347 protein-coding genes and 8 pseudogenes (2 of these 355 only partly in view) are annotated in these 461,373 nt (G+C 71.2%); 180 read left to right on the top strand and 175 right to left on the bottom strand.

What is annotated here, in order from left to right:
• Together ggt and K3769_RS32370 are read right to left on the bottom strand one after the other, a co-directional pair.
• Positions 1-104, bottom strand: partial view of a gamma-glutamyltransferase gene (ggt, locus tag K3769_RS32375; RefSeq protein ID WP_267029803.1) — the beginning only. Its footprint begins 1,708 nt before the window's first position; 104 of the gene's 1,812 nt are visible here — the first part of the coding sequence; its start codon is at positions 102-104; the stop codon falls past the left edge of the window.
• 314 nt (positions 105-418) lie between these two features.
• Positions 419-4,069, bottom strand: coding sequence for a LamG-like jellyroll fold domain-containing protein (locus K3769_RS32370; protein ID WP_267029802.1), 3,651 nt, complete (start codon positions 4,067-4,069; stop codon positions 419-421).
• Positions 4,070-4,552: 483 nt separating this feature from the next.
• Here K3769_RS32370 and K3769_RS32365 point away from each other — a divergent pair, with 483 nt between their 5' ends.
• From K3769_RS32365 to K3769_RS32340, 6 genes are all read left to right on the top strand, one after another.
• Complete coding sequence (locus tag K3769_RS32365; RefSeq protein ID WP_267029801.1) at positions 4,553-5,599, top strand: LacI family DNA-binding transcriptional regulator; 1,047 nt, start codon at positions 4,553-4,555, stop codon at positions 5,597-5,599.
• Between the two features lie 135 nt (positions 5,600-5,734).
• The gene (locus K3769_RS32360; RefSeq protein WP_267029800.1) at positions 5,735-6,982 is read left to right on the top strand and encodes a sugar ABC transporter substrate-binding protein; all 1,248 of its coding nucleotides are present in this window, start codon (positions 5,735-5,737) and stop codon (positions 6,980-6,982) included.
• A gap of 22 nt (positions 6,983-7,004) precedes the next feature.
• Positions 7,005-7,988: a carbohydrate ABC transporter permease gene (locus tag K3769_RS32355; RefSeq protein ID WP_267029799.1), complete on the top strand. Its 984-nt coding sequence runs from the start codon at positions 7,005-7,007 to the stop codon at positions 7,986-7,988.
• Positions 7,985-8,809, top strand: a complete 825-nt coding sequence (locus tag K3769_RS32350; protein ID WP_267029798.1) for a carbohydrate ABC transporter permease — start codon at positions 7,985-7,987, stop codon at positions 8,807-8,809. Before K3769_RS32355 ends, K3769_RS32350 begins: the two co-directional genes overlap by 4 nt.
• Before the next feature lie 77 nt (positions 8,810-8,886).
• On the top strand, positions 8,887-10,629 hold the full coding sequence (locus K3769_RS32345; protein WP_267029797.1) for an amylo-alpha-1,6-glucosidase: 1,743 nt from the start codon (positions 8,887-8,889) through the stop codon (positions 10,627-10,629).
• A 399-nt stretch (positions 10,630-11,028) separates the two neighbouring features.
• On the top strand, positions 11,029-12,291 hold the full coding sequence (locus K3769_RS32340) for an SMI1/KNR4 family protein (protein WP_267029796.1): 1,263 nt from the start codon (positions 11,029-11,031) through the stop codon (positions 12,289-12,291).
• Between the two features lie 678 nt (positions 12,292-12,969).
• On the opposite strand, the pseudogene K3769_RS32335 reads toward K3769_RS32340, so the two are convergent.
• Positions 12,970-13,982 (bottom strand): annotated as a pseudogene (locus tag K3769_RS32335) (transposase).
• A gap of 182 nt (positions 13,983-14,164) precedes the next feature.
• Here K3769_RS32335 and K3769_RS32330 point away from each other — a divergent pair.
• From K3769_RS32330 to K3769_RS32315, 4 genes are all read left to right on the top strand, one after another.
• Positions 14,165-17,068, top strand: coding sequence for an eCIS core domain-containing protein (locus tag K3769_RS32330; RefSeq protein ID WP_267029795.1), 2,904 nt, complete (start codon positions 14,165-14,167; stop codon positions 17,066-17,068).
• A 181-nt stretch (positions 17,069-17,249) separates the two neighbouring features.
• On the top strand, positions 17,250-17,846 hold the full coding sequence (locus tag K3769_RS32325; protein ID WP_267029794.1) for a GNAT family N-acetyltransferase: 597 nt from the start codon (positions 17,250-17,252) through the stop codon (positions 17,844-17,846).
• 74 nt (positions 17,847-17,920) lie between these two features.
• Positions 17,921-18,928 (top strand): glycosyltransferase family protein, encoded by a 1,008-nt coding sequence (locus K3769_RS32320; protein WP_267029793.1) that lies wholly within the window; start codon positions 17,921-17,923, stop codon positions 18,926-18,928.
• A gap of 857 nt (positions 18,929-19,785) precedes the next feature.
• Positions 19,786-21,192 (top strand): RICIN domain-containing protein, encoded by a 1,407-nt coding sequence (locus tag K3769_RS32315; RefSeq protein ID WP_267029792.1) that lies wholly within the window; start codon positions 19,786-19,788, stop codon positions 21,190-21,192.
• A gap of 708 nt (positions 21,193-21,900) precedes the next feature.
• Here the strand turns inward: K3769_RS32315 and K3769_RS32310 are convergent.
• Both K3769_RS32310 and K3769_RS32305 read right to left on the bottom strand, forming a co-directional pair.
• Positions 21,901-23,412: a sensor histidine kinase gene (locus K3769_RS32310; protein WP_267031626.1), complete on the bottom strand. Its 1,512-nt coding sequence runs from the start codon at positions 23,410-23,412 to the stop codon at positions 21,901-21,903.
• A 25-nt stretch (positions 23,413-23,437) separates the two neighbouring features.
• The gene (locus tag K3769_RS32305; RefSeq protein WP_267029791.1) at positions 23,438-24,118 is read right to left on the bottom strand and encodes a response regulator transcription factor; all 681 of its coding nucleotides are present in this window, start codon (positions 24,116-24,118) and stop codon (positions 23,438-23,440) included.
• 790 nt (positions 24,119-24,908) lie between these two features.
• Between K3769_RS32305 and K3769_RS32300 the strand changes: the two genes are divergently transcribed.
• The 3 genes from K3769_RS32300 to K3769_RS32290 all read left to right on the top strand — a co-directional run bounded on the left by K3769_RS32300 (position 24,909) and on the right by K3769_RS32290 (position 29,210).
• On the top strand, positions 24,909-28,226 hold the full coding sequence (locus tag K3769_RS32300; RefSeq protein ID WP_267029790.1) for a S8 family serine peptidase: 3,318 nt from the start codon (positions 24,909-24,911) through the stop codon (positions 28,224-28,226).
• 283 nt (positions 28,227-28,509) lie between these two features.
• Complete coding sequence (locus K3769_RS32295; RefSeq protein WP_267029789.1) at positions 28,510-29,028, top strand: IS3 family transposase; 519 nt, start codon at positions 28,510-28,512, stop codon at positions 29,026-29,028.
• Positions 28,998-29,210 (top strand): site-specific integrase, encoded by a 213-nt coding sequence (locus K3769_RS32290; RefSeq protein WP_267029788.1) that lies wholly within the window; start codon positions 28,998-29,000, stop codon positions 29,208-29,210. The genes K3769_RS32295 and K3769_RS32290 overlap by 31 nt, the downstream gene beginning before the upstream one ends.
• A gap of 36 nt (positions 29,211-29,246) precedes the next feature.
• Here the strand turns inward: K3769_RS32290 and K3769_RS32285 are convergent, their stop codons facing one another.
• Positions 29,247-30,089: a MerR family transcriptional regulator gene (locus K3769_RS32285; protein ID WP_267029787.1), complete on the bottom strand. Its 843-nt coding sequence runs from the start codon at positions 30,087-30,089 to the stop codon at positions 29,247-29,249.
• Positions 30,090-30,659: 570 nt separating this feature from the next.
• On the opposite strand from K3769_RS32285, the gene K3769_RS32280 reads away from it, so the two are divergent.
• Entirely contained in the window at positions 30,660-30,971 is a 312-nt protein-coding gene (locus K3769_RS32280; RefSeq protein WP_267029786.1) for a hypothetical protein, read from the top strand.
• 428 nt (positions 30,972-31,399) lie between these two features.
• On the opposite strand, the gene K3769_RS32275 is transcribed toward K3769_RS32280, so the two are convergent.
• The gene (locus K3769_RS32275; RefSeq protein ID WP_267029785.1) at positions 31,400-32,143 is read right to left on the bottom strand and encodes an amino acid ABC transporter ATP-binding protein; all 744 of its coding nucleotides are present in this window, start codon (positions 32,141-32,143) and stop codon (positions 31,400-31,402) included.
• 127 nt (positions 32,144-32,270) lie between these two features.
• Complete coding sequence (locus tag K3769_RS32270) at positions 32,271-32,711, bottom strand: DUF6278 family protein (protein WP_267029784.1); 441 nt, start codon at positions 32,709-32,711, stop codon at positions 32,271-32,273.
• A gap of 191 nt (positions 32,712-32,902) precedes the next feature.
• Here K3769_RS32270 and K3769_RS32265 point away from each other — a divergent pair, with 191 nt between their 5' ends.
• Positions 32,903-34,684: an SGNH/GDSL hydrolase family protein gene (locus K3769_RS32265; protein ID WP_282567259.1), complete on the top strand. Its 1,782-nt coding sequence runs from the start codon at positions 32,903-32,905 to the stop codon at positions 34,682-34,684.
• Positions 34,685-34,745: 61 nt separating this feature from the next.
• On the opposite strand, the gene K3769_RS32260 is transcribed toward K3769_RS32265, so the two are convergent.
• The 5 genes and pseudogenes from K3769_RS32260 to K3769_RS32240 all read right to left on the bottom strand — a co-directional run bounded on the left by K3769_RS32260 (position 34,746) and on the right by K3769_RS32240 (position 41,313).
• Positions 34,746-35,525 carry an exodeoxyribonuclease III gene (locus K3769_RS32260; protein WP_267029782.1) on the bottom strand — a complete coding sequence of 260 codons (780 nt, stop codon included), beginning with the start codon at positions 35,523-35,525 and terminating at the stop codon, positions 34,746-34,748.
• Positions 35,526-35,580: 55 nt separating this feature from the next.
• Positions 35,581-36,216, bottom strand: coding sequence for an MBL fold metallo-hydrolase (locus tag K3769_RS32255; RefSeq protein ID WP_267029781.1), 636 nt, complete (start codon positions 36,214-36,216; stop codon positions 35,581-35,583).
• Positions 36,217-36,292: 76 nt separating this feature from the next.
• Positions 36,293-37,579, bottom strand: coding sequence for a bifunctional 3-oxoadipate enol-lactonase/4-carboxymuconolactone decarboxylase PcaDC (gene pcaDC / locus K3769_RS32250; RefSeq protein WP_267031625.1), 1,287 nt, complete (start codon positions 37,577-37,579; stop codon positions 36,293-36,295).
• Positions 37,580-37,991: 412 nt separating this feature from the next.
• Positions 37,992-39,376, bottom strand: a pseudogene (locus K3769_RS32245) (sulfite oxidase).
• Positions 39,377-39,669: 293 nt separating this feature from the next.
• Positions 39,670-41,313 (bottom strand): SWIM zinc finger family protein, encoded by a 1,644-nt coding sequence (locus tag K3769_RS32240; RefSeq protein ID WP_267029780.1) that lies wholly within the window; start codon positions 41,311-41,313, stop codon positions 39,670-39,672.
• An 82-nt stretch (positions 41,314-41,395) separates the two neighbouring features.
• Here K3769_RS32240 and K3769_RS32235 point away from each other — a divergent pair, with 82 nt between their 5' ends.
• Positions 41,396-41,809 (top strand): hypothetical protein, encoded by a 414-nt coding sequence (locus K3769_RS32235; protein ID WP_267029779.1) that lies wholly within the window; start codon positions 41,396-41,398, stop codon positions 41,807-41,809.
• A 526-nt stretch (positions 41,810-42,335) separates the two neighbouring features.
• Here the strand turns inward: K3769_RS32235 and K3769_RS32230 are convergent.
• The 7 genes from K3769_RS32230 to K3769_RS32200 form a co-directional block, all read right to left on the bottom strand.
• Positions 42,336-45,254: an SCO1167/SCO6262 family helicase gene (locus tag K3769_RS32230; RefSeq protein ID WP_267029778.1), complete on the bottom strand. Its 2,919-nt coding sequence runs from the start codon at positions 45,252-45,254 to the stop codon at positions 42,336-42,338.
• A 107-nt stretch (positions 45,255-45,361) separates the two neighbouring features.
• Complete coding sequence (locus K3769_RS32225; RefSeq protein WP_267029777.1) at positions 45,362-45,943, bottom strand: sugar kinase; 582 nt, start codon at positions 45,941-45,943, stop codon at positions 45,362-45,364.
• Positions 45,940-47,124: an ROK family glucokinase gene (locus tag K3769_RS32220; RefSeq protein WP_267029776.1), complete on the bottom strand. Its 1,185-nt coding sequence runs from the start codon at positions 47,122-47,124 to the stop codon at positions 45,940-45,942. Before K3769_RS32220 ends, K3769_RS32225 begins: the two co-directional genes overlap by 4 nt.
• Positions 47,125-47,137: 13 nt before the next feature.
• The gene (locus K3769_RS32215; RefSeq protein WP_267029775.1) at positions 47,138-48,007 is read right to left on the bottom strand and encodes an ATP-binding cassette domain-containing protein; all 870 of its coding nucleotides are present in this window, start codon (positions 48,005-48,007) and stop codon (positions 47,138-47,140) included.
• Positions 48,004-49,011 carry an ABC transporter permease gene (locus K3769_RS32210; protein ID WP_267029774.1) on the bottom strand — a complete coding sequence of 336 codons (1,008 nt, stop codon included), beginning with the start codon at positions 49,009-49,011 and terminating at the stop codon, positions 48,004-48,006. Before K3769_RS32210 ends, K3769_RS32215 begins: the two co-directional genes overlap by 4 nt.
• Positions 49,008-50,012: a sugar ABC transporter substrate-binding protein gene (locus K3769_RS32205; protein ID WP_267029773.1), complete on the bottom strand. Its 1,005-nt coding sequence runs from the start codon at positions 50,010-50,012 to the stop codon at positions 49,008-49,010. The genes K3769_RS32210 and K3769_RS32205 overlap by 4 nt, the downstream gene beginning before the upstream one ends.
• A gap of 106 nt (positions 50,013-50,118) precedes the next feature.
• Positions 50,119-50,868, bottom strand: coding sequence for a GntR family transcriptional regulator (locus tag K3769_RS32200; protein WP_267031624.1), 750 nt, complete (start codon positions 50,866-50,868; stop codon positions 50,119-50,121).
• Between the two features lie 117 nt (positions 50,869-50,985).
• Between K3769_RS32200 and K3769_RS32195 the strand changes: the two genes are divergently transcribed.
• Positions 50,986-51,999: a Gfo/Idh/MocA family protein gene (locus tag K3769_RS32195; RefSeq protein ID WP_267029772.1), complete on the top strand. Its 1,014-nt coding sequence runs from the start codon at positions 50,986-50,988 to the stop codon at positions 51,997-51,999.
• Between the two features lie 298 nt (positions 52,000-52,297).
• Here the strand turns inward: K3769_RS32195 and alc are convergent, their stop codons facing one another.
• Together alc and allB are read right to left on the bottom strand one after the other, a co-directional pair.
• Positions 52,298-53,431 carry an allantoicase gene (alc, locus tag K3769_RS32190; protein WP_267029771.1) on the bottom strand — a complete coding sequence of 378 codons (1,134 nt, stop codon included), beginning with the start codon at positions 53,429-53,431 and terminating at the stop codon, positions 52,298-52,300.
• Positions 53,432-53,517: 86 nt separating this feature from the next.
• A complete protein-coding gene (gene allB, locus K3769_RS32185) occupies positions 53,518-54,867 on the bottom strand; it encodes an allantoinase AllB (RefSeq protein WP_267029770.1) in 1,350 nt (449 codons plus the stop codon).
• A gap of 266 nt (positions 54,868-55,133) precedes the next feature.
• On the opposite strand from allB, the gene K3769_RS32180 reads away from it, so the two are divergent.
• Positions 55,134-55,946 carry an IclR family transcriptional regulator gene (locus K3769_RS32180; protein WP_267029769.1) on the top strand — a complete coding sequence of 271 codons (813 nt, stop codon included), beginning with the start codon at positions 55,134-55,136 and terminating at the stop codon, positions 55,944-55,946.
• A gap of 147 nt (positions 55,947-56,093) precedes the next feature.
• Here the strand turns inward: K3769_RS32180 and K3769_RS32175 are convergent, their stop codons facing one another.
• Positions 56,094-56,408 (bottom strand): DUF5955 family protein, encoded by a 315-nt coding sequence (locus K3769_RS32175; RefSeq protein WP_267029768.1) that lies wholly within the window; start codon positions 56,406-56,408, stop codon positions 56,094-56,096.
• 175 nt (positions 56,409-56,583) lie between these two features.
• Here K3769_RS32175 and K3769_RS32170 point away from each other — a divergent pair, with 175 nt between their 5' ends.
• Positions 56,584-57,186 (top strand): nucleotidyltransferase family protein, encoded by a 603-nt coding sequence (locus K3769_RS32170; RefSeq protein WP_267029767.1) that lies wholly within the window; start codon positions 56,584-56,586, stop codon positions 57,184-57,186.
• A 194-nt stretch (positions 57,187-57,380) separates the two neighbouring features.
• A complete protein-coding gene (aceB, locus tag K3769_RS32165) occupies positions 57,381-59,015 on the top strand; it encodes a malate synthase A (RefSeq protein WP_267029766.1) in 1,635 nt (544 codons plus the stop codon).
• A gap of 22 nt (positions 59,016-59,037) precedes the next feature.
• On the opposite strand, the gene K3769_RS32160 is transcribed toward aceB, so the two are convergent.
• Genes K3769_RS32160 through K3769_RS32150 form a run of 3 tightly spaced genes read right to left on the bottom strand, consistent with a single transcriptional unit; the run spans position 59,038 to position 61,984 of the window.
• Positions 59,038-59,355, bottom strand: a complete 318-nt coding sequence (locus K3769_RS32160) for an Rdx family protein (RefSeq protein WP_267029765.1) — start codon at positions 59,353-59,355, stop codon at positions 59,038-59,040.
• Positions 59,352-60,281, bottom strand: a complete 930-nt coding sequence (locus tag K3769_RS32155) for a HipA family kinase (RefSeq protein WP_267029764.1) — start codon at positions 60,279-60,281, stop codon at positions 59,352-59,354. Before K3769_RS32155 ends, K3769_RS32160 begins: the two co-directional genes overlap by 4 nt.
• A 35-nt stretch (positions 60,282-60,316) precedes the next feature.
• On the bottom strand, positions 60,317-61,984 hold the full coding sequence (locus tag K3769_RS32150; RefSeq protein WP_267029763.1) for an IucA/IucC family protein: 1,668 nt from the start codon (positions 61,982-61,984) through the stop codon (positions 60,317-60,319).
• A 189-nt stretch (positions 61,985-62,173) separates the two neighbouring features.
• Here K3769_RS32150 and K3769_RS32145 point away from each other — a divergent pair, with 189 nt between their 5' ends.
• The 3 genes from K3769_RS32145 to K3769_RS32135 are packed head-to-tail and all read left to right on the top strand — an operon-like array spanning position 62,174 to position 65,817.
• Positions 62,174-63,706, top strand: a complete 1,533-nt coding sequence (locus K3769_RS32145) for an IucA/IucC family siderophore biosynthesis protein (RefSeq protein WP_267029762.1) — start codon at positions 62,174-62,176, stop codon at positions 63,704-63,706.
• 9 nt (positions 63,707-63,715) lie between these two features.
• Positions 63,716-64,993 carry a VWA domain-containing protein gene (locus tag K3769_RS32140; RefSeq protein ID WP_267029761.1) on the top strand — a complete coding sequence of 426 codons (1,278 nt, stop codon included), beginning with the start codon at positions 63,716-63,718 and terminating at the stop codon, positions 64,991-64,993.
• Entirely contained in the window at positions 64,993-65,817 is an 825-nt protein-coding gene (locus K3769_RS32135; RefSeq protein ID WP_267029760.1) for a hypothetical protein, read from the top strand. The genes K3769_RS32140 and K3769_RS32135 overlap by 1 nt, the downstream gene beginning before the upstream one ends.
• Positions 65,818-66,092: 275 nt before the next feature.
• Here the strand turns inward: K3769_RS32135 and K3769_RS32130 are convergent, their stop codons facing one another.
• Complete coding sequence (locus K3769_RS32130; protein WP_267029759.1) at positions 66,093-66,731, bottom strand: winged helix-turn-helix transcriptional regulator; 639 nt, start codon at positions 66,729-66,731, stop codon at positions 66,093-66,095.
• 86 nt (positions 66,732-66,817) lie between these two features.
• Between K3769_RS32130 and K3769_RS32125 the strand changes: the two genes are divergently transcribed.
• From K3769_RS32125 to K3769_RS32115, 3 genes are all read left to right on the top strand, one after another.
• Positions 66,818-68,026, top strand: coding sequence for a pyridoxal phosphate-dependent aminotransferase (locus K3769_RS32125; protein ID WP_267029758.1), 1,209 nt, complete (start codon positions 66,818-66,820; stop codon positions 68,024-68,026).
• A gap of 157 nt (positions 68,027-68,183) precedes the next feature.
• On the top strand, positions 68,184-68,858 hold the full coding sequence (locus K3769_RS32120) for a hypothetical protein (protein WP_267029757.1): 675 nt from the start codon (positions 68,184-68,186) through the stop codon (positions 68,856-68,858).
• Positions 68,859-69,216: 358 nt separating this feature from the next.
• The gene (locus K3769_RS32115; RefSeq protein WP_267029756.1) at positions 69,217-69,987 is read left to right on the top strand and encodes a chitosanase; all 771 of its coding nucleotides are present in this window, start codon (positions 69,217-69,219) and stop codon (positions 69,985-69,987) included.
• A 92-nt stretch (positions 69,988-70,079) separates the two neighbouring features.
• Here K3769_RS32115 and K3769_RS32110 read toward each other — a convergent pair whose 3' ends face one another.
• The 7 genes from K3769_RS32110 to K3769_RS32080 form a co-directional block, all read right to left on the bottom strand.
• Positions 70,080-71,513 carry a nucleobase:cation symporter-2 family protein gene (locus K3769_RS32110; RefSeq protein ID WP_267029755.1) on the bottom strand — a complete coding sequence of 478 codons (1,434 nt, stop codon included), beginning with the start codon at positions 71,511-71,513 and terminating at the stop codon, positions 70,080-70,082.
• A 318-nt stretch (positions 71,514-71,831) separates the two neighbouring features.
• Positions 71,832-73,211, bottom strand: a complete 1,380-nt coding sequence (locus tag K3769_RS32105; RefSeq protein ID WP_267029754.1) for an 8-oxoguanine deaminase — start codon at positions 73,209-73,211, stop codon at positions 71,832-71,834.
• A 66-nt stretch (positions 73,212-73,277) separates the two neighbouring features.
• The gene (pucL, locus tag K3769_RS32100) at positions 73,278-74,225 is read right to left on the bottom strand and encodes a factor-independent urate hydroxylase (RefSeq protein ID WP_267029753.1); all 948 of its coding nucleotides are present in this window, start codon (positions 74,223-74,225) and stop codon (positions 73,278-73,280) included.
• A 5-nt stretch (positions 74,226-74,230) separates the two neighbouring features.
• Positions 74,231-74,713 (bottom strand): hydroxyisourate hydrolase, encoded by a 483-nt coding sequence (locus tag K3769_RS32095; protein WP_267029752.1) that lies wholly within the window; start codon positions 74,711-74,713, stop codon positions 74,231-74,233.
• Positions 74,710-75,231, bottom strand: a complete 522-nt coding sequence (uraD, locus tag K3769_RS32090) for a 2-oxo-4-hydroxy-4-carboxy-5-ureidoimidazoline decarboxylase (protein ID WP_267029751.1) — start codon at positions 75,229-75,231, stop codon at positions 74,710-74,712. The genes K3769_RS32095 and uraD overlap by 4 nt, the downstream gene beginning before the upstream one ends.
• Positions 75,232-75,405: 174 nt before the next feature.
• Positions 75,406-75,717 carry a helix-turn-helix domain-containing protein gene (locus tag K3769_RS32085; RefSeq protein WP_282567249.1) on the bottom strand — a complete coding sequence of 104 codons (312 nt, stop codon included), beginning with the start codon at positions 75,715-75,717 and terminating at the stop codon, positions 75,406-75,408.
• Between the two features lie 53 nt (positions 75,718-75,770).
• Positions 75,771-76,022 carry a hypothetical protein gene (locus K3769_RS32080; protein ID WP_267029749.1) on the bottom strand — a complete coding sequence of 84 codons (252 nt, stop codon included), beginning with the start codon at positions 76,020-76,022 and terminating at the stop codon, positions 75,771-75,773.
• Between the two features lie 211 nt (positions 76,023-76,233).
• Here K3769_RS32080 and K3769_RS32075 point away from each other — a divergent pair, with 211 nt between their 5' ends.
• Both K3769_RS32075 and K3769_RS32070 read left to right on the top strand, forming a co-directional pair.
• The gene (locus tag K3769_RS32075; protein WP_267029748.1) at positions 76,234-77,127 is read left to right on the top strand and encodes a TIM barrel protein; all 894 of its coding nucleotides are present in this window, start codon (positions 76,234-76,236) and stop codon (positions 77,125-77,127) included.
• Between the two features lie 64 nt (positions 77,128-77,191).
• Complete coding sequence (locus tag K3769_RS32070; protein WP_267029747.1) at positions 77,192-78,106, top strand: 2-hydroxy-3-oxopropionate reductase; 915 nt, start codon at positions 77,192-77,194, stop codon at positions 78,104-78,106.
• 713 nt (positions 78,107-78,819) lie between these two features.
• Here K3769_RS32070 and gcl read toward each other — a convergent pair.
• The gene (gene gcl / locus K3769_RS32065; RefSeq protein WP_267029746.1) at positions 78,820-80,604 is read right to left on the bottom strand and encodes a glyoxylate carboligase; all 1,785 of its coding nucleotides are present in this window, start codon (positions 80,602-80,604) and stop codon (positions 78,820-78,822) included.
• A 929-nt stretch (positions 80,605-81,533) separates the two neighbouring features.
• On the opposite strand from gcl, the gene K3769_RS32055 reads away from it, so the two are divergent.
• On the top strand, positions 81,534-82,166 hold the full coding sequence (locus K3769_RS32055) for a hypothetical protein (protein ID WP_267031623.1): 633 nt from the start codon (positions 81,534-81,536) through the stop codon (positions 82,164-82,166).
• 38 nt (positions 82,167-82,204) lie between these two features.
• A pseudogene (locus K3769_RS32050) lies at positions 82,205-82,549 on the top strand (GNAT family N-acetyltransferase); the annotation flags it as partial.
• A 205-nt stretch (positions 82,550-82,754) separates the two neighbouring features.
• Here K3769_RS32050 and K3769_RS32045 read toward each other — a convergent pair.
• The 3 genes from K3769_RS32045 to K3769_RS32035 all read right to left on the bottom strand — a co-directional run bounded on the left by K3769_RS32045 (position 82,755) and on the right by K3769_RS32035 (position 89,829).
• Positions 82,755-85,877, bottom strand: a complete 3,123-nt coding sequence (locus K3769_RS32045) for an NACHT domain-containing protein (protein ID WP_267029745.1) — start codon at positions 85,875-85,877, stop codon at positions 82,755-82,757.
• 521 nt (positions 85,878-86,398) lie between these two features.
• Positions 86,399-88,081 carry an AMP-binding protein gene (locus K3769_RS32040; protein WP_267029744.1) on the bottom strand — a complete coding sequence of 561 codons (1,683 nt, stop codon included), beginning with the start codon at positions 88,079-88,081 and terminating at the stop codon, positions 86,399-86,401.
• A complete protein-coding gene (locus tag K3769_RS32035; protein WP_267029743.1) occupies positions 88,078-89,829 on the bottom strand; it encodes an AMP-binding protein in 1,752 nt (583 codons plus the stop codon). The genes K3769_RS32040 and K3769_RS32035 overlap by 4 nt, the downstream gene beginning before the upstream one ends.
• Before the next feature lie 113 nt (positions 89,830-89,942).
• Here K3769_RS32035 and K3769_RS32030 point away from each other — a divergent pair, with 113 nt between their 5' ends.
• The 3 genes from K3769_RS32030 (at position 89,943) to K3769_RS32020 (ending at position 94,876) form a co-directional block, all read left to right on the top strand.
• Entirely contained in the window at positions 89,943-90,794 is an 852-nt protein-coding gene (locus tag K3769_RS32030) for a helix-turn-helix transcriptional regulator (RefSeq protein WP_267029742.1), read from the top strand.
• Positions 90,795-90,948: 154 nt separating this feature from the next.
• Positions 90,949-93,819, top strand: coding sequence for an ATP-binding protein (locus tag K3769_RS32025; RefSeq protein ID WP_267029741.1), 2,871 nt, complete (start codon positions 90,949-90,951; stop codon positions 93,817-93,819).
• Between the two features lie 265 nt (positions 93,820-94,084).
• Positions 94,085-94,876 carry a S1 family serine peptidase gene (locus tag K3769_RS32020; RefSeq protein WP_267029740.1) on the top strand — a complete coding sequence of 264 codons (792 nt, stop codon included), beginning with the start codon at positions 94,085-94,087 and terminating at the stop codon, positions 94,874-94,876.
• Between the two features lie 198 nt (positions 94,877-95,074).
• Here the strand turns inward: K3769_RS32020 and K3769_RS32015 are convergent, their stop codons facing one another.
• On the bottom strand, positions 95,075-96,199 hold the full coding sequence (locus K3769_RS32015; RefSeq protein ID WP_267029739.1) for a winged helix DNA-binding domain-containing protein: 1,125 nt from the start codon (positions 96,197-96,199) through the stop codon (positions 95,075-95,077).
• 209 nt (positions 96,200-96,408) lie between these two features.
• Between K3769_RS32015 and K3769_RS32010 the strand changes: the two genes are divergently transcribed.
• The gene (locus K3769_RS32010; RefSeq protein WP_267029738.1) at positions 96,409-97,581 is read left to right on the top strand and encodes a magnesium and cobalt transport protein CorA; all 1,173 of its coding nucleotides are present in this window, start codon (positions 96,409-96,411) and stop codon (positions 97,579-97,581) included.
• A 126-nt stretch (positions 97,582-97,707) separates the two neighbouring features.
• A complete protein-coding gene (locus K3769_RS32005) occupies positions 97,708-99,141 on the top strand; it encodes a COG1470 family protein (protein WP_267029737.1) in 1,434 nt (477 codons plus the stop codon).
• Positions 99,142-99,247: 106 nt separating this feature from the next.
• On the opposite strand, the gene K3769_RS32000 is transcribed toward K3769_RS32005, so the two are convergent.
• The 6 genes from K3769_RS32000 to K3769_RS31975 all read right to left on the bottom strand — a co-directional run bounded on the left by K3769_RS32000 (position 99,248) and on the right by K3769_RS31975 (position 104,893).
• A complete protein-coding gene (locus tag K3769_RS32000) occupies positions 99,248-99,967 on the bottom strand; it encodes a sigma-70 family RNA polymerase sigma factor (RefSeq protein WP_372515181.1) in 720 nt (239 codons plus the stop codon).
• A gap of 146 nt (positions 99,968-100,113) precedes the next feature.
• The gene (locus K3769_RS31995; RefSeq protein ID WP_267029736.1) at positions 100,114-100,896 is read right to left on the bottom strand and encodes a hypothetical protein; all 783 of its coding nucleotides are present in this window, start codon (positions 100,894-100,896) and stop codon (positions 100,114-100,116) included.
• Between the two features lie 163 nt (positions 100,897-101,059).
• Complete coding sequence (locus K3769_RS31990; protein WP_267029735.1) at positions 101,060-101,638, bottom strand: hypothetical protein; 579 nt, start codon at positions 101,636-101,638, stop codon at positions 101,060-101,062.
• A 101-nt stretch (positions 101,639-101,739) separates the two neighbouring features.
• On the bottom strand, positions 101,740-102,639 hold the full coding sequence (locus K3769_RS31985) for a carbohydrate ABC transporter permease (protein ID WP_267029734.1): 900 nt from the start codon (positions 102,637-102,639) through the stop codon (positions 101,740-101,742).
• Positions 102,636-103,580, bottom strand: coding sequence for a carbohydrate ABC transporter permease (locus tag K3769_RS31980; protein ID WP_267029733.1), 945 nt, complete (start codon positions 103,578-103,580; stop codon positions 102,636-102,638). The genes K3769_RS31985 and K3769_RS31980 overlap by 4 nt, the downstream gene beginning before the upstream one ends.
• A complete protein-coding gene (locus K3769_RS31975; protein WP_372515088.1) occupies positions 103,577-104,893 on the bottom strand; it encodes an ABC transporter substrate-binding protein in 1,317 nt (438 codons plus the stop codon). Before K3769_RS31975 ends, K3769_RS31980 begins: the two co-directional genes overlap by 4 nt.
• Between K3769_RS31975 and K3769_RS31970 the strand changes: the two genes are divergently transcribed.
• Positions 104,892-106,469, top strand: coding sequence for a Gfo/Idh/MocA family protein (locus K3769_RS31970; RefSeq protein WP_435369375.1), 1,578 nt, complete (start codon positions 104,892-104,894; stop codon positions 106,467-106,469). The genes K3769_RS31975 and K3769_RS31970 overlap by 2 nt on opposite strands.
• Before the next feature lie 7 nt (positions 106,470-106,476).
• Here the strand turns inward: K3769_RS31970 and K3769_RS31965 are convergent, their stop codons facing one another.
• Positions 106,477-106,812: a CU044_2847 family protein gene (locus K3769_RS31965; RefSeq protein WP_267029731.1), complete on the bottom strand. Its 336-nt coding sequence runs from the start codon at positions 106,810-106,812 to the stop codon at positions 106,477-106,479.
• A gap of 428 nt (positions 106,813-107,240) precedes the next feature.
• Between K3769_RS31965 and K3769_RS31960 the strand changes: the two genes are divergently transcribed.
• Positions 107,241-109,127 (top strand): aKG-HExxH-type peptide beta-hydroxylase, encoded by a 1,887-nt coding sequence (locus K3769_RS31960; RefSeq protein ID WP_267029730.1) that lies wholly within the window; start codon positions 107,241-107,243, stop codon positions 109,125-109,127.
• A 100-nt stretch (positions 109,128-109,227) separates the two neighbouring features.
• On the opposite strand, the gene fxsT is transcribed toward K3769_RS31960, so the two are convergent.
• Positions 109,228-112,578 carry an FxSxx-COOH system tetratricopeptide repeat protein gene (fxsT, locus tag K3769_RS31955; protein WP_267029729.1) on the bottom strand — a complete coding sequence of 1,117 codons (3,351 nt, stop codon included), beginning with the start codon at positions 112,576-112,578 and terminating at the stop codon, positions 109,228-109,230.
• Positions 112,579-112,717: 139 nt separating this feature from the next.
• Between fxsT and K3769_RS31950 the strand changes: the two genes are divergently transcribed.
• Positions 112,718-113,158: an SRPBCC family protein gene (locus K3769_RS31950; RefSeq protein WP_267029728.1), complete on the top strand. Its 441-nt coding sequence runs from the start codon at positions 112,718-112,720 to the stop codon at positions 113,156-113,158.
• An 89-nt stretch (positions 113,159-113,247) separates the two neighbouring features.
• Positions 113,248-113,907: an ATP-dependent endonuclease gene (locus K3769_RS31945; protein WP_267029727.1), complete on the top strand. Its 660-nt coding sequence runs from the start codon at positions 113,248-113,250 to the stop codon at positions 113,905-113,907.
• Positions 113,908-113,941: 34 nt separating this feature from the next.
• On the opposite strand, the gene K3769_RS31940 is transcribed toward K3769_RS31945, so the two are convergent.
• From K3769_RS31940 to K3769_RS31920, 5 genes are all read right to left on the bottom strand, one after another.
• Positions 113,942-115,114 (bottom strand): XdhC family protein, encoded by a 1,173-nt coding sequence (locus K3769_RS31940; protein WP_267029726.1) that lies wholly within the window; start codon positions 115,112-115,114, stop codon positions 113,942-113,944.
• Between the two features lie 217 nt (positions 115,115-115,331).
• On the bottom strand, positions 115,332-116,789 hold the full coding sequence (locus tag K3769_RS31935; protein WP_267029725.1) for an NCS2 family permease: 1,458 nt from the start codon (positions 116,787-116,789) through the stop codon (positions 115,332-115,334).
• A 309-nt stretch (positions 116,790-117,098) separates the two neighbouring features.
• Positions 117,099-119,498, bottom strand: a complete 2,400-nt coding sequence (locus tag K3769_RS31930) for a xanthine dehydrogenase family protein molybdopterin-binding subunit (protein WP_267029724.1) — start codon at positions 119,496-119,498, stop codon at positions 117,099-117,101.
• A gap of 2 nt (positions 119,499-119,500) precedes the next feature.
• Positions 119,501-120,112: a (2Fe-2S)-binding protein gene (locus tag K3769_RS31925; RefSeq protein WP_267029723.1), complete on the bottom strand. Its 612-nt coding sequence runs from the start codon at positions 120,110-120,112 to the stop codon at positions 119,501-119,503.
• Positions 120,112-120,999 carry an FAD binding domain-containing protein gene (locus K3769_RS31920; RefSeq protein ID WP_267029722.1) on the bottom strand — a complete coding sequence of 296 codons (888 nt, stop codon included), beginning with the start codon at positions 120,997-120,999 and terminating at the stop codon, positions 120,112-120,114. The genes K3769_RS31925 and K3769_RS31920 overlap by 1 nt, the downstream gene beginning before the upstream one ends.
• Positions 121,000-121,355: 356 nt before the next feature.
• On the opposite strand from K3769_RS31920, the gene K3769_RS31915 reads away from it, so the two are divergent.
• Both K3769_RS31915 and K3769_RS31910 read left to right on the top strand, forming a co-directional pair.
• On the top strand, positions 121,356-123,098 hold the full coding sequence (locus tag K3769_RS31915) for a PucR family transcriptional regulator (RefSeq protein WP_267029721.1): 1,743 nt from the start codon (positions 121,356-121,358) through the stop codon (positions 123,096-123,098).
• Positions 123,099-123,288: 190 nt separating this feature from the next.
• Positions 123,289-124,062 carry a hypothetical protein gene (locus tag K3769_RS31910; RefSeq protein WP_267029720.1) on the top strand — a complete coding sequence of 258 codons (774 nt, stop codon included), beginning with the start codon at positions 123,289-123,291 and terminating at the stop codon, positions 124,060-124,062.
• A 137-nt stretch (positions 124,063-124,199) separates the two neighbouring features.
• Here K3769_RS31910 and K3769_RS31905 read toward each other — a convergent pair whose 3' ends face one another.
• Positions 124,200-125,261, bottom strand: a complete 1,062-nt coding sequence (locus K3769_RS31905) for a GntR family transcriptional regulator (RefSeq protein ID WP_372515086.1) — start codon at positions 125,259-125,261, stop codon at positions 124,200-124,202.
• Positions 125,262-125,410: 149 nt separating this feature from the next.
• On the opposite strand from K3769_RS31905, the gene K3769_RS31900 reads away from it, so the two are divergent.
• Positions 125,411-126,343, top strand: coding sequence for a (2Fe-2S)-binding protein (locus K3769_RS31900; protein ID WP_267029719.1), 933 nt, complete (start codon positions 125,411-125,413; stop codon positions 126,341-126,343).
• A gap of 321 nt (positions 126,344-126,664) precedes the next feature.
• Positions 126,665-127,696 carry a DUF2637 domain-containing protein gene (locus K3769_RS31895; protein WP_267029718.1) on the top strand — a complete coding sequence of 344 codons (1,032 nt, stop codon included), beginning with the start codon at positions 126,665-126,667 and terminating at the stop codon, positions 127,694-127,696.
• 72 nt (positions 127,697-127,768) lie between these two features.
• Here K3769_RS31895 and K3769_RS31890 read toward each other — a convergent pair whose 3' ends face one another.
• The 3 genes from K3769_RS31890 to K3769_RS31880 form a co-directional block, all read right to left on the bottom strand.
• Positions 127,769-128,197, bottom strand: a complete 429-nt coding sequence (locus tag K3769_RS31890; protein ID WP_267031619.1) for an ATP-binding protein — start codon at positions 128,195-128,197, stop codon at positions 127,769-127,771.
• Between the two features lie 808 nt (positions 128,198-129,005).
• Complete coding sequence (locus K3769_RS31885) at positions 129,006-129,593, bottom strand: hypothetical protein (protein ID WP_267029717.1); 588 nt, start codon at positions 129,591-129,593, stop codon at positions 129,006-129,008.
• Between the two features lie 122 nt (positions 129,594-129,715).
• A complete protein-coding gene (locus tag K3769_RS31880) occupies positions 129,716-130,384 on the bottom strand; it encodes a hypothetical protein (RefSeq protein ID WP_267029716.1) in 669 nt (222 codons plus the stop codon).
• 327 nt (positions 130,385-130,711) lie between these two features.
• Here K3769_RS31880 and K3769_RS31875 point away from each other — a divergent pair, with 327 nt between their 5' ends.
• Complete coding sequence (locus tag K3769_RS31875; RefSeq protein WP_267029715.1) at positions 130,712-132,121, top strand: helix-turn-helix domain-containing protein; 1,410 nt, start codon at positions 130,712-130,714, stop codon at positions 132,119-132,121.
• A 60-nt stretch (positions 132,122-132,181) separates the two neighbouring features.
• Here K3769_RS31875 and K3769_RS31870 read toward each other — a convergent pair whose 3' ends face one another.
• Together K3769_RS31870 and K3769_RS31865 are read right to left on the bottom strand one after the other, a co-directional pair.
• Positions 132,182-133,924 carry a pyruvate dehydrogenase gene (locus K3769_RS31870; RefSeq protein WP_267029714.1) on the bottom strand — a complete coding sequence of 581 codons (1,743 nt, stop codon included), beginning with the start codon at positions 133,922-133,924 and terminating at the stop codon, positions 132,182-132,184.
• A 135-nt stretch (positions 133,925-134,059) separates the two neighbouring features.
• The gene (locus K3769_RS31865) at positions 134,060-135,229 is read right to left on the bottom strand and encodes a protein phosphatase 2C domain-containing protein (protein ID WP_267029713.1); all 1,170 of its coding nucleotides are present in this window, start codon (positions 135,227-135,229) and stop codon (positions 134,060-134,062) included.
• Between the two features lie 1,240 nt (positions 135,230-136,469).
• Here K3769_RS31865 and K3769_RS31860 point away from each other — a divergent pair.
• Together K3769_RS31860 and K3769_RS31855 are read left to right on the top strand one after the other, a co-directional pair.
• The gene (locus tag K3769_RS31860) at positions 136,470-137,558 is read left to right on the top strand and encodes a helix-turn-helix transcriptional regulator (RefSeq protein ID WP_267029712.1); all 1,089 of its coding nucleotides are present in this window, start codon (positions 136,470-136,472) and stop codon (positions 137,556-137,558) included.
• Positions 137,559-137,594: 36 nt separating this feature from the next.
• The gene (locus K3769_RS31855; RefSeq protein ID WP_267029711.1) at positions 137,595-138,077 is read left to right on the top strand and encodes a DUF456 domain-containing protein; all 483 of its coding nucleotides are present in this window, start codon (positions 137,595-137,597) and stop codon (positions 138,075-138,077) included.
• A 32-nt stretch (positions 138,078-138,109) separates the two neighbouring features.
• On the opposite strand, the gene K3769_RS31850 is transcribed toward K3769_RS31855, so the two are convergent.
• Positions 138,110-139,378: an SGNH/GDSL hydrolase family protein gene (locus K3769_RS31850; protein ID WP_267029710.1), complete on the bottom strand. Its 1,269-nt coding sequence runs from the start codon at positions 139,376-139,378 to the stop codon at positions 138,110-138,112.
• Between the two features lie 112 nt (positions 139,379-139,490).
• On the opposite strand from K3769_RS31850, the gene K3769_RS31845 reads away from it, so the two are divergent.
• Entirely contained in the window at positions 139,491-139,862 is a 372-nt protein-coding gene (locus K3769_RS31845; protein ID WP_267029709.1) for a PPOX class F420-dependent oxidoreductase, read from the top strand.
• A 68-nt stretch (positions 139,863-139,930) separates the two neighbouring features.
• Here the strand turns inward: K3769_RS31845 and K3769_RS31840 are convergent, their stop codons facing one another.
• The 11 genes from K3769_RS31840 to K3769_RS40980 all read right to left on the bottom strand — a co-directional run bounded on the left by K3769_RS31840 (position 139,931) and on the right by K3769_RS40980 (position 154,148).
• Positions 139,931-140,419 (bottom strand): methylated-DNA--[protein]-cysteine S-methyltransferase, encoded by a 489-nt coding sequence (locus K3769_RS31840; RefSeq protein WP_267029708.1) that lies wholly within the window; start codon positions 140,417-140,419, stop codon positions 139,931-139,933.
• Positions 140,416-141,804 carry an AlkA N-terminal domain-containing protein gene (locus K3769_RS31835; protein WP_267031618.1) on the bottom strand — a complete coding sequence of 463 codons (1,389 nt, stop codon included), beginning with the start codon at positions 141,802-141,804 and terminating at the stop codon, positions 140,416-140,418. The genes K3769_RS31840 and K3769_RS31835 overlap by 4 nt, the downstream gene beginning before the upstream one ends.
• A gap of 123 nt (positions 141,805-141,927) precedes the next feature.
• Complete coding sequence (gene rsgA / locus K3769_RS31830) at positions 141,928-143,046, bottom strand: ribosome small subunit-dependent GTPase A (protein WP_267029707.1); 1,119 nt, start codon at positions 143,044-143,046, stop codon at positions 141,928-141,930.
• 236 nt (positions 143,047-143,282) lie between these two features.
• Positions 143,283-143,951, bottom strand: a complete 669-nt coding sequence (locus tag K3769_RS31825; protein ID WP_267029706.1) for an FHA domain-containing protein — start codon at positions 143,949-143,951, stop codon at positions 143,283-143,285.
• Positions 143,939-144,595, bottom strand: coding sequence for a 4Fe-4S single cluster domain-containing protein (locus K3769_RS31820; RefSeq protein WP_267029705.1), 657 nt, complete (start codon positions 144,593-144,595; stop codon positions 143,939-143,941). Before K3769_RS31820 ends, K3769_RS31825 begins: the two co-directional genes overlap by 13 nt.
• A 1-nt stretch (position 144,596) precedes the next feature.
• Positions 144,597-145,898 (bottom strand): hypothetical protein, encoded by a 1,302-nt coding sequence (locus K3769_RS31815; protein ID WP_267029704.1) that lies wholly within the window; start codon positions 145,896-145,898, stop codon positions 144,597-144,599.
• A complete protein-coding gene (locus K3769_RS31810) occupies positions 145,895-148,183 on the bottom strand; it encodes a serine/threonine-protein kinase (RefSeq protein WP_267029703.1) in 2,289 nt (762 codons plus the stop codon). Before K3769_RS31810 ends, K3769_RS31815 begins: the two co-directional genes overlap by 4 nt.
• The gene (locus K3769_RS31805; protein ID WP_267029702.1) at positions 148,180-150,099 is read right to left on the bottom strand and encodes an AAA family ATPase; all 1,920 of its coding nucleotides are present in this window, start codon (positions 150,097-150,099) and stop codon (positions 148,180-148,182) included. Before K3769_RS31805 ends, K3769_RS31810 begins: the two co-directional genes overlap by 4 nt.
• A complete protein-coding gene (locus tag K3769_RS31800) occupies positions 150,096-150,314 on the bottom strand; it encodes a hypothetical protein (RefSeq protein ID WP_267029701.1) in 219 nt (72 codons plus the stop codon). The genes K3769_RS31805 and K3769_RS31800 overlap by 4 nt, the downstream gene beginning before the upstream one ends.
• Positions 150,315-150,971 (bottom strand): DUF6338 family protein, encoded by a 657-nt coding sequence (locus tag K3769_RS31795; protein ID WP_267029700.1) that lies wholly within the window; start codon positions 150,969-150,971, stop codon positions 150,315-150,317. It lies immediately after the preceding gene.
• 9 nt (positions 150,972-150,980) lie between these two features.
• Positions 150,981-154,148, bottom strand: coding sequence for a CHAT domain-containing protein (locus K3769_RS40980; RefSeq protein ID WP_267029699.1), 3,168 nt, complete (start codon positions 154,146-154,148; stop codon positions 150,981-150,983).
• A 290-nt stretch (positions 154,149-154,438) separates the two neighbouring features.
• Here K3769_RS40980 and K3769_RS31785 point away from each other — a divergent pair, with 290 nt between their 5' ends.
• From K3769_RS31785 to K3769_RS40975, 3 genes are read left to right on the top strand one after another with little or no spacing between them, the layout of a single operon-like run.
• Positions 154,439-155,995 (top strand): hypothetical protein, encoded by a 1,557-nt coding sequence (locus K3769_RS31785; RefSeq protein ID WP_267029698.1) that lies wholly within the window; start codon positions 154,439-154,441, stop codon positions 155,993-155,995.
• A 47-nt stretch (positions 155,996-156,042) separates the two neighbouring features.
• On the top strand, positions 156,043-156,936 hold the full coding sequence (locus tag K3769_RS31780; protein WP_267029697.1) for an alpha-amylase family glycosyl hydrolase: 894 nt from the start codon (positions 156,043-156,045) through the stop codon (positions 156,934-156,936).
• A complete protein-coding gene (locus K3769_RS40975; protein ID WP_267029696.1) occupies positions 156,933-157,076 on the top strand; it encodes an alpha amylase C-terminal domain-containing protein in 144 nt (47 codons plus the stop codon). Before K3769_RS31780 ends, K3769_RS40975 begins: the two co-directional genes overlap by 4 nt.
• A gap of 199 nt (positions 157,077-157,275) precedes the next feature.
• Here K3769_RS40975 and K3769_RS31770 read toward each other — a convergent pair whose 3' ends face one another.
• Positions 157,276-158,796 (bottom strand): cellulose-binding domain-containing protein, encoded by a 1,521-nt coding sequence (locus K3769_RS31770; protein ID WP_267029695.1) that lies wholly within the window; start codon positions 158,794-158,796, stop codon positions 157,276-157,278.
• A 186-nt stretch (positions 158,797-158,982) separates the two neighbouring features.
• Positions 158,983-160,422 carry a radical SAM protein gene (locus K3769_RS31765; protein ID WP_267029694.1) on the bottom strand — a complete coding sequence of 480 codons (1,440 nt, stop codon included), beginning with the start codon at positions 160,420-160,422 and terminating at the stop codon, positions 158,983-158,985.
• Positions 160,423-160,595: 173 nt separating this feature from the next.
• Between K3769_RS31765 and K3769_RS31760 the strand changes: the two genes are divergently transcribed.
• The 6 genes from K3769_RS31760 (at position 160,596) to K3769_RS31735 (ending at position 167,870) form a co-directional block, all read left to right on the top strand.
• Positions 160,596-161,840 (top strand): D-arabinono-1,4-lactone oxidase, encoded by a 1,245-nt coding sequence (locus K3769_RS31760; protein ID WP_267029693.1) that lies wholly within the window; start codon positions 160,596-160,598, stop codon positions 161,838-161,840.
• 240 nt (positions 161,841-162,080) lie between these two features.
• On the top strand, positions 162,081-162,989 hold the full coding sequence (locus K3769_RS31755; protein ID WP_267029692.1) for a polyphosphate polymerase domain-containing protein: 909 nt from the start codon (positions 162,081-162,083) through the stop codon (positions 162,987-162,989).
• A complete protein-coding gene (locus tag K3769_RS31750) occupies positions 162,986-163,663 on the top strand; it encodes a DUF4956 domain-containing protein (RefSeq protein ID WP_267029691.1) in 678 nt (225 codons plus the stop codon). Before K3769_RS31755 ends, K3769_RS31750 begins: the two co-directional genes overlap by 4 nt.
• Complete coding sequence (locus K3769_RS31745) at positions 163,663-165,309, top strand: CotH kinase family protein (protein WP_267029690.1); 1,647 nt, start codon at positions 163,663-163,665, stop codon at positions 165,307-165,309. Before K3769_RS31750 ends, K3769_RS31745 begins: the two co-directional genes overlap by 1 nt.
• Before the next feature lie 114 nt (positions 165,310-165,423).
• Positions 165,424-166,173 (top strand): response regulator transcription factor, encoded by a 750-nt coding sequence (locus K3769_RS31740; protein ID WP_372515180.1) that lies wholly within the window; start codon positions 165,424-165,426, stop codon positions 166,171-166,173.
• Positions 166,170-167,870, top strand: a complete 1,701-nt coding sequence (locus K3769_RS31735) for a sensor histidine kinase (RefSeq protein ID WP_267029688.1) — start codon at positions 166,170-166,172, stop codon at positions 167,868-167,870. Before K3769_RS31740 ends, K3769_RS31735 begins: the two co-directional genes overlap by 4 nt.
• A gap of 16 nt (positions 167,871-167,886) precedes the next feature.
• Here the strand turns inward: K3769_RS31735 and K3769_RS31730 are convergent, their stop codons facing one another.
• The gene (locus tag K3769_RS31730) at positions 167,887-168,795 is read right to left on the bottom strand and encodes an alpha/beta hydrolase (RefSeq protein WP_267029687.1); all 909 of its coding nucleotides are present in this window, start codon (positions 168,793-168,795) and stop codon (positions 167,887-167,889) included.
• A 130-nt stretch (positions 168,796-168,925) separates the two neighbouring features.
• Here K3769_RS31730 and K3769_RS31725 point away from each other — a divergent pair, with 130 nt between their 5' ends.
• From K3769_RS31725 to K3769_RS31675, 11 genes are all read left to right on the top strand, one after another.
• Positions 168,926-169,411: a MarR family winged helix-turn-helix transcriptional regulator gene (locus K3769_RS31725; RefSeq protein ID WP_267029686.1), complete on the top strand. Its 486-nt coding sequence runs from the start codon at positions 168,926-168,928 to the stop codon at positions 169,409-169,411.
• 166 nt (positions 169,412-169,577) lie between these two features.
• The gene (locus tag K3769_RS31720; RefSeq protein WP_267029685.1) at positions 169,578-170,906 is read left to right on the top strand and encodes an ROK family transcriptional regulator; all 1,329 of its coding nucleotides are present in this window, start codon (positions 169,578-169,580) and stop codon (positions 170,904-170,906) included.
• Between the two features lie 369 nt (positions 170,907-171,275).
• Positions 171,276-172,541, top strand: a complete 1,266-nt coding sequence (locus K3769_RS31715; RefSeq protein ID WP_267029684.1) for an ABC transporter substrate-binding protein — start codon at positions 171,276-171,278, stop codon at positions 172,539-172,541.
• A gap of 41 nt (positions 172,542-172,582) precedes the next feature.
• Positions 172,583-173,545: a carbohydrate ABC transporter permease gene (locus K3769_RS31710; protein ID WP_267029683.1), complete on the top strand. Its 963-nt coding sequence runs from the start codon at positions 172,583-172,585 to the stop codon at positions 173,543-173,545.
• Complete coding sequence (locus K3769_RS31705; RefSeq protein ID WP_267029682.1) at positions 173,542-174,396, top strand: carbohydrate ABC transporter permease; 855 nt, start codon at positions 173,542-173,544, stop codon at positions 174,394-174,396. The genes K3769_RS31710 and K3769_RS31705 overlap by 4 nt, the downstream gene beginning before the upstream one ends.
• 12 nt (positions 174,397-174,408) lie before the next feature.
• Positions 174,409-177,369: a glycoside hydrolase family 2 TIM barrel-domain containing protein gene (locus K3769_RS31700; protein WP_267029681.1), complete on the top strand. Its 2,961-nt coding sequence runs from the start codon at positions 174,409-174,411 to the stop codon at positions 177,367-177,369.
• Between the two features lie 181 nt (positions 177,370-177,550).
• Positions 177,551-177,967, top strand: a complete 417-nt coding sequence (locus K3769_RS31695; RefSeq protein ID WP_267029680.1) for a GntR family transcriptional regulator — start codon at positions 177,551-177,553, stop codon at positions 177,965-177,967.
• Positions 177,964-178,947 (top strand): ATP-binding cassette domain-containing protein, encoded by a 984-nt coding sequence (locus tag K3769_RS31690; protein WP_267029679.1) that lies wholly within the window; start codon positions 177,964-177,966, stop codon positions 178,945-178,947. Before K3769_RS31695 ends, K3769_RS31690 begins: the two co-directional genes overlap by 4 nt.
• Positions 178,944-179,972: an ABC-2 membrane transporter-related protein gene (locus K3769_RS31685; protein ID WP_267029678.1), complete on the top strand. Its 1,029-nt coding sequence runs from the start codon at positions 178,944-178,946 to the stop codon at positions 179,970-179,972. The genes K3769_RS31690 and K3769_RS31685 overlap by 4 nt, the downstream gene beginning before the upstream one ends.
• Before the next feature lie 171 nt (positions 179,973-180,143).
• Positions 180,144-183,464 (top strand): S8 family peptidase, encoded by a 3,321-nt coding sequence (locus K3769_RS31680; protein ID WP_267029677.1) that lies wholly within the window; start codon positions 180,144-180,146, stop codon positions 183,462-183,464.
• Positions 183,465-183,765: 301 nt separating this feature from the next.
• Positions 183,766-184,134 carry a hypothetical protein gene (locus K3769_RS31675; protein ID WP_267029676.1) on the top strand — a complete coding sequence of 123 codons (369 nt, stop codon included), beginning with the start codon at positions 183,766-183,768 and terminating at the stop codon, positions 184,132-184,134.
• 215 nt (positions 184,135-184,349) lie between these two features.
• Here the strand turns inward: K3769_RS31675 and K3769_RS31670 are convergent, their stop codons facing one another.
• Together K3769_RS31670 and K3769_RS31665 are read right to left on the bottom strand one after the other, a co-directional pair.
• Positions 184,350-185,237, bottom strand: a complete 888-nt coding sequence (locus K3769_RS31670) for an IS3 family transposase (RefSeq protein WP_267029675.1) — start codon at positions 185,235-185,237, stop codon at positions 184,350-184,352.
• Positions 185,234-185,533, bottom strand: a complete 300-nt coding sequence (locus K3769_RS31665) for a transposase (protein WP_267029674.1) — start codon at positions 185,531-185,533, stop codon at positions 185,234-185,236. Before K3769_RS31665 ends, K3769_RS31670 begins: the two co-directional genes overlap by 4 nt.
• Positions 185,534-185,609: 76 nt before the next feature.
• On the opposite strand from K3769_RS31665, the pseudogene K3769_RS31660 reads away from it, so the two are divergent.
• The 3 genes and pseudogenes from K3769_RS31660 to K3769_RS31650 form a co-directional block, all read left to right on the top strand.
• Positions 185,610-186,200, top strand: a pseudogene (locus tag K3769_RS31660) (replication initiator); the annotation flags it as partial.
• A pseudogene (locus K3769_RS31655) lies at positions 186,197-186,382 on the top strand (helix-turn-helix domain-containing protein); the annotation flags it as partial. The pseudogenes K3769_RS31660 and K3769_RS31655, both read left to right, overlap by 4 nt.
• Positions 186,382-187,692, top strand: coding sequence for a tyrosine-type recombinase/integrase (locus tag K3769_RS31650; RefSeq protein ID WP_267031617.1), 1,311 nt, complete (start codon positions 186,382-186,384; stop codon positions 187,690-187,692). The pseudogene K3769_RS31655 and the gene K3769_RS31650, both read left to right, overlap by 1 nt.
• A 156-nt stretch (positions 187,693-187,848) precedes the next feature.
• On the opposite strand, the gene K3769_RS31645 is transcribed toward K3769_RS31650, so the two are convergent.
• From K3769_RS31645 to K3769_RS31630, 4 genes are all read right to left on the bottom strand, one after another.
• A complete protein-coding gene (locus K3769_RS31645; RefSeq protein WP_267029673.1) occupies positions 187,849-188,223 on the bottom strand; it encodes a hypothetical protein in 375 nt (124 codons plus the stop codon).
• Between the two features lie 93 nt (positions 188,224-188,316).
• Positions 188,317-195,273: a polymorphic toxin-type HINT domain-containing protein gene (locus tag K3769_RS31640; RefSeq protein WP_267029672.1), complete on the bottom strand. Its 6,957-nt coding sequence runs from the start codon at positions 195,271-195,273 to the stop codon at positions 188,317-188,319.
• Between the two features lie 124 nt (positions 195,274-195,397).
• Entirely contained in the window at positions 195,398-199,639 is a 4,242-nt protein-coding gene (locus K3769_RS31635; protein ID WP_372515085.1) for a LamG-like jellyroll fold domain-containing protein, read from the bottom strand.
• A gap of 233 nt (positions 199,640-199,872) precedes the next feature.
• Positions 199,873-200,328 (bottom strand): ATP-binding protein, encoded by a 456-nt coding sequence (locus tag K3769_RS31630; protein WP_267029670.1) that lies wholly within the window; start codon positions 200,326-200,328, stop codon positions 199,873-199,875.
• Between the two features lie 113 nt (positions 200,329-200,441).
• Between K3769_RS31630 and K3769_RS31625 the strand changes: the two genes are divergently transcribed.
• Together K3769_RS31625 and K3769_RS31620 are read left to right on the top strand one after the other, a co-directional pair.
• Complete coding sequence (locus K3769_RS31625; protein WP_267029669.1) at positions 200,442-201,278, top strand: helix-turn-helix domain-containing protein; 837 nt, start codon at positions 200,442-200,444, stop codon at positions 201,276-201,278.
• Positions 201,275-201,481 (top strand): DUF397 domain-containing protein, encoded by a 207-nt coding sequence (locus tag K3769_RS31620; protein ID WP_267029668.1) that lies wholly within the window; start codon positions 201,275-201,277, stop codon positions 201,479-201,481. Before K3769_RS31625 ends, K3769_RS31620 begins: the two co-directional genes overlap by 4 nt.
• On the opposite strand, the gene K3769_RS31615 is transcribed toward K3769_RS31620, so the two are convergent.
• Complete coding sequence (locus tag K3769_RS31615) at positions 201,456-201,968, bottom strand: hypothetical protein (RefSeq protein WP_267029667.1); 513 nt, start codon at positions 201,966-201,968, stop codon at positions 201,456-201,458. The genes K3769_RS31620 and K3769_RS31615 overlap by 26 nt on opposite strands.
• Positions 201,965-203,713 carry a PHP domain-containing protein gene (locus K3769_RS31610; RefSeq protein WP_267029666.1) on the bottom strand — a complete coding sequence of 583 codons (1,749 nt, stop codon included), beginning with the start codon at positions 203,711-203,713 and terminating at the stop codon, positions 201,965-201,967. The genes K3769_RS31615 and K3769_RS31610 overlap by 4 nt, the downstream gene beginning before the upstream one ends.
• 211 nt (positions 203,714-203,924) lie before the next feature.
• Here K3769_RS31610 and K3769_RS31605 point away from each other — a divergent pair, with 211 nt between their 5' ends.
• The 4 genes from K3769_RS31605 (at position 203,925) to K3769_RS31590 (ending at position 208,265) form a co-directional block, all read left to right on the top strand.
• Positions 203,925-205,277, top strand: coding sequence for a jacalin-like lectin (locus K3769_RS31605; RefSeq protein WP_267029665.1), 1,353 nt, complete (start codon positions 203,925-203,927; stop codon positions 205,275-205,277).
• 182 nt (positions 205,278-205,459) lie between these two features.
• Positions 205,460-206,047, top strand: coding sequence for a TetR/AcrR family transcriptional regulator (locus K3769_RS31600; RefSeq protein WP_267029664.1), 588 nt, complete (start codon positions 205,460-205,462; stop codon positions 206,045-206,047).
• Between the two features lie 72 nt (positions 206,048-206,119).
• A complete protein-coding gene (locus tag K3769_RS31595) occupies positions 206,120-207,523 on the top strand; it encodes a prenyltransferase/squalene oxidase repeat-containing protein (RefSeq protein WP_267029663.1) in 1,404 nt (467 codons plus the stop codon).
• A 16-nt stretch (positions 207,524-207,539) separates the two neighbouring features.
• Positions 207,540-208,265 carry a hypothetical protein gene (locus tag K3769_RS31590; protein ID WP_267029662.1) on the top strand — a complete coding sequence of 242 codons (726 nt, stop codon included), beginning with the start codon at positions 207,540-207,542 and terminating at the stop codon, positions 208,263-208,265.
• On the opposite strand, the gene K3769_RS31585 is transcribed toward K3769_RS31590, so the two are convergent.
• The 3 genes and pseudogenes from K3769_RS31585 to K3769_RS31575 form a co-directional block, all read right to left on the bottom strand.
• Positions 208,252-208,686 carry an NUDIX hydrolase gene (locus K3769_RS31585; RefSeq protein ID WP_267029661.1) on the bottom strand — a complete coding sequence of 145 codons (435 nt, stop codon included), beginning with the start codon at positions 208,684-208,686 and terminating at the stop codon, positions 208,252-208,254. The two genes, K3769_RS31590 and K3769_RS31585, sit on opposite strands and share 14 nt — an antisense overlap.
• Positions 208,687-208,878: 192 nt before the next feature.
• A pseudogene (locus tag K3769_RS31580) lies at positions 208,879-209,188 on the bottom strand (carbohydrate esterase); the annotation flags it as partial.
• Between the two features lie 36 nt (positions 209,189-209,224).
• A complete protein-coding gene (locus tag K3769_RS31575; protein ID WP_267029660.1) occupies positions 209,225-210,637 on the bottom strand; it encodes an RICIN domain-containing protein in 1,413 nt (470 codons plus the stop codon).
• Between the two features lie 225 nt (positions 210,638-210,862).
• Between K3769_RS31575 and mmuM the strand changes: the two genes are divergently transcribed.
• The 3 genes from mmuM (at position 210,863) to K3769_RS31560 (ending at position 216,779) form a co-directional block, all read left to right on the top strand.
• On the top strand, positions 210,863-211,822 hold the full coding sequence (mmuM, locus tag K3769_RS31570) for a homocysteine S-methyltransferase (RefSeq protein WP_267029659.1): 960 nt from the start codon (positions 210,863-210,865) through the stop codon (positions 211,820-211,822).
• A 305-nt stretch (positions 211,823-212,127) separates the two neighbouring features.
• Entirely contained in the window at positions 212,128-214,992 is a 2,865-nt protein-coding gene (locus K3769_RS31565) for a PQQ-dependent sugar dehydrogenase (RefSeq protein ID WP_267029658.1), read from the top strand.
• Positions 214,993-215,009: 17 nt separating this feature from the next.
• Positions 215,010-216,779: a ThuA domain-containing protein gene (locus K3769_RS31560; protein ID WP_267029657.1), complete on the top strand. Its 1,770-nt coding sequence runs from the start codon at positions 215,010-215,012 to the stop codon at positions 216,777-216,779.
• 65 nt (positions 216,780-216,844) lie between these two features.
• On the opposite strand, the gene K3769_RS31555 is transcribed toward K3769_RS31560, so the two are convergent.
• Positions 216,845-217,111 (bottom strand): helix-turn-helix domain-containing protein, encoded by a 267-nt coding sequence (locus tag K3769_RS31555; protein WP_210888755.1) that lies wholly within the window; start codon positions 217,109-217,111, stop codon positions 216,845-216,847.
• Between the two features lie 95 nt (positions 217,112-217,206).
• Between K3769_RS31555 and map the strand changes: the two genes are divergently transcribed.
• Positions 217,207-218,025, top strand: coding sequence for a type I methionyl aminopeptidase (gene map / locus K3769_RS31550; protein WP_267029656.1), 819 nt, complete (start codon positions 217,207-217,209; stop codon positions 218,023-218,025).
• Between the two features lie 93 nt (positions 218,026-218,118).
• On the opposite strand, the gene K3769_RS31545 is transcribed toward map, so the two are convergent.
• The gene (locus K3769_RS31545; RefSeq protein WP_267029655.1) at positions 218,119-219,717 is read right to left on the bottom strand and encodes a carboxylesterase/lipase family protein; all 1,599 of its coding nucleotides are present in this window, start codon (positions 219,715-219,717) and stop codon (positions 218,119-218,121) included.
• 177 nt (positions 219,718-219,894) lie between these two features.
• On the opposite strand from K3769_RS31545, the pseudogene K3769_RS31540 reads away from it, so the two are divergent.
• Positions 219,895-220,017 (top strand): annotated as a pseudogene (locus K3769_RS31540) (LacI family transcriptional regulator); the annotation flags it as partial.
• A gap of 11 nt (positions 220,018-220,028) precedes the next feature.
• On the opposite strand, the gene K3769_RS31535 reads toward K3769_RS31540, so the two are convergent.
• Positions 220,029-220,706 carry a ThuA domain-containing protein gene (locus K3769_RS31535; protein WP_267029654.1) on the bottom strand — a complete coding sequence of 226 codons (678 nt, stop codon included), beginning with the start codon at positions 220,704-220,706 and terminating at the stop codon, positions 220,029-220,031.
• A 41-nt stretch (positions 220,707-220,747) separates the two neighbouring features.
• Positions 220,748-221,542: a GbsR/MarR family transcriptional regulator gene (locus K3769_RS31530; protein ID WP_267029653.1), complete on the bottom strand. Its 795-nt coding sequence runs from the start codon at positions 221,540-221,542 to the stop codon at positions 220,748-220,750.
• Between the two features lie 279 nt (positions 221,543-221,821).
• Between K3769_RS31530 and K3769_RS31525 the strand changes: the two genes are divergently transcribed.
• From K3769_RS31525 to K3769_RS31510, 4 genes are all read left to right on the top strand, one after another.
• A complete protein-coding gene (locus K3769_RS31525; RefSeq protein ID WP_267029652.1) occupies positions 221,822-222,493 on the top strand; it encodes a DUF4097 family beta strand repeat-containing protein in 672 nt (223 codons plus the stop codon).
• Between the two features lie 105 nt (positions 222,494-222,598).
• The gene (locus K3769_RS31520; RefSeq protein ID WP_267029651.1) at positions 222,599-223,570 is read left to right on the top strand and encodes an ATP-binding cassette domain-containing protein; all 972 of its coding nucleotides are present in this window, start codon (positions 222,599-222,601) and stop codon (positions 223,568-223,570) included.
• A complete protein-coding gene (locus K3769_RS31515) occupies positions 223,567-224,358 on the top strand; it encodes an ABC transporter permease (RefSeq protein ID WP_267029650.1) in 792 nt (263 codons plus the stop codon). The genes K3769_RS31520 and K3769_RS31515 overlap by 4 nt, the downstream gene beginning before the upstream one ends.
• 68 nt (positions 224,359-224,426) lie before the next feature.
• Entirely contained in the window at positions 224,427-224,843 is a 417-nt protein-coding gene (locus tag K3769_RS31510; protein ID WP_267029649.1) for a VOC family protein, read from the top strand.
• Positions 224,844-224,985: 142 nt separating this feature from the next.
• On the opposite strand, the gene K3769_RS31505 is transcribed toward K3769_RS31510, so the two are convergent.
• Positions 224,986-225,720, bottom strand: coding sequence for a helix-turn-helix domain-containing protein (locus K3769_RS31505; RefSeq protein WP_267029648.1), 735 nt, complete (start codon positions 225,718-225,720; stop codon positions 224,986-224,988).
• Complete coding sequence (locus K3769_RS31500) at positions 225,717-226,880, bottom strand: YihY/virulence factor BrkB family protein (protein ID WP_267029647.1); 1,164 nt, start codon at positions 226,878-226,880, stop codon at positions 225,717-225,719. The genes K3769_RS31505 and K3769_RS31500 overlap by 4 nt, the downstream gene beginning before the upstream one ends.
• Positions 226,881-227,661: 781 nt before the next feature.
• Here K3769_RS31500 and K3769_RS31495 point away from each other — a divergent pair.
• The 27 genes from K3769_RS31495 to K3769_RS31370 all read left to right on the top strand — a co-directional run bounded on the left by K3769_RS31495 (position 227,662) and on the right by K3769_RS31370 (position 263,231).
• Positions 227,662-230,154, top strand: coding sequence for a Pls/PosA family non-ribosomal peptide synthetase (locus tag K3769_RS31495; RefSeq protein ID WP_372515083.1), 2,493 nt, complete (start codon positions 227,662-227,664; stop codon positions 230,152-230,154).
• 78 nt (positions 230,155-230,232) lie between these two features.
• Entirely contained in the window at positions 230,233-232,629 is a 2,397-nt protein-coding gene (locus K3769_RS31490; protein ID WP_267029646.1) for an amino acid adenylation domain-containing protein, read from the top strand.
• A 104-nt stretch (positions 232,630-232,733) separates the two neighbouring features.
• Complete coding sequence (locus K3769_RS31485; RefSeq protein ID WP_267029645.1) at positions 232,734-233,732, top strand: TauD/TfdA family dioxygenase; 999 nt, start codon at positions 232,734-232,736, stop codon at positions 233,730-233,732.
• Positions 233,729-234,838, top strand: coding sequence for a 2,3-diaminopropionate biosynthesis protein SbnB (gene sbnB, locus K3769_RS31480; RefSeq protein ID WP_267029644.1), 1,110 nt, complete (start codon positions 233,729-233,731; stop codon positions 234,836-234,838). The genes K3769_RS31485 and sbnB overlap by 4 nt, the downstream gene beginning before the upstream one ends.
• Positions 234,839-234,908: 70 nt before the next feature.
• Positions 234,909-235,895, top strand: coding sequence for a 2,3-diaminopropionate biosynthesis protein SbnA (sbnA, locus tag K3769_RS31475; protein WP_267029643.1), 987 nt, complete (start codon positions 234,909-234,911; stop codon positions 235,893-235,895).
• Positions 235,896-235,986: 91 nt separating this feature from the next.
• Positions 235,987-237,654 (top strand): acyl-CoA dehydrogenase family protein, encoded by a 1,668-nt coding sequence (locus tag K3769_RS31470; RefSeq protein ID WP_267029642.1) that lies wholly within the window; start codon positions 235,987-235,989, stop codon positions 237,652-237,654.
• Between the two features lie 290 nt (positions 237,655-237,944).
• Positions 237,945-239,243, top strand: a complete 1,299-nt coding sequence (locus K3769_RS31465) for a helix-turn-helix domain-containing protein (RefSeq protein ID WP_267029641.1) — start codon at positions 237,945-237,947, stop codon at positions 239,241-239,243.
• Positions 239,244-239,435: 192 nt separating this feature from the next.
• Positions 239,436-240,842, top strand: a complete 1,407-nt coding sequence (locus K3769_RS31460) for a hypothetical protein (RefSeq protein ID WP_267029640.1) — start codon at positions 239,436-239,438, stop codon at positions 240,840-240,842.
• A 63-nt stretch (positions 240,843-240,905) separates the two neighbouring features.
• Positions 240,906-241,487, top strand: a complete 582-nt coding sequence (locus K3769_RS31455) for a GNAT family N-acetyltransferase (RefSeq protein WP_267029639.1) — start codon at positions 240,906-240,908, stop codon at positions 241,485-241,487.
• A 139-nt stretch (positions 241,488-241,626) separates the two neighbouring features.
• Positions 241,627-241,710 carry a putative leader peptide gene (locus tag K3769_RS41210; RefSeq protein WP_349817346.1) on the top strand — a complete coding sequence of 28 codons (84 nt, stop codon included), beginning with the start codon at positions 241,627-241,629 and terminating at the stop codon, positions 241,708-241,710.
• A gap of 147 nt (positions 241,711-241,857) precedes the next feature.
• Positions 241,858-243,555, top strand: a complete 1,698-nt coding sequence (locus K3769_RS31450; protein WP_267029638.1) for a nitrite/sulfite reductase — start codon at positions 241,858-241,860, stop codon at positions 243,553-243,555.
• Entirely contained in the window at positions 243,552-243,731 is a 180-nt protein-coding gene (locus tag K3769_RS31445; RefSeq protein WP_267029637.1) for a hypothetical protein, read from the top strand. Before K3769_RS31450 ends, K3769_RS31445 begins: the two co-directional genes overlap by 4 nt.
• Positions 243,728-244,477 carry a phosphoadenylyl-sulfate reductase gene (locus tag K3769_RS31440; protein WP_267029636.1) on the top strand — a complete coding sequence of 250 codons (750 nt, stop codon included), beginning with the start codon at positions 243,728-243,730 and terminating at the stop codon, positions 244,475-244,477. Before K3769_RS31445 ends, K3769_RS31440 begins: the two co-directional genes overlap by 4 nt.
• Before the next feature lie 79 nt (positions 244,478-244,556).
• Positions 244,557-245,108, top strand: coding sequence for an adenylyl-sulfate kinase (gene cysC, locus K3769_RS31435; protein ID WP_267031615.1), 552 nt, complete (start codon positions 244,557-244,559; stop codon positions 245,106-245,108).
• On the top strand, positions 245,105-246,043 hold the full coding sequence (gene cysD, locus K3769_RS31430) for a sulfate adenylyltransferase subunit CysD (protein WP_267029635.1): 939 nt from the start codon (positions 245,105-245,107) through the stop codon (positions 246,041-246,043). The genes cysC and cysD overlap by 4 nt, the downstream gene beginning before the upstream one ends.
• A gap of 2 nt (positions 246,044-246,045) precedes the next feature.
• On the top strand, positions 246,046-247,410 hold the full coding sequence (locus tag K3769_RS31425; protein WP_267029634.1) for a sulfate adenylyltransferase subunit 1: 1,365 nt from the start codon (positions 246,046-246,048) through the stop codon (positions 247,408-247,410).
• Positions 247,411-247,644: 234 nt separating this feature from the next.
• Positions 247,645-248,748, top strand: coding sequence for an aliphatic sulfonate ABC transporter substrate-binding protein (locus K3769_RS31420; protein WP_267029633.1), 1,104 nt, complete (start codon positions 247,645-247,647; stop codon positions 248,746-248,748).
• Positions 248,749-248,804: 56 nt separating this feature from the next.
• Positions 248,805-249,623 (top strand): ABC transporter ATP-binding protein, encoded by an 819-nt coding sequence (locus K3769_RS31415; protein ID WP_267029632.1) that lies wholly within the window; start codon positions 248,805-248,807, stop codon positions 249,621-249,623.
• Positions 249,610-250,533 carry an ABC transporter permease gene (locus tag K3769_RS31410; protein ID WP_267029631.1) on the top strand — a complete coding sequence of 308 codons (924 nt, stop codon included), beginning with the start codon at positions 249,610-249,612 and terminating at the stop codon, positions 250,531-250,533. The genes K3769_RS31415 and K3769_RS31410 overlap by 14 nt, the downstream gene beginning before the upstream one ends.
• A gap of 5 nt (positions 250,534-250,538) precedes the next feature.
• Complete coding sequence (locus K3769_RS31405) at positions 250,539-251,282, top strand: sirohydrochlorin chelatase (RefSeq protein ID WP_267029630.1); 744 nt, start codon at positions 250,539-250,541, stop codon at positions 251,280-251,282.
• Between the two features lie 375 nt (positions 251,283-251,657).
• Positions 251,658-254,033 (top strand): hypothetical protein, encoded by a 2,376-nt coding sequence (locus K3769_RS31400; RefSeq protein WP_267029629.1) that lies wholly within the window; start codon positions 251,658-251,660, stop codon positions 254,031-254,033.
• 4 nt (positions 254,034-254,037) lie between these two features.
• Positions 254,038-255,285 (top strand): TRAFAC clade GTPase domain-containing protein, encoded by a 1,248-nt coding sequence (locus K3769_RS31395; protein WP_267029628.1) that lies wholly within the window; start codon positions 254,038-254,040, stop codon positions 255,283-255,285.
• A complete protein-coding gene (locus K3769_RS31390) occupies positions 255,282-258,425 on the top strand; it encodes a GTPase-associated protein 1-related protein (RefSeq protein ID WP_267029627.1) in 3,144 nt (1,047 codons plus the stop codon). Before K3769_RS31395 ends, K3769_RS31390 begins: the two co-directional genes overlap by 4 nt.
• Positions 258,422-260,050: a TRAFAC clade GTPase domain-containing protein gene (locus K3769_RS31385; protein ID WP_267029626.1), complete on the top strand. Its 1,629-nt coding sequence runs from the start codon at positions 258,422-258,424 to the stop codon at positions 260,048-260,050. Before K3769_RS31390 ends, K3769_RS31385 begins: the two co-directional genes overlap by 4 nt.
• Before the next feature lie 251 nt (positions 260,051-260,301).
• The gene (locus K3769_RS31380; protein WP_267031614.1) at positions 260,302-260,964 is read left to right on the top strand and encodes a vWA domain-containing protein; all 663 of its coding nucleotides are present in this window, start codon (positions 260,302-260,304) and stop codon (positions 260,962-260,964) included.
• Complete coding sequence (locus K3769_RS31375; RefSeq protein ID WP_267029625.1) at positions 260,958-261,887, top strand: PP2C family serine/threonine-protein phosphatase; 930 nt, start codon at positions 260,958-260,960, stop codon at positions 261,885-261,887. Before K3769_RS31380 ends, K3769_RS31375 begins: the two co-directional genes overlap by 7 nt.
• A complete protein-coding gene (locus K3769_RS31370; RefSeq protein ID WP_267029624.1) occupies positions 261,888-263,231 on the top strand; it encodes a serine/threonine protein kinase in 1,344 nt (447 codons plus the stop codon).
• A gap of 36 nt (positions 263,232-263,267) precedes the next feature.
• Here K3769_RS31370 and K3769_RS31365 read toward each other — a convergent pair whose 3' ends face one another.
• From K3769_RS31365 to K3769_RS31345, 5 genes are all read right to left on the bottom strand, one after another.
• Positions 263,268-263,591 carry a hypothetical protein gene (locus K3769_RS31365; RefSeq protein WP_267029623.1) on the bottom strand — a complete coding sequence of 108 codons (324 nt, stop codon included), beginning with the start codon at positions 263,589-263,591 and terminating at the stop codon, positions 263,268-263,270.
• Between the two features lie 54 nt (positions 263,592-263,645).
• Positions 263,646-265,142: an AbeC-like domain-containing protein gene (locus K3769_RS31360; protein ID WP_267029622.1), complete on the bottom strand. Its 1,497-nt coding sequence runs from the start codon at positions 265,140-265,142 to the stop codon at positions 263,646-263,648.
• A 135-nt stretch (positions 265,143-265,277) separates the two neighbouring features.
• Positions 265,278-266,288, bottom strand: a complete 1,011-nt coding sequence (locus K3769_RS31355) for a ketopantoate reductase family protein (protein ID WP_267029621.1) — start codon at positions 266,286-266,288, stop codon at positions 265,278-265,280.
• Between the two features lie 13 nt (positions 266,289-266,301).
• Positions 266,302-266,706 (bottom strand): nuclear transport factor 2 family protein, encoded by a 405-nt coding sequence (locus K3769_RS31350; protein ID WP_267029620.1) that lies wholly within the window; start codon positions 266,704-266,706, stop codon positions 266,302-266,304.
• Positions 266,699-267,256 carry a DUF1697 domain-containing protein gene (locus tag K3769_RS31345; RefSeq protein WP_267029619.1) on the bottom strand — a complete coding sequence of 186 codons (558 nt, stop codon included), beginning with the start codon at positions 267,254-267,256 and terminating at the stop codon, positions 266,699-266,701. The genes K3769_RS31350 and K3769_RS31345 overlap by 8 nt, the downstream gene beginning before the upstream one ends.
• A 319-nt stretch (positions 267,257-267,575) precedes the next feature.
• Here K3769_RS31345 and K3769_RS31340 point away from each other — a divergent pair, with 319 nt between their 5' ends.
• Positions 267,576-269,867 (top strand): MMPL family transporter, encoded by a 2,292-nt coding sequence (locus K3769_RS31340; protein WP_267029618.1) that lies wholly within the window; start codon positions 267,576-267,578, stop codon positions 269,865-269,867.
• Between the two features lie 164 nt (positions 269,868-270,031).
• Here the strand turns inward: K3769_RS31340 and K3769_RS31335 are convergent, their stop codons facing one another.
• From K3769_RS31335 to K3769_RS31315, 5 genes are all read right to left on the bottom strand, one after another.
• On the bottom strand, positions 270,032-271,159 hold the full coding sequence (locus K3769_RS31335) for a CDP-alcohol phosphatidyltransferase family protein (RefSeq protein ID WP_267029617.1): 1,128 nt from the start codon (positions 271,157-271,159) through the stop codon (positions 270,032-270,034).
• Between the two features lie 266 nt (positions 271,160-271,425).
• The gene (mgt, locus tag K3769_RS31330) at positions 271,426-272,658 is read right to left on the bottom strand and encodes a macrolide-inactivating glycosyltransferase (protein WP_267029616.1); all 1,233 of its coding nucleotides are present in this window, start codon (positions 272,656-272,658) and stop codon (positions 271,426-271,428) included.
• A gap of 75 nt (positions 272,659-272,733) precedes the next feature.
• Entirely contained in the window at positions 272,734-274,032 is a 1,299-nt protein-coding gene (locus tag K3769_RS31325; protein ID WP_267029615.1) for an ABC transporter substrate-binding protein, read from the bottom strand.
• A 17-nt stretch (positions 274,033-274,049) separates the two neighbouring features.
• Positions 274,050-274,883 (bottom strand): carbohydrate ABC transporter permease, encoded by an 834-nt coding sequence (locus tag K3769_RS31320; protein WP_267029614.1) that lies wholly within the window; start codon positions 274,881-274,883, stop codon positions 274,050-274,052.
• On the bottom strand, positions 274,880-275,815 hold the full coding sequence (locus K3769_RS31315; protein WP_267029613.1) for a carbohydrate ABC transporter permease: 936 nt from the start codon (positions 275,813-275,815) through the stop codon (positions 274,880-274,882). The genes K3769_RS31320 and K3769_RS31315 overlap by 4 nt, the downstream gene beginning before the upstream one ends.
• Before the next feature lie 292 nt (positions 275,816-276,107).
• Between K3769_RS31315 and K3769_RS31310 the strand changes: the two genes are divergently transcribed.
• Positions 276,108-276,977, top strand: coding sequence for a phosphotransferase enzyme family protein (locus K3769_RS31310; protein ID WP_267031613.1), 870 nt, complete (start codon positions 276,108-276,110; stop codon positions 276,975-276,977).
• Between the two features lie 87 nt (positions 276,978-277,064).
• Here K3769_RS31310 and K3769_RS31305 read toward each other — a convergent pair whose 3' ends face one another.
• The gene (locus K3769_RS31305) at positions 277,065-277,967 is read right to left on the bottom strand and encodes a LysR family transcriptional regulator (RefSeq protein WP_267029612.1); all 903 of its coding nucleotides are present in this window, start codon (positions 277,965-277,967) and stop codon (positions 277,065-277,067) included.
• Positions 277,968-278,104: 137 nt separating this feature from the next.
• On the opposite strand from K3769_RS31305, the gene K3769_RS31300 reads away from it, so the two are divergent.
• Together K3769_RS31300 and K3769_RS31295 are read left to right on the top strand one after the other, a co-directional pair.
• A complete protein-coding gene (locus K3769_RS31300; protein ID WP_267029611.1) occupies positions 278,105-279,169 on the top strand; it encodes a DMT family transporter in 1,065 nt (354 codons plus the stop codon).
• Positions 279,103-279,636, top strand: a complete 534-nt coding sequence (locus K3769_RS31295) for a YbaK/EbsC family protein (protein WP_267029610.1) — start codon at positions 279,103-279,105, stop codon at positions 279,634-279,636. Before K3769_RS31300 ends, K3769_RS31295 begins: the two co-directional genes overlap by 67 nt.
• A gap of 42 nt (positions 279,637-279,678) precedes the next feature.
• On the opposite strand, the gene K3769_RS31290 is transcribed toward K3769_RS31295, so the two are convergent.
• The 4 genes from K3769_RS31290 to K3769_RS31275 all read right to left on the bottom strand — a co-directional run bounded on the left by K3769_RS31290 (position 279,679) and on the right by K3769_RS31275 (position 284,138).
• Positions 279,679-280,401, bottom strand: a complete 723-nt coding sequence (locus K3769_RS31290; RefSeq protein ID WP_267029609.1) for a 3'-5' exonuclease — start codon at positions 280,399-280,401, stop codon at positions 279,679-279,681.
• 150 nt (positions 280,402-280,551) lie between these two features.
• Complete coding sequence (locus tag K3769_RS31285; RefSeq protein ID WP_267029608.1) at positions 280,552-281,784, bottom strand: DUF5919 domain-containing protein; 1,233 nt, start codon at positions 281,782-281,784, stop codon at positions 280,552-280,554.
• A 102-nt stretch (positions 281,785-281,886) separates the two neighbouring features.
• Positions 281,887-283,212 (bottom strand): copper amine oxidase, encoded by a 1,326-nt coding sequence (locus tag K3769_RS31280; RefSeq protein WP_267029607.1) that lies wholly within the window; start codon positions 283,210-283,212, stop codon positions 281,887-281,889.
• Positions 283,213-283,313: 101 nt separating this feature from the next.
• Positions 283,314-284,138, bottom strand: coding sequence for a Tat pathway signal sequence domain protein (locus K3769_RS31275; RefSeq protein ID WP_267029606.1), 825 nt, complete (start codon positions 284,136-284,138; stop codon positions 283,314-283,316).
• 179 nt (positions 284,139-284,317) lie between these two features.
• On the opposite strand from K3769_RS31275, the gene glgX reads away from it, so the two are divergent.
• The 3 genes from glgX (at position 284,318) to K3769_RS31260 (ending at position 290,435) form a co-directional block, all read left to right on the top strand.
• Positions 284,318-286,426 (top strand): glycogen debranching protein GlgX, encoded by a 2,109-nt coding sequence (glgX, locus tag K3769_RS31270; protein WP_267029605.1) that lies wholly within the window; start codon positions 284,318-284,320, stop codon positions 286,424-286,426.
• Positions 286,427-286,631: 205 nt separating this feature from the next.
• Positions 286,632-289,010: a malto-oligosyltrehalose synthase gene (treY, locus tag K3769_RS31265; protein ID WP_267029604.1), complete on the top strand. Its 2,379-nt coding sequence runs from the start codon at positions 286,632-286,634 to the stop codon at positions 289,008-289,010.
• Positions 289,011-289,184: 174 nt separating this feature from the next.
• Entirely contained in the window at positions 289,185-290,435 is a 1,251-nt protein-coding gene (locus tag K3769_RS31260) for a M14 family zinc carboxypeptidase (RefSeq protein ID WP_267029603.1), read from the top strand.
• Positions 290,436-290,483: 48 nt separating this feature from the next.
• Here K3769_RS31260 and K3769_RS31255 read toward each other — a convergent pair whose 3' ends face one another.
• The 3 genes from K3769_RS31255 to K3769_RS31245 all read right to left on the bottom strand — a co-directional run bounded on the left by K3769_RS31255 (position 290,484) and on the right by K3769_RS31245 (position 293,248).
• Complete coding sequence (locus K3769_RS31255) at positions 290,484-290,909, bottom strand: SSI family serine proteinase inhibitor (RefSeq protein ID WP_267029602.1); 426 nt, start codon at positions 290,907-290,909, stop codon at positions 290,484-290,486.
• Positions 290,910-290,951: 42 nt separating this feature from the next.
• Positions 290,952-292,358: a M14 family zinc carboxypeptidase gene (locus K3769_RS31250; protein ID WP_267029601.1), complete on the bottom strand. Its 1,407-nt coding sequence runs from the start codon at positions 292,356-292,358 to the stop codon at positions 290,952-290,954.
• Positions 292,359-292,690: 332 nt separating this feature from the next.
• A complete protein-coding gene (locus tag K3769_RS31245; RefSeq protein WP_267029600.1) occupies positions 292,691-293,248 on the bottom strand; it encodes a DUF1707 and FHA domain-containing protein in 558 nt (185 codons plus the stop codon).
• A gap of 202 nt (positions 293,249-293,450) precedes the next feature.
• Here K3769_RS31245 and treZ point away from each other — a divergent pair, with 202 nt between their 5' ends.
• Positions 293,451-295,196, top strand: coding sequence for a malto-oligosyltrehalose trehalohydrolase (gene treZ / locus K3769_RS31240; RefSeq protein WP_267029599.1), 1,746 nt, complete (start codon positions 293,451-293,453; stop codon positions 295,194-295,196).
• 245 nt (positions 295,197-295,441) lie between these two features.
• Here treZ and K3769_RS31235 read toward each other — a convergent pair whose 3' ends face one another.
• The 6 genes from K3769_RS31235 to K3769_RS31210 all read right to left on the bottom strand — a co-directional run bounded on the left by K3769_RS31235 (position 295,442) and on the right by K3769_RS31210 (position 302,729).
• On the bottom strand, positions 295,442-296,413 hold the full coding sequence (locus K3769_RS31235; protein ID WP_267029598.1) for an aminoglycoside phosphotransferase family protein: 972 nt from the start codon (positions 296,411-296,413) through the stop codon (positions 295,442-295,444).
• Between the two features lie 71 nt (positions 296,414-296,484).
• Positions 296,485-297,609, bottom strand: a complete 1,125-nt coding sequence (locus tag K3769_RS31230) for an aminopeptidase P family protein (protein WP_267029597.1) — start codon at positions 297,607-297,609, stop codon at positions 296,485-296,487.
• 257 nt (positions 297,610-297,866) lie between these two features.
• Positions 297,867-298,505 carry a S1C family serine protease gene (locus tag K3769_RS31225; RefSeq protein WP_267029596.1) on the bottom strand — a complete coding sequence of 213 codons (639 nt, stop codon included), beginning with the start codon at positions 298,503-298,505 and terminating at the stop codon, positions 297,867-297,869.
• Between the two features lie 89 nt (positions 298,506-298,594).
• On the bottom strand, positions 298,595-300,781 hold the full coding sequence (gene cyc2, locus K3769_RS31220; RefSeq protein ID WP_267029595.1) for a germacradienol/geosmin synthase Cyc2: 2,187 nt from the start codon (positions 300,779-300,781) through the stop codon (positions 298,595-298,597).
• Positions 300,782-301,082: 301 nt separating this feature from the next.
• Entirely contained in the window at positions 301,083-301,760 is a 678-nt protein-coding gene (locus K3769_RS31215) for an AIM24 family protein (RefSeq protein ID WP_267029594.1), read from the bottom strand.
• 363 nt (positions 301,761-302,123) lie between these two features.
• Positions 302,124-302,729 (bottom strand): TetR/AcrR family transcriptional regulator, encoded by a 606-nt coding sequence (locus K3769_RS31210; RefSeq protein ID WP_267029593.1) that lies wholly within the window; start codon positions 302,727-302,729, stop codon positions 302,124-302,126.
• A gap of 111 nt (positions 302,730-302,840) precedes the next feature.
• Between K3769_RS31210 and K3769_RS31205 the strand changes: the two genes are divergently transcribed.
• Positions 302,841-303,851, top strand: a complete 1,011-nt coding sequence (locus K3769_RS31205; protein ID WP_267029592.1) for an NADP-dependent oxidoreductase — start codon at positions 302,841-302,843, stop codon at positions 303,849-303,851.
• Between the two features lie 74 nt (positions 303,852-303,925).
• Here the strand turns inward: K3769_RS31205 and K3769_RS31200 are convergent, their stop codons facing one another.
• Positions 303,926-305,791 (bottom strand): ABC transporter ATP-binding protein, encoded by a 1,866-nt coding sequence (locus K3769_RS31200; protein ID WP_372515081.1) that lies wholly within the window; start codon positions 305,789-305,791, stop codon positions 303,926-303,928.
• A 110-nt stretch (positions 305,792-305,901) separates the two neighbouring features.
• Here K3769_RS31200 and K3769_RS31195 point away from each other — a divergent pair, with 110 nt between their 5' ends.
• Entirely contained in the window at positions 305,902-306,348 is a 447-nt protein-coding gene (locus K3769_RS31195; protein WP_267029590.1) for a MarR family winged helix-turn-helix transcriptional regulator, read from the top strand.
• Between the two features lie 90 nt (positions 306,349-306,438).
• Here K3769_RS31195 and K3769_RS31190 read toward each other — a convergent pair whose 3' ends face one another.
• The 4 genes and pseudogenes from K3769_RS31190 to K3769_RS31175 form a co-directional block, all read right to left on the bottom strand.
• The gene (locus K3769_RS31190) at positions 306,439-307,158 is read right to left on the bottom strand and encodes a DUF1775 domain-containing protein (RefSeq protein WP_267031612.1); all 720 of its coding nucleotides are present in this window, start codon (positions 307,156-307,158) and stop codon (positions 306,439-306,441) included.
• Positions 307,110-307,961 (bottom strand): hypothetical protein, encoded by an 852-nt coding sequence (locus K3769_RS31185; RefSeq protein ID WP_267029589.1) that lies wholly within the window; start codon positions 307,959-307,961, stop codon positions 307,110-307,112. The genes K3769_RS31190 and K3769_RS31185 overlap by 49 nt, the downstream gene beginning before the upstream one ends.
• A 160-nt stretch (positions 307,962-308,121) precedes the next feature.
• Positions 308,122-308,475, bottom strand: coding sequence for a hypothetical protein (locus K3769_RS31180; protein WP_267029588.1), 354 nt, complete (start codon positions 308,473-308,475; stop codon positions 308,122-308,124).
• Positions 308,476-308,794: 319 nt separating this feature from the next.
• Positions 308,795-309,094: pseudogene (locus K3769_RS31175) on the bottom strand (ATP-binding protein); the annotation flags it as partial.
• 390 nt (positions 309,095-309,484) lie between these two features.
• On the opposite strand from K3769_RS31175, the gene K3769_RS31170 reads away from it, so the two are divergent.
• The 9 genes from K3769_RS31170 (at position 309,485) to K3769_RS31130 (ending at position 318,234) form a co-directional block, all read left to right on the top strand.
• Entirely contained in the window at positions 309,485-310,360 is an 876-nt protein-coding gene (locus K3769_RS31170) for a Sco1979 family transcriptional regulator (RefSeq protein WP_267029587.1), read from the top strand.
• Between the two features lies 1 nt (position 310,361).
• Positions 310,362-310,598, top strand: coding sequence for a DUF397 domain-containing protein (locus K3769_RS31165; protein ID WP_107021994.1), 237 nt, complete (start codon positions 310,362-310,364; stop codon positions 310,596-310,598).
• Between the two features lie 71 nt (positions 310,599-310,669).
• Positions 310,670-311,488 carry an SAM-dependent methyltransferase gene (locus K3769_RS31160; RefSeq protein WP_267029586.1) on the top strand — a complete coding sequence of 273 codons (819 nt, stop codon included), beginning with the start codon at positions 310,670-310,672 and terminating at the stop codon, positions 311,486-311,488.
• Between the two features lie 329 nt (positions 311,489-311,817).
• Positions 311,818-312,834: a substrate-binding domain-containing protein gene (locus K3769_RS31155; RefSeq protein ID WP_267029585.1), complete on the top strand. Its 1,017-nt coding sequence runs from the start codon at positions 311,818-311,820 to the stop codon at positions 312,832-312,834.
• Positions 312,835-313,070: 236 nt separating this feature from the next.
• Positions 313,071-315,566 carry a sensor histidine kinase gene (locus tag K3769_RS31150; protein ID WP_267029584.1) on the top strand — a complete coding sequence of 832 codons (2,496 nt, stop codon included), beginning with the start codon at positions 313,071-313,073 and terminating at the stop codon, positions 315,564-315,566.
• Between the two features lie 11 nt (positions 315,567-315,577).
• A complete protein-coding gene (locus K3769_RS31145; RefSeq protein WP_267029583.1) occupies positions 315,578-316,003 on the top strand; it encodes a roadblock/LC7 domain-containing protein in 426 nt (141 codons plus the stop codon).
• Position 316,004: 1 nt separating this feature from the next.
• Entirely contained in the window at positions 316,005-316,361 is a 357-nt protein-coding gene (locus K3769_RS31140; RefSeq protein WP_267029582.1) for a DUF742 domain-containing protein, read from the top strand.
• Positions 316,348-316,962 carry a GTP-binding protein gene (locus K3769_RS31135; protein WP_267029581.1) on the top strand — a complete coding sequence of 205 codons (615 nt, stop codon included), beginning with the start codon at positions 316,348-316,350 and terminating at the stop codon, positions 316,960-316,962. Before K3769_RS31140 ends, K3769_RS31135 begins: the two co-directional genes overlap by 14 nt.
• Before the next feature lie 219 nt (positions 316,963-317,181).
• A complete protein-coding gene (locus K3769_RS31130) occupies positions 317,182-318,234 on the top strand; it encodes a lysylphosphatidylglycerol synthase transmembrane domain-containing protein (RefSeq protein WP_267029580.1) in 1,053 nt (350 codons plus the stop codon).
• Between the two features lie 23 nt (positions 318,235-318,257).
• Here the strand turns inward: K3769_RS31130 and K3769_RS31125 are convergent, their stop codons facing one another.
• The gene (locus tag K3769_RS31125) at positions 318,258-318,713 is read right to left on the bottom strand and encodes an RpiB/LacA/LacB family sugar-phosphate isomerase (protein WP_267029579.1); all 456 of its coding nucleotides are present in this window, start codon (positions 318,711-318,713) and stop codon (positions 318,258-318,260) included.
• 41 nt (positions 318,714-318,754) lie between these two features.
• Positions 318,755-319,603 (bottom strand): LysR family transcriptional regulator, encoded by an 849-nt coding sequence (locus tag K3769_RS31120; RefSeq protein WP_267029578.1) that lies wholly within the window; start codon positions 319,601-319,603, stop codon positions 318,755-318,757.
• Between the two features lie 93 nt (positions 319,604-319,696).
• Between K3769_RS31120 and K3769_RS31115 the strand changes: the two genes are divergently transcribed.
• Positions 319,697-320,071 carry a DoxX family protein gene (locus tag K3769_RS31115; protein ID WP_267029577.1) on the top strand — a complete coding sequence of 125 codons (375 nt, stop codon included), beginning with the start codon at positions 319,697-319,699 and terminating at the stop codon, positions 320,069-320,071.
• A gap of 6 nt (positions 320,072-320,077) precedes the next feature.
• Here K3769_RS31115 and K3769_RS31110 read toward each other — a convergent pair whose 3' ends face one another.
• From K3769_RS31110 to K3769_RS31095, 4 genes are all read right to left on the bottom strand, one after another.
• The gene (locus K3769_RS31110; protein WP_267029576.1) at positions 320,078-321,076 is read right to left on the bottom strand and encodes an ion transporter; all 999 of its coding nucleotides are present in this window, start codon (positions 321,074-321,076) and stop codon (positions 320,078-320,080) included.
• 61 nt (positions 321,077-321,137) lie between these two features.
• Positions 321,138-322,505 carry an LCP family protein gene (locus K3769_RS31105; protein WP_435369374.1) on the bottom strand — a complete coding sequence of 456 codons (1,368 nt, stop codon included), beginning with the start codon at positions 322,503-322,505 and terminating at the stop codon, positions 321,138-321,140.
• Between the two features lie 272 nt (positions 322,506-322,777).
• Positions 322,778-323,710: a M56 family metallopeptidase gene (locus K3769_RS31100; protein ID WP_267029575.1), complete on the bottom strand. Its 933-nt coding sequence runs from the start codon at positions 323,708-323,710 to the stop codon at positions 322,778-322,780.
• A 6-nt stretch (positions 323,711-323,716) separates the two neighbouring features.
• Complete coding sequence (locus K3769_RS31095; protein ID WP_267029574.1) at positions 323,717-324,106, bottom strand: BlaI/MecI/CopY family transcriptional regulator; 390 nt, start codon at positions 324,104-324,106, stop codon at positions 323,717-323,719.
• Between the two features lie 295 nt (positions 324,107-324,401).
• Here K3769_RS31095 and K3769_RS31090 point away from each other — a divergent pair, with 295 nt between their 5' ends.
• Positions 324,402-324,977, top strand: a complete 576-nt coding sequence (locus K3769_RS31090; RefSeq protein ID WP_267029573.1) for a TerD family protein — start codon at positions 324,402-324,404, stop codon at positions 324,975-324,977.
• Between the two features lie 408 nt (positions 324,978-325,385).
• Here K3769_RS31090 and msrB read toward each other — a convergent pair whose 3' ends face one another.
• The 4 genes from msrB to K3769_RS31070 form a co-directional block, all read right to left on the bottom strand.
• Positions 325,386-325,793: a peptide-methionine (R)-S-oxide reductase MsrB gene (gene msrB, locus K3769_RS31085; RefSeq protein WP_267029572.1), complete on the bottom strand. Its 408-nt coding sequence runs from the start codon at positions 325,791-325,793 to the stop codon at positions 325,386-325,388.
• 28 nt (positions 325,794-325,821) lie between these two features.
• Positions 325,822-327,222 carry a UDP-N-acetylmuramate--L-alanine ligase gene (murC, locus tag K3769_RS31080; protein WP_267029571.1) on the bottom strand — a complete coding sequence of 467 codons (1,401 nt, stop codon included), beginning with the start codon at positions 327,220-327,222 and terminating at the stop codon, positions 325,822-325,824.
• A 229-nt stretch (positions 327,223-327,451) separates the two neighbouring features.
• Positions 327,452-327,925 carry an indole-3-glycerol phosphate synthase gene (locus K3769_RS31075; RefSeq protein ID WP_267029570.1) on the bottom strand — a complete coding sequence of 158 codons (474 nt, stop codon included), beginning with the start codon at positions 327,923-327,925 and terminating at the stop codon, positions 327,452-327,454.
• Positions 327,926-328,077: 152 nt separating this feature from the next.
• On the bottom strand, positions 328,078-328,857 hold the full coding sequence (locus K3769_RS31070) for a pyrimidine reductase family protein (protein ID WP_267029569.1): 780 nt from the start codon (positions 328,855-328,857) through the stop codon (positions 328,078-328,080).
• On the opposite strand from K3769_RS31070, the gene zapE reads away from it, so the two are divergent.
• From zapE to K3769_RS31000, 14 genes are all read left to right on the top strand, one after another.
• Complete coding sequence (gene zapE, locus K3769_RS31065) at positions 328,856-330,004, top strand: cell division protein ZapE (RefSeq protein ID WP_282566285.1); 1,149 nt, start codon at positions 328,856-328,858, stop codon at positions 330,002-330,004. The two genes, K3769_RS31070 and zapE, sit on opposite strands and share 2 nt — an antisense overlap.
• 184 nt (positions 330,005-330,188) lie before the next feature.
• Positions 330,189-330,599 carry a hypothetical protein gene (locus tag K3769_RS31060; RefSeq protein ID WP_267029567.1) on the top strand — a complete coding sequence of 137 codons (411 nt, stop codon included), beginning with the start codon at positions 330,189-330,191 and terminating at the stop codon, positions 330,597-330,599.
• Between the two features lie 170 nt (positions 330,600-330,769).
• The gene (locus tag K3769_RS31055) at positions 330,770-331,360 is read left to right on the top strand and encodes a carbonic anhydrase (RefSeq protein ID WP_267029566.1); all 591 of its coding nucleotides are present in this window, start codon (positions 330,770-330,772) and stop codon (positions 331,358-331,360) included.
• Positions 331,357-332,871: a SulP family inorganic anion transporter gene (locus K3769_RS31050; protein WP_267029565.1), complete on the top strand. Its 1,515-nt coding sequence runs from the start codon at positions 331,357-331,359 to the stop codon at positions 332,869-332,871. Before K3769_RS31055 ends, K3769_RS31050 begins: the two co-directional genes overlap by 4 nt.
• A 273-nt stretch (positions 332,872-333,144) precedes the next feature.
• Positions 333,145-334,509, top strand: a complete 1,365-nt coding sequence (locus K3769_RS31045; RefSeq protein ID WP_267029564.1) for a PhoX family protein — start codon at positions 333,145-333,147, stop codon at positions 334,507-334,509.
• A 122-nt stretch (positions 334,510-334,631) separates the two neighbouring features.
• Positions 334,632-335,552, top strand: a complete 921-nt coding sequence (locus K3769_RS31040; protein ID WP_267029563.1) for a PPK2 family polyphosphate kinase — start codon at positions 334,632-334,634, stop codon at positions 335,550-335,552.
• Between the two features lie 117 nt (positions 335,553-335,669).
• Positions 335,670-336,506, top strand: a complete 837-nt coding sequence (locus tag K3769_RS31035; RefSeq protein ID WP_267029562.1) for a polysaccharide deacetylase family protein — start codon at positions 335,670-335,672, stop codon at positions 336,504-336,506.
• Positions 336,507-336,674: 168 nt separating this feature from the next.
• Positions 336,675-337,535: an aldo/keto reductase gene (locus K3769_RS31030; protein ID WP_267029561.1), complete on the top strand. Its 861-nt coding sequence runs from the start codon at positions 336,675-336,677 to the stop codon at positions 337,533-337,535.
• Positions 337,536-337,674: 139 nt separating this feature from the next.
• The gene (locus K3769_RS31025) at positions 337,675-338,388 is read left to right on the top strand and encodes a peptidyl-tRNA hydrolase (protein ID WP_267029560.1); all 714 of its coding nucleotides are present in this window, start codon (positions 337,675-337,677) and stop codon (positions 338,386-338,388) included.
• A gap of 143 nt (positions 338,389-338,531) precedes the next feature.
• Entirely contained in the window at positions 338,532-339,326 is a 795-nt protein-coding gene (locus K3769_RS31020; RefSeq protein ID WP_267029559.1) for a DUF4142 domain-containing protein, read from the top strand.
• Between the two features lie 155 nt (positions 339,327-339,481).
• Positions 339,482-340,804 carry an MbnB/TglH/ChrH family RiPP precursor modification enzyme gene (locus K3769_RS31015; RefSeq protein ID WP_267029558.1) on the top strand — a complete coding sequence of 441 codons (1,323 nt, stop codon included), beginning with the start codon at positions 339,482-339,484 and terminating at the stop codon, positions 340,802-340,804.
• 172 nt (positions 340,805-340,976) lie between these two features.
• Entirely contained in the window at positions 340,977-341,867 is an 891-nt protein-coding gene (locus K3769_RS31010) for a DUF4142 domain-containing protein (RefSeq protein WP_372515079.1), read from the top strand.
• Between the two features lie 44 nt (positions 341,868-341,911).
• The gene (locus K3769_RS31005) at positions 341,912-342,685 is read left to right on the top strand and encodes a TIGR04222 domain-containing membrane protein (protein ID WP_267029557.1); all 774 of its coding nucleotides are present in this window, start codon (positions 341,912-341,914) and stop codon (positions 342,683-342,685) included.
• 152 nt (positions 342,686-342,837) lie between these two features.
• Positions 342,838-344,415: an alpha/beta hydrolase gene (locus K3769_RS31000; RefSeq protein WP_267029556.1), complete on the top strand. Its 1,578-nt coding sequence runs from the start codon at positions 342,838-342,840 to the stop codon at positions 344,413-344,415.
• A 169-nt stretch (positions 344,416-344,584) separates the two neighbouring features.
• On the opposite strand, the gene hemQ is transcribed toward K3769_RS31000, so the two are convergent.
• Together hemQ and hemG are read right to left on the bottom strand one after the other, a co-directional pair.
• Positions 344,585-345,316, bottom strand: a complete 732-nt coding sequence (hemQ, locus tag K3769_RS30995) for a hydrogen peroxide-dependent heme synthase (RefSeq protein ID WP_267029555.1) — start codon at positions 345,314-345,316, stop codon at positions 344,585-344,587.
• A gap of 4 nt (positions 345,317-345,320) precedes the next feature.
• Positions 345,321-346,814, bottom strand: a complete 1,494-nt coding sequence (hemG, locus tag K3769_RS30990; protein WP_267029554.1) for a protoporphyrinogen oxidase — start codon at positions 346,812-346,814, stop codon at positions 345,321-345,323.
• 192 nt (positions 346,815-347,006) lie between these two features.
• Here hemG and K3769_RS30985 point away from each other — a divergent pair, with 192 nt between their 5' ends.
• Together K3769_RS30985 and K3769_RS30980 are read left to right on the top strand one after the other, a co-directional pair.
• Positions 347,007-348,026: a DUF4349 domain-containing protein gene (locus tag K3769_RS30985; protein ID WP_267029553.1), complete on the top strand. Its 1,020-nt coding sequence runs from the start codon at positions 347,007-347,009 to the stop codon at positions 348,024-348,026.
• 27 nt (positions 348,027-348,053) lie between these two features.
• The gene (locus K3769_RS30980; protein ID WP_267029552.1) at positions 348,054-349,454 is read left to right on the top strand and encodes an FAD-dependent oxidoreductase; all 1,401 of its coding nucleotides are present in this window, start codon (positions 348,054-348,056) and stop codon (positions 349,452-349,454) included.
• A gap of 18 nt (positions 349,455-349,472) precedes the next feature.
• Here the strand turns inward: K3769_RS30980 and K3769_RS30975 are convergent, their stop codons facing one another.
• Positions 349,473-349,823 carry a hypothetical protein gene (locus K3769_RS30975; RefSeq protein WP_267029551.1) on the bottom strand — a complete coding sequence of 117 codons (351 nt, stop codon included), beginning with the start codon at positions 349,821-349,823 and terminating at the stop codon, positions 349,473-349,475.
• A 101-nt stretch (positions 349,824-349,924) separates the two neighbouring features.
• Here K3769_RS30975 and K3769_RS30970 point away from each other — a divergent pair, with 101 nt between their 5' ends.
• Positions 349,925-350,752, top strand: a complete 828-nt coding sequence (locus K3769_RS30970) for a rhomboid family intramembrane serine protease (RefSeq protein WP_267029550.1) — start codon at positions 349,925-349,927, stop codon at positions 350,750-350,752.
• Positions 350,753-350,821: 69 nt separating this feature from the next.
• On the opposite strand, the gene hemE is transcribed toward K3769_RS30970, so the two are convergent.
• On the bottom strand, positions 350,822-351,889 hold the full coding sequence (gene hemE, locus K3769_RS30965; RefSeq protein WP_267029549.1) for a uroporphyrinogen decarboxylase: 1,068 nt from the start codon (positions 351,887-351,889) through the stop codon (positions 350,822-350,824).
• Between the two features lie 204 nt (positions 351,890-352,093).
• Here hemE and K3769_RS30960 point away from each other — a divergent pair, with 204 nt between their 5' ends.
• The 5 genes from K3769_RS30960 (at position 352,094) to K3769_RS30940 (ending at position 359,074) form a co-directional block, all read left to right on the top strand.
• Positions 352,094-352,759: a DUF3000 domain-containing protein gene (locus K3769_RS30960; protein WP_267029548.1), complete on the top strand. Its 666-nt coding sequence runs from the start codon at positions 352,094-352,096 to the stop codon at positions 352,757-352,759.
• Positions 352,760-353,264: 505 nt separating this feature from the next.
• Entirely contained in the window at positions 353,265-353,927 is a 663-nt protein-coding gene (locus K3769_RS30955) for a response regulator transcription factor (RefSeq protein WP_055514175.1), read from the top strand.
• 166 nt (positions 353,928-354,093) lie between these two features.
• Entirely contained in the window at positions 354,094-355,380 is a 1,287-nt protein-coding gene (locus tag K3769_RS30950) for a ribonuclease D (protein ID WP_267029547.1), read from the top strand.
• Between the two features lie 344 nt (positions 355,381-355,724).
• A complete protein-coding gene (locus K3769_RS30945) occupies positions 355,725-356,951 on the top strand; it encodes a thiolase family protein (RefSeq protein WP_267029546.1) in 1,227 nt (408 codons plus the stop codon).
• Positions 356,948-359,074, top strand: a complete 2,127-nt coding sequence (locus K3769_RS30940) for a 3-hydroxyacyl-CoA dehydrogenase NAD-binding domain-containing protein (protein WP_267029545.1) — start codon at positions 356,948-356,950, stop codon at positions 359,072-359,074. The genes K3769_RS30945 and K3769_RS30940 overlap by 4 nt, the downstream gene beginning before the upstream one ends.
• Positions 359,075-359,240: 166 nt before the next feature.
• Here the strand turns inward: K3769_RS30940 and K3769_RS30935 are convergent, their stop codons facing one another.
• A complete protein-coding gene (locus tag K3769_RS30935; RefSeq protein ID WP_267029544.1) occupies positions 359,241-360,272 on the bottom strand; it encodes a PLL family lectin in 1,032 nt (343 codons plus the stop codon).
• Positions 360,273-360,329: 57 nt separating this feature from the next.
• Here K3769_RS30935 and K3769_RS30930 point away from each other — a divergent pair, with 57 nt between their 5' ends.
• Positions 360,330-360,704, top strand: coding sequence for a PIN domain-containing protein (locus K3769_RS30930; protein WP_267029543.1), 375 nt, complete (start codon positions 360,330-360,332; stop codon positions 360,702-360,704).
• 33 nt (positions 360,705-360,737) lie between these two features.
• On the opposite strand, the gene K3769_RS30925 is transcribed toward K3769_RS30930, so the two are convergent.
• From K3769_RS30925 to ngcE, 9 genes are all read right to left on the bottom strand, one after another.
• Complete coding sequence (locus tag K3769_RS30925; RefSeq protein WP_267029542.1) at positions 360,738-362,231, bottom strand: amino acid permease; 1,494 nt, start codon at positions 362,229-362,231, stop codon at positions 360,738-360,740.
• Between the two features lie 139 nt (positions 362,232-362,370).
• Complete coding sequence (gene dxs / locus K3769_RS30920; RefSeq protein ID WP_267029541.1) at positions 362,371-364,290, bottom strand: 1-deoxy-D-xylulose-5-phosphate synthase; 1,920 nt, start codon at positions 364,288-364,290, stop codon at positions 362,371-362,373.
• Positions 364,291-364,614: 324 nt separating this feature from the next.
• The gene (locus K3769_RS30915) at positions 364,615-365,907 is read right to left on the bottom strand and encodes a sugar ABC transporter permease (protein WP_267029540.1); all 1,293 of its coding nucleotides are present in this window, start codon (positions 365,905-365,907) and stop codon (positions 364,615-364,617) included.
• Positions 365,904-366,695: an ATP-binding cassette domain-containing protein gene (locus tag K3769_RS30910; RefSeq protein WP_189777611.1), complete on the bottom strand. Its 792-nt coding sequence runs from the start codon at positions 366,693-366,695 to the stop codon at positions 365,904-365,906. Before K3769_RS30910 ends, K3769_RS30915 begins: the two co-directional genes overlap by 4 nt.
• Before the next feature lie 221 nt (positions 366,696-366,916).
• Positions 366,917-368,023 carry an ABC transporter substrate-binding protein gene (locus tag K3769_RS30905; RefSeq protein ID WP_267031610.1) on the bottom strand — a complete coding sequence of 369 codons (1,107 nt, stop codon included), beginning with the start codon at positions 368,021-368,023 and terminating at the stop codon, positions 366,917-366,919.
• A 133-nt stretch (positions 368,024-368,156) separates the two neighbouring features.
• Positions 368,157-369,356, bottom strand: coding sequence for an ROK family transcriptional regulator (locus tag K3769_RS30900; RefSeq protein WP_267029539.1), 1,200 nt, complete (start codon positions 369,354-369,356; stop codon positions 368,157-368,159).
• 195 nt (positions 369,357-369,551) lie between these two features.
• Positions 369,552-370,469 (bottom strand): carbohydrate ABC transporter permease, encoded by a 918-nt coding sequence (locus K3769_RS30895; RefSeq protein ID WP_267029538.1) that lies wholly within the window; start codon positions 370,467-370,469, stop codon positions 369,552-369,554.
• A gap of 37 nt (positions 370,470-370,506) precedes the next feature.
• Positions 370,507-371,430, bottom strand: coding sequence for a carbohydrate ABC transporter permease (locus K3769_RS30890; RefSeq protein WP_267029537.1), 924 nt, complete (start codon positions 371,428-371,430; stop codon positions 370,507-370,509).
• Between the two features lie 91 nt (positions 371,431-371,521).
• Complete coding sequence (ngcE, locus tag K3769_RS30885; protein WP_267029536.1) at positions 371,522-372,970, bottom strand: N-acetylglucosamine/diacetylchitobiose ABC transporter substrate-binding protein; 1,449 nt, start codon at positions 372,968-372,970, stop codon at positions 371,522-371,524.
• A gap of 594 nt (positions 372,971-373,564) precedes the next feature.
• Between ngcE and K3769_RS30880 the strand changes: the two genes are divergently transcribed.
• Positions 373,565-377,404 (top strand): GH92 family glycosyl hydrolase, encoded by a 3,840-nt coding sequence (locus tag K3769_RS30880; protein WP_372515076.1) that lies wholly within the window; start codon positions 373,565-373,567, stop codon positions 377,402-377,404.
• A gap of 49 nt (positions 377,405-377,453) precedes the next feature.
• On the opposite strand, the gene K3769_RS30875 is transcribed toward K3769_RS30880, so the two are convergent.
• From K3769_RS30875 to acnA, 3 genes are all read right to left on the bottom strand, one after another.
• Positions 377,454-378,839 (bottom strand): COG1361 family protein, encoded by a 1,386-nt coding sequence (locus K3769_RS30875; protein WP_267029535.1) that lies wholly within the window; start codon positions 378,837-378,839, stop codon positions 377,454-377,456.
• Positions 378,840-379,073: 234 nt separating this feature from the next.
• A complete protein-coding gene (locus tag K3769_RS30870; RefSeq protein WP_267029534.1) occupies positions 379,074-380,189 on the bottom strand; it encodes a lytic polysaccharide monooxygenase auxiliary activity family 9 protein in 1,116 nt (371 codons plus the stop codon).
• 592 nt (positions 380,190-380,781) lie between these two features.
• Positions 380,782-383,496 (bottom strand): aconitate hydratase AcnA, encoded by a 2,715-nt coding sequence (acnA, locus tag K3769_RS30865; protein ID WP_308216413.1) that lies wholly within the window; start codon positions 383,494-383,496, stop codon positions 380,782-380,784.
• Between the two features lie 413 nt (positions 383,497-383,909).
• Here acnA and K3769_RS30860 point away from each other — a divergent pair, with 413 nt between their 5' ends.
• From K3769_RS30860 to K3769_RS30840, 5 genes are all read left to right on the top strand, one after another.
• Positions 383,910-384,107 carry a DUF4236 domain-containing protein gene (locus K3769_RS30860; protein ID WP_267029532.1) on the top strand — a complete coding sequence of 66 codons (198 nt, stop codon included), beginning with the start codon at positions 383,910-383,912 and terminating at the stop codon, positions 384,105-384,107.
• A gap of 63 nt (positions 384,108-384,170) precedes the next feature.
• On the top strand, positions 384,171-385,700 hold the full coding sequence (locus K3769_RS30855; protein WP_267029531.1) for a helix-turn-helix domain-containing protein: 1,530 nt from the start codon (positions 384,171-384,173) through the stop codon (positions 385,698-385,700).
• A gap of 66 nt (positions 385,701-385,766) precedes the next feature.
• Positions 385,767-386,396, top strand: coding sequence for an aldo/keto reductase (locus K3769_RS30850; RefSeq protein ID WP_267029530.1), 630 nt, complete (start codon positions 385,767-385,769; stop codon positions 386,394-386,396).
• Between the two features lie 196 nt (positions 386,397-386,592).
• Positions 386,593-387,591 carry an STM4015 family protein gene (locus tag K3769_RS30845; protein WP_267029529.1) on the top strand — a complete coding sequence of 333 codons (999 nt, stop codon included), beginning with the start codon at positions 386,593-386,595 and terminating at the stop codon, positions 387,589-387,591.
• Positions 387,592-387,923: 332 nt separating this feature from the next.
• Complete coding sequence (locus K3769_RS30840; protein ID WP_267029528.1) at positions 387,924-388,976, top strand: helix-turn-helix transcriptional regulator; 1,053 nt, start codon at positions 387,924-387,926, stop codon at positions 388,974-388,976.
• A gap of 34 nt (positions 388,977-389,010) precedes the next feature.
• On the opposite strand, the gene K3769_RS30835 is transcribed toward K3769_RS30840, so the two are convergent.
• The 18 genes from K3769_RS30835 to K3769_RS30750 form a co-directional block, all read right to left on the bottom strand.
• Positions 389,011-389,526 (bottom strand): hypothetical protein, encoded by a 516-nt coding sequence (locus K3769_RS30835; RefSeq protein WP_267029527.1) that lies wholly within the window; start codon positions 389,524-389,526, stop codon positions 389,011-389,013.
• 219 nt (positions 389,527-389,745) lie between these two features.
• Positions 389,746-390,057 carry a response regulator transcription factor gene (locus K3769_RS30830; protein WP_267029526.1) on the bottom strand — a complete coding sequence of 104 codons (312 nt, stop codon included), beginning with the start codon at positions 390,055-390,057 and terminating at the stop codon, positions 389,746-389,748.
• A gap of 103 nt (positions 390,058-390,160) precedes the next feature.
• Positions 390,161-390,322 (bottom strand): hypothetical protein, encoded by a 162-nt coding sequence (locus K3769_RS30825; protein WP_267029525.1) that lies wholly within the window; start codon positions 390,320-390,322, stop codon positions 390,161-390,163.
• Positions 390,323-390,500: 178 nt separating this feature from the next.
• Entirely contained in the window at positions 390,501-392,033 is a 1,533-nt protein-coding gene (locus K3769_RS30820) for an AMP-binding protein (protein ID WP_267029524.1), read from the bottom strand.
• A complete protein-coding gene (locus K3769_RS30815; protein ID WP_267029523.1) occupies positions 392,030-392,830 on the bottom strand; it encodes a phytanoyl-CoA dioxygenase family protein in 801 nt (266 codons plus the stop codon). The genes K3769_RS30820 and K3769_RS30815 overlap by 4 nt, the downstream gene beginning before the upstream one ends.
• A gap of 50 nt (positions 392,831-392,880) precedes the next feature.
• A complete protein-coding gene (gene asnB, locus K3769_RS30810) occupies positions 392,881-394,665 on the bottom strand; it encodes an asparagine synthase (glutamine-hydrolyzing) (protein ID WP_267029522.1) in 1,785 nt (594 codons plus the stop codon).
• Positions 394,666-394,669: 4 nt separating this feature from the next.
• On the bottom strand, positions 394,670-396,361 hold the full coding sequence (locus K3769_RS30805; protein ID WP_267029521.1) for a non-ribosomal peptide synthetase: 1,692 nt from the start codon (positions 396,359-396,361) through the stop codon (positions 394,670-394,672).
• Between the two features lie 81 nt (positions 396,362-396,442).
• Entirely contained in the window at positions 396,443-397,294 is an 852-nt protein-coding gene (locus K3769_RS30800) for a fumarylacetoacetate hydrolase family protein (RefSeq protein ID WP_267029520.1), read from the bottom strand.
• 14 nt (positions 397,295-397,308) lie between these two features.
• The gene (locus K3769_RS30795) at positions 397,309-398,355 is read right to left on the bottom strand and encodes a hydroxymethylglutaryl-CoA lyase-like TIM-barrel protein (protein WP_267029519.1); all 1,047 of its coding nucleotides are present in this window, start codon (positions 398,353-398,355) and stop codon (positions 397,309-397,311) included.
• Positions 398,356-398,421: 66 nt separating this feature from the next.
• The gene (locus K3769_RS30790) at positions 398,422-399,198 is read right to left on the bottom strand and encodes a 2OG-Fe dioxygenase family protein (protein WP_267029518.1); all 777 of its coding nucleotides are present in this window, start codon (positions 399,196-399,198) and stop codon (positions 398,422-398,424) included.
• A gap of 123 nt (positions 399,199-399,321) precedes the next feature.
• Positions 399,322-400,293, bottom strand: a complete 972-nt coding sequence (locus K3769_RS30785; RefSeq protein WP_267029517.1) for an aspartyl/asparaginyl beta-hydroxylase domain-containing protein — start codon at positions 400,291-400,293, stop codon at positions 399,322-399,324.
• A 128-nt stretch (positions 400,294-400,421) separates the two neighbouring features.
• A complete protein-coding gene (locus K3769_RS30780) occupies positions 400,422-401,804 on the bottom strand; it encodes an MFS transporter (protein ID WP_267029516.1) in 1,383 nt (460 codons plus the stop codon).
• Positions 401,801-405,796, bottom strand: coding sequence for a non-ribosomal peptide synthetase (locus tag K3769_RS30775; RefSeq protein ID WP_267029515.1), 3,996 nt, complete (start codon positions 405,794-405,796; stop codon positions 401,801-401,803). Before K3769_RS30775 ends, K3769_RS30780 begins: the two co-directional genes overlap by 4 nt.
• Before the next feature lie 11 nt (positions 405,797-405,807).
• A complete protein-coding gene (locus tag K3769_RS30770; protein WP_267029514.1) occupies positions 405,808-406,578 on the bottom strand; it encodes a thioesterase II family protein in 771 nt (256 codons plus the stop codon).
• A gap of 57 nt (positions 406,579-406,635) precedes the next feature.
• The gene (locus K3769_RS30765; RefSeq protein ID WP_308216412.1) at positions 406,636-406,848 is read right to left on the bottom strand and encodes an MbtH family protein; all 213 of its coding nucleotides are present in this window, start codon (positions 406,846-406,848) and stop codon (positions 406,636-406,638) included.
• 88 nt (positions 406,849-406,936) lie between these two features.
• Complete coding sequence (locus K3769_RS30760) at positions 406,937-407,917, bottom strand: helix-turn-helix transcriptional regulator (RefSeq protein WP_267029512.1); 981 nt, start codon at positions 407,915-407,917, stop codon at positions 406,937-406,939.
• A gap of 38 nt (positions 407,918-407,955) precedes the next feature.
• On the bottom strand, positions 407,956-416,055 hold the full coding sequence (locus tag K3769_RS30755) for a non-ribosomal peptide synthetase (protein WP_267029511.1): 8,100 nt from the start codon (positions 416,053-416,055) through the stop codon (positions 407,956-407,958).
• Between the two features lie 17 nt (positions 416,056-416,072).
• The gene (locus K3769_RS30750; RefSeq protein ID WP_267029510.1) at positions 416,073-417,857 is read right to left on the bottom strand and encodes a condensation domain-containing protein; all 1,785 of its coding nucleotides are present in this window, start codon (positions 417,855-417,857) and stop codon (positions 416,073-416,075) included.
• Positions 417,858-418,067: 210 nt separating this feature from the next.
• Here K3769_RS30750 and K3769_RS30745 point away from each other — a divergent pair, with 210 nt between their 5' ends.
• The gene (locus K3769_RS30745; RefSeq protein WP_267029509.1) at positions 418,068-419,459 is read left to right on the top strand and encodes a DegT/DnrJ/EryC1/StrS family aminotransferase; all 1,392 of its coding nucleotides are present in this window, start codon (positions 418,068-418,070) and stop codon (positions 419,457-419,459) included.
• Positions 419,460-419,587: 128 nt separating this feature from the next.
• Here K3769_RS30745 and K3769_RS30740 read toward each other — a convergent pair whose 3' ends face one another.
• The 10 genes from K3769_RS30740 to panD form a co-directional block, all read right to left on the bottom strand.
• A complete protein-coding gene (locus K3769_RS30740; protein ID WP_267029508.1) occupies positions 419,588-420,589 on the bottom strand; it encodes a transketolase family protein in 1,002 nt (333 codons plus the stop codon).
• Positions 420,586-421,410 carry a transketolase gene (locus K3769_RS30735; protein ID WP_267029507.1) on the bottom strand — a complete coding sequence of 275 codons (825 nt, stop codon included), beginning with the start codon at positions 421,408-421,410 and terminating at the stop codon, positions 420,586-420,588. Before K3769_RS30735 ends, K3769_RS30740 begins: the two co-directional genes overlap by 4 nt.
• A complete protein-coding gene (locus K3769_RS30730; protein ID WP_267029506.1) occupies positions 421,407-422,471 on the bottom strand; it encodes a M20/M25/M40 family metallo-hydrolase in 1,065 nt (354 codons plus the stop codon). Before K3769_RS30730 ends, K3769_RS30735 begins: the two co-directional genes overlap by 4 nt.
• Complete coding sequence (locus K3769_RS30725) at positions 422,468-423,289, bottom strand: [LysW]-aminoadipate kinase (RefSeq protein WP_267029505.1); 822 nt, start codon at positions 423,287-423,289, stop codon at positions 422,468-422,470. The genes K3769_RS30730 and K3769_RS30725 overlap by 4 nt, the downstream gene beginning before the upstream one ends.
• A 19-nt stretch (positions 423,290-423,308) precedes the next feature.
• Entirely contained in the window at positions 423,309-424,340 is a 1,032-nt protein-coding gene (argC, locus tag K3769_RS30720) for an N-acetyl-gamma-glutamyl-phosphate reductase (RefSeq protein WP_267029504.1), read from the bottom strand.
• On the bottom strand, positions 424,328-425,194 hold the full coding sequence (locus K3769_RS30715) for a RimK family alpha-L-glutamate ligase (RefSeq protein WP_267029503.1): 867 nt from the start codon (positions 425,192-425,194) through the stop codon (positions 424,328-424,330). The genes argC and K3769_RS30715 overlap by 13 nt, the downstream gene beginning before the upstream one ends.
• The gene (locus tag K3769_RS30710; RefSeq protein WP_210888966.1) at positions 425,191-425,355 is read right to left on the bottom strand and encodes a lysine biosynthesis protein LysW; all 165 of its coding nucleotides are present in this window, start codon (positions 425,353-425,355) and stop codon (positions 425,191-425,193) included. Before K3769_RS30710 ends, K3769_RS30715 begins: the two co-directional genes overlap by 4 nt.
• Positions 425,356-425,438: 83 nt before the next feature.
• The gene (locus tag K3769_RS30705; protein WP_267029502.1) at positions 425,439-426,842 is read right to left on the bottom strand and encodes a helix-turn-helix domain-containing protein; all 1,404 of its coding nucleotides are present in this window, start codon (positions 426,840-426,842) and stop codon (positions 425,439-425,441) included.
• Positions 426,843-426,954: 112 nt separating this feature from the next.
• Positions 426,955-427,113 (bottom strand): hypothetical protein, encoded by a 159-nt coding sequence (locus K3769_RS30700; protein WP_267029501.1) that lies wholly within the window; start codon positions 427,111-427,113, stop codon positions 426,955-426,957.
• 402 nt (positions 427,114-427,515) lie between these two features.
• Positions 427,516-427,935 carry an aspartate 1-decarboxylase gene (panD, locus tag K3769_RS30695; protein WP_267029500.1) on the bottom strand — a complete coding sequence of 140 codons (420 nt, stop codon included), beginning with the start codon at positions 427,933-427,935 and terminating at the stop codon, positions 427,516-427,518.
• Between the two features lie 524 nt (positions 427,936-428,459).
• Here panD and K3769_RS30690 point away from each other — a divergent pair.
• The 12 genes from K3769_RS30690 (at position 428,460) to K3769_RS30635 (ending at position 457,790) form a co-directional block, all read left to right on the top strand.
• Positions 428,460-428,720 carry an acyl carrier protein gene (locus K3769_RS30690; protein ID WP_267029499.1) on the top strand — a complete coding sequence of 87 codons (261 nt, stop codon included), beginning with the start codon at positions 428,460-428,462 and terminating at the stop codon, positions 428,718-428,720.
• 94 nt (positions 428,721-428,814) lie between these two features.
• Positions 428,815-429,000, top strand: coding sequence for an MbtH family protein (locus tag K3769_RS30685; protein WP_210888975.1), 186 nt, complete (start codon positions 428,815-428,817; stop codon positions 428,998-429,000).
• A gap of 10 nt (positions 429,001-429,010) precedes the next feature.
• Positions 429,011-441,139 carry a non-ribosomal peptide synthetase gene (locus K3769_RS30680; RefSeq protein ID WP_267029498.1) on the top strand — a complete coding sequence of 4,043 codons (12,129 nt, stop codon included), beginning with the start codon at positions 429,011-429,013 and terminating at the stop codon, positions 441,137-441,139.
• A complete protein-coding gene (locus K3769_RS30675; protein ID WP_267029497.1) occupies positions 441,133-442,764 on the top strand; it encodes an amino acid adenylation domain-containing protein in 1,632 nt (543 codons plus the stop codon). The genes K3769_RS30680 and K3769_RS30675 overlap by 7 nt, the downstream gene beginning before the upstream one ends.
• Before the next feature lie 6 nt (positions 442,765-442,770).
• Positions 442,771-446,013, top strand: a complete 3,243-nt coding sequence (locus tag K3769_RS30670; RefSeq protein WP_267029496.1) for a non-ribosomal peptide synthetase — start codon at positions 442,771-442,773, stop codon at positions 446,011-446,013.
• On the top strand, positions 446,010-450,596 hold the full coding sequence (locus K3769_RS30665) for a non-ribosomal peptide synthetase (RefSeq protein ID WP_267029495.1): 4,587 nt from the start codon (positions 446,010-446,012) through the stop codon (positions 450,594-450,596). The genes K3769_RS30670 and K3769_RS30665 overlap by 4 nt, the downstream gene beginning before the upstream one ends.
• A 14-nt stretch (positions 450,597-450,610) precedes the next feature.
• Entirely contained in the window at positions 450,611-451,528 is a 918-nt protein-coding gene (locus K3769_RS30660) for a GHMP family kinase ATP-binding protein (protein WP_267029494.1), read from the top strand.
• An 11-nt stretch (positions 451,529-451,539) separates the two neighbouring features.
• Positions 451,540-452,649, top strand: a complete 1,110-nt coding sequence (locus K3769_RS30655; RefSeq protein ID WP_267029493.1) for a pyridoxal-phosphate dependent enzyme — start codon at positions 451,540-451,542, stop codon at positions 452,647-452,649.
• Entirely contained in the window at positions 452,649-453,887 is a 1,239-nt protein-coding gene (locus K3769_RS30650) for an ATP-grasp domain-containing protein (RefSeq protein ID WP_267029492.1), read from the top strand. The genes K3769_RS30655 and K3769_RS30650 overlap by 1 nt, the downstream gene beginning before the upstream one ends.
• Positions 453,884-455,389: an argininosuccinate lyase gene (locus tag K3769_RS30645; protein WP_267029491.1), complete on the top strand. Its 1,506-nt coding sequence runs from the start codon at positions 453,884-453,886 to the stop codon at positions 455,387-455,389. The genes K3769_RS30650 and K3769_RS30645 overlap by 4 nt, the downstream gene beginning before the upstream one ends.
• An 11-nt stretch (positions 455,390-455,400) precedes the next feature.
• Positions 455,401-456,471, top strand: a complete 1,071-nt coding sequence (locus K3769_RS30640; protein ID WP_267029490.1) for a GntG family PLP-dependent aldolase — start codon at positions 455,401-455,403, stop codon at positions 456,469-456,471.
• The gene (locus K3769_RS30635) at positions 456,468-457,790 is read left to right on the top strand and encodes an MFS transporter (RefSeq protein ID WP_267029489.1); all 1,323 of its coding nucleotides are present in this window, start codon (positions 456,468-456,470) and stop codon (positions 457,788-457,790) included. Before K3769_RS30640 ends, K3769_RS30635 begins: the two co-directional genes overlap by 4 nt.
• Before the next feature lie 183 nt (positions 457,791-457,973).
• On the opposite strand, the gene K3769_RS30630 is transcribed toward K3769_RS30635, so the two are convergent.
• Positions 457,974-458,468 carry a DUF6299 family protein gene (locus K3769_RS30630; protein WP_267029488.1) on the bottom strand — a complete coding sequence of 165 codons (495 nt, stop codon included), beginning with the start codon at positions 458,466-458,468 and terminating at the stop codon, positions 457,974-457,976.
• 265 nt (positions 458,469-458,733) lie between these two features.
• On the opposite strand from K3769_RS30630, the gene K3769_RS30625 reads away from it, so the two are divergent.
• The 5 genes from K3769_RS30625 to K3769_RS30610 form a co-directional block, all read left to right on the top strand.
• Positions 458,734-458,964 carry a DUF5999 family protein gene (locus K3769_RS30625; protein WP_267029487.1) on the top strand — a complete coding sequence of 77 codons (231 nt, stop codon included), beginning with the start codon at positions 458,734-458,736 and terminating at the stop codon, positions 458,962-458,964.
• Between the two features lie 92 nt (positions 458,965-459,056).
• On the top strand, positions 459,057-459,884 hold the full coding sequence (locus K3769_RS30620) for a PaaX family transcriptional regulator (protein ID WP_267029486.1): 828 nt from the start codon (positions 459,057-459,059) through the stop codon (positions 459,882-459,884).
• 222 nt (positions 459,885-460,106) lie between these two features.
• Positions 460,107-460,247 (top strand): hypothetical protein, encoded by a 141-nt coding sequence (locus tag K3769_RS40970; protein WP_308216411.1) that lies wholly within the window; start codon positions 460,107-460,109, stop codon positions 460,245-460,247.
• 60 nt (positions 460,248-460,307) lie between these two features.
• Positions 460,308-461,018, top strand: coding sequence for a sulfotransferase family protein (locus K3769_RS30615; protein WP_308216410.1), 711 nt, complete (start codon positions 460,308-460,310; stop codon positions 461,016-461,018).
• On the top strand, positions 461,015-461,373 hold the 5' portion of the coding sequence (locus K3769_RS30610) for a hypothetical protein (protein ID WP_267029485.1). The gene runs 106 nt beyond the window's last position; 359 of the gene's 465 nt are visible here — the first part of the coding sequence; its start codon is at positions 461,015-461,017; its stop codon lies beyond the right edge, outside the window. The genes K3769_RS30615 and K3769_RS30610 overlap by 4 nt, the downstream gene beginning before the upstream one ends.

Raw genomic sequence — 461,373 nt, 5'->3', positions numbered from 1 at the left:
GAGCCGCCCCCGGCGGTCCCCGGGGAGGGCGGTGCAGCCCCCACCGACACCACAGCGGCCGACACCGCCAGCACAGCAAGTCTCCGCGCGACCGAGCGCCCCATCAGTACCTCCAGTCAGCGTTTCCCCGCGCAGCGTAACTTCCTCAGCATGGCCGCGTCAGGTGCCTCTCGAACACGGATGCGCTCGCCCGCTAGCATGCGCGCCCATGAATGACGACGTGCGCAACCTCGTCCTCGGAGTGATCGCGGCGGGCTCAGCGCCTCGCTGGGCCGGTTCGCCCGGACCTGCCTGTGAAAGCGCGGGCTCCGCCGCAAGCGACGGCCTTCGCGGCAGCGCCCCTGCTCTCCCCGACCGCCGGTGGCTCAGAACGCCGAGCCGCCGGCGGGCGCCGCGGTTGCCGGCGGCGGGGACTACCTCATCGCACCTCCCGCGCGTACGGCGCCATGGTGATCCGGTCGATCAGCGGTGCGGAGCGGGAGCGCAGCAGGATCCCGGGGAAGGTGTCCGAGGCGTAGGTGGTGCCGTCGAAGTTCGGCAGTTCCTCGGAGCGGAAGGCGAGCGTGTTCTGCCCCTTCTTGAGGCGGACCGGGACGGTCAGTTCCCAGAAGTTGTTCTGGTGGAAGCTGTGCGGGAAGCCCACACGCCGTGTCTCGCCGCCGTTGACGCTGATGTCGGCATGGCGGGCGAGCGGGTCCGGGTTGTAGTGGGTGGCCTCCGACTGCTCGGGGTTGGAGTAGCGGACGCGTAGCGCGTACAGGCCGGCCCGGTCCGCGGTGACGGTGAACGTCGCGGTGTTGGCGTTGCCCGGGTCGCCCCCGATGCCGGTGATCGCTGTTCCGCCCGTGGCCGTGGAGAGCGGGGCCAGCGAGGCCGAGCCCGCGAGTTCGGCGTCCTGGGCCTCGTACGTGCGTACCGGGAGCGCGCCCTGCGTCGCGGTGACCGTGAGGCGGTCGACGAGGGTGGTGGACGAAGCTCCGGTCACCGTCACCTTGTTGACGCCGCCCGAGAGGGAGACCGCCACACTGTTCCGGCTCTTGGCCAGGCGCAGGACGTCGTGCCCGTTGACCGCGAGCCGGGCGCCGGTGCCCTTGAGGGTGTCGACCTTGAGTGTGGCCTCGCGGTCGGCGGGTGAGTAGATCCAGAACGTGGCGGTCTGGCCCTTGGCGAGCCGGGCCGCGCCCGAGCCGGTGGCCGCCGGCTCCGGCAGGTCGTAGACGGGCCGTGCCCCGTCGTTCAGCCAGGCCAGCTCGCCCTCGTACACCTGGGTGCCGGCCGAGTCCTCCGGGAGGGACAGGGTGAGGCGGTCGACGATGGCGTCGCCCTTGGTGGCGCGCTTGCCGTCGGCGCTCTTCGCGGCGAGTGTCAGAATGTGCTTGCCCGCGGTGAGTTGCACCTTGGTGTCGGTGTGGTCCCAGACCACCCACTTGTAGCCGAGCGGCAGGTGCAGCTCCTGCTCGCTGTCGGCGTCGCCGTCCACGCGCAGGAAGACGTTGGTGGGTCCCTGCTCCTTCACCTCGTCGAAGGTGTTGAGGGAGTTGGCGAAGACGCTCAGGTCGTAGGCGCCGTCCTCGGGCACGTCCACTGTGAAGTCGAGGGTGACGTCCGAGCCGGTACGCAGACCGCCCACGTCGTAGCCGCCGGAGGTGTAGAACTTCGACACGTCGCGGGGCGAGCCCTCCGGGCCGTTCTTCGAGTAGCCGGACCCGGTGTGGGCGGCGTCCTCCGCCTCGTACGAACCCTGCCAGCGCGCCGGCGGCGACTGTGTGCTCTTCGCCTTCCCGGCCGGGCTGAGGACGATCTCGTACGCGGAGGACTCCTTCAGCGCCGGCAGCCCGTCACCGAAGCCGACGACCACGGTGCCGTCGTCACCGACCTTCAGGTCCGTCTCCGTGAGCAGTTCGGGGCCGGAGGAGTCGCCGATCTGACCACTCCACCCGATCTCGCGCACCCAGGCGTGGACCTGCTTCCCGAAGACCTTCTTCGGGACGTTGTCGAAGGTGATGTGGCCCTTACCGGTGGAGCCGCCGAAGATCAGCCGGGCCTGCTTCTTCCTCTCGTCCAGCGTGGCCACGCCCTGCATGGTGTAGTTCTCGCCGGGCAACGGCGGTGTCACCTTCACGGTGTGTCCGCTCATCGAGGCGTACGAGTTCAGCAGCCACCACTGGCCGTTGCCGCGGTTGGACTGCACCGCGGAGTCGGAGAGGTTGCCGTCGATGTTCCAGTACGCGATGTCGGCGTCCACCTTGGACTCCTCGATCGCGGAGACCCACTGGATCATCTGACCGGGGACGGAGGTGTGGTAATTGAAGGCGTACTCATTGATGTTGACCGGGAGTCGGGTGCCCTCACGGCTGGTGCCCTTGAACAGGTCCTTCTCCCACGTCCGGTACGTGGCGACGCTTTCGCGCACCGCCTCCGGGTGGCTCAGCTCGTGCCAGGTGACGACCTCCGGGAGGGTACCGGCGGCCAGCGCGTGCGTGAGGAAGCCCTTCACCTGGTCGAACAGGACGCTGGTGTTGGGTCCGGCTGTCCGGGCGTCCGGCATCTTGCCCTTGATGAGCTTGTAGGCGGAGTCCCAGGCGGCGAAGAAGTCGTCGGGATCGTCGAGCCAGCTGACCTTGTTGTAGCTCCACTGTCCGGTACCGAACATGTTGCCCTCGGGCTCGTTGAACGGCACGAAGACGATGTTGTCCTGGTACTCCCTCGGTAGTTTCAGGACCTGGTCGACCTGGTCGGCGAGCTTTTGCTCGTAGAGCTTGAGCTTTTGCGCGGGGGTGTCCCCCGGCCACTCGTACGGGAACCCGCGGTGGATGTCCGTCATGTAGATGTACACGTCGCCGTCGGTGGAGTCGGCCAGCGGCTTCACCACGTCCAGTGCGTCGGCGCCGGGGTGCTGCGGGCCGTCCTGGGCCTTGGTGGAGACCGTGCGCAGGCCCATGCCCTCCATCAGGTTGTTGGTGGGAACATCCGGTCCGTATACGCCGTAGAGGGTGCCGGAGGCGCCGCCGTGGAAGGCGCCGGTGTCCGAACCGAGGTCGACGGTGAGCTGTCCTTCGCGGACCACGGTGACGGTCGCCCGCACGGTCCGTCCGGCCGCCGTGCCCGCCACCGTGAAGGTCCCGGGCCGGGCGTATTTCTCGGACGGCACGGAGTCCCAGGTGATCGGTGTGTCACGGTCGTAGCCGTCGGAGAAGGAGGAGCGGGCGGCAGCGGGCAGGGACGGGGTGGTCCCACTCGTCGTACGGACATCGAACGACGTCCGCGAGAGCTGCCGGAGAGTGGGAACGTCCCCGACCAGCCTTGCCACCTGCTCGGCGCCGAGCGGGTGGTGCCACACCGTGAAGTCGTCGACCGCGCCCTTGAGCAGCGGATCCGGCCAGAAGGACTTGCCGATGTAGCCGGCGGCCGTGGCCGAACTGTCCAGCAGATCACTGGCCTTGATGCCGGTCGAGGCGGAGGAGACCGCCACGCCGTCGAGGTAGGTGGTGAGCCGGTTGGCGGAGCTGTCGAGTGTGACAGTGACGGTCCGCCACTCGTCCGCGGGCAGCATCGCGTAGCCGTCGATCTGTGTCTCCGCGCTCCCCGCGCCGGCGGTGGCGGCAGTGCGCAGCAGCCCGTCGCCGCTGTAGGGGGTGGCGAAGAGGTACTTGGTGTTGTCGGTGCCCAGGTCGAAGATCCGCTGCCAGGACGCCTTGTCACCGCTCGACTTCACGCGCGCGGAGACCGTCAAGTCACTTGCCGCGCCCAGTACTTCGCGGGGCAGGCGGACGTAGGCGCCGTTGGAGGTGGGAGCTCCGCCGGGCAGGGCCAGCGCCTTGCCGGTGCCGGTGCCGTCGACGGACCGGGCGGTGGAGCCGTTCACCAGGGTCGCCGTCAGGTCGTTTCCGGAACTGTCCGTGATCCGGCCGGAGGCGAGGTCCTCCTGGTCGAAGGTGTAGTGGGCGATGGGCGCCGGCGCCTCGGCCGCGTGCGCGGGGCCGGCCGGTGCGGCCAGCAGGCCAACGCCGAGAGTGAGTGCCAGGGCGGCCGGGGCGCGGCGCCGGGCGAATCTGTCAGGGGATGGCATGGACTGCGTCCTCAATCCTTGAGTAGCGGGATTCCGGTCGCCCCACCTCGGTTACCTCGGTCGGAGGCTCTTCCGACGCCGTGTTGCAGTGCGGAAGACCCGAGGCGATGCGTTGCGAACCGGTTCGACGTCCGGCGCCATGAGGTGGGTGCTTTTGGAGGCAGCGGGGTTGGCGGGCCCCGCGCTTCTGGGGCTGTACAGAACGCGCCCACGGTCGCCGGAAGGATCACTTCATCGAACCGGTTCGGCGAAGCTAGCACCGGAGGGCGTGGCCAGCAATCCCTTGAACACGGGGATCTGACGCCCCTCCGGCGGCTGCGGAATTCCTGTCGAAGAGGTTGACAGTCTGCTCGGGCTGTTCCTACCGTCACTTCACGCGAACCGGTTCGACAACCGGACTCGTGCAGCCCCGTTCCTGCCCTCATACGACCGGTGTTGTGCTCCCTTTCGAGGACGGCGAACCGGTTCGGCCAAGGAGTTCCCGTGAACATCGGTGAGATCGCCCGGCGGGCCGGTGTCTCGCGCAGCACCGTGTCCTACGCGCTGAGCGGCAAACGCCCGGTGTCCGAGGACACGCGTCGCAGGATCCAGCAGGTCGTCGACGAGCTGGGCTACCAGCCCAGTGCCAGTGCCCGTGCCCTGGCCAACGGGCGGACCAGCACGATCGGCCTGGTCTTCCCGCCGGCCGGGAACCACTACACAGGCATGCAGCTGGACTTCATCGGCAGCGTGGTGGAGGCAGCCGCGGCCTACGACTACGACGTACTGCTGTCACCGAGCGGCGTGGACAGCGACCGTTCCTTCCAGCGGCTGCTGGGAGAGCGGCGGGTCGACGGCGCGATCCTGATGGAGATCAGGCTCCAGGACGACCGGGTCGATCATCTGGTCGGGCTGGACTTCCCGGCCGTCGCGATCGGCCGCACCGCGCGTCCCGAGGGCGGTTGGTGGGTCGGCCTGGACCACACCGTGCTGGTGGAGCGCTGCGTCCACCACCTGGCGGATCTCGGCCACCGCCGGGTCGCCTTCGTCAACCGTCCCGAGCAGCTGCTGCGGGCGGGCTACGAGTCCGCGCAGCGCGGCCTGGACGGTTTCACGAAGGCCGCGGCCGAGCGCGGGCTGACGGTCCGGACGTACTGCTGTGGCGACGACGCCGCCTCGGGTCAGGCCTGCCTGGAGCGGATCCTGCACGACGACCCGGCCACCACGGCCCTGGTCGCGCTGAACGAGGCCGCGCTGGGCGGTATCTACCGGGCACTCGCCCGGGCGGGCCGCCATGTGCCGCGCGACTTCTCTGTCACCGGAGTCGTGGCAAGCCGCTGGGCGGAGACGGTGACCCCGCAGCTCACGGCGGCGGACGTACCGGCGGCCGAGATGGGGCGTCTCGCCGTCGAACTGCTGGTGGAACGGCTGGACCGACCCGACGCACCGCCCCGGCACCATCTGCTCACGCCACCCATCTCGCTCCGGGCCAGCACCGGTCCCGCTGGAGCCGCACCCACCGCGGACACCGTTCTCGATACGACGCCCTGAGCACACCCACGGCAGACGCCCGCTCCCCCGCCCCACCCCGCCGGACGTCCGAACCGCGCCTCAGCACCTTCGACGCGCCCGCTTCCAGCGACCCCTGCCTTCGGCACACGCATGCCCGAAACAAAGGAACCCGCGATGAACAGCTTCCCCAGACAGCGTCGTCTGACCGCCACAGCCCTGATCGCCCTGGCCGTCGCCACCAGTGGCACCGCCTGCGGCTCCGGCTCGGGCGACAGCGAGGCGGGCGGCACCGACGGCGGCACGTACAACATCTGGGACCCCTACCCGCAGTTCGACAAGGGCTCGGCCTGGGCGAAGCTGCTGGACGCCTGTGCCACCGAAGCCGGGGCGAAGATCAAACGGACCGCCTTCGACACCAGCGACCTGTCCAACAAGGCGTTGCTGGCGGCGCAGCAGGACAACTCCGCCGACGTGCTCATAGTCGACAACCCGGTCGTGTCGACCCTGGCCGAGGCAGGCGTCCTCACCACAACCGCCGAGAACAAGCTGGACACGTCCAAGGTGGATGCCAACCTGCTCGCGGCCGGCCAGTCGGGTGGGAAGACCTACGGCACCCCGATCGGCGCGAACACCCTCGCCCTCTACTACAACAAGGCGGTCCTGAAGGAAGCCGGCGTGGACATCGCCTCGGTCAAGGACTGGCCTTCACTGACGGCGGCGCTGGAGAAGGTGAAGAAGGCGGGCAAGAAGGGCATCACCTTCTCCGCGATCGGCACCGAAGAGGGCAGCTTCCAGTTCCTGCCGTGGTTCTGGGGCTCCGGCGCCGAGCTGACCGCACTCGACTCCGCCAAGGCCGTCTCCGCGCTGTCGCTGTGGAAGGACTGGCTCAAGGAGGGCCACGCGCCGAACTCCGTCATCAACAACACCCAGACCACCAGCTGGCAGGAGTTCGCCAGTGGCGACTACGCCTTCGCGGAGAACGGCACGTGGCAACTCGCCAATGCCGAGAAGGCGGGGTTTGAGTACGGAGTCGTACCCGTCCCCGGCATCTCCGGCGGCAATGCCGCCGCTCCGACCGGCGGGGAGTTCCTCACCCTCCCCGTCCAGAGCCGAACCGGCCGCTACGCAACGTCCCAGAAGCTGGCCACCTGCCTGACCAGCACCCAGAACCTGTACGACACCGACACCACCCTGTCCTACGTGGCACCGACCGGCGAGGTACAGGCCAAGCAGGTCGAGGCGAACGCGGATCTGAAACCTTGGGTCGACGCGGTCAAGGCGGCCAAGGGACGCACCAGCGACGACCTGGGCACCAAGTACCCCAAGATCTCGGAGCAGTTGTGGAAAGCAGTGCAGTCCGCTCTCAGCGGTGCCGCGTCACCCAAGGACGCGCTGTCCAAGGCCCAGTCCGCCGCCCAGTAGCCGAAGATCACCGGGTCCGCAGATGAACCACACGACTCAGTTGCCGGACCGCCGCTCCGAACAGTTCCGGAAAGGGGCGGCCACCGCCGCCCCGCCCCCGTCCCCCGCACGGACACAGCGCCGTCCGGCCTCCCCACAGTGGGCCGCCTGGGCCTTCCTCGCCCCGGTCACCCTCTACCTCGTCCTCTTCTACGCCTATCCGCTCTACCGCAACATCGACCTCAGCCTTCGCAACTACACCGTCCGCTCCTTCGTCCAGGGCAACGCGCCCTTCACCGGGCTGGACAACTACCGGAAGGTCTTCGACGACCCGACATTCGGGCCGGCGCTCACCCACACGGTGGTGTTCACCGTCGTATGCCTGGTCTTCCAGTACGCCGTCGGCCTGGCCCTCGCGGTCTTCTTCCACCAGCACTTCCGGCTGTCCGCCATCTTGAGGGCCCTGTTCCTGGTGCCCTGGCTGCTGCCACTGATCGTGTCGGCGTCCACCTGGTCCTGGATGCTCAACAGCGAATCAGGCATCATCAACGCTCTCTCGGGTGCTGTCGGCATCGACCCGGTGAACTGGCTGACGTCCCCCTCGTGGTCCCTGACCTCGGTGATCATCGCCAACATCTGGATCGGCGTCCCGTTCAATCTGGTCGTGCTGTACAGCGGCCTGCAGACCATTCCCACAAGCCTGTACGAGGCCGCTGCCCTGGATGGAGCGAACGCCTGGCAGCGCTTCTGGCGGATCACCTTCCCCCTGTTGCGCCCGGTGTCGGCGATCACCCTGCTCCTCGGACTGGTCTACACGCTCAAGGTCTTCGACATCATCTGGATCATGACCAAGGGCGGTCCGGCCGACTCGTCCACGACCTTTGCCACCTGGTCCTATCAACTCGGCTTCGGCAACCTCCTGCCCGCCTTCGGCCCTGGTGCGGCCGTCGGCAACCTCCTCGTCGTCGCCGCCCTGGTCTTCGGCCTGATGTACGTTCGCGTCCAGCGGAAGCAGGCACTGTCATGAACCGAAACGCCGGCCGCACCTGGTGGAAGACAGCCGTCGGCGTGCTGCTGACCGCGCTCATGCTCTTCCCGGTCTACTGGATGTTCAACGTGTCTCTCACCCGCGACCAGGACATGCGAAAGAGTCCGCCGGACCTGTTCCCCACCCACGTCACCCTGGACGGCTACCGCAAGGTGCTCGACGAGCAACTGCCGTACCTCGGCACCAGCCTCGTCATCGGTCTCGGCACCGTTCTCCTGACCGTGGCCCTGGCCGCGCCCGCCGGATACGCGCTGGCCAAGCTGCGCCCGCGCGGCGGCGGTATCCTCAACTTCGTCCTGCTGGCCGCCCAGATGATCCCCGGCATCATCATGGCGATGGGCTTCTACGCCGTCTACCTCCAGCTCGGCCTGCTCCAGTCGGTCCCCGGCCTGATCGTCGCCGACTCCACGCTCGCCGTCCCTTTCGGCGTGCTGATCTTCACCGCCTTCATGTCCGGCATTCCCGGCGAACTCCTCCAGGCCGCGAAGACCGACGGAGCCGGACCGCTGCGCACCTTCTGGTCGATCGTCCTGCCCATGAGCCGCAACTCGATCGTCACGGTGTCCCTCTTCGCGTTCCTGTGGTCCTGGTCCGACTTCGTCTTCGCCAGCACGCTCGTCAACGGCGGCGCCCATGAGCCGATCACCCTCGGCATCTACCACTACATCGGCAACAACAACCAGGAGTGGAACGCCATCATGGCCACCGCTGTCATGGCCTCGTTGCCGACCGCAGTGATCCTCGTCCTCGCCCAGCGCTACGTCGCCGCGGGCGTGACCACCGGCGCGGTCAAGGACTGACCTCCCCCTTCGCCGCGGTTCCACCGCCATCCGGTGGAGCGGCCGCTCACCCCTGCTTGAGAAACGAGTCACGCCTCATGACCGCCGACCGCCCCGGCCCGGCCTTCTCCGTCCGCGACATCCCGTTCAGCACGAACGGATCCTGGTTCGACATCTCGCCCGTGGTGGCCGAGAAGACATACACCGAGGATCTCCACCTCGTCTCGCACCAGAACGGTATGCACGCCGTTCTGCGCCTGACGCCGCTCGACGCCGCGACGGGCGAGCGGGCCGGGACCGGCGTGGAGGCGACACCGGGCCTGCTGAGCTGGACCTGCGCGGCCGGCCGTGTGGATCTCGCCTACGAGTCGCCGGAAACCGTACGCCTGCGGGGTACGGGGCTGTCGCTGAGGGTGTGCGCGGCGGCCCGTGCACTCACCCCGTTCAGCGGCACCTACTTCTTCCATGACGCGGCGGCCGACGCGTACGTGTTCACGTCGTACGAGACCGGGCGCCGCTACCGCGTCACCGTGCTGGCCGGCACGGTGACCGACGTGTTCGGCGGCCAGGCCCTCGGCGGCGCCGACCGGGGCCTCACCCTCGACGGCGGCACAGATGCCCGGACCACCTGGGAAATCGCGGTCGAGGAACTTGACACGGCCCGCCCGCCGTACGCGCCGACAACGACCTTCGACAAGATCGTCGAGGTCGCGCGGAACTCCTTCGCGGACTTCGTCGACACGGTGGCCCCTTGGCGCTCGTCCCTCACCCCGGCCGCCGAACTCGCCGCCTACGTGGTGTGGTCCGCGACCGTACGTCCGGGAGGGCTCGTCACCCGTCCCGCCGTACTGATGTCCAAGCACTGGATGGACAAGGTCTGGAGCTGGGACCACTGCTTCAACGCGCTCGCGCTGGCCCCCGGTCTCCCCGAACTGGCCTGGGACCAGTACCACCTGCCCTTCGACCACCAGGACGAGACCGGGGCACTGCCCGACTCGGTCACCCACTCCGAGGTCCTCCGCAACTTCGTCAAACCCCCCGTCCACGGCTGGGCGTTCGGTCACCTGCGCCGTCGGCTGCGGACGTCCCCCACCCAGGATCAGCTGGTGGAGACCTACGACAGGCTGGCGCGCTGGACCGACTTCTGGCTCACCGCACGCCGTGCCCCCGACGCCGTACTGCCCCACTACCAGCACGGCAACGACAGCGGCTGGGACAACGCAACCACCTTCGACCCCGAACGTGTGGTCGTCACCGCGGACCTGGCCGCCTTCCTCACCCTCCAGCTCCGGGAACTCGCCGACCTGGCCACGCGCCTGGGCAGACCCAAGGAGGCAGACCGGTGGATTCTCGCCGCCGAGGCAACGCAGACAGCGATGCTCGACCAGCTCTGGACCGGTGACCGGTTCGTCGCCCAAGGGGTCGACAGCGGCGACACCTGGCACAGTTCCAGCCTTCTCGACCTGATGCCCATCGTGCTGGGGGAGCATCTGCCGGACGAGATCAGCGAGGCGCTGGCCACCCGCATCGAGGCCCATCTGACCCCCTACGGCCTGGCCACGGAGCTGCCGACCTCGTCGCACTACCTCTCCGACGGCTACTGGCGCGGCCCCATCTGGGCCCCCGCCACGGTCCTCATGGAGGACGGACTGCGTCGCGCGGGACACCATCGTCTGGCCGACGACATCAGTGCCCGCTTCCGCGCCCTGTGCGAGACCCACGGCTTCGCCGAGAACTTCGACGCCCTGACCGGAACGGGCCTGCGCGACCGCGCCTACACCTGGACCGCCAGCAGCTACCTCCTCCTCGCCGAAGCACACGCAGGCCGAGGCGTTCACTGATTCCGCGGCCCTGCCTTCAGTGCTGGGTTGCTTGGCTTGGCGTTCAACATCTGTGGTCGAACGCGACCTCGAACTTGCTGACTTGCTGACTTGCTGAACGCTTCGGTTGCGCGCGGGACGTGAGAGTGGCCCTCGTCGGAACCTGTGGTCCGTCACAGCCGCACTTGACCAGTACGTACGAAGGCCGTAGCGATACCGGGGACGTACCACCTCACCGGCTGACCGACGGCGACCTGGGCGGTGCGGTGCCGGTGGGCCGACGGCTCCGGCCCTGATGTCAGTGGGTGTCCCTAGCATGGGCGATGCCGGGGTGTGGGGCCGAGCGTGCTGAACAGGCCCAAGGCCCCGGCGCGTTCAGCGACCATTCGGGCATCGGGACATCAGGACGTCAGGAGTGCTGTGCGATCAAACTTCGGGGATTTTGCCGCCGACCCGGAAAGCGGGACGGTCGCGGAGCGACTCAGGACCGTCGAACAGTGGCGCTCCTACCTGGCTGAGTACGGTGCCGCCGTTCTGCGGGTGTCGGCCGAGGGCGAGTTGTCCAACGTCAGCGACGAGCGGCGGGCCACCGGATGGCTGGGCTACGAGGGCGCGGACGAACAGCGGATCGCGGCTCTGGAGGACCGGCTCGGCACCCGGCTCCCGCCCAGCTATCGCTCGTTCCTGGGCGCCTCCGACGGCTGGTCACACCTCGGGCCGTTCATGTATGAGATGTGTACGACCGGCGTCCTCGACTGGCTCGACGACGATGACGCCGACATGTACATGGACACCTATGACGACGAGCCGGACGACGCGAGCGAGTGTGTCAGGGGCCCCGTCCTGCTCATCGCGGACGAGGGCGACGCCCAGCGGTGGCTGCTGGACTCCGGGGACGTGTCGCAGGACGGGGAGTGGGCCGCGTACACGTGGTCGAGTTGGGCGCCGGGGCTGAGCGACCGGTACGGGTCCTTCGCCGAGCTGGTCGTGGCGGAGCGCAACTCGTTCGAGGAACTCAAGGGCCACGAAGGCAGCGCCGTTCATCCAGAGGGTGCCGAGGAGCTGGTGGCCGAAGGCCGTGCGCAGGCCCTGCGGGGCGAGGCCGAGAGGGCTGCGGCCACCTTCGAGCAGGCCGCCGTCAAGGGGTCGGGGGCCGGTGCCTACCTGGCCGTCATACTGGGCGCCTTCCTCGACCTGACCTACGCGCATCACCAGGTCCGCAACGGCATCCTCGGGCGCCCGCATGTCATCGAGGCGGTCGGCCTCGAACAGGTACGCGCGGAGGCCGTGCCGCTGTATCTGCGTCGCACGGTGGAGGAGTACGGACCTGGGAGGGACTTCTCGTCGGTGCTCGTGCCGGAGCTCCGTATGTCCGAAGGCAAGCCCGTCACGGACTGGATCCCCCACGCCACCGCGACCGCCCCGCCGACGCTTCCCGAATCCCCCGTCTTCCAGGAGGCCCTGGACGCGGCCCGGACGATCGCCCTGTCCGGCGCCACCGACGACGCCTGGACCGTCATAGAGACCGCTCTGCCCCACTGGCACTCCGAGTGGCCGCACCGTATAGCCCCGGTCGTGCTCCTTACCGACCCGGCCTTCCGTGAGGTGATCACCGCATCCCGGGCCCGTCTCGTCGTCACCACGCCGCGGGGCGAGGCGCGCGAGCGGCACCAGCCCGGGTGAGAGTCTGTCAAACGAGCGGTGTAACGAACCCGGCCGCATCGTGCTTGTCATAGCCGAGGTGGTCGGTGACCTCACCTTCCAGAGCGGACTCCAGCAGCCGATTGGTCAGCTGCTGCAGCTACGTGCAGGTCATCGATCAGATCGAAACCCATCCAGCGCGCCGCAGTACACCTCTGACCGACCACGTCTCGGGGTGGCCAAAGAGCTGTGCAAATGGGCAGCCGCCCGGCTCACCCGGGTCCTGCTCCTGCTGCTGTCTCCCTGTCGCTGTCCCCCGAGCGAGCTACGCGAGAGTGACAACCGCAGGGTGACGATCCCCGGGGACCGAATCCGTAGCGTCTTCTCCGTTGCCGACGCACTCCGGCCGAGAGCTTGAAGAACTGCAGAGAAGATCCTTGAGCTGCTTCCTCTGGTTGCTCCGCCGACTTGTACTTGCACTCTCCCTGGCTTTCGGAGGTCCTCATGAACCGCACGCTCAAGGCAACTGCTGTGACAACTACGTTTGGCTCCCTGGCCGGCGCGGACCTCGTCGGCCACGGACCCAATACCGCTCAGGCGGAAACACAGACGACGGGACGGGTGCAGGCACAAGCGCAGACGGTGTCCGCCCCCGCTGCGCGACACGGCCACGAGGACTCATCTTGGGGAGCAGGAAGATCCGCGTTAGCGGCTACTCGGTCAACACCTCGTGTTCCGGCCACTTGTCGGCCGGTGAGCCAGTCGTCGTCCTGATGGCGGAGGCGGCGGCCTGGGCGCTGTTTCTCGGATCATGTGCGGAGCCAGATGAATGGGTGCGGCGCGGGTGATGGTGCCGAGGTAGGTGCAGGCCCGTTTCTCGTAGCGTGTGGCGACGGCGCGGAAGGCTTTCAGGCGGTTGATGGCACGCTCGACGGTGTTGCGTTTCTCGTAGAGCTCTCGGTCGAACCCGATGGGCCGACCGCCGCGGGAACGGCGGTTCTGGCGGTACCTGGGGTGGTCGAGCCGTTCGGGGATGATGTGCGATACGCCGCGTCGTCGCAGGTAGCGGCGATTCCCGCAGGACGTGCAGGCCTTGTCGGCCAGGACCTGGTCCGGTCGGGTGCGAGGCCGGCCGACTCCGGTGCGGGGCACCGACACCTGCTCCAGGACAGGATGCAGCTGGGGAGCTTCTCCGTAGTGTCCAGGTGTCAGGAGGACGGCAAGTAGCCAACATCGTCCGTCGGGTGCGAGGCGGACCTTGGTGGTGAAACCGCCTCGGGAGCTCTCGGACACTCGCCGAGCTGACCACCCCCTCCAGCCGGACGGCCAGTTTCCCAAGCACCGGATCGACCTGGTTCGTCCGCGGGCGGCCCCCTTGAGAAACCGCGGCGGGCGACGTCCTCCGCGCGCCGGCGGCGTGCTGGTGGCGTGCTGGTGGGCACGCACCGCCGTGGAGTCCACGGACACGTCCCAGTCGATCCGCCCGGCGGTGGCCTCGGCGGCCTGCACCTTCGACAGCGGCATCTGCCAGGTCCCGTCCGCCGCCCAGCGACCATGACGCTTGCAGACCGTCTCCCACGGCCCGAACCGCTCCGGGAGATCCCGTCACCGCACCCCCGTACGGACCCGGTACAGCACTCCATTGATCACCCGCCGGTGATCACTCCACCGGTCTCCACGTGCACCACCACGCGGAAGAACGACTCCAGCCGATCCCCCTCCGCGTTCGTCAGGTCTCCACGTCACATGCGGACAGCCTGCCCCCAACACCTCGCTCACGGAGAAAGCTCCGAGAAACAGCGCCTAGAAACGCCTCCCCAGATCGCTTTCGAGGGCCACCTGAACCCGAGCAACAACTGACCACTCAACAACCAAGATCAGCCGTTGAATTGACACACTCGCGGAGGCGAACCAGATGCGATTACGGTCGGAGCAGTCGGACGGGGATACGTCAGGCGCTGGGCAGAAGGCCTCGCCCGCACCCCGTCCGCTCACCTCCGCGGAAGTGACCTCGCTCCAACGCCTGGCGGATCCCGGCGTGGTCGCTCGTGACGCGGGGCCGGACCAGCATGTCCACGGGTCCGGCTGCGGTCACAACGGTGGCGAGAGCGTCGGCCCCGACACCCAGAGTGCGCTGCTGGCGTCCGCCGTCTCCTCGCCGAGCCGGCCGCTGTCCGGTGCGCTGCGAGCCGAGGCGGACGCTTTCTACCAGAACGACTTCTCCAACGCCCGTATCCACGACAACCACGTGGCGCAGCGGGCGACCGAGGCCCTGGGCGCACAGGCGATGACGGTGGGGGCACATGTCTTCCTGGGGCCTGGCATGGCCGGCAACAAGGAGGTCATGGGTCACGAGCTGGGCCATGTCGACAAGAACCTCAGGGGCATCCAAGAGACCGGCGACGACAACGGCGCCGGCCTCAGCGTGACCAACCCCGGACAGGACTCCGAGCGGACAGCGGCGGCCGACGGTGCGGCCTTCGCGGCAGGTGCCCGCACGGCCCCGTCAGCCGGCGGAAATCGCCACAGGACCGCGCCGGCCAGGGTGCTCCAGCGCTCTGCCGATGGGGCCGCCATTGCCCGGATGCGTTTCCTGCAGAGCACTGCGGGCAATGGCGCCGTCGCACGCCTCCTCGGTCCGGGTACAGCTCCCGTGCAGCGCGCGGGCACGGGCGACAAGAAGACGCCCCGGCAGACGGCGAAAGAGATCGACAAGGCAGTCAAGGAAAAGTGGGACAAGGCCTACGGCGGCGGACGGCACGGCCAGGGCCCCGATGAGGTCCGGCGACGGTACGCGCGTTCCATGGAGGACGACGCGACCTCTCAGACCCTCTCTCACCAGGCTTTCCTGGTATACGACGCCGTCGCGGGGGTCCAGGAGGAGCGGGGCGCGAAAGACGACCGGGAGCGCGAGGTCCAGGGCATGCTGATCAACAACCGGCTGCTCTTCGCCTCGAACTACAACGAGTCGATGGACGAGCTCAAGAAGTTCACGACCGGCGGCGGCGAAGACGGTTACGCGGATATGGTCTCGACGCACCAGAGCACGCCTGGCCGGGAGCGTGGGATGGCGGGACCCGATGCCCGGGAGTATTCGGACCGAGTGAACAGGGCCGATCTCAAGACCCAGGCAGTCATGGCGGGACAGCGTGGCGGGGAGGACGACGCCACAGCCGAGGCGCTACGCGCGCGTCACGGCAAGCCCGTGGCACTGGTAAGCATCAGGAAGCCGCAAGAGCTGCACCTTCTGCTCACCAGCGAAAAGTTCGAAGGCTCGATCTTCTTGCTCACCTTCGAAGAGGAGAAAGGGCTGCTGCACGCCGAGCAGAAGCTGCTGCTGGCTCTGCACCGGTCCGGGATCAAACCCAAGGAGGTCCGCGGCAAGCACGCCATCATGGGCCGCTACCGTGGCTGCCTCTGCTGCACCGCAGCCCTGGAGTACTACCGGAGCACGGCGGGGTTCGGGAACCTCGACTTCGACCCGAACCCCGGCTTCTACTACTGGGAATCGCTGGAGAACCTCTACCGGCACCAGGCGCACGTCGTCAACGACCCCGATTTCAAGAACTACATGCTGAACCTCGTGTCGCAGATGCCGGCCACGCCCGCCCTGTCGCGCATGCAGCCGTCCGAGGACGCCTACGAAAACAACGGCCCGGAGAGCATCGTGGAGGCCGGGCTCGCCGCACGGAGGAACTACAGGACCCCGTCCCTCAGCGACGTCGAGATGGACTACGACGAGAGCGGGCAGCGAGTCTTCTCCTCCTACCACCGTGTGCAAGACATCGCGGGCACCGAGGCGGGCGCCGCCCGTGTCGGCCAGGGCTCGGACCAGATCAAGTCGAGACTGCGCGCCGATCGCATCATCACCAACCCAAAACACCGGCAGCATCTCCAGGAAACTTGGCTCAGGGGATCGGTGGAAGCCAAGGTATCCATCTTGAAGTACTGGGAGATGGAAGTGCGGGCGAGCCGTGCGGAGCTCGCCGAGATCATCAGCCAGGTGGACGGTGAGCGGAGCCTGGAGGCCATCAAGTCCGCCATTTACCGGTACGTGAAGGATCGGACCGGGGGTGAGGCCCGCGACGGTCGTGAAGCCGGAGCGCCCGTCATCCGCAGGCCGGAGAAGGGCAAGTACGCCGAGAAGAAGCCGGACGCCGGCAAGAAGAAGTCATCCAAACCAAGCCGCAAGTCGATGAACAAGGAATCCTCCGGCTGGGCCACGATCAAGTCGATGATGACGGACGACTTCTACTCCGAGTGGCGCCGAAGGGAAAAGGGCAAGGAGAAGTCGCACATCGAGCCCAGGAGCATGCCCCCCGCCCTGGCCCAGAGTGTGGCCGCACTCAGCAACGAGTACACCGTGTCGTCGATGGCACGAATGCTGCACATGGCAGAACGGTCCCTCACCCGTCTCGTCAACAAGGTGGAGGCGGCCAACGTCCCGGACGGCCAGGCATCCGGGTCGGCGTACGAGCATGATGTGCCGATGTCCGGAATAGACGACGTCCCGAACGGCCAAACGTACGAGGATGATGTGCCGATGTCCGGAATGGACGACGGGGACGCTTCGGGGACCGGCTACTTCATGGCTCCGTCCGCCCCGGGCAGTTCCCACTTCTACCCGGACGTGGGGCCGTCCACCGGCACCGCTCAGGACAGCGACTTCCCGGGCTACACCGAACAGGTCGACCGCATCGGGCAGGTGACCTACGTCGACGACGAAACCGGCTCCGTCAGCATCTGGGACGAAACCGCCCACCGCATGGTCGTGATCCGGGAACCGGTCGAGGAAAGCGGCGGGGACCAGATTTATTAGGCGCCGTTCCCTGGGTCTCCTGCCGAATATGGGGTGTTCAGGCGAGGCAGCTTGCATGGAACGCCGTACCTCTCGCCATACGGGCCCGCGCCACTCAATCCTGCGCTGACCGTCGCGGCCACTGTGCCGCCCATCCACTGTGCCGCCCGTCCACAATCGAGAACAAACTCAGGTGAATTTCATGTCGTCTTCCGACACCCTCGAAACCATCGACGACATACGCTGTCGCTTCTTTCCCGTGCGGTTCCCGGGCTCGGGCGGCGGAGTCGGCCGGTGCGTCGACGAAGCGACGTTCCGGGAGGCGGTCGGACAGATTTACGCGTCCGTCTTCCCCGATCGGGACGCCTACCCCTACCGCCCCAAATCGGCAGAACTGGTCGCGGAATACCGGGCTCTCCACCAGGAACGCATCCTCGTCGAGGACGGCGACGGAAAGCCAATAGGGTGGCTGAAAGGCCGGATGGCGGATCCCGACACCTTCTACCTGGGCACGAGCGGCCTGCTGCCCGAATACCGCACGCAGGGTGTCGCCACCCTTATCCACGTCAAGCTGCTGGAGTACCTGCAAGCGGTCGGATACGAGCGTGTCACGTCCGAACACCACCCGAGCAACCGCACCGCGATGATCTTCCAGCTCAAGCACGGATTCAGCATCGAAGGCATGAGCCTGGACGAGCGCTGGGGACCGATGGTCAAGATGGTGCGCTTCTTCGACAAGGACCGCCAGGCCGAGTTCGACCGGCGCTTCGGATTCGAGCAGTACCCGAAGGGCTCCTGACCCACGGACTTCCCGCGAACGGGCGGCAGGTTCAGTTCGGACCTGCCGCCCACTCAGCGATCCGATGAGGAAGCATGCACATCACCTACCTGCTTGCCACCGGCAGCAACGCGATCTACGACGGCAAGTACAGCCAGAGTGGGCGCTACCACACCTACGGCCAGCAAAGCTTCGTTCTCGACCTGATCAGGACCATGAGCAGAGCGGGCCACATTGTGCGGCTCAACGTCGACACTCTCTCCAGCTTCGCGCTGACCTCGACGTTCCGCGGCATGGACTCCGTCACCGTGACGGAGGAGATCGATCCGTCGGGCAAGACCGATCTGATCCTGGTCGACGAGGTGCCCGACGAGATGCTGATGCAATTCGACGAGCACGTACCGGCGTTCAGAACCGTCCACCACGCCGGTCGTCGCTCGTCCGACTACCTCGTCTCGCGGTGCTCGCGCTTCCTGTGCATGACGGAGAACGCGCTGGCACTGCAGCGGAGACACCTTCCCGCGGGCCGGGCAGTCCTCGTCCACCAAGGCGTCGACCTGGAGCGCTTCCCCGCAGTTCTCGCCAAGAGCGGCGGGCGGCGACCTCGGGTCCTGCTCTACTGCCGACTGGACTCCGGGCGGGAGGCCTTGCTCGGCCAGATCATCGAGAACATCGACCGCGAGGAAGTACTCGTGTACGTGGCGGGCGACGGCCCGGGGTTCTGGGACATGAGCGACCGCTTCGGCAGCGAGATCATCCTCATCAACCACGTTCCCTGCCAGTCGATACCCAACCTGCTCGGGGAGATGGACGTCGTGATCTCGCTCGGGCGCGGGGCGATGGAGGCCATGGCAACGGGTATACCGACCCTCTGCGCGGGCCACCACTACGCCGGCCCCATCACGGCGGACAACATCGCCTCCCTCATGCGGTACAACCTCACCGGAGCCGTCAGCGACCGCGACCCGTCCCTCGTCATGGCGGACATCCGCGAGGCACTGGACAGCGACCGGCGGGACGTGCGGGCGCTGGCGGAGGAACGGTTGTCCGCCGACGCCTTCATGGAAGGCGTGTCCGATCTGTACACACAGATCACCGGATGACGGACAGGACAAAGGGCGGTTCCTCGGCACCCTGGCCGCGACCCGGGTGGCGCAGACGTGGGGCCCCCGTATGGCGATCGCGTTGGGCGGGGCGGTGGTGACGTTGGTGGTCGCGGCGATCATTCTGGTGATGACGGTGTTCCGCGCGATGCCAGTGTCGCTGGTCGCACGGCGCCTTCCCCGCGCGGGCCACTCGCAACACAGTGGCCCGCCAACCTCGTGTCCCTCACCTCGACCGGCCGTCCATGGCGTCGGGGAACACGCAGCCCGGGGGCGAGCAGGGGATGGGTGCACAGCAATACCCGGCGCGGCGACTTTGCTTCGGCTTCCGCGGCCCGCCCGACTGCCCGTTTCGCGGAACAGCACCTTCCTCCTCTGGAACGCGCCGGGGAAGGGAGGGGCTGATGCCGGCATATTTCTCAAGCATTTTCCACGGGTCGGGATTGGACGTAGAGGCATTTACCGCTGGTAACTAATAGATTCGAACTCTCCGTCTACTGAACGCCCTTGTTGGGTGTGGTCCGGATGTGTCAGGGTGGCCATACGTGCACGAGAGTTGAAACAGTCAGCCGTTCTCCTTACACGAGTCAAATCGTCGCATTTTCAGCGCCTTCGCCAGGTTGGTGGGTTAAATTACCCGACTGGCCCCCAACTTGACGTCACGTTCTTGATGTCATTGCCGCACAGTCCGTGCCGGTCATCGTTCCCCGCATCGGCCGGAGACGCACCTGTCCGGTGCACCCAAGGAGAAAGAACGCTCGTCTGTGTCCTCCACCCATCACTCGTGGCAAAGTTCCAGCTCACCACCTGAGACTGCTGCGGGCGGATCCGATGACGACCTCGTTGCCGCCCTGAGGATGTCCGAGGAGATCGACGGAGTACGGCCTGTCGCCGCGCTGTTGGCTCGCCATGGGCCATCGCTCTACGACTACGCGGAGATCTGTGCTGCTGGTTCTGCCGAGTTGTCGAGGATGCTCGGAGCTGAGGCATTTCGCCAAGTGGTGCAGGACCTCGTCAAGTCCGGGTCTGTCGGCGCCATCCGACCTCGCCTGCTCCTCGCCGTCAGGGAGGCAGAGAGGGCCCGGTGTCTGGCCGAGCGGTCCGAGGAAGGCTCCAGCGGCATTCTGCCGACGCGCACGATGTCGACAGGGGGCCGAAGCCTCGCCCACACCGCTTTCATGATGCTTCCGAGAGTCACGCAGTACGTTCTGTGGCATACGGAAGTCGAGGCCGAGCCGCCGACTGTAACCGCCGCTCTGCTCGGAATCGAAAGCGGTTTGGTGCGAGGCAAGTTGGATCGTGCACGGGAGCAACTGCGGGCTGCCCTCCTGCGTGCTCACGCCGACGGGTCGGACGGCAGACCTTGCCGTAACTACAGTCGTCTCCTGGATGCCTCCCCGCAGCGCGGCGGTTCTCTATTGGTTGAAGTGCAGGTGCATTTGGAGGACTGTACCTACTGCCGGATAGCGGCTGAACAACTGGAACTCTCCTTCACGGAGCCAGGAGTACTGCTCGCGGAAGCGTTGCTCGGTGGGGACGCCCAGTCTTATCTTGTCGCGTGCCGTAGGCGCGTACCGAGCAGTGCCGCCGGTGGCCCGGAAGCTGTACGCACCCGTGACGGTCACTTCCAGAACGTGCGGGCCCCCGGCGGCATTTCGAAGGGAGGGCCGCACGCTGCTCGGCGCATAAGCCCGAGGATCTTCGCCGTAGGGATTGCTGCGGGCGCGGCCGTCGTGGTGGCGGCACTTTTGGTAGCCGTCCGCTGGTCCGACGAGGCCGCGGAGCCGACGGATACCCAGCCTCCACGCGGGACTGGGGTCCCGTCATCTCCAGCCGCGCCGTCGACGGCCCGCCCTGTGACGCCGCAGGGGGACAGACTGCGCAATGCTGCCGCAGACCTGTGCATGGACATCCGAGGTGGGGCGGCGAGGCGCGGTGCCGACATAACCCTCTCCGTGTGCTCGGCGGCCCGGACACAGCAGTGGACCTCTACGGGAGACGGGCTGCTGCGAAATCTCGCCCAACCGGACCTGTGCCTCGACACCGGGGGTGACGACGAGGTGGTGGACCTGGAACCCTGCGATTCCGAAGGGAACGGCTCGTTCGGCCTCCGCTTCGACCTGACGCGTGACGGGCAACTCCTCATGCAGGATGAAGGGAAGCTCTCGGTCGCACCTGTGTCACCCGATGCGGGAGCAGTGGTGGTGGCCGTGCCCCGGAACAACTCGCCGGACCAGAAGTGGCTTGTCGAAAGTGGTACTTGAGCGTCTGCGAACCCGAGGCTGCGACTGCCACTTCCCCGAGACCACGTGAACGAGCCGAGTCACTTGTTCGATCCCGGTAGTCGTCCTGTCGAAGCGAATGGCCACCTCCCGGAACCGCCTCCACTTGCTGACACACCAACCGACCGGCATGGTGACCCGCCGAGTGGTGCAGTGAGGGTTTCAGAGTGGCCCCCGGACACCGGCGACGCGGACCCTTCGGGCAGCCCATGCTGGAAGAGCGAAGGCCTTCCGAGTAGTTCGCGATTCGCTGCGGCCGACGCACCGCTGCGGGCACGGGCGGTCTGCGAGTCGATGAATCTGGAGATCGCCCCCAATAGCGTCAACAACGTCCGGCTGAAGCTCAAGCGTCTGGTCGAACGCGGGATCCTGACCGAGCCCGAGCAGGGGTTGCTCACCCAGCCACGGCCATAGCCAGCCGGAGAAGCCACCGCCGGCCCGAAAGCTCCAGATGCAAGCGCGAAACGGGCAGCACGCCACATACCGCCCCTCAGGTCTCGCCAGCCCCTCCGTCGCGCGACGCAACGGCCCGGACATCCCTGTTCAACGAGGTGTTGTCCGCCTTCGCTGGCGCCGATACACCCGCTGTCGCTGGTTCGCATTCGATGCAATTGGCGGCGCCCGTGCCGTTTGTGGTTGGCCGACCACCGGTGTCTCATCGGGTGGCCAGTGCTGCGTGGGTGAAGCGCGCTATTCCTCGGCTGAGGCCGAGGCTTGGGGGAGGCGTAGTTGGAAGCATGCTCCGAGGGTTCGGGGCGTGAGGGTGAGGGTGCCTCGGTGCTGGTGGGCCAGGTCGCGGGCGATGGCGAGGCCGAGGCCGGTGCCTCCCTCGTCGCGGGAGCGGGAGTCGTCGAGTCGGACGAAGCGTTCGAAGATGCGCTCGGCGTCCTTGGCGGGCACACCTGGTCCGTCGTCGTGCACCGTGAGGACGACCCAGCCGTCCTGGCTTCGGATGGTGATCTGGATGCGGTGCGCGGCGTGGCGGGCGGCGTTGTCGATGAGGTTGCGCAGCAGGCGTTCGTATTCGTCGGGGTTTCCGTGTACGTGTGCGGGGGCCGTGCTGTCACAGGTGAGGGTCAACGGGCTTTCGGTGAAGGGGTATTGCTCGGCCAGCCGGAAGGCGAGGGCTGTCAGATCGAGATTTTCGGACCCTGCTGTGGGGGCGCGGGTGTCGAGGCGGGCGAGGAGCAGCAGGTCTTCGGTGAGGGCCTGGAGGCGGCGGGTCTGTCGTGCGGCGGTGGTGGCCGCGGCGGGCCAGTTGGTGCGTTCCGGATAGGCAAGGGCGACTTCCAGGCTGGTCAGGAGCGTGGTGAGGGGGCTGCGCAGTTCGTGGGCGGCGTCCGCGACGAAGCGGCGTTGCTGGGCGGCGGCGTCGTCGAGGCGTTGGAGGGTGCTGTTGATGGTGGTGGCCAGGGCGGTGATCTCGTGTCCCTTGGCGGGAACAGTGACGCGTTCGCGGGGGTCGCTCGCAGTGACCGAGGCGGTGAGGACGCGGATGGCTTCGACCGGCCGCAGCGCGATGCGGACGGCGAAGTAGACGACGGCTGCGATCAGTACGAGGCTGACCAGCCCCGCCTGCAGCAGCCGGCGGTCGGTGGCCTCGGTGATCGTCTCGGCCATTTCCTCGCCCGCGTGCGGGAGCATCACCACATAGACCCGCAGTTGGGCGTCGGCGGCAACCCCCAGAGCGGCGACTGTGTCGCTGCTCAGTTCATCGGCCCTGACATCGTCGTACATGACCAGGTAGGTTCCGCCGCCCTTGCCGAACCGGCCCCCGGGTGCGGAGTCGGGGCGCGCCGGCAGGCGCACGGGACGGGTCGTATAGCCCCAGTTCGGCCCCTCGTCCGGTGGGGCGGGCAACTCGGCCTTCGGTGGGGCTGGCAGCACATGGCGGGTGCCGGGATCGAACTCCTCCATGCCTCCGCCGTAGGCGACAGCGGCGCGGCGGCCGGTCGCGACGATCTCATACGGCACGGTGCTTCGGCGAAGGGGAACCACACCCTCCTCCAACTGATCGACGAGAGCCAAGAACTGTTTTTCCGTCTGCCCTTCGGCGATCTGCGTGCTCTCGCGATAAACGTCGCAGTGTACCCACCAGCCGATGCTCACCAGGATGACGGCGGCGGCGGAGGCCGCGGCCAGGGCCGTGCGGGCTCGTACCGAACGCGGCCACCAACCGCGTCGCGGCCCGGTCGCATTCACGGTCGGCCACCAGCGGCGTCGGGGCTCAGTCGCGTTCACGGTCATCCACCAATCGGTAACCGGTACCCCGGACGGTCTGCAGGGACCGCCGGTCAAACGCGGCGTCGACCTTCTTGCGCAGCGCGCTGACGCGCGCCTCCACCAGGTTGGGATCCCAGGCTTCGTCGGGCCACGCGTGATACAGCAGATCCGATTTGGAGACCGCCTGACCCACCCGGCGGGCCAGCAGCTCCAGCACTGCGAACTCCCGGGGTGTGAGTTCCACCCGGGTCCCGGCCCGGCGGCAGACCCGGCCGGCGACATCCAAAGAGAGGTCGCCCACGGCAAGGACGGGCGGGGCGACCGCGGGGGCTCGCCTGACCAGGGCCCGTAGCCGTGCGACGAGCACCATGTAGGAGAAGGGTTTGGCCAGGTAGTCGTCGGCCCCCGTGTCCAGAGCCTCTGCCTGGTCCCAGTCTCCGTCCTTGGCGGTGAGCACCAGGATGGGGGTCGCGTTGGCCTCCCGGCGCAGCTGGGCGCAGACCTTGTAGCCGTTGAGTCCGGGCAGCATCAAGTCCAGGACGACAAGGGCGTATTCGCCGGTCCGGGCCATCCACAGTCCCTGCCGGCCGTCATGAGCGAGGTCGACGCTGTAACCCTCTGCGGTCAGACCAGTACGTAGGGTATGGGCAAGGTCAACCTCGTCTTCGACCACCAGGATGCGCATGCGACGCAGCCTCGCACAGCGCCGGCCCGCTTTCCTGATCGGCCGGTCAGGTTGGGTCAGCATCCCGTCAACGAGGTCCTGGCACGCTGGCGCAGCGTCCTGGCCACTGCTGAAAGGCCCTGCCACACGTGTCCGTTACTGAAGGTGCCCCCGCCGCGGCCAGGACGGTTTCCCCTTCCGCACCCGCCCGTCGACCATCACCGAGCCCAGCCAAAGCCATTGTTTTCACCGCGCCCTTGTCACTGACCATCGCTCCAAGGGCTGTCTCGCAACTCACGGTGGACCAGCGCGCGGCGTCAGATGCGATGCATCGCAAGGCGTGGAGTCGCCCTCGTACCGGGTGTATTCGCGCGTTCCGGCAACGCCGCGAGGTGCCGTAGCTGTCGTCATGCGCCCGCCGGGAGGTACGGGACAGCCCTTGGTCTCGCGCTTTCAGTGCCGACGTGAAGTCGCTGTCATGCAGTAGTAGTCGCAAAGAGAGGAGCCGACTGCTCCGGCCTGTGACCGATGGCCGGTCCCCGGCCTCGGGTGCGTCACCGGTGACGCCGGATGCTGAGCCGAGGTGGTCAAGCTCAAGGGCACGACGGGCCATCATCACGCCGCAAGCGAAGGGGAAGTCCGAGCGGGCGGGCGAAAGCGAACCCCTGTCCTTACGAGCAGACATGAGGAACACCGCGTCAATGGGAAGCGGATGGCGGCAAATTCACGCCTGAACAGCATGGACCCAGCGATTGCACCCAGAAGACACCAAGTTTTCAGAAAGCCTCCAGGAGGAGACTTGCGCAGGCAAGTGAGAAGAGCGTGCGCGGCCACGATCGCCACGGCGGCAGCCGTGGCCCTGGCCGCGGGCATGACCAGCCCGGCGTCGGCGGAGCCCGAGCGCAGGACCGGTGCCCCGGCCGTGCAGACCGCGCCCAAGCACCGCATCACCCTGATCACCGGCGACCGTGTCGTCATCGACGCCAAGGGCCGCTTCGTCGGCCTGGAGCGGGCCAAGGGCCGCGAGGCGATACCCGTCCAGATCCGCAAGACCGATGGACACACCCTCGTCGTACCGGCCGACGCCGCGCTGCTGATAGCCGGCGGCAAGCTCGACCAGCGGCTCTTCGACGTCACCGAGCTCAACAAGTCGGCCATCCGCAAGGCCCAGAAGCAGGGACTCAAACTGATCGTCGGCTACCGCGGTGCGGCCGCCGCAGCCAAGGCAGACGTCCGCGACGCCGGCGACACCAAGGTCCGCCGGACCCTCACGTCGCTGAACGCGGACGCGGTACTGACACCCAGGGGCGACGCGCCCGACCTGTGGGCCGCGGTCACCGACACGCGGCCCGGCGGCGCGAGCACCGCCTCCGGCATCGCCCACGTGTGGCTCGACGGGGTCCGCAAGGCCAGCCTCGACAAGTCCGTCAAGCAGATCGGCGCCGACAAGGCGTGGGCCGCCGGGTACAACGGCAAGGGCGTCAAGATCGCCGTCCTCGACACCGGTGTCGACGCGACCCACCCGGACCTCAAGGAGCAGGTGGTCGGGGAAAAGAACTTCTCCACGTCCCCCGACGCGACCGACAAGTACGGCCACGGTACGCACGTCGCGTCCATCGCGGCCGGTACGGGCGCCAAGTCGGCGGGCACGTACAAGGGCGTCGCGCCCGGCGCCAAGCTGCTCAACGGCAAGGTGCTCGACGACGACGGCTACGGCGAGGACTCCGGCATCCTCGCCGGTATGGACTGGGCGGCCGAGCAGGGTGCCGACGTCGTGAACCTCAGCCTCGGCGGCGGGGACACTCCCGAGATCGATCCGCTTGAGGCCCAGGTCAACAAGTTGTCCAAGGAGAAGGGCATCCTCTTCGCGATCGCCGCGGGCAACGACGGGGGCGAGCAGACGATCGGCTCCCCGGGCAGCGCCGAGGCCGCGCTCACCGTCGGCGCCGTCGACGACACGGACAAGCTGGCAGACTTCTCCAGTACGGGCCCCGGCCTCGACGGGCAGATCAAGCCCGACGTGACCGCACCCGGCGTGGACACCACGGCCGCCTCGGCCCCGGGCAGCGTCATAGCCCGCGAGGTGGGCGAGAAGCCCCCCGGCTACGTGACCATCTCGGGTACGTCGATGGCCACCCCGCACGTCGCGGGCGCCGCGGCGATCCTGAAGCAGCAGCATCCCGAGTGGACGTATGCCGAGTTGAAGGGTGCGTTGACCGGTTCGGCGAAGGGCGGTAAGTACACGCCGTTCCAGCAGGGTTCGGGGCGGATCCAGGTCGACCAGGCCATCAGACAGAGTGTGGTCGCCGAGCCGTCGTCGGTGAGTTTCGGCGTCGCGCAGTGGCCGCACACCGATGACACCCCGGTCACCAAGGAGGTCACGTATCGCAATCTCGGCACCAGCGATGTCACCTTGAATCTGGCGGTGGCGGGTACCGACCCGAAGGGGCAGGCCGCACCGGCCGGCTTCTTCACACTCGCCACCAAGATGCTGACCGTCCCGGCGGGCGGCACGGCCTCCGCCGACCTCACGGCCGACACCAGGCTGGGCGGCACGCTCGACGGAACCTACTCCGCGTACGTGACCGCGACCGACGGCGGCCAGAGCGTACGCACAGCCGCGGCGGTACAGCGCGAGGCGGAGGCGTACGACCTCACGCTGAAGTTCCTCGGCCGTGACGGCAACCCGGCGAAGTACTACAGCGCCAAGCTGGTCGGTGTCTCCGGGCTCGCGCAGGACAAGTACTACTCGCCCTACGACGAGTCCGGCACCGTCAAGGTCCGTGTTCCCAGGGGCGGTTACATCTTCAACACCGGGATCCTGGTCGACCCGGAGGACGCCGCCAAGGGTATCGACTGGGTGGCGCAGCCGAAGCTGAGCGTCACCAAGAAGGCCACGATCACGGTGGACGCGCGGACCGCCAAGCCGGTGGACATCACCGTGCCCGACGCGGCGGCGAAGTCGGGGGCCGTCTGGCCGACCTACACCGTCGGCACGGCGTACGGCAGCGAGGGGTTCGGCTGGTGGCTGGACTCGTACGCCAACTTCCGTACCGCGCACGCCGGCCCGCAGGTCACCGACGGCACCCTGTACCAGGACTGGGCCGGTCTCTGGACCAAGCCCGCCGAGGAGTACGACACCCTCGCCGGCGGCAAGGTCAAGCAGCTCGCCACCGGCTACACCAAGCACTACAAGGCGAGCGAACTGGCCACGGTGAAGACCGGTCTGGGCGCCTCGTCGAGCGGCAAGAAGGGCGCGATCTTCGCCGAGGGCAAGCTGCCTGGTAGTCCAGGCTACTTTCCGACCGGGATCCAGCAGACGCTGCCCGGCACGCGCACGCTGCACCTGTCCACCGCGGGCGGGGTGAAGTGGAAGCTCGATTTCGAGCAGCACGGCGGGCTCGACGAAGACGGCTTCCCGATCGTCGAGGCCGAATACATGCTCGGTACTCCGCAGACCTTCAAGGCCGGTAAGAGCTACGAGAAGACCTTCAACGCGGGGGTCTTCGGCCCGCGCGTGGGCGGCGACTTCGGCCTCTACCGCGAGGGCAACGGCATCTACGGCTATCTGCCGCTGTTCGCCGACGGCAAGTCCCACGCCGGTTCGTCGCTCTACTCGGCGGTCACCACGACGCTCTACCGCAACGGCGCCAAGGTCGGCTCGAACAGCGACCCGCTGGTCGGTGAGGGCACCTTCAAGGTTCCGGCCGGTGACGCCGCGTACAAGCTGACCACCTCGATCAAGCGCAGCGTCAAGGTCGCCGCGGCCTCCACCCGCGTCGACGCCAGCTGGACCTTCCGCTCCAAGAAGGCAGACCTGGCCAAGCTGCCCGCGTCGGCGATCCGCTTCGACGCGGCCGTCGGACTGGACAGCAGGGTCCCGGCCGACAAGAAGGTCTCCGTCCCGGTGACCGTGCAGGGCTCGGCGGCGGGCTCGAACCTGAAGTCCCTGTCGGTGTACGTGTCGTACGACTACGGCCAGACGTGGAAGAAGGTCACCGTCAAGGACGGCAAGATCGCGGTCACGAACCCGGCCAAGGGCAAGGGGATCTCGTTCCACGCCAAGATCGCCGACAAGAAGGGCAACAAGTCGACGATCTCGATCTACAACGCGTACTACGGGAAGTGACCGAACGGCCCGCCTGAGGTCTGAGGTCTGAGGCCTGATGGCTGATGGCTGATGGCTGATGGCTGAGAACGCGTGAGAACGGCCCGCCGGAAGCAGAGCTGCCGGCGGGCCGTCCGTGTACGAGTGCGTTGCGGCAAAGGGAGTCCCTGTTCCATGAGCTGCCCCCAGAAAGCACTCGCTGGAGTCGCGTAAGCGTGCGGTGCGGATGTATCGCGTCTCGAACGAGGTTCTGCGGACGGCCTCGGCTTTTTTCGCAGCGCAGCTCGACCCGACCCGGCCCCAGGTGACGGCGCTCGTTGACGAGAGCCCGCACCTGGGGGTCGAGTGCGTCCCGCGGGAACTCTCCACCGCCTCCTTCACCTACTACCGCTGGCGCCGCGCCGGGCACGAGCCGTGCGAACGCCGGCGCCGGGACGCGGAACTCGCCGAGCAGACCGAGGAGATCCACGCAGACTCGGGCGGCATCTACGGCTCATCGCGCGTGCACGCCGTGCTCAGGCGCGAAGACGTCCACGTGGACCACAAGCGGGTCGAGCGGTTGATGCGCGAGGCCGAGATCGCGCGCATCGGTCCGCGCCGGGGCGGCTTCACGTGCCGTGGTCCCAAGGCCACACTCGCCCCGGATTTGATCGAGCGGGACTTCAACGCACCGGCGCCGAACCGGCTGTGGGCGTGGACGGAACTGTGCTTCGCGCTTCCCAAGGGGCGCAAGGGCGCAAGGTCAGGGACGTACCGTTGCCGCACAGCGTGCCTCGGGCCTTCCAGCAGCACATGCAGCGGTTCGCTCCGGCGGCGGACGTGATCGCTCCGCTGGAGGAGGGCAGCACCCACGGCGCTCGCGTGTGGGAGCCGTCCCGGGAGCAGTGCTTCCACGCTCTGCGCCACTTCTTCGCCCTCGCAGAACTGGAGGCCGGCGAATCGGTCGCCTTCCTGGCGCGCCGGCCGGGGCACTCCGATCCCGGGTACACGCTGCGGAGGTGCTGAGTAGCAGGTCAGACGAGGTGCGGCGGCATCCGCTTGTCACATGTCTGTGGAGAGGCTCTCGCCAAGGAGCTGTCCTGCGAGTTCCATGCACCGTGTCCGGGCCGCGGAGAAGCCGTAGGGCATCTTGGTCACCGCTTCGAAGGCGCTCATCTGGACCTCCTCCTCACCGCTCGCCTCGGCGTCGTAGGCATCGAAGAGCTTCTCCTCGGCCACGTCCAGTCCGGTCGCTTCAATGGCCTGGTGCAGGGCCTTGTGGTGGGCGCAGTACTGCGCGGCGAGTTCCTCGACCCGCGGGTCGTGGGGGTCGACGGTGTCATCGAGGGCGGCGGCGGCCACGTCGAGGCGGTCTGCCTCGGCCCGTAGGCCGGGATGGGTCGCCAGGGTGATGAACACGCTGGCCTGAATCGCGGCTCCCAGCGGCCCGAAGATCCGTTCCGTGACCAGCAGGGCGTCCAGGTCGGAGGGGCGCAGCGCGCCGGAAGGCACGTGGCTGAGCCGGTCCGTGACCAACGGGGAGAGCAAGCCCAGTGGGCTGCCCACGACCCGCAGGCGCTGGACTGCCGCGCGCTGACGCTTGATGTCGGCCTCCTGGGCGGCCAGGGTCTCCTCCAGCCGGCCCAGGACGTCCTCGACGTCCCGGGCTTCGTCGAAGGCGGCCCGCATGTCGTCCAGGCTGATGCCGGCCTCGGACATCTTGCGGACCCACAGCAGGCGGATCATGTCGTCGTAGCCGTAGCGGCGGCGTCCGTCCACGCCTCGCTCGGGCTCCGGCAGCAGACCGATCTGGTGGTAGTGACGAATGGCGCGCGGGGTGGTTCCGGCGAAGGCGGCGGCATCGCCGATCTTGACCTCGCGGGGAGGGGTGGCGGAGGGGTACATCGCAGACAGGGCCTTTCGTGCTGTGGTGCCCTTGACGACACCACATGCCGCTACGGCATGTGCAACTACACACCACCCGGACCCTGACGGGCCATCGGGCGCTCCCTCGCCAATGGTGTCGCGTCCCACGACAGGCCCGCAATGAGCACGGTGCTTCGTGAAGTTGCTGGTCACGGGTCTGGGGTGGGCGGGGTTCGGGTTGCTCGTGCCGGTCGTGGGTGGATGGCTTCGGTGATGATCGTCGGTCACCGGGAAACTTCGCGGTTTGTAAGGACGAGCAGGGATCTGACCAGGGTGGTCGCCCACGTCGCCTGCGCGGCGACCGGCCATCCGCGCCCTCTGCCCGAGTAGCCACAGAGCCCACCACTCTTGTCGAGGTGCCCTGACCGGAATGATCACTGCATGAATCATGTTCGTGTCAGGAGCCTTTCGCTGCACCTTCATCCCGGCAGGCCGGCAGGCATCAGCCCCGGGAACTCCCTGTTCGGCGATCGAACCTCGACGTGTCCCCGGCCACGGGAACGCGGGTCGTTGAAGCGGTATGCCAGATCCTGCGCCCCTGAGCACGGTGTGCCCCAGCAGAGCATCGTCAAGGACGGCAAGAACGTCCCCGACCAGTCCCACCGTGCCTTTCCCAAGGCGGCCAAGGCATGGATCAGCAAGCAGCCCCTCGGTCCGCCCGAGCTGGACCGTGCGAAGAACCCGCACTACACGGACGGCTTCCGGGCCGAGATCGCCTGCATGCACGAGGCCGGCGTCAAGGTGGAGCCGATGGCCGACGGCGAGGGCTACAGCTGGCCCGCCGGGGAGATCAACGTGCCCAACCTGCCCGAGCTGGAAAAGCGCTGTCGCATCGAGGCGTTCAGCGACAAGGACAAGTGACGAGGGCGACCACCCCGGTCAGGTCCCTGCTCGTCCTCACGAACAGCGACCCGCAACACCCATCGTGCCGGGCAGTAGGACGGGGCGGGGAAGAGCACAACCCGACCGGCGCAGCTGACCTTCTTCTCACCAGTGGCCGACCCGCGTACGTGTCGGTCCCGCTGCGTGAGCAGTGATCCCCGGCTGCCGCCGGACGGGCCATTGCCCCTCGCTACCGCGTGCCCGGCAGCAGCGTCCCTGGGTCGGCCGAGGCGCCTTCGACAGCCTCTGTCACCGCGGGGATGAACGACAAAGCGTAGTCGAGACCGGGCGCGGCCCGTCCCCCGGCATGGCGGAAACCCTCCCCGGCACCGGGGCGCGGCCCCGTCGCCGGTTCAGGACGTACACGTACCGCGCGTGCCGTACGGGTCATGGTCGCGGTCCCCCGGTCAGTGTGTGAGGATCTTGGAAAGAAAATCCTTGGCACGGTCGCTGCGTGGGTCGGTGAAGAACTCCTCGGGGGTGCGGTCCTCGACGATGCGGCCGTCGGCCATGAAGACGACCCGGTCGGCCGCCGAACGCGCGAAGCCCATCTCGTGGGTGACGACCAGCATCGTCATACCGTCGCGCGCGAGCTGCTGCATGACCTCCAGTACCTCGTTGATCATCTCCGGGTCGAGTGCCGAGGTCGGCTCGTCGAACAGGAGCACCTTGGGATCCATCGCGAGGGCGCGGGCGATGGCCGCGCGCTGCTGCTGACCGCCGGAGAGCTGCGCCGGGTACTTGGGCGCCTGCGAGGCGAGTCCCACCCGGTCGAGGAGTTCGAGCGAGCGCCTGTCGGCCTGGTCCTTCTTGCGGCCGCGCACCTTCATCTGGGCCAGGGAGACGTTCTGCAGGACCGTCTTGTGCGCGAACAGGTTGAAGGACTGGAAGACCATGCCGACCTCGGCACGGAGTTTCGCGAGTTCCCTGCCCTCCTCGGCCAACGGCTGCCCGTCCAGTCTGATCTCGCCCGACCCGATGGGCTCCAGGCGGTTGATCGCCCTGCAGAGGGTCGACTTGCCCGACCCCGAGGGGCCGATGACCACGACCACCTCCCCCTTGCCGACGGTGAGATCGATGTCCCGCAGGACATGCAGCTCCCCGAAGTACTTGTTGACGTGTCGCAGCTCGATCAACGGATCGACGGCCATGCTCAGCCCTACCCACTCTCAGCAGTGTCGCGATTGCGGCAAACTATCCAGACGGGAGTGGAGTTAATACACGACACGCACTTTTCGGGCATTAGCCGTATTTACTCCGCCGGTGCGGGCCAGGGCTTCACGCTTCCGCGACCTCGGCGTACAGCTGAGAGAGTTCGGGAACCCCGTTGGCCGCCCAGTCGTGACCCGATACGACCACGTCGATCTCCCGGCCCGACACCAGCCGCACCACCGGTCGGCCGTTCGGCCACACCTCCCAGAGCGCGCCGGGGACCGTACGGACGATGACCGTGCCGAGATAGAGGCCGGCGTCGTTGCCGAGCCAGGACAGGCTCTCCTCGTCGTCGCGCCAGCGGGGCAGCAGCTGGTCGAGCGCCTCCAACGAGGCCGCGGAGTCGTCGAGTTCGATCCCCGCCTGATACGCCTGGGAACGGAGGAGTTCGCATTCGGAGAGCAGTTCGGCCACCCCTTCGTGGTCGCTCTCGCTGCCCGAGAAGACCGCGACCCCTTGGGCGGGGCCCTGCTTCTTGCGCCGGTTGCCCAGGAAAGGGATGTTCATACACCCAGCCTTTCATCCATATCGCCCATCGCACCACAGGGCGCGCGGAACGCCTGTTCCCGGGGAGTTCGCACGCAGTTCGCGCCTGTCTCATTGACGGGACGTCGTCATCTCCTTAGCTTCACGGTGCATCTGTCACCCCGTCAGTGCGTCCTGTCCGTCCGTGAGTGGGAGGAGTCGGTGTGCGCCGAATGGTGTGGGGTACCGCCTTCGCGCTGGCTCTGCTGACAGCGCCGGCGGCGACTCCGGCGACGGCCGCGCCCCAGGTCGGGCAACGTCCGACGGCCTTGCAGCGGCTCTTCGACAACACGGCCGTGAGCGACGACGCGCGACCGGCCGGGGCGGACTTCGACGGCGCGGGCCGTTCCCTGTCGGCACAGGACCTGACCGCCGCCGGCTGGAGAGCGGGACGCCCACTGACGGTCCAGGGGGCCCGGCTGACCTGGCCCCGCCGGGCACCGGGCGAGCCCGACAACGTACGCGCGAACGGGCAGTCCGTACGGGTACGCGGCCACGGTGACGCGCTCGCCTTCCTGGTGGCGGGCACGGGTGGCGGCGAGGAGAGCGGCACCGGGGTGGTGCGGTACCTCGACGGGTCCAGCTCCTCGTACCGGCTGAGTGCGTCGGACTGGCGCGGCGGCCCGCTCGCCACCAAGGCCGTGGCCCTCCCCCACATCAACACCCCCGGCGGTCAACTCGTCGAGCAGGCACGGCTGTACGTGGTGACCGTGCCGCTCACCCGGGGGCGCTCGGTGGCCTCCGTGGAGCTGCCGCGCAACGGCGACCTGCATGTGTTCGCCCTGTCGGTACGCTCCGACAGCCCGGGCTGGACGGGCAGTTGGGCCGCGTCGACGTCCGGCTATCCCGCCGTCGGGCCCTGGACGGACCGGACTCTGCGTCTGGTGGTGCACACCTCGGCGGGCGGGCCACGGGTCCGGATCCGGCTCGACAACACGTTCGCGGCCGGGCCCGTACGGATCGGGAGTGCGACGGTGGCGGTGCAGGCGTCCGGGGCGAGCCCGCGCGGCGCTCCCGTGCCACTGTCCTTCGGGGGCTCCGGAAGCACCGAGATCCCCGCGGGGGCGCAGGCGTTCAGCGATCCGCTGGACTTCGACGTGCCCGCGGACAGCAATCTCCTGGTGAGCTTCCAGCTGCCGGGAACGGTGACGGCGGCGCCCGTGCACAGCCTGGCCGTCCAGCAGTCGTACGTCAGCGAGCCCGGTGACCACGCCGGAGACACCGCCCCGGACGCGTACACCTCGACGATCCTCAACTGGCCCCTGCTGACCGGTGTCGACGTGGGGAACGAGCCCGGCGGCCGGGCGGGCGGCGGGCCGGGGTCCGTCGTGGTGCTCGGGGACTCGATCACCGACGGCGAGAAGTCGACGCGGGACGCGAACCGGCGCTGGCCCGATCTGCTGGCCGACCGGCTCCGGGAGCAGAGTGCGGTGCCGCGTCACGGGGTGCTCAATCAGGGGATCTCGGCGAACCGTGTGGTCACGGACCGGTACGCCGGTGACGGTGTCTCCACCGACACGGGCGGGGTGAGCGCGCTGCACCGTCTGGACCGGGACGTCCTCGCGCAGACGTCGGCGCGTACGGTCGTCGTCTTCCAGGGGATCAACGACGTCCGCTGGGGCGCGAGCGCCGAGCAGGTCGTCGACGGGCTGCGGGAGATCGCCGGGCGGGCGCACGCGCGGGGGCTGCGGGTGCTGGCCGCGACGATCGTGCCCTGTCGGGGAGAGGCGCGGTGCACCGCCGCGGTCGACGCGGAGCGGAGCGCCGTGAACCGGTGGATCCGGTCCGAGTCGACCGACTCCGGATTCGACGGGGTGCTCAACTTCGACGCGGTGCTGCGGGATCCGGCGGATCCCGCACGGCTGCTGCCCGCGTACGACAGCGGGGATCATCTGCATCCCGGGGATGCGGGGCTTGCCGCGCTGGCCGAGTCCGTGGATCTGGAGTTGCTCTAGGCGCGGGTCGCGGGTCGGATCGGACGTGGGAGGTGCGCGGTTCCCCCCGCCCCTTGCGGGGCTACACGTCCAGGTCCACCACCACCGGGGCGTGGTCCGAGGCGCCCTTGCCCTTGCGCTCCTCCCGGTCCACGTACGAGTCGGTCACGGCCTTGGCGAAGGGGGCGTTGCCGTAGACCAGGTCGATGCGCATACCGCGGTTCTTGGGGAAGCCGAGCTGGCGGTAGTCCCAGTACGTGAACGGATGGTCGTACTTCAGGGGGCGCGGGACCACGTCCGACAGGCCCGTCCCGCGCAGGGCGGCGAGGGCGGCGCGCTCGGGCTCCGTGACGTGGGTGGAGCCCTCGAAGAGGGTCCGGTCGAAGACGTCGTCGTCCGTCGGAGCCACGTTGTAGTCGCCCAGCACCGCGAACGGGCGGCTGCCGGCCGCGTCGTCCGCGACGGCCGCTCTCAGAGCCTCGAACCACTGGAGCTTGTACGCGTAGTGCGGGTGGTCCACCTCGCGGCCGTTCGGCACGTAGACCGAGCAGACGCGGACCGGGCCGCAGGTCGCGGAGACCGCGCGGGGCTCCTCGACGCCTTCGTAGCCGGGATCGCCCGGCAGGCCCCGCACGATGTCCTCAAGTCCCACCCGGGACACCACCGCCACGCCGTTCCACCGCCCCGTCGCGTTCACCGCCGACTCGTAGCCCAGCTCGCGGAGCTCGTGCGTGGGGAACTGCTCGGCGGTGGTCTTCGTCTCCTGGACGCACAGCACGTCCGTGCCGCTGCTCTCCAGCCAGGCCAGCAGCCTCGGGAGACGGGCGGTGATCGAGTTCACGTTCCAGGTGGCGATACGCATGCCTCACAACCTACCGGGCGCCTCTGACAGTCACTGGCCGGGCGCTCGGAGGCCGTCAGAGGTCGGCGGTCTCGCCCGGCGCCAGCCTCAGGTGCTCGGAGCCGCCCAGGGCGCCGATCTGGCGGTCGTAGGCAGGGCGCGCGAGGTCCGTGAGCAGGGCGTCGTGGATGTCGTACGCGCGCTGCGGCTTGACCTCGCGGACGTAGTCGATGACCTCGGAGATCTTGCTCCAGGGCGCCTGGACGGGCAGCAGCAGCGTCTCCACCGGATGGTCGGGGAGGGTGAGCGCGTCGCCCGGGTGGAAGATCCGCCCGCCGTCGACGAGGTAGCCGACGTTCGTGATGCGCGGGATGTCCGGATGGATCACGGCGTGCAGTTCGCCGTGGACCTGTACGTCGAAGCCCGCGGCGGTGAACGTGTCACCGTGGCCGACGGTGTGCACCCGGCCCGGGAACGCGGCCGAGAGCTGGTCGGCGACCGACTTCAGGGTCCAGATCTCCGCCCGGGGGTTGGCGTCGAGGCCGGCCCGCAGGTGCCCTTCGCTGAAGTGGTCGGGGTGCTCGTGCGTGACGAGGATCGCGTCCGCGCCGACCGCGGCGTCCTCCTCGCTGAAGACACCGGGGTCGATGACGAGGGCGCGGCCGTCCTTCTCCAGGCGGACACAGGCGTGCGACTTCTTTGTGAACCTCATGTTCGTAGCCTCCATGCTGTCCATCCTGCCTCCGCCCGTCGGCGCCGGCCCACCCGAGGGGCCCCTTTCGCGCCGCTCACTCCTGCGGTGTGGTCTCCTCGCGGATGACCTGCTGGGCCACCTTGAATGCGCTGTTCGCGGCCGGTACGCCGCAGTAGACGGCCGCCTGGAGGAGTACTTCCTTGATCTCGACGGGGGTGAGCCCGTTGCGCAGGGCGGCCCGGGTGTGGAAGGCCAGCTCGTCGAGGTGGCCGCCCGCGACCAGGGCGGTGAGGGTCACACAGCTGCGCGAACGCCGGTCGAGGCCCGGCCGGTCCCAGATCTCGCCCCACGCGTAGCGCGTGATGAACTCCTGGAAGTCCCCGGAGAACTCGTCGGCCTGGGCCAGTGCCCGGTCCACATGGGCGTCCCCGAGCACCTCCCGGCGGACCTTGATGCCCGCGTCGTACGGATCGGCCCTGCCCGTCAGCGCCTCGGGCTGCGGGGCGGGGGCTATCTCGGCGACGGGTGCCGTCTGCTGCGGCACGGAGAGCACCGGGCTCGCCTGCGGGACCACGACCGACATCTGCCCGGTGGACGAGTCGTAGGCGGGCTGCTGCCAGGCCGTGGAGAAGTGCCGCACCAGGAGGTCGGTCACCGCGGCGGGCTGCTCGACGGGGACCAGGTGGGAGGCGCCGGGCACGACCGCGAGGCGGGCGTCCGGTATCCCGGCGACCAGGGTGCGGGCCTCGGCGGGGCCGGTCACCTGGTCGTCCGAACCGACCAGGACGAGCGTGGGCACACCGATGCGGCCGAGGTCGGCGCGGATGTCGAACGCGGCGAGCGCCTCGCAGGCGGCGATGTAGCAGCCCGGGTCGGTGGTGCGCACCATCTGGACGGCCCACTCCGTGATCGCGGGCTGCGCCGCGGCGAACCCGGTCGTGAACCAGCGCTCCGGGGACGACCGCGCGATGGGGTCCAGGCCGTTCGACCGGACGATCACCCCGCGCTGCCGGAACTCGTCGGCCGTGCCGAAGCGCGGGGAGGCCGCGATCAGCGTGAGCGAGGCCAGGCGCTCGGGGCGGCGCAGGGCCAGTTCGGCCCCCACCGCCCCGCCGAGCGCACAGCCCGCGTAGCCGAACCGCTGGACGCCGAGCCCGTCGAGGGTGGCGAGCAGCCGCTCGGCGAGCTCGGTGACCGAGCCGGTCGGGTGCGCGGGCGCACCGCCGTGACCGGGCAGGTCGAAGCGGAAGACCCGCCACTGCTTGGCCAGCTCCGGGACCTGCCGGTCCCACATGTGCCAGGTGGTACCGAGGCTGGGCCCCAGGATCAGGACGGGGGCGTCCTCCGGCCCGTCAAAGCGGTACTGCAGCGTATTGATCATGGCTTCGGTCACGGGTTCACACCTTCATCTGTCACGATCTGTCACACACCCCCCGCGAGACCTCCCCATGCCTCCGCTGCTGGAAGCAGGTCCGCCACATTGTTCGCGCCAGGTAGGTCACGCACGACGCCCGAGCATCGTACAGACGGACCCTACGAAGGGTGTTTTGCGGGACGAAGTCCCATCGAGATCGTCGACTTGTTGCCGTCCTGACGGTGACCTTCTTCCAGGTCTGGCCGTAGTCGTACGACACGTACACCGTGTCACGTACACCGCGTACGGAAGTTGGTGTACGAGTCCGGCCACCGGCCGAAGGGAGCAGCCGCCGCGGCGATCGGGCCCGCACACGCTCTTTTCACTTGTCTGCGCGAGGCGGGTGCGAGGGGGCGCGGGTACGGGGGGCGGGTGTGAGTCACACGGCTCGGACCGGGTGACGGACGATCGCGTCGAAGAGATAGCCCTGGGTGTTGTGGACGGTGGTCTCCGGCTGGGTGCGTCCCGTGGTGTCCGTCGCGCGGGCAAGAAGCGTGTACGTCCCCGGGGCCGTCGGACGCCAGTCGGCGGACCAGCGGACCCAGTCGGCGCGACGCGGGGCGTCGTGCAGACGGGCGCGCCGCCACCTCACCCCGCCGTCGGTACTCACGTCGACGCGCGCCACCCCGCCCGCACCCGACCACGAACGGCCGGTGAGACGGTGCTCGGCGGCGGCCTCCAGGCTCGCGTTCCACGGGAGTTCGAAGGCGGACTTCAGCGTCTGACGGCTGAGCGGGGCGCCGCCTCCCGCCGGGTACTCGTCGCCGAACAGCCGGTAGAAGTCGGTGTTCCACGGCGAGTACAGCGGCTGGGCGGAGACCTCGATGTCCCCGACCCACTTGATCGACGCGATCCCGACCCAGGACGGCACGAGCACCCGTACGGGACCGCCGTGGTCCGGCGGGAGCGGCTCGCCGTTCATCTCGTACGCGAGCAGCACGTCGTCCAGCGCCTTCGACAGGGGCAGCGGACGGCGGACACGGCCCAGGTTCGTGCCGTCCGCCGTGACGTAGTCGGCGTCCAGGCCGCGGGGCAGGACATCCACCGCGCCACGGCTCAGCCCCGCCCGGCGCAGCACCTCGCCGAGCCGGACACCGCGCCAGCGGGCCACGCCGATCGCGCCCAGCGTCCACGCCGTGCCGGACACGGTCTGGCCCTGCTGTGTCGTGAAGAAGCTGCGGCCGTTGCCCGCGCACTCCACGAACGCGCTGCGGGTGGTGGCGGGCAGGCGTTTCAGGTCGTCGAGCGTGAACACGGCGGACCCGCCGCCCGCGAGGCCGTCGCCCCATACGGAGACACTCCAGGCGTGCGCGTCCAGGACGGGGTGGCGGTGTGGTTGCGGACGAAGAAGCGGTCCGTGGGGGTGTGGTGGCCGGTGCCGGCCAGCGCCTCGAACCTGGTCTCGGCGTTCGTACCCCGGGAGGTGAACCAGGCGTCGGGAAGCGGCTTGACTATCCCGGGGACCGCGGCGGCCGACGCGCGGTCGGTGGTCACGGTCGCTGTCCCGGTGGCGGCTCCGGTGGCTGTTCCGGTGGCTGTTCCGGAAGCGGCCAGGGCCGGTGCGGCGATACCGGCGGAGGTCGCGGTGGCCGCGGTGGCCAGTCCGGCGGCGGCCAGCAGACGGAGCATGTCGCGCCGTTCGACGCCGTCGGCCCGGGCTTCGCCCGCGAGCCACTGACGGAGTCGGCGACGGTCGTAGACGGACTCGCCGTCGTGCGCACCGGTACGGATACGGGAATGGGCACGGGAGTTGTTACGGGGCATGGGTGGACTCCTGCCTGTCGGAGGTGCACGGGCACGGGCACGGGTGGGGAGGCGGTGGGGTGGCCGCGGGCCCACGGGTACGGCAGAACTCGCCGGGCCTTCGGGCCTGGGGGTGCGCCGCGGGACAAGGGGTGCGGCCGGGAGCGCGGTTACGGGCTCGGTGAGGATCAACAACAGCCGTGCGGCGTGCGCACGCGGAACCGCGGGTCGGGGCCGGAGGGGCTGAGGATCATGGGCGCCATGGTACGAGGCAGCGCGCCGACTCGCCCAGGAATCACGGGAGTCGGGCGGGCTCAGACGTCGGTCGGCGAGCCCAGGCCGGTGAGGGCGCCTACCGGATCCAGGTCGGGGGTGCCCCGGGGCCACCAGTCGTCGTGGCCCGGCTCCGACTCGTAGGCGTACCAGAGGCCGTCGTGGCCCAGGCGGAGCTGTATGTGGCCGTGGGGGTGGGTGAGGTGGTTGTGCCAGGGCCGGAAGGCGGGGAAGTCGGCCGCGAGGAGCAGTGGGCGGGCCCGGTCGAAACGGCCCGCCGGAGGGTCCCAGGCCTCTTCGAGGACGGCGAGCCCTTCGAGTCCGCCCTGACGCCAGGCGGCGACCGCGCGGGCGAGGTCCGCCGGGGTGCGACGCGTGGCGGTAGCCAGGTCGGCGTAGAGGGCGCGGGTGGTGGCCGTGAGGCCGGAACCCGGACGGGTGGCGGCGAGCCGGACGGCGTCCTGCCAGAGCGTCAGCTCGGCGAGGGGGTCGCGGCCGGTGGTGAGCAGGGCGTGCGCGCGGGCGGCGGCGTCGGTGGCCAACTGGTCCAGCGCGAACGGGTCGGGGCCGCCGGGCGAGGCCGGGTAGGCCGGGGGCTGCTCCGGATGCGCGGGCGGTGGCAGCGGGGCGGGCAGGGGCGCCCGTACGCGGCGCTCGACCGCCTCGCGGGCCGGGACTCCGGGAAGCGCCGGTTCCTCGGCGGCGCGGGCCGAGCGGGCGGCCAGGGTGGCGTTGCGCCGGGACAGTTCGTCCAGCAGTTCGCGCTCGCCCCGGCCGCGCAACAGGAGGAGGACGAACGGGTCCTCGTCCAGCAGCCGCGCGGTCTGATAGCAGAGGGCCGCCGCGTGCTTGCAGGGATGGCCGGAGTCGGGGCAACTGCAGCGCGGGACGAGGTCGCCGGGGCCGGGGAGCAGTTCCACTCCGCAGTCGGCGAGGGCCTGGGGCAGCTCCTTGTCGAGCAACGCGGCGATGTGGGAGGGGCGTTCGGCGGCGGCGTCCAGGAAGCGTTCCCAGTCGTCGTCCGGGAGCGTACGCATCCGGATCTGTACGCGGTAGGGCCGCGGGCGGCTGCCGTGCACGTAGGCGAGTACGAGCCCGGGCGTGACTGTGACGGCGTCGACGTGCCCCTCGCCCGCGTACGCCTTGCCGCGCCCGAGCCGCGCCGCGTCGAGCGCCATCTCCTCCAGCGCGGCGACCCACGCGTTGCCCCACCAGGTCTCGGCGAACCCACTCGCGCGCGGTGTGCGCGCCGGGGGCGGCGGCGGGAACGTACGCCGCAGCTCCCCGTCCCGGGCGGGGGCTGCCATGGAACGGCCCGCCACCGGGGCGCTGCGCTGTGCGGCGGCCGGGGGGTCGGCGGAGACACCGGGGACGGGGATGCCGGAAACGCCGGGGACGGGCTCGGGATGAACACGGGCGTGAGCGGCGTCGGCACCGCCGGGTGCGGGGTCGGCGCCGAGACCGGCGCCGACATCTGCTCCGGCGTTCGTGCCCGTGCCTGCTCCGGCATTCGTGCCCGTGCCCGTGTCAGCGCCGTCGCCCGTGCCCTCGCCGTCGTCTGTGCCCTCTCTCATGCCGGGGGCCGAAGTGGTCGCCGGGCGGGTGGGGTTGGGCCCGGTGTCGGACTCGTCCGCCTGTTCCTCCCTGTCCAGCCGGGACGACAGGTCGAGGCTGTTGCCCAGCATCGCGGCCAGTTCCCTGACCTGGGCCGCCGCCTCGCGGCTCGGCCCGGCGGGACGAGGGCCGGCGGGACGAGGGCCGACGGCGGTGACCGCGCTACCCCCGCGCCGCTTCCGGGACGCCCCAATCCCCTTGTCCTGCGCGGCGGTTCGCTCCCGCTCGGCCTGGCTGCGCGCGGCCCGCAAGGCCTCCCGGGCCACGTCGCCGGGACGCGAGGCCCCGGAAGAACCGTCGGTCTCCGGTTCGGCCGCGGTCGACCCGGAGATCGAGACCTCGTCGGAACTGCCTTCGGCCGATTCCGTCGCCGACGCGTCGGAGGCCCTGCCGGACAGCCCCGCCACCGTCACGCCGGAGTCTCCCGTGGGCGCCCCCGACCCCGTCACGCCGGACGCCCTCGTGGCCCGGCGCGAGGCCGTCACGTCGGAGGGCCCGTCGGGGGATTCCGTTGCGGCGGAGAGCGGGCGGGTGCCGCGTGGGTTCGGCTGGGTGGCGGCCAAGTAGCCCGGTGAGCCGCCCTGGCCCTCACCCTGGCCCTCGCCCTCGGGCTCCGTCGCGGCGGCACCCCCGCTGCGGTCCGCCGCCCGGCGAATGGCCGCGCGCGCGGCGTCGCCCGGACGAGGCCCGGACGAGGCCGGCCGGGGCCCGGACGGTGGCGCGGTTCCCTCAGTGGGTCGGCGCCTGGTCGGGTGCACGACCGCCGGGGGCGCCGCCTTGGAGGCCGGGCTCGTGCCGGGCGGCTGGGGAGCCGGAACAGGTTCCTGCGAGGCCGCCTCAGCTCGGCGGGCTTCCCGTAGAGCCCGTCGGGCCGCGTCGGCAGGGCGCGTCCCACCGGCCGCCGGGCGGGGGCTGTGCGCCGAGGACGGCACGTCGACTTGGGCGTCGGCGTGGACGTCGGCTGGGGGCGTTCCCTCGTCGTCCGCGGCCCGGCCTTCCGCGCCGGACGCTCCCGGCGTCCGCTCGTCCGTCGTCGCACGCGACGTGTCCGGCGGGCGCTCGCCCTCCGTACCCGGCTGATCCGTCGGAGACATCACGTGGACCTCCGCAGTGACACCAGGTCGGACAGGTCCCGGTCGGTCAGTTCCGTCAGGGACGCCTCGCCGGAGCCGAGGATCGCGTCCGCCAGGGCCCGCTTGGAGGCGAGCATGTCGGCGATGCGGTCCTCGACGGTGCCCTCTGTGATGAGGCGGTGCACCTGGACGGGCTGGGTCTGGCCGATGCGGTAGGCGCGGTCGGTGGCCTGTTCCTCGACGGCAGGGTTCCACCAGCGGTCGAAGTGGATGACGTGGCCCGCGCGCGTGAGGTTGAGACCGGTGCCGGCCGCCTTCAGGGACAGGATGAGGATCGGCGTCGCCCCGCTCTGGAACCGGTCCACCATCTGTTCGCGCTCCGGCACCGGCGTACCCCCGTGGAGCAGTTCGACCGGGACCGCGCGCGCCGCGAGGTGGTTCGTGATCAGCCGGGCCATCCCCACGTACTGGGTGAAGACGAGGGCCGAGCCGTCCTCGGCGAGCAGCGTGTCCAACAACTCGTCCAGCAGGGCCAGTTTGCCGGAACGGGCGGCCTGGCGAGCCGCGCCCGAGCCGCTGGGGAGTCCGTCCGGTTCCTCCTTCAGATACAGCGCCGGGTGGTCGCAGATCTGTTTGAGCGCGGTGAGGAGCTTGAGGACGAGGCCCCGCCTGGCGATGCCCTGCGTGGTCTCGATGGCGAGCATCGACTCGCGCACCACGGCCTCGTACAGGGAGGCCTGTTCGCGGCTGAGGGGGACGGGGTGGTCCGTCTCCGTCTTGGGCGGCAGTTCGGGGACGATCCCCGGGTCGGACTTCTTGCGCCGAAGGAGGAAGGGCCGGATCAGCCGGGCGAGGCGGGCCACGGCCTCCTCGTCCTCGCCGTTCTCCACGGCTCGCGCGTGCCGGGCGCGGAAGGACTTCAGCGGGCCGAGGAGCCCCGGGGTCGTCCAGTCGAGCAGGGCCCACAGCTCGGAGAGGTTGTTCTCCACCGGGGTCCCGCTCAGGGCGACCCTGGCCGGTGCGGAGATCGTCCGCAGGGCCTTGGCCGTCGCCGAGTACGGGTTCTTCACGTGCTGGGCCTCGTCCGCGACGACCATGCCCCAGGTCTGCTGGGCCAGCAGCGGTGCCGTCGAACGCATCGTCCCGTAGGTGGTCAGGACGAAGCCGCCCGCCATGTCCGTCAGGGAGCGGTCCGGTCCGTGGAAGCGGCGCACGGGCACGCCGGGCGCGAAGCGCTCGATCTCCCGCTGCCAGTTGCCGAGCAGCGAGGCGGGGCAGATCACGAGGGTCGGCTCGGTGCGCGCCCGCTTCAGGTGGAGGGCGATGACGGTGATGGTCTTGCCGAGTCCCATGTCGTCGGCGAGGCAGCCGCCGAGGCCGAGCGAGGTCATCAGGTCGAGCCAGGCCAGCCCGCGCAGTTGGTAGTCGCGGAGGGTCGCCCGCAGACCGGGCGGCGGTTCGGCGGGCAGCAGTCCGGCCGTCAGGCGGTCGCGCAGCGCGGCGAGCGCGCCGACGGGCACGGCCTCTACGCTCTCCCCATCGACCTCCACGCTGCCGCTGAGGGCCGCGGAGAGGGCGTCCACCGGGTCGAGCAGGCCCAGTTCGCGCTTGCGGGCCTTGCGGACCAGGGCCGGATCGACGAGCACCCACTGGTCCCGCAGTCGGACGACGGGGCGGTGCGCTTCCGCGAGGGCGTCCATCTCGGCCTCGCTGAGGGGGTCGCCGCCCAGCGCCAACTGCCAGCGGAACTGGAGCAGTTCCTCGCTCTCGAAGAAGCCCGTCCCGTCCGTGGCCGAGCCCGGGGCGGGGCGGACGATGGCGGACGCGCTCAGGTCCTGGGCGAGGTCGCGCGGCCAGTGGACGGCGACCCCTGCGGCGCCGAGGCGGGTGGCGGCCACCCCGAGCAGGTCGGAGAGTTCGTCCTCGGACAGGGCCAGTACGTCCGGCACGTCCTGCGCGGACAGCCGGTCCAGGGGCGGCCAGACGCGGGCGGCGCGGCGCACCGCCAGGGCCGCGTCGACCCGGGCGCGCGGGCCGAACGTGGCGTCCGCGGTACCTGCCCACAGGGCCGCCGCGTCGGCGACGAGGGTGGGGTCGGCGAGGCTGTGCACCTGGACGACGGCCGCGCCCGCCCGCCGCGCGCCCTCGCTGTCGTCGAAGAGCTCGTGCGCGGACAGGTCGAGACGCAGGGAGATCCGGACTCCGGCGTCCATGCCGGCGGCGACCTCCGCCGCCCAGTCCTGGGCGCCCGGCAGCCGCTGGGCCCCGCTCGCGGCGAAGGGCCTCCCCGCCGCGTACGGAGCGGCCGGGGTGCGGGGCAGGGCATCGGCGACCGCGTCCAGGAAGGCGCGGGTCAGCGCCTCCGGCTCGGGCAGTCTGAGCGGGCCGCGGCCCGGCAGGGGGACGGCGTGTCCCTCGTACGGAAGGGCGGCGGCGATCGCCCTGAGGTGGGCGATGTCGGCCGGGTCCAGCGGGCCCGCACGCCACGCGTCGAACCCCTCGGGTGTCAGACCGGGCAGCAGCCGGCCGCGCGCGACGAGCCGCAGCGCGTGCAGGGCCGCGGCTCCCCAGCAGGCCGTGGCGGGATGCGCGGCGGGGTCGCGCCTGGCCCGTACCAGGAGCGGCAGGGCGTCGGTGACCGGCATGGTCAGCGCGGGCACCGGGTGCCGTCGCGCACCCGTACCGTGCCGCCGTACGACCGTGAGCTCGGTGTCCGGCGCGGGGAGCGGGAGGTCGCCGTCCGGGTCCCAGAAGGCCATCCGTCCACCGCGGGGCAGCGCGGCGGGCAGGAACACGGCGGCCAGCCGGGGGGACACCTCGGCCTTCGGAGCGGCGCCGGGGCCGGCCTCGGCAGGCGGCTCGCCCGCGCTCGTCCCCTCACCCGTACTCGTACTCGTACTCGTACTCGTACTCGTACTCGTACGTGCAGACGCGCTCATGCTGTCGCTCACCTCCCTCGCCTGCTCCCGACCCGGTCGGATCGATCGTCTTCGACTCTACGGGCCGGGTCTGACAACGCGGCCCGACGGCCGGAGGGAGGGGGCGGTCAGGGTGTCGTTCTGGAGACCACGTAGACCATGGGGTGGCCGGGCTTCGCCCAGTCCACGACGATGTGGTGCGTGGGCGTCGGGTTCTTCCGCTCGTGGTTCAGGCCCGACCAGGGGCCGGGACCGGTGAACTCCCAGCCGACGACCCGCCGGTCGCGTGCGCTGATGGCGATGTCGTCCTTCTCCAGCGCGTCGAGGCTGGTCCCGATGGTCTTGAGGAACTTCTCCAGGCCCTCGTCGCTGGTGAGGAACTGGACGTAGAGACGGCTGGTCTTCCAGTTGTTCGTCTCGTAGTACGCGACCTCGGCCGAGTAGCCCGGGATGGGCACCTGGTACAGGCGGCGCTGGACCCGGGAGGGCCAGCCCGGGGTGAGCCCGGTCGCCGAGTACTTGGCCTCCTTGTCCTTGCCGCTGTCCCGGCTCTGGTTGGCGGAGATCACCAGATAGCCGGCCGGTACACCGATGAGCAGCACGATGATCAGCAGGGTCAGGGCGCGGCGGCGGATCCGGTGGCCCCGGTCCTCGGGCGGCCTCGACGGCTCGTCCGGGGGCGAGGCCTGGCGCGGCAGCGAGGCCGTCACAGCGTCTCCTGCGCCTCGCGGCGGGACTCCGCGTACCGCTCGTAGCGCTCGTACCGCTCGACGCGGCGCCGGTTGGCGCGCCGGAAGCGGCGGGCGACCAGCCGGGCCAGGTCCGCGGCGCCGACCATGCCGGCTTCGGGGCCGAGCTGGGCGCGGGCGATCCGGGCCTCGGGGCGGTAGCCGCGGCCGGTCAGCTGGCGGCGGAAGGCGTCGCGGGCGGGGCCGATCAGCAGGTCGTCGGCCGCGCTGACGCCGCCGCCGATGACGAAGCAGGAGGGGTCCAGGGCGGCGGCGAGGTTCGCGATGCCGACGCCCAGCCACTGGCCGATGTCCTGGAGCAGTTCGATGCACATCGCGTCGCCCTCACGGGCCAGCTCGGTGATCATCGGGCCGGTGATCTCGGCGATGTTGCCCTTGACGTGCTCGATGATGCCGTAGGCCACCGGGGAGTCGGCGGCGGCGAGTTCGCGGGCCTCGCGGACCAGGGCGTTGCCGGAGCTGTACTGCTCCCAGCAGCCGCGGTTGCCGCACGGGCAGCGGTGGCCGCCGGGCACGACCTGCATATGGCCGAACTCGCCCGCCACCCCGAACTTGCCGCGCTTGACCTGCCCGTCCTCCAGGATGGCGCCGCCGATGCCGGTGCCGAGCGTGATCATGACGAGGTGGTCCTCGCCGCGGCCCGCGCCGAAGCGCCACTCCGCCCAGGCGGCGGCGTTCGCGTCGTTGTCCACCAGGACGGGGACGGCGAGGCGGCCCGCGAGACGGTCCCGCAGGGGTTCGTTGCGCCAGGAGAGGTGGGGCGCGAACAGGATCCGGTTGCGCTCCGCGTCGACCCAGCCGGCCGCGCCGATGCCCACCGCGTGCACGTCGTGGCGGTCGGAGAGGTCCAGGACCAGTTCGAGGATGGTGTCCTCGACGACCTTGGGGCTCTTCGACTTGTCCGGGGTCTCGGTGCGGACCTTCTCCAGGATGTTGCCGTCCGCGTCCACGACGCCCGCCATCACCTTCGTACCGCCGATGTCGATGCCGACGGTGGGGACGCGCGGCGCCGTCAGGTGGGAACGGCGTTCGCGCGTGCCCACGGTGCGCAGGGCGGTGGCACGGCGGGAGCCGATGGGGGCGCCCGCGGCTCTGGCGGAGCCGAGCGCCCTGGGCAGGGCGAGGTCGCGGTAGGTGCTCATCGCGCCGATTCTGCTACACGCCGCCGCCCGGCCGCACGGCGGCGTCCTTCGCCGCGCCCCAGGGCATCGGCTTCTCCAGTTCGTGGCGCAGGTCGTCCAGCTCCGTGCCGCCCGCCATCTGGCGGGTCAGTTCGTCCAGGGTGATCTCTTCGCGGGTGTGGTTACCGACCGTCGTCCCTCGCTTGAGGAGGACGAAGCGGTTGCCGACGAGGTACGCGTGGTGGGGGTTGTGGGTGATCAGAACGACTCCCAGGCCCGCGTCACGTGCGGCGGCCACATACTTGAGGACCACCCCGGACTGCTTGACGCCCAGTGCCGCGGTGGGCTCGTCGAGGACGAGGACCTTGGCGCCGAAGTGGACGGCCCGCGCGATCGCCACGCACTGGCGCTCGCCGCCCGACAGGGTGCCGATGGGCTGGTCGACGTCCCGCAGGTCGATGCCCATGCGCAGGAGTTCCGCGTGGGTCGTGCGGCGCATGAGGTCGACGTCCAGGCGCTTGAAGGGGCCGGATCCCTTGCGGGGCTCGGAGCCGAGGAAGAAGTTGCGCCAGACCGGCATGAGGGGGACGACGGCGAGGTCCTGGTAGACGGTGGCGATACCGCGGTCCAGGGCCTCCCGCGGGGACGCCGGTCGGGTGTCCTCGCCCTCGACGCGGAAGGTGCCCGCGTCGTGCTGGTGCAGCCCCGCGATGATTTTGATCAGGGTCGACTTGCCCGCGCCGTTGTCGCCGAGGACACAGGTGATCTCCCCCGCGTGGACCTCCAGCGAGACGCCCTCCAGGGCGCGGATGTTGCCGTAGTACTTACTGACGTCGTCGAGCTCGACCAGGGGCGTGCGCCCGGCGGACGTGGTCGTTGTCGTGGTCGTGTCGGGCCGCGTCATGCCGTGGCCTCCGCGCGCTTGCGGACCCAGGCGTTGAGCAGGGTCGCGAGGAGCAGCATCGCTCCGAGGAAGAACTTGAACCAGTCGGGGTTCCACTCGGCGAACACGATGCCCTTGTCGGTCATGCCGAAGATCAGCGCGCCGACCGCCGAGCCGACGGCGGAGCCGTAGCCGCCGGTGATCAGACAGCCGCCGATGACGGCCGCGATGATGTACGTCAGTTCCTTGCCGACGCCCTCTCCCGACTGCACGGCGTCGAAGGAGAAGAGCAGGTGCTGCCCGGCGATCCAGGCGGCGAAGGACACCCCCATGTAGAGGCCGATTTTGGTTGCGGCGACGGGCACGCCCACCGCGCGGGCCGCTTCCTTTCCGCCACCGACCGCGAAGATCCAGTTGCCGACGCGGGTGCGCAGCAGGATCCAGGAGGCGAGGGCCACCAGGCCCAGCCACCACAGGATGGTGACCTTGAAGTCGACGCCGCCGACGGTGAGGACGGACGCGAAGAGGGCCTTGGCGGAGGCGAAGCCCTCCATGTCGGCGATCGTTCTGGTCGAGACGGTCCCGCTGATCAACTTGGTGAAGCCCAGGTTCATCCCGGTCAGCATGAGGAAGGTGCCGAGCGTGATGATGAAGCTGGGCAGCCCGGTGCGGGTCAGCATGAACCCGTTGAAGAAGCCGATCGCGAGGGTGACGAGGAGCGAGACCCCCACGCCCACCCAGACGTTCGCGGTCATCTGGTAGCTGGACATCGAGGAGATCAGCGCGGACGACGTCACCATGACACCGGCGGACAGGTCGAACTCGCCGCCGATCATCAGCAGGGCGACGGGCACCGCCATGATGCCGATCGTGGAGGCCGCGTACAGCACGGTGCTGAGCCCCGCGGCCCGTACGAAACCGTCCGCGACCAGCGCGAAGAAGAGGAAGACGGCCAGCGCGCCGACCACCGAGCCCAGCTCGGGCCGGCCGAGCAGCCGCCGCAGCGGCGAGGTCGTCGCAGTCATCGGGTGCCCCGGTCCGCGTAGCTCTCCAGCTCGGCCGCCTGGTCCTTGGTGATGATCTGCGGTCCGGTGAGGACGGGCCGTCCGCCGCCGAGCGTGTCGGCGTTGTAGCGGTACAGCCAGAGCAGGTCCACGGCCTCGTACCCCTGGAGGTACGGCTGCTGGTCGACGGCGAAGCCGAGGGTGCCGTCCTTGAGCGAGGCGGCGACCTTGGCGTTCAGGTCGAAGGTGTCGATCTCGGCCTTGCTGCCCGCGTCCTGCCTGGCCTTGACCGCGGTGTCCGCGTAGGGCGCGCCGAGCGTGACGACGGCGTCGACCGAGGGGTCGGCCTGCAGCTTGGCGCCGATGGAGGACTGGACGGCGGACATGTCGGTGCCCTCGACGTAGATGTTGCGCACGGTGCCGTCGAAGGTCTTCTTGACGCCCGCGCAGCGCTGCTCATGGCCGACATTGCCCTGTTCGTGCAGGACGCAGAGGGCCGTTTTCCGGCCACGCCTGTTCAGCTCGTCGCCGACGGCCTCGCCGGCGATCGTCTCGTCCTGGCCGACATGGGTGAGCGCCCCGAACTCCTTGGACTTCTCGGCGCCCGAGTTCACGGTGATCACGGGGATGCCGGCCCGCACGGCGCGCGCGACCGCGCTCTTCATGGCGTCGGGCTTGGCGAGGGTGACGACGATGCCGTCGACACCCTTGTCCACGGCGGCGTCCACGAGCTGCGCCTGCTGCTGTCCCTCGTCGTCGTGGGAGTACAGGAACTTGATGTTGTCCTTGTCGGCGGCCTGCTGGGCGCCGTTCTGGACGATGTCCCAGAAGGTGTCGCCGTCACCCGAGTGGGTGATCATCGCGACGGTCCAGCGAGGGGTGCTCACGGCGCCCCCGCCCTGGGCCGACGCCGCTTTGCGGGCGTCCTCGGCGCGCTTGCCGCCGGTGCTGCTGCACCCGGCCAGGGATGCGCTCAGCGCCCCTGCCGCCGCGATGCTGACCCAGGTCCGAAACCGTGCCACGAGGCCGTGCCCTTCTTGCCGTTCGATATATGGAACAACCAAGTATCGGATACGGAGCGAAGGATTCCGGACAGCGGGGCCGGGTAGCGCGTGGAGTCGTACCAGCTCAGGGGCGTACGAGGAGCTGGAACTCGAAGGAGTAGCGCGAGGCGCGGTAGGTGTGGGAGCCGAATTCGACGGCGCGGCCCGTGTCGTCGAAGGTGGTGCGCTGCATGGTGAGCAGCGGGGCGCCGGCGGCCTCGTCGAGGCGCTCGGCCTCCACGGCGGTGGCGGCACGGGCGCCGACGGACTGGCGGGCGCTGTGCAGCGTGATGCCCGCCGCGCGCATCAGCCGGTACAGCCCGGTGGCCTCCAGCTGCGCGCCGTCGAGGTCGAGCAGACCGGGCGGCAGGTGGTTGCAGAGGTACGCCATCGGGTCGCCGTGGGCCAGCCGCAGCCGCTCCACCCGGTGCACGTCACTGCCCTCCGCCACCGACAGGGCCGCCGCCACCTCCGCCGTCGCCGGGACGACGGTGTTGACGAGGACGCGGGTCGCCGGACGCTGGCCGGCCGCCTCCAGGTCGTCGTAGAGGCTGCTGAGTTCCAGGGGGCGCTTGACCTGGCTGTGGACGACCTGGGTACCGACGCCCCGACGGCGTACGAGGAGGCCCTTGTCCACCAGTGACTGGATGGCCTGGCGGACGGTGGGCCGGGACAGACCGAGGCGTCCGGCGAGCTCGATCTCGTTGCCCAGCAGGCTGCCCGGGGTCAGGGCACCGCGCTCGATCGCCGCTTCGAGCTGCTGGGCCAGCTGGAAGTAGAGCGGTACCGGGCTGTTCCGGTCGACGCTGAGCTGGAGCGGCGTGGTCGGGTCCACATCTGGTTTGGGCACGGGCCCGAGCGTAGCTCCGGTGCATGTTGACGGGAAGTTGTGAGGTTCGATTGTCCGGACAAAGAGTTGACAGGGTGTAGGGTTCGCCCTCAACTTTGTCGCATGCGCATCGGACTCATCGGGACGGGTCGTATCGGTACATTTCATGCGACCGCCCTCAGCCGCCACCGCGAGGTGGGCGGCTCCCTCATCGTCACGGACGCGGACCCCGTACGAGCCCGTCGGCTCGCGGACCGCTTAGGTGCCACCGCGGCACCCGGCGTGGACGAGATCTTCACCTGGGGTGTGGACGCCGTGGTCATCACCGCGGCCACCTCGGCACACGGCGAACTGATCGGTCGCGCGGCCCGCGCCGGGCTGCCCGTGTTCTGCGAGAAGCCCATAGCCCTCGATCTGGCGGGTACGCTCACCGCCATCGCGGAGGTCGAGACCGCCGGAACGATCCTTCAGATGGGGTTCCAGCGGCGCTTCGACGCGGGGTACTCGGCCGCGCGGGAGGTGGTGCGGTCGGGGCAGCTCGGCCGGCTGCACACCGTGCGCGCGATGACCTCGGATCAGGCGCCGCCGCCCGTCGAGCATCTGCCGCTGTCCGGCGGGCTGTACCGGGACACGCTCGTGCACGACTTCGACATGCTGCGGTGGGTCACCGGGCGTGAGGTCACCGAGGTCTACGCGATGGGGTCGGACGCCGGGCCCGCGATGTTCCGCGAGGCGGGCGACATCGACACGGCGGCGGCCGTCCTCACACTGGACGACGGCACACTCGCCACGGCCACGGCGACGCGGCTGAACGGTGCGGGATACGACGTCCGCATGGAGCTGGCCGGGGAGCTGGACCAGGTCGGGGTCGGGCTCGACGACCGTACGCCGATCGCCTCCACCGAACCGGCGGGCCCGCCCGCGGCCACCAAGCCGTGGACGGGGTTCCTGGAGCGGTTCGGGCCGGCGTACGAGGCGGAGCTGCACGCGTTCGTCGAGGTGGTGCGCGGGGAGCGGGCGAATCCGTGTGACGGGCGCGAGGCGCTGCACGCGTTGCGGATCGCGGAGGCGTGCGAGTTGTCGCGGCGCGGGCGGCGCTCGGTGCCGCTGTCGGAGATCCCGGGCGGCCGGGACTGACCGGCCGCCGGCCGAGGGGGGTTGGCGGGGGGAGACGCGGGGTCGGCTGCGGCACCGCCGCGGCCGGCGGCGCTTGAGGGCAAGCGCTTCTCAGGGCCTCCGGCGCCTGAGGACTTACGCCTGTCAGCCCGTCCGGCGCCTGAGGACTTACGCCTGTCAGCCCGTCCGGCGCCTGAGGACTTACGCCTATCAGCCCGTCCGGCGCCTGAGGACTTACGCCTATCAGCCCGTCCGGCGTTTGAGGACACCCCCGCCCCCGGCTCGGGGGTACGGGGGCCGGCCCCCGGGGATTGCTTCGCTAACCGCCGAGGTCCTCGTGGCGGGACCGCAGCGCCGCCGCCCCCTCCTCCGTCAGCGCCCCGAACAGGCGCAGGCGTGAAATTCCGCCGTCCGGATAGATGTCCACGCGCGCGTGCGTGCCGACGGCCGGGGCGGCGAGGACGAAGCGGTGGTTGGTGTCGGGCTGGAGCCGGGTCCGGGGCAGGGCCTCCCGCCACTCCCCGTCCGCGCCGTCCCGGACGGAGACCGACGCCCACCCCGCCGAGTTGCCCTTCAGATACGCCGTGTCGATCTCGATCGCGCGGATCTCGGACCGTGCGACCAGCTGGTAGCGGATCCAGTCGTGGCCCCGGTCCCGCCGCCGCCGCGTCTCCCAGCCGTCGTCCATCTTGTGGGAGCGACCCGGCTGGATGGTGTTGGTGGGGGGCGAGTAGAAGCGGTCGGAGGCGTCCTCCACGTGGCCGCCGTTCTCCAGGGCGACCACGTCGAAGGCGCCGAGGACGGAGAGCCACCGCGGGTCCGGGACGACTTCGCCGTGGACGCGCAGGCGCGCGATGCCGCCGTCCGGGTGCTGGTTGACACGCAGGTGGGTGATGAGCTGCCCGGCCCCGACGGCGAACCCGTTGGCGGCGTGGCCGCCGATCTCCGTACGGGGTACGAGAGTTGTCCACTTGACGTCGTCCGCGAGGAGGTCCTCGGGGGACGGCGATCCGGGTACCGAGGTTCCTTCGACGGACACCGCCTGCGGGTAGTTGCCCCGGAAGTGGGCGGTGTCGACGACGATCCCGTGGACGATGCCGGGGGCGCCCAGGCGGATGAGCGCCCAGTCGTGGTCGTCCGCCGTGGGCCACGGGTGGTCGGCGGAGGCACCGCGTCGGCGGCGGGTCTCCCAGCCGTCCATGACCTTGCCCTTGTGGCCGAAGTGCTCGGGGTCGAACTCGGCCGGCCCGGGCAGCAGCAGGTTCTCGCGGTGGGCGAAGAACTCGTCGTTGGCGGCGACGACCGCGGCGCCCAGCTGCCGGTCGGCGAGGTTGGCGTACCGGGTGAAGGGGAAGTCGGCGGTGCGGTGGTCCGCGTACGGGTCACCGCCGCCATAGGGGTTCGCGTCGCCGGTGAAACGAGCCGAAGAGGGCTGCTGTCGCTGCTCGGTCACGTGATCAGGTCTTCCTTTCTGGGTCGGCCGCCGCGCGGTGCGGGGTGCCGGGCGGACGTGGGGTGCCGGGCGGACAGTGGTGCGGACTACCTCCGGCGGGAGAGGAGTTGGCCGGTCGGGGCGGTGAACTCGCCCTCGGACATCACGCGTTCGCCGCGCAGCCAGGTGGAGCGGACCACGCCGTGCAGGGTCCGGCCCGCGTACGCGGTGACGCGGTTGCGGTGCTGGAGCGCCGCCGGATCGACGGTGAACGTCTCATCGGGCGCGAGGACCGCGAAGTCGGCGTCGCGGCCCGCCTCGATGGCGCCCTTGCGGTCGGCGAGGCCGACCAGTTCCGCCGTGCGGGAGGACATCCAGCGGACCACGTCCTCCAGGGTGTGCCCGCGCTTGCGGGCCTCCGTCCAGACGGCCGACAGGCTGAGCTGCAGTCCGGAGATGCCGCCCCACGCGGTCGCGAAGTCGTCGGTCTTCAGGTCGGCCGTCGACGGCGAGTGGTCGGTGACCACGCAGTCGATCGTGCCGTCGGCCAGCGCCTGCCACAGCAGGTCCTGGTTGGCGGCCTCGCGGATGGGCGGGCAGCACTTGAACTCGCTGGCCCCGTCCGGGACTTCCTCGGCGGTGAGCGTCAGATAGTGCGGACAGGTCTCCGCCGTGACCCGTACGCCCTCGCGCTTGGCCGCCGCTATCAGCGGGAGCGCGTCGCTGGACGACAGGTGCAGGACGTGCACGCGCGCGTCGAGGCGCCCGGCCTGCGCGATGAGGCCGCCGATGGCCGTGTTCTCGGCGTCGCGCGGTCGCGAGGCCAGGAAGTCCGCGTACTTGCGGCCGCCCTTCTGCGGGGCCGCCGCCAGGTGGTGCGGGTCCTCCGCGTGCACGATCAGCAGTCCGCCGAATCCGGCGATCTCCGCGAGGGACAGGGCGAGTTGGCCCTGGTCCAGTTCGGGGAACTCGTCGACCCCGGAGGGCGACAGGAACGCCTTGAAGCCGAAGACGCCCGCGTCGTGCAGCGGCCTCAGATCCTTGACGTTGTCGGGCAGGGCGCCGCCCCAGAACCCGACGTCGATGTGCGCCTTGGAGCAGGCGACGTCCTTCTTCGTACGGAGGTGGTCGACCATCGTGGTGGGCGGAAGGGAGTTGAGGGGCATGTCGACCAGGGTCGTGATGCCGCCCGCCGCGGCGGCGCGGGTGGCGGTCCAGAAGCCCTCCCACTCCGTGCGGCCCGGGTCGTTGACGTGTACGTGGGTGTCGACGAGTCCGGGCAGCAGGACGTCGTCGCCGAAGTCCTCCAGGCGGGCCCCGGCGGGCACTTCGGCGTCGTGCGCGAGCACGGCGGTGATCCTCCCCGCGGAGACGGCGACCGAGGCCGCGCGCGTCCCTTCGGGAGTGATGACGCGCGTCGAGCGCAAAACCAGTTCGACCAGGCCGTCGTCGGACACCGGTACCCCTTTCCAAGCCGGACCTCTGCTGCGGTCGTTAACTTCCGCGTAACGGAATTCAACGTTCTGTTGAAGGAGTCTTCACTCCGCACCCCGCGCCGTCAAGGGTCGGCCCGAGCGCCACCCTCACCGACGACCACCACTGGACGTTTCCACAAAGCGGAAATAGAATTCCGCACAGCAGAACCTAATCACACGCAGCCCTGCAGTCAACCAACTGCCGGGTAGGCTTCCCACCTGCCTGCCCGTCTGAAAGGACCGCGCCCGTGCCGACGTCCAGCGCCAGCGACGCCTCCGCCGAGGTCGCCACCAAGCCGGCTGCCGCCGGCGGTGGCGTCCAGTCCCTAGAGCGCGCCTTCGACCTGCTGGAGCGGATGGCGGACGCGGGCGGTGAGGTCGGGCTGAGCGAGCTCTCCGCGAGCAGCGGGCTGCCACTGCCCACCATTCACCGCCTGATGCGCACCCTCGTGGTCTGCGGTTATGTACGTCAGCAGACCAACCGGCGCTATGCGCTCGGCCCGCGTCTGATCCGGCTCGGCGAGTCGGCGTCCCGGCTGCTCGGCACCTGGGCCCGCCCTTATCTGGCCCGGCTCGTCGAGGAGACCGGCGAGACGGCGAACATGGCCCTGCTCGACGGCGACGAGATCGTGTACGTGGCGCAGGTGCCGTCGAGGCACTCGATGCGGATGTTCACCGAGGTGGGGCGCCGGGTGCTGCCGCACTCCACGGGCGTCGGCAAGGCGCTGCTGGCCCACGTCCCGGCCGACGAGGTGCGCGCGCTGCTGTCCCGTACGGGCATGCCCGCCGCGACGGACAAGACCATCACGACGCCGGACGGCTTCCTGAGCGCGCTCGAAGAGGTGCGCCGCACCGGTTACGCGGTGGACGACAACGAGCAGGAGATCGGGGTCCGCTGCCTCGCGGTCTCCGTACCCAACTCCCCCACGGCGGCGGCGATTTCGATCTCCGGACCGGCCGGCCGCGTCACGGAGACGGCCACCGAGCGGATCGTGCCCGTGCTGCAGCAGGTCGCGGCGGAGCTGTCGGAGGCACTGGCGAACTCCGGCCCCGCCGCCTGAGCGACCCCGGACCCCAGACCCACCGGGCAACCTCGCACGCAGCGAGCGCCCCCGCCCCGACGCTCGGGCCCGGCCCCCGTCCCACCGCCCGGCCCCACGATGTCGGCCCCGGTGGCACGGGCTCAACCCGCCTGCCCCGCCCGGGACTTACCGGCGCGGCGCGTCCCCGAAGAGGTCGACCGCTGTGCGTACCGCGGCGAGTCCGGTGGCCAGCGCGCTGACGGAACCGATGGAACCGGCGACCAGCAGCAGCGAGCGGCGCAGGCGCGGGACCTCCGGGATGCCGCCGAGGGCCATCGCCGCGAGCGTCGCGAGTTCGTCCTCCGCGATGCCGCGGTCGGGGAAGTCCGCCGGGAGCGCGGCCAGTTCACGGCGCAGCCTGGAAACGGCCGCCCGCAACTGCGCCACTCTCGGATCCTCGTCGCTGCCGGTCACTGATCTCTGCCCCAAGCTCCGCAACACAGCTCTCCCCCTGGCGCGCCGCCTCGTCGCTCCCGCCCGACCGCCCCGTGGCGTTGATCGGGCGCCGGGGACGCGGGCAAGTAAACGCCACCCGGTGCGGTGGGCGCCACCGCACGGACCGAAATTCAGCCCCCCGACACCCTGATCCCGCCCACCGGTCAGGTATGCAGGAGGCATGACGGACAACGACGGCCAGGTGGCCGGACTGCTGCTCGCCGCGGGCGGCGGCCGACGCCTCGGCGGACGGCCCAAGGCGCTCCTCGAACACCGCGGGCGCCCCCTGGTGGAGCACGCGGCCGGGGTGCTGCGCGAGGCCGGCTGCACCCGCGTCCATGTGGTGCTGGGAGCGCGGGCGGACGCCGTACGGGAGCGGGCGGACCTCTCCGGCTGCGTACTGGTGGACAACCCGGAGTGGGAGGAGGGCATGGGGTCCTCGCTGCGGGCCGGGCTGGAGTCCCTGCGGGGTACGGGGGTCACGGGCGCCCTGGTGTCGCTGGTCGACCAGCCGGGCATCGGACCGGAGGCGACGGCCCGCCTGCTGGCCGCCCACCGCTCCCCCGCGACGCTCGCCTCGGCCTCGTACGAGGGGAAGCGGGGCCACCCCGTCCTGCTCGGCGCCGACCACTGGGCGGGGATCGCCGCGACTGCGACCGGCGACCAGGGGGCACGCGCCTATCTGAAGGTCCACGCGGACGCGATCACCCTCGTCGAGTGCGCGGACGTGGCCCGGCCCTACGACATCGACACGGCGGCGGACCTGGCCCGGTACCTGGAGTGAGCGGGGTGGCACCGAGCGCCACCTTGTCTCGATCCGAAGAGTCTCGACGTCAACAAAACATTGAACTTCCACCATGAGGAAACTAGTATCCACTGAATCCACTGCTCAGAAGCGCCCGGCCTCCCGACGGGCGTCCACCGCCGAACCCGGCCGACTGGCACCCGGTGCCACGTTCGCGAAGGAAGTGACAGCTCATGTCCGCACCAGCGCCGTCCCCGCTGGCCATCGTCGACGCCGAGCCCCTGCCCCGGCAGGAGGAGGTTCTGACCGACGAGGCCCTCGCCTTCGTCGCCGAGTTGCACCGGCGGTTCACCCCCAGGCGTGACGAGCTGCTGGCCCGCCGCGGCGAGCGCCGCGCCGAGATCGCCCGTACCTCCACGCTCGACTTCCTCCCGGAGACCGCCGCCGTCCGCGCGGACGACTCCTGGCGGGTGGCCCCGTCACCCGAGGCACTGAACGACCGCCGGGTGGAGATCACCGGTCCCACCGACCGCAAGATGACCATCAACGCGCTCAACTCGGGCGCCAAGGTGTGGCTCGCGGACTTCGAGGACGCCTCCGCGCCGACCTGGGAGAACGTGATCCTGGGCCAGGTCAACCTGATCGACGCCTACACCCGCTCCATCGACTACACGGACGAGCGCACCGGCAAGTCGTACGCGCTGAAGGCGCCGGAGGAGCTGGCGACGGTCGTGACGCGACCGCGCGGCTGGCACCTGGACGAGCGTCACCTCGTCGACGCCGACGGCACGCCGGTGCCGGGCGCGCTCGTCGACTTCGGCCTGTACTTCTTCCACAACGCGCAGCGGCTCATCGACCTCGGCAAGGGCCCGTACTTCTACCTCCCGAAGACGGAGTCGTATCTGGAGGCCCGTCTCTGGAACGAGGTGTTCGTCTTCGCGCAGGACTACGTCGGCATTCCGCGGGGCACCGTCCGCGCGACCGTCCTGATCGAGACGATCACGGCGGCGTACGAGATGGAGGAGATCCTCTACGAACTGCGCGACCACGCCTCGGGGTTGAACGCGGGCCGCTGGGACTACCTCTTCTCCATCGTCAAGAACTTCCGTGACGGCGGGCAGAAGTTCGTCCTGCCGGACCGCAACGCGGTGACGATGACGGCCCCGTTCATGCGCGCGTACACCGAACTCCTCGTCCGCACCTGCCACAAGCGCGGGGCGCACGCGATCGGCGGCATGGCGGCGTTCATCCCCTCGCGGCGCGACGAGGAGGTCAACAAGGTCGCCTTCGAGAAGGTCAAGGCCGACAAGGACCGGGAGGCGGGCGACGGCTTCGACGGATCGTGGGTGGCCCACCCGGACCTCGTGCCGATCGCGATGGCGTCCTTCGACGCGGTGCTCGGCGACCGGCCGAACCAGAAGGACCGGCTGCGCGAGGAGGTCGACGTGAAGGCCGCCGACCTGATCGCCGTCGACTCGCTCGACGCCCGTCCCACGTACGACGGACTGGTCAACGCCGTTCAGGTCGGCATCCGTTACATCGAGGCCTGGCTGCGCGGGCTCGGCGCCGTCGCCATCTTCAACCTGATGGAGGACGCGGCCACGGCGGAGATCTCGCGCTCGCAGATTTGGCAGTGGATCAACGCGGGCGTGGAGTTCGAGCACGCCGGGGAGTCCGTGAAGGCGACGCCCGAACTGGCCCGGGAGATCGCCGCGCGGGAACTGGCGGACATCCGCGCCGAGATCGGCGAGGAGGCCTTCGCGGCCGGGCGCTGGCAGCAGGCGCACGACCTGCTGCTGACGGTCGCGCTCGACGAGGACTACGCGGACTTCCTGACGCTGCCCGCGTACGAGCAGCTGACCGGCTGAGCGTCGCCCGGAGCGGCGGGCACTACCTCTCCGAGTGGCCCAGGGACTTCTCCGGGGCCACTCGGTCGCGTACCAGGCGCTTCACGGCCGTCGGCTCGGGGAAGCCCTGCTCGCGGCGGTCCCAGACCACCTCGTCGTCGACGCGTACGACGAAGACGCCACCGGTGCCGGGCTTCAGCGCCAGCTCCGTCAGCTCCTGCTCGAAGGTGGTGAGCAGTTCCTGGGCGAGCCAGGAGGCGCGGGGCAGCCAGCGGCACTGGGTGCAGTACTCGATCTGCACGCGGTGCGGCTGCCCGGTCGTGCCCCCGGTCCCGGCGGCGGGCGTGTTGTCCGTGGTCATCCGAGGTGTACCGACCAATCCTGTTGCGCCGCCGGTTTGCCGTGCAGGTCGGGGACCCGCTTGAGCCAGTCCGGCCGGCCCTGCTGTGTCTTCGCGGCCCGGCGGGCCTCTTCGTCCGCGAGCTGTTCCCGGGTGGGGAAGTCGGTGGGGAGCCAGGCGGCGGAGGCCCTGACCCGGGCGAGGAGATAGCCGACGTAGGCCTCGCGGACCTCGTCGGGCGTCGCAAAACCGGGCTCGTCGGCGAGCCAGGCGTCGGGCACCTCGGCCGTGATCGCGCGCAGCAGTTCCTCCGTCACCCGGGGCGCGAGTTCGGCGTCCGCCGCGCGGGTGTCGGGGGTGTGGCCGCCGAGCGCGTGCTGCCGGAAGTCGTACGCCTTCTCCGGGGACGCCTTCTCCGGGGACGACGGGTCCCAGCGGTGGTGGAAGACCAGCGCGGCCCCGTGGTCGATCAGCCACAGCTTCGGGGGTGCGACGCCGAGCGTGGGCCAGATCATCAGGTTCGAGCTGTGCCGCGTGCGGTCCACGTTGACGGTGAGGGCGTCCAGCCAGACGATCCGGCCCGCCTCCAGGGGATCGACGTCGAACGCCTGCGCGACCTCCGGGGTGAAGTCCCGGGCCCCCGACAGATAGTCCATGCCGAGATTGAGCCCGGCGCTGGCCCGCAGCAGGTCCTGGACCTCCTGGTGCGGTTCGTCCGCGGCGATCGCCGGATCGAAGTGCACCAGCACCAGCTCGGGGAACCGCAGTCCCAGGGCGCGTGCCAGTTCACCCACGATCACCTCGGCGACCAGCGCCTTGCGGCCCTGCGCCGAGCCGGTGAACTTCACGACGTACGTCCCGAGGTCGTCGGCCTCGACGACTCCGGGCACGGAGCCGCCCGCCCGCAGCGGGGTCACGTATCGGTCGGCGGTCACTTGGCGCAGCACACCCGCCACTGTAATTCAGCCGTCCGCGGGGAGGATCAGGTGTTCGGCGCGCGCAGCGGGTTCGGGACCGGCCGGTAGCGTGCGGCGGCGCCGTCGGCCCCGGTCCAGCGCAGCAGCAGGTTCGTCTTGCCGGGCAGGGTCGGGGACCGCAGGAGGTCCGCCACCTCGGGCAGCTCCGGGGCGTACCGCGCGAGCTCCCGGCGCGCGGGTTCCCACGGGTCGAGGCCCGGGTGCCGCTCGCGCAGGGCGTCCGCGATCTCCAGCAGGTTGTTCACGACCAGGCAGTACACCAGCCGCTCCCATCCGGCCGCCCGCGTCACGTCGGGCAGCAGCTTGCCCCCCTCGGCGTCCCGGAACAGCGCCCGCACCGGCATGCCGTCGCCGTCCACGGCCACCACCGTGTTCTGCAGATGCGCTTCGAGCACGACCCCGTGCCGGGCGAACAACTCCAGCGCGGGCGGCACGACTTGGCGCAGATACGCACTCCACCAGGCAGCCGGATCGGCGAGGTTGTCCAGAGGGTTTCCGTCGAAGCCGACCGTGTCCGCCAGGCCGGGCCGATCGTACGGGTCTCCCGTGCCCTCCGTCAGCGCGGCCGCCGGCAGCGGAGTCGAACCGGGGGTCACATGCCCGCCCAGACCGTCACGCACGAGAACGGCCAGTTCCTCGAAGGCGAAGTCCGCCGTGCGGTAGCCGCGGTCGCTCAGCCAGGCCGCGCCGCCGGGGAGGGCACGGAAGGCCTCCGTCACCGCGGCGTCCGTACGCCGCAGCGCCAGGAGATCGTGCCGCCACAGCCGGCGGATGTCGTTGGTGATGCGGACGTCGAGGCTGAACTTCACGAACAGGTCGGCGTCGGGGACGTACAGGGTGCGGATGGCCGCCGTCGGCCAGGCGGACCACGGCGAGCACCCGAGGTGTACGAGGCGGCCGTCGGCGAACGCCGCACGGATCTCCTGACCGCCGCCGACGAGGTCGAGCTGCCACGGGTGGGCGAGGAGGAGCCGGTAGCCGTCGGGGGCCGCACCGAGGGCGTCCAGGGCGCTCGTGTCGCCGTCCTGCACGCAGACGTCCTCGCGCAGGCCGAGCAGCGTCAGCGGAAAGTCGGCGTACGCCTCCGGCGCGTACGGGAGCCAGCCGCTGACCGGGCCGCCGCCGCGCGCCTTGGGGGCGGGATGGTGGGGATGCCCCGTGATCAGGGACTGCTCGGCGCGTCGGTAGGGGTCGGCGGGCGGGGCCGTGCCCTCCCTGGCCGTCAGGATCGCCGCCACCGCGTCCCGGCTGTCGGTCATCTCGGCGGGCAGTTCGGAGTTGGACAGTCCGGTGTGCAGGCGCAGCTCCTCGGCGGCGAGCTTGACCAGTTCGGCGTGGCCGAGCCGCTGCCAGGTGCCGTCGGCGAACAGCTCCGGGTCGCGGGGCCGGCGCCCGTCGCGCACCCGCAGGAGACGGTCCCCGGCGGGCAGCCGGTAGACGCGCCGGACGCCGGGCACCCGCTCCGGACCCGGCTGGGGTTCAGAACCCGGCTCGGGTTCGCAGATCTCCCGCAGCAGGCAGTTGAGCAGCGGTGCCGCCGCGATCGCGTCGGCCGCGTCGGTCGTGTCAGCCGCGTCGGTCGCATCGGCTGCTTCGGTGACGCCGTCGGTGGTGCGCGCGGAGGGCGTGAAGCGGGTGAAGGGGGTGGAGGGGCTGGGGGACGTGGGCTGCATGGGTGGCACGGGGGGCATGTGATCCACGCGATCCGTTCGTTGCATACGGTGCACTTGCGCTGAGTATGTCCGGATGTCCGGCGTCGTACCCGGCCGGACGGCGCCCCCTCACCCTAGGGTCTGTCTGACAATTCCCGTCGTCGCCCGTAGCGGCAGACGGGAATTGTCAGACAGACCCTAGGAGCCCCTGTGCATCCTCCCCGCACCCCGGCCGGGACCGAGACCGCTCTCGCCGCCGAGCTGCGCACGGTACGCCCCGACCTGCTCCCTCCCTACACGGCCGGACTCCCCGCCGCCCGTTCGGCCGTACTGACCCGGCTGTGGCGCGGGCTCGCCCATGAGCCGCTGCCGTGGATCACGCACCGCGAGGCCGGACACGACGGGCTGACGCTCCGGACGGCAGACGGCCGCCGCCTGCACGGGCCGCGCCCGGACGCGTACGCGACGGCCTCGACCGTCACGGAGGTCGAGCTGGACGGGACGGCGTACGACCGTCCGGCCGCGCTGATGACGGCGCTCGGACTCCCGCACGGCGGCCCCTTCGCCGCCGAACTCGCCGACAGCGTCGCCTCGTTGGCCCTGTCCCGCGCCAACCAGGTTCCAGGGGCGAGCCCTCGTACGCTCTGGGAATGGGAGCAACGGGTCGTCGACGGCCACCCCTTCCATCCCAACTGCCGTTCCCGGCAAGGGTTCTCGGTGACCGAACAGCTGGCGTACGCGCCCGAACACCGGCCGGTGGTCCGGCTGGCCCTGGTCGCCGTGGGCACGGAGGACTGCCGGTCGACGGGCGAGTGGCCCTACCGTGCGGCAGGGCGGATGCTGATCCCCGTCCATCCGTGGCAGGCCCGGCACGTACTCAAGGACGAGCAGCCCGTCGGGGACGGGATGGCCGCGCATCCGCTGATGTCCTTGCGCACCCTGGCCGTGCCGGGCGGTCCGCACGTCAAGACCGCGCTCAGCACCCGGCTGACCTCCTCCGTGCGGGACATCTCGGTGTACTCGATCACGTCGGCGGCGACGGTGTCGGCGTTCATGGAATCGATGGCCGGGCGCCTGGACGGGCTGCTGCACATCACCCGGACCCTGGGCGCGGTCACCGCCGGCTCCGCCGATCTGGCGGCCGTGGCACGGGAGTCCCCCGAGCTGTACGCGCGGACAGGCGAGCGGGTCGTCCCGGCCGCCACCCTCGCCGCGGGCGTCCTGCCCCAATCCCCGCGCTGGCTTGCGGAGTTCAGCAGGCTCACCCTCACCGTGGGGCTGCGGCTGCTCGAACTGGGCGTCGCCCTGGAGGCGCACGGCCAGAACCTGCTCGTGGTGCTCTCCCCCGCCGGCGACCCGGTGCGGCTCGTCTACCGCGATCTGGCCGACATCCGGATCAGCCCGGCCCGGCTGGTCCGCCACGGCGTCCCGGTCCCCGGACTGACGGGCCGTATCGTCACCGACGACGAGTCCGTCCTGCGCGGCAAACTCTTCGGCTCGCTCGTCGCGGGCACGCTGGCGGCGACGGCGGGTTCGACACCGGCGCTGCGCGAGGCACTGTCCACGGCGGTACGGGATCTGCCGCGCACCCCGGATCTCACGGCACTGCTCGAAGAACCGCTGCCCGCGAAGGCGTTGACGCTGATGAGGCTGTCGCCGGACCGGCCGGGTGACAGCTGGGCCCGCTTGCCCAACCCCCTCGCCGACCCGCTCGTTTTGAAGCGCGGCGCCTTTGATCAATAGGATCCGTCGATGATCACAAGACAACGGCTGGCGGCGGGCGCCTGCGCCCTGCTCGCCGCCCTGGCGGCCGGGATCGCGCTCCCGCCCGACGCCGTCGCCGACGAGCCCTCGGGGACCGCCGCACCCAAGGTGAACCTGCTCCTCGACGTCAGCGGCTCGATGCGGGCACGCGACATCGACGGCCAGTCCCGGATGGCGGCGGCGAAGCAGGCCTTCAACGAGGTCCTCGACGCGACCCCCGAAGAGGTCCGGCTGGGCATACGGACACTCGGCGCCAACTACCGCGGCGACGACCGCAAGACGGGCTGCAAGGACACCGAACAGCTCTACCCCGTGGGGCCGTTGGACCGTACCGAGGCGAAGACGGCGGTCGCGACCCTGTCACCCACCGGCTGGACGCCGATCGGCCCCGCGCTCCTCAAGGCCGCCGACGACCTCGAAGGCGGTGAGGGCTCCCGCCGTATCGTCCTCATCAGCGACGGCGAGGACACCTGCGCCCCGCTCGACCCGTGCGAGGTGGCCCGCGAGATCGCCGCCAAGGGGATCGGCCTGACCATCGACACGCTGGGCCTGGTGCCGAACACCAAGCTGCGGCAGCAGTTGAGCTGCATCGCGGAGGCGACCGGCGGAACGTACACGTCGGTCGAGCACACCGACGAACTCACCGACAAGGTGAACCAGTTGGTCGACCGTGCCGCCGACCCCGTGGTGACGCCGGTGGCCGTCGAGGGCGCCGACGCGTGCGCGAAGGCGCCCGAGGTCAAGTCGGGTCTGTACACCGACCGTGAGGAGTTCGGGCAGCACCGCTGGTACCGCGTCGACCTGCCGGCCGGCTCCGAACTGCGCGCCTCGGTGAGCGTCGCGGCCGACCGCCGGGTCGACCGGGACTACGGGGTGTCGCTGCGGGCGGTCACCACGAGCGGCCGTGAGATCGTGCGCGGCGAGACGACCGGTACCGGCCGGACGGACGTCATGTCGGCCGGTCTGCGCTATCCCAAGGCGGAGAGCGACGACTCGGACGACGACTCCGGGTCCGCGACGGAGATCGTGTGCCTCCAGGTCGCCAACTCCTTCTCGGCGGCCTCCGGGGTGAAGACCACGCCCGGTCTGCCGCTCGAACTGACCATCGACGTCGTGGACGGGCCCGACGCGTCGAGCGACGTGGCCTCCTTCGGCCTCGGCCGCGGCTGGTGGCTGCTCGGCGCCCTGGTGCTCACCGGCTTCCTCGCGGGTGTGCTGTGGGGTTGGGTCTCGCGTTGGCGGGTCGCGGTCTGGAGGACCAACTGATGCGTACGAAGCTTTTGTTGCGGGCGGCGAGTGCGGCTCTGCTGCTGCTCGGGGTCGCGGCGGTTCCGGCGGCGGCCGACTCCTCGCCCTCCGCGAGCCCGTCGGACGACTCCGGCGCGCCGACCTCGGCGGGTACGTCCTTCCGTACGGCGGCCGAGGTCGACCAAGGACAGCGGGCGACCGCCGGCGCGTCCACGGGCGACTACCTGTACTGGTCGTTCCCCGCCGACGCGGGCCAGCGGCCGACGGTGAAGGCGAAGGTCAAGCTGCCGGGCTCCCAAGCCTCCGCGACCTGGCAGATCGACGTGTACGACGGGCTGCGGCGCCGTCAGGCGTGCCAGTACGGGGCGCAGACGCGGACGGCCGCGCAGGACGCGGGGTCGGTGGAACTGTCCTGCACGTTGCGTACGGTGCGGGCGTGGTCGGAGCCGTGGGCGGCTGATCCGCTGCCGGGCACGTACTACATCCGGCTGACCACGGTCGGCCTGACGGCGGCCGACCTCGGGCTGCCGGTGACCACCGAGGTGCGCATCGACTCGAAGGAGATCGGCGGGGCGGCGGCGGTCGACGGCTCGCTGTCCGAGCCGCTGGTTCCGGGCGTCGCCGTCAAGTCCGAGACCGGGTCCGGGTCCGGGTCCGGGTCCGGCGACGAGGAGTCCGACTCTCCCGCGGCCGTGCTGTCCAGCATCGAGCCGGATGACGGCTGGTCCTCCGGGTGGTGGTCCGACCGCTGGGTGTGGACGGGCGTCGGAGGCGTGCTGGCCGCTCTGGCGGGCATCGGCGGCTACGCACTGACTCGCGGAACGGGCCGCCCCCGCGGGTAGTCGCGCCGCCGACGGACGCACCGCGGTCGTTCGCGCAGTTCCACGCGCCCCGAAAAGGGCGCGCGCCATCGACCGCGAGTGCGTCCCGGCGCGTCGCACACCTCCTCGTGCCCCTGAAGCACAGGCCCGCCAGGGCCTGCTCAGGGGCGCGGGGAACTGCGCGGCCGGCTACAGCACGCCCGCGCCACCTACGAACCAGGGCTCTTCAGGGGCGGAACCGGCCACAACGCACCCGCAGGCAGCGCGCCCGCAGACGACCACGCGCCGTGCGGTGCTCAGGGCTCGCGCAGGGCCTTCGCCAGGGGGCCCTCACCGGCCACCGCCACCCGATGCGCGCGTATCGCGTCGAGGAGCGTCAACTCCCCCCGCCCCAGCAACGTACACGTCTCCGTGTCGAGCGACAGCCGCGCGTCGGGCGTCACGGGCGCGGGCCCCTCGCCGTACACCGGCCCGCCCCCGCCCCCGTCCCCGACGTGGACATAGAACTCGCCCTCGCCCAGGCGCACTTGGACGACCCCCTCGCCGAACCCCTCCAACGCCCTCAGCAACGGCAGCGCGAACCAGTGCGCACGCACCGCGTCCGTGGGCCGCCGCTCCGCCAGCAGCGGCGCCCCCCACTCCCCCAGCGCCTGCAGCACGGGCAGCAACTCACGCCCACGGACGGTGAGTTCGTACACGTACACCGCACCCGGCGGCGGCATCCGCCGACGGGTCGTCAGGCCGTCCCGCTCCATGTCCTTGAGCCGCGAGGCGAGCACATCCGTGCTCACCCCGGGCAGGTCGGCGTGCAGGTCGGTGTAGCGGCGCGGACCGGCCAGCAGCTCGCGGACGATCAGGAGGGTCCAGCGGTCACCGACGGCGTCGAGCGCCCGGGCAGCGGAACAGTACTGGTCGTAGCTTCGGCGAGGTGACATGCGACGCAGTCTAGACAACTTGTTGGACTTTCCAAGCGAGAACTTGGTAAAACCAAGCAACACCACAACCTGGAGGTGCGCACCGCATGGAGTTCCGGCAGTCGAGCAAGCTCAGCGAGGTCTGTTACGAGATCCGGGGCCCGGTCATCGAGCACGCGAACGCCCTGGAGGAGGCAGGCCACAGCGTGCTGCGCCTCAACACGGGCAACCCCGCGGCCTTCGGCTTCGAGGCCCCGGCGGAGATCCTCCAGGACATGATCCGGATGCTCCCGCAGGCACACGGCTACACGGACTCGCGCGGCATCCTCTCGGCCCGCCGCGCCGTGGCGCAGCGCTACCAGGAGCGGGGCATCGAAGTCGGCGTGGACGACGTCTTCCTGGGCAACGGCGTCTCCGAACTCGTCTCGATGGCCGTCCAGGCCCTCCTGGAGGACGGCGACGAAGTCCTCATCCCCGCCCCGGACTTCCCGCTCTGGACGGCGGTGACGACCCTCGCGGGCGGCAAGGCCGTGCACTACCTGTGCGACGAACAGGCCGACTGGTACCCGGACCTGGACGACATGGCATCGAAGATCACGGACCGCACGAAGGCCGTCGTCATCATCAACCCGAACAACCCCACCGGCGCGGTCTACCCCAAGGAGGTCGTCGAGGGCATCCTCGACCTGGCCCGCCGGCACGGTCTGATGGTGTTCGCGGACGAGATCTACGATCAGATCCTGTACGACGACGCCGTGCACCACACGGCCGCCGCGCTCGCTCCCGACCTGGTGGTCCTCACCTTCTGCGGCCTGTCGAAGACGTACCGCGTGGCGGGTTTCCGCTCCGGCTGGCTGGTCGTGACCGGGCCGCGCCAGCACGCGAAGAGCTACCTGGAGGGCCTCACCATGCTGGCCTCCATGCGGCTGTGCGCCAACGCGCCGGCGCAGTACGCCATCCAGGCCGCGCTCGGCGGCCGGCAGTCCATCCACGAACTCACCGCGCCCGGTGGCCGGTTGCGGGAGCAGCGGGACATCGCGTGGGAGAGGCTGAACGAGATCCCCGGGGTCTCCTGTGTGAAACCCAAGGGCGCGCTGTACGCGTTCGCGCGGCTCGACCCCTCGGTCCACAAGATCCACGACGACGAGAAGTTCGTGCTCGACCTGCTGCTGCGCGAGAAGATCCAGGTGGTCCAGGGCACCGGTTTCAACTGGCCGCGCCCCGACCACTTTCGCATCCTCACCCTCCCGTACGCCGACGACCTCGACGCGGCGATCAGCAGGATCGGCCGGTTCCTGAGCGGCTACCGGCAGTAGGGGCGGCGCGTAGGCAGGGATATCCCCTCCGGGGGGGGTGGCAGGCACTGGCGAGTACGTCGGCGGGGATGTCAGACCTGGGTCGTAACGTTCGTCTCGGGAGGGATCCGCCAGGGCCCGCTGTGACCCGCCATGACCCGCCAGGGAAGGAGCACCCATGACCCGACCGCCGACCGCTCCGCAACGCCGCGTCATCGACGCCGCCGACCCCGTGACCGGGCACCTGAAGGGTACGGAGAGCCAGCTGGCGTCGCTGGTGAGGCACGGCCTGGCCTTCCGGCACCCGCGTCCGCCCCACGACCACTTCCTCACACCGGCGGGGCACCGGATACGCGAGGAGCCGGCCTCCGCGGGGGCGGAGCCCGCCCGGGTATCCGCTCCCGCCGCTGCCGCCACTTCCGCCGGTTCGGCCGGTTCGGCGTCGGGCGTGTTCACCGCGCGCGTGGGCGGCGAGGAGGCCGCCGACGCCGGTCCCGCACGCGCACGCGAGGTGCGCAGCGCCTGGCAGGGGTTGCTGGAGATGCGGCGCATGACCAACACGGGGGGTGCCGTGGACCGGCCGTGCGCGTGGGAACGTACGCACCTGGTGCAGGCCGCCGCTCTCGCGCTGGAGGCGGCGGGGCTTCGGCCGGGAGTGGGTCCCGATACCGGCGCCGCGGGGTACCGGGTGCGGGCGACGCCGCAGCCGGAGGCTGTCGCCGTGTACGAGCCGGGGGCGGTGGCGCTGCGGGAGTGCGCGGGGGCGTTGGAGAAGGCCGGGTGGCAGGCCGGGGAGCACGCAGAGCCGCGCACGGGGGTGCGCTATCTGCTGGCTTCGCCTCGGCGGTCGTGACGGTCGGGGGCGGCTGGGGGTTCTCCCGCCCCCGCCGCCCCTACCCGTTCCCGTCCACGACTCGGGGGCTCCGCCCCGAACCCCCGGTCCTCAAACGCCGGACGAGCTACCAGATAGCCCGTCCGGCGTTTGAGGACGAGCGCGCAGCGCGACAGGGGGCGAGGGGGCGCAGCCCCCATGCAGTGACGGGAAGGGTAGGGGCGGCGGGGGCGGAGAAGCGCTTGACGGGTATACGTCACTCTCAATCTCTGGTAGGAAACTTTCCTAACAGTACGGAAGAGCGACTCCCACCCCCACCGGAGGTCCCGTGCACACCCCCCACACCCCCACCAGCTCCTCCCGCCGAACCATCCTCGCGATGATCGGCGCATCCCTGCTCGCAGGCCCCGCCCTCACCGCCACCCCAGCCGTCGCCGCCTCCCCCGGCCTCGACGACCCGGCGAAGAAGGAGATCGCCATGAAGCTGGTCTCCAGCGCGGAGAACTCCTCGCTGGACTGGAAGGCGCAGTACCAGTACATCGAGGACATCGGCGACGGCCGCGGCTACACCGCGGGCATCATCGGATTCTGCTCGGGCACGCACGACATGCTCGACCTCGTCGAGCTGTACACCCGGCGCAAGCCCGACAACCCCCTTGCCGGATACCTGCCCGCACTGCGCCGCGTCGACGGCTCCGACTCGCACGAGGGGCTGGACCCCGGCTACCCGGACGCCTGGCGCCGGGCGGCCCAGGACCAGGTCTTCAAGCAGGCCCAGAACGACGAGCGGGACCGCGTCTACTTCAACCCGGCGGTCCAGCGCGGCAAGGCGGACGGCATCGGCACGCTCGGCCAGTTCACGTACTACGACGCCATCGTCATGCACGGCAACGGCGGCGACAGTACGAGCTTCGGCAGCATCCGCAACCGGGCGCTGGGCCGGGCCAGGCCCCCGGCCCAGGGCGGCGACGAGGTCACGTACCTCAACGCCTTCCTCGACGCCCGCGTGTGGGCGATGAAGCAGGAGGAGGCCCACTCGGACACCAGCCGCGTGGACACCGCCCAGCGGGTCTTCCTCAGGAACCGGAACCTCGACCTCAACCCGCCGCTGGACTGGCAGGTCTACGGCGACAGCTTCCACATCGGCTGAGGAGCCCAAGAAGCCCTAGGAACCCTGGGAACCCTGGGAACCCTGGGAACCCTGGGAACCGGGCCGGTGGCCGCTCGCTCGTCGACCGTAGGTCAGCGGGCGGCCACCGGCTCCGGCCCCGCACCCGAACCCGGTCCCGGCTCCATCGGTGCCGTCACCTCGTCGCACTCGCGGCTTCCGCCCAGGTGGTTGAAGACCAGGTTCAGAGCGACGGCGGCCACGCACCCGGTCGAGATCCCCGAGTCCAGGATGATCTTCGCGGTCTCCGGGAACGCGTGGTAGAACTCCGGCGCGGTGATCGGGATGATGCCGACGGCCAGCGAGACCGCCACGATCAGCACGTTGTTGTCCTTCTCCAGGCCCGCCTTGACGAGGGTCTGGATGCCGCTCGCGGCCACCGAGCCGAACAGCACCACGCCCGCCCCGCCGAGCACGGGACGCGGGACCACGGCTATCAGCGACGCGGCCATGGGGCACAGGCCCATCAGGACGAGGAAGCCGCCGCCCGTGGCCACGACGTACCGGCTGCGGATCCGGGTCATCGCGACCAGGCCGATGTTCTGGGCGAAGGCGCTGCACATGAAACCGTTGAACAGAGGGCTCACGGCCGAGCCCAGGGTGTCGGCCCGCAGTCCCGCCGCGATGGTCCTCTCATCGGCCGGCCTGCCGACTATCTCCCCCAACGCCAGCATGTCCGCGGTCGATTCGGTCATCGAGACGACCATCACCACGCACAGCGAGACGATCGCGGCGACCTGGAACTGCGGCGCTCCGAAGTGGAACGGCGTAGGAAAGCCGACGACCGCCGCGTCGGCCACCGGCGCGAAGTCGGTGACGCCGAACGGGATCGCGACGAACGTGCCGGCGACCAGGCCGAGCAGGACGGCGATCTGTTTGACGAAGCCGCGGGTGAAGCGGCGCAGCAGCAGGACGATGAGCAGGGTCGCGCCGGCCAGGCCCAGGTTGGTGGTGGAGCCGTAGTCGTGCGCGGCCGGGTCGGGGCCCTGGGCCCAGCCGAAGGCGACCGGCATCAGGGAGATGCCTATGAGGGTGATGACCGTGCCGGTGACGACGGGCGGGAAGAAGCGGACGGCCTTGCTGAAGAACGGGGCGGCGAGGAAGCCGAGTACGCCCGCCACGATGACCGCGCCGAAGATGACCGGCAGCGCGTCGCGCTTGTCGTCGGTGGAGTTGACGACCGCGATCATCGGAGCCACTCCGGCGAAGGTGACGCCGTTGACGAAGGGCAGGCGGGCGCCGATCTTCCAGATGCCGAGGGTCTGCAGGAAGGTGGCGAGTCCGGCGGTGAACAGACAGGCGCCGGTGAGGAAGGTCAGTTCGGTCGCGGTCAGGCCCACGGCGGCGCCGACGATCAGAGGCGGGGCGACGACTCCGGCGTACATGGCGGCCACGTGCTGCAGACCGCTGGTCGCCATCTTCAGGGCGGGGAGTTTCTCGTCAACCGGGTGCTTTTTCGGGCCGGTTGCGCTTACGTCCGTACTGCTGGGCACGTGCTGGGCAGCCACGGCGGCTCCTCCGGTCGGGTACACGTCGGCGTTGACGTGGGTGTCAGGGAGGTCTTGTTTCCTGGCAGGACTGCCGGCAGGACTTCGGTCAGGACTTTCCGGCAGGTCTTTCTGACGGGTCTTTCTGACGGGTCTTCCTGGCAGGACGGGGTCCGTCACGGAGGGGGCGTGGCGGGACGGTGGGACGGTGGGAAACCGTCTCCGGGGCGCGGGCAGTTCGTGCGCGCGCCCCGGAGACGGTCACCGTGGGCCCTGTTCGGGTCCACGGTCACCGGCCGAGGGCCGTCCCCCTCGGCCGGAGATCTGGGCGGGGCGCGGTCAGGCCCCCGCGGCGATCCGCGCGAGGCGCCGGGCCTCGTCCCGCGTGGAGCGGGCGACGGCGTCCTCGTCGACGTGCAGCAGCCGGCCGTTCTCGACGATCTGCTCACCGTTCACGAAGGAGGCGGTGACCGGCGCCGCGGCGCCGAGGACGAGTGCGGTGACCGGGTCGGCGATCGACGCGTGGGCCAGGGTGTCCAGCTTCCACAGCACCAGGTCGGCGAGCTTGCCCGGCTCCAGGGAGCCGATCTCCGGTGCCCGGCCGAGGACTTGGGCTCCACCGTACGTTCCGAGGCGCAGCGCCTGACGGGCGGTCAGGGCGGCCTCGCGGTGGGCACCGAGGCGGTTGATGAGCAGCGCGTTGCGCAGTTCGGTGTGCAGTTCGCCGGACTCGTTGGACGCCGTGCCGTCGACCCCGAGGCCGACCGGGACGCCGGCCGCGAGCATGTCGGGCACCCGCGCGATCCCGGCCGCCAGCCGGGCGTTGGAGGAGGGGCAGTGGGCCACTCCCGTCCTCGTACGGGCGAAGGCGGCGATGTCGGAGTCGTTCATATGAACGCAGTGGGCCATCCACACGTCCTCGCCGAGCCAGCCGGTCGACTCGAAGTAGTCGGTCGGGCCCATGCCGAACAGTTCCTTGCAGAACTGCTCCTCCTCGACCGTCTCCGAGCCGTGGGTGTGCAGCCGCACTCCCTTGCGCCGGGCCAACTCGGCTCCCTGCCGCATGAGTTCGGTCGACACGGAGAAGGGCGAGCAGGGCGCGACCGCCACCTGGGTCATGGCGCCGAAGGAGGCGTCGTGGTGTTCGTCGACGGTCGCCTCGGTGGCGGCGAGGGCGCCTTCGAGGGTTTCGACGGCGAAGTCGGGCGGCAGTCCGCCGTCCTTCTCGCTGCGGTCCATGGACCCGCGGGCCAGGGTGAAGCGGACGCCCGTCTCCCGTGCGGCGCGGATGATCGAGCCGGACAGGTCGCCCGAGCCCTTGGGGAACACGTAGTGGTGGTCCATGGCGGTGGTGACTCCGCCGCGGGCCATCATGCCGAGGGAGCCCTGGGCCGCCGCGTACGTCATGCGCTCGTCGATGCGCGCCCAGGTCGGGTACAGGGCGACGAGCCAGTCGAAGAGGTTGTGGTCCGTGGCGAGGCCGCGGGTGATCCACTGGTAGAAGTGGTGATGGGTGTTGACCAGGCCCGGGGTGACGAGGTGGCCGGTCGCGTCGATCCGGCGTACGACGTTCTCCAGTCCCTCGGGGGCCTGGCCGGCGCCCAGCGACTCGATGCGGTCGCCCGCCAGGACCAGGTGGCCCGACGGGTACTCGGTGTCGTCGGCGTCCACGGTCGCGATCGAGCAGTTCTCGATGACGATCCGCCGGTCTGCTGCCATGGTTCGTCCTTCTGCCGTGCCGAAAAGGGTTGCTGGTGACGGGAGTTGCCCACCGGGGCAGGTGCCTCAGAGGTTGCTGAGGTCCACCGGGATGAGCGCCTCGGAGCCGTCCCGCAGGATCGTCGCCTCGATCAGGCCGTACGGCCGGTCGGCCGCGAAGTAGACCTCGTTGTCGTTCTTGAGGCCGAACGGCTCCAGGTCGACGAGGAAGTGGTGCTTGTTCGGCAGCGAGAAGCGGACCTCGTCGATCTCGTCGCGGTGCTCGATGATCCGCGCGCCCATCTGGTACAGGGTCTGCTGCAGCGAGAGCGAGTACGTCTGCGCGAAGGCCTGGAGCATGTGCCCGCGCACCTGTGCGTAGGACTCCTCCCAGTCGGGCATCGGCTGCCCGTCGTCGGTCCAGTCGAACCGCCAGCGGGCGGACACCTCGGTGGCGAGGATGCGGTCGTACGCCTCCTGCAGCGTCGTGTACTTGTCCTTGACGTAGCCCCAGAACTCGGAGTTCGTCGAGTTCAGGACGACCAGGTCCTTGAGGCCGGATATGACCTGCCACGAGGAGCCGTCGTACGTGATCTGCGTGACGCGGGTCTCCTGGCCCTTGCGGGCGAAGGAGTGCCCGCCCTGCGGGGCGCCGGCGGCCGGGGAGTCCGCCTCCGGGGCCCCGATGCGCTCCCAGGAGTACTCCTCGATACGGATCCGGGCGGTGCGGATCGGCTCCTGCGAGGTCACGAAGTGCCGGGCGAGGTGGATGCCGAACTGCTCGGCGGACTCGATGCCGTGCTCCTTGGCGAAGGCGTACACCGTGTTCTTGGTGGTGTCCGTCGGCAGGACGTTCGCGTTGGAGCCCGAGTAGTGGACCTCCTCCATGTCACCGCTGAGGGCGACGGAGACGTTCAGGTCCTTGATGTGGTGCGTGGCGCCGTCCCGGGTGATCCTGACGACGCGGTTCTCGGCCTTGCCGTACTGGTTCTGGGCCAGGACCGCCGGACGGGCCGAACGGGAAGGGGTGGTCATGTCTGCTAGCTCCCTCGGTATACGGAGTAGCCGAACGGGTTGAGCAGCAGCGGTACGTGATAGTGCTCCCCCGGGCTGACGGCGAACGTGATCGCCACCTCGGGGAAGAACACCTGTGGGGCACCGCTGTCCCGGTTCGCGGGGGCGTCCTGCTGCGCCTCGGCCTGATTCTGCTCGGGGTGATTCTGCTCGGGCTGGTCGCTCACGTACGTGTCGCTCGCGGCCTTCTTCTCGAAGTACGCCTCGACGGCGAAGTCGAGCCGTACGTGGGTGGTGCCCTCCGGCAGGGCCGGCAGGTCCTTGCACCGGCCGTCCGCGTCGGTCGCGGAGCCGCCGAGTTCCTGCCACCGCGCGTCCCGGCCGCTGCGGGCCGCGAGCCGGACGGCGACGCCCGCGGCGGGGCGGCCGACGCTGGTGTCCAGGATGTGCGTGGACACGGAGGCGACAGGCGCGGCGGGAGTGACGGAGTCGGTGGTCCCGGTGGTCATGCGGATGCGTCCTCTTCGACGAGTGGGGCGAGCCGGATGCGGTTGATCCTGCCCAGCTCGGTGCGCACGATCTCGCGCTCCTGTGCGGGCGTGTTGCCGATGCGCCTCCTGAGCGCGTCACGCATCTGTTCGCCGGTGAGGCCGGTCGCGCAGATCAGGAAGACATGGCCGAACCGCTCCTGGTACGCCAGGTTCAGTTCCAGCATCTCCGCCTTCAGCTCGTCGGAGGCGCCCGCCATGCCCCGCTGTTCGCGGGAGGAGGTCGGGTCGCCCGGCTTCGGGCGGCCGATCGGCGGGTGGCCGGCCATCGCCTCCGCCAGGTCGGCGTCGCTCAGGTCGGCCATGGCGGCGTCGCTGCGCGCGAAGAGGTCGTCGCCGGTGGCGTACGGGCGGCCGGTGAGCAGCCTGTGCGCCCAGGCCGTCGAGGCGCACAGTTCGTGGAGGGCGGCGCGGGCCGCGGGTTCCTCCAGGGTGTTGAACCGGGCGAGGCCGCCGGGTGTCGTCGTACTCGAAGTCACGGGAAGCCTCCGTGGCCTTGTGCTGGACGGGCTGCGGTCAGCTAACGCCCTCGGAAACACCACGTCAACACTTTGTTGAAAAAACCAGGTAACGAAGACGTGATCAGCCAAGGCCTCCTGGCGCGCCGACGCACGGACACACTGACGCACTGACGCACTGACGCACTGCCGCGCTCAGACGTCCTTCTCGCGGTTCAGGTAGTTGTAGACGGTGAACCGCGAGACGCCCAGCGCACCCGCCACCGTCTCCACGCCGTGCCGTACGGAGAAGGCTCCGCGCGCCTCAAGGGTCCGCACGACCTCCTGCTTGGCCTTGCGGTCCAGCTCGGCGAGGGGCTTGCCGCGCTTGCGTTCCAGGGCGGCCAGGATGTGGTCCAGCGAGTCGGCGAGCTGCGGCAGGCGGACGGCCACGACCTCCACGCCCTCCCAGGAGAGCACCACGTCGTCGGGTCCGGCCTCGTCGGCGGGGAGCATCTCGGCACCCATGGCGTCGACCAGCGGCTTGACGGCCGACACGAAGGGATCGTCCGCGGACCGGGTCACCTGCCCTCCTCCCCGATCACGTTGAGCTGCAGCGTCACCCGGGTGGCGCCCGCGTCCAGGGCTTTGCGCAGCAGCGCGTCGACCGCGGTGAGCACCGGATCCGCCCCGCCCTCGGCGGTGTTGCCGAAGGGGCCGACGTCGACCGAGTCCAGTTCGGCCGCCTCGATGACCTCACGGGCGACCAGCGCGTGCGGCGGCGCCTCGTCGAGGTCGAAGGGTTCGGTGGTGAACTCCACTCGCAATCGCACTGTGCCCCCATGGCATCGCGTTCGGTCCGTGTCTGCGACGGCCCAGGCCCGGCCGACCAGAAGGCGACCCTAGCCCACCCGCCCCCCTTGACAAGGTCGTCCCGCGACGGCAGCATTTCCATCAAGCAGAAAAAATCTTCCATAATGCGGAACTAATCATACGAGCCCGGCCACACGGACCTACTCGTCACGGAAGGGAGCGCCGACCCATATGCCCGGTTTCTCGACGGATGCGGCCGCAGAGCAGCGCTTCAACGTCAACCTGTCGATCCTCTTCACCGAGCTGCCGCTCCTGGAGCGCCCCGCGGCAGCCGCCGCGGCGGGTTTCACCGCGGTCGAGCTCTGGTGGCCCTGGACCGACACCCCCACCCCGCCGCGCGCGGAGCTCGACGCCCTGAAGAAGGCGATCGAGGACGCGGACGTACAGCTGACGGGCCTCAACTTCTACGCCGGACAGCTGCCGGGCCCGGACCGCGGCGCGCTCTCACTTCCAGGCCCCGAGTCCGAGCGGTTCCGCGCGAACATCGACGTGGCCGCGGACTTCGCGCACTCGCTGGGCTGCACGGCTCTCAACGCGCTGTACGGCAACCGCGTCGAGGGCGTGGACCCGGCCGAGCAGGACGAACTCGCCCTGGAGAACCTCGTACTGGCGGCCCGCGCGGCCGACCGCGTCGGCGCGGTGCTGCTGATCGAGACGCTCAACAAGCCGGAGTCGCCGCTCTATCCGCTGGTGAGCGCCGAGGCCGGGATCGCCGTCGTCGACCGGGTCAACGAGGCGACGGGACTCGGCAACGCCCGCTTCCTCATGGACCTCTACCACCTGTCCATGAACGGCGAGGACCTGCCGTCGGTGATCGAGCGGTACGCCGCCAGGACCGGCCACGTCCAGATCGCCGACAACCCGGGCCGTGGCGCGCCCGGCACCGGCTCGCTCCCGCTGGCGGAGCTGCTCGGCCTGCTGCGCAAGCAGGGGTACGAGGGCTGGGTCGGGCTGGAGTACAAGCCGGGTGACCGGCCGAGCGCCGACTCCTTCGACTGGCTGCCGCACGAGGCCCGCGCCGCCCGCGCCGCCCACATCGACCGCGCCGACCGCGTCACTGACTGAGCGGCAACTTCCGTACACAGCAGGGCCATTGACGTAACACAGCATGCAGAGAGGCATCCTCACCATGAGCAACCCTGCCGACAGTTCCCACGCGTCCCGTCCGGCGATCGCCTGGATCGGCCTCGGCATCATGGGCTCCCCCATGTCGGAGAACCTGATCAAGGCCGGTTACGACGTCACCGGGTTCACCCTGGAGCAGGACAAGCTGGACCGGCTGACCGCCGCGGGCGGCACCGCGGCCGGTTCGATAGCCGAGGCCGTACGGGACGCCGACGTCGTGATCACGATGGTGCCCGCCTCCCCGCAGGTCGAGGCCATCGCGTACGGGCCCGACGGCATCCTCGCGCACGCCCGGTCCGGCGCCCTCCTGATCGACATGTCCTCCATCACCCCGCAGACCTCCGTGGACCTGGCCGAGGCGGCCAAGGCCAAGGGCATCCGGGTCCTGGACGCCCCGGTGTCCGGCGGCGAGGCCGGCGCGGTCGAGGCCGTGCTGTCCATCATGGTCGGCGGCGACCGGGCCGACTTCGACCGGGCCGAGCCGATCTTCGAAGCGCTCGGCAGGACCATCGTGCTGTGCGGTCCGCACGGCTCCGGCCAGACCGTGAAGGCCGCGAACCAGCTGATCGTCGCCGTGAACATCCAGGCGTGCGCCGAGGCCGTGGTCTTCCTCGAGAAGTCCGGCGTCGACCTGGAGGCGGCCCTGGATGTGCTGAACGGCGGCCTCGCCGGCTCGACCGTGCTGACCCGCAAGAAGGACAACTTCCTGAACCGCGACTTCGAGCCGGGCTTCCGGATCGACCTGCACCACAAGGACATGGGCATCGTCACGGACGCCGCCCGCAACGTCGGTGCCGCGCTGCCCGTCGGCGCCGTGGTCGCCCAACTCGTCGCGTCCCTGCGCGCCCAGGGCGACGGCGGCCTGGACCACTCCGCGCTGCTGCGCGCGGTCGAGCGCCTCTCCGGCGCGCGGGTCTGACCGCCCGCCCCCACAGACCCGGGCGGCGCCGGCGCTGACACCTGTCCTGTCGCGCCCAAGCGGCGGCGCCGCCCGGTACCACCGACTCACAAGCCGCGCCCGAGGCCTGACGGGAGGTCATGTCACGGGCGCACCGCCCGCGAGGACCGTGGACCCGGATGAGGGGTAGTCCACGGAACGAGCGGGCCGGGCGAGGGCCGCGGCGGTGTGCACGCCAGTGCGGTGGTGAAGGTCCCGAAGCCCCCTTCTCGACATGAGGGGAGGGAGCCTTCGGAACCGTCGCACCGCCGCGGTCCCGGCCGAGAACCGAAGAGCGCGAGCGCCGAGTACGGAGAGTCCCGTACTCGGCGCTCTTCGCTGTCCGTACGCGGATGGACGTACGCCGGTGGACGTACGCCGGTGAGCGTACGCCCGCTACGGAACCCTCAAATCAACCTCTGAACATGGCCCCTGAGGCTTCAACTCACCGCCGCGTTGGGCACATCCTCAGCACATGGGGCCCGCCGGCACGGGGGCGGCGGGCCCCCGTGCAAGGTGGAGTACGGGGGAAAGCACGGGGGTGCCGGGTTCGGTTCGGGTCACCGCGGGGGCGGCCGGGACCGAGTACGGCACGAGGGCCCCGTCCTGAGTCATCAGGACGGGGCCCTCGGCTTGTCGGTGCGGGTGTCGGGGTCGAGGTGGTCGAGGCGGGTCAGACCTTCTGGAGGGGCGGGTCAGACCTTCAGGGGCCTGATGGACGTGGGCGCGTGACCCGGCTCGGTCGCGATCTCCTCGAACTCCACGACGTTGCCGATGTCGTTGGTCGTGGACATCGAGATGTTGGTGACACGCTCCAGGATCGCCTCGACGACCACCGGCACCTGGAACTCCGCGGCCAGCTTCTTCGCCTGCTCGAAGGCGGCGCCCAGCTCGCCCGGGTCGGTCACCCGGATCGCATTGCAGCCGAGCCCTTCGACGACCTTGACGTGGTCGACCCCGTACACGCCCAGCTCGGGAGAGTTGATGTTCTCAAACTCGAGGTTGACCTGGAAGTCGATGTCGAAGCCGCGCTGGGCCTGCCGGATGAGGCCCAGGTAGGCGTTGTTCACCAGCACATGGACGTACGGGATGCGGTGCTGGGCGCCGACGGCCAGTTCCTCGATCATGAACTGGAAGTCGTAGTCCCCGGAGAGCGCGACCACCTGCGCCCCGGGATCGGCCTTGGCGACGCCGAGCGCGGCCGGGACGGTCCAGCCGAGGGGGCCGGCCTGACCGCAGTTGATCCAGTGCCGGGGCCGGTAGACGTGCAGCATCTGCGCGCCCGCGATCTGGGAGAGGCCGATGGTGGTGACGTACCGCGTCTCCGGGCCGAAGGCCTTGTTCATCTCCTCGTAGACGCGCTGCGGTTTGATGGGGACGTCGTCGAAGTGCGTACGCCGCTGGAGTGACGCCTTCTTCTCCTGGGCGGCCCGGGCCCACGCGGACCGGTCCGGCAGCCCGCCCTCGGCCTTCAACTCCCCTGCCACCGCCACGAACAGCTCCAGGGCGGCCTTCGCGTCGGACGCGATGCCGAAGTCCGGGGCGAAGATCTTGCCGATCTGGGTGGGCTCGATGTCGACGTGCACGAACTTCCGGCCGGCGGTGTAGACGTCCAGTTTGCCGGTGTGGCGGTTGGCCCAGCGGTTGCCGATGCCGAGGACGAAGTCGGACTCCAGGAAGGTCGCGTTGCCGTAGCGGTGCGAGGTCTGCAGGCCGACCATGCCGGCGTTCAGCTCGTGGTCGTCGGGGAGGATGCCCCAGCCCATGAGCGTGGGGACGACCGGGATGCCGGTCAACTCTGCGAACTCCACGAGCAGTTCGCAGGCGTCGGCGTTGATGATGCCGCCGCCCGCGACGATCAGCGGCCGTTCGGACGCGTTCAGGAGCGCGAGCGCCTTCTCGACCTGGGCACGGGTCGCGGCGGGCTTGTAGACCGGCAGCGGTTCGTACGTCTCCGGGTCGAACTCGATCTCGGTGAGCTGGACGTCGATGGGCAGGTCGATGAGGACGGGGCCGGGGCGGGCCGAGCGCATCAGGTGGAAGGCCTGCTGGAAGACGCCCGGGACCTGGGCGGCCTCCAGCACGGTGACCGCCATCTTGGCGACGGGCTTGGCGATCGAGGCGATGTCGACGGCCTGGAAGTCCTCTTTGTGGATCACGGCGGTCGGGGCCTGTCCCGTGACGCACAGGATCGGGATGGAGTCGCCGGTCGCGGAGTACAGACCGGTGATCATGTCGGTGCCGGCGGGTCCCGACGTCCCGACGCAGACGCCGATGTTGCCTGGCGCGGTACGGGTGTAGCCCTCCGCCATGTGGGCGGCGCCCTCGACATGGCGGGCCAGGGTGTGGCCGATGCCGCCGGAGGCCTTGAGCGCCGCGTAGAAGGGGTTGATCGCCGCGCCCGGGACACCGAACGCGTTGGTGACGCCCTCGCGCTTGAGGATTTCGACTGCCGCGCGGGCAGCGGTCATACGAGCCATTGCGTACTCCTGCTTCGGCTGTCGGATTCGGGCTCCCGTCGCGCCCCGCGGGAAGCTTCAAATTCCGCATTATGGAAACTAAATTCTACTATCTGGAAGCAATGTAGGTGGGAGGGGGGAGGGCGTCAAGGGGCGCGAGGCGGGGTCGCGCGCGCGGCGAAACGTGGGTCGTCCGATCGATTCGCTGCCGGAGGGCGGCGTTCCGGAGGACGATGGAGGTTCAGCTCTTCCGCGGTTCGGTGTCACGTGTTCTGGAGTGAGTCATGGCCGAGAGCGTGCCGGTGACGTGTCCGGCCTGTCGGCGCGAGCATGTCTATGCGGCGCCGACGTATCCGTGCGCGTGCGGCGCGCCGGTCACTCCCGTGCTGGACTCGGGGGCGGTGCCCGAGTCCGTCACGCACCACACGTGGGACGAGGGCTGGGTGACGATCCCCTGCGCAACCTGCGGGCGCGCGGACCAGTGGCCCCGCCCGGAACTGGGCTGCCCGTGCGGCACGGTACTCCGAGTCCCGGTAACGGGGCCCGACACCACCCGCCCCGCGTCCGGCCCGCTCGGGTCCGGCCCGCTCGGCTCCGGCTCGCCTGACTCCGGCCTGCTCGGGTCTGGCCCAACGGAGTCCGGGTCGGCGTCCGGTTCGCCCGGGTCCGGCCCACCCGACTCCGGTCCCCGCGAGTCCGGTTCGTCCGGGTCCGATGAGCCAGGCGTCGCCGTGTCCGGCCCGGAGGCCGCCGACCTCGAAGCCGCTGGCGTCGACGCGTCCGGCCTCGACACACACGGACGCGCTGAGACCACGCGCGGCGAGACAGGGCATGGCGGGACAGAGGCCGATGCAACCGGCGCGCGTCCGGGCGCCGCCCCCGACGCACCCGCCTCCGGCACAGACGACCTCACCGGACCGCGCGGCGCGGCGCGGCCGGACGGTCCACCCATGCCGGACGGCTCGGGCGGACCGGCCCGTCCGGGTGGTCCAGACAGCTCGGGCCGCTCAGACAGGCCGCGCGGGGCGGACGGACGAGGCGGGCCGGACGAGGCGGACGCCTCCGGCAGGCCGGACGGTTCGGCTGGGGCCGACGGTTCGGGGCGGCCGGGGATCGGGCGGGGCGCGGCCTCCGAGGGGGCCGCGGGGCGGCGGCTTCCCGCTGCCGTCTCGCTGCCCCTCCCCCGCGCCGAACCCACCCCACGCCCCGCCTTCCAGCCGGTGACCATCCGTACCGCGCGGGACGCGGTGACCGCCGCCGCGCTGTATCTGCGCTGGCTCGGCTACCGGGACATCCGGCGGGCCGACCAGCGACCCCCCTCCGGCATCGGGCTCGCGGCCCGCGGAATCGTCGCCCAGGTGGACCCGACCGTCCGCCCCGCCTCCCGGCGGGACGTGGAGTGCCTGTGGCTGACGGCGATGACGGAGTCCTCCCGCTGCGTCTACTTCTCGCTGGCCGGTTACGAGAACGACGCCCGCGCCCGCGCCGACTCACTGGGCGTACCCCTGTTCGTACTGGACCTCACCGGCACCCCCCAGCCCGCGAACAGCCTCGCCGACGATCTCGTCGCGACCGGCGCGTGAACGCTCCAACTGCGCGCAGCGGTCGCATACTTGGCCCCATGACCGTCAGAGCGGCCACCTCCGCCGACCTCCCGCTGCTCCAGGACATCGAACGGGCCGCGGGCGAGCCGTTCCGCATCTTCGGCATGCCGGAGATCGCCGACGACGAACCGCCCGCGCTCGACGTCCTGGAGCGATTCCGCAAGGCGGGCCACGCCTGGGTCGCCGAGGACACCACGGGCCGCCTCGTCGCGTACCTGGTCGGTGAGCCCCTGGACGGCGCCTTCCACATCGAGCAGGTCTCCGTCCACCCGGACGCCGCGCACCAGGGCGTGGGCCGGACCCTGATCGCCTACGCCGCCGAGCGCGCGCTGGAGCAGGGCCTGACCCGACTCACGCTCACCACCTTCTCCGAGGTCCCCTGGAACGCGCCCTACTACGAGCGGCTCGGCTTCCGCGTCCTGCCGGAGGCCGACCTCACCCCGGGACTGCGCAGAGTCCGCGCCGGGGAGGCCGAGCAGGGCCTCGACCGCCGGCCCGGGTGTGCATGTACCTGCCGATGGAGCAGCCCGGCCGGCGCGCCTGACGCACGTGACACACCTGACGCACCTAGGGCGTGCGGTGGTGGACGTCGAAGCCCTCGTCCATGTCCGGGGCGTCGGGCACGTCCGGCACTCCCCTGGATCCCGGGGACCGGGCCGCCACCACCCCCGCCGTCGGCCCGGCGGCCAGTTGCGCCTGGAGCCGGAGATGGCGGAACTCGAAGCCCGCCCCCGACTGGCGCAGCACACCCCGTTGGTGCGCCTCGTCCAGGAACGCCATGAGCCGCCAAGGCAGTTGACCGGTCACCGCCAGCCAGCTGCGCGCGACGAGGAAGCGTCCCCAGGCGCTCAACGCCAGCGCCGCCGTGCCCAGCGGCAACCACAGTTGCGTACCCAGATGCACCAGGCCGCCCCAGTCGCCGGGCGTCGCCACGACGGGCACGCAGACACAGGCCACGAGCAGGGCCACCATCCCGCCCCGGGTCAGGGACGCGGTCCGGTCGGTGCGCAGAGAGAGACCGGGGCTCGCCGCGCGCATCAGGTCCGACGGCACGCTGAGCGCCCGGTAGACCCCGCACACGCAGCCGCCCACCACACCGACCAGCAGGCCCGCGACGAGCACCGGCGGCAGATCCCGGACCAGTACGCCCGTCGCCGGCCCCTGGGTCAGCCAGTCCCGGCCCTTGTCCGGCAGGACCGACCGCAGGTTCGTCGGATGGACGGCCGTCGTACGGGGACCGGCACCCGAGGTGATGCGCGCGACAACGTCACCGTCCCGCGACTCGAAGACCGTCCGCCGGGACACGAAGTCCACGCACCGGCGCCGGGGCAGCAGGGGCATCGTGCAGTTCGGCGGCCGGGCCGCTCCGGCGTAGGCCACCGGACGCGCGCCGTCCCCCGGCAGCAGCAGACCGCCCCGCAGGGTCCGTTCCGTGGCGGCGCTGCGCACGCCGGCCCGCTCGGAGAAGGACCAGCCGTCGATCTCCCGGTCCCTCAGATCCGCCGCCGTACGGGACTTGAGCGCGGTCACGCCCACCGCCGCGAACCCTCCCGCGGTGCAGGAGGCGATCCCGATCAGCATCGCCGCGGCGGTTCCCCGGACCGTGCCCGTCACGAACCGGCGGACGATCCGTCCCGCACGCGGGGTGTGCGCCCCCTCCTGGCCGCCCCGGCTCGTTCCGCTCGCCATGAGGGCGGTGCCCGCCACCGCGCAGGTGGTGCCGAGCAGCACGGTCCACGGGTTGCCTTCCCGGCCCAGCAGGGCCACGCCCGCCGTGACCGTTCCGGCCGCCGCCAGCGCGGCCCCGCCCAGCCGGGCCGCCACCCTGCTCATGACCCCGCTCCAGGGCAGTCCGAGCGGGGTCGGGCGGCGGGTCAGTCCCGCGATGCCGAGGAACAGTGTGAACAACTGCGAGAACAGGAATCCGGCGAGCAGATCCGGCATCCAGCCGTCGGTGACCCCGCCGAAGCGGAACCCGAAGCGCAGATCGTCGAAGTACGCGTAGCCCGCCCACACCAGCGCGCTCACCCCGGTGGTGATGAGCGCCTGCCGTCGCCGGAACCGCCGGTCCGGGCCGTCCGTCTCCCCGCGTCCCCGCGGCTCCCCTCGTCCCCCTCGCCCCCCTCGGCCCCGTCGTCCGGACGGCAGCAGGTAGCGGACCCCGAACGCGAACCCCAGGGTCTGGCCGACGAGCACGGCGACCAGGGACAGCACGTCCTCCAGACCGACCAGATCGTCGGCCGCGCGGGCCAGGGTCACCGGCACCAGGAGTAAGGACAGTACGGCGAGGGCCAGCAGGCCCGGCGCGTACAGCGCGAGGGTCCGTGGCGCCAGCGACTCCAGCTCCCACCAGGCCAGCCGGCCCGTGCCACGGCGGTGCAGCCCCCGGGCCAGCACGGTGAGCCGCCGGGTGGCCTCGGCGGCGGCTCTCGGCCCGGCGTCCGCGAACGCCGCGGGTACGAACGCCTCCAGGAGGTGCTCCTCCACCGCCGCCACCGTGGGGAAGCGCCGTGCGTCGAGCAGCGGGGCGGGGTCGCGGGAGGTGTCGCCGTAGACCGTGCGGGCCAGGGCGACCATCAGGGGTGTGGTGAGCGCCTTGGCGAGCGGCAGGTCGGGGCGTTCCGCCAGTTTCCGCAGCACCGGGGTCCACACGGTGTGGGGGACGCCGTCCGCCGTCGCCCGCAACGGCCGCGCCGAACGCTCCAGATGCGTCCCGGCCCGTACGAGGTCCAGGGGCCGCAGCTCCACCACCTCGGCGCCGGTGAGTACGTCGCCCTCGTCCACCGCGGCGGCCCAGGCGTCGCCGCGGCTGGTCAGCAGCAGGGGCGCGCCCGGGTCGAGTTCGGCGTTGATCCGGCGTACGGCCGTCGCGCGGGCGGGGCGGGGCAGTTCGTCGAAGCCGTCGAGGACCGGTGCCACCAGGCCCGTGTCGACCAGGACGCGGGCCAGGGTGCGCCGGTCGTCCGCCTGGGCGGCCAGCGGCCGGTAGTCGGCGGCGAGCCGGGCCGCGAGCCAGTCGCGCAGCGGTGTGCGCAGGGGGTCCCAGGAGGCGAGCGGGAGGATCACCGGGACCGGTCCGCCCTCCCGGCGGGCCGCGAGCCGGTCGAGGACGTACCGCATGGCCAGCACGCTCTTGCCCGAGCCTGGCTCGCCCAGGACCACGACGCGGGGGCCCGGCGGGGCGGAGGCGGGGGCGGGGCCCGCGGTGGCCGGGTCCGCGATCACCGGGTCCGCGGTGGCCGGGTCCGCGGTGGCCGGGTCCGCGGGGCCCCGGGCGTCGCCGCCCGCGCGGGGGCGGGGCAGCGCGGCGCCGGGTGGGATGTTGTACGGATGGTCGGCCAGGCGGCGGTCCGCGAGGGTCCAGTCCACCTCCAGCGGCGCCGGGTCCTGGAGGCGTCGCAGCCGTGCCTCGGCGGCCCACTGTTCCCGTACGGCCTCGGCGAGTTCCTCGACGGCGCGGCGCCGGTGCGGCCCGGCGCCGTCCGGGCGCGCGGTGGTGTCGCCGCGCAGGACGTCGGCCATCAGCGCCGCGACCGACATGAAGGCGCCGAGCGCCGTCAGCAGGACGCCGGCGGTGGCGGAGTCCTGCCACCAGAAGCGCAGGATCGCGGCCAGCGCCGCGAGTGCCACCGCGCATACGGCGAACCACATGCGTCTGCGCGCGTGCGCGCTGTGCAATCGGACTCGCATCCCCACCGCTCCCCCGTCGAACCCCGTTGGACTCGTCAGCCCCGCCGAACCCGTCGAACCCGTCGAACCTGTTCGGTCGTGTGACTGCCGAAAGGACCCGTTCTAGTCCTCATCGCGTCAGCAAACCGGCTGTTCGAGACACGTGTGAGTGAGCGCGTGGGGGTGTTCGGGGGGCGGGTGGGAGTGCGCTGCGCTGCTCGGTGCAGGGGTCAGGGGCATAGGCGGTGGGCATGGGCCCTTGCGGATGCGCGTCGCTTGGGGTGATTGCGCCGTTCCCCGCGCCCCTTGGGGAGTGGAGCTCGACCGGGCCTGGAAACGTGCAGGCATGTCTTGGTTGCCCGCGCCGTTCCCCGCGCCCCTTAGGGGATGGGGCTGAACCGGGACCGGGAACGTGCGGGTACGTCTTGGGTGCCCGCGCCGTTCCCCGCGCCCCTTGGGGAGTGGGGCTCGACCGGGCCTGGAAACGTGCGGGTACGTCATGGGTGCCCGCGCCGTTCCCCGCGCCCCTATCGGGGCTGGGGTCAGTGGTCCTGGTGGGGTTGTTGGCGGAGTTCGATCTTGCGTACCTTGCCCGATACCGTCATCGGGAACGACTCCATGACGCGCAGGCGGGTGGGTGTCTTGTAGTGGGCCAGGCGGTCCTCGCAGAAGGAGCGCAGTTCGTCGAGCGTCGGCGGGTCCTCGGGGTCGCGCGGGATGACGCAGGCCAGCACCTCCTCGCCGTACCGCTCGTGCGCCACGCCGACCACCTGCACGTCGGCGATCTTCGGGTGCCCGTACAGGAACTCCTCGATCTCACGCGGGTAGATGTTCTCGCCGCCCCGGATGATCATGTCCTTGATCCGGCCGACGATCTGCACGTATCCGTCGTCGAGCATCACCGCCAGGTCCCCGGTGTGCATCCACCGCCCCGCGTCGACGGCCTCGGCGGTCCTCTCCGGCTCGTCCCAGTAGCCGAGCATCACGCTGTAGCCCCGCGTGCACAGCTCGCCCGCGGAGCCGCGCGGCAGGGTCACCCCCGTCGCCGGGTCGACCACCTTGACCTCGATGTGCGGCAGGACGCGCCCGACCGTGCCGGTGCGGTGCTCCAGGTCGTCGTCCCGGCGCGTCTGGAGGGACACGGGCGAGGTCTCGGTCATGCCGTAGCAGATGGACACCTCCGCCATGTGCATCTCGGAGACCACCCGCTTCATCACCTCGACCGGGCAGGGCGAACCCGCCATGATCCCGGTCCGCAGGGAGGAGAGGTCGTACTCCGCGAAGTCCGGGAGGTTCAGCTCCGCGATGAACATCGTCGGTACGCCGTACAGCGCGGTGCAGCGCTCCTGCTGCACCGCCCGGAGCGTCGCCGCGGGCTCGAAGGAGGGCGCCGGGATCACGATGCAGGCGCCGTGCGAAGTGGCTGCCAGATTGCCCATGACCATGCCGAAGCAGTGGTAGAACGGCACCGGTACGCAGATACGGTCCCGCTCGGTGCAGGCGATCGCCTCGCCCACGAAGTAGCCGTTGTTGAGGATGTTGTGGTGGGAGAGGGTGGCCCCCTTGGGGAACCCGGTCGTGCCCGACGTGTACTGGATGTTGATGGGGTCGTCACAGGACAACTCACGTGCCAGCGAAGGAAGTTGTGCGCTCAGCTCCGGTGTGGCGCGGTCCAGCAGCGCGTCCCAGGTCGGGTCCCCGACGTACACGGCCTCCCGCAACTCCGGGCAGGCGCCGCGCACTTGGCTGACCATCGCCCGGTAGTCGCTCGTCCGGTGGCTGAGGGAGGCGAACAGCAGCGAGACGCCCGCCTGCTTGAGGACGTACTCGACCTCGTGGGTGCGGTACGCCGGGTTGATGTTCACCATGACCGCGCCGATGCGCGCGGTGGCGTACTGGACGAGCACCCACTCGGGGCAGTTGACCGCCCAGATGCCCACCCGGTCGCCCTTGGCGACGCCGCTCGCGAGCAGCGCGCACGCCAGCCGGTCGACGTCCGCGGCGAAGCGGGCGTACGTCCAGCGCCGCCCCGAGGGCAGGTCGACGAGCACCTCGCGGTCCGGCCAACGGCGCACCGCCCGGTCGAGGCTGACCCCGATCGTGTCCCCGAGCAGGCCGGTGCCGCTCACCCCGTGCGCGTACGAAAGCTGTGTGCGCGTCTGTAGCCCTGTGCCCGTCTGCTCGGTCACCGGTTCGGTCACCGGGTCCGTCACCGGGTCCGTCATCGGAAGTCCTCCTCGCGGTACTCGGCGTCGGACCCCGCCGCCGTGGCCTCGCGCAGCTCGATGCGCCGGATCTTCCCGGACACGGTCTTGGGCAGCTCGCCGAACTCCAGCCTGCGGATGCGCTTGTACGGGGCGAGGACCGTGCGCGAGTGCTCGAAGAGCACCTTCGCGGTGTCCGGACCCGGCTCCCAGCCCTCGGCCGGCACGATGTACGCCTTCGGGACCGCGAGCCGCAGTGCGTCCGGCGCCGGCACGACGGCGGCCTCCGCGACGGCCTCGTGCTCCAGGAGTGCGCTCTCCAGCTCGAAGGGACTGATCTTGTAGTCGCTGGCCTTGAACACGTCGTCGCTGCGGCCCACGTAGGTGACGTAGCCGTCGGCGTCGCGCGAGCCGATGTCCCCGGTGCGGTAGTAGCCGTCCGCCATCGCCTCGGCCGTGCGGTCGGGGTCGCCGTGGTAGCCGGTCATCACGCCCACGGGGCGCGCGGACAGGTCGAGCGCGATCTCGCCCTCGGCCGCGCCCGGGGCGCCCGTCACCGGGTCGAGGAGTTCGACGCGGTAGCCGGGGCTCGGTCGGCCCATCGACCCCGTCTTCAGCGGTTGACCGGGGCTGTTGGACACCTGGACGGCCGTCTCGGTCTGCCCGAAACCGTCCCTGATCGTGACGCCCCAGGCCCTGCGCACCTGCTCGATGACCTCGGGGTTGAGCGGTTCGCCGGCGGCGACGACCTCGCGCGGCGGCGTACGCAGCCGGCTCAGGTCGGCCTGGATGAGCATGCGCCACACGGTGGGCGGCGCGCAGAACGTCGTCACGCCGACCCGCTCGATCTCCGCCATCAGCCGGCCCGCGTCGAAGCGCGTGTAGTGGTGGATGAAGACGGTCGCCTCCGCGTTCCAGGGGGCGAAGAGGTTCGACCAGGCGTGCTTGGCCCAGCCGGGCGAGGCGATGTTCAGATGCACGTCACCGGGCTTGAGACCGATCCAGTACATGGTCGCGAGGTGGCCGACGGGGTACGAGACATGGGTGTGCTCGACGAGTTTGGGGCGGGCGGTGGTGCCCGAGGTGAAGTAGAGCATCAGCGGGTCGTCCGCCCGGGTCGGAGCGTCCGGCGTGAAGGGCTCGAAGCCGCGGCCGTGGACCTCCTCGTAGGCGTGCCAGCCCGCGCGTCCCCCTCCGCCACCGCCCACGCCCTTGCCCTCGCCACCACTGTCGACCGTTCCGACGGCGATACGTGTGTAGTCCCCGGGCACCTCCTCGAACTTCGCCGTGTCCTCGGCGCGCACGATGACGTGCCGGACCCGGCCCCGTTCGACGCGGTCGCGCAGGTCGGCCGGGCCCAGCAGCGGGGTGGCGGGGATGACCACGGCACGCAGTTTCATCGCGGCCAGCGCGGTCTCCCACAGCTCGGCCTGGTTGCCGAGCATGACCAGGATGCGGTCACCGGCGCGGACCCCCAGCTCGCGCAGCCAGACCGCGACCCGGTCGGAGCGCATGGACAGCTCGGCGAAGGACAGCTCGGTCTCGCAGCCGTCCTCCTCGACGATGTGCAGCGCGGTCCGGTAGTTGCCGGCCGCGATGACGTCGAACCAGTCGAGTGCCCAGTTGAAGTACTCCGGGCGGGGCCAGGAGAAGCCCTCGTAGGCTCCCGTGTAGTCCTCGCGGTGCGCCAGCAGGAAGTCCCGGGCCGCGCGGAAGCTCTCCGTGGGCGTGGGCGTGGGCTGGGCCGGCGTCGTCGGCGGCGTCGTCATCTGTCCTCCTCGGTCCCGGACCATTGCCGGGCGGCTCTCCCCCATCGTGTAATCCGTGATGCGGGTCCCACCACCCCCGGACGGGGGGTGCGTGACGGCGAAGGGACGAGTACGTGGCAACTGGCGGCGCCGATGCGGTGGAGCTGCGCGGCGCGCTGCTGCGGCTGCGGCGGGAGACGGGGCTCGCCGTCGTCTTCGGCGGGCTGGTCGAACCGGGTCGCGCGCAGGTCCGTATCAGCGAGCTGAACGGCACCACGACGGCCGCTCTGAGCGCGCTCGCGGTGTCCTCGGGCAACGGTCTGGGCGGCAAGGCGGTCGCTCTCGCCCGGCCGTGCGCCGTGACGGACTACTCCTCGTCCCGGCGGATCAGCCACGAGTACGACGTCGCGGTCGCCGCGGAGGGACTGCGCTCCGTCCTCGCGGTGCCCGTCGTCGTACGCCGCCGGGTGCGCGGTGTCCTGTACGGCGCCCTGCGCTCGGCCCAGCCCCTGGGCGACCGCACGCTGGCCGCGGCGGTGGCGGCGGCCCGGGACGTGGAGCAGTCACTGGCCGTACGGGACGAGGCGTACGGCCTGCTGACGGCGGCGGGGGCTCAGGGGGCGGAAGGTATGGCCTGGGAGCGGCTCCGGGAGGCGCACGGTGCGCTGCGCGCGCTGGCCCCGCGCGTCATGGACCCGGCGCTGCGGGCCGAACTGCTCTCGGTCTGCGGGAGGCTCGCGGCCTCGCCGGGACCCGCGCGGACGGCCGGGTCGGCGCAGCCGGGGGTGCGGGTCCGGCTCACCCCGCGTGAGCTGGACGTTCTCAGCTGTGTGGCCGTCGGCATGACCAACGCGGGGGCCGGCGAGCGGCTCGGGCTGCGCGCGGAGACGGTGAAGGCGTATCTGCGGTCGGCGATGCGCAAGCTCGGGGCCCATACGCGGCTGGAGGCCGTGGTGGCAGCGCGGCGGGCGGGGCTGCTGCCGTGAAGGTCCGTACCTCTCCGCGTGTTTCATACATGTGCGGGTGGCATGAAATCCCGTATACCGAATCTCTGTTATTTCCCTCACGGTCGAACCCCCCGAAATTCAAGGGCTCTTTGCATAATATTGTTCCGGACACGACTTGAGGGGAGCGGTGCGCGTGCGACGGGATGTCGAGGAGCCTGTCAGACCCCGTTCCGACCAGGTCATCGGGCGGGAGGAGCTGCTCGGACGAGCACGCGGCCAGCTCTCCGGAGGAGGCAGCCTCCTCCTGCACGGTCCGCCCGGAATAGGAAAGTCGACCGTCCTGCGGGCAATCACTGCGGAATACGCCGAATCGGCCCGGACTGTGTTGCGCTGCTCCGCCACGGAGTCCGAATCTCATCTCCCGTTCCTGGCGCTGGTCGATCTGCTCGGCCTGGTCGCCGACGAGGTCGCGGACACGCTGCCCGCCCCGCAGCAGGCCGCGCTCGAAGCGGCTCTCACCGGGCGCGCGGAATCGTCTCTGCACCAGGACGGCCTGGCGCTGCGGCTCGCCGTCCTGTCGGTGCTGCGCGCGCTGGCGGCCAAGGGGCCCGTCCTCCTCGTCGCCGACGATCTGCAGTGGCTGGACGCGCCCAGCGCCGAACTGCTCGCGTTCGCCGCCCGGCGCCTCGGCGGTATGCCGGTACGGATGCTCGGCGCGGTGCGTACCGGAACGGAACCGAAGGAGCAGGAGCACGACCCGTATCTACGCGCGTATCCCCCGGAGACGCTTGCCCTGCGGCTGTCCCCGCTGTCCCGGCCGCAGGTCTCCGAGCTGCTGACCGCCCGCGGGTACACCGGTCTGCGCCGTTCGACCCTGCGGGACATCCACCACACCAGCGGCGGCAACCCGCTCTTCGCGCTGGAGCTGGGGCGCGCCCTGGCCGAGAGCCCGACACCGCCACGGCCCGGTGAGCCGCTGCCCGTGCCGACCTCGCTGCGCGCGCTCGTGCTCAGCCGGCTGGAGCTGCTGTCAGCCGAGGCCCGGCAGACGCTGCTGGTGGCGAGCGCCGGAGCTCGCCCCACCCAGTCGCTGCTGGAGTCCGCGGGCCGTGCGGACGCGGAGGCGGAGATCGCCCTGGCCGCCTCCCTCGGACTGGTGGCGGCCCAGGGTCCTGACGGCCACGGCCCGGACGGCCAGGAGGGCGCCGTGCGTTTCGCGCACCCCCTCGTCTCGGCCGCGCTGTACGCCCAGGCGACGCCCCAGGAACGGCGGGCCGCCCATGCCGCCCTGTCCACGGCCGCCTCCGAGCCGATCGAGCGGGCCCGGCATCTCGCGCTGGCCACCACGGGCACCGACGAGCAGGTCGCCGAACGGCTCTCCGAGGCTGCCGCCCTGGCCCGGGACCGCGGCGCGCCCTCGGTGGCGGCCCAGCTCGGGCTGCTCGCCGCCCGGCACACCCCCGCCGACAGCAGGGTCGGCGCCGACGAACGGCGGCTGCGCTCCGCCGAGGACGCGCTGACCTCCGGCGAGATCGACCTGGCCCGCGAGGTGGCCCGCGACGTCCTGGAACGGGCGGTGGACCCGGCCGTGCGGGTACGCGCCTGGATGGTCGTCATCGACTCGGCCGGGCAGGCGATGGCCGACGTCGAGGCGGTGTTCCCGCAGGCGCTCGCGGACGCGGGCGAGGATCCACGGCTGCTGGCACTGGTCCGCTACCAACTGGCCTGGCGGGCACTCCTCGTGGAGGGCGCGATGGGCAAGGGCCGCGAGGAGGCCGCCCGCGCGGCGCGGCTGGCGGCCACGGCGGGCGACCGGAGCACCGAGTTGCTGGCCCTGTCCTTCCAGGCCCAGATGGAGACCCTGATGGGGCACCCCGAGGCCCCGGCGACCCTGGAGAAGGCCCTCGCGGAACCGCAGGACCTGCGGGTCGCCGTCGACCACAACGGCGCCGGTGCCACCCGTTTCCGCTGGCTGATCATGAGCGACCAGCTCACGGACGCCCGGGTCTCGATCACCCGGCTGCTGGGCGAGGTGCGCAGGCGCGGCATCGTCGAGAGCGAGGTGCACTTCCTGCGCGGGCTCGCGGAGACCGAACTGCGTGCCGGGCACTGCGGCAGGGCGCTCGACCTCGCGCACGAGAGTCTGCGGCTCGCCCGGGACACCGGGATCGGCGAGGCCGCGGGCAACATGTTCACCTCGCTCGCCGAGGCCGCCGGCGGTGATGTGCACCGGGCGCTGGTGCTGGCCGGGGACGCGGTGCGGCGGGCCGAGGACGACGGCGACCTGATCTATCTCTCGCGGGCCCTGGGCGCGCTCGGGCACGCCCAGTTGGTGGCCGGGGACGCGGTCGGCACGGTCCGCTCCCTACGCCGGGCGCGGGAGTCGGAGCAGCGGCTCGGCATCTCCGATCCCGCGCGGGGCCGCTGGCACGGCGACCTCGCCGAGGCGCTGGTCCTCGTGGGCGAGCCGGCGGAGGCGCAGGACGTCATCACGGCCACGCGCGAGCACGCGGTACGGCTGCGGCGGGCGAGCGTACTGGCCGTACTGGACCGTGCCGAGGCCCTGGTGAAGGCCGCGACCGGACAACACGAGGCGGCGGAACGGCAGTTGACGTCGGCGCAGGACCGGCTGGCGCAGCTCGGCTACGGACTCGAAGAGGCCCGGGCCGCGTTCGCGCTGGCGCGGCTGCGCGCGGAGCGGTCGGGGCGGGGCTCGTACGACGAGGCGGCGCGGCTGTTCCGGCGCTGCCGGGCGATGCCGTGGCTGCGCCAACTGGACGCGGTCGCCGCGGCCGACTCGGCGCCCGCCGCCTCCGTCTCCCCCGGCGTCTCCGCTCCGACGGCGCCCGAGTCGGTGCTGCCGCATCTCGACCGGCTGGCCTCGACGGAACGTCAGGTCGCGGCGCTCGTCCTGGAGGGCGCGACGAATCGCGAGATCGCGGCGCGGCTGTTCATCAGCGTGAAGACGGTCGAGGCGACGTTGACGCGCGTCTACCGAAAACTGGGTATCCGCTCGCGGGTGGACATCGTGCGTCTGGCGGCGGGGCGGCACCGGGGGGATTGAACTCGCGTTCAGGATCAAACGATTGCGCCGTTCCCCGCGCCCCCGTTCAGGGGCGCGGGGAACGGCGCAATCGTTTGTCGTTCGGGGGCGCGGGGAACGGCGCAACCGGGCCCGCGTCGACGTGACCGAGGGTTATCCCTCGGTTACTGGACGAGGGAGTTCCCTCATTGGGAAGCCCCCCGCCCCCCTCCTAGCGTGGACCACACCCCGCAGGCCGTCGCACCACCCCACAGTGCACCCCCCACCGGCACTCCTGAGGAGATCCATGTTCGGGCTCACCCTTGCCAAGAAGGCCGCCGCCGTCACCGCGGCCGTCGCCGCCGCCGCGACCACCTGTCTTCTCGGTGCGACCACCGCGAGTGCCGCCCCCGCCCCCATCGTCGGCGGCACGACGACCACGGCCGCCACGTACCCGTACGTCATGCAGATCACCACCGCCTCGCAAAGCCAGTTCTGCGGCGGCACCCTCGTGTCACCCACGAAGGTCGTCACGGCCGCCCACTGCATGGTCGGCGAGACCCCGAGCGGCATCCGCGTGGTCGGCGGCAGAACCTACCGCAACGGCACCAACGGCACCGTCGCCCAGGTCAGCAAGATATGGATCAACCCGAGCTACACGGACGCCGAGGAGGGTGACGACGTCGCCGTCCTGACCCTGTCGACGTCGATGCCGTACACGCCGATCAGCTACGTCTCCGCCTCCGAGACCAGCCTGTACACGGCCGACACCACCGCCCGCATCCTCGGCTGGGGCACCACCAGTTCGGGCGGCTCCTCCTCCAACCAGCTGCGCACGGCGACGGTCCCGACCGTCTCCAACTCCACCTGCTCCTCGGCGTACGGCTCCTCGTACATCTCCTCCGACATGGTCTGCGCGGGCTACACCTCCGGCGGTGTGGACACCTGCCAGGGTGACAGCGGCGGCCCGCTCGTCATCGGCGGCAAGCTCGCCGGTATCACCTCGTGGGGCTACGGCTGCGCGGACGCCGGCTACCCGGGCGTCTACACCCGCCTGACGACGTTCTCCAGCCTGGTGACGGCGCAGGTCAACTCCTAGTCGCCGACGGACCCACCCCGATCGAGGACGGATCCGTCCCGATCGACGACGGATCCGTCCCGAATACTCCCTGAGGTGACTCAGGTAGAGGCAGGGGGCGTTGCGGGCCTCCACGAGCGGCCCGCAGCGTCCCCTTTCCATGTGCCCCGGCGCCTTCGTGCGTCCATGTGCCCCGGCGCCTTCGTGGACACCCGGCCGTCAGCCTCGTACGACGGTCCCGAACCGGATGTCGGCTGCCGTCGAGCCCTTCGGCCCGCTCAGCGCAGCCAGCATCCGCCCCGCCTCGTCCGTCACCTCGGCGCGCTGCCGGTCCGTGAGCGTGCCGAAGGGCTCGACGGTGAGCACGTCCCCTCCGCCGGTCTCCTCCAGCCGCCACACGCCTGCCACGAACCCGTCGACCAGCAGGGTCGGGTAGGCCTGATTGCCGCGCCACGTACGACCCTTGTGCTCGGCGGACACCACCCGGGAACGGTCGGCGTGCGAGAGAAGCAGGTTGTCGAACTCGGGCAGCAGACGCGCGGGAGCCGGCGTGTCGGCGTCCGGGCGGGGCGCGTCCGGCAGGTCGAACAGCTCGACACCGTGCGCGTCGGCGAAGGTGACCAGTTGCGGCCGCAGCCGTTCGAAGACCTCGCGCAGCCGGGTCAGACCGGCCCAGGTCTGCATGTCCTTGACGGAGGCGGGCCCGAAAGCGGCGAGGTAGCGCAGAACGGTGGCGTCGGGCGCGGGGGCAGGTTCGGACGGCCTGCCTAGCCAGTGTTCGGCGGTGGTGAGCGCGACCTGGCCGCTGCGGCCCCACAGTCCGCGCGGGGTGACCTGGACGAGCGGCAGCCGGCAGCGGGCGGCGATCGCGAGGGCCGCCGGATCGGCGTCGGGCCACTCGGCGTGCAACGCCTCCCGCAGCTGCTTCATGGTGCGCGGCTCGGCCTCGACCAACTCCCGGCCGAGCACGGCTAGCCGGTCGAGATCGACTCCGGCGAGCCCCTTGCGGAAGCCGTACAACTCCCGTTCCCGGGCGGCCTGTACGAGCGGACGAAGCGTCAGGCAGTCGTCCGCCGTGTGGGTGTGGATGGTGGACCGCAGGGTGACGATGCGGACGACCTCCCGCGCCTCCATGGCCGTCGACAGTTCCTGCGGGGTGAAGCCCTCCAGGCGGGCGGCGAGCGCGTAGTACGGAGGCTTCACGTTCTGCGCCTGGAGACCGACGAGGTGTTCGATCGCGTCCTTCGCGGACAGGCCGGCCCGGCGCAGGAGCGACTGCCGGGCGAGAGTCGCACGGTTCAGCTCGCGGACGCTCAGCACGGGAGCGGTCGAGGTCTTCGTCATGCCCGGCACGCTACCGGGCCCCGCGGACACGGGCCTGCGGACACCCGCTGTCCGCAATCGGACGCAACCACTCCAGCCGGATGACCCGTATATCCTGCCCGTGATCGACAGAACGTCCGACAACGCAGCTGACGCAGCAGACGCAGCTGATGACGACAGGCCGGACGCACGGACAAGCGTGCGGCACGTACGACACGGAGGCAGCCGCGATGCCGGAGCGCCGAGCCCGCCCCGTACCCGCCACCAGGGGCAACCGGAAGCCGCTGTGGCGACGCGTGGCGGCCCCGACGACGGAGCCACCCTCGGATCCTCCGGCACCCGGCCCGGCCCCGGCCGACGCGAAGACGGACGCCGTGGAGCCCGGCAGCGTCGTACAGGCGGCGCTCTACCGCGACGGTGTGCGGGTCGCGACCCCTGCCACCCTCGCGGACACCTTCCGAGAGCTGCGCGACCAGCCTGACGGCATGGCGTGGATCGGCCTGGCCCGCCCCACGGAGAGCGAGATCCTCTCCCTGGCGGCCGAGTTCGACCTCCATCCGCTGGCCGTCGAGGACGCGATGGAGGCGCATCAGCGGCCGAAGCTGGAACGGTACGGCGAGACGCTCTTCGTCGTCCTGCGCGCGGCCCGCTACCTCGACGCGTCCGAGGAGGTCGACTTCGGCGAACTGCACGTGTTCCTCGGCCCCGACTTCCTCATCACGGTCCGGCACGGCGCCGCCCCCGACCTTTCCGCCGTACGCCGCCGCATGGAGGAGAGCCCGGAGCTCCTGAGCCTCGGCCCCGAGGCAGTTCTCTACGCCATCCTCGACGCGGTGGTGGACGGTTACGCACCGGTCGTCTCCGGCGTCCAGAACGACATCGACGAGATCGAGACCGAGGTCTTCGGCGGCGACCCCTGGGTCTCGCGCCGCATCTACGAACTCTCCCGCGAGATGGTCGAGTTCCAGCGCGCTACCCGCCCCCTGGTCGGCATGCTGCACGGCCTGATGGCGGGCTTCGCCAAGTACGGCACCGACGACGAACTCCAGCGGTACCTCCGCGACGTGGCCGACCACGTCACCCACACCAGCGAACGCGTGGACGGCTTCCGCCAGGCCCTGACGGACATCCTCACGGTCAACGCCACCCTGGTCACACAACAACAGAACGCGGAAATGCGGGCGTTGGCGGAGGCGGGCTTCGAACAGAACGAGGAGATCAAGAAGATCTCGTCCTGGGCGGCGATCCTCTTCGCCCCGACCCTGGTCGGCACGATCTACGGCATGAACTTCACCCACATGCCGGAGTTGCACTGGGTACTCGGATACCCTTTCGCGGTCGCCCTGATGGCAGTCGTATGCACCAGTTTGTACGTCATCTTCAAGCGGCGGGACTGGCTCTGAGCCTCGCCCTCGTCCGTGCCCAGGCGACCGGCACCGGTGCGGGGGCAGGCGGGTGTGCCTGTGGGGGCACTTGACGTGCCCCGCCGCTTCCTGACTTGGTACCCGTGTTGCGTTTAGCGTCCGGGAGTGAGCCTTTGGACTTCTCTGGAACCCGCCTCCGCGACCGTGGACCCGGGTGGCAGTACGACAGTGCGGCTGCGTCTTCGCAACACGGGTGACGTCGTCGACGAATACCGCTTCGAGACAGTCGGAGGCCTGGCGCCCTGGACGGTTGTCGAACCGCCGACGCTGCGGCTGTATCCGGGTACGACGGGTTCGGTGGACGTGACGTTCGCGCCACCGCGTACGCCTGACGCGACGGCGGGTCCCAATCCCTACGCGGTGCGGATCACGCCGACCGAGCACCCCGAGGCGACCACCGTCCCGGAGGGGAATCTCGCCATCACCCCGTTCACGGAGGTGCGGGCGGAGTTGGTGCCGCCGACCGTGAAGGGGCGCTTTCGGGGGCGTCCGAAGCTGGCCGTGGACAATCTCGGCAATACGAAGCTGACGGCGTCGGTGAGCGGCAGCGACAACGGTGATCAGTTGTCGTACGACATCCATCCGTCGAATGTGCAGATCGAGCCGGGGCGGGCGGCGTTCGTCAAGACGACGCTCAAGCCCAAGCAGGTCATCTGGTTCGGGTCGAAGGAGTCCCGGCCCTATACGTTGGCCGTGCAGCGGTCGGGGGTGGATCCGCTCGGTGTCGAAGGCACGTACGTCCAGCGGAGTTTCCTGCCGCGCTGGCTCGCCACCTTCCTCGGCATCTTCATGGCACTCGCGATCACCTTCGTCATGCTGTGGATCGCCTACAAGCCCAACGTCCGCAGCACCGCCACGGAGAAGCTGCACGAAGCCGGCATCAGCACCCTGCCGCCCAGTCCCACGGCGAGCCCCAAGGCGCCGAAGGCACCGTCGAACGTCCCCACGCCGCCCCCGGCCGCGACCGGGACACGGCAGGCGGACGGCAGCGCGGCCGGAGCCGGCGGTGGCGGTTCCGGGGACAAGGAGACCAAGGCCCCGGAGCGGACCGCGGCGACCGCGGTCCAGAAACTCGCCGCGCAGGACCCGACCGGACGGCACATCTGCTACCGGGCCTACGTGTCCGGCCAGGGCTGGACCGAGGCCGTGTGCGACGGCGAGACGGCCGGCACCGTGGGCAAGGAGACGCCGCTCAAGGCCGTCAACATCGCCGTGTCCGGAACCAAGGGCACCAGCAGTGACGCCTTCGTCCACAACCCCGGGTCCACCAACGGTGAGGGCCACTTCCCCGACCCCTGGTCGGGAGCCGCCGACGGTATCGACAACTACGTCGGCAGCACCAAGAAGGACGCGCCGAACATGCTGGGGCTGACCGTCAACGTCGGAGGCGGCGCCGGCAGCGTGTGCCAGACCGCCCACGTCCACAACGACGGCTGGCTCGGCCTGGAGTGTGACGACCCCAAGTCCGGGTTCGACTTCACCTACGCCGGCACCCACAACAACGACCTCTGGCTCGAAGCGATCAAGCTCACGGTGTGAACCATCCGGCAGGGGGCGTCGGCACCAGTAGCCGGCGCTCCCTTCCGTCAGCCTCGTTCAGTCTCGTTCAATTTCGTACGACTTCGCTCGACGTCACTCGACGTCGTCAAGCAGCCAGGGCCGCTGGTGTGGGTCCGGTGGTGAGCGGGTCGGGCTCGGTGAGCAGTTCCATGAGGGTGGCCCGGGCGCGGGCCACCCTGGAACGGACCGTTCCCACGGGGCAGTCGCTGAGCACGGCCGCCTCCGCGTAGGGCAGCCCCATCAACTGCGTGAGCACGAACGCCTCTCGGCGTTCGTCCGGCAGCGCGGCCAGCAGATCGAGGAGCACGACCCCGTCGTCGAAGCCGGGCAGGTCGCGCGGCTGGGCCCGTTCGACCGCCAGCCGCCAGTCCGGTACGTCGGACAGGCGCGGCCGGGCCGCGGCGTACCTCAGGCTGTCGACCACGGCGCGGCGCGCGATGGCCAGCAGCCAGGTACGGGCCGAGCAGCGGCCCTCGAACCGGTGGAGGCTGCCGAGCGCCCGCAGGAACGTGTCCTGGGCCAGGTCGTCGGCGGCCTGCGGGTCGGCGGAGAGGTACGCGACGTAGCGCACGACGTCACGGTGCAGGGCCCGTACGAAACGCTCGACGGCGTCCGGGTCGCCACCCCGGGCGGCCAGCGCCCAGGCCGTTATGGACGCGTCGACGGATGCCGCCGACTCACCGGCACCGCCGCTTCTGTTGCTCCCGTTACTTCCGTTGCTTTCGTTGCTTGTGTTGCTTTCGTTGCTTGTGTTGCTTGCGTTGCTTCCGTCATGTGGGACGGGCAGGGCAGGAGTGATCACCAGGTGTCCTTCTCGGGTCATCCGGGATCCGGACCGGTGGCGCGTCCGTATGGCGTGCTCGCGCGTCGGTCCGGCGTGGGGGTACGGCCGCACGGAGGTACGGCCGACGCCCGAGGCACGCGTCGCGTCGCCTCGGGGATCCGGCTGTCTCAACTGGCAGCGGATCCCACGGGCGGACCCCGAGAAGTGACGGCGTGGACGAGAAGGAGGCGTCGCGGCGAACGCTCGGAGGAACCGCGGCGGACGCGAAGACGCGGGCGGTGCGGGGGTGTGGGCAGCGCGAGCAGCAGGCGCAGGGGGGCGGCCAGGCGTCCGGCGACCGCGCGGAGGATGCGGAAGGCGGCGCGCTCTCCGTACGCCAGCCACAGACCGCACAGCAGCGCGGCGAGCAGGTGGGCGGCGAGCATGCCGAGGGAGGACGTTCCGTCCATGGTGTGCGCCGACTGGCTCATGGCGTCCGAGCCCAGGTGGCCCGCACCCATGTGCCCGGCACCCATGTGTTCCGCGGCCATGTGCCCGGAGCCCATGTGCCCCATCGACGACATGGACCCCATGTCTGTGACCGATACGTCCGTGACCGGCATGTTTGTGGCATCCATGGCATCCATGGCATCCATCGCGTCCGTGGAGGACATGTGCGCCGTACCCGTCCCCCGGCCGGAGGCCACCGGTCCCGCCATCGACCCCGCGAGCGAGAACGACCAGTGGAGCAGGCCCTGGGTGACGACCACCACCGACACGATCAGGGGGAGCCCGCGCTCCCGGCGGGCCAGGCACCAGCCCGCGCCGCCCGTCGCCACGGTCCCGGCGGCCATCGTCCACCAGGCCACCGGGGCGCCGGACATGAGCACGTGGCCGAGGGCGGCGAGCAGCACGCACACGACCGCGAACACCGCGGCCCGTACCGTGCGAACACCCCACCCAGCAGTCATGACGGGCCTCATCCTCGCATTCGTCGCGCGTGCGTCGTGGTGAGGTACGGGAATTGCCCCCGTCCCACCCTCAACACGCGACACGTGATCCAGAACACAGGGCACGCACGGAACTTCACCCGCCCGCGAACCGACATCCGAACCGGAGCCCGCGCGGGCTCTCTCACGCGCCGGACGCCTCCCGCGCCGGCGTCCGTGCGTCCACCGCCCGCATCCGTACGTCCACCGCCGTCAGCGCCATCGCCAGGGGCCCGGGCGCCAGGAACGCCAGCGGCAGCAGCATCCACGCGCACAGCACGGCCGCCGCGAGGGCGAGCAGGACCAGGCCGCTGCCACCCGCGTCCCTGACCGAGTCCCGGGTGGCGCCGGCCATCGCCGTCCGCCAGTCGGTGAGCGACTCGGGGCGCCCGCAGGCACGCAGGCCGACGACAGCCGCGTACCCGCCGATCGCCGCCGCGACGACCGCGAACAGCGGGGCGCCGGGCAGTCCGGCGCGGGCCAGGGCCAGGTCTGCCCAGAACAGCAGGACACCCGCCAGGGTCAGCGCCCCGGCCGCGAGGTCGCCGGGGCGAAGCCGCCGCCGCAGAGCCGCCCAGTACCGTCCCGCCGTTGCCGGACGGTCCTCGCGGGTGCCCCGCAGGACCGCGCACGCCGTGGACAGCGCGGCGGGCAGGGTGACGACCGGCAGCGACGCGAGTGCCGTGCACACGCCGACGCTCAGCACGTCCGCGAACAACGTCATACGCGGCCCGAAGATCTCCCCCGCCTCCCGGACCTGCCCGCCACCGCCCACCCCTCGAACGCCATCCGTCCCTCGACCACCACTCACGCTCTGTCCTCCGCTCATCCCTTGATCCCGGAGTTCGCCATGCCCTCGACCAGGAACCGCTGGAAGGCGAGGAAGAACAGCACGATGGGCAGCAGGGCGATCACCGACATCGCGAACATCGGGCCGAAGGCTGACGTGCTCGACGCGTCCACGAACGACCGCAGGGCCAGCGTGAGCGTGAACTTCTCCGGTGAGAAGAGGTAGATCAGCTGGGTGAAGAAGTCGTTCCAGGTCCAGATGAACGTGAAGATCGCCGTGGTGATCAGCGCAGGTCGGGTCAGCGGCAGGATGACGAGGAAGAAGCTGCGGAACGGCCCGCAGCCGTCGATCCGCGCCGCCTCCTCCAGCTCGCGCGGCAGCCCCCGCATGAACTGCACGATGAGGAAGACGAAGAACGCATCCGTGGCGAGGAACTTGGGCAGGATCAGCGGCCAGTAGGTGTTCACCATGCCGAGCTGGTTGAAGATGATGTACTGCGGGATCAGCACGGCGTGATGCGGCAGCATGATCGTCGCGATCATGAAGGCGAACAGCGGCCCGCGGAAACGGAATCGCAACCGGGCGAAGGCGTAGGCGGCCAGGGAGCAGCTGAGTACGTTGCCGACGACCGCGCCGCCCGCGATGAGCAGCGAGTTGCCGAGCAGCCGCCACACGGAGACGTCGTTCACTCCGTCGAGGGCGGTCGAGTAGTTGGACCACTCCAGGCTGCCGGGGAGGAGGTCGAGGCTGGCGATCACCTCGTCGGCGGGCTTGAGCGAGGTCGCGAGCAGCCAGGCCAGCGGGTACAGCATGACGAGGAGCGCGGCGAGGGCGCCGAGGTGCAGGGCGACGCGGCGCGGGGCGAGCGGCGCGCGTACGGGGGCGGTTGCGGCACTCGTGTCGGCCTTGGCATCGGTGTCGGTCGCGGTGGTCATCGGTCCCCCTCGGACGCGTAGAAGACCCAGGTGCGGGACGTGCGGAACAGCACCGCCGTGACGGCGCCGATGACGATGAGCAGGACCCAGGCCATCGCGGAGGCGTATCCCATGTGCGAGGCGACGAAGCCGCGGTCGTAGAGGTAGAGGGTGTAGAAGAGCGTCGAGTCGGCGGGGCCGCCCTTGCCGCCGCTCACCGCGAAGGCGGGGGTGAAGACCTGGAACGCCTGGATGGTCTGGAGCACCAGGTTGAAGAAGATCACCGGGGAGAGCATGGGCACGGTGATGGACAGGAACTGCCGCCACCTGCTCGCCCCGTCCACGGACGCCGCCTCGTACAGCTCGGTGGGGATCTGCTGGAGTCCGGCGAGGAAGATGACCATCGGGGCGCCGAACTGCCACACCGTCAGCAGGGCGACGGCGAGCAGCGCCCAGCCGGGCCGGTTGACCCAGCCACCGGTGCCGAACAGGTTGTCGACCGTGCCGCCGTCGTTGAACAACGCCCGCCAGACGAGGGCGATGGACATGGAGGCGCCGAGCAGGGAGGGCGCGTAGAACGCCGAGCGGTAGAAGCCCCGGCCGCGGCGCATGGACTTGAGGCCGAGCGCGACGACGAGGGCGAGGGCGAGCTGGAGGGGCACGGCGATGACGACGTAGGTGAGGGTCGCGCCGACCGAGCGCCAGTAGCGCGGGTCCTCGGTGAACATCTGCGTGTAGTTGCGCAGGCCCACCCACCGCGGCGGGTTGAACAAGTCGTAGTCGGTGAAGGACAGATAGAGCGAGACGGCCATCGGGAGCAGGGTCAGCACGGCGGCGCCGAGCACCCATGGGGAGAGGAACACCCAGGCGGCGCCCTCGCGTCGGCGCCCGCCCGGCCGTTTCGCGGGAGCGGTCCGCGCGGCGGAGGCGGTCGCGGTCTGCTCGGTGGTAGTGGTGGTCATGACCTCAGCTCCGCCTTCGCCTCGGTGACGTAGTCCTCGGCCGCCTCGCGGGGCGACATCCGCTCGTACGACACCTGGTCGTAGTCGCGCGCGAAGGTGGTTTGCAGTGCGCTGTCCCCCGAAGGCGGGGCCTGGGGAGGGGCGTCGAGGTCCCCTTCCAGGGACGCCTGGTAGTCGAAGACCGTCTTGTCGAAGTCCTTGAGTCCGGGGGCGATCGCCGCGCGGAGCGACTCGTTGACCGGGATACCGCGGGTGGCTCCGAGGATCCTCGCGGCGTCCGGATCGTTCAGCATGAAGTCGACGAGCCGCACGGACTCCTTCGGGTGGCCCGTGTCGGCGGCGACGCCCATGAACATCGAGGGCTTGAAGTACTGGCCCGGTGTGTCCTCGCCGGACGGCATCGGCGCGAGGGTGACCCCGCCCGGTACGAGCGCGACGAACCCGCTGGAGGGCGCGTCCCAGTTGCTGTCGGAGATCGCCTTGCCGCGCCCGAGCGGGGTGTTCTCGACCGTGCCGTCGAGCTGGGTGGTCTGCTCGGCGGGCGAGACGGCGCCCTCCCTGCGCAGCTTGTCGGCGAAGGTCCACCAGCGGGTCAGGTCGTCGACGGTGAAGCCGAGCCGGCGGTCCTCGGTGTAGAGGCTCTTGCCCCGGCCGCGCAGCCAGACCTCGAAGGCGTCCTCGCTCTGGCCGGGGTCGGTGGCGCCGGGCCTGCCGGTCCGTTTCGCCAGCTCCCGCACGGCGTCGGCCCATTCGCTCCAGGTCCAGCCCTCGCGTGGCAGGGCGACCCCGGACTTCTTCCACTGTGCGGTGTCGTACACCACGGTCTCCGTACCGCGGGCCTGCGGGATCGCGTACTGCTTGCCGTCCACCTTCCCGGTGGCGAGGAGTCCCGCGTCGAACTCACCGGTGTCCAGGGCGGAGGGCTGCTCGGCGAAGTCCAGCAGTACGCCTCCGGAGGCGTACTGGTCGATCATGCGGTAGTCGAGTTGCATGGCGTCGGGGGCGTCGCCGCCCGCTGCCTGGGTGGCCAGCTTCTGCTTGTAGGCGTCGTAGCCGGAGAACGACGTCTGCACCTCGATCTCCGGGTGCTTCTTCTCGAAGAGGTCGACGGCTTCCTGGGTTCTGGCCGCTCTGTCCGGGTTGCCCCACCAGGTGTAGCGCAGGACCACCTTGCCGCCCGCGCCGCTCGCCCCGTCCGAGCCCGAGCAGCCGGCGAGGAGCGAGCAGGACACCAGCATCGCCGTGGCCGCCGTGGCCGCGGTGGCCGCCGTGATGCGCGGCTGCCAGGACTTCCTTGTCCTGTTTCCGGGCATGAGTGGGTCACCTCATTCGTTAGAAAGCGCTTCCACCCCCTGCTCGAAGACCCTAGGGATGGTCCTGATGTCAGAACAAGCCCCCTGCACGGAACCTTGTACGGACGCTGGTACGGACCCGAGTGACCCGAAAGGGGACCCGCGTACGGCTCCTCACGTGGAGTCCCCTTCCGGTTCCGCTTCGAGCCGCCGCTGTGCCGTGGTGGGGCTGGGCGCCCGCGCCCGGCTGTTCACCCAGGCGCTGGCCGGACCGTACGCGGACGGTGTCGACCTCGTCGGATTCTGCGACGTCAACGCGCACCGGATGGCGGTCCACAACGACTGGCTCACGGCCGACCACCCCGGCCGCGCACCCGTACCGGCGTACGCCGCCGAGGACTTCGACCTGATGCTGCGCCGCGAGCGAGTGGATCTCGTGGTGGTGTGCAGCGTGGACCGGACCCACGACGACTACATCGTGCGCGCGCTGGACGCGGGCTGCGACGTGGTCACCGAGAAGCCGATGACGACCGACGCCGACCGCGCGCGCCGCATCCTGGCGGCCCGGCAGCGCTCCGGCCGCGAGGTGCGGGTGGCGTTCAACTACCGCTACAACCCGGTGCATTCGGCCGTACGGGAACTCATCGCGGCCGGGGAGATCGGCGAGGTCGGCTCGGTGCACTTCGAGTGGCTGCTCGATCTGCGGCACGGCGCGGACTACTTCCGGCGCTGGCACCGCGACAAGGCCGACTCGGGCGGCCTGATGGTGCACAAGGCCACGCACCACTTCGACCTGGTGAACTGGTGGCTGGGAACCGAACCGGAGACCGTCTTCGCCCAGGGCGGCCTCTTCTTCTACGGCGACGAGGCGGGCGGACGGCGCGGTCTGGCCCGGCCCTACACCCGCGCCCACGGCTCCCCGTCCGCCGGGGACGACCCCTTCGCCGTACACCTCGCGGACTCGCCCGTGCTCAGCGCGCTGTACCTGGACGCCGAGGCTGAGGACGGCTACCACCGCGACCAGAACGTGTTCGGCCCCGGTGTGAGCATCGAGGACGACATGGCGGTCCTCGTGCGGTACGCGTCCGGCGCGTCCCTGACCTACCACCTCACCGCGTACGCCCCCTGGGAGGGCTACCGCGTCGCCTTCAACGGCAGCGAGGGACGGCTTGAGCTTCTGGTGGAGGAGTCGACGTGGTCGCGCCCCGAAGCAAGCCCCGAAGCACGTACGGAAGCGGGTGCCGGGGCGCACCCCGGCGTACGAACCGAAGCGCGCTCCGGCGGACGGACCGGCGGTGGGAGTGCGGTCCTGCACGGCACTGTCGTGGGCGACGAGGCCGGCCGCACCGAACTCCTGCTGCGCCGGCACTGGGAACGGCCGCGCGAGGTGAAGGTGCCCACCGGCGAGGGCGGCCACGGCGGCGGGGACGTACGGATGCTCCAGGACCTCTTCGGCCCCCGCCGCTCCGCCCCGGACCCGCTGGGCCGGGCGGCGGACGCACTCGACGGCGCGAAGTCACTGGTGACGGGGCTCGCGGCGAACGAGTCGTTCGTGACGGGGGCGCCGGTGCGGGCGCGGGATCTGCTGGATGTCTGAGGCGGGGTCAGGAGTCGGGGGTGTCCGCGTTCCCTGATCTCCAGACCAGCGTGACGGCGAGGTGCCCTTCCGACTCCGACCTCGCAATGACAGCACCCACCGAGGCGTTGAGCCGGACGCCCAGCTCCACCGTTATCTCGTCCGGCCGTTGCGCCATGGCTCTCAGCCGCCGAACGGCCGTGCCGGCGACCGCGGTGATGCGGTCGAGGCCGCTGTCGAGTGTCGCCGCGGCGTCCGCGATACCGTCCGCCCCCCGCGCGACAGGAATGATCGCCGGTTCGTCGTCACCCGTCTCGACGATCACTTCCACGCCGTCCTCGGTGATGAATCGCGTCAGCTCCACGACGCCTCTCCCCCTTGGTACGCCCATTCCCCTCAACGACCGTACCGATCGTCCGTCCTGTGGGAATAGGCCACAACAAGCGTATGCAGCTGACAGAAGTTGCTGCCCGATCTTCGGTGTGTACCGAGTTGGCTCCACTCCCGCGTGGGTGGTGCCAAATTTGGCTGGGCATGACGCTACGGTGGCTCCCGTCCGCGAAGTGTGGACCGACCGCGGGGGGTGCTGCTCCTTGACGAAAGAGCTCGCCGAGAGCGACGATCCGGCCCTCGCCAGGCGCTTCGCGCCGTACGCGAGTCGGCAAAAGATTCATTCGGCCCCTTGCTGGGCGACAGCCAGAGCGAAGAAATGTCCGTATACGCCCGCCGTAACGTGTCCTCGGAGGTAAGTCCGCAGCCATGACCGGCGCGAGCCCGCTCAGGGTGTATGACGTGTCCACATCCTTACTCCAGGCCATTGCGTCGGGAGCCCCGGGCGCGGCGGGGCTGGAGCGCCTGGAATCCGCGGAACGAAGCATGCGGATGCTGCTGCTGCGTTCATTGCTCGAACGCGTGGCGCAGCTGCCGCCCGAGGCTCTCGGGCCCATGGCACCGGCTTCGGAAGCATGGACGATGGCGGTCGAGGCTCAGCGGCGGTCCCCGAGCGCGGTGGAGACAACCGTCGCGGATCCGTTCGTCAGGACCTGGGCCACCCGCTTGCTGCGTCGACTGGAGGAGGAACTCGCGTCCGAGCCCGCAGGCAAGGACACCCGGGACACGAACGAGCCGCCCCTGTGGGTGGAGATCGGACAGTTCCACTGTCTGGCCGCCGCCGTCACCGTCCGCGCCGGCAGCGGCCCGGCGACGCTCCGGCTGCCGACGACGCGAGGCCACGTCTGGCTGCCGTCGCTGGGCGTGGCGGGCCCCGTGGACGACGGACCCTACGGTGTCGCCGAGGTTCAGGTGTCGGCCGAGGGCGTCGTGCTGCACGGCGCGGGGGCCACAGCCGAGATGACCTGGCGCTCCGCCGGTCCGGGCCGGCGATGGCAGCCCCTGCTCGACATGCGGGCGGCGTCGCCCACGGTCGGCCCCCTGTACCTGGACACCGTCACGCCCTACCGTGACTTCGGCTCGGTGCTCTTGCCGACGACTTCCGTAGGAGAGGCGTCGCACACCTGGCGGACGCGGCTGGCCGAGGCCACAGACCTCCTGGAACGCTCGCATCCCGAGACGCACCGGGCGTTCACCACCCTCGTCACCAGTGTCGTGCCGCTGCCGACCCCTTCCACCGATCCGATGGCCGTCGCCAGCGCTTCGAGTCAGGACGCTTTCGGAGCGGTGGCCATGTCCCTGCCACCCGACCGTACGCAGGCCGCCGCCGCGCTCGCCCACGAGTCACGGCATCAACAGCTGAACGCTCTGCTCGCCCTGGTGCCCCTGGTCTCGGGCCCGGACCCGGACCCGGACCGCGACGGACGGGCCGACGAACCGGTGTTCTTCGCTCCCTGGCGCAGTGACCCGCGTCCTGCCCTCGGGTTGCTTCACGGCACCTTCGCCTTCGCGGGTGTGGCCGACTTCTGGCGTACGCACCGCTGGGAGGCCGCCGACGCACGCGAGGCGGCCCTCGCCCACTTCGAGTTCGCCGTGCTCAGGCAGCAGGTCGGGGAGGGCGTTCGTACGCTCGCGTCCGCCGGGCGGCTGACCTCCCCGGGCGAGACCTTCGTCTCGGCCCTGGCCGATGTGGTGGACAGCTGGCAGGACGAAGAGGTACCCGATCTGCCGGCCGCTCTGGCGCGACGTGTCTGCGCCGGACGGCGGGCGATGTGGCGGTTGCGGCATCTCGTCCCGGACGGTGTCACCGATCGGCTGCTGGCCGACGCCTGGCGATCCGGGAAGGTGTACGGGGGTCCGGTCCGTCTGCTGCCGCGCCCCCGGCCGGAGTTGGTACGGCCGGACTCGCGCGGAGCGCTCTCCCGGCTCTTCCTCAGCCGCCCCGAGGTGTTCGCCGAGGACCGCAGGGCTGCCCGGGGCGAGACCGCCGCGTGCATGGAGGCGATCGCCGGTGAATCCGCCGGGGCCGAGCGGTGGTTCCGCGACCGGATCGCCCGACGTCCCGAGGACCAGGAGGCGTGGGTCGGCTGGGCCGCCACGTGGGAGGAGCACGAGCGGCCCCCGGCAGCCCGTCTCCTGATGGAGCGGCCCGAACTGGTGGTGGGTCTCCGTCGGACCCTGCGAGGATCCGGCGCCGACGGACCTGATCCGCTGGCCCTGGCCGGCTGGCTCGCGGAGAGCGGCACACTGCTCGGGGAAGGCTCTTCGGGCGTCCCGGACCACGTCTGATCGGACCGCGGCCCGGAGACGGTACTGGGCCGGACGCGGCCAACGTGGTGCGGAAGAGGCACCGACCCCTTGCGCACCACCGCCTCCTTCGCGTCGCCCGCTACAGGGCCAATAGATCGATGTCGATGTGGGCCCGGATGCCGCGCTTCGCGCCACGGGTCGCCGGGTGGTCCGCGCCCAGTTGCTTGCGGTACTTCTCCAGCGTCTTGTCATGCAGTTCACGGCCGGCCGCAGTGTCTCCCGTGGCCTTGAGATCCGCGGCGTGGTTCAACTGCACGGCGAGGGAGGCCGGATGGTCGGGTCCGTAGACTCGGGAGGCCTCCGGTACCGCGTCCCGGTCGATCCGTTCGGCCTTCGTGGAGTTGCCCAGGGCGAACAGGTCACTGGCGAGATTCATCCGGGCCAGCAGCGTGCGCGGATGGTCGGGGCTCAGCGCGGCGCTGAGGCCGTCCAGCGCCTTCTGGTCCAGTTCCAGCGCCTGCTCCACCTCTCCCAGCAGCCGTAGCGTGACCGCGAGGTTGAGAAACGTCGCATAGGTGTGCGGATGCTGTTCTCCGAACTTCCTGATGTGCCGGTCCATCACGTCGGTGCCCAGCGCGCGGGCCGCCTGGAGCTGTCCGACCTGACGGAGATCGGTGGCATGGACCAGATTGACCCGCAGCGCGTCACGGTTGTCGGGGGCCAGCCGCCGCTCGGCGATCTCCCTCAGCCGTGAGGTCAGCTGGTACGCGCCCTCGTGATCCCCTGCCTTGCGCCGGGTCGCCGAGAGCTCCGCACTGATCATCACGGTCAACGGGTGCTCGTCCCCCAACTGGTCCCGGGCCCGGGCCGCCAGGTGCTCGTGGCCTTCCAGGCAGTCCGCGTAGCGCCCCAGTTCCTGCAGGTCGAGGTAGTACGCGCTGAGCGTGCCGAGCGAGAAGACATGGTCCTCCCCGATGACCTCCACCCGGCGCCGCCAGGTCTCCTCGTCCAGTTGGAGCGCGGCCTGGACGTCGCCCGCCAGCCGCAGGCTCACCGCGTAGTTGTGGGCCGCCTGGAGTGTGTTGGGTTCATCGGGCCCGAAGACCCGCAGGGACGTGCTGTAGGTCCTCTCGTCGAGTTCGCGGGCGCCGTAGAAGTCACCCCGCAACCGCAGATGGATCCCCAGCAGGCTCAGGGCCAGCTGGGTGTCCTTGTGGTGCTCCCCGTGGACCCGGGTGAAGCGGTCCACCAGGTCCTTCTGCAGGTCGTAGGAGTCGGTGTAGCGGCCCCGGCAGCGCAGGGCCTCCGCCCGGACCTGGTCGGCGGCGAGCACGTCGGCATGCTCCTGTCCCAGCCTGCCGGCCCAGCACGACCTGGCCCTCTCGGAAAAACTCTGGGCTTTGCTGAAGTCCCCCCGCGCGACCAGGAAACGCAATTCGTTGAGCACCAGCCGCCGGGTCCAGGGCTCACCGCACTCGACCGCGTTCGACACCTGCACATGGGGCAGCAGGTCGGAGTACCTGGACCAGTGCGGAACGCGCTGCGGATTCCTGGGATCCGCGTGCACGAGGAGCTGGTGCGCGGCGTGCCGCATGGTCTTCTGTTCGTCGGGGCTCATCTGGTCGACCAGGACGCGCTGGACGAGCCGGTGCAGTTGGATCGTGCTCTGCCGGTGGTCGATGCGGGCCAGGGCGTACCGGCCGATCTCCCGTACCGCCCGGGCCAGTTTCACCGGGTCCTCCAGCGTGGCCTGCAGATCCTCCGGGACGGACACCCCGCGAACGGCCGAGAACAGATCCCAGGAAATGGGTTCGGGGGCGAAGAAGGCACAGACCTGGAGCAGGTTGAGAGCGTCCAGGTGGTCCTCCTGGAGGCGCTCCAGCGAGACGTTCCAGGCCGCGGCGACCGGCATCTCGTAGTCGGGTGGCGGATCCGTCCGGAGGAGTTCGGTCCATTTCCGCTCGAAGAGTTCGAGGTACTGGTGAGCCGGCATCCCGGTCTCGGCGAGCCAGACCGCCGCCTGTTCGACGGCGAGGGGCAGATCGCCGAGCGCGGTGGCCAGTTGGTCGGCCGGAACATCCGGGATGCCGGGGCTGCGCCGCCTGAGGAGGGCGATGCTCTCCTCCCGGGCGAACACGTTGACCTCGAGGGAACTGGCGAGGCTGGACCACTGGGCGTTGCGTGAGGTGACCAGGATGCGGCCGGGGCCGTCCGTCGGGAAATACCGGCGGATCTCGCGCGGATTCTCCGCGTTGTCGAACACCAGGATCCAGTTCCGGTAGGGAACACCTGTGCGCAGCGCTTCCAGTACGCTTCGGACCGCGCTGACGTCCGAGCCCGCCCTGAGGCCCATGCGGTCACCCAGCTCGATGAGTGACTGGATGACCTGGTTGTGCTGTTCCGCCGGGATCCACCACACGAGCGAGTAATCGTGGCTGTGGCGGTACAGGTACTCGACCGCTATCTGGGACTTGCCCACTCCCCCCATGCCGTGCAGCGCTTCGGGCAGCACAGCGTCGATACCGGTCCTCAGCCGCTCCGCGAGCAGCTCCAGCAGGTCCTCCCTGCCGGTGAAGTTGCGGTTGCGCTGGGGCACGTTGCCCCACAGCCGGGAGGCGTCCTGCGGGGGGCGCCGGCCGGTGGAAGGAGACTGGCCGAGGGTCACGTTGCCTCCTGTTGAGTGGGTCCCGGGTACTTCGGGCGACCGGAATGCCGGTTGCCGCGAGGGGTCTTCGTCCGTCCTGCTCTCGTTCCTCCTGCCCCCGGCTCCACCGCCTTCGACCACTCCCCGGCCTCCCGGCTCCACGTCGAAGTGCGCGTACAGGGTGGCCCATTGGTCCGCCGCGGCGTCCAGGGGCAGCATCCAGGCGATGCGGGCCCCGCCACGGCTGAACGCGGCGGTGACCAGTCCCACCATGCGCTGCGACCGCGGGTCCCACACTCCCGAGCCGCTGAAGCCCTGCTCGACTCCGACCCCCGAATCCGCGACGACGTCCAGCTGTCGCCACACGGGACACGGGCCGCCCGCTCCGACCAGCCGCGCCGACACCCAGAGCCCGTGGGGCGCCTGCTTCGGGTAACCGAACACCTTGAGCGTTCGGCCGTCGGAGGCCGGGCAGCGTCCGGGTACGGCAGTCCGCGTGCCGTGCGGAAAGGGACGACTCAGGGTCAGTACGGCGAAGTCCGTGCGGAAGGCCGGATTCACGCGGTCCTCGATGGAGAGGGGCCCGACGAACCAGCCGCCGTCGCTCACCTCGGCCGTCTCGGACACGCCGGGCCGCCCGGACTCGGCCGGTCGCTCCACCAGGACGTGCCCGCGCGGCGGGCCCGCCCGCGGAGCCTCGGAGGGGCCGCCCCTGAGCGCGGCCGTCACGACGTGCGCACACGTCACAGCGGTTGTACCGGTCAGCAGCAGCCCGCCCCCGTGAACGACACCGTCCGGCGAACGGACCCTCAATCGCCCCGCAGTCGCCGCGTCCAGCTCGCCCACAGCGCCACCTCCCCCGGACCTCAACGATCACTGATGCTCCGAACACCGAGTTCCTAGGAAAGGGATACCCAACTCATCGGACGGCGACCACCGTGCGGCTTTCACCCCTGTATCGAAGACGAGTGCCTACGATCACCGAGTGACTCTCTTTCATGTGCGACGGGACACCTCCGTGGGCGCCGACGAGGCGTGGCGGCGGCTCACGGTGTGGGAGCGGCATGCCGATGTGGTGCCGTTGACGCGGGTCCGGGTCGTCACGTTGCCGCCGCGCGGGGCGGGCACGGTGTTCGTGGCGCGTACCGGGGTGGGGCCGGTGGCGTTCGACGACCGTATGGAGGTCGTCGTATGGCGACCGCCCCGGGACCGCACGCCCGGGCTGTGCCGGCTCGTCAAACGCGGCGGCCTCGTCGTCGGGTGGGCCGAGATCGAGGTGCGGCCCGCGGCGGACGGCGGTTCGCAGGTGCTGTGGCGGGAGGAATTGGGGGTGCGGGGACTGCCGCGCGTCTTCGACCCCTTGCTTGGGCGGGCGGGCCGTTGGATGTTCGGACGGGCGGTGGACGGGCTGCTGTCGCGCCCCTGAGAGGGGAGGGGACCGCCGGTGGGGCTCTCGTGCGGTGTCGTGGGGAAAGTCTGTGGAACGAGTCCGTTCCGAGTTGCGAGACTGGGGCCATGAACGACATGGGGCGGTTCCGTCAGGCAGTCGTCCGGTGGGCGGCCGGCGGTGCGGGGGCGGCGGAGGCGGGTGCGAGCGCGCGGGAGGCGGCGGCCCGCGCCGGGCTGCGTACGGTCGTGCTCGTCGAGGGCGGCAGCGACCAGGTCGCTGTCGAGGCGCTGGCCGCGCGGCACGGACGGGACCTCGACGGCGAGGGTGTCTCGGTGGTGCCGCTCGGGGGCGCGATGAGCGTCGGGAGGTTCGTCGACCTGTGCGGGCCGCGGGGGCTCGATGTGCGGCTCGCCGGACTGTGCGACGTGGCGGAGGAGAGGTTCTTCCGGCGCGCGCTTGAGCGGGCCGGGATCGGCTCCGACCTGACGACCGACGGGCTGGAGTCGCTCGGGTTCCATCTGTGCCACGCGGACCTGGAGGACGAACTGATCCGCTCCCTGGGCGCCGACGTCATCCAGCAAGTGGTGGAGCAACAGGGTGAGTTGCGCGCGTTCCGCACGTTCCAGAACCAGCCCGCGCAGCGCGGGTGGACCGTGGAGCAGCACCTGCACCGCTTCATGGGCACGCACGCCGGCCGCAAGGCCCAGTACGCGCAGGAACTCGTCGCGAGCCTGGACCTCGACCGGACCCCGCCACCGCTGGAACGGCTGCTCGCCCACGTGTGACGCGCCGCCGGCCCACCCCGCGTCGGGCGGAGTGTCAGGCGACCGCTCCGACGCGCCCCACCGGCGTTCGCGTCGGCGTCGCGTCGTGGTGGATCGGCGTATGCGCCCCGGTGAGCGGCACCCCGCTCCCGCCCCGCCGGTTCGCGACGATCTCCGCGGCGATGGACAGGGCGGTCTCCTCGGGCGTACGGGCGCCGAGGTCGAGGCCGATGGGCGATCGTAGCCGCGCCAACTCACGCTCGCCCAGGCCCACTTGCCGCAGTCGTTCGTCGCGGTCGAGGTGGGTGCGGCGGGAGCCCATCGCCCCCACGTACGCGACCGGCAGCCGCAGCGCGAGCGCGAGAAGCGGTACGTCGAACTTGGCGTCGTGGGTCAGGACGCACAGGACCGTACGGGCGTCGACCTCCGTGCGCTCCAGGTAGGTGTGCGGCCACTCGACGACGATCTCGTCCGCCTCCGGGAAGCGCGCGGCCGTCGCGAAGACGGGGCGCGCGTCGCACACCGTCACGCGGTAGCCGAGGAACCTGCCGACGCGGACCAGGGCCGAGGCGAAGTCGATCGCCCCGAAGACGATCATCCGGGGTGGCGGGACCGAGGACTCGATCAGCACGGTGAGCGGCGCTCCGCAGCGGGAGCCCTGCTCGCCGATCTCCAGGGTGCCGGTACGGCCCGCGTCCAGGAAGGCCCGCGCCTCCTGCGCCACCGTGCGGTCCAGGGCGGGGTGCGCGCCGAAGCCGCCTTCGTACGGGCTCCCGGGGTGTGCCTCGGGAGCCCGTACGAGGAGGGCGCGGCCCCGTAGGTCCGGCGGGCCGGAGACGATGCGGGCGAGCGCCGCCGCCTTTCCGTCGGCGGCTGCGGTGACCGCCGCCGTGAACACCTCGCGGAGGGGTGAGGAGGCGTGCACCGGAGTCACCAGGACGTCGATGGTCCCGCCGCACGTCAGGCCCACCGCGAAGGCGTCCTCGTCGCTGTACCCGAAGCGTTCGAGGGCCGGCTTCCCGTCCTGCAGCGCCTGTTGGCACAGGTCGTAGACCGCGCCCTCCACGCAGCCGCCGGAGACCGAGCCGATCGCCGTGCCGGCGGCGTCCACGGCCAGGGCGGCGCCGGGGTGCCTCGGCGCGCTCCCGCCGACGGCCACGACGGTGGCCACGGCGAAGTCGCGCCCCTCCGCCAGCCACCGCTGCAGGTCCTCGGCAATGTCCAGCATTCTCGGTCTCCTTTTCCCTGCGGGTGAGTTGTGGCCAGCCGCGCCGTTCCCCGCGCCCCTGGAAGGGGCACTGTGGAGCGCCCCTCTCGCCAGGTGCGGGCAGTGGTGCTCTGGCGGGCGGCTCCGTGTCGGCTGCGGGTGAGTTGGGGCCGGCCGCGCCGTTCCCCGCGCCCCTTGCGGGGCGCGGGTTGCATCGCCGGCGCCCTCGGCGGAACGCCTAGTGGATGCCCATCCAGCTCTCTATCGGGCTCAGCGCGAAGAAGATCAGGAAGATCACCGTGAGGCCCCACATGAACGCCCCGACCTCCCGCGCCCTGCCCTGGGCGATCTTGATGGCGACGTAACTGATGACTCCGGCCGCGACCCCCGCCGTGATCGAGTACGTGAACGGCATGATCACGACGGTCAGGAAGACCGGTATCGCGGTGGCGCGGTCGGCCCAGTCCACATGGCGCGCGTTCATCATCATCATGGCGCCGATGACGACGAGGGCCGCCGCCGCGACCTCCCCGGGCACGATCGCCGTCAGCGGGGTGAAGAAGAGACAGGCCGCGAAGAACAGGCCCGTGACCACGGAGGAGAGTCCGGTGCGGGCACCTTCGCCGACCCCCGTCGCCGACTCCACGAACACCGTCTGGCCGGACGCGCCCGCCACCCCGCCGATCGCGCCGCCCGCCCCGTCGATGAACAGCGCCTTGGACAGGCCCGGCATGCGGCCCTTGTCGTCGGCGAGGCCCGCCTCGGTGCCGACCCCGATGATGGTGGCCATCGCGTCGAAGAACCCGGCGAGGACGAGCGTGAAGACGATCATGCCGACCGTCATCGCGCCGACCTCGCCCCACCCGCCGAACTCGACGTCACCGAAGATCGAGAAGTCGGGCATCGACACCGCGCTGCCGTGCAGTTCGGGCGCCCCGCTGGCCCACTGCTTCGGGTCGATGACGTCGAGAGCGTTGAGGCCCACCGCGAGCACGGTGCCGCCGACTATGCCGATCAGGATCGCGCCGGGGACGCCGCGCGCCTGCAGCATGAAGATGGCGAGCAGCGTGACGGCGAACAGCAGCACCGGCCAGCCCGCCAGTTCGCCCGTGGCGCCGAGCGAGACCGGGGTCGCCGTGCCCTGGTGGACGAAGCCCGCCTTCACCAGGCCGATGAGTGCGATGAACAGCCCGATACCCATCGTGATCGCGTGTTTCAGTGCCAGCGGAATCGCGTTCATGATCATCTCGCGTAGCCCGGTGACCACGAGCAACATGATCACCACGCCGTACATCACGCACATGCCCATGGCCTGCGGCCAGGTCATCTGGGGCGCGACCTGCGAGGAGAGCACGCCGGAGACGGACAGGCCCGCCGCGAGGGCCAGCGGGACCTTGCCGAAGAAGCCCATCAGGAGTGTGGTGAAGGCCGCGGCGAACGCCGTCGCGGTGATCAGGGCCTGCCGGCCGAGCGTGTCCCCCGCGACGTCCTTGCCGGACAGGATGAGGGGGTTGAGGAGCAGGATGTACGCCATCGCCATGAAGGTCGTGACGCCGCCGCGCATCTCACGCGCGACCGTGCTTCCCCGTGGGGAGATGTGGAAGTAGCGGTCGAGCCAGGACCGGCCGGCCGGGACGCGGGTTCCTTCACCCGCGTCGTCGGCGGTTTTCCTGGGCTCCAGTGACTGCTGGGTCATGGTGCCTTCTCCCAAGGTTCATAGGGGCACCCGCGCCTTGCTTTCTGCTTGCGCGGGTTTTGGGAAGGTGCACGACCCGGGGGACGGCCCGAGACGAGACGCGGTGCTGTACTTGCGCGGTTGCCGGGGACCGGGTGCCGTGGGATACACGGTCACCCGGCGCCGGGGTGGCCCTTGCTGTGCCCGCCTGTTCCTCCCTCAGTGCCTCAAGGGCCTGGGGGGACCCCCCAGCGGAACGCCTCCACGGCAAGGGCGGGGGCACTGCCCACGAGCAACGGCAGGTGCCTGCTCGCAGAGGCGGCAGGCGGGTTACGCCGTGCCGGTGAGGTGTTCCGGGCGGACAGGTGTTCTGTTGAGTTCCAGGCCCGTCGCGTTGCGGATCGCCGCCAGGACGGCCGGGGTGGAGGACAGGGTCGGAGCCTCGCCGATGCCGCGGAGCCCGTACGGCGCGTGGTCGTCGGCGAGTTCGAGCACATCGACGGGGATGGTCGGCGTGTCGAGGATCGTGGGGATGAGGTAGTCGGTGAAGGACGGGTTCCTGACCTTCGCCGTGACGGGGTCGACGATGATCTCCTCCATCACCGCGATCCCCAGGCCCTGGGTCGTACCGCCCTGGATCTGGCCGATGACGGACAGCGGGTTGAGCGCCTTGCCGACGTCCTGGGCGCAGGCCAGCTCGATGACCTTGACCAGGCCCAGTTCGGTGTCGACCTCGACGACGGCGCGGTGGGCGGCGAACGAGTACTGGACGTGTCCGAAGCCCTGTCCGGTCCGCAGGTCGAAGGCCTCGGTCGGCCGGTGCCGCCACTCCTCCTCGACCTCGACGGCCTCGTCTTCGAGGACGTCCGCCAGGTCGGCCAGGACCTCGCCCCCGTCGGTGACGACCTTGCCGCCCTCCAGGAGCAGTTCGGCGGTCGCCCAGGCCGGATGGTACGTACCGAGCTTGCGGCGGCCGATCTCCAGGACCTTCTCGCGGACCAGCTCGCACGCGTTCTTCACGGCGCCGCCGGTGACGTACGTCTGACGGGACGCCGAGGTCGAACCGGCCGAGCCCACCCGCGTGTCCGCCGGCTGGATCGTCACCTGGGCGACGCCCAGCTCCGTGCGGGCGATCTGCGCGTGGACCGTGACCCCGCCCTGGCCGACCTCCGCCATCGCGGTGTGGACGGTCGCGACGGGTTCGCCGCCGACGACCTCCATACGGACCCTGGCGGTCGAGTAGTCGTCGAATCCCTCGGAGAAGCCGACGTTCTTGATGCCGACCGCGTAGCCGACGCCCCGTACGACGCCTTCGCCGTGGGTGGTGTTCGAGAGGCCGCCGGGGAGCTGGCGGACGTCCGCCGCCTCGCCGGCCGCGAGCCACTGCTGCTCCGGCGGCATGGGCATCGCCTTGACACGCCGCAGGAGTTCGGCGACCGGGGCAGGCGAGTCGACGGGCTGGCCGGTGGGCATCAGCGTGCCCTGGGACATCGCGTTGAGCTGCCGGAACTCCACCCGGTCCATGCCCACCGCGTCGGCGAGCTTGTCCATCTGCGCCTCGTAGGCGAAGCATGCCTGGACCGCGCCGAAGCCGCGCATGGCGCCGCAGGGCGGGTTGTTGGAGTAGAGGGCGACGGCCTCGATGTCGACGTCTTCGAGGACGTACGGGCCGACCGCCAGGGATGCCGCGTTGCCGACGACCGCCGGGGAGGCGGAGGCGTACGCCCCGCCGTCCAGGACGATCCGGCACTTCATGTGGGTCAGCTTCCCGTCCTTCGTCGCCCCGTGCTCGTAGTGGAGCTTCGCGGGGTGGCGGTGGACATGGCCGAAGAAGGACTCGAAGCGGTTGTAGACGATCTTGACGGGTTTGCCCGTGCGGAGTGCCAGCAGACAGGCGTGGATCTGCATGGACAGGTCCTCGCGGCCCCCGAACGCGCCGCCGACACCGGACAGCGTCATCCGCACCTTGTCCTCGGGCAGGCCGAGGACCGGGGCGATCTGGCGCAGGTCGGAGTGCAACCACTGGGTGGCGACGTAGAGGTCCACGCCGCCGTCCTCGGCGGGTACGGCCAGGCCCGACTCGGGGCCGAGGAACGCCTGGTCCTGCATGCCGAAGGTGTACTCCCCCTCGACGACGAAGTCGGCGCGCTCGCGGGCCGACTCGACGTCGCCGCGGACGATCGGCTGGCGGTGGACGATGTTCGGGTGGGAGACGTGCCCGATGTGGTGGTCGTCGCGGCCTTCGTGGATCAGCGGGGCGTCCGGCGCGGTCGCCGAGGCCTCGTCCGTGACGACCGGCAGGTCCCGGTACTCCACCTTGATCTTGGCGGCGGCACGGCGGGCGGTCTCGGGGTGGTCGGCGGCCACGATCGCGACGGGCTCGCCGTGGTGGCGTACCCGGCCGTGGGCCAGTACGGGGGTGTCCTGGATCTCCAGGCCGTAGTTCTTCACGGCGGTCGGCAGGTCGTCGTACGTCAGGACCGCGTAGACGCCGGGCGTCGCAAGGGCCTCACCGGTGTCGATGGAGAGGATCTCGGCGTGCGCGACCGTGGAGCGCAGGATCTGGCCCCACAGCATGTCCTCGTGCCACATGTCGGAGGAGTACGCGAACTCGCCCGTGACCTTGAGCGTGCCGTCCGGGCGCAGTGTGGACTCGCCGATGCCGCCCTTGGTCCGTGAACCCTGGGTGACCTTCGTGGGAGTACCGACGGGAGCGGTGTTCGTAGCCATCGTCAGACCGCCTCTCCCTGCCGGGCGGCCGCCAGGCGGACCGCGTCCATGATCTTCTCGTAGCCGGTGCAGCGGCAGAGGTTGCCCGAGAGCGCCTCGCGGATGTCCGCGTCGGTCGGGGTCGGGTTGCGCTCCAGCATCTCGTCGGCGGCGACCAGCAGGCCGGGGGTGCAGAAGCCGCACTGGACGGCTCCGGCGTCGATGAACGCCTGCTGGATCGGGGCTAGTTCGGCCCCCTCGCCGGTCTGCGAGTCGGCGGGCCGCGCCTCCCAGCGCTTGGCCGCGTCCAGCGGCGTACCGCAGCCGCCGGGGGCCGCGGGCGCTCCGGAGGCCCCGGAGGCACAGGCGCCGTGGTCCGATCGCTGTTTGGCGAAGTCCGCCAGGCCCTCGACCGTGACGACGTCGCGGCCCTCGACCTGTCCGGCCGCGACCAGACAGGAGCACACCGGGACGTTGTCGAGGCGGACCGTGCAGGAGCCGCACTCGCCCTGCTCGCAGGCGTTCTTCGAGCCCGGCAGGCCCAGGCGCTCCCGCAGTACGTACAGCAGGGACTCGCCCTCCCATACGTCGTCGGCTTCCTGCGGACGGCCGTTGACCGTGAAATTGACGCGCATTACGCGACTCCCTCCGTGGCGGCGGTGCCGCGGTACGACTCCCAGGTCCAGGTGAGCGTGCGGCGGGCCATGATGCCCACCGCGTGCCGGCGGTAGCTCGCGGTGCCCCGGACGTCGTCGATGGGGTTGCAGGCGCCGGAGCACAGCTCGGCGAACTGCTTGGCCACCGACGGGGTGATGATCTTGCCGTTGTCCCAGAAGCCGCCCTCTTCGAGCGCCGCGTTCAGGAATTCCTCCGCCGCCGTGGCCCGGACGGGCGTGGGGGCCGCCGAACCGATGCCGGTGCGGACCGTGCGGGTGGCGGGATGCAGGGCGAGACCGAAGGCGCACACGGCGATCACCATGGCGTTGCGGGTGCCGACCTTGGAGTACTGCTGCGGGCCGTCCGCCTTCTTGATGTGGACGGCGCGGATCAGCTCGTCGGGTGCGAGCGCGTTGCGCTTCACCCCGGTGTAGAAGGCGTCGATCGGGATCAGCCGCGAGCCCCGCACGGACTCGGCCTCGACCTCGGCGCCCGCCGCGAGGAGGGCGGGGTGGGCGTCACCGGCCGGGGAGGCGGTGCCGAGATTGCCGCCGACTCCGCCGCGGTTGCGGATCTGCGGGGAGGCCACGGTGTGGGAGGCCAGGGCCAGGCCGGGCAGCTCGCCGCGGAGGTTGTCCATGATCGCCGAGTACGGGACGGAGGCGCCGAGGCGGACCGACTCCTCGCCGACCTCCCAGTCGCCCAGCTCGCGGACGCGGTTCAGGTCCAGCAGGTACTCGGGCCGGCGGTGGTCGAAGTTGATCTCGACCATCACATCGGTGCCACCCGCAATCGGCACAGCCGTGGGATGCGCTGCCTTCGCGGCGAGCGCCTCCTCCCAGCTGGCGGGGCGAAGGAAGTCCATGACCGGCTCTCTTCTTCGTCTCGTGGATGGTGCTGATCAAGCCAGATCGTGTGCGGCGGCCCAGGCTCGTTCATGAGGTGTTCACGTGGATGGGAGCCAGTACACAGCGCGTTCCTCCAACGGGGTCAGTCACCGAAACCATGAAGGAGTTGGCTGGCCAGGGCGCGCATCTTGTAGATTCGTATGAACGGCAGTCATCAGTAACCTCTTGGCTTTCCCTGGGAAACGTCGGACGCGGTCCGCTGCGCGTCGGCCACCGGCCGGAATGAGTCCTCCTCTCTCCCCTTCATCGGTTCGACCCCCTCCATCGGTTCTCCATCCAACGTAATTTTTCGAGACAGAACGGCGGCGACGAGATGCGGCTGCGCGCACTGCTGGACACGGACGCGCTGGGCCTGCGGCTGCTCGGCGGCCAGGACGAGCTGGACCGCACGGTGCGGGGCGTGATGACCACGGACCTGCGGGACCCCAGCCGCTATCTGTCGGGCGGTGAGCTGGTCCTCACCGGACTCGCCTGGCGCCGGGGCCCGGCCGACTCCGAACCCTTCGTACGGCTCCTCGCGGGCGCCGGCGTCACGGCGCTGGCCGCGGGCGAGGCCGAGCTGGGCCCGGTACCGGACGACCTGGTCGTGGCCTGCGCGCGGCACCGGCTGCCGCTGTTCGCCGTCAACGAGTCGGTGGCCTTCGCGACGATCACCGAGCACGTCGTTCGGCAGGTGTCGGGCGAGCGCGCCGGGGACCTGGCGGCCGTGGTGGACCGGCACCGCCGGATGATGACCTCCGGCCCGGCGGGCGGCGGCCCGGACGTGGTCCTCGACCTGCTCGGTTCCGACCTGGACCTGCGGGCCTGGGTGCTCTCCCCCGCCGGGCGCCTCATCGCGGGCTCGCGGCTCGCGGAGACCGAGCTGCCCGCGGGGGTGTGCACCGCGCTGGCCGGTGAGCACCTGGCGGCGGTCCGCTCGGGCCGGCGCGGCCCGCACCGGGTGACGGTGGGCCCGGCCACGTACTCGCTGTTCCCGGTCCGCGGCGGCGGACGCGGTACGGCGGGCGCGCGCGACGTACGCGAGACGGTGCTATCGGAGTGGCTGCTCGCGGTCGAGGCGGACGCCGGGGACTGGCCGGCGGAGCGGCTCGACCTGCTGGAGGGCGTGACGCAGCTGATCGCCGTGGAGCGGGACCGCCGGGACGCGGCGCGCACCGTGCGGCGCAGGCTCGCGCAGGAGGTGCTGGAGCTGGTGCAGACCGGCGCCGCGCCCGCCGAGATCGCGGCGCGGCTGCGGGTCGCCGCGCCCGTGCTGCTGCCGGGCCTCGGCGCGGCCCCGCACTGGCAGGTCGTGGTCGCCCGGGTCGAATGGGACGAGGCGAAAGGCGGGTCCGCGGGATCCGCGGCCGAGTCCGGCGGCGGTGGCAGACGGACCGAGGGGCCCGCGGGATCTCTGGCGGGCGGTCCGGTGGCGCAGGCGCTGCTGGAGGAGATCCTGGTCGACCCGCGCTCGTCGGGTCCCGAGCCGTCGGACCGGATCGCGGTCGCCCACACGGGTGACGAGGCCGTCGCGCTCGTTCCGCTGCCGGCCGTCTCCTCGGAGCACGACGGCTCGGAGACGGGCCTGCTCGCCGACGCGATCCTGGAGGCCGTACGCGCGCCGCTGTCGGCCGGACTCGACGGCGACGGGCGGCTCACGCTGGGCGTCAGCGCGGCCGTGCACTCGGCGGAGGGCCTGCGCGGCGCCCTGGAGGAGGCACGGCACGCGCGGCGGGTGGCGGCGGCCCGGCCCGGGCGGGTGTGCGCGGCGGGCCACCAGGAGCTGGCGTCGCACGTGCTGCTGCTGCCCTTCGTACCGGACGACGTGCGCCGCGCCTTCACGGCCCGGCTGCTGGACCCGCTCCGCGAGTACGACCGCCGGCACCGCGCCGAGCTGATCCCGACGCTGGAGGCGTTCCTCGACTGCGACGGGTCCTGGACCCGCTGCGCGGCCCGGCTGCATCTGCACGTCAACACGCTGCGCTATCGGGTCGGACGTATCGAGCAGTTGACGGGCCGAGATCTTTCCCGGCTCGAGGACAAGCTGGACTTCTTCCTCGCGCTGCGGATGAGCTGAGGTCACAGCGCCGCGGGCGGCGCGGTCACCGCCGCCCGGGTGCGGCGGGGAGCCGGGGACGGGCGTCAAGTCTCTTCTCCGACACACGACTTTGTGAAATCCTTCACCTACCCCCTTGGCCGGGCGCGCTGATTCGTGCTGAGATGCCGCCACCACTCAACAGCTCAATGGCGTGCTCGGGGAGGGCAACGTGGCGCATCCCGCCATGTCTGGTTACGGAACGACTGCAGGGGACGATCCACTCCAGACCGCGGTATGGCGGCTGCGCTCGCGCGCCTGCTGGGCCGACGCGGCCGCTCTCCTGGAACCACACACGGCATCGGCCGCTCTCCAGAGAGCGTCCCTCCTCGTCGAACGCTGCCTCTACACCGAGCAGGGGTGGGCGGAGGCGGAGGACGCGCTGCGCACGGCGGAGGCGCTGGCCCGGAGTGACGACGAGCGGGGCGCGGCGGCGTGCGAGCGCGGGCAGCTCGCGTACGCGTCCACGCTGCTGGCGGTGCGCGACCGCGCCGACGAGGCACGGGCCGCGCTCGGCCGGGCGGCGGCCCTGATCGCGCCGGGCGCCAAGGGGCGGGCGCTGCTGGACTTCCGGCGCGGCCTGCTCGCGGAGAACCTGGCGCACTCCCCGCAGTCCGCGCGCGCCGCCTACCGCCGGGCCCACGCGGGCGCCACCGCGCACGACGACCCGCTGCTCCTGTCGTTCACCTGGCGCCACCTCGCCGGACTCGGACTGCGCGAGGGCGAGCTGGCGGAGGCCCGGCACGGCTTCGCCGAGTCCCTGCGCATCCGCGAGGAGTTGGGCTACCTCGTCGGTACGGCTCCGGCGCTGGCGTCCCTCGCCGACGCGGAGACCGAACCGGAGGCGTCCCGGCTACGGGCGGAGGCGGGCCGCCTCTTCAAACTGCTCGGAGGCGTACCGACGTGGCTGGCGGGGCAGTTGGCACCACCGGCGGCAACGGCCTGACGCCGGCGGTTCGAGTCCTGCGCGCTTTCGAATGAAGGCGCATCCGCAGGGTGCGCCCCGCGCCCACGTGGCCCGCGGGCGAACGACACCCAGGCGGCCCGGCAGGTCCGGCAGCTCCGGCAGTTCCGGCGGATCCGTTACGCGCCCGCGAAGTGGTCCCGTATCAAGGACTGGGCGGTCGGGACGTCTCCCCTGGTCAGCGCGTCGAGGAGGGCGGTGTGCTGGCCGGCGTCGGCCAGGAGGTCGGCGCGGGGGCGCCGGGTGGGGGTTCCGGCCAGCGGCCACTGCGCACGTCGGTGGAGATCGTCCGCGAGCTGCACCAGCTGGCGGTTGCCCGACAGGGCGAGGACCCCGGCGTGGAAGACACGGTCCGACTCGGCGTAGCGCGCGAGATCCCCGGTGGCCGCGGCGGCCACGGTCGCGTCGGCGAGCGCGCGCAGCTCCGCCCAGCAGGGCGCCGCCACCGTACGGGTCAGCCGCAGCATCACCGGCATCTCGACCAGGGCCCGGATCTCGGCCAGCTCGGCCAGTTCACGGGCCCCTCGCCGGATGACGCGGAAGCCGCGGTTCGGTACGACCTCGACCGCGCCCTCGTTCGCGAGCTGCTGCATGGCCTCCCGCACGGGGGTCGCCGACACGCCGAAGCGCTCGCCCAGCGCGGGGGCGGAGTAGACCTCACCGGGGGCGAGGTCACCTGCGACGAGAGCCGAGCGCAGCGCGTCGAGGACCTGTCCGCGGACGGAGACCCGCTGGATCACAGGCCGGGGAGCCGCGACGGCGAAAGCGAGCCCGGGAACGGAGGCCGGAGCGGGACCGGGGGCGGGAGCGGGTGGGAGCCCGCCCGCGCCACGCGGCTCCCGGGCGCCCTCGCGCACCACCCGAGGCTGCGGGATCGGCGTCTCACTGTGGGTGTGCTCGCCGCGAGCCGCGTGCGCGACGGGTGGCGCGGCGAGCGGGACGGGCCCGGCGGGCGGGACGGGAGCCGCCGGGATCGCGGCGGCACGGCCTGCCCCGTGCTGCCGTGTATCGCCACCGCGACCGCTGTCGCCGCCCCGGCTCTCGGAGCGCGCCTGCTGCGGGACCCGCGGGGCGGCACCCTCGGAACGACCACCCCCGGCCCCGGCTCGGCCCTCCACAGGACGCGGCTCCGAGGAGGCTGCGGCAGAGCCGTACCCCTCGCGCGAACCGGTCTTCTCCACGGGAGCCTCCTCCGGGCTGGCGCTGGTGGTGGGTGTGCGGGTGGGAATGTCGGGTGGGTCCGTCGTGCACCCGACAGAACAGGGTAAACCTCGACCCTATCGGGTAAGGTAAGCCTTACCTGTCGAAGATCCAGAAACGGGGTCCTTGCATGTCCGCTCCCGCCCCGGCCGTGACAGCGCCCGCGACCACCGGCGGAGCGCGTCCGGCCCCCTCGGTCCTCACCGAGGCGTACACGCGGATGACCGAGGCGTTCCCGGCCCTGGGTGTGACGGAACTCGCGCCGGGCGAGCCCGCCCCGACGGGCGACGGACGGGTCGGTGTCGCGCGGCTCGCGGAGGCGGGGCCCGAGTTCGAGTCCTATCTCGCGTGGGACGACGAGCAGGTGCTGGCCGACCACGGACACCGGGCCCGCCCGGACGTGATCGCCGGCTTCGGCCTCCACCGGTACGCCTGGCCGGCCTGTCTGCTGATCACGGTTCCGTGGTTCCTCCTGCGCCGCGTCCCCCGTTTCCCCGTGCAGGACGTCACCTTCCAGCGCATGCCCGGCCGTATCGCGGTACGCGTGGGCACCTTCGCCTGCCTCCCGGACGACCCCGCGGCGAGCCTGCCCGGCGCCCGCGTCGTCCGGGACGAAGAGGCTCTGCGTGCCGAGGTGCGGGCCTCCGTCACTGAGCACCTGGAGCCGGTCCTGAGCGGTTTCGGCCCGCGCATGCGGCGCCGCGGGCGCGCCCTGTGGGCCATGGCGACCGACGAGGTCGTCGAGAGCCTGCACTACGTCGCCGGTCTGCTCGGCGAGCAGGAGCGTGCGACGCGGGAGCTGGAACAGCTGTTCCCCGGCACCATCAAGCCGTACGTCGGCACGGCCGGCTTCCGTGAGGTGACCGGTCCGAACGGCCAGTGCCTGCCCACCCGCGACCGGGCCAGCTGCTGCTTCTACTACACCCTCGACGCCGAGGACACCTGCGCCAACTGCCCCCGCAACACCGAGGCCGTACGCATCGCCAAGCTGACGGCCCTGGCGGAGGCGGAGGCAGCAGCGACGGAGGCGCCGGGCGCGGCGGAGGCTGGGGCTGCGGCCTGAGCCCCGCGCGGGAGCGCCTTCCGTATCAAGTAAGATCAACTCACCGCCGGACCCGGTGTTTTGCCATGGACGCGGGCGCTGAGGTCACGGCTGGTTCACAATATCCTCACTTGGCGCAGGAACTTTCCGTGGAACCACCCGTACGGGTAATCTAACTCGAACTCAACTCCCGCTCCTCAAGCGGCAGTTCGAGGAGAATGCCGCCCACGCGCATCCCCTTGCACTCTCTTGGCGGCCTCTTGCCCCGAAACCCCCTGAGGACCCGCGGGATTGGGCCACTATGACGGGCGTTACGCCCTATCCCAATGCAAGGGACCCCAGATGAGACTGACCGACATATCGCTGAACTGGCTGCTACCCGGCGCCGTGCTGCTCCTGGGCCTGCTGGCGGCGGTTGCGGTGCTCGCGCGTGGCAAGCGCGCCGGGGAGAAGAGCCAGACCGAAGACTCGTGGGAGCGCTCGGAAGAACGCCGCAGACGCAAGGAAGCCGTCTACGGCACCGCGTCCTACGTACTGCTCTTCTGCTGCGCCGCGGTCGCCGCCGCACTCTCCTTCCACGGTTTGGTCGGCTTCGGCGAGCAGAATCTGAACCTGTCCGGCGGCTGGCAGTACCTGGTGCCGTTCGGCCTGGACGGCGCGGCCATGTTCTGTTCCGTACTCGCGGTGCGCGAGGCCAGCCACGGCGACGCGGCGCTCGGCTCCCGGATACTCGTGTGGACGTTCGCAGCCGCCGCCGCCTGGTTCAACTGGGTGCACGCTCCCCGGGGCCTCGACCACGCGGGTGCCCCGCACTTCTTCGCCGGCATGTCCCTGTCGGCCGCCGTCCTGTTCGACCGCGCGCTGAAGCAGACCCGCCGCGCCGCTCTGCGCGAGCAGGGCCTGGTGCCCCGGCCGCTGCCCCAGATCCGGATCGTACGGTGGCTGCGCGCTCCTCGTGAGACGTACGGCGCCTGGTCGCTGATGCTGCTGGAGAACGTGCGCAGCCTGGACGAGGCGGTCGAGGAGGTCCGCGAGGACAAGCGCGAGAAGGAGCAGAACCGCCTTCGCCGGCGCGACCAGGAGAAGCTGGACCGTGCCCGCATCAAGGCGATCACCCGCGGCCACCGCGGCGCGCTCGGCCGCGGCGGCCGTCAGGCGGAACTCCAGTCCGCCCAGACGGCCACTCAGGTCGCCTCGGAGCCTGCCATATCAACGCCGGAACTACCTTCCCGCGCCCGACCCTCGTTGCAGCCGGTCCGCCGCAGCGGGGACTCGGGGACCGTCGATCTCACCGCGGAGGACGACACAATGGCCCTCCCTCGACTCGACTCCCTTGAGCGCAAGCTGAAGGACCTGGAGCAGCAGTTCGGCTGACCGGGACAACAGCTCGGCCGAGCGGGACCCGGGGCTCTCCACCGCCCCGACTCTGGATGGGGGCGCGGCAATTCATGCCGCGCCCCCATCCAGTTCGAACCACACCGCTTTCCCCACCCCGTGCATGCGTACGCCCCACGCGTCGGCGAGCGACTGCACCAGGATCAGCCCCCTGCCGTGCGTGCCCTCGTCGGGGTCCGGTATGCGCAGCCTCGGCCTGCGTCCCTCGAAGTCCCGTACCTCCACCCGCAGTCCGCGCGGGCCGATGGTCGCCGTGAACAGGGCCTCCTGGTCGGTGTGGACGAGCGCGTTGGTCACGATCTCGCTGGTGAGCAGTTCCGCCGTCTCGGACCTGCCGGGCCTGCCCCAGTGGGCGAGCTGCTGCCGCAGCGCCCGGCGGACCTCGGGCACGGCCCGCAGATCGCAGCGCCGGAGCCTGCGCCTTAGCTGCGCCAGGCCTTCCTGAAGCCCTTGCTGATCGAGTGCCGTCTCCGCCGTCATCGCCGTGATCGCCGCGTCGTCCACGGTCGTGGCCGCGTTCACCGTCTCCGCCGAGAAGGCCCCGGATAAGACGGGACCGCCTCCTCGCGCATACCTCTTCATGACCCCCGCCGCTCTCGGTACCCCTCCTGCTCGAACACGTTCACGGAATGCATGCCCCGCCGGGAAACCCGGCAGTCATGTCGATTCCTCAACCATGGCCGTCACGTGGCTCGTTGACGGTCGTACGACGTGGGCTGTCCAGTGGCGACAGCCGCCCGAGAGCCGCCCGAGAAGTCCTCGGGAGGGTGCCGTCGACGGCGAGAAGTGGTGAGCAGGTCGCGGGCGGCGGACGCCGACGGGCGCGTGCCGTGCGGCGCGTTGCGTACGCTTCCGCCGGGACGGCCGGAGAACGTACTGGTGACGCGGGGGGGGTCCGGTCGGGCGGCGGACTGTCCAGGGCGCACGGATCGCCGGCCAGGGTGGGGCGACCCCGCCGACGGCCTCCCCCGCCGGTCGCGGCCCGGCCGGGGAGGCGGCCCCCGCGCGGGGGGCGACGCCGTCCAACTGCCGGGCGGGGCAGGGATGTACCGGACGGGCGCACACCGCTTCGCGCCTCTGTCTCCGGCTGGCGGAACGGTCGTCGGCGCTCGGTCCATCTGCCGACAGCCACCTGCCGCACCGGCCGTACACCGGTCGGCCGATGGCTGTCGAGGGCCTGCGGGCCCCGGGGGCCAAGGGCCCAAGGGCCTGCGGGCCCGCGGTGCTTCTGTGCCTACTGGTCCTACGTGGCCTACGTGGCCTACTTCACCCTCTTTCCCTATTTGGCCTACTTGCTGCCGATCCCCTTGTCCCCGATGTGGATGATCTCGTGGTCACGGTTCATGTCGACGACGAGCTTGGTCGTGGTCCTGTCGCCCCAGGTCATGGTCACGACCGCTTCCGAGCGGTCCGCCTTGCCGTTGTCGGTGACCGTCCACTTCGCCGGTACGTTCTGGGCCCGCAGGACGCCGTCCGCGTGGTTCGCGTCCTCCCAGGCCGCGATCTCCTTGAGGTAGTCGGCGTCCACGTAGTACTTACGGAGCTCGGTGACCAGGTCTCCGCCCTCGCCCGGCCCGCTCTGCGCGTCGATGTACGCGCCGTAGAAGTCGGCGATCCGGGTCACCGAGTTCGACGGCTGCCCGCTGACCGAGCGGAACGCGGCGGTCCGTGCCGTCGCGTCGGCCGAGGTCGCCTCGGCCGACGCGGTGATCCCGAGCGGCAGGGCGGTCGCGACGACGAGGCCGGCGACCAGAGCGGCACGGCGTCCCCTCCGGCGGCCGGTGGCACCGCTGTTACGGGTGTGACTGGTGCTGTCGGCGCTGCTGCTGGTGTAGCCGGTGGCGCTGCTGCCGTTGCTGCTGTTGTTGCTGTTCATCGGTCCGTACTCCCCGTTCTGGTGCTCTTCGCAGGTCATGTCCGGCGCGGTGGTCGGTCGCGCCGATTGGGGCCGCCCTCTCGACCCCCGTCGCGTGAGGGCGGCCCCGGCTTCGGTGGCGGTCAGTAGAGCTTGTTGACCGCGGTGGTCGTCGTCTTCTTGAAGGCCTTCACCGGCGCGTCGGAGAAGTCGCCCATCTGACCCCACTTCACGACGGTGACGGCCCGGCCGTCCCGGCCGACCGCGTAGAGGTTGATGTCGGTGGCGCCCCACGAGGTGTTGGTGTGCACCCCGTAGACGTGCGCGCCCTCCTCGACCGGCAGCGTGCCGTAGTCCTTCAGGGTGGCCTCGATCTCGGGGTCGGCCTGCTCGGCCTTGGCCGCACAGGCCTTGATCTCCTTGTTCAGCCGCTTGGCGAGGGCATCGGCCTTCGCGTTGCTGCCGACGACGATGGTCAGCTGCTGGGCGTTGGTCTCCAGGTCGGTCCGGAAGTCCCGGTACGAGGAGTCGTAGCCCGGCAGCGCGTCCTCCAGGCAGAACGCCAGCTCGTCCGGCACACCGGGCGTGACCTTGCCGGCCGTCCAGGCGGACGAGGGGTGCGGCGGCAGCTGGGAGGCCGACAGGAACTTGGGCGTGCCGCTCGACGTCACCGAGGCGGGTACCGCGTCCGGCACCGATGCGGGTGCCGAGGTGTTCACGACGGCACCGGCCGGCCCGGCGAGTACCGTACCGACGGCGACGGCCGCGGCGGCGAGTGCGGTGAACGCCGCGCCTCGTGTGTGCTTGCTCATTTCATGTCCCCCTGGGTCCGAATGCCTGCACGATCCGTGTGCAGGGCCGATCTGTGTGCACGGCCGTTGTCCGTGCATGGCCGTTGTCCGTGCATGGCCGTTGTCCGTGCATGGCCGTTCTGTGTGCAGGGCGAACCGCCCGCACAAGTGGTGGGTTTTGTCGCGAGGGCCCGTCGTGGGCTGCCGCCGGCTGGTCGGCCCGGCGGCGGTCGGTGCGACACCAGAAGCATCAGCCGTCACTCGGGGCATGCGCAACAGGCGACGCCGTTTCCGCCGCGGTGGAACCATCCCATCCCCCCTGACGTGCAGGTATATGGAGTGCCTGGGATGCTCGTCCGGGCCGGGACAGGCCCCTCGGCGGGGGCGACGACCAGTACCGACGACCAGTACGGGGGAACGGTGGCGACTCGGGACGAGGACGTCGAGGAGTTCGCGGCACTGCTGAGACGTCTGAAGGCACGGACGGACCGCAGTTACGGTGCCCTGGCGCGCCGCGTGAGCATGAACACCTCGACGCTGCACCGCTACTGCGCAGGCGACGCGGTGCCGCTCGACTTCGCGCCCGTGGAGCGGTTCGCCGCACTGTGCGGGGCGACGCCGGAGGAGCGGCTCGAACTGCACCGCCGGTGGATCCTGGCGGTCGCGGCCCGACAACGGCCCCGTACGCCCGGCCCTTCGGAGACCCCGGCCACGGACACGGCGGAAGAGGCGGCGGCGGAGGCGACGGAGGACACGGCGGCGGACGGGGACGCGCAGCCGAGTGAGGCGGTCCCCGCCCTCGCCGCGCGCCCCCGCCCCTCCTGGTACCGGCGGCGGATCACCGTCACGGTCGCGGCGGCGTCCGCGCTGCTTCTCACGCTGGGCAGCCTGTCGGCTCTCTCCGGCGACCGCTCCTCCGACGACGCCTCCGGGAGCGTCCGCCCGTCTCCCACGACGGCCACCTCGGACGCCCGCCACCGCGCGTCGACGAGCCCGTCCCCCAGTGGGAGCAGCCCGTCGGCCAGTACCACGGGCAAGGCGTCCGAGTCCCCCGGTAGCGGCGGGCCCTCGCGTTCGAAGGGCGCGAAGGACACCAAGGGCACGAAGCAGAAGGCCGACGGCGGCGCCGCCGTCTCCGCACCCCTGACCTGGACCGCGAACTCGCAGGCGTGGAAGCTCGGCTGCGGCCACGACTACGTCATCCGCAAGGACCCGGGGCAGGTTCCGCCGCCACCGGCCCCGCAGGACGCCGGTACCTGGGCGGCGACCCAGGGCGCGGTGCACGGACGGCAGACGAACGTGGAGATCTCTGTGCAGGGCCGGACCTCGACCGCCGTCGTCCTGACGGATCTGCGGGTCCGGGTGGTCGGCCGCACCGCCCCCGATCCGGGCACCGTCTACGCCATGGACCAGGGCTGCGGCGGTTCGATCACCCCGCGCTCCTTCGCCGTCGACCTGGACAAGGACCGGCCGATCGCCCGCGCGGTGCCCGGCAACGACACCGGCACGCCGATCCCCGCCGTGCGCATGCCCTACCGGGTGTCGGCCTCGGATCCGGAGGTCCTGCTGGTCGAGGCGCAGACGGAGACCTGCGGCTGCGACTGGTACCTGGAGCTCGACTGGTCCTCCGAGGGGCGCACCGGCACGGTCCGTATCGACGACCACGGCCGGCCGTTCCGTACGAGCGCCACCAAGGGCCTGCCGCGCTACTGGTACGGAACGGAGGGCTCGGAACGCAAGTGGGTCCCCGCCGACTGACGACGGGACACGCCAAGGCCAGGACCCGTTACGATCAGGACACGCTACGGCCAGGACACGCTACGGCCGGGGCACGTTACGGAGGTTCGAGCGGGCCATCTGCGCCATGCGGCCCACTCCCCCGTCGAGGACGATCTTCGACGCCGACAATGCGAAGCCCGTCACCATCTCCTTGCTGATCTTCGGCGGGATGGACAGGGCGTTCGGGTCGGTGACGACGTCGATGAGCGCGGGGCCCTTGTGCCGGAAGGCGTCCTTCAGGGCGCCCGCCAGCTCCTTGGGCTTCTCGACGCGCACGCCGTAGGCACCGCAGGCCCGTGCGACGGCGGCGAAGTCGGGGTTCTTGTTGCTCGTCCCGTACGCCGGCAGCCCGCCGACCATCATCTCCAGCTCGACCATGCCCAGCGAGGAGTTGTTGAAGAGGACGACCTTCACCGGCAGGTCGTACTGGACGAGGGTGAGGAAGTCGCCCATCAGCATGGAGAATCCGCCGTCGCCCGACATCGACACGACCTGGCGGCCCCGGTCGGTGAACTGGGCGCCGATGGCCTGCGGCAGCGCGTTCGCCATGGAGCCGTGCGAGAAGGAACCGATGATGCGGCGGCGGCCGTTGGGCGTGATGTAGCGGGCCGCCCATACGTTGCACATACCGGTGTCGACGGTGAACACGGCGTCGTCGTCGGCGAGTTCGTCGAGCACGGAGGCCACGTACTCCGGGTGGATCGGGACGTGCTTGTCGACCTTGCGTGTATAGGCCTTGACCACGCCGTCGAGCGCCGCCGAGTGCTTCTTGAGCATCTTGTCGAGGAAGCGGCGGTTGCTCTTCGGGCTCACCTTCGGGGTCAGGCAGCGCAGGGTCTCCTTCACGTCACCCCACACCGCGAGGTCCAGCTTCGAGCGGCGCCCGAGCCGCTCGGGCCGCACATCGACCTGCGCGATCTTGACGTCGTCGGGGAGGAAGGCGTTGTACGGGAAGTCGGTGCCCAGCAGGATCAGCAGATCGCACTCGTGGGTGGCCTCGTAGGCGGCGCCGTACCCGAGGAGTCCGCTCATACCGACGTCGTACGGGTTGTCGTACTGGATCCATTCCTTGCCGCGCAGGGCGTGCCCGACCGGGGACTTGATCTTCTCCGCGAACTCCATGACCTCGGCGTGCGCCCCCGCCGTGCCGCTGCCGCAGAAGAGCGTGACCTTGTCGGCCTCGTCGATCATCGCGGCGAGCTGTTCGATCTCGGTGTCGCCCGGGCGGACGGTGGGGCGGGAGGTGACGAGGGCGGTCACCGCGGCCTTGTCCGGGGCGGGTTCGTCGGCGATGTCACCCGGCAGCGTCACCACGCTCACGCCGCCCTGGCCGATCGCGTGCTGGATGGCAGTCTGCAGCAGGCGGGGCATCTGCTGCGGACTGGAGATCATCTCGCTGTAGTGGCTGCACTCGCGGAACAGCTGGTCGGGGTGGGTCTCCTGGAAGAAACCGAGGCCGATCTCACTCGACGGGATGTGCGAGGCGAGGGCGAGCACGGGGGCCATGGAGCGGTGGGCGTCGTACAGGCCGTTGATGAGGTGCAGGTTTCCCGGGCCGCAGGAGCCCGCGCAGGCGGCGAGGCCGCCGGTGATCTGGGCCTCGGCGCCCGCGGCGAAGGCGGCCGTCTCCTCGTGGCGGACGTGGATCCAGTCGATGGCGGAGTTGCGTCGGATCGCGTCGACGACCGGGTTGAGGCTGTCGCCGACGACCCCGTACAGGCGTTTGACGCCGGCGCGGACGAGGATGTCGATGAACTGCTCGGCGACGTTCTGCTTGGCCATGAGTCACACGCCCTTTGCTGTCGACCGCGGACGACCGCGCCGAAGACCGCCGACGTCTTTCGACGACCGTTGTCATTCGCTGTCATTCGCTGTCACGGGATCCCTTCAGGTCCCATCTGTTCACAACGGGCGCGGTTACGCCTCCCAAACGGCGGCGGCTGTCCGGTCGTCCGCGTACCCCTTGACCCGGACCGTGCTGTCCGCGAGGAACGCGGCGACGCCGGGCGGTTCGCTCCGCGACCAGCGGGAGGTGAGGTGTTCGACCAGGCGCGGCTCGCCGCGCAGGGGTTCGGCGAGACCGCCGCTGCACAGCAGGAGCGTGTCACCCGGGCGGGCGACGGAGGCCCGGAAGCGGAAGGGGTCGCGGGGCGGTGGTTCGGGCGCCGGTTCGTACGGGCTCGGGGGTGTGGTGATGCCCAGGTCCATGGTGAGGCGGTCGCCGTCGGGCGTCTCGTGCGGCGTGCCGGGATGTGTGCCGTGCGGCGTTCCTTGCGGCGTCCCTGGGGGCAGGGAGCCGAAGCCGACGACGGCCTCGCCCGTGGCGTCGGCGACGCGCGGTTCGATGTCCTGCCACTCGCCGTCCCGCAGTCGGAAGAGGCCTCCCGCCCCCACGCCGAAGAAGACGCGCGTACGGCACTCGGGGTCGGCGGGCAGGAGCAGGCAGCGCAGGCTCGCGGTGTACTCCTCGGGTCGGACGCCGCGCTCAACTGCGCCGGCCCTCAGTCTGCCGAGGCTGCGGTCGGTGAGGCGGTGCAGCCCCGACTTCAGATCGCCGCGCCGGGCGGCCCTGATGTCCTGGGCCAGCCGGGCGTGGCTGCGGCCCACGGCCCTGCCGATCCAGTGGCAGGCCTCGGCCGCGGCGCGATGGGCGTCGGGGGTGGCGCGGGCGCCGGTCGCCATGGCGACCAGGACGAGCGCGTCGTCGCCGGTGCCGAAGCGGGCCGTGAGCAGGGAGTCCCTGCGGGGCTCGCCCCGGAACCGGGCGGAGTCGCCGCGCACGGACACGGCGCGCAGGGTGTACGTGCCGTACGACGCCCCGTCCAGCACGGTGTCGGCCACGATGTCGTCGAGGTCGTCCGGTTCGGCGGGCGGCTGGGCGGTTGGTTCGGCGTCGTAGGTGGGCGGGCCGGAGCCGACGTGGTCGAGGGGGGTGGGGGTGTCGGGCACGTCCAGGACAGGCGGGTCGGTGGGCGGGTCGGCGGGGATGTCGAGGAGGGTGTCGGCGGGGGGCGGGGCGGCGGAGGGGTGCGGCTGCTCGTCGGGGCCTGCCGCCGCCGAGGCCGGCGGGGGGCCTTCCGTGGACATGGCGGTGGGGAAGGTGACCGGGCCCGGGGGGTCCGCGGGCGGGGCCTCCCAGGGGGCCCGCTGCCGCTGGAGTCCGCTGCGTCGAAGTGGGTCTGTGCTGGGCCGTCGGCGGGGCCGGGTCGCGCGGGTCGGCGGGGGCGCTGCCGCTGCCGTGCGCTTGCGAGGCGAAGGGCCCGCTCGAGGCCACCAGGGTGGGGGCATCTTCTCCACGCTGCCCCGGTGGCCGGTGGCCCAGCGGGCGGGGTGCCGGGTGCGGGCGCTGTGGGGCTGGCCGCGCAGTTCCCCGCGCCCCTGAGGTGGCACCGCACTAGGCCCGCCCTCAGGCGCACGCCGTGGAGGCTGAAGCATCGCGCAGTTCCCCGCGCCCCCGAGGCGGCACCACCAGGCCCGCCCTCAGGTGCAGGCCGTGAGGGCTGAGCGTCGCGCAGTTCCCCGCGCCCCTGAGGTAGCACCGCGCCAGGCCCGCCCTCAGGTGCAGGCCGTGAGGAGCTGAGCATCGCGCAGTTCCGCCCCCGGGCGGCGTCACACCAGGCCCGCCCTCAGGCGCAGGCCGTGGGCTGAGCATCGCGCAGTTCCCCCGCGCCCCTGACGGGGCTCGGGGGGGTTGGCCGGGGGTCTGGGGTGGGGGTGGGGTGAGTGTGTCTGTTGCCGAGGCGAAGCGGTCGTCCAGGGAGTCCGGTGCGGGTGCCGGCCCCGTGTCCCCCGTGGCGTCGTCGTACAGCTGCCCCCACCAGTCGTCCTGCTGACCGGTCGGCCTCTCCCCCTGCTGGCTCATGCCCATAATTGTCCACCGCCGAGGCCCGATGAAAACGGGGCATCGGGAAAAACCAGCGATACGGGACCGCCGGGCAGTCCCACCCCCCACGGGAGAACCACCCGGCGGCGCCTGTGTGACCGGGCCCGGCGGCCCGCGTCACGGTCTGGGCGGCCGGCCCTTCACGGAACCGACCCCTCCGGCCCCGGATGTGCCTCGCACAGTCGGGGCCAGGCTGTGCACCGGACGGGTTCCACCTGCCGTCCCGTTCATCCGTCTCCGCCCCGATCCGCCGGTCAATGGCCGGTCCTCGTCGGTCCGCGCCCCTCCGCGCCCCTCCGCGCCCGTCCGCGCCGGCGCCGGGCCACGTACCGTCCCGGCGCCACCTTGGCAGAGACACGGACGGTACGGCGATGATGTGCCGAGGCGGTTTTACGCCGTGGCCGTTTTCCGCCACGGCCGGTGTTCGGGGAGGGGCGGCGCCGCATGCTCGGAACGACAGGTCTGGCAGCACTGGGACTGGACGACACGCACGAGTCGGCGTACCGGGCCCTGGTGTCCGTGGGCGCCGCCGACGTGCCCGATCTCGCGCGGCGGCTCACGCTCGGCGAGCACGACACCGAACGCGCGCTGCGCAGACTCGAACGGCACGGCCTGGCCGCCCAGTCCTCGGCGCGCTCCGGCCGCTGGGTCGCCGCGCCGCCCGGCGTCGCGCTCGGCGCGCTGCTCACCCAGCGGCGCCACGAGCTGGACCAGGCCGAACTGACGGCCGCCCTGCTCGCCGAGGAATACCGCGCGCAGGCCACCGAACCCGCCGCCGTCGACCTGGTGGAGGTGGTGACCGGCGCCGCCGCGGTCGCCCAGCGCTTCCTGCAGCTCCAGCTCGGCGCGAACGACGAGGTGTGCGCCCTGGTCACCGGCAACCCCGTCGTCGTCTCCGGGACGGACAACGACGCGGAGGAGCAGGCCGCCGGCCGCGGCGTCCGCTACCGCGTGGTCGTCGAGCGGTCGGTCCTGCACCTGCCGGGCGGCATCGCCGAACTGTCCGCGGCCCTCGGGCGTGACGAGCGCGTACGGGTCGTGGACGAGGTGCCGACCAAGCTGGTGATCGTCGACCGGTCCCTCGCCATGGTGCCGCTGACCTCGCAGGTCGTCGAACCCGCCGCACTCGTCGTCCACGCGAGCGGGCTGCTCGAATCCCTGTCGGGTCTGTTCGAGTCGGTGTGGCGGGACGCCCTGCCCCTGCGGCTCGGCGCGCCCGGTACGCCCGGCGGGCCCGCCACCGTCGTCGAGGAGGAGCGGGACGGGCCGGACGGCACCGATCTGGAGATCCTGTCCCTGCTCCTCGCGGGGCTGACCGACGCGAGCGTCGCCAAACAGCTCGACCTGGGGCTGCGGACCGTACAGCGCCGGGTGAAGCGGCTGATGGAGCTGACGGGCGTCACCACCCGCCTCCAGCTCGGCTGGCACACGTACGAGAAGGGCTGGGTGGCCCGCGGCCCGCAGGAGGTGCAGCCCGCGGCACCGGTACCGACAGCGGCAGCGGCACCGGCACCGGCACCGGCACCGGACTGACCTGCGGGTCATGCCGTTCTGAGGCACCCTGGGCAGATGGGAGCGTGGGAACTCCTGCTGGTCGGTGTGGTGATGCTGCTCGGCCTGAGCGGAGTGCTGGTGCCCGGCGCGCCGGGGTCGTGGCTCGTCTGGGCCGCGGTCCTGTGGTGGGCGTTCGAGGATCCCCGGGCGCTCTCCTGGGGTGTGCTCGTGGGCGCCACCGCCGTCCTCCTCGTCGCCCACGTGATCCGCTGGTGGCTGCCGCCGCGCACTCTGCGGGCGAGCGGCGCGACCCCCCGAATGGCGGTGTACGCGGGTGTCGGCGCCCTTCTCGGCTTCTTCCTGGTGCCGGTGCTCGGCGCGATCCCCGGTTTTCTCGGTGGCGCCTACCTCGCCGAACGGCTGCGGCTCGGCGGCCACGGGGACGCGATGACGTCCGTACGCAGGGTGTTGCGCCGGGGCGGGACGAGTGTGCTGGTGGAGCTGTTCGCGTGTCTGCTGATCGCGGGGGCATGGCTGGGAGCCGTCGTCCGGGGCTGACGCCCGGCGCCGGGGCCCGCCCCCGCCCTGGGTCACCGCGCGGGGCCGGCCAGGTCCATGAGGTCGATGCTGTCGGCCAGGGCCCGCATGCCCGCGTCGTTGAAGTGCAGGTGGTCCCCGGGATCGTAGGCGGCCCGCAGCCGGTCCGGCCGGGACGGGTCGCGGACCACGGCGTCGAAGTCGGCGACCGCGTCGAACACGCCCCCGCCGCGAATGAGCCGGTTGACCGCCCGGCGTACGCGCTCGCGGGCCGCCGTGTGACCGCCGTGGCCGCCGAACGGGGTGATCGTGGCGCCGACGACCCGGATCCCGCGGGCGTGGGCGCGCCGGACGAGCTCGCGGTACGCGGCGACGAGGGCGGCCGGGTCGGTCTGGTCCGGCGTGCCCTTGATGTCGTTGACGCCCTCCAGCACGATCAGCGTGCGCACCCCGGTGCGGGAGAGTACATCGGCGTCGAACCGGGCCGACGCGCTGGGCCCGCGCCCTTCGCGCAGGAGCCGGTTGCCGGCGACACCCGCGTTCAGTACGCCCTGCCGACGGCCGGGCGGCAGCGCGCGGAGCCGCTCGGCGAGCCGGTCGGGCCAGCGGCGGTTGGCGTTCGGTGTCGAGCCGGAGCCGTCGGTGAGCGAGTCGCCGAGCGCGACCACGCTGCCGGGAGCCTGCGGACGGAGTACGTCGACGCCGGTCACGTAGTACCAGGAGGTGGTCGTGGCCCTGTACCCCGCGCCGCCCACCTCCGCGGCGCGATTGCCGTCCAGGGCGAGGAAGTTGGTCTGCAGTGCGTCGCGGTGGTAGGTCGCGGGGCCCGAGTCGCCGGGGGTGTGGAGGGTGACGAGGAGGTTCGCGGCGGCGGGCACGTTCAGCGGGAGGGGGTCGCTGACGACGTCCCGGCCGGCCGGCACGGTGATCTTCTTCCGGCCGCCGAAGGTGAGGGCGCGCATGGTGCCGGAGACGGCCTTCGGGCTCTTGGGCGCGTTCGGCCGTTGCCTGGCGACAGTGGCGGCGCCCAGCACCAGCGGCAGGGTGCCGAGCCGGTTGGACACGCGGACGCGGACGGCCGTACCGCCGACGCTCGTACGGACGACGTTGCGGATCGAGGCGCCGGGGAGCGGAGCGGCGGTGCCGGAGGCGGCGGCCTCCCAGCTGCCGGTCCAGTGCCCGGGGGCGGCCGGCGCACCCGGGCGATCGGGGGCGGCCGGGGGTCCGCCGTGGGCCGCGGCCGTGCCGAGCATCGTGAGTGCCAGCGCGCCGGCCACGGCGGTCAGGGCCCGGCAGGCGTCTCTTCGTCCGACCTCGGCCATGCGTTCCTGCCTTCCACCGATGGAGCCCGAATGAGGGCCGCGGGGTACAGGTGCCGGGGCCCGGGGTCAGGATCCGGTGCGCGGGGCGCGGAAACCGTGTTTGGCTGCTGACATGACCGCATTCAGTGAAGCCGAACGGGCGTACCTAAAATCCCAGCGGCTGGGCCGCCTGGCCACCGTCGACCAGCACGGCCAGCCGCAGGCGAACCCGGTCGGCTTCTTTCCGCAGGACGACGGGACGATCCTCATCGGCGGTTATGCCATGGGGACCACCAAGAAGTGGCGCAATCTCCAGAAGAATCCGAAGGTCGGTCTCGTCATCGACGACATCGTCAGCCTGCGGCCCTGGAAGGTGCGCGGGGTGGACATCCGCGGGGAGGCCGAGCTGCTGACCGGTCCGCACGAGTTGGGCCCGCACTTCAGCGAGGAGCTGATCCGCGTCCGTCCTCGCCGGATCCACAGCTGGGGTCTGGAGGAGGAGTAGCAGCCGCGGACGGCCTGCGCCCGCCCGGCACCCACCCGACACCGGCCCGCCCCGGGCCCGGCGGCCCCTCAGCGGTCTTCGGGGGTTTCGAGGGTGAGGAGTTGGACCTTGCGCTCAAGCCCGCCCGCGTACCCGGTGAGGGACCCGTCGGCGCCGATCACCCGATGGCACGGGCGCACGATCAGCAGCGGATTGGCGCCGATCGCTCCGCCGACGGCCCGCACCGCGATGCGCGAGGCACCGATCCGCGCGGCGATCTCACCGTACGTGGTGGTCGTGCCGTAGGGGACGGAGTCGAGCGCGTCCCAGACCTTCTCGCGGAACTCGGTGCCGCTTGTCCGCGTCGGCAGCCGGAACTCCTTGAGTTCACCGGCGAAGTAGGCGGCGAGCTGCCGCTCGGCCTCCGCGAAGAGTTCGGGCGCGTGCCGCCAGTCGGGACCGACCGTGCGTCCGCCCTTCTGGCCGGGCACGGACAGGGAGGTCAGGACTCCCGACTCGTCGGCGGTGAGGAGGAGTTCACCGACGGGGCTGGCGAGGGTGGTGTGGTACGTGGTCACTTGTCGTCGCTTTCCGGCTGCCGGGCAGCCGTTTCGAGGTGCCGCAGCGCGTAGGAGCGCCACGGCCGCCAGGTGTCGGGGACCGGCTCTTCGGGCGGGCCCACGTCGGGGTCGCCGAGCGCACGGGTACGGATGACGGCCACGACGTGCGCGTCGAGGCCGGGCAGGGTGTTCAGGGCGGCCCGGGCCGCCTGCCGGTCGGCGCCCGGGTCGAGCCGCAGACCGCCGTCCGCGAGGGCCGCGGCGAGGGCGCCCAGGGTGGAGCCCGCCCCCACCAGGGCGGCGGGCTCGGGGAAGACGTGCGTGAGCGTCCCGCAGGGCGAGTCCAGCGCTTTCCCGTACGCCTGTACGAGCCGCGCGGCCTCGCGGGGTCCGACGAGCGCGCGTACGGCCAGTTCCTCCGGGTCGGCGGCGCCGGGCGAGCGCAGCCCCGGCCTGGCGGCGACCAGCGGGGCCAGCCGCGGGTCCGCGCCTAGGCGCTCGTCCACGGCGTACGGGTCGGCGTCGAGGTCGAAGAGGCGGCGCAGCCGCTGCACGGCGGTGGTGAGGTCGCGCAGGTCGGTGAGGTGGAGTCGGGCGTCGAGCCAGCCGCCGCTGTGGGCGGACGCGTCCGCCGTCCGCTCCCCGACGGCGACGACGCCCGTCCCGTACGGCAGCCGCAGGGTCCGCCGGTAGGTGCGGGACCCGGGGGCACCCGTCACCTCCTCGATGCCCGGTACGGCCTCGGCGCCGAGCAGGTCGAAGACGGCGGCGGCCTGGTACGGGCCGCGGTGGGCGAGGCGCAGCGGGATGCCCGCCGAGGAGGTGGTCGCCGGTCGCGTCCCCTCGCGGTGCGCGGTGCTGCGCAGCCCGGTCGGGGTGGACGCGTACACGGTCCGGATCGTGTCGTTGAACTGGCGCACGCTCGCGAAGCCGGCCGCGAACGCGATCTCGGTGACGGGCAGTCGGGTGGTCTGCAGGAGCACCCGTGCGGTGTGGGCGCGCTGGGCGCGGGCGAGGGCCACCGGGCCCGCGCCCACTTCGGCGGTGAGCTGCCGTTGCACCTGGCGGGCGCTGTAGCCGAGCCGGACGGCGAGCCCGGCGACGCCCTCGCGGTCCACGACGCCGTCGCCGATCATGCGCATCGCGCGTCCCACGACGTCGGCGCGTACGTTCCACTCGGCGGACCCGGGCGCGGCGTCCGGGCGGCACCTGCGGCAGGCCCGGAACCCGGAGCCCTGGGCAGCCGCCGCCGTGGGGTAGTACCGCACGTTCTGGCGCTTCGGCGTCACGGCGGGGCAGCTGGGCCGGCAGTAGATGCCCGTCGTGCGTACGCCGAAGAAGAACGCCCCGTCGAACCGGGCGTCCCGGCTGCGTACGGCTCCGTATCCGGTCTCCTCGTCAATCACCCTTCCAGTCTGCGCCCGCGCCGAGCTGCGGGCTGGCGGATTTCGGACACCGTGCCACCGCCCCGGGGGGGGGGCTCGGGGGGTGGGCGGGTTCGCCCACCCCCCGGTCCCCCGGGCATCTCACTGCCAGGCGCGCTTCCCGCGCTTGGCCTCCATCGCGGCCCGTCCCTCGGCGCCCCGGCGCTTCCACTCCCGCCGCAGTTCGTTGCGCACGCGCACGTCGGTCTTGGCCACGATCCGCTGGTTCTCGCGCAGGAGCTTGCGGTAGCTGTCGAGCCGCCGCTCGGGCAGTACGCCGGATTCGAGCGCGGCCAGCACCGCGCAGCCGGGTTCGGCCACGTGCGCGCAGTCGAGGAACCGGCAGTCCTGGGCGAGTTCCTCGATCTCCGCGAACACCTGGCCGACCCCGCTGCCGGCGTCGAAGAGCCCGACGCCGCGCAGCCCGGGGGTGTCGATCAGCACGCCCCCGCCCGGCAGCACCAGCAGGTTGCGGGTCGTGGTCGTGTGCCGGCCCTTGCCGTCGACGTCACGCGCCGCCCGGACGTCCATGACGTCCTCGCCGATGAGCGCGTTGGCGAGCGTCGACTTGCCGGCTCCGGACTGGCCGAGCAGCACGGAGGTCCCGCCGGACACGACGGCACCGAGCACGTCTAGCCCGTCCCCGCCCGTGGCACTGACCGCCAGCACCTGCACACCCGGCGCGGCGGTCTCCACGTCCTGCACGAGATGCCCCACGCCCGCCGGGTCCGGCACGAGGTCGGCCTTGGTCAGCACGACCAGCGGCTGGGCCCCGGATTCCCAGGCCAGGGCCAGGAAGCGCTCGATCCGGCCGAGGTCGAGTTCCAGCGCGAGGGACACCGCGATGACCGCGAAGTCCACGTTGGCGGCCAGGACCTGCCCTTCCGACCGCTTGGAGGAGGTGGAGCGCACGAAGGCGGTGCGGCGCGGCAGATACGTCCGCACGTAGCGCGGGTTACCGGTGGCTTCGACGGCGACCCAGTCCCCGGTGCACACGACGCGCAGCGGGTCGTGCGGGGTGACGAACGCGGTGTCGGCCCGCACGAGGCCGTCCACGGTGACGACGTCGCACTGACCGCGGTCGACCCGCACGACTCGTCCGGCGAGCAGTCCCTCGGCGTCGAAGGGGGCGAACTCGTCGGCCCATGCGCCGTCCCAGCCGTAGGGCGCGAGCGCGGAGAAAACGGAAGAAGAAGACGAAGAAGTGGAGAGGGAAGTCAAGGGTGACCCTTCACAAGGGCGGCCCCGGCGAGAAGGAGAACAGGTGTGAGGTCAGCCGGTGGCCACGGAGGTGTGGTGGACGATCTTCTGGTTGCGGGCAGCGCCCAGCGCAGAGACAGCCATCGGTCACACCTCCCGTTCCGCACACGGCCGACGGCGGCGGCCGACGGCCACCGCGAGAACGGGTCCAACCCTAGGGGCGCACACCTTCGGGTGCCACCGGTTTTTCGCGTGGGTCAGGCATCCGGCAGGCGGACGCCCGCGGTGACGTCGGAGGCCAGTCGGATCACACTGCCGTCGCGGAGTACTCGTGTCTGGCCGGCCGGTACGGGTTCGCCGTCCGCCCAGGTGCCGTTGGCGGAGTTCTCGTCTCGGAGCCAGGCGGCGCCGTCGGTCGTGAGGCCGACCGTGGCGTGCGTGCGGGAGACGTTGTCGAAGGGGGCGAGCCGGGCGGCCGTGGCCGTGTGGCGGGGGTCGCGGCCCAGGATGATCTGCTGCCCGGGCCGTACCACGATCTCCCCGGTGGTGAAGGTCAGCCGGAGCAGGGTCGCGTCGCGTTCCAGGGTGGTGCGCAGTGCCTCGCCGCGGGGTGCGCCGGGGCGAACGGAGGGCAGTTCGCGCAGGCAGACCATGCATACGAGATCGGCCGTGGTGAGGGACGTCCGACAGTGCGGGCAGGTCGTCCGCTCCGCGGGCGGGGGCGTGGCGGCGGGCTCCCTCGGCGGCGACGCGGGCGGGGCGGCGTCGGTCCTGGCGGTGACGGTGTGCGCCGCGCCCCCGGGAGAGGGCTCGGCGGCGACGGCACGCACCGCGCCCTCCGTGGTAAGCACGGCCCCGCACTCGGGGCAGGCCACTTCGTCCCTGCCCACCTCCGCGTCGCAGTCCGTACAGATCAGGCGGTCCACGTGGTTCCCTCCCATGTCACGCCCCCGGCCTCGGAGGCGGCCTGCCATCGCGCCAGGTCCGCTCGGCGCGGGATGCCGATGACGCGCAGGTCGCCGCCGTCCGCGGTCACCTGGAGGCGGCGTTGCCCGTACCGGTCGAGCGCCTCGGGGCCGTAGCGCTCGCGGCCCAGCGGCGTCAGCGGTACGACCTGTTGGTTGTCGGATCCCCGCAGGGGGCTGCCGGTGTTGCGGCGGGCCACGTAAGGGCCGGCGACTACCGCGTCGCACAGCGTGAGGGCGGGCCCGTACGAGGCTCCGTCCCTCAGCCGGGGCCACGCGTAGCCGGAGAACACCAGAAGGTCGCGGGTGCCCCCGTCGTCGGTGGGCAACTCCCGCAGGCCGTGCAGGAGTTCGGCGAGCGGTCCAGGTTGCTGGAAGGGTTCACCGCCGGAGACGGTGACGCCGTCCAGCGGGCCGGGAAGACGGCGGGTCCAGGCGAGCACGGCCTCGACGTCCGCCTCCGTGTCCGGCCGCGGTTCCCAGGTGTCCCGCGACATGCAGCCGGGGCAGGCCAGCGTGCACCCCTGGACCCACACACCGGCCCGTACGCCGTGCCCGAGCACGGTGACGGGGTGGTGCAACCTGCTGATCGCGAGTTTCGCCATGTCACTGCCCCCGCTGCTCGGCCTGGGGGGCGGTGCCGGCGCGCCACTGTTCCCGTTCGCCGGGTCCGCGGGCGCTCGTCACAGGCGTCGGCCGCAGACCGGGGGCGGTGAGCGAGTGGACGTCGACGGTCACGCCCCGATCGGCCAGTTGAGCCTGCAGATCCTCCAGGGTGCCGCACCACTGCTCCTCGCGCTCCAGGTCGGCGCGGCTGCCGTCCATGCCCGGTGATCCACCGGTGCGCACCACCACGGCCCGTAGTTCGCGCTCCTTGTTGTCGAAGATCATGCGCACTTCGTGCTCCCGCCAGGACGTGTGGGAGACGGCGAACGCGCCGTCCTCGACGGTGACGGTGGAGAAGTCACCACACAGCTCGTACCCCATCTCCCGCAGCGACTCCAGGAGAACCTGTCGTACGTGGTGCCGCTCCGCGGCGTCGCGCACGGTCTCCGCCCAGCGCAGGGCTTCGGCGCGTACGCCCGGTTCGAGCGGGCGCTGCGCGCGGACGACGGCCAGCAGTGTCTCCCGCAGAGGAGCAGCCGTCTCGTCCTGGACGTGGCCGAGCACCTGCAGGAAGGCCGCCGCGGCCCGGGCGTCGGCCATCCGCCGGTCGGCGGCGGCGTGCGCGCCGTCGACGCGGGAGCGCAGGTCGTCGAGCCGGTTGCGCGCTTCGGTGGCCGATGCGGCGGCGCCCACCCGGGCGGCCGACGCGGTGATTCGCAGGCGTTCATCGTGCGTGACTGCCGGTGTCAGTCGGCGCAACACCCGTGCGGCGGCCTCCCGTTCGGCGGCGAGGCCGTCCGGGGCGGGTGCCCGCGCGCTCTCGCGGCGCTCGGGGGCGGGTCCCGTGACCGGGCCGGGTGTCGCCCGCGTCGGCCGCTCACCGACCGGCTGCGCCGTCGTCAGCCAGGCCGCCGCGCGCAGGGCGTCCTGCTCCAGCAGCCCACTCTCCGCCACGGCGAGAGCCCGGTCCGCGGCGGCGGACCACGCGCGCAGCTCATCGATCTGTTGCCGGAACAGCACCAGCGGCTCCGGGAGTGGCACCGTCGTCCGGCCGTACGCGTTGAGCGCGGCCTTCGCCACCTCGATCCGCGCGTTGCGGGTGAGGACTTCCGCCACGGCGTCCTCCCACACCGCTTCCGCGCACCGTTCGCGCTCCCAGTGCTCCTGACGCCGTTCGAGCGCCGAGCCGACGGCGGTCAGGCCCGAGGTCAGGGCAAGTGACACGGCCGCGCCCGCGGCGTAGCCCAGGACGGCTCCGACCGCCAGCGGTGCCGCGAGCCCGATCGCGGATCCTCCGCTCATCGCTGGGTCACCACCCTCGCGTAGGCGGCGGCGTGCTGGTTGTTCCAGAGTGCCCGCCTGCGTGGGACCGACCGCAGATGAAGGACCAGCAGGAGCGCGTAGATGATGGCGGGAAAGGACAGGGCGGCACACGAGAGCATGACGATCAGGCAGCCGAACCCGGCGCCCCGGGGCCGGCCGGCTCTGCTGAACGCTCCGCCGGCCTGGCTGAACAGGGTGTACCCGTGCGCGTACGGGCCGCCGATGTGCCGGGCGAGCGTGATCTCCACCATGATGTGGACACTCAGCAGAATCAGTCCGATGACCAGGCTGGAGACCGCCAGATCCCGGAGGGCCGGGTACGAGGTGCCGAGCCGGGCGACCAGCAGCATGCCCCCCGCGTAGCCCACGAACGGTCCGACGGCGCGGGTGGTGGCCGTCATCAGAGCTCCGGGTGACATGCGCTCCGCCTCCATGTGCTGCCAGCGCGCCAGCTGTGCGCGCTGGGCGGCCTGGGCCGCCGCCGTCCGGCGCGCGGTCTGCTCGGCCTCGGCCAAGGCCGCCGGGACCAGCCGTCGCAGTGCGGTGAGGGCCGCAGGGCCGCCGCCGGCCTGGTGGCGGGCCAGCCGGAACCAGGGGACGTTGCCGGTCCGTGCGGACACCTGGTCGAGCTGCTGCCACATGCTGATGCCGTCCTCGTGGGCACCGAGGACGAGACACAGCTGGGGCGCGATCACCGTACGGGCGTCGGGCGGCACGGAGAGGGCCTGCTGGGCGGGGGGCGGGAGCAGCGGCCACAGTCGGCCGAAGGTCTCGTCGCTGAGAGCCTGGGCCGTGCGCCAGGCCTCGTCGATCCGGCGCAGCCCCGAGGAGGCCGGGTACTCGGCCAGTTCCGTCAACAGGTTCTGCTGCCAGAGGGCTTCGACGAACCGGACGTTCTCGTCGGCGGGGCTCCGCGCCGCGACGGCGTGCCGGGCGATCGCGAGCAGGTTCTCGCGGTCGACGCGCAGTCCGCGGCACATGGCCGGGGTCTGCGGGGCAAGTACGTGGACCAGGCGTACGAGCCGCGCGTCGGGCCCGAGCGCCGGATCGTTGAGCTGATGGTCGATGAGGTCCTGCAGGGTTTCGACGTCGTACTCGTCCGGCTCGTCGAACTGCCGGAGCCATTTACGCAGAGCGCGCCATCCTTCGGACGGCTGGTGGGCGGGTCCCATGTCGGTGAAGTAGCTGCGGGCTGCGGCGTTCCACACGTCCGGCTCGGTGAGGGCGGTGACGAGATCCTCCGGTTTCGAATACCGGACGGAGCGCAGTACCAGGGGCAGCGCTCTCCTGGTCCGGGGGGATACGGCGGGCGGTGCGGTGTAGCTGACCGGCGGGCTGTCGCCGGCCAGCCAGCTCGCCACCTGGGAGGCGCCCCACCGGTCTTCGGGGTCCCGGGTGAGCAGGCCCGCGCACAGCATCCGCAGGCGGGGATCGCTCACTCCGTCGAGGTCGATGCCGCGCAGCATGACAGCGGCGTCGATGGCCGGCTTCACCATGTCGGCGAAGGGCCGCTGTCCGAGGAGGAGTTCGCGGGCCATCATGCCCAGCGCCCACCAGTCGCGGGCGCGTGAGGTCTGGCCGCCGCTGCTCAGCAGCAACTCGGGTGCCAGGTAGGCGAGGGTGCCGGCGGCGCCCGCAGCCGCCCGGGTCCTGTCCAGTACACGGCTCACACCGAAGTCGGAGAGAGCGAGGTCGAGGGGGCTGCGGGAACGCACCAGGACGTTCTCGGGTTTGAGGTCCTGGTGGATGATCCCGACGTCGTGCAGCGCGCCGAGAGCCCCGGCGATCTGTCGTACCGTCTCGGTGACCATCGCCGGGAGTGCGTCGGTCGCCCGGTTCTCCACCACCTCGGCGAGGGTGCCGCCGTGGACGTACTCCATGATCTCGTAGTCCCGTTGTCCGGCCTCCCCGGTCTCCAGGGTCCTGACGATGTACGGATTGTCCAGCTGCGGGAGTTTGGCCCATACCTCGCGTGATGCCTGACGGCCGGCGTGCCGGTAGATCTTCGCGACGAGGTGGCGGCCGTGTTCGTCGGCGACGAGCAGCAGGTTGGCCTCCGCGCCCTGGGCGGGAAGCTCGCTCAGGAGCCGGAAGCGGGCCGCCAGTTGCTTCGGGAGGACGGTCAGTACCTCGTCCGGGGGTGGCGGGTCCGGGGTGTGCCGTGCTTCCAGCCGGGTGCGGAGGGCCTCTTCAGGGGGTGCCGATGAGGGTGGGACCCGTTCCAGCCGGGTCTTCAGCGGGTCGGCCGGCTGCTCGGGCGTCATCGCAGGGTCACCTTCCAGCCCGTCGCCTCGTGGGTGACTCCGGTGATGCGCTGCTCGGACACCGGATGATGCCCCTGAGCGAACAGCGCGCGGGCCAGCGGGTTGATCAGGGCCGTTTCCAGGATGGAACCGATGCCTCGGCCGCCGAAGGTGATGTCCGCCGTCGCGACCCCCAGCAGCGTCTCCCGTGCTTCGGGCGCGATGGTCAGCGTCACTTTGCGCTCCTTCTCGACGAGGTCGAGGATGCGCTGGAGCAGCAGGTCGAAGATCTCCCGCGCGGCGTCCCGGCCGATGAAGTTGAAGACGACGATGTTGTCGCCCAGCCGGTTCAGCAGCTCCGGGCGGTCCAGTTCCTCGGCGATGTGCTTTCTGACGGCCGCGGAGATCAGACCGACGAGTTCGTCACGCGTGTTGTCGGGGCTGACGTTGTGCACCTGCATGCCGCGCTCGTCGAGCACCGACATCCCGAGGTTCGAGGTGAAAACGAGCACGGCTTCCGAGAAGTAGACGGTGGAGCCCGTGCTGTCGGTGAGCCGGCCGTCGTCGAGGATCTGCAGGAACTTGTCCAGGATCCGCGGATGGGCTTTCTCGATCTCGTCGAAGAGGATGAGACTGAACGGCCGTTCCCGGACGGAGTTGGTGAGCTCACCGCCCGCGTCGTGCCCGATGTATCCGGGGGGCGCGCCGATCAGCCGGGCCGCCGAGTGCTCGGCGGAGAACTCCGTCATGTCGAAACGGATGTACGCGCGCTCGTCGCCGAAGATGAGCTCGGTCAGTGACTTGGCCAGCTCGGTCTTCCCGACGCCGGTGGGCCCGGCGAAGAACAGCACCCCGCGCGGCCGTGACGCGTTCGAGGCCGCCTGTGCGCCGGACAGGCCCATGACGGACCGGATGATGATGTCGACGGACTGCTCGATGGCCTCGTCCTGTCCGCGGACGCGCTCCCGGATCCGTTCGGCGGCGGTGGTGAGCCGCTCCCTGAGGAAGGGCTTGCTCCAGGGGTTGTCGGAGATGCCGACCCGGTAGCAGCGGGCGGCTGCCTCGATCGAGTCGACGGCACCCTCATGGGTGCGTACCAGCCGGATGATCTCCATCATGCTGCGCACCGTCAGGGATTCGGTCTGCTCGGCGAACCGGTAGGCGATGTCGTCGTCCGCGGTCCCGGTGGGCAGGTGCGAGGAGATTCCCCGCGACAGCACCTCGGCGGCCACCTTGCGGTCGCCGAGGTCGGGCAGCGGTATGGCGATCCGTCGTACGGCCATGGAGTCCGCGGTGAACCACGCGGGGATGTCCCGGTCGTTGTTGGCCACCCACAGGACCGGGTTGTAGCGCGGTGCCGCCTCGCGGTCGCGCCGGTCGCGCAGTTGCTTCGAGGTGTGGGACAGCTTCTCGCAGGCGGCGTAGAAGTAGTGTTCCTCGGGTGAGAGCTGGCGTACGTCGCGCACCAGGCGGGAGGCGTAGTCCACCATGACGCCGGCCTTGGTGTCCCGGCCGGTGGTCACCGCGCGCAGTACTCCGAGCAACGCGTCGAGGCTCAGCGGTCGGCCGTTGCCGAGCGCGACGGAGGTCAGCGCCGCAACGCTCTCCCTGACCTCTTCGTCGTTGCCGGGCAGCACATGCAGCCCGTCGACGGGGTCGACGACGAGCAGGAACCGGTAGCCCAGTGGCTTCATGAGCCACCACAGGGCCTCCCGGACGTCCAGGAGCCGCCATGAACCCTCGTGCGGAACCAGGTAGTTGTCGCGGATGTTGCCGTAGAGCACCAGCTGGGGATTGGTCAGGAAACAGGTACCGGTCTCGCGCAGCCACGCCGGAACATGACGGCCGCCGTACGCGTCGGCCGTGGCGTCCACTGCGGTGAGGTCTCCCGGGCCCGCGTTCTTGGTCACGGCGGGCAGGTCGGAGCCGAGGGTCATCCGTCCGCTCCCTCGTCGTCGGCGGCGTCCTGGCTCTCGGGAGCCGGCACCGCGGGCTGCTCGGAGACGGTCACCGAGGACGGCAGCACCACCCCGTCCGTGGCCACCTGCCCCGTCGCCATGTACCCCCCTCGGCGGCGCACCGTACGCCGCCGCCGGGCCGGCGGCTCCTCGGGCTCGGGCACGGCTGCTGTCGCTTGTTCGTCGTCACTCATCTACTCCCCCTCGACGGACATGACCTCGGCGTAGGCGATTTCCTCCCACCGCATCAGCACGCCGACGCCACGGAACTTCGGCCGGCCGTCCACCAGCCGGATACGCCCCGACGCCGGATCCACCTCCACGGTCTCCGCGAGGTAGATGTCCTGGTCGTGCGGGAAGCCGGACGCGTACGAGTGCGGGCCCCGGCGGGCCGGGGCGAAGGCTCCGGCGAACCATCCGTTGTCCCCGCCGCCTGGATCCTTGAGCCGGATGCGGAGCCACATGCTGCCCTGGTGGGAGAACACCTGGTCCCAGGCCCGTGGAGCCGGTGCCGGGCCGGTCAGCCACCGGGTCCAGGGGCGTCGGCGCCGGGCCGCGACACCGACCGCGTGCCCGAGCGCGGCCGGCACCAGCGCGTAGATGGCGATGACCGGCCACAGCAGCCAGGGGGAGGTGTCCGGCCGCAGGGGCCCGTGCCGGCCCTGCTGCGCCAGCCACCATGTCAGCGGGGCGAGCGCGAGGTGGAACAGCACCGACACGCCCAGGAAGCGCAGCACCCGGTCCGACAGGTTCACTCCCCAGGCACCCGCCTGCTTCTCCAGCTCCCAGGTGTACAGCGCCCCGGGCACCACGCCGAGCAGAGTGGCGAGCAGCGCCTCGAACGAGTCCATGGCCCCTCCTCAGATCCCCAGGCAGGTGAAGGCGGCCCAGGCCAGCGGACTGCTGTGCTCCCTGGTGGCCAGCCACTTGGGGTCGTCCGCCGCGGCGGAGTCGTCGGGCTCGAAGAAGGCGAGTTCGGGAAATGCCGCGAACTTCTCCTCGTTGGTACTGTCCCGAAGCCATGCCATGGCGCTGCCGAGCGCGGCGGGCAGCGGCTTTCCCTCGCCCAGCCAGTACCGGTAGGTCAGCGCCATCTGCGCCGCCGCGGGGGCGTCCTCCAGAGGCCACAGCGAGGCGATCACCGCGCCGAAGCCCGCCTGCAGGAATCCCGTGGCGAGTCCGACGACCTCTTCAAGGAGGCTTTCGTCCACCCGGCCGCTGTCGCAGGCCGACAGGACGGCCAGCCGGGCCGTGACGGACGGCATCGCGAACATGTCCCGCACGGTGAGCCGTTCGCCGTGGGCGAGGCTGAGGCCTCCGTCGAGCGGGCGGTCGGCGTAGACGTGGGCGTGGCAGGCGAAATGGCATATCTCGACTTCCGCCAGGCTCTCCTGGACCTCCTGCCGGGTGGCCTCCGCACCGTGGAGTTCGCAGACCCGGATCCCGGGCGGCAGGGCGGCGCGGACCCGCTGGATCTCGGCCGCGGCGCCCGGCAGGGGGATGTCGTCGCTCGGCGAGGGGTCGCGTACCGCGAGCAGTCGGCGCACCGGTGCCCGGGAGGTACGGGCGACCGCGACGCTCAGGGTGCGGGCGCTGGGGGCCATGGCCACCGGTATGTCGTCGATGACGAAGCGGCGTCCGGTGAGTGTGCGGAGATCGGGCCGGGCGGCGGCGTGCAACGGAAGCATGCCGAGGGGGCCGTCGGGTATCAGGACGGTCGGTGTGCCGGTCCCCACCGCGTGGATCACCGGTGCCATCACCGACTCCCACAGCCTGCCGGTCAGCTCGTCCATGCGTCGTTCGGCTTCGTCCAGATCGGCGGGTGCGCCCTCGTCCGGGTCGGCGTGTGCGACGGCGTCGCGCAGTGCCGTCACCGACTGCCGCTCGAAGTCGGGCGTCAGCTCCGGCAGGTGCACGGCGCGCACCGGCCGGTCGGCCGTACCGGGAGAGGCGGCGGGGATCACCAGGGCGATGCCGCCCCGATCGGTGGCCGCCAGATAGACGAGGGCGCTCCGGCAGACGTCCGCCGCGTCGGCGAGGTCCGCCGGCGCGGGCGGGCGCAGGAACGTCCCGAAGCCCGGCAGTCCGCGGATGTCACGGACGACGTCGTCGAGTGCCCGCAGCCGCAGCCGGTACGTCTCCCGGTTGCCGTCCACCATCGGCAGGTCCCGCGGACCCGCGAGGAGGCGCCGTTCGAGAGTCGTCATCTCCTCGGCGGCCCGGCGGAAGCGGGCCGACAGGTTCTGGTACTCGCTGGCCAGCAGCCTGAGCAGGTCTGGGTGTTCGCGCTGCATCGTCTCCGCGAGCATCACCGCCCGGCCCGTCTCAAGGGTGGCGGCGGCTTCGGCGCTCTCGCCCCTCGCCACCAGGGCGAACGCCGTGCGGGAGGCCAGTCCTTCGGCCTGGCGCAGAGGTACGGCCTTGTCGTCCCGGCCCAGTTGCAGGGAGGCGATGTCGTGCAGCAGCGGCACGGCGATGCGGCCCGCCTCGACGACCTCGTCCAGCGCCCCACGCCGCCAGGCCGACTCGGACCACAGCCTCGCGGCCTGGTACACAGCCGCGCGGTCGGAGTCCGCGTAGTCGCGGCACACCTGCCGGGACAGCTCACCGGCCTCCCGGTGGTGCGAGGCGAGTCCGGTCGTCTCCGCGCGCGCCAGCAGGACGTCCGCCAGGCAGCCCAGCGCCCCGGCCCTCAGCGGGGACTCGGCGGGGATGCCGTCGGCAGCGTGCCGCGCCAGGTCGACCGCCGCCTCCAGCGACGTCGTGTCGCCCGTGTGCCGGGCGATCGCGAGGCGGCAGTACGCGAGCCGCGAGGTCACCCCCAGTTTGGACCGGTAGTCCAGACCGGGGTGGTCGAGTGCGTCCGTCAACTGCCGTTCGGAGGCGGTCAGATCCGCCGCGTGCCGGCCGGGGTCCGTCATGTAGCGCTCCAGGAGCAGCGTGCCGCTGAGCGCCATCGCCCCTGCCCGGTGCTGTGCGGGCACGTTCTCGTCGTCGTTCTCCCGCAGGAGGTCCAGGGCGCGTGTCAGGTCGGCGGAGGAGACCTCGGAGGGCGCGCCTCCCTCCGCGCGGTCGGCGCCTCGGCGGGCGTGATGGCGGACGGCCAGCGTGAGCGCCAGATTGACGACGAGCGGGCTTCTTCTGATGAAATCGTCACCGCACCGGTCGAGTGCTTTTTGCTGATCGACAATTGCCTGGTCGACATCAGCCTGACGTGCGTCGGTCAGATATTCGAAAAGCGCGACGGTGGCCTGGATGTCCGACGAGTTCGCCGACCCCCTGGCCGAATCGGAACCCGGTACGCCGTAATTGCCGTGCGCACTGTCGTTCGGTTTTCTGAGGGCGGCGGCACGGGAAAGGTCTGCCGGATTTCCCCGGTCCGTATAGCGAAGCGTCAGAGCCTGCGCCAGGTGGGCCGCCGCCATGTCCGCCGGTTCGGGGTCCGTGGCATCCGCAGCACGCCGAACGAAGTCGTCCAGCGCGGCGATCGCCTCGTCGAGTCCACCCGGGTCGGGCCGTACGGTCTGGTGACGCGTGGCGAGCAGCACCGCACGGTTGACCCGGAGGGTGTCACCGAAACCACCGGCGGGCAGGTCGCGCACGGCCCGCTCCAGCAGGGTCAACGCCTCGTCCAGTAGCTCGGCTTCACCGTCCATCGTGTACAACCCGTAGAGGCCTTGTGCCAGTTGGCCTGCGGATTCAGCCCATTCCCGGCTTCCGTGCCGCTCCCGCGCGAGTCCGGTACGCCACAGGGCCACCGCACCGTCGAGGTCCTCGCGCGTGCGACGGGCCGCCAGCATCAGGGCCAGGTTCCCCTGCACGGTGTTCTGCTCGGGATGGCCGGCCGGAAGGAGTCGCAGCACGGTACGCAGGTGCTCGATCGCGGCGTCCAGATCACGCGGATCACCCTGACAGCGATGGCGTGAATACAGGGATATCGCGAGATTCCCGAGTGAGATGCAACGGGACTGAAGGGCGTTGCCCGCGAGACGCAGGGCGCGCAGATCTGCGGCGACCGCACGGTCCACTTCGTGGCACGGTACGAAGTTTTCGCGCGGCAGAGCCTCTCTGAAAGCACACACGCAGCGCCCCCCGGTTTTTACGTGGTCGAGATCTGACCACGCGGAAATCAAGGCTACTTACGAATTCAAGATCCCGAAACCGTACGACCGTTTCTGACCGCACTTTTCCTCACTTGCGGGCACCGGGTTATGCGTATCTCTCGTCCGGGATGTGCCGCCCCGGACCCGGCTGCGCTACGCAGGAACAAGCCCCCGCGAGGGCACACCGGGTGCGCCGCGACGGGCCAGGGGGGATCATGACCGACTCCGTACGCCGTCACGAGCCGCGGGTGCCCGTGACCGACCCCACGGTGGGGGTCGGGGTGAACGCCGACCGGCAGGGAGAGCCGAGGCACCGGCTGGTCGCGATCGGGGATTCCCTCACGCAGGGCTTCCAGAGCCTGGCGATCTTCAACACCGGTCTGTCGTATCCGGCGATCGTCGCCTACGAGCTGGGGTGCCTCGAACAGTTCCGGTACCCCCTCTACGAGGGCGTCGGCGGGTTGCCCTTCAACATCGAGCTGCTGCTGCGTGACCTGGAAGCGCACTACGGACAGACCGTGGACCTGTGGGAGATCCCGTTCGCGCTGTTCCGGGCCCGGAGTCTCATGGACCGGGTGGAGGACTACTGGGAACGGGGGCCGGGCCTGGCGGTGCCCTCGACCACGGCCGTCATGCACAACCTCGCGGTGTTCGGGTGGGACCTGCGGGACGCGCTCTCGAAGTCGGCGGACGAGTGCCGTCAACGGATCGGCGAGCCGGAGGACGACCCGGTCAAGCAGCTCGTCCAGAACGCCGGCGAGCGCGCCGCCCTCCGGGTGCTGCCCACACAGCCCCCGGAGGCGGGGTCCCTGACCCAACTGGACGCCGCGGCCCGGCTCGGCGAGGAGACCGACGGCACCGGCTCCGCGCACGGGATCGAGACGCTGGTCGTCTTCCTCGGCTCGAACAACGCCCTGCAGGCCGTGACCAAGCTCGAGGTGGTCTGGAGCGAGGAAGGTTACGACGACCTGTCCCGCAAAAAGCCCTTCACCGTCTGGAAGCCGGAGCACTTCGAGGCCGAACTGCGCCAGGTGGCCGCCGAGGTCTCCCGCATCAAGGCGCGGCACGTCATCTGGTGCACGGTCCCGCACGTCACCATCGCGCCGATCGCACGCGGCGTGAAAGGCAAGACCGCGCCGGGTTCGCGGTACTTCCCGTACTACACCCGCCCGTGGATCAGCGACGACGACTTCGACCGTGAGCAGGACCCGCACATCACCGGCGCCCAGGCACGGCAGGTCGACAACGCCGTCGACGAGTACAACGACGCGATCACCACGCAGGTCCGCGACGCCCGGCTGGCGGGCAAGGACTGGTATCTGCTGGAGACCTGCGGCCTGCTGGACCGGCTCGCGTCCCGCCGGTACGCGGAGGACGTGTCGGCGCGGCCGGCCTGGTGGCAGCCGTACGAGCTGCCGCCGGCGCTGCGGACGCTGGCGCCGCCACCCAACTCCCACTTCCTCACCGGCGAGAGGGGACGGCGCACCGACGGCGGCCTGTTCTCGCTCGACGGCGTCCACCCGACGACGGTCGGGTACGGCATCCTCGCCCAGGAACTCATCAATGTGATGCGGCTGGCGGGCGTCCCGTTCTTCCGGCCCGACGGACACACACCCCGCGAGGGCGAGATACGCATCGACTTCGACCGCCTCATCCGCAACGACACCCTTGTCGACCGGCCGCCGGGAAACCTGGGATCGACCCTGCGCGTCATCGGATGGGCCGACGAAGCCACGGACCTGTTCCAGCGCGTCTTCTCCAGCTTCCTGTAGGTCCTCGGCTCACCGACAGGTCATCGGCTCACCGAATGTGGACAGTGATGAACGATTCGCATGCGCCCGCTCCTTCCCGCCTCCCCGGAATGGGATCCGTGCCGTACGGGGACGGCACGGCCTTCCGGGTCTGGGCACCCCATGCCCGTACCGTCTGCGTCACCGGCTCGTTCAGCGGCTGGGCGCTCCCCGGGGCTCCGCTGCGGCACGAGGGCGGTGGCTACTGGTCGGCGGACGTACCCGGGGTGAAGCCGGGTGACGAGTACAAGTACGTGATCACGGCAGCGGACGGCGACCGGCTGTGGCGCACCGATCCCTACGCTTCCGCGATGACCGTGCTGAACGACAACTCCCTCGTCACCGCACCGGACTTCGAGTGGGGCAACACCCCGTACCGCCCGTACCGCACCCCGGGCCGGGACGAACTCGTCGTCTACGAGATGCACATCGGCACCTTCAACGACCTGCCGAGCGGCGGGCCCGGCACGTTCGCGGATGCCGTCGAGCGCCTTCCGCATCTGGCGGAGCTGGAGGTCAACGCGATCGAGCTCATGCCCGCGGCGGAGTTCCCCGGCGGCTTCTCCTGGGGCTACAACCCGTCCGCCCCGCTCGCGGTCGAGACGGATCTCGGCGGTCCGCGGGAGCTCAAGGCCCTGGTGAGGGCGGCCCACGAGCTGGGCATCGCCGTCCTGTTCGACGTCGACTGCAACCACCTCGTGACGGCCGGCCTCGGTCTGTGGCGCTTCGACGGCTCGGCATCGCCGAGGACATGTCCGAGGACGACGGGATCCCCCTCGACTGGTCCCGCCGCGACCATCACACGGGCATCGTCCGGCTGCACCGCGGCCTCATCGCGCTCCGCCGCAACCGGGCCGGCCGTACGGCCGGACTGCGCGGCCAGGGCGTCACCGTCCACCACGTCAACGACACGGACAAAGTGATCGCCTTCCACCGCTACGCCCACGGCACCCCCCGTGACAGCACGATCGTTCTCGCCAACTTCGGCAACCGCTCCTACCAGGACTACACCGTGGGTCTCCCTCGCCGGGGCACGTGGCGGGTCCGCTTCAACAGCGACTAGTCCGGCTACGACCCGGCCTTCGGCGACCATCCCGCCTTCGACCTGTCGGCGGACGGGCCGGGGCGGGACGGCATGCCTGGCCCGGGTCCGTCGGGCTCGGGCCGTACAGCACGGTCGTCCTGTCCCAGGACGCGTGAGAAGCGGAGGGGCCGATGGCCCCCTCACTCCGGCACTCGTGGACGGTCCCGGACTGCTGTCCTCAGCTGGAATGCGTACAGCTGCGCCCGTTCAGCGTGAAGTCGACCGGCGTCGAGTTTTCGCCGCGGCGGGATGCCAGGAAGCCCACGGCGAGTGCGCCGCCCGCCGCCACGGTCTTGTTGTAGTCGGCGGCGCTCGCCGTCACCCGGGAGCCCTTCTGGTCGAAGTTGCCGTCCCACATCTGCGTCATCTTCTGGCCGTCGCGGAAGGTCCAGCCGACGCGCCAGGTGTCCAGGGCGTAGTCGGACTTGACGGTGACGGTGGCCTGGAAGCCGTCCGGCCATTCGCTGACCAGGTCGTACCTGGCGTGGCAGACGGCGGGCTCGCTGGGGTTGGGCTCGGCGCCGTCCTGTTCGGCAGAGGACGAGGAGTCGCCCTGGGCCTCCTTCTCCGACTCGGGGCCCACGCCGGTGCTCGTGCCGGACTTCGGCGTCTCCGGGTGCGAGGTGGACGACGTCGACTCGCCCACCACGCCGGGGCCGGACCCGGACGGGAGGCCGCCGAACGAGGGGACCTGCTCCCCCACGGGCTGCCGGCCCGCCGACTCCGCGGCGGTCTCCGTGCCGTCGTCCCCCGGGCCGAACGGCACCAGGGTCACGACGAGGGCGAGGAGCGAGACCCCGGCGGCCACGGCCAGCAGCCCGGCGCGTCCGACGCGGGCCCGGCCGCCGCTCTCCTTCGTCCAGCCGGCGGGTTCGTCCGCCTCGTCGGCGGCGTTGCGGCTGAGCCCCGACTCGACGGCTCTGCGCCGCCGTTCGAGGTAGGCGAGCCCGCCCCAGCCGATCACTCCGCCCGCGAGTGCTGAGGGCAGTCCGCCGCCGCTGTGCTTCAGGCAGGCGGCGGCCTCCGCGCACTCGACGCAGCGGGCCAGGTGCCGTGACAGGTCGTCCGGCATGTCGGCGGCGGGCGAGCGGGTGACCGCGTCGAGCAGTCGGGCGTAGGTGCGGCACTCCTCGGAGAGCGGGGTGTCGAGGTGGTTGCGGTGGCAGCGGTCACGGAACACCCCGCGCACCTGCTGCAGTTCCTCGACGACGCCCGTCGGATCGAGGCCGAGCCGGCGGGCCACCGCGGCCGTGGGCATGGCCTCGACCTCGGTCAGCCACAGGAGCGCGGCGTCCGGCTCCTGCATGTCCCGCAGTCCGCGCAGGGCCAGCGGCCGGTGCAGGGGCGGGCCGGTGAAGCGTTCGGCCTGCTCGGAGTTGAGCCACAGCCGCAGTTCGGGTACGAGTCGGTCGCCGTGGCCCTGGGCCTCCCAGGCGAGGGCCGTCTGTCGTACGGCGGTCAGGAGAAGGGGTATGCGGGGCAGCCGGGGCGTACGGGCCCGGCGTCCGAAGCTCTTGCCGCCTGTCCCGGCCTCCTCGGCACGCGCTTCGCGTATGCCGAGGGAGAAGGCCTCGGAGGCCAGGGGGCGTGCGTCGGCGGAGCCGCCGGTGCAGAGGTCGGCGTAGGAAAGAACCGCGTCCCAGCACTCCGAGAACAACGTTGCCTCGGCGGCGTCCTGTGGGGTCGGCAGGTCTGGCATGGGTGGGGGTTTCACCTGCATCCAGATGGGGGTTCAAGTGGGGGCAACTCACCCGTTTAATACGGGAGTTGACGGGGACGTCTCGCGAAGGGCCGAGCTTTTCACGCTTCCCGCACAACTGACAAGCGGCACCCCCACATCCGGTTACCGCCCCTCGCGCGCCCCACCCGCGCCCCACCCCGCCCCTCAGGCCACGGGAACCTCGTCCGTACCAGTACCAGTACCAGTACCAGCACCAGCACCAGCACCAGCACCAGCACCAGCAGCCGAACCCGGGCCCGGACGCGTTCCCGTTCCCGCTTCCCTCTCCTCCCCCACGGGCGCGTTCGCCGGGAGGCTGTCCATGAAGGAGCTGACCGAGAACACCGCGTTGCCCGGTCCGGGCGGACCGTAGCCGGGCGGCGAGGCGAGCCCGAAGTCGTCCATCGTCGACCGGTAGGCCTCAAGCAGCCGGATGTGGTACTCCAGCGGCGCGCCGTTCGGATTGGCCTTGCCGAGCGGGGTCGTCGGCTCGGGGCACCAGGTGGTGAAGCGGGGCGTGATGCCCTGCGACATGAAGAACCGCAGGCCCTCGGTGGTGGACGCGATGGCCTCGTCGACCGTCTTGAAGCCGAAGGGCTCGGCCATCTCCACGCCCGCGACGAAGTTGGGGATCACGTTGCGCGCGCCGAAGACCTCCGCGGAGTCGAGGATGCGCTTGTGCCACTCGTCGCGGCCGACGTAGCGCTCCTTGCCCGGGCAGTACATCTTGAACAGGTACTCGTCCCACACCTCGTAGTTGGGGTGGTAGATCTGCACGCCGTAGTCCTTGAACCGCTGCACGTCGTCGCGGGGCAGCGCCTGGGCGACGACCTTGCCGATCCACCGGCCGGGGAAGTGCTCCTCGATGGCCTTGGCGTACATGCCGTAGAAGTCGGCCTCGTCGCGGCCCTGCAGCTTGGAGGTGATCGCGCCGCCGGTCAGCGTGTACGCGGTGGACGTCTTCGCCGTGTCGTACCGGTCGATGATCTCCAGCGCCTCAAGGACCTCGTCGACGTCCTTCACCCCGGTGTACGGGCGGCCCGCCGCCTTCTGCTGGCGCCAGTTGTGGTTGATGTCGCAGTACTGGCACTCCTCCTTGGCGCCGAAGTACTGGCAGACGCGGAAGACCGTGAGGTAGATCAGGTAGCCCCACTGGATGGTCGGGGCCACCTCCATCACGGACTTCCCGTTGGAGAGCTTGTGCCGGTAGTACTCCGGCATCGGCGGCACCCCGACGTCCGAGATCCGCTTCCCGTCCAGGTACAGCCCGAGCAGGCCGTCGGGGCCGGCGGCGACCCGGTAGGGCGAGGACGGGTTCACCCGGACCGAGACGACGGTCCGCCGCAGGTCGTACGGGCCGCCGGTGAGGATGATCTCCTCGGGCGGCCGGCGCAGGGCGGCCTCGCCCAGCTCGGGGAGGGTGCCGTGGTCGAAGGAGAAGATGAAGTAGGACTTCGGTTTGACGTCCCCGCCCTCGTTGTCGCTGAGCGCGGAGTCGTCGAAGGCCACACCCCCGCGGAGCAGGTCTTCCTTGAAGACCGCCTCGCGCGGTACGTGCGGGAACCTTTCCATCAGATCCTCGACCAGCGCGGTTCGGCTGCCCATCCCGTCCTCCTCGCTCCCGGCGGCGTGCTTTCGACGACCGTGTTCGACTCCTCACGGTATGCCCCGCCTCCCGGCCCGCCGGTGCCGGGGCCCCCTTCCCGGCGGTGGTGGGCCGCGGGCCGCGAGGTAAGTTCCAGGGAGGACTTTCGGGAGGGATTCGGGAGGGATGAGGGATGACTGAGGCTCTGAGGAACTGGGCGGGGAACATCACGTACTCCGCCAAGGAGCTGCAGCGTCCGCGCTCGCTCGACGCGCTCCGGTCCCTGGTCGCGGGCAGCAGCCGCGCACGGGTACTCGGCAGTGGGCACTCCTTCAACCTGATCGCCGACCCGGGCGGCGAGGGCGTCCTGCTCTCGCTGACCGCGCTGCCCCCGTCGGTCGAGGTGGACACGGCGACCCGTACGGTCCGGGTGGCCGGCGGCGTCCGGTACGCGGAACTGGCGCGGACGGTCCACGCACACGGCCTCGCCCTGCCCAACATGGCCTCGCTCCCGCACATCTCCGTGGCGGGCTCGGTGGCCACCGGCACCCATGGCTCGGGCAACACGAACGGCTCGCTGGCCTCCCCCGTCCGGGAGGTCGAGCTGGTCCTCGCCGACGGGTCGGTCCTGGCCGTCGGCCGCGACGACGCCCGTTTCGACGGCGCCGTGACCTCGCTGGGCGCCCTCGGCGTCGTCACCGCGCTCACCCTCGACCTGGAGCCGGACTTCGAGGTCGCCCAGCATGTGTTCGGCCCCCTGCCACTCGCCGGGCTGGACTTCGAGACGGTGTCGGCGTCGGCGTACAGCGTGAGTCTGTTCACCGACTGGCGGCGGTCCGGGTTCGTGCAGACATGGGTGAAGCGGCGTACCGACGTGCCGTGGGACGGCTTCCCGTGGGCCGAGCCCGCCGCCGAGGCGATGCATCCGGTGCCGGGGATGCCCGCCGTGAACTGCACGCAGCAGTTCGGCGTACCGGGCCCCTGGCACGAACGGCTGCCGCACTTCAGGCCCGAGTTCACCCCGAGCAGCGGGGCCGAGCTCCAGTCCGAGTACCTGCTGCCGCGTTCGTACGCCGTCGAGGCCCTGCACGCCGTCGACGCGATCCGCGGGACGGTCGCGCCGGTGCTGCAGATCTGCGAAGTGCGCACGGTCGCCGCCGACAGCCAGTGGCTGAGTCCGGCGTACGGGCGGGACACCGTGGCGTTCCACTTCACCTGGGTCGAGGACACGGCGGCGGTGCTGCCCGTGGTGCGGCGGCTGGAGGAGGCACTCGCGCCCTTCGACGCGCGCCCGCACTGGGGAAAGGTGTTCGCGGCGGACGCCTCCGACCTGCGCGGGCGCTATCCGCGGATGGGTGACTTCAAGGCCCTGGTGGACGACCTGGACCCGACGGGGACGTTCCGGAACGACTTCGTGGGCGCGGTGCTCGGCGCCTGAGCCCCGGGCCGTGAGCGACCTGACCGCGAGTGGCCTGACCGCGAGTGGCGTGGTGCCGCTCCGGCGGCGAAGTGTCCCGTTCCGAAGTGTTGCGTTTCGAAGTGTTTCGTTTGCCTCCCGTTCACCTGCGTCTTCCCGTGAAGACTCCTGGAATCAACCCGTGATTCTCATGGGCTCCTCATTCGCCGTTGGTTGCGTGTGCCTCGCCGGTCGGTCCGCAACGTACGAGCGAGGAGGCGCATGGTGTTCCTGTCGAAGGCAGCCACGGCGCAGGAGAGTGACCAGGAGAGCGACGACCCGTTGCACGTGGCCAGTCGGCTGCACGCGTTCAACCGGTTCGAGCTGAAGTACCTGGTCCCGGTCGACCAAGCCGCGGAGATCCGCGACGAACTGGCCGAGCGGATGGACCGTGATCTGCACAGTCCGGTCGGCGGGTACGGCGTGTGGAGCCTCTACTACGACACCCCTCAGCTCCGCTTCTACTGGGAGAAGATCGAGGGGCTGAAGTTCCGCCGCAAGCTGCGGATCCGGCACTACGGCGATCTCGACGGGGTCACCGACGAGGCACCGGTCTGCGTGGAGATCAAGCAGCGCGTCAACCGGGTCACGCAGAAGCGCCGCATCACCCTTCCCTACGGCGTGGCACGGCGGCTGTGCGACGGCCGGGAGATGGTGGACCACTCCCCCAGGGAGAGCGCCTTCATCCAGGAGGTCCTCGACCTGATCGTACGGCTGAACCTGCGGCCCACCGCGATCACCGGCTACCAGCGGGAGGCCCTGGTCGGGCGGGACGCCGACACCGGGCTGCGGGTCACCTTCGACCGCCGGATCCGCGGCCGGGACCGGGACTTCCACTTCGGCATCAGGACCCCGGAGAACCGGTTCACGATCCCGCCGCACATGTCGGTCATGGAGATCAAGGTCAACGAACGCACCCCCCACTGGATCACCGACCTGGCCGCCCGGCGCAACCTCAACCTCGTACGTATCTCGAAGTACGTGCAGTCCGTCGAGGCGTTCGGCCTGGCCCCGCGGTCGGTCTTCCACGTCGACGAGGCGGACTGTCCGCCCCCCACCCCCACCGAAGAACAGCCGCTGGAGCAGCGGCCGGCGCAGCACCTCGCGTCGTCGAAGGCAGGAGCACAGTGAATTTCGAACTGCAGGAACTCAGCGGTACGTTCAGCGTGGCCGACGTCGTGGCGGCGATGGCGCTCTCGTTCATCCTGTCCACGTTGATCGGTTACGTGTACCGGTACACGCACCGCAACGTCTCCTACAGCCAGTCGTACGTACAGACCCTGGTCATCGTGGGCATGATCGTCGCCCTGATCATGCTGGTCGTCGGATCGAACCTGGCCCGCGCGTTCTCCCTGGTGGGCGCCCTGTCCGTGGTCCGCTTCCGCAACGCGGTCAAGGAGACCAGGGACGTCGGCTTCATCTTCCTCGCCATGGCCATCGGCATGGCCTGCGGAGCCCGCTTCTACACCCTGGCCGCGGTCGGCGCCGTCGTGATCTGCACCGTCATCCTGGTGATGTTCAAGTTCAACTGGTTCGCCCTGAACGTGCAGCGGCAGGTCGTCAAGGTCCAGGTCCCGGCCGGTGAGGACTACACCCCGCAGATCCGTGACGTCCTGATCAAGTACACCAGCGAGTTCGAGCTGGTGAGCACGGAGACGATCCGCGGTGGCGCGCTGAGCGAGATCTTCTACACCGTGCGCCTGAAGAAGGGCGCCGAGCCCGGTGACCTGGTCGCCGCCCTCCAGGAACGCACGTCCGGCCAGCGCGTCACGGTGCTGACCGGCTACGACACCACGGACCTGTGATGAGCGGCGGGACCGGCGCGCGGCGCGCGCGGCGGTTGAGGGACCGGCTGCCCGTACGGCTGCGCCATCACTGGAAGCCGGCCGCCGCGCTGGGCGTCGGGCTCGCCACCATGGTCTATGTCCTCGGCGACGCACGGATCTCCCCGTACGTCACGTCGTCCTCGCGGGTCGAGGCCGACGCCATCACCGACGACGTACGGGGGACGGTGGACCTGTACGACACGACGGTTTCGCACTCGGTGCAACTCACCTACCGGCAGACCGAGTTCACGAAAATGATGAAGGAGTTCGAGGAGGACGGCACCAAGGAGTACATCGAGGCCGACCTCGTGATCGACGGCGTCTACCTCAACGATGTGGGGATCCGCCTGAAAGGCAACTCCACCCTCTCGTCCCTGCGCGGTGACAGCGGAAACAGGGGCGGGCCCGGTGGCGGCCGGGACCTGCCCGATGCCGCGCAGGGCGCTCCGGCCGGCGCCGCCGGGAAAACCGGCGGCGCCGGTGGTGAAGGTGGTGGTGGCGCCGGTGGTGGTGGCGGTGGCCGTGGCGGCGTGACGCAGTTCGACCTTTCCGCGGAGAAGCCCGAGGAGCTGCCCCTGCTCGTCAAGATCGACGAGTACGTCGAGGGGCGGGCCTACCAGGGCGAGCGGGAGATCTCGCTGCGTCCCGGCAGCAACGGCCAGGTCCCGCTGAACGAGGCGCTGTCACTGTCGCTGACCGACAGGAGCGGGCAGAAGGCCGAGCGGTACGCCTTCACCGAGCTGAAGGTGAACAACCGGCCCGCTGCCACCCGCCTCATGGTCGAGGCACCCGACACCGACTACGCCGACGACATCGCCGACGGCAACGGGGTGCTCTACAAGGCCCGGGCGGGCAGCAGCTTCGACTATCTCGGCGACGACCCGAGCGCGTACGAGAGCTCGTTCAGGCAGCTCAACAAGAAGGGCAGCCAGGACCTCGAACCGCTGATGAAGCTGATCAAGTGGGTCGACGGCGCCTCGGACAAGGAGTTCGCCCGGGACCTCGACAAGTACGTCGACGTCGGCTCCTTCGCCGCGTACGTCGCCTCGCAGAACCTGCTGCTGAACTTCGACGACATGGCGGGGCCCGGCAAGAACTACCTGCTCCGGTACGACCTGGACAGCAAGAAGTTCACCGTCCTCGGCTGGGACTACAACCTCACCTTCAGCGGGGACGCGGCATCCGGGCCGGACGACTCGATCGGCATGGGCGGCGGCATGGGTGGCGGCGGTATGCCCGAGGGGATACCGGAAGGCATGCCCAGCGGTATGCCGGAAGGGATGCCCGAGGGGATGCCGGAAGGCATGCCCGGTCAGGAGGACGGTGCGGGCGGGAACGGCGGCGGGGGCGCGGGCGGCAGGGGCGGCGGCATGTCCGGACACGTCCTGAAGACCAAGTTCCTGGACGCCGACGCCTTCGACACCGTCTACAAGAAGGCGTACCGGGAGCTGTACGAGAAGTTCTACGGCTCCGGCGCGGCGGCGAAGGAGCTGAAGGCCATCGCGGAACAGGCCCGCTCCGCGGGAGCCGGCTCCAAGGAACTGGACACCGCCGTGGCCACGCTCACGACCACGGTCACCGACCGCACCGAGGCCCTGGCCAAGGACAAGGCGGTGACCGGCTGATAACCCCTGTTCGCGTGCGGCGCGGTCACAGGTTTCCCGTCTAGCATCGCGCCGCCCGACCAGGACCCGCCCCGTCGCGGCTCCGCCTGCCCGTCACCCGAGATGCCGACCGTGATCGACCCGCCCATCCACCCGCGCACGCCCGCCGCCGGACACACCGTCCTGGTCGTGGAGGACGACGCCAGCATCCGTACCCTGCTCACCTCCGCGCTCAGTGCGGCGGGGTACGCCGTGGCGAGCGCGGCCAGCGGGCAGGAGGCCATGTACCAGGCCGGCAGCCGGCGGCCCGGTCTGATCGTCCTCGACGTGATGCTGCCCGACACCGACGGCTTCCGGCTCACCCGTGACCTGCGCGCCCAGGGCGTCTACACACCGGTGCTGTTCCTCACCGCGCGGACCGGTGTCGAGGACCGCATCATCGGTCTGAGCTCCGGCGGCGACGACTACGTCACCAAGCCCTTCCACGTCCAGGAGGTGCTGCTGCGCGTCCGCGCCATCCTGCGCCGCAGCACCGCGCCCGCCTCCACCACCGGCACCCACCCGCCCCTGCGCTACGCCGATCTCAGCCTGGACGAGAACACCCGTGAAGTACGACGCGCGGACCGGCCGCTGAAGCTCTCGCCGACCGAGTTCCGGCTGCTGGCCTGTCTGCTGGCGCATCCCGAGCGGGTGCTGGAGAAGCCGGAGATCCTTCAGCAGGTCTGGCGCTACGACTTCTCCGGGGACACCCGGATCGTCGACACCTACGTCAAGAATCTGCGCCGCAAGATCGACCGCGACGCGCCGCCGCTCATCCACACGGTGCGCGGGGTCGGCTACTGCCTGCGGCTGCCGCGCGACGAGACGAACCCGGCCACCCGATGAGGCGCCCGCGCCTCCCGAGCCCGCGCTCGCTGCGCGGCCGGCTCGTCCTGATCGCGGGGCTGCTGGCCACCAGCGCCGTCCTGCTGTGCCAGTTCGCCGGGCTGACCGTCCTGCGCGGCTGGCTCACCGACCAGGTCGACGACCGGCTCGGCCATTTCCGGCCCCCCGACCGGGTGTACTCGGACATCGCCGCGGACCGGGCGATGCCGCCGCCGGACCCGGACAGCGCGCTGCCCTCGGACTACCGCGTGTACTTCTACGACGAGGACGGCAGCCTGCTGCACGACTCCCTGGGCGGTGGCGCCGCCCCGGGCCCGCTGCTGCCGCGGCGGGCGGCCGAGCTGCGCCTGCCCGTCGGGCGGCCGACGACGGTCCGGTCCGAGGACGGCTCCTCCGGGTCCGGCTGGCGGGTGATCTCCTATAGGGGGCCCGACCGGATGCGTACCGTCGTCGCCCTGCCGCTGGACACCGTGGACGGCGCCACCGCCAAACTGCTCTGGCTCAGCCTCGGGCTCGGTCTCGCCGTGGCCGTCGGCGTCGTCGCCCTGGGCAACGGCGCCGTCCGGCTGGGGCTGCGCCCGCTCACCCGTGTCGAGCGCACCGCCCAGCACATCACCGAGGGCGCCCTGGAACTCAACGTCCCCGTGGCGGACCCCGACACCGAGGTGGGCAGGCTCGGCCTGGCCCTCAACACCATGCTGGACCGTCTCCGTACGGCCCTGCACCGCAAGGAGGCCTCCGAACGGCAGTTGCGCCACTTCATGGCGGACGCCGGGCACGAGTTGCGTACGCCGCTGACCGCGATCCAGGGTTTCGCCGAGCTGCTGCTCGACGAACCCGGCATGTCCGGCCGGCGACGAAGGGAGGCGCACGCCCTGATCGCCCACAACGCCGACCGGATGAGCCGCCTCGTCGACGACCTCTTCCTCCTCGCCACGCTCGGCGACACACCCGCCGCGCACCGGGAGCCCGTCGACCTCCTGTCCCTGGCGGCCGACGCCATCGCCACCACCGCGATACGCCATCCGCGGCGGCCCATCACCCTGGAACCACTCGCGACGCACCCCGCCGACCCCGGACGCGGCCTGGACATCGTCGAAACCCCGGGCGACCCCCACCAGCTCGCCCAGGTGGTGGGAAACCTGCTGTCCAACGCCTGCACGCACACCGAGGACGACAGCCCGGTCCATGTGAGAGTCGGAACCGGCCGGGTGCCCGACGGGGTGCGGCCGGGCAGTGGCCGGCCGCTGCGGCCGGGCGCACCCGTGTGTGTCGTCGAGGTCGCCGACAACGGTCCCGGGATCAGGCCCGACGAGGCCGCCCGGGTCTTCGACCGCTTCTACCGCGCGACACCCCTCGGCCGCCCGGCCGTGGCGGGTCCCGACGCGGACCTCGACACCGGCGTCTGCGCGGACCGCGGCACGGGCCCCGACACCGGCCCCCCTGCCGGCTCCGAACCCGGCAGCGGCCTGGGACTCGCCATCGCGGCGGCCATCGCCGCCGCGCACGGCGGACGCCTGGAACTCGACAACCGCCCCGGCGTCGGCTGCACCTTCCGCCTGCTCCTGCCCGACACGACGACCGCGCCGAACGACGACACGGACGAACCCGGTGAGCCCGACGAGCCCGACGAGCGCTACGAAAGCTACGAAAGCTACGAACGCGACGTGCCCGAACGCCGTCAGGACCACAGGTAAGAACTCCGCCGCCGTCCTACGCCCGGGCGTCGATCCGCCCGGTGAACTCCAGCAGTGCCGCCGCGAGCGCCTCGGGGGCCTCCTGCGCGACGAGGTGGCCCACCCCTTCGAGGTGCACCGCGGTGATCTCACCGGCGCTCACCTGGCGGAAGGTGTTCTCGGTGAAGGGATGGCCGGCCCCCTCCACGGTGAGCACCGGGACGGCCAGCGGACGTGACTCGGCCAGGGCCCTGAGCGCGCCGGCGTCGGCGAAGACCGACCGGTAGAGACCCTCCGTGCCCCGCCAGGCATGCGGGCGCGCATAGGTGCGTACGAATTCGTCGATGTCGTCCTCGGTGACGGCGCCCTCCGTCCCGTTCATCAGCGGGAAGGCCCAGTCGGCCAGGAACTCCCGCTCATGGCCGGGCAGGAGCATCCCGGGGACACCCGGCGCGCCGAGGAACCCGACGTGCCAGGAACCGGAGCCGTTCACGTCGGCGAGGGCTTCGAGTCCGTACCCCGCCAGGGTCGTCTCGATCCCGGTGAAGCTCAGGACGTCCTCGGGGTGCGTCGCCGCGAAGCGGAAACCGGTGCCGCCGCTGATGTCCTGGCAGACCAGGTGCACGGGACCCGCGCCGACGTGCTCGACGAGCCGGTGCAGGTCCTCCGCGGTGACCGCCTCGCCGTATGCGGCGTCGGCCGCGTTGCCGGAGTCCCCGAAGCCGCGGAGGTCGAGGGCGATGACCCGGTGGGAGGGCGCGAGCAGCGGTATCAGTTTGCGGAACGCCCACCAGGTCTCCGGCCAGCCGTGCACCAGGAGGACCGGGGAGCCGGTGGTGCCCGCGGACACGTAGTGCAGTCGCGTGCCGTTGATGTCCGCGAGGTGGTGGGTCAGGCCGGGCAGTGTCGCACCGGAGGGCACGGTCGTGGTCGAGGGCGAGGTCATGGGGGACTCCTGTGAATCGTCGCTGGAACCGTGGCTGGAATCGTGGCCGGGACCACGAATGGACAACCTTGTTGTCCATCACGTTAGACAACCAGGTTGTCCATGTCAAAGGTGGCCGTATGCTGGCGACATGTCCAGATCAGGCGCCGACCTGGCGCTGCTCCTGCTCGCCGGTTTCCGCACCCTGGCGGACCGGGCCACCGTCGAGCTCGCCGCCCGCGGGTACGAGGACGTCCGGCCCGTGCACGACTTCGCCCTCCACTCGATCCTGTCCGGCGCGGACAACGCCTCCGAACTCGCCCGCAGGATGTCGGTCACGAAACAGGCCGCCGCCAAGACGATCGCGGCGCTGGAGGAGCGGGAGTACGTCGTACGGGAACCCGACGCGGCCGACCGCCGGCTGATGCGGCTCCGTGTCACCGAGCACGGGCTCTCCATGCTGCGGCAGGGCGAGGCGATCTTCGACGAGATGCGCGCGCAGTGGGAGGAGCAGGTGAGGGGTGTGGCGGGCACCGCCTCGCTCGCTGCGGTCGAGGAGACCCTTCGCGTCCTGGTCGGGGAGAATGCGATCCGCCTCGATTCACCGGGCTGGATCGCACGCGACCTGGGCACGTAGACCTCCGCGAGCTCCTGGCGACAGCACTCCCGTCGCGGGGTCGTACGGCCATGAGGGCCTTTGTAAAGCGCCTTTCCTAAGGGGTTGTCGAAAGAGCGCGGTGCTCATAGCCTCCGGCCGTCGGGCGGAGGGTCGTCGAGTGGAGGGATCGAGGGGGAACGTTCTGGTGAAGCGCACATCACGTGACATCCGCACCGCGAACCGTTACGGGGTGCTGCGCCAGATCATCGCCCACTCCCCCACGTCCCGGCAGGAGCTGGCCGCCGCGACCGGACTGAGCATCGCCACGGTCGCCACGCTCGTCGGTGAACTGCTCGACCTGGGGATGCTCACCGAGGTCGGCTTCGAGGACTCCGCGGGCGGCCGGCCGCGCGGACTCGTCGCCGTCAACGCGTCCGGGGGCGCGCTGATCGGCGTCGACATCGCGGAGACGTACGTCCGTGTCGAGCTGTTCGACCTCGCGCTGGACGTGCTGGCCCGCGCCGACGAGGACATGCGTCCCGCCGAGATCCGCCCGGAGCAGGTCGTCGGGCATGTTGCCTCCGCCGTCGGCTCGGTGGTCGCGCAGGCCGGGATCGAGGGTGCGCGCGTCCTCGGGGTGGGCGTCAGCGTGCCGGGGCAGGTGGACCGCGAGGCCGGCGTCTGCGAGTACGCGCCGAACTGGGACTGGCACGACGTGCCGCTGCTCGACCTGCTCGCCGAGCACATCGCGTACCCCCTCTACCTGGACAATCCGCTGCGCGCCTGCGCGGTCGCCGAGTTGTGGTTCGGGGCCGCGCGCGGGCGCGGGGACGCCGTGGTGGTGAACCTCGGTACGGGGGTCGGCGCCGGGCTCGTCCTGGGCGGCGGACTGCACCGCGGGGTCGGCAACAGCGCGGGCGAGTGGGGCCACACCACTCTCGTCCTGGACGGGCGGCCGTGCCACTGCGGCAACCACGGGTGCGTGGAGACGTATGTCGGGGCGCCCGGGATCATGCTGAACCTGCGGGAGTCGAGCCCCGACAGCCCGCTGCTGCACCCCGAGGACCAGACGGCCACGATCGACGCGCTCGCCCGCGCGGTCGCCGACCGGGACCCGGTGGCCGTCGAGGTGGTCCGGGACACCGCGCGCTACCTCGGCGCCGCCATCGCCGACCTGGTGAATCTCCTCAACCCCGAGGTGGTCGTGCTCAGCAGCTGGGTGGCGGCCACGCTCGGCGAGCCGCTGCTCCTGGAGGTGCGCGACGCCGTGGCCCGGCGGGCGCTGAAACGGCCGCTGGCCGGCACCGAGATCGTCCTCTCCCCCATTCCCACGGACCCGGTCTGCCTGGGCGCGGCGACGTTCGCACTCGAAGGAACCCTCAACTCGACGGGTTCCAGGGGCTCCAGTGCCTCGAAGCCCGCGAAGTCGGCGAAGCCCGTGAAGCCCGTGAAGTCTCCGGAGCCCGCGGACGGCAGGCCCGGCGGCGCACGCCGCACCGCCCCCACGAGGAGCCGCACCGCACCGCCCGGATGAAGAGCGCCTTCGCTGTGACCGCGTACATCCGGTGACCGCGTACATCCGGTGATCGCGTACATCCGGTGATCGCGTACATCCGGTGACCGTGTGCGTCCGTTGATCGCGTACATCCGGTGGCCGTGTGCGTCTGCGACGACGGTACGAATTCGGTCCGGTCCGGACGGCGGGGACAGCGGGCCCGGAGCCATTGATGCATGGCCCGCACACCTTTGCGTCCGGCACTCCGGATGCCTCACAACGCTTCGAACAGGCTTCGTCCGACCCCTTGCCGAAGTATTAGCCGAAGGTTAACGTCCCGCACCTCGCAGCGATTTCGAGCCGCAGCCGTACGGGGATCACCGCCGGACAAGAGACAAGGACGTCGCCATGTCGGCATCGAGCAGCAGAAACTGGGATCGTCGTTCCGTACTGCGGGCCACCGCGGGCCTCGCCGCCCTCGGCCCGCTGGCCGCCTGCGGAGGCAACACCGGCCGTGAGGGCGGCGGGAGTTCGGGCAAGGGCCTCGTGCAGTACTTCCACGCGTACGGCGAGGCCGGTACGCAGGAGGCGATCAAGCGGTACGCCAAGGCCTACGACGAGGCCCGGGTGACCACCCAGTGGATCACCGGCACCAACTTCGAGAGCAAGCTGTTCTCGGCGCTGCTCACCGACAACGCTCCGGACGTCTTCGAGTTCCACCCCCAGCTCCAGCTGATCAAGAGCGGTCAGGTGGCGCCGCTGGACGACATCCTCGGCCCGGTCAAGGACGACTTCAATCCGGCGGACATCACGTCCCACACCGTCGACGGCAAGGTCTACGGCGTCCGGATGATCGACGACCCGCAGTTCTTCTTCTACCGCAAGTCACTGCTGGACAAGGCCGGCCTGAGGGTGCCGCAGACCCTCGAAGAGCTGGCCGAGGCGGCGGACAAGCTCACCACCGACAAGGTCAAGGGCCTCTTCCTCGGCAACAACATGGTGGCGACGAACTACGCCCTGGTCTGGGCGGCCGGCGCCGACCAGCTGAACGACAAGAACGAGATCGCGTACCACACCGACGACGTGGCCGCGGCGCTGAGGGTGTACCGCAGGATGTTCACCAGCGGGCATCTGCTCCTGGACGCGCCCGCCGACTACTGGGACCCCTCGGCCCTGGTCCAGGGGCTGACCGCCATCCAGTGGTGCGGCATGTGGGCCATGCCCGCGATGCAGAAGGCCCTCGGCGACGACCTCGGCATCTTCCCCTTCCCGTCAGCGGCCTCCGGCGCCAAACCCGCCGTGTACAACGGCGGTTGGTCGATGTTCGTCAACGCCAAGGGGAAGAACGTCGACCTGGCCAAGGAGTACGTGAAGTGGCTCTGGATCGACCAGAAGAAGTACCAGGAGGACTGGGCGCTCAGCTACGGCTTCCACATACCGCCGCGCACGTCGCTCGCCGCGTCCGCCACCAAGCTCAAGTCGGGGCTGCCCGCCGAGGGCGTCAAGCTCTTCACCGACTACGGCCGCTTCGACAACATCTCCTGGACCCAGGCGATGATCACGGCCCTTGAGGAAGTGATCGCCAACTCGGTGCGCAAGGGCATGGATCCGGAGAAGGCCCTCGACGCGGCGGACGTGAAGGTCGACCGCGAACTCAAGAAGCTGTTCGGATAGGCCGGTGGTCAACGGACAACGGGCAGGAGACAGGCAGCGCCATGTCGACCACGACGACGCGTGACACCACACGCCCCGCCCCGGCCGAGGTCACGAAGGCCCGCCCGCGACGGGGTGTGCGGGGCAGCACGCTCAACTTCTGGATCTTCACGGGCCCGTTCCTCATCGGCCTGGTGATCTTCGTCTACATCCCCATCGGGTGGAGCGTCTGGCTCAGCTTCTTCGAGGCGCGCTACACGGTCACCCCCGACAAGTTCATCGGCTTCGACAACTACGAACTGATGCTGACGAACGGCGACTTCACCGGCTCGCTCGTCACCTTCACCGTCTTCGCCGCGATCATCGTCCCGGTCACCTGGGCGCTGTCGCTGGGCCTGGCGCTGATGGTGCACCGGCTTCGCTTCATGAAGGCGTTCTTCCGGTCGGTCTTCTTCCTGCCGACGGCGTGCAGCTTCGTCGCCGCCTCGCTGATCTGGAAGATGTCCATCTTCAGCGGGGTCCGCTTCGGCATGATGAACACGGTCCTCGGCTGGTTCGGGGCCGAGAACATCGCCTGGCTCGCCGACCCCGACCCGCCCTGGTACTGGCTGGTCATCGTGAGTGTCCGCCTGTGGCTCCAGGCCGGCTTCTACATGATCCTGTTCCTGGCGGCCCTGCAGAACATCCCGCCCGTGCTGTACGAGGCCGCCGCGATCGACGGCGCCCGGCCCGGCTGGCAGACCTTCCGCCACATCACCCTGCCCCAGTTGCGGGCCACCTCGACGGCCGTGATCCTGCTGCTGCTCGTGGCCGCGTACCAGGCGTTCGACGAGTTCTTCAATCTGCTCGCCAAGACGACCTGGGGCCGCCCGCCGCTCGTCGAGCTGTACTACACGGCCCTGGGCGACGACCAGGACTACGGCGCCGGCAGCGCGGGCGCGGTCGTCCTGACCCTGCTGATCTGCATGGTGACCCTGCTCCAGGGCAGGTTCCTGGGCTTCGGAAAGGGGGACGAGTCCCGATGACACGCCTCGGCCCGCCCCGCGGCCGGCGCTGCGTGCTCGGCTCCGCGGGCCTCTACTTCGCCACCGCCGTCTGCGCCCTGCTCTTCCTCGTCCCCTTCTACCTGATCGTCCGCAACGCCCTGTCCACGGACGCCGAGATCACCGGCGAGAACTGGCAGTGGTTCCCCACCACCGTCCGGTGGGCCAACGTCACCGAGCTGTTCGAGGACGCGACGGTCCCGTTCGGCCGCTCCCTGGGCAACTCGGCCGTCGTCGGGATCCTGCACACCCTCGGCACCCTGCTGGTCTGCTCGCTGGCGGGCTACGGCCTCGCGCGGATCCCGTACCGGCACGCGAACAAGATCTTCTACGCTGTCCTGGTGACCCTCATGGTGCCGGCCGCCGTCACCTTCGTACCGAGCTTCGTGCTCGTCTCGTCGCTCGGCTGGGTGTCGAGTATGCAAGGTCTCATCGTGCCGGGCCTCTTCAGTGGTTTCACCTGCTTCCTCTTCCGGCAGTACTTCCTGGGGTTCCCCAGAGAGCTGGAGGAGGCGGCGCGCGTGGACGGGCTCGGGTACTGGGGCGCGTACTGGCGCATCGTGGTGCCCAACTCGCTGAACTTCTTCGCCGCGATCGCGACCATCACCTTCATCAGCGGCTGGAACGCCTTCCTGTGGCCCCTGGTCATCGGCCAGGACCAGGAGGCGTGGACCGTGCAGGTCGCGCTCTCCTCGTACATGACGAATCAGACCGTCAACTTCCATCTGATCTTCATGGCCACCGCAGTGTCCATCCTGCCCCTGGTGCTCGTGTTCCTGTTCCTCCAGCGCTGGCTGGTGCAGGGCGTCGCGCAGACCGGCATCAAGGGCTGACCTAGGAGAACGATGACAGTCCGCACCACCTCGTCCCCCTCCCCGTCCTCGTCCCCGCCCTCACCGTCCCGCGAGGTCTCGTACGTCGAGGACGTCTCGCCCGGGAGCGGCGCGCTGCCGCCCCGGGCGTGGTACGCGTCCTCCGACGCCGCCTCCCTCTCGCTGAACGGCAGGTGGCGTTTCCGGCTGTCCGCGACGGCCGACGCCGAGGACGACTCCTTCGCCGGGCAGGGGTACGACTCCGGGGACTGGGCGGAGGTGACGGTGCCCGGGCACTGGGTCCTCCAGGGCGACGGTGACCGGGACTTCGGCGCGCCGATCTACACCAACCACCTCTACCCCTTCCCGGTGGACCCGCCGCGGGTGCCGACGGAGAACCCGACGGGTGACCATCTGCGGTACTTCGACCTGCCGGACGACTGGCCCGATGTCTCGGACACGAAGGGGGCGGCCGGGGGCGCGGTCCTGCGGTTCGACGGGGTCGAGTCCTGCGCCCGGGTGTGGCTGAACGGCACGGACATCGGGGAGTTCAAGGGGTCCAGGCTGCCGCACGAGTTCGCGGTCGGACACCTGCTGAGGCCCGCCGGGAACGTGCTCGCCGTGCGGGTCCACCAGTGGTCGGCGGGCTCGTACCTGGAGGACCAGGACCAGTGGTGGCTGCCCGGCATCTTCCGGGACGTCACCCTGCTGCACCGGCCGGCGGGCAGCGCGCTCGACTTCTTCGTGCACTCGCCCTACGACCATCGCGCGGGCACCGGGACCCTGCGCGTGGACTCCGACGTCGACGGCCGGGTCGTCGTGCCGGGCCTGGACATCGATGTCGAGACCGGGCAGGCGATCACCGTGCCGGTGCGGCCGTGGACGGCGGAGACACCGCACTTGTACGACGCCACGCTGGTCACGCCCGGTGAGCGGATCCCGCTGCGGATCGGTTTCCGTACGGTGGCGCTGGAGGACGGCCGGATCAAGGTCAACGGCCGGCCGATCCTGTTCCGGGGTGTCAACCGGCACGAGTGGCACCCCGAGCACGGCCGCGCCCTCGACCTGGAGACCATGCGCGAGGACGTGCTGCTGATGAAGCGGCACAACGTGAACGCGGTGCGCACCTCGCACTACCCGCCCCATCCGGCGTTCCTCGACCTGTGCGACGAGTACGGGCTCTGGGTGATCGACGAGTGCGACCTGGAGACCCACGGGTTCACCGAACAGGCCTGGCGCGACAACCCGGTGGACGACGAGCGCTGGACCCCGGCGCTCCTGGACCGGGCGGCCCGGATGGTCGAGCGCGACAAGAACCACCCCTCGATCGTCATCTGGTCCCTGGGCAACGAGGCGGGCACCGGCCGCGGCCTCACCGCCATGGCCGAGTGGATCCGCGGCCGGGACGGCTCGCGGCTCATCCACTACGAGGGCGACTGGAACTGCCGTGACACGGACATGTACTCACGGATGTACGCGGACCACGAGGAGGTCGACCGGATCGGCAGGGGCCAGGACGGCGGCCCCCTCAAGCGGCGCGAACTCCCCTTCATCCAGTGCGAGTACGCCCACGCCATGGGCAACGGACCGGGCGGACTCGCCGACTACCAGCGGCTCTTCGAGACGCACGACCGCATCCAGGGCGGCTTCGTCTGGGAGTGGATCGACCACGGCATCAAGGACGAGTGGTACGGGTTCGCGTACGGCGGTGACTTCGGCGAGGAGCTGCACGACGGGAACTTCGTCTGCGACGGACTGGTCTTCCCCGACCGCACCCCCTCCCCCGGCCTCCTGGAGTACAAGAAGGTCGTCGAGCCGGTCCGCATGGAGGGTGACGGCGTCGAGGGCGTGGTCCGGATCACCAACCGGTACGACTTCGCGGACCTGTCGGCGCTGGCCGTCGAGTGGTCGTACGAGGTCGACGGCGAGGTGATGGGGACGGGCACCCTGGACATGCCCGCGCTCGCGCCGGGCGACTCCGCCGACGTGAAGCTGCCCGAGCCCCCGGTGGACGTGCGCGACACGGAGACCAGGTGGACGATCCGGGCGGTGCTCGCCGGGGACACGTCCTGGGGTCCGAAGGGGCATGTGGTGGCGTGGGTGCAACTGTGGAGGGTGTGGCGGCAGTCGACCGGTGTCACGGCCCGCAGCCGCCCCGCCCCCGACGGCCGGGGAGGCGTCAGGCTCGGACCGGCCGTGTTCTCCGCCCGCACGGGTGAGTTGACGACCGTCGGGGGGATCGGTGTCAGCGATCTGAAACTGGACGTGTGGCGGGCCCCGACCGACAACGACGAGGGCGCGCCCTGGCAGCCGGACACCCGGCTCGGCCCGCTCTGGCGCAAGCTCGGCCTGCACCGGATGCAACACCGCCTGGACACGGTGGAGTTGTCCGATGACGCCCTGACGGTACGCACCCGGGTGGCGCCGGCCGCCTCCGACCTGGCTCTGCGCACGGTCTACCGGTGGACCTCCGACGGTACGAGGCTGAAGCTGGCCGTGTCGGTGACGCCGGAGGGCGACTGGCGGGTACCGCTGCCGCGGCTCGGCGTCCGCCTGGGACTGACCGCCGCCGACCGGGTGAGGTGGCACGGCGGTGGCCCCGGTGAGGGCTACCCGGACACCAAGTCGGCCTCCATGCTGGCCCGTTGGGAGTCGACGGTGGACGGCCTGCAGACGCCGTACGTCCGCCCGCAGGAGAACGGCGCGCGGGCGGATGTCCGCTGGGTGGAGATCGGCCGGGGGCCGGACTTCCCGGCCCTGCGCGTCGAGGGCGGGGTGGCGTTCTGGTTCACGGCCCGCCGCTGGACGAGCGAGCAACTGGACGCGGCGAACCACCTGACGGACCTGACCCCGGGCGACACGGTGTGGGTCAACCTCGACCACGGCCAGCAGGGCATCGGCTCCCAGTCCTGCGGGCCGGGCCCGCTGCCGCAGTACCAACTACAAGTTCAGCCGGCCGAGTTCTCCTTCGTGTTCTCGAAGACCGACGACTGACGACTGACGACTGACGACCAATGGCTGTGACGTGACGACTGACGCCAGTCACGCGCCGCGGCCGTCCGGCTCTGGGCCGGACGGCCGCGGCCACAAGCGATGACCAGCGAGGTTTGACAGCTCCACGGACACACTTCATCATCACTCCACTAGTTCATTAGCTAAAGGGTGGTGCCGGAAGTTGGAGTTCCGTATCGACAGGCGGAGTGGGGTTGCCGCCTATCAGCAGATCGTGCAGCAAACCAAGCAGGCCCTGCGGCTCGGCGTACTCGTGCCCGGGGACCAGCTGCCGACGGCCAAGGAGGTCGCGGCGACCTCCGCGGTCAACCCGAACACGACGCTCAAGGCCTATCGCGAGCTGGACCGCGAGGGCCTGGTAGAGCTGCGGCCAGGCATGGGCACCTTCGTCCGCCTGTCACTGGCCCGGCCGCAGAGCGGGGCGAACTCCCCGCTGCGGGGCGAGTTGGAGGCGTGGATGGAACGGGCCCAGGAAGCAGGCCTGGAACAGGAGGACGTGTCCGCGCTGGTCACGTCGGTGATGGAAGAGCGGTACGCCACCACGAACAAGGCCGCCGCGGGGAACGGGGAACAGCAATGACGACGAGCAACGAGGCGGGCTACGGACCGGATCAATGGCCGGATCATGGGCCGGGCCACGACGGCCCGGCCGCCGAGTCCGCGATAGAGGCCCGCGGGGTCGGCCGCAGGTACCGGCGCGGCTGGGCGCTGCGGGACTGTTCCTTCCGGCTGCCCGCCGGGCGGATCTGCGGCCTGGTGGGACCCAACGGCGCCGGCAAGACCACACTGATGGCCGTCGCCGCCAATCTGCTGGAGCCGACGACCGGCACGCTACGGGTGTTCGGAGCCGCCCCGGAGTCCGCGGAGGCCGGCCGGCGTACCGCGTTCCTCGCCCAGGAGAAGCCGCTGTTCCGGCGCTTCACCGTCGCCGAGACCCTGCGGCTGGGCCGCGAACTGAATCCGGACTGGGACCAGCGGGCCGCCGAGGACATCGTACGGGCGGGCAATGTGCCCTTCCACGCGAGGATCGGCACCCTCTCCGGCGGCCAGCGCACCCGGGTGGCCTTCGCCGTCGCCTTCGGCAAGCGCCCCGACCTGCTGCTCCTCGACGAGCCGCTGTCCGACCTCGACCCGCTGGTGCGACACGAGATGATGAGCACCCTGCTGGCCCAGGTGGCCGAGCGGGGCACCACCGTGCTGATGTCCACCCATATGCTCGCCGAGCTGGAGAACACCTGCGACTACCTCCTGGCGATCGCCGACGGAGGGCTGCGCCTCGCCGGTGAGGTCGACGAGCTGCGCACCGCCCACGCCCTGCTCACCGGAGTCCAGTCCGACGGACAGGCGCCCCAGGAGGTCGCGCGCCACACCGTCATCGAAACCCGTGTCAGCGGACGGCAGTTCACCTCGCTGATCCGCCCCGACGGGCCCGTCAGCGGTCCCTGGCAGGCGAGCACCCCGAGCCTGGAGGAACTCCTGCTCTCGTATCTGCGCTCCCCCCAGGCACCACCCCTCATCAGTCCCAGCTCCTACGTCGGCCCGCAGGCGGTGGCGGCATGAGTGCGATGACCGACACCGGCAGCCCCCACGGCCAGGCACCCGCCGGCCCGTCCCGCACCGGCTCCGGCGCCGGCCGCGGCATCGGCCTTCGACTCCGCGGCATGAAATGGCTCATCTGGCGTCAGCACCGAGCCGCCTACTGGACCCTGCTGGCCACCACCCTCGTCGCCGTCGCCGTCATGGTCTACGAACGCGACCAGATGGTGACGTACTTGGAGGGCTACGGCTGGCCCCGGCTGAAGCCCGGCTGGGAGGAGCGGTTCGACAAGGTATCGCTCGGCCTCTTCGCGCAACTGATCGGGTTCACCCCGATAGTGATCGGTGTCTTCCTCGGCGCACCGCTGCTCGCCGGTGACCTGGAGAGCGGTACCGCCAAGTTGGTCACCACGCAGTCCGCCAGCCGTGTCCGCTGGCTCACCACCAAGCTCGGGATGACCGCGCTCGTGGTCGGGACGTCCACCGCGGCACTCTCCGCGGCGTTCACCTGGTGGTGGTCACCGGTCAAGTCGTCGTCGTCCGTCATGGACTGGTCCGACGGCACCGCCTTCGACAGCAGCGGACCCGTACCCGTGGGGCTCACCCTGCTCACGCTCATCGGTGGCGTGGCGATCGGCATGCTACTGCGCCGGACCCTGCTGTCCATGGTCGTCACCCTGGGCTTCGCCGTCGCCGTGCAAGTGGTCTGGTCGCGCTTCCGGATGTCTCTCGGCGACGCCGTCACCGTCAACACCGGCAAGGGCGTCGGGGACGACGCCTTCCCGAAGCTGCCCGACAGCGCCCACGTCCTGGACCAGTCCTACGTCACCTCGTCGGGCGACCACATCGGCTGGGGCAGTTGCTCGGAAGCGACGGAGAAAGCCACGAACGCCTGCCTGGACAAGGCACAGGTCGTCGGCTGGCACATCGAGTACATCCCGATCACCCAGATGTCGTCCATGCAGTGGCTCGGCACCTCGCTCCTGCTGGCGCTCACCGCCGGTGTCACGGCCTTCGTCGTCCTCTGGGGACGCAAGCGCGTCGTCTGACCGCACCACACCCTTCACATCCGGGCACGGCCGAGCGGCCGCACCGTCGCTCCGCCGTGCCCGAATGCTGCCCGAACAACCTACGGAAGGCCTGAGTTGAAACCGCACGAGAACGCCCGCCACCACTCCGGAAGAGCAGTCACCCTCGCCCCATTAGCGGCCGTACTGGCCGTGGCACTCGGCGCCGGACTGCTGGTGACCGGCACCGACGACGCGTCGGCCGCCGGAACCGAGAGCCTCGCCGCGGGCCCGGCGGGGCAGGCCGGAGCCCCCGCGAGGACGGTCACGCTCGTGACCGGGGACAAGGTGGTCCTGGACACCAAGGGCAAGGTCACCGGAGTGACCGCCGCCGAGGGACGCAAGGGGATGGCCTTCACCATCCGGCAGGACGCGCAGCATGCGTACGTGGTGCCCCATGACGCCGAAGCACTGATCGTGGACGGGACGGTGGACCGGCGGCTGTTCGACGTGACACGGCTGGTGAGTTCGCACTACGACGACGCCCGCCGCCCCGATCTGCCGCTGATCGTCACCTACGACAAGGGCAGGCCCGTCCCGGCGAGTACGTTCAGGAACTCGGGCGCCACGGTCCGCCGGGAGCTGCCGAGCATCAACGGCGACGCCGTACGCGCCCGCAAGTCCGAGGGCTCGGCCCTGTGGAAGACACTCACCGGCGGGGCCGGTGGCACCCGCACATCCGAGAAGGTCAAGAAGATCTGGCTGGACGACAAGGTCGAGGCGAGCCTGGACAGGAGCGTGCCGCAGATCGGCGCGCCCACCGCCTGGGCCGCGGGGTACGACGGCAAGGGAGTCAAGGTCGCCGTCCTCGACACCGGTGTCGACGCCACACACCCGGACCTGAAGGACCGTATCGACGCGGCGAAGAACTTCTCCGCCGCGACGGACACCGTCGACCGCGCAGGTCACGGCACCCATGTCGCATCGACGATCGCGGGCTCGGGAGCCGCGTCTCCCGCGGCGTCCGGCACGAAGTATCAGGGGGTGGCGCCCGGCGCCCGGCTCCTGGTCGGCAAGGTCCTGGACGACGAGGGCACCGGCGACAACTCCTCCGTCATCGCCGGGATGCAGTGGGCCGTCGAACAGGGCGCCGAAGTCGTCAACATGAGCCTCGGCGGCGATGACAGCGAAGGCATCGATCCTGTCGAGCAGGCGGTCAACGACCTGTCGGCCACTTCCGGCGCCCTGTTCGTCATAGCCGCCGGCAACGACGGTCCGAAGGAAGGCACCGTCGGCTCTCCCGGCAGCGCCGCCGCCGCGCTCACCGTCGGCGCCGTCGACCGCCAGGACGCCATCGCCGACTTCTCCAGCCGCGGCCCGACAGCGGACGGCTTCCTCAAGCCCGACATCACCGCGCCCGGCGTGGGCATCGTCGCCGCCAAGGCCGCCGAGGGATTCATGGGAGACCCTGCCGCCGACGGCTATGTCTCCCTGAGCGGTACGTCGATGGCGACCCCGCATGTCGCGGGCGCCGCCGCCGTCCTCGCCCAGGAGCATCCCGACTGGAACGGCAGCCGGATCAGGGCCGCCCTCACCGCCTCCGCGAAGCCTGCCGCTGGCACCTCCGCGTACACGCAGGGCACGGGCCGGGTGGACGTCGCCGAGGCGATCACCCAGCAGCTCACCAGCAGTCCCACCGCGCTGGGTTTCGGCACACAGACGTACCCGCACACCGATGACCAGCCGGTCACCAAGGAGGTCACCTACCGCAACGCGGGCACCGAACCCCTCACTTTCGACCTGGCCACCGAGGCGTACGGCAACGACGGCAAGCCCGCCGCCGAGGGCATGTTCACGGTCTCACCCCAGCGGCTCACCGTCCCGGCGGGCGGGGAGGCGACCGCCACCGTGACCGCCGACACCCGGGTGGGAACGGCCGAGGGCACCTTCGGAGGCTCGGTGACCGCGACCGCCGTCGGCGCGGGAGCCGACGGCACCACGGCGCGCACCTCCATCGGCGTCAACCGCGAGGTCGAGTCGTACGACCTGACCATCAAGCACCTCGACCTCAAGGGTCAGGCCGCCGGCCTCGGCTCGACCGACATCTACGGCGTGGACAACAAGATCTGGACCACCGTCTCCGACAAGAACGACGGCGAGGTCACCGTCCGCCTGCCGAAAGGCCGGTACAGCCTGCAGGGCGTGATCCCGGCCGGTGGCGACGTCGACAGCGGCGCGGTGCTGCTGCATCCGAAGTTCGCGCTGACCAAGGACACCGGCCTGGTCATGGACGCCCGTGAGACCAAGCCCGTCCGCATCACCGTGCCGGACAGCGCGGCGAAGCCGGCCGGCGCCATGGCCACCTTCTACATCGACATCAACAACAGGTCGTACACCACCATCTACGAGGTCGCGGGCTTCCAGGACCTCCGCGTCGGGCATCTCGGTGCCGCACTGCCGGCCACCGAGGGGCTCGCGATGTACTACGGCCTCTGGCAGCACGGCACCGACGTCTACCGGCCGGCCTGGAACCGGACCGGCGACCTGTCCGGCTTCACCCAGAACATCACGCGCTCACAGCTCAGCAAGGTCGACGTCGTCGTCGGGGCGCCCGCCGAGGGCAAGACGTCGCACATCAGCACGTCACCCCTGACGCCGAACGGTTTCTACAACATGTTCGCGATCGAGGGCGGCCTGCCGCGGACCGGCACCGACTACGTCCTCCCCAACAACGTCGAGTGGTTCTCCCAGGTCAGTCAGTACGGCGCCCCCGACGCCGACGGCGAGCCGACGTGGGAAGGTACGCAGGCCGGTGCACCCAGGACCTACGCCGCGGGCAAGGACTACACCGAGCGCTTCAATGTGGGCGTCTTCGGTCCCTCCCTCCCCTCCGGCCCACTCTCACCGGTCTCCGACCGCCCCGGAGCGGTCCGCGAGGGCGACACCTTCTCGGCGTACCTGCCGCTGTTCTCCGACGGTGACGGCAACCTGGGCAGGTCCGTCCACACCAAGGCCGAGAGCTCGCTCCATGCCGACGGCAAGAAGATCTTCGCCACCGACGAACCACTGGACGGCACCTCCCACACCCTCCCCGCCGGCCGGCACACCTACAAGCTCGCCGTCGACGTCTCCCGGTCCCCGGCCCAGTCCGCCGTCAGCACCCGGGTCGCGGCGACGTGGACGTTCGCCTCGGAGCACGTCTCCGGCGGGACCGCCGAACGCCTGCCGCTGACCGTCGTCCGCTTCACTCCCGACCTGTCGACGGCCAGTACCGTCAAGGCGGGGACGGCCCTCAAGGTGCCCTTCACCCTCCAGGGCGCGGCCACCAAGGTCAGCACCCTGCGTGAACTCGCCTTCGACGTCTCCTACGACGACGGCAGGACCTGGACCAGGACCCTGCCCGTGAAGGGCACGCACCTCAAGCTGCGCAGCCCCGCCACCCCCGGCCCGGTCTCCCTCCGAGCCACCCTCACCGACGCGGACGGCAACACCCTGGTCCAGACCGTCGACCGGGCCTACCGCACCGTCAAGTAGGGGGCGCCCTGCACCGGGCAGCCGGTCCACGGCCGGCGGCAGGGGCCTTCGGTCCCTCCGCGGTTCTCCCGGCGGCCTCGCCCATCCTTGGTGACGCGGTCCCCGCGGCCAAGCCTTTCAATCCACCTTGAAAGGCTTGGCGCAACCTACCGAGGTCGACGACGATCGGTGGAGCGGGAAGCCGCGTCACCACCGGACCGACTGCCTCGGCGGCCGACCCTGACATCTGTCAGTACTGGCCGCATCGGGTCCCTCGTACGTTGCGTGGTGAACACAGTCACTCACGAGGGGACCACCATTCATGCGCAGGATCGCCAGGGCCGCGGCAGCCGTTTCACTCGCACTCGGTGTGCTGACCACCGTCGGCTCGACCGCCGCCAACGCCGCTGCCCCAGCTGACAGTTACCACGGCTGCCAGGATGGTTACGTCTGTATCTACCCGGGCGCGGGCTGGAACAACGATCAGCCGTCGCACGTCTACTACAACTACGGGACCTACAACCTGAGCGGCATGTTCGGCACGTACCGCATCATGAACAACCAGACCGACGGCGCGAGCATGAGCACCTGCACCGGTTACGACGGCACGGGCTGCGAGGGAAACCTGCCGAGCGGCTGGTTCATCGACAAGGACATGACGCCGATCAACTCGATCACGCTCCAGCCGTAGGAGCCGAGTCGCGTCACGCGTAGACGACTCGGGCCGGGCCTCCACGGGGGAAGCCCGGCCCGAGTTCTTACGCCGTCGGGTACGCCGGCCTCAGTCGCCGAGAGCCCGCGCGGCCCGCATCCGGTTCGACCGGGGCGGCCCCGCGGGCAGCGGCAGTGCAGCCTCGGGTGCAGGGAGGGCGTTGAAGTTTGCCCGTGATCTTGGACACTCGATGGTTATGCCGCGAGGGTGTGTTGATGCCGTTGCCTGGTCTCGGCTGGGGTGAGATAGCCGAAGGTCTTGTGCTTGCGCAGGCGGCGGTTGTAGAAGGTCTCGATGAAGTTGAAGACCTCGGCGCGGGCGGTGGCCCGGTCGGGCCAGATTCGAGTGCCGATTTCCTCTTTGAGCAGGGCCCAGAAACTCTCCGCAGCGGCGTTGCCGAAGCATGATCCGGTGCGTCCGCAGCTCTGCCGCAGCCCCCACTCACCTATGTGGTAGCGGAATTGAGCCGAGGTGTACTCGGCGCTTCCACGATCACTGTGTATGACACAGCCGGGTTCCAGACCGGCCCGGCCGTGGGACATGTTGAGGGCATCCACGACGAGTTCGGCCCGGGGATGGTCGGCCATGGCGTAGCCGACAACCTCGCGGGTGGCCAGGTCCGGCCAGCAGGCGAGGTAGAGCCAGCCCTCGGCCGTCGGGAGGAAAGTGATGTCTCCGACCAGCTTCGTGCCGGGGATGTCGGCGTGGAAGTCGCGGCCGATCAGGTCGGGGGCCGGCCTGGCCTTCTTGTCCGGCCGCGTCAGCGACCGGCGCCGACGACGGCGGGCGCCCTGGATGCCGTGCTCACGCATCAGGCGGGCTACGCGCTTGTGGTTCACAGACCTTCCCGGACGCCGCGGTTCGGCATGGACGCGCGGGACGCCGTAGGTTCCACGGGAGGCGAGGTGGATGACGGTGATCTCGTGGGTCAAAGCCGCGTCGGCGGCCTGGCGGGCGGCGCGGGTCTTCTGCGCGGCGAGCCAGGCGTAGAAAGAGGAGCGGGCCACCTTCAGCAGCCTGCACAGGAAAGCGACGCCGTGGGTGGTCTTCTCCGCCTCGATGAACGCGTACCTCTCGTTCACCGATCGCTCTCTTTCGCGAAGAAGACCGCGGCTTTTCGCAGGACCTCGATCGTCTGTGCCTGCTCGGCGTTCTGCCTGCGCAGCCGCTTTAGCTCCTCGCGCTCAGCGCTCGTGAGCTCACCCGGAGCGCCTTCGCCCCGGTCAGTCTTGGCCTGGCGGTACCAGCCGCGCAGGGACTCCGAGCTGATGCCGAGTTCCCGGGCGACGGCGGTGACCGTCTTGCCCGAGGAGTCGACGAGCGCGATCGCGTCCCGTTTGAACTCTTCGGTGTACCGCTTCGTGTACTTGCTTCCCACCTGGTGCTACTTCCTCTGGAACCTCAAGATCCCAGTCTCCAGGTGTCCATGATCAAGGGGAAGGTTCACCACCAAGGGCGCCGAGACCACCACCGGCACCCTCGACCGCCGCCTCCGACTCCTCGCCGAACTCGCCGCCCACGACATCACCGACCACGCCCGCCGCATGATCCACACCGCCTGGCACCTCGCCACCCGCCCCCAGCACGCCCACCTCGGCCTGCGCCAATGGGCCCACATGCTCGGCTTCCGCGGCCACTTCTCCACCCCCGCCCACCTCCGAGCCGAACGCACCACCTGGCAAACCCGCCGACCCGACACCCAGACCCCAACCCCGGCACCGGCTGAGCCGCAGGCCGGTCAGACAGCCGGCAGTCCGGTCGGTGACCGCGCCGGACACCCCACCGACCCGGCCGCCGGTCACCGTCCCGGTCACCGCAACATCGCCGGTCAGCGCGTGGACTCGGACACGACGCTGGTCATCTCCCACTGGCAGTACGCCGGAACCGGCCTCCTGGCCGCGACGGGGCAGACCCGACCCGAGCAACCGACCCGAACCCGGCGCTCGAAGCGCTCCGGTGACCGCTCCGGCAACCGCACCGGTCACCCGGTCGGTCACTCCACTGATCGGCCGACCAGTGCTGTCCGGCCTGGGGCCGTCACGTGACCGCCGACACTGAACTCCTCACCGTCCCCCAGGTCATGGAACACCTCCAACTCGGCCGCACCGCCGTCTACGACCTCATCCGCACCCGGCAACTCGCCTTCATCACCCTCGGCCGCGCCCGCCGCATCCCCGCACACGCCCTCACCGACTTCATCCACACCCACCTCGACCAGGAAGCCGCATTACGACCACTCCCCGCGACAACCCCACATCCCGCCGCGCCCGTGCCAACGGCGACGGGACCGTCTACCAGCGCAAGGACCACCGCTGGGAAGCCGCCGGATACGTCCTCGCCCCCGGCAACATCCGCAAACGCGTCCGCGTCTACGGCAGCTCGCGCACGGAGGCGCTGGCCAAACTCACCGAGAAGATCGCCGCCAGCAACCGCGGACTCCCCGTCCCCACCGCGCAGGGCAGCCTGTCCGCGTACCTGACGTACTGGCTTGAGAACGTCGCCATCCACCAGCTCCGCGAGAACACCCACACCCGCTACACCGCCGTCGCCCGGCTCTACCTCATCCCCGGCCTCGGACGAAAGAAGCTCGCCAAGCTCACCGCCAAGGACATCCGCACCTGGCTCAACCAGCTCCGCACCACCTGCCAGTGCTGCACCCGCGGCCTCGACAGTGCCCGCGACCAGCCCGTCTGCTGCGCTGCGGGGAAGTGCTGCTCCAGGCGGCTCTCGCCGCTGACCTTGGCCTACGTCCACTCCGTGCTCAAGTCCGCCCTGGAGCACGCGGTGCGCGAGGAGGAGATCCCGCGCAACGTCGCCCGCAACGTCCGCACCGGCACACCCCGGCCCCGCCGCTTCGAACCCCTCACCGCCGAGGAAGCCCGCGAGTTCCTGGCCGCCGCCAACGGTCACCGGTTGCAGCCGCTGTTCGAACTCGCTCTGCACACCGGGCTCCGCAAGGGCGAACTCCTCGGCCTGCGCTGGGAAGACCTCGACCTTACCGGTGGCACCGCCAGCATCCGACACACCCTCCAACGCACCAATACCGCCGGCCTGACCGCCCTCCCGACCAAGACCCAGAACTCCGAACGACGCATCGCCCTGCCGACGCCATGCCTGCGCTCTCTCGAACAGCACCGCAACCGCCAGCGTCAGGAACGCGAAGCGGCGGGCGCGGGCTGGAAGGACAGCGGCTACGTCTTCACCCGACCCAACGGAGCCCCAATCAAGGAAGCCACCCTCACCCGGCACTTCAACACCCTGCTCCGTCAGGCCAGGCTCCGCCGCATCCGATTCCACGACCTCCGCCACTCGGCGGCGACCCTCCTCCTGGAGCAGGGAGTGGAACTCGTCGTGATCAAGGAGCTGTTGGGGCACGCCCACATCGGCGTCACCGCCACCGTCGACGCCCACGTCCGGCTCCGCCTCCAGCGCGACGCCATCGACCTCCTCGGCAACGCGCTACGCGATCCCGCCGAGATCACAGGCGAGCCCGAAGATGGCGACGTCCAGCCACCTTGTGCAGCGCTCATCCGCTGACGTTGCCGTCAACTACTGCCGTCAAACGTCAGGAAGTCCCACCGGATAACGCTCCGGTGGGACTTCCTGACGTTTGACGCATTTCGCGATTTAATTCGCCACCCCAAGAAGCAAAGTCAACACGCCGATGTGATGGAGCGCATATAAAACGCCAGACTAAGATCGCACCTCGATGGTGATCACCGCGATATCCGGAAGGGCACTAGGCGGCTCATCCCCATACCAGGCATATTCGATTGCCGAGAGATATCCATCGGTGGCCCAGAGAAGTATCTCCCCGAACAGCGAACCCGATTCGTCCATAACTGTTGCGTCCACCGGAATAACGCCCGAAACTCCCGGCGACCGAGGAGATCCTTCCAGCACCAGCAGGTCGACGCTCGGAGAATCTACTCCCCATTTTGCAACCACCTGCACGAAGTCAACTTGAGCCCGCAGTTCAGCTGCGCCAGGGAATTCCTTGGCGAGGATCAGCTCAACTACGGCTCTCTCACCTGAGCTCATGGGGCGAGGGGTGATCGCAACGGACACGGAAGGACCTTCCGGGTAGTCGCCTTTCGGGGCGATCGTAGCAAGTACTCTTTTACTTCACGGCCATCCGTGGAGTATCTCGAAGGGATTCTCCTAGCCGGGGAACTTTCCAGGAATGAAAGCTGTACCGAGCCTGGGGACTCCGTTCACTACGGCTCCTCGAATCGTTACCGTCTCCCCCGCGATTTCTCGGTTCACCTCATACCTTCCCGCAGCCGGAAAATCCGTAGCGCCATGAAGGCTATCCATGATCGAACGAAGGGCTTCTTCTCGACCTCCGGTCCTGGCCACTAGATCACCAAACCCATGTTTGGCCGGGTCAATCACGTGCTCAAGATTCGCTGGCGTATTCCATGTCGCCCACGCCTGATCCAGGGTTTCCGCCGTCAGACCGCAGGCAGGTCCCGTGTTGTGAACGAGAACCGGCGTGGCGCCCGCGAGTACATAGTACGTGTGAACCTCATTGATCGTGAGGTCGTAGGTGCGCTGCCGCTCGGCGTACGCGCGAGTGTCTTGCACCGTCGCCTTCGATCCATCCGCCGTACGGATGGCCATCCCTGCTCTGAGATCGCCGGCATCCACCCATGCGTCTTCGGAGTCCGACCAGAAGGGATGAGTCGAGGTGCTGATCAGAGAGTTGGTGCCGCCGTCCGTGGCTATGGAGAGGTCGACGAAGTGCTTGTCGTCCTCCGTGACGATCGTCGCGACGACTTCCTTGACGGTGGTCTCGTTGGTGCGAGGATCCGTGACAGTGACCTTGTCGCCGATCTTCACATCTTCGATGGGTCTGCTGGTGCCATCAGCCAAGAGGACGTGCGTACCAGCGGTGAAGCTGTGCGCCGCGCCGACAAGGCACCCAATAGGAATATTGTCACCGCGCTTGATGGCCGCTTTGAAGACCTTGAAACCAATCTTCGCAAGCTTTCCTACAGCCAGCGTCGCGCCGCTTATCGCAGCGTCCGTCGCGGCATCCTTGCAACCCTTTCCCTTGTAGCAGTCGACGTAGCTACGAACTCCGAGCACTTCGAGGACATCCACACTGGCCGGGCCGCCGAACCAGCCAAGTTCGCCAACAGCGTGACAGAAATCATTGGAATTCAGGACGCCTGTGCATTTACTGCGCGCCCAGTTCTCCAGGTTGTGCTGATAGTCGGTGTTCTCGTGGTAGTACGGGAACGTCGCGGCTAGTTCTTCTTGCGTCGGTACATAGACGCCCTGAATAGTGATCGAAGATCCGTAAGGCTTGATCGTCACCGGCCCCAACGCTTCACCGCCTCGCAGGGCGTTTCCGGAAGGAGGGGCGTAAATATTTCCGCCGCCGGTAGGACGTCCATCTATGGACAGGCTCCCGTCGCCGTGCGTCTGGACGCCAGTTCCGCACCCTTCGGAGAATCCGGATCCGCATGCGAGACCAAGGCCTGTGGCATCGGAGAAGAAGAGTGGATTTTGCGCTCCGTAGGTGTACCCATTGAGAGTTTGCGGTTTGTCCGTCTCAAGGAGCGGGTCCACGCTGAGGAAACGCCCTGTGTCAGGATCGTATTCGCGGGCCCCGAGGTGGGTAAGGCCGGTGGATTTGGTGTCGTTGGTACCTCCGACGAAGCCCTTGGTGCCAGGCCAGTCAGTGACTTCTCCGCCTCGTGTGCCGCCGAAGGGCAGAGTGCGTTGTTGGCTCAGTTTCTGGCTGGCCGCTTCGACAGCGAGCTGGGCCGTACCGTGATAGTCGGCGAGGGTGAAGGAGACGGAGCCGTCGTCCTTCTGAACGGCTTGGTGGCCGCCACCAAGGTCGAAGTAGCGAGTGGCTGTGGGCGTCGTGGAACCCTTGGACAAGGTGATTTCGGTACTGCCGAGATAGAGGGTGGTCTCGGTCGGGGTGCGGCCGATGAGGCGGTTGCCATCGGTGTCGTACAGATACTCGGTGACCTGATCGGCTCCGCCCTCGACGGGCTCGGTCACCTTGGCGAGACTGCCTTCCTCGTTCCAGGTCAGGCTCTGCTTGTCGCCGCTCTGTGTGCGGGCCGTGGTGTTCCCCGCGGCGTCGTAGGCGTAGGAGTCCTTCGCAGTTCCGGTTGGACCCGTACTTGTGATCGAGGACAATGCATGCGCCTGCGCCGTGCCGGGGTCGGGATAGTCGTATTCCCGCTTGGTGTCCTTGGCAGCGTTACCTGCGGAGTCGTGAAGTGTTTCTGTGAGGCGCTGGCCCGTCTTGCCGTAGGTATAGGAGGTCCAATACGGAGCCGGCCCTCCCAGCGTGCTTCCACCGGGCGCTTCGGCACAGCTCACCTCGTCCTGGGTCCAGGCTTCACTCAGACGGCGCAAGGGGTCATAGGTGAAGCACTGGGTGTCGGTGCCGGAGCGGGAGACATCGGAAACCGCCAGGATGTTACCGGCCTCGTCATAGCGGTAGGTACTGGACTGATCGACGCCAGCCACGTCCTGGCGGCTGACAGTCGAAGTGGCCAACCGCTGAGTTCCCTTTTCATAAGTGTTGACCGCTGTAACTGTTTTACCGCCGCTGTTCGACAGCTCATACTTCAACGGTCTGCCGGTCCAACCGTAGGTGGTACTGGCTTTGACTCCCTGGCCGCTCGTGACGACCGTCGGCCGCAGAGTCTCGTCTTCATACGTGTATGTCAGCGTTGTCGCGGCCAGAGACCCCGCCTTGGGGTATCCCACGGTCTTCAACAAGCCGGAAACGTCGTACGCGTTGGTCGAGATGTATGTACCCTGCAGCCCTCCTTCCGTGGCAGGGATCGTGACGGAGGTGCGCAGCGGACGGTATAGGCGGTCGTATGCGACAACTTCAGCGGTGTACGCGTTGGAGCCGTCGTAACGGATGGTCTTGGCGAGATGACCCTTGGCGCCGGAGACGGTGTCGTAGACCCACGCGGACCGCAGCGGACCTGAGGGCGAGTCCTTGCGTACCTCGGTCTGGCGGCCCAGCCCGTCGTAGCTGTAGGCCAGAGTGATGTTGCGCTCGTCGGTGGATGATGTCAGTTGGCCCCGGTCGTCGTAAACGCTCCTGGATGTGCCGGCGTCGGGGTCGTGTGCCGCGGTCTGCTGTCCAAGCAGGTCGTACTCGTAGTTCCAGCTGTTGCCTTCTGCGTCGGTGACCCTGTCCAGCTCGCCGCGCGGCGTGTATTTGTACGTGGTCGTGTCGTAGGCGGCGTCGACGCTGCGGGCGTGGTGCTGGCGTACTTCGGTGTTCTGGCCGCGGGAGTCGGTGAGGGTGGTCACGGCGGTGCCACCGACGGGCGGTATGACCGTCGTGCGGTCGCCGCCGTAGATGGTCTTGGTGGTGTTCAAGACAGTGCCGCCACCGCCGCTTCCGGCGACCTCACGCGCCTCGGTCTGACGGCCGAGCCCGTCGTAGCTGTAGTGAATCTGCGTTTCGACGCTCAACGCATCATTAGGTTTGAACAGGTCGACGGACGGCGCCTTCTCGATGAAGTAAGTGGCGAACTCCGCGCCTGCGAGACCTCGTTCGTCGTAGAAGGTGTCGGTTACCAGCCCGCCGCCGTCGGGGCCTGCTTCCTGAGTCTGGCGGGGACGCAGGAACCCGTCATAAAGAAGGTACGAGGTGCGCTGGGCACCGTTGTTCCCCAGGGTCTTGGTGCCGACTGCGACGGGTTGGCTGTCGGTGACCGTGTAGGTGAACTCGTAGGACGGTGTCTGGCCGGTGAGGCGGTCGGCCAGCCAGACCTTGGCCGAGCGGCCCAGCGCGTCATAGACAAATGTGGTGACCTTGCCGTTGGTGTCGGTCTGGGTCAGCGGCAGGCCGCGGCGGATGTCGTGGGTGGTGATGGAAGTCTGCGCAGTGGACGCGTCGCCCGTCTTCACCGGCGGCGTGGTGACCTTGGTGGTGGTCGCAAAACCGGTGGCGGGAGTTCGTTCGGTTTTGGTCGTGCGGCCGTCCGTACGCGCGGTGCGCGTGAGTGCACCTGCCGCGGTGACCTTCACGTCGGCTGTGAGATCGGTAGTGGTGAGTTGGCGGCCGTAGTCGTCGAAGGTGGCCCCGGACTCCACATAGAGGGCGTTGGAGCCGTCGTACTTCCTCAGCAGCGCACTGTTGGTCGCGTCACCCTTGGTAGGGGCGGCTTCGTAAGCTGCGCCGTCGTAAGCCGATCGCACATCGGACAGCACGTCGCCGGGTCGGCCGGCAGCGACGTCACACGCCTTGCCGACCGTCTCGACGCGAGAGGGAAGCATCAGAATGTTGCTGCTGGTGTTGGTCGCGTAGGTAGTGCGAGTGCATCGGTTGTCGTCGGCTGTGCTGTTGTCGCCGAAGTCGTCGACGTTGGTGAGACGGCCGGCCACCGTGTCGTACGTATTGGCCGTGGAAGTGACACGCCACTTCGTACCGACGCCGTCGTCCAGCGAGGTGAAGGTCTTGCTGTGGGAAGTGCCGGTGAAGTTTGCAGTCACCGTCCCCCAGTCGCGAGTCTTCTTCGCGGTTTCGTGGTGCCAGGGACGGTTGATGGTCTTGGTCAGCACTTTTCCGTTGGGACCGGAATAGCTGACCGTCTTGTAACTGAAGCCGGCGGTTGAGGCGTGGTCGGTGATGGGGTCACCCTCGCCCTCACCCAATGTGACGGTCACGTCCCTGGTACCGCCGGACGCAGCCTTACGGTCGGCGTCCATGCCTCGCAGGAAGTAGGTGTCGGCCTGCGTTTCCATGGCGGATGGGCCGCCCAGTCCACCGGTCTGCACACGTACGTGACCGTAGCCACGCCACTGTGACCAGGTCTTGAACTTCTCCTTGGTCAGGCCGTCGTCATCGTCGTAATGCCAGGCCGCGTCGCCCATGTAGTCGTAACTGGTGACTTCGTCGGGGGCGCCGCCGGTGCGGTCTATCGAGTTCACCGAGGTGACCACGTATTTGTTGAACCAATGACGTTCAGGGTCGTCCGTGGAGCTGCCTCCGATGTACTGGGGGAAACAGCGGGTGGCGTTCGTCGCCGGTGAGGGCAGCGCGCCCGATTTGCACGCTGCGGCGGAATAGTCGACCTCGACTTGCCCACCGTACTCGTCTGCGATGGCGGACAGTCTGTCCTTGATGAAGGGAGCGTAGCCGTCGCCGGTTTCGTCGAGGCGATTGGCCAGTTGCTCGTAGGCGAAGGTGGTTTTCGGCTGTGTGATGGCGGTGTCGGCCGTATGCCCGGTGTGCTGCACGGAGTCGAGCAGGAGCTGGTAGTCGATGTCGGCCATGCCCCAGCGGTGGGTCAGTTTCCAGGAGTCGACATTCTTGTAGGCACTGCCGTCGTAGACCTGGGTGGTGACGCCTGTCAACCGCTTGCATGTGAAAAAGGCCGGGGAGAAACGGCCCTGGTCACAGTCCTCCGCACTGTCACAGTTGAGATCCCAAGGGGTGTCGTACCAGTGAGCGGCATCGGTATCGATGGACGAGCAGGTGGTGGCGGTATTGGGCAGGCAACGCTCGCTGTCGGTGAAGTCCACTTTGCCCAGAGCCTTGGAGCTGTACATGGAGGACGGCTTCAGGCCGTACTCGATGCGGTCGAGGGTTCCGCCACGGACGTATCGGGTGTTGTCGCTCTCTTCCAGATTGCGACCGTAGGAGTTGCTTTCCTTGTCGTAGTAGTAGGCGAGAGCATTGCCCCGCACATCGACGACGTAGTCGAGGTTCCACCGCCACGCCTGGTTGCACCAGGAACCGGCGAACGTCGACTCGTGACACGGTTCTCCGGAGTCGTCACCGAACACCGGAAGCGTCCAGGTGGAGTCCGTGGTCTCCTTGCCGTCCGACCAACCGGGCAACCGGTTGTAACCGAAGAAGTACTGCGTGCCGTCCGGAGTGGTCACTCGCCAGTGTTCACCCTCGTTGTCGCCGTTACCGCGCTCGCTCGACTCCAGACGGTCGATCTTCGTTCCGTCATCGCTCTGCAGTTTCCAGGATCCCTTGCCGTTGGGGACGAGTTCGCCTCCCTTGCCGTTGAAGGAGATGAACGCGTTGTCGTAGCCCCAGCAGACGTCTCCTGGTGTGTTGCCGTCGGCATTCTTCACGTCATCGTCGGCACAGGACTTATAGCGTCGTTCGATGTATCCGGGGGACAGGTCGAACCCGTCGCCCACCCAGGACGCCTGGTTGTTGGTGTTCCCCGTGCGTCCGTCGATCGAGCCCGAGGCATAGGAAAGCCCGACGTTGGGCTTCAACCCTCCGGGGACCTCGGGAACTGGCATGGCGTAGGCCCAGCTGAAGTCGCCGGTGTTGAGATTCGTGCTCCACGTCGATGACGGCGAGAGCGAAGTGGCTTTGTAATCGCCGCCCATGCCCTGCTCGTTCGCCACGGCTGCCAACACAGTCGGAGCATTACCGCTCAGGGCCACGTCCTGCGCGGTGAGTGTCTCCTTCTCACTGTCGTTGACTGTGGCCAGTGGTTCGACAGCGCGGCACTGCTCCTTTCCCGGGGTGGTGAGGGCACACGCGGGCAGCTCTACGAAGGTGAGGCGCGAGGCGTAACCACCGCCGTAGGCGTCGGCGAAGGCGGAGTAGTCAACCGTGGCTCGCACACGGCCGGCGTCGATCCTCGCGGTGCTTTTGCCACCGGGCTTGGAGGCTATGCCTTCTTCGCTCTTGGGTCGCAGGCTCAGCAGTACTCCGTCGACGCCGGCCGCGACAGCGGCCTTGCGGCTCATGACACGTGCCTCAACGGCACCATGCGCCGGCTTCCTGCTTGGCCCGCCCTGGGTGTCAAGAATCACAGGCAGTCCCTGGGCGCGCACTGACTCGCCGGCTGTGCCCTTCGTGCCGGCTTTCCGCAGGTCGACCACTGCCTTCGCGGCCTTCGGCCAGGCTGCTTCAGGCGCACGCAATGGAGTACGCGGCCCTTTGGTGACCTTGCGCGGCTTCACCTTGCCGGTGGTTCCCGGCACCGGCTTGTCGGACGCCGGTAGCTCTGGGAACTGCTTGATGTCGGCGGCGGTGGCGATCGGTACACCCGCTGCTTGCAAAAGCGTGCCAACCATGACCACCGCTGAGGCCAGAGCGACGCGCCGCCGCAGCCTTCTGAGCCGCTTGCTCGATCTGCCGTTCATCTTGTCCTTCGCCCTGAGGGGTGTCCCACCCAATGCAATGTGCACAGGCGGAAGCAGAGATGGAGTAACAAGCTGAAAGTCCTGGTGGGCCGGACATCTGGGCCCGGCCCACCAGGGCGGTGTCCTAGTCGCCGGCGGGGACGTCGGTGTCCGTGCCGGGCTGGCCCACCGCAAGGTGCCCGATCTGGGTGGCGGTCAGTGCGCCCTGGAAGACCCAGAGGTCCGAAACGGCTCCCGGCCAGTACTCGCCCCATGTGTTCGTCCCGGTCTTGACCCGGCCGAGTTGCAGGGGTTGCACGGCCTTGAAGGACAACACCTCATCGGTCCACGAGAGCCGGTCCGTGCACGTCGTGTCGTCTGCGACGCCGTCACCGTCAGTATCAGCACAGGCGAATTCCTCCAATTCGCCGTTCACGTACAGCGAGAGTTGCTTGGCAAATCCGTCGTAGACCACAGCCAGATGCGTCCAGTCAGTGGGGGTGAAGATCTGACCATTGTCGGCTTGTGTGACGGCGCCTGCTGTGGTGTCTTCGGACGCCATGGCGATACGCCAGCGGCCCGGATCAGTATCTGGCGTCGTACTGGGCTCGTAGCGCACCACGAACGCGTTCTGCGTGGTGCCGGGGGCACTGAGCAGACTCACACCACTTTGCGGAACGGCTGCAGCTTGCGCCCACACGGTGGCGGTGAAGCTGGCGCTGGTGTCCACCGGCGCCACCGCGGTCACCGCATAGTCGTCGACACCGTCGAGAGTCATACCGCCATCGACCCAACCGGTACCGATCTCAGCACCGTTGAGGGTCATCTTGTTGCCTGACGCGGAGGCGTCCGGAGTCGTCGGCGGAGTCCCGGAGGCAGATTCGAACTTCCACCTCCCCTTGACCAGCGGCCGCTGTTTGAACATCTGCTGGACCTCTTCCGCAGACACCGGCCGATCGAGGAGGCGTACGTCATCGATGATGCCGGGGAAGTAACTTCCCATCGCGCCGCTGTAGTTGCCAGCTCCGATGTACATCGACTGATCCGCGTAGAACGCTCCGGCAAGTGCGGTCGATCCAGCCTTGGTTCCGTTGACGTACAGCGTGAGGGTGTCGGCCACCGGATCGTGGACTCCCACCAAGTGCGCCCATTCTCCGGCACGGGCGGTCGTGCCATCGGCTTGCAGTGCGCGGATCGGAGTGGCGTCCGGGGCATCGGCCGAGTACTGGTTCACAGCCCAGCGGTCGTAGGCAGCCGAGTAGTACAGCTCGAAGCCAGGCCGGTCCTTGCCCGCTTGCGCTGCGATCACCGCAGCACCTGTGGGCTTCTTGTCGAGCTTCGCCCAAGCGGAGACGGTGAAGTTACGGGAGGTGTTGACATGCGGTCCGCTGGTCTGGCCGATCTTCGCGTAACCGCTGGTTCCGTCGAAACGGGCGGCCTTACCGGCCATTCCTGCCACGCCTGCGGTGACCGAGCCGTTGTACTTGGCGGGCAGTACCCCTCCACGACCGCTGATCTCGGTGGCACCCTCGGCCTCATCCAGACTGAAAACAGCCACTGCGGGACGGCCGGGATCCCCTACGGTCTGCTTCGCGTAGAGCTTGTCGATCTCGTCCTGCGCCAGCGGCTTATCGAACAGCTGCAGTGAATCGACAGTTCCTGGCAGCAGCGATTCGGCGATGCCGGTGTAGTTCTTGCCGCCTACCTGCAGGCCACGCCGTGCTTCCCACGGCGAGTCGTAGGCGGTCTCCCCCACAAGTCGCCCGTCGATGAACAGTTGCAGCACATCAGCTGTCGAGGAGTACGAACCCACCAGATGAGTCCATACTCCAGCGCTCACTCCACCGGCCTGGGCTGGCATCACCCGGGCTATGGCGGCATCAGCGCTGTCGGCCTTGTACTGGTTGAAGGCCCATCGGTCATAGGTCTTCGAGTAGTACAGCTCGAATCCGGGAGCGTTGTTGCCAGGCTGCGTGGCCACCACCGCGGTGCTGTCAGGAATTTTCGAAAGCCTTACCCACGCCGAGACGGCGAATCCCCCGCTGGTGTTGACCACTGCAAGGTCTGTGGAGGCGTATCCATCCGTGCCATTGAACTCCACCGCAGTGCCTTGCACACCGCTCACGCCTGACGTCACCCCGCCGGACAGAGCCAAGGCGCGAGGTGGAGTCGAGCCTTTTGCCTCGTTCGTTCCCGCGGCTTCGTCCAGCTGCCAAGTGGCCCGTTCGGGTTGGCCAGCCTTCACACGGTACTGGTAGGTGCGTATTTCACTGCTGTTGCCAGCCGAGTCGAAGGCCTGGGCGGTGAAGAAACTCACTCCGGGTTTGGCCGGCAGTACCTTGATGACCTGCGCCGCACCACCCGACGTGGTGACCTTGTTCTTCGAGCTGGGATCGCTGTTAATGCCGTACCAATATGTCGTCACATCGGTGTCGGCGGCTTTCACCTCGAAAGACCCATAGCGGCCCACTCCGTCCCACCACGGATCGTCCGGATCACTGGGATCGACAGCTGGATATTCACCCGAAGTAACAGCGGGCGCCTTGGGAATTTTGGTATCATAGATGAAATAGCAGGCAGTCGGGTCACCCGCATACGACCACGGAGAGTACTGCGCGCCGTCGTAGGAACGTGCGTACCAGTTGATCTGTTTGTTCGGCGGTATGGACGACGGAAGACTGATCGCGAACGAGGACCCGGACGTCCTGGTCGCAGTCCGCGCCGGATTCCACGAGCCGCCGTCCCACTTCGCCTGGAACTGCACGGCGACTCTGTCACCGTCGGGATCCGTGATGTTGTTCGCGTTGATGACCCCCAGTGTCCTAACGCGGGCAAGACTGCCGGATCTCTTGCAGGTGCCGCCGTACTGCATGGTCAGCTGCGACATCTTGATCTGTGGCGGCGGCCTGTTGTACTGCACCCGCAGGAACGCATCGTCCGAGAATCGCTTCCAGCCATCAGGGTCGGTTTCACTGGACGCCTGCAGCCCGAACGTCATGGTCGACCACTTCTTGTTCGCGGCCTGCTGGACTGCCGACTTCACGTCGAACTCAGCATCCTTGGCAGCACAACCGTCGTAGCCGTGCGCAAACGACTCGGTCTTGAGATGATCGATCCAGAATCCCGAAGCCTTCTGTGTGTTCCAGGTCGTGGATGAGGAAATGTCTTTCGTGCGCCACAGCTGCACGCCCCGCGCCGTGCACGACGCAGACCAGGTGTTGCGGACCACGAACTCCGCCGACAGAACGCTCTTACCCGCGAACTTCGATACCGGGATCCGATAGAAGAGCCTCTTGGTGTCGTAAGGCTTGCAGTAAGCCCAGCCGCAGTAGCCCATACCCGCGTCGGATTCGCCATTGAACTTCCATTGCGGCGAGGAAGCCCAGTACTCCGACGCCATCGTCCAAGCCGACGCGTCGGGCGAGTGCCATTGCGGGTCGATGAACACCGGATAGACGGTGTCACCACCCTTCAGCACACCGGCATCGGGCGTCATCACCAACTCGTCCTGCCCGGACACCACCTCGACAGCGACTGGAGCCAGCTTGCCCGACTCCGCAGCACCAGGTTCACCCTCCGCACCTGCTACCCGGCTCTCGGCGCCGGCCTGAGCACGCGCCGACTGCTGTGCCCCAGGGCTGGAGTCCCACATCATTGGTTGCGGTGCCTCGAACACCGCACCGCCAGCACCCACGTCCACCGCCTCAAGGCCGCCCGACGACGTCTCCTGGACGTTCATTCCTTCGGCGTCCAGTTGCAGGCGTAGTTCCGCCAGACCTTCGCTGGCCGCCGCTTCGGCAGACTTCACCACCAGGAGCTGCGTGAAGCCGTCCTCCTGGGCCCCCAGCCTCAAATCGACGCCGGGCAGGACGTCCGAGTAGGTCGCTGTGTCGCCGACCAGTTCCGGAACCGGCAGTTGGTCAGGCCAACTGAGTTCCAACGTCCGTCCAGCCTTGGTCATGCGCACCAGCGGCGCGCTTCCGCCGCCCGAGAACTCCAGCCCGATGGTCGCGACCTTAGGCGCCACCATGCCGCCCTCGGACTCGGCCAGATCGGTATCGATTGCCTTCCAGACGCCGTCGACTCGTGCGCGCACAGGACGCAGGTGTTCACGCGCCTCCAGGTTCCCGTTTGCCGTGGCGAAGACCTCAGTGGTTTCACCTCGCAATGAGGCGACCTCCACGGCCTTGCCTGTGCGCTTGGCCTGGGCAAGCGCCTCGTCCTCAGTCGGTGTCACTCCAACTTGGGAGTCGTCTAGTGCCGACGGCCTACCGGCCGACACCTGACTGCGGGCAGCTCCCGCCGCGTTAACAGGCGCTAGAACACACAACGCGATCGCACCCGATAGCGCCACCGCAGTGACACGCAGCAGTCTGCCCACAGGCATGACACACCCTCCCCCCAGAGCCTCCCCAGGCTCTGCCTGTATGTAATCGATCTTCCACAGATCGTGAACTGACAGTAAGGGTGCGTTCACTCGTCGGTCCAGACCACTCCGATCGGACATTGCGACCCACTCGACCCATACGACACCAACTGTCATGTGACATATGACACACGCATGCCCCGGCGTTCGTCCGCCCCCACAGGCCAAGCAACGCCTGTACGGACACCGGCTGTTCAGGTGCCAGGCACCCCGATCTCCGCCCACACGGTTTTGTACGTGTCTCCCGTGCAGAGGGCCGTTCCCCAGCGGTCGGCCAGGGCGTCGACCAGGAGCAGGCCGCGTCCGCCCTCGTTCTCCTCGCCGGGGTCGGCCGACTCCCGCAGTACGGGGAGTCGTTCGGTCAGGCCGTCGGACACCTCCACCCGTACGACGTCCTCGTCGGCCCGCATCAGCAGCCGTACGCGGAAGTCGCGGCCCTTGACCCGGCCGTGCGTCACCGCGTTGGCCGCCAGCTCGGCGACGACCAGGGTGACGGATTCGCTCGCCTGACTGTCGTACGCGAACCCCCACGCGTCCATCCTGTTCGCGACCAGGCGCCGGGCCAGGCGGGCCCCTCGCGGGGTGCAGCTGAAGAGCTGGGTGAACGTACGTACGGTGACGGGGACTTGGACCCCAATGTGTCCTTGCATGAGTCAAAGGTCCCGGGTCGCCGAGCCGTCGACCAGCATCGACACTCGTACGGTGCACCCCGTACGAGTTCACTCTGTGGACAGTCGGAGTGACTTTCCGTGACCATTGCTCCATGACCAACAGCACGGCGAACGAGCCCGAACCGTCGGACAGTTTGAAGACGTTCGGCTTGGTCCACAAGGCTTTCCGCAAGCGGGCGGGGCTCACGCAGGAGGAGATCGCACCACTCGTGCGGTACCAGCCGGGGACGGTGGCGTCCATCGAGCAGGGGAGGCGGCTGCCGCCGAGGGTGTATGTGGAGCGCGCGGAGGAGGTGTTGGACGCGTTCGGAGTGCTCCGGGCGGCGGCGAAGTATGCAACCCGGCAGCCGGGTTTGGCTTCCTGGTTCAGGAGATGGGCGGACCTGGAGGAGCAGGCGATCGCTCTCTGCACGTACGAATGCCGGGTGATTCCCGGCTTGTTGCAGACAGACGCATACGCGCGGGCGGTGATCTGGAGCGTGCCGCTGCGACCGACCGATGAGCAGGTCGAGCAGCGCGTCGCCGCGCGCTTCGCCCGGCAGGAACTGCTCAGCACGAGCCCGGATCGGCCCACGGCCTTCAGCTTCATCATCGAACAGGCTGTCCTGGAGCGACACACCGGCGGCGAGGACGTGACGCGTGAACTGATCGACCATCTGCTCGACGTGAACGAGCGGCACTGGAACGTCGAGATCCAGCTGATGCCACTCCGACAGCCGGAGCACGCGGGACTCGATGGACCGATGCGCCTGCTGGAGACCCCTGAACACGAATGGTTCGCCTACGCGGAAGGTCAGAAGACCGGCCACTTGATCAGCGACCGCCAAGCCATCAGCGTGCTCCAGCAGCGTTATGCCAAGATGCGCTCACAGGCTCTCACTCCAGAAGACACGGTGAGCCTGCTCCAGCAGATGCGAGGGGCGCTATGAACAGCAACACGACCCAACTCACCTGGTTCAAGAGCAGTTACAGCGGCTCGGAGGGCGACGACTGCGTCGAAGTTGCCGTCTGCCCCGCCGCCACCATCCACGTCCGTGACTCCAAGGACGCCCTCGGGCCGCAGCTCACCCTCTCCCCCGCCGCCTGGGCGGACTTCGTTCTTGACCTCAGTGGTTCGCGCAGCACGGCGTAGGGTTCGGGACCTCGAAGGGGGCCAGCGTCCCGCCGGTTGCCGGCATCGCGGACAGGACCAGGCGCCCTCCCTGCCACAGCGGACGCACGTGGCCGCGCGTCACCAGGCGCGCCTCCGGCGCCGCGTCGCCGCTGCCCAGGACCGTCACGCGGTCGATCGCGGAGCGCGCGAGCACGTCCGCGACCGGCACCGTGCCCGTGAGGGCAGTGACGCCCGGGTACAGGACCGCACGGCCCGTGGCGTCCGGGATGCCGGGTGTCACGTCGTGGCCGCCGGCCGAGAGCCGCTCCCGGGCGGCGCGCAGCAGCGGCTCCGACGGGAAGGTGAACGACAGGACGACCCGCGCCCCCTCCCCCCGCACCAGGTGCGTGCAGCCGAACACGGTCTCGGAGAGGCCGAGTTCGGTGGACAGCGCGTGCAGCAGGTGGTCCGCGGCGCGCAGGTCCCTGACCCGCGCGCCGGCGTCCACGGTGAGGGTGTGCGTCACGAGGGCAGGACCCACACCGGGTTGGAGTAGAACCACAGGTCCTTCCACGGGTCGGCGTCGCCGACGACGTCGATGGCGGGGCCCGCCGGGTCGTGGGCCGCGCCCAGCGCCCCGACGGCGGAACGGTTGCCGTCGGTCCCGCGCAGGCGGACGTAGACCGGGTGGTCGACGCGACCGAGGTCGTACGTCAGCCGGACCGTGCCGGTGGACTTGCTGACGTCGTACGACCTGGTGACCTTCGCCGTCGGCGCGGTGAAGGTGTCCTTGTCCTCGACCAGGCCGGTGACGTCGCCCTGGATGACGTCGACGCGGGCGACCTTCGGCTGGAAGCCGGCCCAGTTGGGGCCGCCGGCCGGGGTGACGTCCACGGTCAGCGTGACCCTGGTGCCCTTCTTGACGTGCAGGGCGCCGCCGAGGGTGGCCCAGCGGCTGCCGCCGGAGACCCGTACGTCGAGGGCGTCGATGAGCTGACCGTGGTCGACCCAGACGCGGCCCGCCCGGATACCGTCCATGACGGCCGCGTACGAGAAGCCGTCGGAGCCGACGTGGGTGCGGCTGTACTGGCCCGGGAAGAAGTCGTTCTGCGTGATGTCGAGCTGCCCGCCGTACACCGGGTCGTCGTACTTGCCGTTGGTGTTGAAGTCACCGCCGCCGCGGGCGGTGGTGTCGGCGTAGACCTGGTGGGAGTCGGAGTTGGCGGTGATCCACCAGGGCCGGCCCTCGGCGAGCAGGCTGTCCCACAGGCCGCCGACGGTGGAGGTCATCCAGTCGAAGCCGCCCCAGGTGCGGTAGCTCTCCAGCGGGTAGTCGGGGAAGGAGTCGGCGCCGGGGCTGTTGTCGTAGATGCCGCGCGCGCCGCCCGGACCGAGCGGCTTGGGCAGGCCGCCGGCCTGGTGGCCGGGCGCGCCCTCGAAGCCGACGGCGATCCGGTGGCTCGACGGCGTCGCGTCGCGCCAGGCGCGGATCTCGTGCGGGGAGTCGATGCCCTTGCGCGCCGGGTGGTTGGCGAGCATCAGCGCGTCCTTGATCTTGCGCCGCTTCACCTGGTCGGAGAGGAAGGCGAGACCGGCGACGGCGAGCGCCTCGTTGGCCGGGGACGAGCCGGTCGCACCCTTGACCGCGCCGTCGTAGCTGTTCTCGAACTGCTTGAGGACGGCCACCTCGTTGCTGCCGGGGTGCACGAAGACGGTGCCGTGTTCGGCGGCCGGGATGTTCCACTCCAGGCCCTGGAAGACGAGGGTGTCCTCGTAGGCGGCACGGGCCCTCTTGATGTCCGGGTTGACCTTCTCGACGCCGATCTTGGCGTGCGTGGCACTGCCGTGGTCGGTGATGACGAGCCAGTCCATGCCGTTGCGGGCGCCCTGGCGGACCTGGTCGACGACGCGGTACTTGCCGTCGCTGCTGTACTGGGTGTGGATGTGGTGGTCGCCGGCCAGCCAGAGGAAGCCCTTGCCCTTGCGGCTGCCTGCGGAGGTCCGCGCGCCGGCCGACGGCTGGGCGGCGGCCTGCCCGCTCGCCACTCCGCCCAGCACGCTCGCCGAGGCGAGACCCGCGCCGAGCAGGCCCGCGCGGCGCAGCATGGAGCGGCGCGACCGCTGCTCGGGGTTCAGGGCCTCGTCGGGTACGGCGGTGTCGAAGGCGGCGGGAAGAGGGGCGCTGTCGTGGCCGTGACCATGACCGTGGTCGTGACCGTGGTGATGGTCCCCGTGGCTGTGCCCGTGCCCGTGACTGTGTCCGTGACCCATGTTCGGCCTCCTGTGTCCGGCGCCGCCGATGCGGTCGCGCGCTATGGAGACTCGATGCGAAACATGAACACCGGGCGACATGGGGGTGAGCTGCGGGCGACTCCGGCACGGCGGATCGCCGCCCCTCCCGCAGGCTTCCCAACTGGCGCGCTATGCACTCTAGTTGACTCACACCTCCGTTGTTTTCTCTGTTGCCTGGAGGCACCCCACCATGAGAAGACTCATCGGCACGCTGCTGGCGGGCACGCTGGCCGTCGCCGGACTCACGACGGCAGCCTCGGCCACCCCGGCCACCCCGGCCGCCTCGGCCCCGGCGTCCGCCACCGCACCCTCGTCCGGCACCTTCAACGTGCTCACGTACAACGTCGCGGGTCTCCCCGACGGGCTGAGTTCCGGCAACCCGTCGGTCAACACCCCGCTGATCTCCCCACGGCTCGGCGCGTACGACATCGTGAACGTCCAGGAGGACTTCAACTACCACGCGGCGCTGTACGCGGGCGACGACCACCCGTACCGCACGGCGACCAGCGGTGGTGTGCCCTTCGGCGACGGTCTGAACACCCTCTCGGACTACTCCTTCGAGGACTTCGAGCGCGTACGCTGGGGTGCTTGCACGGGCACCAACTGCCTGACGCCGAAAGGCTTCTCGCTGGCCCGGGTGCGGCTCGCGGAGGGCGTCTTCGTCGACCTCTACAACGTGCACACGAACGCCGACGACACGGACGACGCGCTCGCCGCCCGGCGCGCCAACATCGAGCAGCTGTCGGACTTCGTCCAGGCGAACTCGGCGGGCAACGCGGTGATCGTCATGGGTGACACCAACACCCGCTACACCCGCTCGGGCGACAACATCCGCACGCTCGCGAGCGAGAACGGTCTGACCGACGCGTGGGTCCAGCTGGTCCGGGGCGGCAGCGCGCCCGCGCAGGGCAGTGACGCGCTCGTCTGCCCGACCACCGCGCCGACCGACTCCTGCGAGGTGGTCGACAAGATCCTCTACCGGGGCAGTGACCTGGTGAATCTCTCGGCCGGGCGGTACGCCGACGAGTGGGCGAAGTTCCTGGACCCGGCCGGCGGCAACCTCTCCGACCACTTCCCGCACACGGCCGACTTCTCCTGGACCCTGCCGTCCGACCTCCGGGCGAGCGATGTCATCGGCGGTCCGCACGGCACGGCGTTCAACGACGCGGACGACCTGCCGGGCGTGCCCTCGCCCCGCACGCTGACCCTGCGGGGCGGCTCGCGCCTGGACTCCGTGTCGCTCGTCCTCGACGGCGGTACGTCGCTGACCCACGGCGGCACGGGAGGTACGGCCGCCTCCCTCACCCTCGCCGCCGGCGAACACCTCACGTCGGTGAAGCTCACGCAGGGGCAGAAGGACGGGCGGACGCGGATCTTCTCGGCGGCGTTCACGACGGACAAGTCCCGTACGGTGTCGGCCGGTTCGGCCACGTCGGACGCGGTGACGTACGCGGCTCCGGCGGGGTGGCAGATCGTCGGCTTCACGGGCCGGTCGGGCACGGAGATCGACAAACTGGGCGTCCTGTACGCCCCGACCGGCTGACACCGGGGCGGCCCGGGGTGGGCCTCAAGGACTGCGCAGTTCCCCGCGCCCCTGGGTACCCAGGGGCGCGGGGAACTGCGCAAAGGGGGGCGAGGGGGCGGAGCCCCCATGCGGGGGCGGGAGGCGAGCGTGATCGCTATTCTTGGGCGGACGTCCCCCACCCCCAGAAAGGGGCCCCGAGAATGGCCCGCGCCGGACTCACCACCGACCGGGTCGTCACCGCCGCCGCCGACCTCGCCGACGAAGCAGGCTACGACCACGTCACCCTCTCCGCCCTGGCGAGAACGTTCGGCGTCAAGGACGCAAGCCTGTACTCGCACGTCAAGAACCTCCACGACCTGCGCACCCGCATGGCCTTCCTCGCAGGCGGCGAAATGATCGACCGCATCGCCGACGCCGTGGCAGGACGCGCCGGCAAGGACGCCCTCGCCGCCTTCGCCGACGCCTACCGCACGTACGCCCTGGAGCACCCCGGCCGATACGCGGCCACCCAGATCCGTATCGACCAGAGCCTCGCGGCCACCTCCCCCGCCTTCGTCCGCACGGCGGAGGTCACCCACGGCATGCTGCGCGCCTACGGCCTCGAAGAGCCCGACCTCACCGACGCGGTACGCCTGTTGCGCAGCACCTTCCACGGCTACTGCGCCCTGGAGGCCACCGGAGCCTTCGGCGCCTCCAGGGACGTACGGACGTCGTGGAACCGCGCCGTCGAAGCCCTCCACGTCACACTGGAGAACTGGCCACGGGACGACCGGCCGGAGAAGGCCTGACCGGGTGAGGGGACCACTTAGACTGGAAGCTTCGCAAGTGCCACATGCCGCCTTGGGGGGAGGGAGCGGACCTTGTCCCAACCGCAGCTCCGACGCGGCCCGTTGAGACCGGATCCCGAGCCGCACATACCGCACGGCCCGCGCCCCGCCCGTCTCGTCCGCCGACTGGGCGGGCTCGGTGCCGTCGGCGCGGGCTACGCGGTGTTCCAGTCCCTGGTGGGTGTCCTGCCGGACAACATCGGCGGCCAGACGGCTCGTTACACCATCGCCGTGGTCAGCGGGCTCGGCACGGCCCTCGCGGCCTGGCTCTCGGCGGCCCTGCTCCGGGCCAGGAGTGAGAACAACTCACCGGTTCCGGCAGGCCAGTTGCCTGCCTCCGGGTCGGCCCTCGCGGGCCCCGGCCCCCTGCCCGACCTCTTCTCCGCCGCGTACGGCACGCTCGCCGAACAGATCTGCGTGGTCGACGACCCCGTACGAGGACGCCTCACCGGCTGGCCGCACTCCCTCGGTGAGAGCGGTCCCGGCCGGCCCACCTCCATGGGTACCGCGTACGGGCTGCACATCATGCTCGACCTGGGGATGCCCGAGGGGCGGATCGGCGCGGGCGACCTGATCGACACGCTGTGGCGGCTGCGCCTGCCGGACGGTGGCTGGTCGGCGCGTACACAGGGCTCCCAGGCCCGCCCGGAGGTGACCGCCCTGGTGCTCGGCGCGCTGGCCCGGGCCGGAGCCTCACAGGAGCGGCTCGCCGAGGAAGTGGCCCACTGCGAAACGCGCTTCACGCACGAACTCGACCGTACAGGAAGCGAGTTGACCCACGTCCTGACGACCGTGATGCGCGGCCTGCTGCGCGCGGCGCCCGCCTCCGCGGCGCTGCCCCTGCTGCGCGACGCCCTGGTCGAGGGCGCGGTCACCGACCCGCGCCGCCGGCACCACCGCTGCTGGGGTTACCGGCTCGCGCCCCTCCACGGGCCGCCGTCCCCGCTGCACACGGCGCAGGCCGTGGTCGCCCTGGACCGCGCGGCCCGTGTCCTGGGCAGTGAGAGCGTCAACGCGCGCGCCGCCCGGGAGGACGGTGTGCGCTGGTTGCTCGCCTGCCCGGACGCCCCGCACGACGCCTGCCTCGACCTGTCCAACCTCCGCGAGGACGTACGCAGGCCGCGCACCGACGACCCGACCCGCCACGAGGTCCTGAACGTACGGCACTTCACGGCCTCCTGGATCGTCCGCGCCCTGCTCACCCCCGGCGCGCGGGACGTAGCGCGCGAGGACGGCGTGGAGGAGCAGTGGCGCGAGCTGCTGAACGGGGCGGCGAGCGCCGTGTACGCAGGACAGAGCGACGGCATATGGACCTGGGTGCGAGACGACACCAATGAGCTGCGCCGTCCCATGTGGATGACCTATCAAGGCCTATCGGCACTGCGGGCGCATGCCGTATGGATGTATGAACCGCTGATCCACCAACCGAATGGCTGAGCCGGGAGGAACGTGCATGGGTGGCCGACAGGTCCTGGCGGCACGGCAGTTGCTGACCGAGACGCTGGACGGCGAACTGCCGGAACACGAGCGGCTGGCGGCGGCCCGCGCGGTGGTGGCCGAACTGGGCGCTCCCGAGCGCCTGTTGGAGCTGACCGCCGAACTCGCCTCCGGTGAGGGCGATCCGCACGGCTGTGCCCGGCTCTCGTACCGCCATGTCCTCGGCTTCGACAAGCTGTTGCTCATCGACGACGGCCCGCGCCACATGCTGCGCGCCCATCTGTGGCATCCGGGGCGCGGCGCGGTCGGCAAGGAGGACATCCACAACCACCGTTCCCCGCTCGCCTCCTCCGTCGTACGGGGGCGGCTGGCGATGGAGCTGTACGCGCCCGGCGGTGACGGCGGGATCGCGGCGGACCGGTACCAGGAGTCCCTGGCGGACGGTTCGGCGGACTGGCTGCTGGAGCCCACGGGCCCGGCCCGGCTGCGGCTGACCCAGGTCGCGGAGTACGCGGCGGGCAGCACCTACGCCCTGCCCGCGCGCACCCTGCACCGGGCGTGGTGCGACACGCCCGAGCCGACGGTGACGCTCTTCCTGGAGACGGGGAACGAACGGCGGCGGCACACCGACGTGTTCACGGCGGCGGGGCCCCACCCGGGGACCGTACCGAAGGTGCCGCTGGAGGTGGACGACTACCTGAGCGAGCTCGACGCCCTTGCGGAGCTGCTCAGAAGTTCGTGAGGGCCTGACGCACGATGTCGACGTTGTAGTCGTCGATGTCGACGGTGTGCAGGTCGGCGGGGCTCAGCCAGCGGTGGTCCTGGTCCGGCTCGGGGAGGGTGATGTGCCGGGAGAGGGGGCTGACCAGGAAGTTGTCCTGACAGTTCTTGATCTCCTGTCCGCGGTACTCGCTCACGAAGGACGATTCGCCGACCTTGCGGACGACCTCGCCGAGCAGCCCGGTCTCCTCCTTGAGCTCCCGCAGCACACCGTCCTCGGGGCTTTCGCCGGGCTCCAGCTTTCCGCAGGGGACGCCCCACACCCGGGGCAGGAACCGCTCGGTCTCACTGCGGCGCACCAGCAGGACGAGGCCCTTGCGCATCACGACGGCCGCGGCCAGCCGCTTCCCGCTCGTGTTGCCCGTACTACCGGTGATGTCCATGATTCCTGGGTCCCTCGCCGGTCGGAGTCCACAGAGTTTCATACCCGCGAAAGCATCAACGCTACCAGGAAGGCCCCTCGGGTGGGGCGGATCCGGGCCGGCCGTGCGGCTGTGCGTGTACATCCGTGGGTCGCCCCACGGATGTACACCTGAGGCGCCCCGGTTCCGGTCGGGACGCCCCAGGCGCCAAGCTCACCTCACAAGGCGCTCCGGCACCAGACCTTGAGCAAGGAGTTCGTCGCGGACGAGTCCCGCGTACGCCGTCGACCGGGCGGGTGACGACCGGGTGGTCCGCCCCGAGGCCGTGCACCAGCAGGGCCGTGCCGCTGTTCGGTGTGCCGTCGCCGTTGAACAGGCGACGGACGATCGGAGTGACCGGAACCGGACGCCCACCCTCTTCCCGTACGCCCGCGACGAGCGTTTCGAGATGCGCGCGGCACGTCGGCTCGTCCGTCTGTTTGTCGTTGTGGGCGAGCTGGATGAGGACCAGGTCGCCCTCGCGGCGCGGCCGGCGGTGTGACCGTCGAGTGTCGCGCGCTCAACTGCCCTGGGTCCACTGCTGGTTGGTCGCCCCGTTGCAGGTGTACGTGATGAGCGCGGCGGAGTCCGCGGTGGACGCGCCGTTCACGTCCAGGCACTCGCCGGTGGCTCGCGACTTGATGTTGACGTAGGAGCCGGTGGTGGTGAGCGACCACTGCTGGGCGGTCGCCGAGCCACTGCAGTTCTCCTGCGTGACGGTGCTCGCGTTCTCCTGCACGCACAGGGAACTGCCCCGCACGGCCAGCTGGTGGTAACCGCCGCCGACCGACTTGAACCAGTACTTCTGGTTGGTGCCGCCGTTGCAGGTGTACTGCTTGATCTGGGCCCCGGCCCACAGCGACTGGCTGGTCACGTCGGCGCACTTGGAGGAGTGCCGCGCGATGAGCGAGTTGTACGTGGCGCTCGTCCCGGTGACGGTCCCGGCGGCCGTGTCGACGGTGACCTCCGGCGACCAGGACATGGACATCGTGGTCGAGCTGGGGAAGGCCAGCGGCAGCCAGACGTAACGGCTGTCGTTGACGGTACCGCCGAAGGAGTTGCCCCAGCGGTCGCCCAGGTAGAGGTAGGAGGTGGCCGAACTCCCCTGCACGGGCAGGACGAAGGCCGTCTGCGAGTTGTACGTCGTGGAGTCGCCGACGTTCGCCATCGCGGTCCAGGGGCCCGCGATCGAGGTCGCCGTGGCGTACTGCTGCTGGTTGGCGCTCCAGCCCGTCGCCCCCGAAGTCAGCATGAAGTAGACGCCGTTGCGCTTGAAGAGGGCCGGTGCCTCGCGGTGGCCGCCGTGCCAGGGGTCGGCGACCAGAGCGGCGATACCGGTGTAGTCGGCGGTCAGCCGGTAGATCTGCAGGTCGTAGTTCTCGCGGGCGGCCGAGACCATATACCCCGCGCCGTCCGTGTCGACGAACACCGTGAGGTCACGGGACATGTGCGTGCCGAGCGGGCGGAAGCTGCCCTGCCAGGCGTAGGTGCCGTCGACCGTGTCCGACACGGCGACCGCCGCGCGGGCCTCGCCGTAGTCGACACCGTTCTCCTTGTGCATCCACATCACGAACTTGCCGGTGGACGCGTTGTACATGACCTTGGGCCGCTCGATGTTCGCGGTCGCCAGCTCCGGGTCGCTCGCCTCGGTCAGGACGTGGTTGCGGAACTCCCAGTTCTTCAGGTCCGTGGAGCGGTAGGCGTCCACGTACCGGAAGGTGTTGTCGGCGTTCCGGTTCTCCCCGAACCAGTAGTAGTACGAGCCGACCTTGACGACTCCGCCGCCGTGGGCGTGCACCGGGCTGCCGCCGGTGTCGGTGAACTGCGTGCCGTTCACGATGGTCCAGGCGGCGGCCTGGGCCGGACCTGCGGTGCCGAGGGCACCGGCGAGGGCCAGACAGAGGGCGAGGAGTACGGCGTACAGACGTCTCATCTCAGGCACGCTCCTTCGGGGACGGGGACGGGGACGGGGACGGGCACAGGGACCGGGGGCGGGGGCGGGGGCGGGGGACACAAAAACGAACAGAAATGTTCGGCATTTCGCACAACATCTGTCATCCCGAACGCCGAAAAGGTAAGGGCGTAGTACGAGGAGGTCAACGGGTCGGGAGCGATCCGATGGAAAGGGGTCCGGTCGCGCTTCGGCTAGCGTCGGGGCATGAGCAGCGACCGATCCCCCGACGCCTCCCCCGGCACCGCCCGCTCCCTCGCCGACGTGCTCGCCGGCGGGGCCGGCACGGTCGTTCTCGACGGTGGGCTGTCCAATCAGCTGCGGGCCGCCGGGCACGATCTGAGCGACGAGCTGTGGTCGGCGCGGCTGCTCGTGGAGCGGCCCGAAGCGGTCACCGAGGCGCATCTCGCCTACTTCGAGGCCGGTGCGAACGTGGCGATCACGGCCAGCTACCAGGCCACCTTCGAGGGCTTCGCCCGGCGCGGTATCTCCCGGGAGCGTGCGGCCGAACTCCTCGGGCTGAGCGTCGGACTCGCGCGGGAGGCCGCCCGGCAGGCCGGGGTGCGGGGTGCGCGCGGGCCGCTGTGGGTGGCGGCGTCCGTGGGCCCGTACGGGGCGATGCTCGCGGACGGCTCCGAGTACCGGGGGCGGTACGGGCTGAGCGTGGCCGAACTGGAGCGTTTCCACCGGCCCCGGGTGGAGGTGCTGGCCCGGGCCCGCCCTGACGTGCTGGCCCTGGAGACCGTGCCGGATGCCGATGAGGCGCGGGCCCTGGTGCGGGCGGTGCGGGGGCTCGGCGTGCCCGCGTGGCTGTCGTACAGCGTGGCGGATGGGCGGACACGGGCCGGGCAGCCACTGGAGGAGGCCTTCGCGGTGGCCGCCGACGCCGACGAAGTGATCGCGGTCGGCGTCAACTGCTGCGCCCCCGAGGACGTGGACGCCGCGGTGGCGACCGCCGCGCGGGTCACCGGCAAGCCGGTCGTCGTCTACCCGAACAGCGGCGAGACCTGGGACGCGCAGGCGCGCGCCTGGCGAGGGCGCTCCACGTTCGCACCGGAGCAGGTCGTCGCCTGGGAGCACGCCGGGGCACGGTTGATCGGCGGGTGCTGCCGGGTGGGACCGGAGGCGATCTCCGCGATCACCGACACCCTCGGACCGGTCACCTAGAGGCAGGCTCGGAGCGGCCGACGACACGCCGCCGCGGACCGGCCCCGCGCCGCCCGCGTGATCCGCCGCCTCAGTTCCGGATCACGCATCGGGCGATCCCAGTTTCCCACTTTGTCCTCGGCGGGGAAAAAGTGTCGGGAAGTTGTGCTCGATGGGTTACGGCGTTCGACAAAGCTCGCTAACTTCCTTGAAATGAACCGGTCATAGCGCTGCGACCGGTGACGACGGCGCGACGGCGCGCGCCTGTGCACCGCTTGGCAGTCCGGTCAGGGCTGCCGTCATCCCACCCCCTATGGGAGACCTCTGTGCGCACGAAACCGCTCGGACACAGACGTGTCCGTCATCTGCTGACCGCCGCGGCCGTTGCCGTCGGCTGTCTGCTGCCCATCTCCCCGGCCGCCGCGCACCCCGCGCGACCCGCGGATCCGGCCGGCGGATCCAAGGCCGCCGTCGAGTTCCAGCAGGTCACGCTCGCCAAGGGGGTGGCCGAGACGGGCGAGCCCATGACCCTGGCCGTGCTGCCGGACCGCTCGGTCCTGCACACCTCCCGGGACGGCACGCTCCGTCTGACGAACGCGGCCGGAACCACCTCCGTCGCGGGCAAGCTGGATGTCTACAACCATGACGAGGAGGGGCTTCAGGGCGTTGCCGTGGACCCCGGTTTCGCCTCCAACCGGCAGATCTTCCTGTACTACGCGCCCCCGCTCAGCACACCCGCCGGTGACGCCCCCTCCGACGGCGGCGCCGCCGACTTCGCCCCCTTCGACGGGGTCAACCGGCTGTCGCGGTTCGTTCTGAAGACCGATGGCACTCTCGACGCCGCCAGCGAGAAGAAGATCCTCGACGTGCCCGCCTCCCGCGGTCTCTGCTGCCACGTCGGCGGCGACATCGACTTCGACGCGGCGGGAAACCTGTATCTGTCCACCGGCGACGACACCAACCCGTTCGCCTCGGACAGCTACACCCCGATCGACGAGCGCGCCACCCGCAACCCCGCCTTCGACGCGCAGCGCTCCGCGGGCAACACCAACGACCTGCGCGGCAAGGTCCTGCGGATCAAGGTCAACGCGGACGGGTCCTACTCGATACCGAGCGGCAATCTCTTCCCCTCCGGGACCGCCAAGACCCGTCCCGAGATCTACGCGATGGGCTTCCGCAACCCCTTCCGGATGAGCGTCGACAAGGCCACCGGCATCGTCTACCTCGGCGACTACGGCCCCGACGCCGGCACCGCGAGCCCCACACGCGGGCCGGGTGGGCAGGTGGAGTTCAACCGGATCACCAAGGCCGGGAACTTCGGCTGGCCGTACTGCACCGGCAAGAACGACGCCTACATCGACTACGACTTCGCCACCGGCGCCTCGGGGTCCGCCTTCAACTGCTCGGCGCCCACGAACACTTCACCCCGCAACACCGGCCTCACCAGCCTGCCGCCGGTCCAGCCCGCCTGGATCCCGTACGACGGCGCGTCCGTCCCGGAGTTCGGCAACGGCTCGGAGTCCCCGATGGGCGGCCCGGTCTACCGCTACGACGCGAACTCCACCTCCGAGGTGAAGTTCCCGCAGGAGTACGACGGCGACTTCTTCGCCGGTGAGTTCGGCCGCCGCTGGATCAAGCGCATCGAGGCGAGCGGGGACGGCACGGTGCAGTCCATCAACTCCGTGCCCTGGAGCGGCACCCAGGTGATGGACATGGCCTTCGGCCCCGACGGCGCCCTGTACGTCCTCGACTACGGCACCGGCTACTTCAACGGTGACGCGAACTCCGCGCTGTACCGCATCGACCACGTCACGGGCGGCGTCGCCCCGACCGCGGAGGCGAAGGCGAACGTCACCTCGGGCAAGGCGCCGCTGGCCGTCGCGTTCTCCTCGGCGGGCAGCACCGATCCGGACGGCGACACCCTGAGCTACGCCTGGAACTTCGGCGACGGCTCCACCTCGACCGCAGCCAATCCCTCCCACACCTACACGACCAACGGCCAGTACACGGCCACGCTGACCGTCACGGACGGCACCGGCAAGTCCGGCAGCGCCTCCGTGCAGGTCACGGTGGGGAACACCGCGCCCACCGTGAAACTCGACCTGCCCCTGGACGGCAGCATTCACGACTTCGGCGCCGCCATCCCGTTCAAGGTGACGGTGACCGACCCCGAAGACAGCGCCGGCGGGACGATCGACTGCTCCAAGGTGAAGGTCACCTTCATCGTCGGCCACGACAGCCACGGTCATCCGCAGACCTCGGCCACCGGGTGCACCGGGACCCTGCAGACCCTGGCGGACGGCGAGCACGACCCCAACGCCAACATCTTCGGGGTGCTCGACGCCGAGTACACCGACAAGGGCGCCGGCGGCCAGCCCGCGCTGACGGCGCACGACCAGCACGTCGTCCAGCCCAGCCACCGGCAGGGCGAGCACTACGGCGACTCCGCGGGCGTCGACGTCATCTCCCACACCTCCGCGCACGGCGGCAAGACCGTCGGCAACATCGAGAACAACGACTGGATCTCCTTCGAGCCGTACGCCCTCGGCAACGCGACGCGGTTCACCGCCCGGGTCTCGTCGGCGGGCGCGGGCGGCACCATCGAGGTCCGCGCCGGTTCCACGACCGGCACCCTGCTCGGCACGGCGACCGTGCCGGTGACCGGCGACTGGGAGACCTTCCAGGACGTGACGGCCGCGCTGAGCAACCAGCCCACCGCTTCCACCTCCCTCCACCTCGTCTTCAAGGGCGGCAGTGGCGCGCTCTTCGACGTGGACGAGTTCTCCTTCGCCACCGCCGGCGGCGCCGCCCGCACCGGTGAGGTGAAGGGCGTGGGCGGCAAGTGCCTGGACATCGACAACGCCCAGACCGCCGACGGCACCAAGGTCCAGATCTGGACCTGCAACGGATCCGGCGCCCAGAAGTGGACCGTCGGAGGCGACGGCACACTCAAGGCACTCGGCAAGTGCCTGGACATCAGCGGCGGAGCCACCGCCGACGGCACGAAGATCCAGCTCTGGACGTGCAACGGCAGCGGTGCCCAGACCTGGGCCGCCCAGAGCGACGGCACCGTCCGCAACCCGCAGTCCGGCAAATGCCTCGACGCGTCGGGCAGCACCTGGAACGACGGAACAGCCGTCCATCTGTGGACCTGCCACACAGCCGCCAACCAGAAGTGGACCCTGCCGTAGGAGGGAGGAGACCGACCATGCGTACCTCTGTGCACACCTGTCTGAAAGCTGTCCTCGGCCTGTTCGTGGGCGCCGCGCTCTGTCTGACCCCGCAGGCCGCCGCGCTGCCCGGAGCGGTGAGCCCGTCCGTCACCGCCGAAGCACCGCCCCTCGCGGCGGCCGACCCCGCGTACAAGATCCTCGTCTTCTCCAAGACGGCGGGCTTCCGGCACGACTCGATCGACGAGGGCATCACGGCCCTGCGCGGCCTCGGCAGCGCGAACAACTTCACCGTGGACGCGACCGAGGACGCCGGGACCTTCACCACCGGCAACCTCGCCCAGTACAAGAGTGTCGTCTTCCTGTCGACGACGGGTGACGTGCTGAACGCCGCCCAGCAGACGGCCTTCGAGAGTTACGTCCAGGGCGGCGGCGGTTACGTCGGTATCCACGCCGCCGCCGACACCGAGTACGACTGGCCCTTCTACGAGGGGCTGGCCGGCGCGCTCTTCCACTCGCATCCGGCGATCCAGTCCGCCACGGTCAAGGTGGAGGACCGGGCGCACGACGCCACCGCCCATCTGGGCAGCACCTGGCAGCGCACGGACGAGTGGTACAACTACCGCACCAACCCCCGCACCACCGCCCGTGTCCTGGCCTCGCTCGACGAGTCCAGCTACTCCGGCGGGAACATGTCCGGCGACCATCCGATCGCCTGGTGCAAGGACTACCAGGGCGGCCGGGCCTTCTACACCGGCGGCGGGCACACCGAGGAGTCGTACGCCGATCCCGTCTTCCGGCGCCACCTCCTCGGCGGTATCCGCTGGGCCGCCGGGATGACCGACGCGGACTGCCGCCCGGAGACCGGCTACACGTCGTGGTTCAACGGTACGTCCACCACCGGCTGGAAGCAGGCAGGGCCCGGGCAGTTCGGCCTCGCGGACGGCACGCTCACCTCCGTGGGCGGGATGGGTCTGTTCTGGTACAACGCCCAGGAGCTGACCGGGGACTACTCCCTCAAGCTCGACTGGCGGATGGCCGGGGACGACAACTCCGGTGTCTTCATCGGCTTCCCGGCCTCCGACGACCCGTGGTCGGCGGTGGACAACGGTTACGAGATCCAGATCGACGCCACCGACACCGTCGACCGCACCACGGGTTCCGTCTACGGCTTCAAGTCCGCCGACATCGCCGCACGGGACGCCGCGCTGAATCCGCCGGGCGAGTGGAACACGTACGAACTGCGGGTCACCGGTGAGCGGTTGGAGATCTTCCTCAACGGCCGCAAGATCAACGACTTCACCAACACCGACCCCGTACGGAGTCTGCGGCAGGGGTACATCGGTCTCCAGAACCACGGTGACGGCGACGACGTGTCCTTCCGCAACATCCGCGTCAAGCGCGCCGGCGGGCAGGAGCCCGGACCCCGTACGGGGGAGGTCAAGGGCGTGGGCGGCAAGTGCCTGGACATCGACAACGCCCAGACCGCCGACGGCACCAAGGTCCAGATCTGGACCTGCAACGGATCCGGCGCCCAGAAGTGGACCGTCGGAGGCGACGGCACACTGAAGGCGCTGGGCAAGTGCCTGGACGTGAGCGGCGGGGGCAACGCCGACGGTACGAAGATCCAGCTCTGGACGTGCAACGGCAGCGGTGCCCAGACCTGGGCCGCCCAGAGCGACGGCACCGTCCGCAACCCACAGTCCGGCAAATGCCTCGACGCGTCCGGCGGCACCTGGAACGACGGCACGCCCGTCCACCTGTGGACCTGCCACACCAACGCCAACCAGAAATGGACCCTGCCCTGACCTGGCAGACCTGAACTCTTCGCCCCGCTCACTTCTGTGAGCGGGGCGAAGACGTACCCGTGGGGTCAGGAGGCCGCGCTGAGAGCGGGATCGGTGCGCCAGACGCTGGCGAGCTCCGGCAGGGGTACGCCCAGGACCTCGCTGAGCCGCACGATCGTGCCGAACGCGGGCGTCGGCATGCGGCCGGTCTCGATCTTGCGCAGGGTCTCGGGCGAGATCTCCGCCGCCGCGGCGACTTCGGCGGGACTGCGGCCGGCCCGGGCGGAGCGCAACGCGGCCCCGAGACGTCGGCCCGCCTCGATCTGTTCGGGGGCGAGCGGATGGCGGACCATGCGCCCATGCTAGAGGCGGTGGTGCGGGGCGGGCAACCATCCCACCCTCTGGTATAAATATACCGGTCGGTCGCCCAGGGAAATCGAGGAACGCAGTGATCGAGCACAAATCTCCCGCAGACATCGAGCGCATGCACGTCACCGGACAGTTCCTCGGCCAGGTGCTGGGCGAGCTGGGTGACCTCGCGGCGGTAGGGGTCAACCTGCTGGATCTGGAGCACCACGCGCGCCGCCGGATCAAGGAGCGCGGCGCGGAGTCCTGCTACTGGGACTACGAGCCCTCGTTCGGCAAGGGCCCGTTCCGCAACGTGGTGTGCCTCTCGGTCAACGACGCCGTGCTGCACGGGCTGCCGCACAGCTACAAGCTGCGTGACGGGGATCTGCTGACCATGGACATGGCCGTGACCGTCGACGGCTGGGCCGCGGACTCGGCCCTGTCCGTCGTCGTCGGCACCCCGGCCCCGGAGGACCTGCGGCTGATCGAGGCCACCGAGGTCGCCTTGGAGGCCGCGATCGAGGTCGCCCTGCCTGGCAACCGGCTCGGGGACATCTCGGCGGCCATCGGCGGGGTCGCCGCAGAGTACGGCTACCCGGTCAACCTCGAATTCGGCGGTCACGGCATCGGCCGCACGATGCACGAGGAGCTGCACATCCCCAACGACGGCCGCCCCGGCCGGGGCTGGAAGCTGCGTCCCGGACTGACGATCGCGATCGAGCCCTGGTTCGCCGCCGGCACCGACAAGATCGTGTACGACCCGGACGGCTGGACCATCCGCTCGGCCGACGGCTCACGCACGGCCCATTCCGAGCACACGGTCGCCATCACCGAAACCGGCCCCCTCGTCCTGACCCGCCGCCCGGAGAGCAACACGAGCGCCACGACCGCCAAGGGCCGGGACGCCCGGCGCAAGTAGGCGACGACCGAGCTCCGAGGCGGCCCCGGGGCGCGGCTTGGGCTGCTTGCGCGGCTCGCACAGCCACGTGACTCCGGGCAAGGCGGGCTGCCGTCAGATCCTCCGCATGGCGCCGGGCCTGCGGAGTCGCCGCACGACCGTCCTCGGCGCCGCGTCCGGCCCGGGTGACGCCGCGTCGCGCTCGGCACCGGTGGGAGCCGGGGCCCCGTGCCCCCACAGGGCCATCTCCCGGTCCCGAGGCCCCCGTACGAGCCCGGGTCCGCCGGAGCCGAAGACCCGTACGGGATGTGTGGCGTCCCAGGCGGGCCAGCCCGGGTCGCCCGTGACGGCGAACCGCACCCACGCCCCGTGCATCTCGTCGGCGAGGGACTGCGGCGCTCCCGGGCCCGCGAGTCGCTCCGCCTCGGGTACACCGACCGTGTCGAAGACGAAGCCCAGCTCCAGGGCGTGGCAGGCACCGAGGCCGGGTACGTTCGACGGCCAGGCGAACTCGTAGACGTGCGAGCGCGCCCGGTGGGCGTCGGCCAGCCGGTGCAGCGGCACCCGGAGGAGGAAGTCGGTGACCAGCTGCCCCACCAGATCGGCGGGGCCCGCCCCGGGCCGGGCCAGCCGGTAGCCGCGCGGCACCTCGGGACCGCAGCGGCAGCGGGCCCTCGCCGCGGCCAGGGCGACCGGGCCGAGCCGGTTCAGGCGTTCGAGGAGGCCGGTCGGCGCGAGCCACAGCCGGTGCTCCTCGCTGGTCCAGCCGATGAGCAGTGCCACGTCCTGGGCGGCCCCGCCCTCGGCCAGCGCCTCCAGCGGATCGCGCGGCACCAGCTCACCGTCGACGACGATGCCGAACGCGGGCCCGCCGACGACCGGGCTCGCCCGGCGGCCGGCCTCCGCCTGCGCCTCGATCAGGGCGCCTCGGTCGACGGCGGCGAACGCCCTGGCCGTCGCCGGCACCCGCAGCCGGGCGGCCATCCGGCGCACCACGCGCCGCACCTTGTCCCGTTCCGTCACCTCGGGCGCCCCGCTCTGCAGCACCGCCCGCCGGAACAGGCCCCGGGCGCGCGGGCTCGCCAGCAGCGCCCCGATGCTGATCGCCCCGGCGGACTCGCCGAAGACGGTCACCCGGTCCGGGTCGCCGCCGAACCGCGTGATCGAGTCCCGTACCCACTCCAGCGCGGCGAGCTGGTCGCGCAGGCCCGGGTTGGCGGGGGCGTCCGGGAAGAGGCCGAACCCCTCCACTCCCAGGCGGTAGTTGACGGACACGAACACCACGCCGTCCCGGGCGAAGGACCGGCCGTCGTACACCGGGATCGCGGACGAGCCGCGGGTCAGCGCTCCGCCGTGGATCCACACCATGACCGGGAGGCGGGCGCCAGGACCCGGCTCCGGTGTCCAGACGTTCAGGTTCAGGCAGTCGTCGCCCGGTACGACCGGGTCGGCGAGCAGCTTCGCGAAGGCCTCGGAGTACGGCGGCTTGGGCGGCGTCGGCCCGAACGCGCCCGCGTCGCGCACCCCGGTCCAGGGCTCGGGCGGAACGGGCGGCCGGAAGCGGCGGGGGCCGAAGGGCGGGGCCGCGTAGGGGATGCCCCGGAAGACGGCGAGGCCGTTCTCGTAACGGCCCCGCACCGCCCCGTAGGGGGTGCCCACCACGGGATCCTCGGGCCCGGCGGAATCCCCGGCCCTCACAGGTCCCTCAGCCATCCGAACCCTTCCTCCCCGCCACGCACCGCGTCCACGGACGGCGTCCTGGACCGCATCCGCGAACCGTGCTGCCACCGCATCACAGAACCCTCCCGTTCCGCAGCCCCAGGGCACCCAAGTCGGACGTGTCGTCCGCCCCGGGGCGCGCAGCGCCGGGCCGTTCCGGGGCGGGCGCCTTCCGAGGTGGCGGCGGTCGCGCTGCGGCTGCTGGTGCGGATGATGGCCGGGGAGCAGCCCGAGGGGACCCGGACCGAGCTGTCGACGCGGTTGGTCGTGCGGGCGAGTACGGCGGGGCGGTGAGCTCGGCGCCACTATGGCGCGGCTGCCCAGGTGATTCCGCCCAGGAGGTGGGAGCGGAAGTTCTCGTCGGTGTAGGCCTCCTTGGCGTGGCCCAGGGCCGTGTAGAAGGCTCTCCCCCGGCCTTGGGAGTGGCACCAGGCCAAGGGGTGGTCGTCGCCCATACCGCCTCCGTCGTACGAGGTCTCGTCGGCGGAGAGGAGTACGCGTACCGAACCCCGGGGGCTGGTCCGGAAGTCGTACCACTCGTCCGTGAACTCCCAGGCGGCCGGCAGATGCCGGGTCGCCGGATGATCGTGGTCCTCCACCAGGGCCCGGCCCGGCTGATGCTCGGGGTGCCGGGCGAACCGCGCTCCGAGCAACTCGCCGTAGTAGGGCCACCCGTACTCCGTACAGGCCGCCGCGTGCACCCCGACGAAGCCGCCGCCCGCCTCGACGTACGCGGCCAGGTGCTCCCGGCCCGCGGGTGTCAGGACGTCACCGCTGGTGGAGAGGAAGACGACGGCCGCGTACGGGCCCACGGGGGCGTCGAAGAAGCCCGGATCCTCCGTCGCGTGGACGGTGAAGCCGTGCGCGGCCCCCAGCGACCGTACGGCGGCCGTGCCGTCGGGTATCGAGTCGTGGCGGTAGTCCGTGGTGCGGGTGTGGACGAGGACCCGCGGGTGGGGGAAGGCGTGTGGTGTTGCTGCCATGAGGGGGCTCCGGCTCCGGGTCTCTACGGCGTAGCGCGTCTCTACCGCGCGGGTTCGGCGGGGGGTGCGGACGAGATGTCCGCAGGGGGTGCGGCAGGGCTGCCGGCCGGGGGTGCGGCGGATGGGCCGGGCCTTGTGTAAAGGACCTCGCGTGCCTGTTCCGCCGCCCGGATCATGCCCTCGCCCACGAAGTCGACGAAGCGGGCGATGCCTTCGAGGCGGGCGGCGGCCGGGGAGTCGGGGCCGAGGATGCCGACGCCCTGCCGTGCGGTCTCGGCGAGCTGGGCGTGGGACTTGGCGGCGGTGATCATCCCGTCGTACCAGACGTCGTCGTCGACGACATAGCGCTCCCGGCGGCGTTCGTCCCGCTCCCGCCGGATGAGGCCCTGGTTTTCGAGGAGCGTGACCGCCTTGGAGATGGAGGCGGGGCTGACCTGGAGATGCTGGACGAGTTCGGACGCGGTGAGGCTGCCCGCGTCGGTGGTGTAGAGGTGCGCCAGTACCCGGGACGTCATCTTGGGCAGGCCCGACTGCATGAGGAGCGTGGTGAACACCTCCACGTACGCGCGGACGGCCTCGGCGTCACGCCCGTGGGCCTGCGGAGGCGCTTCCCGCCCCTTGGGCGTGGCCTCCCTGCGCCGGTGGGCGCGGTGTTCGGTGGCGCGGTGGGCCAGGTCCGCACGGTAGGCGAGGGGACCGCCGTTGCGCATGACCTCTCGGGTGATCGTCGAGGTCGGGCGTTCGAGACGTCTGGCGATCTCCGCGTACGCGAGGTCGTCGGCCAGCCCCAGCGCGATCTGCTGGCGTTCCTGCTGAGTGAGCCTGCCTCCCGGCATCGCGGTCTCCTTCGTGCTCCTGGGCCCTGCGTGGTCCTCGGTCGCGCTCGGTCGCGCCGGGTACGTCGAGCATAGCGTTCACTTCAAGCACATTGCAACGAACGCCGTAGGTGCTGTTGCGTTAGATTCACTGCCAGCGCAACGAAAACTACGCCTTGAGCTGCACTTATTGCATTGCCGTGCAACAAGTATGTTGCCGCATCCATGAACGCAACGTAGCTTTTCCCATGTCGGAAACGCCGAACGGGCGACCCGGACCACCACACCGAGGAGAGCACGATGCAGAAGTTCGACACCGCCACCCAGATCTCCGCCGTCCTCGACGTCCCCGCCGGACGCATCCGGTTCATCGCCGCCGACCGGGCCGACACCACGGTCGAGGTGCTGCCCGCGAACGCCTCCGACAGCCGCGACGTGAAGGCGGCCGAGCGGATCGAGGTCGCCTACGACGACGGCGTCCTGCGCATCGAGGCCGCACCCGCGAAGAACCGCGTCCTCGGCAACTCGGGGTCCGTCGAGGTGACCGTCCAGCTGCCCGCCGGCTCCCGCGTCGAGGCGAGGACGGCCGCCGGCGAGTTCCGGGGCGTCGGCCGGCTGGGCGACGTCGCGTTCGAGGGGGCGCAGGGCTCGGTCAAGCTCGACGAGGCCACGTCGGCCCGCCTCAGCCTGCTCGCCGGTGACGTCTCGGTCGGCCGCCTCGGCGGCCCGGCGGAGATCAGCGTCCAGAAGGGCGACATCCGCGTCACCGAGGCCGTGCGCGGCACGGTCGTGCTGCGCACCTCGGCCGGCGAGGTGTCGGTCGGCGCCGCCCGCGGGGTCTCCGCCTCCCTGGACGCCGGGACCGCCTTCGGCCGGATCAACAACGCGCTCAAGAACTCCGACGGCGACGCCGCCGCCCTGAACATCCACGCGACCACGTCCTACGGCGACATCACCGCCCGCAGTCTCTGACCGGCGGCCCCACGGTTCGCGCCCCTCAGCACCTGATCCGCGGTCCCTGATCCGCGGTCCCTGATCCGCGGTCCCTGATCCGCAGTTCTCGAAGGAGCATTCCTCATGACCGACCCGGCCATCGCGGCGAACGGGCTGCGCAAGTCCTACGGCGACAAGGTCGTCCTCGACGGCATCGACCTGGTCGTCCCCCAAGGAACGATCTTCTCCCTGCTCGGCCCGAACGGCGCCGGCAAGACGACCGTCGTCAACATCCTCTCCACCCTCGTCTCCCCCGACCCCGCCTCCGGCGCGATCCGCGTCGGGGGCCACGACCTCGGCGCCGACCCGCAGGCCGTGCGGGCGGGCATCGGCGTCACCGGACAGTTCTCCGCCGTCGACGGGCTGATCACCGGCGAGGAGAACATGCTCCTCATGGCCGACCTGCACCACCTGCCCAAGACCGAAGGCCGCCGGGTCGCCGCCGAACTCCTCGAACGCTTCGACCTCACCGCCGCCGCCGGCAAACCCGCCTCCACCTACTCCGGCGGCATGAAACGCCGCCTCGACATCGCCATGACCCTCGTCGGCAACCCGCGGATCATCTTCCTCGACGAACCCACCACCGGCCTCGACCCCCGCTCACGCCACACCATGTGGCAGATCATCCGAGAACTCGTCACCAGCGGCGTCACCGTCTTCCTCACCACCCAATACCTCGAAGAAGCCGACCAGCTCGCCGACCGCATCGCCGTCCTCAACAACGGCCGCATCGCCGCGCAGGGAAGCGCCGAAGAACTGAAGCGACTCATCCCCGGCGGACACGTCCGACTGCGCTTCACCGACCCCGACGCATACCGCTCCGCCGCCGCCGCGCTGCGCGAAGCCGCCCGCGACGACGAGGCCCTCGCCCTCCAGCTCCCCAGCGACGGCAGCCAGCGCGCCCTGCGCACCATCGTCGACCGGCTCGACACCGCCGGCATCGAAGCCGACGAACTGACCGTCCACACCCCCGACCTCGACGACGTCTTCTTCGCCCTCACCGGCGACACCACCGTCCCCAGCCAGGCCGACCCCACCAAGGAGACCGTCCGATGAGTACCTTCTCCCTCGCCGTGCGCGACTCGTCCACCATGCTGCGCCGCAACCTCCTGCACGCCCGGCGCTATCCGTCCCTCACCCTGAACCTGCTGCTCACCCCGGTCATGCTGCTCCTGCTCTTCGTCTACATCTTCGGCGACGTGATGAGCGCCGGGATCGGGGACGGCGGCGCCGACCGCTCCGAGTACATCGCCTACATCGTTCCGGGCATCCTGCTGATGACCATCGGCAGCACCGTGATCGGGGCGGCGGTGTCCGTCGCCACGGACATGAACGAGGGCATCATCGCCCGCTTCCGCACGATGGCGATCCACCGCGGATCGGTCTTCATCGGGCACGTCGTCGGCAGCGTCCTGCAAGTGCTCGCCAGTCTGGTGCTCGTCGGGGCCGTCGGGGTGGCCATCGGCTTCCGGTCCACCGATGCCACGGCCCTTGAATGGCTGGCGGCGTTCGGGCTGCTGGCCCTGTTCGCCCTGGCGCTGACCTGGATCGCGGTCGGGATGGGCATGGCGAGCCCGAACGCCGAGGCGGCCGGCAACATGGCCATGCCGCTGATCCTGCTGCCGCTCATCTCCAGCGCCTTCATCCCGGCCGACACCATGCCGGGGTGGTTCCAGCCGATCGCCGAGTACCAGCCCTTCACCCCGGCCATCGAGACGCTGCGCGGGCTGCTGCTCGGCACCGAGATCGGCCACAACGGGTGGCTGGCCGTGGCCTGGTGCCTGGGGCTGGCGGCGCTCGGCTACTGGTGGTCGGCGTCACAGTTCAACCGCGACGCGAAGTGACCGTCATGGCGGCGCGGGCCGTCCGATTTCTTCAAGACCCGCGCCGCCCCGGTCCCTACGGTGGCCCCATGACTCCACCGACTCCACGATCGACTCCACGATTCGATCTCATCGGCCTCGTCGTCTCCGACATGGCCGCGTCGCTCGCCTTCTACCGCCTCCTCGGGCTGGAATTCGCCGAGGGGGCCGAGAGCGCTCCGCACGTCGAGGCGGCGCTGCCCGGCGGTCTGCGCTTCGCGCTCGACACGGAGGACACGATCCGCTCGTTCCACCCCGGCTGGCAGCCTCCGGCGGGTGGGGGCCGGGTGGCACTGGCCTTCCTGTGCGGCAGCCCCGCGGACGTCGACACCCTGTACGAGGCGGTGCTGGCCGCCGGTCACACGGCGGAGCTGAAGCCGTTCGACGCCCCCTGGGGCATGCGGTACGCGGTGGTCCACGACCCGGACGGCAACGCCGTGGACCTCTTCGCCCACCTGAACCCCTAAAGGGGCGCGGGGAACGGCGCAATCCTTTCGCCCCTCGGGAGCGCGGCGAACGGCGCAACCTTGCAGCCCCCCTCAGGGGCGCGGGGAACGGCGCAATCTTTTAGTCTTTCGGGGGCGCGGGGAACGGCGCAGTCTTTCGCCGTCAGGGGCGCGGCGAACCGCGCAGCAGCTCCCCCAGCGGCACCCCCGCCAACCCCCGCACCTCCCGCGCGAGATGCGCCTGATCCGCGTAGCCCGCGACCACGGCCGCGTCCACCGCCGCCACCCCGCCCCGCACCAGCGCCAACGCCCGCTGCAGGCGCAGCACCCGGGCCAGCGTCTTCGGCCCGTAGCCGAACGCGGCCAGCGCCCGCCGGTGCAACTGCCGCTCGCTCCAGCCCACCTCCTCGGCGGTCTGGGCGACGGCGGCCCCGGCGGACAGGGCCGCCACGACGGCCCGTAGCCGCGGATCGGGCGGTTCGGCGTCGGCCGCCCGGCGCACGGCGAGCGCCTCCAGCGCGGCGGCGGGATCGGCCGCCGCGTCGACCCGCTCGGTGAGCCGCCGCACCTCGGCCGCGTCCCACAGATCCGCGAGGTCGACGCGCAGGTCCCGCAGTTCATCGGCGGGTACGCCGAGGTAGGCGGGCGCGGTGCCGGGGAAGAACCGGACCCCCGCGTACCGTCTCGGAACGCCGGGCTCGTCGCTCACGTACGCCCGTGTGTCGGGGCCCGCGACGAACAGCCTGCCCTCGGTCCACAGCAGGTCCATGCAGCCGTCGGGCAGTACCGGTGCCGCGTCCCCCGGCACGGCGGCGCGCGTCCACACGACCGCCCCGGTGAGCCGCGACGCCCGCTCCCTGTACGGCCCCGGCGCCGGCGAGGACTCGGGGCGGGTCACTGCGGCGGAGGGGTCTCGTCGGTGTTCTTGGGGGTGGACTTGGCGTGGGTGCGCAGCCGGGAGGTGACGTCCTCCGGGGGCAGGAAGCGGGACCAGCGCTCCGGGAACTCGGAGGGCATGTCCGGGTCGTCGGGGTCGTCGTAGCCGTCCTCGGCCTGCGCGGCGCGGGCCGCCGCCGCGCGGGCCACGAGGTCGGCGGCCTGCTCGGCGCGCAGCCGCTCGTTGACCGCGCGGGCGGCGGCGGTGGCGGCGGCCGGCCAGACGCGGTCGATGGCCGCGTTGACGGCGGCGCCCACGAGCACGGCGAAGGCGGCGACACCGATCCACAGGAGGACGGCGACGGGCGCGGCCAGGGAGCCGTAGATCGTGGGGCCCTCGACGGTGTTCGTGAGGTAGATGCGCAGCAGGAAACTGCCGAACACCCACATGGCGAGCGCCACCAGGGCGCCGGGCACGTCCTCGATCCAGGGGGAGCGCACCGGAACGGACACGTGGTAGAGCGTCGTCAGGAAGACGACGCAGAGGATGATGACGACGGGCCAGTAGAGCACCTGGACGACGGTCGTCGACCACGGCACTACGTTCACCACGGCGTCCGGGCCCGCGACCATCAGCGGCAGGGCGACCGAGCCGATCAGCAGGGCCACCAGGAAGAGCAGGAAGGCCATCAGGCGGGTCCGGACGATGCCGCGCACCCCGTCGAGGCCGTACATGACGGTGATGGTGTCGATGAAGACGTTCACCGCGCGGGAGCCGGACCACAGGGCGAACAGGAAGCCCAGGGAGATGACGTCGGGCCGGCCGCCCTCCATCACGTCGTGCAGCAGCGGCTGGGCGATCTGGGCGACGCCCCGGTCGGTCAGGACCGTGCGGGAGGCCTCCAGGAGGCTGGTCTCCACGCTGGCGATGGTGTCGGCGCCGGTCCAGTCGTCGACGTAGCCCAGCAGGCCGATCATGCTCAGCAGCAGCGGCGGCACGGACAGCAGCGTGAAGAACGCCGCCTCCGCCGCGAGTCCGAGGATCCGGTACTCGATGCACGAGTTCACGGTGTCCTTGAGCAGCAGCCAGGCGGTCCTGCGCTTGGAGACGTTCCGATAGAGGGCACGCGCCCGGTGGAGACGACCGGACGTCCTCTGAGGGGGTTCACTTGCTGGCTGCACGCCCTAAAGGTATCCGCCGTGCGGGCTCGCACTCATCCCCCCGGTGCCCCGGTCGGATCCGGTGTGGCGGGAGCGACGCACGCGGCCCGATCGCGGGACGGCACCGACCCGGTTCCGTCACACGGCGGAAAAGCGGCGGCAATTCCTCGGTAATCGTAAAGAGAATTCGAACCTGTTTTCTGTCATGACCGCGTGGCCGAATCACCCGCCTTCTAGAAGCGGAATGCGCAACAACGCATGCACTGTGCACCGGTGAGTTCCCCGGTGACCCGTCCGGACGAGATCGTTCAGGGAGCCCGGCATTGAAGCATCGAACGGCGAGAAAGCGCCATAGGCCGAAACGCCCTTGACCCGTTCATGAGCACGCCGAAACAATTCGGATTGCATTGCGCCGGGCCCGTGGGGGCGGCCCGGCGGCACCACGACACGGGGGAAACCAACGGGACCCGGGGGGGTCCTCAACAGCAGCGATACCCCTGATCCGGGTGGGAACCACGCGGATCACGCCGTGCTGCACTGCACCCTTTCCAAGCAGTCGCTCCACACACTTCCCGAACATCCTCTTCTCGCGCGCCCTGCCACCACACAGCCCGCGCGAGAAACAAACCTACCTTCCGGCACCCCGGATTCACACAGTAATCACTGTGGTCCACCAGAACATCTTTCGTCACCAATTCGGGTGACCGGTGAAACTGCGGGCGTGAATCCTTCGTATTCCCACCCGAGGTCCAAAAACCTCGAACGGTCCACAAGTAAGAACAATCACCAGCAAGGAGATCAAGTGGTGGGAAATCCCACTGAGGTCGCGACCGCCGCTCCGGCGCTGTCCGTGACCACCCGCGACCCGGTGAACGGGCTCGAACCTGTCCTCGCGGAGGTGCTCGCCGGTGTCGTACGCGCCGAGCGGGTCCCCGTCGACAGCCACTTCTTCGACGACCTCGGTGCCAACTCCCTGGTGATGGCGCACTTCTGCGCCCGGGTCAGGAAGCACCCGGACCTGCCGGCCGTGTCGATGCGCGACGTGTACGGCCACCCGACGATCCGCGGCCTGGCGGCGGCGCTCGCCGAGGTCCCGGCCGAGGAGCCCGCGCCGCCGGAACCGGCCGCGCCGCCCGCGGCGGGCAGCAGCGCGCGCTACGTCCTGTGCGGGGCACTGCAGTTCCTGGTCTTCGCGGCGTACTGCCTGCTCTCCGGGCTCGTCACCGCCCAGGGATACGACTGGGTGTCGGCCGGGGACGGCGTCGTGGACGTCTATCTGCGGTCGGCCCTCTTCGGCGGCGCCGCCTTCACCGGCCTGTGCACGCTGCCGGTGGTGGCGAAGTGGGTGCTGGTCGGGCGCTGGAAGGAGACCGAGTTCCCCGTCTGGAGCCTGGCCTATCTGCGCTTCTGGACCGTCAAGGTGCTGCTGCACGCGAACCCGATGGTCCTGTTCGCCGGCAACCCGCTCTACGTGCTCTATCTGCGGGCCCTGGGCGCGCGGATCGGCAGGAACGTCACGATCCTCTCGCACGCGGTCCCGGTCTGCACCGACCTGTTCACGGTCGGCGCGAACACCGTGATCCGCAAGGACTCGCACTTCCTCTGCTACCAGGCGCACGCCGGGCGCATCCACACCGGCCGGGTCACGCTGGGCCGGGACGTGTTCGTCGGCGAGAACACCGTCCTCGACATCGGCGCCGCGATGGGCGACGGATCCCAGCTCGGCCACGCGTCGGCGCTGTACGGCGGCGGCGCGGTACCGGCCGGTCAGCACTGGCACGGCTCACCGGCCCAGCGCACGGACGTGGACTACGTACGGGTCGCCCCCGCGCGGTGCGGCACCGCGCGCCGGGTGGGCTACGGCCTGGCCACCGTGGTCCAGACGCTCCTGGTCACCATGCCGCTCCTCGTCGGGGGCACGTACATGCTGCTGACGGTGGCGCCCTCGCTGGACGTGCTGCTGAACACGGAGGCGCAGAACATCACGTCGGGGCGTTTCTACGTCGAGGCTCTCGCCCTGTCCGTCGCGCTCTTCGCGGCCTTCGTCGTGGTCGGCTTCGCCGTCGTGACCGTGGTCCCGAGGTTCCTGAACCGGTTCCTGGAGCCGGACCGGGTCTACCCGCTCTACGGCTTCCACCACTCGGTGCAGCGCTCGATCGCGCGGCTGACCAACGTCAAGTTCTTCAAGTGGCTGTGCGGGGACAGCTCGTACATCGTCCACTACCTGCGGGCCCTCGGGTACGACCTCTCGCACGTCGAGCAGACCGGCTCCAACTTCGGCACGGGGGTGGCGCACGAGACACCGTTCCTGGCCACCGTCGGACGCGGCACGATGGTCGCCGACGGTCTCTCGATCATGAACGCCGAGTTCTCGGGCACGTCGTTCCGGGTCTCGCGCGCGACGATCGGTCCGAACAGCTTCCTGGGCAACCACATCGCCTACCCGGTCGGGGGCCGCACGGGCGAGAACGTCCTGCTCGCGACCAAGGTCATGGTCCCGCTGGACGGCCCGGTCCGCGAAGGGGTCGGCCTGCTGGGCTCGCCGCCCTTCGAGATCCCGCGGACCGTGGAGCGCGACACCCGCTTCGACCACCTCCGCGAGGGCGACGAGCTGCGGCGCCGCCTCGCCGCGAAGAACCGCCACAACCTGGGCACCATGGGCCTGTTCCTGCTCCTGCGGTGGTTCGACTGGTTCGTCCTCACGGTCCTCGGCTTCGCCGCCTTCGACCTGTACGGGGAGTACGGCACCGTCGGCGGTCTGCTGATCGGCGTGTCCCTGCTCGCCGGGGTCGCGTTCACCACCGGCTACTACGCACTGGTGGAGCGGGTCCTCCTGCGGTTCCGTCCGCTTCAGCCGCGGCTGCACTCCATCTACGACCCGCTCTTCTGGCGGCACGAGCGGCTGTGGAAGATCCCGGACACGCACTTCGCGCTCTACAACGGCACCCCTTTCAAGAGCCTGCTCTGGCGGCTTCTGGGGGTCCGTATCGGCCGCCGGGTCTTCGACGACGGGGCCTACATCACCGAGCGCACGCTCACCGCCATCGGGGACGACTGCACCCTCGGCGCGCACAGCAAGATCCAGTCGCACTCGCAGGAGGACGGCACCTTCAAGTCCGACCACATCGAGATCGGCGACGGCGTCACGCTCGGCGTCGGCGCGCTCGTGCACTACGGCGCGTCCGTGGGGGACGCCGCCGTACTGGCCGCCGACTCCTTCCTGATGAAGGGCGAGGAGGTACCGCCGGGGGCGCACTGGGGCGGGAACCCGGCGGCCGAACAACGCCGCACCTGACGGCAGCACAGGCACCACAGGCGAGCACTGGCACACAAGCACCACAGCACATACGGGAACACAGGGGGGAAACACAGAATGGACACGATCCCGAGGTGGACGCTCGACCCGGGCCCGGGCACGGCGGAGTACGAGGTTCCGCTGCCCGCGGGACCGGTACCGGAGCCGTCCGCGCTCCTGGCCGCACACGCCAAGGTCCTCGCGGCCCTGTCCGGTGAGCGCGAGGCCGTCACCGGCTACGTCACCGCGAAGGGCGCGGCGCCGCTGCCGCGCCGGCTGGCCGTCGGCCCCGGCACCTGGCGCGACCTGCTGGCCCGGGCCGACCTGGCGGTCCGCGAGGCCGACCGCGCGCCGGCCGGGGAGCCGCCCGTGCGGGAGGCGGGCGGCGACCCGGTCTCTTTCGCGACCGTGCTCGACCCGCACGGCCACGACCACTACGACGGCACCGCTGACACAACTGGCACCACCGGCACCGCTGGCACCGTGCTGCACGTCAGCGTGGCGGGACGCGCCCTGCGGTTGCGGTACCGCTCCGACGTCCTGGACGCCGGAGCCGCCGCGCGCATCGTCGGCTACCACCTCACCGCGCTCGGCCTGCTGGCCGCCGACCCGGACGCCGCGCACGACCGGCACGGCCTCCTGGGCGCGGACGAACTCCGGTTCCAGCTCGACGCGCTGGCCGGGCCGCACCGCGACCTGCCCGACCGCCGCGTCCACGAGCTCTTCGAGGAGCGGGTGGCCGCGCATCCGTACGCCGTCGCCGCCGTCCGGGGGGACGAGGAGTGGACGTACCGCGAGCTGAACGCGCGGGCCAACCGCATCGGCCGGGCGCTGCTCGCCCGCGGGCTGCGCCCCGAGGGGGTCGTCGCGGTCGTCATGGAACGGAACCTGGACTGGCTGGCCGGTGTCCTCGCGGTCCTCAAGGCGGGCGGTGTCTACCTGCCCGTCGAGCCGCACTTCCCGGCCGGACGCATCGGGAAGACGCTCGGACGGGCCGGCTGCGCACTCGTCCTGACCGAGGGCGGCAGCACCGCGACGCTGGACGAGGCCGGCACCGGTGCCCGTACCCTGCGCGTCGAGGACGCCTACGCGGAGGACCACGCCGACAGTGACCTCGGTGTCGCGGTCGCCGCGGACCAGCTCGCCTACATCTACTTCACCTCCGGCTCCACCGGTGAGCCCAAGGGCGCGATGTGCGAGCACGCGGGTTTCCTCAACCACGTCCTCGCCAAGATCGACGACCTCGGTGTCGGCGAGGGGCAGGTCGTCGCGCAGACGGCGCCCCAGTGCTTCGACATCTCGCTGTGGCAGCTGCTCTCCGCGCTGCTGGTCGGCGGGCGGACCCTGCTGGTCGCCCAGGAGGTGATCCTGGACGTCCCGCGGTTCGTGGACACGGTCGCGGACGGCGGAGTCAATGTGCTCCAGGTCGTGCCGTCGTATCTGGAGGCCGTCCTCGCCGAGTTGGAGCGGCGCCCGCGCGAACTGCCCGACCTGCACTGCGTGTCGGTCACCGGGGAGGCCGTCAAGAAGGAACTCGTCGAGCGCTGGTTCGCGGCCGAGCCGGGCATCCGGCTGGCCAACGCGTACGGGCTGACCGAGACCTCCGACGACACCAACCACGAGGTCATGGACCGGGTGCCGGACGAGGACCGGGTGCCGCTCGGCCGACCGGTCGCCAACGTGCGCGTGTACGTCGTCGACGAGCATCTGGCCCCCGTACCGCTCGGCGCGCCCGGCGAGATCGTCTTCTCCGGGGTGTGTGTCGGCCGGGGATACGTCAACGACCCCGAGCGCACGAAGGCCGCGTTCGGCGACGACCCGTACCGGCCCGGCGCGCGGCTGTACCGCAGCGGGGACCACGGGCGCTGGCTGCCCGACGGGAAGCTGGAGTTCCTGGGCCGCCGGGACAGCCAGGTGAAGATCCGCGGCTTCCGCATCGAGATCGGCGAGATCGAGAACGCGCTGCTGCGGGTGGACGGCGTCCGGGACGGTGCCGTGGTGGTCGCCGGCGGCACCCGGCTGGTGGCGTTCTGCGCCGGGTCCGGGCCGCTCGGCCCCGAGGAGGTCCTGGAACGGCTGGCCGTGTCGCTCCCGGCATACATGGTGCCCTCGGCCGTCCACCGGCGCGAGAGCCTGCCGCTGACCGCCAACGGCAAGATCGACCGCAAGAAGCTGACCGCGCTCGCCGGCGATCTCGGCTCCGCCGGGAGCGGTGCGGGCGGCCAGGACGGCGAGCACGCGCCGGTCACCCCGGGCGAGCGGCGCCTGGCGGCGGCCTGGTCGCGGGTGCTGGGCATCCCGCAGGACCGGATCGGCCGCCTGGACCACTTCTTCGACCGCGGCGGCACCTCGCTCGCGGCGGTGAAGCTGGCGGTCGCCCTGGACCGGGCCATCACCCTCAAGGACGTCGCCCGCCACCCCGTCCTCGCCGACCTGGCCGGACTGCTCGACGCCCCCGCCCGGGAGGCGTCGTGAACCGCGCCGGGAAACGGGCCCGCGGGCCGGCCCGGGAACCGCACCACGACCACACGCACAGCCACGCGCGGGCCGAACCGCGCGAGACCGGAAGGAACCACACGATGTCCACGACACCGACGCTGCCCGAGGTCGTCCTGAGCCCCGGCAGCCCCCCGGTCCTCCGTGCCGACGTGGCCGGGGACACGGCGGGCTGGGCGGCCGTCCACCGTGACGCGCTGCGCGCCGTGGTCGCCGAGCACGGCAGCCTCCTGGTCCGCGGTCTGGGTCTCGACGACCCGGACACGACCGGTGAGGTGTTCCGGCGCCTGGCCACCGGCCTCATGCCCGACCGGGAGTCCTTCGCGCCCCGGCGGACGTACGCGGAGGGGGTGTACTCGTCCACCAAGTGGCCGCCCAACCAGCCGATGTGCATGCACCACGAGCTGAGTTACGCGGTCGAGTTCCCCGCGCTGATGCTGTTCGCGTGCCTGGACGCGCCGGCCGAGGGGGGCGCCACCGCGGTCGCCGACGCGCCCACCGTGCTCGACGCGCTGCCGGCCGAGCTCTCGGAACGGTTCGGCCGGGAGGGCTGGCTGCTCACGCGGACGTACAACGACGAGATCGGGGCGTCGGTCGGCGAGGCGTTCGGCACCGAGGACCGCACCGCCGTGGAGCGCTACTGCCGGGCACGCGCGATCGACTTCGCCTGGCAGGGCGACGGCTCCCTGCACACCCGCCAGCGGCGCGCCGCGGTGGTCCGGCACCCCGTCACGGGGCGGCCCTGCTGGTTCAACCAGATCGCCTTCCTCAACGAGTGGACGATGGACCCCGAGGTGCGGGAGTACCTGGTGGACGTCTACGGCCCCGCCGGGCTGCCCTTCAACACCCGCCACGGCAACGGCGATCCGATCGGCGAGGACGTCGTCCGGGAGATCAACGCGGTGTACGAGGCCCACACCGTGCGCGAGCCGTGGCGCTCGGGTGACCTGATGATCGTCGACAACGTCCGCACCGCGCACAGCAGGGAGCCCTTCGAGGGTCCGCGCGAGGTGCTCGCCGCGCTGGCCGACCCGGTCCGGCTGACCGACTCCGCACCCACGACCGAAGTGAGGACCGCATGACCGGCACGGAACAGGCGGCGCAGTCCGCCGAGGCACCCGGGACGTCCGAGTCCTCCGGGGCCGCCGACGCACCTCGGCGTACGCTCACCGCTCCCCCGTTCTCCGTCGTCTCCGGCGCCCAGGTCCAACAGGCGCTGGAGGGGCGGGAGTCCGAGATCGCGGGCCTCGTCGAGCGGGTGTACCGGCTGCACGGGGGCGGCGACTCGGTGAACCCGCCGTCGTACTTCCTGCGCTTCCCGGACCGCCCGTCGTCGCGGATCATCGCGCTGCCGGCGTCGATCGGCGGGGACATCGGGGTGGACGGCATCAAGTGGGTCTCCAGCTTCCCCGGGAACACGGCGTCCGGGCTGCCCCGGGCCTCGGCCGTGCTGATCCTCAACGACCACGAGACGGGTTATCCGTTCGCCTGCCTGGAGGCGTCGATCATCAACGCCGTCCGGACGGCGTCCTCCGCGGCGCTCGCGGCCGACCGGCTCAGCCGCGGGCGCGAGCGGCCGGTCCGGGTCGGGTTCGTCGGCACGGGGCTGATCGCCCGCCACATCCACACCCATCTCACCGCCACCGGCTGGTCGTTCGAGGAGACCGGGGTGTACGACCTGTCCGCGGACAGCGCGGCCGGCTTCCGCGGCTATCTGGAACGGTCGGGCGCCAAGGGCCGCCTCACCGTCCACGACAGTGCCGAGTCGCTGGTCCGCTCCAGCGATCTGCTGGTCTTCGCGACCGTCGCGGGCGCGCCGCACATCCACGATCTCGCGTGGTTCGACCACGCCCCGCTGGTGCTGCATGTGTCGCTGCGCGACCTGGCACCCGAGATCCTGCTCGCCTCGGCCAACTTCGTGGACGACATCGAGCACTGCCTGAAGGCGGAGACCTCTCCGCATCTGGCTGAACGCCTCAGCGGCGGCCGGGACTTCATCGACGGCACGTTGGACGACGTGCTGTCCGGGCGGGTGACCGTGCCGGCCGACCGGACGGTGATCTTCTCGCCCTTCGGCCTCGGGGTCCTGGACCTCGCGGTCGGCAAGTTCGTCCACGACGAGGTGGCCCGGCGGGGCGAGCCGCACGTCGTGGACGGCTTCTTCCACGAGCTGCGCCGGCACGGCTGACCGGCGGGCGCCGTGCCGCACGGGACGTGGGCACGGCGCCGCACGCAGGCCGCATGAATGAGGGGGACTCATGCCTGTCATTTCCGATCCTTCGGAATTCAACGAGAACGAGCTCTACGTCGACCTGCGGGCGGCGATGGGGCTGCCGCTCTTCCTGAAGTGCGAGGGGTTCAACTTCGCAGGGTCGATCAAGATGAAGGCGGCCACCGAGATGGTGGACGCCGCCGAACGCAGCGGCGCCCTGCGACCGGGATCCGTCCTGGTCGAGTCGTCGTCCGGGAACCTGGGCGTGGCACTGAGCGTGATCGCCGCGAGCCGTGGCTACGGGTTCCGGTGCGTGACCGACGCGCGCTGCAACCCGGCGACCCGGCGGATGATGGAAGCTCTGGGCAGCGTGGTCCACGTCATCGAGGAGCCCGCGCTGCACGGCGGTTTCCTGGGCGCCCGGATCGCGTACGTACGGGCGCTGTGTGCCTCGGACGACCGGTACGTCTGGCTCAACCAGTACGCCAACGACAGCAACTGGCGGGCGCACTTCCGCACCACGGCGCCGGCCATCGCCCACCGCTTCCCGGACCTGGACGTGCTGTTCGTCGGGGCCGGTACGACCGGCACCCTGATGGGCTGCGCGCGCTGGTTCTGGCAGTGGCGGCGCCGGGTGCGGATCGTCGCGGTGGACAGCGTCGGCTCGGTGACCTTCGGCGGGCCCGCGCGTCCGCGGCGGATACCGGGGCTCGGCATGGGCGTACGTCCGCCGATGCTCGACGCGTCGTACGTGGACGACGTGGTGCACGTGGAGGAGGCGGACACCGTCCGTGTCTGCCGCCGGCTGGCCGCCCGGGGGTTCCTGTTCGGGGGCTCCACCGGCACGGTGGTCAGCGGGGCGTCCGCCTGGCTGGACCTGCACGGGGGACGGGACCTCACCGCGGTGGGGATCGCCCCCGACCTCGGCGAACGCTACCTCGACACCGTCCACAGCCCGAGCTGGTCGGTGGGCTCGCGCGGGGAGGACACGCTCAGCTCCGGCGATCTGGCCGCGCTGTCCCGGCCTGCCTGACGCCCGACCTGCGACGACGACGGCGCTCCGGCGTACGGGGGGTGCGGCGGGAGTTTGGTGACGATCGCCGCACCGCGGGTAGGTTCGCGTCATGGCAGCCCGCACCCACACCGTGACCAACCAGGCTCCGCCGCTGGTCGCGTACGACCTCTTCACCGCCGACCGGGCCCTCGTGGAGGCCGTCGGCCGGCATCTCGATCCCGCGCTCCTCGACGAGGCGCACGGCGAGCTGTCGGCCCTCGGGCGCACCTCCGGGTCCGCGCAGGTCCAGAAGTGGGGGGTCCTGGCCAACGAGAACCCGCCGAAGCTGCTCACCCACGACCGCTACGGCGAGCGGCTGGACGAGGTCGAGTTCCATCCGTCCTGGCACCGGCTGCTCGGCAAGGGCGTCTCGGCGGGGCTGACGGCGGCCTGGTCGCGGCCGGGCGGGCATGTGCGGCGCGCGGCCGGCTTCCTCGTGTGGAGCCAGGTCGAGGCGGGCAACGGCTGTCCGCTGTCGATGACCCACGCGGCGGTGCCCGCGCTGCGCACCGACCCGGCGCTCGCCGCCGAGTGGGAGCCCCGGCTCACGTCCACCGTCTACGACCAGGACCTGCGGCCGGCCGCGAAGAAGGCCGGTGCCCTGTTCGGGATGGGCATGACGGAGAAGCAGGGCGGCAGCGACGTCCGGGCGAACACCACGGCCGCGCGACCGCTCGCGGAGGACGGGACGTACGAGCTGACGGGCCACAAGTGGTTCTGCTCGGCGCCGATGTCGGACGGCTTCCTGGTCCTGGCGCAGGCGGGCCCCGCCGGCGAACCGGGCGAACGGGGCGGCCGGGACGCTCTGACCTGCTTCCTGGTGCCGCGTGTGCTGGCGGACGGCACCCGTAACGTCTTCCGGATCCAGCGGCTCAAGGACAAGCTGGGCAACCGGTCGAACGCCTCCGCCGAGGTCGAGTTCGACGGGACGTGGGCGCGCCGGGTCGGCGAGGAGGGGCGCGGGGTGCGCTCCATCATGGGGATGGTCGCGGCGACCCGCCTGGACTGTGTGCTGGGCTCGGCGGGGCTGATGCGGCAGGCCGTCGCGCAGGCCGTGCACCACTGCGAGCACCGCGAGGCGTTCGGCGGCCCCCTGGTCGACAAGCCGCTGATGCGCAACGTCCTGGCGGACCTGGCCCTGGAGTCGGAGGCGGCGACGACCCTCGCGCTGCGGCTGGCCGCCGCGTATGACGCGGGCGGCGAGCAGGAGAAGGCCTTCCTGCGGCTCGCGGTGCCGGCGGCCAAGTACTGGGTGACCAAGCGGTGCACGCCGGTGGTGGCGGAGGCCCTGGAGTGCCTGGGCGGCAACGGGTACGTGGAGGAGTCCGGCATGCCGCGGCTGCTGCGCGAGTCGCCGCTCAACTCCATCTGGGAGGGCGCCGGGAACGTCCAGGCCCTCGATGTGCTGCGGGCCCTCCAGCGGGAGCCGTCCGCCCTGAACGCGTACCTCCAGGAGGTCGGTCTGGCGCGCGGCGCCGATCACCGGCTGGACGGCGCGATCAAGAACCTGCTGACCGAACTCGCCGATCTGGGCGGTGTCGAGGGGCGTGCGCGGCGGCTCGTGGAGCGGATCGCCGTGGTGCTGCAGGGGTCGCTGCTGGTGCGGTTCGCGCCGCCGGAGGTCGCCGACGCGTTCTGCGCGTCCCGGCTGGGCGGGGACTGGGGGTCGTCGCTGGGGACGCTGCCGCACACGCTCGACCTGGCCTCGGTGGTGGAACGGGCCCGCCCCGTCGCCTGACCCGCCCGTCCCGCGCCGTTCCTCGCCACGGGGGTGGTACCGCGCCGACACGGCGCCACCCCCGTGCGTCGTAGAGTTTCGGCCGCGCACCGGGTCTCGCACCAGAGTTGCAGAGGGTTGCAACGTCTCCGCACCCTGCTCTTACCTTGCAGACTCTGCAAGGAATCTCCGCCGCGTGTTCGGATTGTCGCGCTGGGTGACGGACACTCGTCACCAGTACCGGCCGACCATCGCCCGCGGCCGGCTGTCCGCTCAGGCCCTCAGGCCCTCAAGCCCTCAGGGAGGACACGATGGCGCACCCGCCGGTGAACGTGGCAGGGCTGGCCGCGGGGGACGCGGCACGGGCGGCCCGCGTACTCGACGAGGTACGCGACGCCACCCTGTCCGGACAGCCGGCGCCGTTCGGCCCGCGGCCGGTCATCGAGGAGTCCTGGCGACGCATGCTGCGGGGCGGTGTCGACCCCGACCACGACTTCCGCGCGGGGCTGCTGGACCGCGACGAGATCGAGCGGCGGCGCCGGGAGTCCCCGCTGCGGCACGTCCTGCCGGTGCTGCGCGAAGGGCTGCTGTCGGTCGCGGACGTCACCCGCCACATCATGGTCGTGGCGGACGACGAGGGCCGGGTGCTGTGGCGCGAGGGCAACAGGCCCGTGCTGCACCGGGCCGACGGTTTCGGTTTCGAACTCGGCGCGCACTGGGGCGAGAACGTCGTCGGTACGAACGGCATCGGCACCCCCGCGGTCGTCCGCCGCCCCGTCCAGGTCTTCGCCGCCGAACACTTCGTACGCACCCACGCCAACTGGACCTGCACGGGTGCGCCGATCACCGACCCGCGCGACGGCCGGCTGATCGGCGTCGTGGACGTCAGCGGGCCCTGGGAGACGATGCATCCGTCGACCCTCGCGTGGGTCGATTCGGTGGCCAAGCTCGCCGAGGCGCGGCTGCGGGAGCGGCATCTGGCCTCGCTGGACCGGCTGCGCTCGGTGGCGGCGCCGGTCCTCGCCCGGATCACCGGCCGCGCTCTCGCGGTCGACCGGGACGGCTGGACCGCCGCGGTCACGGGGATGCCGCACCTGGACCGGGTTGCCCTGCCCGCGGCGCCCGGCACCGACCGGATCCGGGTGCCGTCGCTCGGCCTGTGCTCGGTGGAGCCGCTGACCGGCGGCTGGCTGATCCGCGCCCCGGACGGGGGCGGCGCGCCGGGCGGCACCGCCCGGATCGAGCTGGACGTCTCGCAGCCGCGCCGCTGGTCGGTGACCGTGGCGGACGGGACGGGCACCTGGACCCACGAACTGAGCCCCCGCCACACCGAGTTGCTGTACCTGCTGGCCCTGCACCGCACCGGCCGCAGCGCCGCCGAGCTGGCCGACGACCTGTTCGGCGACCCGTCCCGCACGGTGACGGTACGGGCCGAGATGTCGCGCGTACGCCGCTATCTGGGCCCCGTCCTGGAACACCGCCCGTACCGCTTCGAGGAAACGGCCGACCTGCACCTGCGCCTCCCCGACAACCCCGCCGACCTGCTTCCGTATTCGACGGCTCCGGGGGTGGTGCGTTCACGCGTCGCGGGCAACCCCCCGCCGGGGTGACGACGGCGCCGGGATGACATCGGCATCCTCCTCCCGCCACGGGAGCCATGGGCGCAATCCCGACCTATTACCGGGTATTCGACCTGGCTCGCCCCCCTCTGCCGTACCATCCAACCCACGGCCCCCCACATCCGTCTCCTCCGGCTCAACCGCCGGATCGCAGGGGGCGGTTGGCCGACGACGGGAGGACGCATGACGTATCGAGGCAGACATCGCCGCCGGAACAAGGGGCGTGTCCTGCGGGCCACCCTGTCCGGGGCGGCCCTCGCCCTCACCGCCGCCGCCACGATCATCACCACCTCGCAGGCCGCCGGCAGCGACAACCCCGGGCCCCTGAAGCCGCTCACGTCGGCGTCGGAGATCGGCAAGCTGCAGCTGCACGAGAACCTGGTCGCCGAGTCGACGCTCGACACCCTGCAAAGCGGAATGGGCGGCTCCGTCGGGGTGGACGACGTGCTCAGGAGCGCCAACCACCCGATGCGCGACAAGGCCGAGTGCGCCGCGACCGAGTCGGCCGCCCTGCCCGTCGAGCCGACCGCCTCGCGCGCCTACTGCTGGGACAGCGGGGACGCCACGACACAGAAGTGGCTGCCGCAGTCCGTCACCACCTCCGGGGACGCCGACAACGACGGCAAGTGGGGCTCCGACCGGGTCATCCTGGCGGGCTGGACCCACAACGACCACAAGGCGGGCGAACCCGGGGCCGACAAGGGTCTCGCCCGGATCGCCTTCATCGACGCGAACGACCCGCAGAACCTCAAGTACCGGTGGGTCCTGCTGGTCGCGCCGCTCTCCGGCGGCAAGGACTTCGGGGCCGTCCGCTCGCACATCGGCGGCATGGTCTGGTACCAGGACAAGCTGATCGTCACCGCGAAGAACGGCGCCGACCACGACAACGCCCTGTTCGTCTTCGACATGAACCGCATCCTGCGGGCCGATGTGAACAGCACCGAGGTCGGCAAGGTCAGCGGCGGCTGGTCGGCGCGCGGCTACCAGTACGTACTGCCGGCCATCGGCTCGTACAACCTCACCGGCGGCGCGTGCAGCGCGACGAACAACGACGCGCGCCCCTGTTTCGCGTCGGTCTCCCTGGACCGCACCTCGACCCCGGACAGCCTGGTCGCGAACGAGTGGTTCAGCTCCGGCGGCACCGAACCGGCCCGCGTCTGGCGCTACTACTACAGCACCGCGAGCGACCGCACGGGCCTGCTCGGCAGCAACGCGAGCGACCTCGTGAACGCCGACGAGGCGTACGAGACCAAGGCCGTCGGGCTGCAGGGCGTCCTGTCGCACAAGCCGGACGGGGCGGACAAGGCCGACTGGTACACCGGCTACGCCCCGGGCAGCCGTGACCGGCACGGCACGCTCTGGCGCCAGAACGAGAGCGTCGCGAAGGCCGCGCAGTGCGGCGACGGCGGCACGTCGTACGCCTGCTGGGGCCAGCACACCGAGTCCCTGTCGTACTGGCAGGAGACCGGCGAACTGTGGACGCTCACCGAGTGGGCGGCGAACAAGGACAACGCGTGGGAGGCGCCGGCGATCCCGGAGCGGGTGCTGTACTCGGTCCCGCTGTCGGCGGTCGACGACTCCGTGCAGTGACCCGCGGCGAGGACGGGCGGCCCGCTTTGGAGGGCCGCCCGTCCCCGTGGTTCGCTGGCCCGTATGAGCATCGCTGTGACCACCTGGTCCCTGGAGCAGACCTCTCCGGCCGACCGGCTGCCCGCCGCCGCCCCCGACGCGGACGGGGACGGGGACGTCCGGATCGTCCGGGCGGAGGTGCCCTCCCCCGAGTTCAGCCGCTTCCTGTACGCCTCCGTCGGCGGCGACATCCGCTGGACGGACCGGCTCGGCTGGACGTACGCGCAGTGGCGGGACGATCTGGAGCGGCCGGAAGTGGAGACCTGGGTCGCCTACGACCGCGGGACCCCCGCCGGGTACATGCAGCTGGAGGGGCAGGACGACGGCGTGGTGGAGATCGTCTACTTCGGCCTGATCCCGGCCTTCCGCGGCCGGCGCATCGGCGGCCACCTGCTCTCGTACGGGGTCGCGCGGGCCTGGGACCTGGCCGACCGCTGGCCGGGGCGGGCGCCGACCAAGCGCGTCTGGTTGCATACGTGCAGCAAGGACGGGGAGCACGCGATGGACAACTACCTGCGCCGCGGCTTCAGGCTCTTCGACACCAAGGTGGAGGAGGAGCCGGACGTGACCACCCCCGGACCCTGGCCCGGAGCACAGGTCGGCTGACCTGGCAGAATGTGATCCGCACCGGCTCGTGCGGCGGATCGTGCGGCGACCATCACCCTTGTCCCACATCCCGGGACCAGGGTGTCCGCATTTTGGACGAAGCTGGACTGTGTCCAGATCGCCATGACACGCTTCCGTCATGTCTGGAACTGGAATTGCCTTGGTGAGTCGGCGGCACGTCGACCTCGGCCGCATGTCCAGCGCCATCTGTCCGGTTCGCTGACCCACGGCGCCAGGGGCCGACGCCCCCGCGTCCAGCACTACCGACATCTCCCTGTCTCGACTTGCGCAACGCCGCGCACGTATGCCCGCATGCACTCATGCGCGCAGGTCAGAGCCGCATCCGTCTGTCCCGAAGGACGTAGAAACCATGGCCGCCACTCCGCAGGATCCCGCTGCCGAAACGCCCCGCCGCAAGGTGAGCCGTCACCGCGGTGAGGGCCAGTGGGCCGTGGGTCACTACACCCCGCTCAACGGCAACGAGCAGTTCAAGAAGGACGACGACGGTCTCAACGTGCGGACGCGCATTGAGACGGTCTACTCCAAGCGGGGCTTCGACTCGATCGACCCCAACGATCTGCGCGGCCGTATGCGCTGGTGGGGGCTGTACACCCAGCGCAAGCCCGGCATCGACGGCGGCAAGACCGCGGTCCTGGAGCCGGAGGAGCTGGACGACAAGTACTTCATGCTGCGGGTACGGATCGACGGCGGACGCCTCACCACCCAGCAGTTGCGGGTCATCGGCGAGATCTCGCAGGAGTTCGCGCGCGGCACCGCGGACATCACCGACCGGCAGAACGTCCAGTACCACTGGATCCGCATCGAGGACGTCCCGGAGATCTGGGAGCGCCTGGAGGCCGTCGGGCTGTCCACGACCGAGGCCTGCGGTGACACGCCCCGCGTGATCATCGGTTCGCCCGTCGCCGGTATCGCCGAGGACGAGATCATCGACGGCACGCCCGCCATCGAGGAGATCCACCGCCGGGTCATCGGCAACAAGGACTTCTCGAACCTGCCCCGCAAGTTCAAGACCGCGGTCTCCGGCTCACCGCTCCTGGACGTGGCGCACGAGATCAACGACGTCGCGTTCGTCGGCGTGAACCACCCGGAGCACGGCCCCGGCTTCGACCTCTGGGTCGGCGGCGGCCTCTCCACCAACCCGAAGATCGGCCAGCGCCTCGGGGCCTGGGTCCCGCTCGACGAGGTCGCCGACGTCCACATCGGCGTCCTGTCGATCTTCCGCGACTACGGCTACCGGCGCCTGCGCACCCGCGCCCGCCTGAAGTTCCTGGTCGCCGACTGGGGCGTGGAGAAGTTCCGCCAGGTCCTGGAGGACGAGTACCTGCGGCGCAAGCTCGTCGACGGCCCGGCCCCCGACCAGCCGCTCGCCCGCTGGCGCGACCACATCGGTGTGCACCGGCAGCAGGACGGCCGCTTCTACGTCGGCTTCGCCCCCCGCGTGGGCCGCGTGGACGGCGCCACCCTCACGAAGATCGCCGAGCTGGCCGAGGCACACGGCTCGGGCCGGCTGCGGACCACCGTCGAGCAGAAGATGATCGTGCTCGACGTGGAACAGGAGCAGATCGACTCCCTGGTGGAGGGCCTGGAAGCCCTCGACCTGAAGGTCCGGCCGTCCACCTTCCGGCGCGGCACGATGGCCTGCACCGGCATCGAGTACTGCAAGCTCGCCATCGTCGAGACCAAGGTCCGCGGCGCCACGCTGATCGACGAACTCGAACGCCGGATGCCGGAGTTCGACGAGCCCGTCACCATCAACATCAACGGCTGCCCGAACGCCTGCGCCCGTATCCAGGTCGCGGACATCGGTCTCAAGGGCCAGTTGATGCTGGACAGCGAGGGCAACCAGGTCGAGGGCTACCAGGTCCACCTGGGCGGCGCGCTCGGGCTCGAAGCCGGGTTCGGCCGCAAGGTCCGCGGCCTGAAGGTCACGGCGGACGACCTGCCCGACTACGTCGAGCGGGTCCTCAAGCGCTTCGAGGAGGAGCGCGAGGACGGCGAGCGCTTCGCCGCGTGGGCCACCCGCGCCTCCGAGGAGGCCCTGTCATGAGCGAGCGCGCGGCGCCCTTCTACTGCCCCTACTGCGGCGACGAGGACCTGCGTCCGGGCGAGCAGGGCCACGGGGCGTGGGAATGCGGGGCGTGCAACCGAGCCTTCCAGTTGAAGTTCCTCGGGTTGCTGTCCCGTGGACTTCAGCGCAACGACGGTGGAGGGGACGAGATATGACGGCCGTTCAGACCGATACCGAGACCGGCACTGGCAATGGCACTGGCACCGATACCGGCACGGACGCCGAGTTGAAGGCGCTCGCCGAGCAGGCCGGCCGCGATCTGGAGGACGCCTCCGCGCTGGAGATCCTCCAGTGGGCCGTGCGGACCTTCGGCAAGCAGTTCTGTGTCACCTCCTCGATGGAGGACGCGGTGGTCGCCCACCTCGCGTCCCGCGCCGACCCCGGCGTGGACGTCGTGTTCCTCGACACGGGCTACCACTTCCCCGAGACCATCGGCACCCGGGACGCCGTCGAGGCCGTGATGGACGTCAACGTCATCACGCTCACCCCGCGCCAGACCGTGGCCGAGCAGGACGCCGAGTACGGGCCGAAGCTGCACGACCGCGACCCCGACCTGTGCTGCGCGCTGCGCAAGGTCGCGCCGCTGGAGCAGGGGCTGACCAAGTACCGCGCCTGGGCCACGGGCCTGCGCCGTGACGAGTCCCCGACCCGGGCGAACACCCCCGTCGTCGGCTGGGACGAGAAGCGCCGCAAGGTCAAGATCTCGCCGATCGCCCGCTGGACGCAGGACGACGTGGAGGCGTACGTGAGCGAGCACGGTGTCCTCACCAACCCGCTCCTCATGGACGGCTACCCGTCCGTCGGCTGCGCCCCCTGCACCCGCCGGGTGCTGGAGGGCGAGGACGCGCGCGCCGGCCGCTGGTCGGGCAGCAACAAGACCGAGTGCGGACTGCACGGCTGACATGACCGAGACCTCGACGCACCTGACGACCGCGACGGCCGTGCCCGCCACGACATCCGTGGCCGGCTCGACGACCTCGATGAACCAGGAGAACCAAGTGACCGGAGCCACCATCTGGCTCACGGGTCTGCCGAGCGCCGGCAAGACCACCATCGCGTACGAGCTGGCCGGACGGCTGCGCGAGGAGGGCCACCGCGTCGAGGTGCTCGACGGCGACGAGATCCGTACGTTCCTGACGGCGGGCCTCGGCTTCAGCCGCGAGGACCGGCACACCAACGTCCAGCGCGTCGGCTTCCTCGCCGACCTGCTGTCCCGCAACGGCGTCAAGACGCTGGTGCCGGTCATCGCCCCGTACGCCGACAGCCGCGAGGCGGTGCGCAAGCGCCATCAGGCGAGCGGCGCCGCGTACCTGGAGGTGCATGTCGCGACGCCCGTCGAGGTGTGCAGCGAGCGGGACGTGAAGGGCCTGTACGCCAAGCAGGCGGCGGGCGAGATCTCCGGGCTCACCGGGGTCGACGACCCGTACGAGGCGCCCGAGTCGCCCGATCTGCGCATCGAGTCGCACACCCAGTCCGTGCAGGAGTCCGCGGCAGCGCTCCACGCACTGCTCGCCGAGAGGGGTCTCGCATGACGACCGTCGCCGACGTCTCCGAGGAGGGGACCGACAGCCCGTACGCGCTGAGTCATCTGGACGCGCTGGAGTCCGAGGCGGTGCACATCTTCCGTGAGGTGGCGGGCGAGTTCGAGCGGCCGGTGGTGCTGTTCTCCGGCGGCAAGGACTCCATCGTCATGCTCCACCTGGCACTGAAGGCCTTCGCGCCCGCCGCGGTGCCGTTCTCCCTGCTCCATGTGGACACCGGACACAACTTCCCCGAGGTCCTGGAGTACCGCGACCGCACGGTCAAGAAGCACGGCCTGCGCCTGCACGTGGCCTCCGTGCAGGACTACATCGACCGCGGCACCCTCAAGGAACGCCCCGACGGCACGCGTAACCCGCTGCAGACCCTGCCGCTGACCGAGAAGATCCAGGCCGAACGCTTCGACGCCGTCTTCGGCGGCGGACGCCGCGACGAGGAGAAGGCCCGCGCCAAGGAACGCGTCTTCTCCCTGCGCGACGAGTTCTCCCAGTGGGACCCCCGCCGCCAGCGCCCCGAACTGTGGAACCTCTACAACGGCCGCCACGCCCCCGGCGAACACGTCCGCGTCTTCCCCCTCTCCAACTGGACCGAACTCGACGTCTGGCAGTACATCGCCCGCGAAGGCATCGACCTGCCCGAGATCTACTTCGCCCACGAACGCGACGTCTTCCAGCGCGCCGGCATGTGGCTCACCCCCGGCGACTGGGGCGGCCCCAAGGACGGCGAAACGGTCGAGACCCGCCTCGTGCGCTACCGCACGGTCGGCGACATGTCCTGCACCGGCGCCGTCGACTCCGACGCCACCACGCTGGAGGCCGTGATCACCGAGATCGCCGCTTCCCGGCTCACCGAGCGGGGCGCCACCCGCGCCGACGACAAGATGTCCGAGGCCGCGATGGAAGACCGCAAGCGCGAGGGGTACTTCTAACCATGACGAGCACCATCGAGCCCACCGAACCCGTCGAGCCGCTGTCGGTCGAGCAGTTGTCCGGGACGACGCTGCTCCGGTTCGCGACCGCCGGTTCCGTGGACGACGGCAAGTCCACCCTCGTCGGCCGCCTGCTGCACGACTCCAAGTCGGTCCTCACCGACCAGCTGGAGGCCGTCGAGCACGCTTCCCGCAGCCGCGGCCAGGACACCCCCGACCTCGCCCTGCTCACCGACGGCCTGCGCGCCGAACGCGAACAGGGCATCACCATCGACGTCGCCTACCGCTACTTCGCCACGGCCAAGCGGCGCTTCATCCTCGCCGACACCCCGGGCCACGTGCAGTACACCCGCAACATGGTGACGGGGGCGTCCACGGCCGAGCTGACGGTGGTCCTGGTCGACGCGCGCAACGGCGTCGTCGAGCAGACCCGCCGCCACGCCGCCATCGCCGCCCTCCTGCGTGTCCCGCACGTCGTGCTCGCCGTGAACAAGATGGACCTGGTCGACTACCGGGAGCCGGTGTTCGCCGCGATCGCCCAGGAGTTCACGGCGTACGCCTCCGAACTGGGCGTTCCCGAGATCACCGCGATCCCCATCTCCGCGCTCGCCGGGGACAACGTGGTGGATCCCTCCGCGAACATGGACTGGTACGGCGGGCCCACCTTCCTCGAACACCTGGAGACCCTGCCGGTCAGCCACGACCTCGCGACCTGCCACGCGCGGCTGCCCGTGCAGTACGTGATCCGTCCGCAGACCGCCGAGCACCCCGACTACCGCGGGTACGCGGGCCAGATCGCGGCCGGGGCGTTCCGCGTCGGCGAGCAGGTCACCGTGCTGCCCTCCGGCCGGACCTCGCGGATCGCCTCGATCGACCTGCTGGGCGAGCCGGTCGACGTGGCCTGGACGACGCAGTCGGTGACGGTCCTCCTGGAGGACGACGTCGACATCTCGCGCGGCGACCTGATCGTGCCGACCAAGGACGCGCCCGCGACCACGCAGGACATCGAGGCGACGGTCTGCCACGTGGCCGACGCGCCGCTGACCATCGGCCACCGGGTGCTGCTCAAGCACGGCACCCGCACGGTCAAGGCGCTCGTCAAGGACATCCCCTCGCGGCTGACCCTCGACGACCTGTCCCTGCACCCGCACCCGGGCCACCTGGTCGCCAACGACATCGGGCGCGTGAAGATCCGTACCGCCGAGCCGCTGCCGGTGGACTCGTACGCCGACTCCCGGCGCACCGGTTCGTTCATCCTGATCGACCCCGCGGACGGCACCACGCTCACCGCGGGCATGGTCGGCGAGTCCTTCGCCTCCCCGGAGCCCGTCAGGGCCGAGGCGGACGAGGACGGGTGGGACTTCTGACATGACGACCACCGTCGACCTCTACTCCACGTTCGCGAAGGAGGGCGGCCGCATCGGCAGCGGCGCCCTCGGCGCCGGACAGGGCGGAGTCGCGCGATGTGCGTGCTGACGTACGCGCACTGCCTCCGCGCCCCGTCCCCCCGCCCGCCGTCGCGGATACGACGAAGACCTGCCGACCTCCCGGCCACGACCTGAAGAACCGTGACCGCCGGGCCGACGAGAGGAAACCCTCCCGTGCCTGCCAAGGGCTCCACACTGCTCCGCCGCGGCATCGCCGTGGCCGCCGCGCTGCCGCTCCTGACCCTCGCCGCCTGCGGTTACGGTTCCGACAAGGACGAGGACACCTCGAAGGTCGCCGCCGAGGGCAAGAAGCTCTCCGCCGACACCGTCCGGATCGGCTACTTCCCGAACCTGACGCACGCCACCGCACTCGTGGGTGACCAGGAGGGGCTGCTGCAGAAGGAGCTCGGGGGCACGAAGGCCTCGTACTCGCAGTTCAACGCGGGTCCGTCCGAGATCGAGGCGCTGAACTCCGGGTCGATCGACATCGGCTGGATCGGCCCCTCCCCCGCCATCAACGGGTACAGCACGACGGACGGCAAGGGCCTGCGGATCATCGGCGGCTCCGCCTCCGGCGGGGTGAAGCTGGTGGTGAACCCGGACAGGATCAAGTCCCTGAAGGACGTCAAGGGCAAGAAGATCGCGACGCCTCAGCTGGGCAACACGCAGGACGTGGCGTTCCTCAACTGGATCGCCGAGCAGGGCTGGAAGGTCGACGCCCAGAGCGGCAAGGGCGACGTCTCCGTGGTCCGCACGGACAACAAGATCACGCCGGACGCCTACAAGTCGGGGTCCATCGACGGCGCGTGGGTGCCGGAGCCGACCGCGTCCAAGCTGGTCGCCGAGGGCGCGAAGGTGCTCCTCGACGAGGCCGACCTGTGGCCCGGCAAGAAGTTCGTGATCACGAACATCATCGTGTCGCAGAAGTTCCTCAAGGAGCACCCGGACGTCGTCGAGGCGGTGCTGCGCGGCTCGGTGAAGACCAACAAGTGGATCAACGCCAACCCGGACGAGGCGAAGGCCGCCGCCAACACCAGGCTCAAGGCGCTGTCCGGCAAGGAGCTGCCCGCCGAGGTCATCGACCCGGCGTGGAAGTCGATCCGGTTCACCGACGACCCGCTGGCCGCGACCCTCGACGCCGAGGCCGAGCACGCGGTGAAGGCCGGTCTGCTGGAGAAGCCGAGGCTCGACGGTATCTACGACCTCGCCCCGCTGAACAAGGTCCTGAAGGCCGAGGGCGCGAGCGCGGTCGACGACGCCGGTCTCGGCGTCAAGTAAGCCCGGACGGCCGGTCGAGCAAGTCCGGACAGCAGACAGTTCAGGCCCGCACACCCATGAGTTCCCAGGAGGTGACGACCGTGGCAACCGCCCTCGCCAAGACCGCCGACGCCGAAGCCGGTACGTCGGTGGAGTACGCCGCCCGGATCGAGCACGTCTCGAAGTCCTTCGCCGGCCCCGCCGGGCAGCAGCTCGTCCTGGACGACATCACGCTCGATGTCGCGCCGGGCGAGTTCGTCACCCTCCTGGGAGCTTCCGGGTGCGGCAAGTCGACGCTGCTGAATCTGGTCGCGGGGCTCGACAAGCCGTCCGCGGGCGGCATCAGCACCGACGGCCGCCCGGCCCTGATGTTCCAGGAGCACGCCCTCTTCCCGTGGCTGACCGCGGGCAAGAACATCGAGCTGGCCCTGAAGCTGCGGGGCCTGCCCAAGACCGACCGCCGTACCAGGGCGGAGGAGCTCCTGGAACTCGTCCGGCTGAAGGGCGCGTACGGCAAGCGGGTGCACGAGCTGTCGGGCGGGATGCGGCAGCGGGTCGCGCTGGCCCGCGCGCTCGCCCAGGACAGCAGGCTGCTGCTGATGGACGAGCCGTTCGCGGCCCTGGACGCCATCACGCGGGACGTGCTGCACGACGAACTGACCCGGATCTGGCGCGAGACGAACGTGTCGGTGCTGTTCGTGACGCACAACGTGCGCGAGGCGGTACGGCTCGCCGAGCGCGTGGTGCTGCTGTCCTCGCGCCCGGGGCGCGTCGCGCGCGAGTGGACGGTCGACATCCCGCAGCCGCGCCGTATCGAGGACCCCGCCGTGGCGGAACTGTCCGTCGAGATCACCGAACAACTGCGTGGGGAGATCCGCCGTCATGGCCAGCACTGAGACGAGCGCCGCCGAGTCCGCGACCGGCTCGGGGGTGGGCGCCGTCAAGGACTCCGGTGACCTCGCCGGACTGGAGGCGGGGCTCGACGCGCTGGACACGGTCCAGACGAAGAGGACGCCCTTCCGCAGGACCTTCGTGGAGAAGATCTTCCCGCCGATCGTCGCCGTGGCCCTGGTGCTGGTCGTCTGGCAGGTCCTGGTGTGGGCGGAGGTCACCGACAGCTACAAGCTGCCGGCCCCGTCCGCGGTCTGGGACGAGGTCCAGGAGGCCTGGCTGGAGGGCACGCTCCTCGAATACATCTGGACCAGCGTCTCGCGCGGTCTGCTGGGCTTCCTGATGGCCCTGGTCATCGGCACCCCGCTGGGACTGCTCGTCGCGCGGGTGAAGTTCGTGCGCGCGGCGATCGGCCCGATCCTGTCCGGACTCCAGTCGCTGCCGTCCGTGGCGTGGGTACCGCCGGCCGTGCTGTGGCTCGGCCTCAACGACTCGATGATGTACGCGGTCATCCTGCTCGGCGCGGTCCCCTCGATCGCCAACGGCCTCGTCTCCGGCGTCGACCAGGTCCCCCCGCTGTTCCTGCGGGCGGGCCGCACGATGGGCGCAACGGGCCTGCGCGGCACCTGGCACGTCGTGATCCCGGCCGCGCTGCCCGGCTACCTCGCGGGGCTCAAGCAGGGCTGGGCGTTCTCGTGGCGCTCCCTGATGGCCGCCGAGATCATCGCGTCCTCGCCGGACCTGGGTGTCGGTCTCGGCCAGCTGCTGGAGAACGGCCGTACGGCCAACAGCATGCCCATGGTGTTCCTCGCCATCCTGCTCATCCTGATCGTCGGTATCGCCATCGACCTGCTGATCTTCAGCCCGCTGGAGCGGTGGGTCCTGCGCAGCCGCGGTCTCCTCGTGAAAAGCTGACCTCCATGTCGAAACCGGTCCTCCTCGTCATCGCCCACGGCAGCCGTGACCCGCGTCATGCCGCGACCGTGCACGACCTGGTACGGCAGGTGCGGGCGCGGCGGCCGGGGGTGCGCGTGGAGACGGGCTTCCTGGAGTTCAACCTCCCTTCGGTCTCGGGCAAGCTGGAGTCCCTGGCGGCGGAGGGCGTACGCGACGTCGTGGCCCTCCCCCTGCTCCTGAGCCGCGCCTTCCACGCGAAGGCGGACATCCCGTCGGTGCTGAGCGAGGCACCGGCCCGGCTGCGGATCCGGCAGGCCGAGGTGCTCGGCCCGTCACCACTGCTGACGGCCGCGCTCGAACGACGCCTTTACGAGGCGGGGTTGTCCCCCGCCGACAAGTCCTCGACCGGGGTCGTCCTGGCCGCGGCGGGGTCCACGGACCCGGAGGCGATCGCAGTGATCGCTGATATCGCGCGGGAGTGGCGGCGGACCGGTTGGTGCGCCGTGCGGCCTGCGTTCGCCTCCGCCGGATCGCTGCCGCGGACGGGGGAGGTGGTGGGGTCTTTGCGTGCGCTGGGGTGTGCGCGGGTGGTTGTGGCGCCGTATTTCCTCGCGCCGGGGCGATTGCCGGATCGCGTCGCGCGGGAGGCTGGTGGGGCGGATCTGCTGGCGGGGGTGCTGGGGGCGGCGCCGGAGGTCGCGCACGTGGTGCTGGCCCGCTATGACGCGGCGGTCGCCGCGTCGGCTCTGGCCGCGGCGGGGCTTTGAACCCTCGGCCGCGGTCCCGCCGGGGCGCGGCCAAAAGATTGCGCAGTTCCCCGCGCCCCTAAAATCCGCGCCCCTGGCGCCTTCAAGACAAAAGATCGCGCCGTTCCCCGCGCCCCTGAAAGCCACGCCCCTGGCGGCTTCAAGACAAAAGATCGCGCCGTTCCCCGCGCCCCCGAAATGCGCGCCCCTAGGGGCGCGGGGAACTGCGCGGGCGGGGGCGAGGGGGCGGAGCCCCCATGCGTGGTAGGGAAAGGGTAGGGGCGGCGGGGGCGCAAACCGCTCGCCCTCTTCACTCCAGCCACATCCGACACTCATAAGGCTCTCACCTCCCCGGATTCCGAAATCCACCCCCTCCGACCCCCCGAATCTGATGGGATGTCGGTCGCAGGCACGACCGGGGGAGCGGTACAGGTGGCAGGTCTGGAGTTCGGGCATCACCTGGGCCTGCCCCAAGCGCTGTCCGCCCTCCCCCTCTCCCCCCTGACCCCCGGCTACGCCCACCTGCAAGCCACCCAACGCGCCGCGGGCCTCCGCCACATCGGCGACCTCTTCGGCCCCGGCCAGGGACTCCGCGTCCTGGACGGCGTGTTCGTCCCCCTCGGCGTCCGGGGCCGACGACGGGTCGACCACGCGCTCCTGGCCGACCTGGGCCGCGGCACCACCCCCACGGCCACCCTCGCGAACGCTCTCGCAGAACTCCACCGCCACGACCCCCAGACCCTGCGCAGAGTCCTGCTGTACCAACTGATCGAACTGCTCCAGGACCACCCACGCGGCCACCACCCGGACACAGCACGGTCGTTCGGCATCCACGCCGAGGAGACCGCCGGCCTCGCCGCCGCAGCCCGCGTCCGCCCCGTACTGGACAAGGGCCAGCGGGCCGCCGCCGAGTCCCTGGCCGACGCCTGGGCCGAACACCGGCTCCGTCGCGTCCGTAAGCTCCTGGAACGGCTGCCGCCCACCGGCCACGACCCGTCGCTCACCACACTCCGGGCCACCCTCTCCCGCCGGCTGGGCCACGCCGACGCCGCGCTGGACGCGGCCGGTGCCGCGGAGCGGGCGGGCGACACCGAAGCCGCGACGGAGGAGTACCTGCGGACCCTGCGCCTCGCGGCGGACGACCGCAAGGCGCTGTTCAGCCTCGTCCGCATCCACCGGCCCCGCCACCACGGCCAGGCCGAGCAGCTGCGATGCGAACTCCGCTCGGACGCCGCCGAGTTGACCTGGGACGCGGCAGAGCCCGACGTCACCTGGCGGATCCTGCGGCTCCGGCGGACCGGGCGCGGCAGCACCGAGGTACGCGAAGTGCGCCAGTTGCCCCCGGGCGCGGGCGGCGGGTGCGGCACGCAGGACCGGGCGATACCGCTGGGCAGCACGGTGCGTTACGTGGCGCTCCCCGTGCGCGAGGGCCGCGTGGACGGCGTACCCCTCGTCGCCCGGGAGCTGCGGGTCACCCCCGAGGTGAGCGATCTCGCGCTGACGGACGGGCGGGCGCGGATCGACGGCACCTGGCGGACACCGCCCGGCGCCACGGAGGTGACGGTCGAGCACACCGGTCCCGACGGCCCGGCCGGCCCTCTCGCCTGCGGGAACGGGCGGTTCGCCGCCGCCGGGTTGCCGCCGGGACCGCACCGGTTCCGGGTCGTCTGCCATTACCGCACGCCAGAGGGACAGACGGTCGCCTCGCCCGGCATCACGGCGACCCGCACGGTGCACCGCTGGCCCGAACCCGTACGGACGCTCACGGCCACGGCCGAGGGCGAGGCGATCCGGTTCGCGTGGACCGGCGTGCACGAGGAAGGCGACGGAGGCGGCGACGGAGGTACGGACGTACGGCTGGTGTGCTGGCCCGGTGAAGCCCCCGCGCCCGGCTCCGAGTTGGCCACCGCCGAGCTGCCCGGGGCGTTGCCGTGGCCCCGCCACCACGACGGCGGACCGGTGCTCTGTCCGCCGCCCGGCACCCACGCCGAGGTGGCGGCCGTCGCCGTGCTGGGGGAACGGGCCGTGGCCGGGCCGGCCGTCACCGTGGAGGCGCCCGTCGCGGTGACCGGCCTGAGCGCGCGACGGCAGGCGGACGGTCAGGTGCAGGTCGTCCTGGACTGGCCCGAGGGCACCGGCCTGCTGACCGTCAGCTGGACGGAGAGCGGCGGACGTACCGGCCAACGGGCCGTCGCCGCGCACCAGTACCGGCGCCAGGGGCTGCGGCTGCCGGTCGGCCGGGGCGGTGTCCGGGTCAGGGCGGTGCCCGCGCCGCGTACGTCGGGGTCCGTGGTCGCGCTGCCGTCGGCCGCCGAGACGGTGCTGCCGCCGGACACCTCCGTCGCGTACCGTCTGGTGCCCGCGCCGCGCCGGATGCTGCGGCGCGGCAAGCCCCTGATCCGCGTCACGCTCTCCGCACCCGACGACTCCCCCGAATCGCCTCCGGACTTGTCTCCCGACTTGTCTCCCGGGTCATCCTCCGGCTTGCCTCCCGGCTCGTCTGCCGAGGAGAGTCCGCTCCGGCCGCCGGAGGATCTGCCGGAGTTCGTCTGTGTGGCGCGCAGCGGCACCCTTCGTCCGCGCGGGCCCGCGGACGGCACGACCGTGTTCAGGATCGCCGGTGCCGAGCTCCTGGAACTGCGCACGGTCGAGCACGAGTTGGACTCGGCCCCCTGTCCCGTCCCGTACACCCTGCGCGGGTTCCTGCTCGGCGCGCACGCCACGTCCGTACGACTCGAAGAACCGTCCCCCGCGACCCTGGTGGTGCGCTGAACCCATGACGACCGTCATCTGCCCCTACTGCTTCGCCCGTTCGTCGGCCGCCGGGCTGCCGTACCGCTGTCTGATGATCGCGGGCGGGGTGCGCGGTGCCCAGCCGTGCGGTCCCGAACGCGACGACGTCTGGGCCGAAATCATGGGTCCGGGCATCTCGCCGTCGGCCCGGATGCGCGGCCCCGTCTTCACCCGGCAGCGCTCGGCGGTGTCCAGGCTGCGGCCCGCCGCGAACGCGGGACCCGCCGTCTGCCCGGGCTGTGGCGTGACCACGACGGTCCGGGTGTGCGGCTCCTGCCACAGTGATCTGCCCAGCGACTACTGCGAGCAGGACAGCAGGATCATCGCGCTGGTCGGCGCGAAGGCGTCCGGGAAGAGCACCTATGTCGCCGTCCTGGTCAACGAGTTGAACCGACGGGTCGGCCAGGCCTTCGACGCCTCGCTCGCCGCGATGGGCCAGGGCACGCAGCAGCGCGACAAGGAGATGGCCCAGGACCTGTACGAGCGGCTGCGGCTGCCGGACGCGACCCGTCCCGCCGCGCTGGGCTTCAACGATCCGCTGCTGTACCGGCTGAGTCTGCCCCGGCGCGGGCGGCTCGGCACGGGCAGCCGGCACACCACCCTCGTGTTCTTCGACGCGGCGGGCGAGGACCTCGCGGGCGCCGACGCCGTGGACCGCTACACCCGCTATCTCAGCGCGGCCGACGGCATCATCCTGCTCGTCGACCCGCTGCAACTCGGGTCCGTGCGCGACCGGTTGCCGCTCGGTGACGGACCGCCGCTGCCCGCCGTGGAGACCCCGCCGCAGCAGATCGCGGCGGATCTCGCCACCCAGTTGCGGGCGCACGGCCGGGGCGGCTCGCGCGGCCGGGTCAGCACACCGATAGCGGTGGCCGTGACGAAGACGGACATGCTGCGGCCCCTGCTCGACCCGCACTCACCGCTGCTGAGCAGCGCCACCCACGACGGCGGGACGCTCGACGAGGACGACCGGCTCGCGGTGCACGAGGAGCTGCGCTCCCAGCTGGCCGACTGGGACTCGGGAGCGCTCTACCGGCAACTGGAGCGGGACTTCGCGCAGTTGTCGCTGTTCGGCCTCTCGGCGCTGGGCGCGGCGCCGCCCGCCGACGCTCCGGCGGACGTGCCGAAGTCGGGGCCGCAGCCGTTGCGGGTGGAGGATCCGCTGCTGTGGCTGCTGGCCCGGCGCGGGCTGCTGCCGGTGACCAACGCACGGAAGGACCAGTCCAGGTGACGCTCCACCAGCTCGCGCAGCTCCACTACACCTCCGCGCCGCCGGGACCGGGCGGATCCGGCTTCCGCTTCACGGCGGTCAGCGAGAACGTGCCGCAGGGTGTGCTCAGAGAGGCGGAGCAGCTCATCGGGTACGAGCCGCCGCGGGACTCCCCCGCACGGCCCGACGCCGACGAACTCTCGGCGTTTCCGACGGCGTTCAGCTTCAGCGAACTCTCGGACGGCGGGCGGCTGCTGAGCCGTTCCGTCTACACGGGTGTCGACTACAGCGGGCGGTGGGGCAACTTCCACGCCCATGCCCTCCATCTGCCCGCCGGGGGGCGGCTGCCGGACGGCGCGCTGCCCATCACGGCCTGGGAGTCGCCGCGTTGGGGCCGGGAGACGCCGGCCGAGGGCAGGCCCGAGCCGATCGACCGCTTCGAGCCGTCGGCGCTCATGCGGCACGAGGCGCTGGTGGCCTTCGCGGTGTCCCGCGGCGACCGGCTGGCGGCGGTCCTCGCGGATGTCCGGGCGGTCGCGGACGATCCGGGGGCCGGACAGGTCGTGCTCGTGGAGCGGGACAGCGCCGCCGTGGCCCAGTGGATCGCGCTGGCCTGCGCGGTGCTGCCGCGCGAGCAGGCGCACCGGCTGACCTTCACCACGTACACGCGGCGGCCCGCGCAGGCCAGGCAGCAGATCATCGGCGTACTGCCGTCGTCCGAGACCGTGGCGTACGGCCACCGGCACCGGGTCCACGACTGCACCCGGCCGCCCGTGCCCGCCGCTGCGGCGGACCTGTGGGCGGAGGTGTGCGCCCGGGTGTGGCGGGCGGGCAGGCCCGAGCTGTTCCGGCAGTACGGGCCGGACCTCGGCTCGCTGGCCGCGGCGGCTCTCGCGGCCCGTGTCCCGCTGCCCCCGGCCGCGCTCACCGCGGCCACGCACTGGGTCCGCGACCGGGCGGGCAGCCTGCCCGAGGCTGAACTGGCCCAGTACGTCACGGCGTTGTGCGAGACACGGCCGGCGGACGAGGCACGGTCGCCGGACCAGGCACAGTCGGCGGACCCGGCGCCGTCGGCGGGTGACTTCGTGGCGGGGCTGACCTCGCTGTTCGAACGCCTGGACGGGCGGGTGTCCGCCTCCGTCTCCGCGCCGCTCGCCGCGCGGGTCCTGACGGCGGCGGTGCGCGGCGACGGGCCCGTCCCCGTCGTCCACGGCGCCTCGTTCACCCCCGAGGCGCGGACGCGGCTCGGCACGGAGCTGGGGTACGCGATCCGCGCGGGCGTCGCCGACCCGGCGCAACCGCCGGCCGGGCGCCCGCTGGGTCTGCTGCGCGTCGCCGATCTGCTGGAGGTCGACTGCACCGACCTCCTCCCGGACCTCGCGGCACGGCTGGCCCAGGCCCTCATGGACATCCCGGAGGCGCGGACAGACCGCTCAGCCACGCACCCGGAGCCGCGTGACACAGGGCACCCGGGGCGGCGTACCCCGGCGGCGCCGGCCGACCGCGCCGGAGCGATCCCCTGGTGGAGCACCCGCACGGGCGTGACGCCTCCCGGCACGGAGGGGGCGGACGGGAACGGTTACGAGTCCGGCCACGGGGCCGGTCACGGCACCGACTCCGGATCCGGTCATGGGACGGATGCCGGAGGCGGTCACGGGAGCGACTCCGGAGCCGGTTACGGATCCGGTCGGGAGAGCGCTCACGGGACCGGTCACAGAGCCGGGCCCGGGACCGATTTCGGAGCCAGTCACGGGAACGGTCAAGCGACCGGTTACGGGGCCGGTCACGGAGCCGGCCACGCGACCGGTCACGGAGCCGGTTCCGGGCCTGGCTACGGAACGGGACCCGGTTACGAAGCCGGAGCCGGAGCCGGGATCGGTGCCGACGCACGTACCGGGTCCCGTCCCGGCGCCGATCCCCGCGCCGGTGTCGGCACCTCGCCGGGTGCCGGGCACGGCGGCGGCACCGGCGCTCCTGGCACCGTCGGTAGCGCGGGGCCCGGCGGGTCCGCCGGACCCGTCGGACCGGAGGATCTCCCCGCGCTGCGCGGCGCCGTCGCCGCGCACCCCACCCTGCGGATCGCCCTCTTCGGCGCGCTCGACGCGCTCGCCGCCGACCGGCCGGTGCCCGCCGCGCGGATGCTGGCCGTCGCGGATCTTCCCGTACGGGACCACTCCGGCTTCCCCCATCTGCGGATGTGCGCGTCGAACGCGCCACCCACCGGCACGGCCGACCGGCTGCCCCTCTTCCACGCCGTGGTGCGTTCCGCCGGGCTCTCGCCGCACACCGAACCGACCGTCCTGCGGACCGCGGTCAACCTCGTGTGGCCCGGCGAACTGCCCACGGGCGCGGAGGCCGGCCTGCTGCTCAACGAACTCGGCTCCGACCTGCACCGCGCCGCCGGTACCCGGGACCTGCTGATCGACGCCGCGCTCGCGGCACCGGCCGACGACCGCGGCGTCCCGGCGCTCGCCGCCGACCTGCTGCGCTGCTTCACCACGGAACTGGCACCGGAACAGCGCGCGGCCCTCCTGCTGCTGGAGTTCGCGGGACTGCTCGGCACCGAGGGTGAGGGACTGGACTGGGTGCGGCGCGCGACGGCGCTCGCCGCGAACGCCCACCCCCTGCCCGCGCCGGTCCTCGCCCGGGTCCACCGCGCCCTCGCGCGCCGCCTGCTGCGCGGCTCGGCGCCGCCCGGCGAGCTGTACGCGCTGGCCCTCTCCGGTGACGCGGACCTGCTGGCCGCGTACGAACGGGCGGCGCTGTCCAAGCGCGTGGGCGACCGGCTGCGTACCGTCCCCGGTTATGTCGCCGAGTGTTTCTGCGACTGGAGTTCGCACGCGGGCGCGCACCCCGCGTGGGACGAGACCTGTGCCGCCCTGCTGGGCAAGGTGCTGCGACCCGTCGTGCGCGCGCTGCCCGCCGAGGACCTGGCGCAGGTGGAGGCGAGCCTCGACCGGGCGGGCCGCGGCAAGCTCGACGCGTTCCGGGCCTGGAACCGGCCCGGAACGCTCGGCCGCCTCGCGGGCCGGTTCACCGGACGCGGACGCGGCAGGGACGGCGGCCGGGGCGGAGGCGGCGACAACGCCAGGGACGACAATCCGGCCTCGCGGTACGGGGACGTGGCACCCCCTCCGGGCGACGACCGGGACCGCCGGTGAACGTGGTCGCGCAGTACCTCCTCGGCTTCGTGGCGCTGGTCGCGGGCGCCGTCTGCTTCGGCAACGCCCTGTGGCAGCTCCTCGCCCAGGGTGTGGGGGCGGTGTGCTCCGCCCTGGGCCCCCGGCAGGTGGGCCTGCCCGACACCCGTATCCCGGCGGTCGGCGGCAGCGGTACCGGTGCAGGTCGTGGCAGCGGGAGCGGAAGCGGCGGCGAACCGGCCGAACTCGCCTACTGGTGGCGGCAGATGTGGGTGGACGCGGCCACCGCGGGCGGCTACGGCATCCGGGTGATCTGGCTGCGGTTCACCGGACACTGGACCCAGCGCACGACCGCGCGGCTGTTCCGCGGCATCCGCTCCAACGGGCTGCCCGAGCGCAACTCGTTCGTGCAGCTGGGGATGTGGCTCGTCGCGCCCGGCACGTTCGTCGGCGCCCTCGTGGCCGCCACGCTCGCGACCGCGTTCCTCGCGCTCGCGCTGGCGGTTCTCGCCCTGCTGCTCGCCCTGGTGTGGCTGGGCGCCGCCGGCACCGCGCTCGTCCTGCGGGGCGTGGAGCGCGGCTGGGCCACGGTCCTGCGCATCCGCGTCAAGTGCCCCTATCCGGGCTGCTACCGGCCGGTGCCGCTCGCGGTGCACCGCTGTCCCGGCTGCCGGGAGCAGCACGCCCGGCTGCGCCCCGGGCGCTACGGCGCGCTGCGGCACATGTGCGCCTGCGGGCAGCGGCTCGGCGCGAGCCGGCTGGCCGGCCGCGGCCGGCTGACCGCCCTGTGCCCGCACTGCGACCAGGTGCTGCCGGACGCGGTGGGCACCACGCGTGTCGTGCACGCGCCGCTGGTCGGCGGCACCTCGTCGGGCAAGACGATGCTGATGGCCGCCATGGTCGAGGGCCTGCACGCCTGGTCGCGGCGGAGCGGCCTGCGCGTCGAGTACGCGTCGACGGACGACCGGCAGACCGCGAACACCCTCAACCAGACGCTGACGCAGGGCACTTGGGCGCACGCGACGACCGGCGGCCAGCCCCGGGCCTTCATGCTGACCGTCACGCTCGGGCGGCGCCGCCGACTCCTCTATCTGTACGACCCGATGGGCGAGTCCCTTGAGGACGCCGAGCGGGTGCGCGCCCAGCACTACCTCGCGCACACCGACGGGGTCGTCCTGGTCGCGGACGTGCTCGCCGAGCCGACGGTACGCGCGAAGCTGAGCGGAGCCGACGCCGACCGGGCCACCGACGCCCGGCCCTCCCCGCAGGGCCCCTGGGAGACGTACCAGCGGCTGGCGGGCGAGCTGTCGGCGCTCACCGGGCGGCGCGGCAGGATGTCCGTGGCGACGGTCGTCACCAAGCGGGACGTCCTCGACCAGCTCGGCTCCCTGCCGGTGGCCGGTGCCCGGATCGACACCTGGCTCACCGAGATCGGCCTCGGCGGGCTCGTCCGCGCCCTCGGCCACGACTTCAGGGCCGACCGCTACTGGGCCGTCAGCGCCCATGCGGCCACCGGCGCGGGCTCGCTGGACAACGAGCAGCGACGGGCCGCCGAGCCCGTGCTGTGGCTGCTGGCCGCGTCGGGCCTGCGCACGGGCCGGCTGCTCGGCCCCGACCCGAAGGAGAAGAAGCTGGAGACCGCATGAGTACCGTGACGCGGCACATCAGGTGGGGGCGCCGGATGGTCCTCGGCCTGTTCGTCACCGCACTGGTCCTGACGGGCGCGCTCCTGGTCGCGGCCGTCGTGTACGCGGTGCGCTGATCGACGCGCGCCACCCCGCGTGCGCAAACGACCCCGGCGCCCATCCGACACAGACACCAATACCGACAGCGACACCGACATCGACATCGACACCCCACGGAAGGACACGCGGTGAGTGACATCCCCGGCGGGCCCATGGCGAACCGTCCGGTCCACTTCATCTGGCTGCTCGACTGCTCGTACTCGATGCAGGGCGAGAAGATCGCCCGGCTCAACTACGCGATCCGGGAGGCGATCCCGGAGATGCGATCGGTGGCCCACGACAACCCGGCGGCCCAACTGCTGCTGCGTACCGTCACGTTCTCCACGACGGCGAAGTGGCACCACCAGACTCCCGTCCCCGTCGACGACTTCACCTGGCAGGACGTCGAGGTGGACGGCATGACCAATCTGGGCGAGGCGCTGAGCCTGGTCTCGCGCGAGCTGCAGAGCCCGCCGATGCCGCAGCGGGCGCTGAAGCCGGTCCTCGCGCTGGTCTCGGACGGAGTGCCGACCGACGACTGGAAGGCGGGCCTCAAGGCGGTCGACGCGACACCGTGGGGGCGCAAGGCGGTCCGGGTCGCGATCGCCATCGGCCACGACGCCGACCGCTCCGTACTCCAGGAGTTCCTCGCCAATCCGGAGCTGCAGCCGCTGGACGCCAACAGCCCCAAGCAGCTGGCGGCGGCGATCCGCTGGGCCTCCACGGCGGCGGTCAAAGCGGCCTCCCAGCCGGTCGCGGGGTCGGGGGACCCGCTGGCGAAGCAGCCGTTCGCGCCGCCGGTCCTCGACGACGACGATGACGACGACGTGTGGTGACGGCACTCGTGCGGCGCTGGGCCACCCTCGCCGAAAGCATCCAGGGGACCGGGAAACGGCAGAACCAGGACTGGTACGCGTTCTCCGGGACCGGTTCCGCGGCCGATCCCCTCGTCCTCGCCGTGGCGGACGGGCACGGCTCGGCCGCGCACGCGCGCAGCGCGCTCGGGGCGCGGTTCGCCGTGGACCGGTTCGTCGCGCTCGCGACGGAGTTCGGCCGGGCGGCCGACACCTGCCACGAGCCGGGCGGGCTCGCCCGGCTGATGAACCACGCCCGCAACGACATGCCGCGCGCCCTCGTCAAGTCCTGGCGTGAGGCGGCGCTCGGGCACTGGTCGCGGCACCGCCCGGTGGCCGACCTCGGCCTGCCCGAGCCCGGACCCGACGAGAAGCTGACGCTGTACGGGACCACGCTGATCGGCGCGGTCGTGACGCCATGGCTCCTGACGGCCTGGCAGATCGGCGACGGCGATCTGGCGGTGGTGGGCCACGACGGCACGGTGCGCCGGCCGCTCGCCCCGGCCGAGGACGACCTGGGCGACGAGACCGAGTCGCTGTGCGGGCCGCAGGCGTGGCGCGCGGTGCGCACGCACTGGGCGCCCGTGTTCGAGGAGGCGCGCGTGCCGCGTCTGCTGGTGCTGTCCACGGACGGGCTGTCGAAGAGTTTCGCGTCGGGCGACGGCTTCACGGAGTTCGTCGGGGACATGGACGAGCGGCTCGCCACGGAGGGCTTCGAGGGGGTACGGGACGCGCTGCCCGACTGGCTGCGGCACGCCTCGCGGTACTCCGGCGACGACACGACCCTGGCCGCGGCTCTCCTGCACTCGTACGCGGCCCGCCCGCGCCCGACGGCCCACACCGAGCCGGACCCGGAGCCCGGCCCAGAAGCCCGCACGGAATCCGAACCGAAGAGGGAGACCTAGATGACCGGCATGCTCGACAGCGGAACCCGCCTGACCGTGGAGACCGGTGAGGACGTCGAGGTCGTCGACATGCTGGGGGCGGGCGGCCAGGGCGAGGTCTACCGGGTGAAGACGTCCACCGGTGAGAAGGCCCTCAAGTGGTACTACCCGACCTGCGCGACCCCGGAGCAGGAGGGCATCGTACGGGAACTGGTGTCCCGCGACTTCGACGACGACCGCTTCCTGTGGCCCGAGGCGTACGTGCCCTGGCACCACGGCTCGTTCGGGTATCTGATGGGGCTGCGGCCCGACCGGTTCAAGGGGCTGCCCGCGCTGTTCCGCCGCCAACTGCGCACCAGCACGCGCGCGTTGCTGACGGCCTGCCTCTACACCGTCGAGGCGTACCAGGCGCTCCACTCACGGGGCATCGCCTACCGGGACATCTCCTGGGGCAACGTCTTCTTCGACCCGGACACCGGCGACATCCTCGTCTGCGACAACGACAACGCGGTGGTGGAGGGCGACGCGAGCGGGATCTCCGGGACGATGGAGTTCATGGCGCCCGAGCTGGTGCGCGCCGATCCCGGTGCCCGTCCCGGTACGCAGTCAGATCTGCACTCGCTCGCCGTGCTGCTGTTCATGTTCCTGATGAACCATCATCCGCTCAAGGGCAGGCGGGAGTTGGCGATCCACTGTCTGGACGAGGCGGCCGAGCGGAAGCTCTACGGGAAGAACCCGCTGTTCGTCTTCGACCCCGTGGACGACTCGAACGAGCCCGACCCGATGGAGCACGCGACCGTGCTGGCGACCTGGGACGCCTCCGCGGGCGCCCTCCAGGAACTGTTCCGGCGCGGCTTCACGGCCGGGCTGCACGATCCGGCGGTGCGGGTGCGGGAGTCGGAGTGGCGCGACGCGCTGCGGGCGGTGCGGGACGCGGTGGTGGAGTGCGCGTCCTGCGGGCGGCAGAACATGACGGAGCCGGGCGAGCACCTGCCGCAGGCGTCCCGCCCGTGCTGGGGGTGCGGGGCGCTGCTGGTGCTGCCGCCCCGGCTGACGGTGACCACTCCCCCGCCGCGCACCGAGCGCCACATCCGGCTGCCGCGCGCGGCCCGGGTGCACGCCCACCATCTGCGGGCGGAGCCCGCCCGGCACGACTACTCGGACGCGAGCCTGGTGGCGGAGCTGGTGGAGCACCCGTCGAAGCCGGGCCGCTTCGGCATCGCGAACCGGAGCGACCGGACCTGGACCGGCACGCGCTCGGACGGCACGTCCCAGCAGATCGGCCCCGGCCAGACGGTACCGCTGCGCGCGGGCCTGGAGCTGGACCTGGGGGACGGGGCCCGCGCGGTCGTACGGGCGAAGTGACCGCCCCGGATCATCGGTGAGGGGGCCGCGCCAGGTTCACAGGCCGAGGACCCGGCTCAGCTCCTGGGCGAGCGCGAGCCCTCCGCTGCCGGCCGCGACGCCCACGGAGATCGTGTCCAGCGCGGAGCGGACCCGGCCGCGGTCCGGGGCGGCGCCCTCCTGCTCGGCCCTGGCCAGTTCGCCCCGTACGACCTCCGCCTGGGCGACGAGGGGCGGGTTCTCGGCGCGCAGCCGCTCCACGAGTTCGGCGGCCAGGCGCAGCGACTGGGCGGCGTCCGTCCCGTGGTTGACCTCGATGCGGCCGTGGTCACCGATGTTGGTGGGGCCGTTGATGTCGCCGTGGAAGTTGAAGGTGCTCATGCCTGGTTCCTCTTCGTCTGGGGGGCGGGGGTTCGTCCAGAGGGCGGGGGCAGGTCAGGGCCCGCCGCCCTGTCCCGCACCCGGATGGCCGCCCTGCCCCTGCTGGGGCTGGCCGCCCGCCATGTTGATCTGGCCCTGGTTGCCGATGTTGCTGGGGCCGTTGATGTCCCCGGAGATGTTGTAGGTCTGGGTGCTGATGATCTGCTGGGCCTTGTCGAACGAGCCCGTGTCGACGTGGTGGTCCTGGAGGAAGCGCTCGGTCGCGACCAGGACGCCCTGCTGGAGCCGGAACAGGAAGTCCTGCGCGTCGGTCTTCTCCGAGTAGCCGGCCCCCTCCCAGTCGCCGAGGCTCTCGCGCAGACTGTCGAACGCCCCGTAGTCGTACACCAGATGGCGTTCCTTGATGTCGCGGCGGGTCCTGGTCAGAGCGCGCTCCGCCTCGCGGTGGAAGCGGCGCCGGGCACGCAGCCGCCGGGAGGCTCCGCGCAGCTCGGGCCAGACGTGCGAGGTGGCGTACGAGACGAGGCTCCACCAGCTCTCGGCGCGGGCGACGGGCAGGTGGTCCACCCGGTGGAAGCGGCCGTGCAGCGGCGGGATCGCGTACGCGGCGACCTCCCAGGTGAGGCTCGGCCGGTGCAGCCGCGCCCGCAGGTACATGGAGACGATGGTCCGGCCGCCCTCACCGACCCGTTCGAGACAGAGGTACGTGCGCATGCCGGCGCCGGGGCTCTGCAGGCCGGCCTGGACGAGCTGCCGGGGGATCTGGGCGCGGGGTCGGCGGGTGCGGTCGGGCAGCAGGTCGGGCAGGTGGAGGGCGTTGCTGCCGAGCACGTAGAGGCGGTTCCTGGCGCGCAGCCCGTCGAGGCCGGAGACGCCCTCCATCTCCCGGGCCACGTAGGTGTGCAGGTCGACGGCGTCGAAGGGGAGGATGGTGAGTTTGCCGCCGGTGGGCGAGTCCGCGGGCCTGCTGACGTCGATCGGCTGCCAGAGCGTTTCCTTGATCTTGTCGCCGCTGCCGACGAACGGGTTGGTGCGCTCCGCGGAGTCGGTGTACGGGACGACGTTGGCGCGCTTCAGCTCGTGCAGCCGCGCCTCGGCCTCCTGCTCGACGGCCGGGGCGAGGTTCTCGGCCTTGTCCGGGCTGCGGTAGACGTCCTGGGCCGCGGCCCGGGCGCGCGCCTGGTCGTGGTGGACGAGCCACCAGGCGGCAGCCAGGACCGTCACGGGCCCGTACACGGCGACCATCGCGATCGGCCCCGCCCCCTTGACGAGGGCGACCAGGCCGGCGAGCAGGGCGGCCCAGCCGGCGGCGAAGAGCCAGGCGAGCTGGCGGTCGAGCGCGGCGCGGGCCCTGACGGCCACGCGCGCGTGCCGGGCGAGCGCGACGAGGTTGATGCCGAGGGCCGGGCCCATGGCGTTCAGTCCGTCCCCGGTGAGCCTGTGGTCCGCCTCGTGGGCGAAGTCCGCGTCGAGGTGCACCGACGCGCACAGCCGCCGCGTGACCGCGTCCTTGCGCATCTTCGGCAACGACGGCAACTGCCTTGTGACCATCCCGGTCCCCCCACCCCGTAATCGCTCCATCACCCTAGGGATACGGAGGGCCGTGTGTCACGGAGTTGCGGCACAGGAGATCCCGCTGATCGCGCGGGAGGACGCGCCGGACCTCGCGCACGAGGTCGGGAGGGCTTACGCGACCGCCTCGTCGGCCAGCCGTACCAGCTCGGCCACCTCCATCGAACCCGCCGCCCGCCGGTCCCGCGCGAACTCGTTCGCGAGGCGTCGCAGCAGGTCGTTGAGCGGTGTGGGGACCCCGTGCAGGCGCCCCAGCAGGGCGATCTCCCCGTTCAGGTAGTCGGCCTCGATCGTGCCCGTGCCCCGGGTCAGCGACTGCCAGGACGAGCCACCGCCGCGCACCGGGCCTTCGTCGAGCGGGACGAGGCGCATCTTGTCGGCCCGGGCCTCCTTCTGCTCCTCCCGGGAGGCGTACGGGATGCCCGCGGCGGCGAGCACCGCCTCGCCCTCGGCGCGGACCCGGTCCTGCAGTGCGCGGGCGTCCTCGCTGTCGACGGTCCCGCTGACCGCCTCGATGGCGTTGGCGAGGTTGGCGAGCAGCTTCGCGTACTGCCAGCGCGTCACGTCGGGCACGACCGGCGCCTCGAAGCGGGACGCGGACAGGTCGGCGGCGACGGCCCGCGCGGTGTCGTCCGTCCCGTGCGGGAAGCGCCCGAGGTGCAGGATGCCGGTGAGGGGCGAACCGGCGGCGGACACCACGCCCGGCTCGACGAAGGTGGCGGGCAGCCACACGCACACCCCGTACACGCGGTGGAAGCGGCGCAGCGCGAGCCGCTGGCTCTCCACGCCGTTCTGGGCGCAGAGCAACGGCAGTCGTTCGGCCGCCGTACCACCGCCCGCCACCGGGGCGGGCCCCCATTCCTCCAGGGCCGCCACGCTGTCCTGCGTCTTGACGGCGAGCACGAGGACGTCCGTGGCCCGCAGTTCGCCGAGGGCCGACGGGCCGTCCACGGTGGGCAGCCGGTGGGTGCGTACCCCGTCGGGTGTCACGAGCCGCAGTCCCCGCTCGCGCAACGCCTCCTGGTGCGCGCCGCGCGCGACGAGCACCACCTCGTGTCCCGACTCGGCGAGACGTCCACCGACGGCCCCGCCCACGGCCCCTGCTCCGATGATGATGTAGCGCATGGGGCCGAGCCTGTCACACCGTGAACGGAGTCCCCTGGTGGAAGTACAGGAGCCAGCTCTCGCCCGCCGCTTCCCGCGACCGTCGCCACAGCGAACTGCGGTGTACGCGGCGGCCGTTGCGCTCCGTGTCGAAGGTGAGGTGGACGACGTCCGGCGAGAGCTGGACACCCCTCATGCGCCAGGCCCGGGCGGCGGACACGGGAGCCGCTACCGGCTCCGTCTCCGTCTCCGTCTCCGTGGCGAGCATGTCGATGATCGCGGCACGGTCCCAGTGCCGGCCGGAGGCGCCGAACTCGTGGAAGTCGGGGTGCAGCAGCGCGCCGACCAGTTCGGGCGAACGGCGGACCTCGGGGTCCAGGAGGCGCAGCTCGCCCGCGACGGCCGCCTCCACGGCCGCGTTGTGCGGGGCCTCACTCACCGGTCAGCTCCACGAGTTTGACGACGGTGTTCCAGTTGCGTGCGGTGGCGACGATTCCCTTCGTCACCCGGGGCTTCGCCAGGCTCTCCGCCAGTTTGGAGCGGCCGAGGCCGTCGGGGGCGTACAGGTACAGCACGCGCTCGCCGAGGCGGAACTCCTCCGGCAGGAAGGCCTGTGCGTCGACCGACGCGAAGCGTTCGGCGTCGACGGGCGCCGAGAAGTACGTGACGTGCAGCTGCCTGCCCTCCAGTTCGGCGGCCGGGAACGGGCAGGCGTCGCGGACGGCCCGCAGATACGCGTGGTCGCGCACCAGCACGTCGACCGTAAAACCGAAGTGGTCCGCGAGGGCCCCCGCCAGCTCGTCGGCGAGGGAGTCCTCGTCGCCGTGGTCGCTGGTGAACACGGCGTTCCCGCTCTGCAGATACGTGCGTACGCCGCTGTGCCCGAGCCCTTCCAGGAGGGTGCGCAGCTCGGCCATCGGCACCTTGCGGCTGCCGCCCACGTTGATCCCGCGCAGCAGCGCCGCGTACGTCGTCGTCCCCGTCGTCATTCGCACACTTTAGGTCCCGCCGCACCCTGAAGGCGGCCGTCGTGCCCCGTGGGGGTGGGCACGACGGCCGCCGGGCCGGGGTGTGTACCGACGCAACGCAGGTTACCGACCAGTCAGCTCGGGCGCGACCCCCGAGGAGCGGCTTTACATGTAAGGGCCTCTCATCCTCCTCAGTGCGGAGGTCGCGGGGTCCGGGGGGAGGACTTCCGACCACCGGACTTCACCAAAGAGCACGAGGAGAGGCCCTTATCCGCGCCATACCTTCATAACGATGGTGTCGGCAGGGGGTCGGCGCCCGGGACAAGGGGGCAAGCCCGTCATGGGGAAGCGAGACACGCGGGTACGGGGGATAGCGGCCCGGGCCGGTGGCTGGAGCGCCCGGCACCGCTGGGCGGCCGTCGGGATCTGGGTGCTGTTCGTCGTTCTGGCGATGGGGCTCGGCTCGGCGGCGGGCACGGTCGAGCTGAAGGACAGCGAGCAGCTCGGCGGCGAGACGGGCCGGGCCGCGGCCATCGCGGAGCAGGCGGGGATCGACGAGCCGGCCGGCGAGACCGTACTCCTGCAGGCCAGGAAGACAGGTCTCAAGGCGACCGACAGCGAGTTCCGTGCCGCCGTCGCCGCCGTGATCGAGGCGGTCGAGGGCACCGGCAAGGCGACCGACGTGACCTCGCCGTACGACACGAAGACGATCTCGAAGGACGGGCGCAGCGCGCTGGTCCAGTTCGACATGCGCGGCGACGCGGACACGGCGGGCGAGCGGGTGGAGCCCGTGCTGAAGGCCGTGGAGAAGGTCCAGAAGGACCATGAGGCGTTGCGGATCGAGGAGATCGGCGGCGCCAGCATGAACAAGACGTTCGACGACGCGTTCGGCGACGACTTCCAGCAGGCGGAGTTCTCCGCCGTGCCGGTGGCCCTCGGCATCCTGCTGGTCGCGTTCGGCGCGCTGGTGGCGGCGCTGGTGCCGGTGCTGCTCGCGATCACCGCGATCATGGCCACGATGGGCCTGATGATGATCGTCAGCCATGTCCAGCCGATGGACGACACGTCCAGTTCGGTGATGCTGCTCGTCGGGCTCGCGGTCGGCGTCGACTACTGCCTGTTCTATCTGCGGCGCGAGCGCGAGGAGCGCGCGGCGGGCCGGGACCCCGAGACCGCGCTGCGGATCGCGGCGGCCACCAGCGGGCGGGCCATCATCGTCTCCGGCGTCACGGTGTGCGTGGCGATGGCGGGCATGCTGTTCACCGGGATCGCCACCTTCAAGGCGATGGGGCTCGCCTCCCTGATGGTCGTGGCGGTCGCCATGGTCGGCTCCGTGACGGTGCTGCCCGCGGTCCTCTCGCTGCTCGGCAAGCGGGTCGAGACGGGGCGGATCCCGTTCCTGCACCCGGACAAGCGCCGCAAGTCCAACGGAACGGCGGGCAAGGGCGGTTCGGGCAACGACAGCCGCTTCTGGACGGCCGTCCTGCGCGTGGTGCTGGCCAGGCCCGCGATCTCGCTGGTCGTCGCGGCGGGCGCCCTGGTGGCCATCGCCGCTCCCGCGCTGGGCATGAAGACCCAGAACCTCACGCTGGACCAGGAGTTCGGAGACTCGCTGCCGATCGTGGCGACGTACGAGCGGGTCAACGATGCCTTCCCCGGCGGCTCCGACCCGGCCGAGGTGGTCGTCAGGGCCGACGACATCAACTCCCCCGAGGTGAAGTCCGCGATCGCCGACTTCCGTGCGCGGGCGGTCAGTTCGGGCGCCTCGCGCGGCCCGGTCGACGTCAAGGTGCACGATACGCAGAACATCGCCTTCGTGTACGTACCGCTGGTGGGCGGCTCGGACCTCGACAAGGCCGAGAAGAGCCTGACGATCCTGCGCGACGACGTCCGTCCCGCGACGCTCGGCAAGGTGGACGGCGTCGAGGCCCCGATCTCCGGTCAGGTGGCGGGTTCGAAGGACTTCAACGACCAGCTGGTCAGCGCGGTGGCCCCGGTCTTCGTCTTCGTCGTGGTCTTCGCCTTCGTGCTGATGCTCCTGTCGTTCCGCTCGCTGACGATCGCGGTCACCTCGATCGTCCTCAACCTCCTGTCGGTCGGAGCGGCGTACGGCATCCTGGTCGCCGTCTTCCAGCACGGCTGGGGCGCGTCGCTGGTGGGCGCCGAGGGGGTGGGCGCGATCATCACCTGGCTGCCGCTGTTCCTCTTCGTGATCCTGTTCGGGCTCTCGATGGACTACCACGTCTTCGTGGTCTCGCGGATCCGTGAGGCGCGGCTGCGGGGGCTGACGACCCGGGACGCCATCCAGCACGGTGTCGTCACCACGGCCGGTGTCATCACCAGCGCCGCCGTCATCATGGTCGCGGTCTTCGCGATCTTCGGCACGCTGTCCATGCAGTCCATGAAGCAGATGGGTGTGGGCCTCGCGGCGGCGGTCCTGATCGACGCCACGATCATCCGCGGTGTGCTGCTCCCGGCGGTCATGGCCCTGCTCGGCGAGCGCAACTGGTACTTCCCGAAGTGGCTGAACCGGCTGCCGGACCTCAGTCACGACGAGTCGTTCGAGGAGCCGTCGACGCAGCCGCAGCCTCCGCAGCCGCCGGCTGTCGAGGGCGAGCGGGTCGGCGTCTGACCGGCCGGTTCCGTACGGAGCGGAGCGGCGACGCCGAACGGCAGCAGGACCGAACGGCAGGACCGAACGGCAGGACCGAACGGCAGGACCGAACGGCGGCGGGGCCAGGGCAAGAAGCCCCGGCCCCGCCGCCGTTCGCGGACCCACGTGTCGCGCTGTGCCGGTCAGGCCGCGGTGGGGACCTCTTCGCGCTCGAAGGAGTCGATGGTGCGGGTGAAGTCCCGGGTGGAGAGCAGCAGTTTGTAGATGATGGCGAGCTCGAAGACGAGGAGCAGCGCCCCGGACACGACGGTCGCCTCGATGACCGAGTCGAACAGCGGGCCCAGGATGAAGACGCCCATCTGGAACTCGATACCGCTCACCAGGTGCGTACGGATGCGGTGGCGCAGGAAGAAGGAGCGGGCACGCAGATAGACCGGGAAGCGGTGCCTGAACTCCTGGTGCAGGTCGATCACCCGGGCCGGAGGCCTGACCGGCTCCTCGGCCGCACCCTCGGCCCCGTCCTCACCGTCAGCGGCCTCCGTGCCAGTCGCCCGCGCAGACGCTGCAACTGTCGCAGTCGCTGCAGCTGTCGTCGGCGCCGGCGAGTGCTCGTGCTCGCGCTCCGCGAATGCGGCTACCTCGGCGCTCTCCGCGACCTCCGCGCCGCCGGCCGGTGCCAGCGTCGCCGCGGCGGCCTGGCGGATGTCCTGCTCGATGTCCGCCTCAGGGTTGTTGCGCAGCAGGTCCTCCATGAAGGCGAGCTCCGCGGCGTTCTCCGCGCGCCGGGCCGCCCGCACCCGCGCCTTGATCTGCTTGCGCATGGTGTGGCGGATCTTGAAGATCTCCAGGCCGTTGATGTAGCGCAGCGTGTCGAGGAAGACGACCGCGGCGGCCAGCCAGATGTAGATCGTCTCGCCGGTGCGGTCGTACTGCCCGGCCATCAGCGCGACGCCGCACACCGCCACCCGGATGCGGTCGAAGACGAAGTCCAGCCAGGCGCCGAAGACCGAGCCCTGCCCGGTGAGGCGGGCCACCTTCCCGTCCATGCAGTCGAGGATGAAGCTCAGGTGGTAGACGAACGCGCCGGCGATCAGCCACCGCCAGTCACCGAACGCGAAGAACGCCGCCGAGACCAGGCCGAGCAGGAACGCGCCCCAGGTGATCTGGTTCGGGGTGATCCGCGTGTACTTCGCGGTCAACCGCACCAGCGGGGTGGCGACCGGGTCGACGAGCAGCACGGTCCACCAGGCGTCGCGCTTCTTCTCGGTGATGCGGCGCACCTCTGCGAGGGGCGGTATGTCACGGCGCATAGGTCAACTTCCCAAAGTTCGTAACGAGTTCACCTCACGCTAAGAACCTGTTCGGGAAAAGAACAAGAAGAAGCCCGTGCAACCTTCTGCGGGGGTCAGGGGTCCAACCCAACAACCGGATCCATGACCCGACAGGACAGACCCTGCGTTACCGGAGCGTTATCGAATGACCTTTCCGTTATACAAAGTGCGCCATGGCTTCACCGATTCCATGGAACCGTGACCCGGGGGAATTCCGGGTTTGCTGAGGGTCACCTGATCAGGCCTTATGCGCCCTGGCGCGCCTTGTCACGCCCTTCGGGAATTTCCGCTTCGATCAAATCCGCGGCTCGCGAAGTTCCTCCTTCGGCCGCCATCTCGGCCTGCAGGGCCTTGAGTTTCCGTGCCACTTCCGGATCGTCGGCGATCGCCAGGACGGCCGCGCGCAAGGTGTCGGCGGTGACCTCTTCCATGGGCAGATGGCGGGCCACTCCGAGCGACTGGAGCACGTCCGCGTTGCCGAACTGGTCGACGGCCTGCGGTACGCAGATCATCGGCGTGGCGGTCGCCATCCCCTCCTGGCTGCCGCCCGCTCCGGCATGGGTGACGAAGACGTCGGCCTGCTTGAGGATCGCGAGCTGCGGGACCCAGTCACGGACCTCCACGTTCGCCGGGATCACGCCGAGTTCGGCCGGGTCGACGTGCTTGCCGACCTGGAGCACCAGGTGCCAGCCCGGCAGCGCGCCGAACGCCTTCACGCACTCGCGGTAGAAGGCGGGCTGCTTGGTGAAGGCGGATCCCAGGGACACCAGGGCGACGCGCTCGGCGCCGTCGGGCCGCCGCCACTCCCCCTGGGCGGCGCGGTCGCCCTGGCAGGCGCCGACGAAGGTGTACACGGACTCGTCGACCCGGTCGGCGTTCGGCTGGAGGGCCTTGGGGATGAGGACCAGGGAACGGGCGGGCCGGCCACTGAAGGAGTCGGGGTCCAGGCCGACCCCGTTCTCGTCCAGCCAGGCCTGGAAGCGGGCGTAGTAGGCCTGCCCCCGCTCGGTCTTCCTGGGCTCCGCCCACATGGGCTCGGCGACCTCCTCCTCGTACCCCTCCCAGGCGACGAGGTTCGGTGAGAGCGAGACGGCGGGGACGCCCCAGCGGTGGGCGAGGACGCGGGCCGGGTACGAGGTGATGTCGTGCAGGACGAGGTCCGGCTCGTCGCCCTCGTAGGCCTGGATGAGCTGCGGGAGCGCCTGGACGGCGTCCGCGAGGAAGGGTTCCACGTTGTCCAGGAGCGTGCTCCCCCAGGCGCTGGGGTCGTCGTCGGGCGACGGCAGGGTCGAGGTCCACGGCTTCGGCTCGGCGCCGGTCTCCGCGACCTTGTCGGCGAAGACCGGCGGAATCGCGTACGTGACCCGGTGCCCGCGGGCGACGAGCTCGCGGATCACTTCGAGACTCGGGTTCACATGCCCGTGGGCGGCGATGGAGAACATGGCGATATGGGCGGGGGCGGGATGCGGGGTGGTCATACGGGGACCCTAAGCGAGACGAGACGTCTCGTACAAGTGAATTGAACGGCCCGTGCGCCTCCGGGCACCGGCTCGTCATCTCTGGTAGCGGGCCAGCACCAGGTTCCCGTCCTTCACCAGCCGTCGCCGCAGCTCCCCGAGCCCGATCGCCCCGCTGTAGTACTCCTGGTACGCGGGCGTCGCCACCTTGTCCTTCCACTCCGGATACCCCCGCACGGACTGCGCGGGCGCCGAACGCAGATCCCCGGCGAGCGCCGCTCCCACGGCCCAGCCGTCCTTCTCGCCGCGCAGCGCCGGATCCCGCAGCGCCCGCGTGCCGGTCGGCAGCATCCAGTCGCCCAGCGCGAGCCGCACCATGTTCCGCGGCCGGAGCAGGAAGTCGATGAAGGCCGCGGCCTCCTTCTTGTGCGGGCTGTCCTCGGCGACGGACAACGTCTGCGGACTCACTCCCTGGGTGAGCCCGTCGACCCCGGCGGGCGCGGGCAGCACCTGCCAGTCGAAGCCCTTCGGCGCCTGCTGCACGATCTGCTGCCGGTAGGAGAACCCGAGCGGCACCATCGCGTACTTGCCGCCGAAGAACCCGGGCAGGGTGTCGGAGCCACCGCTGCCGAGCGTCGAACCCGAGGCGCTGCCATCGACGTTCACCTGGTCGTGGATCGTGCGCGGGACGACCGCGTCACCCTCCTCGAACCGGATCCGCACCTTGCCGTCTGCCCCGCGGTGGAACAGCTGCCCGCCGGTCGACAACGACAGGTTGAGCGTGGCCGAGACGGGCTCCTTGAGTGGCCAGGCCACCCCGTACTTGCCCTCGCCCGTGCTCAGCCGGTCCGTGATCCTCCGGAACTCGGCCCAGCTCCACGGCTTCTCGGGCGTGGGGATCCGTACGCCCGACTCCTTGAGCCACCGGGCGTTGGCGATCAGGACCCGGGGCTCCTGGAGGAACGGCACACCGTAGATCCCGTCCCCGAACGTCGTCGTCTCCCAGCTCCGCCCCGGGATGTCCGACGTGAGCCGCTCGGACAGCAGCCCGCGCAGATCCGCGAGATACCCGCCGTACGCGAAGTCCGCGAGGTCGTCCGAGGCGTCGTGGATGATGTCCGGCGCCTCACCGCCCTCGAAGGACGTGAGCAACTGGTCGTGGACGCTGTCCCAGGAGCCCTGTACGTACTCGACCTCGACGTCCGGATGCGCGGCGTTCCACTCCCGCACCAGTTCCTTGTTGGCGTCGACGGACTCCTTCTGCCAGGCCAGCGACTGGAAGCGGAGCGTGATCCGCCCGTCCTCGGAGCCGCCCCCGTCCCCGGAACAGCCGGAGCCCGCGGCGAGCACCAGCCCCGCGACGAGCGCGGCCAGCCACCCCCTGCGCGTCCGCATCCGCCTCCGCGCCCGCATCAGCTCTTCACCGCCCCGGCGAGCATCCCGCCCGTGATCCTTTTCTGGATGAGCGCGAAGACGACCAGCGACGGGATGGTCGCCAGGAACGCGGCGGCGGCGAGGGGGCCGAGATCCGCCACGCCCTCCGCGCCGAGGAAGTGGGTGAGGACGACGGGCAAGGTCTGTTTCTCCGGGGTCTTGAGCAGCACCAGCGCGAAGAAGAACTCGTTCCACGCGCTGATGAACGCGAACAGGGCCGTGGCCACGATGCCCGGCGCGAGGAGCGGCGCCGTGATCGAGACCAGGGTGCGCACCTTGCCGGCGCCGTCCACCGCGGCGGCCTCCTCCATCTCGGCCGGCACCGCCCGTACGTACCCCACGAGCATCCAGAGTGCGAACGGCAGGGCCCACACCACGTAGACCATGACCAGCCCGCCCACGGAGTTGATCAGGCGCAGGTTCTTCAGGACCAGGAACAGCGGGATGATCACCAGGACGAACGGGAAGGCCTGGCTGACCACCACCCAGCCGGTGGCCGCCTTCGCCAGCCGGGTGCGGTGCCGGGCGATCACGTACGCCATCGGCGTGGCGATCAGTACGGCGATCACGGCCGCGCCGAGCGCCGCGACCAGGGAGTTGAACGCGGCCCGCAGCAGCGGCTGTTCGTCGAAGGCCTGCCGGAAGTTGTCGAGGGTCGGGTCCTGGGGTAGCCAGGTCGGATGCAGACTGGCCAGTTCGCGCGCCGGCTTGAAGGCGGTGGAGACCAGCCACAGGAACGGGAAGGCGAGGAAGACCAGATACGCGAGGAGCGCCGCGTACTGGCCCGCGCGGGCCCTTCTGCTCGTCCTCACGCGTCCTCGCCTCCCCGCAGCCGGCCGGCCAGGTGGACGGCGAGGATCACCGAGATCACCGCGACCATCACGCATCCCATCGCCGCCGCGTAGCCGAACTGGCCGTAGCGGAAGGCCTCTTCGTAGGCGAACAGCATCGGCAGCCGGGTCCGGCCGCCGGGACCGCCCTGGGTCAGTACGTAGACCAGGGCGAACGAGTTGAAGTTCCAGATGAAGTTGAGCGCCGTGATGGCGAGCGCGACCGGTTTCAGGGCGGGCCAGGTGACCGTGCGGAAGCGCCGCCAGGCGCCCGCGCCGTCCATGGCGGCGGCCTCGTGGAGTTCGCGCGGCGTGTTCTGCAGTCCGGCGAGCAGGGCGACCGTCGTCTGGGGCATGCCGGCCCAGATCCCGACGACGATCACGGCGGGCAGCGCGGTCGCGAGGCCCGACAGCCAGTCGCGCCCGTCACCCAGGCCCAGATCACGGATGGTCTCGTTGAGGATGCCCGCGTCCGGGTTGTAGACGAGGCGCCACATGATGCCGACCACGACCTCGGGCATCGCCCACGGGATGATCGCGAGCGCCCGCGCCAGCCAGCGCAGCCGCAGTTCCTCGTTGAGCAGCAGGGCGAGCCCCAGCGCAAGGACGAACTGCGGGACGGTCACGCCCACCGCCCACACCAGGCCGATCCGGAACGACTCCCAGAACAGGGTGTCGTGCAGCAGGTCCTGGAAGTTGAGGGTGCCGATCCACCGCGTGGGGTCGGTCCGGCCCGCCTGCGCGTCGGTGAACGCCAGGGCGATGCCGTACAGGAGCGGGCCGACGCTGAGCACCAGGATCGGGATCAGGGCGGGCAGCACCAGGAACCAGGCGCCGTGGTCGACGGGGCGGCCCGGCCCGCCGGCCCGTGGCGAGGGCTTCGTTGACCGCTTCCTCGCGGTCACCAATGTCACGGAATCGGCTCCTCTGAGCGGTACGTGTGGATCCGGCCGTCCCGGCGGCCCCCGTCATCGTCGTGATCGGGCGACACCGCGTCAAGACAGCGCACCCGCCCGGCCGACGGCCCCCACCAGTGCGGATGGGACGCCGGGCGACGTACGGCGTGCGGTCGCGGCCGGGGACGGGGGCAGAATGGCGGGCGATGACGGGCGACCGCGTGCGACGCCGCGCGCGGGAACCGGCGGGAACTGCGGGAGCCGAGGGCTTGGTCGAGGACCTGGCCGACGGCTGCACGGAAGGCGAATGATGGACGAGGCACAGGCGCGGAACGTACTCGCCGAGGCGCGTATCGGCCCGGCCGGGCGGGACGGCCGCGACGCGGTGCTGCTCGCGCTGGGCGAGAACGCCGTCTTCGCCCTCGGTGACCTGGTGGTCAAGGTGGGCCGCGACACCGAACTCCTCGAACGGGCGCGGCGGGAGGTGGCCGTCGCGCTCTGGCTCGCCGAGGCGGGTGTTCCGGCGGTGCGGCCCGCCGAACCCGAGGCCCGGTTCGTCGACGGTCACCCGGTGACGCTGTGGCACCGGCTGTCCGACCCCGTCCGCCCGGCCGAACCGCGTGACCTGGCCGCACTGCTGCGGGTGGTGCACGCGCTGCCCTCCCCCGCGTTCGCGCTGCCGCGCCGTGAACTGCTGGGCGGGGTGGAGCGGTGGCTGCGGCTCGCGGGGGACGTGATCGATCCGGCGGACGCGGCGTTCCTGCGGGACCGGCGGGACGGGTTCGCCGCCGCCTCGGCCGCGCTCACGCCGGAGCTGCCGCCGGGGCCGATCCACGGGGACGCGCTGCCCCGCAATGTGCATGTCGGGCCCGACGGTCCCGTCCTGGTCGACCTGGAGACGTTCTCCGCGGACCTGCGGGAGCACGACCTGGTCGTACTGGCCCTGTCCCGCGACCGGTACGGCTTGTCCCCCGAGGCGTACGAGACGTTCACGGGGACGTACGGGTGGGATGTGCGCGAGTGGGAGGGGTGCGGGGTGCTGCGCGGGGCGCGGGAGACGGCGAGCTGCGCGTGGGTGGCGCAGCATGCGCCGAGCAATCCGCGGGCGCTCGCGGAGTTCGAGCGGCGGGTGTCGTCCTTGCGGGACGGCGACGCGACGGTGCGGTGGTACCCCTTTTAGGCACTCCGCGGCCTGCCCCGGATGTCACGTGCGGGCACGTCGTGGCCGGCCGCGCAGTTCCCCGCGCCCCTGAAAGACTGCGCGGTCTCACCCCTGCCCGCGGATCGTGTCGGCCGCCCGGTGGAGCTCGGCGAGAACCGTGCGTACCGCCTTGCGGGCCGTGCGTTCGGGGCGGTGCAGGGCGTCGATCTGGCGGCGGGCCCGGACGCCGCTGAGCGGTTTGAGGACCAGGGCGGGATGCGGGCGCGTCGTCCAGCGCGGCATCAGGGCGAGGCCCCCGCCCGCGGCGACCGCCTCGGCGACCACCGCGAACTCGTTGATGCGGTGCACCAGCCGCAGCCGGCGCCCCGCGGCCGTCGCGATCGCGTCGATGGTGGCCACCACCGGGAACCCGTCGTGCACGGTGATCCAGGGCTCGTCGGCCACATCGAGCGGGGTGAGCCGCCGCTTGACCGCCAGCGGATGGTCGGCGGGCATGGCCACGTCGAGCGGTTCGCGCAGCAGCGTCGTGGCGGCGACGGTACGCGGCCAGCCGGGGGTGTGTTCAAGGCGGTGGGCGAGCACCAGGTCGTACTCCCGGGTCAGCGGCGGGAAGTCGTCCTGCGTCACGTCCGCGTCGGCGAGGCGGAGGCGGGGGCCGCCGGGTGCGGCCGGCGCCCGCAGCAGCAGCGGGAAGAACGCCGAGGCCCCGCTGTGGAAGGCCGCCACCGACACCTCGCCGTCCGGCCGGTCCACGAACTCCTCGACGGTGTGCCGGGCGCGCTCCAGCGCCGTCTCCACCTCGATCGCCGCCCCGGCCAGGGCCTGCCCGGCGTCCGTGAGGGCCAGCCGCCGCCCCTGACGCTCGGTGAGCGGTACGGGCATCGCGCGCTGCAGCAGCCGCAGTTGCTGGGAGATCGCCGAGGGCGTCACAAGCAGCGCCTCGGCGACCGCCGTCACACTGCCCAGTTCGCCCAGCTCACGCAGGATTCTCAGCTGTCGTTCGTCCATGGTCCCGGCTCTCCTCCGCCCTCCCCGCTCCCACGGCCGCCGCTCGGCCGCCGCCGCGTCAACGCTGTAGTGATGCTAAAGGATTGTTTTAGAAGGTGGCTCTGTGCTTCAGGGTCGTGGCAGGGCAGGGTGAGCGCGTGCCCGATGCCCGCCGTACCGATGCGGTACTCCTCCTGGTCGCTCTCGTCTGGGGCTCCAGCTATCTGTCCGCCCAGACGGCGACCGCCGTACTCCCCGTCCTGGTCGTGCTGTTCGCGCGGTACGCCCTGTCCGCCGTCGCCTGTCTCGGCCTGGTGGCCGCCGACCGGAAGTCCGGTCCGTGGACCCGCGACGAGATCCGGCTCGGCCTGCCCCTGGGCGTCACCCAGGCGGCCGTCCTGGTCGTCGAGACGTACGGCGTCGCGCACACCAGTGCCGCCAACGCGGGCCTCATCATCAGCCTGACCATCGTGATCACCCCTCTCCTGGACCGCACCGGCCGCGGCGGCGGTCTCCCGCCGGCCTTCTACGCCGCCGCCGGCGTCTGTCTGCTGGCCGTCGGCCTCCTCATGTCGGGCAACGGCTTCCACGCGCCCCGGCTCGGCGACCTGCTGATGCTCGCCGCCGCGGTGATACGCGCCGGGCATGTCGCGCTGGTCGGCCGGCTCGCCGTGGGCCGCGCCGTCCGGCCGCTGCGGCTGACCACCGTGCAGACCCTCGTCGGTACCGGGCTGTTCCTGGTCCCCGCCTCCGGCGACCTGCCCTCCCTCGTGCACGTCGGCGCGGCGGGCTGGGCCCAGCTGGTCTATCTCGCCCTGTTCTGCAGCGTGTTCGCCTTCCTCGCCCAGACCTGGGCCGTCCAGCGCACCTCGGCCAGCCGGGCCAGCCTCCTGCTGGGCACCGAGCCGGTCTGGGCCGCGGCGGTGGGAATCGCCCTGGCCGGCGACCACTTCACCCCGCTCACGGGCCTCGGCGCGGCCCTGCTGGTCGCCGGAACCTACTGGGGCCAGGCGACCGAACGCGCCCACCGCGCCCGCTCGGCGTCGGCCGCGACACCATGGGCCCCGACCGGGGTGCGGGCAGCCGCGCGACCGGCCACACCGGACCCGCACCTCACCACCGCACCCGCCCCATCAGCTCCCGCGGAGGACCCCGCATGTCCGAGCACGACGCCCACGACGTCCAGCACGACCACGACAGCCACGACACCTACCAGCGTCTGATCACCCTGCTGGACGACGCCCGCGTCGACTACGAGCTCATCGACCACGAGCCGGAAGGCGGCACCGAAGCCGTCAGCGCGCTGCGCGGCAACCCGGAGTCCGCCGCCGCGAAGTGCATCGTGCTCAGGGTCAAGGTCGACCGGAGAACCACCCGCAACGTGCTCGCCGTCGTCCCCGGCGACCGCCGCGTGGACCTGGACGCGGTCAAGGCGCTCTACTCGGCCCGCTACGCCGGTTTCAGCGACGCGGCCACCGCGGAACGGCTCGCCCGCTCCGTGCCCGGCACCGTCCTGCCGTTCAGCTTCGACAAGGATCTCGAAGTCGTCGCCGACCCGGACGTCGTGGCCCAGCCGCGCCTCTACTTCAACGCGGCCCGCCTGGACCGCTCGCTGGTCGTCTCCGGCGCGGACTACGCCCGGCTCGCCGGACCGCGCGTCGAGCGCATCGCCGGCCCCGCCGCCGGCTGACCGGGGCGCGGAGCCGACCCGGGCCCGGAGCCGGATCCGCGCTCAGACCCGCTGGTCCGTCAGGTCCCGGACGGGCCAGACGCCGTCCACCACGGCCTCCGCGTCCCCTTTGCGGCGCAGGAAGCTCTGGAAGTCCGCCGCCCACTGCGCGTACCACTCGATCTGGCGGCGGTGCAGTTCCGCCGGACCGAACGCGGCCACCTTCGGATGGCGGTCGGCTATCGCGGCGGCCAGCCGGGCCGCGGCCAGCGCGTCCGCCGTGGCGTCGTGGGCCGAGACCAGCGAGACGCCGTACTCCGCGCACACCGCTTCGAGATTCCGCTTGCCCCGGCGGTAGCGGTCCACCGAGCGGTCGATCGTGTAGGGGTCGATGACCGGCCCCGGGTCGATCCCGCCGAGCCGCTCGCGCAGTGACGGCAGTCCGTACCTACGCAGTTCGGCGGAGAGCAGGGTCAGGTCGAAGGCCGCGTTGTACGCCACGACCGGGACGCCCGACTGCCAGTACGAGACGAGCACCGAGGCGATCGCGTCGGCCACCTGGTCGGCGGGCCTGCCCTCGCGCGCCGCCCTCTCGTTGCTGATCCCGTGCACCGCGACCGCGTCCGCGGGGATCTCGACCCCCGGGTCGGCCAGCCACTCCCGGCGCCCGGCGGGCTCCCCGCCGCGGACCTCTATCACCGCTCCGGTGACGATGCGCGCCTCGCGCGGATCGGTCCCGGTCGTCTCCAGGTCGAAGCCGATCAGCAGCTCCCCGTGCCAAGCCATGCCGGCCCCCTTCTTCGTGGTGCGTTCCCCCAGTGATCTCCACGATGCCATGGGCCACTGACAATCCGAGGACCGCGTTCCGCTTACCCGTCGCGGGGCCGACGTCACGGAGCCGACGGAGAGGGCGGCCACCCGGGGAACCGGGCCCCGTCAGGACACCGGCCGCGAATCCGCCCAGGCCACCTCGAACTCCTCGCGATACGTCCCGAACAGCCCTTCTTCGCCCGCCTCGTCCGGTTTCAGCACGCGCCCGCCGCCCCGCAGGACGAGTACCGGCGCCTCCATCCCGCGGGTGCGGCGCAGATACGACTGCACGACCGCCACGCCGTCCGAGCCGTCCCCGTCCACGAGGTAGGCCGTGAAGCGGGGCGTCTCGTCGTAGACCTGGATCTCGAAGGCGCCGGGATCGCGCAGCCGGGCCCGCACCCGGCGCATGTGCAGGATGTTCATCTCCACGGCACGGCTCAACTCGCCGCGCTTCATGCCCAGTTCGCGCTCGCGTCGCTTCACCGCGCTGGACGCAGGGTTCAGGAACAGCAGCCGGGTGCGGCAGCCGGACTCGGCCAGCCGCACGAGCCGCCGCCCCGAGAAGTTCTGCACGAGGAGGTTCAGGCCGATGCCGATCGCGTCGAGTCGGCGGGAGCCGGCGAAGAGGTCCTCGGCGGGGAACTGACGCAGCAGCCGCACCCGGTCCGAGTGCACGGCGACCACGTCGGCGTACCGGTCGCCGACCAGGTTCTCGACGGCGTCGACGGGCAGCCTGCGGCCGGACGGCACGTCGCTGCCCGCGCCGAGGATCTCCAGGAGTTTCGCGGAGGCGCGCTCGGCCTGGGCCAGCACGGCCTCGGACAGGGCCCGGTTCCGCGAGACGACGTTGCGGGTGACTTCCAGTTCGTCCAGGGCGAGTTCGACGTCCCGGCGCTCGTCGAAGTACGGCTCGAAGCACGGCCAGTGCTGCACCATCAGCTCCCGCAGCTGCGGGAGCGTGAGGAAGCTCAGGACGTTGTCGTCGGCGGGGTCCAGCAGGTAGCCCTTGCGGCGGCTGACCTCACGGACGGCGACGGCGCGCTGGACCCATTCCTGCCCCGCGGGCCCGGCGGCGGCGACCACCCAGTCGTCGTCGCCGTGCACGGGCTCGTAGATCGGGCGCAGAACAGCGGCCACGACCGCGCGCAGCCGCTGTTCGACGAGGTTCAGCCAGATGTAGGCCCGCCCGGCCCGCTGGGCACGTGTGCGGACCTCGCTCCAGGCGTCGGCGCCCCAGTCCAGCTCCGCGCCGATCTCCATCGGCCGGGCGAGAGACACCGCTCCCGGTGGGGCAGCTGTGGAGCTCCCCTCGTGACCGCCGTCACCAGGGGGCAGCTCCAGCCCTCCGGACCCCACCCGCACACCGCCTTCCGCTCCCCCGAGCACTCCCCCGGCCAACGATCAAGGAAGGGTACTCCGGGAGCGGCAGACGGTGCAGCCGGATGGACAGGTCGTTTCTCAACTACCGCGTTCCACTTGCCCGTTCTGGTCGGCCAGCTCCGGCGGAGTGAGCGGATTCATAGCGGTGACGTCGCGCGGGGCGATCGAGAAGCCCTGCCAGTGGACCGGCATGGGCTGCTGGTCCTCGTCCCGGGCGATGTGGTGGAAGCCGACGTTCACCCAGGCCACGGGGTGGCTGAGGGTCTGTCCGTTGACCCACTTGTCGACGGACTTGCCGCCTCCGGTACCGCAGTTGCGGATGTTGTTGCTGGCGAACTGTTCGCACTTCTTGTACTCGGTGAAGTAGATGTCGTGCTTGGTGAAGCTGCGGCCCGAATACTTGGAGGTGGCACCGGGGACGAACTCGTACGAACGGGCGTGCTCGTCCTTGTTCTTGCCGGCCGTGCTGACCACGCGCCACCAGCGCATGTTCTTGGCGTCGCCCGCGAGTTCCTTGGTGACCTTCGTGCGGGTGGTCTTGTTCCGCGGGGCCTGGCCGCCCGCGGCCGGCGGGCTGACCACGGAGTCGTACTGCTCGACCTTGCTCTTGGAGCTGCCGTCGAGGCCGAAGTTGAGCCGCCAGAAGACGTTGTGGCTGTGGCTGGTGGCGTACGACTTGGCGCCCTTGCCTATCGGCCAGCCGCGGCCGTCCCCGGCGTCGTAGTCGGAGGGCGAGAGGCTGCCGGTGGCGCCGACGTTCATGTTGATCGTGCCGTCGTCCTGGAAGCGCCACTCGGTCATGTACTCGTACCAGCCGACCTGGTTGACCGTGTAGACGAGCAGGTCCTTGCCCTGCTCCTGGTAGACCTTGCCCGCCTGGTCGCCCTGCATGCGGTAGGCGTGGCCACGCGAACGGGTCGTGGTGCACAGGCCCTTGACGTTCGGGTGCTCCGGGTCCCAGGCGTCCGGGACCTTGACGGTCTTGATGGCACCGCCCGGGCACTCGCCGGGGGCCATCTCCATCAGGCCCTGTCCGAAGCCGAAGCCCGTGAGGTCGTCGTACTCGACCGAGCCGTCGTCGTAGGGGACGTGGATCTGGGCCAGCTTGGCGCTGGTGAGGACGCGGATCGGCGCGGCCTCGCCCTTGGGCTGGTAGGAGACGTTCTCCAGGACGAGCCCGGCCTCGCTCTCGTAGTGCCAGCACATCGTCCAGGTGGTGCCGGTGGCGAGCTTCTGCTCGATCTTGTAGGCCGCGCTGCAGTCGGCGGCGGCAGCTGCCGCGGGGGCGCTCCGGGTCTCGGCGACGGCGGGTCCCGCGGCCGTCGTGACGCCGGCGGCCAGGGCGGCCACCGAGAGGCCCACCGCCGTCCGCCGGCGGGCGCGGCTGATTCTGTTCACGCGCATGAAGAAATTACTCCCTTGCACAAGCAGGAAAGTGGGAAAGGTGAAGTGGGGTCGACGAGGTCGACCGCGTCGACGGAGGGAGTCAGGTGGACCGGGAAGTCTCAGCCGACCTTGGCGACCTTGCGGGCACTCAGATCGATCACCAGGTCACGGCTGTCGATCCAGGACCCGTTCTTGACCTTCACGAAGAGCCGCGTGCAGCGGTGCTTGCCGCAGTCCGCGACGGAGGCCGGCGTTCCCGGAACCGCCCGGAAGACCATGCCGTTGAGCAGCAGCTGGTCGGGAGTGGTCAGCTTCTTGCCGGTCGCGTCCTTGTAGTCGGCCCGCAGTCCGGCGCCCAGCGGGTCGGCGATCAGCAGTCGCGCGGCCTCGACGGTCTCGTCACGGCTGAGCGGCGGTTGGACGCCGTGCTGGGTGTCGGTCGACTCCACCTTGCCGGTGTCGAGGTTCACCGTCTTGGTGACCAGCGAGTCGTCCTTGTAGTCGTAGAACGACACCTCGGCGCGGCGCGGCGCGTTCGGGTCGTCCAGTTCGCTCGCCTCGGGCTCGGAGAGGCCGACGGTGATCCGCTGCGGCCCCTTGTCGCCCTCGACGTTCTCGCTGCTGCGGGAGAGCCCGCGGTCCAGGGCGAGCTTCTCGACCCGCTCGGTCTCGTCGTCGGTGAGCGGGTCGCGTCCCTTGCCCCGGTCGCCCTCGGCCGGAGCCTGCTCGACGACACCCGGCTGCACGGCCGCCGCTCCCTGGCCCTGGCCCTGTCCCTGGGCCTGACCCGCCGTCTGCGTGGTCCGGTCCGTCCCCTGGCCGCCGGAGTCGTCGGCACCCGCCGAGCCCGGCAGGGTGATTCCGACCATCACGGCGGTTCCGGCGACCGCTATCGCCGCACCCGCCACCACCTTGCCCAGATGGCGGTGCACTACTGTGCGCACATTTCCCCCACTCCCCCTGTTGTCTCTGGGAGTCGATCGAGTCCCACTGGTTCGGCATACCGCGTATGCACTGGTCGACGGGTAAGAGGGAGGTAAGTCCTAGGTGGTTCCATCAGTTTCGGGGACACTCGGGCGGGAGTCGCCCTCTGCGGCGTCGCACAACTGGAAGAGTTGCATCCATGCAGGTCTGGCCTGGACAGGCGTACCCACTCGGTGCCACGTACGACGGCGCCGGCACGAATTTCGCGGTCTTCTCGGAGGCCGCGGACCGGATCGAGCTGTGTCTGCTGCACGACGACGGCTCGGAAACGGCGATAGAGCTGCGCGAGACCGACGCGTTCGTCCGGCACGCGTACCTGCCCGGCGTGATGCCGGGACAGCGGTACGGCTTTCGCGTGCACGGTCCCTACGAACCGGAGCGGGGGCAGCGCTGCAATTCGGCGAAGCTGCTGCTCGACCCGTACGCGAAGGCCATAAGCGGCAGCATCGACTGGGGGGAGGAGGTGTACGGCTACCACTTCGACTCGCCGGGCAGGCGCAATGACCTGGACTCGGCACCCCACACGATGAGCTCCGTGGTGGTCAATCCGTACTTCGACTGGGGCGACGACCGGCGCCCGCGCACGGAATACCACCACACCGTGCTGTACGAGGCCCATGTGAAGGGCCTGACGATGCGGCACCCCGGGCTGCCGGACGAGCTGCGCGGCACGTACGCGGCGCTCGCCCACCCCGCCATCATCGAACATCTGACCGAACTGGGTGTCACAGCCCTCGAACTGATGCCCGTGCACCAGTTCGTGAACGACCACCGCCTGGTCGACATGGGCCTCAACAACTACTGGGGCTACAACACGATCGGCTTCTTCGCCCCCCACAACGCGTACGCGTCCTGGGGCGACCGGGGACAGCAGGTCCTGGAGTTCAAGTCGGCCGTCCGGGCGCTCCACGAGGCGGGCATCGAGGTCATCCTCGACGTGGTCTACAACCACACCGCCGAGGGCAACCACCTGGGCCCGACGCTGTCCTTCAAGGGCCTCGACAACGCCTCGTACTACCGGCTGACGGACGACCCCACCTACTACATGGACACCACGGGCACGGGCAACTCCCTGCTCATGCGTTCCCCGCACGTACTCCAGCTCATCATGGACTCGCTGCGGTACTGGGTCACCGAGATGCACGTCGACGGGTTCCGTTTCGACCTGGCGGCGACCCTGGCCCGGCAGTTCCACGAGGTGGACCGGCTGTCGTCGTTCTTCGACCTGGTCCAGCAGGACCCGGTGGTCTCCCAGGTGAAGCTGATCGCCGAACCCTGGGACGTCGGCGAGGGCGGCTACCAGGTGGGCAACTTCCCGCCCCTGTGGACCGAGTGGAACGGAAAGTACCGCGACACCGTACGGGACATGTGGCGGGGCGAGCCGCAGACGCTCGCCGAGTTCGCGTCCCGGCTGACGGGGTCCTCGGACCTCTACCAGGACGACGGGCGGCGTCCGCTGGCCTCCATCAACTTCGTCACCTGCCACGACGGCTTCACGATGCACGACCTGGTGTCGTACAACGAGAAGCACAACGACGCGAACGGCGAGGACAACCGCGACGGCGAGAGCCACAACCGCTCGTGGAACTGCGGGGCCGAGGGCGAGACCGACGATCCGGAGGTCCTGGCGCTGCGCGGACGCCAGATGCGCAACTTCACCGCGACGCTGCTGCTCTCGCAGGGCGTGCCGATGCTCAGCCACGGCGACGAGTTCGCGCGCACGCAGCACGGCAACAACAACGCGTACTGCCAGGACACGGAGCTGTCCTGGGTGCCGTGGCCCGAGGACGGCAGCGAGCTGCTGGAGTTCACGCGCGCGATGGTGCGGCTGCGGCGCGAGCATCCGGTGTTCCGGCGGCGCCGGTTCTTCCACGGGCGGCCCGTGGAGGGCACCCACGACGATCTGTCGGACATCGCCTGGTTCACGCCGGCCGGCGAGGAGATGGCGCAGGACGACTGGGACTCCACGCAGGCGCGGGCGCTGTCGGTGTTCCTCAACGGCAACGCGATCTCCGAACCGGGGCCTCGCGGGGAGCGCATCGCGGACGACTCGTTCCTGCTGCTGTTCAACGCCTCGCCGAAGACGCTGGAATTCGTGGTGCCGGTGAACCACGGGCGGCAGTGGGAGGTGGTCGTCGACACGGGGCGGGCCGCGGGGGTTGCCCCCGGGACCGGGGCGAAGGTCAAGGCGGGTGACCGGGTGTCGCTGGTCGACCGCAGCATGGTGGTGCTGCAGCGCCCGGCATAGCGCTGCTGAAGTTCCGCGCCGTTCCCCGCGCCCCCAAAAGCAAAAGATTGCGCCGTTCCCCGCGCCCCTAGGAGGGGCTGCGCCCCATCAGGGGCGCGGGGAACGGCGCAGTCTTTCAGGGGCGCGGGGAACTGCGCGAACGGGCCCGCCGGGCCGCGGCCGGAAACCTGACACGAAACCGTGGCGACCGGGTACGTAAGTCCCCATGACACCTGCCGCGCCGACCGCCACCTACCGCCTACAGCTCCAGCCGGACTTCCCCTTCGACGCAGCCGCGCAGGCGATCCCGTACCTCGCCGGTCTCGGCGTCTCCCATCTGCACCTGTCCCCCGTCCTGGAGGCCGTCCCCGGCTCGGGGCACGGCTACGACGTCGTGGACCCCGCGCGCGTGCGCGACGAACTCGGCGGCGAGCAGGGCCTGCGCGACCTCTCCCGCACCGCCCGCGAGCACGGCCTCGGGCTCGTCCTGGACATCGTGCCCAACCACATGGCGATGTCGCCCCGCCACAACCGCCCCCTGTGGGAGGTGCTCCGCGAGGGCCCCGACTCGCCGTACGCGCGCTGGTTCGACATCGACTGGGACGCCCAGGGCGGGCGTGTCCTGCTGCCGGTGCTCGGACAGCCCGTGGGCGCGGTGACGGACGACCTCGTGGTCGACGGGGACGTCCTGCGCCACCACGACCACGCGTTCCCGCTGCGGGCCGGCACCGAGGGGCTGCCGCTGCCCGAGCTGCTGGACGCCCAGTGGTACCGGCTCGCGTGGTGGCGCCTGGCCCGCACCGAGCTGAACTACCGGCGGTTCTTCAGCATCTCGGAGCTGATCGGGGTGCGGGTCGAGGACCCGGAGGTCTTCGACGCGACCCACGGCAAGATCCTCCAGCTGCTGGACGAGGGGGTCGTCGACGGGCTGCGCATCGACCACCCGGACGGCCTCGCCGACCCGGACGCGTATCTGCGCCGTCTGAACGAGGCGACGGGCGGGCGGTGGACGGTGGTGGAGAAGATCCTCGCGGACGGCGAGCCGCTGCCCGCCGCCTGGCCGGTCGCGGGCACCACCGGCTACGACGCGCTGCGGCACATCGACGGCGTCCTGACGGACCCGGCGGGGGCCGGGGAGCTCCTCGGGCAGTACCGGCGGTTCGCGGCCCCCCAGGCCGACCGCGGGGGCGTCTGGGAGGCGACCGTGCGGCGGGCCGCGTACAAGGTGGTCCATCACGAGCTGGCCGCCGAGGTCGACCGGCTCACCCGTGAGGCGGACCGGCTGTGCCGCACGTCCGCGGACCCCGTGCTGCGCGACCGGGCCCCCTGGGCCCTGCGCACCGCACTGCGCGAACTCCTCGTCCGGCTGGAGGTCTACCGGCCGTACACCTCCGGGGACGCCGCGTCGGTCCTCACCGAGGAGGCCGCACAGGAGGCGAAGCGGGTCTTCAAGGTCCCCGAGGAGGCCCACGTCGTCGATCTCGTACGGGACCTGGTGCTGGGGCGGGTCGGCGAGGGACCGGGGTTCGCGGCGTTCCGGGCCCGGTTCGCGCAGCTCGCCTCGGCGCTGCGGGCCAAGTCCGTGGAGGACACGGCGTTCTACCGGTACGTACCGCTGCTGTCGGCCACCGAGGTGGGCGGCGAGCCGGGAGCCCCCGCGGTCTCCCCGGAGGACTTCCACGCGTACTGCGCGCGCGTGCAGCGCGACTGGCCCGCCACCGGCACCGTCCTGTCCACCCACGACACCAAGCGCAGCGCCGACGTACGGGCCGCGATCTCCGTGCTCACGCAGGCCCCCGCGCGCTGGGCCGACCTGCTCGCCGACGTGACCGGGCGGACGGCCGCCGAGGGCGTGGGCGCGCCGGATCCGCAGGTGGCCTGGGCCGCCTGGCAGACCGCCGTCGGGCTCGGCCCCGCGGACGGTGAACGGCTGCGGGAGGCACTGCTGAAACACATCAGGGAAGCCGGCCTCGGCACGGCATGGACCGAGCAGGATCCGGGGTACGAGGAGGCCGTGGCGGACTTCCTGAAGGCGGGACCGTGCGGGGCGCCGGGACAGCGCGTCGCCGCGTTCAGGACGTCGCTCCAGCCGTACGTGCGGACGAACGTCCTCGGGGCGGCCCTGATCCATCTGACGATGCCCGGGGTGCCGGACCTGTACCAGGGCACGGAGGCCGAGTACCGGGCCCTGGTGGACCCGGACAACCGGCGGCCCGCGCTCTTCCCGCCGGATCTCGCGGACGCCCTGTCCGCCGAGAAGGCCGCGGTGACGGCGGCGGCCCTGCGGTTGCGGCGCCGGCGCCCCGCGGTGTTCGGCGAGTCCGCCGCGTACGAACCGCTGCCCGCCCGGGGGCCCGGGGCCGCGCACTGTCTGGCGTTCGCGCGCTCCGGAGAGGTGATCACGGCCGTCTCCCGGCTGTCGCTGCGCCTGGAGGAGGAGGGCGGTTGGCGCGACACGGAGCTGCCGCTGCCCGCGGGGCGCTGGACCGATCTGCTCGCGCCCGGCCGGGAGTTCACGGGGCACGCGCGCGTGGAGGCGCTTTTCGGACCGCTGCCCGTGGTGCTGCTGGAGCGGGTGGGAGGTGATTCCATGGCCGGCGACTGACCGGCGGCGCCGGAGTACCGGCGTCGAGCACGTCCGCCTTCCCGGGAGATACGGCGCCCCGGGCACCCATAAGTGCTGCTGGGCGCTCCCCGGAGGCGCCCCTGCATATTCTTGACACGTCCTCCAGTCCGTGGAGTACTGCGGATTGCGACACCGACCTGGACCCAGTCGGGGGTGAGTCTCCTGATGGAGCTGCGCTACCCCAGTGTGACCGAACTCGAACGCTCGGCCCGGGCTCTGGCGGCCCGGCGGCCGGGCCTGTGCTCTCTCCGTCAGGTCGGCGCCTCGCGCGCCGGCCGGCCGCTGTACCTGCTGTCCGTGGGCCGCGCCGAGCGCGCGGTGCTGATCGTCGCGGGCGCCCACGCGAACGAACCCGTCGGCGGTGCCACGCTGCTGGCGCTGGCCGAACGGGTCGTGTGCGAGCGGCGGCTGCGGGACGACACGTCCTGGCACTTCCTGCTCTGCGCGGACCCCGACGGGGCCGGCCTGCATGTGACACCGGCGCCGCACACCCTGCTCGACTACCACCTGGGCTTCTTCCGCCCCGCCGGGCCCGAGCAGCCCGAGTGGGCGCCCTCGGTGCTGCCGCCCGACCGGCTGCCGCCCGAGACGCTGGCCCTCCTGGGGGTCATAGACGAACTGCGCCCCTACCTCCAGGTGACGCTCCACGGCACCGACCTCGGCGGCAGCTGGGTGCAGCTCACCCAGGACATACCGGGTCTGGCCGAGCCGTTCGGCAAGTCCGCGGCGGAGCTGAACATCCCGGTCGAGACGGGCGCCTCGGACGCCGCCGGCTGGCCGGCCTCCGGACCCGGGGTGCATGTGATGCCCGCTCCCGGTACGGACCTGGCGTATCTGAGCATGCCGGACGACGCCCGGGAGAGCACCTGGTACCGCGCCCATCTGTACGGCGGTCTGACCGCGGTGGTCGAGGTGCCGATGTGGGCGAGCGACCTGGTGGACGATCCCGCACCGCATCCCGCGCCCGCGGCGGCGATGGGCCGCCTGGCCCGTCGGCTCCGCCAGGACGCCCGCCAGGTGGAGAGCGTCCTCACCGACGCGCTGCCGCGGCTGCCCGGCCCAGCCGGGCCGCTGCTGCGAGCCGCCCGGTGGGCGCTGGAACTGGTCCCCGGACTGGCCCGCGACTGGGTCAGGCCGCCGCCGGCGGAGACCACGATGGCGCATGTGGGCAGCGTGGACGCGTTCGGCCGCCGGCTCCCGCTGCGGGCCGCGGCGATGCTGCTGCGGGTCCTGCGGGAGGCCGACGACCGTGCCGCGCCCGGTCTGGAACAGCTGGTCGGGTCCTGGAGCGAGTCCTTCGCCCAGCGTTTCCGGGCCCGCTGGGTGCCTCTGGAACACCAGGTCGAGCACCAGAGCCGCACGGTGCTGGCCGCGGCACGGCACGCGCGCGACGGAGCGCCGTGAGACGCCCCGGTCGGAGCTGCCCCGATTGAAGGCGCCCCGGTCGCGGTGTCAGCGCGGCAGGGCGAACACGGCTCCCGTCCGCGCGGACAGCACACAGGAGTTGGCGAACGTCTCCTCGTACGCGATCGCGTGGCCGCCCCACTCGCCGCGCGCGGACACGGACACCGGCGCGTAGACCATCGGGCAGAAGGTCTCCTTGAGCGGGATCCGGCCGACGTCGCCGTGCGCGGCCCGCAGTTCCTCGCAGGCGCGCGCGGCCTGTTCGTGGCCCCGGGGCGGATCGCAGAGCAGGAGGGTGCCGCGAAGGTCGCCGGAGCGGGCCTCGCCCTGGGCAACCGTCACGTAGAGCCAGTCGCCCGAGGGTGCCGCCGGGAGCTCCGCCGCGCGGGCCGGCACCGGTCCCGCCACGAGGACTGCGCAGGCGGCCAGCAGGAAGGCCCGTACCGCCGCGGTCGCTTTCTGGTTGTTCGTCATTGCCTGTGCATCGGCACGTGGGGCCCGCGGGCCCACCCCGACTCACTCGAACGGTACTTCCGCCCTCGTCGCGGGCCTGCCGGGCGCACGCGCCCCCGGCCTCGGTACGGGGCCCCGCCGCCGGGCCAGGTCGAACGCGGCGAGCACCACCCGCGCCTGGTACTCGGCCTGCCGCGCGACCGGGATCCAGCGCGCGCCGTGGCCGTCGTGGAAGTCCGCGCACCAGCCGTCGATGAGCCGGTCGAGGTCGGCCGCCGCGCCCTGCGGGTCCTGCCCTGCGGCGGTCACCAGCTGGTGCAGCAGCCCCGCCGTGCGCAGCGCCGTCCGGCGGGCGGAGATGCGCAGCGCGGTCAGCCCGGAGGTGGTGAGCGGCGGCAGCGGGCGGGCGGCGCCCGAGGCGTCCCTGCCCGGGCCGGTGTCGGGGTCCAGGGCGTCGGCGAGGCCGGGGCAGACCAGTACGTAGTCGTCGACGGGTGCGAGGAGGCGGTCGACGTCCCCGGCGGCACTCCCGGCCGAGCCGAGGTGGGGCCTGATCCGGGCCAGCAGGTCCTGCAGGACGGCCGTGTCGCGGCGCAGGGTCCGGGCGACGTCCCGCAGCGCGCTCCCGGCGTCGGCGGACGGCGCAGGGTCCTGCACGGCCGCCACCCCCCACATGGGCGCCTCGACGACCGCGGTCACCGTTCCGTACGGCTGCGGGTGGAACCAGGTGGACTCGACGGCCGCCTCCGTGATGGCCGCGGCGAGGTCACCGCGCGTCGGCGGCGGGATGCGGTAGACCGCGGGGCCCAGGGCGGGCCAGTACAGCGTGTCGTAGGGGGCGAGTTCGAGCGGTATGTCCAGGCGTGCCGCGATGTGCGCGAGCCGGGGCGCCATGCCGGGCAGGTCGCGGGTCAGCTCGACGAAGCCGCCGCCCACGTCGACGCCGTGCAGGGAGCACTGGAAGAAGGGCCGCAGCTCGTCCTGGAGGGCGAGCAGGGCGCGGGTCTCCGGCATGGCGGCCCGCGCCGCGCCGTCGGGCAGCCACTCCGGCTGTTCCATGAAGCCGGGGCGGAAGAAGTTACGGAAGTGGTGGCCGAGGGTGTATGGGCCCGCCAGCCAGCCCTCGTTGCGGCGGGAGCCGTCGGGGTCCAGGCACAGCAGGAGGTTCCACGTCACGTCGGCGCCGTCGCACAGCCGGGGGTCGGCCAGGGCGCGTTCGGCCAGGCGCAGGACGGTGGCGCCGCCCACCGGTTCGTTGGCGTGCGGGCCCGCGACGACCAGGACCTGGCGGCTGCCGTGTCCGACGGACAGCAGCCGCAGCGGAAGTCCGGCCCGGGAGGTGCCCACCTGGCGCAGCCGGGCGTCCCGCGGGCGGCGGTGGACGAGCGCGGCGGCCCGGACGCCCAGTTCGTCGACGGAGGGATAGCGGAGGAGAGGCGGCAGGGTCTTACCTCCGCAACGAGTTACCACCGGTTCACTCGGTGTGCATGGTATACGCACAGTGAGTCACGGCGGCGGAGGTACGTCAACACTCGGTGCGGACAGAAATATGCACGCTGACGGGCTTCTTCGGGCCGACCTCGGCGGAGGCGTCGGTTCCGCCCGCCGTGCCCGTACGTCCGGTCCGCTAGGGTCTGTCTGACAATTCCCGTCTGCCGCGCGGCGCCATGCACGCACTCTCGCCGCACCGGGCGCAGAGCCAAGTACGTCCAGTACGAGGCTCTACGCCCGGCACACCGAGAGCACGCACCTGACGCCGCGCAGCCGCCCTACGGGCGACGACGGGAATTGTCAGACAGACCCTAGTCCGCGGCGAGCCGGAAGACCATCCGGCCGAAACTGACCTGGTCGCCGACCTGGACGACGGCGGCGCCGATCACCCGCCGGCCGTTCACGGCCGTGCCGTTGGTCGAACCGAGGTCGCGCAGCACCCACAGGCCGCCCTGGCGGGTGAGTTCGGCGTGCACGCGCGACACCGTCTCGTGGCTGAGCCGCAGACCGCTGGCCGGGTCACGGCCTATCCGCAGCGGGTACCGGTTCTCCGGCCGGGGCAGCAGCAGCTTGGGCAGCCGCTCCGCCTGCCAGGCCCGGCGCAGTCGCACGCCGAACCCGGAGACCGCCTCGACCGTGCCGAACAGCAGCCTCGACCAGCGGTTCTCGGTGCGCAGATCGGCGGTGAGCGCGGCGAGTTCGTCCGCGGTACGGGCGGCGAAGGCGAGTTCCATCCGCAGGAGGAACGTCTCGTGCGAGAGCCGCCCCAGGGCGGCACCCTCCCGCAGCGCCTTGAGGGTCCTGTCCCGCTCGGCGTCCGACAGCCGCGCGGGAGCGCGATAGGTGTGGAACTCCGAGGACGACGTCACGCAGCCGATTGTCTGGCAGCGCGGCCGGAGTGTCCAGAAAACACAGCACTTCAGGGCGGTGCGTGGCGCGGGGTACGGTCGTTTTCCGTCGTCCGATCAGGAGGTTCGTCGTCCGATCGGGCGGATCCGACGGTGAATTGATCTCGTTTGACGCACCATGGGACCGGCGAGGTCACGGTGAGCAGACGAGGGAGAACCGTCCGTGCAGTTCGAGGTGTGGGCACCACAGGCCGATCGCATGACGCTCCACTGCGCGGGCACCACGCGCGCGTTGGAGCCCGATCCGCGGCGCCCGGGGTGGTGGACGGGAGAGGCCGAGGCGCAGGACGGCACGCGGTACGGGTTCGCGGTGGACGACGGTCCGGTGCTGCCGGATCCGCGGTCGTACCGGCAGCCGGACGGACCGGACGGCCTGAGCGCGGTCGTCGACCAGGAGCGGTACGCCTGGCGGGCCGAGTGGGCGGGGCGCGGGCTGCCGGGTGCCGTGCTGTACGAGCTGCACGTGGGCACGTACACGCGTGAGGGCACGCTGGACGCGGCGGCCGAGCGGCTCGGGCATCTGGTGGAACTGGGTGTGACGCACGTCGAGTTGATGCCGCTGTGCCCGTTCCCGGGGAAGCACGGGTGGGGGTACGAGGGGGTGTCGCTGTGGGCCGTGCACGAGCCGTACGGCGGTCCCGAGGCGCTGAAGCGTTTCGTCGACCGGGCGCACGAGCTGGGTCTCGGGGTCGTCCTGGACGTCGTGCACAACCATCTCGGGCCGTCCGGGAACTATCTGCCCGCGTTCGGGCCGTACTTCACGGACACGCACCACACGCCGTGGGGTTCGGCGGTGAACCTGGACGCGCCCGGTTCGGACGAGGTGCGCGCGTTCCTGCTGGGCAGCGCGCTCTCCTGGCTGCGCGACTACCGGTTCGACGGGCTGCGCCTGGACGCGGTGCACGCGCTGTACGACACGCGCGCGTGCCACTTCCTGGAGGAGCTGTCGGCGGCCGTGGACGGGCTCTCCGAGGAGCTTGGCCGGCCGCTGTTCCTCATCGCCGAGTCGGACCTGGGCGACCCGCGGCTGATCACGCCCCGCAAGGAGAACGGGCTCGGTCTGCACGCGCAGTGGAACGACGACTTCCACCACGCGCTGCACACCGCGCTGACGGGCGAGACGCAGGGTTATTACGCGGACTTCGGCCGGGCCCCGCTCGCGGCGGTGGCGAAGACGCTGACGGCCGGCTACTTCCACGACGGCACGTACTCCAGCTTCCGGGGCCGACGGCACGGCCGGCCGCTCGACCGGGCGCGGGTCGCGGGGCACCGGCTGCTCGGCTACTCGCAGACCCACGACCAGATCGGCAACCGCGCCCTGGGCGACCGGCTCGCGGCCTCCCTCTCCCCCGGGCTGCTGGCCTGCGCGGCGGCGCTGACGCTCACCGGGCCGTTCACGCCGATGCTGTTCATGGGCGAGGAGTGGGCCGCGGGCACGCCCTGGCAGTTCTTCACCGACCACACGGATCCCGAACTCGCGGAGGCCGTACGGCGGGGCAGGCGGCGGGAGTTCGGGTCCCACGGGTGGGCCGAGGAGGACATCCCGGATCCGCAGGACCCCGCCACGCGCGAACGGTCCTGCCTCGACTGGTCCGAGCCGGAGAAGGGGGTCCACGCGCGCGTGCTCGCCTGGTACCGCGAGCTGATCGCCCTGCGGCACGCCCAGGCCGACCTCACGGATCCCGACCTCGCGGACGTCAAGGTCGCGTTCGACGAGAGTGCCCGCTGGCTCGCCTTCCGGCGGGGTGACGTCCGGGTGGCCGTGAACCTCGGCCCGGAACGGGCGGCGATTCCGCTGGGCACGCGGCCGGCGCGGGTGCTGGCAGCGTGGAACCCGGTCGACGTCCCCGCCGAGGACGGACTCCTGGGCCTCCCCGGAGAGTCCTGCGTGGTGCTGCTGCAGGGGTGATGCGGGGTTCCCCGCGCCCCTGAGGGAGCGGGGCTGGGTGCCGCGTTCCCCGTGCGGTTCAAAGCCAAAAGATTGCGCCGTTCCCCGCGCCCCTGATGGGGCACAGCCCCTCCCAGGGGCGCGGGGAACGGCGCAGTCTCTTGGGGGCGCGGGGAACGGCGCAATCTTTTAGGGGCGCGGGGAACGGCGCAGTCTCCTGGGGGCGCGGGGAACTGCGCGAACGGCCCCGCCGGGGCCGCCGGGGGTCACCACGTTTCGTCTGTGAGACGTTCCAGGAGGATCGCCTCCCACGCCCGCGCCCACTGCGCCCGCAACAACGGCACAGGCCGGCCCGCCCGCCCCCGAAGCCGCTCCGCGAGCCGCGTCAACGTGTCGCAACGAGCCAGCCACAACCCCCGCAGACAAGGCCGCGCCCCATACCCCGCCAGGGTCGCCGCCCGGACCGCCGCGGGCGCGCCGACCGCCAGGGCGAGCCCCGCGATGTCCTCCGTGGGATCGCCGACGACCGCGCCGGTCCAGTCGAGAACACCCCGCACCCGCCCGTCCCCGCTGACCACGAGATGCTCACCCCTGAGGTCGTGATGGACGAGGAAGGCCGCACCCGGCTGCGCGGCGAGCTGCACCACACCGGCCGCCGTGAGCTGCTGCAGCCTGGCGGGGTCGAACTCGTCGGCGGCGGCGAGCTGTTCGGCGGCCCGCTCGGCGGCGGTACGCAGCGCCTCGAGGGACCGGGACGTCGCCCGCGGCACGCCCAGCGACTCGGCCTGCTGCCCCGGCACCTCGCGCAGTCCGCCGAGCAGCCCCGCCAGATCGGCCTCCCCCACCGCGGAGACGTCCCGCTGCTCGCCGGACCCGCCGGGGATCAGGGTGTCGAGGGTGTACGTCAGCCCGCTCGCCCATTCGCCGTGGGCGACGCTCACCGGGACGGCGACGCCGAGGTGCGGGCGTACCAGCTCACGCAGTCGCAGTTCGCGCCGCCGGCGCCGGGACGCCTCGCGGTCCGGGGCGAGCCGCAGCACATGCCGTGCGCCCACGAACCAGGTGAAGTGCTCGTCGCCCTCGCCGACGGGCGCGATCCGGAGCCCACCGCCGTCCGCGCCAGGAGAGTCCGGGAACGCGGAGTCCCGCGGCCCGGAGTCCCGCGGCGGGTCGTCCTGGAGCAGGGAGCGGACGACGCGTCGCACGGTGTCCGCGGTGGGTGTCGTTGCCTGGGTCATGGTCGCGCCGTCCGCCGTTGGGGAGTCCGGGGTGCGGGATCCGCCGTCCGATGCCTGCTGAGCGAGCGTGGTCAGTTCACGACGGCCATCTCCCGGGGGGTGTCGTTCAGGCGGCGCCCACCGTCCTCGGTGACCGTCACGATGTCCTCGATGCGGACCCCGAAGCGGCCCGGCAGATAGATGCCGGGCTCCACGGAGAAGCACATCCCGGGGACGAGGGGCTGCTCCTCGCCCTCGATCATGTACGGCGGTTCATGGGTGGTGACGCCGATGCCGTGCCCGGTGCGATGGATGAAGCGGTCGCCGTACCCCGCCTCGGTGATGAGGGCGCGGGCGGCCCGGTCGACGTCCTGGCAGGCGGCACCCGGCCGCACCGCCTCGAACCCGGCCTGCTGGGCGGCGCGCACGATGTCGTGGACGCGCTGCTCCTCGGCGTCCGGCTCGCCGACGTGCACCGTACGGGAGGTGTCCGAGCCGTAGCCGTGCTTCAGTCCGCCGAAGTCGAGGACGACCGTGTCGCCGTGCTCGATGACACGGGAGCCGGCCTCGTGGTGCGGGCTCGCGCCGTTCGGCCCCGACCCGACGACCGTGAAGTCCACCTGCTCGTGTCCGAAGTGCCGCAGCAGCTCGGCGAGGTCGCCCGCGACGTCCGACTCGCGGCGCCCCGCGAAGGCGACCTTCAGAATCTCCTCGTACGTGGCGTCGGCGGCGGCGCCCGCGGCGGCCAGCCGGTCCAGTTCGGCGCCGTCCTTGACGGCCCGCAGCATCGGCAGTCCCTCGCTGAGGGAGACGTACGAGGTGCCGGGCAGCTCCTTCTGCAGGCCCAGCAGGTGCAGCGCCCAGGCGTTGTCGCTGACGCCGTAGCGGCCCGAGGCGTCCAGGAGCGGGGCCGTGACCGCGTACGGGTCCCTGCCGTCGGTCCAGTCGCGGAGCTTCAGGGCGGGCGCGCCCACCGCCTTCTCGGCGTCCGGGGCCTCCAGGGTGGGCACGACGAGCATGGGGTCCCGCCCGGCGGCGAGCACCAGCAGGGTGAGCCGTTCGGTGGCCGCGGGCGGCGCGTAGCCGGTGAGCCAGACGAGGTCGGGTCCGGGCGCGACGAGCACTCCGGCGAGCCCCGCCTCGTCGGCGGCCCGGGCGGCGCGCTCCATCCGGGCCCGGTGGTCGTCGGCGGTGAAGGGCGCGGGCGTGCCGGTCATCCGGTCCTCCGTGGGTCGATCCCTGGGGCGGGGTACGGGGCGGGGTGCGGGGTGAGCCGCGGGTGCGAAGGGGCCACGGGCAGCATCCTGCCCGGACGGCGGAGGTGACGCGAGCCGTCGGGGGCGCTTCTTCCGAATCTTTCGAACGCGTCGGCCGCCCAGGATCGGCCGACCGCCGAGGACCGACAGCACCCGGCCGCAGACCTGCGCCGACCCGCACACCGGCCCGGGACCTCCCTTCCGGGTGGCGGTGCCTGTCACGTGATGACGCCCGGGGTCACCGACAGTTGCTGCCGGCCGCCGTTCGCGTGCCGCAGGGTGAGGCCGACCGGCTCGCCGGGCCGCGCGGCGGCGACGGCCCGTGCGAGGTCGGCGGCGGAGTCGACGCGGGTCGCGCCGAGGGCAAGCAGCACATCACCCCGTACGAGGCCCGCGGTGTGGCCGGGCCCGGGGACGTGCACGGCGACCAGGAGCGCGCCCGGGCCGCCGGACGCGTCGACGGCCTCCACACCCAGCGTCGGCCGCTCCGCGGTCCGGACGGCGGGTGACGAGGGCCGCGGGTGCCCGGAAGGACCGGCGAGCGCGGCCGAACTCCCGCCGCCCGGACCGGACTCGTCGGTGCCGGCCTTCGCGGACGCGGCGGACGGCTCCCGGGCACCCGCCCGTTCGTTCGCCTCGGCGAGCCTGCTCATACCGATCACCGTGGCGCCCACGGTGCCGAGCCCGACCCCCGACAGCACGAGGACCGTCCCGACGAAGAGGCCGGACACCAGGGTCCTGAGCCGTCGCCCGCGCCGCCGCGAGGCGGGCGGGCGGTGGACCCGACCGGACGAGCGGTCGCCGCCGCCCGGTTCCTGACCCGGCATCGGCTTGGGACGCAGCACTGTCTGTTCCATGGATCGCCTCCGGCCGGAGCCCTACCCTCCGTACCTGCTCGCGACGATCCCCGAACGGGTGATACCGCTTGCCCGTCCTGCGCCCCGGCTCAGCGGACCGCGGCCGTGGCGGTCCGCCGGACACCGCCGAACGGCAGCTCCGGGAGCTGCCCCGGCACGAAGCCGTGGGCCCGGCGGGCCAGGTCGGCGGCTCCGTACCGCCGGCAGTCGTAGTGCCACTTCAGGATGCCGGCCATCCAGTTCTGCAGCTCCACGACATAGCCCTCCATGATCCCGCGGGCCTCGTCGGAGAGGTCGAAGTCCTCGTACAGGACGGGGAACTCATGGGCGGCGACATGCTCGAACTGCCGCATGCGCTGGGTCATCAGGTCGTGGACGATGCCGAGCGCCTTCGGGTAGTCGCAGCCGAAGAAGTTCTGCACGACGAGGATGAGGTTGTGCACCTCGCCCTCGTACTCGATCTCCTTCTGGTACGAGAAGACGTCGTTGATGAGCATCCCGTAGTCGATCGCCGCGTTCTCCAGGGCCCGGACGGGGCCGCTGCGGTAGACCTCCGGCGGTACCGCGGGGCCGTGGCCCAGCCGGCACAGGCTCATGGTGAGGTCGGAGCCGAAGGTCGCGCGGCGCATCTCCAGGTAGTCGACGGGGTCGGGGACGCGGTTCTGGAGCTGGTTGGACAGCTCCCACACCCAGCTCTCCGTCATGACCTCCACCGAGGCCCGCAGGGTGCGGCGCGCGTCCGGCGTCATCCTGGCCGTGGTGCGCAGCCAGAGGTCGGCGAGTGCGCGCTCCATCGCGTTGGCCGGGGGCGGGATCTCCTGCCCGTCGTCGGGCATGCAGGCGGAGAGCCGTGCGGTGCACAGTTTCGCCGCGGCCAGGTCCCTGCGGTTGCCGAACACCATCGGGTAGTAGTCGTCGCCGTACGTCCCCCACACGAGCCACTGGGCGCTCAGGTCCAGCGCCTCGGGCGTGCCGTCGGGATCGAGTCCCGCCGAGCACAGCGGCAGGTCGTAGGCGGTGAGCTTGTCCTCGTCCCAGACGCCCTCCTGGAGGATGCCCATGCTGTGCGCCCACGGGGTGATGCGCCGGCGGGCCCCGTCCAGGCCGGCGTTGAGGCGGACCTGGAACGGCATGTAGAAGTCGGGCAGCAGGGAGGGCCCCACCTTCTGGAACGGCACGTGCGTGTACGCGCGCAGCCGCTCGGCGCCGGCCGCGGCGAGCAGCGCGCCGACGTCGGCGGCGGAGGTGCCGAGGCCGGTGAGGCCGTCCAGCGGCGACGACTTGAGCGCTCCCTCGTTCATGTACCGGCTGGACCGCAGGTGCCACTCGTGGCCGCCCGCCTGCCAGTCCTGCAGCCCTCGCGTGTACGCGGCGACGGCCCGTACCTCTTCGGGTGTGAGGCCCTTCTCCAGGGCCAGCGCGGGCACTTCGGTGAGCGCGGTGTGGTCGAACTGGTACAGCCGGGAGGAGAGGACGTCGTTGACGGTGTCGGCGGCCTCCTGCGTCGTACAGCCGAAGAACGTCTCCAGGACGAGCACGCCGTTGCTCAGCTCGCCCTCCTCCTCGACCTCGCGCCGGTACGAGAAGAGGTCGTTGCGCAGGTGGACCGCGTCGGAGAAGGTCTCCATCAGCACGCGCATCGGCCGTGAGCGGGCGACCTGGTCGGGGACCTCCGCCGTCGCGTACTCCACGAGCCCCGCCGACCAGGGGGCGCCGCCCACCTTGCGGCGCATCTCGATGTACTCGACGGGGTTCGCGATCCGCCCTTCGTTGATGTTGGACAGCTCCCACATCGACTCGTTGAGCAGATGCTCGGTGGACTCGGCGAACCGCCGGCGCCATCCCATCGACATCGCGGGGACCGTACGGGCCCACAGGTCGGCGAGGCCCGCCTCGACCGGGTTCCGCGGCTCGGGCACGGCGGTCGCGAGGTCGAGCGGCATGAAGAGCGGCAGGCGGTCCAGGTAGGCCTTGCCGCCGGCCCGGTCCTGGCCGCGCTTGAAGGTCTCCAGGAAGTGGTCGTCGAAGAAGAAGACCCACACGTACCAGTCGGTGATGAGGGAGAGGGCGGGCCCGTCGCATTCGGGGTGCGTGTACGCGCACAGCAGTCCGTAGTCGTGGGCGTCGAGGTCGGCCTGCTCCCAGATGCCGGAGCCCTCCAGCATGCCCATGCCGCGGGCCCACTCGGTGGTGTGGGTGCGGGCCTCGTCCAGGTGCGGGTTCAGCCGTGCGGGGTACGGCGTGTAGAAGTGGGGAAGTTCGAACGGCTGCGTCATGCGGCGGGCCTACCCGGGGTTGTCCGGGGGCATCCGTGCGGCAGGCGATGATCGCACCATCGCGTGAACGGACGAGTGAAGGGGGCTCCGCGGGGGAAGGGGTGGGCGTTTTTCGTCCACGCCTCAGGGGCTGCGCCCCCGAACCCCCGGTCCTCAAACGCCGGAGGGGCTGAATTACTTCAGCCCGTCCGGCGTTTGCGGACGAAGGGGGGCGAGGGGGCGGAGCCCCCATACGTGGACGGGAACGGACGCCCGAACGCGGGGGCCGGGCCTCCGGTGGGCCGGCCACCGGAGGCCCGTCTCAGTGCTGTTGGGCCTTCTGCGGTGTGGCCTCGCTCGGCCGTACGACGACGAACCCCTCCCCCTGGAGCATCAGCTGCACGGCCTCGCCCGAGCCCCCGCGGATCATCGACCCGATGGACTGCGAACGGTGCAGCGAGGTCTGGAGACTGGCCGTCCAGCCGACGACCGCGTCCGTGTCGACGTACACCGGCCACTGCGGGGAGACCGGGATGACCAGCGGGTTGCCCTCGCAGACCAGACCGAGCCTGCCCTGCCCGGTGAAGACGCTGTTGAACAGTCCGCCGCCGGAGATGCCCGCCCCCTTCACCGTCTTGATCTCGTACGTCAACGAGGCGTCGAAGCACAGGATGTTGCGGCCGTTGACGGTGAAGACGTCACCGGAGTCGATGTCGATGATGAAGCAGTTCTGCGCCTCGTGCGCGAACCACGCCTCCCCCTGCCCGCGCACCGTCATGAGCGGCAGGCCCTCGCCGGTGACCGCACGCTTGAGCATGCCGCCGACCCCTTGGCCCTTGCGCTCGAACTGCAGACTGCCCCGGTAGGCGATCATCGCGCCCTGCCGGGCCAGCATCTCGCCGTTGACGGCGTACCTGATCGACTTGGCGTTCTGCACGCTCATGCCCGCCGTGGCGGCCGGCTGCACCATGTACTCGCTGGAAAACAGATCACCCTTCATCGGGGCATCCTTTCCCGCCGGACACCCCTCGCACCATCCCTCAACAGGAGAAAAGGCGCCAGCGAAGGTATCCACCCGTACGACGAAAGGCGGGGGCGGCCGGCGCCCGCTCGCGCCGGCCGCCCCCACGGGGCCTTTCGGCCCCACCCTGTGGGGGGTGGTCATCGGTTCCCGGTCAGCCGTCCACCGGCCGTGCGCGGCGACCGTTCAGGGTGTTACCCACGGTTCGGACGTGGCTCGAACGACGATAGGCGGCATCCCCGGCCCTCGGATACGGGGAAAACCCTCGATCCGCGACGGAGGACCCCCGGGGCCCCCGATCCCGCCCTTGGGAACCACCCTTCGCGGCGCCCTCCTGAAGCCCTACACGATGCCCTTCGCGACGCTCTTCGCGCCGCCCGCCGCGCTGTCGTCGCCAGCCGCCGCACCGGTCAGGACGGCGCTCGCGACCACGTCGAAGAGGCGACCGGCGCGCGGCGCGAGCGCCGGCTGGTCGCCGAGCCAGGCGAGCGCCGCGATCAGTGCGAACAGATCGGTGCCGTCGATGTCGGCGCGCGCCGCGCCCACGGCCTGCGCGCGCGTGAGGAGCCGCGCGCCGGCCGCCCGCAGGGTGACGCACGAGGCGTGCAGCGCGGACTCGGTGTCCTCGATGGCGGCGGCCATCAGCACGGTCACGCCCCGGTACTCGGTGGTCCAGCCGACGCAGTCACGCAGCCACACCACCAGCGCCTCCTCGGGCGAGCCCGACGCTTCGAGGGCGTCCGCCCGCGCGGTCAGCTCCTCGAAACTCGTGTGGAGCAGGGCTTCGAGCAGCGCCTCGCGTGTCGGGAAGTGCCGGAGCAGAGTGGCGAGCCCGACGTCCGCCCGGCGCGCGATGTCGCGCAGCGACACGTCGACTCCGTGCTCGGCGAGGGCGGCACCCGCCACGGCGAGCACATGGTCGCGGTTCTTCCTGGCGTCGGCCCGCACCTGTCCCCCTTGACTATCCGGATCAGTGGTCCATATATTCGGATCAGTGGTCCATTTATGTGGACCGCTGATCCGGATGAGTCTATCCCGCGGCGCCGACAGGAGAGCATGATGGCTGCACACACGATGAGGGCGATCCGGCTGCATGAGCACGGCGGCCCCGAAGTGCTCAGGTACGACAAGGTGCCAGTGCCCGTGCCGGGCCCGGGTGAGGTGCTCGTCCGCGTGCGCGCGGTCGGCGTCAATCCACCGGACCGGTATCTGCGCGGCGGACTGACCAGCGTGCCCGGGGAGCCGGATTCCACGGTCAGCCTGCCGGTGATCCCGGGGACGGACGTCTCGGGCGTCGTCGAAGCCGTCGCCGCGGACGTGGACGGCCTCGCCGTGGGCGACGAGGTCTTCGGGCTGCTGCGGTTCCCCGGTTTCGACGGCCGCGCGTACGCCGAGTACGTGGCCGCCCGGGCCTCGGACCTCGCCCGCAAGCCGGCCGGCGTCGACCATGTGCACGCCGCCGGGGCTCCCATGGCCGGGCTGACGGCATGGCAGTTCCTGATCGAGGTCGGACACGATCATCCGTCGCCCTTCCAGGAGGCACGGCATCGCCCGACAGCACTCGGCGCCGGCTCGACGGTGGTCGTCAACGGCGCGGCGGGCGGCGTCGGGCACTTCGCGGTGCAACTGGCGAAGTGGAAGGGAGCGCGGGTCGTCGCGGTGGCCTCGGGCGCGCACGCGTCGTTCCTGGACGAACTGGGCGCCGACCGGTTCATCGACTACACCACGAGCCGCCCCGAGGAACTCGTCCACGACGCCGACCTCGTGCTCGACACCGTCGGCGGGCCCCACAGCCGCCGTTTCCTGCGCACGCTCAAGCGCGGTGGCGCCCTCTTCCCGGTGTTCCTCGGCGAGTTCGACGACGAGGAGGTCACGAAGCTGGGCGTCACGGTCTCGACCGCGCAGGTCCGCTCGGACAGCGCGCAACTCGCCGAACTGGGGCGGCTGCTCGACGCGGGCACGGTGCGCGTCGCGATCGACAGCACGTACGCGCTCGCGGACGCCCGTGCCGCGCACGAGCGGGCCGCCCGGGGACATCTCCGGGGCAAGATCGTGCTCACGGTGGCTTGAGGGCTGTCCCGCAACCGGATCCCGGCCCGGCGATCGAGGCGGGCCGGACCCGGCCGGGGACAGGACACAGGCTGTCAGACGTTCTCCGGCGCGCGGGCGTCGTCGTCGGCCGCGAGGAACTGCGTGGCGGCGAGTTCGGCGTACAGCGGGTCGCCCGCGACGAGTTCGCGGTGGGTGCCCACGGCCCGTACCCGCCCGGCGTCCATGACGACGATGCGGTCGGCCATGGTGACGGTGGACAGCCGGTGGGCGACGACCAGGACCGTGGTGGTGCGGGCGACATCGGCGACCGTGTCCCGCAGCGCGGCCTCGTTGACCGCGTCGAGCTGGCTGGTGGCCTCGTCGAGGAGCAGCAGCCGGGGCCGTCGCAGCAGGGCGCGGGCGATGGCGACGCGCTGGCGCTCACCGCCGGAGAGCTTGGTGCCGCGGTGGCCGACGAGCGTGTCCACGCCGTTCGGCAGTTTCTCGACGAGCGCGTCGAGCCGGGTGGTCTTGAGCGCGCGGAGCAGTTCGTCCTCGGCGGCGTCGGGGTTGCCCAGCAGGAGGTTGTCGCGGAGGCTGCCGGAGAGGACGGGCGCGTCCTGCTCGACATAGCCGATGGCCGACCGGAGCGCGGAGACGTCCCAGTCGGTGAGGTCGCGGCCGTCCAGCTCGATGGTCCCCCGGTCGGGGTCGTAGAACCGCTCGATGAGCGAGAACACGGTGGTCTTGCCGGCGCCCGAGGGCCCCACGAAGGCGGTCATGCCGCGCGGGGGCACGGCGAAGGTCACGCCGTGGTGGACGTACGGCAGGTCCTCGGCGTACCGGAAGCGGACGTCGTCGAAGGCTATGGAGGCCGGTTCGGCGCCGGGGCCCGGCAGGGGCGCGGGGGCGGTGGCCGGTTCGGCGGGCAGCCGGCGGGCCTCCTCGATGCGGGCCAGCGCGGCCGACCCTGTCTGGTACTGGGCGACCGCTCCGACGACCTGCTGGATCGGCGACATCAGGAAGAAGACGTACAGCAGGAAGGCGACGAGGGTGCCGATGTCGACGGCCCCGGTCGCGACCCGCGCCCCGCCCACGGCGAGGACGGTGATGAACGCGATCTGCATCGAGAGTCCGGCCGTGTTCCCCGCCAGCGCCGCCCACTTGGCGGCCCGGACGCTCTGCCGCCAGGACTCCTCGGCCGCCGCGTGCACGGCCCTCTCCTCGCGGTGCTCGGCGCCGGACGCCTTGATGGTCCGCAGCGCGCCCAGGGTCCGCTCCAGCGAGGCGCCCATGGCCCCGACCGCGTCCTGGGCGCGCCGGCTGGCGCGGTTGATGCGCGGCACGATCACGCCGATCACGGTGCCCGCGCCCACCACGACGCCCAGCGTGACGGCCGTCAGCACCGGGTCGACGAACCCCATCATCACCAGCGTGGCGAGCAGGGTGAGCCCGCCCGTGCCGAGCCCCACCAGGGAGTCGGTGGTGACCTCCCGCAGCAGGGTGGTGTCCGAGGTGATCCGGGCCATCAGGTCGCCGGGTTCGCTCTTGTCGACGGCCGATATCCGCAGCCGCAGCAGATGTGAGACGAGCCCGCGCCGCGCTCCGAGCACGACGGACTCGGCGGTGTACCGCAGCACGTACGAGCCCAGTGCGCCGATCGCGGCGTTGGCGACGACGAGCGCCGACATGGCCAGCAGCGCGCCGGTGACGGCCCGGTCGTGTCCCAGGTCGTCGATCAGTGTCCTGGCGACCAGCGGCAGCGCGAGCCCGGCGGCGCCGGTCAGCAACGACAGCACGGCACCGAGCAACAGCGTCCAGCGGTACGGCCGTACGTAGGCGAGGAGCAGCCGCCACGACGGTGTGGCTGCCGGGTCGGGCGACTGGGACTGCGGCACGGTGCTCCCCCTGGAACGGTCGGCTCTCGGTTCGGTGAAGTATCGCCGATGCCACTGACAGAGCCGCCGGATATGCACCATGCACAACACGTGGCGGATGCATATTTGATGTCATGTCCGATGCCCCTGGCCGCGGGACCGGACGCAGGGCCGGGGCGAGAGCCAGCTCCGGGGAAGGACCGGCGACCGACATGGACAGGCCCACGCACTTGATCGAGTTCGAGACGATGCTGCTCGGGCGGCACCTCTATCTGAACTCGCCCCGGGCCGGGGGCCGTCTCGAACGCAGCGCGTACATCGTGCTCAGCCGCATCCGGATGGAAGGCCCGATGTCCATCGGCCAGCTCAGCGACGCGTTCGGCCTGGACGCCTCCACGCTCAACCGGCAGACCGCGGCCATGCTGCGCGCCCACCTCGTCGAGCGCATCGCGGATCCCGAGGGCGGCATCGCCCGCAAGTTCCGGATCACCGCGGAGGGCGAGCGCCGGCTCGACGCCCACCGCCGGGAGAGCGTCCAAGGGCTGGAGAGGGTCATGGCGGGGTGGGAGCCGCAGGAGGTCGCCGCCTTCGCCGCGTACCTCAAGCGGTTCAACACGGACATCGAGAACCTGGACGAGCGCCCCTGGCCGCGTCCCTGACGCCGCTCGCCGACGGCGGCCGGCCCGCCCGTGAACCCGCCCCCGCACCCGGCCCGTGGGGCGTTGCGCGTCCCACGGGCCGGGTGGGGGTCAGCCGCCGGTGGCGGAGGCGCGGCGCTTGACCAGCCACCACGCCCCGCCGCCGAGGACGAGCACCGCGGCGATCGCGCCGCCGACGAGGAGTCCCGTGGAGGAGCCGTCGTCGTCCTTCTTCTTCTCCGCGGCCTCGGTGGCCGTGGCCGCGGAGACGGACACCGACGCGTTCGCCGACGGGCTGGGGCTGGGGGCCGGACTCGCGCTCGGGGCGGGCGCGACGGGCGTCGCGCCCGGTGCGGCGGCCTTCAGCTTGAGGAGCGGAGCGGGCTGTTCCGCCTCCTCCCCGTCCGTGGGCAGCTCGATCCAGCGGGAGATCTCGCCGTCGCCGTAGGTCTCCACGGTCTTGAACGCCACCTCGTCGGCGTCCGGGAGCTGGCGGACCTTCACCTCGTACTCGGCGTCGACCCCGGTCTTCAGCGCCGGGCCGCCGACCACGTAACCGTCGGCGGTGGTCTTGAGGGTCCAGCCCTTGGGCGCCTTGCCGAGCGACACGTCGGCCGGCGCGATCCCCTCGGGCAGGACGACCCGCACCTCGCGGAAGCCCGCGGAGGCGGACTCCGCCTCGGAGACGAAGGTGAGGGTGACGTTCTCGGCGAGGGCCTGCGCCTTGTCGGCCTCGACCTCCGCGTGCGCGGCGGCGGGTCCCGCGAGCGCGAGGACGGCCGTCAGCGCGGCGGCGCCGGCCAGCCCGGCACGGCGGCGGTTCGTGGACAGGAAGGCGGACGGGAACGAGGACGGGAACGAGGACGTCGTGAACGTGGGCACAGCGGAACTCCTTGCTGGTGGAACCGGGCGGGCCGCGGGGGCCGGACCCGGGTGAAGGGGACGAGCGGGACGGGCCTGCGTCCCGGAGGTCCTCTGCGCACCAGCGCGTGTTCCAGCGTGCTCGTCCGTGTTGCCGCCGGGCGGCCGAGGAAGCGGGCCGGCGGGGCGGGCGGCGGTTCGTGGACGGCGGCCGTGGTGCCCGGCAGGAGCCGGGACAGTACCGCCGCCGCGAGGGCCCGCAGCGTACGGCCGGTGACCAGCGCCGCCGCGAGGGCCGCGTCGGCCCGGTGGAGCAGCCAGGCGACCAGGAGGGCGGCGGCGGCATGGGCGGCCGTCATCGCCCCGGCGGCGTGCTGCCAGGCGTGACCGCCGCCGTCCGCCGCCGTCGCGGAACGACCGGCGTGCGCCAGGTGCTCCGTACCGGCGTGCCCCGTGCCGTGGTGGCCGGCTCCGGCGACCGTGCCCAGCGCGAGATGCGTCGCGCCCTGCGCGGTGAGCGTGCACGCGACGACCGTGAGCAGTCCGGGGCGGCGGCGCGCGAGGGGCAGTACGGCGACGAACTGCGCGACGGCGAGGACGGCCACGAACCGCCACGGCACCTGCCCGCCGTCGACCGCGTGATGGCCGACGGCCGAGAGCACACTGCCGACGACGGCGAAGGTCACGGCCCGGACCACGGCCGCCACGGAACCCGGCACGGGGCCGACGCCCCGGCCTTCGCCCCGCGTCGCCCGGTCACCCGGCACGGTCATCCGCCGTCCTCCCCCGCGCCCGTCGCTACGCCGGGCGTCACGTCACATCATTTCGCGTCACGGCGCGACGCGTACGGCGTTCGCTCCGTCGCGTCCGCATACGTCTACGTCACAGGGGACGGCCCCGTTCAGACCGGGGAGGGGCCGCCGCGGGCGCCGCTCAGGCCCCCGCGGCGAGGGACCAGCTCGGCACGCGGCCGGCCAGGCGGCACGCCAGGAAGTACAGGGGGATCGGCGGGGTGTAGGGCGAGTCGCCCGTGGGGCTGTGGATCAGCCGGGGTTTCAAGGAGAACCGGCCGCGGCGGGCCCGGGTCCAGGACGGGTCGGCCCGGCGGGCGCCGACCGTGTAGGTGACGGAGGGCGGCCAGCTGACGCCGATGTGGGAGCCGCCCGGGACGACCCACCACCAGCGCCCGCCGTCCGCGGCGCCGCTGTCGGAGTCGTCGGCGAAGACACAGCCGATACGGGGCAGACAGTCCAGGATGCGTTGGCCGTGTTCCTTGGAGGTACCCACGACGTCGCACCCCAGACCGGTGCGCAACTGTGCCGGTATGACCAGGCGGATGGGGCGTTCGGACGGGGACGTCACGGTCGTGGGGCCAGGGTTCAGGGGCGTGCTGCAGTTCCATGAGGCTGGGATCCTTCGGCCGAGTGGGGGCGGGCCGGGTGGGTGCGGGTGGACACGGGCCCGGCGGAGGCCGGTGCCCGTCTGTCCGACGACCTGGACGACAGGGCGGACGGCGGGGGACCGTCACCGATCGGGCCGACAGGACGGCCCAGACGACGCGGCCGGAGCCGTGCGCGGTGTCCCGCGTGCCCCAGTCGGTGCTGAGCACGGCGACCAGCATGAGTCCGCGACCGCCCTGGTCGTCGAGCCGGGCGGTGCGCTGGGCGGGGATCGACAGACCGCGGTTCTGGTCCTCGACCTCCAGCTGGATCCGCTGTCCGTCCGAGCGGAGTCGGCACACGATCCGCTCGCTCGCCGTGTGCGTGAGCGCGTTGGTGACCAGCTCGGAGGTCACCAGGACAGCGTTGTCGCATGCCTCGGGATCCGTGCCCCACGCGGTGAGCAGCTCGGTCACGTTCCGGCGGGCGAGGCCGACCGAGGCGGGGGTCGGGGGCAGGCCGAACATGCCTGTCCTGTCGGTCGGGCCGGGGGTGGGTTCGTCCGCGGGCAGTCGGCCCAATGGCTTGGGGAGAGAGGGCGGAGCCATCGCCGTTCGCCTTTCGTCTGCCTTCGCACCGGGGGTCAGACCGGTGCCGGTACCTCCACGGATCCGCTGCGCGGAGGGGTGCGAGCACCCCGTTGCGGACAGTGACGGTACGCGGGCCGTTCTCCCCCAACTGGGCCGCGTCGTCAGCGTGTTCACCGGGCCGTGACGGTACGCCCCACTGTGACACCTGCCAACATCACCTCGCAACCGGCAAGTTGAAAATTGCAATTCAGCGGGTGCATGCTTCGTCTGTCGAACGGGTGATCGTGACAGACTGCGACCTCGAAGCCCGCTGTGAGGGGGGAAGGCGTGACCGCGGAGACCGACTGGGGTGGCGCGCCCTCCGTCCTGCGCATGATCCTCGGCAGGCAACTGGAGGAGCTGCGCACTCGCGCCGGACTGACGTTCGAGCAGGCCGGTGCGGCGATCGGGGTCAGCCACTCCACGATCCGCCGCATGGAGGCCGCCAAGGTGGCCCGGCTGCGGCTCCCCGACGCGGAGAAGCTGCTCCAGATCTACGGGGTGAGTGACCAGCAGGAGATCGACACCTTCCTGAAGTCGGTCCGTGAGGCGAACAAGCGCGGCTGGTGGCACACCTACCGCGATGTGCTGCCCGACTGGTTCTCCGCCTATCTGAGCCTGGAGCAGGCGGCGCTGCAGATCCGCGCCTACGAGGCGCAGTTCGTGCCGGGGCTGCTGCAGACCGAGCAGTACGCGCGCGCCCTGCTGGGCGCCGGCAACCCGCACGCCTCGGGCGAGGCGACGGACCGCCGCGTGGCCCTGCGCATGCGTCGCCAGGAACTGCTCACCAGGGACTCGCCGCCGCGGGTGTGGATCGTGATGGACGAGACGGTGCTGCGGTGGCCGGTCGGCGGCCCCGAGGTGATGCGCGCCCAGATCGACCGTCTGATCGAGGTCAACTCGCTGCCCCATGTGACGTTGCAGGTCATGCCGTTCGCGAACGGTCCGCACCCGGCCATGCGGGCCGGCGCGTTCCACCTCTTCCGGTTCCGGGCGCGCGAGCTGCCCGACATCGTCTATCTCAGCGGCCTGGTGGGCGCTGTGTACCTGGACAAGGACGACGACGTCGTGGTCTACCGCGAGGCCCTGGACCGGCTGGGCGCCCAGTCGGCGCCCGCCAGAAAGACCGAGGCCCTCCTCGGTGCGATCCGCAAGGAGCTCTGACGTGCACCACCACATACGCAACGGCATTCCGTCCCGCGAACTCGGCAACCGCGGCTGGTACAAGCCGTGGAGCGACGACGCGGGCGGTGCCTGCGTCGAGGCGAAGAAGCTCGGCGACGGCCGGGTCGCGCTGCGCCAGTCCACCGACCCCGACGGTCCGGCGCTGGTCTTCACCCCGCGTGAGATGACGAGTTTCCTCGCGGGCGTGAAGGCCGGCCGCGCGGACTTCCTGCTCTGAACCGCTGTTCCGAAACTCCTGCTGGTGCTTGAGCGTTCACCGTGAACCGACGACATGATGGGAGATCGGCGTTGCCCGACAACGACGGATGGCCTGCCGACCGGATCGACACCGAGAGCGCGCACTCGGCCCGCATCTACGACTACATCCTGGGCGGCAAGGACTACTACCCCGCCGACAAGGAGGCGGGCGACGCCATGGTGCGGGAGTGGCCCGCCATGCCCGTGCACATGCGTGCCAACCGCGACTGGATGAACCGCGCGGTGCGCTGGCTCGCCGAGAGCGCGGGGATACGCCAGTTCCTGGACATCGGCACCGGTATCCCCACCTCGCCGAACCTCCACGAGATCGCCCAGTCGGTGGCCCCCGAGTCCCGGGTGGTCTACGTGGACAACGACCCCATCGTCCTCACCCTGTCCCAGGGGCTGCTCGCCAGCACCCCCGAGGGCAGGACGGCGTACATCGAGGCCGACTTCCAGCACCCGGAGGCCGTGCTGGGCTCCGCGGAGTTCCTGGAGACCCTGGACCTGGACAAGCCGGTCGCGCTGACCGTCATCGCGATCGTCCACTTCGTACTGGACGAGGACGACGCGGTCGGTATCGTCCGCCGTCTGCTGGACTCCCTGCCCTCGGGCAGCTATCTGGCGATGACCATCGGCACGGCCGAGTTCGCGCCGGAGGAGGTCGGACGGGTCGCCCGCGAGTACGCGGCGCGCGGCATGCCGATGCGGCTGCGGACGCTCGGCGAGGCCGAGGAGTTCTTCGATGGTCTCGACCTGGTCGAGCCCGGCATCGTCCAGGTGCACAAGTGGCATCCGGACGGCACGGGCGAGGAGGGTGTCCGGGACGAGGACATCGCGATGTACGGGGCGATCGCCCGCAAGGGGTGACGCCGCCGCCGTGAGCGGGTTCGGGTTCGGCGTGCGGCCGGGCCGATCCGGTGCGAGGCCGGCCCGCGGACCGTCCGACGACGTCCGCGGGCCGGTGGGGGCAAGCCGCGCGGTTCCCCGCCCCCCGCCGGGGCTTCAGGCTCAGCCCTCGCTCAAATCAAAAGCACACAACTCGGGCCATGCGGTCACTCACTTGACGACCGGGCGTCACACACGGTTGGCTCCGGCCAGCAAAAGTCGGACGGTCGGCACCCTCCTCCCGCCGCCTGTCACAGCGACTTGACGCCCCCCGTCCGCTTGTCGGCCGCACAGCGAGGTGCTGTTCCCCCATGACCCACACCCCCTCCCGCCCCCTTTCCGGCAGATCCGCGCGCGGCACCGCCGCCCTCGCCGCCTGCGCCGCCGCCTCCCTGCTCGCGTCCGGCTGCACCGGCTCGGACGGGACCGACTCGGACGCCACCACGGCGGGCAAGGCGGGCGGCTCCGGGATCAAGGTCGCCCTGATCACCCACAGCGCCCCGGACGACGCGTTCTGGGAGCGGGTGCGCAAGGGCGCCGAGGCCGCCGCCGCCAAGGACGGCATCGACCTGGCGTACCAGAGCGACCCGGACGCCGCCGGACAGGCCAAGCTGGTGCGCGAGGCGGTCGCCGACAAGGTCGACGGCATCGCGGTCACCCTCGCCAAGCCCGAGGCGATGAAGGGCGCGGTCGCCGCGGCCAAGGCGGCGGGCATCCCGGTGGTCGGCCTCAACTCCGGGATCGACGCCTGGAAGCCCGGCGGCCTCATGCAGTACTTCGGCCAGGACGAGAGTGTCGCGGGCCGGGCCGTCGGCGACAAGCTGGACTCCCTGCGCGCCAAGCACGCCCTGTGCGTCATCCACGAGCGCGGCAACGTCGCCGTGGAGGCCCGCTGCGCCGGCGTCAAGAAGACCTTCGGCGGCCGTACCGACCTGGTCTACGTGGACGGCACCGACGAGGACGCCCTGATCGAGTCCGTCGCCGCCGCGCTGCGCCAGGACCCGACCATCGACGAAGTCGTGATGAACGGCGCCCAGTTCGCCCTCGCGGCCGTGAAGTCGGTGAAGGAGGCGGACAGCAAGGCGAAGATCGCCACCTTCGACCTCAACAACGACATCGTCAAGTCCGTGCAGAGCGGCGACGTCCAGTTCGCCGTGGACCAGCAGCCCTACCTGCAGGGATACCTGGCCGTGGACGCGTTCTGGCTGTACGAGACCAACGGCAACGTCAGCGGCGGCGGGGAGGAACCGGTGCTCACCGGACCGGCGTTCGTCACGAGGGAGAACGTCGCCTCGGTCGCCGAGTACGCGGCCAACGGGACCCGCTGAACCGCCCGCCGAAGCCGTCGGACCGAGATCGTCGTATAACGGCGGTGACAAGGTTTGGGGTACTCACGGTACGTACGGTCACTTGTACGGATAGCATCCTGCGGACCCCCTGTGTGTACAGGACACGCGCTCACCCTGCGCGGATGTCCCCTGCCCCGACGCCGATCCGACACCCCGCGCCCGCCCGACTCCCCCGCGACTGACCCCTGCTCACCGCTGATCGCTCTAGGACGACGATGTCTCCACGGACCGGCTCCCGCCGCCGTCTCGGCTCCATACGTCTCTCGCTGATCCTGCTGGCCCTGGTTCCTAGCGTCACCCTCGCCGCCATGTGGGGTGTGACGACGATCCAGATGTTCTCCGAGGGCCTGCGGCTGCGGGACCAGACCGGGCTCAGCCGCTCGACCGGGGCCATGGGCACCGACGCGGCACTGGCGCTGCAGAAGGAACGCAGCCTGTCGGCCGTCCTGCTGGCCTCGCCCGACGGCCCACGCACCGAGCTGGACGCACAGCGGGAGCGTACCGACAAGGCCATCGCCACGCTGGTCGGCCAGTCCGACCGGATCCGGGAGGCACCCGCCCGTATCCGCGACCGGATGTACTCGGTCATCGCGTCGGTGGGCAGCCTGGAGTACTACCGGGGGCAGGTGGACAACCCCACCGACATCACCCCCGAGCAGGCGCTGGACCAGTACACCGCGATCATCGACGACCAGATCCACGCCTTCCAGGAGATCTCGCAGGTCGACGACGGCGAACTCACCTCGCAGGCGGGCCCGCTCGTCGCCCTCGAACACTCGGCGGAGCTGGTCTCCCAGGAGGACGCCCAGCTCCACCTGGTGTGGCCGGCGGGCAAGCTCGACGACGAGTCGTGGAGCCACTTCACACAGCTGGTCAACGCCCGGCGCTTCCTCGTCGAGGACCAGCTCATCCCGTCGCTGCGCGGCTCGGTCAAGACCCAGACCGAGCGGATCCTCCAGGGCTCGGACTGGAAGTCCCTGGAGACCGTCGAGGAGCAGGTGCTCGCGGCCCGCGCGAAGGGCGGCGACGGCGGCCGGATCGACCTCCCGGACGCGGAGAAGCGCTGGACCTCGGCGTACGACAAGCTCCGGCTGCAGTACTCCACCCTGATCCAGCGGGAGACGTCGGCGCTGCTGCAGCGCAGTGACGACCAGGCCGAGGCGCTGCTGATCAAGGCCGCCGCGCTGAGCGCCGCCGGACTCGTCGCCCTGCTGGTGTGCGTCTTCATGTCCTGGCGCATCACCCGCTCGCTGTCCCGCCGACTGCGCGGACTGCGGCTCGCCACCCTCGGCCTGGCCGAGGAGCGGCTGCCCGACGTGGTCGCGCGGCTCGACCGCGGCGAGACGGTCGACGTGGAGTCAGCGACGCCCGAGCTGGACTACGGCCGCGACGAACTCGGCCAGGTGGCGCAGGCGTTCAACACCGCGCAGCGCACGGCGGTCAACACCGCGGTGGAACTGGCCGACACCCGGCGCGGTTTCCAGAAGGTCATCCTGGGCATCGCCCGGCAGAGCCAGAACCTGGTCAACCTCCAGCTCACCAAGCTCGACGCGCTGGAGCGCAGGCACCAGGACCCGGACATCCTCAAGGGCCTGTACGAACTCGACTCCACGGCGTCCCAGTTGCGCCGCTACGAGGAGAACCTGGTCATCATCAGCGGTGAGCGGCCCGGCCGCAGCTGGACCGAGCCGGTCGCCCTGATCGACATCCTGCGCAGCTCGGTCGGCGAGGTCGCCGAGTACCAGCGCGTCGAGGTGCAGACCGACGAGGAGGTCGCCCTCGCGCCGCCCGCGGTGGCCGACGTCATCCACCTGCTCGCCGAGCTCATCGACAACGCGACCACGTACTCCCCCGCGCCCAGCCCCGTCGGAGTGCGGGCCGGGCTGGTGGCCAAGGGCCTCGCGGTGGAGATCGAGGACCGCGGGCTCGGCATGTCCGAGGACGACTACGCGTCGTTCAACGCCCAGTTGGCTGTGCCCCCGCAGTTCGACGTGGTGGCCCTCGCCGACGACCTGCGGCTCGGCATGTTCGTGATCGCCCGCCTCGCCAACCGGCACGGCATCACCGTCACGCTGCGCCCCTCCCCGTACGGGGGCACGACCGCGATCGTGCTGATCCCGTACGAGATCGTGGTGCGCGAGGTCCCGGAGTCCGCCGCCGGGGGCGCGCGGGAAGCCGGCGAGACGCGCGGGGCGGCCGGGGAGCCGGCCCGGGGCGCCGTCGCCGCAGCCGTCGCCGTGAAGAGCGCGACCGCCCGGGACACCGGGAACGCCGAGGACGCCGAGCCGGACGGGCCCACGCACGAACGCTCACGGGAGCCGCAGCCCGTCGCCCGCGCGCGGACGGCCGAGGTGCCCGCCCCCCGGACCGGCACCGCCGGACCCCGTCCCGAGGCGGGCCGCTCCGACGCGGGCCGTTCCGGGCCGGGCGGTCTCCCGGCGCGCGACGGCCTCAGGGCGCTGCCGCGCCGGGTGCCGCAGACCAGCCTGGCCGCGGAGTTGCGTGAGGACTCCTCGACCGGCACTGCCGACGAGACCGACAGCTCCCTGGACGACTTCACCGCGGAACGCGCGGCCTCCTCCCTAGCCGGATTCCAGCGCGGAACACTCCAGGCGCGTGACAACGACGCGGATCCGTCGTACGACCAAGGGGAAGAAGCCGCTCCCGAAGGCGCTTCCGTCACCTCGACTCCGCCCGCTGACCGCTCATGAAGGACAGAGAAATGACACGCCCCATCCCTGCCACGCACAGTCAGCTCGACCAGCTGCTCACCGGACTGGTGGACCGGGTCGCCGAGGTGAACCAAGCCGTCGTGCTCTCCGAGGACGGACTGGTCGTCAGCAGGTCCACGGGATTCCTGCGCGACGACGCCGAGCGGCTGGCGGCGACCGCGTCCGGCCTGATGAGCCTCAGCAAGGGCGTCAGCATGGACTTCCGCGGCGGACCCGTACGGCAGGCGCTCATCGAGATGGCCAACAGCTATCTGATCCTCACCACGGCCGGGCCCGGTGCCCATCTGGCCGTGCTCACCAACCGGGGCGCGGACGTCGGAGTGGTCGCGTACCAGATGAACATGCTCGTGAAGAAGATCGGCGAGCACCTCAGCGCGGCACCTCGGGCCGGCGTCGCCACCGACACTGGCGAGTGAGGTGAACGGAGGCGACTCGGCGGGCCGTCTCGTCCGGCCGTTCACGCTGACCGGCGGGCGCACCCGGCCCAGCCGCGCCGACTTCACACTCATCACGTCGGTCACCACGGTGGATCCGCCGCCCGCCCGGGCCGCGCGGCCGCAGCCCGAACAGGCGCGGATCCTGCGGCTGTGCGTCCGGCCGCTCGTGGTGGCGGAGCTGGCCGCCCAGCTCGATCTGCCGGTGAGCGTGGTCTGCATCATGCTCAGCGACCTGCTGGAGGCGGGGCGGATCACCGCCAGGGCACCGCGTGAGATCTCCCGCACCTCGGACTTGGACCTGCTGCAGAAAGTGAGGGACGGCCTTGGCCGGCTCTAGCCCCGTCATCCAGGGCACCTCAGCACCCGACACGGTGAAGATCCTGATCGCCGGCGGGTTCGGCGTGGGCAAGACCACCATGGTCGGCTCGGTCAGCGAGATCGTGCCGCTGCGCACCGAGGAACCGCTCACCGCGGCCGGCCTGGGGGTCGACGACCTGGGCGGTATCCCGGAGAAGCACGCCACCACGGTGGCCCTGGACTTCGGGCGGATCACGCTCAGCCAGGAACTCGTGCTGTATCTCTTCGGCACGCCCGGGCAGCAGCGGTTCTGGTTCATGTGGAACGACCTGGCTATCGGCGCCCTGGGGGCCGTGGTGCTGGTCGACGTCCGCCGCCCGGAGTCCAGTTTCGCCGCCATCGACTTCTTCGAGCGGCGGGGCATCCCGTTCGTCGTCGGCGTCAACGGCTTCCACGGCGAGCATCCGTACGCGCCGGAGGAGATCCGGGAGGCCCTGGCCCTGCCGGACAACGCGCACGTGCTGCTCTGCGACGCCCGGGACCGGGAATCGTGCCGGGACGTACTGATCGCGCTGATCGACCAGCTGATAGCGACCTCGGCCCGGAGCCAGGGACGCGGGCAGTCCGGCACTCCGGCCTGAGAGTGGAAGGGCCCGGCAGCGGGAGGGCTTGAGAGTCGGTGGGCGTGGGCACAACAAAGGAGCCGGAGCCGTGTGCGCGACGGCGGGCCGTCCACGCCCCGTCGGCTTGCGGACACCATGGCGTCACACCGGGTGGGCATGTTTCGGCAGTCCCCGCCTGTCTCGCCGTGACCGTCCGCCCGCTCCGCGCGGGTATGACGCGGAAGGACGACGTGCGCCGTGTCCTCGCCCCCGCTCGAATCCGTCCCCCGGGCGCTCGCCGCGCCCGACCCCGCTCCGGGCCTCTCCCCCGCCTGCCCCGGGCCCGCCCCCGATCCGGCTCCCGCACCCCTGCCCCCGGTCGGGCGCGCGGTCCGCTGGGCCCTGACCCTGCTCCCCCTGCTGCTGATCGCGGCCTGGGCGGCGGCCGACTGGCGGGCCGTCCGCGACGGAACCGTCCGGCTGGCCGCCGCCGACCCCTGGTGGCTGCTGGCCGCGGTCCTGTGCACCTGCCTGGGCTGGGTGGCCGCCGCGTGCGCCCGCCAGGGCGCCCTGCCGGACCGGCTGCCGCCGGGGCCGCTGCTCGCCTCGCAGTTCGCCGCCGGTGCCGCGAACCACGTGCTCCCGGCGAGCATCGGCGCCCACGCCGTCACCCTGCGCTTCCTCCGGCGCCGGGGCATCCCCCTGCCGCGCGCCACCGCCTCGCTCGCGCTGTACTCCCTGGTCAGACCGATCGCCAAGACGATGGTGCTGCTGGTCTTCGTGGTGGCCCATCCGGACCTGCTGCACCTCGCCGAACTGGTCCCGGACGAACGGACCATGGCCCTGGTCGCCGGTTCCGTCGCCGCCGGGTTCGGCACGGCCGCCCTGCTCGTGACGACCGTACGTCCGCTGCGCCGCCCGGCCCTGGACTGCGTACGCACCGCCCTGACCGACGTACGGCTGCTGCACCGGCGGCCCGCCCGGATCATCGCCCTCTGGGGCGGGGCGGCGGCGACCCCGCTGCTGCAGGGGAGCGTGATCGCCACGGTCGGCTTCTCGCTCGGGCTGCCGCTGTCCTGGACCCAGGTGGTCCTCGCCCTGCTGCTGGCCAGTACGGCGGTCGGGGCCGTCCCCGCGCCCGGCGGGATCGGGCCCGTGGACGCGGCGCTGGTGTTCACCATGGTCGCGTTCGGCGCGCCCGTGGGGATCGCCGCGGCGACCGTCGTCGGCTATCGCGTCCTGACGGTCTGGCTGCCGCTGCTGCCGGGCGCGCTGGTGCTGTCGGCCCTGGTGCACCGCAAGGTGCTGTGAACGGCGGGGCCGTACGGCCCCGGCTACGAGCCGGTTTCTCCGCGGTCGATCTCCGTCACGTGGGACATGTTCTCGCGGTCGTCGGCGTCCGTGCTGGGCTCGGCGTCGAACCAGGCGTCGAGGATCTCCTGGAGCAGCGGCCCGGACGTCAGCCGCAGTCCGAGGGCCAGCACGTTGGCGTCGTTCCAGCGGCGGGCGCCGTCGGCCGTGTAGGCGTCCGTGCACAGGGCGGCCCGTACGCCCGTCACCTTGTTCGCGGCGAGGCAGGCGCCGGTGCCGGTCCAGCAGCACACGACGGCCTGGTCGGCCCGCCCGGCGGCGACATCACGGGCCGCCGCCTCCGAACAGACCGCCCACCGCGCGTCGCCGCCGGGCCGCAACGCCCCGTACGCCCGCACTTCGTGGCCGCGCTCGCGCAGTTCCGTGACCAGCGCGCGGGCCACGGGTTCGTCCATGTCGGAGGAGACGGAGATCCGCATGCGCCGGAGACTACCCGGCGGCGGACATCCGTCGCTGCTCGTCATCGGTAGGCGGCGACCGCGAGCCGGACGAACGAGCGGAGTACGGGGTGCGGGTCGCCCTGGTTCCAGGCCAGCACCACGCGGCTCGGCGGCATGTCGGTCAGCGGCACCACCGTGAGCCCCGGCGGCGGCTCGTGGTCCAGGAGCGTCATACCGACCGTGCCGTTCCACAGCACCGCCTGCCGGCACTCCTGCACCGCTCGCACCACGGGCCCCTCGCGGGGCTCCCCGCCGTTCCAGTACGACTGCCAGAGCGGGTCGGTGCCCGCCGGGAACCGGAACCAGTGGCGGCCCGTCAGGTCGGCCGTTTTCAGGCTCTCGCGGCGGGCCAGCGGATCGTCGGCGCGCAGCAGGGCACCCACGGGGTCGGCCCGCAGTTCGCGTACGGCCAGGCCGGTCTCGTCGAACGGCGCGCGGGTCAGGGCGATGTCGACCGATCCGGCACGCAGTCCGCAGGTCGGATCGGTGAGGTCGGTCTCGCGGATCCGGACCTCGACGTGCGGGTGCAGCCGTCGATGGGCGGCGGCCAGCCTGAGCGCGCCGGGGTCCGTGCTGTCCCCGAGGATGCCGACGGTGAGGAGCGCGGCACCGGCCGCCGCGGCCACGCGTTCGCGGATCCGGTCGGCCCGGCCGAGCAGGTCGCGCGCCTCGTCGAGCAGCAGTGCCCCCGCCGTGGTGAGCGCGACCCCGGCGGAGGAGCGGTCGAACAGCGCCGCGCCCAGCTCGCTCTCCAGGCGCTGGATCGCCCGGCTCAGCGGCGGCTGGCTGATGTGCAGCCGGGTGGCGGCCCGGCCGAAGTGGAGTTCCTCGGCGACCGCCACGAAGTAGCGCAGCGTGCGTAGCTCCATGCGCGCCACGATATCCGGGCCGATACCCGTACGGTATCGAGGTGCCGGAACGGGTCTTGGACAGCCGGGGTGCACCCGCAGTGTGATCAAGGCATGACTGACGCACTCGAACCCGCCTACTGGATCGTCGCCGGCCTGCTCGCCCTCTTCTACCTCTACGGGGGCGGGGTGAAGGTGGTCAGGAGCCGTGAGGGGCTGCGCCCGATGATGGCCTGGGTGGACAGCACGCCGATGCCGGCCGTCAGGGCGATCGGCGTGATCGAGGTCCTGGGCGCGATCGGCCTGATCCTCCCACCGCTGACCGGCATCGCGCCCTGGCTGGCCCTGGCGGCGGCCATCGGGTTCGTGGTCCTGCAGATCGGCGCGACCAGGGTGCATCTGAAGCTCGGGGACCGGCGGATCGCCCTCAACATCACGCTTCTCCTCACCGCCGCCGTGACCGCCTGGTCGGCGACGACCTGGCTGTGAGCGCGTTCACCCCGGACGCGGCTCGCGGGTGAGGGGGTCCGGACCCGGAGGGATTCCCTCCGCCCCCTGCGGCGGGGGCGCGAAGACGCGCTGAAGACCCGCTTCGAGGTCGTCCAGGGCCCGTCGCGCGGTCAGGATCCGCTCGCGCAGCTCGCGTTCGGCCTCGATCCCCGCCGACCGCACCGGCAACGGCAACGCCGTTGCCGGAAGTACGGCGTCGGCCGTCCCGCGCGCCTCCTCCTGCTCGCGCTCCAGATCGCGGGCCTCGTCCAGGGAGCTGATGACGACCCCGATGAGCACGTTGACGAGGACGAAGGAGGCGAGCAGCACATAGGAGGCGTAGTAGACGATGCTCCAGCGGGAGATCTCCAGGCCCGCGCGGACCGAGTCGCCCAGGCCGTCCAGGGTCATCAGGAGGAAGAGGGTGAGCACGGCGCGGCCGAGCGAGCCGAAGTGCTCGGGGTCGCTCTCGGCGAAGGCGACCCAGCCCACCATCGCGTAGACGTAGAGCAGCAGGGCGCCCACGATCAGGAAGCTCAGGGTGCCGGGCAGGCTGCGGCCCACGGCGACGAGGAAGACGCGCAGTTGGGGCAGGAACCTGGCCGTGCGCAGGACGCGGGCCAGGCGCAGCAGCCGCAGGACGGTGCCGTTCTCGCGGACGACGGGCAGGAACGCGGAGAACACGACGGCCAGGTCGAACAGGTTCCACGGATCGCGGAAGAAGTCCCGCGGGCGGTCCGCGTGGGCGCCCGCGCGCAGCAGGATCTCCACCGTGAAGGCCGCCAGGAAGCATTGTTCGACGATCTTGAGCTGACCGGGCCAGCGGTGGACGACGCCCGTGTAGGTCTCGATGCCGAGGACCAGCGCGTTGGCGATGATCAGCGCGAAGACCGCGACGGCGAACCAGCGGGCTCCGGTGACACCGCGGCAGCGCTCGGCCAGGACGGCCCGAGCGGTCCGGGAACGGCCGGTCCCGGATAAGTGTGTGGCCGCGTCATCCGTCATCGCGCGCTTCCAGCTCCCTCTTCATGAAGTCGTACACCCCCGCCAGTCCGTTCCGGCAGGGTCACAGGATGCCGTCGGGGTCGAGACCGGTGCCGACCACGAGGGTCACCACGCCCGCGGCGGCGTCCGTCCCCCGCGCGGCCCGTGTGTCGGGCAGCCGCGACGCGAGCACCTTCGCCTGCGCGTCCATACCCTGCGGGTAGGTGGCCGTGGTGGCACGGGTCGTCTCCGGGGCGTTGCCCGTGCCGACGACGGTGAACCCGGCCTGGCGCAGTTTCGCGGCGACGACGGCGGCCCGCCCCGAGACACCGGTGCCGTTGAGGACCTGGACGCGGACACCGGACGCGTAGATCAGGTCGTCCTCGGCCTCCGCCTGCAGGGCCTTCTTGTCGACCTCCTTGTCCTTGGCCAGGGAGGTGAACAGGTCGTCGGCCTGCGGGTACTGCCACACGACGTTGGCCTTGTCGGCGGCCACGTCCGCCTCACGCGGATAGTTGGGCACGGTGAGGAAGGTGAGCCTCTTGCTCGGGATGCCCTTCACCTCGGACGCCAGACCGTACAGCGGCTTGATCCCGGCCAGGTCCTCGTCCGTGGTCAGGGACTTGGTGGCCGACTGCAGGAAGTCGTAGAGCGAGGCCGGGCTGGTCAGCTTGGACTGCGCCTTCTCGGCCAGCGCCTCCATGAACTCCTGCTGGCGGCCGATGCGTCCGAGGTCGGAGCCGTCACCGACGCTGTAACGGGCGCGTACGTAGCCGAGCGCCTCCTCGTTCTTGACGGTCTGGCAGCCGGCCTCCAGGTCCAGGTGGGCCTTCTCGTCGTGGATGGCCTGCTCGGGGCAGACCTCGATGCCGCCCAGGGCGTTGACCATGCCCTTGAAGCCCTGGAAGTCGACGGACATGAAGTGGTCGATCCGCAGTCCGGTGTTGGCCTCGACCGTCTTGATGGTGCAGGCGGCGGCGCCGGCCACCTCGCCGGTGCTCCCGCCGATCGCGAACGCCTCGTTGATCTTGGCGTGGTGGGCCGCGGAGGTGCTGTCGTCGCCCTTGTCGCACGCGGATATCCGCACCCAGGAATCCCGCGGGAAGGACACCACGGTCGCCCATTTCCTGTTGGCGGGGACGTGCATCACCATCAGGGTGTCCGACTGCATGGTGGTCAGGTCCTTGCCGTACTTGGCGTTGTCCCCGTCACGGCTGTCCGAGCCGACGACCAGGATGTTCTTCGAGCCGGGGCTGAGGTTCTCGGGGCGGTCCCCGCCGAGCTTGTCGTCTATGTCGGCGGCGCCGATGTTGCCGTCCAGGTCCTGGTATATCCAGGCGCCGACCCCGGCCGTGCCGAGGACGAGCGCGGCGAACACCCCCGCCGTCCATACGACGATCCGGCCCCGCCGCGTCAGCCTCGTCGGCCGTGCCGAGCCGGTCGGCCGCACAGGCCGCGCCGGCCTGCTTCCGGCCGGCGCCTGCCGCCGCTGTCCCCTACCGCCCACGGGCGCCCCTTTCCTCCGGTCGGCCGCGTTCGGCCGACCCCTGAACTCATGAGCGCTCGGCGCCCCCGTAATCCGAACGGCGAAACTCTACATTCATGTAGAGATACGACGGGAAGGCGGGTACTGCTCACCCGGCCGGTCCGCCGCTCAGCTCGTCCCCCCCGGCGGCGTGGCCGCCGTCGCGTGTCCACCGTGGTCCCGCCACGGGCGCGTCCTCACAGGGGCGTCGCCGCACGCAGGATGAGGACCATCGTCACCGCGGAGTTCGCGGAGGACAGGGCGGACACCGCGGTCCCGGCCGCCGCGCCCCAGGCGGCGAGGCCCACCGAGGTGAACACCGACGGCCAGGTGCGCGGCACGGGCGCGGGGCCGAGCAGCGCGGCGACCCGGCGCGGCACCGGTCCCGGCGCGGCGAGGCCCGCGAGCGTGGACACCGGGGTGCCGCGCGAGACCAGGGCGGCCTTGCCGATGGCGCACGCCACGGCCCGGCGGCTGCCGACCACCTGGGCGGCCTCCTCGTCGGCCCACCGTTCCGCCGTGTAGGACACGGCGGTGCACAGCGGGCGCAGGAACGGGTTGGCGCGCGCGGCCAGTTGGGCGGCGAGCAGGAACCGGTGGTGCCGGGCGGCGAGATGGGCGCGCTCGTGGGCGAACAGGGCGCGCCGCTCGGCCGGTTCGAGGCAGGAGAGGAGCGCGGTGGTCACCACCACCCGGTCCCGCTTTCCGCCGGGGAGGGCGTAGGCGTACGGGACCTCGTCGGGCAGGACGGCCACCTCGGTGCCGGGCAGGTCGGCGAGCGCCAGGTGGGCGCGGTGGCGTACGCGTCCGTGGCGCCACAGGGTGCGGACGCAGACCAGCAGCACCGCGAGGAGCGCCGGGATGGCCAGCTTCCCGGCGATCTCGTCGTACGGGACGGCCGCGCGCACCTCGGGATCGGACCAGCCGTCGGGGAGCGGGTTGCCGGGCAGCTGTGCCGTGCCGACCACCATCAGGAGTCCCAGGCACACCGTGCTGCACACCGCCATGACCACGGCGAGGCCGGTCAGCAGCCGGGTCGCGGTCCGCGGGTACAGCCGCTGCTCGGCGAGGCGGGCGATCGGCCAGGCCGTCAACGGCAGGACCAGCGGCAGAAAGACGAACACCCCCATGCGGCTTCAGTCTTCCCTCTCCGCCTCGGGGTGGGCGAGCAGTTCGCGCAGCAGGCGCTCGTCGTCCGGCTCCAGGGACGTCACGAAGCTGGCGAGTACGGCCTCGCGGTCCTGTTCGCCGTCCAGGACGCGGCGCATGCGGCGGGCGGCCAGGCCCGCCTCGTCCGACGCCGGGGTCCACGCGAAGGACCGGCCGACGCGCTCCCGCGTCACCGCGCCCTTGGCGAGCAGCCGGGTCAGGATCGTGATGACCGTCGTATAGGCGAGGTCACCACCGAGCCGCTCCTGGACCCAGCCCGCCGTCGCGGGCCCCTCCGCCGCGCGCAGGGCCGACAGGATCTGGGCCTCCAGCTCACCCTGTCCCCGTCGCGGGGGGCGCTGTCGCTGGTCCGCCACGCCCTGCCTCCCTTCCGCCGACTCCAACCCACAGGCGCCCCATCGTATCGACGCCAAGCCCTCCACCACGCCGCCCACACCCACCCCCGCCCGGAGGGCCGGACCCCTCCGGGCGCCCGGCACCGACCGCCCCTGCGTGCCCCCTGCGCCCCGCGGGCCCCGCCTCCCTCCGCCGCCCCGCACCGCGGGTGAGCCGCGGGCACGTCCCCTCTTCCTCTTTTTCTACAGTGTTGTAGATTTTATTTCGGGGTCCCGGACGGGTCCCCGCCCGGCACGTATCGAGAAGGAGTACGCAGTGGGAGTTTCCCTGTCCAAAGGCGGCAACGTCTCGCTCAGCAAGGAGGCGCCCGGCCTGACCGCCGTGCTCGTCGGCCTCGGCTGGGACGTGCGGACCACGACCGGCGCCGACTACGACCTCGACGCCTCGGCCCTGCTGCTCGACACCTCCGGCAAGGTCCTTTCCGACCAGCACTTCGTCTTCTACAACAACCTGACGAGCCCGGACGGCTCGGTGGAGCACACCGGCGACAACCTCACCGGTGAGGGCGAGGGCGACGACGAGTCCATCAAGGTGAACCTCGCGGGCGTACCGGCCGAGGTCGACCGGATCGTCTTCCCGGTCTCCATCCACGACGCCCAGGCCCGCGGGCAGAGCTTCGGGCAGGTCCGGGGCGCCTTCATCCGCGTCGTGAACCAGGCGGGCGGCGCCGAGATCGCCCGCTACGACCTGTCCGAGGACGCCGCCTCCGAGACCGCGATGGTCTTCGGCGAGCTGTACCGCCACGGCACCGAGTGGAAGTTCCGCGCCGTGGGCCAGGGCTACGCGTCCGGACTCGCGGGCATCGCCTCCGACTTCGGCGTCAGCGTCTGAGGAGACCTCGGCCCCGCCGTCCGAACCGGACCGCCCGCCCCCGGGCCTGATCCCCGCGGGCGGGCCCGGCACGACCCCGGCGGACGGGATCCCGCCGCACCACCCGGGCGCGTTCTCCGAAACAGGCACTGGCACAGGCGCGAGGGGGAGCGTCGGACAACGGCCCTCACCGGCCGAGACGTTGGACGCGCGCGCCGAACAACTGGCGACGGCGGTCGAACCGCCCGCCTCCAGGAACGGCCGGCGACCCGGCTCGACGAGTGAGCCCGGCGTACCCGGCTGCGACCAGCGGATCGAGTAGGCCCCGGACATCGCCGGCCGAGGACCTACCGGTCCCGGGCCCGCGCGGGGGTGGATGCGCGGGCCCGGTGCGTCCGGTGGCGTACCGGGCCGGCGTGTGCGGCCGGGTCAGTCCTCGGTCGGTGTCAGCCGCAGCGAGATGCTGTTGATGCAGTAGCGCTGGTCGGTCGGCGTCGCATAGCCCTCACCCTCGAAGACGTGCCCCAGGTGCGATCCGCACCGGGCACATCGCACCTCGGTCCGCGACATCCCGTGCGAACGGTCCTCGATCAGCTCGACCGCGTCGGTGTCCTTCGGGTCGTAGAAGGACGGCCAGCCGCAGTGCGACTCGAACTTCTCCGTGGAGGTGAAGAGCTCGGCGCCGCAGGCCCGGCAGGAGTAGACGCCCGCCGTCTTGGTGTCGGTGTATTCGCCGCGGAACGCCGGCTCCGTGCCGGCCTGCCGCAGGACGGTGTACTCGGCCGGGCTCAGCTCCGCACGCCATTGCTCGTCCGGCTTCTCGATGTCGTACGACATGAAGCTCAACCCCTCTGCTCAGGTACCGCTACTTCGACAGGCGCGTCAGGATCTCGGGTCCGAGGTCCGTCACGTCTCCCGCGCCCATGGTGAGAACGAGATCACCGGGCTTCGCCATTCCCGCCACCACCGCGGGTACCTGTGACATGTCGTGCACGGGCGTCACGTCCGCGCCGGCCGCCCACGCCGCGTCGATGATCAGCTCGCTCGTCACGCCCTCGATCGGGTCCTCGCGGGCCGGGTAGATGTCCAGGACCAGCGAGGCGTCCGCCAGCGACAGGGCCTGGCCCATCTCCTTGCCCAGTTCCTGGGTGCGCGAGAAGAGGTGGGGCTGGAAGACGACCAGGATGCGCGAGTCGCCCGCCGCCGCCCGCATCGCCTCCAGGTCCGCCGTCATCTCGGTCGGGTGGTGTGCGTACGAGTCGATGACCTGCACGCCCGCCTCCTCACCCTTGAGCTGCAGGCGCCGCTTCACCCCCGTGTACGAGGCGAGGGCGGGGGCCAGTTCGGCCGCGGGGATGCCCAGGGCCACGCCCGCCGCGAGCGCCGCCACCGCGTTGTGGGCGTAGTGGCGGCCGGGGACCGAGACGGTGAAGGTGAGCTCGGAGCCGTGCAGCTCGACGGTCACCTCGCTCTTCAGGCCCTGCGGGACCACGGACAGGACGCGTACGTCGGCGTCCTCGGACTCGCCGTACGTCACCACCTCGATGGCGTCCGTGATGTCGGCCGGCAGCCGTCGGGTCAGCTCCCGCGCGCCCTCCTGGTCCGCGGCGACCACCAGGGTCCCGCCCGGCACGATCCGGCCGGCGAACGTCTCGAAGGACTCGTAGATCTCGTCCATGGACGCGTAGTTGGCGTGGTGGTCCAGCTCCACGTTCAGCACGATCGCCACCTCGGGCGCGTACTTGTGGAAGCTGCGGTCCGATTCGTCGGCCTCGGCGACGAAGATCTCGCCCTCGCCGTGCAGGGCGTTGGAGCCGGGGACGTCGAGGTCGCCGCCGATCGCGTACGACGGGTCCAGGCCGAGGGTCGACAGGGAGACCGCCAGCATCGACGTCGTGGTCGTCTTGCCGTGCGTGCCGGCCACCGCGATGGGCCGCAGGCCGTCCATCAGGCGGGCGAGGGCGTCCGAGCGGTGGACGACCGGGATGCCCAGTTCGGCGGCGCGGGCCAGCTCCGGGTTGTCCGCGCGGATCGCCGAGGAGACGACCACGCAGGTGGCGTCCGACGCCAGGTGGTCGGCGGCGTGCCCGAGGTGGACGGTGGCGCCCAGCGCGCGCAGGGCCTCGGCGGTCGCGGAGTCCTTCGCGTCGCTGCCCGCCACCGCGGCTCCGCGCTGCGCGAGGATCTTCGCGATCCCCGACATCCCGGCGCCGCCGATGCCGATGAAGTGCGGTCGATCCATGGCGGTAGGAAGGCCGGGTGCCATACGTGTTTCTCCCAGGATGCGGGTGTGACGGTGAGCGGCCCCACCCTATTCGCTACGCCCACCTGAGCGGCTCCGCGGCCTTCACGGGCAAAAGATTGCGCCGTTCCCCGCGCCCCTCGAGGAGGGGCCCCGCCCCGTCCCACCCAGGGGCGCGGGGAACGGCGCAATCTTGTCGCTTTCCAGGGGCGCGGGGAACTGCGCACGCCTGGGCGAGCCGCAGCGGCGAGCGTTACGCCTTGCTGTGGGAGAACAGCTTCAGGACCGGCACCCCCACCTTGTGCCGCGCCCGGGAGGCCCAGTCCCGGTGGAAGAACTCCTCCACGTAGTGCGGATCGGTCAGCACGATGACCTCGTCCGCCCCCACCTCGTCGACGAGCGCCTTCAGCGCGTCCAGCGGATGCGCCTCGATCAGCCGCCCCCGCGCCGCGCTGCCGGTGCCCCGCAGCGCCACCAGCGACACCTCCAGGGCCCGCTGCCCCTGGCCGGCGGCCTCCGCGCCCTCGGGCGTCTCGTTCTCACGGGCCGCCTCGTCCAGCTCCCCGAGCGCCACGTCGTCGATCGCCCGCAGGAGCCGGTCCGCCTGGTCACCGCGGGGCTGGAGCAGTACGTGGAAGTCCACGTCCTCCTCGCCGTGCAAGGTGGTGACGAATTCCACGTCCGCGGAGGTGAGGGCCTTCTCGATCATCAATACGCTCGTGAACACGACAAACGCCCTTCTCATCCGTGGGCCGTTCGTAGACCCCTGCGGAAACCATCCTGCCCCGTGACCGCACGGGGACTGCGCTTTTCAGTGTGCCCGGCGAAAGCTAACCGGAACAGTCGATTCCACTTCTTCGTCCGGGCTCGGTTCCTTGATCAGGGCCGGCGGTAACGGCTGAAGAGGAACCCGGCCTCCTCCAGCAAGGACGTCAGTTCGAACCGGCTCGGCACCGCGACGGACGGGCCGCCGGCGATGCGCTGGGCGTCCCCGGCGGTGAGCATCGGGGACACCGTCAGACAGAGCTCGTCGAGGACACCGGCCGCGACCAGCTGGCCGAGCAGCCGGGGCCCGCCCTCCGTCAGGAGCCGGTACAGGCCGAGGCCGGCGAGGGCGCGGACGGCCCGTGCGGGGTCCACCCCCGCGCCGTCGCCCGCGATCACGACCCGCGCCCCGGCCTTCTCGGCGGCGGCGATCCGGTCGGGCGCCGCCGCGGCACCCGTGAGCACCAGCGTGGGAAGCAGCGGCGAGGTGAAGAGCGGAAGCGAGAAGTCCAGGTCGAGGCTTGCGCTCACCACGGCGATCGCGGGCGCCGGGCCCTGTCCGGCGGCGGCCCGGCGGGCGGCGAAGTCGTCACGGGCCCGCGCGGGCCGGTACCCCTCCTGCCGTACCGTTTCCGCACCGACGATCACGACGTCCGCGAGGCCGCGCAGCGTGCCGAAGATCCGCATGTCGGCGGCGCAGGAGATCGGCTGCGAACGCCCCTCGTGCTGGGCGGCCCCGTCGAGCGTGGAGACCATGTTGGCCCGCAACCACGGCCCGGGTCCCGCGACGTCCACCGGATAGGCGTACGCCTCGGCGAGTTCGTCGAGACCCCATTCGCGATCGGCTCCGGCCGGGGCCGCTGTCTCGTCGGTCACAGGGAACAGGCGTCGCATGTCGTGCAGTCTGGCACGAGACGTAGAGTGGGGAACCGTGTCAACCTCCACCACCGCCTCCGGAGCCGGCCCGACAGCCGACGCGACCCCGTCGTCCCTGTGCGCCCGCGAGCCGCGGGTCCCCGCGGACCGGCTGGTCGCCGAGATGGTCCCGCCGCCGCGCTTCGACTCGGTCCGCTTCGACACGTACATCCCGGATCCGAACCAGCCCAGCCAGACCGAGGCCGTGCGCGTGCTGGCCGATTTCGCGGCGGGTCTCGGCGGGGCACCGGCCGACGCGGGCAAGCGCGGTTTCCTCGGGCTCGGGCTCGGCTTCGGCAAGAAGTCCGCAAAGACCCCGGACGGCCCCCGCGGTGTCTACCTGGACGGCGGTTACGGCGTCGGCAAGACGCACCTGCTCGCCTCCCTCTGGCACGCGACCCCGGCGGAGCCCGGACTCAAGGCCTTCGGCACGTTCGTGGAGCTGACGAACCTGGTCGGCGCCCTCGGTTTCCAGCAGACCGTGCGGACGCTGAGCGGCCACCGGCTGCTCTGCATCGACGAGTTCGAGCTCGACGACCCCGGCGACACCGTCCTGGTGTCCAGCCTGCTCGGCCGGCTGGTCGAGGCGGGGGTGGCACTCGCCGCGACCTCCAACACCCTGCCGGGCAAGCTCGGCGAGGGCCGGTTCGCCTCGGTCGACTTCCTGCGCGAGATCCAGGGCCTGTCCGCCCACTTCAGGTCGCTGCGCATCGACGGCGACGACTACCGCCACCGCGGACTGCCCGAGGCCCCGGCCCCGTACTCGGACGAGCAGGTCACGAAGGCCGCGTACGCGACGCCGGGCGCCTCGCTCGACGACTTCCCGCAGCTGCTCGACCATCTGGCCCGGGTGCACCCCAGCCGGTACGGCGCGCTGACGGACGGCGTCGAGGCGGTCTGCCTGACGGATGTGCAGCCCGTGCCCGACCAGTCCACCGCGCTGCGGCTGGTGGTCCTCGCCGACCGGCTGTACGACCGCGAGGTGCCGGTGCTCGCCTCGGGGATGCCGTTCGACCGGCTGTTCGGCGAGGAGATGCTGAACGGCGGCTACCGCAAGAAGTACTTCCGGGCGATCTCCCGGCTCACGGCACTGGCCCGGGACGCCAAGGGACTCGTACAGGACTGATCGTCCCGCCGCCCGCCCGCGCACCCTCCCGTTCGGCGATTTCCGGCCTGCCGCCGTCGCTCTTTCGGCCCTCTTCAGGCTCTCTTCAGGGTGAAACGTTAAGTTAACCCAGCAAACAACTTCCCGCGTTAACGTTCGTGTCAGCAAGGGAATGTGTGACCTGGAACCGGCCGAGAGGGGGCCCATGCGACGAGGTACGACGGTCCGGACACTGTTCGCCGTTCTCGCCGCCGTCCTCCTGGCCCTGCAGCTCTCCGCCACCACCACAGCGTTCGCACCGGCGTTCGCATCCGCGCACACACCCGGGTCCGCCGACCCCGAGGTCCGGCCTGAAGCGGGCCCCGGAGCCACCGCCGAGTTCGTCACCTGTGGCGACACCTCGCGCTCGCACGGCCCGACCGGCCCGCTGCGCACCCGCGAGCGGATCCGGGTCGCGGACCACGTCGCCCCCGCCGCCGCGCGCCTCCTGCTCTCCAAGGACGTCGCGGTCGTCCGCGAGGACCCGTCGCACACCGCGGCCTCCGCGGCGCACCACCGTCCGACGAGATCCTCGGCGGCCCACTCCACAGCGGCTCTCCAGGTCTTCCGCTGCTGAGAGCACCGGCTCCGATCTGAACACCGGGCACGAAGCGACTCCGACCTGACCCACCCCTCACCACGCCACGTCCGCCGAGCGCGTCGACGTGGGGTCATGTCGCCGTACCCGCATGCGCTCCGTTTTGTACACCGACGCGCTCGCATACGCGCGCCAGGAGGAACTGACACATGCAGCCCCTCATCGATCACGCACGCTCCTTCCGCAAGCAGTCCGCGGACCGCCCGGAGGAGTTCGCCCGTCTCGCCGAAGGCCAGTCCCCGCAGGTCCTGTTCATCACCTGCTCCGACTCGCGGGTCGTCCCGGCCCTGATCACCGGAGCCCGGCCCGGTGAACTCTTCGAACTGCGCACCGCGGGCAACATCGTCCCCCCGCACACCTCTTCGCAGCCCACCAGTGAGGCCGCCACCGTCGAGTACGCGGTGGAGGTGCTCGGAGTCACGGACGTCGTCGTCTGCGGCCACTCCCACTGCGGCGCCGTCGGCGCGCTGGTACGCGGCGACGACCTGACCGCCGTACCCGCCGTCCGCGACTGGCTCGCGCACTCGACCCCACGGCCCGACGGGGCGACGGAGGACCCGGCGGTCACCGAGGCCGTGCAGAACCACGTCCTGACCCAACTCCTGCGGCTGCGCTCCTACCCGTGCGTGGAACGGCGGCTGACAGCAGGCCGACTGCGCCTGCACGGCTGGTTCTACGAGGTCCACACCGGGTCCGTCCTCGCGCACGACGTCCGCTCCGACTCCTTCGAGGCGCTGTGAGCGCCGCGACGGGCACGCCCGGCACCACCGGCGGGGCCGAGCCCGGCCGGCGTGCGCGCTTCCCCTTCCTGCGGCAGGACTTCGCCGCCTCGCTGGTCGTCTTCCTGGTGGCCCTGCCGCTGTGCGTGGGCGTGGCCGTGGCGTCGGGCGTGCCCGCCGAACTCGGTCTGATCACCGGCATCGTGGGCGGCCTGGTCACCGGGCTGCTGCCCGGCAGCAGCCTCCAGGTCTCGGGCCCGGCCGCGGGGCTGACCGTGCTGGTCTTCGAGGCGGTACGCGAGTACGGACTGGCCGTGCTCGGTGTCATCGTCCTGGCCACCGGTCTGATCCAACTCGCCATGGGTGCCATGAGGTTGGGGCGCTACTTCCGGGCCATCTCGGTGGCCGTCGTGGAGGGCATGCTGGCGGGCATCGGCCTGGTCCTGATCGCCGGCCAGCTCTACTCGGTGGCCGGCGCCGAGGCCCCGGCCTCGGGTCTTGACAAGCTCGCCGGGCTCCCCGGTCTGGTCGCCGACTCCGCCGGATCCACCACCGCTCTCATCTCCTTCGGGCTCGGCGCCGCCACCGTCGCCGTGCTCGTGCTGTGGAAGCACCTGCCGGCCAAGGTCCGTACGGTGCCGGGCGCGCTGGCCGCCGTGGCGCTCGCCACGCTCGCGGCCCTCGCCTTCGACCTGCCCGTCGCGACGGTGGAGGTACGCGGACTGCTCGACTCGATCCAGCTGCCGGGGCTCGAAGCCGTCGGCGGGCTGGCGAGCGTGGGGGTGCTCGGGACGGTCCTGGCGTTCGTGCTGATCGCGTCGGCGGAGTCGCTGTTCAGCGCCGCCGCCGTGGACCGGCTGCACGACGGGCCGCGCACCGAGTACGACAAGGAGCTGATGGCGCAGGGCGCGGGCAACACGGTCTGCGGGCTGCTCGGCGCGTTGCCGATGACCGCCGTGATCGTGCGCAGCTCGGCGAACGTGTCCGCGGGCGCCCGTACGAAGGCGTCCCGGGTCATGCACGGGGTGTGGCTGCTGCTGTTCGCGGCGCTGCTGCCGGGCGTGCTGGCCTACATCCCGCTGCCCGCGCTGGCGGGCATCCTGGTGCACGCGGGCTGGAAGCTGATCCCGCTGCGCTCGATCGCGGCGCTGTGGCGCGGGCACCGGGGCGAGGCGCTGATCCTCGTGGTCACGGCCGTGTCGATCGTCGCGGTGAACATGTTCGAGGGTGTGCTGATCGGGCTCGCCCTCGCCGTCGCCAAGACCGCCTGGGAGGCCTCGCACATCAAGCTGGAGGTCATAGACAAGGGAGCCGGTCCGGTACAGGCGTACCTGTCGGGCAACGCCACCTTCCTGCGGCTGCCGAAGATACTGGACGACCTGGAGGCGCTGCCGAAGGACCGCCCGGTGACGGTGGACCTGTCCGGGCTGCATCACCTGGACCATGCGTGCCGGACGGCGCTGGAGAACTGGTCGCAGCGGCACAGCGAGAAGGGCACCGAGCCGGTGAAGGTCACCACTCCGGCTCCGTAGGCACCGGCGCAGGCGCAGGTACTGGCACTGGCACTGGCACTGGCACTGGCACTGGCTCAGGCGCCTGCATCTGAACCGGAACCTGAACCGGAACCGCCGCCCCAGGGCCCGGTGCGGGACTCCTCCCGAGTCCCGCGCCGGGCCCTTCGGGCTGTCCGGGTCGTCCCGCGGCCCGTGAGAACGCCACGCTACGCGCGTGGTTCACGTGATCGAGGCCACGTGATACACACAGGCGGGTCACATACTCCTGTCCGCCAACAGGAAGGTTGCCCCATGTCCGCAACACGACGCGAGGTGCTGGCCCGCTCCGGAGCCCTGGGAGTCGGCATCGCCTTCACCGGTGCCGTATCGGAGCTCTTCACGGGTACGGCCGCCGCACTGGGCCACTCCGGATACGGCCCCCTGCTCCCCGACCCGGACGGTCTGCTGGACCTGCCGAAAGGTTTCCGTTACCGGGTGCTGTCCCGCGAGGGCGACGAACTGCGCTCCGGCGAGGGCCAGGTACCGAGCAACCACGACGGCATGTCCGCCTTCGCCGGCAGACACGGCCGCGTCCACCTCGTCCGCAACCATGAGAACCGCGTCACCGGCAAGATCGGCGTCCCCACGGTCGACGGCCTCACCTACGACCCGATGGGCAAGGGCGGCTGTACGGCGCTGACCCTCGACCAGCGGGGCGACGTGGTCGGCGAACGGGTCGCGATCGCCGGTACGGCCGTCAACTGCGCGGGCGGCCCCACACCTTGGGGCACCTGGCTGACCTGCGAGGAGACCGAGGACAAGGCCGGCACGAACGGCTACACCAAGGACCACGGTTTCATCTTCGAGGTCGACCCGGTGGACCCCCACCGCACCGGGGCGGTACCGCTGACCGCGATGGGCCGCTTCCAGCACGAGGCGATCGCCGTCGACCCCAAGCGCGGCATCGTCTACGAGACCGAGGACGCGTTCCTCAAGCCCTTCGGCCTCTTCTACCGGTTCCTGCCCAACAAGCCGGAGGGCGGGCGCGGTTCGCTGCGCGCGGGCGGCCGGCTCCAGGCGATGCGCGTACCGGGCGTCCCGGATCTCTCCTCGATCCAGGAGACGGGCGCGAGCTTCGACCGCATCGAGTGGGTGGACGTACCGGACCCGCTGGCGAGCGGGACCCCCATTCGCGACCAGGACTTCGGCCCCAAGGGCATCACCCACGCGCAGAAGCTGGAGGGCTGCTACTGGGGCGGCTCGTCCGTCTACTTCGTGTCCTCCTTCGCGCACAGCAGCGAGGGCTCCGCGGCCGACCACTACGGCCAGATCTGGCGGTACGAGCCCGCTGCCCGCCGGCTCACGCTGGTGATCGTCTTCGGTCCCGACACCGACGTACAGCTGCCCGGCGAGTCCCCCGACAACATCTGCCTCGCCCCCAGCGGCGGCCTGATGGTCTGCGAGGACGGCGGGGGCGCGCAGCACGTGTTCGGTGTGACCCGGCGGGGCGAGGTGTACCCGATGGCCCGCAACCGGCAGAACATCGGCACGCCGGACGCCCCGGAGTGGGGCGAGTTCGCGGGCGTCACCTTCGCGCCCGACGGCCGGACGATGTACGTGAACTGCTATACGCCGGGGACGACGTTCGCGGTGACGGGCCCCTGGAGCAGGCACTGATCCGCGCCGCGCGGGGCACCCGGCGGCCGTAGCGGTCGCCGGGTCCGGGGCGGGTGCGCCGCGGGTGGCGGCCCCCGCCCCCGCGGCGCACGATCGAGGGAACCGCCCCGAAGGGATGCGCGATGGCCAAGAAGGACAGCAAGGGCAGGAAGAACGGGGAGGAAGGGGAGCGGAAGAAGGGCGGGAAGGGCGGCGCCGCCGTGCACGAGGTGCTGCGCCTCCCGGTCGGCGAACGGATCTCCCTCTCCTCGTACGACACCTCCGCGCCCCCCGACGGGGCGACCGCGCCCAGGTCCAAGTCCGACGGCCTCGCCGCCATCACCCGGATGGCCGAACCCCTCGCCGGGCTGCAGGAACGCCTGTGGGCGTCGAGCACCGCGGGTGATCGCCGCCGGATCCTCCTGGTCCTCCAGGGCATGGACACCAGCGGCAAGGGCGGCACGGTCAAGCACGTCATCGGGCTCTTCAACCCCGTCGGCTGCCGCGTCCGCAACTTCAAGGCGCCGACCCCCGAGGAACGGCAGCACGACTTCCTCTGGCGGATCAGAAGGCAGCTCCCCCACCACGGTGAGCTGGGCGTCTTCGACCGTTCCCATTACGAGGACGTCCTCGTCGGCCGCGTCCGGGAGCTGGCCCCGCGCGCCGAGATCGAGTCCCGGTACGACCGGATCAACGACTTCGAGCGGGCCCTCGCCGACGACGGCACGACGCTCGTCAAGTGCTTCCTGCACATCTCGTTCGAGGAACAGCGGCTGCGGCTGCTGCGCCGGCTCGCCAACCCCGACAAGCACTGGAAGTTCAGCCCGTCGGACATCGACGACCGGGCCCTGTGGCCCGCCTATCAGGAGGCGTACGAGATCGCCCTCGAACGCTGCTCCTCGGACGTCGCCCCCTGGTATCTGATCCCCGCCGACCGCAAGTGGTACCGGAACTGGGCGATCAGCCGGCTGCTGCTGGAGCACCTGACGGCGCTGGATCCGCGGTATCCGCAGCCGGACTTCGATGTGGAGGCGTGCCGGAAGCGGCTGCAGGAGGAGGGCTGAGCAACACGGGGTGACACCGGATGACTCGGGATCACTCCGGATGACACCGGATGACACCGGATGACACCGGGGTACATATAATCCGTTTTACTTATTCATGGGGTTAATGTCGCCCTCGTGAACACCTTCCCGTTCCTGAAGAGGGCGACCGCCGCCGGCCTGCTGACGGCGGTGGGCGCGCTCGCCCTCGCGGCGTGCGGCGCTCCCGAGGCCCCCCGCGCCGCCACGGTCCCCGCGCCCGCGGTCGGTACGCCATCCCGGCCACCGACGCTCGCCCCCGGCCCGAGCGGACTGACCCCCGTCTTCATGAGGGCGGCCGGGGCGCGCGACAGGACGGTCGCCCTGACCTTCGACGCCGACATGACGGCCGACCAGGGGCCGCGGGCCGCCGCCGGGGAACGTTTCGACAACCCGCGGCTGATCGGGACTCTGCGGCGGCTGAAGGTGCCGGCGACCGTGTTCATGACGGGGCGCTGGGCCGAGGAGTACCCCCGGCAGGCGCGGGCCATCGGGCGCGACCCGCTCTTCGAGGTCGCCAACCACTCCTACAGCCATCACGCCTTCACCGAGGACTGCTACGGGCTGCCGACCGTGCCCGCCTCGGGGATGCGTGCGGACGTGGAGAGGGCGTTCGGCGCGTTCCGCAGGGCGGGGATCGAGCATCCGATGCCGTACTTCCGCTTCCCGGGCGGTTGTTACGACCGGCGGGCGCTGAAGGCGCTGAACGGCACCGGTGTGACGGCCGTGCAGTGGGACGTGGTGAGCGGGGACGCGTTCGCGACGGACGCGGGGGCGGTGGCGCGGCAGGTGCTGGACGGCGTACGGCCCGGTTCCGTGGTCGTCATGCACTGCACGCGCAGCGCGGCCCCGGCGACGGAGGAGGCCCTGCGGACGATCGTTCCCGAACTGCGGAAGCGCGGCTACCGGTTCGTCCGGGTCTCCGAGCTCCTCTGACCGGACGCGACGGAGGCACCGGAGGATCCGGAGGCACCGCACGCACCGGACCCCCCGGATCCGATTCATCACCCGCAGCGCTCAGAGCGATCGCGTTCTCTTGTTGGACGGCACAAACGTCACGGTGGACGCTTGAACGTACCGAACGAACCCCCAGGAGGAGCCTCCATGCAGACACGCACCATCGGTGACGTCAGGGTCGGAGCGATCGGTCTGGGCGGGATGCCGATGTCCATCGAGGGGCGCCCGGACGAAGCGCGTTCGGTCGCGGCCGTGCACGCGGCGCTGGACGAGGGTGTCACGCTCTTCGACACCGCGGACGCCTATCACCGGGACGCCGACGAGGTAGGGCACAACGAGTCGCTGATCGCCCGCGCGGTGGCGTCGTACGGCGGTGACACCTCGGACGTGCTGATCGCGACGAAGGGCGGGCATCTGCGGCCGGGCGACGGCTCATGGACGCTGAACGGCTCGCCGGAGTACCTGAAGAAGGCGTGCGACGCGTCACTGGAACGGCTCGGCGTCGAGGCCATCGGGCTGTACCAGTTCCACCGGCCGGACCCGAAGGTCCCCTACGCGGCGTCGGTCGGCGCGATCCGCGATCTGCTGGACGCGGGGAAGATCCGTTTCGCGGGGGTCTCCAACGCGGACCCCGGCCAGATCCGGCAGGCGAACGAGATCCTCGGCGGGCGGCTGGTGAGCGTGCAGAACCAGTTCTCGCCCGCCTTCCGCTCCAGCGAGCCGGAGTTGGAGCTGTGCGCGGAACTGGGCATCGCGTTCCTGCCGTGGAGTCCGCTGGGCGGTATCTCCAAGGCGGGTGAACTGGGTTCGCGGTACGCCGTGTTCGCGGAGGTGGCGAGCGCGCACGGGGTGAGTCCGCAGCAGGTCTGCCTGGCGTGGATCCTCGCGAAGGCGCCGGTGACGATTCCGATCCCGGGCTCCTCCCGTCCGGAGACGATCCGCGACTCGGCCGCGGCGGCGAGCCTGTCGCTGTCCCCGGAGGAACTGTCCCGCCTGGACGCGGCGTAACGGACTGCGCGGTTCCCCGCGCCCCGCTCAAGGGGCGCGGGGAACCGCGCAATCTTTCAGGGGCGCGGGGAACGCCGCAGTCTTTTGCCTTTGAGGGGCGCGGGGAACTACGCGACCGACCCCCTGGCAGACTGCGTGCGTGAGCAGCGACGCAACCCCCTTCCAGCCCGACCGCACCGCCCGCGACGAGGCCCCGCAGTTCGTACTGCCCCTGGTCGCCCGTATCGAGCGGACCGATCCCCCCGCCCGCACGGACGCGCTGGAGACCGCCGCCCGCGCCGTCCTGGTCCTCCTCAGCGACGAGCGCGCTCTCGGCGAGGGCGAGTGGGCGCGGGCCGTCCACGACTGGCAGGACGCCCGCATCCGCAAGGTCGTCCGCCGGGCCCGCGGCGCCGAGTGGCGCCGGGCGGAGGCACTGCCCGGCATCACCGTCACCGGCAAGTCCGCCGAGGTCCGCGTCTTCCCGCCGGTCCCGCTCGACGGCTGGCCCAAGGACCTGGCCCGCCTCCAGGTCTCCGGCACGGACCTCGACGACCCGGAGCCGCCCGCCGACCCCGACGCGGCCACGCCCGTGCTGTGGCTGAGCCCGGACCTGGACATGTCGGCGGGCAAGGCGATGGCCCAGGCCGGCCACGGCGCCCAACTGGCCTGGTGGGAGCTGTCCGGCGAGGACCGCGCGGCCTGGCGCGAGGCCGGCTTCCCGCTCGCCGTCCGCACGGCCGACGCCGAGCACTGGGAGCGCCTCGTCACGAGCGGCCTGCCGCTGGTGCGCGACGCCGGCTTCACGGAGATCGCCCCGGGTTCGTGCACGGTGGTCGCCGACCACCCGGCACTGCGCCTGGACCGGCGGTAGGCGCAGGACTGTGCCGGAGCCGTGAAAGGCCTGTGACGCGGCAGACATGAACCGTTGAACACATCCGCCGTCCCGCACGTACCTTCTGGCGCTGGCCAAGTACAGATTCCCAACGACCAGTTGGTTAAAATCCGGAGGCACCTGTGCGGCGTATCAACGGTACGGCCCTCGTCATCGTGGCACTCGTCGGAACGCTCGGCGCGCTCGCCTTTCCCGTGTGGTCGTACGCCGACCGCGCCGGGACGGGACCGGCGAACCTCGCCGCCGGGACCGTACAGACGAAGTGGGGGCCCCTGACCGCCACCGACCGTGACCTCATCGTCCGGGTGCGGCTGGCGGGTCTGTGGGAACTGCCGGCCGGGCAGCAGGCCCTCGAACGCAGCCCCAGTCCCGCGATGAAGGAGGCCGCCGACCACCTGATCGTCGGCCACACCGACCTCGACAAGCGGGTGCGGGGGGTCGCGCGGGATCTCGGCGTCGAGCTGCCGAACCAGCCGAACGAGCAGCAGCAGGGCTGGCTGCAGCAGATGACCAACGCGAGCGACGCGGACTACCCCAAGGTGTGGGCGAACCTCCTGCGCTCCGCACACGGCAAGATCTTCCCGGCGATCGGAGCGGTACGGAACCAGACGCGCAACACGCTGGTGCGGCAGCTCGCCTCGGATGCCAACCAGACCGTGCTCGACCACATCACGGTGCTGGAGAAGACCGGCGCCGTCGACTTCGAGGCGATCGCCAACGACTCGGTCGCCGGAACGACGGCCAGCCCGTCCGGTCCGGCGGCACCGGTCCCCGGAGTGGTCCCCAGCTCGGCGCCGCCCGCCGCGGCCACCGGTGACGTCAGCACCACGTCACGGCCCTCCCCCGGGGCGCCGGGCACGGTCAACACGAACCGCCCCGACCCCGAGGACCCGGACGCCACCCCCACCTCGCAGTGACGGCCGGAACCTCAAATGTTGCTCTGAACGTCCCCGCCGATGGGTTCGGCCCCGCCTGACGGGGCCATCACCCCGTCACGCCGGAACACAGGTCCGTCGAAGGAGACGCGCAAGGTCCTGGTGAAGTCGTGGTGGAGCAGCGGAGGTGGGGGACGATGAGGAACCTGGGTACGGGAATCGGGTGGCGGCCGGAGATCGCCGAGGCCGTGGAGCGCATGCCCGGCATCGACTGGGTCGAGGCCGTCGCCGAGAACATCTGTCCCGGCCATCTCCCCGCATCCCTGGTGCGGTTGCGGGAGCGCGGGGTGACCGTGGTCCCGCACGGGGTGTCGCTCGGGCTCGGCGGCGCCGACCGCCCCGCCGAGGGGAAACTCGCCGACCTGGCGGCCCGCGCCGAGGCCCTCGGCTCCCCGCTGGTCACCGAGCACATCGCGTTCGTCCGGGCGGGCGGGGCGCTGACCGCCTCGCCGCTGCTGGAGGCCGGGCACCTGCTGCCCGTCCCCCGCACCCGGGACGCCCTCGACGTCCTGTGCGAGAACGTCCGGATCGCCCAGGACGCGCTGCCCGTGCCGCTCGCGGTGGAGAACATCGCGGCACTGATCTGCTGGCCGGGCGAGGAGATGACCGAGGGGCAGTTCCTGTACGACCTGGTCGACCGCACCGGCGTACGGCTGCTCATCGACGTGGCCAATCTCCACACCAACCACGTCAACCGCGGCGAGGACCCGGCCCGGGCGCTCGACGAACTGCCCGTCGAGGCCATCGCGTACGTGCATGTCGCCGGCGGCTTCGAGCGGGACGGCGTCTGGCACGACAGCCACGCGCACCCCGTGCCCCCGGCGGTCCTGGACGTGCTCGCCGAACTGGCCTCCCGGGTCCGCCCGCCTGGCGTGCTCCTGGAGCGCGACGAGAACTTCCCCGAACCGGCCGAGCTGGAACGCGAACTGATCGCGATCCGCGAAACGGTCGAGAAGGGCGCCGCGCCCGAAGCGGCGACGGCACGTGAGGCCGCGGCCGACGCGCCGCCGACCGGCAGCGGTTCGGCCGTCGCCGCTTCCACCGGCCCCGCCCGGCAGCGGCTCGCGCTCGCGCAGGCCGCGCTGCTGTCCGCGCTCGTCGCCGGGACGCCCGTGCCCGAGGGCTTCGACCGGACCCGGCTGGCCGTGCAGGCGCGGGCGCTGGCGGGCAAGCGGGCCGATGTCGTGGCCAAGGTCGCTCCGGAGCTGCCGGAAATCCTGGCGCGGTCCTACCGGAAGGCGTTCCTGGCGTACGCGCAGGGCCACCCGATGACGGCCGGCTACCGGCGGGACGCGCTGGACTTCGCCGAGCACCTGCTGTTCGAGGGAGGTCTGCGGGACACGGTCGAGCGGCGCGCGCTGAGCGACTGGTGGCTGGAGCGTTCGGGCCCGGCGCCGTTGTCGCGGCGCCCGGCGGCCCGGCTGGCCCGCGCCACGCGCCGGGTCCTGCTGAGGCGTTGAGGACCGGTCGGCGAGAACCCGTCGGCGGACGGCGGGGAAGGCTTCCGCCGGCCGGGCAGATCGCATACTTCATACGTCCGACGCCGTACCACAGGTGTCGTACGGCACGAAGTAATATGCCAATCTCTCCACCAGAAGCGCACTAACGTGCGGTGCCGCACCAGGAGGCACCATGCGATCCATCAACGGCCGCGGACCGTTCACCGGCACCGGGCTCATCATCGCGGGTCTGACGACGACCCTCGTGGCACTGTTCTTCCCGCTCTGGTCGTACGCGGACCGGTCGGGCACGGGCGTGGACACCCTGAACGCCGAGAGCGTGTCGACGAGTTTCGGCCCCCTGTCCGCGCAGGACCGGGACTTCGTCACGAAGGTCCGGCTCGCGGGCCTGTGGGAACTGCCCGCCGGCCAGCAGGCCGAGGACCGCGGCACCACCAAGGCCGTACGGACGGCGGGCGAGCACCTCGTCGAGGGCCATACGTTCCTGGACGCGCGCGTACGCGACGTGGCCGCGCGGCTCGGCCTCGAACTGCCCAACCAGCCCAGCGAACAGCAGCGCGCCTGGCTCGCCACGCTGAGCGCGGCGCGGGGCGAGGAGTACGACCGGCAGTTCGCGAACATCCTCCGCGCCGCGCACGGCAAGGTGTTCGGCCTGGTCGCCCAGATCCGCGCGAACACGCGCAACTCACTCGTCCGGGACCTCGCCAACGACGCGAACACCACGGTGCTGGACCACATCACGGTCCTGGAGGCGACCGGTCTGGTCGACTTCGACGCCCTGGCCCGTGACGCGGCCTCCGCGAGCGCGCCCCCGCTCACCCACTCCCCCGCACCCCCCGGCCCGAAGGCCTCTCCCCGTCCCCCCGTCCCCGCCACACCCACCCCGACCTACTCCCTGCCCCCGGCCGCGACCGCCCCGCCGGCCGAGGACGGGCCCGGCGCGGAGGGCAGGGACGGGGCGGAGGGCAGGGACGGGCCGGGAGACAGCGACAACAAGTCCAAGCAACCGAAGGACCGCCGACGCGAAACGTCACACCTTGGTGATGCTTCGTCCAAATTGTGAACAAGCCGTGGCGGGGCCGGTCCCGCTTCGCATAGAAATCCGGCATGTTCTGGGTCCTCCTCCTTCTCCTCGCCTGGGCCGTGGCGGGCACGGCCTGTACGCGCCTGTGCCTGGCCTCGGTCCGTGCCGCCGCCGCGGACGACACGCACACGCTCGACGGGCGCGGTCTGACTCTCTACGAGGCCGCGTTCCTGTCGGGCGGCCCCGCCAGGGTCGCCGATCTGACGCTCGTGTCGATGGCCCGCCAGCGCCGGCTGCTGCTCGCCCACACCGGCTGGGCGACCGTCGTGGACCCGTGCGGCCGGGACGAGATGGAGTGTTCCGTCCTGGGCGCGATCGGCCCCGACGGACAGTCCCGGATAGCGCCGGTCCGCAGGAGCGCCGCCGCCGCGGAGTCCGTACGTGTGCTCGCGGACCGGCTGATCGCGGCCGGCCTCGCCGTGCCGGACGGGGCGCGCACCACCGTCGCGGGCGCCGTGCGCCAGGTGCGGTCGGCCACGGTGGCCGTCCTGGTGCTGGCCGCCGTGGCCCTGCTGATGCCCGCGCAGGCCCAGCAGGAGCGGGCGCTGGTGGCCGTCTGGTTCACGCTGCCCCTCATCCTCACCATGAGCTGTCTGGCCATCGCGCGGATCGAGGTGCACCCCTACACCCGCTGGGCGTCCCCGGCCGGCCAGCACCTGCTCAGTTCCCTGGCCCACCGGGCGGACGCCGGCTGCGACGACCGTACGTACCTCACCACCGTGGCCGTGCGCGGCATCCGGGCGGTCGGCGAACCCAACCTGCGGGCGGCTTTCGGACACCGCGAGCCGCATCTCTAGCGTCGGTCCGAACGGTCCGAAGGGGGGCGCCACCGGCGCGTGACGGGTGCGCATCGGGGTCACTGGGCCGACATCCGCGGGCCGGTTCTTTACTTCACGGAGCCCCGAACCAAATATCCCTTTTATTACTGTCGTGTGATGAAGGGAACCTGATGCGAGCTGCCGTCCTCCGGGGAACGGCCGGGTCCCTGCTCCTGACCGCCGTCCTCGCCGTCGCACCGGCGGGAAGCGCCCGGGCCTCGTCCGGCTGGGCCGAGCGGCACGGCACGGCGGTCGCCGCCGAACGCGCCGCCGTCGAAGGCATCCGCTTCGGGAGGTGTTCCGAGGACGAGGAGGGGCCGGCCACCCTGCGGTGCGGCACGGTGCGGGTCCCGCTCGACTACGCGCACCCCGACGGCGAGCAGATCGAGCTGACCGTCAGCCGGGTGCGGGCGACCGGCAAGGACGCCGCACACCGCGAACGCTCCGTCCCCCGGCAGGGCGCGCTCGTCTACAACCCTGGCGGCCCCGGCGCGTCCGGCATGTACTTCCCGCTGATCGGCATGGTCCCGGAGTGGAAGCGCATCGCGTCGGCGTACGACCTCGTCGGGTACGCCCCGCGCGGGGTGGCCCGCTCGGCCCCGCTGTCCTGCCAGGACCCGAAGCGGCTCCTGAGGGGGCCCACGCCGTCGCCGACGAACCCCTCGCCGGCGTACAAGGAGGAGCGCGTCGCCCGGGCGAAGGCATACGCGCGGGGCTGTGTCGAGCGGTCGGGCCGCGCGATCAGGCACTTCACCTCAGTCAACAACGCCCGCGACCTGGACGTCCTGCGCGCGGCCCTGGGCGAGCGGAGGCTGACCTTCATGGGGGCGTCCTACGGCACCTACTTCGGGGCCCTGTACGCGGAGCTGTTCCCCTCGCACGTACGCCGGATGGTCCTCGACTCGGCCGTGAACCCGGACCCGGCGAAGGTCTGGTACGGCAACAACCTCGACCAGTCGGCCGCCTTCGAGGGCCGCTGGGCCGACTTCCGCGCCTGGACCGCCCGGCACGACACGGTGTACGGGCTGGGCCACACGGCACGGGAGGTGCAGCGCAGTTACGAGCGGGCGGAGGCGCGGCTCGCGGCGGAACCGGCGGGCGGTGTGGTCGGACCGGGGCAGCTGCAGGGCGCGTTCCTGCAGGCCGGGTACTACGACGACTACTGGCCGCACCGCGCGCGGGCGCTCTCCGCGTATCTGAAGGGCGATCCGAAACAGCTGATCCGGCAGGCGGGGCCGCACGAGGACGCGGTGAAGGAGGCGGAGAACAGCAAGGCCGTCTACACCGCGATCGAGTGCAACGACGCGCCCTGGCCGCGGGCCTGGCACACCTGGGACCGCGACAACACGCGTCTCGCGCGCGTGGCGCCCTTCGAGACGTGGTCCAACGTCTGGACGAACCTGCCGTGCGCCTACTGGCCGCTGCCGCGCCAACGGCCGCTCGACGTCCGTACGTTCCCGGGTGAACTGGCACCCACGCTCGTCCTCGCGGCGGAACGGGACGCGGCGGCGCCGTACGCGGGGGCGGTGGAGATGCACCGGCGTCTGGCGGGGTCCTCCCTGGTCACGGAGTCGGGGGCCGGGTCGCACGGGATCGGGGGCGGGCCGAACGCGTGCGTGAACGCCCACTTGGAGGCGTACCTGTTGGAGGGGCGGGTTCCGGGGGCCCGGGCGACCTGCGGTCCGCACGCGCCCCCGGAGCCCCGCTAGGGGCGCCCTTCGGGGGCGCGGGGAACGGTGCGGTCGGCGGCGCGTGGGCGAAGGACTGCGCCGTTCCCCGCGCCCCCTACAAGCCAAAGACTGCGCCGTTCCCCGCGCCCCTAAAGACAAAAGACTGCGCCGTTCCCCGCGCCCCCGAAAAGCCCTGCCCCTGAAGGGGTCAGGCCAGGGCCGCTACCAGTTCCGTTACCGACTTTCGGCGGCCCGTGTAGAACGGGACCTCCTCGCGGACGTGCATGCGGGCCTCCGACGCGCGGAGGTGGCGCATCAGGTCCACGATGCGGTACAGCTCGTCCGCCTCGAACGCGAGGATCCACTCGTAGTCGCCCAGCGAGAACGACGCGACCGTGTTGGCCCGCACGTCCGGGTAGCCGCGCGCCATCTTCCCGTGGTCCGCGAGCATCCGGCGGCGGTCCTCGTCCGGCAGCAGGTACCAGTCGTAGGAGCGCACGAACGGATACACGCTGATGTAGTCGCGCGGCGTCTCGTCTGCGAGGAACGCCGGCACGTGCGAGCGGTTGAACTCCGCCGGCCGGTGCAGCGCCATGTTCGACCAGACCGGCTCCAGCGCGCGCCCCAGCTTCGTACGCCGGAAGAGGTTGTACGCCTCCTGCAGCTGGTCGGCGGTCTCGGCGTGCCACCAGATCATGACGTCGGCGTCGGCGCGCAGCCCGGACACGTCGTACGTGCCGCGGACCGTGACGTCCTTGGCTGCGAGCTGGTCGAACAGCTCCTGGACCTCGTCCGCGTAACCGGCACGGTCTTCGGGGAGCACGTCGCGCAGTTTGAACACGGACCACAGGGTGTAGCGGATGACCTCGTTGAGGTCCTTGGCCTTCTTGCCGGCGTTCGGGGTCCTGGCCGGGCCGGTGGTGGGGGCGTCGTCACTCATGGGGCTATTCTCCCGCTCCGCCGTGCAGGCTCTGCACCGGGTCGGCGGTCAGCGCGTCCGTCAGCCGGTCGTCGCCCCGCAGCCGGTCCACGGCGGCGTTCGCGCTCGCGACGCAGGCCGGGATGCCCACCCCGTCGTACGCCGCTCCGCACACGGCGAGGCCCGGCAGCTTCGCGACGTGTTCGCGGATGCGGGCCACGCGCGCGTGGTGCCCGACCGGGTACTGGGGCAGGCCGTCGTCCCAGCGGGTCACCCGGGTCTCCAAGGGCTCCGCGGTGAGGCCGGTGGCCTCGCGCAGGTCGTGCCGGGACACCTCGACGAGGTCGGCGTCCTCGCGGCCGAGGATCTCCGTCTCCCCGTAGCGGCCCACGGAGGTGCGCAGGACCACCGTGTCCGGGTTCTCCTCGGCGATCCAGCCCCACTTCTGGGACGCGAACGTCGACGCCTTGATGGTCCGCCCGTCGACGGGCGGGACCAGGAAACCGCTGCCTTCGGGGAGGGCGGTCCCGTCCCGGCGGTAGGCGAGGGTGATCAGCGCCATGGAGGCGTACTCGACGGCCGCGACCTCGGCCGCCGCGGCGGGGGCCTCGGCGGCGAGCAGTGCGGCGGCGGCGCCCGCGGGGACCGCCACGACGACGGCGTCGGCCACCAGGGTCCGGTCGGCCGTGACGACCCGCCAGCCCTCCCGCCGTGCCGCGCCGGCCGCGTCGCCCGTGACCCGTCGCAGCTCCGTGACCGGCGCTCCCGTGACGATCTCCCCGCCCCGGGCGCGTACCCACTCGGCGACCGCGAGCGGCAGTCGGCCGACGCCGCCCTCGATGCCCATGAAGACCGGGCCGGCCGGCTGGTCCGGCCTGAGGCCGCGCGCGGCCTTCGCCTGGATCTCGCGGACCGCCTCCGTCAGCGAGGCGTGCGCACGGGCGGCCTCGAAGAGCTGCGGGACGGCCGAACGCATCGAAATGCGGTACGCGTCGCCCGCGTAGACCCCGCCGAGCAGGGGCTCGACGAGCCGGTCGACGACCTCGCGGCCGAGGCGCTCGGCGACGAAGGCGCCCACCGCCACGTCGTCGCCGACCTCCGTGCGCGGCAGTTCGCGGTCGCGCTCGATGCGGCGCAGTCCTTCGTCGGAGAGCACCCCGGAGAGGGCCGCCGCGTCGGCGGGGACCCCCATGACGTGTCCCTTGGGCATGGGCCGCAGGGCCCCGCGCGTCCAGATCGAGGCGCCCGCCGTGTTCGGCGGCCGGAGCCGGTCGGCGAGACCGACCCGGCGGGCCAGCGCGACCGCCTCGGGCCGTCGCGCGAGCATCGACTCGGCGCCGAGGTCGACCCGGGCGCCCGCGATCGAGCCCGGCAGCAGCTTGCCGCCGAGCCGGTCGGAGGCCTCCAGGACGGTCACGTGCGCGCCGCCGTCCAGCAGCCGGTGCGCGGCGGCCAGACCGGCGATGCCGCCCCCGATGACGACGACGTGCCCCGGGCCCGTAGGTGTGTCTGCGTGCATGTGTCCACTGTCCCAGACCCGGCACGCCCTCTCCCGGGCCCCCGGCGCCCCGGCGCGCGACGAGGGTGTCCGTGACGAGGCCGGACCGTGACCTCTTCGGGACCGGAACCGGCCAACGTCCTGCGGTGCTCGGGCGTCGAAGGAACGTAAGTCGTCACGACGCTCATCACGACACCTCGGGGGTACACCGACATGCGGACACACGGCAGTGGCACGACTCGACACCGGTCCGTCCGGCCCGGCCGGCCCGTACAGGGGCTGGCGGTGCTGCTGCTCTCCGGCGCCCTCGCCCTCACCGGGTGCAGCAGCCCGGCCGACGGCGGGGCGGACAGCTCGGCCGGCGACAAGGCCGCCCGCTCGGACGCCAGGGACACGGGAGCGGGCGCGGCGGCCGACGGCAGCGCGGCCGACAGCGGCGCGGGCGGCGGCAAGGGCGAGCAGACCGCTCCGGTGCCCGGCCCGACCGCCCACATCATCCACACCGCCTCGCTGACCGTGCGGGTCAAGGACGTACCGAAGTCGCTCGCCGAGGCCCGCACCGTGGTCGAGAACGCCGGCGGCATGGTCGGCGACGAGACCACGGACCGCGACTCCGCGGGCCACGAGCGGTCCCGTGTCGTCCTGCGGGTCCCGGCGGAGAAGTACGAGGAGGTCCGCACCGAACTGGCGGGCACGGGCAAGCTCCTCGACCTCAAGGCGAAGGCGGAGGACGTCACCGGGCAGGTCGTCGACGTGGAGAGCCGCGTCAAGACGCAGCGGGCCAGCGTGGCGCGGATCCGCGAGCTGATGGACCGGGCCTCCAAGCTGAGCGATGTGGTCACCCTGGAGGGCGAGTTGAGCACCCGCCAGGCCGACCTGGAGTCGCTGCTGGCCCAGCAGGCCTCCCTGAAGGACCGTACGAGCCTGGCCACGATCACGTTGTCGCTGTCCGAGACACCGGTGAAGAAGGCCGCCGAGGACGACGACCCCGGTTTCGCCGACGCGCTCGGGGGCGGCTGGGACGCGTTCGTCACGATGTTCCGCTGGATCGCGCTGGCGCTGGGCGCGGTGCTGCCCTTCCTGGTGGGCGCGGCGCTGCTGCTGTTCCTCTGGGCGCGTTTCCTGCGCGGCCGGACACCGCGCCCCGCGACGGTGACCGCGACCGCGACTCCGGGCCCGGCCCCGGCCCCGGCCCCGGCCCCGACGACGGGCGGCGAGCCTGAGCGGGACTGAAATGCCGGACCGCCGTAGCGTGTTCGCATGACTATGAGTCGCGAGAACCGTACGAAAGAGCGTCTGGTGGTCGTCGGAGGGGACGCGGCGGGCATGTCCGCCGCGTCCCAGGCGCGCAGGCTGAAGGGCCCCGACGCATTGGAGATCATCGCTTTCGAGCGGGGGCACTTCAGCTCCTTCTCCGCGTGCGGCATCCCGTACTGGGTGGGCGGCGAGGTCGACGACCGGGACAAGCTGATCGCCCGCTCGCCCGAGGAGCACCGGGAACGCGGGATCGACCTGCGGATGCGTACGGAGGTAACGGAACTCGACGTCGACGGCGGCCGGGTGCGCTCCCGCGACCTGGACTCCGGGACCGAGGCGTGGACGTCGTACGACAAGCTCGTGATCGCGACGGGCGCCCGTCCGGTGCGTCCGCCGCTGCCCGGCATCGACGCGCCCGGGGTGCACGGGGTGCAGACCCTCGACGACGGACAGGCCCTCATCGACACGCTGAGCCGTACGGAGGGCCGGCGCGCGGTCGTGATCGGCGCGGGCTACATCGGTGTGGAGATGGCCGAGGCGCTGATCAACCGCGGGTACGAGGTGACGGTCGTCAACCGCGGCAGGGAGCCGATGGCCACGCTCGACCCGGACATGGGCCGCCTGGTGCACGACGCCATGGAGGGCATGAACATCACCATGGTGAACGACGCCGAGGTCACCAAGATCCTCACCGGTGACGACGGCCGGGTGCGCGCGGTCGTCACGGAGGACGCCGAGTACCCGGCGGACGTCGTGGTCCTCGGCATCGGCGTCCGGCCGGAGACGGCGCTCGCCGAAGCCGCGGGGCTGCCGCTCGGCGACCACCGGGGACTACTGACGGACCTGGCCATGCGGGTGCGCGGCCACGAGAACATCTGGGCGGGCGGCGACTGCGTCGAGGTGCTGGACCTGGTGTCGGGCAGCGAGCGCCACATCGCGCTGGGCACCCACGCCAACAAGCACGGCCAGGTGATCGGTTCGAACGTCGGCGGCGGCTACGCCACCTTCCCCGGTGTCGTGGGCACGGCGGTCAGCAAGGTCTGCGACCTGGAGATCGCCCGCACCGGTCTGCGCGAGAAGGACGCGCACCGGGCGGGGCTGCGCTTCGAGGCGGTCACGATCGAGTCGACGAACAGCGCGGGTTACTACCCGAAGGCCGACCTCATGACGGTCAAGATGCTCGCCGAGCTGCGCACCGGCCGCCTCCTGGGTGTCCAGATCGTCGGCCGGGAGGGCGCCGCCAAGCGTGTGGACATCGCCGCCGTCGCCCTCACGGCGGGTATGACGGTGGAACAGATGACGGCCCTGGACCTCGGCTACGCCCCGCCGTTCTCCCCGGTCTGGGACCCGATCCTGGTGGCGGCCCGCAAGGCGGTGACAGCGGTCCGCAAGTCGGCGCGGTAGGACCGGGTCCGCGGCCCCTCAAGCCCCCTGCGCGTTGCCGTTTATCTTCTCTATGGCCTGCCGGGCCTGTTCCCCCGGCGTCCGCGACAACGACGACACCGCGGAGACCTGGGGCCCGCCCACGGCGGGCGCCGCCGCCGGCATGGCGGAGGCAGCGGCGGCGGGCCGCGCGTGCGATCCCACCTGCCGCGCCCGCAGCCGATGGCTCGCCGCCTCGTCCAGCGTCACGGGCCGCTGCATGCTCGCGGCGAGCCGCCCCGCCTCCTGGCCCAGGGCGGCCACGTCCTCCCAGGACAGCCTGAGGACCACGGCGAGTTCCGCCTCGCCGTCCGGCGTGGCGATCAACGGCTGAGCGGCTCGGTCGTTCATGACCTGTTCCTCACGTATTGCGGGATCACTGGCGGTTGCCGAAACATACGCACGCGACCCCGCGCCCGTTCAGACTCCCCGAACCGGGGCAGGATTCCCTCGTGGTCATACCCGTCCATGACGTGAACCCGGCCCGCCGCACGCCCTATGTGACGTACGCGCTGATCGCCGCCAACTTCGTGGTCTTCCTGGCCACTCCGGGCGTGGCGAGTTCGCTCACCGGCGAGAGCGCTCCGTCCCAGCTGGCGCAGCTGTGCCAGCTGCACGCCTTCCTGGAGCACTGGGCGGCGATCCCGCGGGAGCTGATCCACGGGCACCTCCCGGCGACGGTCCCCACCGGTGACGTGGGGGTGGGCGCCACCGGCCGAGGCTGTGCCGTCGGCCCGCCGGGCTACGACAAGTCACCGCAGCTGTCGGTCCTCACGGCGATGTTCGTGCACGGCGGCTGGGTGCACCTGCTCGGCAACATGCTCTTCCTGCTGATCTTCGGCAACAACATCGAGGACCGCCTCGGCCACGTCCGCTACGCGCTGTTCTACGTGGCCTGCGGCTACGCGGCGGCCTACGGCTTCGCGCTGGTCAACGCCGACTCGACCGACCCGCTGATCGGCGCGTCGGGTGCGATCGCCGGAGTGCTGGGCGCGTATCTGGTCCTCTACCCACGGGCCAGGGTCTGGGTCCTGGTCCCGTTCCTGATCTTCCTGCCGCTGCGGCTGCCCGCCTGGATCGTGCTGGGCTTCTGGTTCGGCCTGCAGGCGGTGTACTCGTCCGGCCGGGGCGTCTCCGAGGCCGGCACCGTCGCGTACGTGGCCCACGTGGTCGGCTTCCTGACGGGCATGCTCCTGGCCTGGCCCCTGCGCCGGGGCACCCCGCCCCCACCGCAGCCGCGCGGCCTCCTGTGGGGCAGAAGGGCCAGCCACCGCTGGTGAGCGACCCGCGCCCGGGAGGGGTGCGGGAAACCACGCGGCGGGCCCCGGCGGAGCCGCACCCGTGAGCGTCTAGCGGACCGAACTCGTCTGCACGTACTCCACGAGCCGGGACAACGCGTCCGGATCCATCGACGGCAGCACGCCGTGCCCCAGGTTGAACACATGCCCCTCAAGCCCCGCGGCGGCGTCGAGCACCTCCTGCGCCTTCGCCTCCACGACCTCGGTCGGAGCGAAGAGCACGGCGGGGTCGAGGTTGCCCTGAAGGGCCCGGCCGGGGCCGACCCGCCGGGCCGCCTCGTCCAGCGGCACCCGCCAGTCGACGCCCACGACATCCGCGCCCGCCTCGCCCATCAGACCCAGCAGCTCACCCGTACCCACCCCGAAGTGGATGCGCGGAACGCCGTACGACTCGACGGCCCGGAAGACCTTCGCGGAGGCGGGCAGCACCGAGCGCCGGTAGTCGGCGGGGGCGAGGGCGCCGACCCAGGAGTCGAAGAGCTGGACGGCGGAGGCGCCCGCCTCGATCTGCACCTTCAGGAAGGCGGCGGTGATGTCGGCGAGCCGGTCGAGCAGGTCTGCCCAGAGTTGCGGATCGCCGTACATGAGGGACTTGGTGTGCTCGTGGTTGCGGGACGGGCCGCCCTCCACGAGGTAGCTCGCGAGGGTGAAGGGCGCGCCCGCGAAGCCGATGAGGGGGGTGCCGCCCAGCTCACGGGTGAGCAGCCCCATCGCCTCGGTGACGTACCAGACGTCGTCCGGCGTGAGGTCGCGCAGCTGGTCGAGGTCGGCGCGGGTGCGGATCGGCTTCTCGACGACGGGGCCCACGCCGGGCTTGATGTCCAGGTCGACACCGATGGCCTTCAGCGGTACGACGATGTCGCTGAAGTAGATCGCCGCGTCCACCTTGTGCCGGCGGACCGGCTGGAGGGTGATCTCGGCGACCAGCTCGGGCCGCATGCAGGACTCCAGCATGGGGATGCCCTCGCGCACCTTCAGGTACTCGGGCAGTGAGCGTCCGGCCTGCCGCATGAACCACACGGGCGTGTGCGGCACGGGTTCACGCCTGCACGCCTTGAGGAAGGCGGAGTCGTAGGTCGCGGTCGGCTGCTGGCCCTTGGGGCGGTCAATGACGCTCACACCGAAAAGTCTCGCACGGTCCGCGGGCACCGGGAGCCGGGGTCCGACGCGGGGACGGACCCGCGGCCACTCGTCGCACTCCGTCCCGTACCCACGCGAAACGGCACGTTCGGGGGCGCTTCACGGCAACACGATCCGGACAGTGGTCCGGCGCACGGGTGTCTCTCCCTGCGCAAAGGCTCTGTTCCCCTTAATCTTCCCCGCATGGCTGCGGCTGAGGGACGACTGTCGAACGGCGCTGGAACGAACGACCCGAAGGAGGGGGAGCGGGATACGACGGAGGGGGCTCCGCTGCCTTTTCGAGCCGCCGTCGATGCGTTGAGGGCCGCGCGGTTGCGGCCGCAGATCGAGATCGATCCCACGAAGGCACCGCGACGGCTCGCACCGTTCGCGTACGCACTGGAGGCGGCCGTCGTCGACGGTGACGAGGATCTGGCGGACGGCCGGCTGATCCTGCTGCACGACCCGGCGGGACACGACGCCTGGCAGGGCTCGTTCCGCCTGGTGACGCTGGTCCGTGCGGAACTGGAGCCGGAGATGGCCTCCGATCCGCTGCTCCCCGAAGTCTGCTGGTCCTGGCTGACGGGTGCGCTGCAGGCCCGTGGTCTGTCGTACGGCGAGCCCAGCGGCACGGTCACCCGGGCCGGCTCGCACTACTTCGGCGGCCTGTCCGAGCGGCTCCCGGCGTCGCAGATCGAGATCCGGGCGTCCTGGACTCCGCGCGAGGGTCTGGGCGGGGTTCCGGACACGGCGTCACATCTGGCCTCCTGGTGCGATCTGCTCGCCCAGATCGCCGGCCTGCCACCGGCCGCGCCCGGCGATGCGTCTGTGGTGACGCTGCCGCAGCGGCGGGGGCCCCAGTCGCGCTGAGCGCTCCGCGCGGCGGCCCGGATTCTGTCCGCGGGTACGTCGTGGCTGGTCGCGCAGTTCCCCGCGCCCCTGATGGGGCACCCCGTCCGAAGCCGCGCCTCCTGGGAGGCGCGGCTTCAGTCGTGTGGTGAGGGGCGTCGTCAACCCTCCGTCCGGCCTCCCCCTTCCGGGGGACCTCCGGAGGGTGGCCTGTCACTTCTGCGCCCCGAGCGCGCTCCCGTGACCCCCGCACGCGCCCCCGGACCACCCGCGGCCTGCACGAAAACACGTTTGCCCTTTTATCGATACGACCACTTTCGGCCTCGTATCGAAGCGGAGCGGACTCGTTTCGATCTTCGGATGATCGATCGTGCGTCCGAATTGCACGCATTATTACTCACCACATCGTGATCATTCTCTAAAGGCGGACGGGTTTGCTGCCGAAGACCTCTGTGACCTTGAAAGCACGGTTCGTCCCGGCTTCATCCCCACAGCCGGTCCCCCGTCCCGCACCCCCGGAGGCCTGGTGTCCGTTCTCCTTGAGCAGCCCGCAAGCCTGGTCGCCTACCGCCCGAACAAGCCGACCGCGATGGTGGTCGTGGCCGACCCCCGCGTGCGGTCCACCGTCACCCGCCATCTGTGGGCGCTCGGTGTTCGCGACGTGATCGAGGCTTCGTCCGTCGCGGAGGCTCGTCCCCGCATCGGCAACCCCCGCGACATCTGTGTCGCGGACGTCCATCTCCCCGACGGCTCCGGCCTCACCCTCCTGTCCGAAACCCGCGCCGCGGGCTGGCCGAACGGCCTGGCCCTGTCCGCCGCCGACGACATCGGCGCCGTACGCAACGCCCTCGCGGGCGGCGTCAAGGGCTACGTCGTCACCGGCACCCGTACGAACGTCGGGCTTCCCACCCGGCCGGGCGTCGCCCCCATCGGCTCGGCCGCCGCCCGCATGCACCGCCGCCCCCCGGGTTCCCCGAGCCACCCGGGCGGCTACCGCGAGCTGTCCGGCCGCGAGGTCGAGGTGCTCCGGCTGGTGGCCGAGGGCCAGTCGAACAAGGCCATCGGCGTCTCGATGGGCCTGTCCGCGCTGACCGTCAAGAGCCACCTCGCCCGCATCGCCCGCAAGCTCGGCACGGGCGACCGCGCCGGCATGGTGGCGGTGGCCCTGCGCACGGGAATCATCCACTGACCCCCGCCGAATCGTCCCCTTCACCCGAACCTAATCCCCCCTCCGCACGGACCAGGACGCTCGGCTGATGCAGGATTCACCGACCTGACTGGTTTACGACCCCCAGACGCCCGTCGACGGAACGTTCCGTCGACGGGCGTCTGCCATACACAGATACCCTTGACAGGTGACCGACGCCCAAGAGACCGCAGCAGACAGTTCACTGCGAACCACCGGAGGCGCTCCTCCGGACGACGTCGAACCGGCGCCGATCCCCTTGCTGGAGCCCCGCGACGGAATTCCGCCGGTGATCACCGACGAGGACGCCCTCGCCGAGACGATCGCCGCCTTCGCGGCCGGCACCGGCCCCGTCGCCGTCGACGCCGAGCGGGCGTCCGGCTACCGCTACGGCCAGCGCGCGTATCTGGTGCAACTGCGCCGTGAGGGCGCGGGCACCGCGCTCATCGACCCCGTCGCCTGCCCCGATCTGTCGGGCCTCGGCGAGGCGCTCTCCGGAGTGGAGTGGGTGCTGCACGCGGCCACCCAGGACCTGCCGTGCCTGCGGGAGATAGGTATGGTCCCCACCCGCCTGTTCGACACCGAGCTGGCCGGCCGCCTCGCCGGGTTCCCGCGGGTCGGGCTCGGCGCGATGGTCGAGGGCGTCCTGGGCTTCGTACTGGAGAAGGGGCACTCGGCCGTCGACTGGTCGACCCGCCCGCTGCCCGAGCCGTGGCTGCGCTACGCCGCGCTCGACGTGGAACTCCTCGTCGACCTGCGGGACGCACTGGAGAAGGAACTCGACCGGCAGGGCAAGCTGGAGTGGGCCCGCGAGGAGTTCGACGCGATCGCCTCGGCACCCCCGCCGGAGCCCCGCAAGGACCCGTGGCGCCGCACGTCGGGCATGCACAAGGTGCGCCGCCGCCGGCAGATGGCCGTCGTACGGGAGCTGTGGGAGACCAGGGACCGGGCCGCGCGGCGCCGGGACATCTCGCCGGGCAAGATCCTCGGCGACGGGGCGATCGTCGAGGCCGCGCTGGCCGTACCGGCCAATGTGCACGCGCTCGCCGCGCTGAACGGCTTCGGGCACCGCATGGGCCGGCGCCAGCTGGAGCAGTGGCAGGCGGCCGTGGACCGGGCGAAGGAACTGCCCGACGCCGAGCTGCCGCAGCCGGGCCAGCCGCTGACCGGGCCGCCTCCGCCGCGCGCCTGGGCCGAGAAGGACCCGGCCGCCGCGGCGCGGCTGTCGGCCGCGCGGGCCGCGGTCTCCGCACTGGCGGAGAGCCTGCACATGCCGCAGGAGAACCTGATCACCCCGGACACGGTCCGGCGGGTCTGCTGGGAGCCGCCGTCGACACCGGACGCGGCCTCCGTCGCTGCCGCTCTCGCCGGGTACGGGGCCCGGGCCTGGCAGGTCGCGCAGGTCACGCCCGTACTGGTCGCCGCACTGGCCGCGAAGCCCAAGACCAAGGACTGAGGCTCGGCTTCCACGTGGGGCGCGCGCCGTTCGCCGCGCCCCACGTGAACGCCCCCGAGCGGGCCCTCGCGGCGGAACAGCGACGTCGAGATCACGCCAAGATCCTCGGACGGCAGGCGGACCGGGGCCAGGAGCGCGGGGAACCACGCACCCCTGCGGCAGCGGGCCCGCGGACGCGCCTTTCGAAGGAAGCGGTGAACGGCGCATCCCGCCACCCTGGAAGTGTGACCTTCGCCGCTCCGGGCCGCGGGGCTGGGCAGCTACGTTACTCGTAAGTAGCATGGTTCCTGAGCGCGCGCTCAGCGCATCGCAGTAGTGCAATCCGCATCTGGAGGAGAGCCATCGTGCCTCGTACCGTCAGGGACGTCGTCTTCGTCGACGGCGTCCGCACCCCGTTCGGCAAGGCGGGCCCGAAGGGCATCTACCACGAGACCCGCGCCGACGACCTCGTCGTGAAGGCGATCCGGGAGCTGCTGCGACGCAACCCCGGACTCGACCCGAAGAAGATCGACGAGGTCGCCATCGCCGCGACCACGCAGATCGGCGACCAGGGCCTGACGCTGGGCCGCACGGCCGGCATCCTCGCCGGGCTGCCCCAGTCCGTGCCCGGCTACTCGATCGACCGCATGTGCGCCGGCGCGCTGACCGCCGTGACGACCGCGGCCGGCTCCGTCGCCTTCGGCGCGTACGACGCCGTCATCGCCGGCGGTGTCGAGCACATGGGCCGCCACCCCATGGGCGAGGGCGTCGACCCGAACCCCCGCTTCGTCAGCGACAAGCTCGTCGACGAGTCGGCCCTCTTCATGGGCATGACCGCGGAGAACCTGCACGACCGCTACCCCACGATCACCAAGCTCCGCGCCGACGAGTACGCCGTGCGCTCGCAGGAGAAGGCCGCCAAGGCGTACGCCAACGGCAAGATCCAGCAGGACCTGGTGCCGATCTCGGTGCGCAACACCAACGCGGAGGTCGGTGAGACGGGCTGGGGCCTGGTCACCGCCGACGAGCCGATGCGCCCGGGTACCACCCTGGAGAACCTGGCCGGCCTCAAGACCCCGTTCCGCGTGCACGGCCGGGTCACCGCCGGCAACGCGGCCGGTCTGAACGACGGCGCCACCGCCTCGATCATCGCGTCCGAGGAGTTCGCCCGCGAGCACGACCTGCCCGTACGGATGCGGCTCGTCTCGTACGCCTTCGCGGGCGTCGAGCCGGAGGTCATGGGCTACGGCCCGATCCCGGCCACCGAGAAGGCCCTCGCGAAGGCCGGTCTGTCGATCGAGGACATCAACCTCTTCGAGATCAACGAGGCCTTCGCCGTCCAGGTCCTCGCGTTCCTGGAGCACTACGGCATCGCCGACGACGACACGCGCGTCAACCAGTACGGCGGCGCCATCGCGTACGGCCACCCGCTGGCCTCCTCCGGCGTCCGGCTGATGACGCAGCTGGCCCGCCAGTTCGAGGAGCAGCCGGAGGTCCGTTACGGCCTCACCACCATGTGCGTCGGCTTCGGCATGGGCGCCACGGTGATCTGGGAGAACCCGCACCACAAGGACGCCGGAGGCGACAAGTGAGCACCACTGAACTCCTGAAGGGCGCAGCGGAGCTGTTCCCCGACGAGGTCGTGACGTCGGCGCACGTACGCCACCTCGACCTGCCGTTCGGCGCCGGGCGCTTCGCGCTCGTCACGCTGGACAACGGCTTCGACCACACCAAGCCGACCACCTTCGGCCCGGCCTCGCTGGCGAACCTCGACGCCGCGATCGACCAGGTGGAGAAGGAGGCCTCGGCCGGCGAGATCGTCGGTGTCGGCGTCACCGGCAAGCCGTTCATCTTCGCCGTCGGCGCGGACCTGAAGGGCGTCGAGCTGCTCAAGGAGCACAAGGACGCGCTCGCCATCGGCAAGGGCGGCCACGAGGTCTTCAAGCGGCTGTCCGCACTCGCGGTGCCGACCTTCGCGTACTACAACGGCGCGGCCATGGGCGGCGGTGTCGAGGTCGGTCTGCACTGCAGCTACCGCACGGTGTCCGCGTCCCTGCCCGCCTTCTCGCTCCCCGAGGTCTTCCTCGGTCTGGTGCCCGGCTGGGGCGGCTGCGCCCTGCTGCCGAACCTGATCGGCGCCGACAAGGCCGTCTCGGTGATCATCGAGAACTCGCTCAACCAGAACAAGCAGCTCAAGGGCGTGCAGGTCTACGAGCTGGGGATCGCCGACGCGCTCTTCGAGGGCGCGGACTTCCTTGAGCAGTCGCTGATCTGGACGGCGTCCGTCCTCAAGGGCGAGATCGTCGTCGACCGCCCGGTCATCGACCGCGGCGAGGCCTGGGACCAGGCCGTCGCCAAGGGCCGCTTCATCGCGGACAGCAAGGTGCACGGGGCGGCCCCGGCCGCGTACCGCGCGCTCGACATCATCGCCGCCGCGAAGAACGGCGACCTGCAGCAGGGCTTCGACGCCGAGGACAAGGCGCTCGCCGACCTGATCATGGGCGGTGAACTGCGCTCCGGCATCTACGCGTTCAACCTCGTGCAGAAGCGCGGCAAGCGTCCCGCCGGGGCCCCGGACAAGTCCCTCGCGCGTCCGGTCACCAAGGTCGGTGTCGTCGGCGCCGGTCTGATGGCCTCGCAGCTCGCCCTGCTCTTCCTGCGCCGCCTTGAGGTGCCGGTCGTGCTGACCGACATCGACCAGGAGCGGGTCGACAAGGGTGTGGGCTACGTCCACGCCGAGATCGACAAGCTGCTCGGCAAGGGCCGCGTCAACCAGGACAAGGCCAACCGCCTGAAGGCCCTCGTCACGGGCGTCCTGGACAAGGCCGAGGGCTTCTCCGACGCCGACTTCGTCATCGAGGCCGTCTTCGAGGAGATCGGCGTCAAGCAGCAGGTGTTCGCGGAGGTCGAGGCGGTCGCCCCGGCGCACGCGATCCTCGCCACCAACACCTCCTCGCTGTCGGTGACCGAGATGGCGTCGAAGCTCAAGCACCCCGAGCGGGTCGTGGGCTTCCACTTCTTCAACCCGGTCGCGGTCCTGCCGCTCCTGGAGATCGTGCGGGGCGAGGCGACGGACGACGCCTCGCTCGCGACCGCCTTCGGTGTCGCCAAGAAGCTGAAGAAGACCGCGGTCCTGGTGAAGGACGCCCCGGCGTTCGTCGTCAACCGCATCCTCACCCGCTTCATGGGAGAGATCCAGAACGTCATCGACGAGGGCACGCCGGTCGCGGTCGCCGAGAAGGCGGTCGAACCGCTGGGGCTGCCGATGTCTCCGCTGGTCCTTCTCGAACTGGTCGGTCCCGCGATCGGTCTGCACGTCTCCGAGACGCTCCACCGGGCCTTCCCGGACCGCTTCACGGTCTCGCCGAACCTGGCGGCGGTCGTGAAGGCGGGCAAGCGGGGCTTCTACGTGTACGACTCCGGGAAGCCGGAGCTGGACCCGGAGGTCGCGGCGCTGCTGCGGCAGGGCGATGTCGTCCTGAGCGAGGAGCAGGTCCGTGCTCGCGTCCTCGACGCCGTCGCTCAGGAGATCGGGCTCATGCTCGACGAGGGGGTCGTGGCCGAGGCGCAGGACATCGACCTGTGCCTGATCACGGGTGCGGGGTGGCCGTTCCACCTGGGCGGCATCACGCCGTACCTGGACCGCGAGGGCGTCTCCCAGCGCGTGAACGGCAAGCCGTTCCTGGCACCGGGAGTGGCGTCGGTCCCGGCGTAGGGCTTCCTCGCCCCCGCCGCCCCTACCCGTTCCCGTCCACGCATGGGGGCGCTGCCCCCGAACCCCCGGTCCTCAAACGCCGGACGGGCTGGATTTCCAGCCCGTCCGGCGTTCGAGGACGAGCGCGCAGCGCGACAGGGGGCGAGGGTAGGGGCGGCGGGGGCGGCTAAACGCTTTGCCAGGCTTCGAGTGCCAGGCCCGGTTCCGGTTTGCGGTGGGTGAGGAGCAGGGCTCCCGTGGACGGCGCCAGGGACGCCGCGACCACCCGCCCCGCCGCGTCCTCCGCCAGCGACACCCCCGCGTCAGCGGGAAGCTGCGGACCCGAGTCCGTCCACCACGCCCCCGCCGTCTCCTGCTCCGTGGGATACGCCGCGAAGGCGACCCGCCCACCCGACGACCGCTGCGCGAGCAGCGTGCAGTCGACCCCGTCGAGCGTGCACCGGATCGCGGACACCGGCCCGGGCCCGGCGCACCGGAGGAGTTCGGCCGGTTCAGCGCCGGCCCGCCACGCGCACACCATGTCGTTGTCGTCCGTGTAGAAAAGCGTCACGTGTTCGTCGGAGGTGGCCAGGGCCCGGAGGGTGCCCGGCCGGACCCCCGCCTTCAGCGGCTCCTCGTCGAGCGCGGGGATGTGACCGGGCCCGGCCTGCGTCCAGCGCAGGATGCCGGCCGGCGTGGCCGCGTACAGCTCCACGAGTCCGGACACGCGGGTGACGGCGGCGAGTTCGCCGGTGACCTCGCGGCCCTTGAGGTCGCGCCAGGGGCCCCAGCCGCCGCGCTCCTTCTGGCCGCGCATGCTGACCCCGCCGCCCCTGTTGCGTACGAAGACGTGCGCGCGGCCCTCGGCGTCCACCGTGACGGCCGGTACGCCGGTCTGCGCGCCCTTCGTGTTGGGGTGTCCGAGCCGTTCCCAGTCGAGCGCGGCGAGGTGCGGCCGGAAGTGGGTGGAGTGGACGAGGCCCGCCTCGTCGGCGCCCGTCGGACGCCAGGAGACCAGGTGGGCGTAGTCGTCGGCGCCCTGGCCGACGGCGAGCACCGGGTGGAGGCGCTGGTCGCCGCCGACGGGGCGGGGGGCCACCCAGGGGCCGCCGGGACGCTGCTCGGCCCAGCACCACACCGCTTCGTCCGTCGGAGCGTAGGCGCTGAGTCTGCCGTCCCGGCCCCGTATGAGCCAGCTGCCGTTGAGTGTGCGGGCCATTGACACTCCCCCACTCTAATCGGGCCGGGTGATCGCCCTCCGTGCGACCCTGGCCGTATGGACGCTGCCCCGCTAGTGATCGTCGACGCCGCCAACGTGGTGGGGTCCGTCCCCGACGGCTGGTGGCGCGACCGCCGGGGTGCCGCGGAGCGCGTACGGGACCTGCTCGTCCCGTACGCGGCCGAAGGCCTCCCGGGCCTCCCGGGGCCCCTGGAGCTGGTCCTCGTGGTCGAGGGCGGCGCCCGCGGGGTGACGTCCGTGCCGGGCGTCCGGGTCGAGGCGGCGCCCGGCAGCGGGGACGACCGGATCGTGGAGCTGGTGGCCGAACACCCGGACCGTGCGCGCCTGGTGGTCACGGCGGACCGGGAACTGCGGCGCAGGGTGACGGAGTTGGGCGCCGAGGTCACGGGCCCGCGGACCGTACGCCCGTGACCTCGCGGTCCGCCCGTGATCCCGTGCCCGCCCCTAGGGGGTTTCGGCCGCCTTCTTGTCCCGGGCGAGGCGGCTGTGCGAGCGGCCGTACAGGAAGTAGACGAGGAAGCCGAGGGCCATCCAGATCGCGAACCGCAGCCAGGTCTCGGCCGGCAGGTTCAGCATCAGCCACAGCGAGGCCGCGACGGAGACGATCGGCAGGATCGGGACCAGCGGGGTACGGAAGGCGCGGGGCAGGTCCGGGCGGGTGCGGCGCAGGATGATCACGCCGACCGCGACGACGACGAACGCGAACAGCGTGCCGATGTTCACCAGCTCGGCCAGCTCGCTCAGGCTGGTGAAGCCGGCCACGATCGCGATGATCACGCCGAGCAGGATGGTCGGCCGGTGCGGGGTCCGGAAGCGCGGGTGGACGTGCGAGAAGAAGCGCGGCAGCAGTCCGTCGCGGCTCATCGCGAAGAAGACCCGGGTCTGGCCGAGCAGCAGGATCATGCAGACGGTCGTGAGGCCGACGGCGGCGCCGAAGCTGATGAAGCCCGCGTACCAGGGATGCCCGGTGGCCTTGAAGGCGTCGGCGAGCGGGGCGTCCACGGACAGCTCGGTGTAGTGCTGCATGCCGGTCACGACGACCGACACCGCCACGTACAGCGTCGTACAGATGAGCAGGGAGCCGAGGATGCCGCGGGGCATGTCCCGCTGGGGGTTCTTCGTCTCCTCGGCGGCCGTGGCCACGACGTCGAAGCCGATGAAGGCGAAGAAGACGACGGAGGCGGCGGTGAAGATGCCCATCACGCCGAAGTTCGAGGGGGCCCAGCCGAACATCAGCTGGATGAGCGGCGAGTCGAGACCGCTGCCCGCCTCCACGGGCTTCGCCTTCGGGACGAACGGGTCGTAGTTGTCACCCTTGACGAAGAAGGCACCGGCGATGATCACGACGAGGACGACGGTCACCTTGATGGCGACCACGACGGTGGTGACCCGCGCGGAGAGCTTCGTACCCACCACGAGGATGCCGGTGAGCACCAGGACGAGGGCGGCGGCGAGGATGTCGAAGCCGAAGCCGTCGGCCCCCTCCCTGCCGCTGAGCGCCGCGGGCAGGTGCCAGCCCGCGTTGTCGAGCAGCGAGGCGATGTAGCCGGACCAGCCGACCGCGACCACCGCGGTGCCGAGCGCGAACTCCAGCACGAGGTCCCAGCCGATGATCCAGGCGGGCAGTTCGCCGAGGGAGGCGTACGAGAAGGTGTACGCGGAGCCGGCCACCGGGACCGTGGACGCGAACTCGGCGTAGCAGAGCGCAGCGAGCGCGCAGACGACCCCGGCCACCACGAAGGCCAGGGCGACGGCGGGGCCGGCGTTGTTCTTGGCGACCGTGCCGGTGAGGACGAAGATGCCGGTGCCGATGATGACACCGACGCCGAAGACGGTCAGATCCAGGGCGGACAGGGATTTCTTGAGCGCGTGCTCCGGTTCCTCGGTGTCCTGGATGGACTGCTCGATCTTCTTCGTCCTGAAGAGGGTGTTGCTCACGGGCGTACCTCCCACGCTTGTCGTCCTCGACATGATCGAGAGGCGGTGTGGTCCGTCTGCCCCGGCTCGGGCGTGTTAACGCGAATGGGCCGGTTCCACCACCGTAAAGGGTGCTGGAACCGGCCCACTCGGGCGTGTCTCAGTCGCGGGCGGGTTCCGGTGTGGCGTGGGCCTGGTCGTACCTGCCGTCGAGCTTGGAGACGAGCCCGGTGACCTGCCGGGCGATGTCCGGCGCGGTCAGTCCGATCTCGGCCATGACCTCCTTGCGGGAGGCGTGGTCGAGGAAGCGCGGCGGGATGCCGAAGTCGCGCAGGGGCACGTCCACCCCGGCGTCGCGCAGGGCCTGGGCGACCGCCGAGCCGACGCCGCCGACGCGGGAGTTGTCCTCGACGGTGACGACCACGCGGTGCCGCTCGGCGAGCGGAGCCATGGCCTCGTCGACGGGCTTGACCCAGCGGGGGTCGACGACGGTGGTGGAGATGCCCTGCTGGTCTAGGAGGCCGGCGATCTCCAGGCACATGGGCGCCAGCGCGCCGACCGAGACGAGGAGCACGTCCGGGGTGTCGGTGCCGGGCTCGCGCAGGACGTCCATGCCGCCGACGCGGCCCACTGCCGGTACGGCCGGGCCGACCGCGCCCTTGGAGAAGCGGACCACGGTCGGCGCGTCCGTGACCTGGACGGCCTCGCGCAGCTGGGCGCGGACCTGGTCGGCGTCGCGGGGCGCGGCGAGCCTGAGGCCCGGTACGACCTGGAGGATCGACATGTCCCACATGCCGTTGTGGGAGGCGCCGTCGGTGCCGGTGACACCGGCCCGGTCGAGCACGAAGGTGACGCCGCACTTGTGCAGGGCCACGTCCATCAGGACCTGGTCGAAGGCGCGGTTGAGGAAGGTCGCGTAGACCGCGAAGACGGGGTGCAGTCCGCCGGTGGCGAGGCCCGCGGCGGAGACGGCGCCGTGCTGCTCGGCGATACCGACGTCGTAGATGCGGTGCGGGAAGGCGTCCGCGAACTTCTTCAGGCCGACCGGCTGCAGCATGGCCGCCGTGATCGCGACGATGTCCTCGCGCTCCTTGCCGAGCGCGACCATCTCGTCGCCGAAGACGGAGGTCCAGTCGGCGCCCGAGACCTTGACGGGCAGGCCCGTGTCGGGGTGGATGGGGCCGATGCCGTGGAAGCGGTCGGCCTCGTCGCTGAGGGCGGGCTGGTAGCCGCGGCCCTTCTCGGTGAGGCAGTGCACGATGACCGGGCCGCCGAAGCGCTTGGCGCGGGCGAGCGCGGACTCCAGGGCCTCCATGTCGTGCCCGTCGATGGGCCCGACGTACTTCAGGCCGAGGTCCTCGAACATGCCCTGCGGGGCGATGAAGTCCTTGAGGCCCTTCTTGGCGCCGTGCAGGGTCTCGTAGAGGGGCCTGCCGACGACGGGAGTGCGCTCCAGGAGGTCCTTGCCGCGGGCCAGGAAGCGCTCGTAGCCGTCGGTGGTGCGCAGGGTCGCCAGGTGGTTCGCGAGGCCGCCGATGGTCGGCGCGTACGACCGCTCGTTGTCGTTGACGACGATGACGAGCGGGCGGTCCTTGGCGTCGGCGATGTTGTTCAGCGCCTCCCAGGCCATGCCGCCGGTGAGCGCCCCGTCGCCGATGACGGCGACCACGTGGTCGTCCTTGCGCAGCACCTCGTTGGCCTTGGCGAGTCCGTCGGCCCAGCCGAGGACCGTGGAGGCGTGGCTGTTCTCGATGACGTCGTGCTCGGACTCGGCCTGGGACGGGTAGCCGGACAGGCCGCCCTTCATCTTGAGCTTCGAGAAGTCCTGGCGGCCCGTGAGCAGCTTGTGGACGTAGGACTGGTGTCCGGTGTCCCACAGGATCCGGTCCTTGGGAGACTCGAAGACCCGGTGCAGGGCGAGGGTCAGCTCGACGACACCGAGGTTGGGGCCGAGGTGGCCGCCGGTCTTGGACACCGCGTCGACGAGGAAGGTCCTGATCTCGTCCGCGAGCTGGTCCAGCTGCTCCAGGCTGAGCCGGTCCAGATCGCGCGGTCCCTTGATGCGGGTCAGCAGCGGCACCCGTGCCTCCTTGCGTGCGGTAGAGCTATCGAGCTGTTGCCGGGCCTGTCGAGTCTAATGTTCCGTCTTTCCCGGCGGCGCCGGGGCTGTGGGTCGTACATCACGCTTTCGGCCGTACATCATCTCGCCCGCCGACTCCCCCACCAAACGCCCCAAGCAACACAAAAGTGCCCGGCACCTGTGAAGGCACCGGGCACTCGAGCGCCCCAAGAGGGCGCGGGGCTGTGACATGTGCGGCTCCGCCGCGGGGCGCGACCAGCCACGACGCACCCGCGGCTACCCACCGACGGGCAGTCCCGGCTCAGCCGCGCAGCCGCAGAACCGTTATGCGCGCCCCGCGGTCTTCTGCGTCTTGCGCGTGATCGAGTCGATGACAACCGTGGCCAGAAGCACACCACCGGTGATCATGTACTGGACCGGCGTGGCGATGCCCTCCAGGGCGAGGCCGTACTGGATCGAGGTGATCACCATGACACCGAGCAGCGCGTTCCAGGTGCGGCCCCGGCCACCGAAGAGGCTGGTGCCACCGATGACGGCCGCCGCGATGACGTTCATCAGGAGGTCACCCGCACCGGCGCTCTGGTTGGCCGCGGCGATCTTCGAGGCCCAGAACAGACCGCCGACGGCGGCGAAGAAGCCCGCCAGGGCGAAGACCGAGACGCGGACCGCGGTGACGTTGATACCGGCACGGCGGGACGCCTCGACGCTGCCGCCGAGCGCGAAGATCTTGCGTCCGTAGCTCGTGCGGCGCAGTACGAAGTCGCTGATGACCAGGACCAGGACGAACAGCAGCAGCGCCAGCGGCAGGCCCTTGTACTGGTTGAACATGATCGCGGCGGCGAACGCCACGACCGCGAGCAGGGCCGTGCGCATGATCAGGTCGCCCAGCGGCCGGGACGGGATGCCCGCGGCCTCGCGGCGGCGGCTGTCCAGGAAGCTGGTGACGAAGAAGAGCACCACGGCGACCAGAGCGAGGCCGTAGGCGGCGGCGACGTCCGAGAAGTAGTACGTGGTCAGCTTGCCGACCACGCCGTCGCCGTCGATGTTGATGGTGCCGTTCTCGCCCAGGATCTGGAGCATGAAGCCGAGCCAGAACAGCAGTCCCGCCAGGGTGACCGCGAAGGCGGGGGCGCCGATCCGGGCGAAGAAGAAGCCGTGGAGCGCGCCGATGGCCGCACCGCTCACGAGAGCGATGAGGACGGCCAGCCACTCGTTGACGCCGTGCGTGACGCTCAGTACGGCGGTGATGGCACCCGCCACACCGCTGACCGAGCCGACCGACAGGTCGATCTCGCCGAGCAGCAGCACGAAGATGATGCCGACCGACATCATGCCGGTGGCGACCATCGCGACGGCGATGTTGTTGAGGTTCTCGGCGGAGAGGAAGGCCGAGTTCAGGCTCTGGAAGATGATGCAGATGGCGATGAGGCCGAGGACGACCGGGACGGAGCCCAGGTCACCGCCCTTCATCTTGCGCTTGAACTCGCCGACGTAGCCGGCCAGGCCCTGCTCGCGCACGAGCAGCCTGGGGTCGACCACGGTCACCGCGTCGGCGGCGGCCTCGGGGTTCGCTACGGCGTGCTCGTCCGTGCTGGCGGAGGTCTTGTCGATGCTCACTTCTGAGCCTCCCCGTTGCTGCGCGCCGCACGGCGGGTCACGGCGTTGTCCGTGGCACCGGTGATGGCGGAGATGATCTCTTCCTGCGAGGTCGCCTTGACCTCGAAGACGCCGTTGTTGCGGCCGAGCCTGAGCACGGCCACCTTGTCGGCGACGGCCTTCACATCGGCCATGTTGTGGCTGATGAGCAGGACGGCGTGGCCGCGCTCGCGCAGCCGCTCGACCAGGTCGAGGACCTGGGCGGTCTGCTCGACACCGAGGGCCGCGGTGGGCTCGTCGAGGATGACCAGCTTGGGCTCGCCGAGCATGGAGCGGGCGATGGCCACGGTCTGGCGCTGACCGCCGGAGAGCGAGGCGATCGGGATGCGCACGCTGGGGATGCGGATCGACAGCGTCTGGAGCAGTTCGCGTGAGCGGCGCTCCATCTCGACCTCGTCCAGGATGCCGCGCTTCTTCAGCTCACGGCCCAGGTAGAGGTTGCCGACGACGTCGATGTTGTCGCACAGCGCGAGGTCCTGGTAGACGGTCGCGACACCCAGGTGCTGGGCGTCGTGCGGCTTGTTGATCTGGACGGCCTTGCCGTCCCATTCGATGACACCCTCGTCGATCGGGTGCACGCCGGCGATCGTTTTCACCAGCGTGGACTTTCCGGCGCCGTTGTCGCCGACCAGGGCGACCACCTCACCGGCGTGGACCTCAAGCTCTACGTCGGTGAGCGCCTGAACGGCACCGAATCGCTTCGAGACCCCGCGCAACGCCAGAACAGGCGTAGCGGACACGTTAACCATCTCCTTCGCCGCCTGACCCGGCGGGAGGTTGTGCAAAGAGTTTTCGGGGGGAGGAAGTGTTCCTTCCGGCGCCCCGCCCTGGCTGCGGGGCTGGTGATTGCGGGGCGCCGGAGGGGCTTCTGGTACGACCGTCCCTCATGGACCGCGTTCTCGCGGACCACAGGCCCGTACGGGAATTCAGTGGACCGAATTCCCGTACACGGTAAGGGACTTGTCGTTGCCTACTTCACGCCGGCCTTGTCACAGGCGGCCTTGAACTTGGCGGTGCAGATCTCGTCCACCGTGTAGATGGCGTCCTTGATCACGGTGTCGTTGATGTTGGCCTTGGTCAGGGAGATGACCGGGACCAGCACCGACGGGACACCCTTGGTGGTGGGGCTGTCGACCGAGTCCTTGGCGATGGAGTCGAGCTTCTCGCCCTTGGCGAGGGCGACGGCCATCTGCGCGGCGACGTCCGCCTCCTGCGGGTAGGGCTTGTAGACGCTCATGAACTGCTCACCGGAGACGATGCGCTGCACACCCGCGAGCTCGGCGTCCTGGCCGGTCACGGGCGGCAGCGGGGAGACGCCCGCGGCCTTGAGGGCGGTGATGATACCGCCGGCCATGCCGTCGTTGGCGGAGTAGACGCCGACGATCTTGGTCTTGCCGATCGCCGAGATGGCACCTTCCATGTTGGCGTTGGCGTTCTCCGGCTTCCACTCCTTCGTGTCGTACGACTTGGCGATGTCCACCTTGCCGTCGAGCTCGGAGAGGGCGCCCTTCTTGAAGAGGGCGGCGTTCGGGTCGGTGACCGCGCCGTTCATCATGACGATCTTCGCGGAGGGCTTGGCCTTGTCGCCCAGGGCCTCCAGGAGCGCCTTGCCCTGGACGCGGCCGACCTCTTCGTTGTCGAAGGAGGTGTAGGCGTCGATCGGGCCCTCGGCGAGGCGGTCGTACGCGACGACGGGGATGCCGGCGTCCTTGGCCTTCTTCACGCCGTTGGCGATGGCCTTGGAGTCCACCGCGTCCACGATCAGCACGTCCACCTTGTTGGTGATCATCGTGTCGACCTGCTGGGACTGCGTGGTGGCGTCCTGCTTGGCGTTGGCGTAGACGATCTCGCCCTTGTCGTTCGTGAGCTCCTTGACCTTCTTCTCGATCAGGGGCTTGTCGAACTTCTCGTACCGCGCGGTCTGGTTCTCCGGAAGGAGGAGGCCGACCTTGATGTTGTCGCCCTTGGCGGCGGACTTCGTGGAGTCGCTCTTGTCGCCGGACTCCTCGGCGCTGCCACAGGCAGCCAGCGAGACGGCCATCGCACCAGCGGCAACGGCAAAGGCGGCGCGACGCATACGCGTGTTCACTTCAGAAACCTCCCTGACGAGGCCGCGACGTTGCGGCCGAGGTGGCTGGAAGTCAACTCGGCCGCACGTGCGACGTCAAGAAGTAAATCCTTAACGGAATGGCAACGCTGCCATCCGTTCTCTAAGTGAAGGCAGGTGATACGGCAGTGAGCGATCCATCCAAAAGGGTCGAATCGCCCATCTCGCCGAGTGCGAGGGCGAGCGCCCCGAGGACCTCCGCCCGACCGCCAAGTGCCCCTGGCAGAACGGATAGTTGGCGCGCCGCACTGGGGATCGCATAGCGGCCGACGGACTCCCTGATGGGTCCCAGCACGAGCTCACCGGCCTCGGCGAGATCACCGCCGAGAACCACCCGGCTCGGATTGAGCAGGTTGCACAGGTTCGCCACTCCACTGCCGATATGTCGGCCGACGTCGGCGATCACCCGACGGCAGCCAGGGTCTCCGTCCCGCGCCAGCCGTACGACACCTTCCATGGTCAGATCCGTGCCGTGGCTGGACTGGAGGAGCGGCAGCACATAGCGCGCCGCCGCGAAGGTCTCCAGGCAGCCGCGGTTCCCGCAGCGGCAGACGGGGCCGGACTCATCAAGAGTAATATGCCCGATTTCTCCCGCCGTGCCACCCGGGCCGCGGTAGATCTTGCTGTTGATCACCAGCCCGGCGCCGACACCGCTGGCCACCTTGATGTACGCCAGGTCCCTGACGCCCCTGCCGCTCCCCCAGACGAGTTCCCCGAGGGCCCCGAGGTTGGCGTCGTTGTCGACGTGCACGGGGACCCCCAGACGCCCCTGGAGCTCCTCCGCGGGCTTCGTGCCGGTCCAGCCCGGCAGGATCGCGGTGGAGCCGAGCGTCCCGGACTCCACGTCGATCGGTCCCGGCACGCCGAGACCCACCCCGGCGACCTTCGAACGGTCCACCCCGGTGGCTTCGATCAGGCGGTTGACCAGCTGTTCCGCCCGGTCGAAGCCCTGCGCGGCGGACGCGTCCACATCGAGCGGCTCGGACTCCTCGGCCAGCACCTGGTGGGCGAGGTTGCCGACCGCGACCCGCAGATGCGTATGGCCGAAGTCGACGCCGATGACGATGCCGGCGTCGCCGCTGAGGCTGACGCTGCGGGCCCTTCGGCCGCCCGCCGAGGTGGGCGTGACCTCGACCGTTCCGCCGTCCTTCAGCTCGCGCACGATGTTGGAGACCGTGGCCGCGGACAGGCCCGTCGTCCTCGCGATCTCCGCCTGCGTGAGCGACCCGGCCAGGCGCACCGCGCGTACGACCCGTTCGAGATTGGCTCGGTGCAGCGACGACTGCGACCCCGGAGTCTCCACGACGACCTCCTGCGTACGGGGTCGCCTCGGTGAGACCCCGTCTATGTCCAACTAGTGAACTCTAAGCTGAGCCGTTGGGGTCGCCTCCCGTCAAGAGGTTGAGCAAGGAAGGGGCGTGCGGGCGCCCGTGCCGCGAGGGTGGCCCCGGCTCCATTCCGGGACCACCCTCGCAAACCGAACCGATGCCCCCCGCCGCTACTTGAGCGCCCCGGCGGTGAGCCCCTGCACGACCTGGCGCTGGAAGACGATGTACGCGGCGAGCACCGGCAGCATCGCCATCACGAGGCCCGCGAAGAGGCCGGACCAGTCGCCCTTGTAGCCCTGGCTGACGGCGAGCTGGACCAGGCCCTGGGTGAGCACCTTGTTCTCCGGCTCGGTGTTGAGCACCGTCGGCAGCAGGTACTGGTTCCACTGCCCCAGGAAGTTGAAGATCGTGATGCTGATCAGGCCGGGCTTGGCCATCGGCAGCATCACCTGGAAGAACGTCCTGGTGTGCGAGGCGCCGTCCACGAAGGCCGCCTCCGCCACCGAGGTCGGCAGGGTGCGGAAGAAGGACGTCATGAAGAACACGGTGAACGGCAGCGAGTAGCCGATGTAGACCAGGATCAGTCCGGGCAGCGTGTTCAGCAGCGAGAGGTTCTGCATGACGTAGAACAGCGGGACCAGCGCCAGGATGATCGGGAAGCTCATCCCTCCGATGAAGAGGAAGTAGATGAAGCGGTTCCCGGGGAACTCGAAGCGCGCGAGGACGTACGCCGCCATGGAGCCCAGCAGCATGGTGCCCAGGAGCGAGAACCCCACCACGATGATCGTGTTGAGGAAGTAGTCGCTCATGTTCGCCGAGGTCCAGGCGCGCGACCAGTTGTCGAAGTGCAGCGTCTCGGGCAGCGACCAGGGCGAGCTGAAGATCTCCTTGTCCGTCTTGAAGGAGGTCATCACCGCCCAGAGCAGCGGCATCGCGACCATGAACGCCCAGAGGATCAGGAAGCCGTGCGAGAAGACGTTGAGGGTCCTGCCGGTGGTCTTCTCCCGCGGCGCGGCCGGGGGCGCCGTCTTGGCGACGGGTGGCCGCTCCCCCGTGGTGTCGGCGGGAGGCGTGTCGGTCGTCTTCATGCGTGGCCTCCTCGCGGCTCGGTGAGCTCGGTTCGCATCAGTACTCCAGCCGCTCGCGCCGGCCCAGCTTCATCACGACCGCCACGAACAGCAGCGTCACGAAGAGCAGGGCGACACCGATCGTCGTCGCGTAGGCCGCCTGGCCGTCGCGGAACGCCTTCTGGTAGACGTACAGCGGCAGGACGGTCGTCGAGTAGTCGGGACCGCCGGGGCCCACGGTCATGATCTGCACGACCGCGAAGGACTCGGCGCCGAGCGCCAGGATGCCCACGTAGGCCCAGCCGGACTGCACGGTGTCCCAGAGCAGCGGCAGGGTGATCTTGAAGAAGGTCGTGATGCGGCTCGCGCCGTCCAGCAGCGCCGCCTCGTAGTAGTCCTTGGGGATGGAGGCCATTCCCGCGGAGAAGAGCACCACGAAGAATCCGACCGTGCACCACACCAGGACCGCGAAGATGCACCACAGGGCGAGGTCCGGGTCGCCGAGCCAGTCGGGCTGCACGCTGTCCAGACCGATCGCCTTCAGGAACGAGTTGATCGCGCCGCTGTTGGGGTTGTAGGCGAACTGGAACAGCAGCGCGACGATCGCGATCGACAGCACCTGCGGAAAGAAATAGACCACCTTGTAGAAGGCGGAACCGCGGACGCCGGCGATCGCGGCGTTCTTCCGCCGCCGCCCGCCGACATTGAGCATGAAGGCGAAGAACAGCGCCATGGTGAGGGTCACCAGCGGCAGCAGCACGACCAGCATCACGCTGTGCTGCAACGACTTCCAGAAGACCTCGTCGTCCCACAGTCTCGTGTAATTCTTGAAGCCCACCATTTTGAACTCGGGGCTGAGACCGCTCCAGTCCGTGAACGAGTAGTAGATGGACTGGATGAAGGGCCAGATGACGAACAGGCCGTAAATGGCCAGGGGGGCCGTCAAGAACCCCACGATGAAACGGTATTTACCGTGTTGCATTCCAACCGACCCGATCTTCCCGCGGGGGGTGCCGTCGACGCCGCACAAGGAGGGCCGGGGCCCCGGAAGGTGTCCGGGGCCCCGGTCGCGCTCACTGGTGCTTGTAGTGCTGGATGCTGTCGTCCTTGGCCGCCTCGTCGGCGTAGCCCTGGATCTTCTTGATGGCCTCGACCGGGGTGAGGCGGCCGGCCATCATCTCGCCGAGGCCGCCGACGCCGATCTTCTCCTTCTGCAGCGCCACGTACCAGTCCTGGATACGCGGGTTGACCACGTTGTCGCCGGCCTTCTTCAGGGCCGCGACACCGGACTTCAGACCCGGCGTCAGCTCGATGCCGTCGGTGCCGCCGTTGAAGGCGGTCAGCGACTTCACGGAGGAGGTGAAGTTCTTCGACGAGGCCTCGCCGAGCATGATGCGCAGCTGCTCCATGCCGCCCTCGGTGTTCTTGGCCTTCGCGGGGACGATGAAGGGCTCGCCGCCCGACGCCCAGATGGTCCCGAAGGGCATCTTGTCCGAGCTGTCGATGCCGCTGGGTGCGTTCACCGCGAGGTCGAAGTCCTTCGGCATGGTCTTCGCCGCCTCGTTCTCCACCCAGGAGCCGTTCGGGATGAAGAGCGCCTTGCCCTCGGTCCAGGCGGTCTGGGACTGGATGTGGTCCAGGCCAGGGGTGCCCTTGAGGATGTAGCCCTTCTTGTAGAGCTCGTAGTACGCCTCGAAACAGGTCTTGACGGCCGGGTGCTTCCAGGCGTTCGGCTCCAGGTTGTCGATGGCGTCGAGGACCTCGCGCCCGCCGACCTTGGCGATCATCGGGTAGAGCGAGAAGGGGACGTAGTACGGGTACTTGCCCGCGTACGTCCAGCCCGCGATGCCCTTCTTCTTGGCCTTGGCGCAGACCGCGAGCATGTCGTCCCAGGTCTCCGGGTACTCCGCGTCCAGGCCGTCCAGCGCCTTCTGGGAGTACCACACGCCGTAGACCGTGTACGCGTAGTACATGATCCAGACCGGGTCGCCGTCGAACTGGCCCATCTCGATGATGCCGGGGCGCAGGGTGTCGCGGACCTTCTTGGCCGGGTCGTCGATGGACGGCGCGTCCAGCAGCGGGGTGAGGTCGGCGAGCTGCTTCTTGCCGACGAGGACGCCCATGTCCATCTGCTCGGCGCCCGAGTTGTCGATCAGGTCCGGCGGGGTGCCCTGGTTGAAGCGCGGCTGCAGCACCGACTGGATCTTCTGGGTGGAGGAGAACTTGACCTTCGCGTCGGGGAAGTTCTTCTCGTAGACCGCCTTGGCGTCCTCGGCGTACTGCGTGCCGAAGCCGCCGTCGAAGATCACGATCTCCAGCGGCGCGCTCTCGTTGACGGCGAGCGGGTTCGCCTTGGTCTTCTTGCCCTTGTCGACCTTCTCGTCGCCGCCGCTGTCACCGCTGGCACACGCGGACAGAAAGCCCATCGTGGGTACGGCGATCAGCCCGAGCGCGGCGGACCGCTTGATCAGGTCGCGCCGGCCGACACCCTCGCGGTCGTTGTGTGCGGAAGTGGATCCCATGCTCAAGTCCTCGCCTTCGTCAGGACTCAGGCGGTGAACCGGACCCTCCCCGGCACCGCGGTTGGTACTGCATTACCCGGGGAGAACCCCGGCCCCCGGCAGGAAAAGCAGGTCGGACGGGCCGCCCGGCGCTTGAGCGAGGGGACATCAGTAGAGCTGGATTCGTGCCTGAATGCCGGGAGCCGCGGGAATGCGCGGCACGTCGCTGTCGGCCGCGCCCCCTCGTCTTTCGGCAACCGCCCGCCCACGACCGGTCGAACGATCGGGCAGACGCCGACAGGTATAGTCCACTTCCCGCCAACGGAGCAAGATCGAATGCACAGTTGGCCGACACTCTTTCCCGAAGTGAGACCTCGCGGAAATATGAGCTGCCCGGAGGGGTTGCCGGACAGGTGGCGATCAGGCAACGATCAGTGCCCGAACAGGAAGCCGGCGGACGGGCCCGCGAGGGGGCCGTCGAGTCGGCCGTCGGCATTACCCCCGTACGCCACATCCAACACCCTTGACAGCACTGGCCACTTGACTCCCTACTGGACCTGCGCAGCGAATTTGACAACGTTGTCCAGTCGCACGTGACAGGGAGGGTGCTGGCGCATGCACCAGAATTCTCGGCAAGGGTCTCGGTACAGATCCCCGCTCGGAACACGGCACGGGTGGGGTTCCACGGCGGTCCTCGGAGCCGCCGCCTTCGCACTGGTGGTGGCCTCGCAGGGCGCCGCCGTAGCCCGTCCCGGTGAAGCGGCGGCGGCCGATCGGGAGTTCGCCTCCTCCTTCGAGGCGGGTGAACCCGCACCCGACTGGCTCAACACGGTCGACACCTCGGCGGACGGCGCCAAGCGCGCCTCGGGGGTCGACGGCGGTTTCAGCACCGGCATCCCCGGCAATGTGACGGAGCACGTCACGGACGTCCGCGCGAGCGCCGAGAACACCGGCGGGGGCGAGGTGAAGGAGAACCTCACCGATGTCGAGCCCAGCACCAAGTGGCTGACCTTCGCACCCACCGGCTGGGTGGAGTTCGAGCTGGACGCCCCCGTCAAGCTCGTCACGTACGCGCTCACGTCGGCCAACGACCACGACGAGCGCGACCCCGTCGACTGGACCTTCCAGGGCTCCACGGACGGCAAGGACTGGAAGACCCTCGACACCCGGACCGGTGAGTCCTTCGGCGAGCGGTTCCAGACGAAGTCGTACAAGCTCGGCGAACCGGCCGAGTACCAGCACTTCCGGCTCGACATCACCAAGAACAAGGGCGCGTCCGACGCGCTGCAGCTCGCCGACGTCCAGTTCTCGACGGGCGACGAGGAAGACCCCACGCCCAAGGACATGCTCTCCCTCGTGGACCGCGGTCCGAGCGGCTCCCCGACGGCCAAGGCGGGCGCGGGCTTCACCGGCAAGAAGGCGCTGCGGTACGCGGGCACCCACAAGGCGGACGGCCGCGCCTACTCGTACAACAAGGTCTTCGACGTGAACGTGGCCGTCGGCCGGGACACCGAGCTGGCGTACCGGGTCTTCCCGTCGATGGCGGACGGCGACCGGGACTACGACGCCACGAACGTCTCCGTCGACCTGGCCTTCACGGACGGCACCTACCTCAGCGACCTGCGCGCGCAGGACCAGCACGGGTTCGCGCTGACACCGCAGGGCCAGGGCGCCTCGAAGGTCCTGTACGTCAACCAGTGGAACAACGTCACCTCGCGGATCGGCTCGGTCGCGGCCGGCCGGACCGTCGACCGCGTGCTGGTCGCGTACGACTCCCCCAAGGGGCCCGCCAAGTTCCGCGGCTGGCTGGACGACGTGAAGCTGAGCGTGCAGAAGCCCGGGAAGCCGAAGGCGCACCTCTCGGACTACGCGTCGACCACTCGCGGCACCAACTCCAGCGGCGGCTTCTCGCGCGGCAACAACTTCCCGGCCACGGCCGTGCCGCACGGCTTCAACTTCTGGACCCCGGTGACGAACGCGGGTTCGCTGAGCTGGCTGTACGACTACGCGCGCTCCAACAACGCGGACAACCTGCCCACCGTCCAGGCGTTCAGCGCGAGCCACGAACCGAGCCCCTGGATGGGCGACCGGCAGACCTTCCAGGTGATGCCGTCGGCCGCGTCCGGCACCCCGGAGACGGGCCGCACCGCCCGCGCGCTGCCCTTCAGGCACGAGAAGGAGACGGCACGCCCGTACTACTACGGGGTGACGTTCGAGAACGGCCTGAAGACCGAGATCGCGCCGACGGACCACGCCGCGTCCATGCGCTTCACCTTCCCCGGTGACGACGCGAACGTCCTCTTCGACAACGTCACGGACCAGGCGGGTCTGACCCTCGACAAGGAAAGCGGCACCTTTACCGGCTACTCGGACGTCAAGTCCGGTCTTTCGACGGGCGCCACCCGGCTCTTCGTGTACGGGACCTTCGACGCGCCCGTGAAGGAGGGCAGCTCCGCCGGGGTCAAGGGCTACCTGAAGTTCGAGCCCGGCGCCGACCGCACGGTCACCCTGCGCATCGCCACGTCCCTCATCAGCATCGACCAGGCCAAGGACAACCTGCGCCAGGAGATCCCGGACGGCACGTCCTTCGACAGGGTGAAGTCGCGCGCCCAGCAGGCGTGGGACAGGATCCTGGGCAAGGTCGAGGTCGAGGGCGCGACCCCCGACCAGCTGACGACGCTGTACTCCAGCCTCTACCGGCTGTACCTGTACCCGAACTCCGGCTTCGAGAAGGTCGGCGGCAAGGACCAGTACGCCTCGCCGTTCTCGCCGATGCCGAACCCGGACACCCCGACGCACACCGGGGCCAAGATCGTCGACGGCAAGGTGTACGTCAACAACGGCTTCTGGGACACCTACCGGACGACGTGGCCCGCGTACTCGCTGCTGACGCCCGGCCAGGCCGGTGAGATGGTCGACGGCTTCGTCCAGCAGTACAAGGACGGCGGCTGGACCTCGCGCTGGTCCTCGCCCGGCTATGCGGACCTGATGACCGGCACCTCCTCCGACGTGGCGTTCGCGGACGCGTACGTCAAGGGCGTCGACTTCGACGCGCAGTCGGCGTACGACGCGGCCGTGAAGAACGCGACCGTCGTACCGCCCTCCTCGGGTGTCGGCCGCAAGGGCATGGCCACCTCGCCGTTCATCGGCTACACGAGCACCGACACCCACGAGGGCCTGTCGTGGGCGCTGGAGGGCTACCTCAACGACTACGGCATCTCGAAGATGGGCGAGGCGCTCTACAAGAAGACCGGCAAGAAGAAGTACAAGGAGGAGGCCGCGTACTTCCTCAACCGCGCCCAGGACTACGTCAACCTCTTCGACTCGAAGGCCGGCTTCTTCCAGGGCAAGGACGCCGAGGGCGACTGGCGGGTGGACTCCGAGAAGTACGACCCGCGCGTGTGGGGCTACGACTACACGGAGACCAACGGCTACGGGTACGCGTTCACCGCGCCGCAGGACTCGCGCGGCCTCGCCAACCTGTACGGCGGCCGGTCGGGCCTCGCGGAGAAGCTGGACACGTATTTCGGCACCCCGGAGACCGCCGGGCCCGAGTTCGTCGGCTCGTACGGGGGCGTCATCCACGAGATGACCGAGGCCCGCGACGTCCGCATGGGCATGTACGGGCACTCCAACCAGGTGGCCCACCACGTCAACTACATGTACGACGCGGCCGGCCAGCCCTGGAAGACCCAGAAGAACGTGCGTGAGGTCCTCTCGCGGCTCTACACGGGCAGTGAGATCGGCCAGGGCTACCACGGCGACGAGGACAACGGCGAGCAGTCGGCCTGGTACCTCTTCTCCTCGCTCGGCTTCTACCCGCTGGTCATGGGCAGCGGCGAGTACGCGGTCGGCTCACCGCTGTTCACGAAGGCGACCGTGCACCTGGAGAACGGCCGCGACCTCGTCGTGAAGGCCCCGAAGAACAGCGCGAAGAACGTCTACGTGCAGGGCCTGAAGGTCAACGGCAAGAAGTGGTCGTCGACCTCGCTCCCCCACTCGGTGCTCTCGCGCGGCGCGGTGATCGAGTTCGACATGGGGCCGAAGCCGTCCTCGTGGGGCACCGGCAGGAACGCGGCGCCCGTGTCGATCACCCAGGACGACAAGGTGCCCGCTCCCCGGACGGACGCCGTCAAGGGCGAGGGCGCGCTGTTCGACAACACGTCGGCCACGAACGCCACCGTCGCGGCCGCGGACCTGCCGACCGCCGACCCGGTCAAGGCCGTGCAGTACACGCTGACGTCGGCCGACGCGGCCAAGGCCCCCAAGGGCTGGGTCCTGCAGGGCTCGTCCGACGGGACCAAGTGGAAGGACCTCGACAAGCGTTCCGGGCAGTCCTTCGCCTGGGACAAGCAGACGCGGGCCTTCTCGGTGACGGCACCCGGCACGTACGCGAAGTACCGCCTGGTCCTCGACGGCGAGGCGACGCTGGCGGAGGTGGAACTGCTGGGCTGACGCCCGGCACTTGACCCACTGAGAACACGCACAGCGCACACGGCACCGGTTACGGCAGGACGGTAACCGGTGCCGTGTCGTTCGCGGGGTCGGGGTCGCGGCGGCCGGTGTCGCGGCGGTCGGTGACGGCGATGTCGACCACCCGCACGCTGCCCTCCCCCGGCCCGCCGAGCCGCAGCGTGAACTCGAAGGTGCTCGTCTCCCCCGCTTCGAGCCCGCTCCGCACGGGGCAGGAGTACGTGCCCTTCTCCAGGTCGCAGGAGGGCTCGTACACGTCCTCGTCGATGGCCTCCTCGGGCTGCTCGACCACGGTGGCGCCCGGCGGCGGAGTGAACAGCAGTCGTGTGCTCCAGGGGGTGGCGGGCCCGTTGTTGCGCACCTTCAGCCGCACGGTGTGCTCGGTGCCCCGCGCGCCGCTCACCTCGACGGGGAGGACCTCGAAGTCGGCGTGGGTGTCCACCTGGACGTCGCTCGCCACGTCACCGCCCGCGAACGTGCCCTTCAGGTCGGATCCCTTCGCGGTGCCGGTCGTCAGCCGCGGCCCGTCACCCGGGTCGCCGCCCTCGGGTACGACACTGTGCTGCGCGGGGCCCATGTCGAGGGCCCAGGCCTGCTGACCGAAGGAGGTGTACAGCTGCGTGGTGGAGACGTCCATCGTCAGGTCCGGGTGGAGGACGACCGCCTTCCCGGCGGGGATGCGCAGATCGGGGAACTCGCACACGGCCAGGGTGCCCTTCTGCGGCTTTGGATAGCGGCAGTTGCGGTACCGGTCCCCGAAACCCAGGCCGCTGCCGACGGAGAGCTGCAGACCGACACCCCGCACGGGCACCTCCCCGGTGTTGCGGACCACGAGGGGCGCGCGGAGGACGGAGCCGGGCGCGACGTCCTCGAACACCTTCGTCGTACGCACCTGGACGACGGGTTCGCCGACGACGACGCGGGTGCGGGCGGTGAGCGTCCTCCCCTGCTTCGTACTGAAGCGGAACCGGACCGTCTCGCTGTCGCCGGGTCGGCCTCCCGGAGCCGCGTACGGATAGACCCGGTCCAGGTCGGACCAGCTGTTGTAGACGCCGCTCACCTTGCAGACGACCCGGGTGGCGGTTCCGGAACAGCGGGGGTTCTTCTTGCGGATGTCCGAGATCTTGAGCCGTACGGCCTGCCCCGAGCCGGTGACGTCCACGGTGAGCCGGTGGTCCTGCGTCCCGAAGTCCCTCCTGGCCTGCACGTCCTCGGCCTCGACGTGGAAGGGCACCTTCTTCTCGGGCCCGGAGTCGTCCCCGTGCGGCCGGAGATAGAACAGCTCCGGCACCGTGATCGACGACTTCTTCCCGGTGTCCGCGAGGGTGCCGCAGCCGGTGAGTCCGCTCAGCGACAGCAGCGTCACCAGTGCCAGGCGGACGGCAGCCGGGCGCCGTACCGTGTCCCGCTCGTTCATGAGCCCTCCCGCGGGAGACCGTACCAACCCGCACAACCTCAGAAGTGGCTCAAGATTCCCAACTGCGTTGGCTGCGCTCTCCGTTGGGGAGGTAGAGTCGATTTCAGACCACCGGACAACGTTGTCGCGTCCGTGGTCCACACGACCCCATCCCCTCCGGCCAGGCACTCCCCCGACCTGCCCGGCTCGCGGACCCGGTGGATTACGGCCACCGGGTCCGCCCAGAGCAGCCCCTCAGCCCGGCCGGCACGCCAGGGCGGTCGCCGTATCACCTCCGGAGCCCTGGACGACGTAACCGAACGTGGCGCTCTCGCCCGGATCGAGCGATCCGTTCCAGTCGGCGTTGTGGACCATCACGCTCCGGCCGCTGTACGTGGCGTTGCCGCTCCAGAGGCTGGCCACGGACTGTCCGGTCGGCAGCGACCAGTCGACCATCCAGCCGAGCAGCGGTACCTCCCCGCTGTTGGTGACGGTCACCTCGGACTGGTAGCCGCCGGACCAACTGCCCGTCGTACGGCGGCTCGCGGAGCAGGCGCCGGCCGGGGGCTCGGTCGGGTCGCCCGGGTCGTGGATGCCCGTCACCTCGCCGTTGCCGCCGTCGAAGACGATGTCGGAGCAGGAGTAGAAGGTCTCCGCGCTGTCCGAACGCTGCCAGACCATGTAGACGAGGTGGCGGCCCGACTTGCCCGCCGGAAGCTGTCCGGACCAGGAGTAGTTGGCCTCGACCGTGCCCGGGGAACCGTTGAGCGGCGGGTGGTCGACGCTCAGGAACGGCTGCGCCTCGATGTCGTTCCAGGTGAGCGGCTCGGTCGGGTCGTAGCCGTCCTTGGTGAGGTAGACGTGGAACCAACCCGGGTGCGCGGCCCAGGCGTTGTAGGAGAAGTCGACGGTCGCGCCCGAGGTGAGGTGGGTGAGCGGCCAGTCGGCGCTCGGGGTGTTGAAACCGGTGAAGTTGGTGTTGCCGCCGCTGCACAGTTCGCCGTCGGGTACGAAGCCGCGGGTGCGGCCGGCCCCGTCGGAGCGCAGCACCGAGAACCAGTTGTAGAACGGCGTCGTGCCGCTGACCTGCTGGGCCGACTTGCAGGCGGGGTTGACCGGTTTGATCTCACCGGTGTCGGTGAGCGCGTCCTGCCAGCACAGGAAGGTGCGGCTGGCGGGCTTCATCGGGGTGCCGTGGGCTTCGGCCTCGCCGCCCGCCGAGACGACCAGGCCGAGGGCCGGGACCGTGACGACCAGGGCCAGCAGGATGAGCAGGAAGGCTCTGCCGCGGGCGGGAAGCGGGAAGCCGCGGAACGGTGAGCGGCGTGGCGGGCGCGGAGGGTGCGGGGCCGACTCGATTGTCAGGCTCATGACAGTACCGTCCATCCCTTCGTTCACGGGCCGTGTGGGGTGCGCGTGGGGTGCATGTGCGGTGCACATGCGTTGTACGTACGGGATGTGTGGGGTGGGAGCGGCCCCGGGGCGGGTTCCGGTCCACCGGGTGGGAGCGCTCCCACCCCACGTGCCGTCGAAGCTAGCGCGGCGAGATGCACATGTAAACGGCTGGCGCGTGAGGGCCGCGCCTTTGCCCGCGGGGCCTGAGGCCCGGGGGTCGGATCCCCGCGGAGTGGCCGTGTGGGGTGGCTGTGGGGGTGGTTGGGGTCGGGTGGGGGTCGCGTCGCGGCTGGTTGCGCCGTTCCCCGCGCCCCTGAAGGGCGAAAAGACTGCGCTGCTCCCCGCGCCCCTGAAGGTCGAAAAGATTGCGCCGTTCCCCGCGCCCCTTACGGGGCGATGCCGCGGCCGAGCCGTCAGGGGTGCGGGGAACTGCGCGGCCGGCCGCGGCGGACCCGCGGGTATGAAATGCACAGGGGTGTGGGGGGCGCCCCGGCACGACAGAGGGCCGCACCCCCCTTCGGGAGTGCGGCCCTCAGGTCGCGTGCGGCCCTCAGGTCGCGTGCGGCGCCTACTTAGTGATCAGGCTACGCAGCACGTACTGCAGAATCCCACCGTTGCGGTAGTAGTCGGCCTCACCGGGCGTGTCGATACGGACGACCGCGTCGAACTCCACTCCCGTGTCGGTGGTGACCTTGACCGTACGGGGGGTGGTGCCCTCGTTCAGCTCGGTGATGCCGGTGACGGAGAAGGTCTCCTCGCCGGTCAGACCGAGGGAGTCGGCGGACTGGCCCTCCGGGTACTGCAGCGGGATGACACCCATGCCGATGAGGTTCGAGCGGTGGATGCGCTCGTACGACTCGGCGATGACGGCCTTGACGCCGAGGAGCTTGGTGCCCTTGGCGGCCCAGTCGCGGGACGACCCGGAGCCGTACTCCTTGCCGGCCAGGACGACCAGCGGGGTGCCCTGCTCGATGTAGTTGCGCGAGGCGTCGTAGATGAACGACACCGGCGCGTCCGGCTGGGTGAAGTCGCGGGTGTAGCCGCCCTCGGTGCCCGGCGCGATCTGGTTGCGCAGGCGGATGTTGGCGAACGTGCCGCGGATCATGACCTCGTGGTTGCCGCGGCGGGCGCCGTAGCTGTTGAAGTCACGGCGCTCGACGCCGTGCTCCGTGAGGTACTTGCCGGCCGGGGTGTCGGCCTTGATGGCGCCGGCCGGGGAGATGTGGTCGGTGGTGACCGAGTCGCCCAGCTTGGCGAGCACGCGCGCGCCGGTGATGTCGGAGACCGGGGTGGTCTCCATCGTCATGCCCTCGAAGTACGGGGGCTTGCGCACGTAGGTGGACTCGGCGTCCCACTCGAAGGTGTTGCCGGTGGGGATGGAGAGCGCCTGCCACTGGGCGTCGCCCGCGAAGACGTCCTGGTAGGACTTGTTGAACATGTCCTCGCCGATGGTGTTCGCCACGACGTCGTTGACCTCGGCCTCGGTGGGCCAGATGTCTTCGAGGAAGACCGGCTTGCCGTCCTGGTCGGCGCCCAGCGCGTCCTTGGTGATGTCCACCTTCATGGAGCCCGCGATGGCGTACGCGACGACCAGCGGCGGGGAGGCCAGGTAGTTCATCTTGACGTCGGGGTTGATCCGGCCCTCGAAGTTCCGGTTGCCGGAGAGGACCGAGGTGACCGCGAGGTCGTGCTCGTTGACGGCCTTGGAGACCTCCTCCGGCAGCGGGCCGGAGTTGCCGATGCAGGTGGTGCAGCCGTAGCCGACGAGGTTGAAGCCGATCTTGTCGAGGTAGGGGGTGAGCCCCGCCTTGTCGAAGTAGTCGGTGACGACCTTGGAGCCGGGCGCGAGGGTGGTCTTGACCCAGGGCTTGCGGGTCAGGCCCTTCTCCACGGCCTTCTTCGCGACGAGCGCGGCGGCGACCATGACGTACGGGTTCGAGGTGTTGGTGCAGGAGGTGATCGCGGCGACAGTGACGGCGCCGTGGTCGATCTCGTACGTCGAGCCGTCGGCGGCCGTGACCGTGGTCGGGCGGGACGGTACGCCGTTGGTGGTGGCCGGGGCGTCGGAGGCCGGGAAGGACTCTTTGCCCGCCTCGTCGTCGTCCTCGACGTAGTTGCGGACGTCCTGGGCGAACTTCTGCGAGGCGTTCGCGAGGACGATGCGGTCCTGCGGGCGCTTCGGTCCGGCGATCGACGGGACGACCGTCGCCAGGTCCAGCTCCAGCTTCTCGGAGAAGTCGGGCTCGGCGGCCGGGTCGAGCCAGAGGCCCTGCTCCTTGGCGTACGCCTCGACGAGCGCGACCTGCTGCTCGGTGCGGCCGGTGAGCTTGAGGTAGTTCAGCGTCTCGCCGTCGATCGGGAAGATCGCGGCAGTGGAGCCGAACTCCGGCGACATGTTGCCGATGGTGGCGCGGTTGGCGAGGCTCGTGGCCGCCACACCCTCGCCGTAGAACTCGACGAACTTGCCGACGACCCCGTGCTTGCGGAGCATCTCGGTGATCGTGAGCACGAGGTCCGTGGCGGTGGTGCCGGCCGTGAGCTCGCCGGTCAGCTTGAAGCCGACGACGCGCGGGATGAGCATGGAGACCGGCTGGCCGAGCATCGCGGCCTCGGCCTCGATGCCGCCGACGCCCCAGCCGAGCACACCGAGGCCGTTGACCATGGTGGTGTGGGAGTCGGTGCCGACCAGCGTGTCGGGGTACGCCTGGCCGTTGCGCACCATGACCGTACGGGCCAGGTGCTCGATGTTGACCTGGTGGACGATGCCGGTGCCCGGCGGGACGACCTTGAAGTCGTCGAACGCGGTCTGGCCCCAGCGCAGGAACTGGTAGCGCTCCTTGTTGCGGCCGTACTCCAGGTCGACGTTCTGCTTGAAGGCGTCGTTCGTGCCGAACTTGTCGGCGATCACGGAGTGGTCGATGACCATCTCGGCCGGCGAGAGCGGGTTGATCCGCGCCGGGTCGCCGCCGAGCTCCTTCACGGCCTCCCGCATGGTGGCGAGGTCCACGATGCAGGGCACGCCGGTGAAGTCCTGCATGATCACGCGGGCCGGCGTGAACTGGATCTCCTGGCTGGGCTGGGCCTGCGAGTCCCATCCGCCGACCGCACGGATGTGGTCGGCGGTGATGTTCGCGCCGTCCTCGGTACGGAGCAGGTTCTCCAGCAGGACCTTGAGGCTGTACGGAAGGCGGGCCGAGCCTTCCACCTTGTCCAGCCGGAAGATCTCGTAGGACTCGTCGCCCACACTGAGCGTGCTACGGGCGTCGAAGCTGTTCGCCGACACGACAGTCTCCTTCATTGATGTGCGCGTACCACCGCATCCTGCCGCCGCGCCCTCTTGGCCGATCCGCTAAGGTCAGGCTAAGTTAGGTAACCCTTACCTTCACCTGCGGGTCCGGGCGGCTGCGGCACGCCTCGGCAGATATCTCGATGTCGAGATAACTCTAGTACATGACCGGCTGGACGGTCATGCCCGGAGGGCGTGCACCCCCTCCCGTCAGGTCCAGTGGCGCCCGCGTACCGGCACCCCAGACACCGACTCCTCGCGCCCGCGCGCCGCGCCGCCCACAGGGGACGGTGGAGCTCGCGGCCCCGCGACGGGGGCGAACCCTGCCCGGGCGCAAGGGTGTTCGGCGTACCGACCGGCATCCGGGGTACCTGGGAGCGAACGACGACAAGGACGAGAAGGGGGCACCCATGCCGCTCACATTCCGCAAGAGCTTCCGGATCCTGCCCGGAGTGCGGCTGAACATCAACAAGAAGTCGTGGTCCATCACCACGGGCGGCAAGAACGGCCCCAAGCACACACGCAGCAGCACGGGGCGCCGGACGACCTCCATGGACCTCCCCGGCCCCTTCGGCTGGCGCCGCACCACCCGCGCCAAGGACCACTGAGACCCCGTCACCCCATTGGCCCCCTCCGGATGCGGCATCTCATATGTGAGATAGCCTGCCGTCATGGCAGACGACTACCTCGTGCGTATCGGCAAGCTCATCCGTGACGCCCGTCAGCATCGGGGCTGGACGCAGACGCAGCTGGCCGAGGCGCTCAGCACCAGCCAGAGCGCGGTGAACCGTATCGAGCGCGGCAACCAGAACATCAGCCTTGAGATGATCGCTCGAATCGGTGAAGCGCTGGACAGTGAGATCGTCTCGCTCGGCTACGCCGGCCCGATGCATCTCCGCGTGGTCGGCGGACGCCGGCTCTCCGGTTCGATCGACGTCAAGACCAGCAAGAACGCGTGCGTGGCGCTGCTCTGTGCGACGCTCCTGAACAAGGGCCGCACGGTGCTGCGCCGCGTCGCGCGCATCGAGGAGGTGTACCGCCTTCTGGAGGTACTGGGCTCCATCGGCGTACGCACCCGGTGGATCAACGGTGGCGTGGATCTGGAGATCGTGCCGCCGGCCGAGCTGGACATGGCGTCCATCGACGAGACGGCGGCCCGCCGCACCCGCTCGATCATCATGTTCCTCGGCCCGCTGCTGCACCGTATGGACGGCTTCAGGCTGCCGTACGCGGGCGGCTGCGACCTCGGTACGCGCACGATCGAGCCGCACATGATCGCGCTGCGCCGGTTCGGCCTGGACATCGCGGCCACCGAGGGCATGTACCACGCGCGGGTGGACCGCAAGGTGACCCCGGGCCGGCCCATCGTGCTGACCGAGCGCGGCGACACGGTGACGGAGAACGCGCTGCTGGCCGCCGCCCGCCACGAGGGCACGACCGTCATCCGCAACGCCTCCTCGAACTACATGGTCCAGGACCTCTGCTTCTTCCTGGAGGCCCTCGGGGTCAGGGTGGAGGGCATCGGCACCACGACACTCACGGTGCACGGCGTGCCGAACATCGACGTCGACGTGGACTACTCGCCGTCCGAGGACCCGGTCGAGGCGATGAGCCTGCTGGCCGCGGCGGTCGTCACGGAGTCCGAGCTGACCGTGCGGCGCGTCCCCATCGAGTTCCTCGAGATCGAGCTGGCGGTCCTGGAGGAGATGGGCCTCGACCACGACCGCACCCCGGAGTACGTCGCCGACAACGGCCGTACGCGCCTGGTGGACCTGACCGTCCGCCCCTCGAAGCTCGAAGCCCCGATCGACAAGATCCACCCGATGCCGTTCCCTGGGCTGAACATCGACAACGTCCCGTTCTTCGCGGCGATCGCGGCCTCCGCGCAGGGCCAGACGCTGATCCACGACTGGGTGTACGACAACCGCGCGATCTATCTCACGGACCTGAACCGCCTCGGCGGCCGGCTCCAACTACTCGACCCGCACCGCGTCCTGGTCGAGGGCCCCACACGCTGGCGCGCCGCGGAGATGATGTGCCCTCCGGCGCTGCGCCCCGCGGTGGTCGTCCTGCTGGCGATGATGGCGGCCGAGGGCACGTCCGTCCTCCGCAACGTGTACGTCATCAACCGCGGCTACGAGGACCTGGCGGAACGACTGAACTCGGTGGGCGCGCAGATCGAGATCTTCCGGGACATCTGACATGTCCTTCTCCGCAGGGCGGCGTCAACTTCCTCGACACGGCCAGTGGGTACAGCGCCGGAAGCAGTGAGGAGATCGTCGGTCAAGCAGTCGTACGCCTGGCAGTTCACCAAGGCCCTGTACCTCGCTGATCTGAACGGCTGGACCTGGTTCGTGTCGATGCAGGACCACTACAACCTCATCCACCGACAAGCAGAGCGAGAGATGCTCCCGCTCTGCGCCGACCAGGGCACCGGCGTGGTCCCGTGGAGCCCGCTGGCGCGGGGCAGGCTGACGCGGGTCCGGGACACCGCCACGGCGCGTGCCGCCACGGATCCGGGCGGCACGATCCTCTATCGCGACGGGGACCAGGCAGTGGCCGAGCGCGTCCACGAGATCGCGGGCAAGCGGGGTCTGTCCCCGGCCCAGGTCGCCCCGGCCCGGGTCATGCGCCACCCAGTGGTGACCTCGCCCGTCGTCGGGGTCACCAAGCCGGCCCAGCCGGCTGAGGCGCTCGCCGCGGTGGACGTCGAACTCGACGAGGACGAGGCCGCCCACCTGAAGGAGTCCTTCTACACGTCGCGCCCTGGGGCGAACTCCCGGTGGTCCGGGCCACCGCCGGGCCTTCGACGAGTCCTCGGCCTCGGCCTTCACCGCCCTGCGGTGGGCCCGGCGGTGCTCGCGGGCGGTCGCGCTCCGGCAGTTGGCGCTGTCTGAGGAATGGATGTAGATCACGGACGTCGTCGAAGACGATTACGGCGTGCCGCTCTGAGGACCTGCCGGACACGAGGACGTTTCAGAACGTCTAGAGCCATGTCCACTCGGCGTTGTCACTTGCGGCTGGTACAACTGCCGTGCGGCGCAAGGGCGTTGGACGCGCCGGATACCTCGTACGGCGGGAGCGGGCAGGCAGATGCGAACCAAGGACGACCACCTCACCGAGCTCTACGGGCTCCCCGCCTTCACGTTCCCCGAGGAGCGGGACGCGGCCGGCGTCGTACTGCCCGAGGCCGACGCCGTGGCCTGGCGGATCGGATACGAACGGTGGACCTCCGGCGAGCGGTGGCAGGACACCTTCGAGCGGCTGTGCGCGGCCGTGGACAGCGCACGCATCCGCGCGATCGTCATCGGCATCTGGGGAGACCCGGAGGACACCGAACCCGACGAGGTCATGGAGGCGTTCCTGGACGCGCGGGACCGGCTGACCGGGCTGCGATCCCTCTATTTCGGCGACATCACCGACGAGGAGTGCCGGATCGCCCGGATCGGCCAGACCGACGTCACGCCGCTGCTCGCGAGCTATCCGGCGCTGGAGGAGTTCTCGGTCCGGGCCGGCGAGTCCTATGACATGGAAGGGGTGCACCCGCTCAGGTTCCCCCGCATACGCCACGACGCGCTGCGCAGGCTCGTCGTCGAGAGCGCGGGGCTGCGCGGCCACGTCCTGCGCGGGGTGGGCGAGAGCGAGCTGCCCGCGCTGGAGCATCTCGAACTGTGGCTGGGGGCACGCGACGACGGGGGCGACGGCGAGATCGCCGACCTCGCGGGGATCCTGTCCGGAGGCCGGCTGCCGCGGCTGCGGAGCCTCGCCCTGCGTAACAGCGAGACGCAGGACGAGATCGCGGCGGCCGTGGGGGCCGCGCCCGTCGTCGCCGGCCTCGACGTGCTCGACCTGTCGCTCGGCACCCTGACCGACACCGGAGCCGAGGCGCTGCTCAGCGGGCAGCCGCTGACCCATCTCAGGAAGCTCGACCTGCACCACAACTACCTGAGCGAGCCGATGAGACAGCGTGTCCGGGACGCGCTCGAACCGGCCGGCGTCGAAGTCGACCTCGACCCGTCCGACGCCGAGGCGGAGGATTACGGGGACGGCGTGCCGGTGCCCAGCATCAGTGTGGGCCCGCTCACTTACTGAGCGTCCTGCCGGGCTCGGTACCGGCCCGGCTCCGTCCTGCGCCACCCCGGCGTTCCGGCCGGTCCGGGCCCGGACCTTGCTCTCTCCTGACCGGCGGGTCAGGAGAGAGGGAGGGCGGAACCTCAACTCGCCGTCGTACAAGGCCTGATCGACCCCGGGTCCGTCAGCCACTAGATTCCCAGCCATGAACCTGCTTCCGCGGCCGCCCGTCCCGTTCGAAGCGATCCGCAGCCCGTACGGGCAACCGGTGGGCCCATACGGGGAAGCCGGGAGACGTTGAGTGCGATGAGGATGCGGCACCTGTTCATGTGGGTATCAGGAGCGGAGGACTGATGGCGGACCAACAGACCGATGACAACGTTTTCGCCGTGGGGGACACACTCGGCGCCGAGGAAGTGGCCGTGTACCGGTGGCTGGCCCTGCACGGCCGGTTAGACCCTGCCAGGACGGCCGAGGAGACGGGTGTCGACGAGGCGGCGGTGTGCGGAGCGGTGGACCACCTCGTCCGCATCGGCCTGGTGCACAGGGGCGAGGAGGGCGACAACCGGCTCTGGGCCGTCGACCCGCACCTCGTCGCGGCCGTGGCCACCGCGCCGGTGGAGCGGGCCATCGCCGAACAGCAGACGCAACTACGGGTGTTCCGCGACCAGTTCGCCCAGTTGGCGGCCGACTACCAGGAGGGAAGACACGGTGTCTCCACGGACCTGGAGACCATACCCGGGCTCACCCAGGTGCGCGCCGCGCTGAACAACGCGGCCGAGCAGTGCCGCGAGGACATGGTCACCGTGCAGCCCGGCGGCACCCGCCCGCCCGAGGTGCTCCAGGACGCGCTGCTCCGGGACAGCCAGATGCTCGCCCGGGGGGTGCGGATGCGGACCGTATACCACCACACCGCCCGGTTCAACAGCCCCAGCCAGGCGTACGTGGCCACGGTGAGCGCGCTGGGCGGCGAGTACCGGACCGCCCACCAGCTCGTCGGCCGGATGATCATCTTCGACCGGGAACTGGCGTTCATGACCAACCGCAACGACCGGCTGGGCGCGGTGGTGGTCCGGGAGCCGTCGGTCGTGCACTTCCTCTACGAGCTGTTCGAGCAGGTGTGGTCGCAGGCCCAGCCCTTCTCCGACGCGGGCACCGACGGCCTGGAAGCGGTCGCCAAGGATCTGGACCGCACCATCCTGCAGCTGCTGGCGACGGGGCTGAAGGACGAGACGATCGCGCGGCGGCTCGGTATGTCCTTGCGCACCACCCGCAAACACATCGCCGACATGATGCAGGCTCTCGGCGCCGAGAGCCGTTTCCAGGCCGGCGTCGCGGTGGCCGCGAGGGGACTGCTGAACGACACCGGGGAGGCGGACGCGGCGCCCGCGGCGGCTCCGACCTGATCCACGGCGGGCAGTCGGCCGGGGGCGTACGCCGTCAGCCGGGGCCCTCCAGGTGGAGTTCGAGCAGGGTGGTCGGGGCGTGGATCTCCGACAGCCGGTAGGTGTGGTCCCGGGGAACGAAGAGAGTGCCGCCGGAACGCAGCCGCATGCCCAGCGGGTGCGAGGGTCCGGGTGCCGGGTCCTCACCCACCCGCCACAGGACGCACCGGCAGGCTCCCTCCAGGAACGAGACCGTGCGCTCGGCGCCGTTCGGTGCGCTCTCCACGACCGGGGAGTCCGCCGACAGGAAGCGGAAGAGGGGGCGCACCCGCAGGTGCAGCCGGTGGCCCAGCTCGGCCGCCAGGTCCTCCGTGCCCGGTCCGCCCGGCACGGAGGACTCGGCGCCCGGTTCCGGACGGGCCGGTCGTTCCAGCTCCAGCAGGGCCGACAAGGTCTTCGGATCCTCGGGCCACAGCATGGCCGGCCCTTTGGCACCGTTGGCCGCCACGCACAGCGCCAGCTCGTCGACGAAGGACTGGATCGGCTGGCTCAGAGCTCGCTGTCCGGGCACGGTTCTCCGATCTCGCCGCAAGTCCGGGCGATGCCGAGTGAGGTGTGTCAGGGCGCCACGACGCACGGACACACGGGGGGAAGGGGGGAGGTACTGTCTCGGCGCCACTGCGACCGCGGTGAGGATTCTGCCGCTCGGACATCGGTCACGACAGTCACGTGTTCACGTGTCATCCGGCGCGCTGCGGCACACGGGACCGCTGGTCGGAGCCGCGGCCGGTCAGGCCTGAGCCAGGTCGGGCAGGTCGGGCCTTTCGGGCCGTTCGGGAAGCTGCGGTGTCGCCAGGAGCCCCAGGTCCTCGATGGCACTCATGAGGGATCCCTCGATCGACAGAGCCAGCAGCAGCAGATGCATTCGATTCCTGGCTCCGGTTTTCGCGCGTATCCGGCGGAGGTAGGTGTCGACGGTATGCGGACTCACCTTCATGCACCGGGCGATCTCGCCGTACGTGGCTCCGCGTGCTATGTGTCCGAGGACTTCTCTTTCCCGGTCGCTGACTTTCCGGAGAGCTTCCCGCAATTTATCGCTCACGGTGTCCAGCGCCCTTTCCCTGTTTGATGTCCGCGTCCCGGGGCCTGTCGGACCACGGACTCCGGAACCCGCCACCGACCGCTCCTCCGCACGTACCCGCAGTTCATTGCGGGATACGGCCCCAACCGCTGTCGGTGGGGTCCGTGGAGGACGTCGCCAGGACGTCGGCGCCCTCGGTGCCGACGACAGCGGTGGCGGAGGCGGAAACGGTGCCGAGCGTCAGCGCGCAGAGAACAGTGACCGCGAACAGGCGGACAGACTTCATGTTTTCTCCCGGAATTCGGAGTGAAAAATCCTTGAAAGGTTCCGCCCGATGCCGTCCGGCCGTTTCCCTTCTGCTCTTCCAGCATGGGGGGCGCCCGTCCCGGAAACCACCGGGCGAACCATTCACCAAGTTCATCGGCACCAAAGCGGGGGGTGAACGAAACGCCCGTAAGTGACTTTCAGTGTGCAATACGGACAGATGAGGAGGCTGAAGGCTCCTGGAACGTCTCCCGGAGCTTCGCCCGGTCGATCTTGCCGTTCCGCGTCGACGGCAGTTCCGCCAGCTCGATGAAGTGCCGGGGGACCATGAACCGGGGCAGACCGGAGGCACACGCGCGGATGAGGTCGTCCCGGGCGACCTCCGCGCCGGTCGCACGGGTGTAGTACGCCGCCAGCTGGGTCGACGCGGCGACCTTGACCCCGACGACCGCGGCCCGGCGGACCCCCGCGACCTTGGCGATCACGGACTCCACCTCACCCGGCTCGACCCGGTAGCCGTTGACCTTGAGCTGGTCGTCGAGCCTGGAGACGAAGTGGAAGTCGGCGCCGTCGAACGTGACCAGGTCTCCGCTGAAGTAGCAGCGGCGCGTACGGCCGTCCCGGTGTTCGACCTCCCGGAACTTCCTTGCGGTGAGCGCGTCGTCGCCGGCGTATCCGATCCCGACGCAGTTCCCGGCGATGACCAGCTCCCGGGTCTCGCCCGCCGCGAACGGGCGCAGCCGGCCGTCCACGAGGCACAACAGCTCCGCGTCGACGACGGCGGTGCCGATGGGCGGCCGGTCCGGCCAGTCGGTGACGTCGCCCGACAGCCGGTACTGGGTGACCACATGGGTCTCGCTCGGCCCGTACTGGTTCACGAGCGTCAGGTCACCGTCGGCGCAGAACGTCCGTACCTCCTCGTTGATCACCAGCTGTTCGCCCGCCACCGAGATCTCCCGCAGGCTCGGGATTCTCCCGCCCGCGACACACGCGGCGGTGGCGAGGCCGTGCAGTCCGACCACCGGCTGGAAGAGCCGGGCGACCTCGTGTTCGCGAATGATGTCGACCAGCGTGAAGGGATCCAGCCTGTCCTGATCGTTCACCACGATCAGGGTCGCACCGGCCAGCCAGGTCGCCACCGTGTCCTCGTACACCATGTCGAATCCGATGGACGACATGTGCAGCGTGTTCGAGGGGCTGTCGTGGCTCCAGCGCCGGACGTGCCAGTTTCCCAGCTCCGCCAGGACGACCGGCGGCACGGCGACGGCCTTGGGTTCGCCGGTGGATCCGGAGGTGGGGATGACGTAGCAGACCGGTCCGGTCGCGGCCTCGTCCCGTCGCGTTCCCCGGATCGACCGGAAGGTGTGTTCCGGGATCCCCGCGTCGACCGGTGGGCACTCGTCGGCCCGCAGGATCATGGAGCAGTCGGCGCTGTTCACCAGTTTGCCGGTCCAGGCCGGTGGCATGGCCGGGTCGATGGACAGGACGCCGGCTCCGACGCGCCACACACCCAGTACGGCCGCGCAACGGGACCATGAACGGGTCGAGTGCACGTCGACGACGTCACCGGGGCCGATGCCGTGTGCGGCGAGGCCGCCGGCGATCTCGGCCGACACCTCGTCGAGTTCGGCGTAGGTGTGGGCGACGCCGTCGTCGACGACCGCCACCGCGTCCCGGTGCCGGGCGACGGCGTCGAGAAGCATACGGATCAGTGAGACATCGAGGTCGCTCATGCGATCAGACCGCCCTCGACCGGCTCCAGCGGCCGGTAGTCGCGCGACGCCACGAACTCCGGTCGCGGGTGCGGCACTTCGCGCAGCTCGTTGTCGACACTGTTGTAGCTGACGAACGCCATGGTCCGGTCGGCCGGCGACATGTTCGCGCCGGAGCCGTGCGCGATGCAGGGATGGAAGAACAGCAGGCTCCCGGCGCGTCCGACCACGGACCGGATGTCCGATTCCGCGGTCACCTTGGCCATCTGTTCGGTGTCCAGCGCGAACTGGAGCTTCGACGACAGGTCGGTCTCCCACCGCGAGGTGTCCCCGGGCTCGGGACGCCACGGGGCTATCGCGCCGTTGCGGTGCGAGCCGGGCACGACAAGGAGCGGGCCGTTGTGCTCGGTCGCGTCGTCGAGGAGCAGCGCCACGTTGACCGCCCGCGGCTCCGGCATACCGTCCTTGGGTCCCCAGACGCTGTAGTCCTGGTGCCACTGCCACACTTCTCCGCGCAGCGCCTTCTTGGCGTTGACCTTGAACTGGAACACATGCAGCTTGCTCTCCAGCAGTTGCTCCGCCGCGAGGAGCAGCTCGGGCAGCCGTACCAGCCTGGAGAACAGCGGGCCCGTGGTGTGGCAGCCGTGGATGCCCCGCACCGTGGTGCCGTCCTCCTCGAAGATCCGCCCGGGGTGCTCGGTCGCGGAGAGATCGGCCACCTCCTGTCGCAGAGCGGCGATGTCGCCGGCGTTGAAGACGTCTTCGACGAGCAGGAATCCTTCGGACCTGTATTCCGCTGTCTGACTTTCGGTGAGCATGATGCGATGACCTCTCTGCCTGATTGTTTCGGGTACGGGGACGCGGATCTTTACGCGGGGCTCCGCAGTCCCAATTCGTCGATCACCGTGCTGATGCTGATCACACTCAGCCGGGTGTCCCATTTGCCCTCGGCGCCGCGGGCCGCGATGCGTTCGAGCGCGTCCGTACGGAACACGCCACTGGCCGCGACCAGGTCGCGCCACCTGGCCATGAGGTGGTCGGGGGCGACCGCGGACAGGCCGTGCGCGGTGAATCCCTGTTTCGCGCGCCGCAGTACGGAGTCCGGGACGAGGCCGGCGTAGGCGGCTTTGAGGCAGGCCTTGCCCTCGAAATCGGCGACCTTCTCGTCGTCGCCGACACGCAGCGCCAGGTCGACCACGGGATTCCCGAGGAACGGATACCGGCCTTCCACGGAATTCGCCATCAGCATGGCGTCGCCGTGGTCGCCGAGCAGATGACTTCCCAGTTGTACGGAGGTGTCGGCCACCGACCGCAACTGCATCGAGGTGAGTTTCGCGGCCTCGCCGTCGGTGAACGGAATCAGCCGGTCCCTCCAGAATTCCTGGCCGTGGAGCGCCTCGATGCTCTCCGGGGTGAGGGCGTCCGACCGCCGGTGGTCCACCTGCCGCCAGTCGACCTCCCAGGAGAAGTCGGCCCTCCCCCACGCGCTCTCGTTCTCCGCACGGCTCGGCGGCGGGGTGCGGCCGAGACCGTCGAACGCGTACGAGTCGTAGCCGAAGAACAGTTCGTCGGCCCCCTCCCCCGACAGCACGCCCTTGAGTCCGCTCGACCGGACCTCACGCGACAGCATCAGGGCCGCCACGTTGTAGGTCTCGCGCTGCGGATAGCAGCAGCGGCGCACCATCTGCTCGAACTCGGCGGTGACGTCCTTGTCCCGGCAGGTGATCTCCAGGTGCTCGCTGCCCACGGCGGCGGCCACCTCGCGCTGGAAGCGGTGTTCGTCGAGCAGGGCGTCGCCGAACACCACCGAGTACGTGCGAAGGGGTTTCCGCACGGCCGCGGCGGCCTCCACGACCAGCGTGGAGGAGTCGAATCCGCCGCTGAGGCAGGCCCCGATCTCGACGTCGCCGCGCAGCCGGTCGCGCACCGACCGCCGGACCCCGTGCCGGATCTCCTCGGCGGTCACCGGGGGCCCGTCCGTCTCGAACTCGCCGTACCGCCAGTAGCGGACCGTCTCCCGTACGCGGCCACCGCCGAACCGCACCACGCTGCCGGGCGGCACGGCGTGCACGTCACGCACCAGGGTGCGGGGCGCGACGATGTTGCCCAGTTGGAGGTACTGGTCGACCGCGCCGAGGTCCAGCCGCCAGGTGCCCGGCACCGACCGCACCAGTGGTCCGAGCTCCGAGCAGAAGTGCAACTGCCCGTCGGACTCGGTGTAGTAGAGGGGGCTGATGCCGAAACGGTCCCTGGCCAGGTGGAGGGTGTTCTCCGCGCGATCGAGGATCGCGGTGGCGAACTGCCCGTCGACCAGGCGGAGTCCGGCGGGGCCGTGCCGTGCGAACAGTTCGGGGACGACCGCCACGTCGACGCGGTTGGGGCTGTGCGTCACGCCGAGCCGGCCGCGCAGTTCGTCGGCGTTGTAGATCTCGCCGTTGGTGACGGCGACGAACCGTCCGCCGCTGTCCTCGGCGGGCTGCCAGCCGTCCTTGAGCGCGGTCATGCCGAGGCGGGCGAGTTTCGCCGTCAGCACGGGGGTGCTCAGCGAGTAGGTCTCGTCGGGGCCGCGGTGCAGGAGCCGGGAGTGCATGGTCGCCGTGGCGGTGCGGTCGAGGCCGCCGTCCGGCGCGAAGGTGCCGCAGAGGCCGCACATCGCGCTACACGCTCCGCTGCCGCAGCTGGTCCGTGAGGGCGCGCAGGTCCCGCGCGCGCAGCACGTCGCGTACCCCGGCGTCCAGCCAGCCCAGCTCGCGCAGCTTCGCGACCAGTGACAGGGTCGACGCCGAATTGCCGCCCAGGGCATAGAAGTTGTCGTCCAGCGAGGCGTCACCGACCCCGGTGAGGCCGCCCACGAGAGTGAGTACCTGCTGGACGGGGGACGCCACGGCGTCCTCGCGGAGGACGCGGCTCCCCCGCAGGGCAGCGCGGTCGATCTTTCCGTTCGAGGTGTACGGCAGCGCTTCGACGCGCTGCAGCACCGAGGGAATCTTGTACGGGTCCAGAACCCCTTCGAGATGGCGCCTCAGTTCCCTGGGGTCGGCGTCGCCCAGGTAGTAGCAGACCAGCGCGTCGCCCCCGGTGCCGTCCGAGCCGTCGTGCGACTCCACGGCCAGGACCGCCTCGACGACCGACTCCGCCCGGCACACGGTGTTCTCGATCTCGCCGAGGTCGAGCCGGTAGCCGCGGAGCTTCACCTGATGGTCCAGGCGTTCCACGAAGTACAGCTCGCCGTCGCGGAGTTCGGCGATGTCGCCCGTCCGGTACTCCGTGCCGTCGCCCGCGGGGCCGAACGGCCGGACGTCGTGCTCGGTCAGGTATCCGGCGGCGACGGCGGGGCCCGTGATCACGATCTCGCCCCGGCGCACCGGGCCGGCGGGCCGGGTGTGCGCGGACCCTTCGTCGAGGTCGCGCAGGTGGTACGCGCAGTCGCCCACCACGTCGCCGAGGGGGACGCCGTCCCGGCAGTCCGCCGGGTCGAGCGGGCCCGTCAGCAGATTGCACACCGTGGTCTCCGTGGCCCCGTAGGCGTTGTGCAGTGCGGCCACCTCGGACCATTTGGCGACCACCGCCGACCGGCACGCCCCGCCGCCGTTGACCACGTGGCGCAGCCGCATCGCGCCGCTGGGCTCGGTCGCGGTCAGCGCGAACGGAGTGGTCTTGAGGTGGGTGATGCCGAAGTGCTCCAGGGTGTGCCGCAGTTCGGCGCCGGGTGCCAGGCGGGCCTCGTCCAGCACCACGAGGCAGGCCCCGGCCGTCAGGGTCCACAGGATCTCGGTCATGCATCCGTCGAAGGTCAGCCGGGCGAACTGCAGGGTCCGTGAGTCCGGCCCCACGGACAGCCGCTCGACGTGGTCCCGGACCACCGCGGCGAGCGGAGCCGGGCGCACCAGCACACACTTGGGCTCGCCGGTCGAACCGGAGGTGTGGATGGCGTAGCAGAGCTCGCCCCCGACGTCGGGGGCCGCCCTCACGGGGTCGGACGGGCCGGCGCGCCAGGCCTGCGGTACGTCGGTGAGGTGGACCTCGCCGTCGTCCAGCGACCGGGCCAGGCGCCGGACGCCGAGCAGTCCCACCTTCCCGGAGTTCGACGCCACGCTGTCGCGGCTGTCGAGGAACACGAACGGGCGCCGTGCCCGGAGCGCTCCGATCATCGCGGTGATCGCGCCGAGCCCTCTGTTCGCCTCGATGCCGACGAACCCGCCGGGGGCGACCTCCGCGCACAGGTCGTCCGCGAAGATCCGGGTCAGTTTGTCGAACTCGCGGTAGCTGACGGTCCTCTCCGCCGTCCGTACGGCGTCACCGTCGGGATGCTCCCGCAGAGCTCGTTCGAATGCGTGTATGGGGGACACATCTATGAGGGACATGTGACTCCAGTTCCACTCTCCGCCGACGCGCAGGGCCGAGCGGGCTTGAGACAGCGGCCGTCGGGGTCAGCCGACGGGGTGGGTGAGCGTGCCGACGCCTTCGACCGTGGCCCGTACGGTGTCCCCCGGGGCGATCGGGACGGCGCCGGGGGTTCCGGTGCAGATCACCGTTCCCGGTGCGAGGGTCCGGCCCATGGTGAAGTACTCGACGAGGTAGCCCAGGTCGTACTTCATGTCCCGCGGCGTCGCCGCCGCGATCGTCTCGCCGTTCCTGACGGTGGCGATCCGCACCCCGTCCAGGCGGTCGTCGGGGAACTCGTCCAGGGTGACCAGGGCGGGGCCGATGCTGCAGAACGTGTCGAACCCCTTCGCCCAGGGGATGTAGCGCGGGTTCTGGCGGATGGCGTCCTCGGCGGTCATGTCGAGGACGGCCGTCACTCCGGCGACGACGGACCGCCACTTGTCGCGGGGTACGTCCTTGCAGCGGGTGCCGATGACCAGACCCAGTTCCGCCTCTGCGGTCACCCGCGCCGACTGGGTGGGCAGCTGGATGGTTCCGCCGTTGCCGATGAGGCACGAGGCGGGCCGCAGATACGATCCGGGGCCGCGGCCGGGCTGTTCGGTCTCCAGGTCCTCGGAGTGCCGCCGGTAGTTGAGCCCGGCGCCCCAGATACCGGCGTCCGTGTCGGCGACGGTCGCCGCGTCGGACAGGTCGACGCCCCTGTCGCCCGGCCCTGCCGCGCCGGATCCGGCCGTCCGCCTCCTGACCTGTGCCTCCAGGTCGTCGAACCGCGGGTCCCCGACCAGGTCCCCGATGCGGGTGACGTCCTCGTAGCCGCCGATCTCCCGCAGCGGGAACCAGCTGCCGTCGATTCCCACGAGGACGTCCTGCCCGTTGCCGCTCTTGGCGAGCTTCATCTCGTTCGGTCCTCTCAGGTGGCGTCGGCGAGTTGCAGGGAGCGCGGGCCGGCGTGGTCGGCGATCCTGGCCGCCGCCGCCCGGAAGTCGGCCGCGCGGGGGCTCTCCAGGGCCGCTCCGACCGCGGCCTCCATCAGCAGGGCCGGCTCGGTCCGGTACTTGACCGCGAGCTCCTCGACCAGTGCGAAGAAACCCGAGTGGATGCCGATCACCGCGCCGAGGACCTGCATCTTGCGCTCCTCGCCGATCACCTTCATGTTGACCCGGCAGAGTTCGGCGAGTTCGGCGAGCTTCTGGTAGTCGAACCGGTCCCGGTCCATGAGGCTGACGATCCCGGCGAGGGATTCGATGGCGGCGTTGCCGGAGCCGCGCCCTATGCCGTGCAGCGTCCCGTCGAGCACGGTGGCCCCCGCCCGGAAGGCGGTGACGGTGTTGATGTTGGCGAGGCCGAGGTTGTCGTGACCGTGGAAGCCGACGACCGGATACCGTTCGGCGACCGCGCCCACATACCTCTCGACGGTCTCGGGCGTCATCGAGCCGTAGGAATCGACCACGTAGATTCCCGCGATCTCCGGTCCGACCCCGTCGAGCATGTCCAGCAGCCGGTCGACGGACGTGGCACCGGACTTCATCAGGTTGAGGTAGACCTCCCCGCAGACGTCCGTGACCTGCCGGAGGTAGGGCAGGTGGTCCCGGACCCGGTCCGGTTCCACACCGACCCGGACGAACGACATGCCGCGGTCACACATCTTCCCGATCGTCGCCGGGCGGGTGAACTCGGGCTGCGCGAACATTCCCCAGGGTTTCGTGGTCAGGGTCGACCGGGCGAGTTCGCACCAGGTGAAGTGATCGATGTTTCCCGCCTTCACGCCGGTCCGCTCGGCCTCCAGGCCGATCCCGTGACCGATCTCGACCTTGGAAACGGGTGTTTCTTCGAGGCCGGAGAGAAGTTCGAGTACGAATTTCTCGTCGAACTCGAAATCGACGGCGTAGGCACCGTCGCGCAAGGTGCAGTCGAGCAGTTGCATCTCGGACATCGCCCGGGATCGGCTGTCTTTCATGGGCTTTCGCCCTCCTCGGCTCAGCACGGACTTACACAGGGACAATCGGACGGCGTGGAACCGCTCTCAGATGTGCTGCCGCATGGGGGTGAAGTCGACCAGGATCACCGCGCGCTCGCCCGTCTCCGGGCCGGCCCCTCGCCTGATGGGGGCCACGTAGTGGCTGACCTTCTCGTCGGTGACGCCGTACGACTCCAGGGGCCTGGTCAGTTCGAACTCGGCCAGGGCCTCGCCGTCGGGCACGTCCTCGGGCATCAGGCCCCGGTACTTCGGCGGCGCGATCATGTTCGAGCCGCCGACGACGTTGCGGCGGTAGACCAGGTGCGCGAAGACGAACGGCTCGCCGTCCTGGTGGAGTTCGTTGGGCGAGGAGATGGCCTCGTGTCCGGGGTCGTCCACCGCCAGCTTGATCAGGTGCACCCCGACGTGCAGCGGGAACGCCGCGTCGTCACGCGACCAGCGGGTCTGTGCGTAGTCGAAGGAGAGGATCTCGTGGATGATCGGATTGTTCCGGGCACTCTCGCTCATGGCGGGCAGCTTGCGGACCACGCCGACGTAGTCGGGGTTGTGGTCGGCCTGCCAGTAGCCGTTCATCCAGCCGTGTTCCCCGAGGTGCGTGTCGGGGATCCAGCTGAACTGGCGTGACCAGGGGAGGAAGACGCCTCGGGCGTAGCGGCGGTTGCGTCCTTCCTCCGTCGCGTAGGGGTCCGGTGGCAGGTCGACGAACTCGGCGCGAAGACTCCGGAAGGACGCGTCGGATTCGGTGATGCCGAATTCCTCGGCGAGGTCCCAGCGGGCGAACCCGTTCTCGACGAGGGCGGGCGTTTCGGTCAGTGTGTGCATGACTGTCCCCAAGCAGTGGTCGTCCATGGGTGGACTGGTGGTGGTCGGCGGGTGCGCCGTGGTGCCCGGCGGGTGGGCCGTGATGGCCGGCCGGTGGCTCGTGGCGGCCGGCGGCTCGGGCCGTCAGACCGTGGCGAGGCGGTGTGCCGGACGGACGACCACCTGGCGCCGGCGTCCGCGCCGCGTGGAGAACTCCACCCGCGGGCCGTCGTCGAAGAGGTCGAGGCGCAGCAGCCGTTCCTCGCTCCAGCCGAGCAACCGGAACTCGCCGGCGCCCAGGTGCAGCAGTTCCACCGGCGCGCGCCCCTCGACGCGCAGGACGAGCCCGTCGTCCTCGGCACGCACTTCGGCGGCGAGGTCGCTCTCCTGGTCGTCGACCACCTGGAGTCCCCACTCCATGAAGGAGAACGGGACGGCGAAGCGGCAGCCGAACTCGGCGAGTTCGGGCCGGGTCAGGGGCAGCACGGGCCGGTAGTAGGCGATGTCGCTGGTCGGCAGTGCCGCCCGGAAGCTCTCCGGGAACAGGGCCAGCAGACGGTCGTTGGTCGCGCAGTCCGCGACCAGGTGGATCCTGGCCCGGTCGCCGTCGTTGCGTACGGAATGCGGCCGGTCGAAGTCGGCGTACCAGAGCGTTCCCGGCTGCCACCGCTGTTCCGTCCCGTCCATCACCAGTACGGCGCCGGGATTGGTGACCAGCGGGATGTGCAGCCGTACGTAGCCGTAGGGGAGGCCGATCGGGGTGTCCGAGTGTTCCGGGACACAGACCCCGGGAGCCAGGGCCATCAGCCGGACGCTGCGCAGCTCGGTACCGAGTTCGGACAGGACCTGACCGAGGTAGGGCGCCTTCGCCATCAAAGGGGTGTCGGCGAACCAGTCACGTCCCGGACCGCCGGGGTCGGTGCGCCGGACGTCGCCGCCCGGGGCACGCAGGGAAAGGACCTTCCAGTCCACATCGGATTCTTCCCCGACGATGCCGTCCTCGAAGGACCGCTGCAGCGCCCAGAACTCGGAACCGCTCAGCTCCGCGAGATCCGCGTTCAGTCGATCGATATCCAGATCGTCCCGCAGCGGGACCGCGGCCGGAAGATTCTGCAATGAGTTTCCCTCTTGCATGAAAACCTCGCTTCGATGAACTCTGCACGTTCTTTCTTCGCTATCAACAGCTTACGTATGCGCTACGCCGAGAAAAGCCTTCTGCGGTGTGCGGAAACGGCCAGGACCCTTTAGGACACGGCCTTTTCAGCCTCTACCGCGGCCTCTGTCCCGGCCGTGAGAATTGCGCGCTCGGATTCGGGGAAATCGCGCATTTTCCGGATGGGGCTGAACAGCAGAATGGCCGTCGACAGCACTTGGAGCCCGCTCATCGCCCAGAGCGTTTCGCGGACGCCGAACAATTCGCCGAGCGCGCCGCCCAGCAGTCCGCCGACCGCGATGGCGCCGAAACTGATCACGGCCGCACTCGCGCTGATGCGCCCGATCAGGTCCGGTGGGCAGTACCGCTGGCGGAAGGTGTCGGTGATGATGCTCGCCGCGACCACTCCCGCGCCGCCTCCGACCCCGCCGACGACGAAGAACGCGAGGCCGGCCCCCGGGCCGGTCAGCGGAAAGAGCAAGGTGAAGGGCGCGGCACACAGCTGGAAGGCCAGCGCGGCCCGTGCGGTGCCGAACCGCCGGGACACCGGATGGGACAGCACCACGCCGAGGACCCCGCCGAGGCCGCACAGCGTCAGCACCGCGCCGAGGACGGCCTCGCCGACACCGACCGTCCGTACCAGGAACGCCACTTCGATCGAACTCAGCCCGGTCAGCGCGATGTTGGACACCGCGCTGAAGACCGCGAGGGTACGCAGGACGGGGTCCCGGAACAGGAACCTGAGGCCGTCGCCGACCTCGGTGCGCAGCCGGCGCCGCCGGAGGGCCGGGGACGGCAGGGGCGGCGGCTCAGTCGTCCGGATCGCCCGCAGACAGAGCCACGACACCACGAAGCTCAGGGCGTTGGCCAGCAGTCCGGCGACGGCGCCGAAGGCCTGCACCAGCACGCCGGCCAGGCCGGGGCCGATGACCTCCGCCGTCGACTCGCTGCCCTGCAACCGGGCGTTGCCCGCCAGCAGTTCCTCGTCCCGGAGCAGGGCCGGGAGGTAGGCGCGGTGCGCGGTGGTGAAGAAGACGTTCGCGCATCCGCCGGTGAAGGCGGCCACGAGCAGGTGGGGGACGGTGAGCACGTCCGCCCAGGCCGCCGCCGGCACACTGGCGAACGTGACGAAGGAGACGGCGTCGCTGACCAGCATCACCGGGCGGCGGGACAGGCGGTCCACCCACGCGCCCGCGGGCAGGCCGAGGATCAGCCAGGGCAGATAGGCGACCGACGTCAGCATGCCGACGACGAAGGTGTCGGCGTGCAGGGTGATGACGGCGACCAGGGGCAGCGCCACCACGGCGATCCCGTTGCCGAGCAGGCTCGTGGTCTCCCCGAACCAGAACAACCGGAACTCGCGGCCACCCACGGAGCCCTGGTGAACCGGGTCCTGGTGAACCGGGCCTTGGTGAACCGAGTCCTGGTCGACCGGCGCTTGGTCGACCGGGGCCTGGTGGGACGTGCCGGTCATCGTTCCTCCGCCGTGGGCCGCGGTCCGTCCAGCAGGGCGAGCCTTTCGGCGAGCACGGCGCCGATCCGCGCGATCGGCTCCGCCCGGGTGATCTCGCCGTGGCCACAAGGGATCTCGTGCACATCGAGCCGGCCGCTCACGTGCTCGCGCCACGCCTCCGGCGCCGGAGCGTCCTCGGCTCTTCCCTCAGTGGCGGCGAAGAACACCAGGTCCCCCCGGTACGTGCTGGGCCGGAGTTCCTCATGGATCCGGTCGTTGTCCACGAACACCCGGGCCAGCGCGGCGGTCTCCTCCCGCGTCAGCCGTTCGAGCGGGCTGCCCGGCCCGCGGACCGTCCGCTCGTAGTCCTCGTGACCCAGGGGTCGCCCGCCGAACGCGGAGAGGTCGTACCCCAGGGAGCGCAGAAGCTCGGTGTACGTCCCGGAACCGCCCTCGACGAGGAGCGGGTGGCCGGGTGCCGCGTCGGGCGGATAGCCGTCGAGCAGTGCGAGCAGGTCGACCTCGGCCCCCTGGGCCTGCAGTTCGGTGGCCAGCAGGTGGGCGACCACGGCGCCGAAGGACCAGCCGAGCAGCCGGTAGGGCCCCTCGGGCTGGACGGCGCGGATCTGCTCCGCGTACTCCTCGACCGTCACGCGCCAGGAGCGGCCGGTCGCCGCCGGATCGGTCAGGCCCCTCGACTGCAACCCGTACACGGGGTAGTCGGCGTCGAGGTGGCCGAGCAGGCCCGCGTAGCTCCAGCTGAGCCCGGCGGCCGGATGCACGCAGAAGACCGCGGGCCGGCCGGCTCCCGTCCGCAACGGGAGCAGCACCGCCAGCGGGTCGTGCCGGGTGCCGGCGGCGAGCCGGTCCGTCAGTTCGGCGACGGTGGGTGCCTGGAACAGGTCCAGGACGGTGAGGTGTCCGCCCAGCACCGCTCGTACCCGGGAGAGCAGCCTGGTGGCGAGCAGGGAGTGACCGCCCAGCTCGAAGAAGTTCTCCTCGGCGCCGACCCGGCCCAGCCCCAGCACCTCCGCGAACAGCCCGCAGAGGACCTCCTCGTAGGGCCCGCGCGGACCGCGTGACGCGGGACGGTGGGTGAGGTCCGGGGGCGGCAGCGCGTCCCGGTCGAGTTTCCCGTTGGGTGTCATCGGCAGCCGGGCCACCGGCTGGAAGAACGCCGGGATCATGTGGTCGGGCAGGATCGAGGACAGCCACCCGCGCAGGTCGCGCGCCTCGGGCGCCCGGTCCCCGGCGGCCTGTACGTACCCCACGAGCCGCTTCTCGCCCCGGGCGTCCGCCCGCACGGCCACGGCGGCCTGCGCCACGTCCGGGCAGCGGGTCAGCGCGGCCTCCACCTCGCCGAGTTCGATACGGAAGCCCCGCACCTTGACCTGGTCGTCGGCGCGGCCCAGGTAGTCCAGCCTGCCCCGGTGGTCCCACCGGACCAGGTCACCGGTGCGGTACATGCGGCTCCCCGGTTCCCCGTCCATGGCCCAGGGGCAGGCGACGAACCGTTCGGCGGTGGCGGCCGGGCGGTTCAGGTAGCCGCGGGCCACGCCGGGGCCGCTCACGTACAACTCCCCCGGGACGCCCGGTGCGACGGGCCGCAGCCGTTCGTCGAGCACGAAGACCCTGGTGTTCCCGATCGGCCTGCCGATCAGCGGCTGCGGGCTGTCCGCGGCGTCCCACCACAGCGCGTCCAGGGTGCACTCGGTGGGACCGTAGAGGTTGTAGCAGAGCGTCCCGGGCACCTCCCGTACGCGGTTCCACAGCGACTGCCCGGCGGCTTCCCCGCCGAGCAGCAGCACCAGTGGCGCGCCCGGTCCGGACAGCAGGCCCTCGTCGAGCAGGTGCTCGGCGTAGGTGGGGGTGACGTCGAGGACATCGATTCCCGCGGCCTTGACGTAGGCGGTCAGCGCGGTGGCGTCCCGCCGGATGTCGTCGCGGATCACGTGCAGTTCGTGTCCGGCCAGCATCCAGAACAGTGCCTCCCACGACGTGTCGAACGACAGCGAGGCGGTGACGGCGGACCGCAGCCGCCGGCCCGCGCGGGCCTCGGTGCGCGCGAGCAGCCCCGCGCGGTGGAAGGCGTACAGGTTGCTCAGCGCGGAGTGCGGCGTCAGCACGCCCTTGGGGCGGCCGGTCGATCCGGAGGTGTGGATGACGTACGCCACGCTCTCCGGCAGCACGCGGCAGTTCGGGCTCGCCACGGGACCGGCCGGTGCCCGCAGCCGGTCGACGAGCACCGCGGGCAGCGCGGGCCGCGCGTCGAACCCGTACGCCGTCGCGGTCGCGGTGTCCGTGACGACGGCGACCGGTGCGGCGTCCCGCAGCATGTGCGTGATCCGGTCCCGCGGGTATTCGAGATCGAGCTGCAGATAGGCCGCACCGGTCTTGAGCACCGCCAGCATCGCCACGACGGAGTCGGCCGACCGCGGCAGGGCCAGCCCGACCACCCGTTCCGTACCGGCTCCCAGGGCGCGCAGCCGGTGCGCGAGCAGGTTGGCCCGGTCGTCGAGTTCGGCGAAGGTGAGCCTCGTGCTCCCGCACACCAGCGCGGTCGCCCGAGGCGTGCGCGCGGCCTGCGCCTCGAACAGTTCCGGCACGGTGGCCGGCGACACGGTCGCGGCGGTGTCGTTCCACACGTCGAGGACCTGGTGGCGGTGTTCGGCGGAGAGCGGGTCGGCCTCGCCGACGGGCCGTTCCGGTGCCGACACGAGCTGTCGCAGCAGCCGGGGCAGGGCATCGGCCACGAGGTCGGCGGTGGCCCGGTCGAACAGGGCGGTGGCGTACTCCAGGGCGCCGTCGATGCCCGCGGCGTCCCCGTCCGGCGTGCGGTTCTCCCGGAAGTCGGCGGACAGGTCGAACTTCGCCACCCGCGCGTCCAGTTGCACTTCGGTGCACTCAAGACCCGGCAGCGCGAGCGTGGCCTCCTCGCCCCTGGACAGGCTCAGCATGACCTGGAAGAGCGGATGCCGGGCCAGTGAACGTTCCGGGTTCAGGTCCTCGACCAGCCGCTCGAAAGGAACGTCCTGGTGGTCGTAGGCGGCGAGATCCGCGTCCCGCACCCGGTGCAGCAGCTCGGTGAAGGTCGGATCGCCGGACACATCGGTGCGCAGCACCAAGGTGTTCACGAAGAAGCCCACCACGTCTTCCAGCGCCTCGTCGAGCCGTCCCGCCACCGGTGTGCCGATCGGTATGTCCGTACCGGCCCCCAGCCGGGAGAGCAGGACAGCCAGCCCGGCCTGCAGCACCATGAACGCGGTGCACCCGTGGTCGGCGGCGACCGCGAGCAGGCGCTCGTGCAGCTCGGCGTCGAGCTTCAGCGGTACCTGGTCGCCGCGGTGGTCCGCCACCGCGGGGCGCGGCCGGTCGAACGGCAGGTCCAGTGCGGCGGGCAGCCCGGCCAGTTGTTCCCGCCAGAAGGACAGCTGCGTCGCGAGGAGGCCCGCCGGATCGTCCTGGTCGCCCAGCAGCTCCCGCTGCCACACCGCGTAGTCGGGGTAGCTCACCGGCGGCGGCGTCCAGCGCGGGGGCTCACCCGCGGCCCTGGCCCGGTAGGCCGTGGCCAGGTCGGTGAGCAGCGGCTGCCAGGACCACTCGTCGCAGGCGATGTGGTGGATCACCAGCGCCAGCACGTGTTCCCGGGGCGCCGTCGTGAACACCGTGGCCCGGACCGGGAGATCCGTCGTCAGGTCGAACCCGCGGTCGACGGCCGAGGAGAGCGCGTCGGCGAGCCCCTCCTCCTCGCACGCGACCACGTCGAGTCCGGGCCGTCGGTCGAGCACGCGCGGTACGGGTTCGCCGTCGACCCCGGGGTACACCGTGCGCAGCACTTCGTGCCGGTCCGCCAGGTCGGTGAGCGCCGCCGCCAGGGCGGTGCGGTCCAGTTGGCCTCTCGCCCGGATCACGAGGGAGCAGTTGTAGACCGCCGACCGGCCGTCCACGCGGTTCAGGAACCACAGCCTCCGCTGGGCGTAGGAGACGGGGGGCACGAGGTCACTCCTCAGCACGAGGTCACTCCTCAGGAGGCAGAGCCGGCTGCGGCGGCGTGGACGGGGGCGATCCGACTGGGGAGGGTCTGCCAGATCTCGGGGGTGTAGAAGTGGCCGCCGCCGAGCACGTCGTGCCGGTACGGGCCGGAGGTCAGGGCGTTCCACCGGGGGCCCGCGTCGGCGCGGATCAGCGGGTCGCCGGCGCCGGAGAACACCTGGAGGGGCACGCTCACCCGGGCGCCCCTGTGGACGAAGGTGTCCCGGACGGCGATGTCGGCCCGCATCAGTTCCAGCGCCACCTCGGTCAGGTCGGCGCTCTCCCGGACGTGCGGGGGCAGCAGGCCGTGCGTGCCCATCCACTCCAGCAGCCGATCGTCGTCGTCCTGGGCCGCGGGAGAGAGTTCGCTCTCGGTCAGGCCGCGGTCCGGCGCGTTGCAGGAGGACAGGACGAGCGCCGCGGGCCGGTGCGCCTCGTCCGTCTCCAGCCGGGCGGCGACGTCGAAGGCGGTCCAGCCGCTCATGCTGTGCCCGAAGAGGAGGTACGGGCCGAGGTCGGCCGCCCGCAGGGAGTGCGCGACGTCGTCGACGAGCTCGGACCAGTCGCGGGCGAAGGGCTCGACGAACCTGCCCTCCCTGCCGGGGTAGCAGAGCACGACCAGGTCCGTCGCGGGGGGCAGGTGCGCGGTCCACGGCCGGTACGCGGCCGTGCCACCGCCGAAGAAGCTCAGGCCGACCAGGGTCCGTTCGGCGTGCGGCGTCCGGTGCAGGGGCACCATCGTGGTGTCCCGTACGCCGCTCACCGTGCTCCCCCGGTGGGCGCCGGCCCGGCGGCCCCGCTGTGGTTCGCTGCCATCGGTTCAGGCCCCGTTCATCGCGGCCACGAGGGAGGCCGGCCGCATGTCCGTCCAGTTCTCCTCGACATGGGCCAGGCACGCGGCCCGCGTGGCCGCTCCGAAGACGGTGGACCATCCGGCGGGTACGTCGAGGTCCGCGGGCCACAGGGAGTGCTGTCGCTCCGCGTTGGTCAGGACGAGATAGGAGCCTGTTTCGTCGTCGAACGGGTTGTTCACGGGATTGTCCTTTCGGGGTGGTGTCACAGGTGGGGGCATTGGGCCCGCTCGGTGGTGGGCCGGGGGTCGCTCGGTGGTCGCTCGGTGGTCAGAGCCAGCCGAGCCGGGCGGCCTTGACGCCGGCCTCGAAGCGGCTGCGGGCGCCGAGGCGCTCCATGAGGGCCGCCATCATGCGTCGGGCGGTGCGGTGCGAGACGTGCAGTCGGCCCGCGGCGGCGGCATCGGTGCAGCCCTCGGCGACCAGCCGGAGCAGCGCCAGTTCCTTGCCGCTCAGGGTGTCGTCCGCCGCGGGCCGCCCGGCGGCCGGCGGGGTGGCCGACGACCAGGTCTGTTCGAACAGGGCGGCCAGGGGGGCGACGAGGCCGGGGTCGGTGACCTGGAGCGCGCCCGCCGTCGTGTTCCGCGGGTCGAGGGGTACCAGCGCGACCGAGCCGTCGAAGAGGATCATCCTCGGCAAGGGCGCCCCGGAGCAGCGGAACAGGCCCCCGTTGCCGGTCAGCCAGCGCACGTACGCCAGCGTCGCGGCGTCGTAGGAGCCGGTGTCCGTGCCGACGGTCCTGATCGACACCGAGCGGCTCAGCAGCGCCGCGTCGTTGCGGCGCGCCGCCACGAGTTCCGGCGCCGGCCGCGCGCCACCGGGCAGGAACGTCAGCACCTCGCGGGTCGCCTCGCCCGCCAGCCGGTCCACCCGGCACTGCACCTCGTCCATCCCCAGGAGCCGTTCGACCTGTTCGGCCCTGCCCGACCGGCCGGAGGCGTCGGACATGAGCAGGCGGACGACCTCGGCATGGGTCTCGGCGAGCCGCCGCTGCCGGCGCATCAGCTCCTCGTGCTGGCCGGCCAGCGACTGCCGCAGGCTCAGGACCGGGTCCACCACCGCGTATCGGCCGGGCACCTCGAAGGAGGGCCGCAGCAGGCCGAGTTCGAGCAGCCGGTCCAGGCAGGCACGGACCAGGTCCGGCGCGACGGCCAGCCGGTCGGCGATCTCCTCGGCGGCCGGTGGCGGCGATCCGCGCATCTCCCGGTACACCGCTTCTTCCAGCTGTTCCAGTCCGAACATGGTGAGCATGGGGTTCGTCTCCCAGGTCTGTCGGTGAACGCCCGCCGTCAGCGGGAGGCGGCGGGCCGCAGCGCCGGCCGGGCGGACCGGGCCGTCGCGAGGTACACGGCGATCCCGGCGACGGTCGGGGCCCGGAAGAGTTCGCGGACCGGCAGTTCCAGCCCCAGGGTCGACCGCACCCGGGAGATCAGCTGGGTCGCCAGCAGCGAGTGCCCGCCCAGGGCGAAGAAGTTGTCGTCGACCTCGACCGAGTCCAGGCCGAGCACCTGGGCGAACAGCCCGCCGAGCACCTCCTCCGTCGCCGTACGGGGCCCGGTGGCGGCCGGTGCCGCGTCCGCCGACGCGGCCGGGCGTGCGGTGAGGCCGGCGGCGACGTCATCGGAGCGCCGGTCACCGGACGGCCGGTCCTGGACAGGTGATACGTCGAAGTCGGCGAGCGGCCGTCCTGGGTACTCGGCCGCCTGGGTGAGCAACCGGCGCAGGCCGTCGGCGAGCCGCTCTCCCGTCGAGGCGTCGAACAGGGCGGTCGAGTACATCAGGGCCCCGGTCAGTCCGGCCGGTGCGCCGTCCTGGTCGAGCCGTTCCTCCACGTCGACGACCAGGTCGAACTTCGCGGTGGTCGACGGGACCGGCCATTCGGACGCCCGCAGCCCGGGGAACCGCGGACCGGCACTCGCGTGCTGGAGCTGGACCATGGTCTGGAAGAGCGGGTGGCGGCCGGGCGAGCGCGGTGGGTTCAGCTCTTCCACCAGCCGCTCGAACGGCACGTCCTGGTGCTCGTAGGCCGCCAGGTCGGTGGCCCGGACCCGGCGGAGCAGTTCCGCGAAACTCGGGTTCCCGGAGAGGTCGGTGCGCAGGACCACCGTGTTGACGAAGAACCCGACGACGTCGTCGACGGCGTCGTCCGTCCGGCCGGCCACCGGGGTGCCGATCGGGATGTCCTCCCCCGCGCCCAGCCTGCCGAGCAGGGCGGCGCATGCGGCCTGGAGCACCATGAACAGCGTGCAGTGGTGCTCCTTGGCGAGCGCGAGCAGGCTTCGGTGGAGGTCGTGACCCCACTCGATGTCCGCCGTTCCGCCCGCGTAGTCGCTGATCTCGGGCCGCGGCCGGTCCGTCGGCAGGGCCAGTTCCGTCGGAAGGGCGGCCAACTGGTCGCGCCAGTAGCCCAGTTGACGGGACAGCACACTGCCCGGGTCGTCCTCACCACCCAACAACTCCCGTTGCCACAGCGCGTGGTCGGCGTACTGCACCGGCAGTTCGTCCCACTGCGGAGCCTCGCCCCGGATGCGGGCGGCATAGGCGGCGGAGAGGTCGCGCAGGAGCGGCCCGAGCGACCAGCCGTCGCAGATGATGTGGTGGAACACCAGGAGCAGGACCTGGTCCGCCGGCCCCGTCGTGAACAGGTGCGCTGCCAGCGGAGGTCGCACGGCCGGCTCGAACCGCTGGTCCGCCGCCGCGCGGACCGCCGCCCCGACCTCGGCCTCGGGCAGTTCCCGGTGCACGAGGGCGGGCCGGAACGCTCCGGGCGCGAGTACCGACTGCGCCGGCCGGTCGTCCCGTACGACGAAGACCGTCCGCAGACTCTCGTGCCGGTCCGTGACATCGCACCACGCCTGTTCGAGAGCGTCCCGGTCCAGCGGACCGGTCAGGCGCAGAGCGACGGGGAGGTGGTAGCTGGTGCCTGTCTCCTCCCACTGGTCCAGGAACCACAGCCGCTGCTGGGCGTAGGACAGCGGCAGCACGTCCGGTCGCCGCCCCGCCCTCAGCGCCGGCCTGCCCGGGAGCGCTTCGTCGAGGCCCGCCGCCAGCCCGGCCACGGTCGGGGCCGCGAACAGTAGCCGGGCCGGCAGTTCCACGCCCAGCACGGAGCGCGCCCTGCTGCTCAGCCGCACGGCCAGCAGGGAGTGGCCACCGAGATCGAAGAAGCCGTCGTCGATGCCCACCGCGTCACGGCCGAGCACCTCCGCGAACAGCCCGCACAGCAACTCCTCGCGGAGAGTGCGCGGTGCGCGCCGGGTGCCGGTGGGGTAGACCGGTTCCGGCAGCGCGGCGCTGTCGAGTTTTCCGTTCGGCGTCAGCGGCAGTTCGTCGATCACCACGATCGCGGCGGGCACCATGTGGTCCGGCAGGCTCTGCCGTACGAACTCACGCAGCCGTCGTACGTCGAGTTCCGTGTTCCGCGCGAGCACATAGCCGACGAGGCGTGCGTCCCCCGGCCGGTCCTCCCGCAGGACCGCCACCGCGTGCGTGACGCCCTCGTGGCGGGCCAGTGCCGCCTCGACCTCGCCGAGTTCGACGCGGAAACCGCGGATCTTCACCTGGTCGTCGGCCCGGCCGAGGAATTCCAGCGCGCCGTCGTCGGTCCACCGGACCAGGTCGCCCGTGCGGTACATGCGCCGTCCGGGCCGATACGGGTTCGCGACGAACCGCTCGGCGGTGAGGCCGGGGCGGTTCACATAGCCCCGCGCCAACTGGGCGCCCGCGACGTACAGTTCGCCGATCACCTTCGGCGGGACGGGACGCAGGGCCGCGTCGAGCACGAACACGTCCACGCCGGGGATCGGACGGCCGATCAGCGGTCGGTCGCTGTCGTCCGACGTCCAGAAGAGGGAGTCGACCGTGGTCTCGGTCTGTCCGTAGATGTTGTAGGCGGTGATCCCCTCGGTCTCCCGGATCCGCCCCCACAGCTTCTCGCCCACCGTCTCCGCGCCGGTCATCAGGACCGCCGGCGGTGTTCGGGCCGGGTCGAGCATCCCCTGCTGGATCAGCTCCTCGGCGTAACTGGGCATCACGTCGAGGGCGTCGATGCCGCAGCGGTCCAGGTACCGGGCCATGGCGGCGGGGTCGCGGCGGGTGTCGTCGCCGATGAGGTGGAGTTCGTGGCCGACGGCCTGCCACAGCAGGGCGACGACCGAGGTGTCGAAGGAGAGGGACGCGGTGAGCGCCATGCGGCAGCGCCCCGGGCCGCGGGTCCGCTCGGCGGTGGCGATGACCTCCGCGCGGTAGAAGGCGAGCAGGTTGGCCAGCCCGCCGTGCGTCACCAGCACGCCCTTGGGCTCACCGGTCGACCCCGAGGTGTACACGACGTAGGCCGGATGGTCCGCGGCGAGCGCGCCCGTGAGCTCTTCCGACGCCCCGTCGTCGAGTGCGGGGTCGTCGTCCAGTGCGGGGCCGTCGACAAGCACCGGTTCGTGTACGGGCAGCGACGCGGCGGACGCGCTGTCGGTGACGACCAGGGCGGCGGCGGAGTCCGTCAGCAGGTGGGCGATCCGCCGGACCGGGTACGCCAGGTCGACGAAGAGGAAGGCGGCGCCCGCCTTCAGTACCGCCAGCAGGGCGACCACCAGGTCCGTGGACCTGGGCAGGGCCACCGCCACCACCCGGTCCGGGCCCGCGCCCCGGCCCACGAGGTGGCGGGCGAGCCGGGTGGCACGCGCGTCGAGCTCGGCGTAGGTCAGCGTGGTGTCCTCGAAGACCAGCGCCGTCGCGTCCGGGGTGCGGGCGGCCTGCTCCCGGAACGCGTCGGGCAGGAACACGGTCCGCTGCGCGGGTACAGGGTCGGGGACGGGGCGCTCGGCGAGGAAGCGTCGCCGTTCCCCGTCCGAGAGCACGTCGACGGCGCCGATCGGCCGTTCGGGGGCGGCGAGCACCTGCTCCAGCAGCCGCCGCAGGCGCGCCACGAGCTGTTCTGCGGTGGTCCGGTCGAACAGCTCCTCGGCGTACTCCAGGTAGCCGGTCAGCCCGGCCGGTGCGCCCCGGTCGTCGCGCTCGTCCACCAGTTCAAGACTGAGGTCGAACTTCGCGATGTCCCAGGTCACCGGGGCGTGGTCGGCCTTCAGTCCGGCGAAGTCCGGGGTGGTGGTCCCGGCGTGCTGCACCTGGATCATGATTTGGAACAGGGGGTTGCGGGACAGCGACCGTTCGGGCCGCAGTTCCTCGACGAGCCGTTCGAAGGGGACGTCCTGGTGGGCGAACGCCTCCAGGTCGGTGTCCCGGACCCGGCGCAGCAGTTCGGCGAACCCGGGATCGCCCGCGGTGTCGGTGCGCAGCACCAGGGTGTTGACGAAGAACCCGACCAGGTCGTCGAGGGCGCTGTCCGTCCGGCCCGCCACCGGGGTGCCGAAGGGGATGTCGGTGCCCGCGCCCATCCGGGTCAGCAGCGCCGCGAAACCCGCCTGCAGCACCATGAACAGCGTGCAGCCGGCGGACCTGGCGAGTTCGAGCAGCCCGCGGTGCAGCTCAGGCTCCCAGTGGAGGGCGACCGTGCCGCCGGACTGCCCCGCCACCGCGGAGCGCGGCCGGTCCACCGGCAGCGTGAGCTCCGCCGGCAGGTCGGCCAACTGCCGCCGCCAATAAGCCAACTGACGGGCCATCACACTTTCGGGGTCCTCGGCTTCGCCGAGCAGTTCCCGCTGCCACAGCGTGTAGTCGGCGTACCGCACGGGCTGCGGCGGCCAGTCCGGGGCGTTCCCCTCGCAGCGGGCGGTGTACGCCAGCCCGAGGTCCCTCAGCAGCGGACGCAGGGACCAGCCGTCGGCTGCGATGTGCTGAACGACCAGCAGCAGGACGTGCTCCTCCCGCTCCTCCTGCTCTTCCTGCTCCTCCTGCTCCTCCTGGCCGAGCGGGAACAGGGTGGCCAGGACGGGCGCGTGCGCGGTGAGGTCGAACCGGTGGCGGACCCGCTCCGCCATGGCGCCGGCGAGGTCCCGCGGTGCCACCTCGACGACCTCGATCGCGGGAGCGGAGTCCAGCACGACCGGGTGCGGCTCACCGCCCTCCTCGGGGAAGACCGTGCGCAGGCTCTCGTGCCGCCGCACCACGTCGGCGAGCGCCCGGTCCAGCGCGTCCCGGTCCAGCGCCCCGGTGAGACGGACCGCGACGGGCACGTTGTACGTTCCCTCGTCGCGCTCCATCCGGTTCAGGAACCACAGCCGTCGCTGGGCGAACGAGAGCGGCACGGGTTCCGCCCCCGCCCGGACGGTCAGCGCGGGGCGCGCGACTCCGGTCAGCCGGGCCAGTCCGGCCACCGTGGGTTCGGCGAACAGGTCCCGGAGCTCGAACCCCTCCCCCAGGACGGACCGGATCCGGGAGAGCAGCCGCAGTGCCAGCAGGGAGTGCCCGCCGAGGTCGAAGAAGTGGTCGTCGATCCCCACGCGGGGCACCCCGAGGACCTCCGCGAAGAGTTCGCACAGGATCTCCTCGCGGGGACTGCGCGGCTCCCGCACGGCGTGCGCGCCCCGGTCGGGTTCCGGCAGCGCGGCCCGGTCGAGCTTTCCGTTCATCGTCGTCGGCATGGCCTCGACCAGGACCACCGCGGCGGGGACCATGTAGTCGGGCACGCCGGCCGACACGAACCGGCGGAGTTCGCGGTCCGTGAGGCCCTGGGACCGGGCCACGACGTACGCCACCAGACGCTGGTCGCCGGGCCGGTCCTCCCTGAGCACGACCGCGGCCTGGACGACCTCGGGGTGGCCGGCCAGCACCGCCTCGATCTCGCCTGGCTCCACGCGAAAGCCCCGGATCTTCACCTGCGCGTCCACGCGGCCTACGTACTCCAGCTCCCCGTCGGCGGTCCAGCGGGCCAGGTCACCGGACCGGTACATGCGTTCCCCGGCCGCGAACGGGCAGGCCACGAACCGCTCGGCGGTCAGCGCGGGACGTCCGGCGTATCCCCTGGCGAGCTGGATCCCGCCCAGGTACAGCTCCCCCACCACCCCCGGCGGCACCGGCCGCAGTCGGCCGTCCAGCACGTACGCCGACACATTGGCCAGCGGTCGGCCGATCGGCACCGAGCTTCCCTCGTCGTCGCGGTGGCACTGCCAGGAGGTCGCGTCGACGGCGGCCTCGGTCGGTCCGTAGAGGTTGTGCAGTTCGGTGGAGCCGAGCGCGGTGAACAGTTCGCGCCGGGTCTCCGCGGGCAGGGCCTCGCCGCTGCAGATGATCCGGCGCAGGCCGGTGCAGTCGGCCGCGGCGGGCTCCCGGAGGAACGCCTGCAGCATCGAGGGCACGAAGTGCGTGACGGTGACCGATTCGCCGCGGATCAGTTCGGCGAGGTAGGCGGGGTCGCGGTGTCCGCCGGGCTTCGCGATCACCAGGGCCGCCCCGGAGATCAGCGGCCAGAAGAACTCCCACACCGAGACGTCGAAACCGGCCGGGGTCTTCTGCAGGACCCGGTCCGCGCCGGTGAGCCGGTACCGGTCCTGCATCCACAGCAGCCGGTTCACGATGGCCGCGTGCGGGACCACGACCCCCTTGGGCCGCCCGGTGGACCCGGAGGTGAAGATGACGTAGGCGGGGTGCGCCGGGAGCGCTCGCGGGAGTCGGGCGGAGACCGGCGCGATCGGATCGATCTGCTCGGCCTTCTCGGCCTTCTCGGTCTGTTCGGTCTGTTCGGTCCGTTCGGTCCGTTCGTCGAGCAGCAGCTTCGGCGTGGGGCCGGGGACGGCGGCGGCGTTCGTCGAGTCGGTCAGTACGAGGACCGGCCCGGCGTCCGCGACCATCGCGGCGATCCGCCCGGCGGGGTGGTCCAGATCCACCGGAAGGTAGGCCGCGCCCGCTCGGACGACGGCGAGGAGCGCGACGACCAGTTCCACCGAACGGGGCAGGGCCACGGCCACGATCCGGTCGGGGCCCGCGCCCCGGTGGACGAGCCGCGCCGCCAGCCGGTCCACGCGTCCGGCCAGCTCGGCGTAGCTCAGCCGCTCGTCGCCCGCCACCAGGGCCGGCGCGTCCGGCGTGCGCCGGACCTGCTCCGCCCACAGCTCGGCGAGCGTCACCCCGGGCAGTTCGACCGCGGTGTCGTTCCACCGCCGTACGACGCGGTCGTGCTGCTCGGGCGACAGCAGGGTCAGCGCGGAGAGCGGTCGGTCCGGGTCCTCGGCCACCTGTTCCAGGAGCAGCACCAGCCGGTCGGCGAGCTCGGCCGCCTGTGCGGCGGTGAACAGGTCCGGGCGGTGGTGCAGGCGCAGCGCGAGCCGCTCGCCCGGTTCGACGGCGAGGGTCAGCGGGAAGTGTGCGCTGTCCCGGAAGGTGACGCCCACCTGCAGTTCGCCGTCGGGTGAGTCGACCTCGTAGTCGTGCATCGGGAAGTTGTCGAAGACCACGTTGGTGTCGAAGAGCGCGGTGGGGAACCCGGTCAGGCGCTGGATCTCTGTCAGGCCGAGGTGGTCGTGGTCGAGCGACGCGGCGCGTCCCGCCTGGATCTGCTCGAAGAGCGCGCTCACCGAAGCCGCCCGGTCCAGGCGCACCCGTACCGGAACGGTGTTGATGAGCATCCCGATCATCGAGTCCGCGCCGGTCAGTTCCGCCGGACGGCCGCTGACCGTGGAGCCGAACACCACGTCGTCGCGGCCGGTGAGCGAACCGACCAGGATGGCCCAGACCGCTTGGCACACCGTGTTGAGCAGGACGCCGTTTCGCCGGGCGTGTGCGGTCAGCAGCGCCGTCGTCCCGGACGACAGCAGCACCTCGACCTCTTCGGGCGGCGGACCGGTGCGGGAATCGGCGGAGGCGACGAGCGTGGGCCCGGCGACCCCCTCCAGGGCCGCGGCCCAGTGCCGCTCCGCGCCGGCCCGGTCCTGTCGCGCGAGCCAGGCCAGGTAGTCGCGGTACGGACGCACCGGCGGCAGGCCGTCGGTGCCGCCCGCCCGGGAGTACACGGCGAAGAGTTCCTGGAACAGCAGGGCGAAGGACCAGCCGTCCAGCAGGAGGTGGTGGGCGGTCACGAGCAGCCGGTGGCGGTCGGCGGTGTGCCGGACGAGGGTGAACCTGATCAGCGAGGCTCCGCCGACGTCGATGCCGCGGGCCCAGTCCTGCTCGGTCAGTTCGGCGATCCGGTCCGGCGCGTCCTCCTGGCCATCCTCCTGGCCGATCTCGATCTCCCGCCAGTCCACAGGGACATCTCGGCGGACCACCCGTATCGGTTCGCCCGTCTTCCGGTACCGGAATCCGGACCGCAGGGTGGCGTGGCGCCGTATCACGGTGTCCGCGGCGGCCTTCAGGAGTTCGGAATTCACCGGCCCTTCGAGATCCACCGCGAATTGCGCGAGGTACGGACTGTGTTTTTCCCGGTCGAACAGCGCGTGAAAGAGCAGGCCTTCCTGCAGGGGCGAAAGGGGAAGGACGTCCTCGACTACCGACTGGTTCATCTTCAGTGTCAACTTCCTCAGAAAGCCCGCAGATCGGATTCGATCTCTTCGAGTTCGTGCTGGCTGAGCGAGTTCAGGGTCAGGTCGGACGGGGTGAGTCCGCCCGCTCCGGGTTCGCGGGCGTGCGCGACCAGGGTCCGGAGCATCCGGAACCAGGTGTGCGCCAGCTCGCGGGTGTCCGCCTCCGACACGACGCTGTCAGCCCAGCTCCAGGTGGCCCGCAGCACCGGACCGTCCGCCCGGTCCACCGTGGCCACGTTGACCTCGACGCTGTGGGCCATGGGCATCCCTGATCCGGTGTCGTCCAGACCGGTCCCGTACTCCGGTACGACCGACCAGTCGGCGTCGTCCGACACCTCGAAACGGCCCAGGTAGTTGAAGACGAACTCCGGCCGGTCCGCCTTCTCCAGCAGCGCGCCCGTCCGCGGGTTCAGATGGCGCAGGAGGCTGTAGCGGACTCCCTTGTCGGGCACCGCGCGCACCTGCTCCTTGATCCGCTTCACCGCGTCGCCCACCGCCGGCCCGGCGGCGTCCACCTCGGCCCGGTCGAGTTCACCGAGGTCGAGCCTGATCGGGAACAGGCTGGTGAACCAGCCCACGGTCCGGGAGAGATCCACCTCCGCGAGTGCGTCCTCCCTGCCGTGGCCCTCCAGGTGCAGCAGTGCGGTGCCGTCGCCCGCCGTGCCGCGTGCGCGGTGCCAGTCGCCCATCGCCAGCGCGAGACCGGCGAGGAGTACGTCGTTGACGCCGGCGTTGAACAGCGACGGCACCGTGGTCAGCAACGCCTCGGTGAACTCGGTCGGCAGGGACTCCGTGAAGCACCGGTCCCGGCTTTCGAGGTCCTGCCCCGGGACCCTCGGCCGGTCGCCGAAGCGTGCGGCGCCGGGGCGCAACCGCTCCAGCCAGCCGGGGAGTTCGGCGACGGCGGTCCGGGTGTGCGCCTGCTCGGCGAGTACCTGGGACCAGCGGCGGAACGAGGTCGGCACCGGGTCGAGAGCGATCGCGGCACCCTTCTCGACCGCCTCCCAGGCCGTCGCGAGATCGGCGGCCAGAATGCGCCAGGAGACCGAGTCGACGGCCAGGTGGTGGACGACCAGGGCGAGCAGGCCACGGCGATCCGGTCCGGCGTCGAACCACACGGCCCGCAGGACGTTGCCCTCCCGGGGGCGGAGCCTGTCGCGCGCCGCGTCCGACTCCTGCCGTACCAGCGCGGCCAGGTCCTGTTCGGGGCGCCCCGACACGTCGGTCCGCCGGACGGCCGAGGCCGCGTCGACCGCGCCCGCCGGCAGGGTCTCCAGCGCCCAGTCCGCCTCGTCGTCGGGCACGGACAGCCGCAGGCGCAGGATGTCGTGGTGGTCGAGCAGGGCCTGCGTCATCGAGAGCAGGCGGGGTTCCGTCAGCCCGGCCGGGGTGCGCAGGACCGCGAACTGGTTGTAGGTGTCGACCGCGCCGCCGCGTTCCCGGAGCCAGTGCATGATGGGAGTGGTGACGACCGGCCCCACCCCGCTGTCCGCGACGGGCGCCGGCTCCCGGTCGAGCGTGGTGGCCGTCTGCGCCAGCGCCGCCATGTCCCGCCGCGTCAGCACGTCGCCGACGGTGATCCGCAGACCGGCCTTCCGTGCCCGGCTCACGAGTTGCATGGCGATGATGCTGTCTCCGCCGAGCGCCACGAACCCGTCGTCGGTGCCGACGTCGCTCACCCCGAGGACTTCGGCGACCAGTCGGCACAGGACACGCCGGTGCCGGACGACCGGAGTTTCCCCGGCCGCACTCGAATTCGGTTCGTCGAAATGGCTGGTCACGTATTCCCTCATTCCGAGTCCGGTCTGGAATCAGGAACGAAGTTAGCGAACGGTGTTCGCCGCCTGCGGCAGTCGAAGCGGCAATTCGAGGGAGCGCCGCGGAGGAAAGCAGCCGAATTGCCGGTGGGATTGCCGCCCGAACGCGGCGGCGCACGCGGACGATGACATGCGCGACGTACGGACGGAATCACATCGAGAAGAGGCTCAGCGGTGACAATCCAGCAAGCGGTCCAGCCGACGGTCGACCTTGCGATGTTCGGCGGTGGCCGGGCCGTACCCAGGGAGTTCGGGATCAGGCCCTGGCCGATGGTGACCGACCAGGACGAGCAGGCGGTCCAGCGGGTCCTGAGGTCCGGCCGGTTCACCTCCGCCTCGTCGGGCGAGCGGGAGATCGCGGGCCTGGAACGGGAGTGGGCGCGGCACGTCGGCACGGAGCACTGCGTGGCGGTGAGCAACGGAACCGCCGCGCTGTCGGTCGCGCTGGCCGCCGCGGGGGTGGAGCCCGGCGACGAGGTCATCGTGCCCGCCCTGAGCTTCATCGGCAGCGCCGCCGCCCCGCTGCACCTCATGGCCGTACCGGTGTTCGTGGACATCGACCCCGTCACGTTCAATCTGGCCCCCGCGGCGGTCGAGGCCGCGATCACCGGCCGGACCAGGGCGATCGTCGTGGTCCACCTGCACGGTCTGCCCGCCGAGCTGGACGAGATCACCGCGATCGCCGCCCGGCACGGGGTCACCGTGGTCGAGGACGCCGCGCAGGCGCACGGCGCCCGGTACCGGGGCCGGTCGGTGGGCTCGATCGGCGCGGTGAACGCCTTCAGCCTCAACGTCAGCAAGAACCTCGCCACTTGCGGTGAAGGGGGCCTGATCACGACCGACGACACGGACGTGGCGACGAGGGCGACCATGCTGCGGCAGTTCGGAGAGCTCATTCCGGCGGGCGGCGAACGCAGTTACGTGGCGCATCTGCTGGGCTGGAACTGCAAGCCGAACGCGGTGCAGGCGGCCTTCACCCGGAGCCGGCTCGCGCGGCTCCCCTCCGAGACGGCCGTCCGCGAGGAGAACGTCCGCCGACTGCTGGGGCGGCTGGCCGCGTGTCCCGGCTTCCTGGTGCCCGAGGTCCCGCGGGACCGCACCCATGCCTGGCACATCCTGCGGATCCGGGTGAGCCCCGCCGCCTTCGGACTGGCCGACGAGCTGGCGGGCCCGCTGCGCGCCGTCGTCCAGCGGGCGCTGCGTGCCGAAGGGGTGCCCGCCGTGCCCTACCAGTTGCAGCCGCTGCCCGCGCAGCGGGTCTTCACCGGGCGGCGCGGATTCGGCGCATACCCGTGGGCGTTGCCCGGCGTCGTGGACAGCCCCTACCGTGCCGAGGACTTCCCGGCGACCCTGCGGGTCCTGGACGACTCCTTCACGATCCAGAAGGCGCATCTGCATCCGGACGCGGGGCCGTTGCTCGACCGGTACGCCGACGCGTTCGAGAAGGTCTGGCAGCACCGCGAGGCGCTGGCCGCCATCGCCGCGACGACGGACTACACCCCGCACTGGGAACGCGCCTCGGAGATCGCCGACACCGAATGGGCCGGGGCGTTCCCCTCCCGATGAGCCCGATGACCTCATCCCGCCGCACGCCGTCGCACACCACCGCACCCCATGATCCGGGACCAGGATCATGGGGTGCGGTGGTGTGCGGGGCGGTTCAAACCGCCCGGGGCCCTTGCGACGCCGGGAGTTCAGGCCAGCAGCCGTCGTACGTGCTCGGTCACCGCGGCGCCGGAGATGCCGTTGCGCGCCAGCAGATGCCGGTGCCCGCCGGTGCCGGCGGCGAACCGGTCGGCGACCGCCACCCGCCGTACGGGGCAGGCGACACCGAGGTCGGCCACGACCTCGGCCACGGCGGAACCGAGGCCCCCGGCCGCCCAGTGTTCCTCGACGGTGACGATCCCGCGTGTGCGGGTGGCGGCCTCCACGATCGCCTCCCGGTCGAGCGGTTTGACGGTGTGCATGTTGAGCACGGCCACGTCGATCCCGGTGCGGGCCAGTTCCTCGGCGGTCCCGACCGCGGTGAGCACGGGGTGCGGTCCGGTGGCGATCAGCGTCACGTCGGTGCCCCGGCGCAGGCGCTGCGCGAGTCCGATCCGTACCGGCTCCGCCCCCGGCGCCAGATCCGGCGTCGCGCCGCGCCCGAGGCGCAGGTACACCGGTCCCGGCAGCTCCGCGCAGGACCGGACCAGGGTCTCGGTGGCGGGACCGTCCGCGGGCACCAGCACCGTCATGTTCGGCAGCATCCGCATGACGCCGAGGTCTTCCAGCGCGTGGTGGGTGGAGCCGAGATGGCCGGCGGAGAGCCCGCCGTGGGTGGCGACGATCCGCACGGGCAGGTTGTTCCAGGCGATGTCGAGCTTCACCGCCTCCAGCGCGCGGGTGGCGGCGAAGGTCGCCATGGTGTTGACGAAGGGGACGCGGCCGGACCTGGCGAGTCCCGCCGCCACACCCATCAGGTTCTGTTCCGCGATACCGAGGTTGAGATAGCGCGGTGCGGCGTCGCCCCAGGCGGTGGCGGAGAACAGGCCGGTGTCGCTGTCCAGGCACACATGGCGTTCGTCCCGGCCGAGCAACTCGACCAGTACGTCCCGGTACACCTCCCGGGCCGCGCGGGTCTCCGTGGACGCGGCGGAGTCGGTCGAGGCGGTGGGGTCGGTGGACACTGCGGGTTCGGCTGTCACGACGGTCATGTCGTCTCCGTTCGGGGTCGTTCGCCGCGCAGCACCGCCGCACGGGCACGCCGGTGCCCGCGCTCGGTGAGCCGGACGTAGTGACTGCGGGCCTGGCCCTCGATGTACGGCAGTCCTCTGCCCTTGACCGTGCGGGCCAGCAGCACGGTCGGCCTGCCCGGGGTGTGCGGAACGCGCGACAAGGCCGAGCGCAACTGGTCCGGGTCGTGCCCGTCGACGTCGAGCACCGTCCAGCCGAAGCTGCGCCATCGGTCCCCGAGCGGCTCCAGCCCCATGGTCTCCTCGGTGTCACCGCTGATCTGGAGCCCGTTGCGGTCCACGATCGCCACCAGCCGGTCCAGGCCCTGGGCGCCGGCCGCCATCGCGGCCTCCCAGACCGAGCCCTCCTGCAGTTCGCCGTCGCCGAGCACCACGAAACAGCGCCGGTCCCTGCCGTCCAGCCGGGCTGCGAGCGCGAAGCCGACGCCGAGCGGCAGTCCGTGGCCGAGTGACCCGGTCGGCATCTCGACCCCGGGGACGGCCGGATTCGGGTGGGCGGTGAACACGCTGTCCGGGGTGCCGTAGCCCGCCAGCAGTTCCTCGGGGAAGAAGCCCCGCTCCGCCAGGACGGCGTACAGTCCGATCGCGCCGTGCCCCTTGCTCAGCAGCAGGATGTCCCGGTCCGGCGCCTGCGGCCGCTTCGGGTCGATCCTCAGCACATCGCGGTAGAGCGTCACCAGGATCTCGACCATGGACATCGAGCCGCCGAGGTGGCCGCCCTCCGGGTTGGCGCACATCCGCACGACGAGTTCCCGTGCCGTGCGCGCGTGGTCGTCGCTCATCGATTCTCTCCGGTGAGGTGTTCGCCCAGTCCGGCCAGCGCACGGGTCAGCACCCCGATGCCGAACAGGTACTCGGACAGTTCGATGTGTTCCCGGTCGGAGTGGTCGAGGCCGCTGTCCCCCGGCCCGTAGGTGGCCATCGGTACGCTCCACCGCTCCGCCAGGGTGTTCATGTCGGAGGTGCCGGTCTTCACCTTCGCCCGCGGGCTGCCGCCCTGTGCGCGGATCGCGAGCGACAGGGCCCGCACCACGGGGTCGTTGCGGCCGACCCGGCAGGCGCGCACGGTGTTGACGACCTGGAGCGTGTCCGGGTCCAGCCGCCCGGACAGCGCGGTCACCAGGCCCTCGGTGTCGAAGCCCGGCGGAATCCGGATGCTGAACTCCGCGGTGGCGGACGTCAGTCCACCCTCGATCGACGTCAGGGTCGGGCCGGGACTGTCGAACCGGGCGTGACTCGCCTCGGGGCCGAGCAGGTCCAGCAGCTCCGTCCAGGCCCGGGCCGCGCGTTCGGACGCCTTGGGCACGACGTTGCTGGGGTGGGTCGCCTCGCACCGTACGTGGTAGCGCAGATCGAGCTTTCCCTTGTACCCGAGGACGACCGTGTCGCAGCCGCTGGGCTCGCCGATGACCAGCGCGTCCGGCGGCTCGTGCGTACGGCGGATCTCCACCGCGCCCCGGGACATCGTGGTCTCCTCCTCCACCGCGCCCACGACCACGATCCGGCCGCGGAAGCCGGTGCTGCCCGCGGCGGCGCAGATCATCGTGGCGAGCGGCCCCTTGGCGTCGACCGCGCCCCTGCCGTACAGGCGGTCGCCGTCCACCCGCACCGGGATGTCCCCCGGCACGGTGTCCAGGTGCCCGAGCAGCATCACCGTCGGCCCCGGGCCGCGCCGGATCTCCCCGACGGCGTTGCCCGCCCCGTCGATCCGCGCGGTGAGACCGGCGCCGCGCATGGCGTCCACCACGTGGCCGGCGAGTTCCGACTCCTCGAAGGACGGTGAGGGGATCTTCAGCATGCCGTGCAGCAGTTGGACCGCGGCCCGGTCGGAGAACCTGCTCACTCTTCCTCCAGGAGTACTTCGGTGCCCGCGCCCGCCAGGGCCTCCTGGACGGGACTCGGCCGGCGGCCGTCCGCGATCAGGACGCGGCGCACACCGGACAGCAGTGCGTCCCGGGCCGCGATCAGCTTGACCCCCATGCCGCCGGTGACCACCGGAGGCGCCCCCCGGCGGGGGACCCGGCAGACGGGGAGCACCGACGCCTCGTCGTTCCGGTCGGCCAGTACCCCTCTCGCCCCGGTGAGCAGCACGAGGGTGCTCGCCCGGACGGCGCCCGCGACGGCCGCGGCGACGCGGTCCGCGTCCACGTTGACCGCCCGGCCGTCCTCGGCCACGGCGGGCGGCGACACCACGGGCAGCAGCCCCGCGGTGAGCAGCGTGGACAGCAGGTCGCCGTTGACCGCGACGATCCGTCCGCAGTGGTCGTCCCTGACCACGATCCGGCGTCCGTCGAGGAATGCGCGGTGCGCGGGCTTACGGGCGGCCACGAGAAGTCCGGCGTCCAGACCGGTCAGCCCGACCGCGTCCGCACCGGATGCGCGCAGGGCGGCCAGCAGCCGGGGTTTGACGGAGCCGGCCAGCGCCAGCTGCACGACTTCGAGCGTCGATTCGTCGGTGTACCGGGTCGACACCCCGTCCGGGGCGACGAGCCGGCGTGTGGGTACGTCGAGGCGTTCGGCGAGCCGGTCGATGTCCGCCGAGCCGCCGTGGACGAGGATCACCGGCCTGCCGCCGCGGTGCGCGGCGGCGACGTCCGCGCAGATCGCCTCCGACCGCACAGCGGCGTTGCCGCCGCACTTGACCACAAGAATGTCCCGCATGCGCTTCATCGGCTTCCGTTCAGTTCGGATGCAGTCCGGGGAATTCCAGCCCTGTCCGCTCCGGCCAGCCGAAGCGGACGTTCAGGCATTGCACCGCGCCGCCCGCGCCGCCCTTGACGAGGTTGTCCAGGGCGCCGATCAGGACGGCGGTGCCGTCGTCCGCGGACACCGCGAACCCGACGTCGCAGTGGTTGGATCCGGTCAGGATCTTCGGCTCGGGGAGCCGGTACAGGCCCTGCCGCTGGGCGATGACCCGGACGAACGGCTCGTTCGCGTACGCCGCGCGGAACGCGGCCCGTACGTCTTTCTCCGACACACCGGACGCCAGTTGTACGTGGCACAGCACCTGCACGCCGCGGACCGCTTCGACGCCGGTGGCGGTCATCCGCACGGTGTGCCCCGTCGCCTGGGCTATCTCGGCCTCGTGCCGGTGCCCGGAGGGGGCGAACACGCGGAGGGCGCCGCTGCGTTCGGCATGGGCGCCGGCGGCTCCGGCGGAGACGCCCGACCCGCTGGAACCGGTTCTGGCGTCCACCCGGACCGTGCCCTCGATCAGCCCCGCGCGGGCCAGCGGCCGCACGGCGAGAATGCCGGCGGTGGCCATGCAACCGGGAACCGCGATCCGGTCGCTCGTGGCCAGTTCGGCGCGATGCCATTCCGGCAGCCCGGTGGTGAACTCGGGAATCAGCTCCGGTGCGGTGTGTGCGACCCCGTAGTAGGACGCGTAGATCCCGGGTTCCCGCAGACGGAAGTCGCCGGAGAGATCGATGACCGTCTCCGCCGATTGCAGGAATTCGGCCATCCTTCCCATGGTCTCCCGATGCGGAGCGGCCAGGAGAAGCACATCGCATTCGATGGTCCGCAAGGTGTCGTGGCCGACGAAGCACAGCTCCGTGTGGCCGCGCAGGTTGGGATGGGGGCCGTCGACCCGGCGCCCGGCCAGCCGGTCGGAGGTGGCGGCCACGACGGTCACCCGTGGATGACCGTGCAGCAGCCGCAGCAGCTCGCCGCCGATGTAGCCGGAGGCCCCGACGATCGCTACTCGGAGCATGAGCGTGACTTCTCCAGGAGGTGGTCGACGATCCGGTCGGCGACGGAGACCTCGTCGCCGAGGGCCTGCTGGAGACCGGAGAACTCGACGCCGTGGTTGACCTCCAGGACCAGGATCGCTCCCGTCTCGTCCTCGATCAGGTCGACACCGGCGATCTCGGCCTCCACCGCCTGCGCGGCCCTGACCGCGAGTTTCGCGATGTCCGGGGTGAGGGGGCACAGTTCGCTCACGGCGCCCCGCGCCACATTGGTCCGCCAGTGCTCGCTGCGCCGGTAGGTCGCGGCCAGCGCTTCACCGCCCACCACGATCACCCGGATGTCCCGCCCCGGTTTGGCTATCCATTCCTGCAGGTAGACGATCCGTGCCTGGGGTGAGGGCAGGGCGGCGACGTACTCCAGCACGGTCTCCGCGGTCTGCCGGTCCGGCAGTGCGGAGACCAGCCGGCCCCACGAGCCCTGCAGCGGCTTCACCACGGCCGGGTAGCCGAGGCTCTCCAGAGCCGTCAGCGCGGCTTCCGGGGTCAGCCCGAGGGCCGTTCGCGGTGTCGGGAGCCCGGCTTCGACGAGCGCGGCGGACGTGCGCCACTTGTCCCCGCACAGCGCGGTGGCCCGCGCGGAGTTGACCACCGTCGCGCCCGCCGCCTCCAGCGCGTCGGCCGCGTACGTCGCCCTGGCGAGCCCGATCTCCCTGTTCAGCACGATCGGGTGCGGGACGCGGTCACCGAGTCGGTGCCACCACTCACGGCTGTCGATGTGCCGATGGGCGATCCCTCTGCGCGAGAGGGCTTCGAGGATTCTCTTCTCGCTGGCCCGCACGCGGGACGCGAGTACCGCGAACGGCTCGGCGCCCCTCACTCGCCCCAGTCCTCCTCGATCTCCGGCGCGAGGGCGGCCCGGATCGGATCCAGCGTGAGGATCTCCAGTTCGCTGGCGCATTCACCGCATTCCACAATCTCGCCGATCACCGGTGTTCCGGCGGGCACCACCGCGTTCTCACATTCCGGGCAGGTGACCATGTCCAGTCCCTTTCATCGACCGCCAAGACACGGGTAAACGTAGGGGCCGCCGCGGGCCCCGGTAGGCAGAAGCAGCGGCAGTCTCAGCCGGCCCGGACCGCCGCCGTCGTCGTCGGGGTTCGGTCCCGCCCGTGCAGGAGCCGTACCAGCTGCAGCACGGTGAAGTGCTCCGGCAGCCGGGCGCCCGCCGGCCGGACCAGGCCGTGGACCAGCAGCGCGTGCAGGGCGGCGGCCGGATCCGGCACGAGGCGGCCGAGGTCCGCGACCGTCCAGTGCGGACGGTCCGCCACCTCGGCCAGCACCCGGCGGTGGCGCTCGGCCACGATGTCGACGCTGCGCGCCACGGAACGCAGCAGGTCCTGGCAGCCGCAGCCCGCCGGGGAGGAGAGGAGGGAGGAGTCACGGCCCGCTCGGGCCAGCAGGAGTTCGGGCGGGTACACCAGGCACCAGCCCGCCGCGTACTCAAGGGCCCGGGGTACGCCGTCGAGCCAGCGGCACAGCCCCACCACGGCGTGCGCGTTGTCCGGCCGGAGCCGGAACCCCGGCCGTGAACGGCGCATGTGGGACAGGAACAGGGCCACGGACGCGACCTCGCTCAACAGGGCGTGGTCGTAGTCCCGCGCCTCCTCCGGCACGGTCATCGCGGTGAGCGGCAGGACGCGTTCGCCCGGCAGGTGTCGCGGCGTCAGGCCGGTCACCACCACGCGCAACCCCGGACAGCGCCGAAGCAGTTCGCCGATGTCGACCCTGCCGGGACCCCAGGCGTCGTCGCCGTCGATCATCAGCAGTTCGTACCTCTCACCGATCGCCTCGACGAGGTCGTCGGCCGGACCGCCGGCGCCCGGCGGCGGTTCACCGGAGCGGGAGCCGGCCGCGGAGGTCGCACCGCAGCACAGGGGGTCTCCGGCCGGGGCGTGCCAGCCGACCCGCCAGCCCTTGGCGCGCAGCGACTGTGCCGCCGCGAGCACCAGATGCGTCTTGCCGATGCCGCCGATACCGACGACGCTCACCAGACGGTGACGGTGCACAGTCACCTGATCGAGCAGAACCTGCAGCTCCGCTTCCCGGCCCACCAGCGCGCCGGGCGGAGCGGGCGGTTCGGGCAGTGCGGGTGGCGCGGGCAGTTCGTGCAGGGGGACCCGCAGGTGCGTCGGGCTTCCTCCGGCGGCGTGCAGTTGCAGACGCTCCGTGTCGCCCAGTCGCAACGCGTCGGCGAGCAGTCCCACGCTCTCCCGTCGGGGCCGTCGCACCCGTCCGCTCTCCAGGTCCCGGATCGCCCTGACGCTCAACGTGGCGAAGTCCGCCAGTTGTTGCTGGGTCAGCCCGGACCGGCCTCGGTGCCTCTTCAGTAGGTCGGCGAAGGGAACGGTTTCGCGGGCCCTCTCACGTTCGCGTAACGGGATTCCGGTCGCCGCGGTTTTTCCGACGGCTTGCGGAGCGACATTCAAGGGCCGGGTGATCTCCCCGTAGGTGTCCCCGTGCGCCACATGTCCGAGCGTTTCTCTTTCTCGGTCACCAATTTTCCGGACAGCATCCCGTAGTTTGTTACTCACGGAGTCGGGCGCCTTTCTCTCTGTCTTCCCCGTGCACACCCGCAGGTCAGCCACCTATTCGACCCCAACCGCTGTCGTCGCCGGGGGCGGCGGCGGACGTCGTCGCGTAGTCGGCGCCATTCGTTTCGGCGGTGGCGGTGGCGACGGCCGCGCCGAACATCATCGCGCAGAGAACAGTGGCCACGAACACACGGACAGACTTCATGGTTTCTCCCAGAATTCAGAGTGAGGAATGTTTGGAAGGTCCCGTCCGATGGTGTCCGGCCGTTTCCCCTTCCGCTCTTCCAGGATGGTGTGCGCCCGTCCCACAATCCACCGACGGAACCATTCACCAAGTTCTTCGGCACCAAAGCGGGGGGTGCGCGAAAAACCCACGGGGTAATAATCGATGGCAATACGGACACCGTCGGCCGGCTGCGGGCCGGTTCCGGAAGCCGGTCGGGGCCGTCCATCGCCGCGCGGGCGTCGAGGTCCCGTACCTGGTCCCGTACATGCGAAAGCCGGCCCTGGGCAGGGCCGGCGTGGTCGCGCGGGAGTGCGGCGGGGCCGGTGACCGGCGCTTTCGAGGTCTCCTCGTGAAGCGCCGGCCGCGCCGGCCCGCGAGGTCTCAGCCGGCCTTCACCGTGTCCCCGGCGATCAGCCCGTGGCCGGCGGGCGCCGACCCCAGGGCGGCGCCCGACTCCACGACCCCGTTGTGCTCGTCGACGAAGACCACTCGGGGCTCCACCTTCGACGCGTCCGCGTCCGCCACCGCCGCGTAGGCGATGATGATCACGAGGTCGCCGTTCTGGACGAGACGGGCCGCGGCGCCGTTGACGCCGATGATCCCGCTGCCCCGGGGTCCCTCGATCACATAGGTCTCCAGCCGGCTGCCGTTGTTGATGTCCACGAGGTGTATCAGCTCGCCGGGGAGCAGATCGGCCGCGTCCATCAGGTCGGCGTCGAGGGTCAGGGAACCGACGTAGTTCAGGTCGCACTGAGTGATCGTGGCTCGGTGGATCTTGGACTTGAGCATGGTACGGAACATGGCTGTCGCCTTTCGGGTTCAGTGCCTTCTGGTCTGGAACCACGCGTGGACGTCGGCGGAGAAGAATGTGGTGAAGCCGCCCCGGAAAACACGCGGATGGATGCTCGTACAGCGCGGGCGGGCAGTTCGCGGGGCGCGGCGGCCGGACGAACGATCGGCATCGGTGACGGCCGCGGAAAGCGGCCCTCATTCGGATGCCGTCAGCACGCACGAAAATAACTTCGACGGCGGTCGTCGAGTATTCCACGCGAAATCGGCCTTCGCCAGACACGCATTCCCGGGACACCGCGAGGAGGTGAATCACGATCTTCGGACCCTGTCTTCGTGGCCTGTTCTGCTCGCATGGGCGCGAAATGTGACCCGCTCACTTTCGTGTCGCGCAGTTTGCTGAGGGGGCGAAGGGCTGGAGCCGAATTACCCGCCGGAGTCACAGTGATGAGGCACCGGGGGCGTTTGCGGACCATCGCGAGTTCGCCTTCCGCTGCGGAAGCCGGAAGTCATCGAGAGCCCGAAGGGAACGGAACATGACGGTGGACAGCGCGACCGAGGAGGCCCGGGCGATTGCCGTACGGATCGCCACGGTCTTCAAAGAGGTGCTCGGCGCACAGGACGTGCCCGACACGAGCAGCGGATTCCTGGACATCGGCGGCGACTCGCTGACGGCCGCCCGGGCGGTGTCCCTCATCAGCTCGCAACTGGGCGTGCGGATCACCGTCCGCGACCTGTTCCGGTCGCAGACCCCCGACTCGCTCGCCCTCGTGGCGCTGCGGCGCCCGGCCGCCTGACCCGCTCCGGGGCCGGCCCGCGGTGAGAGCCGGCCCGTGGGGAGGGCCCGCAGTTCCGATCGCATTCCGTAACGACTTTTCGAGAGGTGAGGGCATGGTGGCGCAGACGTACCGCGTGGTGGTGAACGGCGAGGAGCAGTACTCGGTCTGGCCGACGGGACGGGAGCTGCCCGCCGGGTGGTTCGACGAGGGCACCTCCGGCTCCAAGGAGGACTGCCTCGCCCATGTCGAGCGGGTGTGGACCGACATGCGGCCGCTCAGCCTCCGCCGGGCGCGGTGAGACGACCGTCATGACGACGCGGACCGAAGAAGCAGCCGGAGCGGGAGAGTCGGTCGCGGTGGGCAGGGAACTGACCTCCGCGAAGCGCGAGTTGCTGGCACAGCGGCTGCGTGGGCGGTCGGACACCGCGAAGGCGCCCCCGGGCGCCGTGAGTTCCGTGCCACGCCGCCCCGGCGCCGGGAGCGCCCCCCTGGCGCCCGTCCAGCACAACCTGTGGGTCGCGGACCGACTGCTGTCGGACAACTCCACGTTCAGCGTCCACCGCGTGCTGCGGCTGACCGGGGCGCTGGACCGCGACGCGGTCCGCCGCGCGCTGGACGCCCTGGTGGAGCGGCACGAGACCCTGCGCATGACGTTCCGGGACGACAGCCCGCCCCGCCAGGTCCCGCTGCCTCCCGGGCCCGCCCCGCTGCGGACCGTCGACCTGACGCACCTGCCGCCGGCCGCCCGGACGGCCGCGGCGGTGCGGCTCGCCGAGGAGGAGATCGCGCTCCCCTTCGACCTGGAGCGCGGCCCCGTCTTCCGGGCCGTGCTGGCGGTCTGCGACGACACCACCCACGTCCTCGTACTGAACCTGCACCACTGCGTCGCCGACGAGTGGTCGTGCGGTGTGCTGGCCCGTGAGTTCGGCGCCCTCTACACGGCGTGCACGAGCGGAGCCCCCGGCCCGGACCTGGCGAGGACACTGCCCGAGCTCCCCGCCTCGTACACGGACTACTCGGCCTGGCAGTCGGCCCGGCTCTCCGGCGACCTGCTGGAGCGGCAACTCGCGTACTGGCGCTCGGCCCTGGCCGACATGCCCCCGGTCCTCGAACTGCCCACCGACCACGTACGTCCGCCCACCCCGTCCTTCTGGGGGCACGGCGCCCGCCGGCTGCTGTCGCCCGAGGTGAGTTCCGCGCTGCGCGACTTCGCCAGGCGGCACAACGTCACCCTCTTCACCGCCCTGCTGACGGTGTTCGCCGGCTATCTGCACCGCTGGAGCGGAGGACAGGACCGCTTCTCCGTACTGACGCCGGTCTCCGGCCGGGTCGTCGCCGACACCGAACCGCTCGTGGGCATGCTGGCGAACACCCTGCCGCTGGCCGTGGACGTCACCGACGACCCGGGCTTCGCCACGCTGGTGCGCCGGATGAACACCGTGGTGCTCGGGGCCCTTGAGCACCAGGACGTCACCTTCGAGCAGCTGGTGGCGGACTCCGGGCATCCCCGGGACGCGTCCCGCAACCCCCTGTCCCAGGTCATGTACCAGTGCATCGAGTCACGCGAGCACGTGTGGGAACTGCCCGGTGTCACCGTCGAGCGCGAGCGCATCGGCATGGCGTCCGCCAAGGTGGACCTGTCGCTGGTCGCGGCCAATCTCGACGAGGGCGTCCGGCTCGACCTGGTGGGAGAGAGCACCCTGTTCGAGCCCGCGACGGTGGAGCGGATGCTCGACTCGCTGGTCGAGGTGCTGACCCGGGCGGTCGCCGCTCCCGACACTGCCGTCGGCGAGGTGGACCTGCTGTCCGCGGCCGACCGCGCCCAGGTCGTCGACGGCTTCAACCGCACCGGCGCCACGCCGCCCGACGGCACCGTCCTCGACCTGTTCGCCGCCGCCGTCGCCGCCACACCCGACGCCACGGCCGTCACCTCGGACGCCGCCTCCCTCACCTACCGCGAGCTCGACGCGTGGTCGGACCGTACGGCCGCGCGGCTGCGCGCGGCCGTACCCGGGCCCGGCGCGCTGGTCGGGGTCCATCTGCCCCGCTCCGAGGAGCTGGTGGCCACACTTCTCGCCGTGTGGAAGGCCCGCTGCGCCTTCCTCCCGCTGCCCCTCGACCACCCCGACGAGCGCCTGCACGCCATGCTGGACGACGCGGACATCGCCCTCGTCGTCGCGGAGCGGGGACGGCACGAGCGGCTCGGCCGGGTGCCGGTGTTCCACGCCGACCCCGCGGACCGCACCGCGTCCGCCGCACCCGACCGGCCGGGGCCCGCGCCGCTCCCCGCCGACCTCGCCTATCTGCTGTACACCTCGGGCTCCACCGGCCGCCCCAAGGCGGTGGCGATCGACCACGGCGGGCTCGTCAACTTCCTGAGCGGCACCGCGGAACGGCTTGGCGCCGGCGCGGACGACGTGTGGCTGGGCCTGACCGGCATCGGGTTCGACATCGCGCTGGTCGAGATGTTCCTGCCGCTGACCACCGGCGGCCGGGTGGTCCTGGCCCCGGAGGGGGCCGCGCACGACGGCGGCACCGCCGTCGAGACCGCCCGGCGGCACCAGGTCACCCATGTGCAGGCGACCCCGTCGGGCTGGCGTGTCCTGCTCGCCGCGGCGGACCGCCTCCCGCACCTGGCGGTCGCCCTGACCGGCGGCGAGACGCTGCCGCCCGTGCTGGCGGCGGAGCTGCGCCGCAGGGCCGGACGCCTGTTCAACTGCTACGGGCCCACCGAGTCCACGGTGTGGGCCACGTACGACGACGTCACGGACCCGGCCGCGGAGATCACCGTCGGCACGGCCGTCGACAACGTCACCGTGTACGTGCTCGACAGCGCCATGCGTCCGGTGCCGGTCGGTGTGCCGGGCGAGCTGTACATCGGGGGGCCCGGGGTCGGGCGCGGATACCACGCGCGCCCGGCGCTGACGGCGGGCGCCTTCGTGCCCGACCCGTTCGGACCGCCCGGGGCACGCCTGTACCGCTCCGGCGATGTGGGGGCCCGGCGCCCGGACGGCCGCATCCGCTTCTTCGGCCGCGACGACCACCAGGTCAAGATCCGCGGCCACCGCATCGAACTCGGCGAGATCGAGGCCCGGTTGGCCTCGCACCCGGACGTGGCGCACGCCGTGGTGGTGGCGGAGCAGCTGCCCGCCGGAGCCCGGCTCGTCGGCTATGTCGTCTCGGGTGCCTCGGAGGACGAGCTGCGCCGCCACCTCACGGCCGCCCTGCCCGTCGCCATGGTGCCCGCCGTCCTCGTCTTCCTGGAGAGCCTGCCGCTGTCGCCGAACGGCAAGGTCGACCGCCGCCGGCTGCCGGCTCCGAAGAGCGCGGCTCCCGCGGAGCGCACACCGCCCGCCGACGGGGTCCAGCGGGTCCTGGCCGACATCTGGAGCCGGCTGCTCGACATCCCCCCGGTCGCCGCGCAGGACAACTTCTTCACCCTCGGCGGCGACTCCGTCACCGCCGTGTACCTCGTGTCGAAGGCCAGGGAGGCGGGTTACGCCTTCACCGCGCGCCAGGTCTTCGCCCACCAGACGCTCGCCGAACTCGCCGCCGTGGCGGTCCCGTCGGACACCGGCACGGCGGCCCGCGGGGTGGACCCCGACGACTTCCCGCTGGCCGGCCTCGACCGGGACGGCCTGGAGCGCGTCCTGTCCGGACTCACCCCGGACGACGTGCAGGACATCTACCCCTGCACCCCGCTCCAGGCGGGCATGCTGTTCCACAGCCTCCACGACCCGGGCGGCCACTCCTACTTCAACCAGTACCGCTGGGAGATCGAGGGCGACCTCGACCGGGACGCGCTCGTCGCGGCCTGGCAGCACGTACTGGACCGGCACGACGCGCTGCGCTGCTCCTTCCGCTGGGAGGGCCTGGACCGCCCTCTCCAGGTCGTCCACCGCACCGTACGGGCCGACTTCACCGTCCTCGACTGGACGGACACCCCCGCGGACGCCCTCCCCGAACGCCTGGAGGCACTGCTCGCCGCGGAACGCGGGCGCGGCTTCGACCTGTTCCGTGTCCCGCCCCACCGGTTCCATCTCATCCGCACCGGCCCCGCCGCCCACCAACTGGTGTGGCACAACCACCACATCCTGTCCGACGGCTGGAGCGTCGGCCCGCTCCTGAACGAGGTCTTCGCCACCGCCACGGCGCTGCGCCGGCTGGGGCACCCGCCGCGCGACCTGCCCGAACCGGTCCCCCACCGCGCCTACGTGGAGTGGCTGGCGGGACAGGACCCGCGCGCCGTCGAACGCTACTGGCGCGACTCCCTCGCCGGCTTCGGCGAGCCCACCCCGATCCCGGTGGTGCGGCAGGTCCCGCCGGACGAGCCCGCCGGAGCGGCCCGCACCGTCGAACTCGCGCTGGACGCGGAACTGACGGAGGGTCTGGCCCGGTTCGCCCGCGAGCGGGGCTGCACACCCGGCACCGTGTTCCAGGGCGCCTGGGCGCTGCTGCTGGGCCGCTGGAGCCGGCGCCGCGACGTGCTGTTCGGGCTCACCGTCTCCGGGCGCTCCGTCGACCTGCCGCGCGTCGAGCAGGTCGTGGGACTGCTGTCCAACACCTTGCCGGTGCGCGTGCGCTGGGCGGACGACGACCGGCTCGGTGACTGGCTGGGCCGTCTCGCCGGACAGCTCGCCGGGCTGCGCGACGTCGAGCACTCCGCGCTGGTCGACATCCACGACTGGTCCGAGGTGCCGGGCGACCGACGGCTGTTCGACAGCATCCTGGTCATGCAGAACCTGGCGGTCGCCGAGCGCGCCGACCTGGGCGGTCTGCGCCTGCGCATGGGGCCCGTCCACCAGAGCAGCGGCTATCCGCTGATGCTGAACGTCCGCGTCGCACCGGCCGGTGCCGTCCTCCAGCTGATCCACGACGACCTGCGGGTCGACTCCGGTGACGCCGAGCGCCTGCTGGCGTCGTTCGGGCACCTGCTGAGCGCCTTCGTGGAGCGGCCCGGCGCCCGGCTGGGCGAGCTGCCGATCCTGCCGGACGCCGCGCGCGAGAGGGTCGTCCACCACTGGAACGACACCGCGCACGCCTTCCCCGCCGCCACGACCGTGCCCGCGATGATCGGGGAGCAGTCGACACGCACCCCGGACGCGACGGCGGTGGTGTGCGGCACCGAGAACTCCGCGGACGCCGAGGAATGGTCGTACGCCCGGCTCGACGACGAGGTCACGCGGCTGGCCCGGCGGCTGCGGGCCGCCGGGGTGCGGCGCGGGGACCGGGTGGGGCTGCGCCTCGACCGCTCGGCGACCATGACGGCCGCGGTGCTCGCGGTCTGGCGGGTCGGCGGCGCCTACGTGCCGCTGGACCCGGAATACCCCGACGCCCGGACCGCCTTCGTGCTGTCCGACTCCGGTGTACGCGTCCTCCTCGCGGGCGGCGAACCGCTCCCGGCGTCCGTACCGCCCGAGGTGGGCGTGGTCCGCGTCGACGACATCGGCGATGGCATCGGCGGTGACACCGCCGGGCGGCGGCCGGCGTCCGGAACCCCGGAAGAGCCGGGCGGCTTCGAGCCCTCCGGGCCGGACGACGTGGCCTATGTGCTGTACACCTCCGGCTCCACCGGCCGCCCCAAGGGCGTGGAGGTCACCCACGCGTCGCTCGCCCATCTGACGGCCGCCATGACGCATGTCCTGCGGCCGGCCGGCCGCCAGGTGTGGCTGGGGCTCACGGCTCTGTCCTTCGACATCTCGACCGTGGAGATGTTCGTGCCGCTGACCACGGGCGGCCGGATCGTGGTCGTCCCCGAGGAGGGACGCTGGGACGCCGCCGCGCAGCGCGCCCTGATCCGCCGCCACGGCGTCACCCATGTCCAGGCCACCCCGTCCGGGTGGCGGCTGCTGCTGGCCGCCGGGTTCGGTGCGGCGGACGGTGTCGCCGTCGGCCTGGTCGGCGGCGAGGCGCTGCCCGAGCCCCTGGCCGCCGAGCTGGGTACGGGCCTGCCCCGGCTGGTCAACGTCTACGGCCCGACCGAGGCCACCGTGTGGTCCACCTGGGACGAGGTCGACCCCGGCGCGCAGGAGGTGACCATCGGTCTCCCCCTGCCCAACACCACCGCCCACGTCCTCGACGAGGAGATGCGGCCCGTGCCCCTCGGAGTGCCGGGCGAGCTGTACCTCGGCGGCGCGGGGGTGGCTCGCGGCTATCTGGGGCGGCCCGCGCTGACCGCCCGGCAGTTCGTGCCGGACCCGTTCGGCGGGCCCGGGGCCCGGCTCTACCGCACCGGCGACCTCGCCGCGCGGCGCGCCGACGGCCGTATCCGCTTCCTGGGCCGGGACGACCACCAGGTCAAGATCCACGGTCACCGGATCGAACTCGGCGAGATCGAGGAGGCGTTGACCGGCCACCCGGACGTGCGCCTCGCCGCCGTCACCGTCCACCGGGACGCGGCGGGCGAGGAGTTCCTGGTCGGCCATCTCGTCGGCGACTCGCCCGACCCCGCCGACGTACGGACGTATCTGCGCGGCAAGGTGCCCCGCGCGATGGTGCCGGCCCGGCTCGTCGTCCTGGAGTCGATGCCGCTCAGTCCGGCAGGCAAGGTCGACCGCGCGGCGCTGCCCGCCCCGGAGGCGCACCGGGCGGACCCCGCCGGGCGGACCGCGCCCCGCAGTGCCGCCGAGCGAAGTCTCGTGGACATCTGGGTCCGCGTCCTGCGCACCGAGGACATCGGGACGGACGACGACTTCTTCGCGCTGGGCGGCAACTCCCTCAAGGCGGTCATGGTCTCCGCGCTCGCACGGGAGGCCGGGCTCTCCGTCACCACACGGCAGATCTTCGCCCACCCCACGGTGGCGGAGCTCGCGGACCTCGACTCCGAGGCGCCCGCGGCGGAACGCGCACCGGACTCCGTGGCGAGCGGTCCGTTCCAGTTCACCGGCCTGGACGACGAGGCCCTGGACGGGCTCCTGGACACCGTCGGCAGGGAAGGCACCGAGGACGTCCTGCCTCTGTCGCCCATGCAGACCGGGCTGCTCCTCGACACGCTGGCGGAGACCGGCGACTACGTCCGCGCCTTCGCCGTCGACATCGAGGGCGACTTCGACCGGACGGCCTTCGAGGACGCCTGGACCCACCTGGTCGACCGGCACGCGATCCTGCGGTCCACCTTCCACTGGGCACACCTGCCCCGGCCGGTGCAGGTCGTGCGGCTCGCCGCGCCGCCGCGCTTCCGGTACGCCGACCTCTCCGCGCTCCCGCCGGACCGGCGTGCGCGACGGCTCGCGGCGCTCACCGAGGCGGAGGGCCGGACCGTCTTCGATCTCGGCGCCGCCCCGCCGGCCCGCTTCCTGCTGATCCGGGTGGCCGAGGACCGGCACCGCTTCGTGTGGACCACCCACCACGTCGTCTTCGACGGCTGGAGCCTGCACGCCCTGTTCACCGAGGCGTTCGACGGCTACCGCGCCCGCCGCGAGACCGGCCGGCCGCCCGTCCTCGCCGACCCGCCCCCGTACCGGGAGTACCTGCGCCGGCTCGCCGAGCACGACACCCCCGAGGGCGCCGAGCGCGAGGACGCCCACTGGCGCTCCCACCTGGCGGGCTTCACCCGGCCCACGCCCCTGCCCGGCAGCCGTCCCACCGGCGCCACGGCAGGCGTGTGGAGCGCCCGGCAGACCCTTCCGGCAGACCTGTGCGACGCCCTGGAACAGGCCGGCCGGCGCCATCACGTCACCGTCGGCACCCTCGTCCACACCGCCTGGTCGCTGCTGCTGAGCCGGACGAGCGGGGAGCGGGACGTCGTCTTCGGGACGACCGTCTCGGGCCGGTTCGGCGACGTCCCGGGCATCGAGCGCATGGTCGGCCTGCTGATGAACACCCTGCCCCTGCGCGTCGAGGTGGACCCCGCCGCCCCCCTCACCGGGCTGTTGCGCGAGGTGCAGCACCGGATCACCGAGGTGGCCGGGCGGGCGCACGTCGCCCTGCCCGCCGTCCAGCGGGCGAGCGCCGTGGCTCCCGGACGGCGGCTCTTCGACAGCCTGGTCGTCTTCACCGACACCGGCTTCGGCGGCCTGCCGCCGGGGGTCGTCCCGGTCGCCGAGAGCGAGGTCCGCGACACCGGCTATCCCCTGGTCCTGGAGGTCATGCGGGCCGGCCGCCTCACCCTCGAACTGGGCTGCGAGAAGTCCCACTACGACCAGGTCACCGCGGACCGGCTGCTCGCCCAGTTCGTCCAGCTGCTCACCGGCCTGACCGAGGACCGTACCGGCGTCGCCGAGGTACCGATGCTGTCGGCCGGGGAACGCGCCCAGGTCGTCGGCGCCTGGAACGACACGACGACCGGCTTCCCGGCCGACCGCACCCTGCACTCCCTCGTCGAGGAACAGGCCGCGGCCACGCCGGACGCCGTCGCCGTCCGGCTCGGTCCCGACGCCTGGACCTACGCCGAACTCGACGACCGGGCCGACCGGGTGGCCCACCGCCTGCGTCTGGAGGGCGTCCGGCCGGGCGACCTGGTGGCCCTGTGCACCGAGCGTTCCCTCGACCACGTCGTGGGGGTGCTCGGCATCCTGAAGTCCGGCGCGGCCTTCGTCCCCGTCGACCCCGAACACCCCGCCCGGCGGCAGGCGTACATCCTCGCCGACGCCGGGGCCCGGGTGGTGCTCACCCAGACCCATCTGCGCGCGGCCCTGCCCGAGGACGTCGACGCGCGCGTTCTCGCGCTGGACGATGCCGCGGCCTGGACCGCCGAGCCCGGCCCGGGTCCCCGGCCGGAGGCGCTGCCCGCCGACCTGTGCTCGCTGTACTACACCTCGGGGTCGACCGGTTCGCCCAAGGCGGTGGCCTCGCACCACGCGGGCTGGGTCAACCGCATGGCGTGGATGCAGCGCCGGCACGGTCTGCGCCCCGGCGAGGCTGTCCTGCACAAGACCACGCTCACGTTCGACGACGCGGCGGTGGAGATTTTGTGGCCGCTGATCACCGGGGGCCAGGTGGTCCTGCTGCCGCCGGGCGCGCACCGCGACGCCCACGCGATCGCCGAGGCCGTGGCCCGGCACGACGTGGTGCACGTGCAGTTCGTCCCCAGCGTGCTGGAGGTGTTCCTCGACGTCCTCACCCCGGCGCGGGCCCTGGCCATGCCCCGGCTGCGGTCCGTCCTGACCAGCGGCGAGGCGCTGCGGCCCGCTCTGCTGCGCCGGTTCCGCGACGTGTTCGGGGACCGGGTGAGCCTCGACAACACCTGGGGCGCCACCGAGGTGTCCATCGACTCCACCTGCCGGGTGTGCACCGCCGAGGACGCCGTCGGTGACACGGGCGCGGTCGCCCTGGGGCTGCCCATCGACAACAACACCGTCCATGTGCTCGACGAGGCGATGGCGCCGCTGCCGACCGGGGTCACCGGAGAGCTCTTCATCGGCGGCCCCACGCTGGCCCGCGGCTACCACGGCCGGCCCCGGCTGACCGCCGAGCGGTTCGTGCCGGACCCGTTCGGCGCGCCCGGCTCCCGGCTCTACCGCACCGGCGACCTGGGGCGCCGGCGTGCCGACGGCGTCCTGGAGTTCGCCGGCCGCGCCGACCACCAGGTCAAGCTCGGGGGTGTCCGCGTCGAACTCGGCGAGATCGAGGACGCGTTGCGCAGGGCGCCCGGTGTCCGGGACGCGGTCGCCGACGTACGGACCGTGGGTGCCGCGCGGAGTCTCGTCGGCTACACCGTCGGGGACGACGATCCGGACCGTACGCTGGCCGCGCTGCGCGCCGAGCTGCCCGACGTCATGGTGCCGAGGTTCCTCGTCGCCCTGGACTCCGTACCGCTCAACGCCAACGGCAAGGTGGACCGGGCGGCCCTGCCCGACCCGGACCCCGCCGTCCGGGAGGCGCCGGACCAGTCCCACACGGCTCCCGGTACGCCGACGGAGGAGGCCCTCGCCCGGATCTGGTGCCGGGTCCTCAAGGTGGAGCGGATCGGGGTGCACGACAACTTCCGTGCGCTGGGCGGGGATTCCATCCTGCTGATCCACACGGTCGCCAGGGCGCGTGAGGCGGGCCTGTCCCTCACCCCGAAGATGGTCTTCGAGCACCCCACGATCGCCGCTCTCGCCGCGGCCTGCGACGAGGCGGCGGCCCTGGGCCGCGGCACCGCCGTGCACGCCGAACAGGGCCCCGTCACCGGGGAGGTGCCCCTCGGGCCGATCCAGCGGCAGTACGCCGCGCTCGGCCCCCTGGACCGCTTCAACCAGAGCCGGCTCCTCGCAACCGGCCCCGGAGTCGATCCGGACACCCTGCGGGCGGCGCTGCGCACCCTGACCGAGCACCACGACGCGCTGCGGCTGCGCTGGCGGCGCCGGGGAGCCGACTGGCACCAGTACCTGGCGCCTCCGGACGACCACGGCGAACACGACAAGCACGGCGACCCCGGCGATCTTCTGACGGTCGTGGACTCCCCGCAGGACGCCGACGCCGCGGTGGAGGCCGCGCACGCCGAGCTCGACCTGGCCGACGGTCCCCTGCTGCGCGCCGTCCTGCTCAGGCCGTCCGGACAGCTCCTGCTGGTCGTCCACCACGTGGCCGTCGACACCGTGTCCTGGGACATCCTGACCGAGGACCTGAACACGCTGTGCGGCGGAGGTGAACTGCCCGCCAAGACCACCTCGGTAGGGCACTGGGCCGAGCGGCTCCACGAGCACGCGGGGAGCGGCGAGTTCGAGGCCGAGGCCGCCTACTGGGCGCTGCCGAGGCCACCCGTCGAACCGCTGCCGACGGACCGTCCGGGCGGCGGCAACACCGAGGGCCGCGTCCGGGTCACGAAGGTGGTGCTCCCGGCCGCGCCCACGGCGGCCCTGCTGCGCCAGGCCGCCGCGCTGCGCGGAGCCGAACCGGAACACCTCATGCTGGCCGCCCTGGCCCGCACGCTCACCGAGGCCACCGGCGGTGACACCTGTGTGATCGACGTGGAACGGCACGGCCGTGAGCCGCTGTTCGACGACGTCGACCTCACCCGTACCGTCGGCTGGTTCACCAGTGTGCAGCCCCTGACGATCACCCGTCCCGAGTCCGACACCACGGACGCCTGGGTCGACGTGGTCGCCGAGCACACCCGTACCCCCGCGGGACGCGGCATCGGCCATGGACTCGCCCGGTATCTGCGCGCGGGCGGCGTCGGAGCGCCCCCGGCCCAGGTCTCGTTCAACTACCACGGCCGCCGGGACACCGCCCAGGCGTCCGACGCCCCGCTGCGCCCGCTGCCCCGGACCTACGGCGATCCCGTCGACCCCGGGCAGCGGCGCTCCCACCTCGTGGAGATCGAGGCGGCGGTCCTCGACGGCGAGCTGCACCTGGAGTGGCGGTACGCGGGCGACCACTTCGACGCCGGCACCGTACGCGGCCTGGCCGAACGGCAGTTGCGGCACCTCACCGCGCTGGGCGACACCCCGCCCGAGGCGCTGCGGCGGCCGGCCGAGCCGTTCGTGCGGCGGCTGTTCGCCGGGACACCGGCCCCGAGGCTGCCGATGCTGCGGCACCGGGTCCCGGGCGTGGGCATCGCGGTGATCGCCGACGGCGAGCTGCGCGGGGCCTGGGGCTTCGGCACCCTCCGCGCCGGGGACCCCGCCGAGGTCGACGAGCGGACCGTCTTCCAGGTCGGCTCGATCAGCAAGCACGTCACCGCGCTGGGTGTGATGTCCCTGGTCCAGGACGGCCGTCTCGACCTCGACACGGACGTCAACCGCCTGCTCACCGGCTGGCGGCTGCCCGGGGACGGCGTCACCCTGCGCCAGTTGCTCACCCATACCGCGGGACTCGGCGCGCAGTCCTACGACGGCTACCGCGCGGACCGGCCGATGCCCACGCTGGCACAGGTGCTCGACGGCCGGCCCCCGGCGCTCACCCCGCCGGTACGGCCCGTGGGCCCGCCCGGCTCGCCGTACCTGTACGCGAGCAGCAACTACACCGTGGTCCAGCAGGTGCTCCAGGACGTCACGGGAGAGGACTTCGCGCCCCTGATGCGCTCGCTCGTCCTGGACCCGCTCGGTATGCGCGACAGCGACTTCGCGCCGCGCGTCCCGAAACTGCCCGGCACCACGGTCGCCCGCAACCACGACGCGGCGGGCGTCCCCCACCCGGAGGGCTGGCACCTGTACCCGGAGTCGGCCGCGGGCGGCCTGTGGTCCACGCCCCGGGACCTGGCCCGGGTCGCGATCGAGATCCAGCGGGCGGTCACCGGCGGCCCCTCGGCCTTCCTGGGCGCCGAGGCGGCGGACGAGATGCTCCGCACCCATCCCGGCACCCCGGGAGGACTGGGCACGGCGGGCAAACCGTACGGCGGCCGACGGTGGTTCGGACACACCGGGGGTGTCCCCGGCTTCCGCTCCCTGACCTGGGCGGACCCGGACCGCGGTCTGGGGCTCGTCGTCACGGCCAACTCGGACGCCGGTGAGGACTTCCTGCGCGAATTGCTGCACGACCTCGGGGTCGGACTGGAGGACGCACGATGGTGACGATCGACTCCGCCTTCGGTACGTGGGCGGCACGCACCCCGGACGCAGTGGCGCTGCGCGCGCCCGGTACCCGGCTGACCTACGGCGAACTGGACCGCGCGGCGACCCGCCTGGCCCGCCGGCTGCTCCGGCTCGGCGTCCGGCCGCGGGAGCTGGTCGGCGTGGCGGCCGTCCCGTGCCCCGAGTTCGTGGTTGCGGCACTGGCGGTGCTCCGCGCGGGCTGCGCCTACGTACCGCTGGATCTGACGTATCCCGAGGAGCGGCTGGCGCACATGCGCCGGGACAGCGGCATCCGTGTCGTGGTGCGCAGCACCGGCGAGGACCTGCCGGCCGCCCTCGCGGACTGCGTGGTCCTCGATCCGGCCCCGGCCGGCGACGGCGCCGATGACCGGGGCACGACCGACGGCACGGCCGACGGCGCCCCCGACCCCCTGGACGCGGTGTCGGCCGAGCCCGCCGATCTGGCGTACGCGATGTACACCTCGGGGTCGACCGGGCGGCCCAAGGCGGTCCTGGTCGAGCAGCGCAATGTCACCGCCTTCGCGCTGCGGCAGGACTTCGCCGCGCTCGGGCCCGGCCGCACCATGCTGCAGAGCAGTTCCTTCTCGTTCGACGCGTCGGTGCTGGAGATCTGGGGGGTGCTGCTGCGCGGAGCCTGTCTGGCCTTCCCGCCGGACGACCTGCTGACCTCGGCGGAGCTGGCCGAGGTGCTGGCGGCCGAGAAGGTGACCGATCTGTGGCTCTCGGCGGGCCTCTTCCACCGGATCGCCGACGACGTGCCGACCGCGTTCGCGCCCCTGCACACCGTCGTCACAGGCGGCGACGTCGTGTCCCCGCCCCGGGTGCGGCGCGTGCTGAGCGCCAACCCCGGGCTGACGGTGGCGCACATCTACGGCCCCACCGAGACCACGGTGGCCGTCTGCCGCCGACTGCTCACCGACCCGGACCAGGTGGAGGCACCGCTGCCGCTGGGTACCGCGCTGCCCGGTACGAGCCTGCACGTCATGGACGAGCACGGCCGTCCCCTCCCGGCGGGGGAGACCGGCGAACTGTGGATCTCGGGGGAGACCGTCTCCCGCGGCTACCACGACCGGCCCGAACTCACCGCGGAACGCTATGTCACCGACCCCGCGACGGGCCGGTACTCCTACCGCAGCGGCGACCTCGCCCGCAAACGCCCCGACGGCACCGTGGAGTTCGCGGGCCGCGCCGACCAGCAGGTCAAGATCCGCGGTTTCCGGATCGAACCCGGTGAGATCGAGGCCGCGCTCGGCGAGGCGCCCGGGGTGCGCGCCTGCCTGGTCACCGCGCGCGTCGCACCCCCCGGCGACAAGCGCGTCGTCGCCTACGTCGTCCCCCGTGCGACGGGTCCACTGCCCGCCGCCGGCCTGCACCGCTTCCTCGCCGGGCGGCTGCCCCGCCACATGCTGCCCGCCGAGTACGTGGCGCTGGACGCGCTGCCCCTGGACGCCAACGGAAAGGAGGACCGGCGCCTCCTGCCCGAGCCGGCCTGGGGTCGCGGCAGCCTCGCCGTGCTCGACACCACCCCTGCCCTCGCCGCCGTTCCCGTCGCCGCTCCTGCCCCCGCTCCCGCCATCCCGGCCGCCCTGCCCGAGAGGATCTGATCGCACATGTCTGCCACCCCCGGCCCCACCGGGGTCCAGGTGCCGCTCAGCCGCGACCAGGAACGAACCTGGTTCGTCGACCAGTTGAGCAGCTGTTCGTCCGACTACCTCATCCCGCTCCGGCTGCACTTCGCCGGGGCCCTCGACCGCGACGCGCTGCGCCGGTCGCTGGAAGCCCTGGTGGCCCGCCACGAGGTGCTGCGCACCGGTGTCGTCGCGGGGGACGCAAGGCCCGTCGGAGTGGTCCGCCCGCCGGACGCGTTCCGGCTGCGGGAGACGACGGCGGCCGACGCGGGGGCACTCGACGCCGCCCTCGCGCAGGAGGCGGCCACCCCGATGGACCTGGCCACCGAACTGCCCGTGCGCGCCCTGCTGATCCGGCACGGCGAGCGTGAGCACACCCTCGTCCTGACGATGCATCACGTCGCCGCCGACGACTGGTCCTGTGCCCTCGTCTACGACGAACTGGCCGCCGACTACGCCGCCTTCACCGCGGGGAACCCGTCCCCCGTCCCGGCGCCCGCCGAGCCCTACCGCACCGTGGCCGCCCGCCTCGACGCCCTCGCCGACGAGGCCGAGCCGGCCGGGCTCGCACACTGGCGCACCGCACTGGCCGACCTCACCCCCTTCGAGGTGCCCGGCGACCGCCCCCGGCCCGCCGTACGGGCCGGGCGGGGAGCGATGCGTACCGCCTTCGTGCTGCCGCCGAAGGTCGCCGGACCGCTCGTCGCGCTCGGCCGCTCCGTGGGGGCCACCCCCGCGATGCTGCTGACCGCGGCGGTCCAGGGCGTCCTGTACCGCTACACCGGCCGACAGGACGTCACCACCGGCACCACCTACGCGCGCCGCGACGACCCCGCGACCGAACGCCTGCTGGGCGTCCTCATCAACATGCTGCCCCTGCGGGGCCGGCCGACCCCGGAGTTGACGTTCCGTCAGTTCGTGGAGCGATTCCGGGATGTGTCGCTCGACGCGTTCGACCACGCCGAGGTCCCCTTCGACCGGCTCGTGGGCGAGAGCGGTGCCGAGCGCGATCCCTCGCGCACCCCGCTGTTCCAGATCCTGGTCAACTTCCGCACCGGCCGCCGCCGTACCCCGCAGCTGCCGGACGTGACCGTGACCGAACTCCCGATGCCGTACGAGGGCGCCAAGTACGACCTCTGCGTCAGCTTCGAGCAGAGTGCCGCGGGGCTGTGGTGCGGCGTGAACTGGGACACCGACCTGTACGACGACGACACGGTGGAGCGCCTCGGCCACTGGCTGGAGCGGCTGCTGCGGCACGTCGCCGAGCGGCCCGACACCCTCCTGGACGACATCCCGCTGCTGTCAGGACCGGAGCAGGACGCCCTGCGCGCGCTGTCCCTGCGCCCGGCCGTCGACACCCCCCGGCACACCCTGCACGAACTGGTCGCCCTCAGGGCCGCGGCCCAGCCCGACGCGGTCGCCCTGGTCGACGCCGACGGCGCCACGACCAGCTACGCGGCCCTGGACGCCGCCGCCAACGCCGTCGCCCGCCGGCTGATCGCCCGCGGAGTGGGGCCCGACATACCCGTGGGCCTGCTGATCGACCGGTCGGTCCAGCTGGTCGTCGGCCTCCTGGGCATCCTCAAGGCGGGCGGGGCCTACCTGCCCATCGAGCCGGCCACTCCCGCCGCCCGGATCGCCACCCTGCTCACCGACGCGGGTGCCCCGGTCTGCCTCACCGCCCCCGAACACGCGGGCACCGTCACCGCCGGGGGCGCCGTCCCGCTCACCGTCGACCCGGCCGACCGGGCGGCGCCCCCGGCCATGTCCGTCCACCCCGACCACCTGTGCGCCGTCTACTACACGTCCGGCTCCACCGGCCGGCCCAAAGGCGTGGCCTGCACGCACCGCGGCTGGGTCAACCGGATGGCGTGGATGCAGCACCGGCACGGGCTGCGGCCGGGCGAGACGGTCCTGCACAAGACGACCCTGCCGTTCGACGACGCGGCCGTCGAGATCCTCTGGCCGCTGATCACCGGCGGCACGGTGGCGCTGCTGCCGCCCGGCCTGCACCGCGACCCGCGGGCGCTGGTCGACGCCGCCGTCCGCCACCGTGCCGTCCATGTGCAGTTCGTGCCCAGCGTCCTCGACCTCTTCCTCGAAGAACTCACCCCCGACGACATCGCCGCACTGCGCCCGAACCTGCGCAGCGTCCTGTCCAGCGGCGAGGCGCTGCGCCCGGTTCTCGTGGAGCGCTTCCGTGCCGCGTTCGGCGACACGGTCAGCCTGGACAACACATGGGGCGCCACCGAGGTGTCCATCGACTCCACGTTCCACGTCTGCGGCCCGCAGGACACCCACGGGACCGGCGCGGTCAGCCTCGGGCGGCCCATGGACAACAACGAGGTGCTGGTCCTCGACCACCGCCTCTCCCCGCTGCCGCCCGGCGTCCCCGGTGAGCTGTGCATCGCCGGGACCGGCCTGGCCCGCGGCTATCTGGGCGACCCCGCCAAGACGGCCGCGGCCTTCGTCCCGCACCCCTGCCGGCCCGGCGAGCGCGTGTACCGGACCGGCGACCGCGGACGGATGCGACCGGACGGCACCTTCGTCTACCTGGAGCGGATGGACCGCCAGGTGAAGGTGCGCGGCGTCCGGGTGGAGCTGGGCGAGGTGGAAGCCGCGCTCCGCGAGCACCGGGCGGTGACGGACACCGCGGTGGTGACCCGCCGCGTGCCCTCGGGCGACCTGCGGCTGGCCGCCTACGTCGCCCTCGACGACGCCGGGACGACCGTCCACGAACTGCGCGAGCACCTGTCCGCCCGGCTGCCCGGGTACGCGGTGCCCTCGACCGTCACCGTGCTGCCCGCGCTCCCCCGCTCGGCCAGCGGCAAGCTCAGCCCTTCGCTGCTTCCCGAGCCCGACCCGGCGGACCACCAGCGGGCGGACCACGTCGCTCCCCGCGACGAGACCGAGCGGATCATCGCCGACATCTGGGCCGACGTGCTCTCCCTGCCCCGCATCGGCGTCCTCGACGACTTCTTCTCCTTCGGCGGCCACTCCCTGATCGCCACCCGGGCCGTCAACCGGATGCGGCAGGCCTTCGACGCCCAGCTCCCGCTCAGCGTGATCTTCGAGCGCCCGACCGTCGCCGGAACGGCGGAGTACATCCACGACCTGATCCTGGCCGAGATCGAGGCGATGTCCGACGACGAGGCGCGCCGGCTCCTCACGGAGACCTCCCCGGCCACCACCCCCGCGGACCACGAACGAGGTGCGACACGATGAAGACCCCCCTGCTGCACGAGGCGTTCCTCAAGCACGCCCTGCGCTCCCCCGACGCCCCGGCCCTGCTGTGGTCGGGCGGCACCATGACCTACGGCACCCTGGAGCGCCGCTCGGCGGTGCTGGCCGACCGGCTGCTGGCCGCCGGGGTCGGCCGGGGCGACCTGGTCGGGGTCTGCGTCGCCCGCGGCCCCGCGCTGCCCACCGCCCTGCTCGCCGTCATGCGGGCGGGCGCCGCCTGGGTCCCGCTCGACCCGTCCTACCCGCAGGACCGGCTGGAGTACATGCTCGGCGACTCCGGAGTCTCCCTGGTGATCGCGGACGGGGCCTCGGCCCGCCGGCTGCCCGCGGGCGTCCGCGTCCTGGACCCGGAGGGCGCCGCCGAGACCGCTCCGGCCGCCCTGCCCTCCGTGGGCCGCGGCGATCTCGCCTACGTCATCTACACGTCCGGCTCCACCGGCCGGCCCAAGGGCGTCCTCGTCGAACACGGGAGCGTCGCCGCCACCATCGCCGGGATGCGCGCCGAGTGGGGGGTGGGAGCGGGCGAACGCGTCCTGCAGTTCGCCCCGTCGAGCTTCGACGCCTCCGTCCTGGAGACCGGCGTCGCCCTGACTGGTGGGGCGGCACTGGTCCTGGCCGACGCCGACAGCGTGGTGCCGGGCCCCGGCCTGGTGGACCTGATGGACCGTTTCGCGGTGACCTTCACCCTGCTGCCGCCGTCCGTCGTCGCCGCGCTCCCGGAGGCCGAACTGCCCGCGCTGCGCACGCTGGTCTGCGGAGGGGAGGCGCTGCCCGCGGAGATCGTGGCCCGCTGGGGCCGCGGCCGGCGCGTCTTCAACGCGTACGGGCCGACCGAGATCTCCATCGTCGCCACCACGGGCGAGGTGAGCGGATCGGGGACGCCCGACATCGGACGCCCGCTGCCGGGCGTGCGGATCGACCTGCTGGACAAGGAAGGGCTGCCGGTGCCGGACGGCGAGGTCGGCGAACTCGTCGTCTCCGGCGCCGGAGTGACCCGCGGCTATCTCGGCCGCCCCGCCCTGACCGCGGAACGGTACGTCCCCACCGGGCACGGCCGCGCCTACCGCACCGGCGACCTCGCCCGTCGCCTGCCCGACGGGCGCTACGCGTACGCCGGGCGCGCCGACCACCAGGTCAAGATCCGCGGCTTCCGCGTCGAACCGGGCGAGATCGCCGAGGTGCTGCGCGCGCACCCCGCCGTCTCGGACTCCGTGGTCGTCGCGCGCGGCACCGTCCTGGTCGGTTACGTGTCCGCCCCCGACGCCCCTGTGCACCCCGCCGACCTGCGGACCTGGTGCGCGCGCACCCTGCCCGCCCACATGGTCCCGTCCACCGTGGTCGTGCTGCCCGCGCTGCCCCTCACCCCGAGCGGCAAGGTGGACCGCCAGGCGCTGCCCTCGCCGTACAGGTCCGGGGTGAGCAGCGGCGACGAACCGGCCACCCCCACCGAGCGGGCCGTCGCCGCGCTGATGTCGGAGCTGCTCGGCGGCACACCGGCCGGCGCCACCGACGACTTCTTCCAACTCGGCGGCCACTCCCTGCTGGTGGGACGCCTGGCCGCCCGGATCCGCGGCGACCTCGGCACCGATATCCCGCTCTCTCACCTCTTCCACCACGCCACGCCCCGGAAGATCGCCGCGCTGGTCGACGGCGGCGCCTCCCTCGACGACGGCGAGACCGTCCCCCAGGCGCCCCCGATGCGGCACGCGGACCGCACCCGGCCGATCCCGCTGTCCTTCCCCCAGGAACGCGTCTGGTTCCTCGAACAGCTCTCGCCCCTCAACCAGGCGTACCGGATGCAGGCCACCCTCACCCTGCGCGGCCCCCTGGACATGACCGCCCTGCGTGCCGCGCTCACCGAGCTGGTCCGCCGCCACGAGATCCTGCGCACCGCGTTCCGCGAGGTCGACGGGGTGCCGGCGCAGTGCCCCGTGGAGATGGACGCCATCACCTTCGACGTGCCCCTGGTGGACCTCTCCGCCCTCTCCGAGGCCGAACGCGAGGACGCCTGGCAGGAGTTGACAGCCAAGGAGCAGGCCACGCCGTTCGACCTCGACGCGCCTCCGCTGGCCCGCTGGGTCGTGGCCAGGGACGCCCCCGACACCCACCGGCTGCTCCACGTGGAGCACCATCTGGTGCACGACGGCTGGTCGTTCGCGGTCTTCGTGAAGGAACTCACCGCTCTGTACTCCGTGTTCGCCGAGGGCGCCGCCGCCCCGCCCGAGCCCCGCTTCCAGTTCGCCGATCTCGCCGCCTGGCAGCGGTCCTGGCTGGACGGCCCCGTGATGGACCGCTACCTCGATCACTGGGCGAAGGCCCTGGAGGGAGCCCCCGCGGCGCTCGAACTGCCCACCGACCGGCCCCGCCCGCCGGAGTTCACCTTCCGCGGCGACGTCGTACGGCTGACCCTCGACCCGGACGAGTACCACCGGCTGCGCGAGCGGGCCCGGGAGTTCGGGGTCACCCTCTACTCGACGATGCTGACCGCGTTCGCCGCCCTGCTGTCGCGCTACGCGGACCAGACCGACTTCGTGCTCGGCGTCGGGGTGGCCAACCGCAGGCTCGCCGAGGCCGAGCGGCTGATCGGCATGATGGTCAACACGGTGCCGCTGCGGGTCCGCCTGGACGGCGATCCCACGTTCCGGCAGCTGCTGGAGCAGGTCCACGGCACGGCGGTCGAGGGATACACCTGGCAGGACGTGCCGTTGCAGAGGCTCGTCAAGGCCGTCGCCCCCACCCGTGACCTGTCCCGCAACCCGCTGTTCTCCGCCATGTTCAGCTTCCACGACTCCGCCGTCCCCGACCTCGACTTCGCCGGACTGCGCGGCGAGGTGTTCATGGGGCACAACGGGACCGCGAAGGCCGACCTGAACATCGTCGCCATCCCCCGCGCCGAGCAGCGCGTGGGCAAGCGCCCCAGCAGCGAGGACGACTCGCTGACCATCATCTGGGAGTACGCCACCGACCTCTTCGACGCCGAGACCATGCGGAACATGGTGCGCGCCTACCGCGACCTGCTGCGCGCCGCGCTCGACGAGCCCGACCTGCCGGTGTCCAGGTTCCGGCTCACCAGCGCGGCTCCGGCGCCGGCCGCCGAGGCCGCGTCCGCCGGGCCCACGGTGGTCGAACTGGTGGAACGGCACATCGCCGAACATCCCGGCCGGACGGCCCTGAGCGCGGGCCAGGCAGCCGTCACGTACGGCGAACTGGGCGCCCGTGCCGACCGGTTGGCGGGGGTGCTGTCCCGGCAGGGCGCCGGCCCCGGACGCCCCGCCGCGCTGCGGCTGCCGCCCGGCACCGACCTGGTGGCCGCGCTCCTGGCCGCCGCCCGCACCGGCGTCCCGGCGCGGGTCCTCACCCCCGGCACCGAACCGGCCACGACCACGACCACCACGGAAGCCCTCATCACCGAGACCGAGATCCGGGAGGCCGAGGGGGCGACACCGGGAGCCGGAGTCGCAGCACAAGGCGCCCGGGCCGCGATCCGGGAGGCCGGGGCCGCGGCACGAGGAAGCGGGGTCGCGGCACAGGGAGCCGAGGTCGCCGGTCCCGGCGGTCGGGGCGGCGGGCTCCGGTCGGCCGACAGTGGCGTACTCGCCCTGGTGGGCCGGGCCGAGGTCACCCGTGCCGCGCTCACCGGCGCGGTCGCCGCGCTCGACGCCCTCGGCTTCGGGGCGGGACACGTCCCGCAGACCGCCGAGGCCGACAGCTCCCTGTTCCTCCTGGAGGTGTGGACCACCCTGGCCCGCGGCGGCACCCTCGTCCTCACCGGCCCGCAGGCGCCCTCGCCCGCCGCGCTGGCCGCGCTCCTCGCCGGGCGCCAAGAGCCGTTCTCCGCACTCCTGTTGCCCGACACGACCGTCAACACCCTGCTCGCGCACCACCGCGAGGCGCTGGCCCACGGCACCGGCGCCGTCCTCGCGATCGGCGCCGACACCGACCCCGCCGCCCTGCGGGAACCCGTCGGCGTCCGCCTCGCCACCGGATTCGGCACCCCCGGCCTGCCGCTGGCCCTGTACCGGGCGCACGACGGCGTGCCGGGACCCACCGCGGTCGTCGTGCCGGTCGGCCTCCCCGTGCCCGGTGTCGCCGCCGCCGTCCTCGACGGCCACGGCGAGCCGCTGCCCGCCGGGGTCCCCGGCGAACTCCACCTCGCCCGGGGCGCGGGGGCGAGGTTCACCCCCACCGGCCACCGGGCCCGCCACACCGCCGCCGGCGGCTTCGAGATCCTGGGCCGGACCGGGGCGTGGCCGACCGTCTCGGGCTTCCGCGTCGCACCCTACGAGACCCGCACCCGGCTGACCTCGCACCGCGGGATCGCAGAGGCGGCCGTCTTCAGCGCCGACGGCGAACTCCACGCGTACCTCGTACCGCACACCGGTTCCGTCATCCCGGACGACGGCGAACTCGTCGACTTCCTCGCCGAGTCGCTGCCCGACTACCAGATCCCCGCCCGCTTCACGGCGGTGCCCACGCTGCCCGCGCGGGCGACCCGACCCCCCGCGCCGAGGCCGGCCACCCACCCACCCGTGACCGCCCCCGCCCCCGACCCTCGATCGAGGTAGCCATGCTGCACGACATGACCACAGCACCGTCCGGGACGGCGGTACGCATCCGGGGAACCCATCAGAGCGTCGGCCACCACGGAGAGATCCTCCAGGGCGTCTTCGAGTCCGACGGACGCCTGCGCCGCGCGCTGATCACCCTCCCCTGCCCCCTTTACGAGTCCCACGCCGTCTTCGAGCCCTCCGACACGAGCACGGGGGTCACCGTCCTCGACCCCTGGCGGACCAAGGCGGGACGGGCCGCCGAACTCGCGCTGCGCACCCTGGGCGGCCCCCTCACCGGCGGCACCCTCGGCCTGACCAGCAACATCCCGCCCAGTCGCGGCTTCGGCTCCTCCACCGCCGACGTCGTGGCGGCCATCGGCGCCGTGTACGACGCCGCCGGGCACCGCCCCAGCCCCGCGCAGTACGCCGCCCTGGCCGTCGCCGCCGAGACCGCCTCCGACGCGCTCATGTACGCCCACCGGGCCGTCCTGTTCGCCCACCGCGAGGGCGAGGTCATCGAGGAACTGGGCGGCCCGCTGATGCCGCTGGCCGTCGTCGGCTTCGGCACCAGCGAGGACAGCACGGGCACCGACACCCTCGCCCTGCCGCCCGCGCGCTACTCGGTCTGGGAGATCGAGGCGTTCCGCCCCCTGCTGGGCGCGGCCCGCCGGGCCGTCCGCACCGGTGACGTCGCCCTGCTCGGCAGGGTGGCGACCGCCAGCGCCCGCCTCAACCAGCGCCACCTCCCCGTCCCCGGGCTCACGGAACTGCTGCGGATCACCGAGGCGGTGGGTGCGGCCGGGCTCCAGGTCGCGCACAGCGGTGACGTGGCCGGTCTCCTCTTCGACCCCGACCTGCCCGACCTCGCCACCCGCACCGACCACGCCCGCAAGCGCCTCGCCGACCTGGGCATCGGCGACTCCTGGTACTTCACCACCAAGAACTGAGAGCGGAGACCATGAGATCACCCACTCTGCCCGCGGCCAGTGACTCGGTCGTCGAGGCGACCGTCCTGCCACGGCTCATACGCCTCGGCCCCAACCTGTGCGTGGCCGCGTTCACCCTGATGAAGCTGCTCCCGGCCCGCTTCATGCTCGACCGGGCCGAGCAGCGCGGCGAACTCGCCCCCGACACCACGGTCCTGGAGACCTCGTCGGGCACCTTCGCCCTCGGCCTGGCCATGGTGTGCCGGCTGCGCGGCTATCCCCTGGTCATCGTCGGCGACCCGGCCATCGACCCCGCGCTGCGCCGCAGGCTCGGCGAGCTGGGCGCCCGGGTCGAGATCTGCACCGAGCCCAGCCCGCGCGGAGGGTTCCAGCAGGCCCGGCTGGACCGGCTGGAGGAGCTGCGGGCCGTCTACCCCAACCACTACGTCCCGGGCCAGTACGACAACCCGGACAACCCCAACGCCTACGCCGCGGTGGCCGAGCAGATCGCGGAGACCATCGGCGCCGTGGACTGCCTGGTCGGCCCGGTCGGCTCCGGAGGGTCGACCGGGGGCACCGCCGCCTTCCTGCGGCTGCCCCAGCCGCACATGCGCCTGATCGGCGTGGACACCTCTCCCAGCGCCATCTTCGGCCAGACCGACGGGCCCCGTATCGTGCGCGGCCTGGGCAACAGCCTCGTACCGCCCAACGTCAGTCACGCCGCCTACGACGAAGTGCACTGGACGGGCCCCGCGGAGGTCGTCCGGGCCACCCGCGAACTGCACGCCCGGCACGCCCTCTACATGGGTCCCACCAGCGGCGCGTCCTTCCTCGTCGCCCGCTGGTACGCCGAACGCAATCCCGACGCCCAGGTGGTGGCCTTCCTTCCGGACGAGGGGCACCGGTACCAGGACTCGGTCTACCGGGACGAGTGGCTCGCGGAGCGGGGCCTGCTGGACGGGCCGGCCGCCACCGTGCCCCGCACCGTCACCGACCCCGGTGACGCCGTCGGGGGGTGGGCGCGCATGGAGTGGCGCCGCCGCTCCCTCGACGACGCCCTGCGCGGCGCCGCCGCCCGTCCGGGCCCCGTCCCCGTCCCGGTCCCCGCCCCCGTCTCCGTTTCCGTCTCCGGGGAGCAGTGATGACCGAGCCCTTTCTGGTCCTCGTCGAGTCCAACACCTCCGGCACCGGACCGCTGTTCGCCCGGCGCGCCCGGGACCTCGGGGTCCGGCCGGTGCTGCTGGCCGAGGACCCCGGCCGCTACGGGTACGCCCGGGCCGAGGACCTCACCGTGGTCGAGGCCGACACGTCGAGCGCCGGGGCCGTCCTGGACGCGATCGCCGCGCTCGGCGCCGGTCCGCCGGCCGGGGTGACCACGAGTTCCGACTATTTCGTCCCCGTCGCCGCCGAGGCGGCGCACGCGCTCGGCCTGCCGGGACCCGACCCGGGGGCCGTGACCCGGTGCCGGCACAAGGGCCACCAGCGTGCGGCGCTCGCCGCGGGCGGCGTACCCGTGGCCGCCCACACCCTGGTGACCGACGCCGACGCCGTCCTCGACGCCGTGGAACGCGCCGGACCGCCCGTGGTCCTGAAACCAGCCGACGGCTCCGGCAGCACCGGCGTCCGCCTGTGCCACGACCTTGCGCAGGCCACCGAGCACGCGGCCCGCCTGCTGGCCCGTACGCACAACGAGCGCGGCATCCCGACCGCCCCCGGCCTCCTCGTCGAGGAGTACGTGGACGGGCCCGAGTTCTCCGTCGAGGTGTTCGGCCGCACTCCCGTCGCCGTCGTGCGCAAACACCTCGGCGCCGCCCCGCACTTCGTCGAGACGGGGCACGACGTCCCCGCACCCGTGTCCGCCGGCACGGCACAGGTCCTCGCGGACACGGCCGTGGCCGCGGTGCAGGCGCTCGGCCTCGGCCACGGCGCGGCCCACGTCGAACTGCGGCTGTCCTCCCGGGGACCCGTACTCATCGAGGTCAACCCACGGCTGGCCGGCGGCATGATTCCCGAGCTGATCCGTTCCGCCCTGGGGATCGACCTGGTCGGCGCCCAGGTCGGGGCGGCCCTCGGCCACCGTCCCGACCTGCAGCCGCGCAGCGCGCACCACGCCGCACTGCGCTTCCTCGTGATCGACGAGCCCTCGGTGCTCGACGATCCCCCGCCGGCCCCCGCCGGCCCGCCGCGGTACGTCACCGCCACGGTCCTCACGGGAAGCCGCGGCGTCCCGCTGCTGCCGCGGCACGACCACCGCGACCGCGTCGGCCACACCGCCGCCACCGCTCCCAGCGCGTCCTCCGCCGCCCGGGCGGCGGAGGACGCGCTGGCCGGGCTGCGCACCTCCCTACGACCGCGACGCGCCGAGGAGAGCCCCGTATGACCGCCATCACCGACGCGCCCGCCCCGTCCACCGCCGGCGCCACCGGACGTCTGACCTCCGCCGTGCACCCGGCCGCCGCGGACATCCTCTTCGAGAGGCATCTGCGGGTCCCCCCGGACCCGGTGGCCGCCGAACTGGGCCCCACCAGCGAGGTGGACCGCGCCCATGTCGTCATGCTCACCGAACAGGGCGTCATCGAGCGCGGGACCGCCGCCCGACTGCTCGCCGGAATCGAGGACCTGCGCGCCACGGACTTCGGCCCGCTGCGGAACCTTCCCGCCCCGCGGGGCCGCTACCTCGCCTACGAGGGCCACCTAGTGGACACCCTCGGCGAGGAGACCGGCGGCGTCCTGCACAGCGGCCGTTCCCGCAACGACCTCAACGCCACCGTGCTCAGGCTCCAGTTGCGACGCCCGTACGACCGGCTGCTCACCGAGACGGACGCCCTCGGCCGGGCCCTCGTCGACCGGGGGCGCCGCTGGCACACCACCGTCATGCCCGCGTACACCCACCACCAGCCCGCCGTCCCCATCACCTACGGCCACTATCTCGCCGGGGTCGCCGCGGCCCTCGTACGGGATCTGGACCAGCTCGACCACGCGGGCCGCGAACTCGGCGAGAACCCCCTCGGCGCCGGGGCCGTCGGGGGCACCACCCTGCCCGTCGACGCGGCCCGCACCACCGCGCTGCTGGGCTTCGACGCGCCCCTCGCCAACTCCCTGCACGCCGTGGCCTCCCGGGACGTGGTGCTGCGGCTGCTCGCCGCCTGCACCGTCCTCGGCGTGCTCCTGACCCGGACCGCGCACGACCTCCAGTCCTGGACCAGTGCCGAGAACCCGCTGCTCGTCCTGCCCGACAGCCTGGTCGGCAGCAGCTCGATGATGCCGCAGAAGCGCAACCCGTTCCTGCTGGAGAACATCCAGGGCAAGGCGGCGGGCGCACTCGGCGCGTTCACCGCGGCCACCGCGGCCATGTCGACCGCGCGCTACACCAACGCCATCGCGGTGGGCACCGAGGCCGTCGGCCATGTGTGGTCCGCCCTGGAGGCCACCACCGACGCCGTGGTCCTGCTGCGGCTGATGATCGAGGGCGCGGAGCCCGACCAGGACACCATGCGGCGGCGCGCCGCCCACGGGCAGACCGCCGCCACCGCGCTCGCCGAACGCCTCGTCGTGGCGGGGGTGCCGTTCCGCACGGCCCACCACACGGTCGGCGACATCAGCAGGGTGGCCCTCGCCACCGGCCGCTCCTTCGAGGCCGTCGCCGCCGAGCGCCTGGGCGACCACCCCCGCGAACTGCTCGACGCCCTCGACCCCGACTCGGTCGCCGCGACGGCGGGCGCGGGAGGCGGGCCCGCCCCGGCCTCCGTGACCGCCGCCCTCGACGACGCCGCCGACCGCCTCGACGGGCTCGGCGCCGCCGCCGATGCCCGCAGGAGCCGCTGGGCGTCCGCCGAACGCGCGCTCGCCGACGCCGTGTCGACCCTGATCCGCCAACCGTGAGGAGCCCGGCCATGAGCCACGTCGTGGAACTGCGCAGTGACACGTTCACCCTGCCCACCCCCCGGATGCTCGCCGCGGCCACCGCCGCACGGCTCGGCGACGACGTCTACGGCGAGGACCCGACCGTCACCGAACTGGAGTCCATGTCGGCCAAGTTGCTCGGCAAGGAGGCAGGCTGCCTGATGCCCAGCGGCACCATGGCCAACCTCGCCGCCCTCCTCACCCACAGCCCGCGCGGCGGCAAGGCCGTCGTCGGCGCCGAATCCGACATCTACGTCTACGAGGCGGGCGGCGCCTCGGTGTTCGGCGGCGTCGTCTACGAGCCCGTCACCGCCGCCGAGGACGGCACCCTGCCGCTGGACGCGGTGGCCGAGGCGTTCGAGGTCGACCGGGACGACCCCCAGTTCGCGCTGCCCGCCGTCCTCACGCTGGAGACCCCGCACAACCGCCGCGGCGGCATCCCCCTCGACACCGGCTACCTCGCGGCGGCCGGCGCCCTCGCCCACGAGCACGGCGTCGCCCTGCATCTGGACGGGGCCCGCATCTTCAACGCGGCCCTCGCACTCGGCGTACCGGCCGCCGACCTCGCCGCCCCGGCGGACACCGTCCAGTTCTGCCTCTCCAAGGGGCTGTCCGCGCCGATCGGGTCGATGCTCGTCGGCGACGAGGCGTCCCTCGCGACCGCCCGCCGCTACCGCAAGATGCTCGGCGGCGGGATGCGGCAGGCGGGCATGATCGCGGCGTGCGGGATCGTCGCCCTGACCGACATGATCGACCGCCTCGCCGACGACCACGCACACGCCAGGCGGCTGGCCGACGGCCTCGCGGGCCTCCCCGGCCTGCGGCTCGACCCGGAGCCCCCGCGTACCAACATGGTGTTCTTCGCCGTGGACGAGGACGGCACCTCCCACACCACCGACTCCCTCATCGAGGCGGCGCGCGTCCGCGGCGTCCACCTCGCCGAGCTGGGGCGGGGCCGCATCCGGGCGGTCACCCACTCGGGCGTCACGGCCGCCGACGTCGACCGGGCCGTGAACGTGCTCGCGGACGCGGTGGCCGCCGCTCCCCGGACCACGCGGTGAGCAGGCCGCCCACCGCCACCGCGCCCGCACCCCCGCCCGTCTCCCTGCGGCACCACCGTGCGTTCCGGCTGTTCTGGGCGGCCGACTCCGTCAGCCAGTTCGGCACGTACGTCGGCAACGCCCTGCTGCCGCTGCTGGCCGCCACCACCCTGGCGGCGACCCCGCTGGAGATGGGGCTGCTCAGCGCCGCCGAGACGATGGGCTATCTGCTGATCGGGCTGCCCGCGGGGGTGTGGGTGGCCCGGGCCCGGCAGCGCCGCCTGATGCGGCGCGCCAACACCGGCCGGGCGCTGCTGCTGTGCACGATCCCGGTGGCCTGGTGGAGCGGCCTGCTCACCGTCGCCCAGCTCATCGCCGTCGCCCTGCTGTGCGGTGTCCTCGCCGTCCTCTTCGACGTCGCCTACCAGTCCCATCTGCCGGCCCTGGTCGACCGCGACCATCTCCTGGAGGGCAACGCCCGTCTGCAGTCCAGCCAGTCCCTGGCCCAGATCACCGGGCCCGGCATCGGCGGCTCCCTCGTCCAGGTGGCGGGGCCCGCCGCTCCCGTGCTGGCGACGGCACTCGGCTATCTGACGTCCAGTCTGCTACTGCGCCGTATGCGCGAACCGGACCCGGCGAACCCTCCGGACGGCACGGGTCCGCCCCTGCTTGCCGAGGTGGGCGCGGGGCTGCGTTTCATGGCCCGTCACCGCACCCTGCTCGCGATCACCGGCTGCACCGCGACCGCCAACTTCTTCGCCGGCGTGCTCGGTGCCGTACAGGTCCTCTTCCTGACCGGCGTCCTCGGCCTCGGCGGCTCCGCGGCCGGCGCCACCCTGAGCGTCCTCGGTCTGGGAGGGGTGCTCGGCGCGCTCTCGGCGCACCGCGTCGTCCGCCGGATCGGCCAGGCGCGGGCGGTCTGGCTGGTGCCGCTGACCACGTTCCCGGCCCTGCTGCTGGTGCCGCTGGCGGGCCGGGGCGCCCTGCTCGCCCTCGCCCCGGCGCTGGCCGGTCTGCTCGTCACCGGCTACGGCGTCGTCGTGTACAACGTCGCCCAGGTCAGTTACCGCCAAGTGGTCTGTCCCGAGGCGATGCTGGCCAGGGCGAACGCCACCGTCCGCTTCGTCGGCTTCGGCGCGGTGACACTCGGGGCACTGCTCGGGGGCGTGCTCGGTGAGTCCGTCGGGATCAGGGGCACCCTGTGGATCGCGGCCTGCGGCACCTCCCTGGCCGCCGCCTGGGTGGTGTGCTCACCGTTGCGCGGGATACGCGACTTCGCCCCGGCGCCGACGGGGGCGCCCACGGGGACGCCCACGGGGACGCCCACGGATGGAACGTGACGACGGCCGGACCCTTGACCACGACCGGAACCGTGACAACGACCGCCGGCTCGTCCGCCGAGCCGCGTGCGCTCGGCGGACGGCGCTCGGCGGAGGGCCGGGGCGTGACGCCGTCGACGTGACGTCGGCGGGCATCACCGGACGTCACCGGCAGTAACCGGCCGTCACCACAGGTCGGCGGGGTCAGCGAACGACGGGCGTCATGCCGGCCGACTCGGGCGCCGCGAGCGTCACGGCCTGTTCGGTGGCCGCGTGGAACATCGGGAGCGGCAGGCCGCCGGAGCGCAGCTCCATCACCGACGCCTCGACCGTCGCCGCGCCCGGCGCGAAGCGGCCCGGGTCCGTCCGTGCCGTGTTCGTCCAGCGGTGCTCGGCGCCGTCGCACACCGCCCGCGTGCCGCCCACGCCCTTGCGCACCTTGCTCTCCCCCTGGCTCAGGGAGGAGCTGACGAAGGTCCGGCCGGTGCCGCCCGTGCAGCGGTACGTGCCGGACAGGGTGACGGTGCCGTCGGCGGCGAGGCGCCCCGTCGGATCGACGGTCACCGTCTCGGAGAGCCCGGCCGGTCCGGCCGAAGCGGAGGAGCGGTCCGGCCCGGACACCGCGCCCGCGGACGGCGCGGCGAGCAGCAGCAGCGCCGCCGTGACGGTGGCCGAACCGACGGCCTGGTGGATTCTCATCGAGTTACCTCCCGGAGTGGGGGTGGAACGGGGCCTCCAGGGGTACCGGCCCGGTGGACCCGCGGGCGTGACCCTCACCCCTTTGGTGGCGAGTTGGCGGCGCGTCCGCACCGTCCGTCCCGGGCTCGTCCGCGCGGTGTCCGCGTGTTGTCCGCGTGTTGTCACGACTGCCCTCCCCCTGTTCCGATGAGTTCGCGAGGGGCGCATGGTCTATCCATACGGACGACGAAAACGCCGCCCAACTCCTCGCAGGTGGAGGCCCATCATGTGTTCTCGCCAGCCTTCGTGCCCGTCCGCCGGCCGCACGGGCCGCACCGTCCGGACCGGTCACGGCGACCGCTCCGACGCGCACATCGTCTCCGCGCACCCCGAGCAGGGCTGGTACCTGCTGTGCGACGGCGCGATCGTCTTCGACGACACCGGCGCGCTGCTGCCCGACGGACGCGCCGTCGGTCCGCACCGGGTCCCGGTCGGACAGCTGACCGTCGCCGCCTGACCCTCGCCGCCCGACCGCCCGACCGCCCGCCCGCCCGCCCGCCCGCTGTGGCGTACCGTTGACGGTCGTCAAGAAGTCGACGACGGCCTAAAGTGATCAACGTGTCCGAGCAGCACGCCCCCCGCTCCCTCATCGTCACCTTCTACGGCGCGTACGGCCGCTTCGCCCCCGGCCCCGTACCCGTCGCCGAGCTGATCCGGCTTCTCGCCGCGGCCGGCGTGGACGCGCCCTCCGTACGTTCGTCGGTGTCCCGGCTCAAACGCCGCGGGCTGCTCCTGCCGGCCCGTACCGAAGCGGGCGCGGCCGGTTACGTGCTCTCTCCCGACGCACGGCAGCTCCTCGACGACGGCGACCGCCGGGTCTACGTGGCCTCGCCGCCCGAGGACGGCACCTGGGTCCTCGCCGTGTTCTCCGTGCCCGAGTCCGAGCGCCAGAAACGCCACGTGCTGCGCTCACGCCTGGCCGGCCTCGGTTTCGGCACGGCCGCCCCCGGGGTGTGGATCGCCCCGGCCCGCCTCTACGAAGAGACCCGCCACACGCTGGAACGGCTGCGGCTGGACACGTACGTGGACCTGTTCCGCGGCGCGCACCTGGGGTACGCGCCCACGGCCGAGGCGGTCGCGCGCTGGTGGGACCTCGCCGGGATCGCCAAGCAGCACGAGGCGTTCCTCGACCGCCACGCGCGCGTGCTGCGCGACTGGGAGGACCGGGCCGACACCCCCGCGGAGGAGGCGTACCGCGACTATCTGCTCGCCCTCGACTCCTGGCGCCACCTCCCGTACGCCGATCCGGGGCTGCCCGCCGCGCTGCTGCCCCCCGACTGGCCCGGAGCCCGCTCCGCCGCCGTCTTCCGGGCCCTGCACGAGCGGCTGCGGGACGCCGGGGCGGCCTTCGCGGGGGTACCCGGGGGCCGTCGCTAAGGCAACGCTCAGGTCACTCAGTCCCTCTTCTCATAATCCTTACCTAAGGGCTGTCCCGTAACTCCCGGCGGGCGCACGACGACAGCTACGGCACCTCGCGGCGTTGCCGGATCGCCCGAATACACCCGGTATGAGGGCGACCCGGCGCCTTGCGATGCACCGCATCTGACGCCGCGCGCTGATCCACCGGGAGTTACGGGACAGCCCTTAGCGTCGGGACGCATGAGTCTGATGGGCAGTCTGAACCGGGCGCTCTCCGCCACCACCGGCCTTCAGGTGCGCCGGGCCACCCCCGCCGCGCCGCAACAGCCGACCAAGGCCGGGGCCGCGGCGAAACCTGGCAAGCGGCCCACGCCCGTGTAGCGATGTCCGGCCCCCGGAGATCTCGCCACGGACCGGTTGCTGCGGCGGCCGGTCTTCATCATGTGCCCCGTACGCTCCGGCTCGACCCTGCTGCGGATGCTCCTGAACGCGCACCCGCGGCTGCACTCCCCGCACGAGTTGCACATCCGCCGCCTCGAGGTCGACTTCGGCAGCAAGCTCTCGCAGCGCGCCATGAGCGCCCTGGATCTGGAGCGCGGCGACCTGGAGCACCTGCTCTGGGACCGGGTCATGCACCGGGAGCTGGTCGGACCGGGCAAGGACGTCCTGGTCGAGAAGACGCCCGGCAACGCCTTCGTCCACCGGCGCATCCGGGACTGCTGGCCCGACGCCCGCTTCGTCTTCCTGCTCCGCCACCCGGTGTCCATCGCCCGGTCCTGGCATGAAGGCGACCCCGGCAAGCGGATCTTCGACGAGGCCGCCGCCGACGCCCTGCGCTACATGAAGGCCGTCGAGAACGCCCGGAACGCGGCCACCGGCGGCGACGAGCACCACCACACCCTTCGCTACGAGGACCTCACCGCCACCCCCGAGAAGGAGCTGCGCGAACTCTGCGCGTTCCTCGGCGTCGCCTTCGAACCGTCGATGCTCGACTACGGCCGCCGTGACGACACCCAGGTCGTGAAGGGCCTCGGCGACTGGCGGGACAAGATCCGCACGGGCCAGGTGCAGCGCGGACGCCCGCTGCCCGCCGAGGACGAGATCCCGGAGCTGCTGCGGCCCATGTGCGCGGCCTGGGGATACAGCACGTGAACCGGCCCGAGCCCTCGACAGGGCACGAGCACGTACACCGGCCCGAGCAGGTGCGATCGCACGCCGAGATGGCGGAGGTGTGGCCACGCGACGGACGCGTACGGCTCGTCGGTCGCATCCACGGCCGTCCCGCCGAGGGTGACTGGCGGCTGCTGCTCACCCGCCGCGGCCACCCCGGCCGCCCGCTCGACTATCCCGCGCGGGTGAAGGGCGACCGCTTCGAGGGCGAGCTGCCCATCGCCGACCTGCTGACGCCGGACCCCGCCGAGATCGAGGAGTGGGACATCCATCTCACCGACGGCGAGTCCCGGTTGAGGGCCGGACGACACCTCGACGACATCCACGGCAAGAAGAA

The organism is Streptomyces ortus (genome assembly GCF_026341275.1).
GTDB classification, from domain to species: Bacteria; Actinomycetota; Actinomycetes; order Streptomycetales; family Streptomycetaceae; genus Streptomyces; species Streptomyces ortus.
Note: the sequence above shows the minus strand (reverse complement) of the source record. Positions and strands in the feature narration are given on the sequence as shown.

Bases quoted from the DNA above. Each gene is read 5' to 3' on its own strand.
- K3769_RS32370 (WP_267029802.1), bottom strand. From the start codon at position 4,069: ATGCCATCCCCTGACAGATTCGCCCGGCGCCGCGCCCCGGCCGCCCTG.
- K3769_RS32360 (WP_267029800.1), top strand. From the start codon at position 5,735: ATGAACAGCTTCCCCAGACAGCGTCGTCTGACCGCCACAGCCCTGATC.
- K3769_RS32355 (WP_267029799.1), top strand. From the start codon at position 7,005: ATGAACCACACGACTCAGTTGCCGGACCGCCGCTCCGAACAGTTCCGG.
- K3769_RS32350 (WP_267029798.1), top strand. From the start codon at position 7,985: ATGAACCGAAACGCCGGCCGCACCTGGTGGAAGACAGCCGTCGGCGTG.
- K3769_RS32345 (WP_267029797.1), top strand. From the start codon at position 8,887: ATGACCGCCGACCGCCCCGGCCCGGCCTTCTCCGTCCGCGACATCCCG.
- K3769_RS32330 (WP_267029795.1), top strand. From the start codon at position 14,165: ATGCGATTACGGTCGGAGCAGTCGGACGGGGATACGTCAGGCGCTGGG.
- K3769_RS32325 (WP_267029794.1), top strand. From the start codon at position 17,250: ATGTCGTCTTCCGACACCCTCGAAACCATCGACGACATACGCTGTCGC.
- K3769_RS32320 (WP_267029793.1), top strand. From the start codon at position 17,921: ATGCACATCACCTACCTGCTTGCCACCGGCAGCAACGCGATCTACGAC.
- K3769_RS32315 (WP_267029792.1), top strand. From the start codon at position 19,786: ATGTCCGAGGAGATCGACGGAGTACGGCCTGTCGCCGCGCTGTTGGCT.
- K3769_RS32305 (WP_267029791.1), bottom strand. From the start codon at position 24,118: ATGCGCATCCTGGTGGTCGAAGACGAGGTTGACCTTGCCCATACCCTA.
- K3769_RS32290 (WP_267029788.1), top strand. From the start codon at position 28,998: ATGCAGCGGTTCGCTCCGGCGGCGGACGTGATCGCTCCGCTGGAGGAG.
- K3769_RS32285 (WP_267029787.1), bottom strand. From the start codon at position 30,089: ATGTACCCCTCCGCCACCCCTCCCCGCGAGGTCAAGATCGGCGATGCC.
- K3769_RS32275 (WP_267029785.1), bottom strand. From the start codon at position 32,143: ATGGCCGTCGATCCGTTGATCGAGCTGCGACACGTCAACAAGTACTTC.
- K3769_RS32270 (WP_267029784.1), bottom strand. From the start codon at position 32,711: ATGAACATCCCTTTCCTGGGCAACCGGCGCAAGAAGCAGGGCCCCGCC.
- K3769_RS32265 (WP_282567259.1), top strand. From the start codon at position 32,903: ATGGTGTGGGGTACCGCCTTCGCGCTGGCTCTGCTGACAGCGCCGGCG.
- K3769_RS32260 (WP_267029782.1), bottom strand. From the start codon at position 35,525: ATGCGTATCGCCACCTGGAACGTGAACTCGATCACCGCCCGTCTCCCG.
- K3769_RS32255 (WP_267029781.1), bottom strand. From the start codon at position 36,216: ATGAGGTTCACAAAGAAGTCGCACGCCTGTGTCCGCCTGGAGAAGGAC.
- pcaDC (WP_267031625.1), bottom strand. From the start codon at position 37,579: ATGATCAATACGCTGCAGTACCGCTTTGACGGGCCGGAGGACGCCCCC.
- K3769_RS32240 (WP_267029780.1), bottom strand. From the start codon at position 41,313: ATGCTGGGCAACAGCCTCGACCTGTCGTCCCGGCTGGACAGGGAGGAA.
- K3769_RS32230 (WP_267029778.1), bottom strand. From the start codon at position 45,254: ATGAGCGCGTCTGCACGTACGAGTACGAGTACGAGTACGAGTACGAGT.
- K3769_RS32220 (WP_267029776.1), bottom strand. From the start codon at position 47,124: ATGAGCACCTACCGCGACCTCGCCCTGCCCAGGGCGCTCGGCTCCGCC.
- K3769_RS32215 (WP_267029775.1), bottom strand. From the start codon at position 48,007: ATGACGCGGCCCGACACGACCACGACAACGACCACGTCCGCCGGGCGC.
- K3769_RS32210 (WP_267029774.1), bottom strand. From the start codon at position 49,011: ATGACTGCGACGACCTCGCCGCTGCGGCGGCTGCTCGGCCGGCCCGAG.
- K3769_RS32195 (WP_267029772.1), top strand. From the start codon at position 50,986: ATGCGCATCGGACTCATCGGGACGGGTCGTATCGGTACATTTCATGCG.
- K3769_RS32170 (WP_267029767.1), top strand. From the start codon at position 56,584: ATGACGGACAACGACGGCCAGGTGGCCGGACTGCTGCTCGCCGCGGGC.
- aceB (WP_267029766.1), top strand. From the start codon at position 57,381: ATGTCCGCACCAGCGCCGTCCCCGCTGGCCATCGTCGACGCCGAGCCC.
- K3769_RS32160 (WP_267029765.1), bottom strand. From the start codon at position 59,355: ATGACCACGGACAACACGCCCGCCGCCGGGACCGGGGGCACGACCGGG.
- K3769_RS32150 (WP_267029763.1), bottom strand. From the start codon at position 61,984: ATGCAGCCCACGTCCCCCAGCCCCTCCACCCCCTTCACCCGCTTCACG.
- K3769_RS32140 (WP_267029761.1), top strand. From the start codon at position 63,716: ATGATCACAAGACAACGGCTGGCGGCGGGCGCCTGCGCCCTGCTCGCC.
- K3769_RS32135 (WP_267029760.1), top strand. From the start codon at position 64,993: ATGCGTACGAAGCTTTTGTTGCGGGCGGCGAGTGCGGCTCTGCTGCTG.
- K3769_RS32130 (WP_267029759.1), bottom strand. From the start codon at position 66,731: ATGTCACCTCGCCGAAGCTACGACCAGTACTGTTCCGCTGCCCGGGCG.
- K3769_RS32125 (WP_267029758.1), top strand. From the start codon at position 66,818: ATGGAGTTCCGGCAGTCGAGCAAGCTCAGCGAGGTCTGTTACGAGATC.
- K3769_RS32120 (WP_267029757.1), top strand. From the start codon at position 68,184: ATGACCCGACCGCCGACCGCTCCGCAACGCCGCGTCATCGACGCCGCC.
- K3769_RS32115 (WP_267029756.1), top strand. From the start codon at position 69,217: ATGATCGGCGCATCCCTGCTCGCAGGCCCCGCCCTCACCGCCACCCCA.
- K3769_RS32105 (WP_267029754.1), bottom strand. From the start codon at position 73,211: ATGGCAGCAGACCGGCGGATCGTCATCGAGAACTGCTCGATCGCGACC.
- pucL (WP_267029753.1), bottom strand. From the start codon at position 74,225: ATGACCACCCCTTCCCGTTCGGCCCGTCCGGCGGTCCTGGCCCAGAAC.
- K3769_RS32095 (WP_267029752.1), bottom strand. From the start codon at position 74,713: ATGACCACCGGGACCACCGACTCCGTCACTCCCGCCGCGCCTGTCGCC.
- K3769_RS32085 (WP_282567249.1), bottom strand. From the start codon at position 75,717: ATGGGTGCCGAGATGCTCCCCGCCGACGAGGCCGGACCCGACGACGTG.
- K3769_RS32075 (WP_267029748.1), top strand. From the start codon at position 76,234: ATGCCCGGTTTCTCGACGGATGCGGCCGCAGAGCAGCGCTTCAACGTC.
- K3769_RS32070 (WP_267029747.1), top strand. From the start codon at position 77,192: ATGAGCAACCCTGCCGACAGTTCCCACGCGTCCCGTCCGGCGATCGCC.
- gcl (WP_267029746.1), bottom strand. From the start codon at position 80,604: ATGGCTCGTATGACCGCTGCCCGCGCGGCAGTCGAAATCCTCAAGCGC.
- K3769_RS32055 (WP_267031623.1), top strand. From the start codon at position 81,534: ATGCCGGACGGCTCGGGCGGACCGGCCCGTCCGGGTGGTCCAGACAGC.
- K3769_RS32045 (WP_267029745.1), bottom strand. From the start codon at position 85,877: ATGCGAGTCCGATTGCACAGCGCGCACGCGCGCAGACGCATGTGGTTC.
- K3769_RS32040 (WP_267029744.1), bottom strand. From the start codon at position 88,081: ATGACGGACCCGGTGACGGACCCGGTGACCGAACCGGTGACCGAGCAG.
- K3769_RS32035 (WP_267029743.1), bottom strand. From the start codon at position 89,829: ATGACGACGCCGCCGACGACGCCGGCCCAGCCCACGCCCACGCCCACG.
- K3769_RS32020 (WP_267029740.1), top strand. From the start codon at position 94,085: ATGTTCGGGCTCACCCTTGCCAAGAAGGCCGCCGCCGTCACCGCGGCC.
- K3769_RS32015 (WP_267029739.1), bottom strand. From the start codon at position 96,199: ATGACGAAGACCTCGACCGCTCCCGTGCTGAGCGTCCGCGAGCTGAAC.
- K3769_RS32010 (WP_267029738.1), top strand. From the start codon at position 96,409: ATGCCGGAGCGCCGAGCCCGCCCCGTACCCGCCACCAGGGGCAACCGG.
- K3769_RS31995 (WP_267029736.1), bottom strand. From the start codon at position 100,896: ATGACTGCTGGGTGGGGTGTTCGCACGGTACGGGCCGCGGTGTTCGCG.
- K3769_RS31990 (WP_267029735.1), bottom strand. From the start codon at position 101,638: ATGACGTTGTTCGCGGACGTGCTGAGCGTCGGCGTGTGCACGGCACTC.
- K3769_RS31985 (WP_267029734.1), bottom strand. From the start codon at position 102,639: ATGACCACCGCGACCGACACCGATGCCAAGGCCGACACGAGTGCCGCA.
- K3769_RS31980 (WP_267029733.1), bottom strand. From the start codon at position 103,580: ATGACCACCACTACCACCGAGCAGACCGCGACCGCCTCCGCCGCGCGG.
- K3769_RS31970 (WP_435369375.1), top strand. From the start codon at position 104,892: ATGAGTGGGTCACCTCATTCGTTAGAAAGCGCTTCCACCCCCTGCTCG.
- K3769_RS31975 (WP_372515088.1), bottom strand. From the start codon at position 104,893: ATGCCCGGAAACAGGACAAGGAAGTCCTGGCAGCCGCGCATCACGGCG.
- K3769_RS31945 (WP_267029727.1), top strand. From the start codon at position 113,248: ATGAACGACATGGGGCGGTTCCGTCAGGCAGTCGTCCGGTGGGCGGCC.
- K3769_RS31940 (WP_267029726.1), bottom strand. From the start codon at position 115,114: ATGCTGGACATTGCCGAGGACCTGCAGCGGTGGCTGGCGGAGGGGCGC.
- K3769_RS31935 (WP_267029725.1), bottom strand. From the start codon at position 116,789: ATGACCCAGCAGTCACTGGAGCCCAGGAAAACCGCCGACGACGCGGGT.
- K3769_RS31930 (WP_267029724.1), bottom strand. From the start codon at position 119,498: ATGGCTACGAACACCGCTCCCGTCGGTACTCCCACGAAGGTCACCCAG.
- K3769_RS31925 (WP_267029723.1), bottom strand. From the start codon at position 120,112: ATGCGCGTCAATTTCACGGTCAACGGCCGTCCGCAGGAAGCCGACGAC.
- K3769_RS31920 (WP_267029722.1), bottom strand. From the start codon at position 120,999: ATGGACTTCCTTCGCCCCGCCAGCTGGGAGGAGGCGCTCGCCGCGAAG.
- K3769_RS31915 (WP_267029721.1), top strand. From the start codon at position 121,356: ATGCGGCTGCGCGCACTGCTGGACACGGACGCGCTGGGCCTGCGGCTG.
- K3769_RS31900 (WP_267029719.1), top strand. From the start codon at position 125,411: ATGTCCGCTCCCGCCCCGGCCGTGACAGCGCCCGCGACCACCGGCGGA.
- K3769_RS31895 (WP_267029718.1), top strand. From the start codon at position 126,665: ATGAGACTGACCGACATATCGCTGAACTGGCTGCTACCCGGCGCCGTG.
- K3769_RS31890 (WP_267031619.1), bottom strand. From the start codon at position 128,197: ATGACGGCGGAGACGGCACTCGATCAGCAAGGGCTTCAGGAAGGCCTG.
- K3769_RS31885 (WP_267029717.1), bottom strand. From the start codon at position 129,593: ATGAACAGCAACAACAGCAGCAACGGCAGCAGCGCCACCGGCTACACC.
- K3769_RS31880 (WP_267029716.1), bottom strand. From the start codon at position 130,384: ATGAGCAAGCACACACGAGGCGCGGCGTTCACCGCACTCGCCGCCGCG.
- K3769_RS31875 (WP_267029715.1), top strand. From the start codon at position 130,712: ATGCTCGTCCGGGCCGGGACAGGCCCCTCGGCGGGGGCGACGACCAGT.
- K3769_RS31870 (WP_267029714.1), bottom strand. From the start codon at position 133,924: ATGGCCAAGCAGAACGTCGCCGAGCAGTTCATCGACATCCTCGTCCGC.
- K3769_RS31865 (WP_267029713.1), bottom strand. From the start codon at position 135,229: ATGTCCACGGAAGGCCCCCCGCCGGCCTCGGCGGCGGCAGGCCCCGAC.
- K3769_RS31860 (WP_267029712.1), top strand. From the start codon at position 136,470: ATGCTCGGAACGACAGGTCTGGCAGCACTGGGACTGGACGACACGCAC.
- K3769_RS31855 (WP_267029711.1), top strand. From the start codon at position 137,595: ATGGGAGCGTGGGAACTCCTGCTGGTCGGTGTGGTGATGCTGCTCGGC.
- K3769_RS31850 (WP_267029710.1), bottom strand. From the start codon at position 139,378: ATGGCCGAGGTCGGACGAAGAGACGCCTGCCGGGCCCTGACCGCCGTG.
- K3769_RS31845 (WP_267029709.1), top strand. From the start codon at position 139,491: ATGACCGCATTCAGTGAAGCCGAACGGGCGTACCTAAAATCCCAGCGG.
- K3769_RS31820 (WP_267029705.1), bottom strand. From the start codon at position 144,595: ATGGCGAAACTCGCGATCAGCAGGTTGCACCACCCCGTCACCGTGCTC.
- K3769_RS31815 (WP_267029704.1), bottom strand. From the start codon at position 145,898: ATGAGCGGAGGATCCGCGATCGGGCTCGCGGCACCGCTGGCGGTCGGA.
- K3769_RS31810 (WP_267029703.1), bottom strand. From the start codon at position 148,183: ATGACGCCCGAGCAGCCGGCCGACCCGCTGAAGACCCGGCTGGAACGG.
- K3769_RS31805 (WP_267029702.1), bottom strand. From the start codon at position 150,099: ATGACCCTCGGCTCCGACCTGCCCGCCGTGACCAAGAACGCGGGCCCG.
- K3769_RS31800 (WP_267029701.1), bottom strand. From the start codon at position 150,314: ATGAGTGACGACGAACAAGCGACAGCAGCCGTGCCCGAGCCCGAGGAG.
- K3769_RS31795 (WP_267029700.1), bottom strand. From the start codon at position 150,971: ATGGACTCGTTCGAGGCGCTGCTCGCCACTCTGCTCGGCGTGGTGCCC.
- K3769_RS31785 (WP_267029698.1), top strand. From the start codon at position 154,439: ATGACCGACTCCGTACGCCGTCACGAGCCGCGGGTGCCCGTGACCGAC.
- K3769_RS31780 (WP_267029697.1), top strand. From the start codon at position 156,043: ATGAACGATTCGCATGCGCCCGCTCCTTCCCGCCTCCCCGGAATGGGA.
- K3769_RS31770 (WP_267029695.1), bottom strand. From the start codon at position 158,796: ATGCCAGACCTGCCGACCCCACAGGACGCCGCCGAGGCAACGTTGTTC.
- K3769_RS31765 (WP_267029694.1), bottom strand. From the start codon at position 160,422: ATGGGCAGCCGAACCGCGCTGGTCGAGGATCTGATGGAAAGGTTCCCG.
- K3769_RS31760 (WP_267029693.1), top strand. From the start codon at position 160,596: ATGACTGAGGCTCTGAGGAACTGGGCGGGGAACATCACGTACTCCGCC.
- K3769_RS31755 (WP_267029692.1), top strand. From the start codon at position 162,081: ATGGTGTTCCTGTCGAAGGCAGCCACGGCGCAGGAGAGTGACCAGGAG.
- K3769_RS31745 (WP_267029690.1), top strand. From the start codon at position 163,663: ATGAGCGGCGGGACCGGCGCGCGGCGCGCGCGGCGGTTGAGGGACCGG.
- K3769_RS31735 (WP_267029688.1), top strand. From the start codon at position 166,170: ATGAGGCGCCCGCGCCTCCCGAGCCCGCGCTCGCTGCGCGGCCGGCTC.
- K3769_RS31730 (WP_267029687.1), bottom strand. From the start codon at position 168,795: ATGACCTCGCCCTCGACCACGACCGTGCCCTCCGGTGCGACACTGCCC.
- K3769_RS31725 (WP_267029686.1), top strand. From the start codon at position 168,926: ATGTCCAGATCAGGCGCCGACCTGGCGCTGCTCCTGCTCGCCGGTTTC.
- K3769_RS31715 (WP_267029684.1), top strand. From the start codon at position 171,276: ATGTCGGCATCGAGCAGCAGAAACTGGGATCGTCGTTCCGTACTGCGG.
- K3769_RS31710 (WP_267029683.1), top strand. From the start codon at position 172,583: ATGTCGACCACGACGACGCGTGACACCACACGCCCCGCCCCGGCCGAG.
- K3769_RS31705 (WP_267029682.1), top strand. From the start codon at position 173,542: ATGACACGCCTCGGCCCGCCCCGCGGCCGGCGCTGCGTGCTCGGCTCC.
- K3769_RS31700 (WP_267029681.1), top strand. From the start codon at position 174,409: ATGACAGTCCGCACCACCTCGTCCCCCTCCCCGTCCTCGTCCCCGCCC.
- K3769_RS31690 (WP_267029679.1), top strand. From the start codon at position 177,964: ATGACGACGAGCAACGAGGCGGGCTACGGACCGGATCAATGGCCGGAT.
- K3769_RS31685 (WP_267029678.1), top strand. From the start codon at position 178,944: ATGAGTGCGATGACCGACACCGGCAGCCCCCACGGCCAGGCACCCGCC.
- K3769_RS31675 (WP_267029676.1), top strand. From the start codon at position 183,766: ATGCGCAGGATCGCCAGGGCCGCGGCAGCCGTTTCACTCGCACTCGGT.
- K3769_RS31640 (WP_267029672.1), bottom strand. From the start codon at position 195,273: ATGAACGGCAGATCGAGCAAGCGGCTCAGAAGGCTGCGGCGGCGCGTC.
- K3769_RS31635 (WP_372515085.1), bottom strand. From the start codon at position 199,639: ATGCCTGTGGGCAGACTGCTGCGTGTCACTGCGGTGGCGCTATCGGGT.
- K3769_RS31630 (WP_267029670.1), bottom strand. From the start codon at position 200,328: ATGCAAGGACACATTGGGGTCCAAGTCCCCGTCACCGTACGTACGTTC.
- K3769_RS31625 (WP_267029669.1), top strand. From the start codon at position 200,442: ATGACCAACAGCACGGCGAACGAGCCCGAACCGTCGGACAGTTTGAAG.
- K3769_RS31620 (WP_267029668.1), top strand. From the start codon at position 201,275: ATGAACAGCAACACGACCCAACTCACCTGGTTCAAGAGCAGTTACAGC.
- K3769_RS31610 (WP_267029666.1), bottom strand. From the start codon at position 203,713: ATGGGTCACGGACACAGTCACGGGCACGGGCACAGCCACGGGGACCAT.
- K3769_RS31605 (WP_267029665.1), top strand. From the start codon at position 203,925: ATGAGAAGACTCATCGGCACGCTGCTGGCGGGCACGCTGGCCGTCGCC.
- K3769_RS31600 (WP_267029664.1), top strand. From the start codon at position 205,460: ATGGCCCGCGCCGGACTCACCACCGACCGGGTCGTCACCGCCGCCGCC.
- K3769_RS31590 (WP_267029662.1), top strand. From the start codon at position 207,540: ATGGGTGGCCGACAGGTCCTGGCGGCACGGCAGTTGCTGACCGAGACG.
- K3769_RS31585 (WP_267029661.1), bottom strand. From the start codon at position 208,686: ATGGACATCACCGGTAGTACGGGCAACACGAGCGGGAAGCGGCTGGCC.
- K3769_RS31575 (WP_267029660.1), bottom strand. From the start codon at position 210,637: ATGAGACGTCTGTACGCCGTACTCCTCGCCCTCTGTCTGGCCCTCGCC.
- mmuM (WP_267029659.1), top strand. From the start codon at position 210,863: ATGAGCAGCGACCGATCCCCCGACGCCTCCCCCGGCACCGCCCGCTCC.
- K3769_RS31560 (WP_267029657.1), top strand. From the start codon at position 215,010: ATGCGTACCTCTGTGCACACCTGTCTGAAAGCTGTCCTCGGCCTGTTC.
- K3769_RS31555 (WP_210888755.1), bottom strand. From the start codon at position 217,111: ATGGTCCGCCATCCGCTCGCCCCCGAACAGATCGAGGCGGGCCGACGT.
- K3769_RS31545 (WP_267029655.1), bottom strand. From the start codon at position 219,717: ATGGCTGAGGGACCTGTGAGGGCCGGGGATTCCGCCGGGCCCGAGGAT.
- K3769_RS31535 (WP_267029654.1), bottom strand. From the start codon at position 220,706: ATGGCAGCAACACCACACGCCTTCCCCCACCCGCGGGTCCTCGTCCAC.
- K3769_RS31530 (WP_267029653.1), bottom strand. From the start codon at position 221,542: ATGCCGGGAGGCAGGCTCACTCAGCAGGAACGCCAGCAGATCGCGCTG.
- K3769_RS31525 (WP_267029652.1), top strand. From the start codon at position 221,822: ATGCAGAAGTTCGACACCGCCACCCAGATCTCCGCCGTCCTCGACGTC.
- K3769_RS31520 (WP_267029651.1), top strand. From the start codon at position 222,599: ATGACCGACCCGGCCATCGCGGCGAACGGGCTGCGCAAGTCCTACGGC.
- K3769_RS31515 (WP_267029650.1), top strand. From the start codon at position 223,567: ATGAGTACCTTCTCCCTCGCCGTGCGCGACTCGTCCACCATGCTGCGC.
- K3769_RS31510 (WP_267029649.1), top strand. From the start codon at position 224,427: ATGACTCCACCGACTCCACGATCGACTCCACGATTCGATCTCATCGGC.
- K3769_RS31490 (WP_267029646.1), top strand. From the start codon at position 230,233: ATGGACACGATCCCGAGGTGGACGCTCGACCCGGGCCCGGGCACGGCG.
- K3769_RS31485 (WP_267029645.1), top strand. From the start codon at position 232,734: ATGTCCACGACACCGACGCTGCCCGAGGTCGTCCTGAGCCCCGGCAGC.
- sbnB (WP_267029644.1), top strand. From the start codon at position 233,729: ATGACCGGCACGGAACAGGCGGCGCAGTCCGCCGAGGCACCCGGGACG.
- sbnA (WP_267029643.1), top strand. From the start codon at position 234,909: ATGCCTGTCATTTCCGATCCTTCGGAATTCAACGAGAACGAGCTCTAC.
- K3769_RS31470 (WP_267029642.1), top strand. From the start codon at position 235,987: ATGGCAGCCCGCACCCACACCGTGACCAACCAGGCTCCGCCGCTGGTC.
- K3769_RS31465 (WP_267029641.1), top strand. From the start codon at position 237,945: ATGGCGCACCCGCCGGTGAACGTGGCAGGGCTGGCCGCGGGGGACGCG.
- K3769_RS31460 (WP_267029640.1), top strand. From the start codon at position 239,436: ATGACGTATCGAGGCAGACATCGCCGCCGGAACAAGGGGCGTGTCCTG.
- K3769_RS31455 (WP_267029639.1), top strand. From the start codon at position 240,906: ATGAGCATCGCTGTGACCACCTGGTCCCTGGAGCAGACCTCTCCGGCC.
- K3769_RS41210 (WP_349817346.1), top strand. From the start codon at position 241,627: ATGTCTGGAACTGGAATTGCCTTGGTGAGTCGGCGGCACGTCGACCTC.
- K3769_RS31450 (WP_267029638.1), top strand. From the start codon at position 241,858: ATGGCCGCCACTCCGCAGGATCCCGCTGCCGAAACGCCCCGCCGCAAG.
- K3769_RS31445 (WP_267029637.1), top strand. From the start codon at position 243,552: ATGAGCGAGCGCGCGGCGCCCTTCTACTGCCCCTACTGCGGCGACGAG.
- K3769_RS31440 (WP_267029636.1), top strand. From the start codon at position 243,728: ATGACGGCCGTTCAGACCGATACCGAGACCGGCACTGGCAATGGCACT.
- cysC (WP_267031615.1), top strand. From the start codon at position 244,557: ATGAACCAGGAGAACCAAGTGACCGGAGCCACCATCTGGCTCACGGGT.
- cysD (WP_267029635.1), top strand. From the start codon at position 245,105: ATGACGACCGTCGCCGACGTCTCCGAGGAGGGGACCGACAGCCCGTAC.
- K3769_RS31425 (WP_267029634.1), top strand. From the start codon at position 246,046: ATGACGAGCACCATCGAGCCCACCGAACCCGTCGAGCCGCTGTCGGTC.
- K3769_RS31415 (WP_267029632.1), top strand. From the start codon at position 248,805: ATGAGTTCCCAGGAGGTGACGACCGTGGCAACCGCCCTCGCCAAGACC.
- K3769_RS31410 (WP_267029631.1), top strand. From the start codon at position 249,610: ATGGCCAGCACTGAGACGAGCGCCGCCGAGTCCGCGACCGGCTCGGGG.
- K3769_RS31405 (WP_267029630.1), top strand. From the start codon at position 250,539: ATGTCGAAACCGGTCCTCCTCGTCATCGCCCACGGCAGCCGTGACCCG.
- K3769_RS31400 (WP_267029629.1), top strand. From the start codon at position 251,658: ATGTCGGTCGCAGGCACGACCGGGGGAGCGGTACAGGTGGCAGGTCTG.
- K3769_RS31395 (WP_267029628.1), top strand. From the start codon at position 254,038: ATGACGACCGTCATCTGCCCCTACTGCTTCGCCCGTTCGTCGGCCGCC.
- K3769_RS31380 (WP_267031614.1), top strand. From the start codon at position 260,302: ATGGCGAACCGTCCGGTCCACTTCATCTGGCTGCTCGACTGCTCGTAC.
- K3769_RS31370 (WP_267029624.1), top strand. From the start codon at position 261,888: ATGACCGGCATGCTCGACAGCGGAACCCGCCTGACCGTGGAGACCGGT.
- K3769_RS31365 (WP_267029623.1), bottom strand. From the start codon at position 263,591: ATGAGCACCTTCAACTTCCACGGCGACATCAACGGCCCCACCAACATC.
- K3769_RS31360 (WP_267029622.1), bottom strand. From the start codon at position 265,142: ATGGTCACAAGGCAGTTGCCGTCGTTGCCGAAGATGCGCAAGGACGCG.
- K3769_RS31355 (WP_267029621.1), bottom strand. From the start codon at position 266,288: ATGCGCTACATCATCATCGGAGCAGGGGCCGTGGGCGGGGCCGTCGGT.
- K3769_RS31345 (WP_267029619.1), bottom strand. From the start codon at position 267,256: ATGACGACGGGGACGACGACGTACGCGGCGCTGCTGCGCGGGATCAAC.
- K3769_RS31340 (WP_267029618.1), top strand. From the start codon at position 267,576: ATGGGGAAGCGAGACACGCGGGTACGGGGGATAGCGGCCCGGGCCGGT.
- K3769_RS31335 (WP_267029617.1), bottom strand. From the start codon at position 271,159: ATGCGCCGTGACATACCGCCCCTCGCAGAGGTGCGCCGCATCACCGAG.
- mgt (WP_267029616.1), bottom strand. From the start codon at position 272,658: ATGACCACCCCGCATCCCGCCCCCGCCCATATCGCCATGTTCTCCATC.
- K3769_RS31325 (WP_267029615.1), bottom strand. From the start codon at position 274,032: ATGCGGACGCGCAGGGGGTGGCTGGCCGCGCTCGTCGCGGGGCTGGTG.
- K3769_RS31310 (WP_267031613.1), top strand. From the start codon at position 276,108: ATGGACGAGGCACAGGCGCGGAACGTACTCGCCGAGGCGCGTATCGGC.
- K3769_RS31305 (WP_267029612.1), bottom strand. From the start codon at position 277,967: ATGGACGAACGACAGCTGAGAATCCTGCGTGAGCTGGGCGAACTGGGC.
- K3769_RS31295 (WP_267029610.1), top strand. From the start codon at position 279,103: ATGTCCGAGCACGACGCCCACGACGTCCAGCACGACCACGACAGCCAC.
- K3769_RS31290 (WP_267029609.1), bottom strand. From the start codon at position 280,401: ATGGCTTGGCACGGGGAGCTGCTGATCGGCTTCGACCTGGAGACGACC.
- K3769_RS31280 (WP_267029607.1), bottom strand. From the start codon at position 283,212: ATGCGCGTGAACAGAATCAGCCGCGCCCGCCGGCGGACGGCGGTGGGC.
- glgX (WP_267029605.1), top strand. From the start codon at position 284,318: ATGCAGGTCTGGCCTGGACAGGCGTACCCACTCGGTGCCACGTACGAC.
- treY (WP_267029604.1), top strand. From the start codon at position 286,632: ATGACACCTGCCGCGCCGACCGCCACCTACCGCCTACAGCTCCAGCCG.
- K3769_RS31255 (WP_267029602.1), bottom strand. From the start codon at position 290,909: ATGACGAACAACCAGAAAGCGACCGCGGCGGTACGGGCCTTCCTGCTG.
- K3769_RS31235 (WP_267029598.1), bottom strand. From the start codon at position 296,413: ATGACCCAGGCAACGACACCCACCGCGGACACCGTGCGACGCGTCGTC.
- K3769_RS31230 (WP_267029597.1), bottom strand. From the start codon at position 297,609: ATGACCGGCACGCCCGCGCCCTTCACCGCCGACGACCACCGGGCCCGG.
- K3769_RS31225 (WP_267029596.1), bottom strand. From the start codon at position 298,505: ATGGAACAGACAGTGCTGCGTCCCAAGCCGATGCCGGGTCAGGAACCG.
- cyc2 (WP_267029595.1), bottom strand. From the start codon at position 300,781: ATGACGCAGCCGTTCGAACTTCCCCACTTCTACACGCCGTACCCCGCA.
- K3769_RS31215 (WP_267029594.1), bottom strand. From the start codon at position 301,760: ATGAAGGGTGATCTGTTTTCCAGCGAGTACATGGTGCAGCCGGCCGCC.
- K3769_RS31205 (WP_267029592.1), top strand. From the start codon at position 302,841: ATGGCTGCACACACGATGAGGGCGATCCGGCTGCATGAGCACGGCGGC.
- K3769_RS31200 (WP_372515081.1), bottom strand. From the start codon at position 305,791: ATGGTGCATATCCGGCGGCTCTGTCAGTGGCATCGGCGATACTTCACC.
- K3769_RS31195 (WP_267029590.1), top strand. From the start codon at position 305,902: ATGGACAGGCCCACGCACTTGATCGAGTTCGAGACGATGCTGCTCGGG.
- K3769_RS31185 (WP_267029589.1), bottom strand. From the start codon at position 307,961: ATGACCGTGCCGGGTGACCGGGCGACGCGGGGCGAAGGCCGGGGCGTC.
- K3769_RS31155 (WP_267029585.1), top strand. From the start codon at position 311,818: ATGACCCACACCCCCTCCCGCCCCCTTTCCGGCAGATCCGCGCGCGGC.
- K3769_RS31150 (WP_267029584.1), top strand. From the start codon at position 313,071: ATGTCTCCACGGACCGGCTCCCGCCGCCGTCTCGGCTCCATACGTCTC.
- K3769_RS31145 (WP_267029583.1), top strand. From the start codon at position 315,578: ATGACACGCCCCATCCCTGCCACGCACAGTCAGCTCGACCAGCTGCTC.
- K3769_RS31125 (WP_267029579.1), bottom strand. From the start codon at position 318,713: ATGCGGATCTCCGTCTCCTCCGACATGGACGAACCCGTGGCCCGCGCG.
- K3769_RS31120 (WP_267029578.1), bottom strand. From the start codon at position 319,603: ATGGAGCTACGCACGCTGCGCTACTTCGTGGCGGTCGCCGAGGAACTC.
- K3769_RS31115 (WP_267029577.1), top strand. From the start codon at position 319,697: ATGACTGACGCACTCGAACCCGCCTACTGGATCGTCGCCGGCCTGCTC.
- K3769_RS31110 (WP_267029576.1), bottom strand. From the start codon at position 321,076: ATGACGGATGACGCGGCCACACACTTATCCGGGACCGGCCGTTCCCGG.
- K3769_RS31100 (WP_267029575.1), bottom strand. From the start codon at position 323,710: ATGGGGGTGTTCGTCTTTCTGCCGCTGGTCCTGCCGTTGACGGCCTGG.
- msrB (WP_267029572.1), bottom strand. From the start codon at position 325,793: ATGTCGTACGACATCGAGAAGCCGGACGAGCAATGGCGTGCGGAGCTG.
- murC (WP_267029571.1), bottom strand. From the start codon at position 327,222: ATGGCACCCGGCCTTCCTACCGCCATGGATCGACCGCACTTCATCGGC.
- zapE (WP_282566285.1), top strand. From the start codon at position 328,856: ATGTCGTGCAGTCTGGCACGAGACGTAGAGTGGGGAACCGTGTCAACC.
- K3769_RS31070 (WP_267029569.1), bottom strand. From the start codon at position 328,857: ATGCGACGCCTGTTCCCTGTGACCGACGAGACAGCGGCCCCGGCCGGA.
- K3769_RS31060 (WP_267029567.1), top strand. From the start codon at position 330,189: ATGCGACGAGGTACGACGGTCCGGACACTGTTCGCCGTTCTCGCCGCC.
- K3769_RS31055 (WP_267029566.1), top strand. From the start codon at position 330,770: ATGCAGCCCCTCATCGATCACGCACGCTCCTTCCGCAAGCAGTCCGCG.
- K3769_RS31045 (WP_267029564.1), top strand. From the start codon at position 333,145: ATGTCCGCAACACGACGCGAGGTGCTGGCCCGCTCCGGAGCCCTGGGA.
- K3769_RS31040 (WP_267029563.1), top strand. From the start codon at position 334,632: ATGGCCAAGAAGGACAGCAAGGGCAGGAAGAACGGGGAGGAAGGGGAG.
- K3769_RS31030 (WP_267029561.1), top strand. From the start codon at position 336,675: ATGCAGACACGCACCATCGGTGACGTCAGGGTCGGAGCGATCGGTCTG.
- K3769_RS31015 (WP_267029558.1), top strand. From the start codon at position 339,482: ATGAGGAACCTGGGTACGGGAATCGGGTGGCGGCCGGAGATCGCCGAG.
- K3769_RS31010 (WP_372515079.1), top strand. From the start codon at position 340,977: ATGCGATCCATCAACGGCCGCGGACCGTTCACCGGCACCGGGCTCATC.
- K3769_RS31005 (WP_267029557.1), top strand. From the start codon at position 341,912: ATGTTCTGGGTCCTCCTCCTTCTCCTCGCCTGGGCCGTGGCGGGCACG.
- K3769_RS31000 (WP_267029556.1), top strand. From the start codon at position 342,838: ATGCGAGCTGCCGTCCTCCGGGGAACGGCCGGGTCCCTGCTCCTGACC.
- hemQ (WP_267029555.1), bottom strand. From the start codon at position 345,316: ATGAGTGACGACGCCCCCACCACCGGCCCGGCCAGGACCCCGAACGCC.
- hemG (WP_267029554.1), bottom strand. From the start codon at position 346,814: ATGCACGCAGACACACCTACGGGCCCGGGGCACGTCGTCGTCATCGGG.
- K3769_RS30985 (WP_267029553.1), top strand. From the start codon at position 347,007: ATGCGGACACACGGCAGTGGCACGACTCGACACCGGTCCGTCCGGCCC.
- K3769_RS30980 (WP_267029552.1), top strand. From the start codon at position 348,054: ATGACTATGAGTCGCGAGAACCGTACGAAAGAGCGTCTGGTGGTCGTC.
- K3769_RS30975 (WP_267029551.1), bottom strand. From the start codon at position 349,823: ATGAACGACCGAGCCGCTCAGCCGTTGATCGCCACGCCGGACGGCGAG.
- K3769_RS30960 (WP_267029548.1), top strand. From the start codon at position 352,094: ATGGCTGCGGCTGAGGGACGACTGTCGAACGGCGCTGGAACGAACGAC.
- K3769_RS30935 (WP_267029544.1), bottom strand. From the start codon at position 360,272: ATGGCCCGCACACTCAACGGCAGCTGGCTCATACGGGGCCGGGACGGC.
- K3769_RS30930 (WP_267029543.1), top strand. From the start codon at position 360,330: ATGGACGCTGCCCCGCTAGTGATCGTCGACGCCGCCAACGTGGTGGGG.
- K3769_RS30910 (WP_189777611.1), bottom strand. From the start codon at position 366,695: ATGGTTAACGTGTCCGCTACGCCTGTTCTGGCGTTGCGCGGGGTCTCG.
- K3769_RS30905 (WP_267031610.1), bottom strand. From the start codon at position 368,023: ATGCGTCGCGCCGCCTTTGCCGTTGCCGCTGGTGCGATGGCCGTCTCG.
- K3769_RS30895 (WP_267029538.1), bottom strand. From the start codon at position 370,469: ATGAAGACGACCGACACGCCTCCCGCCGACACCACGGGGGAGCGGCCA.
- K3769_RS30890 (WP_267029537.1), bottom strand. From the start codon at position 371,430: ATGCAACACGGTAAATACCGTTTCATCGTGGGGTTCTTGACGGCCCCC.
- ngcE (WP_267029536.1), bottom strand. From the start codon at position 372,970: ATGGGATCCACTTCCGCACACAACGACCGCGAGGGTGTCGGCCGGCGC.
- K3769_RS30880 (WP_372515076.1), top strand. From the start codon at position 373,565: ATGCACCAGAATTCTCGGCAAGGGTCTCGGTACAGATCCCCGCTCGGA.
- K3769_RS30875 (WP_267029535.1), bottom strand. From the start codon at position 378,839: ATGAACGAGCGGGACACGGTACGGCGCCCGGCTGCCGTCCGCCTGGCA.
- K3769_RS30870 (WP_267029534.1), bottom strand. From the start codon at position 380,189: ATGAGCCTGACAATCGAGTCGGCCCCGCACCCTCCGCGCCCGCCACGC.
- K3769_RS30860 (WP_267029532.1), top strand. From the start codon at position 383,910: ATGCCGCTCACATTCCGCAAGAGCTTCCGGATCCTGCCCGGAGTGCGG.
- K3769_RS30855 (WP_267029531.1), top strand. From the start codon at position 384,171: ATGGCAGACGACTACCTCGTGCGTATCGGCAAGCTCATCCGTGACGCC.
- K3769_RS30845 (WP_267029529.1), top strand. From the start codon at position 386,593: ATGCGAACCAAGGACGACCACCTCACCGAGCTCTACGGGCTCCCCGCC.
- K3769_RS30840 (WP_267029528.1), top strand. From the start codon at position 387,924: ATGGCGGACCAACAGACCGATGACAACGTTTTCGCCGTGGGGGACACA.
- K3769_RS30825 (WP_267029525.1), bottom strand. From the start codon at position 390,322: ATGAAGTCTGTCCGCCTGTTCGCGGTCACTGTTCTCTGCGCGCTGACG.
- K3769_RS30820 (WP_267029524.1), bottom strand. From the start codon at position 392,033: ATGAGCGACCTCGATGTCTCACTGATCCGTATGCTTCTCGACGCCGTC.
- K3769_RS30815 (WP_267029523.1), bottom strand. From the start codon at position 392,830: ATGCTCACCGAAAGTCAGACAGCGGAATACAGGTCCGAAGGATTCCTG.
- asnB (WP_267029522.1), bottom strand. From the start codon at position 394,665: ATGTGCGGCCTCTGCGGCACCTTCGCGCCGGACGGCGGCCTCGACCGC.
- K3769_RS30800 (WP_267029520.1), bottom strand. From the start codon at position 397,294: ATGAAGCTCGCCAAGAGCGGCAACGGGCAGGACGTCCTCGTGGGAATC.
- K3769_RS30795 (WP_267029519.1), bottom strand. From the start codon at position 398,355: ATGAAAGACAGCCGATCCCGGGCGATGTCCGAGATGCAACTGCTCGAC.
- K3769_RS30790 (WP_267029518.1), bottom strand. From the start codon at position 399,198: ATGCACACACTGACCGAAACGCCCGCCCTCGTCGAGAACGGGTTCGCC.
- K3769_RS30780 (WP_267029516.1), bottom strand. From the start codon at position 401,804: ATGACCGGCACGTCCCACCAGGCCCCGGTCGACCAAGCGCCGGTCGAC.
- K3769_RS30760 (WP_267029512.1), bottom strand. From the start codon at position 407,917: ATGCTCACCATGTTCGGACTGGAACAGCTGGAAGAAGCGGTGTACCGG.
- K3769_RS30755 (WP_267029511.1), bottom strand. From the start codon at position 416,055: ATGAACCAGTCGGTAGTCGAGGACGTCCTTCCCCTTTCGCCCCTGCAG.
- K3769_RS30740 (WP_267029508.1), bottom strand. From the start codon at position 420,589: ATGACCGTCGTGACAGCCGAACCCGCAGTGTCCACCGACCCCACCGCC.
- K3769_RS30735 (WP_267029507.1), bottom strand. From the start codon at position 421,410: ATGAGCGACGACCACGCGCGCACGGCACGGGAACTCGTCGTGCGGATG.
- K3769_RS30725 (WP_267029505.1), bottom strand. From the start codon at position 423,289: ATGCGGGACATTCTTGTGGTCAAGTGCGGCGGCAACGCCGCTGTGCGG.
- argC (WP_267029504.1), bottom strand. From the start codon at position 424,340: ATGCTCCGAGTAGCGATCGTCGGGGCCTCCGGCTACATCGGCGGCGAG.
- K3769_RS30710 (WP_210888966.1), bottom strand. From the start codon at position 425,355: ATGGTCACCTGCCCGGAATGTGAGAACGCGGTGGTGCCCGCCGGAACA.
- K3769_RS30700 (WP_267029501.1), bottom strand. From the start codon at position 427,113: ATGAAGTCTGTCCGTGTGTTCGTGGCCACTGTTCTCTGCGCGATGATG.
- panD (WP_267029500.1), bottom strand. From the start codon at position 427,935: ATGTTCCGTACCATGCTCAAGTCCAAGATCCACCGAGCCACGATCACT.
- K3769_RS30690 (WP_267029499.1), top strand. From the start codon at position 428,460: ATGACGGTGGACAGCGCGACCGAGGAGGCCCGGGCGATTGCCGTACGG.
- K3769_RS30685 (WP_210888975.1), top strand. From the start codon at position 428,815: ATGGTGGCGCAGACGTACCGCGTGGTGGTGAACGGCGAGGAGCAGTAC.
- K3769_RS30680 (WP_267029498.1), top strand. From the start codon at position 429,011: ATGACGACGCGGACCGAAGAAGCAGCCGGAGCGGGAGAGTCGGTCGCG.
- K3769_RS30675 (WP_267029497.1), top strand. From the start codon at position 441,133: ATGGTGACGATCGACTCCGCCTTCGGTACGTGGGCGGCACGCACCCCG.
- K3769_RS30670 (WP_267029496.1), top strand. From the start codon at position 442,771: ATGTCTGCCACCCCCGGCCCCACCGGGGTCCAGGTGCCGCTCAGCCGC.
- K3769_RS30665 (WP_267029495.1), top strand. From the start codon at position 446,010: ATGAAGACCCCCCTGCTGCACGAGGCGTTCCTCAAGCACGCCCTGCGC.
- K3769_RS30660 (WP_267029494.1), top strand. From the start codon at position 450,611: ATGACCACAGCACCGTCCGGGACGGCGGTACGCATCCGGGGAACCCAT.
- K3769_RS30655 (WP_267029493.1), top strand. From the start codon at position 451,540: ATGAGATCACCCACTCTGCCCGCGGCCAGTGACTCGGTCGTCGAGGCG.
- K3769_RS30650 (WP_267029492.1), top strand. From the start codon at position 452,649: ATGACCGAGCCCTTTCTGGTCCTCGTCGAGTCCAACACCTCCGGCACC.
- K3769_RS30645 (WP_267029491.1), top strand. From the start codon at position 453,884: ATGACCGCCATCACCGACGCGCCCGCCCCGTCCACCGCCGGCGCCACC.
- K3769_RS30640 (WP_267029490.1), top strand. From the start codon at position 455,401: ATGAGCCACGTCGTGGAACTGCGCAGTGACACGTTCACCCTGCCCACC.
- K3769_RS30630 (WP_267029488.1), bottom strand. From the start codon at position 458,468: ATGAGAATCCACCAGGCCGTCGGTTCGGCCACCGTCACGGCGGCGCTG.
- K3769_RS30625 (WP_267029487.1), top strand. From the start codon at position 458,734: ATGTGTTCTCGCCAGCCTTCGTGCCCGTCCGCCGGCCGCACGGGCCGC.
- K3769_RS40970 (WP_308216411.1), top strand. From the start codon at position 460,107: ATGAGTCTGATGGGCAGTCTGAACCGGGCGCTCTCCGCCACCACCGGC.
- K3769_RS30615 (WP_308216410.1), top strand. From the start codon at position 460,308: ATGTGCCCCGTACGCTCCGGCTCGACCCTGCTGCGGATGCTCCTGAAC.